Source organism: Streptomyces griseocarneus, assembly GCF_014655595.1.
GTDB lineage: Bacteria > Actinomycetota > Actinomycetes > Streptomycetales > Streptomycetaceae > Streptomyces > Streptomyces griseocarneus.
Map to the genome: position 1 here is coordinate 1 of NZ_BNBL01000008.1, position 342,098 is coordinate 342,098.

The window sequence follows — 342,098 nt, forward strand, 5'->3', positions numbered from 1 at the left end:
TACCAGGCCATGGTCACCCTCGCCTGCCTACGACTATGGCTCCCCTGACTTTGCGGACACGCCCTAGGGCCTGTGCGAAACGCCCGGTCCGCGTCCGCTACGGCCGTCAGCCGAACTCAGGCGATGCGTCCCACCACCGGGCATCCGGGCCGGCGGCCACGCCTGCCGCGCATGTCTCGCGCACGACGCCCCGCAGAGCAACCAAAGCGGCTTCGTCTCGTCGTGCCGCGGACCAGGCGAGAATCGCGCTGCACGGGGGCAGGTCGGTGACCTCGACATAGCGGATACCCGGGCGCGGGAAGAGATCACTTGCGGTGCCCGCCACGAAGGCGACTCCTTGCCCGAGGCCGACCGCGGAGACGATGGCCTCGAGCGAGGCGGCGTTGTGATCGGTGTAGCGGACAGCGGTGCCGTCGGGGCGTGGGTCTGCGGCCCAGTAGTCGCGCCACATCCGGGGGATGCGCTCCGCGAGACTGATGGTCGGGAGGTCTGACAGTTCGTTCAGGGTCACCCGGTCGCGGTAGGCGAGCGGATGGGTATCCGGAAGGCAGACGAGCCGGGGTTCCGCAGCCACCTCCATGGCCTGGAGTCCTGGCGGCACAGGCCCGAAACACAAAACCGCGTCAGCTCGGCCTTCCAGAAGGGCGTGCGCCTGGTCGTCGAAGCCCACCTCGCAGAGTTCCACTTCCAGGCCGGGGTGGCGCTCATGTATGCGTTCGACGATGGTCCGGATGACGGGCAGCGCGGTGACGTAGGCGCCGAGGACCAACCGTCCTGACAACTCGCTCGCCCGCGCTGCGAACCCCGCTGCCTGCCGCAGTCCGTCGGCAGCCTCCACCGTGGCCCGCACATGGGGCAGGAGGGCCTCGCCTGCCGCGGTGAGTTCCACACGCCGCGTGGACCGCTCGACGAGGGCCACGCCGAGGGTCGCCTCCAGAGCCTGGATGTGTCGGCTGAGAGTCGGCTGGCTGATGAACAGGCGATGGGCAGCTCGACCGAAGTGCAGTTCCTCCGACAGGACGAGCAGCAGCCTCAGTTGGTGCACGCTCGGATCGGGCGCGTTGCCTCGGGTCATGCGGGAAGGCTATCAATCCCGTTCGCCCTCGCATCATTGATTGCTTCCGCCCCAGCCCTCGGAGGGCCAGACTCTATATAGGCGCCGGAAAACGCCATTTGACACCCTGTCGACATGGGGACAGCTCAAATCGCCTCCGGTGGACAGATCTTGAACAGCACGAAAGATGCCCTCAGGGTACTGGCCACAGAAAGGCGCAGGGTGAAAATCAGCATGAAATCGCGGTTTGGATTGCTCGCATCAACAGTCCTGGTCGGCACGTTCCTCGCAGCTCCCCCCGCCCACGCTGACAGAACGCCCCTGTGCAAGAGCAGCGACGGGTACTTCGCCTGCTTCTGGGACCTGGAGGACTTCAAAGGCCAACACGGGGACCAAATCAGGGATCGCCACCGGTGCAAAAATCTTAAAGAACCGCAAAGGTCGGTACAGAACGACTCAATCGACACCCTGACCATGTGGAGCGGGAAGAACTGCAGGGGAACACGCGTCAGGATGGGACCGGACACAAGCGAGAACGACATCGAACGCTCGTTTCATATCGTAGCCCGAAGCGCCTGGCTCAGCTGAGTGCGCCAGCCACGCCCAGCCAGTTGATGAATTTTCGTCTCACGAGTCGCCGAAATCAGCCCTGCCGAAACTTCACCTCAAAATCCGACAAGGGGAAATTAAATGCGCCGCCATTGGGCCCCAGCCGTCGTCGCATCTGCCGCTGTGGCGCTGCTGGGCATGACGACCTCGGCTCCGCCCGCACACGCCGGCACCTTCGACTGCCCTCGCGATCGCATCTGCTTCTGGCAGAGCAAGGATCAAACGGGAGCCCATATGGACTACAAAGCCCCTCCCAAGAACCGCTGCGTCAAGGTGATGCCCCGCACGGCTCGGTCCGGAGCCAACGGGACAAGGGCTGACATCCACCTCTTCAGCAACTCGGTCTGCGATGTCTCAGGGTATGTCGACGACTTGTATGCGAAGTGGTCCAAAATTAAATTCGATGCCGAGGTGCGAAGTTTCTATCGTTATTAGGTCACCGGAACCGCCGAGTGTGACCTTGATCAGGGCTTCCGTCCGCCCCTGGGCAGTGCGCCCGTCGCGACGGGCCTGGCGCGCACACCTCTGCGCCGAGTTGGCCCAGGAGGTGACCGCCTCCGCGGACCGCGCCGAGGGAATCAGGGAATCACTGCACCATCCATGCGAGTGAGCGGCGCATGGCGCCGTTCGCACCGGGGCAGCTATGTGGCGTTCTGCCCCCGGTTGCGACGGAAGGCAATGTTCATGCGACACCGGCACCACATCTCGAAGGCCCTCGGTGCGATGGCCGCCACACTGGCGCTTTCCTTCGCCATTCCCGGATCCGCCTCCGCCGCGTCGGGCCAGCTCGTCCTCAACGGACGTGTCTTCACCAATCCGTCCGGCTGCTACCGCAATCTGAACGCGCCACTGGCCGTCCAGAACCGCACCACAACCACGGCGTTCGTCCACTCCACCCCGGACTGCACCGGCCCCGCCCGGACCGTCGCACCCGGCCAGACCTTCGCGGACTCTGCTGGGCGGAGCGTCCGCATCTAGCGTGCTCAGTGGGGCCTACGCGACAGGACCGGGTCTCCACCGTCGCGCCGGAGGCCGCCCGGCACGGCCGGCGCCGGGCCCTCGCCGGGCGTACCGGCCCCGCACGAACCCCCTCCGCCCGGCGGCGGAACCCGCCATCAGACCTACGAACTCAGCGCGGTGACCTCAACCCGCAACGACGCCCCCGAACGCACGCTCAACCGCGACCGTCCGAACCACAATTCGGCTCCGTTCACTTCCCCGAACTCATCGGTGAGCTCGACAATCCGCCGGCACCGCCCCAGCGGAAGATGCCCCTCGGCTGCCCGGAGCCCGATCGAGGCCCAGTCCCGTTCCGGAAAACACCAGTCGGGAAGACCCGGCCACCGCCCTCCTTCGACCCGAAGCGTCCAGTCCGTAGCCGGGGTGAACACGACGGACCCACCTCCCTCGAAGAGCAGCTCCACCGCCTCCTCGTGAGCCGCCCCGGGACCGGCTTCCGGCAGGTAATAGATGCCGCGAACACTCACGACGTCTTTCACGAACAGGTCCACGCTCACCTCAGCAATTCACGCACGGAAGCGCGTACTTCGGCCATCTCGCCCTCGCCCACGCAGGGCTCACACGCACCGGGCCGGTAGAGAGGAACCACCTCGGTCAGAGCCTCGAAAACATCCGTGTCCATGAAGTCCGCCACAAGAACATGCTCGATCTCGTTGACCAATTGCATGGACCGGTCACGCCCTGCCAGAAGTCGATCAACCATCTCGAGGCGTCGAGCCTGAGGAGTCATGGCAGGTCAACTTACTCCGCAGCGAGACGGCTTTCGTCACCAGCCTGTGGTGCGCCCGTGTCCCAGTGGGGCTGATGGCCACTCGATAGGGCGATTTCGACTCGAATCGCACTTCCTGCCATATGCCTCTGCCCTTACTCTCCCGGCATGTTCGGCCGCAGCTGAGGGGCCTGTGTGGCTCGGGCGCTCCTGGGAGGATCCATTGACCGTTGACGGCAACACCCCGGATCAAGCCGTTGGCCGGCAGGATCCCGAGACCGCCGGCGCTCCCCGTCGGTCGTGGCTCGGCCGCCACGGTCCGCAGACCTTAGTGGGCGCATTGATCGTGGCCGTGGTGGGTTCGGCGGTCGGCGCCTTGGTGACGGCGTTGACCAGCAACGACGGCGAAGACGCCAAGGCCCGCCCACCGGCGGCGTCCGCGGCGCCCGCGTCGGCCGCCGTCCCGGCCTGCTTCAACGCCACCTGCACAGGAGTGGACCCGAAGGACGCCGGATGCGGCGACGGGGCCGTGACGATCGCCGACGACTGGGTGTCCACGATGCATGTGGAGATCCGCTACAGCAGCCGTTGCCAGGTCGTCTGGGGCAAACTCACCGGAGCGCAGGTCGGCGACACGATGGAAATCGCGACATCACCCTCGCAACGACAACGCGCCACGGTGCTCACGGGCCACACCAAGTACACACCGATACTCCCGGCCGGACGGCAGTTCTCCGTCCAGGTGTCCGCCGTATCGGTCAAGGGGGATCCGGAGCACCACGTCCCGGCCGGCTACGCCCTCCGCGTCGGCGCGGACCAGGACGACGTCAGCAAGAAGTCCGGTCACGGGGGCTGAAGTCCCGTACGGCCGAACGGCGAGGCGGCTCTCGGCCTTCGCGGCCTTGGGGAATCCACCACTGCACGGCGTGGCCTTCGAAACCATTGGATTGGCCGCGTACGCATAGTGGTTCGGTGAGGGATCGAGACCGAGAGGGTCCGGCGTGATGTACCGCGCCGTCTCCGGGTCGTAGTACCGGAAACAGTCGTAGTGCAGCCCCGTCTCGGCGTCCGCGTACTGGCCCGGGAAGCGCAGGGGGCAGTCGGGCTCGTCGGGGCCGGGCGGCGGGGACGGGAGGCGGGTGCCCCAGAGGGTGGTGCGGTGCTGCCATGCCAGGGTTCCGGAGGGTGTGACCAGTTCCGTGGGGGTGCCGACCGGGTCGGTGATCACGGCGTGGAAGCGCGGGGGGTGGGTGTCCTCGACCAGGGACTTGCCCACCGTACGGGCCACGGGGCGGTGGGTGCCCGGGGCGTAGTCCCAGGTGGTGACCGTGCCGTCCGGGGACAGCTGTTCGGCCAGGCGCGTGTCGTCCCACGAGAAGAACGTTTCCGCGCCGTCCGACAGGCACCGCTTCGATATGCGGCGGCCCAGCGGGTCGTAGGCGTACGTCCAGCGTTCGCCGTCCGGGGTCACCGCCTCCCGCAGGCGGTCCTCCGCGTCCCAGGTGTAGGTCCACGTACGGGTCCGGCCGTTGAGGAGCTTGCGAGTCTTGCGGGTGAGGCGGCCCTGGGCGTCGTGTTCGTACGTGGTGCGTCCCGCGCGGCGGATGAGGGTGCCCTCGGCGTCGCGCTTGCCGGGGGCCTCGTGGGCCGGGGCCGTGGCGTGGAGGAGGTTGCCGGCGGTGTCGTAGGCGTAGGTCTCGGTCCAGCCGTGGGCCCGTACGCCCGTGACGCGGCCCGTGCGGGTGAGGTCGAAGCGGCGGGTGCCGGAGGTCAGCTCGCGGATCTCGGTGAGGTGGCCGTCCGCGCGGTAGGCGTAGGAGCGGTGCTGCAGGAGCCGCTCGGCCGCCTCCCCGAAGCCGAATCCGGAACCGGAGCCGAATCCGGAACCGGAGCCGAATCCGGAACCGGAACGGCTTGTGACCGTCTGGGCCGTGAGGCGGTCCGTCACGTCCCAGGTCTGGGTGAGCGTCGCCCCCTCCCCCAGGCGGCGTTCGGTCTCGCGGCCCGCCGCGTCGTACGCGAAGCCGAGCGAGCCGGCGTCGCCGCGCAGCGCCAGTGGGCGGCCCGCCGCGTCGTAGGTCCAGTGCGAGGTCAGGCCAGAGGGGGTCGTGCGGTGGGTGCGGCGGCCCAGGGCGTCGTAGGCGTAGCGCGTCGTGCGGCCGTTGACCGTCTCCGACAGGACGCGGCCCAGGGCGTCGCGCTCGTAGGTCACCTCGGCGTCCGCGTCGGCGGCGCGGGTGAGCCGGCCCGAGGCGTCGTACGCGTAGGCGGTGGTCTGTCCCGGCTCGGCGCGCTGTTCGACGACGCGGCCGAGGGCGTCCCGCGTGAAGTGAAGCGTTTCTCCTGCGCCGTTCGTGCGCGCCAGCAGCTGCCCGGCGCGGTCGTGGACGTAGGTGAGCCGGCGCCCGTCGAAGTCCGTCTCGGCGGCGAGCCGGCCCGCCTCGTCGTAGTCGTACGACCAGGTCAGCCCTTGCGGGTTGGTGACGCCCGTCAGGCGCAGCTCGGTGTCGTAGGCGAAGGTGTACGTCGTGCCGTCCGGCTCCGTCCGTGAGGCCGGGAGGTCGAAGTGGGTGGCGGTGTGGGTGGTGGTGTTGCCCGCGGGGTCGGTGTGGGTGAGGAGGTTTCCCTCGCCGTCCCACGTCCACGTCTCGTACGTGCCGTCGGGCAGTTCGCGCCGGCTGGGTCTGCCCTCGGTCGTCCAGGACATCCGGGTGGTGTGACCCATGGCGTCCGTGGCCTCGACGACGCGGCCGAAGGCGTCGCGCCGGACGGCGGTCGTGTGGCCCAGCGGGTCGGTGACGGCCACCGGCAGGCCCGCCGCATCGCAGACCACCGTGCGTACGTGCCCGAGCGCATCGGTGACGGCCGTCAGATGCCCGGACTCCGCGCCGTAGGCGTACCACGTCTCGGCGCCCGCCGGGTCGACGGTCGTCAGCAGGTTGCCGCGGTCGTCGTACGTGTGCCGCCAGGTCGCGCCGCCGGGCTCGGTGACCTCGGTCGGCAGGCACAGGTCGTTGTACGCCGCCTCCCCCGTCGTGCCGTCGGGGAGCGTGATGCGGGTCGGGTTGCCGGCGTCGTCGTAGTCGTAGCGCGTCGTGCGGCCGAGGGGGTCGGTCACCTCGACGGGCGCGTCGCCCCGGGCGGTCCACCGCGTCAGGGTCGTGTTGCCGAGCTGGTCGGTCTCCTCGACCACGCGTCCGGCGCCGTCGTGGCGGTACGTGCGCAGCCGCCCGAGGGAGTCCGTCTCCGTCGTCGTGCGGGTCTCGTCGTCGTAGGACAGGGTTACGGAGAGGAAGCCGTCGCTGCCCTCGGTGCGGACGACGCGGCCCCGGGCGTCGTACACATAGGCGTACGACGTTCCGTTGCGGTCGGTCCAGGAGGCTATTCGTCCGTCGGCGTCGTAGGTGAAGCGCAGCGGCTCGCCGCTGGAGTCGGTGACCTCGGTGAGGTTGCCGGCGTCGTCGTAGTCGTAGCGGACGAGGAGCGTGCCCGGGCCGGCGGGCGCCTGCTGCCGCTCGTACGACGGGGAGGGGGCCTCGTCCAGCAGGCGCAGGGCGGTGACGCGGGGACCGTGGGTCTCCACGGCGACGTGGTAGCCGCCGTGGTGGCGGATGGCGGTGGGGACGCCGGTGGCGGTGCGTTCGATGTCGATGCGCGCGCCATTGCGGTCACGCAGGCTGTCCAGCGGCAGCTGCACGGCGCCCGGGGTGTCCGTGGGAGCCGGGCTGCCGAAGGTGCGGACGACGCCGCCGTGCGGGTCGGTGACGGTCAGCACGCCGTCGGGCCGCCCGTCCCACTCCAGCGGCCAGCGCGGTCCCTTGACCGGCAGGACGGGCTCGCCCGGCGACGGCACCGGGTAGACCAGGCGCATCCCGTCAGCGGCGGCGTACACGACGCCCTCGGAGTCGAGTTGCACGCGCTCATCGAGGGTGGACGCCCAGGTCGGGCCGAACCAGCCGCCCGCCCGGTACGACGAGAGGTGCGTACGCTCCACGACGAGCGGCAGGGCGCCCGGCAGGGTGACGTCGGTCTGCGGCAGCAGCATGACGCCGGTCGCGACGTCGACCAGGTCCTTGGCGCACCGGATGCCGGAGGTGATGCGGGCGGCCCCGGGCAGCTCGACGAGGTCGGGGCGGACTCCACGCAAGGGGTTCCGGTGCCCGCCGTGGTCCCCGGCCCTGCCCGCCACGACGATCTCCAGCGGCTGGGCGACGGCTTCGTCGGTCCTCACCGACTCCGGCTCGCCGGCCCCACTTCCCCGACCGCTCGCCACGAGCCCTCCCCCATCGCTCCACCGAACCGCAACCGTACGACCGAACTCGAGCGCTCAAATATGGGCTCTCGGTGATCCTATGACGGTCAGTAACGACACCAGGCAGGCATGCGAACGACAGGCGGGCAGACAGGGCCGACAAACAGAGCGGACGGACAGAAGAGCGCCGACGTCGAATCCCCCGTGGCCGGCGTCGGCGCTCTCGCCCTGTTCCCGTACCGGAATCATCGCGTTTGCGCTGCTCGCGGCACCATGGGAAGAACTGCCCATGCCGCCGTGGTCAGGGGACGATGCCCGCCTGCTTGGCGAGCAGTACGGTGGAGACCCGGTTGTTGGTGCCGAGCTTGCGGTAGATCTTCTCCAGGTGACGGTTGACCGTGTGCGGGGAGATGGTCAGGCGGCGGCCGATGCCGTGGGCGGTGATGCCCTCGGAGAGGAGGCCCAGGACGGTCAGTTCGCGCGGGGTCAGGCCGTGGTGCGGCGTCTCGAGGCGGCCGGCGGCGGGAAAGGCCGGGGCGACGGCCGCGCGCAGGCGGTGCAGTTCGCGTACGTGACGGTCGGCGGTGGCCAGCAGGGGCTGGACCCGTACCGCGAAGGCGAGGTCGTGCTCGGTGAACGCGCCGTCGCGGCCCAGGGAGATCGCGCGCAGCTCGTTGTCCTGGGCGGGCATCGGCAGGGCCAGCTGGTCGGTGGTGCCGTAGTCGCGCAGCGCCTCGCTGCGCCACTGGGAGCCGCGCCAGCCGCTCTCGCCGCAGAGTCCGCTCATCGTCACCGGGTCGCGCTCTCCGGCTGCCAGGTAGGGCAGCAGCGGGTGGCGCTGGCGGATCCGCCGCTGGACCACGTCGGTCACCGCGTCGCGGCCCAGACGCTCCGGCGCCCACCCCTCGACGCGGCCCGCGCGCTCGGTCCCCACGGGCAGCCGGGCGAAGATCACCGTGCCGCAGTCGAGGGCCTCGAGCAGGTGTTCCGCGATCAGATGCCGCAGCGCGTCGGGGTTCTCGCTCTCCAGGATCGCGACGACGAGGTCGAGCATGCGCTCGTAGTCCCGCGCATGAAGCTGTGGCATGGCGGCAGCGTTCTCCTTCGGTCCACCCCCAGTCGGCCCGGCGGTCCGTACGCCGGGTAGCCCCCTGTCACTGCATGTTACGGGTCCTGGGAGGGGCCCTCCACCGGCGCCGGGACCGGGCGCGCGGCGCGCGGCGCGCGCCGGGACCGCAGCCGCCGTCAGGTCGCCGGAACGAGCCCGGCCTGCTGCGCCAGGAGCAGGGTGGAGACGCGGTTGTTGGTGCCGAGCTTGCGGTAGATCTTCTCCAGGTGGCGGTTGACCGTGTGCGGGGAGATCGTCAGGCGGCGCGCGATCCCGGGCGTCGTGAGGCCCTCCGCCATCAGGCCGAGAACCGTGAGCTCCCGGGGCGTCAGGCCGTGCCCGGAGGGGTGGTCCGCCGTGAGCGCCGGAGCCGTCGTGCGCAGCCGGCGCAGTGCCTGCACGTGGTTGCCCGCCCTGACGAGCAGCGGCTGCACGCGGGCGGCGAAGGCCAGGTCGTGCGCGCGGAAGGACCCGTCACGGCCCATCAGGACCAGGCGGACGCGGTCCGGGTCACCGGGAACGGGCACACCCAGCTGCTGGGTGACGCCGAAGTCCCGGCGGGCTTCGCGGTACCACGAGGTGCGGCGCCAGTCCTCACAGATCTCGGTGACGGCCACCGGGGCGCTGTGCCCGCCCACGATGTACGAGAGCATCGGATGGCGCTGGCGCAGACGCCGCGGGACGAGGTCGCCGACGAGCGTGCCGAGCCGTTCGGGCGCCCACCCCTCGATGCTCCCCGTCCCCTCGGCGACGTTCACCACCGAGAACGTCGCCGAGTCGCACCCGACCGCCTTCAGCAGATGACCGGTGATCAGATGCCAGGCCGAGTCCGTGGCGTCGTTCTCCAGGATCGCCACGGCCAGGTCGAGCATCTGCTCGTAATCACGCGCATGGAGCCGCGCCATGTGTTCCCCACGCCCACCCTTCCCCCCGTGGTGTCTTCCGTCCGGCCGCGACCGGCCGGCCAACAGCCGACGGCCGAACAGCCGCAGCCGCAGCCGTCAGTCTCCCCGACCGCCGCCGCTCACGTCAGTCCGCATCAGCCGCGTCAGCTGCGTCAGCCCGCGTCAGCTGCGTCAGCCCGCATCAGCCCCAGCGTCCCGTGCGTCCCAGCAGTAGGGCCGCAGCCGCCGTCCCGGCCGTCGACGTGCGCAGCACGCTGGGGCCCAGGCGGTACGGATGGGCGCCGGCCTCGCCGAAGGCGGCGAGCTCCTCCGGCGAGACGCCGCCCTCGGGGCCGACGACCAGCACGATGTCGCCCGTCGGCGGCAGCTCGGCCGTGGCCAGCGGAGTGCTGCCCTCCTCGTGCAGCACCGCCGCGAACGCGGCGTCCGCCAGCAGGGTCGCGACCTGCCGGGTCGTCATGGGGTCGGCCACGGACGGGAAGCGCAGACGGCGGGACTGCTTGCCCGCCTCGCGTGCCGTCGCGCGCCACTTGCCGAGCGACTTCAGGCCCCGCTCGCCCTTCCACTGGGTGACGCAGCGCGAGGCCGACCAGGGGACGATCACGTCGACGCCCGTCTCGGTCATCGTCTCGACGGCCAGCTCGCCCCGGTCGCCCTTCGGCAGGGCCTGGACGACCGTGATGCGCGGCTGCGGCAGCGGCTCGGAGCGTACGGACGTCACCGCGACCTCGAGGTGGTCCTTGCCCTCGACGGCGGCCACGGTGCCGAAGGCGCCCGTGCCGTCGCCGTCGGTCAGGACGATCTCCTCGCCGACGCGCAGCCGGCGCACGGACACCGCGTGGCGGCCCTCGGAGCCGCCCAGGGGGAAGACGGTGCCGGGGAAGACGCCCGTCAGGGAGTCCTCTTCGACCAGGAACACCGGCGCTGTCATGACGTACTCGCTCTCTCGGACTTTCTGATCAACAAAATCGGCTCAGCACCCCGCCGGGGCGCGGGCCGCCGCAAGCTCGGCGGCCAGGACCCCGACCAGGTCGGCCGCCGGCATCGTGCGGGCCAGGCGGTGGCCCTGGCCCGCCCACAGGTTCATGCCCTGTGGGTCGCCGGCCGCCGCGGCGGCCTTGCGCAGGCCGGAGGTCATGTGGTGGATCTGGGGGTACGCGGCGGGGGCGTACGGGCCGTGCTCACGGATGAAACGGTTCACCAGTCCCCGGGCCGGGCGCCCGGTGAAGGCTCGGGTCAGCTCCGTGCGGACGAACAACGGGTCGGTCAGCGCCCGCTTGTGCAGGGGGTGGGCGCCGGACTCGGGGCAGGGCAGGAACGCCGTGCCGAGCTGCGCCGCACAGGCGCCCGCGGCGAGGACCGCGGCTATCGCCTCGCCCCGCATCAGCCCGCCCGCCGCGATCACCGGAAGCGGCACGCTCTCGCGGACCTCGGCGAGCAGCGGCAGCAGCCCGGCGCCCTCGCCGTCCGCCTCCGGGTCGTCGTGGTGGGTGCCCTGGTGGCCGCCGGCCTCCACGCCCTGGACGCAGACGGCGTCCGCGCCGGCCTCCCGCGCGGCACGGGCCTCGGCGGCCGAGGTCACGGTCACCACCGTGACCGTGCCGGCCTCGGCCAGGGCGTCCACGGCCGTACGGGAAGGACACCCGAAAGTGAAGGAGACGATGGGAACGGGGTCGTCGAGGAGGATGGCGAGCTTGGCGTCGTAGCCGTCGTCGGAGCTCTGGTCCGTTTCGTGGTCCGTCTCGCCGAGCGGCGTCCGGTACCGGGCGGCCTCGCCGGCCAGCCGCTCGGCGTAGGCCCCGACGGCGGCCGGGTCGGCGGCGGGCGGCTGGGGCAGGAAGAGGTTGACGCCGAAGGGCCGGCCGGTGCGGGCGCGGAGTTGCTTGATCTCCTCGTGCATCGCGGCCGGCGTCTTGTACCCGGCGGCGAGGAAGCCCAGGCCACCGGCGTCGCCGACGGCGGCGGCCAGCGCCGGATTGGAGCCGCCGCCCGCCATCGGGGCCTGCACGATCGGGTGCTCGAACAGTCTGGTCACTCTGGTCAGTCCGGACAACGGAGCCATGACCACATCGTGTCACAAACCGACGAACCGGCCCCGGCCACGGGGAAGCCGTGGCCGGGGCCGGTCATGATCCGTCGGTCGCCTTCGGCGAAGGGCCGCCGGGCCTACCGTCCGTTGAACGCGTCCTTCAGGCGGGAGAACAGCCCCTGCTGACCCGGCTTGAACTCGCCCATCGGGCGCTCCTCGCCGCGCATCTTCGCCAGCTGGCGCAGCAGTTCCTCCTGCTGCGGGTCCAGCTTGGAGGGCGTGGTGACCTCGACGTGCACGACGAGGTCACCGCGGCCGCCGCCGCGCAGGTGGGTGACGCCGCGCTGGTGCAGCGGGATCGACTGGCCGGACTGCGTGCCCGGACGGATGTCGATCTCCTCGACGCCGTCCAGCGTCTCCAGCGGCACCTTCGTGCCGAGCGCGGCCGCCGTCATCGGGATGGTGACCGTGCAGTGCAGGTCGTCACCGCGACGCTGGAAGACCGGGTGCGGGGTCTCGTGGATCTCCACGTAGAGGTCGCCGGCCGGGCCGCCACCGGGGCCGACCTCGCCCTCGCCCGCGAGCTGGATGCGGGTGCCGTTGTCGACGCCGGCCGGGATCTTGACCGTGAGGTTCCGCCGGGACCGGACGCGGCCGTCACCGGCGCACTCCGGGCACGGGGTCGGCACGACCGTGCCGAAGCCCTGGCACTGCGGGCACGGGCGGGAGGTCATGACCTGGCCCAGGAAGGACCGGGTGACCTGGGAGACCTCGCCACGGCCGCGGCACATGTCACACGTCTGCGCGGACGTGCCCGGGGCCGCGCCCTCGCCGCTGCAGGTCGTACAGACGACGGCCGTGTCGACCTGGATGTCCTTGGTGGTGCCGAAGGCGGCCTCCGCCAGGCTTACTTCGAGCCGGATCATGGCGTCCTGGCCGCGGCGCGTGCGCGAGCGCGGACCGCGCTGCGAGGCCTGGCCGAAGAAGGCGTCCATGATGTCGGAGAAGTTGCCGAAGCCGGCGCCGAAGCCGCCGGCGCCCGCACCCGCGCCGCCCGAGGAGGACAGCGGGTCGCCGCCGAGGTCGTAGACCTGCTTCTTCTGCGGGTCGGAGAGGACCTCGTAGGCCGCGTTGATCTCCTTGAACCGCTCCTGCGTCTTCGGGTCGGGGTTGACGTCCGGGTGCAGCTCGCGCGCGAGACGGCGGAAGGCCTTCTTGATCTCGTCCTGCGAGGCATCGCGCCGTACGCCCAGGACCGCGTAGTAATCCGTGGCCACTACGACTCCGCCAGGATCTGTCCGACGTAACGTGCCACTGCGCGTACCGCTCCCATCGTTCCGGGGTAGTCCATGCGGGTCGGTCCGACCACGCCGAGTTTGGCGACTGCCTCGTCGCCCGAACCGTAGCCGACGGCGACGACCGATGTGGAGGTCAGTCCCTCGTGAGCGTTCTCATGACCGATGCGCACGGTCATCTCCGAGCCCTTGGCCTCGCCGAGCAGTTTGAGCAGCACGACCTGCTCCTCCAACGCCTCCAGCACGGGCCGGATCGTCAGCGGGAAGTCATGACCGAAACGAGTGAGGTTGGCGGTGCCGCCGATCATCAGCCGTTCCTCGGTCTCCTCGACCAGGGTCTCGAGCAGAGTGGCGAGAACCGTGGAAACGGTTCCGCGCTCGTCCTGCTCGAACGACTCCGGAAGGTCCTGCACGAGCTGCGGCACATCCGTGAACCGCCGCCCCACGACACGGCTGTTCAGCCGCGCCCGCAGGTCGGCCAGGGCGTTCTCGCCCACCGGCGCCGGGCAGTCGATCATGCGCTGCTCCACCCGGCCCGTGTCCGTGATCAGCACGAGCATGACCCGGGCCGGAGCGAGCGAGAGCAACTCCACGTGACGCACGGTCGAACGGGTCAGCGAGGGATACTGCACCACCGCGACCTGCCGGGTCAGCTGCGCCAGCAGCCGCACCGTGCGGGCCACCACGTCGTCCAGGTCGACCGCGCCGTCCAGGAAGTTCTGGATGGCACGCCGCTCCGGCGTCGACAGGGGCTTGACGCCCGCCAGCTTGTCGACGAAGAGGCGGTAGCCCTTGTCGGTCGGGATGCGACCCGCGCTCGTGTGGGGCTGGGCGATGAAGCCCTCTTCCTCCAGCGCGGCCATGTCGTTGCGGACGGTGGCCGGGGACACGCCCAGCCGGTGCCGCTCGGTGAGGGCCTTGGAGCCGACGGGCTCCTCGGTGCCCACGTAGTCCTGGACGATCGCGCGCAACACCTCGAGCCTGCGTTCGCTCAGCATCGCGCGCACCTCCATCGGTCCAAAGGGTTCAGCCGTCGTACGGGTCGTACGTGTTGTACGAGGGTCGCATGCGCGGGGGTCCCACCGGACCCCCGCCCTTGGCACTCAAAGGTCACGAGTGCCAGAACCCTCAAGCCAGTGTACGGCCGGGCACCACGGACAGGGCAAGGGCAGTCCCCGCCGCGTGCCCCCGGTCCCGTGTGCGGGCGGGCGACGGCACGGCCGTGCGGCTAGCGTCGCGGTATGGAGACTCAAGGGGAATCCGGCGCCGTGGCGGCGCATTGGGAACGGCTCGCGCCACACGTCGTACGCCGCAGGCTGCCGGGCTGGGACGCCACCGTCGGAGCGATCGCGGGGGCGGACGGCGTCCTGGTCGTGGACACCGGGTCGTCGCTGCGCGAGGGCACGGAGATCCGGCGCGAGGTGCAGCAGATCTTCGGCCTCTCCGTGACGCACATCGCACTCACGCACCCCCACTTCGACCACCTCCTGGGCACCGCCGCCTTCTCCGGCGTGCAGGTGTACGGGGCGGTGGGGCTCGGCGAGCTGCTGCGCGCCGAGCACGAGCGCGAGGAGCTGCGGCGGGACGCCGTGCGCTACGGAGTGCCGCGCGATGCCGCCGCCGAGGCGGTGGAACTGCTCGTACCGCCCCAGCACGCCGTCTCCGGGGAGGTCACGGTCGACCTGGGCGGCGGGCGGCGCGTGCTGCTCGCGAACGTGGGGCCCGGGCACACGGCGTACGACCTGGCGGTGCTCGTGCCGGGCGGGAACGGCTCCCCCGAGATCGTCTTCTGCGGCGACGTGATCGAGGAGTCCGGCGAGCCGCAGGCCGGTCCGGACGCGCTGCCGCACGCCTGGCCGGCGGCCGTGGACCGGCTGCTCACGCTGGGCGGCGACGAGGCGGTGTACGTGCCGGGGCACGGGGCGGTGGTGGACGCGGCGTTCGTGCGGCGGCAGGGCGAGGCGTTGCGGGCCCGGTTCGGCGTGTCGTGATCCACAATGGCGCGCATGCGCAGCAGCCGACAGTACGACCCCGATCTGACGCCCCCGTGGAAGCGGAGCACGCCCGCGCCCGAGGTGCCCGCCGAGGCGGATCTCGTGGTGGAGGAGGTCACCACCGGTTTCTGCGGGGCGGTGATCCGCTGCGAGAAGACCGCGCAGGGGCCGACGGTGACGCTGGAGGACCGCTTCGGCAAGCACCGGGTCTTTCCCATGGAGCCCCGGGGCTTCCTGCTGGAGGGGCGCGTCGTCACGCTCGTACGCCCCTCGGCTCCCGCCGCGCGCGGGCCGCAGCGCACGGCCTCCGGCTCCATCGCCGTCCCGGGCGCCCGAGCGCGGGTGGCGCGCGCCGGGCGCATCTACGTCGAGGGGCGCCACGACGCGGAGCTCGTGGAGCGGGTCTGGGGTGACGACCTGCGGATCGAAGGCGTGGTCGTCGAGTACCTGGAGGGCATCGACGACCTGCCCGCGATCGTCGAGTCCTTCGCCCCCGGCCCGGACGCCCGCCTGGGCGTCCTGGTGGACCACCTGGTCCCGGGCTCGAAGGAGTCCCGCATCGCCGCCGCCGTCACGGGCGCGGACGTACTGGTCGTCGGCCATCCGTACATCGACGTCTGGGAGGCCGTGAAGCCGTCCTCACTCGGCATCCCCGGCTGGCCCCGCGTCCCGCACGGCCAGGACTGGAAGACAGGCGTCTGCCGCGCCCTCGGCTGGCCGGAGAACACAGGCGCCGCGTGGCAACGGATCCTGGGCTCGGTGCGGTCGTACAAGGACCTGGAGCCGCAGTTGCTGGGTCGGGTGGAAGAGCTGATCGACTTCGTGACGGTCGAGGGGTAGGGCCGTCGCCAGGTTGTGGGCAGTCGTTCCGCTGGGCTGGGGGCACCTCCCAGCGGTAGCTGGGGGAGGGTGGGCACAACCTGCCCACCGGCCCGCACCCGGCAACGCTCCTCAGTCCACCAGGTCCCGCACCACCGCATCGGCCAGCAGCCGCCCCCGCAGCGTCAGGACCGCCCGCCCGGCCTCGTACGGCCCAGCCTGCAGCAACCCCTCGGCACGCGCCCGCGCCGCAGCCGCCGCCCCCGCCGGCTTCAGCAGCGACAGCGGGCATCCCTCCTCGAGCCGCAGCTCGAGGAGGATGCGCTCGACGCGCCGGTCCTCGTCCGCCAGGACCTCGCGGCCCGCGCCCGGGGAGCGCCCCTCGGCCAGCGCCTGCGCGTACGCGCCCGGGTGCTTGACGTTCCACCACCGCACGCCCCCCACGTGGGAGTGCGCGCCGGGGCCTGCGCCCCACCAGTCGGCGCCGCGCCAGTAGAGCTCGTTGTGGCGGCAGCGGGCAGCGGCGCTCGTGGCCCAGTTGGAGACCTCGTACCAGGAGAAGCCCGCGCCGGAGAGCATCTCCTCGGCGATCAGGTAGCGGTCGGCGTGCACGTCGTCGTCCGTCATGGGCACCTCGCCGCGCCGGATGCGCCGGGCGAGCTGGGTGCCCTCCTCGACGATCAGGGCGTAGGCCGAGACGTGGTCGGGGCCCGCGCCGAGCACCGCGTCCAGCGAGGCCCGCCAGTCGTCGTCGCTCTCGCCCGGGGTGCCGTAGATCAGGTCCAGGTTGACGTGCTCGAAGCCCGCCGCGTGGGCCTCCGCCACGCAGGCCTCGGGGCGGCCCGGGGTGTGCGTACGGTCGAGGATCTTCAGGACGTGCTGGCGGGCGCTCTGCATGCCGAAGGAGACCCGGTTGAAGCCGGCGGCGCGCAGTTCCTCGAGGTAGCGGGGGTCGACGGAGTCGGGGTTGGCCTCCGTGGTGACCTCGGCGCCCTCCGCGAGGCCGAACTCGTCGCGAATGGCGGCCAGCATCCGGCCCAGGTCGGCGGCGGGCAGCAGGGTGGGGGTGCCGCCTCCCACGAAGACCGTCTCGACCGGCCGCGGGTCGTCGCCGAGCACCTTCCGCGCCAGGCGGATCTCGTCGGCGACGGTCTCGGCGTAGTTGTCGCGGGAGGCGAGGGCGCCGCCGGATCCGCGCAGCTCGCTCGCCGTGTAGGTGTTGAAGTCGCAGTAGCCGCAGCGGGTGGCGCAGTACGGAACGTGCAGGTAGAAGCCGAGGGGCCGCTGCCCGGAGCCGTCGAGGGCGTGGCGGGGCAGTGCCCCGTCCTCGGGCATGGGTTCACCATCGGGCAGTACGGAAGGCATGCGTTCCATTGTCCAGCACGCGCCGGATTACTCCGCCCGCCCGCTTCGCCCGTGCATTGGGCCCGCTCACTTAGCCCGCAGCACCAGCAGCGCCAGGTCGTCGTCGGGCGGGCCCGGGGCGAAGCCGTGCACGGCGTGGCGGACGCGGGCGGCGACGCCCTCGGCGGTCAGGCCCGCGCAGCCCGCGAGCACGGCGGCCAGGCCGTCGCCGTCGTCGAGCAGGCGGCCGCCGGACTTGCGCTCGGTGACGCCGTCGGTGACGCACAGCAGCGTCTCCCCGGGTGCCAGGTCGAAGGTCTCGCTGCCGTAGCCGACCTCGTCGACGACGCCCAGCAGCATCTGGGGCGCGGCCACGGGCCGGACCGAGCCGTCGGGGCGCAGGAGCAGCGGCAGCGGATGCCCGGCGCTGGCGAGCGTGCAGCGCACGCCGCCGCCGTGCGGCACGAGCTCCCCGTACAGCAGGGACAGGAAGCGGGGCCCCGAGCCGGCCTCCGCCTCGGCCGCCTCCTCGCCCAGCATCCGGTTGAGGCGGTCGAGGACGTCCGTGACGCCGTAGCCCTCCTTCGCCAGGAGCCGTAGCCAGGGGCGGACGAGGCCGGTGGTCACGGCGGCCTCGGGGCCGCTGCCGCAGACGTCGCCGAGGGCGAAGCACCAGCGGCCGCCGCCGGCCGCGAAGACGTCGTAGAAGTCACCGCCGGCGGAGGCGTCGCCCCGGGGTTCGTAGACGACGGCCGCCTCGACGCCGGGGATCACCGCGACGCCCCGGGGCAGCAGGCCGCGCTGGAGGATGCGGCTGATGGTGGCCTGCCGGGTGTACTGGCGGGCCGAGACGAGGGCGCGGGCCACGCGCCGGGCGAAGTCCTCGGCGAGGGCGGAGACGTCGCCGGCCACGGCGGACGGCCCGGCGCGGCCCAGCAGGAGCGTGCCGACGCCCCGGCCGCCCGCGACCAGCCGGCAGGCCAGGGCCGTGCCGCCGTCGGGCCCGTACGGCCAGGGGACGGACCGGCCCGCCGCGGGCAGGGCGGGCGGGGTGCGCAGCAGGGCGAGGCGGAGGGGTTCGACGCGGTGTTCGCGGGCGTGCCAGACGCAGGACAGGCGCGGGGCGGGGCGGACGGTGCCGGGAGAGCCGTCGGTGTCGAGCCAGACGGCGCACCAGTCGGCCAGGCGCGGGACGGCGAGCTGGGCGGCGAGGGAGGCGACCATGTCCTCGTCGAACTGCCCGGCCAGCAGTTCGGACGCCTCGGCGAGGAAGGACAGGGCGCGGTGGTGGCCGCGCTCGGCGGCGCGGCGGGCGGGCGGAGCGGGGCGCGGGCCGGGGGCGAACACCTCGGCGAGGCCCGGGTCGCCGAGGTCGCCCGGGTCGCAGAGCAGGACCGGTTCGCGGACCGGGGCGCCGGGGGCGTCCTGGCCCGGGCAGGTGGGCAGGTGGAACCAGACGGTCTTGTCGGTGCGGCGGTAGGCCGTGCCCCAGGTCTCGGCCAGCTCGGCGACGAGCCGCAGCCCCCGGCCGCCGTGCGCGGACCCCTCGCGCTCGCCGCGCCCGCGGCGCGGGCGGGCGCGGAACTCGCGGGTGGGGTGGTGGTCGGTGACCTCCACGACGAGGTTGCCGCCGCGGGCGGGGTCCAGCCGGCACTCGAGGTCCACGGATGTCCCCGCGTGCACCACGGCATTGGTCACCAGCTCGCTGACCAGCAGGGTCGCATCGTCGGTGACCAGGTCGTGGGCGTTCCAGCCGGCGAGGACGCTACGGACGAACCGGCGCGCGGCCGACGGCGCGCGGGCGTCGCCGGGCAGGCTGGTGCGGGCCGTCGGCGGGCCCTCGCCGGCCCCGCCCGGCCCGGTGCCGGGCGCCGGCCCCTCGTCGTGCGGCCCAGCGGCCGCGTTCGCTCCGCAGGCGGGCGCACGGGCAACCGCCTGGTCCTTACCGCCGGTTGGTGATGTCCTCACGGTGGTGCTCCTGACCGCTTACGGCATAGTGCGGAATTCACCACCGACAGAGTGACAGACCAACTGGGCTCAGGTGCGTGGAGTTGGGCAAGTGAGCCGTACGAGTGGAGATGCGCGCGGAAGTCGCGGGCGACGACACGGGTGGCGCCGGCCGTGCTCAGGCCTCGCGCGCGCCCTCGTACATCTCCTCGATCAGGTCCTTGTACTCGCGCTCGACCACGGGCCGCTTGAGCTTGAGGCTGGGCGTGAGCTCGCCGTGCTCGATGTCGAGGTCGCGCGGCAGCAGCCGGAACTTCTTGATCGTCTGCCAGCGCTGCAGCCCCTCGTTGAGCTCCCGCACATAGCCCTCGATGAGCGCCTCGGTCTCCTTGGCGGCGACCACCTCGGCGTACGACTTGCCCGCCATGCCGTGCTCCTTGGCCCAGTCGAGGATCGACGGGCCGTCCAGGGCGATGAGGGCCGAGCAGAAGTTGCGGTCGGCGCCGTGCACCAGGACGTTGGAGACGTAGGGGCACACGGCCTTGAACCGGCCCTCGATCTCGGCGGGCGCCACGTACTTGCCGCCGGAGGTCTTGATCAGGTCCTTCTTGCGGTCGGTGATGCGCAGGTAGCCGTCCGGGGACAGCTCGCCGATGTCGCCGGTGTGGAACCAGCCGTCCGACTCGAGGACTTCCGCGGTCTTCTCGGGCTGGCCGTGGTAGCCCTCCATGACGCCGGGGCTGCGCAGCAGGATCTCGCCGTCGTCCGCGATGCGGACCTCGGTACCGGGCAGCGGCTTGCCGACCGTGCCGGTGCGGTAGGCCTCGCCGGGGTTGACGAGGTTGGCGGCGCTGGTCTCGGTGAGGCCGTAGCCCTCGAGGATGTGGATGCCGGCGCCGGAGAAGAAGTAGCCGATGTCGGGGGCGAGGGCGGAGGCGCCGGAGACGCTGGCGCGCAGCCGGCCGCCGAAGGCGTCGCGGATCTTGGCGTAGACGAGCGCGTCGGCCACGCGGTGCTTGGCGGCCAGCGCGAAGGGAACGGTCCTGTTGCCGGTGCGGCGGTAGTTGTCCTGCGAGACCTTGGCGTACTCGCGGGCGATGTCGGCGGCCCAGCGGAAGATCTTGTACTTGGCCCCGCCGCCCTCCCGGGCCTTGGCGGCGACGCCGTTGTAGACCTTCTCGAAGATGCGCGGCACGGAGGCCATCAGGGTGGGCCGGACGACCTGCAGGTTCTCCACGATCTTGTCGACCCGCCCGTCCACGGCGGTGACGTGGCCGACGGTGATGCCGCCGGCGGTCAGCACCTTGCCGAAGACGTGCGCGAGCGGCAGCCACAGGTACTGCACGTCGTCGGCGCGCATCAGCCCGGTGGCCTCGATGGCGCGGCCCATGTACGACCAGGCGTCGTGGCGCAGCCGTACGCCCTTGGGGCGGCCGGTGGTGCCGGAGGTGTAGATGAGGGTGGCGAGGTCCTCCCGGCGCAGGGCGTCGATGCGCGCGCGGACGGCGCCGGGGTCGCGCTCGAGGAGGGCGGCGCCGCGCTTCTCGAGCTCGGCGAGGGAGAGCACCCAGCCCTCCGGGTCGTCCTCGGCGGCCACGGCGTCGGCGTCCTCGACGACCACGACATGGGCGAGGCCCGGCAGCTCGGAGCGGCGCAGGCGGGCCTTGGCGAGCTGGGCGGCGTCCTCGGCGATGAGGATCCGGCACTCGGCGTCGGAGAGCATGAAGGCGGTCTCGTCGGCGTTGGTGCTGGGGTAGACCGGGGTGGTGGCGGCGCCGGAACACATGATGCCGAGGTCCGCGAAGATCCACTCGAGGCGGGTGGCGGAGGCGAGGGCGACCCGCTCCTGCGGGAGTATGCCGAGGTCGATCAGGCCCGCGGCGATCGCGAAGACCCGGTCGCCGGCCTCGCGCCAGGTGACCGACGTCCAGTCGTCGGGGCCCTGGCCGGAGGCGGGCGGCACGGGGCGGCGGTAGGCCTCCGCGTCGGGGGTGGCCTCGACCCGCTCGAGGAGGAGGTTCGCCACGGAGGGCGGCCGGCTCTCGATCAAAGTCTGTGTGTCGGTCACGGCATCCTCCGGGGCCCGCTTCGTTGCTGGTGACTCGCGAGTAACCTTTCGAGCAGAGATCAGACTAGAGCCGAAGAGCCTTTTCCGTAAGAGCCCCGTGAACGGTTGTGCACCCCTCACCCCACCGGGCACGGAAGCGGGTGCGGAGCCGGGTGCGGAAGCGGGTGCGGAAAGTGCCCGCCCCCTGGTGGGGACGGGCACTCCTCGGTCAGCCGCGGATCACGCGGGAGGGGGCTACTTCTTGCCCTTCTCGCCGCTCTCGTCGCTGGACAGCACCGCGATGAAGGCCTCCTGCGGGACCTCCACGCTGCCGACCATCTTCATCCGCTTCTTGCCTTCCTTCTGCTTCTCCAGCAGCTTCCGCTTACGGGAGATGTCACCGCCGTAGCACTTGGCGAGGACGTCCTTGCGGATGGCGCGGACCGTCTCACGGGCGATGACCCGGGAGCCGATGGCGGCCTGGATCGGCACCTCGAAGTTCTGCCTCGGGATGAGCTCGCGCAGCTTGGCGACCAGACGGACGCCGTAGGCGTAGGCCTTCTCCTTGTGCGTGATCGCGGAGAAGGCGTCGACCTTGTCGCCGTGCAGCAGGATGTCGACCTTGACCAGGTCGGCGGACTGCTCGCCCGTGGGCTCGTAGTCGAGGGAGGCGTAGCCGCGGGTCTTGGACTTCAGCTGGTCGAAGAAGTCGAAGACGATCTCCGCGAGGGGCAGGGTGTAGCGCAGCTCGACCCGGTCCTCGGAGAGGTAGTCCATGCCCAGCATCGTGCCGCGGCGGGACTGGCAGAGCTCCATGATCGCGCCGACGAACTCGGTGGGCGCGAGGACGGTCGCCTTGACGACCGGCTCGTGCACCTCGGCGATCTTGCCCTCGGGGAACTCGCTCGGGTTGGTGACGACGTGCTCGGTGCCGTCCTCCATCCGCACGTTGTAGACCACGTTGGGCGCGGTGGCGATGAGGTCGAGGCCGAACTCGCGCTCCAGCCGCTCGCGGACCACGTCCAGGTGGAGCAGGCCGAGGAAGCCGACTCGGAAGCCGAAGCCGAGGGCGGCGGAGGTCTCCGGCTCGTAGACGAGCGCGGCGTCGTTGAGCTGGAGCTTGTCGAGGGCCTCGCGCAGCTCCGGGTAGTCCGAGCCGTCCAGCGGGTACAGGCCCGAGAACACCATCGGCTTGGGGTCCTTGTAGCCGCCCAGCGCGTCGGTGGCGCCGTTCTGCTGGGAGGTGATCGTGTCACCGACCTTGGACTGCCGCACGTCCTTCACGCCGGTGATGATGTAGCCCACCTCGCCGACGCCGAGGCCGTCGGCGGGCGTCATCTCGGGCGAGGAGACACCGATCTCCAGCAGCTCGTGGGTGGCGCCGGTCGACATCATCTTGATGCGCTCGCGCTTCTTGAGCTCACCGTCGACGACACGGACGTAGGTGACCACGCCGCGGTAGGAGTCGTAGACCGAGTCGAAGATCATCGCGCGGGCCGGGGCGTCCTTGACGCCCACCGGGGCCGGGACCTGGGCGACGACCTTGTCGAGCAGCTCGTCGACGCCGACGCCGGTCTTCGCGGAGACCCGGAGCACGTCCTCGGGCTCGCAGCCGACGAGGTTCGCCAGCTCGGCGGCGAACTTCTCCGGCTGGGCGGCCGGCAGGTCGATCTTGTTGAGGACCGGGATGATCGTGAGGTCGTTCTCCATCGCCAGGTAGAGGTTGGCGAGGGTCTGGGCCTCGATGCCCTGGGCGGCGTCCACGAGGAGGATGCAGCCCTCGCACGCGGCCAGGGAGCGCGAGACCTCGTAGGTGAAGTCGACGTGGCCCGGCGTGTCGATCATGTTGAGGATGTGGGTGTTGCCCTTGTCCTCGGTAGGCGCCCAGGGGAGACGGACGGCCTGGGACTTGATCGTGATGCCGCGCTCGCGCTCGATGTCCATCCGGTCGAGGTACTGCGCACGCATCTGCCGCTGGTCGACCACGCCGGTCAGCTGGAGCATCCGGTCGGCGAGCGTCGACTTGCCATGGTCGATGTGCGCGATGATGCAGAAGTTACGGATCAGAGCCGGGTCGGTACGGCTCGGCTCCGGCACGTTGGTAGGGGTCGCGGGCACGCAGGATCCATTCGGTGACTTCGGCGTTTGAACGCTGGTCTCGGCGGAGGTCGGGTATACGACTCCCCCATGGTCCCATGACCGGCGGGTACGGTCCGGTTTGGGAGGCCGGAGGGCGTACTGGTAGCCTGGTCCACTGTGCCTGTCGTGCCTCTCACACGTACACGGCACGCAATCGAAATCCAACGAACCTGAAAAGGCTCTTTTCGTGGCGAACATCAAGTCCCAGATGAAGCGGATCAAGACCAACGAGAAGGCGCGCCTGCGTAACAAGGCCGTCAAGTCCTCGGTCAAGACCGCCGTCCGTGCGGCCCGCGAGGCCATCGTCGCCGGTGACGCCGAGAAGGCCACCGCCGCCGTCGCCTTCGCCGGCAAGAAGCTCGACAAGGCCGCCAGCAAGGGTGTCCTGCACAAGAACGCCGCCGCCAACAAGAAGTCGGCGCTGGCCAAGCAGGTTGCCGCCCTCAAGGGCTGAAGCCTCTCCGGGGCGTGAGCCCCGGTTCTTCGCCGGTACGGATCCAGCGGCCCCTCTACCGCTCCGGACCGGCACCCCCGCCGCACTCGGTCGTTCGCCACGCGGGTGCGGCATGAGCCTCACGGCTCGCTGAACGATCCGAAGGCCCGGTGCCTGCCCTTCCCCAGGGCGGCCACCGGGCCTTCGGCCTTTCGGGGCCCGGGCCCGGAACCCGGCCCGGCCCCCGCCGGTCCACCGGCCACGACCCGGTCCATCGGGCCACGACCCGGCCCGCCGGCTACGACCGGCTACGGGCCGCCCTCGCGACGGCCACCACGGCCTTCTCCAGGGCGTATTCCGGATCGTCGCCCCCGCCCTTGACGCCGGCGTCGGCTTCCGCGACCGCGGTCAGCGCCGCGGCCACCCCGTCTGCGGTCCATCCCCGCATCTGCTGCCGCACCCGGTCGATCTTCCACGGCGGCATGCCGAGCTCACGGGCGAGATCACCGGGCCGGGCGCCGCGCGGGGCGGAGGCCAGCTTGCCGATGGAGCGGACGCCCTGGGCCAGGGCGCTGGTGATGAGCACGGGCGCGACGCCGGTGGACATGGCCCAGCGCAGGGCCTCCAGGGCCTCCGCCGCCCGGCCCTCCACCGCACGGTCGGCGACGGTGAAGCTCGACGCCTCGGCGCGGCCCGTGTAGTAGCGGGCGACGACGGACTCGTCGATGGTGCCCTCGATGTCGGCGACCAGCTGCGCGCAGGCGCTCGCCAGCTCGCGCAGGTCGCTGCCGATCGCGTCGACCAGCGCCTGGCACGCCTCCGGCGTGGCGGAGCGGCCGGTGGCCCGGAACTCCTGCCGGACGAACGCCAGCCGGTCGGCCGGCTTGGTCATCTTCGGGCAGGCGACCTCCCGGGCGCCCGCCTTGCGGGCCGCGTCCAGCAGGCCCTTGCCCTTGGCACCGCCGGCGTGCAGCAGGACGAGCGTGATCTCCTCGGCGGGGGCACCGAGGTAGCCCTTGACGTCCTTGACCGTGTCCGCGGACAGGTCCTGGGCGTTACGGACGATCACGACCTTGCGCTCGGCGAACAGCGACGGGCTCGTCAGCTCGGCGAGCGTGCCGGGCTGGAGCGCGTCGGAGGTGAGGTCACGGACGTCGGTGTCGGCGTCGGCCGCGCGGGCCGCCGCCACCACCTCCTGCACGGCGCGGTCGAGGAGGAGGTCCTCCTGTCCCACGGCGAGCGTGACGGGGGCGAGCAGGTCGTCGGTTGCAGTCTTCCTGGCCATCGCGTCCAGCATCCCACGCCCCGCTGACACTCCCTTCCCTCCGGCCCTCGCCGCCCACCCCTCCTCCCGGTCGTCGACGCATATCGCACAATGAGCGGGTGACCAGCACTTCCCCCTTCCCCGACACCTCCGATTCCGTACGGCACCTGCTGGTGCTCCCCGACCGCGACGCCGCCGAAGAGGTGGCGGACGAGGCCGGGCAGCGCTTCGGCCTGCCCGAGGAGCCGCAGATCGTGCGCGAAGCCCTCGCCGGCGAGGACGACGCCGAGGACGCCCAGTGGCTGGTGGTGCTCGAGGACCCCGACGGCGAGCTGGACGTCGCCGCCCTGCGCGAGCTGGCCGAGGAGTACGAGGGCTGGCTCGAGGCGGAGTGACCCGCCGGCCGGCGGGCGCGCCGCGCCCGCGGCCCCGGGTGACGGCCTCCGCCGCGTCCGTCACCGCGACCGGGCCGTCGGTGTCGGTGCGCAGCACCACCGTGCCCCGCGCCCTGAGCGCGGCCAGCGTGCGGGCCGCCGGGTGTCCGTACGGATTCCCGGCGCCGGCCGAGATCACGGCCAGGCGGGGGCGCAGCCCGCTGAGCAGCTCCGGGTCCTGATAGGCGGAGCCGTGGTGGGCCACCTTGAGGACGTCCACGGGCGGCAGGCCGGGGCGGGCTTCGCGCAACTCCCGCTGGGCGGGCGGTTCGAGGTCGCCCAGCAGGAGCAGCGTCAGGCCCGCCACCCGGACGAGGAGGGCGACGCTGGCGTCGTTGGGCCCGTCCTCCGCGACGGCGGACGTCCCGGTGGGCGGCGGCCACAGCACCTCCCACGACAGCTCGCCCAGGCGCCGCCGCTCCCCCGGCACGGCCTCGGTCAGCGGGACCCCCGCCCTCCGGGCCTCGCGGCGGACGAACGCGGCCTGCCCGGCCGGCTGGTCGAACGGCGTCGTCTCGATCACCCCGACCGACCTGCCCCGCAGCACCCCGGGCAGGCCGTCGACGTGGTCAGCGTGGAAGTGGCTGAGCAGGAGCAGCGGCACCCTCTCCACCCCCAGCTCCGCCAGGCAGCGGTCCACGGCCCGCGGCTCGGGACCGGCGTCGACGACCACCGCGGCGCCCGGCCCCGCCGCGAGGGCCAGCGCGTCGCCCTGCCCCACGTCGCACGCCACCAGCCGCCAGCCGGGCGGCGGCCAGCCGGTGACGGCCCGGGTCAGCGGGGCCGGGCGGACCAGCGCCAGCAGCAGGAGCAGGGCGCAGGCGGCGCGGGTCCAGGGGCCGCGGAGCAGACGGCGCCCGGCGAACACGCCGGCCACCGTCACCGCGGCCAGCAGCAGCCCACCGGCCGGTCCCGTGGGCCAGCCGAGCTCCGCGCCGGGCAGCCCCGCCCCCGTACGGGCCACCGCCGCCGTCCACGCGGCGGGCCACCCCGCCACCCAGGCCAGGCCGGTGGCGAGGGGCATCGCCACGGGCGCGAGGGCGAGGGCGGCGAAGCCCAGCACCGTGGCGGACGCGACCGCGGGCCCGGCGAGGAGATTGCACGGCACCGCCACCAGACTCACCCGCGCCGCCAGCACGACGATCACCGGCGCGCACACGGCCTGCGCCGCGCCCGCCGCCGCGAGGGCCTCCGCGATCCGCGGCGGCACCCCACGCCGCCGCAGGGCGGCGCTCCAGCGCGGAGAGAGGGTCAGCAGGGCCCCGGTGGCCAGGACCGACAGCAGGAATCCGTAACTCCGGGCCAGCCACGGGTCCCAGAGCACCAGCAGCAGGACGGCCGCCGCCAGCGCGGGCAGCAGGCTCCGGCGCCGGCCCGTGCCGATGGCCAGCAGCGTGATCAGTCCGCACGCGGCGGCCCGCAGCACGCTCGGCTCGGGGCGGCACACCACCACGAACCCCAGTGCCAGGGCGCCGCCCAGCAGTGCCGTGAGCCGCAGCGGAATGCCCAGCCGTCCGGCGAGCCCTCGCCGTTCGGCCCGCGAGGCGAGGTGGGCGGGCCCGGTGAGCAGCGCGAGCAGCACGGTGAAGTTGCCGCCGCTCACGGCGAGGAGGTGCGTCAGATCCGTTGCGCGGAAGGCCGCTTCGAGGTCCGGGGGTACGCGGGAGGTGTCGCCGACGACGAGTCCGGGCAGCAGCGCCCGGGCGTCCGGTGTGAGGCCGTCGGTGGCCTCCCGCAGGCCGGCCCGCAGCCGGGCCGCCGCGCGCTGGAGGCGTGTGGGGCCGCCGATGACGCGGGGCCGCTCCTGGTCGTCACCGACGCGCAGGACGGCCGCGACGCGGTCGCCCGTCCGGGACGGCGGGGCCAGCTTCCCCTCGGCCCGCACACGGGTGGACGGCAGGAGCCCCGACCAGGACTGACGGGCGATCAACAGCACCGGAGTCCGGACGACGGCTGCCGCCGGGCCCGCCGGGCCGTCCCCGGTGACGACGTGGGTCGCCTCGGCCTCCACCGCCACCGCGGGCCGGTCGCGGACCGCCCCGCGCACGTGCGGCCGGACGGCCCGTGGATCGCCGGTGACCGTCACCTCGACGGTCACCCGGGCGTACCGCCGGGCCAGCTCCGGCAGCGGCCCACGGCGCGTGTCGGCACCCGCCAGCGCGCCGACGGCCGCACCGGCGGCGCCGCACAGCAGCGCGGCCGCGAGCACCACGGTCATGCCCCCGCGCACGGCCGCCAGGAGCAGGCAGGCCGCGAGCACGGCGACCGTGCAGCCGATGGCGACCGTCCTTCCGTCCGCCGTCAGGGCGGCCGCTGCCGCGGCCCACGCGGCGAGCGCGGGCACGGCCAGCCGCAGGTCCGCCGGGCCCTCTCGGCGCCCTGCCGTCGCTTCCCCGGTCATGGCTGGACCAGGGGCTTGAGGTCGGTGAAGCGGCGGGCGCCGATGCCGTTGACGTGGCGCAGGTCGGCCACCGAACGGAAACCTCCGTGCCGGGTGCGGTAGTCGAGGATGTGCTGGGCCAGGACGGGGCCGACGCCGGGCAGGCCGTCGAGCTGTTCGAGCGTCGCGGAGTTCAGGCTCAGCGGCCCCGTGGGTGCCCCCGGGCCCGCCGGGGCCCCGGGAGCGGCCGGGGCCGGCTGCCCGGGAGCGGTGGCTCCCACCACGATCTGCTCGCCGTCCATGAGCAGCCGCGCCCGGTTGAGCCCGGTCGTGTCCGCGCCCGGCCGCGCGCCCCCGGCCGCCGCCAGCGCGTCGGCGACCCGGGAGCCGGCCGGCAGGCGCCGGACCCCGGGGTGCGGCACCTTCCCCGCCACGTCGACGACCACCTCCCGCGCGGCGGCCCCGGCGCCGGATGCCGCACCCGCCGTACCCGCCGACGGGCCGGCCGGCGCCGCAGTCCCGTCGGCGGGTACGGGCGCCGGGGCCGTCACGGCCGGTGTCTCGCGCTCGGGCGGCCGCACCGTCTGGGGCCGCCCGGACCAGAAGTGGTACGCGGCGAGGACCGCCGCCGCCACCAGCACGACCGCGAGAGCCGCGAGCGTGCGCGGCTCGATGCCGCACCGCACCTGCACCCACACCGGCAGCCGCTCCGCCAGCGCCATCCGCCAACCCCCCGGCACCGGGCGCGCGTTGGCGGCCGGCACGGGCGCCGAGGCGCGGTCGCGCAGTGAACCCAGGTCCGCGGCGAGGGGGTCGGCCACGACGGAGCTCGTAACGGTGTGTGATCGAGCTGTCATGACACGCGACGGTAGCCGCGTTCGCGTCACCCTGCCGGAGCGCCTCGATTTCCGTGGACAACCGGCCGGTTGTGGATAACTCGCTCACCCTGTCGAGGGACCGGCCGGGCGGCAAACCCCCTGACGACCCCCGCCGACCCCCCGTCGACCCCCTACCGACGCCTATCGAGCCGAGACCACCACGCCCAGCAGCCCGGGCCCCGTGTGCGCCCCGATGACCGCGCCCACCTCGCTGACGTGCAGATCCACCAGCCCCGGCACCCGCTCCTGCAGCCGCTCCGCCAGCAGGGCGGCCCGCTCGGGCGCCGCCAGGTGGTGGACCGCGACGTCGACGGGGGCGGCGCCCGCCCGCTCGACGGCGATCTCCTCCAGGCGCGCGATCGCCTTCGAGGCCGTGCGCACCTTCTCGCGGGGCTCGATGCGGCCGCCCTCCAGCTGGAGCAGCGGCTTGACGGCGAGCGCCGAGCCCAGCAGGGCCCGCGCGGCGCCGATCCGGCCGCCGCGCCGCAGGTAGTCGAGGGTGTCGACGTAGAAGTAGGCGGCCGTGCCGTGTGCGCGCTTCTCGGCAGCGGCGACCACCTCGTCGAGGGTGCCGCCCGCCTGTGCGGTCGTGGCGGCGGCCAGCGCGCAGAAGCCGAGGGCCATGGCGACCATGCCCGTGTCGACGACGCGGACCGGCACGGGTGCCTCGCGGGCCGCAAGGACGGCCGCGTCGTAGGTGCCGGAGAGCTCGGCCGACAGGTGGAGCGAGACGACGCCTCGCGCCCCGGATTCGGCGGCGGCGCGGTAGGCGGCGGCGAAGACGTCGGGGCCGGGGCGGGAAGTGGTCACCGGCTTGCGTTTCTGCAGGGCCTGGGCGACCGACCGGGCCGAGACCTCGGTGCCCTCCTCGAGCGCCTCGTCGCCCAGGACGACCGTCAGCGGTACGGCCGTGATGCCGTGCCGCTCCATCTCCTGCTGCGGCAGGTAGGCCGTGGAATCGGTGATGATCGCGACATGGCGGGACATGCCCCGGAGGTTACCTCCCGTGCCGCGTGGGCGGCAGTACGAGCCGGACTCTCATGATCATTTCCAGCCGGGCCACGACGCGGGCACCACGCCGCGCCCGGCCCGCGGCACGCCCGTCAGGCGGTGCTCTCCGGGCGCTTCGTCTTCTGCCACGAGTACCCCGCCTGCCAGCGGTCATTCCGGCCGTTGATGGCCGGACGCTCCGCGCCGGCGGCCCCATCCGTCGCCCGCGCCCGCGCCTGGCCCTGGCCCTGGGACTGGGCCTGGGGCTCCGGCTTCCGTCCCGGCTTCGGCGGCGCCCCCGCAGGCCCGGACGCCGCCGGGGACGACGCCTCGGCCTCGTCCTCCCAGTGCCGCAGCGCCCCCGCCTCCATGCGGATCTGCTCGCTCAGCAGCGTCAGGTCGTCGTCCGCGAACTGCCGCGCCCGGTCCTGGGCGGCCCAGCGCAGCGAGTCGGCCGAGTGCGTGATGCGTTCCGTGCGCTCGCGCAGGTCCGGCAGGCAGGCGGTGACGCGGTTCCGGTCGGGCTCGGTCTCCAGCTTCCGCAGGTCCTCGTCCAGCTCACGGCCGTGCGCGCTGAGCCGCTCGAAGAGGGCCATGGACTCCGACAGGGAGGAGTCGTCCGCCATCCCGGACCGCAGCACCTCCTGGGTGGCGCGCATCGACGTGCGCAGCGACAGGCGCAGCTGCGCGACCTCGCCCGCCGGGCCCGGTGCCGTGTACTGCCGGGCCTTGAGGCGGGTGTCCTCCACCGTGCGCCGCGCCTGGGTGACCGTGCGGTCCACGCCGCGCTTGACCGCCCGGACCGCCCTGATCGTGGCGATCACCGCGAACGCGACGACGAGGGCGCAGATCACGGCGATGATCGCGGCGGCGGCTTCCATATGCGCTCCTCAACAGGTCGTCAGCGGGGCGGCGCCCCTCCCCCTCCACCGTAAACGCAACGGGCAGGTTGGGGGTTCCTGCGGAACCCCCAACCTGCCCGTAGGGACAAACCCCTAGCGCGTCACGCAGGGACGATGTTCACCAGCTTCGGCGCCCGCACGATGACCTTGCGGATGCCGGCGCCGCCCAGCGCGGCGACGACCGCCGGGTCGGCCAGCGCGACCTTCTCCAGCTCCTCGTCGGAGATCGACGGGGCGACCTCCAGGCGCGCCTTGACCTTGCCCTTGATCTGGACGACGCAGGTCACGCTCTCGTCGACCAGGTACGCCGGGTCGGCGACGGGGAAGTCCCGGTGGACCACCGAGTCGGTGTGGCCCAGCTTGCGCCACAGCTCCTCGGCGATGTGCGGGGCCAGCGGCGCGACCAGCAGCACCATCTGCTCGGCGACCGGACGCGGCACCTCGCGCAGCTTGGTCACGAAGTTGTTCAGCTCGGTGACCTTGGCGATGGCGGTGTTGAAGCGCAGGTTCGCCATGTCCTGGCCGATGCCGTCGATCGCCTTGTGCAGGGCGCGCAGCGTCGCCTCGTCGGGCTCGGCGTCGACGACCGTGACCTCGCCGGTGTTCTCGTCGATCACGTTGCGCCACAGGCGCTGCAGCAGGCGGTACTGGCCGATGACCGCACGGGTGTCCCAGGGGCGGGAGACGTCCAGCGGGCCCATGGCCATCTCGTACAGGCGCAGCGTGTCGGCGCCGTACTCGGAGCAGATCTCGTCCGGCGTGACGGCGTTCTTCAGGGACTTGCCCATCTTGCCGAGCAGCCGGCTGACCTTCTCGCCCTGGTAGTAGTACGCGCCGTCGCGCTCCTCCACCTCGGCGGCGGGCACCGCGATGCCGCGCGCGTCGCGGTAGACGAACGCCTGGATCATGCCCTGGTTGTAGAGCTTGTGGAACGGCTCGGCGGAGGAGACGTGGCCCAGGTCGAAGAGGATCTTCGACCAGAAGCGGGCGTACAGCAGGTGCAGCACGGCGTGCTCGGCACCGCCGACGTACAGGTCGACGCCGCCGTGCGGCTGCCCCTCGCGCGGGCCCATCCAGTAGCGCTCGGCGTCGGCGGACACCAGGTGCTCGGCGTTGTGCGGGTCCAGGTAGCGCAGCTCGTACCAGCAGGAGCCGGCCCAGTTGGGCATGGTGTTGGTCTCGCGGCGGTACGACTTCGGGCCGTCGCCGAGGTCCAGCTCCACGTTGACCCAGTCCTCGTTGCGGGACAGCGGGGTCTCGGGGGAGGTGTCGGCGTCGTTGGGCTCGAAGGTGCGCGGCGAGTAGTCCTCGACCTCGGGCAGCTCCAGCGGGAGCATCGACTCCGGCAGCGCGTGGGCGACGCCGTCCTCGTCGTAGACGATCGGGAAGGGCTCGCCCCAGTAGCGCTGGCGGCTGAACAGCCAGTCGCGCAGGCGGAAGTTGACGGTCGCCTCGCCGATGCCGTGCTCGGTCAGCCACTCGGCCATGCGGGTCTTGGCCTCGGGGACCCGCAGGCCGTCCAGGGAGACGCCCTCGCCGGACGAGTTGATGATCTCGGCGTCGTACGAGTCGAAGGAGTCCGCCCACTCGGCCGGGTCGGTGCCGCGCTCGTCGGACGGCCGGACGACGCAGCGCATCGGCAGGTCGAAGGCGCGCGCGAAGGCGAAGTCGCGGCTGTCGTGGGCGGGGACGGCCATGATGGCGCCGGTGCCGTAGCCCATCAGGACGTAGTCGGCGACGAAGACGGGGAGCTTCTCGCCGCTGACCGGGTTGATCGCGTACGCGCCGGTGAAGACGCCGGTCTTCTCCTTGGCGTCGGCCTGCCGCTCGACGTCGGACTTGGCGGCGGCCTCCTTGCGGTAGGCGGCGACGGCCTCGGCCGGGGTGGCGTGGCCGCCCGTCCAGTCCTCGTGCGTGCCCTCGGGCCAGGCGGCCGGGACGACGCCGTGGTCCTCGGTGACGACCAGCGGGTGCTCGGGGGCCAGGACCAGGTAGGTCGCGCCGAAGAGGGTGTCCTGGCGGGTGGTGAAGACGGTGGCCTTGGCGTCGGGGTGCCCGTCGATGGCGAAGTCGACGCGGGCGCCCTCGCTGCGGCCGATCCAGTTGCGCTGCTGCAGCTTGATGGCCTCGGGCCAGTCCAGGGCGTCCAGGTCGTCGAGCAGGCGGTCCGCGTAGGCGGTGATGCGCATGTTCCACTGGCGCAGCTTGGACTTGAAGACGGGGAAGTTGCCGCGCTCGGACCGGCCGTCGGCGGTGACCTCCTCGTTGGCCAGCACGGTGCCCAGGCCGGGGCACCAGTTGACCGGCGCGTCGGAGGCGTAGGCCAGGCGGTGGCCGCCCAGGACCTCCTCGCGCTCGGCGGCGCTCAGCTCGCCCCACGCGCGCGTGCCCGGAACCTCCCGCTGCCCGCTCTCGAACTGCTCGATCAGCTCACTGATCGGCCGGGCCTTCTTCGCCTCCTCGTCGTACCAGGAGTTGAAGATCTGCAGGAAGATCCACTGGGTCCACTTGTAGTACTCGGGGTCGATCGTGGCGAACGACCGGCGCTTGTCGTGGCCCAGGCCCAGGCGCCGCAGCTGCGCCTTCATGTTGTCGATGTTGGCCTCGGTGGACACCCGGGGGTGGGTGCCGGTCTGCACGGCGTACTGCTCGGCGGGCAGGCCGAAGGCGTCGAAGCCGAGGGTGTGCAGGACGTTGTGGCCCGTCATGCGGTGGTAGCGCGCGTAGACGTCGGTGGCGATGTAGCCCAGCGGGTGACCGACGTGCAGGCCCGCACCCGAGGGGTACGGGAACATGTCCATGATGAACTTCTTGGGCCGGGCGACGACCTCGGGGTCGCCCGCCAGGTCACCGCTGGGGTTGGGCGCCTCGTACGTGCCCTCGGCGTCCCAGAAGTCCTGCCAGCGCGCCTCGATGTCAGCGGCCAGAGCAGCCGTGTAGCGGTGCGGTGCGGCCACCTCGGCGGCGGTGGGGGTCTCGCTCATCGTCCTCTAAGCTCCATCGATCGTCGTCTCTGCCTGCGCTGCGATATTCCGGATTTCCGAGTGCTTCAGAAATGAAAAAGCCCCTCGCACAGGAGGGGACAGCCGCGCCGATGCCGACCGGGCGTCACCGGTCGGTGCTGATCAGCGCGGCTCGCTAAGCAGGAGGCGTACGGCACGCATGGGGTCAGATTACCGCAGCGGCGGACGGTACCGCACAGAGGCAGGGGCCCTGCAGACGTTAGCAGCGGGGCGCCGCCGCGCACCGGGGTTGCGCGAAGCGGACCGCGGGACTCGAACGGCTGCCTAGCGTGCCGGGGCATGGACCTCCACCGCTTTCCCGACCAGACGGCGGGCGTGCTGACCCTGGTCTCGCTCACCGCGACCGTCGTCTGGGGGCTCGTCGCCACCGGCCGCACGGTGCTCGGGCCGCGCGGCCGGCTGCTCGCCCAGGCCGTGCACCGGGCCACCGCCGTCGGCGGGCTCGGCTTCCTGCTCGTGCACGTCGCCGCCAAGACCGCCGAGGCGCACGCCACCGTCGTCACCGCCCTGCTGCCGTTCGCCTCCGGCCTGCGGGGAGCCGGCGGCCTGCTGGGGCTGGGTTCCCTCGCGGCTCACCTGATGGTGCTGGCCGCCGTGACCGGCACCCTGCGCAGCGTCTTCGCCGGGCGCGCCCGCGCCGCCCGGCGCTGGCACGCGCTGCACGGCTGCGCGTACGCCGCCTGGTGCGCCGCCGTGCTGCACGGGCTGAACGCGGGCCGCCCGGCGGCCGGTTGGGTCACCGCGTGCTACGCGCTGAGCCTCGCCGCGGTGGCCGTGGCTCTGCTGATACGACGGGCCAGCAGGCCGTTGCGGTCGTTCCTGCGCCTCCCCCCGCTGCGCACGCGCCCGACGGGGGCGCACGCGGCGGGCAAAGAGCCCCCGTCCCGCCCCCTGCCCGCGCCCGGCTCCGGCTCCCGGCTCCCGGACGCCGAGCGGGCCGGGATCACCTCCGGACGGCCCTCATGACCACCTCCCTGCCCGAGCTCCCCCACGTCCTCACCCTCGGGCTGCCCCGCCTGACGGCCGGCTTCGATTCGGCCGAGCGCCTGGACCGCCGGGCGCATCTGGCGGTGCACGGTACGGCGCCCCGGCTCACCGAGGACGAGCTGACCCGGCTGGCCGAGGACGTCACCCTGCGGGGACGCGGCGGCGCGGGCTTCCCCTTCGCCCGCAAGCTGCGCGCGGCGGGCACGGCAGCACGGCGGCGCGGGGAGCGGCCCGCCGTGGTGGTCAACGGCTGCGAGGGCGAGCCCGCCTGCCGCAAGGACGCGGTGCTGCTCCGGCGCGCCCCGCACCTGGTGCTGGACGGCGCGCTGCTGGCCGCCGAGGCCCTCGGCGCCGGCACGCTCGTGGTCGGGGTGACCCGGCCCGCCGCGGAGGCCTCCGTGCGGGAGGCGCTGGCCGAGCGCGGCCTGACCGACCGGCGCGGCCGTGCGCTGCGCGCCCGGGTCGTGCGCGTCCCCGAGCGCATGGTCTCCGGTGAGTCCTCCGCGCTGCTGCGCGCCCTCGACGGCGGCCCCGCGCTCCCTCCCGGCCGGCACGCACGGGCCAGCGAGGCGGGCCTGGGCGGTCTGCCCACACTGCTGTCCAACACCGAGACCTACGCCCAACTCGCCCTCGCCGCCCGCCTGGGCGCCCCCGGCTACGCGGCGACCGGCACGCCCGACGAGCCGGGCACCCTCCTGCTCACCGTCTCCGGCGCGGTGCCGTGGCCCCTCGTGGTGGAGGTGCCGGGCGGAGCGGCACTGTCCTACGTCCTCGCCCAGTGCGGCGCCGAGCCCGCTCCCCAGGGGGTGCTGGTCGGCGGCTACCACGGCGCGTGGCTGGACGCGGCGGCGACGGCCGGGGCGGTGCTCTCCCGGGACGCCCTGGCGGCCCGCGGCGCGAGCCTGGGCGCCGGGGCGGTGCTGCCGCTGCCCGGCGCGACGTGCCCGCTGGGCGAGGCGGTGCGGGTGGCGCACTGGCTGGCGGCGGAGTCGGCCGGGCAGTGCGGGCCGTGCCGGACGGGCCTGCCCGCGCTGGCGGGGGCGCTGGCGGACGTGGTGGCCGGGGGCGGGCGCGGCGCCCTGGAGGCCGTGCGGGAGGCCGCCGGGGCCGTGCGCGGCCGGGGGGCGTGCGGGCATCCGGACGGGGCGGCGCGCTTCGCGCTGAGCGCGCTGGCGGCCTTCACCGACGACCTGGCCGCGCACGTCCTGGGCGGCGGCTGCGGGCGCGGCACGGCCGGGGTGCTGCCGCTTCCGTCCCCGGGCGGCGCGCCGGCGGGCGGCGGGGGCGGGGAGCGGCTCGCGGTGGACTGGACGCTGTGCGAGGGGCACGGGCTGTGCGCGGGGCTGCTGCCGGAGCTCGTACGGATGGGAGCGGACGGATTTCCCTCGCTCGCGGACGCCGGGGTGCCGGATCACTTGCGGGGCCGGGTGCGGCGGGCCGTACGCCGCTGCCCGGCACTGGCGCTGCGACTGGACCGCAGGCCGTGAATACAACAGAGCGGGCCGTCCATCAGGACGGCCCGCTCTTTCACTGTGGAGCTAAGGAGAATTGAACTCCTGACCTCCTGCATGCCATGCAGGCGCTCTACCAACTGAGCTATAGCCCCGCTGTTCTCGGCTCCCCCGGAGGTTTTCCCCCGCGTTCCCCGCGAACAAGAAGAACTTTAGCCTGCGACCTGCCCAGATGTGAAATCGGGCCCCAGGGGCCCCATGGGGCCACGGTCGCGGCCTCAGTCGTCGTCGCCGAGGACCGGCTCGGGCAGCGTTCCGGCGTTGTGCTCCATCAGGCGCCAGCCGCGCGCGCCCTCGCCCAGCACGGACCAGCAGCAGTTGCTGAGGCCGCCCAGCGCCTCCCAGGAGGAGGCCTCCAGGCCCAGCAGCCGGCCGATGGTGGTGCGGATGGTGCCGCCGTGGCTGACCACGACGAGGGTGCCGTCGTCCGGCAGCTTCTCCGCGTGGGACAGCACGACGGGCGCGGCCCGGTCGGCCACCTCGGACTCCAGCTCGCCGCCGCCGCGCCGCACGGGCTCGCCGCGCTTCCAGGCCGCGTACTGCTCGCCGAACCGCTCGATGATCTCGTCGTGCGTCAGGCCCTGCCACACGCCCGCGTACGTCTCGCGCAGCTCGGCGTGGTGAGAGGCGGCGAGGCCCGTGACGGCCGTCAGCTCGGCGGCGGTCGCCCTGGCCCTCGAGAGGTCGGAGGCGACGATCGCGTCGGGGCGCATCGAGGCCAGCAGGCGGGCGGCCCGGCGCGCCTGGGCGACGCCGGTCCCGGTCAGCTCGATGTCCGTGGAGCCCTGGAAGCGGCGCTCCACGTTCCATGCGGTCTGGCCGTGGCGCCAGAGGACGATCCGGCGGCCGCGGGCGGCCCCGCCGCCGCTCAGCTGAGGTCCCCGTCCGCCTCGCCCGCGGCGGCCTGGGCCTGGGCGTGCGCCTCGGCCTTGCCGCGCGTGGCGACGGCGTCGGCGGGCAGCTCGATCTCGGGGCAGTCCTTCCACAGGCGCTCGAGGGCGTAGAAGACGCGCTCCTCGCTGTGCTGCACGTGCACGACGATGTCGACGTAGTCCAGCAGCACCCAGCGGGCGTCGCGGTCGCCCTCACGGCGCACCGGCTTGACGCCGAGCTCCTTGAGCAGGCGCTCCTCGATCTCGTCGACGATCGACTTGACCTGGCGGTCGTTGGGGGCCGAGGCCAGCAGGAAGGCGTCGGTGATCGACAGTACGTCGCTGACGTCGTACGCGATGACGTCGTGCGCGAGCTTGTCGGCGGCAGCCTGGGCGGCGGCCTGGATGAGCTCGATGGAGCGGTCCGTGGCGGTCACAAGCCATGCTTTCGTAAAGAGGGTCAGTACCTCTCAAGGGTCTCACGACCCGCCGACAGCACTCCCGGGGTTTTCCGCCCCCGCCCGCGGGCCCCTCAGCGCGTGCGGGGCAGGTAGTCCCGGCCCAGGACCACGGCGACGTCGGCGTGCGCGGGAACCTCGCCCCGGCGCACCGCGCGCTCGGGCAGGCCCAGCGTCCTGGCCACCTCCCGGGCCTCGGCCGCCCGGCCCTCCTCGGCGTAGAGCACCGCGGAGGCCGCCCGGGGCGCCCTCGCCGTGCCCGCGCCGATGGCGGTGTAGCCGCCGTTGGCCAGGGTGACCCGCGCCGATTCGGCCGCTCCCGCGTCCCCTGTGGCGTTGTTCACGCCGACCCGGGGCGGCGCGTTCCCGGCGGCGTCCCGCGCCGCGCCGCCCAGCACCTCCTCGATCAGGGTGTCGGCCGCCCGGCCGCCGAGCGTGCCGTCCGCGCGCACGGGCAGGACGGTGGTCTCGTACGAGCCCGCCTTCGCCTTCGCCGCGAGGCGGGCCAGCGAGGCGCCGAGCTGCTCGGTGCTGAGCGAGGGGTCGGGGATCTGGGCCAGGGACTCCACGGTCGTGGTGGCCGCCCGGGGGTCGCCGGACATCTTCCGCAGCACCGCCTGCATCACCCGCCCGAACCGCGTGAGCTGCGCGGTGCGCCCCTCGCCGGCCGCCCGGTAGGTGGCGTACGCGACCGCCGCCCGGCCGCCGAGGCTCTGGCCCTCGCCCCGGGTCACCAGCGGGCGGTCGCCGCGGCCGGCGCCCGGCACGGCGGTGTCCGTGTCGACGGTGACGCCGCCGACGAGCTCGACCAGGTTCTCCAGGTAGGGGGTGTCCAGCCGCCAGCTGCCCTTGATGCCGGTGCCGAGGAGGGTGTTCAGGGCGTCGCGGGTGCCGCCCGTGCCCGCGTCCAGCACCGATCTGCCGAGCGTCGTCGCGCCGCCGCCCTCCCTGGCCACGGCGAGCGAGTCGGGCAGCAGGAGGGTGGTGCCCTTGTGGGCGCGCTCGTCGTCGACCAGCAGGGCGGTGGAGCTCTCGCCGCCCCTGGTCTGCCGCAGGTGCACGACGATCACGTCCCGCACGCGCGTACCGCCCGTCGCCGCCTCGTCGCGTTCATCGCCGCCTCCGGACAGCAGGAGCCAGGTGATGCCGCCCACGACGGCGAGGCCGAGCACCACGGCCACGGCGGTCACGCGATTGCGGCCCCTGCGCCTGCGCTCGCCGCGGCGTTCGGCACGGCTCGCGCTGAACTTGAGCCAGTCGATGACGTCCTGGGAGTCCTCGTCCGGCTCCTCCACGAAGGCGAACTGCTCGGTGCGGTAGTCCGGGGCGTCCGGAGCCGGCCGTGGCTCGGGGATCTGCGGGGAAGCGGGGGCGGGGGCGGAAGCGAGGGCGGTGTCGGGGGCGGGTGCGGGTGCCGACGGGCCCGCCTGGCGGGGGATCCACTGCCCGTACTGGTCGTACACGCGCTCCGGGGCGTCCGGGCGGTACACGGGCCGCCCGTAGGCGTCGTAACCATGGACCTGCTGCCGCGGCTGCGAATCCTGTCGGTCGTTCACCAGCGCCCCTCGGTGCCCCTCGAGCCGGAGAACCGCCGTCGCGGTCGCTCTCAGCGGTCGTGACGGTACAGCTTGCGCTTGTCGATGTAGCGCACCACACCGTCGGGCACGAGGTACCAGACGGGATCGCCCTGAGCCACCCGGGCGCGGCAGTCGGAGGAGGAGATGGCCAGGGCGGGGACCTCGACGAAGGAGACCCGGTCCTCGGGCAGTCCGGGGTTGGCCAGTATGTGCCCCGGTCGGGTGACACCGATGAAGTGCGCGAGCGAGAAGAGCTCTTCGGTGTCCCGCCAGGTCAGGATCTGCGCCAGCGCGTCGGCGCCGGTGATGAAGAACAGGTCCGCGTTCTCGTTGAGGACGCTCAGGTCCCGCAGGGTGTCGGTGGTGTAGGTCGGGCCGCCGCGGTCGATGTCGATCCGGCTGACCGAGAACTGCGGGTTGGACGCGGTGGCGATCACCGTCATCAGATAACGGTCCTCGGCCGGGGACACCTGCTTGTGGCTCTTCTGCCACGGCTGCCCGGTCGGTACGAAGACCACCTCGTCGAGGTGGAACTGCGAGGCCACCTCGCTCGCGGCGACCAGGTGGCCGTGGTGGACCGGGTCGAACGTCCCGCCCATCACGCCGAGCCGCCGCTTCACGGGCCCTGTCTGCTCTCCCATGCGTGCAGACCCTACTGGGCGCGGTGACACGCCGGGTCCCCGGGGACCGGCGCGATCAGCGGTCGCGGTTGAAGCGGGTGGTGACCCACAGCAGGAGCAGCAGGATGACCAGCGCGGCGCCACCGGTCATGTAGGGGCTGATGCTCTCGTGGGTGTCCACGTGCTCGCCCTCGGAGGCGAGGCTGACGAGGGCGTTGTGCGCGGAGGCGATGATCACGGCAGGACCTATCCGGGATGGGATCGGGTGGAGACTTCTGCCACATCGTATGCGGGGCGCGTCCGCGGGCTCACGCCGACTCCGCGGGAGACGGCGTCAGTCCTTGTCGCGGTACCCGCGCAGCAGGAACCAGGCCACGAGCACGATGCCCACCACGCCGACGATCAAAACCGTGCGCAGCACCACCCCCGGCCCCTGGTCGCCCTTGGAGACGGCGAGGAGCCCGGTGAATCCGGAATGCGCGGTGACGGGGTCGATGACTGCCATGTCCCCACGGTAGCCGTGTCGGTGGTACGGCCTAGTCTGGGGTCCTGAAGCCGGGGGACGGGCCATGATCAAGCCCACTGAGGGGGTCTCGATGACCGACAGCAACAGCGGCGACGGCGCCATCGGCGGCGAGGGCGGCGACGGCCGCGCCGAGGGCCGCGAGCGGCCGGGGGGATCCGGCCGCAGGCGCTTCCCGGACATCTCCTCGCGCGCCTACGAGCACCCCGCCGACCGCTCGGCCCTGGTGGCGCTGCGCCGGCTGAGCGGCTTCGACACGGTCTTCAAGGCCCTGAGCGGACTGCTGCCCGAGCGCAGCCTGCGCCTGCTCTACCTGTCGGACTCGGTGCGGGTGAGCGAGCGGCAGTTCCCGCACCTGCACGAGATGCTGCTGGACGCCTGCGCCGTCCTCGACCTGCCGGGCGTCCCGGCGATGTACGTCGTGCAGGACCCCAAGCCGGGCGCGATGTGCATCGGCCTGGACGAGCCGATCGTCGTCGTGAGCACGGGCCTGGTGGAGCTGCTGGACGAGGACGAGATGCGGGCGGTCGTGGGCCACGAGGTGGGCCACGCCCTGTCGGGCCACGCGGTCTACCGCACGATCCTGCTGTTCCTGACCAACATGGCGGTCAAGGTCGCCTGGATCCCGCTGGGCAACCTGGCGGTGATGGCGATCGTGACGGCGCTGCGCGAGTGGTTCCGCAAGTCCGAGCTGTCGGCGGACCGGGCCGGTCTGCTGGTGGGCCAGGACCTCCAGGCGTCCATGCGCGGGCTGATGAAGATAGCGGGCGGCAACCACCTGCACGAGATGAACGTGGACGCCTTCCTGGAGCAGGCGGACGAGTACGAGAAGGGCGGCGACCTCCGCGACTCCGTGCTGAAGATCATGAACATGCTGCCGCGCAGCCACCCCTTCACCACGGTGCGGGCGGCGGAGCTGAAGAAGTGGTCGGAGAGCCGTGACTTCCAGCGCCTCATGGACGGCCACTACCCCCGCCGCTCGGAGGACAAGGACGCCTCGGTGTCCGACTCCTTCCGGGAGTCGGCGAACCACTACGCGGAGTCGGTGCGCGCCAGCAAGGACCCGCTGATGGGCCTCGTGCGGGACATCGCGGGCGGCGCGTCGGGGCTGGGCGGCCGGCTGAAGGACACGTTCGGCGGAGGACGCACCTCCGGGGGCGCCAAGAACGACGGGGCGGCCAAGAGCGACGGGCCGGCCAAGGACGGCGGGCCGGCCAAGAGCGACGGAGCTGCCAGGAGCGACGGGCCGGACGACTCGCCGCTGCCGTAGCCCGCGAGGGGGCGGGCTCCCGGGCCCGGGCCGCCGCCGGCCCCGGGTCCGTACGCGGCCCGCTCAGCGCTTCGGCGGGGTGGGCTGGGTGCCCGGGGCCAGGGTGCCGCAGAGGTCGGCCGTCGTGGGGCCCGTGGCGTACGGGTCCGTGCCCGCCGGGCCCTCGGCGGCGGCCTTCTGGCCGGCCAGCAGCGGGCGGAGGTAGGTCGCGTCGTCGGCGGCACAGGACTCCGGACCGGCCTGCAGGGCGCTCTGCAGCACCTGCACATGGTGTTCCTGCAGGTCGTCGCGGTCGAAGCGGAAGTGCATCGTGCGCCGCACGGTGAACAGCGAGGCGTCCGAGGGGTCGCCCTTCGCCGCGCGGACGGCGTAGACGAACGTGTGGTCGGAGGTGACCTCCAGCGCCGCCGGGGACGCCTCGACGACCGAGAAGGTGCCCTGCGTGCGCACGACGGGGTCGGCGAGGGCCACCTGGGCGGGGTCGAAGCGCACCAGCCAGCCCGTGGCCGCGTGCCGGCCGTCGTCGGCGGGGCGGCCCAGGCTGCGGTCGAACTGGTCCAGCTGCGAGGGGGCCAGCAGCAGGCGGACGCCGCGCTGGGCGCCGCCGGTGAGCACGGCCGGGTCGAGCGCGGACTTGACGGTGTACTCCTTGGCCGTGGCGAGGGCCGTCATCACCAGGCTCTCGGAGAAATTCTGGGTGCGCCGTGCGGCCGGAAGGGTGACGCCCTCGGCACCGTGGCGGAACTGGGCGGCCGGGCTGTTGGCGAAGAGGTCGCCCGCAGCGGCCGCTCCGGGCACCGGATCGCGCGGCGCCAGCGGGACGAGAGTGATCCGCAGCGGCTCGGCGGACGGGGGCCTCGGTTCCTTGTAGGGGTGGCGCAGGCCCATGTAGACGGCGGTGCCGAAGGCGAGGGCGATCAGCATCACCAGGAGCAGCACCTGCCGCGAGGCGCTGACGCGTGCCCAGGCGTGCCGGGTCCGGACGGCGGGCGCGTGGTCGTCCATGCGCTCGCGCGCGGAGAACTCCTGGAGCCGGGCAGCACGCACGAACGATTCGTCGAAGACGACGGATCGGTACTCTTCCTCACCGCCTCCCTGGGGGCCCTCGGGCGTGCCCTCAGGGGGGTCTCCAGGCCCGTTCATATCTCAAGAGTAGGTCCGTGGAGCGCCTGGTAAACGCCCTGGTACGCGACAACTTCCTACGAAATTCCAAGCTGCCCGCAGGAGCGCGGCGTCCTTGGCCCAGGCTGTCGCGGCCAGTCACCGAATGACAGAAAGTCACCGGAATCGCCCGGATGTGACCGTCAGTGCTGGGGTGGCACGGCAGAGGCCACCGGTGGCTCGGAGTCGGCCGACACCGACGGCAGGGGCCCCTGGCGCTCCCCCGCCGGGGCGTCCACGCCGGTCCTCGCGGGCGGCGGGGCGGGCTCCTGACCCTTGCCCGAGGAGGCGCCGCGGTAGACGGCGGTGAAGGCGAGGGCCACCACGCCGATGCCCATGACCACGGCGAGCACCCAGGCCACCGGGCGGTGCCAGCGGGCATGGCCGCGGTAGGGGCCGCGCACGATGCCGTAGCGGCCGTAGGGGCCGTAGGCGTCGTCCGGGTCGAGGTCCCGGGCCAGGCCGTGCAGCTCCCCCAGCCGGTCGGCGTGCGGCCCGGCCGGGCCGCCGGCCGGGCCGAGGGCGCGGTCGTCGTCGTACGGGTCGTCGTCGGCGGAGCCGCCCCCGGCCCGGGACCACGCGGCGTCCGCCTCGGCGCGGGCCCGGTCGGCGGCGAGCATCCGCTCGACCGCGGAGGGTTCGTGGATCGCGGCGGACCGCACGAACTCCTCGTCGAAGACCACGGAGGCGAACGCGTCGTCCGCGTCTCCATGGCGGTGGCTGTCGGGCTCCTCGCCGTCCGGGAACGGCCTGCCCCCCACGTCGTCCGGCACCCGTCCAGCGTAGACCCGAACCGGTCAATCCGCGCGGCCGGTACGGGAATTAGGCCTACCGCCCGCGGATGTGACCGTCGCCGGTGACGATGTACTTGGTGGACGTCAGCTCCGGCAGCCCCATCGGCCCCCGGGCGTGCAGCTTCTGCGTGGAGATCCCGATCTCGGCGCCGAAGCCGAACTGGCCGCCGTCGGTGAAGCGCGTGGAGGCGTTGACCGCGACCGTGGTGGAGTCCACCAGCTGGGTGAAGCGACGGGCGGCGGCCTGCGACGTGGTGACGATCGCCTCCGTGTGCCCGGAGGTCCACAGCCGGATGTGGCGCACGGCCGCGTCCAGGTCCTCCACCACGGCGGCGGCGATGTCGTACGAGAGGTACTCCGTCTCCCAGTCCTCGGCCGTCGCGGCCACGACCGTGGCGCCCGAGTCCGCGGCGGCGGCGAGCTCGACGACCCGCTCGTCGCCGTGCACGGTCACGCCCGCCTCGGCCAGGGCCGCCAGCGCGAGCGGCAGGAAGCGCTCGGCGATGTCCTGGTGGACCAGCAGGGTCTCGGCGGCGTTGCAGACGCTGACCCGGCTGGCCTTGGAGTTGATCAGGATCTCGACGGCCATGTCGAGGTCGGCCTCGGCGTCGACGTACACGTGGCAGTTGCCCGTGCCCGTCTCGATCACCGGGACGGTGGACTCCTGGACGACCGTGCGGATCAGCGAGGCGCCGCCGCGCGGGATCAGCACGTCGACCATGCCGCGGGCGCGCATCAGCTCGCGGACGGACTCCCGGCTCTCGCCCGGGACCAGCTGCACGGCGTCCGCCGGCAGCCCGGCCCCGCCGACCGCGTCGCGCACCACGCGCACCAGGGCGGTGTTCGAGGCGTACGCGGAGGAGGAGCCGCGCAGCAGCACGGCGTTGCCCGACTTCAGGCACAGGGCGGCGGCGTCGACCGTCACGTTCGGGCGGGCCTCGTAGATGATGCCGACGACGCCGAGCGGCACCCGCACCTGGCGCAGGTCGATGCCGTTGGGGAGCGTGGAGCCGCGGACGACCTCGCCCACCGGGTCGGGCAGGGCCGCGACGTCCCGGACGTCCTGGGCGATGGCCCGCACCCGCTCGGGGGTGAGGGTGAGCCGGTCGACGACGCTCTCGCTCGTACCGGCGGCCCGGGCCTTGGCGACGTCCTCGGCGTTGGCCTCGAGGATCTCGCGCGTGCGCACCTCCAGCGCGTCGGCGATGGCCAGCAGCGCCTCGTCCTTCGCCGACCGTGGCAGCGGCGCCAGCTCGGCGGCGGCGGCGCGGGCGCGGTAGGCGGCGCGCAGCACCGGGGACTGCGGCATGGGGTCGGCGAGGGGGGAGGGGAAAACGCTGCTCATGGCCGCAGCCTAACCGTGGCACGGGCCGCGGCCATCCGGTATTCCACACTCCGGGACGGCCGGTATGACCGGAGCGAGACGACGGAACGGACGACGCGGCCGCGGCGGGCCACGGGATCCCGCGCGAGAACGGCACGGGGGCGGGTCAGAAGGGATGCACTCCCACCGGGGTGGCCGGCAGCGGGCCGTACCCCTCGGCGATGCGCTGGTGGTAGGTCTCGCGGTCGATGACCTCCAGGCCCACGATCTCCCACGGCGGCAGCCGGGCGGTCGAGCGGTGCTCGCCCCACAGCCGCAGCGCCACGGCCGCGGCGTCGTGCAGGTCGCGCGCCTCCTCCCAGTAGCGGATCTCGGCGTGGTCGTTGGCGTAGCGGCTGGTCAGCAGGAAGGGATGGTCGTGGGCGAGCTGCTCCAGCGCCCGCCGGACCTCCCCCAGCGGCGCCTCGGCACCCGAGACGCTGAGCGTGACGTGCCACAGCCGCGCGGCCGCGTCGTGCGCGGCCTCCTCCGCCCGATCCCCCGTGTCGCCTGTCCCGACGCTGGTCAGTGCCCGCCCAGCCGTCCCTCGGGGCAGCGCCCCTGGGCGCCCTCGTCTCACCGGCGGCCTCCTTGCTCGCTGCTCCGCGCGCGTGCGGCGGAGCCGTGGTGCCGAGGGGCCGTGCGTCCATCACGGCCCCATGCATCAAAGTTGACCAGTCCGGGGGCGGCCGCGTGACGGTTTTACGGAAAGGCTCCATGGAAAGGCTGGCCTTACCGAGCCTTTCTCGCCTTTGCGTAACGTTCGTCAGCGACGCAGCACGACCAGGTCGTCGCGGTGCACGACCTCGCGCTCGTAGCCCGGCCCGAGGTCACGGGCCAGGTCACGGGTGGAGCGGCCCAGCAGCTGGGGGATCTCCGCAGCGTCGTAGGTGACCAGCCCGCGGGCCACGGCCCGCCCCGTGCCGTCCCGCAGCTCCACCGGGTCGCCCGCGCTGAACTCCCCCTCGACCGACGCGATGCCCGCCGGCAGCAGCGAGGCCGTCCCCTCGATCACGGCCCGCACCGCCCCGTCGTCCAGGGTCAGGGCGCCGCGCGGGGTGGAGGCGTGCGCCAGCCACAGCAGACGGTCGGCCGAGCGGCGGCCGGTGCGGTGGAAGTACGTGCCCGTGCCGTGGCCCCGCAGGGCGTCGGCGGCCTGGCTGGCGGAGGTCAGCACGACCGGGATGCCGGCCGCGGCCGCGATCCGGGCGGCCTCGACCTTGGTCACCATGCCGCCCGTGCCCACGCCGGCCTTGCCCGCGCTGCCGATGGAAACGCCCTCGAGATCGGCCGGACCGGCCACCTCGGCGATCCGAGAGGTGCCCGGGAGGCTGGGATCGCCGTCGTAGAGGCCGTCGACGTCCGACAGCAGGACCAGGAGGTCGGCCCGGACCAGATGGGCGACGAGGGCGGCCAGCCGGTCGTTGTCGCCGAAGCGGATCTCGTCCGTGGCGACCGTGTCGTTCTCGTTGACGACCGGCACGGCCCCCATGGCCAGCAGCTGGTCCAGCGTCCGGCGGGCGTTGCGGTAGTGCGCCCGCCGGCTGGTGTCGTCCGTGGTCAGCAGCACCTGCCCGACCCGGCGGCCGTAGCGGGCGAACGACGCGGTGTAACGGGCGACCAGCAGCCCCTGGCCCACGCTCGCGGCCGCCTGCTGCCGGGCCAGGTCGCGCGGGCGGCGGTCCAGGCCCAGCGGCGCGAGACCGGCGGCGATCGCACCCGAGGAGACCAGGACGACCTCCTTGTCCCCGCCGGCCTTGGCCAGCGTGTCGACCAGCGCGTCAACGCGGTCCGCGTCCAGTCCCCCGCCCGCGGTGGTGAGGGAGGAGGACCCCACCTTGACCACGATCCGGCGGGAGGACACGACCTCGCGCCGGACCCCGTGCAGCTCGCCTGCCCCTGTCAACGTACGTACACCCCTGTGATCGCCGTAGCTATGCCTGCCTGCTCAGGCAGGCAAATCTACCGCCTGACGATTGTGGTCGTTCGACCCTATTTTGTGCTGGTTGACATGGGGGAAGATTGCTCCCGGACCAGCGACCGTCATACGGTCGGTGGTCGACCGTTGTCCACCGCGGGCTCCGCGCGCCACGACGGTTCCCCCCATGAATCCCTAGTCCTCCTGCCAGGAGCCCGTCCAGTGCCTTCTGCCGGAACAGCCTCCCGCCGAGCCGTACAGCTCGCGGCGCTGCTCGCGATGCTGGTGTTCTTCGCCACCCAGCTCGTCGGCTCGCTGCTGCCCAATGTGCCGCTCCTCATCACCGCCTCGGCGGCGGGCCTCGCGCTCGATCTCTATCTGCAGCACCGTGACCCCGGTCTCGTCGCCGTACTCGGCAAGATCCGCTTCGACGTCATGGTGCGCCAGCTGCTGCGCGACATGCTGCTGCTGATCGGGCTGGTGCGGCTGCACGGCGACGGCTCGCTGCGCGGCTACGTCCCCGTGGTCGCCGGGCTCGCGCTCTTCTACGCCGCCCACCTGGCCTGCCAGGCCGCCGCGATCCTCGTCCGCCGCACCCGCACGCTGCCGTTCCTCACGCGCAACGTCGACACCACCGGGCTGCACCTGACCGCCGCCCCGCCGCGCCTGCTGGCCCGCCAGCACGGCCGCCGGCTGCTGCGCTTCGCGGTCCCCGCCACGGCCGGCCTGCTGGTCACCGCCGGCACGCACAACGCCCTGTGGGCCGGGATCGGCGTCGGCGTCTCGCTGCTGCTGGCCCTCGGCGGCACGCTCTACCTCGCCGGCTGGCTGCGCCCCAAGAAGCGCATCGCCCGCGAGCAGCAGGCCCTGGAGTGGCTCGACCGCTGGCTGGCCGACTACAAGCCGACCATCGGCATGTACTTCTCCGGCGGCACCACCTCGGCCTACCAGGCCAACATGTGGCTCTCCACCCTCGCCGAGCTGGACGGCAACCCCGTCATCGTGCTCCGCGAGCGCTTCATGATGCAGAAGATCGAGGCCACCGACGTGCCGATCGTCTGCATCCCCAAGGTCGTCCACCTGATGGCCCTGGAGACGTCCTCGCTCAAGATGATGCTGCACCCGGCGAACTCCGGTAAGACCTCGCAGGTCCTGCGGATGCCGTCGATCAAGCACTCCTTCATCAACCACGGCGAGAGCGACAAGCTCTCCAGCTGCAACCCCTACTCCAAGGCGTACGACGAGATCTGGGTCGCCGGCCCCGCCGCCCGCGACCGCTACCAGCTCGCCGACATCGGCGTCGAGGACAAGGACGTCGTCGAGGTCGGCCGCCCGCAGCTGGAGCCGATCACGCCGTACGCCGGCCCGCCCACGGGTACGTACACCACCGTGCTGTACGCCCCCACCTGGGAGGGCTGGGACGGCAACCCCGGCAACACCTCGGTCATCCTGGCGGGCGAGAACATCGTCCGCGCGCTGCTCGCCGACCCGGGCGTGCGCCTGCTGTACAAGCCGCACCCCATGACGGGCTCCGTCGACCCGCGCGCCGGCCGCGCCGACGAGCGCATCCAGGCCATGATCCGCGAGGCCAACACCCACCGCTCCGGCCCCCGCCCCGGCGCCGAGGCGGCCGCCGAGCTCGCCCGCCGCACGGCCGAGCTGGACGAGCTGACCACCAGCACGTTCCGGGACAGCGCCGACGAGATCGAGCGGATGCTGCTGCAGGGCACCCCGGAGAAGGGCCGCGCCGCGACCGTCGAGGCCGCCACCGCGGCCTGGGAGGCCGCCTACTGGGCCTCGCTGCCGGAGTGGGAGCACCAGATCATCACGACCGCCCGCCCGGCGCTCTTCAGCTGCTTCAACGAGTCGGACCTGCTCATCAGCGACGTCTCCAGCGTCGTCTCCGACTACCTGATCAGCGAGAAGCCGTACGCGGTCGCGAACACCAGCGGCATGTCCGAGGAGGAGTTCCGCGCGAACTTCCCGACGGTCAGCGCGGCGACCATCCTCACGCCCGAGGCCACCGAGGTGGCGGGCCTGATGGCCGCCGTCCGCGACCCCGCCCTGGACACTCTCGCCGAGGCCCGCGCCGAGCTGAAGGTCCAGCTGCTCGGTCCCTCCGACCCGCCGTCGCTGGTCCGCTTCAACGCGGCCGCGCAGGCGCTGTGCGCGAAGGCGGACGAGCGCCGGGTCCGGATGGAGGCCCGCTCCTCGGAGATCCCCTCGCCGCGTACCGCCGCCGGCACGGCCGACGAGCCGGTCACGGCCGCGTAGCCGCCACGCGCGCCCGCGCGCACGCGTACCCGTCGGGTACGCACACATGACGAAGGCCCCCGGGAGGAGAACCTCCCGGGGGCCTTCGTCATGTGCGTGACGTGGCGGCCGTTTACGTCATGGCCGCCACGGCCGGGCTCACCCGCCGAACGGGTTGAACCCCTCGTACTCCTGCGCCGCCTCGTCGCGCTCGGCGTCGCGGTCACGACGGCGCTGCGCGGCGGGGCGCGGCGCCTCGAGACGGTGGTCCTCGCCACGGCGGCCGAGCATCTCCGCGCCGGCGGCCATCGAGGGCTCCCAGTCGAAGACGACCGCGTTGTCCTCGGAGCCGATGGCCACGCCGTCGCCCGCGCGGGCACCGGCCTTCATCAGCTCGTCCTCGACGCCCAGGCGGTTGAGGCGGTCGGCCAGGTAACCGACGGCCTCGTCGTTGTTGAAGTCGGTCTGGCGCACCCAGCGCTCCGGCTTCTCGCCGCGCACGCGGTAGAGGCCGTCCTCCTCCAGCGTGACCGTGAAGCCCGCGTCGTCGACGGCCTTCGGACGGATGACGATGCGGGTCGCCTCCTCCTTCGGCTTGGCCGCGCGCGCCGCGGCGACGATGTCGGCCAGCGCGAAGGAGAGCTCCTTCAGGCCCAGGCGGGAGACGGCCGAGACCTCGAAGATGCGGAAGCCGCGGGACTCGAGCTCGGGGCGGATGATGTCGGCGAGGTCCTTGCCGTCGGGGATGTCGACCTTGTTGAGGACGACGACGCGGGGCCGGTCGTCCAGGCCGCCGTACTCCTTCAGCTCGGCCTCGATGGCGTCGAGGTCGCTCAGCGGGTCGCGCTCGGACTCCAGCGTCGCCGTGTCGAGCACGTGCACCAGCACCGAGCAGCGCTCGACGTGGCGCAGGAACTCCAGGCCCAGGCCCTTGCCCTGGCTGGCGCCGGGGATCAGGCCGGGGACGTCGGCGATGGTGTAGACGGTCGAGCCGGCGGTGACCACGCCCAGGTTGGGCACCAGCGTGGTGAAGGGGTAGTCCGCGATCTTCGGCCTGGCGGCGGACAGGACCGAGATCAGCGAGGACTTGCCCGCGCTCGGGTAGCCGACCAGCGCCACGTCGGCGACGGTCTTCAGCTCCAGGACGATGTCCTGCGTCTGGCCCGGCTCGCCCAGCAGCGCGAAGCCCGGGGCCTTGCGGCGCGCCGAGGCCAGCGCGGCGTTGCCGAGGCCGCCGCGGCCGCCCTGGGACGCGACGTAGGTGGTGCCCTCGCCGACCAGGTCGGCGAGGACGTTGCCCCGGCGGTCCAGGACGACCGTGCCGTCGGGCACCGGCAGGACCAGGTCCGTGCCGTCCTTGCCGGAGCGGTTGCCGCCCTCGCCGGGCTTGCCGTTGGTGGCCTTGCGGTGCGGGCTGTGGTGGTACTCGAGAAGCGTCGTGACGGACTGGTCCACGACCAGCGTCACGTCACCGCCACGGCCGCCGTTGCCGCCGTCGGGGCCGCCGAGCGGCTTGAACTTCTCACGGTGTACGGAGGCGCAGCCGTGGCCTCCGTTACCCGCGGCGACATGCAGCTCGACGCGGTCCACGAAGGTGGTCATAGCGGTGTGCCTCCAGATACTTACGGGGATGTCTCTGTTGTAACGCGACAAGGGCGGACCCGCTTCCCCGCAGGGAAGCGAGATCCGCCCTCGCTCATCGCTCTACGGCGTCAGGATCCCAGTGGATCAGACGGCCGGAACGATGTTGACGACCTTGCGGCCACGGTGGGTGCCGAACTGCACCGCACCGGCCTGCAGCGCGAACAGGGTGTCGTCGCCGCCGCGACCGACACCGGCGCCCGGGTGGAAGTGGGTGCCGCGCTGGCGGACCAGGATCTCACCGGCGTTGACGACCTGACCGCCGAAGCGCTTCACGCCGAGCCGCTGGGCATTGGAGTCGCGACCGTTCCGGGTGGACGATGCGCCCTTCTTGTGTGCCATGTGTTCTCAGTCCCTTACTTCGCAGCCGTGGGGATGCCGGTGATCTTCACCGCGGTGTACTGCTGGCGGTGACCGATGCGCTTGCGGTAACCGGTCTTGTTCTTGTACTTCAGGATGTCGATCTTGGCACCCTTGTGGTGGTCCACGATCTCGGCCTGGACCTTGATGCCCGCCAGGACCCACGGGTCGCTGGTGACGGACTCACCGTCGACCACGAGCAGCGTGGAGAGCTCGACAGAGTCGCCCACCTTGCCGTCGGAAATCTTGTCAACCTCGACGATGTCGCCGACAGCAACCTTGTGCTGGCGACCACCGCTACGCACGACTGCGTACACGCGGATCTCACTCTCGCTAGTAAACGGGACCGCTGATGCCAGCCGCTCGCACGGGCGAAAGCCCGTGACAGTCCGAATGGACGAGCGGCCTCTCCCGGCATGCCGGGAGGTGTTTGCTCAGTGGTGTGGCGCCACACAGACGCCGACGGTCAAGGTTACGGGGCCTTGACCAGGGGGTCAAACCGGGGTCCGGGCCCCGTGGCGGGGCCCGGACCACCGGATGGAGCTCAGTCCTCCGAGGAGGCCTCGGCGGCCGCGGTCTTCTTGGCCGCCGCCTTCTTGGTGGTGGCCTTCTTGGCGGTCTTGGTGGCCGCCTTCTTGGCCGTGGCCTTCTTGGCGGTGGTGGTCTTCTTCGCCACCGCCTTCTTGGCCGTGGCGGCCTTCTTCGCCGGAGCCTTCTTGGCGGCCGTCTTACGGGCCGTCTTCTTGGCGGGGGCCTCCTCGGCCGCCTCCACGGGCTCCGCGACGGGCTCCTCGGCCGCCACCGGCTCCGCCGCCGGCGCGCTGACGACGACCACGGCCGCCTCCTCCGCACCCGAGGGCGAGCCCGCCGGAGCGGACACCCTGCGCGTCGCCCGGCGGCGCGGACGGGCCGGAGCCGCCGCCTCCACGGGCGCCACGGCCTCGGCCACCGGCTCGGCGGCCTCGGGCTCGACGACGACCTCGGGCTCGGCCACCGGCGCGGGCGCCGGCTCGGGCTCCGCGACGACCTCGACCGGGGCCTCGACGGGCGCCTCGACGACGACCTCGGGCTCGGCCGCCCGCTCCGCACGCGGCGCACCCGCCGGAGCGGACGCCTTGCGGGTCGCCCGGCGACGCGTACGACCGCCGCGCTTGGCGGCCGCCTCGGCCTCGGCCGCGCTGCCGAACCACTCCTCGTCACCGCCGACCGACGGCACCAGGTCCGCCTCGGCCACCGGCACGGGCTCCAGCTCGGGAGCCTCCTCCACGGCCTCCGGCGCGGCGACGGGCTCGGGGGCCTCGGCGGCACCCTTGCCCTTCTTCTTGCCGCGCTTGCCGCCGCCACCGCCGCCGCCCGTGGTCGCCGGCTGGTCCATGTGGACCAGCACGCCACGGCCGTTGCAGTGGACACAGGCCTCGGAGAAGGACTCCAGCAGGCCCTGGCCGACGCGCTTGCGCGTCATCTGGACCAGGCCCAGCGAGGTCACCTCGGCCACCTGGTGCTTCGTACGGTCCCGGCCCAGGCACTCCAGCAGGCGCCGCAGCACCAGGTCCCGGTTCGACTCCAGCACCATGTCGATGAAGTCGATCACGATGATGCCGCCGAGGTCGCGCAGCCGCAGCTGGCGCACGATCTCCTCGGCCGCCTCCAGGTTGTTCCTGGTGACCGTCTCCTCCAGGTTGCCGCCCTGGCCGGTGAACTTGCCGGTGTTGACGTCGACGACGACCATCGCCTCGGTCCGGTCGATCACCAGCGAGCCGCCGCTGGGCAGCCAGACCTTGCGGTCCAGCGCCTTCATCAGCTGCTCGTCGATCCGGTACGTGGCGAAGACGTCGACGTCCGACGTCCACTTCTGCAGCCGGTCCGCCAGGTCGGGCGCGACGTGCGAGACGTAGCCGTGGATGGTCTCCCACGCCTGGTCACCGCTGACGATGACCTTCGAGAAGTCCTCGTTGAAGATGTCGCGCACGACCCGGACGGTCATGTCCGGCTCGCCGTACAGCAGGCTCGGCGAGCTCGTCGAGATCTGCTTCGACTTCTTCTGGATGTCCTCCCACTGCGCCTGCAGCCGCTCCACGTCACGACGCAGCTCGTCCTCGCTCGCACCCTCGGCGGCGGTACGGACGATCACGCCCGCGTCCTCGGGAACGATCTTCTTGAGGATCTGCTTCAGACGCGCGCGCTCGGTGTCGGGCAGCTTGCGGCTGATGCCGGTCATCGAGCCCTCGGGCACGTAGACCAGGTAGCGGCCCGGCAGGGAGACCTGGCTGGTCAGACGGGCACCCTTGTGACCGATCGGGTCCTTGGTGACCTGCACCAGCACCGACTGGCCGGACTTCAGCGCCGCCTCGATGCGGCGCGGGCCGTTGCCCATGCCGAGCGCCTCGAAGTTGACCTCGCCCGCGTAGAGCACGGCGTTGCGGCCCTTGCCGATGTCGACGAAGGCGGCCTCCATCGACGGCAGGACGTTCTGGACCTTGCCCAGGTAGACGTTGCCGACGTAGCTGGTGGCCTGCTCCTTGTTGACGAAGTGCTCCACGAGGATGTTGTCCTCGAGCACGCCGATCTGGGTGCGGTCACCGTTCTCACGGACCACCATCACCCGCTCGACGGCCTCACGGCGGGCCAGGAACTCGGCCTCGGTGATGATCGGCACCCGGCGGCGGCCCTGCTCGCGGCCCTCACGGCGGCGCTGCTTCTTCGCCTCCATGCGGGTCGAGCCCTTGATGGACTGGACCTCGTCGAAGCCCGTGCCGCCCTCCATCCGGGCGGCGCGCTCGCGCGGCTCCCGGACCTTGACGACCGTGCGCTCCGGCTCGTCCGCACCCGGCTCGGTCTCCAGCGCCTCGCCACTGCGACGACGGCGACGGCGACGACGGCGGCTGCCCGCGGACCCGGAAGCGGCGGCCTCCTCGGTCTCCGGCTCCTCCTCCTCGGCCTCGGCCTCGGCGGCGGCCTCCTCGGCCTCCTCCTCCTCGCCGGCCTCGAGCTCCGCCTCGGCGGCCTCACCACGGCGACGACGACGGCCACCACGACGACGACGGCGCGACGGGCGCTCGCCCTGCTCCTCGTCCTCGAACGCGGCGCCCTCGGGCTCCTCGGCCTCCGGCTCCTCCTCGGCCTCGACCTCGGCGGGGACCTCGGCCTGGACCGGAGCGGCCTCGGCGGCCTCGCCACGGCGACGACGGCGACGACGGCCACCGGCGGCGGGCGCGGCCTCGACGGCGGGCTCCTCCGGCTCCTCGCGCTGCTCCCGCTCCTCGGCGGCGGCAGCCGCGGCGGCGGCAGCGGTCTCGGGCGTCTGGAACATCGGCTCGGTGAACACCGGGGCCTGGAACACGGCGGTCGGCGGGCGCACCGCACGACGACGCGTCCGCGCGGGGGCCTCGGCCGCGGCCGGCTCGGCGGCCTCCGGGGCGGCGGCCTCGGCGACGGCACGGCGGCGCGTACGACGGGCACGCGGCTCGGCGGCGGGCGCGGGAGCCTCCTCGGCGGGAGCCTCGGCGGCTGCCTCACCGGCGGCGGCGGAACCGGCCGGACGGGTGACGCGGCGACGGGCACGGGCCGGCTTGGCGGCCGGGGCCTCCTCGACCGGAACGATCGCGGGGGCGGTCTCGGCCATGTCGGCGACGGCCGCGGTCTCCTCGGCCACGAGCGGCGAGGCGGCCAGCGGCTCACCGGTCGGGGCGCTCACGGCACGGGTGGCACGACGGCGCGTACGAGCGGGCTTGGCGGCCGGGGCCTCCTCGACCGGAACGATTGCGACCTCGGCCTCGGCCTCCTCCGCCTCCTCGGCCTCGACGACCGGCTCCGGGGCGACCTCGGCGGCCTGCGGGGCACCGGCGGGCGCGGTGGCCTTGCGGGTGGCACGGCGACGCGTACGGGCCGGCTTCTCCTCCACCGGCGCGGCCTCGACGGCCTCCACCGGCTCGGCGACGGCCTCGACGACCGGCTCCGCAGCAGCCTCGGCGGCCTGCGGCGCACCAGCGGGCGCGGACGCCCGGCGGGTGGCACGACGGCGCGGACGGGCCGGGGTCTCGGACGCGGCGGCGGCCGGGGCCTCCTCCGCGACGACCTCGGGGGCCTCGGGGGCGGCCTCGGCGGCCGGCTCCGCGGTCTTCGGGGCACCGGCGGGCGCGGTGGCCTTACGGGTGGCACGACGGCGCGTACGGGCCGGCTTCTCCTCCACCGGCGCGGCCTCAGCGGCCTCCACCGGCTCGGCGACGGCCTCGACGACCGGCTCCGCAGCAGCCTCGGCGGCCTGCGGGGCACCAGCGGGTGCGGTGGCCTTGCGGGTGGCACGGCGGCGCGGGCGGGCCGGGGTCTCCGGCGCGGCCGGAGCCTCGGCGGCGGCCTCGGGCGCGGCAGCGGCCTCAGGGGCGGCAGCGGCGGCGGGCGCCGCCTTGCGGGTGGCACGGCGACGCGGCCGCGCGGGGGTCTCCGGGGCGGCCTCGGCGGCCGGCTCGGAGGCGGTGTCGGCGGCGGCCGTCACGGCCGCGTCCCCGACCGGCGGACCCGCCGGACGGGACGCCACACGGCGGCGGCGTCGCGGAGGCAGCGTGTCGCTGGGGCTCTCTTCGGTGTTGTTGCCGGGGACGCTCTGCGTCGCCCCGGGCTCGGTGGGCTCAATGGATTCGAGCATGCGGGCGGTTCTCCCGTCACGCTCCCGGGCGCCGCGTCGTGTTCCGGCCCGCCGGTCCGCGTGATGAGCGCGGTACCGCCGTCCGGGGCGCGGTCGCCGCACGGGAGCTGTCGTCTCGCTCGCCGGGTCCGAATGTCACGGCACCGGCGAAAGTCTCCTGGTCAGTGCGCCTGCCGGACCGGGTGGCTCCCTGGTGGCGCGGCGGCGCGTCGACGGCCGTCCTTACGCGGAACCTTCCGGCACCTGCTGCGCGGCACTCGGCCCGGCGGCCGTGGTAGAAGCGGCCGGGGCGGCGTCGCGGTCGGGCGCGAGCGGATCGGTCACCGTGCCGGTCTCATCGTCGAGCAGCCCCTGCGCCAGCCTGGTCACCGCAGCGGGGACCGGCGGCGCCAGGTCGGCCGTGGCGCGGAGACCGGACAGGACGTCGTCGGGTCGAACGGCAGGTGTCAAATGCCGAACAACCAGCCGCAGTATCGCACAGGCACCGTCGCCGGGCCTATCGGCCGGAGCCTCCAGCGCCTCGAGTCGGGTCACCGCACCGCGCGCGTCGAAGGTCCGCAACCCGTTTTTCGTCCGGCGCTGGACCTCGACCGTCTCGGCCGCCATGAACGCCGCGACGGCCTTCTCGGCCTCCGCGGGCTCGACGCCCTCCAGCCGCAGCTCCCACACGGAAGCCTGCAGCCGGTCGGCGAAGGCGGAGGTGTGCGCCTCCACGGCGTCGACGATGTCGAGGCCGTCCGGCAGCGACTCGTCGAGCAGCTCCCGCAGCCGGGCGGGGTCGCGGGCCTCCGCGAGCTGGATCTCCAGGTACTCGGCCTCGCTGCCCGTGCCGGTGGGTGCGGCATTGGCGTACGAGACCTTGGGGTGCGGGGTGAAGCCCGCCGAGTACGCCATGGGCACCTCGGCACGGCGCAGCGCCCGCTCGAAAGCGCGCTGGAAGTCGCGGTGGCTGGTGAACCGGAGGCGGCCGCGCTTGGTGTAACGCAGACGAATGCGCTGCACCGCGGGTGCGGGCGGCGGGCCTTCGGGCTGTCGCTTGCCCAGTGTGTCTCAGTCCTTCGTGAGTGCGGTCGTACTGCTACCTAGCGTACGTGCAGTGAGGGCCCTGCCAACCCGGCAGGGCCCTCACCTGAACGAACGTGCTACTTGACGACGCTCAGCGGCAGAAGCTTCTTGCCCGTCGGGCCGATCTGGATCGAGGTGTCCATCTGCGGGCAGACGCCGCAGTCGAAGCACGGCGTCCAGCGGCAGTCCTCGACCTCGGTCTCGTCGAGCGCGTCCTGCCAGTCCTCCCAGAGCCAGTCCTTGTCCAGACCGGAGTCCAGGTGGTCCCAGGGCAGGACCTCCTCGTACGTGCGCTCGCGCGTCGTGTACCAGGCGAGGTCCACGCCCTGCTCGGGCAGCGCCTGCTCGGCGCACTTCATCCAGCGGTCGTAGCTGAAGTGCTCGCGCCAGCCGTCGAAACGGCCGCCGTCCTCGTAGACCGCCCGGATGACCGCGCCGACGCGGCGGTCGCCGCGCGAGAGCAGGCCCTCGATGATGCCGGGCTTGCCGTCGTGGTAGCGGAAGCCGATCGAACGGCCGTACTTCTTGTCGCCGCGGATCTTGTCGCGCAGCTTCTCCAGGCGGGCGTCGGTCTCCTCGGCGGAGAGCTGCGGCGCCCACTGGAAGGGGGTGTGCGGCTTGGGCACGAAGCCGCCGATGGAGACGGTGCAGCGGATGTCGTTGGACCTCGACACCTCGCGACCCTTCTGGATCACGTTCATCGCCATGTCGGCGATCTGCAGCACGTCCTCGTCGGTCTCGGTCGGCAGGCCGCACATGAAGTACAGCTTCACCTGGCGCCAGCCGTTGCCGTAGGCCGTGGCGACGGTCCGGATGAGGTCCTCTTCCGAGACCATCTTGTTGATGACCTTGCGCATGCGCTCGGAGCCGCCCTCGGGGGCGAACGTCAGACCGGAACGGCGGCCGTTGCGGGTCAGCTCGTTCGCGAGATCGACGTTGAACGCGTCGACTCGGGTCGAGGGCAGGGACAGACCGATCTTGTCCTCTTCGTACCGGTCGGCCAGGCCCTTGGCGATGTCGCCGATCTCGGTGTGGTCGGCGGAGGACAGCGACAGCAGGCCGACCTCCTCGAAGCCGGTCGCCTTGAGGCCCTTGTCCACCATCTCGCCGATGCCGGTGATGCTTCGCTCCCGCACGGGGCGCGTGATCATGCCGGCCTGGCAGAAACGGCAACCGCGCGTGCAACCGCGGAAGATCTCCACCGACATCCGCTCGTGAACGGTCTCCGCGAGCGGGACCAGCGGCTGCTTGGGGTACGGCCACTCGTCGAGGTCCATGACGGTGTGCTTGGACACGCGCCACGGCACGCCGGAGCGGTTCGGGACGACACGGCCGATACGGCCGTCGGCGAGGTACTCGACGTCGTAGAAGCGCGGGACGTACACGCCGCCCGTCTTCGCCAGGCGCAGCAGCAGCTCGTCACGCCCGCCGGGACGGCCCTCGGCCTTCCAGGCCCGGATGATCTCGGTGATCTCCAGGACCGCCTGCTCGCCGTCGCCGATCACCGCGCAGTCGATGAAGTCCGCGATGGGCTCGGGGTTGAACGCCGCGTGACCGCCGGCCAGGACGATCGGGTCGTCGATGGTGCGGTCCTTGGACTCCATCGGGATGCCGGCGAGGTCCAGGGCCGTGAGCATGTTGGTGTAGCCCAGCTCGGTGGAGAAGCTCAGGCCGAAGACGTCGAACGCCTTGACGGGCCTGTGCGCGTCCACCGTGAACTGCGGCACCTTGTGCTCACGCATGAGCTCCTCGAGGTCCGGCCACACGCTGTACGTGCGCTCGGCGAGGACGCCCTCGCGCTCGTTGAGGACCTCGTACAGGATCATGACGCCCTGGTTGGGCAGCCCGACCTCGTAGGCGTCCGGGTACATCAGACACCAGCGGACGTCGCATTCGTCCCAGGGCTTGACGGTGGAGTTCAGCTCTCCGCCGACGTACTGGATGGGCTTCTGCACATGCGGGAGCAGGGCCTCGAGCTGTGGGAAGACCGATTCGGCAGTCATCTGGGGCGAACCTTCGTGAGCGGGCAAAGGGCGACTCTCAAGCGTAACGTGCCGCGAATCGCCCCTCGCACGCGATCTTGCCCGCCCCCGCGGGCGCGGCGAGGGGGCCGGTCACGTCCCCAGTCCCTTCCGCCACCGCGGGTCCGACGCCTTCGCCCACAGGGCCGGGAACTCCCGCTCGTCGCGTTCCGCGCACTGTTCCTCGCGCCCGTACAGCACCCCGAACGTGAAGGCGGACTCCCCCGCGGCCTCCGCGTCGGCGGCGATGGCGCACAGGGCGGTGCGGGCCATGACGCTGTCCTGGTGGTCGCCCAGCAGCGTCTGGACGGCCTTCATCCGCTTGGCGAAGCGCTTGGCGGCCTTGCCCAGGGCGGGTGTCGCCGCCTCGGCGCCGTACCGGGCGCGCTTGGCGGCCTTGCGGGCGTCGTGCAGGGCGGTGTCGCGCTCGGAGCCCGTAGCCGTGTCCGTCTCCGGGGACGCGGACAGGATGGCCAGGGCGTGGTCGACCCGGCCGGCGAGGCGTGCGTAGTCGGAGAGCACGGCCTTGGCCAGGACCTGGCGTGCCGGGTGGGCGGCCGCGGGGAGCAGGGGCGGGTCGGCGAGGAGGGCGGTGAGGGTCTCGAGGAGGAGCAGGTAGCGCTTGCTGTCGAGGACGGCGGTCAGGTGGCGGCGGGAGCCGGTGCGGCCGTCGGTGGACCAGGTGCGCAGCCGGGCGCGGACGGGCCCGCGCACCAGGTCGTGCGGCACCTCGTCGAGGCGCTCGTTCAGTCGTTCGGCGAGGACTTCGCGGTCGCGGTCGACGCCGAGTTCGGAGGCGAGCCACTTCAGTTCCTCGCCGATCGGGTCGGTGACCCGGCGGTCGAGGACCTTGCGGTACGTGCGGAAGGCGCTGCGCAGCCGGCGGGTGGCGACGCGCATCTGGTGGACGGCGTCCTCCGTGCCGCGGCGGGCGCCGGGGTCGAGGGCGGCGACGGCTTCGGCCTGTTCGCGGAGGAAGGCGAGGACGTGGTCGCCGGCGTCGGCCTTCCGGGAGGGCGGTGCGGCCTCCGGTGCCGGGACGGCCTGGCCGGTCTCGGCCAGCGCCCGGGCGAGTTTGCTCGGTGCCTTCGACGGGCGCAGGCCGGCCGCGCGCAGGTGCGGTTCGAGGGTGTCGAGCAGGGCGGGGTCGCCGTCCGGGGCGAGTTCGACCTCGACCTCGGTCCAGGAGGCGGTTCCTCCGGTGCCGGTCAGGAGGGTGGCCCTGACGTCGTCCGTGCTGGCCTCGGCCAGCAGCGTGCCGTGTTCGTCGAGCAGGTGCCGCACGTCGCGGCGGGTTTCGATGCGTATCAGCGGCGCCAGCGGGACGCCGCGGGTGCGGGAGCGGACGAGGGCCGCGAGCGTGCGGGGGACATTGGTGCTCAGGGGGGCGTGGAACTCGTCCCGCACGCCCGGGGCGACCGGCAGTTTGACGTGCCAGCCGGCGTCGCCGCCGCCGGTGCGGCGGCGGAGGGTGATGCCGGCCGCGGCGAGGCGGTGGTCGGCGGTGTCGTAGTAGACGGCGTCGAGTTCGGCCGTGCTGCGGTCGGTGACGGTCGCGACGGGCGCGGCCGCGCTCAGGTCGGGGAGCAGGTCCGTGCCGCCGACGCCGGCTGTGGCTTCGTACTTCCGCTCGTTCTCCCTCACGGTGTCCGCCATGAAGCCGAATCTAATGCGCGGATGCCGGGTCGACCAGGTCGTTTTGCGACCTAGGGCGTGTCCCTAGGCGGACATGGAACGCTGGGCCTTGATCGACTGGAGGAGGCCGACCGCTATCCAGGCCGCGAACATGGAGGAGCCTCCGTAGGAGACGAAGGGCAGCGGCAGGCCGGTGACGGGCATGATGCCCAGCGTCATGCCGATGTTCTCGAAGCTCTGGAAGGCGAACCAGGCGATGATCCCGGCGGCCACGATGGTGCCGTAGAGCTCGGTGGTCTCGCGGGCGATGCGGCAGGCGCGCCACAGGACCACGCCCAGCAGGACGATGATGGCGCCGGCGCCGACGAAGCCGAGTTCCTCGCCGGCCACGGTGAAGATGAAGTCGGTCTGCTGTTCGGGGACGAACTGGCCGGTGGTCTGGGAGCCGTGGAAGAGGCCGGAGCCGGTGAGGCCGCCGGAGCCGATGGCGATGCGGGCCTGGTTGGTGTTGTAGCCGACGCCGGCCGGGTCGAGGGCGGGGTTGGCGAAGGCGGCGAAGCGGTTGATCTGGTACTCGTCGAGGACGCCGAGCTGCCAGACGAGGACGCAGCCGAGGACGCCGGTGCCGATGAGCCCCGCGATCCAGCGGTTGGAGGCGCCGGAGGACAGCAGCACGGCGAGCACGATGATCACCAGGACCATGACCGAGCCGAGGTCCGGCATCAGCAGGATGATCACGATGGGCAGGGCGGCGAGGGCGAGGGCCTCCATGACGGTGCGGTGGTCGGGCTGCCGCCGGTCGCCGGCGTCGACCTTGCCGGCCAGCAGCATCGCCATGCCCAGCGTGATGGTGATCTTCGTGAACTCGGAGGGCTGGATGGAGAAGCCGCCGCCGAGCTGGATCCAGGAACGGGCGCCGTTGATGGTCGCGCCGAGCGGGGTGAGCACGGCGAGGATGAACAGCACGGAGATGCCGTAGAGGATGGGGACGGCACCGCGCAGCGCCCGGTGGCCGAGCCAGACCGCGCCCACGGCGAGGGCGAGGCCGATGCCGGTGTTGAGCAGGTTGCGCAGCAGGAAGTAGTACGGGTCGCCCTGGTTGAGCTCGGTGCGGTTGCGGGTGGCGGAGTACACGAGCAGGGTGCCGATGCCGGACAGGGCGAGGGCGGCGAGCAGCATGACCCAGTCCAGGCGGCGCAGGACGGAGTCGCGGGCGGTCAGGCGGGACCAGGTGCCGCGCTCGGGGCTGAAGCGGCGTACGGGGTAGCCGCCGGTGGTGCTGCTCACCGGTCGTCGTCCTCCTTCCGGGACGGGGACTGCTCCGGCGAGGCCGGCGCATCCGAGGACGGGGCCTCCGAGGGCGGGGCCGAGGAGCCGTCCGACGCGGAGGCCGAGGGGGTGGGCGTGGGCGAGGCGATGGGCTGGGCCTCGATGGTGCCGTCCTTCTCGATCTTCGGCAGCTTGCTCTCGGGGTGCGGGAGCAGGGCCTTCTTGGCGTCGATCTTGCCCTTCTCGTCGACTCCGTAGAGGGCGTTGTAGATCTTGCGGACGGCGGGGCCGGAGGCGCCGGAGCCGGTGCCGCCCTGGGAGATCGTCATGATGATCGTGTAGTCGGCGGTGTAGGTGGCGATCCACGAGGTGGTCTGCTTGCCGTAGACCTCGGCGGTGCCGGTCTTGGCGTGCATGGGGATCTCTTTCTGCGGCCAGCCCTCGAACCGCCAGGCGGCGGTGCCCCGGGTGGCGACGCCGGCGAGGGCGTCGTCGATCTGGTCCCGCGTCCTGCCCTCGAACGGCAGTTTGCCGTGGGAGGTGGGCTTGATCTCGTGGACGCGCCTGCCGTCGGGGCTGACGACCGCCTTGCCGACGGTGGGGTTGTAGAGGGTGCCGCCGTTGCTGATGGCGGCGTAGATGGTGGCCATCTGGATGGGGGTGACGAGGGTGTCGCCCTGGCCGATGGAGTAGTTGACGGAGTCACCGGCGCGCATCCGCATGCCCGACTCGCAGTTCTCCTTGGCGATCTTCCCGGCGTAGCTGTCGTCCTTGCCGCCCTGCTTGCACCAGGTGTCCTTGTTGGCCTCCCAGTACGACTTCTTCCACTCGCGGTCGGGGACGCGGCCGCGGACCTCGTTGGGCAGGTCGATGCCGGTCTCCTTGGCGAGCCCGAACTGGTGGGCGGTCTTGTAGAACCAGTCGGCGGGGTGCTTGGGCTTGTTGCCGCCGTCCTTCTGCCACTGGCGGTAGGCCAGGTCGTAGAAGACGGTGTCGCAGGAGACCTCGAGCGCCCGGCCGAGGTTGATGGCCCCGTAGCCCTTGGACTCGAAGTTCTTGAAGACCTGGCCGCCGATGTTGTACGCGCTGGAGCAGTTGTAGCTGCCGTTGAAGTCGTAGCCGGCGTTGACGGCCGCCGTGGTCGAGATGACCTTGAAGATGGAGCCGGGGGCGGCCTGGCCCTGGATGGCGCGGTTGAGCAGCGGGTAGTCGGAGTCCTTGCCGGTGAGGTCCTGGTAGTCCTTGGCCGAGATGCCGCCCACCCAGGCGTTGGGGTCGTAGGTGGGGTTGGAGGCCATGGAGACCACGCGCCCGGTCTTGGACTCCAGCACCACGACGGCGCCGGAGTCGGCCTTGTAGGGGACGCCGGTGTTCCGGTCGATCTCCTTGCGGGCGTCCTTCATCGCCTGGTCCAGCTCGCGTTCCGCTATGGCCTGCACGCGGGCGTCGATGCTGGTGACGATGTTGGCGCCGGGGACGGCCTTGTCGCTCTTGGCCTTGCCGATGACGCGGCCGAGGTTGTCGACCTCGTAGCGGGTGACGCCGGCCTTGCCGCGCAGCTCGGTGTCGTACTGCCGCTCGAGCCCCGAGCGGCCGATCTGGTCGGAACGCAGCAGCGGGGAGCGGCCGTTCTTGGCCTTGGCGATCTCCTCGTCGGTGACGGGCGAGAGGTAGCCGAGGACCTGGGCGGTGTTGGAGCCGCCCGGGCCGGCGTAGCGGCGCACGGCCGTGGGCTCGGCGGTGATGCCGGGGAAGTCCTCCTGGCGCTCGCGGATCTGCAGCGCCTGCTGGGTGGTGGCCTCGTCGGTGATGGGGATGGGCTGGTAGGGCGAGCCGGCCCAGCAGGGCTTGGGGGTCTTGGCGTCGCACAGCCGGACCTTGGCGGCGACCTCCTCGGGCTTGAGGCCCAGGACCCCGGCCAGGCGGGCCATGACGGCCCTGCCCCTGTCCTTCATCTTCATCAGGTCGGTGCGGCTGGCGGAGACCACCAGGCGGGTCTCGTTGTCGGCCAGCGGCACGCCGCGGGCGTCGAGGATCGAGCCGCGGGTGGCGGGGGCGACGACCTGCTGGATGTGGTTGTCGGCGGCCTCGGCGGTGTACTGGTCGCCGTTGCGGATCTGCAGGTACCACAGGCGGCCGCCGAGGGTGAGCAGCAGCGAGAAGACGAGGATCTGGATGACGACCAGCCGGATCGTGATGCGCGAGGTCCGCCCGGTCTCCGGAAGGTTGCTCACAGCCGCTTGACCCCCTTGAGCTTCTTCGGGGGCCGGGGCATGAGGCCGGTGCGCTGGGCGCCCATCCGGCTCGTCCGGCCGCCCAGGCGGTTCCTGCGGCTCATCCGGCCCGCCCGGAAGCCGCCGCCGGACCTGCGCTTGTACGCGCCGTCGCCGGTGGCCGCCACGGCCGTGCCGTCGCCGCTGAGCGGGTCGGCGACCGTCCGCCGGGCGATGGCCATGATCAGCGGCACCGTGAAGGGCGCCAGCAGCAGGTCGTACAGCGCCGCGGTGGACACCAGTCCGGTCAGGCCCACGTGGCGGGCCGCGGTGTCGCCGACGAGGGAGCCGACGCCCGCGTACAGCAGCGTGGAGGCGACGGCCGCGCCGACGACGGCCAGCATGGGCACGGTGGCCGAGCGCAGCTGGCCGTTCTCCGGGCGTGCCAGGCCCACCAGATAGCCGATCAGGCACAGTACGAGGGCGTAGCGGCCGGTGGCGTGGTCGGCGGGCGGGGCGACGTCGGCCAGCAGGCCCGCGCCGAAGCCGATGAGGGCGCCGGCGGTGTGTCCGTAGACCAGGCCGAGGCCGACGACGACGAGCAGCAGCAGGTCGGGGACGGCGCCGGGGAGGTGGAGGCGGGCGAAGACGCTCACCTGCACCACGAGGGCCACCATCACGAGCACGGCCGAGAGCAGGATCCGGTTCAGGCGCATCGGTCAGTCCTGGGGTTTGGCACTCGGGGAGGGGGTGACGGTGACGGTCACGGTGGGGGCGGGCTTGGGGGCCTCGGGCTTGGGCGGCAGGACGGTGTCGCGCGGGTCCTCGCGCGGTGCCTCGACGACGACGCCGACGATGTCGAGCTTGCTGAAGCCGACGAAGGGGCGGACCTGCAGGGTGCGGGTGAGCCCGCCGCCGGCGGGGTCGACGCGGGTGACCTCGCCGACGGGAACGCCCGCGACGAAGGGCTTGTCCCTGCTGGAGCCGAAGGTGACCAGGCGGTCGCCCTCGTGGACGACGGCCTTGCCGTTGAGGAGTTCGACGCGCAGCAGGCGGTCGCCCTGGCCGCCGGCGAAGCCGATCTCGCCGGTCTTCTCCATGCGGGTGCCGACGGTGAACTTGGGGTCGCTGGCGAGCAGGACGGTGGCGGTGGAGGGGCCGACGGTGGTGACGCGCCCGACGAGGCCGTCGCCGTTGAGCACGGTCATGTCGCGGCGGATGCCGTCGTTGCTGCCGATGTCGATGGTGACGGTCCAGGAGAAGCCCTGCGCGGCTCCTATGGCGATGACCTGGGCGCCCTTGATGCCGTACTGCCCCCGGCCGGCCGTCTTGAGCATGGCGTCCAGCTCGCGCAGCCGGCCGCGGTTGCGGTCGTCGCTGCCCAGCCGCCGCTTGAGGGCGGTGTTCTCGCGTTCGAGCGCGGAGATCCGGCTGCTGCGGTCGCCCGAGTCCCGTACGGCCGCGATGGCGTCGCCGACCGGGTCGACGGCGGCGGCCACGCCCTCCTCCACCGGGCCGAGGACGGAGGCGGCCGCGTGCCGGGGGCCGTCGAGCGGGGACTGTTCACCACCACGGATGTCGACCGTGATCAGCGCGAAGGCGATCGCGATCAGCAGCACCAGCAGCAGCCGGCTCTCTCGTGTGTCCCTCACGTGCGGCGGCGGGCCCTTCTCGTGGGACCGCCCGGCTGCGGGACCGGGCGGTCATCGGAAGCGTTCTGCCTGTATATCAGGTTGTTCCGGCGCCATCGGCGCGCCGGGGGCCGGGGGCGTGCGCCCTACCGGCGGGGCTGGGCGTCCAGCACCTGCTGGAGGGCCTCGAACTCCTCCACGCACTTGCCGGAACCCAGGGCGACGGAGTCCAGCGGGTCCTCGGCGATGTGGATCGGCATGCCGGTCTCGCGGCGCAGCCGCTCGTCGAGGCCGCGCAGGAGGGCGCCGCCGCCGGTGAGAACGATTCCGCGGTCCATCACGTCACCGGAGAGCTCCGGCGGGCACTTGTCGAGGGTGGTCTTGACCGCGTCGACGATGGAGTTGACGGGCTCCTCGATGGCCTTGCGGACCTCGGCGGCCGAGATGACGACGGTCTTGGGCAGGCCGCTGACGAGGTCACGACCGCGGATCTCGGTGTGCTCGTCCTGCTCCAGGTCGTAGGCCGAGCCGATGGTGATCTTGATTTGTTCGGCGGTGCGCTCGCCCAGCAGGAGGGAGTACTCCTTCTTGATGTGCTGGATGATCGCGTTGTCGAGCTCGTCGCCGGCGACCCGGATGGACTGCGCGGTGACGATGCCGCCGAGGGAGATCACGGCGACCTCGGTGGTGCCGCCGCCGATGTCGACGACCATGTTGCCGGTCGCCTCGTGGACGGGCAGGCCCGAGCCGATGGCCGCGGCCATGGGCTCCTCGATGATGTGCACCTGCCGGGCGCCGGCCTGGGTGGAGGCCTCGATCACCGCACGCCGCTCGACCCCGGTGATGCCGGAGGGCACGCAGACGACGACGCGCGGACGGGCCATCCAGCGGCGCTTGTGGATTTTGAGGATGAAGTAGCGGAGCATCCGCTCGGTGATCTCGAAGTCGGCGATGACTCCGTCCTTGAGCGGGCGGACCGCGACGATGTTGCCGGGGGTCCGGCCGATCATCTTCTTGGCCTCGGCACCGACCGCGAGGATCCCACCGGTGTTGGTATTGATCGCGACGACTGACGGCTCGTTGAGGACGATCCCGCGGCCTCTGACGTACACCAGCGTGTTGGCGGTCCCGAGGTCGACAGCCATGTCACGGCCGATGAACGACATGTTGTTCCCCATGAGGATACGTCTGGCCTTCCCAGTTTGAGCGATTGCTTACTTGAGGTCGGCAGGTGTGGTGCGCTGCGGGGCGCGGAGCTTCATCGTAGTCTCGCCCACTCGAACGTGGCGCGAGGGTTCCTCCGCCATTGTCGGCGGAACACGAGCTGCCCCCAGTAATGGTGACGTCGTGTCGGAGTGAGAGGTTCCCTCGTTCGGCGCGGCATATGCCAGAGGGCGACCGAAAAGAAATCGGTCGCCCCTGATCAGAATGGATGTTCCCCTGATCCGCTATCAGGCAAGGCCGGGAAAGAAAATCTTGATTTCCCGCTGTGCGGACTCCTCGGAGTCCGAGGCGTGGATGAGGTTCTCGCGCGTGATGGTGCCGAAGTCACCACGGATGGAGCCGGGAGCGGCCGAGATGGGGTCGGTCGGGCCCGCCAGCGCCCGGATGCCCTCGATCACGCGCTCGCCCTCGACGACCATGGCGACGACCGGGCCGGAGGACATGAAGCCCATCAGCGGCTCGTAGAACTCACGGCCGACGTGCTCGGCGTAGTGCTGCTCGAGCGTGGCGCGGTCCAGGGTGCGCAGTTCCAGCGCGCTGATCGTCCAGCCGGCCTTCCGCTCGATGCGGGCGACGATCTCGCCGATCAACGACCGCTTGACCGCGTCCGGCTTGAGGAGGACGAGGGTGCGCTGGCTCATACTGCGGCTCCTTGCAGGCAATCAAGTGTGGTGGGCCAGAGGGTACAGGGGCGCGGCGCAGGAAGGGCACCCGGACCAAGATCGCCGACCAGCCCGCGCTGAACGACGTCGGGCGGCTCACCTCCGCCTGCGCGGAGCAGCGGTCCGGGTGCCGGGCCAGTACAGCACCCGGCACCGACAACCGAGCTCTACGCGGCGTCAGCCGCCGCGGCGGCGAATCGCGCCTTCGCCTCGTCGACCTTGCGGCCGAAGTGGACCGAGGCCCACCACAGGCCGGCGAAGACCGCGCCGAGGATGAACATCATCGGGACGACCAGGCCGCTGGCGATCAGGCCGATCTGCAGCGCCCAGCCCAGCTGGACGCCGCCCGGCCGCGTGAGCATCCCGCACAGCAGCACGCTCAGCACCATCGCCGTGCCGCTGACCGCCCAGACCGTGCCCGTGGACAGGTCCGAGGTCTGCATGGCCACCAGGCCGGCGAAGCCGATGACGAAGAATTCACCGATCAGAGTGCTCGCGCACAGCGTCCTCATGTCAGCCCCTTCCCAACAGCAGCCGGGCCTCGCCGACCGTGATCACCGAGCCGGTCACCAGGACGCCGGCGCCGGAGTACTCGCCCTCCTCCTCCGCGAGGGTGATCGCGGCCTCGAGGGCGTCGTCCAGGCGCGGCTCGACCTGGACGCGCTCGGAGCCGAAGACCTCGACGGCCAGTGCCGCGAGCTCGTCGACGTCCATGGCGCGCGGGGTGGAGTTCCGGGTGACGACGACCTCGGCGAAGATCGGCTCGAAGGCCTCCAGCACGCCGCGCACGTCCTTGTCGGCGCTGGTGCCGACGACGCCGACGAGGCGGCTGAAGCCGAAGGCCTCGGTGATGCCGTCGGCGGTGACCCGGGCGCCCGCCGGGTTGTGCGCGGCGTCGAGGACGACCGTGGGGCTGCGGCGCACGACCTCCAGCCGGCCCGGCGAGGTGACGGAGGCGAAGGCGCGGCGGACGGTGTCGATGTCGAGCGTGCGGGCGTGCTGCGCGCCGATGCCGAAGAACGCCTCGACGGCGGCGAGCGCGACGGCGGCGTTGTGCGCCTGGTGGGCGCCGTAGAGGGGGAGGAAGAGGTCCTCGTAGTCGCCGCCGAGGCCGCGCAGGGTCAGCAGCTGGCCGCCGACGGCGACCTCGCGGGCGGTGACGCCGAACTCCATGCCCTCGCGGGCGACCGTGGCGTCGACGCCGACGGCGTGCTTGAGCAGCACCTGGGCCGCGTCCACCGGCTGCTGGGCGAGCACGACGGTGGCGCCGGACTTGATGATCCCGGCCTTCTCGCCGGCGATGTCGCCGGGGGTGGAGCCGAGCCGGTCGGTGTGGTCGAGCGAGATGGGGGTGACGACGGCGACGGAGCCGTCGACGACGTTGGTCGCGTCCCAGGTGCCGCCCATGCCGACCTCGACGACGGCGACGTCGACGGGGGCGTCGGCGAAGGCCGCGTAGGCCATGCCCGTGAGCACCTCGAAGAAGGAGAGGCGGTGCTCCTCGCGCTCGTCGACCATCCGGACGTACGGCTCGATGTCGCGGTAGGTCTCGATGAAGCGCTCGGCGGCGATCGGGGCGCCGTCCAGGCTGATGCGCTCGGTGACGGACTGGACGTGCGGGCTGGTGTAGCGGCCGGTGCGCAGGTCGAAGGCGGCCAGGAGGGCCTCGATCATGCGGGCGGTGCTGGTCTTGCCGTTGGTGCCGGTGATGTGGATGGAGGGGTAGGCGCGCTGCGGCTGGCCCAGGATGTCCATCAGGGCTTCCATGCGGACCAGCGAGGGGTCCAGCTTGGTCTCGCCCCAGCGGCCCGCGAGCTCGGCCTCCACCTCGCGCAGCGCCCGGTCCACCTCGGGGTCCTCCGGGCGGGCGGGCACGCCGTCGCCCTGCGGGGGGCCGCCCTGGGTGCGCAGGGTGCGGCTCCCGGCCTCGATCACGGCAAGGTCGGGGTCGCGGTCGGTCTCGGCTTCGACGATCTCCTCGAACCGGTCGGCCGGACCGGTTTCGCCGGGTTCGCCGGGTTCGATATCGCCGTTTTCGTCGTTCAGGGGGCGCTCGCTCACGGCGCCCAGTCTACGGACCGGGGGCGCGCGGAGGCCGGGGGCACCCGCCGGGACATCGGGAGCGCGCGCATCCGCTTTGACATACGGTTTTTCCGGAAGATCCGTTGAGTGAGTCTTCCGCGGCCGGGCCGGCGAGTGACCGGCGGGCGTTCGGCAGGTGAGAGCCATGGGGTCCGAGGACCGGGACCGGCTCCAGGCGGTCCTGGAGGCGCTGCCGGCCGGCGCGGTGCTGCAGAGCCCGTCCGACGAGGTGCTGGCGGTCAACCGGCGGTTCACCGCCATGTTCGGCGCGGACGGCAGGGCGGGGCTCTCCCCCGGCCGGCACGTCCACCGGGTGGCCGAGCTCGCGCTGGGCGACGGGCGCGTCGTCCGGCGCGTGGTCGAGCCGCTGCGCAAGGACGGCGAGTACCTGGGCGCCCTGTGGATGTTCACGGACATCAGCGACGCCAAGCGGCGCGAGCACGACCTGGAGCGCGACAACCGGGCGCTGACGGAGCTGGCGCGGCAGCGCAACACCTTCACCGCGGCCGCCTCCCACGAGCTGCGCACCCCGCTCACCTCCATCAGCAGCTTCGGCGAGCTGCTGGCGGACCCCGCCTTCGGCACGCTCACCGCCGAGCAGGCCTCCTTCCTCGACGCCATCCGGCGCAACGCCGGGCGGATGCAGCGCGTGATCTCCGACCTGCTGCTGACCACCCGCCTGCGGGCCTCCGGGCCGGAGCTGGAGTTCACCCCCGTGGACGTACCGCGGATGCTGCAGGACGCCGTCATGGACCAGATGGGGGCGGTCGAGCGGGCGGGGCTGTTCGCCGTGCTGGACTGCGCGAGCGGCCCCGCCCTGCGCGGCGACGGGCACCGGCTGCGGCACGTGCTGGGCAACCTGCTGGAGAACGCCGCGAAGTTCACCCCGCCCGGCGGCGAGATCACCGTCACGGCCGCGCCCCGCGGCCCGTACTGGGACATCGAGGTGGCCGACACCGGCATCGGCATCCCCGAGGAGTCCCGGAACGAGATCTTCACCGGCTTCGTACGGGCGTCCAACGCCCGCTCCGGCGGCTACCCCGGGACGGGGCTGGGCCTGGCCATCGGCCGCAGCGTCGTCGAGCAGCACGGCGGCGCCATCTCGGCCGGGGGCCGGGAGGGGGAAGGCGCCGTCTTCCGCGTCCGGCTGCCGATCGCGGGCCCGCCGGCCACCGGCCGGGAGGGCGCGTGAACCCCACCCCGGCCCGGGAGGGCGCATGACCCGCACACCGGCCCCGGAGGCCGCATGACCCGCATCCTCGTCGTGGAGGACGATCCCGACCTCGGCCTCGCCCTGCGCGTCCTGCTCACCCGCGCCGGCTACGAGGTGGCCCACGCCGACGACGGCCGCGAGGCCCTGCGGCTGCTGTTCGCCGAGCGGCCGGGCCTGCTGCTCCTGGACATCGGGCTGCCCGGCCTCGACGGCTGGGAGGTGCTCGAGCGCACCCGGGACATGAGCGACCTGCCCGTCCTGCTGCTCACCGCCCGCGGCGCCGAGAGCGACCGCGTGCGCGGACTGCGCGCCGGCGCGGACGACTACCTGCCCAAGCCCTTCGGCAACGACGAGCTGCTGGCCCGGGTCGAGGCCCTGCTGCGGCGCAGCGCCCCCGCCCGCTGGGCGGGGGACTCCTTCGGCGGCGACGGGCTGCGGCTGGTGCCCGAGCGGCGCTCGGCCGTCTGGCAGGGGCACGAGGCGCGGCTCAGCGACATCGAGTACCGGCTGCTGCAGGTGCTCGTCCGCAACCGGGGCCGGGTGATCACCACCGACCAGCTGCTCGACCGGGTGTGGGACGACCCGGAGGGCACGGGCCGGGAACGGGTGAAGTTCGCGGTGCTGCGGCTGCGGCGCAAGCTGCGCCAGGCCGCCGGGGACGAGGCCGCCGACCCGCTGGAGGCCGTGCGCGGCCTGGGCTACCGCTACCGCGCGCCGGACGGGCCGGGCGGCGGCGCGGCGGGCGGGCAGGGGGCCGAAGGTCCCTGACCCGGCCGGGACCTAGGTCACCGATCATCGAGTCGCAACCGTCCGGCAACCGAAGGCCCCCCGGAAGGGCAACCGGGGAACCGCAGGCTCTGGTGCTGTCACTACACGCCAGCAGCCCCAGGAGTCCCTCGTGCAGCCCCTGCCCCCGCGGAGTGTCGCCGTCGTCCTCGGTACCCGGCCCGAGCTGGTCAAGCTCACCGACCTCGTGCGCCTGCTGGGCCCTGCGGCCCACCTGGTGCACACCGGACAGCACTACGACGAGGAGCTGTCGGGCCGCTTCCTGACCGAGCTGGGCCTGCCCGAGCCGACCTTCCTGACCGGCGTCGGCGGCCGGCCGCGCGCGGTGCAGATATCCGCCGCCCTCGCCCAGCTCGACGCGCTCTTCACCGCCGAGCCGCCGCTGGCCGTCGTCGTCCAGGGCGACACCAACGCAGCCCTCGCCGGCGCCCTGGCCGCCAACGCCCGCGGCATCCCCCTGGTGCACGTCGAGGCGGGCCTGCGCAGCCACGACCGCAACATGCCCGAGGAGCACAACCGGGTCCTGATCGACCGCATCGCCGACGTGCTGTGCGCCGCCACCGAGGACAACCGCGCGAACCTGCTCGCCGAGGGCGTCGAGGACGCCCGCATCGCCGTCACCGGCAACACCGTCGTCGAGGCCGTGCGCAACCAGCTGCCCGGCGAGCGGGAGCGCGCCGCGCTCCTGGCCCGGCACGGGCTCGTGGCCGACGGCTACGTCCTGGCCACCGTGCACCGCCCCGAGAACACCGACTCGGCCGAGGCGCTGCGGGCGATCCTGCGCGAGCTGGGCGCCCTCGCCGCCGCCGACCGCCCGGTCGTGCTGCCGCTGCACCCGCGCACCCGGGCCCGCGTGGAGGCCGCCGGCCTCACGGACCTGCTGGCCCCGCTCACGGTGACCGCTCCCCTGGGCTACTCCGAGTTCCTCGCCCTGGCCCGCCACTCCGCGCTGCTGGTGTCCGACTCCGGCGGCATCCAGGAGGAGTGCACGGTCCTGGGCCGCCCGCTGGTGGTCGTCCGCCGCTCCACGGAGCGGCCGGAGGCCATGGCGGACTTCGCGGACCTGGTCGAGCCGGGCGCCGCCATCGGCGCGGCCGCGCGCCGCCGCCTCGCGGAGGGTGCGGCGGGCCTGGAGCGCCTCGCGGCGCTTCCCAGCCCGTTCGGCGACGGTCTCGCGTCGGACCGCATCGTCACGCTGCTGGTCGCGATCGGCGCGCCGCGGCAACTGGCTGCCGCGGCGTAAAACGCCCGGCCCAGCCGCCCGTACCGCCCCGCCCCCGCGTTCCAGGAGTCTCGCCCCCGTATGTTCTCCAGTCCCTTCCTCCTCGTCTTCCCCTTCTTCCTCCTGCTGTGCTTCCTGCTCTACTGGGCCGGCGCGCGGCACGCGTACACGCGCCGCCCCGCCGTCGAGAACGGCGACCCGCACGCCTTCGACTGGCACTTCTTCGTGCCCTGCCGGGACGAGGAGGCCGTGGTCGGCACCACCGTGAGCCGGCTGCGCGCCGACCACCCGGGTGCGCACGTGTGGGTCATCGACGACGACAGCGACGACCGCACCGGCGCGATCGTGGCCGCGCTGGCCGACGAGGACCGTCGCGTCCACCTCGTCCGCCGGCACCGCCCCCACGCCCGCCAGGGCAAGGGCGCGGCCCTGAACGCCGCGTACGACGAGCTGAACCAGTTCCTGTCCAAGGACACCGACCGCGAGCGCGCCGTGGTGTGCGTCATCGACGCCGACGGGCAGCTCGACCCGCACGCCCTGGCCCGCGTCAGCGGCCCGCAGGGCTTCGGCGACCCGGAGACCGGCGGCGTGCAGGTCAGCGTCCGGATGCGCAACACCGACGACCCGCGGCCGCTGGCCGACGCCGGCCGGCTCCGCAACGCCTTCGCCCGCCTGCTGGTGCGCATGCAGGACATGGAGTTCTCCGTCTCCAACGCCGGCATGCAGCTGCTGCGCGGCCGCACCGGCTCCGTGGGCCTCGGCGGCAACGGCCAGTTCACCCGGCTGTCCTCGCTCGACCGCATAGCCGCCGCCGAGCGCCGCCCCTGGCAGCGCGGCGCGCTGCTGGAGGACTACGAGCTGGGCCTGCACATGATCCTCACCGGTGACCGGATAACCCATATGGCCGACACCTGGGTCTCCCAGGAGGGCCTGCCGCACGGCCGCCGCTTCCTGACCCAGCGCACCCGCTGGGCCCAGGGCAACCTGCAGTGCGTCCGCTACGCGCCGCGCATCGTCTCCTCCCGCCACTACGGCGGCAAGGGCGTGCTGGAGACGCTCTACACCTTCCTGCAGCCCGTGGCCCACCTGGTCACGCTCGCGCTGTGCGCCGTGATGTTCGCCCTCCTCGGCCTCACGGCCGCCCGGGACGGCGTGGGCGAGGCCTTCGGCGGCATGCTGGCCCTGTGGCCGCTGGTGCTGGCGCTGGCCGTGGTGTCCGTGCTGCCGTTCGTGCTGTGGGGCCCGGTCTACCGCCGCGACCGGGCGTCCGACCGGTCGATGCTGACCGCCCTGCTGTGGGGGCTGGCACTGTGGCTGTACGCGTACCACCTCTTCCCGGCCTCCGCCCGCGGGTTCGCCCGCATGCTGCGGGGCCGCAACGGCTGGGCCAAGACGCGCCGCAACGCCGAGCGCGTGGAGTCGGGCCCGGTGGCCATCGAGGCCTGAGCCCCCGTCATGAGTTCGGTCACAGAAATGACCGACGGGACAACTTTGCGTGCCGTTCCGCCATCTGACCGCCGGTGATATCTATGCCCGGAACGGTTCCGGGTGGCGGAACGGAGCGTTGTGCGAATACCGGAACTCAGCTCGCGGATGCACTTGCTGCTGCTCACCGCGTGGGCAGTGCTCTGGTTCATCGTCGTCGAGCCCAGCGGCGGCTTCTCCTGGCACTACCTGCGCACCGGCGGTGAGCTGATCTACGAGGGCGGCTCCTCGGGCGACGGCGGGCTCAACCTCTACGCCCGCCACCCCGAGCTGCAGATGGGCCCCGTCAGCTTCCTGGTGGCGGGGCTGTTCAACCCCTTCCCGGCCCAGGTCGGGCAGGTGCTGGCCGAGGCCTTCATGTCGGGCCTGGGCCTGGTGATCCTGGTCCTCGCCGGCCGCAGCGCCGCCCGCCACTTCCTGGGCACCGGCACCAACCACCAGCGGCTGCGGCAGCGGGTGCTCGTCGCGGGCCTGGCCTTCATCCCCATGTGGATCGAGGTGTCGGTCCGCTTCGCCCATCTGGACGACGTCCTCGCGCTGTTCTTCACCGCGCTCGCGGTCTACTACCTCACGCGCTGCAACGCGGCCGCGACCGGCATCTGCATGGCCCTGGCCCTGGACTCCAAGCCCACCGCGCTGGCGTTCCTGCCGCTGCTGCTGGCCCTGCCGAAGGAGCGGTGGCTGCGCGCGGGCCTGTGGTGCGTGGGACTGGTGGCGGTGGCGTGGCTGCCGTTCTTCATCGTCGACCCGCAGTCGTTCGCCGCGGCGAAGTTCACCATCCCCAACAACCCGGCGTCCGCGCTGCGCTGGCTGGGCGCCAACGACCCCGAGACCCCCCACTGGGCCCGGCCCGCCCAGGCCGCGCTCGGTCTGGGCCTGGGCGCGATCGCCGTCTGGCGCGGCCGGTGGGCGGCGGTGGTGCTGCTGGGCGCCAACGCCCGCATCGTCCTGGACCCCAGCGTCTACACCTACTACACCGCCTCCGTGCTGCTGGGCACCCTGCTGTGGGACGTGTGCGGTCAGCGGCGGCTGGTGCCGTGGTGGAGCTGGATCGCGCTGCTGGTGCTCTACGGCAGCGTGTTCGTCGTGCCGGACGAGTCGGTCAAGGGCCTGATCCGGCTGGGGTTCGTGGTGGTCTCGACGGCGTACGTGCTGTTCGCGCCCGTACGCGACCGCCGGGACCGGAACCAGCACAGGCCCCTCGACCGGGTGGACGAGGAGCCTGTGGAGGGGCCGTGGGGCCCCATGTGGGATCCGGGTCGTACGAAGCCGTGGGCGCGCCCGGGCCGTACGGGACCCCGGGCGCGCTAGCCCTCGAACGTCTGCCCGGGGGCGTCAGCCCTTGGGCAGGCCCTCGAGCTGGGCGGTGATCCGCTCGATGTCGGCCTCGGCCTTCGACAGACGCGTGCGGATCTTCTCCACGGCCGCCTCGGCGGCCTTGGCGAGGAACGCCTCGTTGCCGAGCTTGGCCGTGCACTGCGCCTTGTCCTTCTCGGCCGCGGCCAGCGCCTTGGCCAGGCGCTTGCGCTCGGCCTCGACGTCGATCGTGCCGGACAGGTCGAGGGCGACCGTGGCACCGGCGATCGTCAGGGTCGCGGTGGCGTGGAAGCCGTCCTCGGCCGGCTGCAGGCGCAGCAGCTGGCGGATCGCGCCCTCGTGGGCGGCGAGCGAGGTGCCGGACAGGTCCAGCTTCGCCGGGACGCGCTGACCGGGCTGGAGGCCCTGGTCGGAGCGGAAGCGGCGGACCTCGGTGATCACCTGCTGGAGGTTCTCGATCTCGGTCTCGGCCCCGGCGTCACGGAACCCGCTGTCCTTGGGCCAGTCGGCGACGACGACCGACTCCTTGCCGGTGAGCGTGGTCCACAGCGCCTCGGTGACGAAGGGCATCACCGGGTGCAGCAGCCGGAGCGTGACGTCGAGGACCTCGCCGAGCACGCGCGCGGAGACCTTGGCCGGCTCGCCGCCGCCCATGAACGTGGTCTTGGACAGCTCGACGTACCAGTCGAAGACCTCGTCCCACGCGAAGTGGTAGAGGGCGTCGGTGAGCTTGGCGAACTGGTAGTCGTCGTAGTACGCGTCGGCTTCCGCGATGGCGGCGTTGAGGCGGGAGAGGATCCAGCGGTCGGTGGCCGACAGCTCCTCGGCCGGCGGCAGCTCGCCCTCGACCGTGGCGCCGTTCATCAGCGCGAAGCGGGTGGCGTTCCAGATCTTGTTGGCGAAGTTGCGGGAGGCCTGGACCCAGTCCTCGCCGATCGGCACGTCGGTGCCCGGGTTCGCGCCCTTGGCCAGGGTGAAGCGGACGGCGTCGGAGCCGTACTCGTTCATCCAGTCCAGGGGGTCGACGGCGGTGCCCGACGACTTCGACATCTTCTTGCCGAACTGGTCACGGACCAGACCGGTGAGCGCGATCGTGTGGAACGGCGGCTCGCCGTCCATCGCGTACAGGCCGAACATCATCATCCGGGCGACCCAGAAGAAGATGATGTCGTGGCCCGTCAGCAGGACGTCGGTGGCGTAGAACTTCTCCAGGTCCGGGGTCTTCTCCGGCCAGCCGAGCGTGGAGAAGGGCCACAGACCGGAGGAGAACCAGGTGTCCAGGACGTCCGGGTCCTGCGTCCAGCCCTCGCCGGCCGGCGGCTGCTCGTCGGGACCGACGCAGACGGTCTCGCCGTCCGGGCCGTACCAGACGGGGATGCGGTGGCCCCACCACAGCTGGCGCGAGATGCACCAGTCGTGCATGTTGTCGACCCAGTCGAAGTAGCGCTTCGACATGTCGGCCGGGTGGATCTGGACCTTGCCGTCGCGCACGGCGTCGCCGGCCGCCTTGGCGAGCGGCTCGACCTTGACCCACCACTGCATGGACAGGCGCGGCTCGAGCGTCGTCTTGCAGCGCGAGCAGTGGCCGACGGAGTGGACGTACGGGCGCTTCTCGGCCACGATCCGGCCCTCGGCGCGCAGGGCGCCGACGATCGCGGAACGGGCCTCGAAACGGTCCAGGCCGAGGAACGGGCCATGGACGGTGATCACGCCGCGCTCGTCCATGACCGTCATCGACTCCAGGCCGTGGCGCTGGCCGATGGCGAAGTCGTTGGGGTCGTGGGCCGGCGTGACCTTGACGGCGCCGGTGCCGAACTCGGGGTCGACGTGGGTGTCGGCGACGACCGGGATCGAGCGGTCGGTCAGCGGCAGCTTGATCCGCTTGCCGATGAGGTGGGCGTAGCGCTCGTCGTCCGGGTGGACGGCCACGGCGGTGTCGCCCAGCATCGTCTCGGCCCGGGTCGTGGCGACGACCAGCGTGTCCTCGCCCTCGCCGTACGTGATGGAGACGAGCTCGCCGTCGTCGTCCTGGTACTCGACCTCGATGTCGGAGATCGCGGTGAGGCAGCGCGGGCACCAGTTGATGATGCGCTCGGCGCGGTAGATCAGCTCGTCGTCGTAGAGCTTCTTGAAGATCGTCTGGACGGCCTTGGAGAGGCCCTCGTCCATGGTGAAGCGCTCACGGCTCCAGTCGACGCCGTCACCGAGGCGGCGCATCTGGCCGAGGATCTTGCCGCCGTACTCCTCCTTCCACTGCCACACGCGCTCGGTGAACGCCTCGCGGCCCAGGTCGTGGCGGGAGACGCCCTCCTTGCCGAGCTCGCGCTCGACCACGTTCTGCGTGGCGATGCCGGCGTGGTCCATGCCCGGCAGCCACAGCGCCTCGAAGCCCTGCATGCGCTTGCGCCGGGTGAGGGCGTCCATCAGCGTGTGCTGGAAGGCGTGGCCCAGGTGGAGCGAGCCGGTGACGTTCGGCGGGGGGATGACGATGGTGTACGCGGGCTTGTCGCTCTTGGCATCGGCAGTGAAGTAACCGCGCTCTACCCAGCGCTCGTACAGCGGTCCCTCTACCGCGGCCGGCGCGTACTGGGTCGGCAGTTCGGGGGCGCTGTCTGGTGTCTGCTGAGTGTTCTCGGTCACGGGGGGAATTCTACGGGGCGGGGGTGACAGCTCACGAACCCGTTTCCGCCCCGGCCCGGCCCCGCCGTAAGCGACGGATAAACGATCGTGAAGGATGGCCTACCCATGTCGGTCGAGTCGCAGAGGCAACGATGAGCCACCAGCAGCCGGGCCCGTACGGAGGCGGCATATCGCCGCAGCCGCCTCAGCAGCCGACCCCCTACGGACAGCCCGGCGGGTACGGACAGCAGGGTGCGTACGGGCAGCCCGGCGCCTACGGGCAGCAGCCCGGCGGCTACGGCTATCCCGGTCCGTACGGCCATCCGGGGATGCAGCAGGCTCCGTACCCGGCTCAGTACCCGGCTCCGTACCCGCCGCCGGTCCCGCCGCACGGCGGCGGCAAGGGCAAGGCCATCGGCATCGCGCTCGGCGCGGTGATCGTCGTCGGTGCCGTCGTGATCGGCGGCTTCCTCTTCTTCGCGGGCGGCAGCTCGGTCCCCGACGACGGCAAGCGCTACAAGCTGACGACGCCGGAGAAGGTCGTCGGCGAGTACGAGCTGGACCGCGAGGCGAAGCTGCCGGAGTTCGGCGCGGCCGCGAAGGACGACCTCAGGGGCATGGGGGTGGCCGACCCCGAGACCGTCACGGGGGTGTACCAGACCCCCGGCGCGAAGCTCACCGGCAAGCAGCTCAGGTTCATGGGCGCCTGGGGACGCATCAAGAAGCCCGAGGCCGTGGTGGACAACATGCTCACCGGCATGCGCACCGCCAACAGCAAGAAGTCCAGCCAGCTGGAGCTCACCGGCAGCCCGAGGACGGTCTCCCCGAGCGGCTTCGACGACGGCGTGATGAAGTGCCAGGCGGTCCGTCTGGTAGCCGCCAACACGCCGGGCGGCGAGCACCCCATGATGCAGCTGTGCGTCTGGGCCGACCACAGCACCACCGCGGCGGTGTTCTCCGTCGACATGGCAACCGCCATGGCGGGCAAGGAGACATCACTGGACGAAGCGGGCCAGCTCACCGCGAAGCTCCGCCAGGACCTGCGGGTGGAGATCCCGAAGAAGTAGCGCGACGCGCCATCGGCGAGGATGGCGCGCAACCGTACCGCCGCGAGTCCCGTGGCGGTGAGAGACGCGAAGGCAACGATGACCGACCAGCAGCCGAACCCGTACGGCGGTGGCATACCGCCGCAGCAGCCTCCTCAGCAGCCGCCGCTGCCGCCTCAGCAGCCCCAGGGGCAGCCCCAGCCCAACCCGTACGCCCAGCCGGGGCAGTACGCCCAGCCGAACCCGTACGCCCAGCAGCCGGGCATGCCGGGCGGACCGGGCATGCCCGGCCAGTACCCGCCGCAGATGCCCCCGCCGGTGCCCCCGCAGGGCGGCGGCAAGGGCAAGGCCATCGGCATCGCGGTCGGCGCCGTCATCCTCGTCGGCGCGATCGTGGGCGGCGGCATCGTCCTCCTGGGCGGCAAGGACGACAAGTCCGACGACGCCAAGCCCAAGGCGAGCGACACCCCGTCGGCGAGCGCGAGCAGCGCCGCCCCGTCCCCGACTCCGGTCGCCGGCAAGCGCTACAAGATCGCCACTCCGGACACCGTCCTCGGCGAGTACAAGTACGACGCCAGCGGCAGCAACGACGGCTTCGCCGGCAAGGACAAGAGCCAGCTCGCCATCGTCGGCATCAAGAACGCGCAGAGCATCGCCGGCGCGTGGAAGACCGACGGCGCAGCCCTCACCCGCAAGGCCCTGCGCCTGAGCGGCCTTTGGGGCGAGGTCGCCAACCCCGAGAGCACCGTGGACAGCATGTTCCTGAGCGTCTCGCTGGCCTCCAAGGACGACAGCAAGACCAAGCTCGAGGGCAAGCCGGAGGCCGTCACCCCCGCGGGGCTCGACGACGGCGCCGTGATGAAGTGCCAGAGGACGGAGATCAAGGACGCCACGGCGCCCAAGCCCATCAAGATGCCGCTGTGCATCTGGGCCGACCACAGCACGGTCGGCAGCGTCTTCGTGGTCGACGCGGCGAAGGTCCTCAACGAGGAGGACATCCCCCTCGACACCGCGGCCGACCTCACGGCGAAGCTGCGCCGCGAGACGCGCGTCGAAATCCCGTAACGGTCGGCCCCGGCAACGGAGACGGGACTGTTCCGAAACCGTTGCGTCCCCGAGGTAAGGCTGGGATAAGCCATCCGCAAGGATGTTGACCATCTGTCGCGTGAGCACCCCCACCGCTGTCGCGCACGCCCCCACCGAAGAGAGACACGATGACCTACCCCCAGCAGCCGGGCCCCTACGGCCAGCCTCCCCAGCAGCCGGCCCCGTACGGCCAGCCCGGTGCCCCCGGTTACGGCTACCCGCAGCAGCCCCCGGCGCCGGCGGCGCCGTACGGCGCCCCGCCGCAGCAGCCGCACCCGGGCGGCTGGGGCCAGCCGCAACAGCCGGGCATGCCGGGCCCGTACGGCCAGCAGCCGGGCATGCCGGGCGTTCCGGGCCAGTACCCGCCGCCGATGCCGCCCCAGGGCGGCGGCAAGGGCAAGACGATCGGCATCGTGGTGGGCGCCCTCGTGGTGGTGGGCGCCATCGTGGGCGGCGTCGTCTTCTTCACGGGCGCCGGGGGCGGTGACGGTGAGGTGAAGCCGTACACGATGGTGATGCCGGAGAAGTTGCTCGACGGGAAGTACACCAAGAGCACGACGCCGGGCGCCTCGGCCGGCAAGGACACCGAGGACATCACCGACGACAAGTCCGCCAAGGAGATGGGCATCTCCAACGGCACGGGCGTCAAGGGCAACTACACCAACGACCAGAAGCAGACGCTTTATGTCGCGGGCGCGTACGGCGAGCTCTCCGACCCCCAGAAGACGGTCGACGCCATGATCGCCAAGATGGACGAGGGCGCGAAGAAGAGCCAGTCCCAGTTCAAGGCGCAGGTCGAGACGGTCACTCCCTGGACCACGTTCACTCCGAGCGGCTTCGACGGCACGGTCGTGAAGTGCGAGACCAAGAAGTCCACGGTCTCCATGGGCGCGATGACCAGCTCCGCCGACGTCAGCATCTGCATCTGGGGCGACTCGAGCGCGGTCGGCATGGTCCGGCACTCGATCTCGAAGGTCTCGGGCGGCCTGTCCGGAAGCACGGGCCCCACGGGCGCCACCGGCAACGTCATGTCGGCCCAGGAACTCTCCGAGGCCACCGCCAAGGTCCGCAACGAGGTCCGCAAGGAGAAGTAGGCCGGCGACGGCCCTACGGGGGATTCACATGAGCCACAACCAGCCGGGCCCGTACGGCCCGCCACCGCCGATACCGCCGCAGCAGCCGCAGCCGTACGGCCAGCCCGGCCAGCCCGGCCAGCCCGGAGCCTGGGGCCCGCCTCAGCAGCCGGGCCCGTACTACGGCCAGCAGCCGATGCCGCCCATGCAGCCCCAGGGCGGACAGGGCGGCGGCAAGGGCAAGGTGATCGGTCTCGCGGTCGGCGCCGTTGTCGTGGTCGGCGCGATCGTGGGCGGCGTCCTGTTCTTCACGGGCGGGAGCGAGAGCGACGGCAAGGTGAAGCCGTACACGATCGTGATGCCGGAGAAGCTGCTCGACGGGAAGTACACCAAGCAGTCCGTCGACGGCATGAAAGAGACCGAGGACATCAGCAACGACGCCAAGGCCAAGGCGATGGGCATCGTCAACGGCATGGCCGTGAAGGGTGCTTACCGCAACGACGAGAAGCAGAAGCTCCGGGTGACCGGCCTCTACGGCGAGATCGCCGACCCCGCCAAGACGGCGGACGCGATGCTCGCGAAGATGGACGAGAACCAGAAGCGCAGCGCGGAGACGTTCAAGGCGAATATCGAGACCGTCTCACCGACCGCCGCCTATCACCCGGGCGACTTCGACGGCACGGTCATGAAGTGCCTGACCCAGAAGGCCGACAGGACCGCCGGCCCCACGTCGACCCACACGGAGGTCAGCACCTGCGTCTGGGCCGACAGCAGCGCGGTCGGCGTCGTCGAGCACCAGGTCACCAAGACGTCCGGCGGCATCGCCGGAACCGTCACCTCCGCCTCCGGCAACGTCATGTCGGCCAAGGACCTCGCCGAAGCCACGGCCGAGATCCGCAACGCGGTCCGCAAGGAAAAGTGACAGGCGACGGCCGCCGCGATGTCCGAGCCCGGCATCGCGGCGGCCGTTTGCTTCACCTGACAAGCGTTGCACGCCAGGGCCGGTGGATGATCTCACGGAAGGCCGTGTGGGACGGGTTGCGCCCTAAATGCCGGAAGGCCCAGTCGCGCGCGGTCTCGAATACCTCGTCGGCCCCGGACGACGCACCGCACGTGGTGCACCGCATCGCGAAGTCGACGGCCGGCGCCTCTGGCGTCACGTCGGGCCCGATCGTCCAGTCGGCCCACCGGATCACGGTGTGAGCAGTCAACTCCCCCACCTCCCGGCCGACTCCGCGTGGGTGACGGGTCGTACGTCTTCGGGCGCCGCCTCCCACTCCCGGCCGCCGCGCGGTGGTCGGAGTTGCAGCCGGGGGCCTTCGTGGCCCATGACCTGGCCGACCTTGTCGAGGCGCGCGTCGATGACCAACGCGCCCGTCTCCGGGACGGGTTGACGCTCGGGCACAGGGCAGCGGCATACGACCGGTTCGGCGTGATGGCGCCGGATGTCGATGCCGTGGGGGGTGACCAGGGCGAAGACGGCCTGCGGTTCCGACGGAGTCTCGGCAGCCGCCACCGTAATTCTGCGCGGTGAGAACGCCGCCCTTACTCGACGAACCAAGCGGGCGATAGAGTCCCTCACGTCATCAGCTCCTTGTTAGCTGGTGGACACGCCCCCGGACCGGTCGCACGGTCGCGGGGGTCTTGTGATTGAGGCCACTGTAGGCGCCTTGAGGCCCCTGTCTATAGCTAGATACTCGTTCGGGCCTCTATGTTCGATTGGGTGCGAATACATACCCTCCCTGCCGTGATGGAGTACGACCCGACGCGCCCCAAGTGGATCCAGATCGCCGATGTCATCCGGCATCGCATCGCAACCGGCGAGTACCCGCCGAACCACCTGATCTCCGAGGTCCGCATGGAGCAGGAGTTCGATGTCGCTCGCGTAACGGTCCGAAAGGTCACTGCGGCCCTCAGGAAGGAAGGCCTGATCGTCACGACGCCCGGCATGGGCTCGTTCGTGACCCCCCAGGCCCCCACCACCTGACCATGACGCCCTACTCCCTGGCGTTCTACATGGACGTCATCACCTCAGGAACAGTCCTCGGCGCGAAGCCGACGGACACCCCCGACCAGGTGGCGAAGCTCCTGGGGCCGGACTTCGCCGAGAACTCCTTCGACGTCCACAACATGTGGCGTGACTACGGTTTGACGGAGTTCTTCTGGAGCCGCGAGTCCGCCGAGCACCCGTGGGCGGGCCACCACTTCACGCTGCAGGTGCACCGGCTCGCATACGGGCGGAGCGATGCCGTCGAGAAGACGCTCCGGGCCCGGTACGGCCGGTTCGAGCGGCGGCTGCGGTTCGAGAAGCTGCAGCGTCTGCTGGCGAAGCGCGGCACACCGCTCGTCGAGGTCCCTTCGGACCAGTCGCCGCACTACCGCTGGTTCTGGCAGCCCGAGTCACAGGTAGCCGTCAGCGTCATCGGCGAGCGCGACGAGTACCTCACCCCGGGCAACCTCCGGATCGGTGACGTCAACAGCATCACGGCCCCGATGACTGTCGAAGAGGTGGAGTGGCGCAAGCTGCGCCTGCGGCAGCAGCACGGCTAGCGCTCGGGGGCTCGCCAGCGGGGGGCCTCGTCGTCGGGGGCGTCGGGGCTGGGGAAGTGGAAGGGCACGTCGAAGCGTTCGGCCAGGGCCTTGCCGGTGGCCGCGGCCTCCTTGGCCTGGGGCCACATTCCGTCCGTGTCCGGGCCGCGGCGGATCAGTGCCAGCTCCACCTCGTTCCGCGGGTCGTCGAAGAGGGCGACCAGGACCACGAACCAGCCGCTCGTGTCGCCGTCCCAGATCGCCTCCACCGCCACCGGGCGGCCGGGAAGCCCGGCAACGCGGGCGACCAGCGTCTCCACGTCCCGTGGCGGTTCCGGCGTGCGGACGATCCGGTCGGCCAGGGCCTCGTACCGGGCCGCCACCACGGCCTCGCAGTCGTACAGGCCGGGGCGCGGCGCCCGGGAATCGCCCCACAGCGTCTTCACCCCTTCCCACGTCTCGCGCACCGCCAGGATCCGGCTGTCCCGCAGCACGAGACCGTCCACCCGCTCACGCGTCGGCTCCGGAAGGGAGTACCACCACATCTCCATGCCGGCATTACATCCGACCCGCCCGTTCCCCCATGCGGCGGACCGGCTCCGGCGCATGCCGTCCGGGCGGCGGTTGGGCGGCAGGCGGCACGCCGCTAGCTCGCGGCCCCGCTCACGGTGGCGCTCTCGAGCACCTCGTCGACCGTCCGGTTCGCGCTCGGGCCGGCCGGCTGGGTGAGGCCGAGGAGGAAGGCAGAGTGGGTGGCGTCCACCGCGATGAGGGTCATGCGGAGGTGGGCCTCGCCGCCCTTGCCGTCGTTCACCTTCATCACCACCGTGTGCGCGGGGCGGCCGCTGACCGCCGTCGGGCGGGACTCCTCCCGTGTCGAGCTGCCGTCCGGATAGAAGAACTCGGCGTTCGAGCGGGCCGCCCGCTCTGCCTGCCGCTGCAGGTCGGCCTCGGGGATGGCCCCGGCCCGGCCGGCGAGGACGACGCTCCCGCCCTGGCTCCCGCTCCCGCCCGTGCCCGCACCCTCGCTGGGCTTCCCGGTGATCGACGAGGTGAAGGCGCTGATGAGCTTCTTCTTCTCCTCGTGCTTCCAGCCCTCGGGTATCGCGTAGGAGATCCCGGCCGCCTCGTCCGTCACCCGCGGCCGGCCGGCCAGCGGACCGTCGTCGCCGCGCGTCAGCCACCAGGCCGCGCCGCCCCCGGCCGCCAGCACGAGCACGATCACCGCGACGACCCCGGCCACCACGGCCCCGCGCGTCCGCTGCCGGGCCACCGGAAGCGGGAGCGCGGGCGGGAAGGGAGGTGGGTAGCCCGGGTGCGGCGGGTACGGCGGCGGACAGGCGGGAGGGGGCGTGGTCATGCCCCCAGCATGCCGCCCCCGCCGAGCCCCGCCCTGAGCGCTCCTACTCAGATCGCTACTCAGGCCTCCCGCATCCCGGCGAAAAATCCAGGATCACTCGCCGACATGCCAGCTACGATCACCGGCCATGCCTGCCAATACCCTTTCTCCCGCCCACATAATCGGCCGCGCCCTCGACCGCATCGCCGCCGGATACGTCTTCCCCGAACGGGTCGACGCCATGGACAGCGCGCTCCGGGCCCGCCTCGCCGACGGGGCGTACGACGAGCTCGCCGGCCCCGCCCTCTGCGAGGCCGTCACCGCCGATCTCCAACAGGCCTGTCCCGACCGGCATTTGCGGTTGCTGTGGCAGGACGAGCCGCAGTCCATGGAGCCGGCCGACGAGGACGACGGGAAAGCGGCGTTCCTGGCGCTCATGCGGCGCGAGAACCAGGGCGTGCAGCGCTTCGAGTTCCTGAACGACGGGATCGAGGGCGGGGTCGGCTACCTCGACGTCCGGCGCGTCGCCTACCCCAGCGAAGGGGCCCGTACGATCGGCGCCGCCATGGAGCTGGTGGCGAGCACCCGCGCGCTCGTCCTCGACCTGCGCGAGTGCCGCGGTGGCGCACCCGAAGGGGCCGCCATCTGGTGCAGCTACTTCTTCCCCGACGACTCGACGCACCTCAACGACATCTACGAGCGCGCCACCGACACCACCCGCCAGTACTGGACCGCCTCCCACCTGCCCGCGCCGCGCTACCTCGACCGGCCCGTGTACGTCCTCACCAGCGCCACCACCTTCTCCGCCGGCGAGGACATCTCCTACACCCTCCAGGCGCACGGCCGCGCCACGCTCGTCGGCGAGACGACCCGCGGCGGCGCCCACCCCACCGCCCGTTACCCCGTCACCGAGCACATCACCGTCACCGTGCCCTCCGCCCGCACCATCAGCACCGTCACCGGGACCAACTGGGAGGGCGTCGGCGTCGTCCCGGACATCCCGACGGCGGCGGGCGACGCACTCGAGGCCGCCCTGCGGCACATCGGGGAGCACCGCCCGAACGGGTGAACGCCACCCGCAGTCCGTGAGCGCATCATGACCTGCGCCTACATGGACACCCTGGGGTATTGGCTGGAGGCGGCTGTCACCGTGTCCACTGCCGAAGAGATCTTCGTCCACGGCGGCTGAGTCCTCACGACAAACCGCTGAGGGGGCGCCCCGCCATCCGGCCGGGCGCCCCCTCCTCCGTGAGTACTGGCGAGCGCTACGCGCTCTTCTCGTGCCGCTCCCCCGGCTCGTTGCCGCGCGTGCGCGGAACCAGCGTCGGGTTGACGTTCGACTGCACGACGTCCGCGGTGATCACGACCCGGGCGACGTCCTTGCGGGACGGGACCTCGTACATCACCGACATCAGGACCTCTTCCATGATGGCGCGCAGGCCCCGCGCGCCGGTGCCGCGCAGGATCGCCTGGTCGGCGATGGCCTCGAGGGCCGGGCGGTCGAAGTCCAGCTCCACGCCGTCGAGTTCGAAGAGCCGCTGGTACTGCTTCACCAGGGCGTTGCGCGGCTCGACCAGGATCTGCAGCAGGGCCTCGCGGTCGAGGTTGTGGACGCTGGTGATGACCGGGAGGCGGCCGATGAACTCGGGGATCATCCCGAACTTCACCAGGTCCTCCGGCATGACCTCCTGGAACTGGTCGCTGGCCTCGATCTCGCGCTTGGAGCGGATCGTGGCGCCGAAGCCGATGCCCTTGGCGCCCGCGCGCGACTCGATGATCTTCTCCAGGCCGGAGAAGGCGCCGCCCACGATGAACAGGACGTTCGTCGTGTCGATCTGGATGAATTCCTGGTGCGGGTGCTTGCGGCCGCCCTGCGGCGGGACGGAGGCCGTGGTGCCCTCGAGGATCTTGAGCAGGGCCTGCTGGACGCCCTCGCCCGACACGTCCCGTGTGATCGACGGATTTTCGCTCTTTCGAGCGACCTTGTCGATCTCATCGATGTAGATGATGCCGGTCTCGGCCTTCTTGACGTCGTAGTCGGCGGCCTGGATCAGCTTCAGGAGGATGTTCTCGACGTCCTCGCCGACGTAGCCGGCCTCCGTCAGGGCCGTGGCGTCGGCGATCGCGAAGGGGACGTTCAGCATGCGGGCCAGCGTTTGCGCGAGCAGCGTCTTGCCGGAGCCCGTGGGGCCGAGCAGCAGGATGTTGGACTTGGCGAGCTCGATGCCGTCGTCGCGGTTGTGGCCGCCGTTCTCGCCGGCCTGGACACGCTTGTAGTGGTTGTAGACGGCCACGGACAGGGCCTTCTTGGCCGCCTCCTGGCCCACCACATAGCCCTCGAGGAACTCGTAGATCTCGCGCGGCTTGGGAAGCTCCTCCCAGCGGACCTCGGAGGTCTCCGCGAGCTCTTCCTCGATGATCTCGTTGCAGAGGTCGATGCACTCGTCGCAGATGTACACACCAGGACCCGCGATGAGCTTCTTCACCTGCTTCTGGCTCTTGCCGCAGAACGAGCACTTGAGCAGGTCGCCGCCGTCACCGATGCGTGCCACGAGGTGCTTCCCCTTCGCCTGGGATCCGCCTTGCTCTGCGAACCCGGGTGCTTGCCTATCGACGGTACCTTGCCGGGCCCCCCGTGCGGGCCCCCCTTGCCCCTACTCGGCCAAGGGAGGGCCCGTCATCGGCGGCACGGTGGCCGAGACCGGACCGACCGGTGGATGAACCGGCCGGCGCGGTGCCGGGCCTTGCGGACCGATCGGATCCGATCAGACCGCGACGGACGACTTGCGCGTCGAGACGATCTGGTCCACGAGACCGTACGCCAGCGCGTCCTCAGCGGTGAGGATCTTGTCGCGCTCGATGTCGTCGCGGATCTTCTCGATCGGCTGGGTGGAGTGCTTGGCCAGCATCTCCTCCAGCTGGGTGCGCATGCGCATGATCTCCTGAGCGGCGATCTCCAGGTCGGAGAGCTGCTCCCGGCCCGTCTGGCTGGAGGGCTGGTGGATGAGCACGCGGGCGTTCGGCAGGGCCATCCGCTTGCCGGGGGTGCCGGCGGCCAGCAGGATCGCGGCGGCGGAGGCGGCCTGACCCATGCAGACGGTCTGGATGTCCGGCTTCACGAACTGCATCGTGTCGTAGATCGCCGTCAGGGCGGTGAAGGAACCACCCGGGCTGTTGATGTAGATCGAGATGTCGCGGTCGGGGTCCATCGACTCCAGGCACAGCAGCTGCGCCATGACGTCGTTGGCCGAGGCGTCGTCGATCTGGACGCCGAGGAAGATCACGCGCTCCTCGAAGAGCTTCGCGTACGGGTCGTACTCGCGCACGCCCTGCGAGGTGCGCTCGACGAAGCGCGGGACGACGTAACGGGCCTCGGCCTGCGGGCCGGTGTAGAGGCCGCTGGGGGACGAGATGTTCATGCGGGTGTTCACCATCCTGATGGCGGTCTGTGGGCTGAGGTACGGCTGATCGGCGGTACGGCCGGGCGCGGGGCCCGGACGGCCGGGGCGTCAGGCCCCGGTGCCGCCGCCGCCCGGAACGCCGGAGGCGTGGGTGATGATCTCGTCGATGATCCCGTACGCCTTGGCTTCCTCAGCGCTGAACCAGCGGTCACGGTCGCCGTCGCGGATGATCGTCTCCACGGTCTGACCGGTGTGCGCGGCGGTGATCTCGGCCATGCGCTTCTTGGTGCGCAGCAGCTGCTCTGCCTGGATCTTGATGTCCGAGGCGGTGCCGCCGAGGCCGGCGGAGCCCTGGTGCATGAGGATGTCGGTGTTGGGCAGCGCGAAGCGCTTGCCCGCGGTGCCGCCGGTCAGCAGGAACTGGCCCATAGAGGCGGCGAGGCCCATGCCGATGGTGACCACGTCGTTGGGGATGTACTGCATGGTGTCGTAGACCGCCATGCCGGCCGTCACCGAGCCGCCGGGGCTGTTGATGTAGAGGTAGATGTCCTTGGCCGGGTCCGCGGCCAGGAGGAGCATCTGCGCGGTGATCTTGTTGGCGATGTCGTCGTCGACCTGCTGGCCGAGGAAGATGATCCGCTCCCCGAGCAGCCGGTTGTAGACCTGGTCGCCGAGGCCACCACCGATGGCGATCTCACCGGCGGCGGAAGGCATCAGATTCGTCACGTATCCACCTGCTCGTCTCTGACGGCAACGGGCCGTCTCCGCGTCTTCTCTGGGGACCGGGGGGTGGCGTGGCCGGTACGGCGCCGGCGCGCTGCCATGTCTCCCCTGCCCTCGTATCTACGGACCCTAACGCGCTGGTCGGCAGGCGCCATCCCGCATCAGGAACTGTTCGCTCTGAGCGCAGGTTCGGGGCCTCTCACGGGCCCTGGCGGGGGCCCGGCAGCGGCCGGCCGTCCGGACGGGCCCACGGACGCACGGAGGGCCCGGTCGCGGCCCCCGCGCGCATGCGGCTGGGGAGTGCGACCGGGCCCGTCCGTAAGGGGCTCCGTGCGGAGCGGAAGGCTCCGCGGAAGCGGCCGGGCTCCGTACGAGCGGCGCGAGGACTCCCTCACGCCGCCCGGGGGTGCCGTGGCCGCTCAGGTGAGCGGCGAGGCGAGGCTCAGGCCTCGGTGTTCTCGTCCGCGGCCTCGACGGTCTCGGCAGCCTCGTCCTCGTCATCGAGGTCGACGACCTCGCCGTTGGTGTCCTTCACCGTGGCGGCCTCGACGACGGTCGCGAGGGCCTTGCCGCGGGCGACCTCACCGACGAGCATCGGGACCTGGCCCTGCTCGACGACGGCCTGCGCGAACTGGTCGGGGCTCATGCCGGAGGACTGGGCACGGCGGACGAGGTGCTCGGTGAGCTCCTCCTGGCCGACCGAGACCTTCTCCTTGTTGACGATCTCGTCGAGGATGAACTGGGTCTTGATGCCCTTCTCGGCCTGCTCCTTGAGCTCGGCGTCGAACTCCTCGGCGGACTTGCCCTGCATCTCCAGGTACTTGTCCAGGTCCATGCCGATCTGGCCGAGCTGGTGGTGCTCGAGGTTGTGCTTACGAGTGTTGACCTCGTCCTCGAGCAGCTTCTCGGGCATCGGGACCTCGACCAGCTTGATGAGCTCGTCGAGGACCTTCTCCTGGGCCTGGGTGGCCTGGTCGAACTTCTTCATCCGCTCGAGGCGCTTGCGGCTGTCCGCCTTGAGCTCCTCGAGGGTGTCGAACTCGCTGGCCAGCTGGGCGAAGTCGTCGTCCAGCTCGGGCAGTTCGCGGGCCTTGACGGACTTGACGTCGACCTTGATCTCGGCGTCCTTGCCCTCGGCGCTGCCACCCTTGAGCTGCGAGGTGAAGGTGGCGGAGGCGCCGGCCTCGAGGCCCTTGACGGCCTCGTCGATGCCGTCCAGCAGCTGGCCGGAACCGATGGTGTAGTCGACGTCGGACGCGACGCCGTCCTCCAGCACCTCGCCGTCGACCTTGGCCTCGAGGTCCACGGTGACGATGTCGCCCTCGGCGGCGGCGCGCTCGACCGGGGAGGTGGTGGCGAAGCGGTCACGCAGCTGCTCGACCGACTTCTCGACGTCCTCGTCGGTGACCTCGACCGGGTCGACGGTGACCTCGATGCCGGAGTAGTCCGGGATCTCCAGGGTCGGACGGACGTCGACCTCGGCGGTGAAGGCCAGCAGCTCGCCGTCCTTCAGCTCGGTGATGTCGACCTCGGGCTGACCCAGCGGGTTCAGGTCGGCCTCGTTGACCGCCTCGGTGTAGAACTTCGGAAGCGCGTCGTTGACGGCCTCCTCCAGCACCGCACCGCGGCCGAAGCGCTGGTCGATGACGCGCGCCGGGATCTTGCCCGAGCGGAAGCCCTTCACCGTGACCTGCTGGTTGATCTTCTTGTACGCCGCGTCGAGGCTGGCCTTGAGCTCCTCGAAGGGCACCTCGACAGTGAGCCGAACCCGAGTCGGGTTCAGGGTCTCCACGGCGCTCTTCACGGTTCGGTCTCCTTGGGGCTGACTGCTGGGTTTCTGCTGCTCATCGGATAGTGATGGTCAGCGGACCGCGCCCGGTAGGAAGACACACGGACGCGCAGCTTGCATAGTAACCGCAAGCAGGATGGGCCCCACAATGTGATCTTGCTGGTCGGGGTGGCCGGATTCGAACCGACGACCTTCCGCTCCCAAAGCGGACGCGCTACCAAGCTGCGCCACACCCCGTCGGTGCGAGACGTAGGGTACATGCCCCCGGGGGTGTCGGACGCCGCTCGACCGGAGCGCGGACCGGGTCGCGGAGGGGGGACGTGCGGCGCACGGCGCCGACCCGCTACGATGCACTGCGTGCCGCTCCGCTCATGCGATCTGCGGCGCACGCGGGCGTAGCTCAATGGTAGAGCCCCAGTCTTCCAAACTGGCTACGCGGGTTCGATTCCCGTCGCCCGCTCCAACGATGCCTCCGGTCCCGGCCGGAGGCATTCTTTTTGCCCGGCGCCCCCTCGGAGCGTCGGAGTGCCCCTCAGAACTTGATGCCGTTTATGGTCTGGGCGATCGAGTCCAGAAACCGGTGGATCGACGGCGCCATGCCCGTGGAGGCGAGGAAGAAGCCGAAGAGGATGGCGACGATCGCGGGCCCCGCCTTGATGTTGTTGCTGCGGATCATCACCACCAGGATGATCGCCAGGAGCAGCACCACGGACAGTGAAATGGCCACAACTGATCACACCTTCGGTCGGTAGCCTGGCCGGGCCCGGGAGCCACGCCGCCCCGCACGCCCCCACTCTGTCGGACCATCGTGCCACCAACTCCCCTGCCCCGGGGATGCCCTGATGCCGCATCGGGGGATTATCAGGGGTGCCAAGGGTCCGCTACGGTCGGATTCCATGCGGACGGAGTAAAAGTCCGACCATATTGAGAGTCTCTCCGGTGGGGTGGGGACAAGGGTTTTACCGGCCCCGCATCGGCGGCTAGGGTGCCTCGAATGTCCCCCACCGCCACTCCTGCCACGGTGGCCCCCGCTCCCGAGCCGCCTGTCGCGGCGGCCGGCGCCCCGGCGGGGCGCGACCCGTTCTTCGACAACGCGAAGTACCTGGCGATCGTCCTGGTCGCCCTGGGTCATGCCTGGCAGCCGCTCACCTACACCAGCCACGCGGCGTCGGCGCTGTACTACACGGTCTACGCCTTCCACATGCCGGCCTTCATCCTCATATCCGGCTATTTCTCGCGGAGCTTCGACCTCAGTCCGGCCAAGGTCAAGCGCCTGATCACGGGCGTGGTCGTGCCGTACGTGGTCTTCGAGGTCGCCTACACCTACTTCCAGCACTGGGCGGAGGACGCGCCGCCGGAGGCCGTCTCGCTGACCAACCCCTGGTACCTGAACTGGTTCCTGGCGGCGCTGTTCATCTGGCGGCTGACCACGCCCATCTGGAAGGTGGTGCGCTGGCCGGTGCCGATCTCCTTCGTGATCGCCATCCTGGCCGCGGTCTCCCCCGACGTCGGCAACGACTTCGACCTGCAGCGGGTGCTGCAGTTCCTGCCCTTCTTCGTGATCGGGCTGCACCTCAAGCGCTCCCACTTCGACCTGGTGCGCCGGCGCTGGGTGCGGATCGCCGCCGTGCCGGTCTTCGCCGCGGCGATCGCGGTGGCCTACTGGCAGCCGCCGCAGTTGAACACCGAGTGGTTCTTCCACAACGACAGCGCCCAGGGCCTGCACGAGCCGGCCTGGACCGCCCCGGTCGTGCTCCTCGCCCTCTTCGCCTGCGCGGCCGTGCTCACGGCCTGCTTCCTCGCCTGGGTGCCGCGCCGGACGATGTGGTTCACCGCGCTGGGCGGCGGCACCCTGTACGGGTTCCTGCTGCACGGCTTCCTGATCAAGCTCTCCCGGTGGTGGGAGTGGTACGACGCCGCCGACTGGATCCGCAAGCCGGTGGGCGAGGTCGTGGTGACCCTCCTCGCGATCGCGATGATGACCGTGCTGTGCACCGCGCCGGTGCGGCGGGTGTTCCGCTGCGTGATGGAGCCGCGGATGGACTGGGCGTTCCGCAAGGGATAGCCCCGGCGTACGACGTGAAGGAGGCCCGGCGCCGGAAGGCGCCAGGCCTCTCGTCGTCTCCGCGCCCGCCCGCTACCGGCCGTCGCCGGGCTCGTCCAGCCCGAGGAGCGCGCGCATCGCCGCGTACTTCCGCCGGAGCCGGTCCCGGGTGGCCGCGTCGTCCAGGGCGCCCAGGCGTCCGGGGTCGGCGTTGTGGGCCAGGTCGGCGGCCTTGACCAGGAGCGCGCCGGGCGTGGCGAGGATCCGGGCGGCATAGGCCTCGGGGGGCTCGCCCGGGCGTTTGGTGACGGCGAGGACGATGTCCTTGGTCTCCTGCGGGAGCGCGGCGCCCGCCAGCCACTCGGCGGTCACGGCCTCGTCCTCGACGGCGTCGTGCAGCCACGCGGCGGCGATCTGCGCCTCGTCCCCGCCGCGCTCACGCACGCCCTCGGCTACGGCCGCCAGGTGCTCGGCGTACGGTCGTCCGGCCTTGTCCGTCTGTCCGGCGTGAGCGCGCCGGGCGAAGGCCTCGACCTCGGTGAGGTTCATGTGCGTCATGCGGTGGCGGTCTCCCCCTGTCGCCCCACGGCCTGCGTCGTGCCGGGCCGCTTCGTGCCGCGAGGTCAGTTGTGCGGGTAGCGGTCGCGCGGCAGGGCCGATTCGCCGTAGGGCGGGGTCGGGCCGTGGAACTCCAGCGCGAAGTCGTCGGCGAGCTCGGCGATGACGGCGCGGCCCTCGGTCACGGCCAGCCAGGACGGCGGCAGGGCGGCCTCGCCGTGCAGGGCGCCGAGGAGGTTGCCGCAGAGGGAGCCGGTGGAGTCGCTGTCGCCCGAGTGGTTGACGGACAGCAGCAGGGCCTCGGCGACGGAGTCCGGACGGGCGAGGGCGGCGTAGACGGCGATGGCGAGGGCCTCCTCGGCGATCCAGCCGCCGCCGAGGGTCTCGAGCCGCTCCGGGGTGCCCGGGCCGTCGGCGGCGAGGTCGAGGGCCGCGCGGAGGGCGGCGGTCGTCTCGTCGTGGCCCGGGTAGGAGGCGAGGAGCTCCAGCGTCCGGCGGACCGCCTCGTCGAGGGACTCGCCGTCCAGGAGGTGGCGCACGATCGCGGCGAAGGCGCCGGCGGCGTACGCGCCGGTGGGGTGGCCGTGCGTGATCCGCGCGCAGCGGGCGGCGAGGTCGAAGCCCCGGGCGGCGGGGGCGCCGGTGAGCCCGAAGGGGGCCGAGCGCATGACGGTGCCGCAGCCCTTGGACTCGGGGTTGACCGGCCCGCGGGTGCCGTCGAGGACCCCGCGGGGGTCGGGGGTGTGGCCCTGGCGCAGCCCCGACAGGCAGGCGTTGCCGGGCGCCCGCCGCGCGTACAGCCAGGGCTGCAGGCGCAGCCATCCGGAGCGGACGACGTCGAGCCGGCCCTCGGCGGGCGGCGGGGCCGGGTGGTTCTGGGTGTCCAGCCAGCGCAGGTAGGCGTGGCGGAGGATCGCGGTCTTGGCCCCGCTGATGCCCCTGGCCTGCGCCCGGGCGTGGGCGCGGATGAGCCCCTCCGCGGTGAAGAGCGTCATCTGCGTGTCGTCGGTGACCCTGCCGGTCACTCCGTCGCCGTCGGCGACCATGCCGGTGACGCCGTCCGGGCCGTGGGCGGAGCGGATGGCGCTCAGGGAGAGGAACTCGATCGGGTTGCCGAGGGCGTCACCGATCGCACCGCCGAGCAGACAGCCGCGTATGCGGTCGGTGACGGTGTCGGCGGCGGTCGCGGGTGAGGTGTGGGACATCGTCCGAGATTACCTCCGCAGGCCGCGAGGGGTGTCGACCGGTTGTGAACGGCGGCTCACGCTCCGCTTTCTGACGCCCCGACGGATCCGCGGGCGCCGGCCGGCGCCGGTCAGGCCGTCAGCGTGTCCAGGACCGCGGCCAGTCGCTCCAGGACCGCGGCCAGTCGCTCGCGCACGCCCGGGTCCGTGATGACGCCGTCCGCGCCGGCCGTGCCGGGCCCGACCGGGGTCCGCACGCAGGCCGGCTCCACGATGCGGGCTCCGGTGTAGCCGAGCACGGTGCGCAGCGTGGCCTCGGCGCCCTGGCCGCGGCCGGGGGCCGCCACGTTGACCCAGGCCACCGGCTTGTCGCAGATCTCGGTGCCGCCGACCGTCCAGTCCAGCAGGTTCTTGAACGCCCCCGGCAGCGTGCCCGCGTACTCCGGCGTGCAGATCAGCACGGCGGCCGCCTCGTCGATGGCCGCCCGCAGCTGTGCGACGGTCGGAGGCAGCGGGTCGTGGTCGTCGTCGGGGTTGAAGTGCGGGAGCTCCGCCAGGCCTTCGTAGAGGACGGTGCGCAGGCGGCCGGGGGCCACGGCCCGCACCGTGCGCAGCGCGGCCTCGTTGGACGAGCCGGAACGTACGCTTCCGGACAGCAGGAGGATCATGGGCGGCGTGGGCATCCGCCCAACCTACCCGCGGGCGCTAGTCCCGGCAGATGAGCAGCAGTGCCCGGTCGTCGTTGACGTCCTTGGCCACCGCTTCGATCAGGTGCCAGGCGGCGCCGTGGAAGCCGGAGGTGACGTAGCGGTCGGCCTCGCCGGTGAGGCGGTCCATGCCCTCGGTCAGCTCGCGTTCGTTCGTCTCGACCAGGCCGTCCGTGAAGAGCATCAGCACGTCGCCCCGGCGGAGCGTGCCCTTGACCGGGTCGAAGCCGGCGCCGTCGTAGACGCCCAGGAGCGGGCCGTCGGCTGCTTTCTCCTCCCAGCGGCCGGTGCCGGCGCTGAGTTGGAGGGCCGGGAGGTGGCCGGCGGAGAAGAGTTCGTAGTCGCCGGAGTCGAGGTCGAGGACGAGGTGGACGGAGGTCGCGAAGCCCTCGTCCCAGTCCTGGCGCAGGAGGTAGCCGTTGGCGGCGGGGAGGAAGGCGTGGGGCGGCAGCGAGCCGAGGAGGCCGCCGAAGGCGCCGGACAGCAGCAGTGCCCGGGACGCCGCGTCCATGCCCTTGCCGGAGACGTCGGTGAGGACGACCTCCAGGGTGCGGCCGCCGTTGGTGCGGGCGGCGACGACGAAGTCGCCGGAGAAGGACTGGCCGCCGGCGGGGCGCAGGGCCATCTCGCGGTGCCAGCCGCGGGGCAGTTTGGGCAGTTTGCTCTGGACGCGGATGCGCTCGCGCAGATCGAAGAGCATCGTTCCGCCACGTCGCCACGGCACTCCGACCCGGCTGCGGAACTGCGCGATGAGCAGCCCGAAGAAGCCGACCGCCGCGACGACGAGGATGGTGCCGGGGCTGACCCTGTCGGTGCCGTAGCGGTACGGGTCGTCCAGGACCGCCGACTCCGTGATCAGCGCCGCGGCCGCGGCGGCGTAGAGCCCGAGCAGGCTGGCGGGGCGCAGCAGCAGCCCGCCGGCCACGATGGGCAGTACGAGCGCGGCGGGCGCGCACCATTCGGGCTGGGCGATGGTGCCCCAGGCGAGCGCGGGGACGGACACCAGCAGCGCGGTCAGGGCGAGCCAGTCGGATCCGTCGCCCCGGAAGTAGTCGACACCGGCCTTGCGCATGCTCGTTCGGGCCCGGTGCAGTGCTTTGCGCATCCGGGCCGTCGGGGTCTCCGCACCGCCAGTCATTGCATCGGGACCTTATCCACCCATTCGGCGGTGCGTCGATTCACGCCGCGCCGAGACGGCTGCCTTCGGGGCGCCGGGCGGCCACCCGAAGAGCAACCATATGCGACATTCGTTCATTTGATCGGTAACGCCCCGCCGAAGGCCGGTTTCGGCCACCGAGCTGCGGGTAAACAGGACGGCCGGAGCCGTTCTTTTCCGGTGGCGCGCCGCAGAGTTCACATACGCCTCATACGCAACAGACGGCGTACGGTCACGCTTGTCGGTGTCCACGACCGCGCGCGGGGCTGCGCGCGCGCCGGGTCGGTTTGCCGGTTTGTCAGTTCTTCTGGCAGCCGGGGCACCAGAAGAGGTTGCGGGCGGCCAGGTCTGCCGTGCGGATCTCCCCGCCGCAGATGTGGCAGGGCGCTCCGGTGCGGCGGTAGACGTACACCTCGCCGCCGTGGTCGTCCACGCGCGGCGGGCGGCCCATGGCCTCGGGGGTGTGCTCGGGCCGCACGGTGTCGATGCGGTTGTTGCGGACGCCCTCGCGCATCAGGAGCACCAGATCCGACCAGATGCCGTCCCATTCCGAGCGGGTGAGATCGCGGCCCGGGCGGTACGGGTCGATGCCGTGCCGGAAGAGGACCTCGGCGCGGTAGACGTTGCCGACGCCGGCGACGATCTTCTGGTCCATGAGCAGGGCGGCCACCGTCGTGCGGCTGCGCGAGATGCGCCGCCACGCCCGGTCCGGGTCGTCGTCCGCGCGCAGCGGGTCGGGACCCAGGCGGTCGTGTATCTCCTGCTTCTCGGCGTCCGTGATCAGCGCGCAGGTCGTCGGCCCGCGCAGGTCCGCGTACGCGCCGGGGTTCGCCAGCCGCAGGCGCACCGTCGCGGTGGGGGGCGGCACGGCGGCGCCCGCGCCCCAGGTGTACTTGCCGAAGAGGCCGAGGTGGATGTGGACCCAGTGCGGTCCGGCGAAGCCGAGGAAGAGGTGCTTGCCGTGGGCCTCCGCCGTCTCCAGCACCTGGCCGCTTATCAGTGCCGCGCTGTCCGCGAACTTGCCCTGCGGGCTGGTCGCCCGGACCTCCTGGCCCGCGAAGGCCTCGGTGTGGTCCGCCGCCAGGCGGTGGATCGTATGCCCTTCGGGCATGGGGGGTCTGTCCTCCGGACGGTTGCGTCGACGGCTGCGGGCCCGTGCGTGTGCGCCACGCCCGCCGCTGGGCGGCGGGCGGGCGGGAGAACGCGTCAGTCCTGCTGCGGGTGGTGGGCCGGGATCGCCGGGAGCTCGCCGGTGGTCTCGTAGCGGCTCAGCATCTCGATGCGGCGGGTGTGGCGCTCGTCACCCGAGTAGGGGGTGCTCAGGAAGATCTCGACGAACTTCGTCGCCTCCTCCTGCGTGTGCATGCGGCCGCCGATGCTGATCACGTTGGCGTTGTTGTGCTCGCGGCCCAGCGCGGCCGTCTGCTCGCTCCAGGCCAGCGCGGCCCGGACGCCCTTGACCTTGTTCGCGGCGATCTGCTCGCCGTTGCCCGAGCCGCCGATGACGATGCCGAGGCTGTCGGCGTCGGCGGCGGTCTTCTCCGCGGCGCGGAGGCAGAACGGCGGGTAGTCGTCCTGGGCGTCGTAGATGTGGGGACCGCAGTCCACGGGCTCGTGGCCGTGGGCCGTGAGCCACTCGACGAGGTGGTTCTTCAGTTCGTAGCCGGCATGGTCGGAGCCGAGGTACACGCGCATGGGCACGAGTGTGGCACGTTCCGGGGCTCCGGCCGGTCATCAGGGGATACGTAACGCTGAGTGAACACAACGAAATGGATTCAGGTCTTCCAAAAGTCGCCTTCGAAAAGTTCTAATGCGGTGGCTCGTAACCCGAGAACCAAAGGAACAACCCGAAGGAACGTGCATATGAGCGCGACACCGCCGACCATGACGAAGGGGTCGACGACCGGCGATCCCGGCCACGCCCCGGAGGCGGGCGGGGACGGTCTCAAGGCCGGACTCAAGAACCGCCACCTGTCCATGATCGCCATTGGTGGTGTGATCGGCGCCGGCCTCTTCGTGGGTTCCGGATCCGGCATCGCCGCCGCGGGCCCCGGCATCCTGCTGTCCTACGCGCTGGTGGGCGCGATGGTCGTCTTCGTGATGCGGATGCTGGGCGAGATGGCCGCGGCCAACCCGACCTCCGGCTCGTTCTCCGCCTACGCGGACCGGGCCCTCGGCCGCTGGGCCGGATTCACCATCGGCTGGCTCTACTGGTTCTTCTGGGTCGTGGTGCTGGCGGTCGAGGCGACCGCGGGTGCCGCCATCCTCAACGGCTGGATACCGGCCGTCCCCCAGTGGGCCTGGGCCCTGATCGTCATGGTCGTCCTGACCGCGACCAACCTGGCGTCGGTGAGCTCGTACGGCGAGTTCGAGTTCTGGTTCGCCGGCATCAAGGTCGTCGCCATCGCCGCGTTCATCGTGATCGGCGGCCTGGCGATGTTCGGCCTGCTGCCCGGTTCGGACAACCCGGGTGCCGGGTTCGACAACCTCACCGCGCACGGCGGCTTCCTGCCCAACGGCCCCGGCGCGATCCTCACCGGTGTGCTGATGGTCGTCTTCTCCTTCATGGGCAGCGAGATCGTCACGCTCGCCGCCGGTGAGTCCGAGGACCCGCAGCGCGCCGTCCGCCAGGCCACCAACAGCGTCATCTGGCGCATCGCCGTCTTCTACCTCGGCTCGATCCTCGTCGTGGTCTCCCTCCTGCCGTGGGACTCGAAGACGATCACCGAGAAGGGCAGCTACGTCGCTTCCCTGGACTCGATCGGCATCCCGCACGCCGGCCAGGTCATGAACGTCATCGTCCTGACCGCCGTCCTGTCCTGCCTGAACTCGGGCCTGTACACCGCCTCGCGCATGGCCTTCTCCCTCGGCCAGCGCGGCGACGCCCCCAAGGCGTTCGCCCGCGTCAACAAGCGCGGCGTCCCGCAGGCCGCGATCCTCGGCTCGGTCGTCTTCGGCTTCCTCTCGGTGATCTTCAACTACGTCTGGCCGGACACCGTCTTCAAGTTCCTGCTGAACTCCTCCGGTGCCATCGCGCTCTTCGTGTGGCTGGTCATCTGCGTCACGCAGCTGAAGTTCCGCGGCATCATCAAGCGCGAGATGCCGGAGCGGCACTTCGTGAAGATGTGGCTGTTCCCGTACCTGACGTGGGCCACCATCGGCATGATCACCTTCGTGCTCGGCTTCATGGTCTACGACGGCGGTGACAACCGTCAGCAGGTCCTGCTCTCGACCCTCGTGGGCGTGATCGTCCTGCTCATCGGCGTCGTCCAGGGCCGCCGCCACGCGGCGGCCGCCGCCGAGAAGGAGTAGTACCGGGACTGGTTCCGGGAAACACCGGACGCCCGAAGGGGTCGTTCCGCGCCGTCAGCCGGCGCGGAACGACCCCTTCACGCTTTCGTAGACGCCGAGCGCGGTGCTCTCGGCGGAGTCGGCGTACCAAACGCTGACCTGGTACGTCCGCCCGCCCTCCTCGAAGCCCAGCTGACGGCCCTGGCGCGGCTGGCCGCCCTGGAGGAAGGCGTACTCCCACACCACCGCGGGATCGCCGGAGAACGTCGTCCGCTCCAGCCGGAGCTTGCGGTAGCCGGGGGTGCCGTGGAAACCCTCCTCGAACCGCTGCCAGTGCGTCAGCAGGTCCTCCGTCGTACGGCCCTGCTTGGCCGAGAGCTCGATCGCGCCGTCCTTCGAGGTGTACGTCACGTCGCTGGGGCTCTGCTGCGTCCGGTTCCAGCCGGCGGGCGGAACCCAGCTGAAGCCGTCCTCGGAGCGGCGCGCGGCGGAGCCCGACGTGCCCTGGCTCTGCCGCGGGCCGGACGGGGCGGTGGTGCCGGGCGCGGCGGAGCCGGACGACGTGGTGCCGGACGCCGTCGTCCCGGGCGGGCGGCCCGTGCCGTCGCCATCGGGCGTGTCCCCGCCCCCGGGCCCCTGGACGGCGAGGACGATCACGGCCGCCGCCGCCGAGACGGCCACGACCGCGCCGGTGGCGAGCCAGGCCGCCCTGCGCCGCGGGCGCCGGGGCGGCGCGCCGTCGCGCACGGGCGGGGGCGCGGGCGCCGGAGGGGGCGCGGGGGCGGGTCCGGGTGCGGCCACGGTGGCCGTCGGCGGGTGCGGGACCGGCTCCGGCGGCGGGGGCTCCAGGAGGCGGGCCAGCGTCTCCTCGGTCCCGTCGAGGGTCGGACGCCGGGCGGGCTCCTTCAGCAGGAGCCCGCACAGCAGGTCCCGCAGCGGTCCCGCGGCCGCCGGGATCTCGGGCTGCTCGTAGAGCACGGCGTGCAGGGTGGCCATCGTGGTCGCCCGGCTGAAGGGCGAGTGCCCGGCCACCGCCGCGCACAGGGTGGCGCCGAGCGACCACAGGTCGGACGGCGGCCCCTGCAGCCGCCCCTCGATCCGCTCCGGGGCCATGTAGTCCGGCGAGCCGACCAGCGTCCCGGCCATGGTCAGCGCGGCGGCGTCCTGCATCGCCGCGATGCCGAAGTCGGTGAGGACGATCCGGCCGCGCGCGGTGAGCAGGACGTTGCCCGGCTTGATGTCACGGTGCAGCACCCCGACCGCGTGCACGGCGCGCAGCGCGCGGACCAGCCCCAGCCCGATCCGCGCCGCCTCGAGCGGGGTCACCGGCCCCTCGCGCACCAGCACCTGCTCCAGCGAACGGCCGTCCACCAGCTCCATCACGATCCACAGCCGCCGGCCCTCCTCCGCGACGTCGTAGACGCGCACGACGTTGGGGTGGTCGATGCGGGCGGTGGCCCGGGCCTCCCGCAGGCTGCGCTCGCGCTGGACCGCGCTCTCCTCGCCGACGAGCCCGTCGATGCGTATCTCCTTGGCCGCCACCCGCCGCCCCAGCGTCTCGTCGGACGCGCGCCACACCCGCCCCATTCCGCCGCGCCCGATCAATTCCAGCAGCCGGTAACGACCCACCACGAGCCGCCCCTGCATCTCGTCACTCGAATTTCCCACCAGGCCCGCCCCCATTGCGGAATTACCTTTCCGCACCTTCGGACATTGGAATCTTGTGGTACCTATTCAAATACTTCTGCAGGGAGTGGAGATAGGGGGGAGCGGAAATGTTCCGAAGTAATCACCGAATGCGCCATACGGTCGCGGTGGCCGTGGCGGTGGTGGCGCTGCTGCCGTTCGGCGCACGGGCCGACGAGCCCACGCCGGGGAGCAGCCAGGGCGGGAGCCCGGCGGCGAGCGCGCCGGCCGGCTACCGGGTCAGCACCGAACTGCCGGGCCGGATAAGCGTGAACAAAAAGACGGGGAACACCAGTCTGACCGCGACGGTGCGCAATGGCGGGACCAAGGAGATCGACGGCGTCAAATTGAAGGTCGTGGGATTCCAGGGAATGCGGATCACTTCCGTCGAGGGCTGCACCGCCATTCCCACCGGACAACTCCCGCCGGATTCCAACAGCGGATTCGTGTGCGCCGTCGACAAACTCGCGGCCGGGCAGAAGCGCGCCTACCGCGTGGCGGCGACCTTCGATCTGGGAAAGACCGGCCAGGTCTGTCTCCCGGTCACCCTGGGCGACGGCAAGACGCTGCTGTGGCAGCAGGGGCCCGTGCACTTCGGGACCACCGACACCAGTTCCGACGCGCCGGACACCCCGCTGCTGCTGGGCACCAAGAACGTGCCCTCCGGCCCGGCCGCGACCCCGAGCGGCACCGGCGGGCCCGGCACCGCGCCCGGCGGGACCACCGGCGGCCCGCGCACCACGGCGCCCGCCACCCCGCCCAACCAGGGCACCGGCGGTCCGCGGAGCACCTCCCCCGCCCCGGGCAAGAGCACGGACCGGCCGGCCGCGTCCCCGTCGAAGGCCGGCGGGAAGGACGACGAGGCCGACGACGAGCTGGCCCGCACCGGCGCCTCCGCCACCCCGCTGGTCGTGGCGGGCGTGCTCGCCGCCCTCCTGCTGGCCGGGGGCGCCGCGGGCATCTGGCTGACCCGGGGGCGCCGCGGCCGCCACTGAGCCGCCGCCGGCCCGCGTACGGACGAACCGCGTACGGACGGCCCTCGTACGGCGACCCGCGTACGGAACCGGGCCCGCACCCCCTGTCGTGGGGTGCGGGCCCGGCCCGTGCGTACGTATATAAGGAGAGGGCTTCAGCCGCGGCGGCCCAGCAGCTTCCAGGCGGTCGGCAGGGCGCCCATCGCCAGCGCGGCCTTGAGGGCGTCGCCGATGAGGAACGGCGTCAGGCCCACCGCGACGGCCTGGCCGAGCGGCATGTGGGTGGCCAGCGCGAGGTAGGGGACGCCGACCGCGTAGATGATCGCGGAGCCCAGCGCCATCGTGCCCGCGGTGCGCAGCACCGAGCGGTCGGCGCCGCGGCGGGCCAGGGCGCCCACGACGGTGGCGGCCAGCAGCATGCCCAGGACGTAGCCGAAGGACGGGAAGGCCGCGCCGGAGCGGGCCTCGGCGAACCACGGCATGCCCGCGACGCCGGCCACGGCGTACAGCGCGAGGGAGAGGAAGCCGCGGCGGGCGCCGAGGGCGGTGCCCACCAGCAGGGCGGCGAAGGTCTGGCCGCTGACCGGGACCGGGGAGCCGGGGACGGGCACGGCGATCTGTGCGGTGAGGCCGGTGAGCGCGGCGCCGCCGAGGACCAGGGCCGCGTCGCGGACGCGGGCGCGCCCGGCGGAGGAGGCGGGGAGCAGATCGGCGAGGACCGTACCGGTACGGGCACGGGTGACGGGGACGGTAGCGGTGGCCATCGGTACTCCGCGGGAAGGGGATGAGCAGGGACAGCCCGACGTTAGCCGAGCGTCACGCCATGGGCACCGGAGCGCTGCGACAAAGGCGGACCACTGAGCTTTGGCGGGTTTCCCAGCGCGCCGCCCGGCGTGTGCGCACTTCAAAAGCGGTTGCTTGCGTAAACGTGATGCTTGTCACGAGAGACGGTGTGCGGCTTGGCTCCGGCCGCCCGGCCGGGGGAATCTGGAACCACACCTCGCGTTTTCGCGCGCGCCCCGCGTTTCGCGCGCGCCTCGCGCGGCACCCCGCACAACCCGAAAGAACGAGCCCCATGCACGACGCACAGCTTGTCGCCGAGCCGCTGGCCGACGGTGAGAGAGAACCTCTGGCCGCGGGACTCAAGCAGCGCCACCTGACGATGCTGGGCCTGGGCGGTGTCATCGGCGCCGGCCTCTTCGTCGGCTCGGGCGCGGGAATCGCCGTCGCCGGTCCCGGCATCATCGTCTCCTACCTGATCGCGGGCGCGCTCGCGATGCTGGTGATGCGGATGCTGGGCGAGCTGTCCTCGGCGATGCCCGCCTCGGGCGCCTTCTCGGTCCACGCGGAGCGCGCGCTGGGCCGCTGGGCCGGGTTCACGGTGGGCTGGCTGTACTGGTTCCTGCTCGTGGTCGTGCTCGCCGTCGAGGCGACGGGCGCGGCGCAGATCGCACACGGCTGGGCGCCGTCGGTGCCGCAGTGGGGCTGGGTCCTGATCTTCATGCTGGTCTTCACGACCGCGAACCTCGCGGCCGTGAAGAACTTCGGCGAGTTCGAGTTCTGGTTCGCGGCGCTGAAGGTGGGCGCCATCGTCCTCTTCCTCGGCCTGAGCCTGCTGGCCGTCTTCGGGCTGCTGCCCGACACCGACGCGGTGGGCTTCACCAACCTCACCGGGCAGGGCGGCTTCCTGCCCAACGGCTGGAGCGGCGTGATCTCCGGCGTCCTCGCCGTCGTCTTCGCCTTCGGCGGCCTGGAGGTCGTCACGATCGCCGCCGCCGAGTCCGACGACCCCGCGCGGGCCGTGGCCCGCGCGGTGCGCAGCGCGGTGTGGCGGATCCTCTTCTTCTACGTGGGCTCGATGCTCGTCATCGTCACCCTGCTGCCGTGGTCGTCGCTGACGCCGGGGCAGAGCCCGTACGTCGCGGTGCTGGACCACATCGGCGTGCCGGGGGCCGGCCAGATCATGAACATCGTGGTCTTCGTGGCCCTGCTGTCGGCCCTGAACGCCAACCTCTACGGCTCGTCGCGGATGGTCTTCTCGCTCGCCGAGCGGGGCGAGGCGCCGCGGTCCCTGCTGAAGGTCTCCGGCGGCGGCGTGCCGCGCCGGGCGGTGCTGGCGTCGGTGGCGTTCGGCTTCGCCTCGGTCGTGCTGAACCTGAAGTGGCCGGACTCGATCTTCCACTACCTGCTGAACGCGGTGGGCGCGGTCCTGCTGTTCGTATGGGGCCTGATCGCGGTGTCCGAGCTGCGGCTGCGCCGCCGGATCGAGCGCGAGACGCCCGAGCGGCTGACCCTGCGCATGTGGTGCTTCCCCTACCTGACGTGGGCCGCGCTGGCCGCCATGGGCGGCGTGCTGGTGCTGATGCTGACCGACGAGGGCGCGCGGCCGCAGCTGCTGTGGTCGGCGGCGGCGACCGGCGCGGTGCTCGTGGTGGCCGGTTTGCGTGAGGTCCGGTTGCGCCGGTCCGCGCGTCGCGACGCCTGAGGTTTTTCGTTTTTGCCGATATGTCAGGCACAGACGGTCATACGTCTGTCCGAATATCGGATATCTGTGTAAGGGGTATTGTCCTCAGCCAACATCGCCCCGACACTGAGGCAACTTTTCCGCTCTCACCAACGGGGCAATCACGATCATGACTGGTACACCCTCCCCGCCGGCGGCGTGCGGTACCCCCGCCTCCGACGCCGCCACGGCGGACACCCCACCGTCCGGTCCGGCACTGGCGCACGGCCTCAAGCAGCGCCACCTCTCGATGATCGCCCTCGGTGGCGTCATCGGCGCCGGCCTCTTCGTCGGCTCCGGCGCGGGCATCGCCGCGGCCGGACCGTCGATCGTGCTGGCGTATGCGGCGTCCGGCCTGCTGGTGATGCTCGTGATGCGGATGCTCGGCGAGATGTCGGCGGCCAACCCGGCCTCCGGCTCCTTCTCCGTGCACGCCGAGCGGACGATCGGGCCCTGGGCCGGCTTCACCTCCGGCTGGGTGTTCTGGACCCTGCTGTGCGTGGCCGTCGGAGCCGAGGGAATCGGCGCGGCGTCGATCATGACCGGCTGGTTCCCCGGCACCGACTCCTGGATGTGGGTCGGCCTATTCATGATCATATTCACCGTGTCCAACCTGGCCGCGGTGAGCAACTTCGGTGAATTCGAGTTCTGGTTCGCGACCCTGAAGGTCACCGCGATCTCGGTCTTCCTCGTCCTCGGCGTCCTGGCGGTCCTGGGCATGCTGCCCGGCACCGAGTCCCCGGGCGTCGACAACCTCACCGGCCAGGGCGGCTTCTTCCCGATGGGGGCCAACGGCCTGGTCGTCGGCCTGCTCGCCTCGGTCTTCGCCTACGGCGGCCTGGAGACGGTGACCATCGCCGCGGCCGAGTCCGAGCACCCCCGCCAGGGCGTCGCCAAGGCGGTGCGCACCGCGATGTGGCGCATCGGGCTGTTCTACGTCGGCTCGCTGCTGGTCGTCGTCACCCTGATCCCGTGGAACGACCCGTCGGTCGTCAAGGGCCCCTACGTCGCCGTCCTCAACCACCTGGACATCCCCGGCGCCGGTCAGATCATGAACGTCGTCGTGCTGATCGCGCTGCTGTCGGCGATGAACGCCAACATCTACGGCTCCTCGCGCATCGCCTTCTCCCTCGTCAGCCGCGGCCAGGGGCCCAAGGCGCTGGGCCGGGTCAGCGGCGGCGGCGTGCCGCGCTACGCGGTCGTCGCCTCGGCCGCCTTCGGCTACCTCGCGGTGCTGCTGAGCTACTGGTGGCCGGACACCATCTTCAAGTGGCTGCTCAACATGGTCGGCGCGGCCACCCTGGTGGTCTGGGGCTTCATCGCGGTCTCCCAGCTGGTGGGCCGGCGCCGCATCCCCAAGGAGCAGCTCCTCGTCAAGATGTGGCTCTTCCCGTACCTGACCTGGCTGGCCCTGGCCGGGATCGTCGGGGTGCTGGCGCTGATGCTCCGCGAGGAGGAGACCCGCATCCAGCTGTACTTCACCGGCGGCCTCACCCTCGTGCTCGCGCTGACCGGATACGTACGCCAGCGCATGGCGGCGGCCCGCGCCTGACGCGCCGGCGGCGCACCGCTCCATGAGGCGGGGTAGGTCCTGAAGATCAGGACCTACCCCGCCTCCGTCTTTGGTCCCAGTCCGGCCCCCATTACCACTTCTGACAAGTACTTACTGGTAGCGTCTACCTGCAAGTTCGTTGCAATAAGCAGTCGGAGGGCTCGGCATGGCCATCTACACACTTCCTGAACTTCCCTATGACTACTCGGCGCTGGCCCCGGTCATCAGCCCCGAGATCATCGAGCTGCACCACGACAAGCACCACGCCGCGTACGTCAAGGGCGCGAACGACACGCTCGAGCAGCTGGCCGAGGCCCGTGACAAGGACCAGTGGGGCGCCGTCAACGGCCTGGAGAAGAACCTCGCGTTCCACCTCTCCGGCCACATCCTGCACAGCATCTACTGGCAGAACATGACCGGCGACGGCGGCGGCGAGCCCCTCGACAAGGACGGCGTGGGCGAGCTCGCGGACGCCATCGCCGAGTCGTTCGGCTCCTTCGCCAAGTTCAAGGCGCAGCTGACCAAGGCCTCCGCCACCACGCAGGGCTCCGGCTGGGGCGTCCTGGCCTACGAGCCGGTCAGCGGCCGCCTGATCGTCGAGCAGGTCTACGACCACCAGGGCAACGTCGGCCAGGGCTCGGTCCCGATCCTGGTCTTCGACGCCTGGGAGCACGCCTTCTACCTGCAGTACAAGAACCAGAAGGTGGACTTCATCGACGCCATGTGGCAGGTCGTCAACTGGCAGGACGTCGCCGCGCGCTACACCGCCGCCAAGGCGAAGGGCAACAGCATCCTGCTGGCGCCGTGAACGTGACGCCCCGCGCGTGACCCACAGGCTGCCTGCCTCGTGATCGTCTTCTCACCCTTCACCTGGCAGGCGCACCGGCGAGGCCCCCGCACGGTCGGATACCGCACGGGGGCCTCGCCTCACCCATGCCCGAACGCCTCTCCGGTCACGGCGAACTCCCTGGCCAGCCCGGTCTCGTGCAGCCGGGCGAACGGGGTGAACGGCACCCCCAGCTCCGACTTGCCCCGGTCGAAGTTCCACGCCTTGTGCACCTCGAAGCGGTAGTCGGCGACCGTCGCGCCGTCCGCGGCCACCCGGACCGTGCCGGTCAGGCGGAACTCCACGCAGCGCAGTGCCAGCCACCAGTCGGGGCTGACGCGCCGGGTGATCAGTACGTCGCGCCAGCCGCTGTCGGCGGGGTACGCGGCGGCGGCCCGGGCGCCGGCCCGCCATCGCGCGAGGGCCTCGGCCCGCCACCGCTCCAGTTGCGCGTCGGCCGCCGCCCGCACGGCGGGCAGGGCCAGCAGCGCCTCGGCGTCCACCCGGTAGGGGGAACCCGTGCCGCGCAGGTAGTGCCGCAGCGCACCGGCGGCGGAGCGCAGCCCGAGCAGCGACCACAGGCCCCGCAGGGCGTGGCAGCCGGCCAGCGTCAGCAGGTCGTACGGGCGTACGGGCAGCTCCGCGTGGCCGGCGTTGTCGCTGTGCGGCTCGGCCTCGGCCCAGCCGCCGTCACGGCCGAGCGGCCGGGTGAGGTCGACCTGGTCCATACCGGGACATTAAGGGACCTTCCTCTTGGCCGCCCGCCGAACGGGACCCCATGACACGGTCAGTCGAAGATCGGCCCCTGCGTCCGGGTGCGCTTACCGCGACTCCCGGGGGACAACCCCCGGACCCCCGGCCCGGGGCCCGGGCCGGCCCCCTCAGTCGAAGATCGGCCCCTGCGTCCGGGTGCGCTTGATCTCGTAGAAGCCCGGCGTCGAGGCGACCAGCAGCGTGCCGTCCCACAGGCGGGCCGCCGCCTCGCCCTTGGGGGCGGGGGTGACGACCGGGCCGAAGAAGGCGACCTCCGCGCCGTCCGGGCCGGGGACGGCGATGACCGGGGTGCCGACGTCCTGGCCGACCTTGTCGATGCCCTCCTTGTGAGAGACCCGCAGGTCGGCGTCGTAGGCGTCGGTCTCGGCGGCGTCCGCGAGGCGGCCCGGGAGGCCGGCCTCCTCCAGCGCCGCGACGAGCGTCTCGCGGCTCTGCGGCAGGCCCTGGAGGTGGAAGCGGTTGCCGAGGGCGGTGTAGAGGCGGCCGAGCACCTCGTCGCCGAACTCCTTCGCGGCCGCGATGCACACCCGCACCGAGCGCCAGGCGTCGACGCTCAGGAACGCGCGGTACTCCTCGGGCAGCTCGTCGATCTTGTGCTCGTTGAGCACCGCCAGGCTCATGACGTGCCAGCGCACGTCGACCGGGCGCACCTTCTCCACCTCGAGCATCCAGCGCGAGGTCATCCAGGCCCAGGGGCAGGCGGGGTCGAACCAGAAGTCGGCGGTCACTCTCTCCGCGGTCACGCGAATCTCCTCTGACGGGTCTGAACGGACTGGACGGTCAGCGATTCAACAAGCACGCACCGTGCCATGATTCCTGGTGTTCGAAATACGTGACGAAGTCGACGCCGACGAATGAGGGAGCCGCGACGTGCCCGGTGAGAACCTGACCCGCGAGGAGGCCCGCGAGCGGGCCAGGCTGCTGACCGTGGACGCCTACGACGTGGCCCTCGATCTGCGGTCCGCACCGGGCCCGGGCCCCGAGCCGCGCACGTTCCGGTCGGTGACCACGATCCGCTTCCGCTGCGCCGAGCCCGGCGCGGCGACCTTCGCCGACCTGCTGGCCCCCGCCGTCACCTCGGTCACCCTCAACGGCACCGAGCTCGACGCGAAGGCCGTGTTCGACGGCTCGCGGATCGCGCTCGCGGACCTCGCCGCCGAGAACGTCCTCGTCGTCGACGCGGAGTGCGCCTACAGCCGCACCGGCGAGGGCATGCACCGCTTCGTCGACCCCGAGGACGGCGAGGTCTACCTCTACACCCAGTACGAGCCCGCCGACGCCCGCCGCGTCTTCGCGAACTTCGAGCAGCCGGACCTCAAGGCCCCCTTCACCTTCTCGGTGACGGCGCCCGCCGACTGGACGGTGCTCAGCAACGGCGAGCAGGACGGCGAGCCCGAGAAGGCCGACGTCTCCTCGGCCACCTGGCGCTTCGTGCCCACCCGGCCGATCTCCACCTACATCACGGCCGTCGTGGCCGGCCCGTACCACGTCGTCCGCGACCACTACAGCCGCACCTTCGACGACGGCACCGTCCTCGACATCCCGCTGGGCGCGCTGTGCCGCAAGGGCCTGGCCCGGCACTTCGACGCCGACGACATCTTCACCGTCACCAAGCAGGGGCTGGACTTCTTCCACGACCACTTCGACTACCCCTACCCGTTCGGCAAGTACGACCAGGCGTTCGTGCCGGAGTACAACATCGGGGCCATGGAGAACCCGGGCTGCGTGACCTTCCGGGAGGAGTTCGTCTTCCGCGGCAAGGTGACGCGGTCGTCCTACGAGCGCCGGGCCAACGTCATCCTGCACGAGATGGCGCACATGTGGTTCGGCGACCTGGTGACGATGCAGTGGTGGGACGACCTGTGGCTCAAGGAGTCGTTCGCCGACTTCATGGGCTCCTTCTCGCAGGTGGAGGCGACGCGCTTCGACAACGCCTGGATCACCTTCGCCAACAACCGCAAGGCCTGGGCCTACCGCGCCGACCAGCTGCCCTCCACCCACCCCGTCACGGCCGACATCCACGACCTGGAGGACGCCAAGCTCAACTTCGACGGCATCACCTACGCCAAGGGCGCCTCGGTGCTCAAGCAGCTCGTCGCCTACGTGGGCCGCGACGCCTTCCTCGAGGGCGCCCGCCGCTACTTCAAGCGCCACGCCTACGGCAACACCCGCCTGACCGACCTGCTCCAGGTGCTGGAGGAGACCTCGGGCCGGGACATGGCCGCCTGGTCCCGGTCCTGGCTGCAGACGGCCGGGGTCAACTCGCTCACCCCCCTGGCGACGTACGACGCGGCCGACCGGATCACCGAGCTGGCCGTCCTCCAGGAGGCGCCGCAGACGCACCCCGAGCTGCGCCCGCACCGCGTGGCCGTCGGGCTCTACCGCAGGCGCGAGGCCGGCGGAGCCCTCGAGCGCTACGCCCGCGCCGAGGTCGACGTCTCCGGTCCCCGCACGGTGGTGGCGGAGCTGGCCGGGGCGGAGCGGCCCGAGCTGATCCTGGTCAACGACGACGACCTCACCTACTGCAAGATCCGCTTCGACGAGGGCTCGCTGGACACCCTGCGCGAGCACCTGGGCGACCTGACCGACCCGCTGGCCCGCGCCCTGTGCTGGTCCGCCCTGTGGAACCTCACCCGCGACGGGCTGCTGCCCACCCGCGACTACCTCGGCCTGGTGCGGCGCTTCGCGGGCGCGGAGACCGACATCGGCGTGCTGCAGATGGTGCAGGCCTGGGCCACGAGCGCGCTCACGTACTACGCGGCCCCCGACGCGCGGGAGCCCGCCGGCCACGAGCTGGCCGGCAGCGCGCTGCGCGAGCTGCGGCTGGCCGAGCCGGGCAGCGGCCACCAGCTGGCCTGGGCGCGCTTCTTCGCCCAGCTCGCCGCCACCGAGGCGGACCTGCAGCTGCTCGGCGGCCTGCTGGACGGCACCGCCCGGATCGACGGCCTGGACGTCGACCAGGAGCTGCGCTGGGCGTTCCTGGGGACGCTCGCCGCCCGCGGCGTGGCCGGCGAGGCGGAGATCGCGGCCGAGCTGACCCGCGACAACACCGCCTCCGGCAGGCGGCACCAGGTCCGCTGCCTGGCGGCCCGCCCGTCCGCCGAGGTCAAGGCCCGGGCGTGGGCGGAGGTCGTGGAGTCCGACACCCTCTCCAACGCGCTGGTCGAGGCCACCATCACCGGCTGGGCCCGGCCGGACCGGCCGGATCTGCTGGCACCGTACGCGGCGCGCTACTTCGAGGCGATCGAGCGGGTGTGGCGGGAGCGGTCCATCGAGATCGCGATGGCGATCGTCCGCGGCCTGTTCCCCATGCTGCAGGACGACGTGAGCACGCTGCGGGCCGCGGACGCCTGGCTCGCCGGGCACGAGGACGCCGCCCCCGCCCTGCGGCGGCTGGTGGCCGAGTCCCGGGACGACCTGGCGCGGGCGCTGCGGGCCCAGGAGTGCGACGCGGGGGCCGCTGCCCTTTAAGGCTCCTCACGCGCCTTCACCGGACCTTCAAATCGCTGACAAGACGGCGGGGTTGTCCGGAAATCCCGACGGGTGCGTAACAGCGGTTAGGGGGCGGGGCGGGAGCGGGAATGGCCGGGGCATGAACTCCGACACCCCCCTCTCCCCACGCCCCCTGTACCACCTCTCCGACGTCCGGCACCGCGTCATGACCGCCCGTCAGCTGCGGGAGCACGGCGTGACGGGTGCCGAGGCGGGTGAGCGCTGCCGCTCCGGCGGCCCCTGGCGGCAGCTGCTGCCCGGGGTCTACCTCCTCCACACCGGGCCGGCCACCAGCGAGGAGCGGCTGCACGCCACCCTGATGTACACCCTTCCGCGCGCCCGGGTGCCGCGTCAGCCGGGCCCGGGCGGAGCGCGGGAGCCCGATCCGGGCCCGTACGGCCAGGCGATGATCACCGGCGCGGCGGCGCTGGCCCTGCACCGGTTCACGGCCGTGCCCTCGCTGCTCTCCCTGGAGCGCATCGACGTGCTGGTGCCGCGCACCCGGCGGCTGCGGTCGACCGGGTTCGCGCGGATCGTACGGGCGCACACCCTGCCCCGGCCGGTGCTGCTCACCGGTGTGCCGGTGGCGCCGGCCGCCCGCGCGGTGGCCGACGCCGTGACCCACATGACGGACGCCGGCGAGGTGCGGCGGCTGCTGACGGAGGCGGTGCGCGGCGGGCACTGCGAGGCGTCCGCGCTGGTGCGGGAGCTGACCCGGGCCCGGCTGCTGGGCCGGCCGCGGGTGACCGAGACCGTCGACGCGCTGCTCGCCGAGAGCCGTTCGGCCGCGGAGGACAGGCTCTACGCCATGGTGCGCGAGCAGGCCCTGCCCGCCCCGCTGTGGAACGTCGACCTGCGGCTGCCGGGCGGGCCGAGCCTGGGCTGCGTGGACGCGTTCTGGCCCGACCACGCCGTGGCGCTCGAGCTCGACACCCGGGCCGCGCACGGCCAGAACGACGCCCTGTGGTCCGAACAGTCCCGCCGGCGCGAGCACTTGGAGCGGCTGGGGGTCACGGTGGTGCGGGTGGCGCCGGGGAGTCTGCGGGGCCGGTACGCGCTCGAGGAGCAGGCCGCGGTCGTCCGTACCGCTCTGGTGGCGTCGGCCGACCGCGATCCCGCCGCGTATCTCGTCGTGCTGCCCCGGTGAGGGAGGCCCGACGGGCCGTCAGCGCATGGGGAGCAGCAGCTCGGTGTTGCGGTCGGTGGGCGAGCCCGCGAGCGAGGTGTCCGAGCCGGGCGCGTTGAAGGCCAGCTCGCGGTAGAGGGCCGCGAGCCCGGTCTGGGACAGGTCGTGGAAGTCGGTGCGGTAGGGCGCGGCCGACTCGATGAGCGTGGTGAACAGGGAGATCGTCCCGTCCTTGTTGTCGGTGATCTCGATGACGCGGGCGAGCTGCGGGTAGTCGACGTGCGAGGCGGTGGCGATCTCCCAGAAGCTGCCGCGCGGCCGGATGCGGTTGCGGTGGCTGTGGCCGTTGATCCAGGCCAGGACGTTCTTGTGGCGGCCGAGCAGGGCGAGCACCTCGTCGCCGTTGTGCCGCTTCTCGCCGGGGCGGGCGGGGTCCGGCGTCATGTTGCTCATGCTCCAGCTCGGGTGGTGGCTGAAGACCAGGGCGTACTCGTCCTTGTGCTGCTTGAGCGTGCGGTCGAGCCAGTTGAACTGGGCGGTGCCCAGGGAGCCCTGGTAGTGGCCGCCCGGGTCCGTCGAGTCGAGGCTGATGCCGATGACGCGGTCGGAGACGCGGAAGGTGTAGTAGAGGTTGCCGGAGTCGAGGTTGGCGCGGGTGTAGCCGTGGCCGACGGGCCCGCGGCCGGCGTAGCGGGGGTCGAGGTGGGCCGCCACGTACTGCCGCGCGGTCAGCGGCACCCGGCGGGGGTCGGGGGTGACCGTGCGCATGTCCTTCTTGTGGGCCCGGAGCATGGCCTCGATGCGCTTGCCCTTGGGGTCGGCGCCGTTGACCTCGCCCTCGATCAGGTACTTGGCCTCGGCGGGCGGGATGTACTGCAGCTTCTTGTTGCCGACGGCGACGTCGGAGATGAAGGTGCCCGCGGCCGGGTAGCAGCCGCCGGAGAGCCCGTCGTGGTTGCCGAAGGTGGAGTACCAGGGGATGTTCAGGCCGGGGCTGGTCACGCTGCGGCAGGCGGCGGCGAGGTAGCCGTCGATGCGGGGGTAGCCGACGGCCTTGTCCTGGTCGCGCAGGGCGGTGTCGGGGTGCCAGTAGAGCTTGAGGCCGCTGTTCTGCACGCCCTCGTAGTGGCGGGGGTCGCCGGTGTTGGGGTTCATCCGGCCGCCGCTGAGGGCGGTGAGGAACCACTCCACCTCGATCCTGGCGTTCTCGTCGCCGTTGTCGCCGGTGGTCATCATGAAGCCGAGGGGCTTGCCGGTGGCGGGGCCCCGGCGCAGCTTGTTGACGCGCTCGACGAGGGAGACCACGCCGGGCAGGGTCAGCGCCTCGTGCGGCCGCCAGCCGCCGGCGTCGGCGGAGCGGAAGAACTCGTAGCGCAGCGGGTGCTGTACGTCCGTCAGGTGCAGGTCGGTGAACTGCACGAAGCAGGCGAGGGCGGTGCGCCGGTCCTCGCGGCCGTTGTGCCCCTCGGCCAGGTCGGCGCGCACGACCCTGGACCAGCCGGGGCCCTCGGCCAGGCGCCGGTAGCCGCCGCTGCCGCGCGGGGCGGCGACGGAGACCAGGGTGGTGCCCGCGCCCGTGGGCGCGGCCTCGGCCTCCGTGGTGGCCACGGCCTGGGCGGGTGTTCCGGGCGCGGGTGTGGGATCGCCCGGCGTGGCGGCTGCCGGGCCGGCGTCCATGCCCACGGCCAGGCCCAGCCCGGTGGCCGTGGTGACGGCACCCGCGGCGGCCAGGAAGGAGCGGCGGTCGAACTGCGAGTCTGCGGTTCTGCGGGATCTGCGGTGCATGGCGGTCTCCCCGAGTGCGAACGCGAAGGCAGGCGGTCTTGCGGGCGGGCTGCGGCCCCGGTCAGTCAGGATCGTTGGCAGCGCGAATGACCTGGGCGTGAACATGACCGCAACGGTCGCCGCCGATCACCTCACATGGATCTTGGCTAGTGCGAACTGACATACACCACTCGTCCCCTGGAGTTCTGACGCTCACTCAGCGTTCACCCTCGAGGGGAACCCTGGCACCGGTCATCGGGCAGTGCGTTGGTCCGTTTGTCGTACAGCTGCTGAGCTGCGAGAACGCCGCTGACCGCTTCACGGCCTCCGTCCCGCTTCATCCCGCGTGGCGCATGGCGGGTTTACGCCATCCTTATGTTCCCTCCCCGACAACTCTCCCCAAACCCCCGCCACTTCCATAAAAGTGATCGCTCACCGGCCTCCGCATTCCGGACGCCAGGTCGTAGTGCCCACCGCTGTGCACTTTTCGTTACCCGTTTTTTCTTCTCTTCCTCACTTCCAGTCAGGGATGCCCATGACCACCACCCCCGACCCCCGGAACGCGCCGCCGGGCGCGAGAGCCGCGGCCCGAATAGCCATAGCGGCCTCGCTCGTGGCCGCCCTCACCGCGGCGGGCGCCGCCCCCGCGCTCGCCGACGACCCGCGGCCGGCTCCGGGACCGGCCAAGTCCGGCCCGGACAAGCTCGGTTCGCAGGACGCGGACCTGCTGGCAAAGGCCAAGGCCGACGGCGACAAGACCGTCACCATGATGATCGCCACCCAGCCGGGGAAGACCGGCCCGGTCGCCGGCGCGCTGGACGCGATCAAGGGCGCCTCGGTGGGCCAGTCCTACGACAAGCTCGGCTACGTCCGCGTCACCGTGCCCACCGGCAAGGCCGACGCCGCCATCGACGAGGCGAAGAAGCTCGATGCCGTGCACGGCATCGACCTCAAGCAGGAGATCCGGCTCCCGGACCCGACCCCGCGCGCCGACACCGGCTCGGCGGCGCAGTCGGCGCGGAAGCTCGCCAAGGGCCGGACGTACCCCGCCCCGGGCAGGAACACCCCGGCGAAGAACCCCTACCAGCCCGCCTTCGAGACCGGCGCCGTCGAGTTCACCGAGGACCACCCCAAGGCCGACGGCCGCGGCGTGACCATCGGCATCCTGGACTCCGGCGTGGACCTCGCCCACCCGGCGCTGCAGAAGACCACCACCGGCGAGCGCAAGATCGTCGACTGGGTGACCGCCACCGACCCGCTCGCGGACGAGGACGGCACCTGGCTGCCGATGACGTCCGACGTGGCCGGCCCCTCCTTCTCCTTCAACGGCCGCACCTACACCGCGCCCGCCTCCGGCTCGTACCAGGTCGCCCTCTTCCGCGAGAGCGAGACCACCGGCGGCGACATGAAGGGCGACCTCAACCGGGACGGCGACACCACCGACTCCTGGGCGGTCCTCTACGACAAGGCCGCGGGCACCGTGCGCGTCGACCTCGACGACGACGGGAACTTCGGCAACGACGCCGACATGAAGCCGTACAAGGACGGCTTCCAGGTCGGCTACTTCGGCAAGGACAACCCCGACACCCCGATCGCCGAGCGCATCCCCTTCGTCGTGCAGGTCCGCAAGGACGTGCCGATGGACCCCAAGGGCGGCGACTGGATCGGCAAGAAGGCCGACTTCGTCAACATCGGCGTCATCGAGTCCGAGCACGGCACGCACGTCGCGGGCATCACCGCCGCCAACGGGCTCTTCGGCGGGAAGATGAACGGCGCGGCGCCCGGCGCGAAGATCGTCTCCTCCCGGGCCTGCACCTGGACCGGCGGCTGCACCAACGTCGCGCTCACCGAGGGCATGATCGACCTCGTGGTCAACCGCGGCGTCGACATCGTCAACATGTCGATCGGCGGCCTGCCCGCGCTCAACGACGGCAACAACGCCCGCGCCGAGCTCTACACCCGCCTCATCGACACCTACGGCGTCCAGCTGGTGATCTCCGCGGGCAACAGCGGCCCCGGCCTGAACACCATCGGCGACCCGGCCCTGGCCGACAAGGTCGTCAGCGTCGGCGCCTCCGTCTCCAAGGAGACCTGGGCCGCCAACTACGGCTCCGAGGTCAAGACCGCGTACGCGATGATGCCCTTCTCCTCCCGCGGCCCGCGCGAGGACGGCGGCTTCACCCCGACGATCACCGCCCCCGGCGCGTCGGTCAACACCACGCCGACCTGGGAGCCGGGCGCGCCCGTCAAGGAGGCCGGCTACGACCTCCCGCCCGGCTACGGCATGCTGCAGGGCACCTCGATGGCCTCCCCGCAGGCCACGGGCGCCGCGGCGCTGCTGATCTCGGCCGCCAAGCAGAAGCACATGAAGCTGACGCCCGCCGACCTGCGCACGGCGCTGACCAGCACCGCCAAGAAGATCAAGGGCTTCCAGGCGTACGAGCAGGGCTCCGGCCTGATCGACATCGTCGAGGCCTGGGAGGCGCTGCGCGACGGCGCCACCGCCCACGAGTACGCCGTCAAGGCGCCCGTGTCCACCGCCCTGTCCGGCCGACTCAAGACCCCCGGCTTCGGCACCGGCGTCTACGACCGCGAGGGCGGCCTCAAGGCCGGCGAGACCCGTACGTACGACGTCACGATCACCCGCACCTCCGGCCCGGACAAGCCGGTGCGGCACGAGCTCGAGTGGCGCAACAACGACGGCACCTTCAAGCTCGTCGGTGACGACGAGGTCAAGCTGCCGCTGAACAAGCCGGTGACCGTCAAGGTCCGGGCGAAGGCCAAGGCGGCCGGCATCCACAGCGCGATCCTGGCCGTGGACGACGAGCGCACCGAGGGCATCGACAAGCAGATCATGACCACCGTGATCGTGGCCGAGCCGCTCGCCTCCAACGTCTTCAAGACGTCCGGCAAGGCCACGCGCAACGCCACCACGTCGTACTTCGTGACCGTCCCCCAGGGCACCAAGTCGCTGGAGGTCGCCATGAGCGGCCTGGCCGACGGCAGCCAGACCCGGTTCATCGCCATCAGCCCCTACGGCGTCCCGGCGGACAAGACCTCCACGATCAACTGCTACCCGAACTACCCGAACCCCGACAACACCTGCCGCCCGGACCTGCGCTCGTACAAGAACCCGGTCCCCGGCGTCTGGGAGTTCGAGGTCGAGTCCCGCCGCACCTCCCCGCTGCTGGAGAACCCCTACACGCTGACGGTCACCGCCGGCGACGGTGCCACCAAGCCGTAGCCTCCGACGATCCGGCCGCCGGGGCCGGGACGCGCCCTCACCGGGACGCGTCCCGGCCCTCGGACAATGGATTGGACTTTTGGGGCGGGTACCACCACATGATGGAACTGTTCAGCCGGGTGCACCGTCCCCGGCAGTGACAGTTGTGGTGTACATGAGCTAGGGAGCACTCGTGAGGATCGGAATCGTCGGAGCCACCGGTCAGGTCGGCGGAGTCATGCGCAAGATCCTCGCCGAGCGGGAGTTCCCGGTCAGCGAGCTGCGCCTGTTCGCCTCGGCGCGCTCCGCCGGCTCCACGCTGCCCTGGCAGGACACGCAGATCACCGTCGAGGACGCGGCCACCGCCGACTACTCGGGCCTGGACATCGTGCTCTTCTCCGCCGGCGGCGCCACCTCCAGGGCGCTGGCCGAGAAGGTCGCCGGGCAGGGCGCGGTCGTGATCGACAACTCCTCCGCCTGGCGCCGCGACCCCGAGGTGCCGCTGGTGGTCTCCGAGGTCAACCCGCACGCGATCGCCGACCGCCCCAAGGGCATCATCGCCAACCCGAACTGCACCACCATGGCCGCCATGCCGGTGCTCAAGCCGCTGCACGCCGAGGCCGGCCTGACCGCCCTGGTCGCCACCACCTACCAGGCGGTCTCCGGCTCCGGCCTGGCCGGCGTCGCCGAGCTGGACGGCCAGCTGCGCAAGGTCGCCGACCGGGCGGCCGAGCTGACCCACGACGGCGAGGCCGTGGAGTTCCCGGAGCCGGGCGTCTACAAGCGCCCCATCGCCTTCAACGTCCTGCCGCTGGCCGGCGCGATCGTCGAGGACGGCAGCTTCGAGACCGACGAGGAGCAGAAGCTCCGCAACGAGTCCCGCAAGATCCTGGAGATCCCGGACCTCAAGGTCTCCGGCACCTGCGTGCGCGTCCCCGTCTTCTCCGGCCACTCCCTGCAGGTCAACGCCCGCTTCGAGCGTCCGGTCAGCGTCGAGCGCGCCTACGAGCTGCTCAAGGACGCGCCCGGCGTCGAGCTGTCCGAGATCCCGACCCCGCTGCAGGCGGCGGGCAAGGACGTCTCCTACGTGGGCCGCATCCGCGCCGACGAGACCGTGGAGCACGGCCTGGCGCTGTTCCTCTCCGGCGACAACCTCCGCAAGGGCGCGGCCCTCAACGCCGTCCAGATCGCCGAACTGGTCGCCGCCGAGCTGCGCGGCTGACCCGCGACGCGACGCGTGAGGGGGCGGGCCCGCCGGGCCCGCCCCCTCGGCGCATCCGCCGACAGCGTACGCACCGCCACGGACAGCGATGCCGTGGAAGGATGGCCGGGAACGTCGTGATGTGCCGTGATGTGAAGGAGATGCCCTGGTGCCCGGAACGAATCTGACCCGCGAAGAGGCACAGCAGCGGGCCCGCCTGCTGACCGTGGACGCCTACGAGATCGACCTCGACCTGTCCGGGGCTCAGGACGGCGGCACCTACCGGTCCGTGACCACCGTGCGCTTCGAGGCCACCGAGGCGGGCGACTCCTTCATCGACCTGGTCGCGCCGGCCGTGCACGAGGTCGTGCTGAACGGCACCGCGCTGGACGCGGGCGAGGTCTTCCGGGACAGCCGCATCGCGCTGCCGGGCCTGGTGCCCGGGCGCAACGAGCTGAAGGTGGTCGCGGACTGCGCGTACACCAACACCGGCGAGGGTCTGCACCGCTTCGTGGACCCGGTGGACCAGCAGGCCTACCTCTACACGCAGTTCGAGGTGCCGGACGCCCGCCGCGTCTTCGCCTCCTTCGAGCAGCCGGACCTGAAGGCGACATTCCGGTTCACCGTGAAGGCCCCCGAGGGCTGGACCGTGATCTCCAACTCGCCGACGCCCGAGCGCCCGGCCGACAACGTCTGGCGCTTCGAGCCGACCCCGCGCATCTCCACGTACATCACCGCGCTGATCGCCGGCCCGTACCACTCGGTGCACAGCACGTACGAGAAGGACGGCCAGAGCGTCCCGCTGGGCATCTACTGCCGCCCGTCGCTGGCGGAGTTCCTGGACGCCGACGCGATCTTCGAGGTGACGCGGCAGGGCTTCGACTGGTTCCAGGAGAAGTTCGACTACGCCTACCCCTTCGCCAAGTACGACCAGCTCTTCGTCCCGGAGTTCAACGCGGGCGCGATGGAGAACGCGGGCGCGGTCACCATCCGCGACCAGTACGTCTTCCGCTCGAAGGTGACGGACGCCGCGTACGAGGTGCGCGCCGAGACGATCCTGCACGAGCTCGCCCACATGTGGTTCGGCGACCTGGTCACCATGGAGTGGTGGAACGACCTCTGGCTGAACGAGTCGTTCGCCACCTACACCTCCATCGCCTGCCAGGCGTATGCACCGGGCAGCAAGTGGCCCCACTCGTGGACGACGTTCGCCAACTCCATGAAGACCTGGGCGTACCGGCAGGACCAGCTGCCGTCCACCCACCCGATCATGGCGGACATCCGCGACCTGGACGACGTGCTCGTCAACTTCGACGGCATCACCTACGCCAAGGGCGCCTCGGTCCTCAAGCAGCTCGTCGCCTACGTCGGCATGGACGAGTTCTTCACCGGCGTCCAGGCGTACTTCAAGGAGCACGCCTTCGGCAACACCCGCCTGTCCGACCTGCTGGGCGCGCTGGAGAAGACCTCCGGCCGTGACCTGAAGACCTGGTCGAAGGCGTGGCTGGAGACCGCCGGCATCAACATCCTGCGGCCCGAGATCACCACGGACGCCGACGGCGTCATCACCGCCTTCGCCGTCCGGCAGGAGGCCCCCGCGCTGCCCGCCGGCGCCAAGGGCGAGCCCACCCTGCGCCCGCACCGCATCGCGATCGGCCTGTACGACCTCGACGGCGGCAAGCTGGTCCGCAAGGACCGGATCGAGCTGGACGTCGACGGCGCGCTGACCGAGGTCCCGCAGCTGACCGGCCGGACCCGCCCGGCCGTGGTGCTGCTCAACGACGACGACCTGTCGTACGCCAAGGTGCGCCTGGACTCCGAGTCCCTGGCCACCGTCACCCAGCACCTGGGCGACTTCGCCGAGTCCCTCCCCCGCGCCCTGTCCTGGGCCTCCGCCTGGGACATGACCCGCGACGCCGAGCTGGCCACCCGCGACTACCTGGACCTGGTGCTGTCCGGCATCGCCAAGGAGACGGACATCGGCGTGGTGCAGTCGCTGCACCGCCAGGTCAAGACCGCGCTCGAGGTGTACGCCGCGCCGACCTGGCGCGAGACGGGCCTGGCGAAGTGGACCGAGGCCACGCTCGAGCACCTGCGCGCGGCCGAGCCCGGCAGCGACCACCAGCTGGCGTGGGCCCGGGCCTTCGCCGCCACCGCCCGCACCGACGAGCAGCTGGACCTGCTGTCCGGCCTGCTGGACGGCACCGAGACCGTCGAGGGCCTGGCCGTCGACACCGAGCTGCGCTGGGACCTGCTGGGCCGGCTGGCCGCGACGGGCCGCGCGGACGAGAAGGCCATCGCCGCCGAGCTGGAGCGCGACAGGACCTCGGCGGGCGAGCAGCACGCCGCCTGGGCCCGCGCCGCGCGCCCGACGGCCGAGGCGAAGGCCCAGGCCTGGGCCGCGGTCGTCGAGTCGGACAAGCTGCCCAACGCCGTGCAGGAGTCGGTCATCGGCGGCTTCCAGCAGGCCGACCAGCGCGAGCTGCTCGCCCCCTACGCCGAGAAGTACTTCGCGGTGGTCAAGGACGTCTGGGACAACCGCAGCCACGAGATCGCCCAGCAGATCGCGGTCGGCCTCTACCCCGCGCTGCAGGTCTCCCAGGCCACCCTGGACGCCACGGACGCCTGGCTGGCCTCGGCCGAGCCGAACGCGGCGCTGCGCCGCCTGGTCACCGAGTCCCGCGCGGGCATCGAGCGGGCCCTGAAGGCCCAGGCCGCGGACGCGGCGGCGACCGCCTGACGGCCGTAGCGACAACGACGAGGGCGCCCCGGACCGTACGGTCCGGGGCGCCCTCGGGTGTGCGGCTCAGGCCTTCTCCGCCCGGGCCCGCCGACGGGCCAGCAGTGCCTCGCGCTTCTCGTCGAACTTCCGCGCCTGGTCGTCCAGGCCGCCCATGAACAGCCCCAGCTCCTCCTGGGCGCGCAGACCCTCCGGGCCGAGGCCCGTGATGTCCAGGACCTTCAGGAAGCGCAGCACCGGCTGGAGCACGTCGTCGTGGTGGATGCGCAGGTTGTAGATGCCGCCGATGGCGATCTGCGCGGCGGCGCGCTCGAAGCCGGGGATGCCGTGGCCGGGCATCCGGAAGCCGGTCACCACGTCCCGCACCGCGCACATCGTCTGGTCGGGCGCCAGCTCGAAGGACTTCCCGAGCAGGTTGCGGTAGAAGACCATGTGCAGGTTCTCGTCCGTGGCGATGCGGGCGAGCATGCGGTCGCAGACCGGGTCACCGGAGTGGTGGCCGGTGTTGCGGTGCGAGATGCGGGTCGCCAGCTCCTGGAAGGCGACGTAGGCGACCGAGTGCAGCATGCTGTGCCGGTTGTCGGACTCGAACCCCTCCGACATGTGCTGCATGCGGAACCGCTCCAGCGCGACCGGGTCCACGGCGCGCGAGGTGAGCAGGTAGTCCCGCATCACGATGCCGTGCCGGCCCTCCTCCGCCGTCCAGCGGTGCACCCAGGTGCCCCACGCGCCGTCGCGGCCGAAGAGCGAGGCGATCTCGTGGTGGTAGCTGGGGAGGTTGTCCTCGGTCAGCAGGTTGACGATCAGGGCGGTCCGCCCTATCTCCGTCACCTTCGACTGCTCGGGGGACCAGGCCTCGCCGCCCATGACGCCGTCGAAGTTACGGCCGTCGCTCCACGGCACGTACTCGTGCGGCATCCATTCCTTCGCCACCTTCAGGTGCCGGTTCAGCTCGGCCTCGACGACCTCTTCGAGGGCGTACAGCAGCCGGCTGTCGCTCCATACGGCCGAGCCGCCGTGCAGGGAGGGGGCTGTGGTCACGGACGGCTCCTGGGGGTGGGGCGACTTACTTACGGCCCCGTAGGTTACGTCACCGTAAGTTAAGGGCGGCATAAAGATGATCGTTCCGCCCGCCCGGCCCCCCGGAGAAGGGCAGCAAAAAGCCGGCCACGGCTCCGCGGGGCGGAGTCATGACCGGCGTCGTACGGCGTGGAGCGCTGGGCCTCAGCGCGAGGTGCGCGGGTGGTGGGTGCTGGCGGCGTGGGTGCGGGGGTTGTCCGAGCCCCGGGACATGACCATGGTCAGGCCCGCGATGACCAGGAAGAGAACGATCGGAGCGACCACGTAGAGGCCGAGCGTGTTGATCGCGCTCAGGCCCGGGCCCGGGTCGTCGCCGTCGTCGCGGGTGAGCGCGAACGCGGGGGACGACATCAGCAGCATCAGCATCGTGCCGGCGGAGATGGCACCGGCGCGCACGGCGTTCTTGTTGACCTTATTGCTCACGGCCTCAACGTATCGGACAGCCGCGAACCGCGCGCGCCCGGGGTGGCCTATCGGCGTCCACCGGCCCCGCCCCGCTGGTCACGGAGTTCGTTCACGGAGTTCCTCCATCAGCGCGTGCAGCCGGGGCGAGGCCGCCAGCTCCTCCAGGGACAGCGGCCGCCCGGCGGCGTCGGCGACGGGCAGCCGCCAGTTCGGGTACTGGTCCCAGGTGCCCGGCAGGTTCTGCGGGCGCCGGTCCCCGACGGCGTCCGGCAGCCAGACGCCGACCAGGCTGGCGGGGGTGCGCAGCAGGAAGCGGTGGACCGCCTTGACGGCCGCCTCCTCGTCGCCCGGCCCCTCCGGCAGCAGCCCCAGCCGGCCGAACAGGGCCAGCCACTGGGCCACCCCCATGGCGTCCTCGCGCTGCTCGACGGCCAGCGGCCGGTCCAGCAGCCCCAGGCGGTGCCGCAGCTCCACGTGGTCGCCGGTGAGCCGGGCCGCGGTGCTCGGCAGGTCGTGGGTGGTGGCGGTGGCCAGGCAGCCGGCGCGCCAGCGCTCCGGCTCCAGCGGCTCGGGCCTCGCGGCGCCGCCTTCGTAGTCGCGCTCGAACCACAGCACCGAGGTGCCCAGCACCCCGCGCCCGGCGAGCGTCTCGCGCACCCCGGGCTCGACCGTGCCCAGGTCCTCGCCTATGACGGCCGCGCCCGCCCGGTGGGCCTCCAGCGCCAGGACGCCGAGCATGGCCTCGGCGTCGTAGCGGACGTACGCCCCGCGCCGGGGCTCGTACCCCTGGGGCACCCACCACAGCCGGAACAGCCCCATCACATGGTCGATGCGCAGGGCGCCCGCGTGCCGCAGCAGACCCCGCAGCAGCTCGCGGTAGAGGGCGTAGCCGGTGGCGGCCAGGGCGTCGGGACGCCAGGGCGGCAGGCCCCAGTCCTGGCCCCGGGAGTTGAAGGCGTCGGGGGGCGCGCCGATGGACATCCCGGCGGCGAAGGCGTCCTGCTGCGCCCAGGCGTCGGCACCCGAGGGGTGGACGCCGACGGCCAGGTCGTGGACGAGGCCGACGCGCATGCCGGCGGCGCGGGCCGCCCGCTGGGCGCCGGCCAGCTGCTCGTCGGTGAGCCAGGCCAGCCAGCAGTGGAAGTCGACGCGGTCCAGCAGCTCGCCGCGGGCGCGGGCGGTGCGGGCCGAGCGGGGGTCGCGCAGCCCGGCGGGCCAGGCCCGCCAGTCGGGGCCGTGCACCTCGGCCAGCGCGCACCAGGTGGAGTGGTCGTCGAGGGCCTGGCCCTGCTCGGCGAGGAAGTCGCAGTACGCGGCGCGGCGGCCGGGGCCCTGCGGCACGGCCCGCAGCAGCTCCAGCGCCCGGCGCTTGAGCTCCCACACCGCGTCCCGGTCGATCAGCTCGCCGCGCCGCAGCACGCCGTCGCGCAGCCCTTCGGCGCGGGCGAGCAGGGCGTCGGCCTCCTCGCGGGCGGCTCCGGCGAGGTGGGCGAACTCGGGGACCGCCTCCACCCGCAGGTGGACCGGGTCGGGGAAGCGGCGGGAGGAGGGGCGGTAGGGCGAGGGGTCGGTGGGCGGGCCGGGGACGGCCGCGTGCAGGGGGTTGACCTGCACGAAGTCGGAGCCGAAGGAGCGGCCCGCCCAGGCGGCCAGCTCGGTCAGGTCGCCGAGGTCGCCCATGCCCCAGGAGCGGGCGGACAGCAGGGAGTAGAGCTGGACCAGGAAGCCGTGGCCGCGCCCCTCGGGGGCGGGCAGCCGGTCGGGCGCGACGATCAGGGGGACGCGGGCGGAGCGGCCGTCGGGGGCCTGGGCCCGCAGGAGGTGACCGCCGAGCGGCAGGGGCGCCGCGCCGTCCCAGTCGAGGCCGCGGCCGTCCTCGGTGTCCACGCGCAGCAGCGTGCCCCCGGGCAGCTCCGGCAGATTCCGCTTGTGTCCCTGGCGGAGGACGACGGCCGGGGGCAGCAGGCGGCCGCGCGCGGCGGCCTCATGGGCCTCGAGGGCGTCGCGGACGGCCCTGGGGGTGGAGGCGTCGACGCCCAGGGCGGCGAGGACCGCGACGACGGTGTCCTCGGCGACCCGGGCGCTGTGACCGGGGGCGGGCTCGTACGTGGTGGCGACACCGTGCAGTTCGGCAAGGCGCGCTCTGCCCATCGATACCTCCGTGGTCGCCCGTGCCGGTCGCCTGATGCCCTACCCATCCGCCGCGCCCGCCGACACCTTCGGTTCCCCGATGTCGCTTTGACTCCCCTTCGGGAGGCTTCGGTTTCGGTTCCGCTTCGGCTCGCTTCCATGACCGGCGGGGCATTACCGGCAGTTCGGGCAGCTGCGTTGACACGCCCAGCACCTGGTGATGGGCTCATCGCTCACGGGCGTGACACCAGGGGCAAGGAGAAGGCCGTGCGGTTCCCGGGCGACGACCCCTCGTACGCACACGACGCGTGCGGGCACGAGCCGTACGGACGTGCGTCGTACGGACACGACGGCGAACGCGACGGCGGCGCCCGGCGGCGGCCCGGACGTGCCCTCGGCACCGGCCGGCTCGGCAGGGTCCTCCCCTCCGGCGCCGGCTCCCGGCGGGCCGGCGTCACCGTCCTGGCGGCCGCCCTCCTCGGCGGGCTGCTCGGCAACGCCGGCGACGCCCTGGCCGACCCCGGACCCTCGCCGGCCGCCGGCGCCCCGGGCGCGGACGCCCCCGACCGGGAGGGCACGGGCGGCCTCCCGCCCGTCTGGCCGCGCCCCCAGACGGCACGCGCCCAGGGCTCGTACGTCCGGGTGGGTGACGAGGTCACCCTGATGGCCGAGCAGGGCACCGACCCGTACGCCGTCGAGGCGCTGCGCGAGGTGCTGCACGCCGCGGGCGCCCGGACGGTCGTCGACGCCCAGCCCGGCGGCACCCCGCCGCCGGACGGGCTCATCGTCTACGCGGGCGGACAGGCGGCCGAGGACGCCCTGCGGTCGCTGGGCGCGAGCCCCATCGCCGACCTGCCCCGGGGCGGCTACCGCCTGGCGACGGGCACCGCCGGCGGCCGGCCCGCGGTGGCGCTGGCGGGCATGGGCACGGACGGTCTCTTCCACGCCGCGCAGACGCTGCGCCAGCTGGTGGTGGAGCGGGACGGCGGGCGGGGCTTCGCGGGCGCGGTGATCCGGGACTGGCCCGGCACGGCGGTGCGCGGCGTGACCGAGGGCTTCTACGGCAGGCCCTGGTCGCAGCCGCAGCGGCTGGCCCAGCTGGACTTCATGGGCCGCAGCAAGCTGAACCGCTACCTCTACGCGCCCGGCGACGACCCCTACCGCCAGGCCCGCTGGCGCGACCCCTACCCCGCCGCGCAGCGCGCGGAGTTCCGGGAGCTGGCCGAGCGGGCCCGCCGCAACCACGTGACGCTGGGCTGGGCCGTCTCGCCGGGGCAGGCGATGTGCTTCTCCTCGGCCGGGGACATCCGGGCGCTCAAACGCAAGGTCGACGCGATGTGGGCGCTGGGGGTACGCGCCTTCCAGCTGCAGTTCCAGGACGTCAGCTACAGCGAGTGGCACTGCGACGCGGACGCCGACGCGTTCGGCTCGGGCCCCAAGGCGGCGGCGAAGGCCCAGGCGAAGGTGGCGGGCGAGCTGGCCCGGCACCTGGCGGCCAAGGACGACGCGGCCCCGCTGTCGCTGCTGCCCACCGAGTACTACCAGGACGGCCGCACCGCCTTCCGGCGGGCGCTGGCCGAGGCGCTGGACCCGCGGGTCGAGGTGGCCTGGACGGGCGTGGGCGTGGTGCCCAAGACCATCACCGGCGGCGAAGTGGCCGACGCCCGCGCGGCCTTCGGCCACCCGCTGGTGACCATGGACAACTACCCGGTCAACGACTTCGCGCAGGACCGTATCTTCCTCGGCCCCTACACCGGGCGCGAGCCGGCCGTGGCCACGGGCTCGGCCGCGCTGCTCGCCAACGCCTCGGCCCAGCCGACCGCGTCCCGCATCCCGCTGTTCACCACCGCCGACTACGCCTGGAATCCGCGCGGGTACCGCCCCGACGAGTCCTGGCGGGCCGCCGTCGACGACCTGGCCGGGAGCGACGGCGAGGCCCGCGAGGCGCTGCGGGCGCTCGCCGGCAACGACGCCTCCTCCGTGCTGGGCGGCGAGGAGTCGGCGTACCTGCGGCCGCTGCTGGACGACTTCTGGGCGGCGCTGGCCGGCTCCGACCCCGGCAGGCTGGAGGGGGCCGCGCAGAAGCTGCGGGGCGCCTTCCGCACCATGGCCTCGGCGCGGGAGAAGCTCGCCCCCGCCCTCGGCGCGGAGGTGCGGCCGTGGCTGGAGCAGCTGGCCCGGCACGGCGAGGCGGGCGTGCGGGCCGTGGACATGCTCACCGCCCAGGCGCGCGGCGACGGCGCCGCCGCCTGGCGGGCCCAGCTGGACGTGCAGCGGCTGCGCGGGCGGATCGGCCAGGACCGGGCGACCGTGGGCAAGGGCGTGCTGACGCCCTTCCTGGACCAGGCCCTGGCCCGCGCCAACGGCTGGACCGGGGTGGACCGGCCGCTGCGCACGGCGGGCCGGGCCACCGACGGCGACCCGGCCACCGCCGTCCGCCCCAAGCCCGGCGAACCGCTGTCCGTCCGGCTGCCCGCGCCGCACCCGCTGACCGTCGTCACCCTGCTCACCGAGCCCGGGCACGGGCAGGCGGGCACCGTCGAGGCGCACGACGCGGTCAAGGGCTGGCAGCCGCTGGGGCCCGTGGAGGCCGGCGGCTGGACGCAGGTGCCGGGCAAGGGGCTGCGCGCGGACGCGCTGCGGGTGGTGTGGAGCGGGGACGCGGCGGCGGCCCCGCCGGCCGTGCACGAGTTCACGCCGTGGTTCGCCGACACCCGCACGGCCGTCTTCGAGGTGGAACAGGGCGACGTGGACGCGGAGACCGGCGGCAGGCCGGCCGTCATCGAGGCCCGCATGATCAACCAGCGCCCGGAGGCGGTCCACGAGAAGCTCACGGTCAAGGCGCCCGAGGGGGTGACGGTCAAGGCCCCGGCCGAGCTGTCCGCGGTGCGCGGCGGCGTCACCACGGCCCGGATCGAGCTGACCGTGCCGGCCGGGAGCCCGGGCCGGGTGTTCACGGTGCCCGTCAGCCTCGCCGGACAGGAGCGGACCGTAACCGTCCGGGCGTTTCCGCCGACCGGGGGTCCCGACCTGGCGCCGGGCGGGAAGGCGACCTCCTCGGGCGACGAGACCCCCCGCTTCCCGGCCTCCGCCGCGCTCGACGGCGACCCGCGCACCCGCTGGTCATCGCCGCACCGGGACGACGCCTGGTGGCAGCTGGAGCTGGCCCGCCCGGTCCGGCTGGGCCGGCTCGTCCTGCACTGGCAGGAGGCCCACCCCGCCCGCTACCGCGTCCAGGTCTCCCCGGACGGGCGCACGTGGCGCGACGCGGCGGCCGTGGCCGACGGCAAGGGCGGCGTGGAGGCCGTGCGCATGGACGCGCCGGACGCGCGCTTCGTGCGCGTCCAGGGCGAGAAGCGCGCCACGCGCTTCGGCTACTCGCTGTGGCAGGTGGAGGCGTACGCCGTGCGGGAGCCCGGAAAGGGCGGGCAGGCGCGCTGAGACCGGGTCATCGTCGTACCCGGGGCGCCCGCCGCGCCCCGCGTACGACGATGGCCCGGTGTTCTCAGGCGGAGATGCCGTCGATCCGGGCCATCGCGTCCTCCGCGCCGTAGGCTTCCAGGTACGGCAGCCAGCGCGGATCCCTATGGCCCGTGCCGATGATCCGCCAGGCCAGGCCGGACGGCGGTGCGGGTTGATGACGCAGCCGCCAGCCGAGCTCGGCGACGTGCCGGTCGGCCTTGACGTGGTTGCAGCGACGGCACGCCGCGACCACGTTCTCCCAGGCGTGCTGGCCGCCTCGGCTGCGCGGGACGACGTGGTCGACGCTGGTTGCGACGCCACCGCAGTACGCGCAGCGCCCGCCGTCCCGGGCGAAGAGGGCACGGCGGGTGAGCGGGACGGGGCCCCGAAAGGGGACCCGCACGAAGCGCTTCAGCCTGACGACGCTGGGCGCGGGGACGGTGCAGGACGCGCTGTGCAGATAGGCGCCGGAGTCCTCGAGGCTGATGGCCTTCTCATTGAGGACGAGTATGAGCGCGCGGCGGAGCGGTACGACGCCGAGCGGCTCGTACGACGCGTTGAGGACCAGGACATGCGGCACGGGTGCCTCCTTGTACGCCGGCGGCGCGTGGCTCGCGCCGGGACGATCTCCTGCAAGTGTCCCCTGGCCCCCGCCACCGGCGCCACCATCACCGGGTAACGGGTCTCAGGTGTTTTGGAGCACACCGGGGAGCACCGCTCGGCCCACCACGGCCATCCCCGCGCAAGAGCGGTCCCGTATCGAACAGAACAACGGAGCACCTTGCCTGCCCCGTTAGTGTGGTGGATCGCCCGCACCGCTCCTCGTCGCGGGTCTGTCCCACACCGGAGGATTCCTGCTGTGTTCTGGTCCGCTGCCCTGGCCGCAGACTCGACGCCCCGTCCCACATCCCTGGACGAGGCCCAACGCACGGCGAACGACGCCGCGGGATGGGTCGAGCAGAACTGGTCCATCTGGCTCAGCAACGGCCTGCGCATCGTCCTGATCGTGCTGATCGCGGTGGCCATGCGGTCGGTGATCCGGCGCGCCATCACCAAGCTCATAGCGCGGATGAACCGCACCGCCCAGGCGGTCGACGGCACCGCCCTGGGAAGCCTGCTGGTCAACGCCGAGCGGCGGCGGCAGCGCTCGGAGGCCATCGGCTCGGTGCTGCGCAGCGTCGCCTCGTTCCTGATCATGGGAACGGCGGCCCTGACGGTCCTCTCCGTACTCAAGATCAACCTGGCTCCGCTGCTGGCCAGCGCCGGTGTGGCCGGCGTCGCCATCGGTTTCGGCGCCCGCAATCTGGTCACCGACTTCCTCTCGGGCGTCTTCATGATCCTGGAGGACCAGTACGGGGTCGGCGACACGATCGACGCCGGGGTGGCCTCCGGCGAGGTGATCGAGGTCGGCCTGCGGGTGACCAAGCTGCGCGGGGTGGACGGCGAGATCTGGTACGTGCGCAACGGCGAGGTCAAGCGGATCGGCAACCTCAGCCAGGGCTGGGCGACCGCGGGCGTCGACGTCCAGGTGCGCGCGGACGAGGACCTGGACCGGGTGCGCGAGGTGATCACCCGGACCGGCGAGGAGATGCAGAAGGCCGAGCCGTGGAACGAGCGGCTGTGGGAGCCGGTCGAGGTGCTGGGCCTGAACGCGATCTACCTCGACTCGGTGATCATCCGGGTCTCGGCGAAGACCATGCCGGGCAAGGCCGTCGGCGTGGAGCGCGAGCTGCGCTGGCGCATCAAGCGGGCGCTGGACGCGGAGGGCATCCGCATCGTGGGCCGCCCGCTCGACCCGGAGCTGGAGACCGTGATCATCCCGGATCCGGCGGCCGCCGTCGCGGCCCCGTCCGCCCTGGCGAACCCCACGTCCCCGCAGTCCCAGGCGACGACACCGATACCGCCGGCACCGCCGGGAGTTCCCCTCGGCAAGTGAACGAACGGGCCCCCTCGCCGTGATGGCGAGGGGCCCGTTCGCTGGGTGCGCAGGCCGCGTCAGACGGTCGCCGCGCCCTGCTCCTGGAAGACCTTGTCCAGGAAGGCGTCGAGGTTGCCCGTCATCCGGGCGACGCGCTCCTCCAGCGAGAGCGACTCCTTGTACCGCATCGTCAGCTCGGGCACCTTCTTGCCCCGCACGTACAGGGGGCAGGCCAGGTCCGTGCAGATGTAGGCGCCGACGGTGTTGCCGTCGCGGCCGGAGGCGCCGACCTTGCGGGCGGCGAGCAGGGAGACGCCCGAGCCGGCGTGGCTGGTCAGGCACACGGAGCACATGGTGGTCTTGGCCATGCTGCGGGGACCGCCCTGCGGCACGCGCAGGGTGACGCCGACGAGCTCGCCGCCCCGCATGGCGACGATGTAGCCCCGGTCCGGCGCGCCCGGGTCACGCCAGCCGAGGAAGTCCAGTTCCGCCCAGGGGAGTTCGGCCAGCCCCTTGGGCAGGCTGATCCTGCGCGCCTCGCCCTTCGAGCAGTTCACGAAGGAGGCGCGTATGGCGTTTTCGCCGAGTTGTTCCATGTGGCGGGAAACTAACAGCGGCGGACCGGGGGCGTCGCCTCATTTTTCCGGTCGCCGACTTTCCGGTCGCCGATTTTTCTGTCGCCGACTTTTCGGTCACGGGGGCGGATGCGGGCGGGCCACGGCCTCTTGACGGTGTGCCAGGGGGCGGCATACCGTCCCCCCACCTATTTGGAAAGTTTCCTTACAGTCCCTGCCGGACCCCTCAGAGACGGGTGCACAGCCATGGCCGGAGCCGGAGTCCCCGGGACGCCCCGCGTCCTGCGGGCCATGAACGACCGCGCCGCGCTCGACCTCCTGCTCGCGCACGGCCCGCTCACCCGCACCCGCCTCGGCGAGCTGACCGGCCTGTCCAAGCCCACCGCCTCCCAGCTGCTCGGCCGCCTGACGGCCGCCGGCCTGGTCCGCGTCACCGGCAACGTCACCGGCCGCCCCGGGCCCAACGCCCAGCTGTACGAGATCGAACCCGGCGTCGCGCACGTGGCCGGGCTCGCCGTCGACGAGGAGGGCATCACCGCCGCCGTCGCGGACATCACCGGCGCCGTCACCGGCGAGCACCGCGTCGCCGCCCCGGCCGTGGACGGGCGGGCGCGCGAGCGCACCCCCGGCCTCGTGGCCGAGGCGGTGGACGGCGCGCTGTCCGCCGCCGGGCTCGGCCGCACCGCCCTGCGGCACACCGTCATCGGCACCCCCGGCGCCCTCGACCCCGGCACCGGGACGCTGCGGTACGCCCCGCACCTGCCCGGCTGGCACGCGCCCGGCCTGCGCGCCGAGCTCGCCGCGCTCCTCGGCACCCCCGTCGTCATCGAGAACGACGTCAACCTCGCCGCCCTCGCCGAGCGCCACCACGGCGCGGCCCGCGACGCCGACGACTACGTCCTGCTGTGGATCGACGAGGGCGTGGGCGCCGCGATCGTGCTCGGCGGGCGGCTGCTGCGCGGGGCGACCGGCGGCGCGGGCGAGGTCGGCTACATGCCGCTGCCCGGCGCCCCGCTCGCGCGCGGCGGCCCCGAGGCCACCATCGGCCCGGACGGCGGGGGCGGCTTCCAGATGCTCGTGGGCTCGTCGGCCGTGGTCCGCCTCGCCCGCACGCACGGCATCGACGCCCCGACGGCCCCACGGGCCCTGGCGCTCGCGGCCTCCACCCCGGGCGCGGGGGAGGACTTCCTCGCCGCGCTCGCGGCGCGCGTGGCCACCGGGCTCGCGGCGATCGTCGCCGTCGTCGACCCGGCGCTGGTGGTGCTCGGCGGCGAGGTCAGCCGGGCCGGCGGCGAGCGGCTGCGCGAGCTGGTCGAGGGCGAACTGACCGGACTGGCCCTGCCCCGGCCGCGACTGCGGCTGAGCGGCGTCGAGGGCTCCCCCATCCTGGCCGGCGCCCTGTGCGGCGCACTGGCCGCCGCCCGCGACACCGTCTTCGACACCGGCTGAGCCGTCCCGTTCCCGTCCTCCCTGTTCTCCCCGCTCTCCCCGCTGTTCGTCCCGCACCGCCCGTACGTCCATCGCGTCACTTCCCCGCACCCCCGGCCCGAAGGAAGTACCGCCATGCCACGCATACGCCCGCCCATGGCCAGGCCCGCCATCGCGGCCGTCGCCCTGTTCCGGTTCTTCTTCTGCGGGAACGATTACTTCGGGCCACCGATCCACGCGGCCCGGAACCCGGGCGTCGAAGGCGTCACACCGACAGGAGTCAAGGGTTGAAGCTCGCAGTGGTGGGGGGCGGCTCCACCTACACCCCCGAACTCGTCGACGGCATCGCCCGGTTGCGCGACGCGCTGCCGGTGACGGAGCTGGTGCTCGTCGACCCGGACGCCGACCGCCTGGAACCGGTGGGCGCGCTGGCCCGGCGGATCCTCGCCCGGCAGGACCACCCCGCCCGCGTGTGGTGGACCGCCGACCTGGACGCGGCCGCCGACGGAGCCGGCGCCGTGCTGCTGCAGCTGCGCGTGGGCGGCCAGGCGGCCCGCCACCAGGACGAGACCTGGCCGCTGGAGTGCGGCTGCGTCGGGCAGGAGACCACCGGCGCGGGCGGCCTGGCGAAGGCGCTGCGCACCGTCCCCGTCGTGCTGGACATCGCCGAGCGGGTGCGCCGCCGCAACCCCACCGCCTGGATCGTCGACTTCACCAACCCCGTCGGGATCGTCACCCGCGCCCTGCTCACGGCCGGGCACCGCGCGGTCGGGCTGTGCAACGTGGCCATCGGCTTCCAGCGGAAGTTCGCGGCGCTGCTCGGCGTGGACCCGCGGGAGGTGGCGCTGGAGCACGTGGGCCTGAACCACCTCACCTGGGAGCGTTCGGTGCGCGTCGGCGGCCGGGAGGTGCTGCCCCGGCTGCTCGCCGAGCACGGCGAGGCCATCGCCGCCGACCTGCGCATGCCGCGCGAACTCCTCCACCGGCTCGGCGTCGTGCCCTCGTACTACCTGCGCTACTTCTACCAGCACGACGCCGTCGTCAGGGAGCTGCGGACCAAGCCCTCGCGGGCGGCCGAGGTCGCACGGATGGAGCGCGAACTGCTGGCGATGTACCGCGACCCGGCACTGGACGAGAAGCCGGAGCTGCTGGCGAAGCGGGGCGGGGCCTTCTACTCGGAGGCGGCGGTGGCGCTGACGGCCTCGCTGCTGTCCGGCACCGGGGACGTCCAGGTGGTCAACACGCTCAACAACGGCACCCTGCCCTTCCTGCCGGACGACGCGGTCGTGGAGGTTCCGGCGGCCGTGGACGGGCGCGGTGCGCACCCGCTGCCCGTACGGCCGCTGGAGCCGCTGTTCGCGGGGCTGGTCGCGGGGGTGACGGCGTACGAGCACCTGGCGCTGGAGGCGGCGCTCGAGGGCGGCCGCGACCGGGTGTTCCGGGCCCTGCTGGCCCATCCGCTCGTCGGCCAGACCGAGCACGCGGACCGGCTGACCGACGCCCTCCTCGCGCACAACCGGGAGCACCTCGCGTGGGCGTGAGCGGTGCGCTGCTCGCCGTCGACGCGGGCAACAGCAAGACCGACGTGGCGCTGGTGGACGCCGACGGCACGGTGCTGGGCGCGGCGCGCGGCGACGGCTTCCAGCCGGCGGCGGAGGGCGTCGCGCGGGCCGTGGCCGGCCTGGCCGCCGTGGTCGCGCGGGCGCTCGAGCAGGCCGGGCCGCACGGCGCGGGCCGGGTGGAGCACGTCCAGGCGTGCCTGGCGAACGCCGATCTGCCGGTGGAGGAGGAACGGCTGACGGCGGAGATCGCCGCGTACGGATGGGGCCGTACGGTCACGGTCGCCAACGACACCTTCGCCCTGCTGCGCGCGGGGCTGCCGGACGGGGGCGAGCGGGCGGGGGTGGCCGTCGTGTGCGGGGCGGGCATCAACTGCTCGGGGATCGCGCCGGGCGGGCGGACCGCGCGCTTCCTCGCCGTCGGGCGGATCTCCGGCGACTGGGGCGGCGGCGGGGTCCTGGCGGAGGAGGCGCTGTGGTGGGCGGCGCGGGCGGCGGACGGCCGCGGCGAGGCCACGGCGCTCACCGAGGCGCTGCCCGCCCACTTCGGGCTGGCCGGCGTGCCGGAGCTGATCGAGGCCCTGCACCTGGGGCGGATCGCCTGGTCGCGGCGGCACGAACTGGCGCCCGTCCTCTTCGCGGTGGCCTCGGCCGGGGACGCGATCGCCCGGTCGCTGGTGGTCCGGCAGGCCGACGAGGTCGTCGTCATGGCGGTGAGCGCGCTGAGGCGGCTGGACCTGCTGGACGCGGCGGTTCCGGTGGTGCTGGGCGGCGGCGTGCTCGCGGCGCGCCATCCGCTGCTGCACGAGCGGATCGTCGCGCGGCTGGCCGCGCGGGCGCCCCGGGCCGTGCCGGGGGTGGTCACCGCCCCGCCCGTGCTGGGGGCCGCACTGCTGGCCCTCGACCGGGCCGGGGCGCCGGCCGCCGCGTACGGCCGGCTGCGCGCCCACTACGCGAAGGGCCCGGCGTAGGGCCCGGGTGCGCGAAGGGCCCGGCGTAGTGCCGGCGTGCGCAAAGGGCCCGGCCTGCGCGCCGTGGAACCCGTCCCGAAGTGGCCGGATTCCACGGTGCACGGTCTGTTCACGTCATCTTCACATCGTGAGAGACGTCACCGTGCGGGCCAGGCGACCGTAAATCCTCCGCTCATGCTCCGCTCCCTGCACCGAAGTTCCTGACAATCACGTCAGCAACGGGACGCCTCAGAAATTTCTCTTCTGACATTGGTTGACCGTTCATACACCCAATGTCCGTATTCGGAGCAACCATTTCTCCCCTCCTGTGGGCGCATGCGAGCATCCGGGCACGCACGGATTGATCACGAAATACGACCAACGGCCGCTGAAATCAGCCCAAAACGGCACTCGGCGGCCTCGTGGCAACCCCTGCTCCCGACCACCCGCATCCCGAGGGGGGACACCCATGTCCAAGACCGTCACTCGCCGCTTCGTCCTCAGGGGCACGGCCGTCGCCGTGGCCGGTGCAGCGCTGGCCGGCGTGGCCGGCATCGCGACCGCCGAGTCCGGCCCGAAGCCCATGGACCACTCCGGCCACGGCGACCACGCCGGCCACGGCCCCCAGGCGTTCGACGAGACGTACAAGGGCCGTCGCATCGTCGGCGCCCCCGCCACCGGTGGCCACCAGGCCCACCACGGCGGCTTCGCCGTGACGATCGACGGCAAGGAACTGCACGTCATGCAGAACGCCGACGGCACCTGGATCAGCGTCGTCAACCACTACCAGACCTTCGCCGACCCGCTGACGCTGACCCGCGCCGCCGTCGACAAGCTCCAGGGCGCCGTGCTCGTCCCGATCGCCACCGCCTGATTCCGGCCGCTGCCGGCCATCCCGCCCCGACACCCAAGGACACGATCCCCATGGCAGTACGCAAGAACCAGGCGACCCTGACCGCCACCGAGAAGCGCAACTTCGTCAACGCGGTGCTGGCGCTGAAGAAGAACGGCCGCTACGACGAATTCGTGCGCACGCACAACGAGTTCATCATGAGCGACACCGACTCCGGCGACCGCGTCGGCCACCGCTCGCCGTCGTTCCTGCCCTGGCACCGCCGCTTCCTCATCCAGTTCGAGCAGGAGCTCCAGAGAATCGATTCTTCGGTGACGCTCCCCTATTGGGACTGGACCGTCGACCGCACGACGACCGCCTCCATATTCGGGGCCGACTTCCTCGGCGGCACCGGCCGCAGCCGTGACTCCCAGGTCACCACCGGCCCGTTCGCCTACTCCACCGGCCAGTGGAACATCAACGTCTCGGTGGACAACCGTCCCTACCTCCAGCGCGAGCTGGGCACGAGCGTCCGGGCGCTGCCCACCCGCGCCGAGGTGGACTCCGTGCTCGCCATGGCCACCTACGACATGGCCCCCTGGAACAGCTCCTCCAACGGCTTCCGCAACAACCTCGAGGGCTGGCGCGGCGTCAACCTCCACAACCGCGTCCACGTGTGGATCGGCGGCCAGATGGCCACCGGCGTCTCGCCCAACGACCCCGTCTTCTGGCTGCACCACTGCTTCATCGACAAGCTGTGGGCCGACTGGCAGCGCCTGCACCCCACCTCGACGTACCTGCCGGCCGCCGGCACGGCCAACGTCGTGGACCTCAACGACACCATGCGCCCCTGGAACAACGTCACCCCGGCCGACATGCTGGACCACACGAAGTTCTACACGTACGACAGCTGATCCCCGCTCGTGCGGCCGCCCGTGGGGGCGGCGGGCCCCGGTCCGCCGCCCCCACGGCATTTCTCCGGAACTGTCCGCCCGTCGGCCCCTCGCACGGGAACCGAACAGCCACCCCAGGCGTGAACACAGGAGAAGGCCGACACGGACACACCGGGGAATATCGCGGTCCGCACAAGATCGATGCACGACCGGTGTGTTTGTCAGTCCCTGCGGCCATACTGCTGGCCGGGCATCCGTCCCTCCGCGGCTCTTGGGGCGACGGACGCCGCCGGCGACCAAGGGGGAGGTCACGTGTCACAACCGCAGCCGGATCCGGGCACCCGGCGCACAGCGTGGCGCGAGGGTCTGGACCGCCTGAAGGCCTCGGCCACCACGGAGCCCGGCAGACTGCGCATCATCGGGGCCGTGCTGGCGGCGCTGCTGGTGGCCTTCGGGGCGGTCACCGCCTGGCAGGTCGCCGACCGGGCCGCGGCCTCGGACGCCGTCGTCGACCACAGCCAGCCGCTGAGCGCCGACGCCGCCGACATCTACCGCTCCCTGGCCGACGCCGACACCGCCGCGGCCGGCGGCTTCCTCGCCGGCGGCCAGGAACCGCGCGCGGTCCGCGAGCGGTACGAGAAGGACATCGCCCTCGCCTCCGCGCTGCTGGTCAAGGCGGCCGCCAACACCGAGGGCTCGCACGGCGCGGAGCGCCAGATAGCCCTGCTCAACGCCCAACTGCCCGTCTACACCGGCCTCGTGGAGTCCGCCCGCGCCAACAACCGCCAGGGGCTGCCCCTGGGCGGCGCCTATCTGCGGCACGCCGGCGACCGGATGCGCGAGGACCTGCTGCCCGCCGCCCGCGCGCTGTACGAGGCCGAGACCGGCCGGCTCGGCGACGACTACGACGACGCCGAGTCCTGGCCCTGGGCCGCGCTGGCCGCCGGCGTGCTGGCCCTGGGCGCGCTCGGCTGGGCCCAGCGCCGCGACTACCGCCGCACCAACCGCGTGTTCAACCAGGGCCTGCTGGCCGCGACCGCCGCCTGCGCGGTGGTGCTGCTGTGGCTGGTGACCGGGCACGCCCTGGCGAGGGCCGGCCTGACGACCTCCTACGAGCACGGCGCCAAGTCCCTGCGCGTGCTCAACGAGGCCCGCATCGCCTCGCTCCAGGCCCGGGGCGACGAGAGCCTGACCCTCGTGGCGCGCGGCGCCGTGCTCACCCCCGAGGGCAACGACGCCTACGAGTCCAGCTACCGCACGGGGATGGGCCGGCTCGTGGGGGCGGGCGCCAAGGACACGCCCGCCTCGGGCGCCCCGGCGCCGGACAGCCTGCTGGGCCGGGCGAGTGCGCTGGCCGACGGCGACGGCGGGCGGGAGCCGCTGGTCAAGGCCGTCGAGGACGTGCGCCAGTGGCAGCAGCGGCACCGCGAGGCCCGCGCCGCCGACGACGGCGGCTACTACGAACGCGCGCTGCCGAAGGTGATCGGCGAGAAGGACAGCACCGGCGAATCCTTCGACCGGGTGGACAGGGAACTGGGTCAGGCACTGGCCCACGAGCAGGGCGAGTTCCGGTCGGCCGCCGACGACGGCCGCGGTGCGCTGACGGGGCTCGCGGCCGGGGCCGCCGTGCTCGCGGTGCTGGGCGCCGCGGCCGCCGTGCTCGGCATCGGGCGCAGGCTCTCGGAGTACCGGTGACAGGGGGAGGCGGGATCATGAGCGGACGTACCGGCGGGCGGTGGGCGGCGGTGGCGGCCGCGGTCTGCGCGATGGCCGCGGCGCTCGCCGTGCTGCCGCCCTCCGCCCCGGACGCCGCCGGGAGCCGGGCGGGCGCCACGGCGGCCGCGTCCGCCGCGCGGCAGTCGGCGGTGCGGGCGCCGGCCACGTGCACCGACCCGGAGGCGAGCCTGCGGCCCTCCACCGCCGACGGCCCGGCGGTGCAGCGCATCAAGAACCGCGGCCGGCTCATCGCCGGCGTGGACCAGAACAGCTACCGCTGGGGCTACCGCGACCCCGCCACCCGCGAGCTCAGCGGATTCGACATCGACCTCGTGCGCGCCGTGGCCAAGGCCGTCCTCGGCGACCCCGACAAGGTCACCTTTCTGGCGATCCCCACCAACCAACGCATACCCGCGCTGGAAAAGGGCAAGGTGGACATCATCGCGCGCACCATGACCATCAACTGCGACCGGATCAGGCAAGTCGCCTTCTCCACGGCCTACTTCGAGGCCGGGCAGCAGGTGCTGGCCCCCAAGGGGTCACCGGTCACGGCGTTCGACGACAGCCTGAAGGGGAAGAAAGTCTGTACGGCCAAGGGATCCACGGGCGAGAGCGAGCTGCGCAGCGAGTCGCACGGCGCCACCGTGCTGACCGTGCCCAACCAGCTCGACTGTCTGGTGCGGCTCCAGCTCGGACGGGTCGACGCGGTGATCACCGACAGCGCGCTGGCCGCCGGACAAGCGGCCCAGGACCCGTCCGTGCGACTCGTCGGCAAACCGTTCACCACCGAGTCCTACGGCGTGGCGATGAACCTGGGCGACCAGGACCTGGTACGCCGGGTCAACGCGGTTCTGGAGGACTACCGCCGGGGCGGCGCCGAGAGCCCGTGGATGGTGGCCTACCGCAAGTGGCTGGCGGCCGACCTCAAGGGGATCACCGCCCCTCCGGAACCGAAGTACAAGGACTGACGACGGACCAGCACTGACGGGGAATACCGTTCACAGCGTTCGTGCGCGGCGTGGGCCGCGCACAGGAGAGGGGATCGATGGCGGTCGCGGGGCCCACCGGGCCGGCCTTGAGCCGCGAGGAGGTGGACCGTGCGCTGGCGAGGCTCGGCGCGGAGCACGAGGCCGTGGAGTCCTCGCTGCTGGCCCTCCAGGACCATGCCGGCCGTCGCCTGCTGGAGGGCGCGGAGCTGGCGGGGGTGACGAAGAGCCGGTGGGAGGTCACCGAGGCGCTCATCACGCAGCTGTGGGTGTACTTCGACGCCTATACCGACGCGCTGGAGGCGGCCCGTGAGCTGCGCGCCCGTCGCCGCTGGCCCACCCAGGGCGAGCTGTCGGAGCTGACCGACCTGCTGCGCGGCACCGGGATCACCCTGCCCGCCGGCCCGCCCGCGGCCACGGCCGTGCTGCTGGGCGCCTCCGCCAAGCTCAGCGAACGGCTCAGCCTGCACGAGCTGGTCGACCGGATGAACAGCTGGTACGCCCGTGCCCTGGACGTGGTGGTGGCCGCCGACGCCGTCTGGTCCGCGCTGCCCGCGCGCATCGACCTGCTGGCCGCCGAGCTGCAGCGCACCCGCGCCCTGGCCCACTCGGTGGGCGTGCGCCCCGGCGACCACCCGGCCGGCGACGACCTCGAGCGGATCGCCGCCGAACTGACCGCGCTGCGGTCCGAGGTGATATCCGATCCGCTCGCCTTCTGGACCGGTGCCCCGGCCGGGTCCGCGCCCGGCGGAGGCCGCCCCGACACCGGTCGCTACGACGGCGCCGCCCTCGCCCTGGAGGACGTGCGGCGGGAGATCGAGGCCGTGCTGGACGTCCGCCAGGACGCCGAGCAGCGGCTGATGCGCGTGCGCGACGTCCTCTCGCGCGCGGACCGCACCCTCGGCGAGGCCCGGCAGGCCCGCGTCGAGGTCCTGTCGAAGATCGCCGCGTTCGAGGTGCCCGCCGTCTCCGGCCCGCCGACCGCGCTCTACGAACAGCTGGCGGCGGCCTCCGAGCACCGCAGGGCCGCCCAGTGGCACCGCCTGTCCCCGCTGCTGGAGAGCCTGGAGCAGCGGGCCGAGGAGGAGCTGCTGCGCGCCCGCGAGTCGCTGACGGCGGTGACCGCTCCGCTGGCCGTACGGGCCGAGCTGCGCGGCCGGCTGGACGCGTACCGGGCCAAGGCCGCCCGGCTCGGGCTGGCGGAGGACCACTTCATCCTCGAGCGGTACGACGCGGCGCGCCGCATGCTGTGGAGCGCGCCGTGCGATCTGGTGGCCGCCGAGGGCGCCGTGCTGCGCTTCCAGCGGGCCGTGGCGGAGGCGGCGGCCCCGCCGGCCCGGTCGGCCGTTCCCGGGGCCGCCGAGGGCAGGGGGGAATCATGACGGGCACCAGCTGTCAGCGGCGGGACTGCGGCGGCGTCTACGAGGACGTCGGCGGCGGCGAGCTGTACTGCGGCGAGTGCGGGCTGGCGCCGGTGGTCTCGCCCGGCGGACAGATCTCCTCGCCCCCCACGGGGGTCACCCGGGCGGGTGGACGGGGCAGTTCCTCGCAGCGGAACGCGGGAAGAACCGGAAGCGCCGGAAGCGCGCCCTCCGCCCGGTCGTCGTCGGGGGCGTCGGCCTCCTCGGGGTCGGCGGGATCGTCCGGGTCATCGGGATCGTCCGGGTCGTCGGGGTCCTCGCGCGGTTCCTCCCGGTCGTCCTCGCGTTCCGCCTCCTCGCGCCGTTCGGTGCCCGGACGGCTCTCGCGCTCGCTGTCCGGCCGCTCCGAGCGCACGGAGGCCGGCGGGCCCCCCTCGGTCTCGGTGCGCAGCCGGCAGACGGGGGGCTCCGGCTCCGGGCGCAACCGGCTGGGCGCGGGCCTGGTCACGATGCCGGGCCTGCCGCGCCCCGACCCCCGTGCCGCGGTGCTCGAGCGCCCGGAGGTGCCCGAGCGCAAGCGGTTCTGCAGCAGGAGCGACTGCGGCGTGCCCGTGGGGCGTTCGCGGGCCGGGCGCCCGGGGCGCACGGAGGGCTTCTGCACCAAGTGCGGCCACCCCTACTCCTTCGTGCCGAAGCTGCACCCGGGCGACGTGGTGCGCGGCCAGTACGAGGTCGCCGGGTGCCTGGCGCACGGCGGGCTGGGGTGGATCTACCTGGCCATCGACCGCGCGGTCTCCGACCGGTGGGTGGTCCTCAAGGGCCTGCTCGACACCGGCGACGAGGACGCGCTGGCCGCCGCCGTCTCCGAGCGGCGCTTCCTCGCGGAGATCGAGCACTCCAACATCGTCCGCATCTACAACTTCGTCGAGCACCTCGACCAGCGCACCGGCAGCCTCGACGGCTACATCGTCATGGAGTACGTCGGCGGCAAGTCCCTCAAGGAGATCGCCAACGAGCGGCGCCGGCCCGACGGCCGGCGCGACCCGCTGCCGGTGGAGCAGGCCTGCGCGTACGGCATCGAGGCGCTGGAGGCGCTGGCCCACCTGCACAGCCGCAACCTCCTCTACTGCGACTTCAAGGTCGACAACGCCATCCAGCAGCAGGACCGGCTCAAGCTGATCGACATGGGCGCGGTCCGGCGGATGGACGACCATGACAGCCCCATCTACGGCACGGTCGGCTACCAGGCCCCCGAGGTCGCCGAGCTGGGCCCGTCGGTGGCCTCCGACCTGTACACCGTGGCGCGCACCCTCGCCGTGCTCACGTTCGACTTCCAGGGCTACACCAACGTCTTCGCCGGCAGCCTGCCCGACCCCGAGAACATCGACGTCTTCACCCGCTACGAGTCCTTCTACCGGCTGCTCGTCCGGGCCACCGACCCCGACCCGGCGCGCCGGTTCGCCTCCGCCGACGAGATGGCCGAGCAGCTGACGGGCGTCCTGCGGGAGATCGTGGCGCTGCAGACGGGCAGGCCCCGGCCGGCGGTGTCCACGCTGTTCGGGCCGGAGCCGCGGGTGGTGGACACCCGCCTGTTCGCACCGTGGACCGGGGAGGTCTCGGTGCTCGGCGAGCGGTCGGCGGTCCGCGGGGCACCCGCCCCGGCCGCGGTCCCCGCGCAGGCCACGCGGCCCTCGGTGCCCGCCGTCGAGCCGCTGGACGCCCGGGCCACCGCCCTCGCCCTGCCGCTGCCCCTCGTCGACGGCTCCGACCCCAACGCCGGCTTCCTCGCCGGTCTGCTCGCCGCCCAGCCCGCCGAGCTGTACGCCGCGCTGCGGGCGGCGCCCGCGGACTCGCCGGAGCTGCGGCTGCGCCAGGTGCGGGCCCAGCTGGAGCTCGGCGAGGACGGCCCGGCGGGAGCGGCCCTGGCCGCCCTGGAGGCCGCGCACCCCGACGACTGGCGCACGGTCTGGCACCGCGGCGTGCACTCCCTGGTCGTCGGCGACCACGAGACGGCGGCGCTCTCCTTCGACGCCGTCTACGACGCCTTTCCCGGCGAGCCCGCCCCGAAGCTGGCGCTGGGGGTGTGCGCGGAGCTCCTCGGCCAGCTCGACAACGCCGCCGAGTACTACCGTCTGGTGTGGGCGACCGACCCGGGCTTCGTGGGCGCCGCCTTCGCCCTGGCCCGGGTGCGGCTGGCCGCCGGTGACCGGGCGGGGGCGGTCGGCGCCCTGGAGTCCGTGCCGGAGGCCTCCATCCACTACACGGCGGCGCGCGTCGCGGCGGTCCGGGCGCGGCTGCGGCAGCGCTCCGCGCGCGACGCGCTGCTGCCGGACCTCGGCGCGGCCGCCGGGCAGGTGGAGCGGCTGGCGGACTTCGGCCTGGACGCGGTGCGGCGCGAGCAGCTGTCGACCGAGGTGCTGGGCACGGCGCTGGACTGGGTGCTGTCGGGCCGTCAGGGCGCGGCCGCGGGCGTGCCGGCCCCGCCGGGGCCGGTACGCCTGCTCGGCAGCGGCCTCGACGAGCAGGACCTGCGGTTCGGGCTGGAGCGCTCGTACCGCGTGCTCGCCCGCCTGGCCCAGCGCGGTGAGGAACGGATCGAACTGGTGGAGCGGGCCAACCGTTACCGCCCCAGGACATGGGTGTGATCGATGTCGCAACTGCCCCCACAACTGACGGCGTGTCCCGTCTGTCACGAGCCGCTGGAGCCGGCCGACAACTTCTGCGGAGGCTGCGGCGCGGACCTCTCGGCGGTGCCGCCCCTGCCCCATGAGGCGCGGCCCGGCGGGTGGCGACAGCCGGACACGCCGCTGGTGCGAGGGGCGGACGACTACCGCATCGCCCCGCCGGCCGGCGGGGTCCCCGCCCAGCCGGCACACGGCGCGAGCCCCGGCGGAGCCTGTGCGGCCTGCCGGTCGGGCATGATCGACAAAGACGGGTACTGCGAACACTGCGGGCATGCACAACCGCGCGAACGGGATCACATGGAGCACGAGTCGGCAGGCGTCGCGGCGGTCAGCGACCGCGGCCTGCGCCACCACCGCAACGAGGACGCGTACGCCGTGTCCACCACCGACCTGGCCGGCGGCCGCACCGTCGTCGCGGTCGTCAGCGACGGCGTGTCGTCCGCCGCCCGCCCCGACGAGGCGTCGGCCGCCGCCTGCGCCGCGGCGCACGGCGCCCTGGTGGAGGACCTGGAGCGGGGCGCGCCCCCCAGGGAGGCCACGCACCGGGCGATCGTCCTGGCCGCCGAGGCCGTCGCCGGCCTGGCCACCGCGGCCCCCCAGCCGCGCGAGCACGAGCGCTACCGCCAGGAGAACGCGCCCGCCTGCACCATCGTCAGCGCCGTCGTCACCGGCGACCTGCTGACCGTCGGCTGGGTCGGCGACAGCCGCGCGTACTGGGTGCCCGACGACCGCGCCACCCAGCCCGCCCGGCTGACCGAGGACGACTCCTGGGCGGCCCAGATGGTGGCGGCGGGACTGATGTCGGAGGCCGAGGCGTACGCGGACGAGCGCGCCCACGCGATCACCGGCTGGCTCGGCGCGGACGCCTACGAGGTCGAGCCGCACACCGCCTCGTACCACCCCGACCGGCCGGGCGTGGTGATCGTCTGCACCGACGGCCTGTGGAACTACGCCGAGTCCGCCGAGCACATGGCGGCCGTCGTGCCGCCCGACGCGCGCACCCGGCCGCTGGAGTGCGCACGCCGTCTGCTGACGCACGCCCTGGACGGAGGGGGCCACGACAACGTAACAGTGGCCGTCCTGCCGTTCCCGGCCCCGCACGAGGGGGCAGGATCGGCCTGACGGCCTTGAGTGACCACGGGGGGATCGATACGCGGCGCCGTGCACGGCGCCGCGCGGCTGTCCGCCCCGCCGCACGCCCCATGTGACCACGTGGAGTACGAAGGAGCGGATCAGATGGCCAGTTTGTCCAAACCGAGCGTGCCGCGGTTCTCGGTCGAGGTGTACCAGAACGCCAACCTCCCCGAGGGCGGCCGCGAGGTCAACGCGATCGTCACGGTCACCGCCACCGGCGGCCCCGGCGAGCCGTCCCCGTCCCCCGGCTCCTTCTCCTCCGGCGGCCACGCCCCCGACGCCGCGGTCGTCATCATGGTCGACTGCTCCGGCTCGATGGACTACCCGCCCGCCAAGATGCGCAACGCCCGCGACGCCACGGCCGCCGCCATCGACGCGCTGCGCGACGGCGTCGCCTTCGCCGTCGTCGCCGGCACCCACCAGGCGCGCGAGGTCTACCCCTCCGGCGGGCGGCTGGCGGTGGCCGACGCCACCACCCGCGGGCAGGCCAAGGAGGCCCTGCGCAAGCTCGGCCCGGGCGGCGGCACGGCCATCGGCACCTGGCTGCGCCTGGCCGACCGGCTGCTCTCCTCCTCCGACGCCTCCATACGCCACGGCATCCTGCTCACCGACGGGCGCAACGAGCACGAGGAGCCGGAGGCGCTGCGGGCGTCGCTGGACGCGTGCGCGGGCCGGTTCACCTGCGACGCGCGCGGCGTGGGCACGGACTGGGAGGTCAAGGAGGTCACGGGCATAGCCTCCGCCCTGCTGGGCAGCGCCGACATCGTCGCGGACCCGGCCGCCCTGGCCGCGGACTTCACGTCGATGATGGAGACCGTCATGGGCAAGGAGGTCGGCGACGTCTCGCTGCGGCTGTGGACCCCGCAGGGCGCCGAGGTGCTGTTCGTCAAGCAGGTCGCCCCCACCGTCGAGGAGCTGACGGACCGCCGGGTCGCGGCCGGTCCGCGCGCGAGCGACTACCCCACCGGCTCCTGGGGCGACGAGTCGCGGGACTACCACGTGTGCGTCCGGGTGCCGAGCGCCCACGTGGGCCAGGAGATGCTCGCCGCCCGCGTCTCGCTGGTGCTGCCCACCCCGGACGGCGCCTCGCCGCACGTCCTCGCCCAGGGGCTGGTGCGGGCGGTGTGGACGGACGACCTGGCGGCGTCCACGTCCATCAACCCGCAGGTCGCGCACTACACGGGCCAGGCCGAGCTGGCCCAGGCCATCCAGCAGGGGCTGGACCTGCGCAAGTCGGGGGACGTCGACGGGGCGACGGCGAAGCTCGGCCGCGCGGTGCAGCTGGCCAGCCGCTCGGGCCACGAGGACACCGCGAAACTGCTCGCCAAGGTGGTGGACGTCGTGGACGCGGCGAACGGTACTGTGCGGCTGAAGACGAAGGTCTCGGAGGAAGCGGAGATGACGCTCGAGACGCGCTCCACCAAGACCGTTCGCGTCAAGAAGTGACGAGGGGGAATCCACCGCCATGCCGACCTGCCCGAACGGCCACCAGACGGGTGCCGAAGACTGGTGCGAGGTGTGCGGCCACCGGATTCCGGAGGCCGGCGCGCCCGCCCCTGCCGTGCCTCCGCCGCCGTCCTCCCCGCCGCCCGGCACGGGCGGCTACGCCTTCCCGGCCGCCGGCGGCGACGTCACCGTCCAGGCGGAGCTGTGCCCGCAGTGCCGTACGCCCCGGGAGGCGCAGGCGCCCTTCTGCGAGGAGTGCCGCTACAACTTCGCGACCCGGACGGCGAACCCCTACGCCCCTCCGCCCCCGCCCGTGCAGGGCTTCCAGTCGGTGCCGCCGCCCCCGCCGCAGCACGCCCAGCCGCCGCAGAGCTTCGAGTACCACGGCTCCCGCCCGTCGCGGATCAACCGCCCGGCCGAGCCGCTGGTCCCGCACGAGGGGCCGCAGACCTTCGGCGAGGACGACTGGGTGCTGCCCCCGCCCGTCCCGGGCCAGGCCGGCGCCCCCGTCCCGTCCCCGTACTCCTCCTACGAGCACCAGGGCGAGCGCGGCGCGGCCGAGGGCGTCCCGCACACCGCGCCGCCACCGCCGGGGGTGCCCGCGCAGGGCGGCTCCTGGGTCGCGGTCGTCGCGCCCGACCGGGAGTACTTCCTGTCGATGATGAACCGCAGCGGCCCGGAGGCGGCGGGGCTGAACCTGCCCGCGTACTCCCCCGAGCTGCGCTTCCCGCTCGGCGGTCACCAGGTCACCATCGGCCGCCGCCGGCACAGCACGGGCGAGTCCCCGGACATCGACCTGTCCCGTCCGCCGGAGGACCCCGGCGTCTCGCACCAGCACGCCATGCTGGTGCAGCAGCCGGACGGCGGCTGGGCGGTCGTCGACCAGGACTCCACCAACGGCACCACGGTCAACGGTTCCGAGGACCCGATCCAGCCCTATGTGCCCGTCCCGCTCCAGGACGGCGACCGGGTGCACGTGGGTGCCTGGACGACGATCACGGTCCGGCGGGGCTGAGGGGGCGGCAGCGGCCGGGGAGTCCTAAGCCGCCGGTCCTCCGCCGGGTGGTCTGAGACCATGGAGGGGTGAATGAGATTCCGCGCGGCACGCTTCAGGAGCAGACCTTCTACGAGCAGGTCGGCGGCGAGGAGACCTTCCGGCGCCTGGTCCACCGCTTCTACCAGGGCGTGGCCGGGGATCCCCTGCTGCGGCCGATGTACCCGGAGGAGGACCTCGGCCCGGCCGAGGAGCGCCTGGTGCTCTTCCTGATGCAGTACTGGGGCGGCCCGCGCACCTACAGCGAGAACCGCGGCCACCCGCGGCTGCGGATGCGGCACGCGCCGTTCACGGTGGACCGCGCCGCGCACGACGCCTGGCTGCGGCACATGCGGGACGCGGTGGACGAGCTCGGGCTCGCGCCCGAGCTGGAGCGCCAGCTGTGGGGCTACATGACGTACGCCGCCGCCTCCATGGTCAACACCCAGGGCTGAGCCCCCGGGGCCGTCCGCCGGGCCGGCGTCGGTGCCCTCCGCGGTGTCGGGCGGCGGCGTCAGGCGGGGGTGACCGTCAGGTCCCGCAGACCGCCCGTCCGCACGGCCACGGAGCCGTAGGGGGTGCGCAGCCGCAGCCAGCCGCGGGCGGCGAAGAGGGCGAGGGGCTCCGGCGCCAGGGCCGTCGCGCCCGGCGTGCGGGTGGCGGAGCCGGCCGCGGCGCCCGCCATGGCCTGCTGCCGCTCCTGCGCCCGGAAGGGCCGCAGGAAGCCCAGCGACTGGGCGGCGTGCACGGCGCGCAGGGGCAGCCCGGTGTCGCCCAGGGTGCGCGACCAGATCTCCCGGCCGATGCGCTCGCGCTCGGCGCGGGTGCGGCGTTGCTCGGGCAGCGCCTCGTCCCGGGCCCGGAACTCCGCGACGGCGGCCGCGACCGCGCCCCGTACGTCCTCCGTGCCGGGGAAGGGCTCGACGCGCCGCCAGCCGCCGCGCGGCGGCAGGACGCCGGCCCAGGGCGGGCCGGTGACGGCCTCGGGCACCACGGCCTCCAGGCCTCCGCCGGCCACCGGGTCGCCGTTGTCGAGCGCGTCCGCGAGCTGTCCGGCCGAGACGGTCACGTCCAGCGTGGCGTCGGCGGCCAGGCGGGCCGTGCGGATGGCGAGGACCTCGAAGGACGGCGGGCGGCCGAAGACGCCGAGCACGCCGCCGCCTGCCTGCAGGCGGACGGCGGCGGCACGGTCGTAGTGGATCAGCCGGGCCAGGAAGGCGGCCAGGTCGGCCGCCTCCCCGGCGTCGGCGAAGCACAGCCGGTGCATCAGCCCCGCGTCAGCTTCTTGTAGGTGGCGCGGTGCGGACGGGCCGCGTCCGGGCCGAGGCGCTCGATCTTGTTCTTCTCGTAGGACTCGAAGTTGCCCTCGAACCAGAACCACTTGGAGTCGCCCTCGTAGGCCAGGATGTGCGTGGCCACTCGGTCCAGGAACCAGCGGTCGTGGGAGACGACCACCGCGGCGCCGGGGAAGTCCAGCAGCGCGTTCTCGAGCGAGGACAGGGTCTCGACGTCGAGGTCGTTGGTCGGCTCGTCGAGGAGCAGGAGGTTGCCGCCCTGCTTGAGGGTGAGCGCGAGGTTGAGGCGGTTGCGCTCACCACCGGAGAGCACGCCGGCCGGCTTCTGCTGGTCCGGGCCCTTGAAGCCGAACGCGGAGACGTAGGCGCGGGAGGGCATCTCGACCTGGCCGACGTTGATGTAGTCCAGCTCGTCGGAGACGACGGCCCACAGCGTCTTCTTGGGGTCGATGTTGGCGCGGCTCTGGTCGACGTACGAGATCTTCACGGTCTCGCCGACCCGGATGGAGCCGGAGTCCGGCTTCTCCAGGCCCTGGATCATCTTGAAGAGCGTGGTCTTGCCGGCGCCGTTCGGGCCGATCACGCCGACGATGCCGTTGCGCGGCAGGGTGAAGGACAGGTCGTCGATGAGGACCTTGTCGCCGAACGCCTTGGAGAGGTTGTTGACCTCGACGACGACGGAGCCCAGGCGCGGGCCCGGCGGGATCTGGATCTCCTCGAAGTCCAGCTTCCGCATCTTGTCGGCCTCGGCCGCCATCTCCTCGTAACGGGCCAGACGCGCCTTGGACTTGGCCTGGCGGCCCTTGGCGTTGGAGCGGACCCACTCCAGCTCTTCCTTGAGCCGCTTCTGGCGCTTGGCGTCCTTCTGGCCCTCGACCTTCAGACGGGCGGCCTTGTTCTCCAGGTAGGTGGAGTAGTTGCCCTCGTAGGGGATGGCGCGGCCGCGGTCGAGCTCCAGGATCCACTCGGCGACGTTGTCGAGGAAGTACCGGTCGTGGGTGATCGCCACGACGGTGCCCGCGTACTTGGCCAGGTGCTGCTCCAGCCAGTTCACCGACTCGGCGTCGAGGTGGTTGGTGGGCTCGTCGAGGAGCAGCAGGTCGGGGGCCTCCAGCAGCAGCTTGCAGAGGGCCACGCGGCGCTTCTCACCACCGGAGAGGTTGACCACCGGCCAGTCGGCGGGCGGGCAGCCCAGCGCGTCCATGGCCTGCTCCAGCTGGGCGTCGAGGTCCCAGGCGTTGGAGTGGTCCAGGTCCTCCTGGAGCTTGCCCATCTCCTCGAGCAGCGCGTCGGAGTAGTCGGTCGCCATCAGCTCGGCGATCTCGTTGAACCGGTCGAGCTTGCCCTTGACCACGGCGACGCCGTCCTGGACGTTCTCCAGCACCGTCTTGGTCTCGTCGAGCTCCGGCTCCTGCATCAGGATGCCGACGCTGAAGCCCGGCGACAGGAAGGCGTCGCCGTTCGACGGCTGCTCCAGGCCGGCCATGATCTTGAGGACGGTGGACTTACCGGCACCGTTGGGGCCGACCACACCGATCTTCGCACCGGGCAGGAAGCTCAGCGTCACGTCATCGAGGATGACCTTGTCGCCGTGCGCCTTGCGCGTCTTGCGCATGGTGTAGATGTACTCAGCCAAGAGAAACCGTCCGGCATTCGAGAAGGGCCAATGTGCGGCTCCGCCGCAGTGAGGGCAGATACACCCCATCTTGCCGTACGGGAAGCCCTCGGCGGAAACGCGTTGCGGGCGACGTGCCGGTGACCGCGGGAACTCCCCCGGTCACCGGCCGTGCGAGCCGTACCGGCGCGCCGGGCGCTACTCTCCCGCGGCCGTGTTCTTGCGGCGCAGGAGGAAGACCGCGCCGCCGCCGACCACGACGAGCGCGATGGCCACGCCCGCTATGACGGGCGTGGCGCTGCTGCTGCCCGTCGTGGCGAGGTCACCGCCGGTGGTCGAGCCGGTGGCGCCGCTGGTGGTCCTGCCCGACGCCGGCGTGGGGGTGGCGGAGGGAGTGGCGGTGCCGCCGGCCGAGCCGCCGGTGCTGCCGGTGCTGCCGGTCTCGGCGGTCTTGCAGTCCAGGATCCCGGAGAACGTCCTGGTGAAGCCGTTCGGCCCGGTGATCGTGAACTTGTACGCCTGGTCCTCGCCGACCTTCACCAGGACGGTCTCGGAGCCGCCGGGCCGCACGGTGTGCTTGCGGCCCTCCAGCTCGAAGGTGAAGGGCTGGTCGCCCTTGTTGTCGGCGGTGATCTCCACACCGCCCTTCTCGCAGTTCTTCTTGGCGCTCAGGGCGGGTATCGCCCCCTTGGTGGCCCAGTTGGCGGTGGCGGTGGCGGAGACGGTGCTCTCGCTGGAGCCGGCCAGGATCATCGTCTGGGTCTTGGTGTGGTCGCCGATGAAGGCGCGGCCGACCGGGACCTTGGTGGCGGCCGTGGCCTTCAGGGAGACGGACCCGTCGGGGACGCCTGCCGGGACGTCGAAGTAGAGCTCGCCGCCGTTGGCCGTCGAGGCGACCGGCTTGCCGGCCTTGTCGACGACCTTCACACCCTTGCCCGCGGCGTCACCGGAGGGGGCGACAGTGACGCTGCCGGCATTGGTGCGGACCGTGACGGGGCCGATCTTCTGGCCGGACCTGCCCGAGACGGCGGGCGGGGTGAGCGTCAGGGAGGCCTTGGGCTCCTCGACGTTCTCGGCGCTCTTGTAGAGGTAGTCGGCGAGCTTCTCCGCCGCCGGGTTCTTCGCCTCGACGTCGACGTTGTCGGAGTAGCGCCAGATGGCGACCTGGGTGCCGGTGGCGGCGGTGTTCGCGTCGAGCGTGCCGGCGTCGGAGGTCTTGGCGAGCGCGGCGAGGTCGTTGACCTGCGGGTAGGAGTGCTGGAGGATCCAGCGGATCTTGCCCGCGTTCTTGTTGGCATGCAGGGAGGACTCGCTCCAGCCGGCCTCCTTGTACTTCGCGCCGTCGACCGTGTTGGTGAGGATGTCGATGCAGTACGTCTGGAGCGTTCCCCCGCCGTCGACCTTCATCTCGAACAGGCCGGCCATGACGTTCCCGGTCTTGCGCCGGTCGTGGACGACGGCCCCGCCGCCGGCCGTGATGCGGCCGAGGGTGGCGGTCACGCCGCCCTGGTTCTGCGGCGCCTCGTCGGCGGCCGCGCCGCCCGCCGCTGCGGTGGTGCCGCCCACCGCCAGACCGGTCGTCAGAATCACCGCGGCAAGACGCGTCACGCCCCGCCTCTTTACAGAGTTCATGGATTTCCTTTCGGGTGGGCGCGTCTCGCGCGAAGGTCGGTGCGGACCTTCGAGGGCGCGCCCCACCGGGCAACTCAAAACTCAGAAGCCCCCGTTGCTATGGAGGGGATCTTAAGGAGCGCGCACAACCCGCCCCCCACGCATGCCTTCGCATCACCGATCCGAATCGGAATCGTTATCGCATAGGCGTACCGGACCCGGAATTATCGACAAATCTCCGGGACAAAACACTCATTTCACAGGGGTGTCGCCGGCGCCGGGCCGGTCATCGCCCCAGTACCGGCCGGGTCACGGGCCCCCGCCGGCACCGCCGGGAGCGCCCCCGGCCCCGCACCCGCCAACCGCACCGGCTCGACCGGAAGCGGACGGGCCGGTGACACTCTGCGGAATGCCGACGTACCGCGAGTGAGATCGTGACCGATCGACACGGCGTCAATGTCGGCCGAAAGCCATCGCTTTCCCTCGCGCTCCTGCTCCTGAATTCTCAACTTTCCGTGGACGACGAGCGGTTCTCCCACGGACACCGAACCCACCACATTCGCCGCCAGCGTGCGCCACGCCCACACCGTGTAGAAGCTGGTGTACGCGTCCGCCCATTCCTCCCGCTCCCGGTCCCAGCGGCGCACGGTCGCCGCGAGGCGGAAGCGCGAGACGGCCGAGCCGTTCGCCGCCTCCCTGAAGTCGGGCTGCGTGGCCACGTTGCCCACGACCGTCACCAGTGTCTCGTTCATCCGGAACGCCTCCCCCGTCGTCGTCTCGGATCTCATGGTGCCCGCGACGTCCAGGTCCCGCCGGAGCCTGTGGACGGCGGACCGGTTGTGGACAACCGGCTCACCCACACGGGCACCTGGCGCCGCCTCAGCCCCGAGGACACGCGTCCCGCACCGCCACCCGTCGTGCGCGGGCCCGTGCCGGGAGGGCCCCCTACGCCTCTCCCGCCGCGATCACGAACTGCGCCCGCACCTCGCGGTACCTCAGCAGCTCGGCCGCCACCGGCTCCAGCACCCGGGCCCGCCCGCACCCCGCCGCCGCACCGCGCAGCCGGTGCTCGGTCTCCAGGCCGTACCCCCGGGCGGGCCCCCGCGCCGCGATCCGCCCGCACCACGCCAGGACGGGGCCGCCCACGCTGCCGCCCGCCAGCAGCTCCGCCGGAAGCCACCACGGCCCGCCGAAGTCCCCGGTGAACGTGCCCACCAGCCACACCGCCCCCAGCAGCTGCATCGCCAGCAGCGCCCCCTGCCCTGCCGCGATCGCCGCCCACCAGCGGGGCCGTACCGCCCGCGCCGTGCCGCCGGCGCACGTCGCCGCCGTCTCGGCGGCCACCGCCGCCACCTCGTCCAGCGCCTCCGCCAGCCCCTCCGCACCCCGCGCCGCCGCCTCGCGCACCGCCTGCGCCCAGGGGTCGGGCAGCCCGGCGGACGCCTCGTACGCCAGTGCCCGTACCGCCCGTTCCACCAGCGGCCGGGAGGCCGTGCGGCGCTGCGGCGACGCGTAGCCGACGGGCTCGATGTCGTCGTCGGCGGCGCGGTGCCGGGCGCGCACGCCCAGGAACAACCGGTCGTGCCAGCCGCGCACCCGCTTGAAGGCCGTGCCGCACGCCCGCTCGGCGTCCCGCCGCCAGGCCCGCTCCGCCGACAGCCCGGCGGCCTGGGCCCCCACGGCCTCCGCCAGGCGGTCCTCGAACTCCTGCCGCGCCCGTTCCGTCAGTCCCGGCCGTCCGTCGGCCACGTAGGCCCTGCGCAGCCGCGCCGACACCCCGTCCACGTCCGCCGTCAGCCGCAGCTCCGCCGCGCACCGCCGGCTGGTGAACGCGCCCAGGGCCTCGCGCAGTTCGCCGACCCCCTCCCCCGTCAGGGCCGACAGGGCCAGCACCGCCGCCCCGGGCTCGCCGTGCTCGCCCAGCGCCAGCCCGTCCTCGTCGAGCAGCCGCCGCAGGTCGTCCAGGACCTGGTCCGCCGCGTCCGTGGACAGCCGGTCCACCTGGTTGAGGACGACGAACGTCACCTCCGCGTAGCCGGCCAGGGGCCGCAGGTAGCGCTCGTGCAGCACCGCGTCCGCGTACTTCTCCGGGTCCACCACCCAGATCACCGCGTCCACCAGCCCCAGCAGCCGGTCCACCTGCTCGCGGTGGCCGACCGCCGCCGAGTCGTGGTCCGGCAGATCGAGCAGGACCAGCCCGCTCAGCGCCGGATCGTACGGGCGGACCGGCTGCCGGCGCGCCCGGGCGGGGATGCCGAGGCGGTCGAGCACTCCGTCGGCGCGGTCGGTCCAGGCGCAGGAGACGGGCATCGCGGTGGTCGGCCGGCGCACCCCGGCCTCGGAGAGCTGGGCCCGCGCGAGGGCGTTGAAGAGGGAGGACTTGCCGCTGCCGGTGGATCCGGCGAGGGCCACCACCGTGAGGTCCAGCGAGTGCCGGTGGCGGGCCGCCGCCTCCTCCAGCACCCGGCCCGCCTCGGCGAGCGTGCGCCGGTCCAGCCGGGCCCGGGAGAGCCCCACCAGCTCGCGCAGCGCGTCGAGCCGGGGCCGCAGGGCCTGGCCGGCGGCGGAGGTCGTCGTCCGGGGGCCCGCGGGCACCAGGGGGCGGGCGACCGGGACCAGGCGCTCGGGTTCGGCTCCCGGGCGGGAGCCGCCGTCCGGCCGGCCGCGGCGTGCGATCAAACCGTCGTTCCAGAAGCGGCCCACCTCGTCTGCTGACGGCACGGCGGTCATCTCTCCTTCTGCAGTAGGGACAGCACCGCGATGAGTTCGACCTGATGGTCGGGGGTCAGTTCGAGGGCCTCGAGGGGGGCCGTCCTGCGGTCCCGTTCACCTTCGAGGACCTGTTCGAGACAGTCGGACAGCAGCTCGCCGCCCCGGTCGCGCAGCCGCAGCGCGGCGCCGGCCCCGAGCGTCCTGGCCAGGGTGTCCCCCGCCGCGCCCGCCCGGCCGCCGCCCAGCAGCGCCGCCGCCAGCAGCGCGGCGGTCTTCTCCGCCTCGTTGCCGCGGTCGCGCTCGGCGGCCCGCACCTCTTCCTGGGCGATCTCCTCCAGGCAGCGGCGCCACCGGCGCACGGCCACCCCGATGCGCCCGCTCGCGCCGTCCGGGTCGCGGGGGGCGAGCGCCGCCTCGGCCGCCGGGTCGCCGCCGCAGGCCGCCGCGATCCCCTCGTCGGCGGCGTCGGCGGCGCAGGTCAGCAGGGCGATGACGGAGCCGGTGAGCGCGTTCAGCAACTCGTCGGGAGTGCTGTCGTGAGGGTGCCCGCGCCAGTGCGTCAGCGCGTCGCCGGCGAGCGCCTCCCCCGCCGCGATCTCACGCCGGACGCGCTCGACCGCGCGCCCGTACGCCTCCTCCACGCTCTGCAGCATCCGTACGGCCGCCGCGTGCTGCACCGCCGAGGCCCCGGCGAGCCCCGGCAGCCGCGACCCCAGCGAGGAGAGCACGCCCCGGGCGGTGCGGGCGGTCGCCACCGTCCGCGCGGCGGGGTCCTCGGCCCGCTGGGCGAGCCAGGCGCGCAGCCCCGCCACGGCGGTGGCCGGCAGCAGCCCGCTGCCGTCGGCCGACTCGGGCAGCTCGGGGATGGTGAAGCGGGGCACGTCGCCCAGGCCGGCCTTCTCCAGCATGGCGTCGTACTGCCGGGAGACCTCGACGGCCACCTGGTGCGGCACCCGGTCCAGCACGGTGACGAGCGTGACGTCGTACTCCTTGGCCGTGCGCAGCAGGTGCCAGGGCACCGCGTCCGCGTACCGGGTCGCGGTGGTGACGAGCACCCAGATGTCGGCGGCGCAGACCAGCGCGGCGGCAAGGTCGCGGTTGTGCTCGACAAGTGAGTCGATGTCAGGTGCGTCGAGGAGGGCGAGTCCGCGCGGGAGGGCGCGGTCGGTCTCGATGCGCAGGGCGAACGGTTCGTGCTCCACCGCGTCCGCCGAGGCGTCGTCGTCCATCGCCTCCGCTTCGTACGCCGCCGCCGCGCACTCCTGCATCGGAACCCACACCCGCTGGAGCCGGGGCAGCACCCGCGATCCGGCGAACCAGTGATGATCGTCCGGATGGCAGACAAGCACAGGCGTACGAGTTGTCGGCCGCAGCACCCCCGCCTCAGTGACCCGGCGCCCCACCAGCGAGTTGACCAGAGTGGACTTGCCCGCCCCCGTGGAGCCCCCCACGACCGCCAGCAGCGGCGCTTCGGGGGCGCACAGGCGGGGCACCAAGTAGTCGTCGAGCTGCGCCAGGAGCTCGGCCCGGTTCCGGCGGGCTCGGGCTGCGCCGGGGAGGGGGAGCGGAAAGCGTGCGGCGTCCACGCGGTCACGCAGTGCGGACAGCGCGTCAAGCAGTCGGGGCCGTACGTCCAAGGTCGCCACACGTGCAGAATGCCCAATTCTGGTGTGTTTTTGAAGCGTATAGCCCCTGGCGCGCGAGGCGTGGCGCAAGGGGCCCAGGCATAACGAGTACACAACACCCGGCGCCTGGGGCGTCAAAAACGATGCGAAATTCGCACCTGCCTGCGATTATCAGGACCGCTTCACCGAACCTCCACATCGTGTCACGGAGGTGAAGCAACCGGGACGAGGTACGCGGAGCCCTATCCTTGTCCCCGGCAAGGTCACGGCACCACCGAGCCCGGGGCTTCAGCCGTCCGCGACCGCCGCACAACCGGCCCCCGTAGCTCAGTGGATAGAGCAGGCGCCTTCTAAGCGCTTGGCCGCAGGTTCGAGTCCTGCCGGGGGCGCTCCGCCCACGCCGCACGCCTCTCCTGATCAGGAGGGGCGTTTTTGTTGCCGGCCGGGGCCCCACCGCTCGGCCTAGCCTCGGCCCAGCCCTGCCCGCGCTCACGAACAGGGCTCAACGGAACGGTCCTTGAGGCGTGTCGGGCGGCGGGACGGCTTTGGCGGTCCTGGCCGACTGGAGGCCCGGCGGAACAACCCGTCCAGCCGTCAGCGCTGCTCCTGTGCAGCGGGTACTGGTGAACCATGACTGGCACCTTCACCACCCGCACTGTCGACGTTGCGACCGGCTCCACCGAAACCATGCACGACCTGACGAACGCATGCTCCGCGTTCCTCCGGGAGGTCGCTCACGGTCGAGACGGGCTGCTGAACGTCTTCACCTCGCACGCGACGTCCGGCCTGGCCGTCATCGAGACCGGGGCCGGCAGTGACAACGACCTGCTGGCCGCCCTTCGCAGCATTCTTCCCGCGAACAGTCAGTGGCAGGACCGCCACGGTGATCCAGGCGCCGGCCACGATCACATGCTCCCGGCCCTGGTCCCGCCCCACGCCACGCTGCCCGTGGTCGGCGGCCGGCTGGAGCTGGGGGCCTCGCAGTCCGTCGTTCTGGTGACCACCGGCCGGGACATCCCCGACCGCCAGGTCCGGCTGTCCTTCCTCGGCTGACCGGACACCGGGATCGCGCGCCCGCACTCCCCGGAGAATTGCCTGGTCGCGGACGGTCTCGGACCGCCGACCGGAGTAGAGTGAGTGGACCGGGAGCACTCCGTACACCGGCTTCCACGCGGGTGTCGTTCCCGGCGAGCCACAATGCCGGGCAGTCGACGACGAGCCCGGGGGCAGGTCCGCATCATGACCGCGACCATCGACCGTACGACCGCTGACGAGCACGCTCCTTCGCCGCCCGCCCGCCTGTCCCTGACCCCGGGAACGGCGCCGGGCCTGCTGGACGGCGCCTGGTGGCCCCGCTCACGCGATCTCTCCCGCGAGCTTCCCGCACTGGCGGAGAGGCTGGACCACTCCTGGGGGCGGATCACCCGCGTCACGGTGAATCCGGCCTTCTGGCCCGTGATCCCGCGCAAGGTTCCCGTCAGCGGGCACACGGTGCACGTGGGCTGGTTCACCAATGAGCAGGACCCGCACAAGATCCTCCTGTTCTCCTACACCGCAGACCGCCTGGACCTGCTGATCATCCCGCCGGAGACCGACCCGGCCGCGGCCGCCCGGCTGACGTCCGCCGCGACCACCCCCGGAAGCCTCCTCACCGCGAGCAGGCTGATGGAGGACGAGCGAGCGGCCGACGAGGCGACGGAGTCACGGGACCGCGAAGAGGAGTGGGAGAGCGAGGGCGGGTGGGAGCCCCGCTGATCCACCGGCCCAGTGCACGCATCCCGGAGGGCGAAGTTCACAAAAGAACCCTACGGTTGACCCATGAGCGTCTTCATCAAACTGGTGGAGAATCGTCCGCCGAAGGAATACGCGAACGAACGAACGGCGGATATCTCCTACGACGACACCGTCGAGGGTGATTCCGAGATCACTTACCAGTACGACGTACTTCCCGGCGGCGTCCTGAGAATCCTGCGGGTCGCAAGAGGAGAGGAGGCCGTCGTCCATTCGGTCTACGCCCCGGGCCTGTGGTTCCGCGTCGAGGGCCTCTGCCGCGGCACTACGGAATAGGGCGCCAACCGGATTGCCGCCCTCCGGAACCGGCCCGTCCCCGCGACGAAGTCCCCCTCTCCGGCGGCGGCCGGTGCGATGCAGCCGGTGGTGCGGCCGGGCGTGGTGGCGTTGGCCAGGGTCGGCCAGGGTCGGCGTGCCGGCCGCCCGGCGGGCTCGCTCACGCTCGCCCCGGGCAGCGGCATCGTTCCACGTGGCAGCCGTTAGGATCGACCCATGACCGATTTGGACACAATCGCAAATATCGCCGATCCCGCGATGCAAAGAATTATCGACGTCACCAAGCCCTCGCGGTCCAACATCAGGACCACGCTGATCGAGGACGTCGAACCCCTTATGCAGTCCATCCGGGCAGGGGTGGAATTCATCGAGGTATACGGCAGCGATAACAGTCCGGTCTCTCCCGAGCTGCTCGACCTGTGCAAGCAGCGGAACATCCCCGTACGCCTCGTCGAGTCGTCGGTCGTCAACCAGTTGTTCAAGGGCGAGCGGAAGGCCAAGACGTTCGGCCTCGCCCGCGTCCCCCGCCCGGCCAAGTTCGCCGACATCGCGAAGCGGGACGGGGACGTCGTCGTTCTCGACGGCGTGAAGATCGTCGGGAACATCGGCGCGATCGTGCGCACGTCGCTCGCGCTCGGAGCCGCGGGCATCGTGCTGGTCGACAGCGACCTCACCAGCATCGCCGACCGGCGTCTGCTGAGGGCCAGCCGGGGCTACGTCTTCTCCCTTCCCATCGTCCTCGCCAAGCGCGAGGACGCCGTCGACTTCATTCGCGACAGCGAAATGTCGCTGATGGTGTTCGACGCCGACGGCGAACTCACGGTGAAGGACCTCGGCGCCAAGCGCGATCGACTGGCCCTTTTGTTCGGCAGCGAAAAGGGCGGTCCTTCGGATCTCTTCAAGGACGCGTCGTCCTCTTCGGTGTCGATTCCGATGTTCAGCTCGACCGAGTCCCTCAATGTCTCGGTGGCGGTCGGTATCGCGCTGCACGAGCGGAGCGACAGGAATTTCGCCGCCGGCCGGTGAACCGGCCGGTGAACCGGTCCTTTGCCCCTCCCTTCGGGAGGGGCATTCGCCGCTCGGCGGCCCCGCCGGGCTGAACGCCCGGCCGCCGGCTAGGCCAGGACGTGGTCGAGCCAGTGACGCACCAGGCCGGTGTCGCCGGAGATCCGGATCGTGGGAGCGGTGACGGGGAGCCGTCGCTTGGTCAGGAGCAGCAACTGGTCGGCCGACGCCCGCACGGTGGCGTCCGGCCGTCCGCTGTCGGGAGCGACGAGGGCGGGACCCGAGGGGGACAGGCGCAGCAGCCACTGTCCGGACCGGTCCGGGGAGGTGCCGTCGCCCCGGAAGAGGATCAGCTCGCCGGAGCGGCGCAGATCCGCCAGCCGCGGGTTGAGGAACGCCGCGACGCCCGGCTGGCCCATCGAGGTGAACCAGAAGTTCAGGCTGCTGAGGGCCACATCCGGGTCGAGCCGGGGTTCGGCACCCAGCGCGATGTCGGCGTCGGCACGGTGCACGGCGGCCTCGAGCGCGCCCCAGGCCGCCCAGAAGCGCGACCGCGGCTCGCCGTAGGTCGTCCAGGCGGGCGCGTCGGGTCCGCCGCCGCGCAGGGCGGCGACGAAGGCGTCGGCGGAGCTCGTCACGGGCGTGACCAGACGCTCCTCGACGGCCCGTTGGCCGGACGGGGCGTCCAAGTACGCGCGGGCGAGCGCGTCGACGTACTGCGACCAGGGCATGGCGGGGTCGAGAGCGCCCTCGGGGATCTCGGGCAGGAAGGCGTGGGGCGCGTGGAATTCGGCGCCCGGGCTCGTGAGGATCCCCGTGGCCCAGACGAAGGCCGTGTGCACGTGGCCCATGAGGTGGGCCGCGGTCCAGCCGGGGCAGGTATCGATCCGCCCGGCGTAGTCGAGGCGGGCGAGTGCCTCGGCAAGGTGCCCGGCTTGTTGGGCGATCTCGTCGCACAGGCGGGCATGGCTCGGTTGGTACACGGTGTCTCCTCCGGAACGCGGATCGCACGCCCGCCGCTCCTTACCTGGGTGTCGGATGTGGTCCCTTTCATCCAAACAAGTGCCGCTGACACCGCTATGACACCTCGGTCGAGCCACGCACCACCGAGCCGAGCCAGAGGCTGTCCCTGGCCCGGGTCATCGCCACGAAGAGCTGGGTGCGGGTGAGTTCCGCGCGCTCGAGGGCGATGTCCTCGTCGCCGGCCGCCGCGCACGCGCGCGTGGACGTCACGGAGGCCGTCGCGGGGGACGTGACGGAGGACGGGATGGAGGCCAGGACCGGCGCGGGCTCGTGGTCCGGGAGGTAGACGTGCTTGAACTCCAGGCCCTTCGCCCGCCGGTAGCTGCCCACCTTCACGGCGGCGACCGGCCGGCCGTCGTAGCGTTCGAGGGAGCAGAACGGGATTCCCGCCCGGGCGAGCAGCCGCTGGTAGTGAGCCGTCTCGCGCCAGGAGCGGCAGAGTACGGCCGAGTCGGGCCAGGAGGCCTCGCCGCGGGCGCGCAGGGCGGCCAGAAGGGCGCTGTCGTGCCCGGCGGGCGTACCGGAGACGGACCGGGTGACCTCGCCGCCGTGATAGGTGAGGTCGACGTCGCGCAGACCCGCGAGGCGGGTGCCGTCGATGTCGTCGAAGGCGTCGTCCGCCACGACCGCGAGGGCGGCGTCGAGGATCCGCTTGGCGTTGCGGTAGTTGGTCCGCAGCACCTGTCCACGGTCCCCGCGCACGTCGATGCCGGCGTCCGAGAGCCGGAAGCCGCCCGGGTAGACGGCCTGTTGGCCGTCGCCCACCAGCAGCAGGCCGTTGGGGGCGTCCCCGACGAGCGCGTGCAGCAGGCGCACCCCGACGAGCGTGAGGTCCTGCACCTCGTCGGCGATCACCGCCGCGTACGGGGAGCGGCCGGGCCGGGCGCGGGCCTCGGCGAGGGCGAGGCTGAGGATGTCGTTGAAGTCGTGCACGCCGCGCGCGCGGCGGACGCGCTCGTACTCCTCGTACAGCGCCCAGACCGCCTCGCGGTGCGGCCGGCGCAGGGCGGCCCGGCGCCGCTGGCGCCGCAGCGTCGCGTATTCCTCGAAACCCGTGATGCCGCGCCCCTTTATGACGCAGTCGATCTCCTCGTGCCAATAGCGCGGGCACGGGTCGAGGGCGGCCAGGACGCTGGGCCGGCCGCACCGCACCCAGGCCCTGCTGAAGGCGTCCTCCGCCCGGCCGCCGTGCAGCCGGTGCGGGATTCCGCGCTCGGCGAGGAATTTCCGCGCCCAGGAATGCAGGCTGCGGAATTCCACCCGGTCGACGACGGCCGGGGACATCGTCCGCAGAAACGTGCTCTGGACGCGCGGGAGATTGCTGGCGAAGGTGACGTACAGAATGCGCCCGTTCGTGCGCTGGGCGAGATGGGCGGCGCGGTGCAGCGCCACGACGGTCTTGCCGGTGCCCGCCGGGCCGCTGACGCGCGCGGGGCCCGACCAGTTGCGCCGCACGAGGGCGACCTGGTCGGGGTGCAGGAAGGTCATCCACTGCTCGACGGGGCCACGGCGTGCGGCGTCCATGGCGGCGTCGCGCAGGCTCACGATGTCGAAGAGGGCGTTGTCGGCGGTGGACTCACCGGAGATGTCGTCGGAGGGGCCGTCAGAAGCGCCGTCGGATGCGCCGTCGGGGGCCGGGCCGCCGGGGCCGGCGGACGGCAAGGATGGCTCCTCGGGTACGTACGAGCCCTCGTACGCCGGGAACACCACCTCCAGGTGGTCGGCGATCGCACGCACCATGGCCGCTCCCAGCCGGGTGCGCTCGGCCAGCAGGGCGGGGCCCACCTCCCGCTCGCCCAGCAGCCGTACGCGGTCGAGCGTGCCGTCGAAGGAGCGGCCCGCGAAGACCATCAGCGGCTGGACCGCCACGGGCGACAGGCCCAGGGATGCCAGCGCCACCTCTGCCACCCGCGTCACGGCCAGGAGCTTGCCGATCTCGCCGTCGCGCCGCTGGCGCCCGGCGGTGAGATGGCCGTCGGCGGCACCGGGAGCCGCCCGCCAGTTCTTGACGTCGATGACGAAGACCCCGCCGGGCCCCACCAGCAACATGTCGACGTTGGCCGAGCGCGTCCCCGGCCACCGCCGGTCCACCAGCAGGCGCCAGCCGCGCCGGGTGAGCATCAGCAGCTGGGCCGCGACCTTGCGCTCACCCTCGCTCGCCGCCTCCCACCGCCGGGCCTCCCGCTGCGCGGCCCGCAGCTGCTCGCGCAGCTCGCGCTCGTGTCGCCGGGCTTCCTGAGCCCTGTTCGATGCCGAACCACCAGCCCCCATGTCCGCCCCCCTCGTCTACACACTCCCCCACGAACTTGCATATATACACAAAGTAATGATCGAACAGCTCAACGCCACCACCGGAGAGGCGGCCGGTATCGTCTGCGGGGACGGAGCGGGCGAGATCAAGGAGCGGCGGTGCCGGACGCAGGAGCATCCCGGGTCTCGTACGTCCCGTTGAGGAACGACGCCGCGCGCTGGACGACCGCCTCGCCCGTGCGCACGGTCCTGGGCGTCATCCACAACGTCACCTCCGCGACACGGCTGTTGGACCTACTGGAGCCGTTCGAGGGCGACCCGCGCGTACAGGTCGTCTTCACGTGCACGGGATCGTCGGCGTTCGAGGCGGGGATACGGGAATTCACGACCGCCCGCGAACTGCCGTACATATCCTGGGAGACGGCCCTGGGGGAGAAATTCGACCTCGCCGTGAGCAGCAGCCGGGGCGGCGAACTGCAGAAGATCGACGCACCGCTCGTCGGCGCCCCGCACGGCGCCGGATACAATAAATACTTGCACCGGAAACCGGAAACCGGAAACCGGAAACCGGAAACCGGAAACCGGAAACCGGAAGTCCGAAGCCTTTGGCCTTGATGCCGAATGGCTCACTCACGACGGTGAGTTGATTCCCTCCGCCATCGTCCTCTCCCACGACGAACAGCGCGAGCGCCTGCGCCGCGGCTGTCCCGAGGCCGTGCCCCTGTCCGTCGTCGCCGGAGACCCCTGCATGGACCGGCTCCGCGCCTCGCTCCCCTTCCGGGAGGAGTACCGCGCGGCGCTCGGCCTGCGCCCCGGGCAGAAGCTGCTGGTCCTCACCTCGACCTGGGGCCCGTACTCCCTCCTCGGCGCGAACATGGACCTCGTGCGCCGCGCGCTCGCCGAGCTGCCGTCCGACGAGTACCGCGTCCTGGCCGCCGTGCATCCCAACGTCTGGTACGGGCACGGCGGCTGGCAGCTGCGCGCGTGGCTGGCGCCGTTCCTGCGGTCCGGGCTCATCCTGCCGTCACCGGAGACCGACGTCTGGAAGGCGGCGCTCGTGGCGGCCGACGCGTTCGTCGGCGACCACGGCTCGCTGACCCTGTACGCGGCCGCGCTCGGGGTGCCCGGGCTGCTCGGCGCGTTCGGGGAGGAGGTGGTGGCGCAGGGATCGCCCATGGACCGGCTGGGCGCGGCGCTGGAGCGCGTGGCGCCGGACGTCCCCCTGGAGCGGCAGCTCGCCCGTGCGGCCGCCGGCCGGGCCGGCGACGAACGGCTCGACGGCATCGGCGCGCTGGTCACCTCCCGGCCCATGCGGTCGGCCGAGCTGCTGCGCCGCCTGTACTACTCGCGCATGGAACTGTCCGAGCCGGAGCAGCCGGCCGTTCCCCGTCCCGTCGCCCTGCCCCTGCCGCTCCCGGCCGAGCGCCACGAGCCGGTGCCCCCTGCCGCGTACGCCGACGCCCGTACCACCGCCGGCGGAAGGCTGGAGCTCCGCCGCTACCCCGCCGGCCTGCAGGGCGCGCTCACCGGCCATCTGCCCGACCCCCACCTCGTGGCGGCCGAGGGCGAGCCCGACCCCCGCTGGTCCCGCACGGCCGACATCGTGCTGGCCCGCCCGCCGGCGCCCGGCGAAACGTTCCGGGAGGCCGCCGAGCGGGTTTTCCGGGGGCATCCGGGGTGCTGGCTGGCGGCCTTCGCCGGTGAAGGGGCGGACGGCTGCGTCGCGTTCACGCGGGACGGCGGGCGGACGACGGCCCGGTGGGCGGGCGCGGCGCCGCCGCACGCCGTCGCCGTCGCCGCGTCGGCGCTGTACACGATGCCGGACGGCGACCGGCTCGCGGTGACCGTGGCCGGTTCCTCCTTCGTCCTCGAACGCAGGACGGAGCACGGGGCGGGGCACGGGACGGAGCGCCCGGCGGGCTGACCTCAGCCGCCCAGCCGTTCCCGCGCCGTGCGCGCCGACGGGCTGCCCACTCGCGCGTACAGCTCCGCCGCCGTCCGCCAGTCCGCCTCGGCGGCCTCCCGCTCGCCGCGACCGGCCGCGACGTCGCCCCGCAGCAGCAGGATCCCGGCCTGCTCCTCCGGGGCGCCGCACGTCCGCATCAGCCCGGCCGCCTCGTCCAGCGGGGCGACCGCCTCGTCGGACCGATCGGCACGCACGCGTGCACGCGCGTAGTGCCACAGCGCCTTGGCCTCGTTGAAGGGATCCGGTAGCGCCGCGAAGAGCTGGCGGGCGCGCAGCAGCAGGCCCGCCGCCTCCTCGTGGCGGCGCTCGGCGCTGCGCGCCCGCCCGAGGTGCAGGGTCAGCAGGGCCCGGCCCCGCGGGTGGTCGATGCCGTCCAGCGCCTCCACCGCGCGCGCGAAGTGCCCGGCGGCCGCGGCGGGATCGTCCGCGGCCAGCGCCAGCAGCCCCAGCCCCTCCAGCGCGGACGACACGGTACGCGCGTGCCCGGCGGCCGAGGCCAGCCGCAGGGCGTGCCGGTAGTGCTCCGCGGCCCGCCCGTCCCGTGCGTCGGCGCAGGCGAAGGCCAGCTCCAGGTGCGTACGGGCCACGGCGAGGGGGTCGTCGCACCGCTCGGCCGCGGCCAGGCCCAGCTCGCAGACGGCGATCCAGTCCGCGTGGTACTTGCGCCGGAAGAAGAATCCGCGCAGGGCCTCGCACAGCTGCCAGGTCTGGGCGTAGCGGTGCGTGGCATGGGCGAGTTCGGCCACGGCCACCACGTTGGCGCGGTCGGCCTCCAGGGCGTCCAGCGCCTCCTCGGCGTCCCGGAAGTCGTGCCCGGCGCTCTCGGGGCCGGCGCTCTCGGGCCCGGCGCCTTCCGGCCCGGCGAAGAGCGGTCCGTAGCGCCACCGGGCGGAGGTGAGCCGCTCGACGGCGGCGGCCCGCCGCAGGTACCAGTCGGTGTACCACCCCGCCGCCGCCTCGTCCTCCGCGCTCGTGGCGGCGGCCCGCGCGTGGTCGTGGACGAGCCGGTGCATCCGCAGCCGTCCCGTGCCGGCCGGTTCCAGCAGCCCCTCGCGTACGAGCGTCCGGACGTCGGCTTCCGCGTCGGCGTCCAGTCCGTCGGCCACGTGCCGCACGAGCTCGCGCGAGAACTCGGGCGTCGGGTGCGCGCCCAGGGCCCGGTAGAGCGCGGCCGCCCCCTCCGGCAGGGAGGCGTGGGCGGCGTCGAAGACCTGGGGGACGGAGAGGTCGTCCGGCACGGCGAGCGCCTCCAGACGGGTGCGGCGGTCGATGAGTTCGCGGGCGAGTACGGCCGGATCCTCCCCGGAATCGAGGAGTTCACCCGCGCGGGCGCCCGCGATCCGTACGGCCAGGGGCAGCCCGGCGCAGGCGCTCAGGACGTCCTCCAGGGCCGGCCGGTCCAGGACGTCCGGGCGGCCCGCCACGGCGTGGAAGAGGTCGGCGCCCGCCGCCGCGTCCAGCGCCCGCAGCGGCACCGCCAGGGTGCGCGGATGCGAGGCCCGCAGGCCGGTGAGCGGGGAGCGGCTGGTGACGACGACCACGCTCTCGGGGTGGCCGGGCAGCAGGGGGCGCACCTGGCCGGCGGTGACCACGTTGTCGAGGAGGACGAGGGCGGGCGCGTCCGCGGTCAGCGAGCGGTAGTGCGCCGCGAGCTCGTCCGGGCCGGCCGGCCGGTCGTCCTGACGGTCGGCCAGTTCCCGTACGAAGCCCTCGAGTACAGCGACCGGGTCACGGGGCCTGAGGGGGCCCTGGGGGCTCATGTCGGCCTGGAGGTGGCCGCCGGGGAAGTCGGCGGCGAGCTGGTGCAGCCAGCGCAGGGCGGTGGCGGTCTTTCCCATGCCGGGCAGTCCGGTGACCACCACGACCAACGGCGCGGTGCGGCCGGCCCGTTCGGCGGCCGCTTGCGCGAGGATCTCGAAGACCGGATCGCGGTCGACGAACACCTCCGGTGCGGCGTCCAGCAGCCGCGGTGCCCGCCTCGTGGGAGCGGTGGAGTGGTAGTGGACGTTCCGCGCCTGCACGACGGTGCCGTGGAACGTGCCGCCCCCGATGGTGTTGTCGTTGCCGTCACCCATGACGCCCCAGCCCCCAACTCGCCCGGTCCCACCCGGTTCCGCCCCCTCCGCGGCCGGGAGGAGTGATCCTACGGGCCGGGCGCGGAACGGCGTATGGCGCCCGCCGACGGAGCGTCGGGGGCGCCATACGGGACGGTTCCGGGCCGGGGAGCGTCCCGGAGCCGTGCATCAACCGCGTCGGACGGTCACCGGTCAGCTGTTGACGCAGACGTTCCCGGAGGCCGCGTTCAGCAGGCCGACGATGTCGATGGAGTTGCCGCAGAGGTTGATCGGGATGTGGATCGGCACCTGGATGACGTTGCCCGAGATGACACCGGGAGAACCGGCCGCCACACCCTTGGCTCCGGAGTCGGCGACCGCGCCGCCGGCCACGCCGGCGAGAGTGGCGCCCACGGCGGCGGTGACGACTGCTGCCTTGGCGATACGAGACATGGGGAGACACCTTTGCTTGGTCGTACGGGACGAGCACCCGGTCGGTGACGGCCGGGAGCCCGGATCAACGTTTGGGGGTCGCAAAGGTTTCGTTCATGAAGCGTCCGGGTGATACCGATGCGCACCGATGAACAGAAATGGGGGTTTCCGCACCGGCTCCCGGGCTGGCAGGGTTCCTTCCGTGAATCACGGTGAGATGTCCCGGGCCGCCTCACGGCCGGCGGAACTGATCGGCGCACTGCTCCCGGCGGCGGTCGAGTCCGTCGAGTCCTTCCACGACCCGGTGGACCTTCCGGCGCTCTTCCCCGAGGAGGAGGCGCTGTTGGCCAAGGCGGTGGACAAGCGGCGCAGGGAGTTCACGACGGTACGGGCCTGCGCCCGCACCGCACTGGGGAGGCTGGGCCACGCCCCCTCCCCCATCCTGCCCGGACAGCGCGGCGCGCCCCGGTGGCCGACGGGGGTCATCGGCAGCATGACGCACTGCGAGGGCTACCGCGCGGCGGCGGTCGCGCACGCCCGCGACGTGATGACCATAGGACTGGACGCGGAACCCCACGAGCCCCTGCCCAACGCCGGGGTGCGCGCGCTGGTCACGCGCCCCGAGGAGCGGGAGCAGCTGGCGCGGCTGGCCGCCCGGCAGCCCGGCGTGTGCTGGGACCGGCTGGTGTTCAGCGCCAAGGAGAGCGTCTACAAGGCGTGGTTCCCGCTCACCGGCCTCTGGCTCGACTTCGAGGACGCCGTGGTGGAGGTGGACCCCGGGGCGGAGACCTTCACGGCCCGGCTGCTCGACCCGGCGCCGCTGCTGGCGGCGACCGGGAACCGGCTGGCGGGCTTCAGCGGCCGCTGGCGGGTGCGCGACGGCCTGATCGTGACGGCCATCGCCGTGCCCGCGACGGCCTGATCGTGACGCCCCGGCCGTGACACCCGGCGCCCCCTGGAAGGACACCTGGCGCCCCTGCCGGTAGGACGCCTGGCGCCCCCGCCGGGAGGGACGCCGGGCGTCGTGCCGCTGCCGGCGCTCACCCCTCCTGCGACGCGACCCGGTCGGCGAACGCGGCCAGCTCCTCGCCCCAGCCGGCGGCCAGCGACAGCGACTCCGCGGTGCGGCAGGCGCGCTCGACGAGCTCCTGGATGAGCTCCTCGGCCACGTCGTGCTCCTCCGGCTCCAGCAGGATCTCCCGCAGCAGCTGCGCGTCCCACGCGTACTCCGGGCCGCCGTCGAGGAACCCCCGCAGCCGCCACGCGGCGTGCAGCGGCCGGGCGTACGCCTCGTAGGGGCCGTCGAGGTCCGGCCGCCCGGCGAGCGCCGCGCCCAGCCGCAGTGGGTGGCGCAGGGCGTACCACCCGGCGGTGCAGCCCAGGTCGCAGCCGGTCACGCAGCGCCCGGGCCAGGGGTCGTCGAGGTATTCGGCGGTCATGGCGTGGTGGCTGTAGGAGCCGATCGCCCGTTCCGTGCGCAGCTCGTCCCAGATCCGCCGGGCCTCGGCGGGCAGCGGGGCCATGAGGCGGTCGGCGTGGGCGAGGGCGAGGTCCCCGGCGAGGGTGGCGGTGGACTCCCCGAAGCGCCGGGCCTCGCCCGCCCAGCCGCCGCGCTCGTGTTCGGCGGCGCGGCTGACGTGGAGGGTGGGCATGCCCCGGCGCAGGGCGGCGTTGTCGCGGACGTCGCTCCGTATGAGGGTGCAGGTGTCCAGGAGTTCGAGAGCCGCCGCCGCGTCGACGGCCCAGGAGGCGTCCGGGTCGCCGCCGGCCGCGAGGTAGCCGGTGAGGAAGACCAGGGGGCGGGCCCGGTCCCCGCCCGCCGCCACGAATTCCGCGAGGGACTCGACGAGTCCGGCACCGCGCGCGTCCGCGGTGCGCCAGCGGTGGTGCTCCTCGTCGAGGACGGTGCGCAGCCGTTCCTCGACCCGGTCGAGCATTCTCGCCCGTTGGAGCCGGGGCGACACCGTACGAGGCGCCACCGGTTGGGGCGGCTGGGGTTGCTTCGTCATCGTGTATCTCCATGGATCGGCTGCGGCCTTCACCGACCCCGACGGGCGGGTGGCTCCGTTCTCGACGGTTCTCGGAAGCGGAAGACGGCGGAAGGTGACCGGCCAGACGACTACCCCGGCACAGCGCGCCGAAAGCGCCGGTTTCCTGCCATCCCCGGAACCGGGGTGACGGTTGGGGCACCACTCGCGTGCCGTCTGTACAGCGTGCGCCGTGGACGGTTACATCGGGGGCGAGCCACGGGATCCGGTTTTCGGAGGCAACCATGCGCAGGATTGCGATCGTCGGCGCGGGCCAGGCGGGACTGCAGCTGGCCCTGGGACTGCAGGCGGCCGGGGGCTACGAGGTGACCGTGGTCTCGGCGCGCACGCCCGACGGCGTGCGCGGCGGGCGGGTGATGTCCACCCAGCTGATGTACGGGCCGGCGCTCGCCCTGGAGCGGTCGGCGGCCCTGAACATGTGGGACGAGCTGACACCGCGGATCGACGGCCTGCGGATCGGTCCGGTGGACCCACCGGGCGTGCCCGTCCCGGAGCGGACCATCACCGCCGCCCTCGACGAGCCGGCCCAGTCCGTCGACCAGCGGGTGAAGACCGCGCACTGGCTGGAGCTGTTCGAGCACCGCGGCGGCCGGGTGGAGTACCGGGAGGCCGCTCCGGAGGACCTGGCGGCGCTGGCCGCCGGTCATGACCTGACGGTGGTCGCCGCCGGGCACGGACCGCTCGGGCAGGTCTTCGGCCGCGACGACCGGCACAGCCCGTACGCCGGCCCCAAGCGCACGCTGGCCTGCGTCTACCTGCACGGTGCCGCGCCGGATCCCGGGCTGCCGCCGTCCTATCTGCGGATGTGGGGGTTCCCGGAGGCCGGGGAGTTCTTCGTGCTGCCGGCGCTCACGGGCTCCGGGCCGTGCGTGATCCTGCTGTGGGAGGGGCATCCGGGCGGCCCGTTCGACTGCTGGGGCGACGTCTCGGGTCCGGAGGCGACGCTGCGGCGCTCGCTGGAGCTGCTGCGTACGTACGCGCCCTGGGAGTACGAACTGTTCGCCCGCGCCGAGCCGACGGACCCGGGGGCGTGGCTGACCGGCAGCCTGACGCCGGTGGTGCGGCATCCGGTGGCGGAGGTCGCCCCGGGGGCGTACGTCCTCGGCATGGCGGACGCCGTCGTCCTCAACGATCCGATCACCGGTCAGGGGGCGAACAACGCCGCGCGGTGCGCGGAGCGTTACCTGGGCTCGGTGCTGGAGCGGGGCGATCGGCCGTTCGACCGGGCGTGGATGCACGAGACGTTCGCCGGCTGGTGGGACCACGCCCGGCACACCACGGCCTTCACCAACATGGTGCTGGACGCGCCGCTGCCCGAACACGTCCAGCACGTCCTGGCGGCCGCCGCCCGGCACCCCGAGCTGGCCCACCGCTACGTCAACGGCTTCGCGGACCCGGCCGACTACCAAGAGTGGCTCATGGACGCCGACCGGGCGGAGGCCTGCCTCGCCGCGGTGGCGGGCCCGGCGGGCTGAGGCCCGGCCGACCGGGGGCGCGGGACGCGCTGGGCTAGCCTGAGGCGATGGGTACGACACGGCCGGGCGCGGTGGCGCGGGCGGGCGCGGCGCCCGCGCCCGCGCGACGGCGCGGGACGCCGGGGCAGTGGCCGGTGCTCTGCGCGGTGTCGCTGGGCGGCGCTGCGGGAGCGGCCGCGCGCTACGGCGCCGGGCTCCTGTGGCCGACGGCGAACGGCACCTTCCCCTGGACGACGTTGCTGGTCAACGCGGTCGGGTGCGCGCTGATCGGAGTGCTGCTGGTGACCATCGCCGAGGCGGGCACCCCGCACCGGCTGGCGCGCCCGTTCCTGGGAACGGGGGTGCTGGGGGGCTTCACGACCTTCTCCACGTACGCGGTGGACATCGAGGAATTGGTGCGTGACGGCCACGCGGGCACGGCGGCGGCCTACGCGGCCGCCACGCTCTGCGCGGCGATGGCGGCGGTGTGGACGGCGGCGACGGCGACCCGCCGCCTGATCACCCGGAGGACCCGATGACGCCCGCACCCCGCAAGGCGCTGCGCCTGACGGCCTACGTCGGCGAGTCGGACACGGCGGCGGGCTCGGGCGGCCTGGGCGGCCGCCCGCTCTACTCCGAGATCGTCCACCGCGCCCACGCGGCCGGCCTGGCGGGCGCGAGCGTCTTCCGCGGCATCGAGGGCTTCGGTACCTCGTCACGGATCCACACCTCCCGGCTGCTCTCGCTGAGCGAGGACCTGCCGGTGGCGGTGGTGATCGTGGACACGGCCGAGCGCGTACGGGCCTTCCTGCCGGTCCTGCGGGAGCTGACCGGGAAGGGGCCGGGGCCCCTGATCACCCTCGACGAGGTCGAGATCCCGCCGGAGACGCCCGCGTGAACTGGCTCCTCGTCATCGCCGGCGCCATGGCCGGCGCCCCTCTGCGCTACCTCACCGACCGTTTCGTCCAGTCCCGCCACGATTCCGTCTTCCCCTGGGGGACCTTCGTGGTCAACGCGGCGGGCTGCTTCGTCCTCGGCCTCCTGACCGGCGCCCTCCCGGACGAGCACCTGCGCCTCCTCCTGGGCACAGGCCTGTGCGGGGCCCTGACCACGTACTCCACCTTCTCCTACGAAACGCTCCGCCTCGCCGAGGACGGGGCGCGCGGCTACGCCGCCCTGAACGCGGCCGCGAGCGTGACGTGCGGGGTGGGCGCGGCCTTCGCGGGGGTGACGGCGGGGCAGGCGCTGTGGGGCTGAGCGCCGCGAGCTGCTCGCCAGGTGCTCAACCGGTCCAGGTGACCTGGGTGATCGCTACCAGACGAAGGCGTTCATGGGCGAGGAACATGAAGAAGCCACGGCCGCCGAAAATATCCAGGGCGCGCAGGCCCCCTCCGTCGAGCCGGCCACTGCCCACGTGCAGGGCATCGGGGCCGAGCACCGCGAGCTGCTCGGCCAGGCGCTCCACCTCGGCCACCACCTCCGCGGGCAAGCCGTCCACCACGTGCTCGCCACTCGGAACGTAGTCCCAGCTCCAGGCATCGCTCACGAAGAGGCCTCACGGTCCGCCTCGTCGATGATCTCCATCATCCCGCTGACCAGCCTGCCGACTTCCTCACGATCCGTCGCCTCCGCCGCGGCGTCTTCCAGGGCGCGGAGCCGGGCGGCGCGAGCCGGGAAGCGCTGGATCGCCACGAACCGCCCCCACTGCTGCAGAAACGTACGCAGAGGAGCGATGGTGCTCTGCGCCGCGGCCTGCTCCACAGCCTGATCGAGATGCTTGACGAAGGACGGCAGGTGGGCGGGGGCGATCTGCGCGATCGCGGCCCGGAGCGCGGCGGGGGTGATCGGCGGCATGGGAATCAGCGGCGCATCGGGGGCGCCGACGTGCTGCTCGGACATGGATCCTCTCCTGGGCCACTGCGACAGGCGTGACGTCCGCCGAGCCTACGCGCCCGAGATGACGGTGGTGCGTCCGTTCACGCCAAGGGGTGCGCGTGGCGGGGGCGTCGCCGGGTTCACGGGATCCACGAGCGCTCTCACGCCGACACGTTTTCCACAGCGGAAAATCTACAGTTGCCATGACGGAAACAGCGTGCTTCACTTTCCGTCATGGCAACTGATGAGAACTCGCGGCCGTCCGGCCCGTCCATGCCCTCGCGGGAGAGTGCCGCGCAGTCCCTGGCGCTCGCGGAGGAGGCCAAGGCGGCGGTCGGGGCGATCTCGCCCGGGCGGTGGTACCAGCCCACGCTGGCCGCGTTCGTGATCGGGATCTTCCTCACCAATCTGCTGCCCGACCCGTTCGACATCACCGCCCTGGGCGTCCTGTTCGTGGGCATGATGACGTTCGTGGTCGTGCAGGTGCGCAAGATGGGCGTCATGCACCGGGCCACCCCGGAGACCGGGCGTCAGATAGCTGTCGGCGCGCTCATCGGCGGGGCGGTGTACGTGGCCGCGCTCGTCGTGGACAGCCAGGCCGACATGCCCTGGGTCTGGGTGCCGGCCGCGCTGCTGGTCGGAGGGGGCATCCTGGGACTGGAAAGGCACTCCCGCACGAAGGGCATACCCGCATAGTGACCGCTCCCGAAGACGGCTTCAACGAGACGATCCACGCCCCGAACCGGCTGAGGATCTGCGCCGCGCTGGACGCCGTCGAGGAGATCGAGTTCGCGACGATCCGCGAGACGCTCGGCGTGAGCCCGTCCGTGCTGAGCAAGCACGTCACGGTGCTGTCCGACGCCGGCTACGTCGAGCAGCGGCGGGCCGTGCGCGACACCCGGCAGCGGGTGTGGCTGCGCCTGACCAAGGAGGGCCGGGCGGCCTACCGGTCCCATCTCGCCGCGCTCCGCGCGATCGTCAACGCCGATCTGTCCGAGGGCTGAGCTCCGGCCCCCAGCCGGTCACGCCCTTCCTCCACCTCGGGCGCTCACCCCGTGCCCAGGTGCTCGAGGAGCACCCGCCGCAGCTCGCGGGCCGCGCGCGGGGGCGGCGCGTCCTTGCGGTGCGCGACGGCCACGGTACGGCGCATGCGGTCGCCCTCGAAGGGGGTGACGCGCAGGCCGGAACGGGCCGCGACCATGCCGGGGACGACGGCGAGCCCGAGACCCGCACGGACGAAGCCCAGGACGGCGTCCATCTCGCCGCCCTCGACGGTGAAGGAGGGTTCGAAGCCCGCCGCACGGCACGCGGCGGTGGTGATCTCCCGCAGGTCGTAGCCCCGCCGGAACATCACCATCGGCAGGTCCCGCAGCTCCCCCACCCGGATGCGGCTCCGGCGCGTGGGCGGGGGGCCGGACGGGGCCGAGACCACCACCAGGTCCTCCTGCAGCAGCTCCGTCGTCACCAGCGCCGGGGCACCGACGCCGAGCGGGGTGATGATCAGCGCCAGGTCGAGCCCGCCGTCGGCCAGGCGGCGCACCAGGTCCTGCGAGCCGCCCTCGTCGACGTGCAGCTCGATGCCGGGAAAGCGCGCGTGGTACGTGCGCAGCACGTCCGGCACCAGGCTCGCGCACAGGCTCGGCGGGGCACCGAGCCTGACCCGGCCGCGCCGCAGCTGGGCGACCTCCTGCACCTCGCGGTGTGCGGTCTCGGTGTCGGCGAGGATGCGGCGGGCCAGCGGCAGCAGGGCCTCGCCGGCGTCGGTGAGGGTGATGTTGCCCCGGGCCCGGTGGAAGAGCTCGGCGCCCAACTCGCGCTCGAGCGCGCGGATCTGCTGGGAGAGCGAGGGCTGGGCGACGTGCAGGGCCTCCGCGGCCCGGGTGAAGTGCCGCGCCTCGGCGACGGTGGCGAAGTAGCGGAGCTGCTGAAGTTGCACCCCACCACCATAGATAGGAGGTGCCTATGGAAACGAGCTCGATCATGTCTTGGACGCATCATGGGCGGCCGCCCTAGCGTCGGCGGCATGGCACTGGCGACCCGGACGGACCGGCCTCCGTCCCTCATCCGCTCCGTGTGGCGCTCGACCGTCGGCAAGAAGGCGGTCATGGCCGTCACCGGCCTGGTCATGCTGGCGTACCTGGTCGCCCACATGATGGGCAACCTCAAGGTGTTCTTCGGCGCCGGGGAGTTCAACCACTACGGGCACTGGATCCGCACCATCGGCGAGCCGTTCCTGCACCGCGAGTGGTTCCTGTGGACCGCCCGGGTGGCGCTGAGCATCTCGGTCGTCCTGCACGGGGTGGCCGCGTACCAGCTCAGCCGCCGCGACCTGGCGGCGCGTCCGGCGAAGTACGCGCACAAGCCGCGCCGCAGCAGCTACGCCACCCGCACCATGCGCTGGGGCGGGGTGATCCTCGCCCTGTTCATCGTCTGGCACGTCCTCGACCTGACCACCCTCGACGTGAACCCCAACGCGCAGGAGGGCCACCCGTACGAGAACCTCGTCGCGTCCTTCGACCGCTGGTACGTCTCCGCCTTCTACATCGCCGCGATGCTCGCCCTCGGGCTGCACATCCGGCACGGCTTCTGGAGCGCCGCCCAGACGCTGGGCGCGGGATCGCCCCGCCGCGACCGGGCCCTCAAAGCCGTCGCCAATGCCCTCGCGGCGCTGTTGACCTGCGGCTTCATCGCCGTACCCGTCGGTGTTCTGACAGGAGTCGTGAGCTGAACATGAGCGAGTATCTCCACTACTCCGCCGGCGAGCCGCTCGTCGACGCGGCGGCCCCCGGCGGGCCGGTGGCCGAGCGCTGGGACCGCCGCCGCTTCGAGGCGAAGCTGGTCAACCCGGCCAACCGCCGCAAGCACACCGTCATCGTCGTCGGCACCGGCCTCGCCGGCGGCGCGGCGGGGGCGACGCTGGCCGAACAGGGCTATCGCGTCGTGCAGTTCTGCTACCAGGACTCGCCGCGCCGCGCCCACTCCATCGCCGCGCAGGGCGGCATCAACGCCGCCAAGAACTACCGCAACGACGGCGATTCGGTCCACCGCCTCTTCTACGACACCGTCAAGGGCGGCGACTTCCGCGCCCGCGAGTCCAACGTGCACCGCCTGGCGCAGATCTCGGTGGAGATCATCGACCAGTGCGTGGCACAGGGCGTGCCCTTCGCCCGCGAGTACGGCGGCCTGCTGGACACCCGCTCGTTCGGCGGGGTGCAGGTCTCCAGGACGTTCTACGCCCGCGGCCAGACCGGGCAGCAGCTGCTGCTCGGCGCGTACCAGGCGCTCAGCCGCCAGATCGACGCGGGCGGCGTCGAGATGCACGCCCGCACCGAAATGCTCGACCTGATCGTCGTCGACGGGCGGGCGCGCGGCATCGTCGCCCGCGACCTCGTCACCGGCCGCGTCGGCACGTACATGGCCGACGCCGTGGTCCTGGCCAGCGGCGGCTACGGCAACGTCTTCCACCTCTCGACCAACGCCAAGAACTCCAACGCCACCGCCGTCTGGCGCGCCCACCGGCGCGGCGCGTACTTCGCCAACCCCTGCTTCACCCAGATCCACCCCACCTGCATCCCGCGCTCCGGCGACCACCAGTCGAAGCTCACGCTGATGAGCGAGTCGCTGCGCAACGACGGCCGCATCTGGGTGCCCAGGGCCCGGGGCGACGCCCGCCCGCCGGCCGAGATCCCCGAGGACGAGCGCGACTACTACCTGGAGCGGATCTACCCCGCCTTCGGCAACCTCGTCCCGCGCGACATCGCCTCCCGCGCCGCCAAGAACGTCTGCGACGAGGGGCGCGGCGTGGGCCCCGGCGGCCAGGGCGTCTACCTCGACTTCGCCGACGCGATCGCGCGCATGGGCCGCGAGGCCGTCGAGGCGAAGTACGGCAACCTCTTCGAGATGTACGAGCGGATCACCGCCGAGAATCCGTACGAGGTGCCCATGCGCATCTACCCCGCCATCCACTACACGATGGGCGGCCTGTGGGTAGACTACGACCTGCAGACCACCGTCCCCGGCCTCTTCGCCATCGGCGAGGCCAACTTCTCCGACCACGGCGCCAACCGCCTGGGCGCCTCGGCCCTGATGCAGGGCCTGGCCGACGGTTACTTCGTCCTGCCCGCCACCATCAACGACTATCTCGCCCGCCATCCCCACGACGAGGTGCCGCACGACCACCCGGCGGCGGCCGCGGCGGTCGCGGAGGTGACCGCCCGCCTGCGCCGGCTGCTGGACAACGACGGCGACCGTACGCCGGAGTCCTTCCACCGCGAGCTGGGCGAGCTGCTGTGGGACGAGTGCGGGATGTCCCGTACGGAGAGCGGCCTGCGCAAGGCGCTGGACCGGATACCCCAGCTGCGGGAGGAGTTCTGGCGGCGCATCAAGGTGCCCGGGTCGGGCGAGGAGCTCAACCAGTCGCTGGAGAAGGCGAACCGGATCGTCGACTACCTGGAACTGGCCGAGCTGATGTGCCTCGACGCGCTGCACCGCACCGAGTCCTGCGGAGGGCACTTCCGCGAGGAGAGCCAGACGCCCGACGGCGAGGCGGAGCGCCGGGACGAGGAGTTCGCGTACGCGGCCGCCTGGGAGTTCACCTCCCCCGGCGCCGCGCCCGTCCTGCACAAGGAAGACCTGCGTTTCGAGTACGTCCACCCCACCCAGCGGAGCTACGCGTGAACCTCACCCTGCGCATCTGGCGCCAGCGCGACGCGGCCGGGCCCGGCGCCATGACCACCTACGAGGTCACGGGCATCAGCGAGGACATGTCCTTCCTGGAGATGCTCGACCACCTCAACGAGGAGCTCATCCTCGCCGGCGACGAGCCCGTCGCCTTCGACCACGACTGCCGCGAGGGCATCTGCGGCGCGTGCGGCATGGTCATCAACGGCCGGGCGCACGGCCCCGAGCGCACCACCACCTGCCAGCTCCACATGCGGCACTTCCGCGACGGCGACACGATCGACGTCGAGCCGTGGCGCGCGGCCGCCTTCCCCGTGATCAAGGACCTCGTCGTCGACCGTTCGGCCTTCGACCGCGTCATCGCCTCGGGCGGCTATGTTTCCGCGCCCACCGGTTCGGCCCCCGAGGCCCACGCCACGCCCGTGCCGAAGCCCGTCGCTGACCTCGCCTTCGAGCACGCCGAGTGCATAGGCTGCGGCGCGTGCGTGGCCGCGTGCCCCAACGGCTCGGCGATGCTCTTCACGGCGGCGAAGGTGGTGCACCTCAACGTCCTGCCGCAGGGAGCCCCGGAGCGCGAGTCCCGTGTGCTCGGCATGGTGGACGCGATGGACGCGCAGAGCTTCGGCGGCTGCACCAACACCGGCGAGTGCGCCACCGCCTGCCCCAAGGGCATCCCGCTCACGGCGATCAGCACGATGAACCGCGAGTATCTCCGCGCCACGGTCAAGGGAGGAGTCCGGCGCGGGAGCTGACGACGGCCGGCTCACCCGGTCGCACGGCCAGCCCGGTCGCACGCATCACCTGATCGGGCGGTTTGCCGGGCAACGACATTGACGCTTCGTCACCCTTCGTACGCTGTTCGTCGTGACGCGCGACGCGTACGGCACGGGCGAAGACGGAACTGACAAGGACCGGATCGACAAGGACCAAATCGACAAGGACGGCATTGGCAAGGACCGGCTGCTGGCGTTCGCCGACGCGGTGACGGCCATCGCCATCACGCTGCTGGCCCTGGAGATCCGCGTCCCCGAGGGCCTCGACGCCGGGCAGCTCGGCCACGCGCTGGGCGAGACGCTGGTCAAGGTCTACGCGTATCTGCTCAGCTTCACCGTCGTCGGCCTGCTGTGGCTCGCCCACCACCGGCTGTTCAGCCTGATGGTGGCGGTCGACCGTGCGACGGTGCGCCTGGAGCTCGCGCTGCTGGCCGTCATCGCCGCGCTGCCGTTCCCCACCCGGCTGCTCAGTGAGTACGGCGGGACCACCGAGGCCACGGCCGGCTACGCCGCCGCCATCGCGCTGACGGCCGCGCTGCTGACCGTCATGACCCTGCGGCTGCGCGCCTCCGGGCCGCCGCGCATAGGGGAGGCATCGCCCCGGCGGGTCGCGCGGCTGCTGTACGCCAACGCGACCCTGACCGCCGTCTTCGCCACGTCGATTCCCGTCGCCCTGGCCTCCCCCACCGCGGCGAAGTACTGGTGGGGGCTGCTCGTGCCGCTACGGATCCTTCCCCGCTGGGTGCGGCGGTGGCGACGGATCCCCGACTGACCCGCCGCGCCTACCGCACCTACCGCGCCTACCGTGCTCCGAAGACCTGGGTCCACCTCGGGCCGCCCGGGGCCTTGTTGATGCCGATGCCGATCTCCTTGAAGCTGCAGTTGAGGATGTTCTTGCGGTGGCCGTCGCTGTGCATCCAGGAGTCCATGACCGAGGCGGGGGTCTGCTGCCCGTAGGCGATGTTCTCGCCGTAGGTGCTCCACCGGTAGCCGGCGGCGGTGACGCGCTCGCCGGGGCCCTTGCCGTCGGGGTTGGTGTGGTCGAAGAAGCCGCGGGAGGCCATGTCGTCGGAGTGGCCCTGGGCGGCGGCGTCGAGGAGGCTGTTCTCCGTCACCGGCGAGCAGCCCACCTTCGCGCGCTCGGCGTTCACGAGGTCGACGACCTGCTGGGCGAGGGGGCCGCCGCCGCCGGACGGGGCCTTGCTCTTGCGCGGGGTGGGCTTGGGCGCGGCCGCGGTGCGCTCGGGGGCGTCGCTTCCGGAGGACTCGGACGCCTTGGAGGAGGGCTTGGCCCCCGGCGTCGAGCTGCTGGGCGAGGGGCTCGCCGAGGCCGAGGCGCTGGGCTTGGCGGACTGCGAGGGGGTGGCGCGCAGCGGCGACGGCTCGGCGGCGTTGAGCTGCTTCAGGCTGCTCCCGGCGGCGTCCGTCTCGGCCGCGACGGTCTGCTCGGACTCGTCCTGGAAGAGGTAGCCGCCGCCGAGTACGCCGCCGGCTATGAGCGCCAGTACGCCGGCGCCGACGGCGGCCCGCCGGGTCGTACGGTTCGTGCGGGAGGCACCGCGGCCGTGGCCGCGGGCGGCCCGGCGGCCGTGGCCGCCCGCGCGGCGGGCGTGGGCGCGGCCGCCCATCGGCGCCGCGTGGGCCACCGACTCGGTCGGCAGCGTCGCGGCGCCGCCGCGCCACCAGCCGAGCAGCGCGCCCCCGACGGGCACCAGGCCGAGGCCGACGAGCAGCCCCTCGGCGGGAACGAGCACGGCCAGGGCGCCGGTGCAGCGGCCGCAGCCGCGCACGTGGCGGGCGACGCGCTTGCGCCACAGTGCGGAGGGGACGCCGTCCCAGGTGGCGGTGGTCTCGGCGAGCTGCGGGCAGCGGGGGTGGGCGGCGAGCGCCTGGACCACGCCCCGGGCGATGTCCAGCTGGGCCTTGGTCCGCTGGATGCGCACGGCGGCGTGCTGCGGGCTGAGCTCGAGGGCGGAGGCGACCTCGGCGCGCGTCAGCTCGCCGGCGGCCTCCAGCCACCACAGCGACAGGACCTCCTGCTCGCCCTCGTCGAGCCAGCGGGTGGCCTCGGCGGCCTCCTTGCGCTGCCCCGCGAGGCCCAGTCGCACGATGGTCAGGTCGACGAAGTCGGCCTTGGGGTCGGCGACCTCGCCGACCACGTCCTGCAGTCCACTGACGGGAGCCTCGGGGCGGGGCTCCCGGCAGTGGCTGCGTATCTGGTTCATGGTGATCGCGACGAGCCAGGAGCGGAAGCTCGCGGGATCGCGCAGGCCGTCGAGGCCGTTGATCACGCGGAGCATGGTGTCCTGGACGACGTCGTCGACGTCCGCGTGGCCGTTGAGCGCCCGCCCGACGATGTTGTAGACCAACGGCAGGTGAGTGGCGACGAGCTCGTCCTGTGCCGCCGTGTCACCGGCCCGCGCCGCCTCGATCACGGCCACGCTCACACTCTTCACGCCCGCACCTCTTTCCGCACCCGCCACATTGGCGTTCGATCCGACACCTAGGAGACCGGGGGGTCGGTCCGCAGATAACAAAAAGTTGGGTGCGAATGTACGACAGACTTTTCAGGCATCTGTGTGGATCAAGAACTCACGGACGATTCCCGGAGCCGCGTACTCCGCGAACTCGGCCGCTTCCGCCGCCGACATGTCCGGTATGCGATATCCGTCCTCCCCTGCGGGCACCGCCGCAGTGAGAGTGACCACACCTGCCCGGCGCGCAAAGGGCGTATCGGTAAATGTCCATGCCTGTACGGCATTCCGGGCGAGCGTCACCGTCTCCCGTCCGAACGTGCCGGACCGCACGACGAGATACCGGCCGCGGACCGCGTGTCCGAGTGCCCGGTAGGCGTCCCGGGCGAGGAGCAGGGCCACCGGAGAGGCGGCCAGCGCCCAGCCCGCCGCGCAGGCGAGCAGCACGGGCAGTGCGAGCAGCCACCCCAGCACCGTGAGCACCACGACCACCGGCAGCACCCACCAGCCGAGCGCGGCCACGGCCCGTCGCCGCAGACCGGCCCGGGGGTGCCCGCGCAGCCCGGAGACGTCGACGCCCTCGCCGAGCACCCCCGCGCGCACCCGCTCGGCCTCCGCCTTCGGCGAGGGCGGCAGGACCACGCTGCGGGTGCGGTTCTGGTCGCGGTTGCCCAGGCCGCCGGCCACGGCCCGTACGGACGCGCCGCCGCCGGCCCGCAGCAGCAGCGGCTCGCGCAGCGCGACCCCGCACAGCAGGCCGGGCTCGATGGAGACGGGATCCTTGGCCGACAGGCCCCGGTGGACGGCGAGGCCGCCCTCGCGGGTCCGCTCGAGCCGGTAGCGCGACCAGTTCAGGGCGTGCATGCCCAGCGCGCCCGCCACGCCCAGCGCGGTCATGACCAGCAGCGCGAGGGGGACGGACACCCACAGCGCGTCGCCGCCGAAGGTCTCGGCCAGGCGCCGCACGAAGCCGAGCCGCCAGGGCTTGACGCCCGTCGCCTTGAGGATCTTCCACACCGTTCCGGCGGCGATGAGGACGCCTCCCCAGACCCAGAAGGTGAGCGGGGCGTAGCGGAGCCGGCGCACGTCCGCCGTCGCGAGGACCGTCACGCCGCCACCCCCGCCCGGATGCGCCCGGCCAGCGCCTCGGCCTCGGCCTCGGGCACCCCCGCGATCCGCAGGCCGGCCGCGGACGAGCCGGTGGCGACGGTGACGGTGGCGAGCCCGTACAGCCGCTGCAGCGGTCCGCGCCGGACGGCGACGTCGCGCACGCCGGCCAGCGCCACGATCCGGCGCCGGCGGCGGTACCAGCCGCTCGCCGCGTAGACGGCCGCCTCCCCCACCTCCCAGGCGTGCACGCGGCAGCGCAGGGCGGGCACGGCCAGGGCGTACCCGAGCGCGGGCGCGACGGCGGCGGCGGTGAGCGGGGCCAGCCAGGGCAGCGCCCCGGGGAAGAAGAGGAACGAGAGGGTGAGGAGCGCGCCGGCCGCGAGGAGCGCCGGGCCGCCGACGGCGAGCCAGGCGCGGGCGGTCCACCAGCGGCGGGCACGGGGGCCGACACGATGGCGTGGGGGCCGGAGCCGCCCGATTTGAGAATGGTGCGGGTTTCCGGCCACCATGTCCCCCGTTCTTTCCAAGTCAGTTGTACTGCCAGGCGGCAGGTTATTGCAATACAACTGACCTGTAAAAATCGGAGGCAGCAATCGTGCCCAAGCGTGTCGATCACGACGAACGGCGTCGCCGCATCGCCGAGGCCCTCTGGCGGATCGCGTCCACGCGCGGCCTCGAGGGTGCGAGCCTGCGCGACGTGGCGGCCGAGGCGGGCATCTCGCTCGGGCAGCTGCAGCACTACTTCCGCAGCCGGGGCGACATGCTGGTGTTCGCGCTCGACCACATCAACGAACTCGCCGCGCGGCGCATCCGCGCGCGGATCGAGGCGTCGGCCGCCGTTCCCTCGCCGCGCGTGATCCTGCGCGAGTCCGTCGCCGAGATGCTGCCGCTGGACGCCGAGAGCCGCAGCGGGAACCTGGTGCAGGTCGCGTACTTCCTGCACGCCGTGCACGACGAACGGCTGCGGGGGCACGCGAAGGAGGGCGTTCCGGTGCTGCGGGCGCTGTTCGCGGACCAGATCCGGCGGGCGATGGCGGACGGTCAGATCGCCCCGGACCGCGACCCGGACACCGAGGCGACGCTGCTGATCTGCCTGGTCGACGGGCTGACGAGCTACACGCTGCTCGACGTGCACTCGCCGGCCGAGGCGATGGCGCTGGCCGACGCCCACCTGGACCGGCTGTTCACGCCGTAGGCCGCCCCGGCGGCTCCCGCCGCCTGCGCGGCGCCACGGCGTCCGCCAGCTCGTCCATGGCGTCCAGCAGCAGCTCGGTCGCCCGCACCGCCACCCCCTCGCCCCCCACCGCCGCCCGCCACGCGGCGTACGCCTCGTGCGGCCCGGTCCAGTCCGGGCGGCGGCGCTCCCGTACGGCCGCGGCCGCGTCCGGCATGGCGTCGCGCAGGGCGGCCGCGAACTCCTCGGCCCCCGGCGACGGCCGGGCGTCGCTGTCGGGGAAGTGAGCCTCCATCAGCATCGTGGCGCGGCCCATGGTGGCCAGGGACGACTCCGCCGCGCGCTCCGCCCGGCGGGAGATGCCGCGGTGGCGCACCGGCTCCTTCTCCGCGCGGGCGACGGCCTCCTCCCACTCCAGGCGGGCGGCCCTCTGGTCCAGCAGGGCCTCGCGCACCCGGCGCGGCTTGCGGACGTCGGGGTGGGCGTAGCGGGCGAGGACAGCCATCGCGTAGCGGCCGTTGGCCTCGAGCCAGTCGGCGAGGCGGTCGCGCAGCCTGAGCGTCTCCCAGGCGGGGAAGACGGCGTACGCGGCGAGCGCCAGCAGCCCGCCCAGCAGGGTCAGCGCCAGCCGGGCCCAGACGGTCTGCGACCAGCCCTCGCCCGCGATGCCCAGCAGGAAGACGACGTAGGCGGCGATGCAGGTGGAGGCGACGCTGTAACCCGTGCGCATCAGCAGGTACATCAGCCCGATGCACAGCACGGCCAGCCCCGCGCAGACGTACATGCCGGGGTGGGCGAGTGCCATGAGTCCGCCGGCGAGCCAGACGCCGACGACGGTCCCGGCGAAGCGGGCGACGCCGCGCGAGTAGGTCTGGGCGAAGTCGGGGCGCATGACCATCACCGAGGTCATGGGGGCCCAGTAGCCGTGTCCGAGGGGCAGCGCCGTGCCCAGGGCGTAGCCGAGCGAGACCACCGCCGTGACCCGCACGGCGTGCCGCCCGATGGCCGAGGACCAGCGCGCCTCGCGGCGCAGGGCGCGCAGGCCGACGGGCACGAGGCGGGGCACGGAGGGACGCAGCAGGTGGCGGCGCTCCTCGGGGACGGTGGGGCGGGTGGACTCGACGCGTTCGTCGGCGGACTCGACGACGTCCGCGAGCAGCACCATCAGCCGCAGCGCGGACCGCCGGGCGGCGCCCGTGAGGACCAGGTCGTTCTCGTCGGGCACGTCCAGGGCGGCCATGACCTCCGGGCTGACCTTCACCGGCCGCCCCCAGCGCACCGCGTGCGCCACCGCGTCGAGCACGGTCGCCGCGGCGCCCAGCAGTTCGCGCGTCCGGTCGCGCTCGGGGCCCTCGGGGGGCGCGCCGAGGACGGGGTCGGCGAGCGAGGCCAGGACGGGCCGCAGCCGCTCGGCCAGGCCGCGCGGGCCGCCGAGCTGGCCGGGCCGCCGTCTGGCCTGGCGCGGGGTCAGGGAGGCGGCGCTGCGGGCGTCCATGAGCGGCTGCGGGTCGAAGGTGGCCACCGGGTCGTGGCGGAGCCGGCGCGCGTAGTCGGCCTCGGCGGCGAGCGCGTCCGCGAGGGCGTCGCGCTGGCGCCCCCAGGGCCGGATGGGGAAGACGACGATGAGCGCGGCCTGCACGAGCCCGCCGAAGGCGATCAGGCCGGCGTGGTGCAGCGCCCCCAGCACGGAGGTCGGCAGGGTGACGGTGAACAGCATGACGGCGACCATCTGCGAGGCCACCATCCCCGACACCGGCCCGATCGCCCACGCCATGCCCGCCAGCAGCGTCCACACGGCCAGCAGGACGGCGAAGACGACGTGGTCGGCGATGGCCATGTAGCCCACGAACGTGCTGAAGGCCAGCCCCATCGCCACGGCGAGCGCCAGCACCGGCCGCGGCCGCCAGCTGCGCTGGAAGGTCGCCAGCCCCGAGGCGAAGGCGCCGAACGCCGAGGACACCGCGAGCCGCGGGGTGCCCAGCCACAGCGTGAGACCGATGACGATCGCCACCCCGCACGCGCCGCGCAGCGCGACCAGCGGCTCCAGGCTGGCCTTCTCGATCGTCAGCCCGGCGCGTGCGGTGTCCTTCAGCGCGCTCGACCAGGTCATGCCCCGAGCTTACGGTCCATACCGCAGCAAACCGGCACAACCCAACCGGCTCACCGGTGGCTGGGGAACCCCAGGTCGACCCCGCCGTCGGCCGGGTCGGGCCACCGGGTGGTGACGACCTTGCCGCGCGTGTAGAAGCGCACGCCGTCGTTGCCGTAGATGTGGTGGTCGCCGAAGAGGGAGTGCTTCCAGCCGCCGAAGGAGTGGTAGCCCACCGGCACCGGGATGGGCACGTTGACGCCCACCATGCCCGCCTCGACCTCCAGCTGGAAGCGCCGGGCCGCACCGCCGTCGCGGGTGAAGACGGCCGTTCCGTTGCCCCACGGCGAGGCGTTGATGAGGGCCACGCCCTCCTCGTACGTCGCGACGCGCAGCACGCACAGCACCGGGCCGAAGATCTCGTCGCGGTACGCGTCGGCGGTGGTGGGCACCTTGTCCAGCAGCGACAGCCCGATCCAGTGGCCGTCCTCGTAGCCGGCCACCGTGAGGCCGGTCCCGTCGAGGACGACCTGCGCGCCCTGGGCGGCGGCGTCGTGGACGTAGGAGGCGACCTTGTCGCGGTGCGCCTTGGTGATCAGCGGGCCCATCTCGGACGCGGGGTCGTCGCCCGGACCGATCTTGATCTTCTCGGCGCGCTCGCGGATCTTCGCCACCAGCTCGTCGCCGCTGTCGCCGACCGCGACGACCGCCGAGATCGCCATGCAGCGCTCGCCGGCCGAGCCGTAGGCGGCGGAGACGGCGGCGTCCGCGGCGGCGTCCAGGTCGGCGTCGGGCAGGACCAGCATGTGGTTCTTGGCGCCGCCGAGTGCCTGGACGCGCTTGCCGTGGGCGGAGGCGGTGGTGTGGATGTGACGGGCGATGGGCGTGGAGCCGACGAAGGAGACGGCCGCGACGTCCGGGTGCTCCAGGAGCCGGTCGACGGCGGTCCGGTCGCCGTTGACGACGTTGAGGACGCCGTCCGGCAGGCCGGCCTCGGCGGCGAGCTCCGCGAGGCGGATCGCGGGCGAGGGGTCCTTCTCGCTCGGCTTGAGCACGAAGGTGTTGCCGCAGGCGATGGCGAGCGGGAACATCCACATCGGCACCATGGCCGGGAAGTTGAAGGGCGTGATGCCCGCGACGACGCCGAGCGGCTGCCGGATGGAGGCGACGTCCACCCGGCTCGCGACCTCGGTGGACAGCTCGCCCTTGAGCTGCGTGGTGATCCCGCAGGCCAGCTCCACGATCTCCAGGCCGCGGGCGACCTCGCCCAGCGCGTCGGAGTGCACCTTGCCGTGCTCGGCGGTGATCAGCGCGGCGAGCTCGTCGCGGTGGGCGTCCAGCAGCGCGCGGTAGCGGAACAGCACCGACGTGCGCGCGGCCAGCGAGGAGCCGCCCCACGTCGCGTACGCGGCCTTGGCGGCCGCGACGGCAGCGTCGACCTCCTCGGCCGACGCGAACGCGACCCGGGTGGTGACGGCGCCGGTCGCGGGGTCGGTCACCGGCCCGTAGGTGCCGGAGCCGCCCTCGACGGACTTGCCGTCGATCCAGTGGTTGACGGTCTTCATCTGCTCGGCCTTCCTTACGGTCAAAGATAACGACGACGGGCGGCGGCGTTGCGGTCGTACTCCTCCCGGGCCGTCACGGCCGCCGGGCGGGTCGCGGTCTCGGCGACAGGCACATCCCACCACGCCTGCGCCGGTGGCGCGCCGGACACTGTGTCGCCTGTTTCGGTCTCCACATAGACACATGTGGGCCGGTCCGAGGCGCGCGCCTCGGCCAGCGCCGCGCTCAGCTCGCGGGTGGTGCGGGGGCGCAGCACGGTCATGCCGAGGGAGGCGGCGTTGGCGGCCAGGTCGACGGGCAGCGGGTCGCCGGTGTACGTGCCGTCGGGCGCCCGGAAGCGGTAGGCGGTGCCGTAGCGCTCGCCGCCGACGGACTCCGAGAGGCCGCCGATCGAGGCGTAGCCGTGGTTCTGCACGATGATCACCTTGATCGCGATGCCCTCCTGCACGGCCGTGACGAGCTCGGTCGGCATCATCAGGTACGTGCCGTCGCCCACCAGCGCCCACACCGGCCGTCCGGGGTCGGCGAGCCGCACGCCGATGGCGGCCGGGATCTCGTAGCCCATGCAGGAGTAGCCGTACTCCAGGTGGTACTGGCGGCGGGAGCGGGCCCGCCAGAGCTTGTGCAGGTCGCCCGGCAGCGAGCCCGCCGCGTTGATGATCACGTCCTCGTCGCCCACGACGGCGTCCAGCGCGCCGAGCACCTGCGCCTGGGTGGGGCGGGCGCCGTCGCCCCGGCCGTCCCGCGACGAGTACGCGCGCGTGACCGTCGCCTCCCACTGCGCCTTGCCTGCGGTGTACGCGCTGGCGTACGCGTCCGGGACGCGGTAGCCGGCCAGTTGCCCGGTCAGCGCCTCCAGCCCGCTGCGGGCGTCGGCGACGAGCGGCAGGCCCGCCATCTTGTGCGCGTCGTAGGGGGCGATGTTGAGGTTGACGAAGCGGACGTCCGGCGCGGCGAAGAGGGTGGCGGAGGCGGTGGTGAAGTCGCTGTAGCGGGTGCCGGCCCCGATGACGACGTCGGCGCCGCCGGCGAGCGCGTCGGCGACGGCGGTGCCGGTGTGGCCGATGCCGCCGACGTCGCACGGATGGTCGTACCGCAGCGAGCCCTTGCCGGCCTGGGTGGAGGCGACGGGGATGCCGGTGGCGTCGGCGAGGGCGCGCAGGGCGTCCTCGGCCTCGCTGTGGTGGACCCCGCCGCCGGCGATCAGCAGGGGGCGCCGGGCGGCCCGTACCGCCGCGGCCGCCGCCTCGAGCTCCGCCGGGTCGGGGGCGGGACGGCGCACGTGCCAGACGCGGTCGGCGAGGAACTCCTCCGGCCAGTCGTACGCCTCCGCCTGGACGTCCTGGGGCAGGGCGAGGGTGACGGCGCCGGTCTCGACGGGGTCGGCGAGGACGCGGGCCGCCTGGAGGGCGGCGGGGATCAGCGCCTCGGGCCGCACGACGCGGTCGAAGAAGCGGGAGACGGGGCGCAGGCAGTCGTTGACGGAGACGTCGCCCGCGCCGGGGTGCTCGAGCTGCTGGAGGACGGGGTCGGCGGGGCGGGTGGCGAAGGTGTCGCCGGGCAGGAGGAGGACGGGCAGCCGGTTGATGGTGGCGAGGGCGGCGCCGGTGACGAGGTTGGTGGCGCCGGGGCCGATGGAGGTGGTGACGGCGTGGGCGGAGAGCCGGTCGTTGTGCCGGGCGTAGCCGACGGCGGCGTGCACCATGGCCTGTTCGTTGCGGCCCTGGAGGTAGGGCAGCGCGTCCCCGGACTCCAGCAGGGCCTGGCCGACGCCGGCGACGTTGCCGTGGCCGAAGATGCCCCAGCAGGCGGCGATCAGGCGGTGCCGGCGGCCGTCGCGCTCGGTGTACTGGTGGGCGAGGAACTCCACCAGCGCCTGGGCGACGGTGAGCCGTCGGGTCGTCATCGGGGGCCTCCGGAGGACGGCTCGTACAGCGGCAGGCGGGGGTCGGTGTCGTGGCCGGGCCAGGTGGAGCGGATCCAGGCGTGGCCGGGGTGGTCGCGGATGAGCCACTCCCGGCCGGGGCCGGGGCCGGCCATCACGTTGAGGTAGTACATGTCGTGGCCGGGCGCCGCGATCGAGGGGCCGTGCCAGCCGTCGGGGATGAGCACGGCGTCGCCGGTGCGGACCTCGGCGAGGACGTCCGTGCCCTTCTCGCGGGAGGGCGACACGCGCTGGTAGCCCAGGCCCGCCTCGCCGCCGGGGGCGGCGGCGATCTCGAAGTAGTAGATCTCCTCGAGCTCCGACTCCTCACCGGGGTGGTGCTCGTCGTGCTTGTGGGGCGGGTAGGAGGACCAGTTGCCGCCCGGAGTGAGGACCTCGACCGCGATGAGCCGCTCGCACGCGAAGACGTCGGCGGCGGCGAAGTTGTTGACCTGGCGGGAGCAGGTGCCGGTGCCGCGCAGTTCGACGGGGACGGCGGAGGCAGGCACGTAGCGGGCGGGCAGCGCCTGTTCGCAGCGCGCGCCGGCGAGCGCGAACCGTCCGCCCCCGGGAGAGGTCAGCGTGGTGTGCGTGTCGCGCGGGACGTAGGCGAAGTCGGTGACGGCGGTGAAGACGCTGTCCCGGCCGTCCAGTTCGAACGTCACCGCGCCGTCGTCGCCGGTGGCCACGACGCAGCCGCCGGCGAGCGGCAGCACGATCCACTCGCTGTCGCCGGAGGCGAAGGCGTGGGCGGCGCCCGGCTCCAGGGTCACCACCCGCAGCGAGGAGTACGCCCAGCCGGCGCGCTCCGGGCCGATGTCCAGGTCGTAGGCGCCGCCGGTGCCGGCTCCGGCGGGCAGGTGTCGGTGGTCAGAGGTCATGCGCGCATCTCCTGGCTCGGCACCGGACCGCTCGCCCGGGCCGCTCGTCGCCGCGGCGGGAGGTGTTCCCCCGTCCCGCCCCTTCCCGTTCCCCGGGGCGCTGCCGCCGCTCGCGCGGCACGGGCGTCGTTCACAGCAGCCCCACCGCCGTGTCGACCGCCCCGGCCACGTCCCCGTCGGCGGGGTACAGCAGCGCCCTTCCCACCACCAGCCCCTGCACCGTGGGCAGCCGCAGCGCCGACCGCCACCGCTCGTAGGCGGCGTCCTGGTCGGCGCCCACGTCGCCGCCGAGCAGCACGGCGGGCAGCGTCGAGGCCTCCATCACCCGCGCCATGTCCCGGGCGTCGTCGGTGACCGGCACCTTCAGCCAGGTGTAGGCGGACGTCGCGCCCAGGCCCGACGCGATGGCGAGGGATTTCGTGACCGCCTCCGCGCTCAGGTCGTTGCGCACGCGGCCGTCGACCCGCCGGGAGAGGAAGGGCTCCACGAAGACGGGCAGCCGGTGGGCCGCCATCTCGTCGATGGCGCGCGCGGCGGACTCCATCGTGGTCAGCGAGCCGGGGTCGTCGTAGTCGATGCGCAGCAGGAGCTTGCCGGCGTCGAAGCCCCGGCGGACGATGTCGCCGGCGCGGGGCCCGGTGAAGCGGTCGTCCATCTCGAAGGACGCCCCGTGGAGGCCGCCGCGGTTCATGGAGCCCATGACGACCTTGTGCTCCAGGGCGCCGAGCAGCAGCAGGTCGTCGAGGATGTCGGCGGTGGCGAGCACGCCGTCCACGCCGGGCCGGGAGAGCGCGAGGCACAACCGCTCCAGCAGATCGGCCCGGTTGGCCATCGCCAGGCGCCGGCCGCCCACGTCGAGCGCGCCGCGCGCCGTGTGGTCGGCGGCGACGATCATCAGCCGTCCGCTGTCGCCGACGAGCGGGCGGCGCGCGCGCAGGGCGGCGGCCTCGGCCACGGCCTCGGGGTGGCGGCTGCGCACGCGCGGCAGGTCGGCGATGCGGATGGTCAACGGGAACCCTCATTCTCGGCGGAACGGTCCAGCAGGTCCGCGACCTCGTCGGCGGTCGGCATCGCGGCGGAGCAGGCCAGCCGGGAGGCGACGACGGCTCCGGCGGCGTTGGCGAACCGTACGGCGCGCTCCAGCTCCCATCCCGCCAGCAGCCCGTGGCACAGCGCGCCGCCGAACGCGTCGCCCGCGCCGAGTCCGTTGAGGACCTCGACCGGGACCGGTGGGACCTCGGCGACGGTGCCGTCGCGGTGGACGGCCAGCACACCCCGGGGGCCCTGCTTGACGACGGCGAGCTCCACGCCGGAGGCCAGCAGCGCCCGGGCGGCGGCGTACGGCTCGCGCTCGCCGGTGGCGACCTCGCACTCGTCGACGTTGCCGACGGCCACGGTGGCGTGGGCCAGGGCGGCCGCGTACAGCGGGCGGGCGGCCGCGGCGCCGTCGTCGCCCCAGAACACCGGCCGCCAGTCCAGGTCGAAGACGGTCGTCCCGCGCCGGCCCCGGGCCTCGAGCGCGGCCAGCGTGGCGGTGCGGCTGGGCTCCTCGCTCAGGCCCGTGCCGGTCATCCAGAAGACGCGGGCCGCCCGGACGGCGTCCAGGTCCAGCTCGGCGGTGTGGATCTCGAGGTCGGGGGCCTTGGGCCGGCGGTAGAAGTACAGCGGGAAGTCGTCCGGCGGGTGGATCTCGCAGAACGTGACGGGCGTGGGATAGGCGGCCACCGGTGTCACCCAGCGGTCGTCCACGCCGAAGTCGCGCAGCGCGTCGTGGAGGTAGCCGCCGAAGGGGTCGTCGCCGGTGCGGCTGATCAGCGCGGTCCGGCGGCCCAGCCGGGCGGCGGCGACCGCCACGTTGGCCGCCGAGCCGCCCAGGAACTTCCCGAACGTCTCGACCCGCGCCAGCGGCACCCCGGTCTGGAGCGGATAGAGGTCCACCCCGAGCCGGCCCATGGTGATGAGTTCGTACGGACCGGTCATGGTCTTCCTCGTCCCCTCCGCGCGGCGGCTCGCTCCGGGCTCAGGTCTAGCGGTGGGCGGACGACCCTGTCAAGCATTTGTCCTTACATAAGGACGTCCTCGTCCCGCTATTGACGTTACGTCCTTATGTCCGGACGAAATCTTGACACTCCTCCGCACAGCCAGGAAGCTACGGGCATCCCCAGCCTTCCCCGGTCAACGCCGACCGGCGAGAGGAGAGCCGCCGCATGGACCCCGCCGCCACGCCTTCGCCCCCTCCCCCCGCCCTGGACCGGATCCGCGTCGGATCCGCTCCCGACTCCTGGGGCGTCTGGTTCGCCGACGACCCGGCGCAGGTGCCCTGGCGGCGCTTCCTGGACGAGGTCGCGGAGGCCGGCTACGCGTGGATCGAGCTGGGCCCGTACGGCTATCTGCCCACCGACCCCGGTCTGCTGCTGGAGGAGACCGGCAGCCGGGGCCTGCACGTCAGCGCCGGCACGGTCTTCACCGCCCTGCACCGCGGCCCCGCCGTCTGGGAGCAGACTTGGGAGCAGGTCTCCCGGGTCGCCGGCCTCGCCCGCGCCACGGGCGCCGGCCACCTCGTGGTCATCCCCTCCTTCTGGCGCGACGACAGGACGGCCGAGCTGGTCGAGAGCCGCGAGCTGACCGCCGAGCAGTGGCGCCACCTGACCTCCGGCACGGAACGGCTGGCGCGGGAGGTCCTCGACGTCTTCGGGATGACCATCGCCGTCCACCCGCACGCCGACACCCACCTCGACACCGAGGCGCACGTCGAGCGCTTCCTCGACGCCACCGACCCCGCGCTGGTCAACCTGTGCCTGGACACCGGGCACTACGCCTACTGCGGCGGCGACAGCGTCAAGCTCATCAAGACCTACGGCGAACGGATCGGCTACCTCCACCTCAAGCAGGTGGACCCGGCCGTCCTCGCGGACGTCGTGGAGCGGGGCACGCCCTTCGGCCCGGCCGTGCGGCAGGGCGTGATGTGCGAACCGCCGCGCGGCGTCCCCGCGCTGGAGCCCGTCCTGACCGCGGCACAGGGCCTGGGCGTCGACCTCTTCGCCATCGTCGAGCAGGACATGTACCCCTGCCCGCCCGGGAAACCGCTGCCCATCGCCCGGCGCACCCGCGCCTTCCTGCGCTCCTGCGGCGCCTAGCCCCCGCCGCCCCCACCGGCCCTGAGACTCCCCAGCTCTGAGACCCCCAGCTCTGAGGAACGTGCAATGACGCGAGACGGAACACTCGGCGTGGCCGTGATCGGCACCGGCAGAATGGGATCGGACCACGTCCGGCGCATCGACGAGGTCATCAGCGGAGCCCGGGTGGCGGCCGTCGTCGACATCGACGGCGAGCGCGCCGCGGCCGTGGCCGCCTCCGTCGCGGACTGCGCCGCCTACACCGACCCGGCCGCCGCGATGGCGGACGACGCGGTGGACGCCGTCCTCATCGCCTCCCCCGGACCGGCCCACGAGGCGGCACTGCTCGAGGCGTTCGCCCATGACCTGCCCGTGCTGTGCGAGAAGCCGCTCACCCCGGACGCCGCGTCGGCGCTGCGGGTGATGGAGGCGGAGGTCCGGCTGGGACACCGGCGGGCGCAGGTGGGCTTCATGCGCCGCTACGACGCCGAGTTCCAGCAGCTCAAGGCGCTGCTGGACTCCGGGGCGTTCGGCCGGACGCTGATGCTGCACTGCACCCACCGCAACGCCGCCACCCCGCCCGGCTTCACCGACCAGATGATCATCCACGACTCGGTGGTGCACGAGATCGACGTGGCGCGCTGGCTGCTGGGCCAGGAGATCACCTCCGTCACCGTCCTGCGCCCGGCCCCCTCGGCCGCCGCGCCCGGGGGGCTGAGCGATCCCCAGCTCGTGCTGTTCGAGACCGAGGGGGGCGCGATCGTCGACGTCGAGGCCTTCCTCAACTGCGGCTTCGGCTACCAGGTGCGCTGCGAGGCGGTCGGCGAGCGCGGCACGGCCCGGGCCGGCGACGCGCACGGCCTGTACGTCAACGCCGCCGGCCGGTGGGGCGGGGAGATCGCCCCGGACTACGTGGTGCGCTTCCGCTCCGCCTACGACCGCGAGGTGCAGGCCTGGGTGGACGCCACCCGGCGCGACGAGACCACGGGCCCCGGCGTCTGGGACGGCTACGCGGCCGCCGCCGTCTGCGAGGCCGGCGTCCGGGCCCAGGCCACCGGCGAACGCACGCCGGTCACGCTCGTCCCCCGCCCGGCCCTCTACGGGGGGTGAGCACCGTGACGCACGGCGGACTGCGGATCGGGCTCCTCGGCGCGGGGCGCATCGGCACCTTCCACGCCGCCGCGCTGGCGGCCACGGACGGCGTCGCCGAGCTGGTGGTCGCGGACGCCGACCCGGCGCGGGCGGCGGCGCTCGCGCGGGCCGTCGGCGCGCACGCCGCGCGCACGGTGGGCGAGGTGCTCAACCACCGCGGCGTGGACGCGGTGGTGATCGCCGCCGCCACCCCGGCGCACGCCGGCCTGATCACCCGGGCGGCCCGGGCCGGGCTGCCCGCCTTCTGCGAGAAGCCCGTCGCCGCGGACCTGGCGGGCACGGTCACCGCGCTGCGCGAGGTGGAGGCGGCGGGCACGCTGTTGCAGATCGGTTTCCAGCGCCGCTTCGACGCCGGCTTCCTGGCGGCCCGCGAGGCGTTGCGCTCGGGGGCGCTGGGGCGGGTGCACACCATCCGCTGCGTCACCTCCGACGCCGCGCCGCCCCCGCCGGAGTTCCTGCCGCAGTCCGGGGGGCTGATCCGGGACTGCATGGTCCACGACTTCGACGCGGTGCGCTGGCTGACCGGGCGCGAGGTGGTGGAGGTGTACGCGCGGGGCTCGGACGCCGGTGCCGCCTTCTTCCGGGAGGCCGGCGACGTGGACAGTGCCGCGGCGCTGCTCACCCTGGACGACGGCACGCTGGTGACGGCCACCGCCACCCGTTGCAACGGCGCCGGGTACGACGTGCGCACCGAGCTGTCCGGGGAGCGCGACCAGTGGGTGGTGGGGCTGTCCGGGCGCGCGCCGCTGACCTCGGCCGAGCCGGACGGGCCCCCGGCGCCCGCACGGCCCTGGAGGGGCTTCCTGGAGCGGTTCGAGGGCGCGTACCGGGCCGAGCTCGCGGCGTTCGTACGGGCCGTGCGGGACGGTGCCGCGAGCCCCTGCCCCGGGGCGGAAGGGCTGCGCGCCCTGCACATCGCCGAGGCCTGCGAGGTCTCGCGGCGCGAGCGGCGTCCGGTGCGGCTGGCGGACGTCGGCTGAGACCGCCCGGGCCGTGGTCCGCAGGACTCGCAGGAGGACGGCTGTCACCTCGCGTGGCACGGCTGTTACGGAGTCACCTCCTTGTTACGGGCGTCACATCCGCGCGAGCCTTCCGTCACAGAAACCGGACAGCCGCTCCGCCTGATCACTCAGCGTCGTTCTCCGGGGACAGGCTGACGATCACCAAGGCCGTGCCGCAGGTCCCCCAACGGACCCCCCTCCGTGACTGCGGCACAGCGGAGAGGCGCGAGAGATGACCGACCGTCGACTCTGGTCCTACAAGGAAATCGCGGCACACATCGGCGTGCAGACCGACACCGTGCGCTCCTACCGCAAGCACGGACTGCTCCCCTCCCCGGACCTCAACGAGGGCGGGAAGCCGTACTGGTTCGCCGACACCATCCGCACCTGGGTCGCCTCCCGGCCCGGCAACCGCAACCGCCGCCCGAGATCCTGACGCCCGCGGCGTATTTCCCCTCACCCCTACCCCCGGACATACCCCCGGGGGGTAGTCTTGTTGCCGCCGTCATACGGCACCCGAACATTCCCTACCGAGGAGTTCCCATGACCACCACCGTCTACAAGGTGACCGGCATGACCTGCGGCCACTGCGAGTCCGCCGTGACGAGCGAGCTCTCCACGATCGCCGGCGTCACCTCGGTCGCGGCCGTCGCGGCCACGGGCCTGGTCACCGTCACCGCCGGCGGCGAGCTGGACGACGAGGCCGTCCGCGCGGCCGTGGACGAGGCGGGCTACGAGCTCGTCGGCCGCGCCTGACACGCCCCTGACGTCCCGCTTTCTCCTGGAGACCTAGATCACAGCGATTGGCAGGTAACCATCGTGGGGGGACATTGGTCTAACCAGGCAGTGCTGGATCGTCTTGGGGGACGGACCGGCTACGCGTGGCCGGGACACGTACCCGGGGAGCTTTGAGCGGCCCTCCCGTACGTACGCGTCCCGGCAGATCGCGTCCGTCGGCTCCCGGCCGGGTCCCGTGGGGGGAATCCGCGCCGGGACAGAAAAGCGCCTCGCTCCGACCCGTGGGGGGATCGGAGACGGGGCGCTTTTCGCATGCCGGGCACATGCCGGCGCACACATCGGGCACATGCCGGCGCACACATCGGTGGGACCACGACGCGGGCGACCGGCAAACGCGAGGGCGCCCCGCACCGTCATCGGTGCGGGGCGCCCGTCGGCCCGCGTTGCGCGGGCCCGCGTGCCGTGCGGCCTGGGTGGCCCGGGTCAGCGCTGCTCGACCGGGACGAAGTCGCGCTCGACGACGCCCGTGTAGATCTGGCGCGGACGGCCGATGCGGGAACCCGGCTCCTTGATCATCTCGTGCCACTGGGCGATCCAGCCGGGGAGCCGGCCGAGCGCGAAGAGCACGGTGAACATCTCGGTCGGGAAGCCCATGGCCCGGTAGATCAGACCGGTGTAGAAGTCCACGTTGGGGTAGAGGTTGCGCGAGACGAAGTAGTCGTCGGAGAGCGCGTGCTCCTCGAGCTTCAGCGCGATGTCCAGCAGCTCGTCGGACTTGCCGAGCGCGGAGAGGACGTCGTGCGCCGCCGCCTTGATGATCTTCGCCCGGGGGTCGAAGCTCTTGTAGACGCGGTGGCCGAAGCCCATCAGGCGGACGCCGTCCTCCTTGTTCTTCACCTTGCGGATGAAGGAGTCCACGTCGCCGCCGTTGCGCTGGATGCCCTCGAGCATCTCCAGCACCGACTGGTTGGCGCCACCGTGCAGCGGGCCCCACAGGGCGTTGATGCCCGCGGAGATCGACGCGAACAGGTTGGCCTGCGAGGAGCCCACCAGGCGCACGGTCGAGGTCGAGCAGTTCTGCTCGTGGTCGGCGTGCAGGATCAGCAGCTTGTCCAGGGCGCTGACGACGACCGGGTCCAGCTCGAACTCCGCGGCGGGCACCGAGAAGGTCATGCGCAGGAAGTTCTCGACGTAGCCGAGGTCGTTGCGCGGGTAGACGATCGGGTGACCGATCGACTTCTTGTAGGCGTACGCCGCGATCGTCGGCAGCTTGGCCAGCAGCCGGATCGTCGACAGGTGACGCTGCTTCTCGTCGAACGGGTTGTGGCTGTCCTGGTAGAAGGTCGACAGCGCGCTGACCACGGAGGACAGCATGGCCATCGGGTGGGCGTCGCGCGGGAAGCCGTCGAAGAACCGCTTGACGTCCTCGTGCAGCAGGGTGTGCTGGGTGATCTCGCCCTTGAAGGTCGCCAGCTCGTCGACGGTCGGCAGCTCGCCGTTGATCAGCAGGAACGCCGTCTCGAGGAACGAGCTGCGCTCGGCCAGCTGCTCGATCGGGTAACCGCGGTAGCGCAGGATGCCCTGCTCACCGTCGAGGTAGGTGATCGCGGATTTATAGGCGGCGGTGTTGCCATAGCCGGAGTCCAGGGTCACCAGACCGGTCTGGGCACGCAGCTTGCCGATGTCGAAGCCCTTGTCGCCGACAGTGCTGTCGACCACCGGGTAGCTGTACTCGCCGTCCCCGTACCGCACTACTACAGAGTTGTCGCTCACGTCATCCCTCACCGACGTTGTGCCTCTTCTTCGAGGTGCCCTGACTACCCCTACCTTCCCCCATTTGGACGATGTACGTGCACTCGGGGTCGGCCATAGGGCCTAAAGACGGCACTCAGTGCCGCCCAGCCTGCCCATCCTGCCCCCTTCGCCCGCATTGGTAAACCGTTCAGAGACGAATGCCACCTCCGTCACGTCTTCCGCCGCTCCCCGCGAGCCGGTAATCGAGCCCTGTGAAGCGCCTGCCCGCGGACACCGTGCGCACCGCCTGCCCCAGTGCACGCCGGGAACCGACCAGCACCACGAGTCGCTTTGCCCGGGTTACCGCCGTATACAGCAGATTGCGCTGCAGCATCATCCAGGCACCCGTGGTGACGGGGATCACCACGGCCGGGTACTCGCTGCCCTGCGAGCGGTGGATGGTGACCGCGTAGGCGTGGGCGAGCTCGTCGAGCTCGTCGAAGTCGTAGCCGACCTCCTCGTCCTCGTCGGTGCGCACGGTCAGGCGCTGCTCGACGGCGTCCAGCGCGGTGACCACGCCCACCGTGCCGTTGAAGACTCCGTTCTGCCCCTTTTCGTAGTTGTTGCGAATCTGGGTGACCTTGTCGCCCACCCGGAAGACCCGGCCGCCGAAGCGCCGCTCGGGCAGGTCGGGCCGGGCGGGCGTAATGGCCTGCTGAAGCAGTCCGTTGAGCGTGCCGGCGCCCGCGGGACCGCGGTGCATGGGGGCCAGCACCTGGATGTCGCGGCGCGGGTCGAGCCCGAACCGGGCGGGGACGCGCCGCGCCGCCACGTCCACGGTGAGCCGGCCCGCCTCCTCGGTGTCCTCCTCGACGAAGAAGAAGAAATCCTTCATCCCGTGAGTGAGGGGGTGCGTCCCGGAGTTGATGCGGTGTGCATTGGTCACCACTCCGGACTGCTGCGCCTGCCGGAAGATCCGGGTGAGCCGGACCGCCGGGACCGGCCCGCCGTCGGCGAGCAGGTCGCGCAGCACCTCGCCGGCGCCCACCGACGGCAGCTGGTCGACGTCCCCGACGAGCAGCAGATGGGCTCCCGGCGGGACGGCCTTGACCAGCTTGTTCGCCAGCAGCAGATCCAGCATTGACGCCTCGTCGACCACCACCAGGTCGGCGTCCAGCGGCCGGTCGCGGTCGTAGGCGGCGTCGCCGCCGGGCTTGAGCTCCAGCAGCCGGTGGACCGTGGACGCCTCGGCGCCCGTGAGCTCGGAGAGCCGCTTGGCCGCCCGCCCGGTGGGCGCGGCCAGCACCACCCTGGCCTTCTTGGCGCGGGCCAGCTCCACCACGGACCGCACGGTGAAGGACTTGCCGCAGCCCGGCCCGCCGGTGAGGACCGCGACCCTGCTGGTGAGCGCGAGCCTGACCGCCTGCTGCTGCTCGGGCGCCAGCTCCGCGCCCGTTCGCCCCGCGAGCCAGGTCAGGGCCTTGTCCCAGTCGACGCCCTGGAACGCGGCCAGGCGGTCCTCCTCGGTGCGCAGCAGCCGCGTCAGCTGCCCGGCCAGGGAGAGCTCCGCCCGGTGGAAGGGGACCAGGTAGACGGCCGTGACCGGCTCGCCGCCGTCGGGGCCGGGAACGCTCTCGCGCACGACCCCCTCCTCGTCCGCGGCCAGTTCGGCGAGGCAGTCGATGACCAGGCCGGTGTCGACCTGGAGGAGCTTCACGGCGTCCGCGATGAGCTGCTCCTCGGGCAGGAAGCAGTGCCCCTGGTCGGTGGACTGCGACAGGGCGTACTGCAGGCCGGCCTTGACCCGGTCGGGACTGTCGTGCGGGATGCCGACGGACTGGGCGATCCGGTCGGCGGTGAGGAAGCCGATGCCCCAGACGTCGGCGGCGAGGCGGTAGGGCTGGTTGCGGACGACGGAGATCGAGGCGTCGCCGTATTTCTTGTAGATCCGTACGGCGATGGAGGTGGAGACGCCGACGCCCTGCAGGAAGACCATGACCTCCTTGATGGCCTTCTGCTCCTCCCAGGCGGCGCCGATCGATCGGGTGCGCTTGGGGCCGAGCCCCGGGACCTCGATCAGGCGCCCGGGCTCGCTCTCGATGACGTCGAGCGTGTCCGTGCCGAAGTGGCTGACGATGCGGTCGGCGATGCGCGGGCCGATGCCCTTGATCAGGCCGGAGCCCAGATAGCGGCGGATGCCCTGGATCGTGGCGGGCAGGACGGTCGTGTAGTTCTCCACGGTGAACTGCTTGCCGTACTGCGGATGGGATCCCCAACGCCCCTCCAGGCGCAGCGACTCGCCGGGCTGCGCGCCGAGCAGCGAGCCGACCACCGTGAGGAGGTCGCCGCCGCCGCGCCCGGTGTCGACGCGCGCGACCGTATAGCCGCTCTCCTCATTGGCGTAGGTGATCCGCTCGAGAACCCCTTCGACCACAGCCAGTTGCACCATGCCCCGACGGTACCGCCGGGGTCCGACAGGCGTTCGGGCCTGTGGATAACCGCGGTTCCGGTTTCCCGGAGCAGGGGGCAGGGGGCCGGGACGATGCGGGGGGGGGTGCCGGAACGATTCGAGGGGCCCGGTCCGACGACCGAGCCCCTCGTGTTCCCCCCGGAACCGGCTTCCCCTGAATCCCCCCGGATCCCTCCCCGGGAAGCCTGATGTTCATAACGACCCTCCACAGCGCCGAAGGGTTGCAACGATTCCAAGGCGTTATGATTCCGTTACCTAGGGTGCCGAACCCCAGGTCACAGCACATGCGTGCGATATCGCTCCAGCGTCTCGGCGAGCACCGCCGCGCCCTCACGCGCCCACAGCGACGGACTGAAGATCTCCACTTCGGCGGGCCCGGTGTACCCCGCCGCCTCCACCCGTTCGCGGAACCACCTCAGGTCCACGCACCCATCGCCCAGCTGTCCCCGCCCCAGCAACACCCCCTCAGGCAGCGGCGTGATCCAGTCGGCGAGCTGGAAGGCCGCGATCCGGCCGCCCTCCCCCGCCCGGACGAGCTGCCGGCCCACCGCGTCGTCCCACCACAGGTGGTAGGTGTCCACCACCACGCCCACCTGGCCGGCCGGGAACCGTTCGGCCAGGTCGAGGGCCTGACCGAGGGTCGACACCACGCAACGGTCGGAGGCGAACATCGGGTGCAGCGGCTCGATCGCCAGCCGCACCCCGTGCGCGGCCGCGTAGGGCCCCAGCTCGGCCAGGGCGTCGGCCAGCCGCTCGCGCGCGCCGGGCAGGTCCCGGCTGCCGGGCGGCAGCCCGCCCGCCACCAGCACGAGAGCGGCGGCCCCGAGCGTCGCCGCCTCCTCGACGGCGGCGCGGTTGCCGGCGAGCGCGCGACGCCGCCCGGCGGCATCGGCCCCGGTGAGGAAGCCCCCTCGGCACAGGCTGCTGACGGCCAGTCCGGCGCCGCGTACGAGCCGGGCGGCGGCCTCGGTGCCGTACTCCCGCACCGGCTCCCGCCACAGCCCCACCGCACCCACCCCGGCGGCCGCGCAGCCCGCCACCAGCTCGGGCAGCGACCACTGCCGGACCGTCTGCTGGTTGAGGCTGAACCGCTCCAGCCCGCTCACCGTTCCACCCCGTGGACCGCCAGCCAGCGCGCCATCCGCTCCCGGGCCCGTTCGGGGTCGGGGAACAGGCCGAGGCCGTCGCCCAGTTCGTACACCCTCGCGAGATGCGGCACCGGCCGCGCGGCGTGCAGGCCCGCGGGCATCACGAAGTGGTGCTGGTGCCCGGCCAGCCAGGCCAGGAAGACGATGCCCGTCTTGTAGAAGCGCGTCGGCGGCTCGAAGAGGTGCCGGGCCAGCGGAACCGTCGGATCCAGCACGGCCCGGAAGCCGTGCCGGTCGCCGGCGTCGAGCAGGCGCGCGGCATGGGCCGCCCACGGCCCCAGCGGGTCGAAGACGCCCAGCAGCGCGTCGCTGGACCCGCCCTCGTCGCCCTCGATCAGCTCCGGATAGTGGAGGTCGTCCCCCGTGAAGCACCGCACCCCCGCCGGCAGCCGCTGCCGCAGGGCCCGTTCGCGCCCCGCGTCCAGCAGCGAGACCTTCACCCCCTCGACCTTCCCGGGGTGGGCGGTCACGATCCGCAGCAGCGTGTCCGTGGCGGCGTCGAGGTCGGTGCTGCCCCAGTAGCCCTCCAGATGGGGGTCGAACATGGGGCCGAGCCAGTGGAGGATCACGGGTCGCTCCGTCTGGCGCGTCAGCCGCCCGTAAACCCGCTCGTAGTCCTCCGGTCCGCGGGCGACGGCCGCCAGGGCCCGGGAGGCCAGCACGACGGCCCGGGCGCCCGCCGACTCCACGACCTCGAGCTGCCGCTCGTAGGCCGCCGCGATGTCGTCCGGCGAACCGTAGGGCGGCGTCAGGTGGTCGGTGCCCGCCCCGCAGACGATCCGGCCGCCCACCGCCGCCGCCTCGGCCGCCGAACGCCGGATCAGCTCGGCGGCCGTGTCCCAGCCCAGGCCCATGCCGCGCTGGGCGGTGTCCATCGCCTCCGCGACGCCCAGCCCGTGCGCCCACAGGTGGCGGCGGAAGGCGAGCGTGGCGTCCCAGTCCAGGGCGGCGCGGCCGTCCGGGGTGGCGTCGCCGAAGGGGTCGGCCACGACGTGGGCGGCGGCCAGGACCGTACGGCGGCGCGGCGGCGGCCCGGGAGGCACCGGCCGCGCGGCCCGGGGCGTGTACGGGCGCAGGGCCCCGGACGCATCCGGCAGGCGGATCACGGCGCGGGCTCCGGCACGGCCAGCCGCCTGCCCTCCCGGGAGGACCGCAGGCCCGCCTCGGCGAGGGCCACCCCGCGCGCGCCCGCGAAGAGGTCGTGGCGCCAGGGGGTGCCCAGGGCGACGTGCCGCAGGAACAGCTCCCACTGCGCGCGGAAGGCGTTGCCGGCGTCCTCGGGGGCGTCCGGCACCTCCCGCCATTGCGCGCGGAAGTCCTCGGCGGCCGGCACGTCGGGGTCCCACACGGGCCGCGGGGTGGCCGAGCGGTGCTGGGCCCGGCAGTGGCGCAGCCCGGCCACCGCCGAACCCTCCGTCCCGTCGACCTGGAGCTCCAGCAGTTCGTCGCGGTGCACCCGAACGGCCCAGGAGGAGTTGAACTGCGCGACCGTGCCGCCCTCCAGTTCGAAGATGGCGTAGGCGGCGTCGTCGGCGGTGGCCTCGTAGGGCCGGCCACGCTCGTCCCAGCGGCGGTCGATGTGGGTCGCCAGGCGCGCCTGGACGGACCGTACGGGGCCGAACAGCTCGCGCAGCAGGTACTCCCAGTGGGGGAACATGTCGGCGGCCATGCCGCCGCCGTCCTGGGCGCGGTAGTTCCACGAGGGCCGCTGGGCGGGCTCCCTGTCGCCCTCGAGGACCCAGTAGCCGAACTCCCCGCGCACCGACAGCACGCGGCCGAAGAAGCCCTGGTCGACGAGCCGTCCGAGCTTGCGCGGCCCGGGCAGGAAGAGCTTGTCCTGGACGACGCCGTGCCGCACGCCCGCGGCCCGGGCGAGCCGGGCCAGCTCCAGGGCCTTGGCGTAGCTGCCCGCGACCGGCTTCTCGCAGTACACGTGCTTGCCCGCGGCGATGGCCCGGCGCAGCGCAGCGGGCCGCGCGGAGGTGGCCTGGGCGTCGAAGTAGACCTCGACGTCCGGGTCGGCGAGGACGGCGTCGAGGTCGGTGGACCACCGTTCGACGCCGTGGCGGGCGGCGAGCGCGGCCAGCCTGCCGCCGTCGCGGCCGACGAGGACCGGCTCGGGCCGCAGCGCCCCGCCGTCGCCGAGCGGGACGCCTCCTTGCTCACGGAGGGCGAGGAGGGACCGTACGAGGTGCTGGCGATGGCCCATACGGCCGGTCGCGCCGTTCACGGCGATGCGTATGTCCCTGGTCCTGGTGCCCGGTTTTCCGCTGCCCCTGGCCGTCATGAGCGGGTGCCCTCCCGTCCCCCGGTGTTCCCGACTTCGGCATCAGTGGCATTTCCCGCCGCCGGGCGGGGAAACCGATCACCATGAAGCTGGCCTTTTCCACCCTCGCGACCCCCGGACTGGCCCTGCCCGACGTGGTGCGGCTCGCCGCGACGCACGGATACGACGGCGTCGAGCTGCGCGCTCATCCGGAGGAGCCCGTGCATCCCGGCCTCCCGCCCGCCCAGCGGGCCGCGGCGGCGGCCGCGTTCGCCGAGGCGGACGTGGCGATCCTGGCGGTCGCCGGGTACGCGCGCGTGGCCGCACCCGGGCCCGACGAGCCGGTGCTGGCGGAGCTGGACGGCCTGGTGCGGCTCGCGGGCGATCTGGGGGCGTCGTACGTCCGGGTGTTCCCCGGCGGCGGCGATCAGCCCTCCGACGAGGCCGACGCGGCGGCCGCGCGCCGGCTCGGGACGATCGCGCCGCTCGCCGCCGACACGGGCGTGCGCGTCCTGATGGAGACCCACGACTCCCACCGGCGCGCCCAGGACGCCGTGCGCGTCCTGGGGCCCGTGGGGCACGGCAGCATCGGGGCGCTGTGGGACGTGCTGCACACCTGGCTGGGCGGGGAGGAGCCGGCGGAGAGCTTCCCCGCCCTCGCCCCGCACCTGGGCTATGTGCAGGTCAAGGACGTCGGCTCGGCCGAGGACACCACGCCGGTGCAGCTGGGCACGGGCGTCCTGCCGCTGGGCGCCTGCGTGGGCACGCTCAGCCGGGCGGGCTGGGACGGCTGGCTGAGCTGGGAGTACGAGAAGCGCTGGCACCCTCACGTGGCCGACTTCGAGCAGCTGGCGGGGCCGGGAGCGGAGTATCTGCGGGGGCTGGTCGCCGCCTCCCCGCGAACGAGGTGACGGCGACCCCGCCCACCAGCAGCACCGCCGCGCACCAGCGCAGCGGGCTCACGGTCTCGCCCAGCAGCAGCGCGGCCGAGGTCATCCCGAACACCGGCACCAGCAGCGTGAAGGGGGCGACGGCCGAGGCGTCGTAGCCGCGCAGCAGGAAGTTCCACGCGCCGAAGCCGAGCACGGTGCTGACCCAGGCGACGAACAGCAGGGCGCCCACGCCGCTGAAGTCCAGGGAGCTCAGGGCCTCGGCGTCGGCCTCGGGGCCCTCGAAGACCAGGGACAGCGCAAGGAGCGGCAGCACCGGGACCGTGCTGATCCACACGGTGAAGCGCAGTCCGTCGGCGGGCGAGGCCTTGCGGGTCAGGACGTTGGAGACGCCCCAGAAGGCCGCGGCGATCACGACCAGGGCGAACCCGAGGATCGGCCCGGAGGCGCTCTCGTCGACGGCCGCGACCACGATGCCCGACAGGGCCACCGCCATGCCCAGCAGCCGGACCCGCCCCGGGCGTTCGCCGAGGGCGAGCATCGCGAAGAGGGCCGTGAAGACCGCCTGGGCCTGCAGGACCAGCGAGGACAGCCCGGCCGGCATCCCGGCCCGCATCCCGACGAACAGCAGCCCGAACTTTCCCACGCCGAGCGCCAGCCCCACGCCGATGATCCACCGCCACTTCACCGGCGGCCGCCCCACGAAGAAGACGGCCGGCAGCGCGGCGGCCAGGAAGCGCAGTCCGCAGAAGAGCAGCGGCGGGAAGTGGTCGAGGCCGACGTCGATGACAACGAAATTGACGCCCCACAGGGCCGCCACGGCGACGGCCAGGGCTATGTGCGGTGGTCGCATGCGACGAGCATCATGTGCACCCACCATGTAGCACCAGCGCGGGTTTCTTCATGATGGGATTCAGCAACGCTCAACAATGGGGGGAACGAGGGATCATGCTGGATCTGTCCCGGCTGCGCGCCCTGCACGCCGTCTCCGTGCACGGTTCGGTCAGCGCGGCCGCCGTCGCGCTCGGCTACACGCCGTCCGCCGTGTCGCAGTCCATCACCAAGCTGGAACGGGAGACCCGCACCACCCTGCTGGAGCGCCGGGGACGCGGGGTGGTGCTGACCGACGCGGCCGTGCGCCTGGCGGAGACCACGCGGGAGCTGCTGGTCATGGTCGAACGCGCGGAGACGGACCTGGAGGAGCGGCGCGGGCTGCCCACGGGCCGGCTGGCCATCGGGGCGTTCGCGTCGGCCGCGCGCGGCCTGATGCCGGGCGTGCTGGCCGCGCTCGGCCGCGAACACCCCTCCCTGGACGCCCGCCTGGCCGAGGTCGACCCGCACGAGTCCGTCGGCCTGGTGGCGCAGGGCGTGCTCGACCTGGCCGTGACGTTCGAATGGGACATCGAGCCGCTCCCCGCGCCGGACGGCCTGGAGCGGGCGCGGATCGGCAACGACCTGTGCGACGTCCTGGTGCCCGAGGGCCATCCGCTGGACGGGCGGGGGCCCCTGCGCGAGACGGACCTGGCGCACCAGCGCTGGGTCTGCCAGCCGCCCGGCACGGTCTGCCACGACTGGCTGGTGCGCACCCTGCGCGCCGCGGGCAGCGAGCCGGACCTGGCCTACCAGGTCGCCGAGAACCACACCCAGGTGGCGCTCGTCGCGGCCGGGCTGGGCATCGCCCTCGTGCCGCGCCTGGGCCGCGGTCCGCTGCCCCAGGGCGTACGGGCGGTGCCGCTCGAACCCACCCCCATCCGGCGGCTGTTCGCCTACTGGCGCGCGGGCGCGGCCCGCCGCCCGGCCATTCACGAGACCGTGCGGCTGCTGCGCGAGCAGTGGCCGGAACGCAGGTTCTGACCGCAGGTTCCTACCGCCGTTTCCGACCGCCGGTTCCGGCCGGCCCGCGGGGTTTGACCACTCGATCAAATCCCGCGGAGCCCGAATCCGTATGATGAGCGTCTTCGAGGGGGCGGCACATGTCGGTGGAGACCAAGGAACGGCTGATCACCGCGGCGGGCACGGTCCTGCGCACCCAGGGGTACGGCAAGGCCAGCGCGCGGACCATCGGCAAGGAGGCCGGCGTCAACTCGGCGCTGATCTTCTACCACTTCGGCGGTGTCGACGCCCTGCTGTTCGCCGCCCTGGACCGCTCCTCCGCCGAGCGCATGGAACAGCACACCGCCACGGTGGCGGGCGCCCGCACCCTGGAGGAACTCGCCGCGGCCGCCACGCGCGTGTACCGCGACGACCTCGAGGGCGGCCACATCACGCTGCTGTCCGAGCTGGTCGCAGCCGCCGTCGCCAAGCCGGAGCTGCGCGAGGAGATCCGCGTGCGCGTCGAGCCGTGGATGGCGTTCATGGAGGAGACCCTGGAGCGGGTCATCGGAGGCACCCCGCTCGCCCGGCTGACGCCGCCCAGGGACCTGGCCAACGCGGCGGTCACGTTCTACCTCGGCGTGAACCTCTTCACCGTGCTGGACAGCGACCTCTCCCGCACCGAGTCGGTCTTCGCGATGGTCCGGCGGCTGGCCCCGCGCGCGAAGCTGCTGACCGTACGCCCGCCCGCGCGGTGGCGCAGGGCGCGCGGCTTCGGCAGGGCGCACCGCGCGGCCGGCTAGGGAACGCGATCCGGGCCGGTGAGGGTGCGCACCCCCGGCGGAACCGCTCCGGCGCGCGGCCCGTCCAAGGGGCGTGCTGCCGCCGGGTTCCGCAGAGCGGTGTCGGCTCCGCCGCTGGCCGCGTCGCCGACCCACCCTCTCCGCCGCCTGCGGACGGCAGCACGCCGCCGCCGGTGCACCCCCTCCGCCGCACCGGTGGCGGACCGCCCGGCCGCCGGGCGGCCCCGGCGAGGGGCGCGCGGTCACCCTCCGCGAAGCCTCCCGCACGCCTGGTGTGCGCCGGTGGCCGTCGGGTAACTCTGGACGCTCGTAGGGTGGGTTGGGGGAGACCATGCGCCATCGCGCGCTGCCGAAGGCGCTGTTCGCGCTCGCCGTGCTGTACGGCTCGTACGCGCTCACCGGCTGTCAGGCCGCCGGACGGACCGGGGCGGAGATCGTCACGCAGGGCGGCGAGGGCGTCCAGGACGCGGCGTCCGGGCACATCGCCACGTTCCTGGGCCGCGGCGCGTGCACGGGCCGGGGACGGCCCGCCTTCGCCGAGGTGGACTGCGGGAGCGAGCAGGCCGCGGCGAGCGTCCTCGCCCGCTACTACGGCCCGCGGACGGGCGGGCCGCGCTGCCCCGACACCACCGACTTCGTCCTGCACATCACGGCCGTCGACGCGGGGACCTCGGAGTCCCGGAGCGTGCCCGAGGGCTACGCCTGCATGCGCAACCTGCGCCCGCCGCACCCGGGCGACCCGGGCATGGGCGGCGGCCCGCTGACCGTGCCGGGCGACTGCGTCTACACCGAGCGGCACGGCGTGGTGAAGGAGGCCGCCTGCGACGGCTCCGGCCCGCACGCACCGGAGTTCCGGGTGGACCGCGCGGTGCACGCCCGTGAGGACTGTCCCCCGGCGACCGACCTGTACGTACAGGTCGGCGGCGGGGCTCCCGTGGGGTGCGCCCGCCGCCTCTCCTGAATGTCGTGCCGCGGAGTTACGGACGCAGCATGGTGTTGCGCTCCACGTCCTTGCGGTCGAGCTTGGAGTTGAACGGTGCCAGCGGCTTGGCGTTGCGGTCGTCCTTCTGGACGGCGGCCGGTGCGACGCCCGCCCAGCGCAGGACCTCGGCCGTGGCCTTGGCCCGCTCGTCGGCGACCAGGTCGGCGATCTTGGTGCCGTGGTTGCCGCCCGGTGCGAAGAAGCGGTAGTCGTGCCGTGCCTCGGCGTTCCTGCCCAGGCGGAACGGTTCGGCGCTCCACGGGTCGTTCTGGCCGTAGACGAACAGCATCCGCTTGCTGTCCTCGCGGACCCAGCGGTCGACGTCGGCCATCGAGCCGTTGCGGAACTTCATCGGGATGTCACGCGGCACGTAGTTGCGCGGCGAGTAGATCCCGGGGTAGCGCAGCAGCCCCTTGAGGTGGGGCGACTTGAACGTCGGGGCGCCCAGCTCGGTGCCCGCCTGGTAGTAGTACGGGGTGTACTGCTCCAGGCCCTGGTCGGTGTAGGCCTCGAAGCCGGAGATCTCGTCGATGAACTTGTAGAGGTCGTCCGTGGACGCCTTGGTCGACGGGACGGTCTTGCAGTCGCTCTGCAGGTGGTACTGCCAGAACGCCCACACCAGGTCCAGGACGACGTTCTCGTAGGCCTTGTCGGCGCTGCCGACGACCTTGAACGTCTTGCCGTTGTCCTTGGCCCACTTCTGGTAGCGGCCGACGATCTCGTCGCGGCGCACCAGCGCCTCGCGCTGCACGGAGTTGAGCTGGGTGCGGCACGCCTGGTCGCCCACGCTCGCGAAGAAGCGGTCGTAGGCCGAGTCCTCGTTGTTGACCACGTCGTTGGGTGCGACGTAGGCGACGGTGCCGTTCATGTCGTTCGGGTAGAAGCGGCGGAAGTAGGTCGCCGTCATGCCGCCCTTGCTGCCGCCGGTGGCCAGCCAGTTCTTGTTGTAGACCGGCTTGAGCGCCTGGAAGAGGCGGTGCTGGTCGCTGGCGGCCTGCCAGATGTCCAGCTTCGACCAGTCGGCGGGCTTGGGCCGCGACGGGGTGAAGTAGCGGTACTCCATCGACACCTGGTTGCCGTCGACGATCCGGGTCGGCTCGCTGCGGGACGGGTTGGTGTTGACGTTGTAGCCGGAGGTGAAGAAGACCGTGGGCCGGTCGGTGGCCTTGTGCAGCAGCGTGAAGCGCTGCTCGAACGTGCCCTTGGCCGGGTTCTTGTGGTCGATCGGCTGCTTGTAGTTCAGCACGAGGTAGCGGTAGCCCTCGTAGGGCTTCTCCTCGACGAAACTCATCCCCGGAATCTTCAGGATGCGTTCCTTTATGTCCGGCGCGGTGTCGGCGGCCGTCGCCGCGCCCGCTGCCGCGCTGCCGGCACCGACCGTCCCTATGGACATCGTCAGTGCCAGCAGTGCTCTGAGAGCCTTGCGCATGCGCCCTCCCCTGGGTTCGCAAAGGTCGCCGCGAACCTACCGGGGGCAACATCCGCCACGCCAGAGCCAGTCGGCGGAGATTTCGATCTTGCTGTCCGCGCGGACCGGTTCGACCGGTTCATCCCGGTCCGCGCCCGGGGGGGGGCGGGGCCCCGGCCCTCAGGCCGGGACCACCTCACCGGTGAACGTCCGCCACAGCCGGGCGTAGGAGCCGTCCTTCGCCAGCAGCTGCGCGTGCGTGCCGTCCTCGACGACGCGGCCGCCGTCGAGGACCACGACGCGGTCCGCACGGGCCGCGGTGGTCAGCCGGTGGGCGACCACCAGGGTCGTGCGCCGCCCGGCCAGCCGGTCGGTGGCCTCGTTGACCAGCGCCTCGGTCGCCAGGTCCAGTGCGGCCGTGGCCTCGTCCAGCAGCAGGATGTCCGGGTCGACCAGCTCGGCCCGGGCCAGGGCGATCAACTGCCGCTGCCCGGCGGAGAGGTTGCGCCCGCGCTCGGTGACGGCGTGCAGATAGCCGCCGTCCAGCGTGGCGATCATCTCGTGCGCGCCCACCGCGCGCGCGGCCGCCTCGACCTCCGCGTCGCTCGCGTCCGGACGCCCGTAGGCGATCGCGTCGCGCACGGTGCCGGGGAAGAGGTACGGCTCCTGGGGGACGACGCCGAGCCGGTGCCGGTAGGAGACCGGCTCCAGCTCGCGCAGGTCGCGGCCGTCGACGCGGACCGCCCCGGAGGTCGGGTCGTAGAACCGCGCGACCAGCTTGACCAGCGTGGACTTCCCGGCGCCGGTCTCACCGACGAACGCCACCGTCTGCCCGGCCGGCACGGTCAGCCGGATCCCGTCCAGCGCGGCCTCCCCGTCGCCGTCGGCGCCGCCGTACGAGAAGCGCACGTCGTCGAAGACGACCTCGCCGCTCAGCTCGCGCACCTCGAACGGCTCCGCCGCCACCGGTGTGGTCGTCGGCTCGCGCAGCAGCTCCTGCACCCGGCCGAGCGAGACCGTCGCCTGCTGGTAGCCGTCGAAGACCTGGGAGAGCTGCTGCACGGGCGCGAAGAACAGGTCGATGTAGAGCAGGTACGCCACCAGCGCGCCCGCCGTCAGCGTGCCGTCGTCGACCCGGCCCGCGCCCACGATCAGCACCGCGGCCGCCGCGACGGACGACAGCAGCTGCACGAAGGGGAAGTACACCGAGATCAGCCACTGGCCGCGCACCCGCGCCTCGCGGTAGGCCTCGCTGCGCTCGGCGAACCGGCGGCCGCCCGCCGTCTCCCGGCGGAACGCCTGCACGATGCGCAGCCCGGCCACGCTCTCCTGCAGGTCGGCGTTGACCGAGCCGACGCGCTCGCGGGCCAGTTCGTACGCCTTGACGCTCTGCCGGCGGAAGAAGACCGTCCCGATGACGAGCGGCGGCAGGGTGGCGAAGACGACGAGGGCCAGCTGGACGTCGATGACCAGGAGGGCGACGAGTATGCCGAAGAAGGTGAGGACGGAGACGACCGCGGTGACCAGGCCGGTCTGCAGGAACGTCGACATGGCGTCGATGTCCGTCGTCATCCGCGTCATGATCTTGCCGGTGAGCTCGCGCTCGTAGTAGTCCAGTCCGAGCCGCTGCAGCTGGGCGAAGATCTTCACGCGCAGCGAGTACAGCACGCGCTCGCCCGTCCGCCCCGTCATCCGCGTCTCGCCGATCTGCGCCGCCCACTGGCAGAGCACCACGAGCAGCGCGAGGGCGGAGGCCGCCCAGACCGCGCCGAGCGCCAGGCGCTGGACGCCCTGGTCGATGCCGTGCCGGATCAGGACGGGCAGCAGCAGGCCCGCCACGGCGTCGACGGCCACCAGCAGCAGGCTGACCACCAGGGGCCCCCGGAAGCCGCGCAGCAGCCGGCGCAGGCCGTAGGACTCCTCGGGCCGCGCGGCGAGCTCCTCGTCGATGCCGGGGGTGTCCGTGGCGGGCGGCAGCGCCTCCACCTTGGCGAGCAGCTCGGGCGTGGCGGGCATGTCCGCGGGCGCGCCGTGCGCGCCCGCCGCGTCGCCGGCGTCCTTGCGCACCCACAGATGGGGGGTGACGCCGTCGACGCCGGTACGGCCCGCGCCGGCCGTGCGCACCGGGGGCTCGGCGAGGCCCGTGGCCGACGCCTCGCCGCCGAAGGCGCCGGCGAGGACCGCGACGCCCGCCGGGTCCTTGGTCACCCCCGCGAGCTCCTCGGGGTCCGTCAGGAGCCGCCGGTAGACCGCGCAGCGCTCTTCCAGCTCCTCGGCCGTGCCCACGTCGACGAGGCGGCCGCCGTCCAGGACGGCGATGCGGTCGGCCAGGGCCAGGGTGGAGGCGCGGTGGGCGATCAGCAGGGTCGTGCGGCCCGCCATGACGCCGCGCAGCGCCTCGTGGATCTCGTGCTCCACGCGCGCGTCCACCGCGGAGGTCGCGTCGTCCAGGAGCAGCAGCCGGGGGTCGGTGAGGATCGCGCGGGCGAGCGCGATGCGCTGGCGCTGGCCGCCGGAGAGGGTCAGGCCCTGCTCGCCCACCTTCGTGTCGTAGCCGTCGGGCAGCGCCGAGACGAACCCGTCCGCCTGTGCGGCCCGCGCGGCCGCCCGGATCTGCTCGTCGGTCGCCTCCGGCCGGCCGTAGGCGATGTTGTCGCGGATGCTGTCGGAGAACAGGAAGCTGTCCTCCGGCACGAGCCCGATCGCGGCGCGCAGCGAGGGCAGGGTCAGGTCGCGCACGTCGTGGCCGCCGACGCGGACGGCGCCGGAGGTGACGTCGTAGAAGCGCGGCAGCAGCAGGGCCAGCGTCGACTTGCCGCTGCCGGAGGCGCCGACGACGGCCACGGTCTCGCCGGGCTCCACGCGCAGCGTGAGGCCGGCCACGACGGGCCGCTCGGGGTCGTAGCCGAAGGTCACGTCGTCGAACTCGACGGTGGCGGGGGCGTCGGCGGGCAGCTCGCGCGCCCCCACGCGCTCCTGCACCACCGGCTCGGTGTCGATGAGCTCGAGCACGCGCTCGACGCCCGCGCGGGCCTGCTGGCCCACGGTGAGGACCATGGTCAGCATCCGCACCGGGCCCACGAGCTGCGCGAGGTAGGTGGAGAAGGCGACGAAGGTGCCGAGGGTGACCTGTCCGCGCGTGGCCATCCAGCCGCCGAGCGCGAGCATGGCGACCTGGCCGAGCGCGGGCACGGCCTGCAGCGCGGGGGTGTAGCGGGAGTTGAGCCGGATCGTGCGCATCCGGCCGGCGAAGAGGCGCCCGCTGACCTCGCGCAGCTTCCCGGCCTCCTGGGCCTCCTGGCCGAAGCCCTTGACGACGCGTACGCCCGTGACGGCGCCGTCCACGACGCCCGCCACGGCCGCCGCCTGACCCTGGGCGTACCAGGTGGCGGGGAAGACCTTGGTGCGGCTGCGCTGGGCGAGGAACCAGATCGCGGGGGCCACGGCGAGGGCGACCACGGTCAGCAGCGGGGAGAGCACCGCCATCACGATCAGGGAGATGACGAAGAGGAGGATGTTGCCGATCATCATCGGCAGCATGAAGAGCAGGCTCTGGATGAGCTGCAGGTCGCTGGTGGCCCGGCCGACGACCTGGCCGGTGGAGAGCTCGTCCTGCCGCCTGCCGTCGAGGCGGGCGATCGCGGCGTACATCTCGGTCCGCATGTCGTGCTGGACGTCGAGGGCGAGCCTGCCGCCGTAGTAGCGGCGCACGTAGGTGAGGCCGTAGACGACGACCGCGGCCACGATCAGCAGCGTGGCCCAGGGGGCGAGCGGGCGCTCGCCGGAGCCTATGACGTCGTCGATGATCATCTTGGGTATGAGCGGTACGAGCGCCATGACGGCCATGCCGGCGAGGGAGGAGCCCAGCGCGAGCAGCACCGCCCCGCGGTACCGCCAGCAGTACCCGGCGAGCCGCCTGGCCCACCCCTGACCGGTCGCATCCGTCGCCGCCACCCCAGACCTCCCGCTGTCCCTGTTCCCGACGGAAGGCCCCAACGCTCTGGGCTGCGGATTTCATCCCGCCGCAACAAAACGGCCGGTCGGGTACGCGTCACATGCCGGGTACGTACTGGATCAGCAGATCGATGAGCTTGATCCCCGCGAAGGGCGCGACGAGCCCGCCCAGCCCGTACAGGCCGAGGTTGCGGCGCAGCAGGGCGTGCGCGGAGGAGGGGGTGTAGCGCACGCCGCGCAGGGCGAGCGGGATCAGCGCGACGATGACGAGGGCGTTGAAGATGATCGCGGACGTGATGGCCGAGGTGGAGCTGTGCAGCCCCATGACGTTCAGCTTCTCCAGGCCCTCGTAGCCGGCCACGCCGCCGAACATCGCGGGGACGATCGCGAAGTACTTGGCCACGTCGTTGCAGATGGAGAAGGTGGTGAGCGCGCCGCGGGTGATGAGCAGCTGCTTGCCGACCTCGACGATCTCGATGAGCTTGGTGGGGTTGGAGTCGAGGTCGACCATGTTCCCGGCCTCCTTGGCGGCCGGGGTGCCGGTGTTCATGGCGACGCCGACGTCGGCCTGGGCGAGGGCGGGGGCGTCGTTGGTGCCGTCGCCGGTCATGGCGACGAGGTTGCCGCCGGCCTGTTCCTCGCGGATGCGGGCCAGCTTGGCCTCGGGGGTGGCCTCGGCGACGTAGTCGTCGACCCCGGCCTCGGCGGCGATGGCCCGGGCGGTGACCGGGTTGTCGCCGGTGACCATGACGGTCTTGATGCCCATGGCCCGCAGTTCCGCGAAGCGCTCCGCGATGCCGGGCTTGACGACGTCCTTGAGGTGGACGGCGCCGAGGATCCGCGTCCCCTCGGGGTCCTCGACCGCCACGAGCAGCGGGGTGCCGCCCGCCGCGGCGATGGAGTCGGCGATCCGCCCGGCCTCCTCGGGCACGTGCCCGCCGCGCCGGTGGACCCACTGCATCACCGCGGCGCCGGCGCCTTTGCGGATGCGGCAGAAGTCGCCGTCGAAGGCGAAGTCGACGCCGCTCATGCGGGTCCCGGCGGAGAAGGGCACGAAGCGGCCGTGGGCGAAGTCGCCGGCGGCGTGCCGGATTCCGTACCGCTCGGCGAGCTCGACGACGGACCGGCCCTCGGGCGTCTCGTCGGACAGCGAGGCCAGCTGCGCCGCGTCGGCCAGGAGCTCGTGCGCGACGCCCTGGACGGGGACGAAGGAGGCGGCCCGGCGGTTGCCGAGGGTGATGGTGCCGGTCTTGTCCAGCAGCAGCGTGTCGACGTCGCCCGCCGCCTCCACGGCCCGGCCCGAGAGGGCGATGACGTTGCGCTGGACGAGGCGGTCCATGCCGGCGATGCCGATGGCGGAGAGCAGGGCGCCGATGGTGGTCGGGATCAGCGTGACGAGCAGCGCGACGAGCACGGTGATGCTCTGCGGGGCGCCCGACCAGCTGGCCATGGGCTGGAGGGAGACCACGGCCAGGATGAAGATCACGGTGAGCGAGGCGAGCAGGATGTTCAGCGCCAGCTCGTTGGGGGTCTTCTGCCGGCTGGTGCCCTCGACCAGGGCGATCATGCGGTCCAGGAACGTGTTGCCGGCGCGCGAGGTGATCCGGACGACGATCCGGTCGGAGAGCACCGCGGTGCCGCCGGTGACGCTGGAACGGTCGCCTCCGGCTCCCCGGATGACCGGGGCCGACTCGCCCGTGATGGCCGATTCGTCCACGGCCGCCACGCCGTCGACGACCTCTCCGTCGCCGGGGATGACCTCCCCCGCGTCCACGACGACGACGTCGTGCGGGCGCAGTTCCCCGGCCCGGACGCGCTCCTCCTCCCAGTCGCGCCGGTCCATGCCCACCCGCCAGGAGCGCAGCCGCCTGGCGACGGTGGCGCCCCGGGTCCGGCGCAGCGTCTCGGCCTGGGCCTTGCCGCGCCCCTCGGCGACGGCCTCGGCGAGGTTGGCGAAGACGACGGTGAGCCAGAGCCAGACGCTGATGAGCCAGGTGAAGACGGAGGGGTCCAGGACGGCCGAGAGGGTGGTGAGGGCGGAGCCCACCTCGACGACGAAGAGCACCGGGTGCTTGACCATCGCCCTCGGGTGCAGCTTGCGCAGCGCGTCGGGGAAGCAGGCGATCAGCTGCCGGGGGTCGACGAGACCGCCGGACACGCGGCGGTGGCGGCGCCGGGCGGGCCGGCCGGGCGTCGGCGGTATGAGGTCCTGTTCGGGGGCTTCGGGCGCCAGGTGCAGCATCAGGGGTGTGACCTTCGGCGGTGTGGGCGGCAGGAAATGACCGCCTCAGCAAACCGCTTGAGGGCACGCCCCCGGCGTGCCCTTACGTGCCCTTGTCGCCCGACGGGCCCGGACTTACACGGTCTTTACGCCGCTGCCGGAACCGCCGGGGCGTCCGCGCCCGGAGGCGGTGCCTCAGCCGCGCGCGGCGGCGATCTGCCGCGACATGATCGTCGTCAGCTCGTAGGCCGCGTGCGAGGCCGCGACCGAGGTGATCTCGGCGTGGTCGTACGCGGGCGCGACCTCGACCAGGTCGGCGGAGACCAGGTTGCAGTCGGACAGGCCGCGGATGATCTCCAGCAGCTCGCGGGAGGTCAGGCCGCCCGCCTCCGGCGTGCCGGTGCCGGGCGCGTGGGCCGGGTCCAGGACGTCGATGTCGATGGAGATGTACAGCGGGCGGTCGCCGACGCGCTGGCGCAGCTGGTCGGCGATCTCGTCGACGCCACGGCGCATCACGTCCGCGGAGGTGACGATGCCGAAGCCCATCTTCTCGTCGTCGGTGAGGTCCTTCTTGCCGTACAGCGGGCCGCGCGTGCCGACGTGGGACAGCGCCTCGGTGTCGAGGATGCCCTCCTCGACGGCACGGCGGAACGGCGTGCCGTGGGTGTACTCGGCGCCGAAGTAGGTGTCCCAGGTGTCCAGGTGCGCGTCGAAGTGCAGCAGGGCGACGGGGCCGTGCTTCTTGGCCACCGAGCGCAGCAGCGGCAGGGCGATGGTGTGGTCGCCGCCGAGGGTCATCATGCGGGCGCCGGTGCCCAGCAGGTCGTCGGCCGCGGCCTCGATGGTCTCGACGGCCTCGTCGATGTTGAACGGGTTCGCGGCGATGTCGCCGGCGTCCGCGACCTGTGCGAGGGCGAAGGGCGAGGCGTCCTGGGCCGGGTTGTACGGGCGCAGCAGGCGCGAGGCCTCGCGGATGGCGTTGCCGCCGAAGCGGGCGCCGGGGCGGTAGGAGACGCCGGTGTCGAACGGCACGCCGACGACGGCGACGTCGGCCGTGCCGACCTCGTCGAGGCGCGGCAGGCGGGCGAACGTCGCGGGGCCCGCGTAGCGCGGGATGCGGGAGGAGTCGACGGGGCCGCGCGGTTCACGGGGGGCGGGGGTGCTCATGCTGGGGCCTCTCGGATCACGGACGGGGCGCCGACGGGTCACGGTCACGTCAACGCCGGAGCGACTGCCATAGGACGTACCCGAGGGTAGGCAGGGAGGCGGATTCCGCACATGTACGGAAGTGAAGGGTCCGTTCGTTCATATGGACACGACGTCCATCGCGCTCAGCCGGGGGAGAATGAGCCCATGCCGATACCACCCAGCCGTACCGAGTTGATCGATCACCTCGTCCGTACGCGCATCGCGGGCCACGTGGCCACCCCCCGGGAGAACAACCTCGACCACTACCGCAGGCTCGCGCAGGGCGACCGGCTGTACTGGTTCGGCGTGGAGCTCGGCAACCGGTGGACGGACGAGCAGGACGTGCTGGCCGTCATGGCCGAGCGCTGCGGCGTCAGCGACGACCTCGAGCACCGGGCGGGCCAGGACACGATCGACCCGGAGCTGACGGTGGCGGCGCTGGAGCGCGCGGCGGCCCTCCTGCGCAAGGCGGCGGAGGACGGCAAGCGGGTGCTGTTCGCCACCGGCCACCCGGGCGGGCTCCTGGACGTGCACCGCACGACGGCCGGCGCGCTGCGGGCGGCGGGGTGCGAGATCGTCTCCATCCCCGGCGGGCTGCGGGCGGACGACGGCTCCGTCTACCAGGTCGCGGACGTGGCGGTGTACGAGCGGGGGGCCTCGCTCTGGCACACCCACTCCCCCGCGCCCATGGCCGCCATCCTCGACGGCCTGCGGCTGCAGGGCCGCCCCCAGCCGGACCTGGTGGTCGCCGACCACGGCTGGGCGGGCTGCGCGGCGCAGCGCGGGATCGACGCGGTGGGCTTCGCCGACTCCAACGACCCGGCCCTCTTCCTCGCCGAGGCCGAGGGCGTCCTGCAGGTGGCGGTGCCGCTGGACGACCACGTCGCGGACCCGCGCTTCTACGAGCCGATGACGGCGTACCTGCTGGGCGCGGCGGGGCTGCTGTAACCGGGCCGCCGCGGCCGTGGCCGTAGCCGTCGTGGCTGCGTCCGTGGCCGTCGTGGCCGGGCCGGGCTAGGCCTCCTGCTTGCCCCAGCGGCCGTTCCAGCCCTTGACGGCCAGCCAGGAGCCGCCGTAGAGGACGGCGGCCTCGACGGCCCTCAGCGCCAGGCCCGATATCAGCCTGGCGCTGCCGGTGAGTTCGACGACCCGGCCGTGCCAGAGGAACAGGAAGACGACGCCGAGGGCGATCACGGCCACCCCGGCGGTCATCAACAACCCTCGTACCACGTTGCTCATGGCTGTTTCCGTGCGCGGCATCGTGTCCCCTCCCGGCGGTGATCGACTCCAAGAGGGTACGAGGTCGTTCAGGCGCGCGGAACGCGGACGACGCCCTCCTGGATGACGGATACGGCCAGCTGCCCGTCGGCCGTGAAGATCCGGCCCCGCGCGAGCCCCCGGCCGCCCTGGGCGGTGGGGCTCTCCTGGTCGTAGAGCAGCCACTCGTCGGCCCGGAAGGGCCGGTGGAACCACATGGCGTGGTCCAGGCTCGCGCCGACGACGTCCCCGACGGCCCAGCCGCCGCGGCCGTGGGCGAGCAGCACGGAGTCCAGGAGCGTCATGTCGGAGACGTACGTGGCGAGGCAGATGTGCAGCATCGGGTCGTCGGCCAGTTTGCCGTTCGTCCGGAACCAAACCTGCGACTTCGGCTCGCGCCGCTCGCCGACGCTGGCCAGCGGCGGCTCGTCCACGTACCGCAGGTCGACGGCGTCGCGCGCCTCCAGGATGCGCTCGACGACCTCGGGGCCGCCCAGGCGGTCGGCGTAGTGGGGCAGCATCTCCGCGGCGGTGGGCAGGGTGAGCGGGTCCGGCGCCGGGGGCATCGGCTCCTGGTGCTCGAGCCCCTCCTCCTCGCTCTGGAAGGACGCGGAGAGGTGGAAGATCGGCTGCCCGTGCTGCACGGCGACCACGCGGCGGGTGGTGAAGGAGCGCCCGTCACGGATGCGGTCCACGGTGTAGACGATGGGCACCCCGGGATCTCCGGGGCGCAGGAAGTACGAGTGCAGCGAGTGGGCCCGCCGGTCGGCCGGGACCGTGCGCCCGGCGGCGACCAGGGCCTGCGCGGCGACCTGGCCGCCGAAGACGCGCGGCACGATGGTGGCGCGGCCGGCGGCGCCGCGGAAGATGTTCTCCTCGATGGGCTCGAGGTCGAGCAGGCCGAGGAGGTCGTCGAGGGGGGTGAGGGGCTCGTTCATCGGTGGTCGGCCTACAGTCCCATCGACTTGGCGACGATGGAGCGCATGACCTCGCTCGTGCCGCCGTAGATGCGGCTGACGCGGGTGTCCGCGTACAGGCGGGCGATCGGGTACTCCATCATGTAGCCGTAGCCGCCGTGCAGCTGGAGGCACTTGTCGATGACGACGGCCGCACGCTCGGTGGTGAAGAGCTTGGCGGAGGCGGCGTCGGCGGCGGTCAGCTCGCCCGCGTCGTGCGCCTCCAGGGCCCGGTCCACGACCGCCTGCATCGCGTCGACCTCGGACCGGCAGTCGGCCAGCACGAACTTGGTGTTCTGGAAGGACGCGACCGCCTGGCCGAAGACCGTCCGGTCCCGCACGTACTCCGTGGCGAACGCGACGGCCGCGGCCGACTGCGCGTACGCGCCGAAGGCGATGCCCAGGCGTTCCTGCGGCAGGTTGTGCGTGAGGTAGGAGAAGGCCTTGCCCTCCTCGCCCAGCAGGTCCTGGACGGGCACCTTGACGCCGGTGAAGGACAGTTCGGCGGTGTCGGAGGTCTTCAGGCCCAGCTTCTCCAGCTTGCGGCCGACCGCGTAGCCCTCGGAGGCGGTGTCGACGACCAGGAGGGAGATGCCGCCGCGCCGGTCCTCGGGGGTGGGCGGGGCGGTCCGCGCGCAGACGATCACGCGGTCGGCGTGGACGCCGCCGGTGATGAAGGTCTTTGCGCCGTTGAGGACGTAGTGCGTGCCGTCCTGTGACAGCCGGGCGGTGGTCTTCATGCCGGCCAGGTCGGATCCGGTGCCGGGCTCGGTCATGGCGATGGCGGTCATCATCTCGCCGGAGACGAAGGCCGGCAGCCAGCGCCGCTTCTGCTCCTCGTTCGCGTACGCGAGGAGGTACGGCAGGCACAGCGCGGTGTGCACGCCGGCGCTGCCGAAGCTGACGCCCGCGCGGGCGCACTCCTCGGTGATGACGGCCTGGAACTTGAACGTGCTCTGGCCGGCGCCGCCGTACTCCTCGGGAACCTCGATGCCGAAGACGCCCAGCTTGCCGAGCTTGCGGTAGAAGTCGCGCGGCACGATGCCCGCCTCGCGCCACTCGTCGTAGTGGGGCACGACCTCGGCGGCGATGAAGTCCCGGATCGTCTCCCGGAAAGCCTCGTGGTCCTCGTTGAAGACGGTGCGGCGCATGACGGCTTCCCCTCCCGCTGTGTAAGCGCTTGCTCAGGCAAGCTACCGGCAGGTACCGGAGCTGTCCAGATCCCGTTGGCGCGATCCCGACGGGTCCGCTTCGATCCGCTTCGGCCCACTTCGGCCCGCTTCCCGGCCCCGCGTGCACCGGCCCGGGCGCGGCGGGTGGTCAGGACGAGAGCGCGGCGAGCGCCCCCAGCGCGAGGCGGCGCAGCAGCCCGGCCGTCGCCGCCCGGCTGGGCAGGGCGCCGGGGCGGCCGAGGTGCGGGGTGGAGTTCAGCAGCCCGAAGACGGCGTGGACGGCGGCCCGGGCCTCGGCCTCGGCGGCGTCCGGGTGCAGCCGGCGCACCACGTCCACCCACAGCTCGACGTACTGGCGCTGCAGGGAGCGGACCAGCTTGCGGTCGGTGTCGCGCAGCTGGCCCAGCTCACGGTCGTGGAGGGTGATCAGCGCGCGGTCGTCGAGCGCGAAGTCGATGTGCCCGTCGATGAGCGCGTCGAGCACCTCGGCCGGTCCGGCCCCGGCCTCGGCGGCGTCGGCCACGCGCTGCCGGCCGCCCGCGAAGAGCCGGCCGCTGATGCCCACCAGCAGCTCGGCCAGCATCGCGTCCTTGCCGGCGAAGTGGCGGTAGAGCCCGGGGCCGCTGATGCCGACCGCCGCCCCTATCTCGTCCACCCCGACGCCGTGGAAGCCGCGCTCGGCGAAGAGCCGGGCGGCCTCCCGGAGGATCTGCTCGCGGCGGGTGGGGGCGGGAGCCGCCTGCGGGCGGGCGGGTGCGTCGTTCACGAAATCGATTCTAGACAGCGGCGTTAGTGGTCGTTAACCTGAAGGCGGATGTGTTAACGCTCATTAACCGAGCAAGGGAGCTCGAGTCCATGCAGCAGGCACCGGTGCTGGGGAGCGCCGCAGATCCGGCGTCCGACGCCTGGCGGGCGAACGAGGCCGCGCACCGCGAGCTGGTGGCGGGGCTGCGGGAGAAGCTGACCGCCGCGCAGCTGGGCGGCGGCGCCAGAGCCCGCGAGCGGCACACCGCGCGCGGCAAGCTGCTGCCGCGCGACCGGGTGGACGCCCTGCTGGACCCCGGCTCGCCGTTCCTGGAGATCGCCCCCCTGGCGGCCGAGGGGATGTACGGCGGCGGCGCCCCCGCGGCGGGGGTCATCGCGGGCATCGGGCGGGTCTCCGGCCGCGAGACGGTGATCGTCGCCAACGACGCCACCGTCAAGGGCGGCACGTACTACCCCATGACCGTCAAGAAGCACCTGCGCGCCCAGGAGATCGCCCTGGAGAACAGGCTCCCGTGCCTGTATCTCGTCGACTCCGGCGGCGCGTTTCTGCCGATGCAGGACGAGGTCTTCCCCGACCGGGAGCACTTCGGCCGGATCTTCTACAACCAGGCCCGCATGTCCGGCGCCGGCATCCCGCAGATCGCCGCGGTCCTCGGCTCGTGCACGGCCGGCGGCGCCTACGTCCCGGCCATGAGCGACGAGGCCGTGATCGTGCGCGGCCAGGGCACCATCTTCCTGGGCGGCCCGCCGCTGGTGAAGGCCGCGACGGGCGAGGTCGTCACGGCCGAGGAGCTGGGCGGCGGCGAGGTTCACTCGAAGGTGTCGGGCGTCACCGACCATCTCGCCGAGGACGACGCCCACGCCCTGCGCATCGTCCGGACCATCGTCTCCACGCTCCCCGAGCGCGGGGCCCTGCCCTGGTCGGTGGAGCCGGTCGAGGAGCCCAAGGCCGACCCCGCGGGGCTCTACGGCGCCGTGCCGGTCGACTCCCGCACGCCGTACGACGTGCGCGAGGTCATCGCCCGCGTCGTCGACGGCTCGCGGTTCGCCGAGTTCAAGGCCGAGTTCGGCCAGACCCTGGTGACGGGCTTCGCCCGCATCCACGGCCACCCCGTCGGCATCGTCGCCAACAACGGCATCCTCTTCTCCGAGTCCGCCCAGAAGGGCGCGCACTTCATCGAGCTGTGCGACCAGCGCGGCATCCCCCTGGTCTTCCTGCAGAACATCTCCGGCTTCATGGTCGGCCGGCAGTACGAGGCGGGCGGCATCGCCAAGCACGGCGCGAAGATGGTCACGGCCGTGGCGTGCACGCGCGTGCCGAAGCTGACGGTCGTCATAGGCGGCTCCTACGGCGCGGGCAATTACTCGATGTGCGGCCGCGCCTATTCGCCGCGCTTCCTGTGGATGTGGCCCAACGCCAAGATCTCCGTCATGGGCGGCGAGCAGGCCGCCTCCGTCCTCGCGACCGTCAAGCGCGACCAGCTCGAGGCGCGCGGCGAGGAGTGGAGCACGGAGGACGAGGAGGCCTTCCGGGCCCCCATCCGCGAGCAGTACGAAACCCAGGGCAACGCCTATTACGCGACCGCCCGGCTCTGGGACGACGGTGTCATCGATCCCCTGGAGACCCGGCAGGTGCTGGGACTGGCCCTGACCGCCTGTGCCAACGCCCCCCTGGGCGAGCCCGGCTACGGCGTCTTCCGGATGTGAGGCGGAGCATGTTCGAGACTGTCCTTGTCGCCAACCGGGGCGAGATCGCCGTACGGGTCATCCGTACGCTGCGCGCCCTCGGCATCCGTTCCGTCGCCGTGTACAGCGACGCCGACGCCGGTGCCCGGCACGTCCGCGAGGCCGACACCGCGGTGCGCATCGGCCCGGCGGCCGCCGCCGAGAGCTATCTGTCCGTCGAGCGGCTGCTGGACGCCGCCGCGCGCAGCGGCGCCCAGGCCGTCCACCCCGGCTACGGCTTCCTCGCCGAGAACGCCTCCTTCGCCCGTGCCTGCGCCGGCGCCGGGCTCGCCTTCATCGGCCCGCCCGCCGAGGCGATCGAGCTGATGGGCGACAAGATCCGCGCCAAGGAGACGGTCCGGGCGGCGGGCGTGCCGGTCGTGCCCGGCTCCGTGGGCAGCGGTCTGAGCGACGAACGGCTCGTCGAGGCCGCGCGGGAGATCGGCATGCCGGTGCTGCTGAAGCCGTCGGCCGGAGGCGGCGGCAAGGGCATGCGGCTCGTGCGCGACGAGGCGCTGCTCGGCGAGGAGATCGCCGCCGCCCGGCGCGAGGCGCGCGGCTCCTTCGGCGACGACACGCTGCTCGTCGAGCGCTGGGTCGACCGGCCCCGCCACATCGAGATCCAGGTGCTGGCGGACGGCCACGGCAACGTCATCCACCTCGGCGAGCGCGAGTGCTCGCTGCAGCGGCGGCACCAGAAGATCATCGAGGAGGCGCCGAGCGTCCTGCTGGACGAGGCGACGCGCGCGGCGATGGGCGAGGCGGCGGTGCAGGCCGCGCGGTCCTGCGGTTACGCGGGCGCGGGCACGGTGGAGTTCATCGTCCCCGGCGACGATCCCTCCTCCTATTACTTCATGGAGATGAACACCCGGCTGCAGGTGGAGCACCCGGTGACGGAGCTGATCACGGGCCTCGACCTGGTGGAGTGGCAGGTCCGCGTCGCCTCCGGCGAGGTGCTGGGCCTCTCCCAGGAGGACGTGACGTTCTCCGGCCACGCGGTCGAGGCCCGCCTCTGCGCCGAGACGGCGCGCGTGAGCGGCGACCGGGTCGACTTCCTGCCGTCGGCCGGCACCGTGCTCGCGCTGCGCGAGCCGGCGGGCGAGGGGATCCGGGTCGACTCCGGGCTCTCCGAGGGCGGCGAGGTGGGCACGTCGTACGACCCGATGCTCGCCAAGGTGATCGCCCACGGCCCCGACCGGGCCACCGCCCTGCGCCGCCTGCGGGCGGCTCTCGCCGGGACCACCGTCCTCGGCGTGGACACCAATGTGGGCTTCCTGCGGCGCCTGCTGGCGCACCCGGACGTCGTCTCGGGCGATCTGGACACCGGCCTGGTCGACCGGGACGCGGCGTCCCTGGTGCCGGCCGACGTGCCGCCGGAGGTCTACGCCGCCGGGGCCCTGCGCGCCCAGGCCCGGCTGTCCGAGCGGCGAACCGGCGACGCGACGGGCTGGGCGGACCCCTTCTCGGCACCGAGCGGCTGGCGGCTGGGCGGCACCCCCGCCTGGACGCCCCACCACTTCCGCGTGCCGGGCCAGGCCCCGGTGACGGTCCGGGTGCGCGAGGGCGAGGTGGCCGTCGGCGAGGCCGGCCCGGCCGGCGCGAAGCTGCTGCCGCCCCGCGAGGACGGCATAGCCCTCGAGATCGACGGCGTCACCCACACCTTCGCCCAGGCGGCCGGCCCGCACGGCACATGGCTCGCCCGGGACGGCGACGCCTGGCACCTCACCCCCCACGACCCCGTGGCAGCCGCCCTCACCGGTGGCGGCGGCGCCGCCCACGCGGGCGCGCTCACCGCCCCCATGCCCGGCACGGTCACCGTCGTCAAGGCGGCCGTCGGCGACGAGGTCGCCGCCGGCCAGAGCCTCCTCGTCGTCGAGGCGATGAAGATGGAGCACGTCATCGCCGCCCCCCACGCCGGCACCGTCACCGAGCTCGACGTGACCGCCGGCAGCACGGTGGCGATGGACCAGGTCCTGGCCGTCGTCACTCCGGCCGCGCCCCTGGAGGATTCATGATCGGCCAACTGCCCATGGCCGTGCCCGACCCGGCCCTCCCCGCCCGCGTCCGCATCCACGAGGTGGGCCCCCGCGACGGCCTGCAGAACGAGAAGACGGTCGTCCCGACGGAGGTCAAGGCGGAGTTCATCCGCCGGCTGGCGGCCGCCGGTCTCGACACCGTCGAGGCCACCAGCTTCGTGCACCCCAAGTGGGTGCCCCAGCTGGCCGACGCCGAGCAGCTGATGCCCATGCTCGAGGGCGTCGGGGCGCGCCTCCCGGTGCTGGTGCCCAACCAGCGCGGCCTCGACCGCGCGCTCGCCCTCGGCGCCCGTGAGGTCGCGGTCTTCGGCAGCGTCACGGAGTCGTTCGCCAAGGCCAACCTCAACCGCACGGTCGACGAGTCGCTGGAGATGTTCGCCCCGGTCGTCGCGACGGCCCGCGAGGCGGGCCTGAGGGTGCGCGGCTATCTCTCCATGTGCTTCGGCGACCCCTGGGAGGGCGCCGTGCCGATCGAGCGGACGGTCCGCGTCAGCCGCCGTCTGCTCGACCTCGGCTGCGACGAGCTGAGCCTGGGCGACACCATCGGCGTGGCCACCCCCGGACACGTCGCGGCGCTGCTGACCGCGCTCAACGAGGCCGGCGTGCCCACCGAGCGCCTCGCCGTGCACTTCCACGACACCTACGGCCAGGCCCTCGCGAACACCCTCGCCGCCCTGCGGCACGGCGTGAGCACGGTCGACGCCTCGGCCGGCGGCCTCGGCGGCTGCCCGTACGCCAAGAGCGCCACCGGCAACCTCGCCACCGAAGACCTCGTATGGATGCTCGACGGCCTCGGTGTCACCACCGGCGTCGACCTCGGCCGTCTCACCGCCACCAGCGTGTGGATGGCCGGCCAACTGGGCCGACCCAGCCCGTCCCGCACTGTCCGTGCCCTCTCCCACCAGGAGCCCTGAGCCATGTCGCTGGACCACCGACTCTCCTCCGAGCACGAGGAACTCCGCCGCACCGTGGAGGAGTTCGCACACGACGTCGTCGCCCCGAAGATCGGCGACCTCTACGAGCGGCACGAGTTCCCGTACGAGATCGTGCGGGAGATGGGCCGCATGGGGCTCTTCGGGCTGCCGTTCCCCGAGGAGTACGGCGGGATGGGCGGGGACTACCTGGCCCTCGGGCTGGTCCTCGAGGAGCTCGCCCGCGTGGACTCCTCCGTGGCCATCACCCTCGAGGCGGGGGTCTCGCTCGGCGCGATGCCCATCTACCGCTTCGGCACCGAGGAGCAGAAGCGCGAGTGGCTGCCGAAGCTCTGCTCCGGCGAGATGCTGGGCGCGTTCGGCCTGACCGAGCCCGACGGCGGCTCCGACGCGGGCGCCACCCGCACCACGGCCCGCCTGGACGAGGCCACCGGCGAGTGGGTGATCAACGGCACCAAGTGCTTCATCACCAACTCCGGCACGGACATCACCGGCCTGGTCACCGTCACCGCCGTCACCGGCCGCAAGCCCGACGGCAAGCCCCTGATCTCCTCGATCATCGTGCCGTCCGGCACCCCCGGCTTCACGGTGGCGGCGCCCTACTCCAAGGTCGGCTGGAACGCCTCGGACACCCGCGAGCTGTCCTTCTCCGACGTCCGGGTGCCGGCCGCCAACCTGCTGGGTGAAGAGGGCCGCGGCTACGCCCAGTTCCTGCGGATACTGGACGAGGGCCGCATCGCGATCTCCGCGCTGGCCACGGGCCTGGCCCAGGGCTGCGTCGACGAGTCCCTCTCGTACGCGAAGACCCGCGAGGCCTTCGGCCGGCCGATCGGCGCCAACCAGGCCATCCAGTTCAAGATCGCCGACATGGAGATGCGGGCCCACACCGCCCGGATCGCCTGGCGCGACGCCGCCTCCCGCCTGGTGCACGGCGAGCCGTTCAAGAAGGAGGCGGCGCTGGCCAAGCTCTACTCCTCCGAGATCGCGGTCACCAACGCCCGCGAGGCCACCCAGATCCACGGCGGCTACGGCTTCATGAACGAGTATCCGGTCGCCCGCATGTGGCGGGACTCCAAGATCCTCGAGATCGGCGAGGGCACGAGCGAGGTCCAGCGCATGCTGATCGCCCGCGAGCTGGGTCTCGGGGGCTAGCCGCCCGCCCCGTGGCCGGCGGACTCCGCCGGCCACGGCACCTGGGGCGAGCGGTAGTAGGCGATGCCGAGCGCGTCCCAGCGCGGTCCCTGGGCGGCCAGCCGCAGGCGGTAGGCCTCCCAGTCGTGGGTGGCCCGCGGCGACCAGCCGAGCTCGGCGATGCCCGCCAGCCGCGGGAACGCCATGTACTCCAGCTGTGCGCCGGTGGAGATCGTCTCCGTCCACAGCGGCGCCTCCACCCCCGCCACGGCCTCCTCGGGCACGCCCTCCAGGTAGCGGCCGGGATCCCAGTCGTAGGACCGCCGCACCTCCACCAGCCCCGCCCAGTCCAGGCCGAGCGGGGTGTCCTTGGTGTACTTCATGTCCAGGTACGCCCGGTCCGCGGGCGAGAGGATCAGGCCGCTGCCCGCCCGCACCGCCGCCGTGACCCGCGCCCGCTCGGCGTCCCCGGTCCGGTCGTAGCCCCAGTACTGCAGCAGCGCGCCCCGCGCCGGGCGGGCCCCGGCCAGCTGGTGCCAGCCGATGACCGTCTTGCCGTGCCTCGCCACGGCCGCCTGCGCGCGGTCCATGAAGGCGGTGTAGTCCGCGGGGGCGGTGGAGTGCGCCTCGTCGCCCCCGATGTGCAGGTACGGACCCGGGGTCAGCGCCGCGAGCTCGCCGATGACGTCGTCCACGAAGGCGTAGGTGTCCGGCTTCGGCACGCACAGCGAGCTGAAGCCGACGTCCGTGCCGGTGTAGAGCGGCCGGGCCACGCCGTCGCAGTTCAGCCGGGCGTACGAGGCGAGCGCCGCGTTGGTGTGCCCCGGCATGTCGATCTCGGGCACGACCGTCACGTAACGGCTCTCGGCATGACGGACGATCTCGCGGTAGTCGTCCTTGGTGTAGAAGCCGCCGGGGCCGCCGCCGACCTGGGTGCTGCCCCCGTACGCGGCGAGGCGTGGCCAGGAGTCGATCGCGATGCGCCAGCCCTGGTCGTCGGAGAGGTGCAGGTGCAGCCGGTTGATCTTGTAGAGCGCGAGCTGGTCGATGTACCGCTTGACCCGGTCGACGGTGAAGAAGTGCCGGGCGACGTCGAGCATCGCGCCCCGGTGGGCGAAGCGCGGCGCATCGACGAGGGTGCCGCCCGGCACGGTCCAGGGCCCCGCCTGCCGGCTGCCGCGTTCCACGCGCGCGGGCAGCAGCTGCCGCAGGCTCTGCACGCCGTGGAAGAGCCCGGCCCCCTCCCGGGCGCTGATGGTCACGGAGCGGCCGGTCACCGAGAGCCGGTAGCCCTCGGCGCCGAGCGCCCGGTCCCCGTCGCCGAGGAGCAGCCGGATGCCGCCGGCGTCGGGGCCGGCGCCTGCGGTGGGGGTGACGGGCAGCGCGTAGCCCGTCGCCGGGCGCAGCACCGCCGCCAGGCCGTCGCCGATCCGCCGGGCCTCGGCGGAGTCGCGCTGTACGTGGATGCGGGTGTGCGCGGTGATCTCGTAGGGGGCGCCGCCGGGCCGTACGGATGCCGGGGCGGGGATGATCCGGCCGATCGGGGCGGGGGCGGCGGGGGTGGCGGCCGCGGCCTGTCCGGCGCCGCCGAGGGCGGTGGCGGTCGCGGTCAGCAGCAGGGCGCACAGCATCCGGGGGGTGCCGGAGCGTCGTCTCACGGAGGTTCCCTTCGGCGGACAGCTCGGGGGAATTCACGCGCACGGACTGCCACTTGAGTACCGCCGGCCCCGCCGGCCGTCAAGGTGGCCGCCCGGGGACCGCGCGGACACCGGGTGGGCCACGTCACACCGACCCCTCGCCGACCCCTCGCCGGCCAGGGATCCAGGGCGGCAAAACAGGCGATCTTCAGACGTTTGCAGCCGATTCAGCTCACATTCCCTGGCTTCCTTGCCCGAAATCGGGCAGGATTCTTGCGAATGCTCTCCGTAGCCCTCAGTATCGACGGGTGCTCGAACGCCGCATGTCCCATGACGACCTGGTCGACCACCTGGTGCGCAGCACGCCGCTTCAGCGCGGCGAGGCCGCCCGGGTGGTGCTGGACGTGCTGGCGTACTTCGACGAGACGGCCGAGGAATTCGTCCGCCGCCGCCACCGCGAACTGCAGTCCGGTGGGCTGAACAACACGGAGATCTTCGAGCGGATCGCGGCAGAGCTGCCGCACCGCGCCGTGGCACCACCCGAACTCTCACTGCGGCAGCTGCGCCGCATCGTCTACGGCTGAACCGGCAGCCGGGACGGAAAGGTGAGGCGGCCCCGCACGGCCGCCTCACCGCTTCCCCCGTCGTCGTCGCCTCCGGGCGCCACTGATCGTTTACCTGGGAGGGTCACCTATGTGTGGAATCGTCGGATACATCGGCAAGCGTGATGTCGCTCCGCTGCTGCTGGAGGGCCTGCAGCGGCTGGAGTACCGCGGCTACGACTCCGCCGGCATAGCCCTGCACGCCAGCGGCAAGGCCGGCGGCCTGAAGGCCGCCAAGGCCAAGGGCCGCGTCCGCGAGCTGGAGTCCCGCCTGCCCAAGCGCTTCGCGGGCACCACCGGCATCGCCCACACCCGCTGGGCCACCCACGGCGCGCCGAACGACGTCAACGCCCACCCGCACCTGGACGCGGAGGAGAAGGTCGCCGTCGTCCACAACGGCATCATCGACAACGCCTCCGAGCTGCGCGCCAAGCTGATCGCCGACGGTTTCACCTTCGTCTCCGACACCGACACCGAGGTCCTGGCCCACCTCATCGCCCGCTCCGAGGCGGACACGCTGGAGGAGAAGGTCCGCGAGGCCCTCCGGCACATCGACGGCACGTACGGCATCGCCGTCCTGCACGCCGACTTCCCGGACCGCATCGTCGTGGCCCGCAACGGCTCCCCCGTGGTCCTGGGCATCGGCGAGAAGGAGATGCTCGTCTCCTCCGACGTCGCCGCCCTGGTCAGCCACACCCGCCAGATCGTCACCCTCGACGACGGCGAGATGGCCACCCTCAAGGCCGACGACTACCGCACGTACACCACCGAGGGCTCCACCACCTCGAGCCAGCCGACCACCGTGGAGTGGGAGGCCGAGTCGTACGACATGGGCGGCCACGACACGTACATGCACAAGGAGATCCACGAGCAGGCCGACGCCGTGGACCGCGCGCTGCGCGGCCGCATCGACGACCGCTTCTCCACCGTGCACCTGGGCGGCCTGAACCTCGACGCCCGCGACGCCCGCGCCGTGCGCCGGGTGAAGATCCTCGGCTGCGGCACCTCGTACCACGCCGGCCAGATCGGCGCCCAGATGATCGAGGAGCTGGCGCGGATCCCCGCCGACGCCGAGCCGGCCTCCGAGTTCCGCTACCGCAACCCGGTCGTGGACCCCGACACCCTCTACATCGCCGTCTCCCAGTCCGGTGAGACCTACGACGTCCTCGCCGCCGTCCAGGAGCTCAAGCGCAAGGGCGCCCGCGTCCTCGGCCTGGTCAACGTCGTCGGCTCGGCGATCGCCCGCGAGACCGACGGCGGCATCTACGTGCACGCCGGCCCCGAGGTCTGCGTGGTCTCCACCAAGTGCTTCACCAACATGGTGGTCTCCTTCGGCCTGCTCGCCCTGCACCTGGGCCGCACCCGCGACCTGTCCGTCGCCGACGGCAAGCGGATCATCGCGGGCCTGCGCAAGCTGCCCGGCCAGATCGAGGAGATCCTGGCGAACGAGGCGCAGATCGAGGAGCTGGCCAAGGAGTACGCCGAGGCCAAGTCGATGATGTTCATCGGCCGCGTCCGGGGCTACCCGGTGGCCCGCGAGGCCTCGCTGAAGCTGAAGGAGGTCTCGTACATCCACGCCGAGGCCTACCCGGCCTCCGAGCTCAAGCACGGTCCGCTGGCCCTGATCGAGCCCGCGATGCCGACCGTCGCGATCGTGCCGGACGACGAGCTGCTGGAGAAGAACCGCGCCGCGCTCGAGGAGATCAAGGCCCGCAGCGGCCGCATCCTCGCCGTCGCGCACCAGGAGCAGGAGAAGGCCGACCACACGATCGTCGTGCCGAAGAACGAGGACGAGCTGGACGCGATCCTCATGGGCATCCCGCTGCAGCTCTTCGCGTACTACACGGCCAAGGCCATGGGCCGCGACATCGACAAGCCGCGCAACCTGGCGAAGTCCGTCACCGTCGAGTAGTCCCGCCCCCGGGCCCGCCCCGGCGGGCCCCACAGACCCTCTCGGACCTGTCCGCACCTGTCCGCGACAGGTACGAGAGGACGGTCCTCCCCGCGCGTGCCACCACGCGCGCGGGGAGGACCGCCTCCCCTGCGCCGGCGTCGCCCTCACCCCGGCGGTGATGCCACCGGTCCCGGGAACCGTCACCTCCCGTCGGCGGCACGACAGCGTCGTGTGCCGGAGACCTACCCCTCCCGGGGGTGCGAGCCACCTCTACGCGTGAGTAGATTTCGCGGCGCGTCAAGCCGCGCATCGCGCCGGATTCGACGCCATCGGCGGTACGGCGCGGATGAGTTGACGTTTCACCCGGGCGTGTCTCACCGGGGCGCGTTTCACCGGGTGCGCCGGAACGTCCTACGGGATGACCACGACCGGCCGCTGGGCGCGCCGGGCCAGCCGGCCCGCCACCGAGCCGAAGATCCGGCCGACCAGGCCGTGCGTGGAGCCCACCACGATCGCGTCCGCCGCGTACTCCCGCCCGACCTCTTCGAGTTCATGGCAGATGTCCCCGCCACGTTCCACAAGAATCCAGGGCACTTCGGACAAATAGTCCGCGCAGGCCAGTTCCAGGCCCAGCACTTCGGTGCGGTGATCGGGAACGTCGACGAAGACCGGCGGCTCACAGCCGGCCCAGACGGTCGTCGGCAGCCGGTTGGCCACATGCACGATGATCAGGCCCGAGCCGGAACGGCGGGCCATTCCGATTGCATACGCAAGCGCTCGCTCGCTCGACATGGAGCCGTCGAAGCCCACCACGACGCCGTGCTGGAACGCCGGATCGCAGGAATGACGTGTTTCTTCCACCGCTTCGGGATGCGCCGTCTGATCGGCGATCCGCTTGCGGTCCGCGGGTTCGGAGAATTCGTGACCGGCCATCGGTGTCTCGGCGAAGGAAGCCTCGTATCGAGGGGGATCGGCGGTGGACAGGTTGGAGTTGTCGGGGGGCGCGCCCTCTGATGGATCATGGACGGCCAAATCCGTCCGGGATTCATCTTTTCAAGTGCTTACCCCCAGGGTACGGCGACACTGCCTGCCTGCCCAGAGGTCGCCGCACGGGAACGAGCCCCCGCGGGCGTTCCCCGGAGCATGCACGAGCGCGGCGCGTAGCGCAATGGCCCCGGCTCTACTCACTGGTACCCACTCCCCAGTGACCCAGGCCCCCGGGCCGCCGTTGTAGTACCGCGTACTACCTCCAGCAGCCGCCAGCAGGGAGCCGCTCGTGCCCGGAACCCGTGATGACGCCCGCGAGGACACCTCCGAGGGGCCGTCCCCCGATCCGGTGAGCGACGTGGTCCGCTGGGCGGCGTTCAGCTGCGCCCTGGTTCCGGTCGTGCTGCTGATGTGCGGCCAGTCCTTCGGCGGCGCGGCCGGCACCGCGGCCGGTCTGGTCGCCCTCACCTGCGTCTGTCACGCCCTCCTGCGCCAGTCGGCGCGGACCGCCGCCAGGGTCTCCTCGGAACAGTCGCTTCCGCACCGCGGAAGGCGCGGCCGGACGGGCGGCGGAAGCCATCGCGGGGCCCGTCATCCGGGCTCCGGATCCCCCCTCGGCTGACCCTCTCGCACGCCTGCACCCGTAGGTTTTCAGCCAAGTTCGGCCCGAACTTCACACCTTGGCCAAAGAGCCCTCCAACAGCCGGTCGACCAGCAAGGAAACGGGCCTGCAGGGCGGTTGCCGCCTACGGACAGTGGGCATGGGCGAGAGGCGTACTTTTCACCGGGGCCTGCAAGTGCAACGCTTCGTGATCGAACGCTTCGCGCCAAGTTGTCATGTCGACTTAGAGGCGGGTGGTGAACTGGTCACCGCGTCTCCAAGTGACGCAGTAGATTCGATCTTGGCCATGACCGGCGGGGGAACCGTTCAGGACCGAGGGGAAACGTGCAGGACCGAGAGGACTCGACCGCCGAGGGGGGCTTAGCGCCATGAGCCAGGACTCCACGACCGCACCGGAGGCCGCGCGCAAGCTCTCCGGACGCCGCCGCCGGGAGATCGTCGCCGTACTTCTTTTCAGCGGCGGCCCCATCTTCGAAAGCTCCATCCCGCTCTCCGTGTTCGGTATCGACCGACAGGACGCAGGAGTTCCCCGCTACCGATTGCTGGTGTGCGCGGGCGAAGATGTGCCATTGCGAACAACCGGCGGCCTGGAATTGACCGCACCGTACGGCCTGGAGGCACTCTCCAGGGCCGGCACCGTAGTCGTACCGGCCTGGCGGTCGATCACCCAGCCGCCGCCGGCCGCCGCACTCGACGCACTGCGCCGGGCCCATGAAGAGGGTGCCCGCATCGTCGGGCTGTGCACCGGTGCCTTTGTACTGGCCGCCGCGGGACTGCTCGACGGCAGGCCCGCCACCACCCACTGGATGTACGCGCCCACGCTCGCCAAGCGCTATCCGTCGGTCCACGTGGACCCCCGGGAGCTCTTCGTGGACGACGGCGACGTACTGACGTCCGCGGGCACCGCGGCAGGCATCGACCTGTGCCTGCACATCGTCCGCACCGACCACGGCGCCGACGCCGCGGGGGCCCTGGCCCGCCGCCTCGTCGTGCCACCGCGCCGCAGCGGAGGACAGGAGCGCTACCTCGACAGGTCTTTACCCGAGGAGATCGGCGCCGACCCGCTCGCCGAGGTCGTCGCCTGGGCGCTGGAGCACCTCCACGAGCAGTTCGACGTGGAGACCCTGGCCGCCCGCGCGTACATGAGCCGTCGCACCTTCGACCGGCGGTTCCGCTCGCTCACCGGGAGCGCCCCGCTGCAGTGGCTGATCACCCAGCGGGTGCTGCAGGCGCAGCGGCTCCTGGAGACCTCGGACTATTCCGTGGACGAGGTCGCCGGGCGCTGCGGCTTCCGCTCGCCGGTGGCCCTGCGCGGCCACTTCCGCCGGCAGCTGGGGTCCTCCCCCGCCGCCTACCGGGCCGCCTACCGGGCGCGCCGGCCGCAGAGCGGGCCGGACCGTCCGGAGCGGAGCGAGCGGGCGGAGCGCGTGGAGCGGGGTGAGCGCGGGGACCGGTTCGACCGGCCGGATCCCGTCGAGCACCGTTCCGGCGAGCCGTCGCTCATGGGGATGCGGCGCACGGCCATGGCTCCGGCCGCGCACGCGGTGACGGGTGCGCCCCTGGGCAGCCCGCCGCCCCATGTCGGGCACGGAGGTCACCTGGGCCATGCGCCCGGTCACGGCGGGGGTCATGGGATGAACCCCAATGATTCCGGCAAATCGGATACCGACCTCTACGCCCCACGGCTGCCCGGCCAGCGGGAGCGCCCCGTAGGGTGAGACGTATGAACGATCGCATGGTGTGGATCGACTGCGAGATGACCGGGCTCTCGCTGTCGGCCGACGCGCTCATCGAGGTGGCCGCCCTGGTCACCGACTCTGAGCTGAACATCCTCGGGGACGGCGTGGACATCGTCATCCGCCCGCCCGCCGAGGCGCTCGCCACCATGCCCGAGGTGGTGCGCCAGATGCACACGGCCTCCGGGCTGCTCACGGAGCTGGACGGCGGGACGACGCTCGAGGAAGCGGAGCGTCTGGTCCTGGAGTACATCCGTGAGCACGTCCCGGAGCCGGGCAAGGCCCCGCTGTGCGGAAACTCGGTCAGCACCGACCGCGGATTCCTGCTGCGCGACATGCCCACCCTGGAGAGTCACCTGCACTACCGGATCGTGGACGTGTCCTCGGTGAAGGAGCTGGCCCGCCGCTGGTTCCCGCGCGCCTACTTCAGCAGCCCCAAGAAGACCGGCAACCACAGGGCACTGTCCGACATCCGTGAATCGATCGCCGAGCTCCGCTACTACCGCGAGGCGATCTTCGTGCCGCAGCCCGGTCCGGACTCCGACACGGCGAAGGCCATCGCGGCCAAGCACGTCCTGCCAGTTCAGGCATAGTGACGCAGCTCGCTCCCGGCACGCGCAAAGCTGGGAGCGAGCACCCCTCCGGACCCTGTACACTTTTTCTCGGCCGGTGGGAAACGCACCGGACACGGTGGGTATAGCTCAGCAGGTAGAGCACCTGGTTGTGGTCCAGGATGTCGCGGGTTCGAGTCCCGTTACTCACCCTGATGGAGAGCCCGGTTCGCGTAAGCGGACCGGGCTCTTATCGTTTTGTAGCCCTCACGAGTGATGCACGGCGCGGCCGGGGCGAGTTCGGGGCCGGTGCGGGGAATGCTCAGGTGCCGACACCGGACGAAGGGCATGACTGATGGCAACGGGCAAAGTGAAGTGGTTCAACGCCGACAAGGGCTTCGGCTTCATCGAGCAGGACGACGGCGGCCCGGACGTGTTCGTCCACTTCTCCGCCATCCAGTCCCAAGGCTTCAAGGAGCTGCACGAGGAGGACAAGGTCAGCTACGACGTCGTCCAGGGACCGAAGGGACCGCAGGCTGAGAACGTCATCGTCGAGAGGTGACCCCGGCCTGGCCGAGCGGTCCCTACCGGCGCCGGGCGCTGGTCCTCGCGGCCGCCGCCGTGCTCCTCCTCCTCGTGAGCCTGCTCGACGGCTGCGCCCGGGACGACGGGGGCGACGACGCCGGGCGCCCCGGGCGGACCACGGTCACCATCGGCACCTTCGGTGTCTTCGGCTACCGCCAGGCCGGACTCTATGAGGAGTACGAGCGGCTGCACCCGGACGTCGTCATCAAGGAAAGCGTCATCGAGCGCAACGACGCCTACTACCCGCAGCTGCTCACCCACCTCGCCGCCGGCAGCGGACTCGCCGACATCCAGGCCATGGAGGTCGGCAACGTCCACGAGCTGGCCGCCGGCCAGGGCCGCCTCTTCGAGGACCTCTCCCGGGCGAAGGGCGTCCGGCCGTCGGACTGGCTGCCGTGGAAGTGGGCGCAGGCCACCACCCCCGACGGCCGAACCATCGGCCTCGGCACGGACATCGGGCCGATCGCCGTCTGCTACCGCAAGGACCTCTTCCGGCGGGCCGGGCTGCCCACCGACCGGGAGGCGGTCGGCAGGCTGTGGGCCGGCGACTGGCAGAAGTACATCGACACCGGCAAGGCGTACGCCCGGCGGGCCCCGGCGGGCACGGTCTTCACCGACTCGGCGGCCGGCATCTACAACGCCTCCGTCCACGCCTACCCCGAGCGCTACTACGACCGCTCCGGCCGGCCCCTCTACGCGAACTCTCCCGCGGTCAGGACCTCCTGGGACCTGGCCGTGCAGGCGGTGCGCGCCGGGCTGACGGCCCGGCTCAAGCAGTTCGAGAAGCCCTGGGACCAGGCCTACGCGAACGGCCGCTTCGCCACCGTCGCCTGCCCGCCCTGGATGCTCGGCTACATCAAGGAGAAGTCGGGCGCCGCCGGCGAGGGCATGTGGGACGTGGCCGCCGCGCCCCGGCCCGCCAACTGGGGCGGCTCCTTCATCGGGGTGCCGAAGGCGGCCCGGCACAAGGCGGCCGCGATCGAGCTGGCCGTCTGGCTGACCGCGCCCGCCCAGCAGGCCAGGCTCTTCGACCGGCAGGCCGGCATCCCCTCCACCCCGGCCTCGTACGCCATGCCGGAGGTCAGGGACGCGCGGAACCCCTATTTCGGCGACGCCCCCATCGGGCGGATCTTCACCACGGCCGCCCGGTCGGTCCCCCTGCTGGTCTTCGGCCCGAGGGAGCAGCAGATCGGCGCGGCCTTCACCGACGTCGGCATCCCCCAGGTCGAACAGCAGGGCCGGTCCCCCCGGGCCGGCTGGGCGGCGGCGCAGAAGGAGATCAAGAACGCGGTGGACGAATGACCGCCACGACCACGGTGGTGGAGGGGGCGGAAGCGGGCCCCGCGGGCCGCGACCGGGACCGCCCGGCCCCCTGGCGCAGCCGCCTCTACCGCTGGGACCTGCGCTACAGCCCGTACGCGTTCGTCGCTCCGTTCTTTGCGTTCTTCGCGGCATTCGGGCTCTTCCCCCTCCTCTATACGGGCTGGGCCTCACTGCACCGGGTGGAGCTGACGGCCCCGGACCGCATGGTGTGGGTGGGGCCGCACAACTACCTCCGGCTGCTGGACAACGACTTCTTCTGGAACGCGCTGCGCAACACCTTCACCATCGGGGTCCTCTCCACCGTCCCCCAGCTGCTGATGGCCCTGGGCCTGGCCCATCTGCTCCACTACCGGCTGCGCGCCGCGACGTTCTGGCGCGTCGCGCTGCTGACCCCGTACGCCACCTCGGTCGCCGCCGCCACCCTGGTCTTCGTCCTGCTCTACGGGCGCGACTACGGCATGGTGAACTGGGCGCTGGGCGCCCTGGGCGTCGGCCCGGTCGACTGGCAGAGCGGCACCTGGAGCTCGCGGTTCGCGGTCTCCTCGATCGTGATCTGGCGGTGGACGGGCTACAACGCGCTCATCTATCTCGCCGCCATGCAGGCGGTGCCCGACGAGCTGTACGAGTCGGCGGCGCTGGACGGGGCGTCGCGCGCGCGGCAGTTCCTGCACATCACCGTTCCGGCGCTGCGGCCGACGATCCTCTTCACCGTCGTGGTCTCGACGATCGGGGCGACCCAGCTCTTCGGCGAGCCCCTGCTCTTCGGCGGGGCGGGCGGGCAGAAGGGCGGCGCCTCGCACCAGTTCCAGACGCTCGGGCTCTACCTCTACGAGCAGGGCTGGTTCTACTACCACCTGGGGCGGGCGTCGGCCGTCGCCTGGAGCATGTTCCTCCTGCTGCTGCTCGTGGGCGCGGTCAACGTGCTGATCGCGCGCGGGCTGCGGAAGGACCGGTGAGAGGAGCCCATGGCGATGCGACCGGCCGCGGGACGGCAGCTGCGCGCGGGGCCGGTCGCCTACGCGGTGCTGGCGCTGTTCACCGCGGGCTCGCTGTTCCCCCTGGTGTGGACGGCCGTCGCCGCCTCGCGCGACAACGCCCGGCTGGCCCGCACCCCGCCGCCGCTGTGGTTCGGGGACCGTCTCCTGGAGAACCTCGGCACGGCGTGGAGCGACGCCAACATGGGGCTCGCCCTGCTGAACACCACGTTCGTGGCCGGGACGGTCGCGCTCGGCACCGTGCTCTTCTGCACGATCGCCGGCTTCGCCTTCGCCAAGCTGCGGTTCCGGCTGAAGAACGTCCTGCTGTCGCTGACCGTCGGCACGATGATGGTGCCGCCGCAGCTCTCCGTCGTCCCGCTGTTCATGGTGGTCGCCGGGCTGGGCTGGACCGACCGGCTGCAGACCGTGGTGCTGCCCACGCTGGTCAGCGCCTTCGGGGTCTTCTTCATGCGGCAGTACCTCGTGGAGGCGCTGCCCACCGAGCTGATCGAGGCGGCGCGCGTGGACGGCGCGAGCAGCTGGCGCGTGGTGTGGCACATCGTCTTCCCCGTCGCCCGGCCGGCGATGGCCGTGCTGGGGATGCTCTCCTTCGTCCAGGCGTGGAACGACTTCTTCTGGCCCGTGATCGCGCTGACCCAGGAGAACCCGACCGTGCAGGTGGCGCTCACCGGCCTCGGCCGGGGCTACGTGCCCGACCAGGCCGTGGTCATGGCCGGGGCGCTGCTGGGCACCCTGCCGCTGCTGCTGGCCTTCGCCCTCTTCGGTCGCCAGATCGTCGGCGGCATCATGCGGGGTGCGGTCAAAGGCTGATCCCCTCACTCTCCCCTCCCCTCCTCTCACCCTCGGGAGCGACCATGACCGTGACCTTTCCGCCCGGCTTCCTGTGGGGCGCCGCGACCGCCGCGTACCAGGTCGAGGGCGCGGCCCGGGAGGACGGCCGCACCCCCTCCATCTGGGACACGTTCTCCCGCACCCCGGGCCGGGTGCTGGGCGGCGACACCGGCGACACGGCCACCGGCCACTACCACCGCCGCCAGGAGGACGTGCGCCTCATGGCGGAGCTGGGGCTGGGCGCGTACCGCTTCTCCGTCTCCTGGCCGCGCGTCCAGCCCACCGGCCGCGGCCCCGCCTCCCGCCGCGGCCTCGACTTCTACCGCGCGCTCATCGACGACCTCCTGGCCCGGGGCATCCAGCCGATGCTGACGCTCTATCACTGGGACCTGCCCCAGGAGCTGGAGGACGCGGGCGGCTGGCCCGCGCGCGAGACGGCACACCGCTTCGCCGACTACGCGCTCCTGGTCGGCGAGGCGCTGGGCGACCGGGTCGGGCTGTGGACCACCCTCAACGAGCCCTGGTGCAGCGCCTTCCTCGGCTATGCCGCCGGGGTCCACGCGCCGGGCCGCACCGACGACGAGGCCGCGCTGCGCGCCGCCCACCACCTCAACCTGGCGCACGGCCTCGGCGCCGGGGCGCTGCGGTCCGTCCTGCCGGCGGGCGCCACCCTGTCCGTCGCCCTCAACACCGCCGCCGTGCGGGCCCGTACCCCCGCGCCGGGCGACCTGGACGCTCAGCGGCGCGTGGACGCCCTCGCCACCCGTATCTTCACCGAGCCCATGCTGCGCGGCGCGTACCCCGACGATCTGCTCCGTGACACCGAGCCGATCACGGACTGGTCGTTCGTGCGGGACGGCGACACGGACATCATCGGGCACCCCCTCGACGCGCTGGGCATCAACTACTACGCGCCTACAGTGGTATCAGCCGCCACTGACAATCGCCCCGCCCGCTCCGACGGGCACGGCGCGGCCGGGCGTTCCCCCTGGCCGGGCGCCGGCCGGGTGGCGTTCCACCGGCCCCCGGGCAAACGCACCGCGATGGACTGGGCCGTGGACCCCACCGGCCTGTACGACCTGCTGATGCGCTTCACCCGCGAGGCCCCCGGCCTGCCGCTGATCATCACCGAGAACGGCGCCGCCTACGACGACAAACCGGACGCGGACGGGGCGGTGCACGACCCCGAGCGCATCGCGTACCTGCACGCCCACCTCGACGCGGTGCTGCGCGCCCTCGGCGACGGGGCCGACGTGCGCGGCTACTTCCTCTGGTCGCTGCTGGACAACTTCGAGTGGGCCTACGGCTACAGCAAGCGCTTCGGCGCGGTGTACGTCGACTACGCGACCCTGGCCCGGACGCCCAAGTCGAGCGCCCACTGGTACGCCCGGGTGGCCCGGACCGGCCGCCTGACGCCGTGCTGAGGGCGGCTACTCGAAGACGGAGGGCGGCGGGGCCGGGGAGGGCCGGGCGTCGGCGTCGGTGACGGGCGCCGCGCCGCCGGTGAAGTCGGCCAGCGCGCGGCCGTGTTCGACCCGGCCCTGGTGCGGGTCGGTGGCGGCCCGCCGCGTCAGCTCGGCGACGGGCAGTTCGCGGTCGGAGGCCAGCAGCACGGCGTTGCCGAAGCGGCGCCCGCGCAGCACGGCCGGGTCGGCGGTCAGGCACAGCTCGGGAAAGACGGTCCCCACGGTCGCGATCTGCGCCTTGACGTAGGCGAGCGGCGGGCCGTCGGCGAGGTTGGCGGCGTAGAAGCCGCCCGGGCGCAGCACCCGGCGGACCTCGGCCGCGAACTCGGTGCTGGTCAGGTGGGCGGGCGTGCGGGCGCCGCTGAAGACGTCCGCGATGATCAGGTCCGCCCAGCCGTCCGGCAGCTTGCCGAGCCCCTCGCGGGCGTCGCCGCCGCGCACCCGGATGCGCCAGGTGCTCTCCAGGGGCAGCTCGGTGCGGACGAACCGCACCAGCGGGGCGTCGATCTCGACGATCTGCTGGGTGGAGCGGGGGCGGGTGGCGGCGACGTAGCGGGCGAGCGTGAAGGCGCCGCCGCCCAGGTGCAGGGCCTGGACCGGCTTTCCGGGCGGTGCGACGAGGTCGGCGATGTGGCCGAGCCTGCGCTGGTAGGCGAAGTCGAGGTGGGACGGGTCGTCGAGGTCCACATGGGACTGCGGGGCCCCGTCGATCAGCAGGGTCCGGCCGCGCGGGCGGTCACGGTCCGGCACGAGCTCGGCGAGACCGCCCTCGACCTGCGCGGTCACCGCTTCCGCGGTGCGCCCGCGACCTTGTTTCTGCTTGCCTTTCGCCACCCGTCAAGTATCGCCGGTGGCGCGCGGCGCTCCGGCCGTCGGTGGTGGCCCGGCGGAGGAGGGGCTCAGCGGCAGCGGTCGACGGCCTCGATCGTGCGGGCGGCCTCGCCGAGGGCGGCGCGCAGCACGACGGGGTCGGTGGCCCAGGCGTAGGCCGCGTCGGGTGCGACGAGCCAGCCGGTGCCCTTGACGGGCGGCATGTCGGCTCCCGCGCGCGGCTCGCGTCCGTAGGTCTGGGTGCAGGCGCTGCCCGGTACGTCCCAGCGGTCGGCGGTGCCGGGCGGGACGAGGAAGCCGAGGGTGCCGCCCTCGCCGTCGTGGAGCACGGGCCCGACGCCGTCGCGCAGCCGGAGGATGTCGACCGCCTCGAGGCCCTGCCGGGCGGGGACGGTGACGAGGTCGCACGGCCGGCCGTCCCCGGCGGGCGCCTGCGTCGGGTAGGGGGACGGGCCGTGGTCCTGACGCGGCCGGTGCAGCGCCGTCGTCCGTGAGCCGCCGCCGATGTCCACTCCGGCCTCCACCACGGGAAACCCTCCTCACGCCAGTGCCACTCCGCGTCGAGCGCGCTCACGCTCGGAGGGTTCAACGGCCGTGGGCGTCAACGGCTACGGCGCCATGCCGCGCCAAAGGATGGCAGTTCATGGCGGATGACAGGTGGGATATCCGGTTTGTAGCCAAACCGGCCGTAGTGGTCCCGCCACAGCCGGTACGGTCATCACGCCACACGGCAGCACAGCCGCCCGCCCCGCGGGTTGCCCCCGGGGCGGCTCGCCAGGGAGAGGGTCCGCCATGGCGTCGCACCGCGCGTCCTCGTCACCACGCCCCAACGCCGCCTTCCGTGAACTGCGCGGGCAGCGCTCACCAGGGGAGTTCGCGGCGGCGGTGCGGCGGGCGGGCCGCGAGATCGGCGAGCACGTCTCGTGCGACGCACGCTATGTCGGGCGCGTCGAGTCGGGCGAGATCCGCTGCCCCAACTACGCCTACGAGCGGGTGTTCCGGCACATGTTCCCCGGCCGCGAGCTGGCGGACATGGGCTTCGCACCGCGCGAATCGGTACGTGGACGGGGGGCGCGAAAAAAGGGTTCCGCGCCGTCCGGGCAAACCGAGAGCCCCGCCGAAAGCCGTACCTCCCCCGGGGAGGACGGGGCCTTCCGGCGCGGCTCCCGCAGCAACTTCGACAGCAACGAGGAGAGCGACGTGTTGCGTCGCGCGTTCATGACCTCCGGCACGGCCGCCATGGCCGCCGCCTCCCTGGGCGCCGCCCCCGGCACCCGAGGCCCGCGCCGCGCGGGCGAGTCCGATGCCTGCGCCGTCGAGCAGGCGGTCCGGCAGATCCGGGTGCTCGACGACCGGCACGGCGCGGACGGCCTCTACCGGCGCGCCGCCCGCCCGCTGAAGGCGGCCTACGAGCTGCTGGACGCCCAGACCCGGCGGCAGTCGGTGGCGGACCGGCTGCACGCGGGGGCGGGCGAGCTCGCCATCTCGGTGGGCTGGCTGGCCCATGACTCGGGCCGCTTCTCCGACGCGCGCTCGCACTACGCGGAGGCGCTGGCGACCGCCCGGGTGGCCGGCGACCCGGCGCTGGAGGCGCACGCCTTCTGCAACACCGCCTTCCTCGCCCGGGACGCCGGGCGGCCCCGAGAGGCGGTGCGCGCCGCGCAGGCCGCGCAGCGGGCCGGCGGGCGGCTGGGCTCGGCGCGGCTGATGTCCCTGCTGGCCCTGCGGGAGGCCGGCGGCTGGGCGCGGCTCGGTGACGGGCCCGCGTGCGAGGAGGCGCTGCTGCGCGCGCGCACGCTCTTCGAGCGGGGGCCGGACGACGCGGACCCGGAGTGGATGACCTTCTTCGGCGAGGCGGAGCTGGAGGGCCTGGAGGCCCAGTGCTGGTCCGCCCTCGGCGACTGGAAGCGGGCCGCGGAGCACGCGGATCGGGCGGTGGACCTGCAGGACCCGCACTTCGCGCGGAACATCGCCCTCTACACCGCCCAGCTGGCGGGCGACCTGGCCCGCGGCGGCGCCCCGGACGAGGCGGCCGCCGCCGGGTGCCGGGCGCTGGACCTGCTGGAGGAGGTCCAGTCGTCCCGGGTCCGCACCATGCTGACCGCCACGGCGCGGCAGCTGCGCCGGCACGCGCAGGACCCGGTGGTCGCGGACTTCCTGGCCCGTCACCAGCCCGTCGCGCAGGCCGGGTAGGCGGGGCGGCCGGGCGGAGCGGGGCGGCCGGGCGGAGCGGGCCGCCCTTCCGCCGCAGGGTCAGCCGAGGTGGCCGGTGTCGTTCAGGCGCACCAGCGCGGGGGCGCCGTAGGCCCAGCCCAGGACGGACAGCGACGTCGGGTCGAGGCGGATGCGGGAGCCGAAGAAGATGTCCTCGCCCAGCCAGCGGGCCACGATCGTGCGCAGGATGTGGCCGTGCGCGAAGACCAGGACGTCGCGGTCGGCCGAGCGGGCCCACTGGACGACCTCGTCCGCCCGGGCGGCGACCTGCTCGCGCGTCTCGCCCTCGGGGACGCCGTCGCGCCAGATGAGCCAGTCGGGACGGCCCGCCTTGATCTCGGCCGGCGTCATGCCCTCGTAGGCGCCGTAGTCCCACTCCATCAGGGCGTCCCAGTCCGTCGCCCGGTCCCCGAAGCCGGCCAGCTCGCAGGTCTCCTTGGCGCGCGCCAGCGGGCTCGTGCGCACCTCGACGTCCGGCAGGGCGTTCCACGGCGCGCGGTGCAGCCGCTCGCCGAGCAGCTCGGCGCCGCGCCGCCCCTCGTCGAGCAGCGGGATGTCCGTGCGGCCGGTGTGCTTCCCGGACAGCGACCACTGCGTCTGTCCGTGCCGGGCCAGCAGGATGCGCGGTGCCATGGCGAGGGCCCCTTCACAAGTTTTCGGTGACTTTCGCGACAGTTCCGGCATGGCGCCGGTTCAGTCCAGCCCACATCATCACTCACTTCACCCTCAGGCAACCCTCTGGCCAGCGACGGCGTCTCCTCTCCCGCCAGCTCGGGGTTCCGGGAAAGTCACGGGGCGGTGTGCGCGCAATGTGGCGTACACCGTACGGTTGCAAGCGCGCTTGTTGGCCGCCTGAACAAATGGAGAGCCGTCCGGATGTACCGCACCGCACCACTCGGGAAGCGGCCGCGCTGGTGGACCGAACTGCCACTGATAGCCGTGGTGTACGGGCTGTACTCGGCGGGCCGGCTCCTGGTCCGGGGAGACGTGCAGTCGGCCGTGGATCACGGCCTCGCGATCCTCGACCTTGAAAAAACGTTCCGAATAAACTTCGAGCACCCGCTCAACCGGCTGTTCACCGGCCATCCCGCGCTCGGCATACCCGCCGACTTCGCGTACGCCGCCCTGCACTACCTCCTCACCCCCGCGCTGCTGGTCTGGCTCTTCCGACGCCGCCCCGACCACTACCGCCGGATGCGGACCTGGCTGATGGCCTCCACCCTCATCGGCCTCATCGGCTTCACCCTGCTGCCCACCTGCCCGCCCCGCCTCCTCGACGGCACCTACGGCTTCGTCGACACGATGCACCAGTACTCCGAGTACGGCTGGTGGGGCGGCGACGCCAGCGCCCCGCGCGGCCTGGGCGGGCTCACCAACCAGTACGCGGCCATGCCGAGCCTGCACGTCGGCTGGGCCCTGTGGTGCGGGGCGGTGCTCTGGCGCCACGGCCGCGCCACCTGGGCGAAGGTCGTGGGCGTGGCCTATCCGCTCGCCATCACCCTCGTGGTGATGGGCACCGCCAACCACTACTTCCTCGACGCCGTCGCCGGCGCCGCCGTGATGGGCGCGGGCTTCCTGCTCGCGAAGCCCGCGCTGCGGCTCGCCGACCGGATCCGCTCCCGCCGCGCCGGCGCCGCGCCCGCGGAAACCACCGGGACGCCCGCGATTGTCAGTGGCGGGTGCGAGACTGCGGCGGGTACTGCGCTTGTCCGGACGACCTCCCCCGGCTCCCCGGCCGGAGCCGGCCGTCCGGGAGCGCCGGAGAGACTTCGCGAGGCGGACGCCAGTGACCAGATCCCCCGTCAGCCGGCCCGGGGCGAGGCCGGAGACAGCCGCACCGACGACGCTGCGACAGCGGCTCGCTGAGCTGCGCGGCCCGGCCGTCGCACCACAGCCGCTCGACGCCCGGGCGCTCGCGGCGCTGGCCGCGAACCCCGGCTGCCACCGCCGGGCCCTGCTGGACGGCGCCGGCGTCGACAAGGCGGCCCTGGCCGGGGCGCTCGGCTCGCCCGCGACGTTCGGACAGTCCCAGTTCGCGTTCGTGCGCGGCCACGCCTTCGAGGCGCGCGTGAAGGACGACGGCGGCACCGGACTGATCCGCCTGCTGTGCGAGCGGCTCGGCGACGGCCCGGCCCCGCCGCCCGGACCGGGCGACGTCGACACGCCGGACCTCGCCGCCTCCGGGCCCGAGGGGCGCACGGCCCGCACCGCCCTCGCCCTGCGCGAGGCCACGGCCGCCGGCCGGTGGGCGCTGCTGGACCACCCCATGCTGGCCCTGTCCGTCGCCGGCACGCCCGCGTACCTCGAGCCGGACGCCGTCGTGGTCCACCCCGACGGCGGCTGGACGGTCGTGGAGATCAAGTCCTTCGCCATGGTCGACGGCGCGGCCGACGCGGCGAAGGTGGGGGCGGCCGCCCGCCAGGCGGCGGTGTACGCACTGGCCCTGGAGCCGGTCGCCGAGCGCGTCGACGGCGCCTCGGTCCGCCACCGCGCGCTGCTGGTCTGCCCGAAGAACTTCTCCAACCTCCCGGACGCCGCCCTCGTCGACCTCCGCAAGCAGCTGGCCACGACACGCCGTCAGCTGGACCGGCTGACGGGCGTCGCCGACATCGCCGACGGCCTTCCGGAGGGCACGACCTTCGACCTCTGCCTGGCCGACGACGGACGGACGCCCACCCGGCCGGCCGAGGAGCTCGCCGCCGCGGTCGACGCCGTCGGCGCGGCGTACGCCCCCGAGTGCCTGGCGGCGTGCGAGCTCGCCTTCCACTGCCGCGCCCGGTCCCGGGCGGCGGACGCGGTGCAGACCCTGGGCCGCGCCCTGCGCGCCGAGCTCGGCGGTCTGACCACGATCGAGGCGGTCCTCGCGGCGGCGGCCGGCGAGGCGGGCGACCCCGCCGATCCGGCGGTCGCCGCGCTGCGCCGCGCGGCACGGCTGCGGGCGGAGTCGCTGGAGACGGCGGGAGCGGCGTCATGTCCCTGATCGGCACCCTCGCCCGGCTGGAGGCCGCGCGGGACGGGCGGGCCCGGCCGCTGGCCACCGTGCGGCACCGGCACATCGCCGGGAAGCCGCTGGTGTTCGTGCCGCTGACCACCGCCGGCGAGGCCGGTGCCCCGCTCGGAGCGCTCGTGGGCACCGAGCGGGACGCCCCCCGCCTGCTCGTCGTGGCCCAGCCGCGCGACCGCGACCTGCGCTCCGCGTTCCTCGCGGAGCTGGCCGACGCGATGCTGCCCCACATCGAGGAGTTCGCCGACGCCGTCGAGCGCGAGGAGCGCAAGGAGACCGACCCCGCGACCGGCAGGAAGGTGCCGGTGGAGGTCGAGCTGTGCGCGGACGCGCCGCAGCTGGTGGTGCCGAGCGCGGCGGGCGTGGAGTACGTCCGGCTGCTCGGCCGCTCGATGCGCTTCCGCCGCACCGCCGAGCAGGACCCGGACGCGCCGCACCCGGCTCCCCCTCGGGTTCCCCTGCTCGGGCGCTGGCTGACGCACTTCGGGGAGCGGTCGCGCGTCCCGGGCTCGTCGCTGCTCCTGGCGATGACGCAGGTCCTGGGCCGCCACTGGGCCACCGGCCAGAGCGTCCTGGAGGACCAGCACCTGGGCGCGCTGCTGGCCTGGATCGACCCGCCGGAGGAGACGTCCGGCGCCGCGGCCGCCCTGCGGGCGGAGCTGGCCCGCGATGCCGAGGGCCTCCTGGTCCACCCGCCCGCCGGCCCCGCCACGGACCCGGTCTTCGACAACAAGCGGCTGGCTCCCGCCATCGCCCGCTACGACCAGGCACGCACGGAGGTCCTCCGGTCGTCGCCGCACCGGTTCACGACGGCCCACCGGGCGCTGGCCGGCGCCGAGCTGGAGATACGCGATCTTCTTCTGGGGCAGCTGCGCCCCACCTGGGACGCCGTCTGGCACGGCATCGACCTGCTGCGCGCCCTGCCCGAGGGTGCCCGCGTCGGCGAGCGCTGGAAGCGCGACCGCTGGTCGTACACCGCGCACCGCGACCGCGTCCGCGCCGGCGAGCCCCCGCAGCCGCGGCGGGACGACGCCGTGACGGCGGCCCGCAAGCTGTCCGCCCGCGAGACCGCGCAGGCCCAGCTGGACGCGCAGGAGGCGCTCGACGATCCGCTGGTGATGGCCGGGCGGCGGCTGGCGGGCGAGGCCTTCGCCGGGCGGGTCACCGATGTGGTCATGGAGTATTCGGAAGCGAAGATTCCGCGTCCGCGGCCGCTGGTGACGCTCCGCACGCAGGACGCCCCGCACGTCGCCGACGGCGTGAAGCTGCACCGCGCGCTGCCGGACGGCAGGGCGCAGTCCGCCGAGTTCGTCTCCCACGGGCCGGACGGCTCCCTGACCGTACGGCTGACCGGCGGCATGGGGCGCGGCAAGGTCCCGGAGGCCGGCTCCGTGCCGGAGCCGGGGGACCAGGTGTGCTGGACCCTCTTCGAGCACGCGCCCAGGGGCGGCCCCGAGCTGCCCGAACCCGAGCAGACGCCCTGGACCCACGGCGGCCCGCCGGCCGCCGCGGCCGAGGCCCCCGACCCGGTGACCGCGGAGGACCACCTGTGACCGTACGCATGGCGCGCGGGCGCGCCTTCGACCCCGGCCGGGCGGCGGCCGAGGCCACGGACGCGATCCTGCGCGACACCCTGCACGGCCCGCACCGGGGCGTCGTCGTGGACTCCCCGCCCGGCGCCGGGAAGTCGACGCTGGTGGTCCGGGCCGCCCGGGAGCTGGCCGCCGCCGGCCGCCCGCTGATGATCGTCGCCCAGACCAACGCGCAGGTCGACGACCTCGTGCTGCGCCTGGCCAAGCAGGACCCCGACCTGCCGGTCGGCCGGCTGCACAGCAGCGAGCGCCGCCCCTACGACCCGGCCCTCGACGCGCTCGGCTCGGTCGTCCCCTCGGCGAAGGCGGCCGACCTCGCCGGGCTGGACGTCGTGGTCTCCACGGCCGCGAAGTGGGCCCACACCAAGATCGCCGAGCCCTGGGGGCACGCCATCGTCGACGAGGCGTACCAAATGCGCTCGGACGCGCTGCTGGCCGTGGCGGGGCTGTTCGAGCGGGCGCTGTTCGTGGGCGACCCCGGGCAGCTCGACCCCTTCAGCGTGGTCGGCGCGGAGCAGTGGGCGGGGCTGTCGTACGACCCGTCGGCGAGCGCGGTCAGCACACTGCTCGCCCACAACCCCGGGCTGCCGCAGCACCGGCTGCCGGTCTCCTGGCGGCTGCCCGCCTCCGCCGCGCCGCTGGTCTCGGACGCCTTCTATCCGTACACGCCCTTCCGCAGCGGCACCGGCCACGGCGAGCGGCGGCTCGCCTTCGCGGTGACCTCGGACGGCTCCGGACCGGACCGGGTGCTGGACGAGGCGGCGGAGTCCGGGTGGGGCCTGCTGGAGCTGCCCGCGCGCCACACGCCCCGTACGGACCCGGAGGCGGTGAGCGCCGTCGCGCACGTCGTCCGGCGGCTGCTGGACCGCGGCGGGGCCGTGACCAGCGAGAGCTCGCCGGACCCGGCCCCGCTGACGGCGGAGCGGATCGCGGTGGGCACGGCCCACCGCGACCAGGCCGCGGCCGTGCGCGCGGCCCTGGCGGAGCTCGGCGCCGGCGGGGTCACGGTGGACACGGCCAACCGGCTCCAGGGGCGCGAATTCGACGTCACGGTGGTGCTGCACCCCCTGTCGGGCCGCCCCGACGCGACGGCGTTCCATCTGGAGACGGGCCGGCTGTGCGTCCTGGCCTCGCGGCACCGGCACGCGTGCATCGTGGTCTGCCGGGCGGGCGTCGACCGTCTGCTGGACGACCATCCCGCCACGGAACCGGTGCAGCTGGGGGTGACGGTGAAGTTCCCGGACGGCTGGGAGGCCAACCACGCGGTCCTCGCCCACCTGGCCGAGCACCGGGTCCGGTGGCAGCCGTGACGCCGCCGGAGCGGCCGTAGGAAACAGTCGCCGGCGGCCCTGAACGGGGTCGTGGGGCGGGGGCGCACTTGCGCGCGGCAGGACAATGGATGACGGTGCAGACGATTCTGGAGGTATGTACATGTGCGAGCCGAAGCAGGCTCCCGGCGCGCAGGAGAGTGCTCCGCGCCGCCTGAAGCCCGCGCAGCTGCTCTTCGAGCCACCCGAGGCCGTCGCCGATCCGGAGCACTTCTTCGACCTCGAGTCGATCGAGGACCCGCGTGAGCTGCTGACCCGCTCCACCGAGCTGGCACTGGCCTTCCGCGCGGCAGCGGACCGGGCGACGGAGTACCAGGCGGTGGCGGCGGCTCAGCTCGCCGATCCCCGGCGTTTCGACAGACTGCCGACGGCCGTCATCGCCGAGCGTGCCGAGTGGAGCGAGGACTACGCGAAGAAGATGGTCGAGTTCGGCCGTGACCTGCTGCGCGGCAGCAGCGCCCGCGACTGATCCGCACGGCCCATGATCTCGATCATGGGCCGTTGGCATATGCGGCGCACACCGTAGCGCACCCCCCGCGACCCTGTCCCGATTTCCCCGAACTCCCCCGGGCGCACCCCGCCGGGCCGCCGACCATGGGGCCATGACCTCCTGGCCGCACGATCCGCGCCCCGACCGCCCCCGGCCCGCCGCCCCCCACGTCCCGCTCGCCGGGGCCGACTGGCTCGCCTCCGCCAGCCGCTTCCCCCGCAGCGTCCACGCCCTGTGGGCCGAGGACCCGCTGGCCACGGTCATACTGCCCTGCGGCACCGCGTTCGACGTGATCGACGCCCCGATGCTGTTCGGCCGCCGGATGCTGGACCGGCTGTGGTCACCGGCGGGCCCGGGCACGGGTCCGGTCGCCGCGCAGCGCGGCCGGCTCCTGCTGTTCGCCGCGCCCGGCACGGCCCAGCGGCTGCCCGCGCTGCTGGCCTGGGAGGAGTGGGGCGGCGAGGGCCGGGCGGCGCCGCCCCCGCTGCTCTCCTACGGTACGGGCGACGCCGTGACCGTCCCGCCGCTGTGCCCGCCGCCCGCGGGGCTCGAGCCGACCCCGCCCACCAGCCGCTGGCTGGTCGTCCCGGACAGCCGCAGCCCCTGGCTCCCGGCGGCGGACGTCCTGCTGTGGGCCTGCGTACGGGCCGCGCGGACGACCCCTGTACCCACCCCCGCGGCGGGCTGAAACATACGGATTTTCTTTCCACCGGACCGGGGTGCTAAAGTCTTCCACGTCAGCAGGCGCCGCTAGCTCAGTTGGTTAGAGCAGCTGACTCTTAATCAGCGGGTCCGGGGTTCGAGTCCCTGGCGGCGCACAGACAGACGAAGGCCCTCACCTCTCGGTGAGGGCCTTCGTCGTGTCCGGGTCCGGGCGGTGCGCAAGGATTCACCTCCGGCTCACCCGGACCTTCCACGCCCCGGTCACCGTGTGCCCCACCACGTCCACCCGCACCCCGTCCGCGGTCAGCGACTCCCCCGTGACCAGCGGCGCGTCCGCCAGCGGCGGGTAGACCGACTCGCCCCAGCAGGCATGGGTGCCCGGATGCCCGTCCAGCACCTGGACCGGCCCGCCGCCCGAGGCGGTGTCGCTGCGCACCCGGTAGACCAGCACGCCCTCCGTACAGGTGGCGGCGTCGTTGCCGGAGGCGCCCCGCGCCTCGACGACGATCGCGCTGGTCGCCCCCGTCCGGGCCACCACCATGCGGGTGCGCCCGTCCGCGCCGGGCCGCATCGGGGCCTCGAGCGGCTGGAGGATGTGCGCCGAGTTGCCGGAGCGGCTGACGCAGTCGACCTGCCGGGGACCCAGCCAGCCCAGCTTCCACTTGTGCCAGCCGAAGGGGTCCGAGGCCAGCCCGAACTGGCTGCCCATGAGGTCCCAGTCGCCGACGTGGGTGTCCCAGTCGCCCTTGCCGTCGGTCGGCCGGTGGTAGAGGTCGGGCAGGTCCAGGACGTGCCCGGTCTCGTGGGCGAGCACGTTGCGGTCCGGCGGGTGGTGCTCGAAGACCGTCACGACGCGGCGCAGCTCCGTGCCGTCGACGGCGATCGGCTCCTCGAGGTTGACGACCTTGGTCGCGTCGGAGTCGACGCCCGGGGCGTCGGGGTCGGCGACGAGGTAGACGAGGTTGTAGCGCCGGAAGTTCACGTCCCGGTCCACGGCGGCGATGGCGTCCCGCAGATAGGCGGAGCGCTGTTCGCCGTCCCAGTCGCGCTGTATGTGGTAGTCGCCGGAGGGCCGGGGCATCCGGAACCACCGCTTCAGGGGATGGGCGCGCAGGGTGAACCGCCCGTAGGACGCCCGCTCGAAGAAGCGGGACGTGCCGGGGAAGTGGTCGGCGGCGAGCTTTTCGGGGGAGACGGCGGGCTTGGAGTCGGGGAACGACAGGAAGACCATGACGGCGTCGAGCCGGCCGACGGGCCGGGGGTAGTCCGTGTTCCAGGAGTCGACGCCCTCGGAATGGTGGGCCTGGCTGCGCGGCAGCGCGCAGGGCCCGCCGGGGCCCGCCGCGTGCGCCGGGGAGGCGGCGAGGCTGGTGGCGATCGCGCACAGGCTGGTGAGCACGGCACCCGCGCGCTGCAGCCGGGACCGCTCGACGCGGCGCGGCCGCGGCCGGTCCACTCCCATGGGTGTCAGCGGACGCACCACGTCGACCTCCGGGGACGGAATCGGGAGACCTCACCCACCCTCTTGTTATTTGCGGTGTTATGCCCCGTTTCACTACCCCAGTCGAGTGACTAAGCCGACTTCTGGGTACATCACACACAGTCACAGATGGTCAATCGAGAAGACGCAACCATGCAGCTTCAGACGTGATCGCACATGGATGTGCATGGACGCGCAGAAACGGTCGGACCCCTGCCTGCGGCTCCACCCCTCGCGGCCGGGCCGCTGGAACGGTCCCTGCGCGGGCTCTATGCTCGCCACACTTCCAGCACGGAATCCCCCTACAGACGGCCATTTGCCGCCTTTTCCACCACGCGTACGAGACTCATGAAGACCCGCACGGGATCCGTGCGGAAACGAATGCCACGCGGGAGCGAACGTTGAGCGGAACACTCGACGGCCAGGGCGGCACGCCCGGTACGACGCCGCCAGTCGTCACGCAACGTCACGTCACTTCGAATGATTTCCGCGCTGCCTTCCGAGCCGCGCACCTCGGTATGGCCGTCGTCGGCCGCGACGGCCTCGTACGCACCGCCAATGACGCCCTCGGCGCGCTCCTGGGCACCGACCCCGCCCACCTCCAGGACTCCCCCGCCGCCGAGTTCACCGGTCTGCGCGAGGACTCCCGCACCTGGAGCGCGTACCGGGACGTCCTGCTGGGCCGCCGTGACCGGCTGCACTGCACCCGCCGGCTCCGGCAGCCGGACGGGCAGGGGGTGTGGGCGGAGGTGACCGTCACCGCGCTGCCCGACAGCCGCGACGCGCTGCTGTCGGTGGCCGACGTCTCCGACCGGCGCGATCTGCGCGCCCGGCTGCGCCACCTGCGGATGCACGACCCGGTGACCCGGCTGCCCAACCGCAGTCTCTTCTTCGAGCGCCTGGCCGCCGCGCTGGCCGCGGCCGCCGTCTCCCGCGGCGGCAGCGGCCGGATCGGGCTGTGCTACCTGGACCTGGACGGGTTCAAGGCCATCAACGACACCCTCGGGCACCGGGCCGGCGACCGGCTGCTGGTCGCGGTGGCCAGACGGCTGACCGAGTGCGCGGCCCCCGGCGGCCACCTGGTGGCGCGGCTCGGCGGCGACGAATTCGCGCTGCTGGTCGAGGAGTCCGCCGGCACCCAGCAACTGGTCGACCTCGCCGCGGACGTACAGAACAGGCTGTCCCGGCCGTTCGAGGTGGCGGGGCAGCGGCTGGCGGTCTCGGCCAGCATCGGCGTGGTCGAGCGCCCGGCGGCCGGGACGCACGCCACCGAGCTGATGCAGGCGGCGGACACCACGCTCTACTGGGCCAAGGCGGACGGCAAGGCCCGCTGGACGCTCTTCGACCCCGAGCGCAACGCCCACCGGATGACCCGGCAGGCCCTCTCCAGCACCCTGCGCCCGGCGGTCGAACGGGAGGAGTTCGCCCTGCAGTACCAGCCGCTGGTGGGGCTGGACGACGGGGTCGTACGGGGCGTGGAGGCGCTGGTGCGCTGGCACCACCCGCAGTTCGGGACGCTGGCGCCGAACCGCTTCATCGGCCTGGCGGAGGAGACGGGCGCCATCGTGCCGCTCGGCCGCTGGGTGCTGGCGACCGCCTGCCGCCAGGCCCGCCGCTGGCAGCTGGACCACCCCGCCGAACCGATCCTGGTCAGCGTGAACGTGGCGGTGCGTCAGGTGTGGGACTCGGACCTGGTGGCGGACGTGGCGGCGATCCTGGCGGAGACCGGGCTGCCGCCCCGGCTGCTCCAGCTGGAGCTCACCGAGTCGGCGGTGATGGGATCCGCGGGCCGGCCGCTGCAACAGCTGCAGGCGCTGAGCGACATGGGGGTCGCCATCGCCATCGACGACTTCGGCACCGGCTACTCCAACCTCGCCTACCTCAGCCGCCTGCCCGTCTCCACCCTCAAGCTCGACGGCTCCTTCGTCAGCGGCTTCCGCACCGAGGAGCACCCCAACCCCGCCGACGAGACGATCGTGGAGGCCCTCGTCCAGCTCGCGCACCGCCTGGGTCTGACGGTCACGGCGGAGTGCGTGGAGAGCGCGGAGCAGGCCGAGCGCCTGGGGCGGATCGGATGCGACACGGGGCAGGGCTGGTTCTACTCCCGGCCCGTGCCGGCGGAACGCATCGACGCGCTGCTCAGCACGGGCGTACGCCCCTGAAGGGGGCGCCGACGCCCCGCCGGCCGGGCCGCACCCCCGTGTCGGCCCGCCCGGCGGAGCGCCCCCCGCGCCTCAGGCGCCGGGAAGCCCGAACGCGTCGGCTATCAGCTCGTAGCTGCGCAGCCTCGCCTCGGGGCCGTGGATGTTGGCCGTGATCATCAGCTCGTCCACGCCGGTCCTCTCGGCCAGCGAGGTCAGCCCCTCGCGCACCTCGTCCGGCGTGCCGAAGACGACGTTGCCCAGCCAGTCGGCGACGAATTCCTGCTCGGCCAGGCCGAACGCGTGCGAGGCGGCCTCCTCGGGCGAGGGCACCAGGCCCGGGCGTCCGGTGCGCAGGCGGAGCATGGCCAGCGCGCCGGTGAGGACCTGACGGCGGGCCTCCTTGGGGTCGTCGGCGGCCAGCGCCTGGACGCCGATCTTGGCGTACGGGCGGTCGAGGACGGCGGACGGCCGGAAGGATTCGCGGTACAGCTCGAGGGCGGGCAGGGTGTTGGCCGCCGAGAAGTGGTGGGCGAAGGAGAAGGGCAGGCCGAGCAGTCCGGCCAGGCGGGCGCTGAAGCCCGAGGAGCCCAGCAGCCAGATCGAGGGCCGGTCGGCGCGCTGCACCCCGCCGGGCACCCGGCCCTGGATCGGCCCGGGAACGGCGTGGATGCGGGCGTAGGGGTGGGCGTCGGGGAAGTCGTCGTCCAGGAAGCGGGTCAGCTCGGACAGTTGCTCCGGGAAGTCGTCGGCGCCCTGCGGCAGCCGGTCCTGGCGGCGCAGCGCGGCGGCGGTCGCGCCGTCGGTGCCGGGCGCCCGGCCGAGGCCGAGGTCGATGCGGCCGGGGGCCAGGGCCTCGAGCGTGCCGAACTGTTCGGCGATCACCAGCGGGGCGTGGTTGGGCAGCATCACACCGCCGGAGCCGAGGCGTATGCGCTCGGTGTGGGCGGCGACGTGCGCCAGGATGACGGCCGGGGAGGAGCTGGCGACCCCGGGCATGGAGTGGTGTTCGGCGACCCAGAAGCGGTGGTACCCGCGCCGCTCGGCCAGGCGCGCGAGCTCCACCGTGGTGCCGAGCGCCTGCCGGGCGGTCCGGCCGGTGCCGACCGTGGCGAGGTCGAGAACCGACAGGGCCACGGGGGCGCTGCCGAGGGGTTCGGCCCGGATGATGTCGTCGTCCCGCACGTCGGCCACGGTGGCCCGCCTCCCTGATTGAGCAAGAACCCTGTTCGGACAGGTGCTGTCCCGGGCGCGCGTCGCGCACCCCGACCGGCCACAACCGGAGACACTCTCCGATTATTCCGGCGGGCCCCGGGCGGACCCCGGTCGGCAATCTCAGGACGGAGGCATATGCCAAGGTCGCAAAGCCCAGGACAGAGGTACGGGCGGTGCGTTCATTCTGTTCAACACCACCTCCCGGAAGCCGGATTCACCCTTATCGTGGAGAGCGGGACACCCACAGGAACATCGCTAGGGGGAGACCGTGGCGCTCAGGCCCGAGCCGACCGCACCGTTCCACTCGGTGCAGTACGCCCTGCGCGTGCTGGAGACGGTCGCCAAGTACACCGGCGGCGTGAGCGAGGCCCAGATCGCCCGCGAGACCGGACTGCCCGCCGGGCACCTCGCCCACCTGCTGCTGATGCTCCGCCGCGAGGAGTACGTCGAGCGCACCGGCGACGGGGCGTACGTCACGGGCGAGGCGCTCACCCTGCTGAGCTCGGGCGGCGACCGCAAGAAGGCGCTGGCCGCCAAGCTCCAGCGGTCCCTGCACGCACTGCGCGACACCGTCGGCGCGGCCGTCTACCTCAGCAGCTACGTCGACGGCGAGATCCGGATCACGCAGTACGCGGACGGGCCGCGCACCCCCAAGGTCAACGAATGGGTCGACTTCCTCTCCGCCGGACACGCCACGGCGCTGGGCAAGTGCCTGCTGACCCAGCTCGACCAGGACGACCGGCGCGACCACCTCTCCCGGCACCGCACCGCCCGCCTCACCTCCCGCACGATCACCAGCGAGAAGGTCCTCTTCAGCCGGCTGGCCGCCCAGCCCGCCACCGTCCCGGTCCTCGACCTCCAGGAGTACGCGGTGGGCACGGTCTGCGCGGCCGTCCCGATAACGGCGGGCCGCTCGGTGGGCTCGCTGGGCCTGTCCCTGCCGCTCGAGCACGCCCACCGGCTGCGCCAGGCGGCGGACACGCTCAACCGGCACGCCGCGCCCATGCTGCTGTCGCTGGCCCTGTAGCGCGGGGCCGGGGCGCCCCTCGCGGCGCGCGGCAGAGCGGGGGTCCGAGGGACTGGTGTGACCGGTGGTTCGGAGCACCCCCGGACATCAGGTAGAGTTTTCTCTGTCAGCAGGCGCCGCTAGCTCAGTTGGTTAGAGCAGCTGACTCTTAATCAGCGGGTCCGGGGTTCGAGTCCCTGGCGGCGCACAGACAGTCGAAGGCCCCCACCGATCGGTGGGGGCCTTCGTCGTACGGCCCGTAGCATGGGGCCGGCGAGGACCGGGACGAAGCGGAAAGGAGGGGCGCGCGTGTCACAGCGACGCCGCCCGACGGCAGCCGCCGTGCTCCTGCTCCTCCTCGCCGCCGTCTTCGCCCCCTCCCTGTGCGGAGTCGCCCCCTCCGTCCACGCGACGGCGGGCACGTCCGCACTGTCCGCGGCCAGCGCCCACTCCCCCGCCCCGGCCGCCGCGCCCGGCACCCGTCCCGACGCCCGGCCCCGGGCCGAGGCCGACGGGACCGGCGGCACCTGCCGCCAGCAGGACGTCCCCCTCAAGGGCGCCGAGGTCGCCGTCGCCGCGGCGCACGCCGACCCCGTCACCGGCCCGGGCACCACCCGCGTGACGCTCCCCCAGGCGGAGGTCCCGCGCCCCGGCACACCCCGGGCGCCACCCGTGCCCGTCGCCGGCTGCGCCGAGCTGCTCCCCGTCCTGCGGATCTAGGACCGCCCCCGCCACGGCCCCGCACGGGCCGTGCTCCGGCATGCCCAGATCCTCACCGACCCATGGAGCACCACCTCTCATGTCCGCACGCGTCTCCACGCCCTCCCGCCGCCTGGCGGCCATCGGCGCGATCATCGCCCTCGTCGTGGCCGTCACCGCCGCCGGCATCGCCATCGCCCGGAACGGCGGCGGCTCCGGCAAGAGCGAGCCCACCGCCGGCGCCCAGCCGTCCTTCGACCCGCAGCAGCCCACGTACGACAGGCTGGAGAAGATCACCAGCCGCCGCGACGCGGGCGACCCCCTGGCCGTCGGCAAGGCGGACGCGCCCGTCGTGCTCGTGGAGTACGCCGACTACCAGTGCTCCTTCTGCGGCCGCTTCACCCGGGAGACCCAGCCCGAGCTGGTGCGGAAGTACGTGGACGAGGGCGTCCTGCGCATCGAGTTCCGCAACTTCCCGATCTTCGGCAAGGACTCCGAGCGGGCCGCCCGCGCCGCCTGGGCCGCCGGCCGTCAGGGCCGCTTCCCGCAGTTCCACCACGAGCTGTTCGCCAAGCTCCGCAAGGGCGACGCCCTCGCCGAGGACAAGCTCGTCGACCTCGCCGGCAAGGCGGGCGTGAAGGACCTCGACCGCTTCCGCGAGGACCTGAACGGCTCCGCCGCCGAGGCCGCCGTCAAGAAGGACCAGGAGGAGGGCTACGCCCTCGGCGTCAAGAGCACCCCCACCTTCCTCGTCGGCGGCCGGCCGCTGGCGGGCGCCCAGCCCCTGAAGGAGTTCGAGGCCGCCATAGCCCAGGCCAAAGCGGTGAAGGACGCCGCCGGGAAGTCCGGCAAGTGACCGACATCGGCTACCTCGCCGCCTTCCTGGGCGGCGCACTCGCCCTGGTCAGCCCGTGCAGCGCCCTGCTGCTGCCGGCGTTCTTCGCGTACTCGCTCGCCAGCCCCGGCCGGCTGCTCGCGCGGACCTGCGTCTTCTACCTCGGGCTCGCCACCACGCTCGTACCGCTCGGCGCCGCCTCGACCGCCGCCAGCCGGCTCTTCAACGGCCACCGGGACCTGCTGGTCACCACCGGCGGCTGGGTGGTGATCGCCATGGGCGTCGCGCAGATCACGGGTCTCGGCTTCGCGTCGAAGAAGGCCCAGGCGGCCGCCGGCCGCATCACGCCGCGCACCGCCGCGTCGACGTTCCTGCTGGGCTGCGTGTACGGACTGGCCGGCTTCTGCGCCGGGCCCATCCTCGGCGCGGTGCTGACCGTGACCGCCGTCAACGGCAATCCGGTGTACGGGGCCTCGATGCTGGCCGTCTACGCGCTGGGCATGGCGCTGCCGCTGTTCGTCCTGGCCCTCTTCTGGGACCGCTTCGGGCTCGGCGGCCGCGGCTGGCTGCGCGGCAGGGAGCTGCGCCTGGGCCGGCTGCGGCTGCACACCACCTCCCTGGCCTCCGGGTTGTTCTTCATCGGCATCGGGGTGCTCTTCCTGGTCTACGACGGGACGACCGGCCTGCCGGGCATCCTCGACGCCGACCAGGAGTTCCGCCTCGAGGAGCTGGCCTCCCGGGTGGGCAACGCGGTGCCCGACTACGCGCTGCTGGCCGTCGTCGCCCTGGTGGTGGCGGGGGTGCTGGCGCGGTTCGCGCTGCGGCGCGACCCCGACGAGTGAGCGCCGCCGGGTGAGCGCCGTGAGGTGAAGTGCCGTGGGGTGATCGCCGACCGGTCACCCCACGGCCGCCCTCATGCCCGGCCGCTCGACGTCAGAACTGGACGTCGGAACAGGCGTAGAACGCGTTGCCCGTGTCCGCGATGGTCCAGACGGCGACGATCAGCTGCTTGCCGGTTCTCCCCGCGGGGAGGGTGCCCTGGTGGCTGACGGTGGCGTCGGGGACCCGGCCGCCGTAGGGGACCGTCAGGAAGGGCTGGGTGGCGAGGTCCGCGCGGGTGAGCGGCCTCTTGGGGTCGTAGGTGCCGTTGGTGAGGTAGTAGCGGAAGTCCGTGGTGGCGTGGCGCGCGGTGATCCTCCAGCGGAACGTCAGGCTCTGGCCCGCCGTGACCTTGGTGGCCGGCCACTGCCCGCCGCGCGGGTCGTCGAGCTCGGCGAAGCGGCTGTTGCCGCCGGCGCAGATGGTGCCGTCGGACGGGCCGCGGGACGGGAAGCCCTTGGGACCCTCGACGGACTGGGGCTCCCACTGGATGTCGCCGCAGTTCTGGACGGCGCCCCGGGCACAGAACACCTGGCGACTGGTGGGGGAGTCGGTGTAGCCGTGACCGGAGGCGCTCGTGGTGGAGAAGAGGGAGACGCAGGCGACGCTCAAGCCGATGATCGCCGCACTGATCTTTTTGCGCATGCTGGCACTCCTCGAGAACGTGGGGGGTTCTGAGAGTCGAGTGGGTTGCGGTCCAGACCAATACGGAGGCTAGACCCGGTTATTCGCCATGTCCAGGCCAAATTCACACCCTTGACACGCCGCGGTCACCTCACCGAACGCGACCACCGGCACCGCTCAGCGCGCCGCCGTCCGGGTGACGCGGCCGTACATGTGGGGGTTGTAGTGCGCGAACGTGGAGATCCGGACCTTGGTGCCGGGGCGGGCCGCCTCGACGTAGCGCCCGTCGCCCAGATAGATCGCGACATGGTGCACCCCGGAGGCCGCGCCATTGCCGGACCAGAAGACGAGGTCACCGCGGCGCAGGGCAGCCCGCGGGATGCGCAGGGTGGCCCGGTACTGGTCGGCGGCCAGGCGCGGCAGCCGGATGCCGGCCCGGGCATAGGCCCGCTGGACCAGCCCGGAGCAGTCCCAGCGGCGCGGCCCGACGCCCCCGAGGGCGTACGGATCCCCCACATGGCGCAGCGCGAAGACGAGCGCGGGCTCCAGGGCGGGGACGGCACCCGCACCCTCCGCCTCCACGAGACCCTGGTCCGGGAGGTCCTGGCCGACGGGGCCCTGGGCGGAGGGCTCCTGGTCGGCGAGGTCGAGGTCCTCGGGCTTCAGCTCCTGCGTGGCGGCGTCGGCACCCTGGCCGGGCCCCGGCCGCGGCGGCTCCGCCGCGCGCGCGACCGCCCCCGGCCCGGCGATCGCCGCGGCCCCCAGCGCCGCCAGCAGCGCGGCGCGCATGGCGCCCCGCCGACGACGGGGGGCGCCCTCCTCGGGTATGTCCTCGGGCATCTCCCTGCTGCCTTTCGTCCGGCTTTCCGGCGGCTTACGGCGGCTCCCGACGCCTTCCGGTGAATTTTTTTCGCCACTGGAAGACGCTCGGCACAGCGTCTCAATGACCCAAAGGAACCGCACGTCGCCCCGGCGTTACCGTACGTAGCAGATATTCATACCATTACTGGACTTATCGGACCCCCTTCCGCCGGAACGCCCCCGCGGGCCCTCCGGGCCCCGGCTCGCGGGGTGGTCGGAGGCACCTCCGGAGTCGGGTAGAGTTTTCTCTGTCAGCAGGCGCCGCTAGCTCAGTTGGTTAGAGCAGCTGACTCTTAATCAGCGGGTCCGGGGTTCGAGTCCCTGGCGGCGCACGCGAGTCTCAGGGCTCCTCACCAAGAGTGAGGAGCCCTGAGTCGTTCTCTGGGCGATACGAACACACAAGCGTGCCAGCTGTGACCACTTGAGCAACATTCGTACGCATCTTCGTTCGACGTACCGCTTTGCCCGGTAAACACCTTGTTTCACCCTTGCGATCATGATGCGGGGTTCGAGATCCTGAAACGCACAGCTTCACCCAATGTCACTGTCTGACCAGTGAGTTGGTTGGTGCCGGAGGGAGCCGGCACCGGCGCGCCCGCGCGGCCGAGGGGGGCCCGCGGGGCCACGCACTGGCACATACACGCAGTCACCATGCGTGCGGGGGGATGACTCATGACGTCCACGCCTGCCGACGCCCGGCAGCAGACTTACGACCCATCGGTGACGACCCGGCTGCGCGTGCCCGCCCCGGCCGGCGCGGCGGGCCGCCCCCGGCACGCCGACCCGCCGAGGCTCTCGCCGCCCCACCATCGCAAGCCGCTTCCGCGCTTCGACTACGAGCACTACAGCCGCCTCGCCGGCCCGCTCACCGACCCCGGCGAGCACCCCGGCCCGTACCGCGTCCGCTATCGCAGCCTGCTCGCCGACGAGCCGCACCGCGTCCGGGCGGCCCTGCTGCTGGGCGCCGCGCCCGTGGTCTCGCTCGGCCTGCTGGTGTGGCTGATGCAGCCCTCCCACTGGACGCAGCGCGAGAACGGCACCACCCTCATGCGGGTCCTGGACACCGTGATGCTGGTGTCCATCGGCCTGATCGAGCTCTTCCGCACGCTCAACGTCACCTCCAACGCCCACGCCACGCTCGTCGCCCGCGATCCCATACCGGTCGTGCCCGAGACCGGCACCCGGGTCGCCTTCCTCACCTCCTTCGTGCCCGGCAAGGAGCCGATCGAGATGGTGACCAGGACCCTGGAGGCGGCCGTCCGGGTGCGCCACCGCGGTCCGGTGCACGTATGGCTGCTCGACGAGGGCGACGACCCCGAGGTCAAGGCCGTCTGCCGGCGCCTGGGCGTGCACCACTTCAGCCGCAAGGGCGTCGAGAAGTGGAACCGGCCCAAGGGCCCGCACCGCGCGAAGACCAAGCACGGCAATTACAACGCCTGGCTCGACGCCCACGGCGACGAATACGACTTCTTCGCCTCCGTGGACACCGACCACGTACCGCTGCCGAATTTCCTCGAGCGCATGCTCGGATACTTCCGTGACCCCGATGTCGCCTTTGTCGTTGGACCGCAGGTGTACGGGAACTACGACGCGGCCGTCACCAAAGCCGCCGAGAGCCAGCAGTTCCTCTTCCACGCCCTCATCCAGCGCGCCGGCAACCGCTACGGCTCCCCCATGTTCGTCGGCACCAACAACGCCGTACGCATCAGCGCCCTCAAGGGCATCGGCGGCCTGTACGACTCGATCACCGAGGACATGGCCACCGGCTTCGAGCTGCACCGGCACCGCAATCCCCGGACCGGCAAGAAGTGGCGCTCGGTCTACACCCCGGACGTCCTCGCCGTCGGAGAGGGCCCGAACGCCTGGACGGACTTCTTCACCCAGCAGCTGCGCTGGTCCCGGGGCACCTACGAGACCATCATCAAGCAGTACTGGAAGGGGCCCTTCACCCTCTCCCCGGGGAAGTTCCTCAATTACACCCTCATGGTCATCTACTACCCGATGACGGCTGTCAACTGGATGCTCGGCGCATTGAGCTGCGCGCTCTTCCTGGGGCTCGGCGCCTCCGGAATCTCCATCAATTCCGAAATCTGGATGATGCTCTACAGCGACGCGGCGGCCCTCCAGATCGGGCTCTACATCTGGAACCGCCGGCACAACGTCTCGCCGCACGAGCCCGAGGGCTCGGGCGGCCTGGCCGGCATGGTGATGTCCGCCCTCTCTGCGCCGATCTACGCCCGTTCCCTGACGGACGCGGTGCTGCGCCGCAAGAGCTCGTTCGTGGTGACCCCGAAGGGCGACTCGGCCAGCCCCGACACCCTCTTCGGCACCTTCCGCATCCACCTGTTCTTCCTGTTGGTCTTCGGCGGATCGCTGGTGGCCTCGTTCGTCGCGGGCCACACGCATGTGGCGATGCGCACCTGGGCCTCGCTCGCCCTGGCGGTCACCCTCGCGCCGATCGTGGCCTGGTGGTGGACCGTGCACCGCGCGAAGCGGCCCGCCGAGCACCCCGAGGGGGCCCACCGGACATGAGATACACCCCGAGCCGCCGCACCCGCCGCCTGGCGATCGGTGCGGCGGTCGCGCTCGTGCTGGGCGGGATGAACATGCCGGCCATCTGGGGATACGCCGCCGACCAGTACCACGATTACAAGATCAACCAAGCGGAGTACAAAGCCAGGAACGGCCACTGGGACGTGGTGAACGTCCCCGAGGAGTACCGGATCAACACGATCCACGCGGCCCTGCTGCACACGGGCAAGGTGCTGCTCGTGGCCGGCTCCGGCAACAACGCCGCCAACTTCAAGGCCAAGTCCTTCCGCACGGTCCTGTGGGATCCCCGCTCGAACACCTACAAGGACATCCCCACCCCCAAGGACCTCTTCTGCGCCGGGCACACCCAGCTGGCCGACGGAAAGCTCCTGGTGGCGGGCGGGACGCAGCGCTACGAAAAGCTCGACGGCGACGTGGACAAGGCCGGCGGGCTGATGATCGTCCACAACGAGAACCCCGACAAGCCGATGACCTTCCCGGCGGGGACCCGCTTCACCGGCAAGGCCAACCACAAGACCTTCGAGTCCAAGGACGCGGTCCTCGTGCCCCGCGCCACCAAGACCGGCGACGGCGACAAGGTCAAGGTCACGGCCAGCACGGCGCGCGTGTACGTGGAGGCGCTGGACAAGGGTCACGAGTACGAGACGGGGACGACGGACAACTACCGCGTCGAGGGCCTGACCGGCGCCGACGCCCAGAACTCCTACGGCATCGCCAACAAGCTCTCGTTCGACAAGAAGGACTTCCAGGGCATCAAGGACTCCTTCGAGTTCGACCCGGTGGCCGAGCGCTACGTCACGGTCGACCCGATGCAGGAGGCCCGCTGGTACCCCACCCTGACCACCCTTCAGGACGGCAGGGTGCTGTCGGTCTCCGGCCTGGACGAGATCGGCCAGGTCGTCCCCGGCAAGAACGAGATCTACGACCCGGCCACCAAGAAGTGGACGTACCTGCCCAAGGAGCGCTTCTTCCCCACCTACCCCGCCCTGTTCCTCACCGACAAGGGCAAGATCTTCTACACCGGCTCCAACGCCGGCTACGGCCCCGCCGACAAGGGCCGGGTGCCGGGGCTGTGGGACCTGGAGAGCAACGACTTCACCCAGGTGCCCGGCATCAGCGACCCGGACATCCTCGAGACCTCGATGTCCGTGCTGCTGCCGCCCGCCCAGTTGCAGCGCTACATGGTCCTGGGCGGCGGCGGGGTGGGCGAGGACCGCAGGTCCACGGCCAGGACCCGCATCGTCGACCTGCGCGACGAGAACCCTCGCTTCCACGACGGGCCCGACCTCTACGCCAAGGTGCGCTATCCCAGCAGCGTCATCCTGCCCGACGACACCGTGCTGACCACCAACGGCTCCGGCGACTACCGGGGCCGCGGCGACTCCAACGTCATCGCGGCGGAGCTGTACGACCCGAGGACCAACACCACCCGCCCGGTGGCCGATCCGCTGGTGGGGCGCAACTACCACTCCGGGGCGCTGCTGCTGCCCGACGGGCGGGTGATGACGTTCGGCTCCGACTCGCTCTTCGGCGACAAGGACAACACCAAGCCCGGCACCTTCCAGCAGCAGATCGACCTCTACACCCCGCCCTACGGCTTCCGGGACGAACGCCCCGCGATCAAGGACACCGCGCCCCGCACGGTGCGGCTGGGCGAGTCGGCCACCTACCGGGCGGACCGGGCGAAGAGCGTCGTCAAGGGCCGGCTGGTCCGGCCGGGCTCCTTCACCCACGTCACCAACATCGAGCAGCGCTCGATCGCCCTGGACCTGACCGTCTCGGGCGACACCTTCACCGTGACGCTCCCCAAGGACCCGTCGCTGGTGCCCCCCGGCTGGTACATGCTCAACGTCATCGACGCGAAGGGCACTCCGTCGGAGGCGGTGTGGGTCAAGGTGCCGGTGTCGGAGGCGTTCTCCCCGGCGGCCTCAGCCGAGGCGCCGGCAGACTCCTCCTGAGTTCCGGCGACCTCCCGTGAGCCGCTCCGGCCGGGCCCGGCACACCGGGCCCGGCCGGGCGCGTCAGCGGGAGTTGCGGGCCAGCTCGAGGGCGTACGTCTCCCACCACTGCCCGGCGTCCGGGCCGCCCTTGCAGGCGCCGTCCGACTCGCCGGGCCGCTTGACCCAGAGGTAGGCGTCCACGAGCGCGTCCCCGGTCCTGACGGTCGGGGGATCACCGAGGGCCCGGCCGGAGGGGTTGCACCAGGCCTTCTCGTGGCCGCCGCCGCTCAGCGGGCCGTTGCCGTTGCGGCTGGTGTCGATGACGAAGTGCTTGCCGCCCACCTGCGCGGAGAGCCTGCGGCCGTAGTCCTTGCTGTCGCTCGTGGTCTGGAAGTTGGAGACGTTCAGGGCGAAGCCGTCCGCCCGGTCGATGCCCGCCCGGCGCAGCGGCTCGGCCATCCGGTCGGCGGGCGTGACCCAGCTGGGGTTGCCCGCGTCCAGGTAGACCTTGGTGCGGGGCAGCTCCTTGAGCTTGCCCACGGCCTCCTTCAGCAGGGCGTACCGCTCCTCGTGGAACTGCTGGGGGGTGCAGCCGTCCTCCATGTGCGGCAGCGCGTCGGGCTCGAGGATCACGGTGGCCTTGCGGTCGCCGATGCCGCGTACGGCCCTGTCCAGCCAGGCCCGGTAGGAGTCGCCGTCGGCGGCGCCGCCCTGGGAGTACTGGCCGCAGTCGCGGTGGGGGATGTTGTAGAGCACCAGCACGGCGTCCCGGTCGGCCTTGGTGGCCGCCTCGGTGAAGCCCCGGGTCTGGCCCTCCGGGTCGTCCGCGCCCACCCACTCGGCGACCGGCTGCCCGGCGATCTTCTGGATGAGGTCGGCGTCCCGCTTCTTGCCGTCCTGGCGGAGCCGGGCTGCCTCCTTGGCCGCGGTGCCGTCCGGGTTCACCCAGAAGGGCGAGGAGGACTTGGGGAGCTGGGAGGCGGGCGACACGGAGGGGGGTTCCTTCTTCGGCGACGCCTCGTCGCCCGACGAGCACCCCGCGACGGCGAGGAGCAGGAGCACCCCCGCGGTCGTCCCCGCCCGTGCCCGCGCCCGGCGGGCCCGGCGCGTGCGGCCGGCGTCGCTGCCGTACATCCACTCCCCCTTGGGTGTACTGCCTCTGGAGGTGCCTGGAGATGCCTTCTCAATGCTGGCACAGACGTGCCCACGGCCGTGGGCAGTCATGCCATGACACATACCGGGTCGCCCTGTCGGGCGACCCGGCCGGACCGGGCGCGGCCGCGGCGTCCAACTCATCGTCAGGCCTTTCGGATGTCGGTGGTGGCGAAGGGGGCGGTCGTGTCCGTCAGGTAGGCGGAGACGACGATGTTGGCGCTGTACGAGCGGCGCTCGCGGTCGTAGTCGCCGCCGCAGGTGATCAGGCGCAGCTCGGCCCGGTCGGGCCGGCGCGGCCCGTAGGCCTTCGCGGCGTCGAAGCGGTCCTTGGTGTGGACGGCGACGTCCTCGACGGTGAACTCGGCGGTGGAGCCGTCGGCGCGGGTGACGCCGATCTTCTCGCCGGGGCCGATGTCGGCGAGTTCGGAGAAGACGGCGGGCGCGCGGTCGGTGTCGAGGTGTCCGACCAGGACCGCCGCGCCCGGGCTGCCGGGGGCGGGCCCTCCCTGGTACCAGGAGACGGCGCCGGGGCGGGTGAAGGGGGGTGGCTCGACGGCGCCCTGCCGGGTCAGGCCGTGGGGCTCGATGGGGGCACGTATGTTCGTGGTGGTGATGGTGAGGGCCTGCGGGCGGGCCGGCGGCAGGGGGTCGTGGGCCGGGGGCAGGGGCCGGTCGGGCCGCCCGACCGCGGCCACGTCACCGGTGGTGGGGGAGGCGCCCATCGGCACCTCGGTGACATCACGCCCCCACAGCCACAGCGCCACCAGCAGCGCGGACCAGGCCATCCCGGTCAGGAGACGGCCTGCACCGCTCCCGCGCTCGTCCGACATGGCGCTACTGCTGCTGTCGTTGCCGCTGCTGGGCGTTGGTGCGGCGGCGGTACCAGATGAGGCCGCCCGCGATGGCCGCGGTGGTGCCCGCGAGCACGAGGCCCCCGGTGTCCGGCGCCTCGGCGGCGGCGTGACGGGTGGCGCCGCCTCCGGCGGGCACGGGAGCGACGGGCGAGCCGTAGGCCTCGCGGGGGTCGGGGCCCATGGGGGCGGCGCGGTCGCCCCGGTCGCCGTGGTCGGCGCGGTCACCATGGTCGGCGCGGTCGCCGTCGGCCAGGTCGCTCTGCGCGGCGGCGTGGTGGTCGGACAGGTCGCGGCCGTCCGTGACGACGGTCAGCTTTCCCTCGGCCGTGGCGTCGACGCCCTCGCAGTTGACCCTGACCGGGTAGGTGCCGGCGGCCATGGTCTCGCGGATGGTGGCCTCGGCGAACATGCCGGCCGAGTCCTTGGTGAGCCTGGCGTCGGTCACGAACGCCTCGGAGGTGGCGGTCGCCCGGTTGCTCGCGCAGCCGGCGACCCGCAGCTGAACCTCGGCGCCCGGCCTGCTGGTGACGGGGGTGAGCTCGATGGTTCCTGACATGGTGACGGGGCCGTCGTTGGCATGGGCGGGGGCCGCGCAGACGACCACCGCCGCGGCCACGGCGCCGCAGAGGGCGTAGCGGACTGAAGCCATAGTGAACCTCCTGGTACTCCAGAGGTTCACCCGCCGAGGCGGCCGGGCGCATCCGCTCCGTGCCCGTATTGCTCCATTTGACGATCTTCAGTACCAATCAGACCGGTTCGGCCCAATTCCGGGCCTGGATCCGACCCCGCGCGCGGCGGGATCGGATCGGTCGGCCCGGTCGGATCAGGCCGACGGTCGGACCAGATCGACGGTTCGGATCAGACCGACGGTCAGATCAGATCGACAGTCAGATCAGGTCGACGAGGTCCGCGATCGAGTCGACGACCCGGGACGGCCGGAAGGGGTGCAGGTCGACCTCCTCGGCCCGGGTCAGCCCGGTGAGGACCAGGAAGGTCTCCATGCCGGCCTCGAGCCCGGCCAGGATGTCCGTGTCCATCCGGTCGCCGATCATGGCGCTGGTCTCGGAGTGGGCGCCGATGGCGTTGAGCCCGGCCCGCATCATCAGCGGGTTGGGCTTGCCGACGAAGTAGGGCTCGCGCCCGGTCGCCTTGGTGATCAGTGCGGCGACGGACCCCGTGGCGGGCAGGGCGCCCTCGGCGGAGGGGCCGGTCTCGTCGGGGTTGGTGGCGATGAAGCGGGCACCGTTGTTGATCAGGCGGATGGCCTTGGTGAGCGCCTCGAAGCTGTACGTGCGGGTCTCGCCGAGCACCACGTAGTCGGGGTCGGAGTCGGTCAGGACGTAGCCGATGTCGTGCAGGGCGGTGGTCAGCCCGGCCTCGCCGATGACGTAGGCGGTGCCGCCGGGGCGCTGGTCGTCCAGGAACTGGGCGGTGGCCAGGGCCGAGGTCCAGATGTTGGCGACCGGCACGTCGAGCCCGATCCGCTGCAGCCGGGCGTGCAGGTCCCGGGCCGTGTAGATCGAGTTGTTCGTCAGGACGAGGAAGGGCTTGCCGGACTCGCGGAGCCGCTTGATGAAGGCGTCGGCCCCGGGCACCGGAATGCCCTCGTGCATGAGGACACCGTCCATGTCGGTGAGCCAGGACTCGATCGGCTTGCGCTCTGCCACTGCGGGACTCCTGCCGTGCTGTCGCCCGTCACCGGCGGGACACCGGGACGCCAGGACGGCACCACTCGTGCGCCGCCCTGACACCCCCAGCCTAATCAGTCGCCGGCAGTGGTCTCCGTGGCCGTTGTTCCGGCCGTTGTTCCGGCCGCTGTTTCCCAGGGAGCCGTCCCTGGCGCCGGGCCCTCCGCGGCCTCCGGCACGCGGCCCCGTACCAGGCGGGCGCCGATCAGCAGGGCCGTCCCGGCGGCCAGCAGGGCGCAGGCCACGAGGCCCAGCGCGAGCACGGGCCGCTCGTCGCCGCTGTCGGCGAGCGTGTACGGGGCCCCGGCGGCGTCGCCGGACCCGCCGGCCGGGGCGGCCGGGCTGCTCGGGCCGGCCGGGTCGCTCGGGCCGGCCGACGCGGACGGCGCCGGCGTCGCGCGGGCGGGCCCGACGGCGAAGGCGTAGTCGTCGGACTCCCCCACCCAGGCACCGTCGGCGCCGCGCTTCTGCACGGCGGTGACGTTGGCGGTGACCGCTCCCTCGGGGGCGTCGCCGGTGAAGCCGAGCCGCAGCGGGATGGTGACCGTTCCGTGCGCGGGCACCGCGAAACCGGCGAATTGGGCGGGGTTGTCGCCGAGGACCCCGACGTTCTCCGCCTCGTCCGTGCGCTCGAAGCGCACCGGCAGCCAGCGCGAGCCGCCCTGGTCGTAGAAGTCGAGGTGGACGTGGGCGGGTTGGAGCGTCCGTTGTTTGTCGGCGAGGACGGCGACGGGGTGGATGGCCCGGCACTCGCCGTCGGTGTCGTTGTGCAGCTCCAGCCGCCAGGTGCGCGGGGCGCCGCCGCGCTCGTACGCCCCCGGGCCGCCGGTCAGCCGCGAGGTGATCGGGAACGCGCTGCCGGCGGGGTTGCCGCACTGCTGCGGCGGGGGTTCGACGGACGGCGGGGCCGCCCCGGCGGCCGCGGGGGCCCAGGCGGTGGCGCACGCGAGGAGGGCGGCGCACGCGAGGAGGGCCCGCCGGGCGGACCCCGGCACGCGGGTCGGGCACATCGCGGACAGCGCAGGCATCGCGGGACCTCTGCGGGTGGGGGCTCCGGTCGTACCGGAACATCCCACCGCGGCGCAGCCGGTCATCGCGCGGCCCGGGGCTTGCGTCCGACTGGGCGTCAATCTCCGCCCGATAGGCCGATGGTCATATCGCCCGAGTCCCGGAGCCGAAAGTTCAGCCCTTCCTTGTGGCCTCGTCCGGGTGGAGGGCCGTGGCGGCGGAGCCCGCGCGGCCGAAGAGGGGGGCCAGCACCAGTTCGGCCGCGCCCTCGACCACCGTGCGCTCGCCGCCGGGCACGACGCCGACCGGAACGGCGTCCGCCAGCTCGGCGCGTACGCCGCGTACGTACGCGTCGGGGTCCGCCAGGACGGTCCGGCCGCCGAGCAGTACGTGGTCGATGTCCAGCAGCCGGACGAGGTTGGCGGCGCCGACCCCGAGCAGGCGGGCGGCGCGGGCGGTGTCACCGGCCGCGACGGCCGCCAGACAGAGGACCTCCAGGCAGCCGCGGTTGCCGCAGGGGCACGGGGGCCCGTCCAGCCGCAGCACCTGGTGCCCGAACTCCCCCGCGCCGGTCCTGGCCCCGCGGTGCACCCGGCCGCCGAGCACGAGGCCCGCGCCGAGGCCGGTGCCGAGGTGGAGGTAGGCGAAGGAGGCGGCGTCGCGCGGGCCGCGCAGGGCGAGGCCGAGGGCGGCGGCGTTGGTGTCCTTGTCCAGCGTGACGGGCAGGGCCAGCCGTTCGCCCAGCGCGTCGCGCAGGGGGAAGCCGTCCCACTGGGGGAAGCCGGTGACGCGGTGCAGCACCCCGCCGCGGTGGTCCAGGGGCCCCGGGGCGGCGACTCCGGCGCCGAGGACGGCGGGGGCACCGGCCTCCGCGAGCAGCACCGCCACCTCGCGCGCCACCGCGCCGAGCACCGCGTCCCCGCCCGCGCCGAAGGCGAGCGGCGCGGTGCGCGTGGCGACGGCCGCGCCAGTGAGATCGGCCAGGGTGACGGTCAGGGCGTCGCGGTCGAGGTGGACGCCGAGGGCGTGCGCGGCTCCGGGCACCAGGCGCAGGAGGGTGGCGGGCTTGCCGCCCGTGGAGGCGCGGCGGCCCGCCTCGGCGGCGAAGCCGGACTCCCGCAGCCGTCCGGTGATCTTGCTGACGGCCTGCGGGGTCAGCCCCGTGCGCACGGCCAGCTCCGCCCGGCTGGCCCCGCGCTCGCCGGCGTCGCGCAGCAGGCCGAGGACGAGGGCGGCATTGTGGTCGCGCAGGGCGGCGAGGTTGGCCCCAGGATGGGTTCCGGGCCCGGCTCCGATAGTGCTCACAGGCCTCATTCTCCACTCCACTTGCACTTACGCAACACTGTTGCCAAAGTGGCCCCCATGGAAACCACGGGCGAGGACACGGAAACCACCGGCGCGGAGACCACGATGGAAACCACGGACATGACGGCCGCCCCGGACGACGACACCGGCGCCTTCCGCACCCCCCTCCGCGTGGGCCTCATCGGCTACGGCCTCGCGGGCTCGGTGTTCCACGCCCCGCTCGTCGCCGCCGCCGACGGGCTGGTCCTCGACACCGTCGTCACCGCCAACCCGGAACGGCAGCGGCAGGCCCTCGCCGAGCACCCCGGGGTCCGTACCGCCGACAGCGCGGACGCCCTCTTCGCCCGCGCCGGCGAGCTCGACCTGGTCGTCATCGCCTCCCCCAACCGCACCCACGTCCCCCTCGCCCGCGCCGCCCTCGAGGCCGGGCTGCCGGTCGTCGTCGACAAGCCGCTTGCCGCGACCGCAGCCGAGGCCGAGTCGCTGGCCGCGTTCGCCGACAGCCGGGGCCTGCTGCTCAGCGCCTTCCAGAACCGGCGCTGGGACAACGACTTCCGCACCGTCGCCCGGCTGATCTCCGACGGCACCCTCGGGCGCGTCCTGCGCTTCGAGTCCCGCTTCGAGCGCTGGCGCCCCCGCCCCAAGGGCGGCTGGCGCGAGTCCGGCGACCCGGCCGAGGTCGGCGGCATCCTCTACGACCTGGGCAGCCACCTCGTCGACCAGGCGCTGGCCCTCTTCGGCCCCGCCACGACCGTCTACGCCGAGGCCGACGTCCGCCGCGACGGCGCCGAGGCCGACGACGACACGTTCATCGCCCTCACCCACGCCGGCGGCGTCCGCTCCCACCTGTGGATGAGCGCCACCGCCTCCCAGCTCGGCCCGCGCTTCAGGGTGCTGGGCAGCACGGCGGGCTACGTGAAGTACGGGCTCGACCCGCAGGAGGCCGCGCTGCGCGAAGGCCTGCGGCCGGGCGACGGCCGCGCCTGGGGCGTCGAGGCCGAGTCCTCCTGGGGCCGCCTCGGCGCCGGCGAGTCCCCGCTCACCGGCGGCGGCGAGCCGGTGAAGACGCTGCCGGGCGACTACCCGGCGTACTACGCGGCGATCGCCCACGCCCTGCGCACGGGCGGGCGGCCGCCGGTCACGGCGACGGAGGCCGCGGCGGCGCTGCGCGTGCTGGAGGCCGCGAAGCTCTCGGCGGCCGAGGGCCGTACGGTCCGTCTGGAGGAGGCGCGGTGAGCGAGGAGGTCGCCCGGCTCGCCGACGACGAACACCGCCTGGTCCTGGACCGCTTCGACCACGACGACGCCTGGCGGCTCGGCTGCCTGCTGACGGACCTCGCCCGCGAGCGCGGCGCGGCCGTCACGATCGGCATCCGGCGCGGCGCCCAGCGGCTCTTCCACTGCGCCCTGCCCGGCACGTCGGCCGACAACGACGCCTGGATCGACCGCAAGAGCCGGGTCGTCGACCACTACGCCGAGTCGTCGTACCTGGTCGGCGCCCGCTTCCGCGCCAAGGGCCGCACCTTCGAGGACTCCTCCCGCCTCGATCCCGGCCGCTACGCCGCGCACGGCGGCGCGTTCCCGCTGCGGGTGCGCGGCACGGGAGTGGTGGGCGTGGTGGCGGTGTCGGGGCTGGCGCAGGGCGAGGACCACGCGCTGGTCGTCGAGGCGCTGGAGCGCTTCCTGGCCTGATTCACCGTCACATGCCGTCGGTACGCAATCCCTTCATGGCGTGCGCCACACGCCCACGCAATGCCCATCCGGGGCGGTTACGCTCCGAATGGGACACGCGCAGGGAAAGGACGCAACCGATGGAGACCGCCGCCGGCATAGTCGAGATCACCTCGGGGGACGAGCTGCGCGAGCTGCTCGGCCGGCCCACACCGCAGGCCGCGGGCAAGGTCCGCACCCGCCTCCACGAGCACGACATACGGTGGCTGGAGCGGTCGCCGTTCTGTCTGGTGGCGACGTCCGCGGCCGACGGCAGCTGCGACGTCTCCCCCAAGGGCGACCCGCCCGGCTTCACCGTCGTTCTCGACGACACGACGATCGCGGTGCCGGAACGTCCCGGCAACCGCCGCGCCGACGGCTTCCACAACATCCTGAGCAACCCTCAGATCGGCCTGATCTACCTGGTCCCGGGCCGCGGTGACACGCTGCGCATCAACGGCCGGGCCCGGCTGGTCCGCGACGCGCCGTTCTTCGACCGGATGGTCGTCAAGGGCCACCGCCCGCAACTCGCCGTCCTGGTCGAGATCGACGAGATCTTCTTCCACTGCTCGAAGGCCTTCCTGCGCTCCGAACTCTGGAAGCCGGAGACCTGGAACCCCGACGCGCTCCCGTCGCGGGCCCGCATGGCCAAGTCGCTGGACCGGCCCGAGGACAGCCTGGAGGAGCTCGAGCGCTACTACGGCCCGCAGTACGGCGCGAGACTGTACGGATGACCCCCTGATGCGACCGTCCGGCCGCCGGGCGCCGGCCGGGGCGCCGGCCGACGGCGGGCCGGCCGGTCACGTCCAGCGGCCGGTCACATTCGGCGGCCGGGGCCGGAGCCCGAGCGGGTGCGGAAGAGGACGGCCAGGGCGAGGGCCGCGCCGACGGCCATCAGGGTCGCGCCCACCGCCATCGAGGCCCTCATCGGCGGTCCCTGGCGGGGCACCTCGTGGACGTCGGCGGGGCCGGCGGCGTCGTCCGGTCCGGCGGCGCCCGGGCGTCCCAGGAGTCCCTCGAGGCCGGCCGGGAAGCCGGGAGGCAGCGCTCCCGCCGGGAAGGGCACCGGCTCGTCGATGTCCGCGGGGCCGTCGTCCGGCGTCGGGCCCGTACCGCATTCGGGGAGCACGCCCTCGAAGGGGTAGGCGTGGATGGTCTGGCCGCCCGGGCCGCCCGTCCCCGACTCGTGGGCGAGCGAACCCGCCGTGAACACCCGCCCGTTCACCGCCGGCACCGAGAGCCGGGTCGTGGAGGAGTGGCGGCCCACCAGCACCGAGCCCTGCAGTTGCCCGCTGCCCGCGATCCGGACCACCTTCGCGTCGGGGATGTTCCACAGCAGCCGTTCGCGCCGCACGCCGGTGAGCGCACCGGCCGAGGTGTTGATCGTCCGCGTGTCACCGCTCTCGCTGATCACGTTCACCAGCACCGTCGCCCTCGCCGGGATCTTCCGGAAGGAGAAGTCCTGCGCGCTCCCGTCGGGTCCGACGAGGTCGAAGGGCACGTTGAAGACCTGGAACCCCGAGGTGCCGTTCCCCGTGAAGACCGTGACCTTGCCCTGGTTCACCGCCGTACCCGTCGGCTTCCTCGGCACGCCCTTGTCGTAGGCGTAGCACGTGCTCGCCGCGGTGAGTTCCTCCCGCACCCCTTCGTAGGCCGCCACCGCCCGCGCGTCGCGCACGGCCTTCGGGCTCACCGTGCCCGTACCGGCCTGCTGTCCGGCGAAGGCGACCGTCCCGTTGACGGGGCCGTCCTCCGCGAGCAGCCGCTGGCCGGCGGCGAGTTTGAGGTCGCCGCCCACCCGCAGGAAGGGCGAGCCGTTGTCGGGCGGCACCCGGGAGCCCACTCCGACCGCCCCCACGTTGTACGAAAGGGGCGCCCCGGCGCCCTTGGCCAGGTCGAAACCGCCCACCACGACCACCCTTCCCTCGGCTCCGGCCGCCGCGTCGCGCACCGCGAAGTCGCCGCCGACGAAGACGTTGACGCCGTTGTCGCGTCCCACGACCGCGCCGCCGTTCGGGTCGGGGTACGCGGCCGGGCACTTGCCCGGCACGCAGGGCCCCGGCCCGGCGGCGGCCCGCCCGTCGCCCGCGCCCGGCGCGGCGAAGGCGCATGCCAGCAGGGTGCCGCCGGCCGCGGCCAGTGTGGCCGCGGCCGCGACGACCGAATGAACGACCCGGCGCGTTCCACGCTCCCTCTGAGACATATCCGAAAATATGCATATTGCGTGGAGCAGATCACGGACCCACACCGCCGGTCCCCCGGACGGCCTACGCGTTCTTCACCTGCTGGCGCTGCCTCCCCAGCCCGTCTATCTCCAGCTCCACCACGTCCCCCGCCCGCAGATACGGCTTCGGCTCGGGCCTGCCGAACGCGGTCCCGGCGGGCGTGCCGGTGTTGATGACGTCGCCGGGATGCAGCGTCATGAACTGGCTGACGTACCGCACCAGATGCGCGACCGGGAAGATCTGCCGCGCCGTGCCGGACTCCTGCATCAGCTCGCCGTTGACCCACAGCCGCATGCCCAGCGCCTGGGGGTCGGGGATCTCGTCGGCCGTCACCAGCCACGGCCCCAGCGGATTGAAGGTCTCGCAGTTCTTGCCCTTGTCCCACTGGCCGCCGCGCTCGTTCTGGAACTCGCGCTCGGTGACGTCGTTGGCCACGGCGTACCCCGCCACCGCCGCCAGCGCCTCCTCGTCCGTCCGCAGATACCGCGCCGTACGGCCGATGACGACGGCGAGCTCGACCTCCCAGTCGGTCTTCTCGCTGCCGCGCGGCACCAGCACGGTGTCCTCCGGGCCGACGACCGTGTCCGGCGCCTTGAGGAAGACCACCGGCTCGGCCGGGGCCGCCAGGCCGGCCTCGGCCACGGCGTCCCGGTAGTTGGCGCCGATGCCGACGATCTTGCCTATGCGGGCGACCGGCGGGCCGGTCCGCAGCCCCCTCGGGTCGAGGACGGGCAGGATGCGGGCGCCGACGGCGGCCCGGACGTGGGTGAGCGCGGCCTGGTCGCCGAGCAGCGCGCCGTCCACGTCCGGGACCAGCCCGGACAGATCGCGCAGCGTCCCGTCGTCCTCCAGCAGCGCCGGGCGTTCCGCCCCGGCGGGTCCCACGCGCAGCAGTCTCATCGCTACAACTCCCCCCAGTCGTAAAGCCTGCTCCGCCCGATCGTCCAAGAACGGAGGCTCACTCCGCAAGCCCCCTTTCGGTCCCCGGACGCCTACGTGGCGGAAGCCCGCCCCTTCCGCTCCTCCCGCTCCTGCGGCGTCCGCAGCGGCTGGAGCCACGCCCGCTCGACCGCCGTCCACGCCGTGGTCGTCACGAGGTACAGACCCGCCGCGAGCGGCACCACGGCGGCCGTGACGAGCGTGCCGAAGGAGAGCAGCGGCATCAGCTTCACCATCGTCGCCATCCCCGGCGCCTGGTCGTCCGCGCCCGCCGCCGCGGGCAGCGCCGCCGCGGTCTTGCGGTTGCGCAGGTACGTCCACGTGGCGACCACGGCCATCACCGCGAACAGGCCCATGTACACCAGCCCCTGCGCGCCCAGGAGGCCGCCCTCGCCCAGCGCGTCGGCCCACCGCTCGCCGAGCGGCGCGGCCAGCAGCCTGTGCTCCAGGAGATCGCCCCCTCCGTCACCGGTCGAGAACAGGTGGTACATCACGTAGAACACCGGCAGCTGCACCAGCATCGGCAGACACCCCGCCAGCGGCGAGGTCCCGGCCTCCGCGTAGAGCTTGGCCGCCTCCTCCTTCAGCCGCTCGGGCTTCTTGCCGTACTTCCGCCGCAGCTCGGCGAGCCGGGGAGCGAGCTCGGCCCTGGCCCGCTCGCCGCGGGCCGCCGAACGGGTGAGGGGGTGCAGGGCCAGCCGCACGCACATCGTGAACACCACGATCGCCCCAGCGGTCGCCGAGGCGCCCAGCACCGGGTCGAGCGCGTCGGCGAGATGCGTGAGGAGCGAGCCGAGGGAGGTGAAGAGAGGGGAGAAGAAGGACATGGTGAGTGAGCCCTCCACGGGTCTCGTCGTGCCGAAGGAAGCAGGGAATTCGGCGTGACGAACCACGTGGGCACAGCCCCCACGCACCCCGGCGAGCGACGATCGGCGAGCAGCAGGCAGCGAGCGACAAGGGCAAGCGGCGAGAGCCGGCCGTCAACGGCAAGCGGAAAAACGGGATGCGCGCGGCGCGCCTACGCGGACGCCGGGAGGGGCAGTCCGGGCGCTCGGGGCCGTCGGCGGCCCTGGGCATCGGGATCGCGCTGGGCGAGGAACGCCGTACGCAGCTCCCGGTCCCGTATCGCCGTGCGTATTCGGGTCGGCGTGAGCGGACCGCCCGTGCGGGCGGCCGCCACGGCGACGGCGCACAGCGTGATCGCGGCCGCGACGGCGGTGGTCGCGGCGAGCGCGACGGCGGAGAGCAGGCCGGCCTGGGCCAGCAGCAATTCGGAGAGCAGGAGGAGGAACACGCTGACGTGCGTACGCAGCACGTCGCGCGGCACGTTCCGCAGTACGTGACGCATCGTCCCCCCTCCTCCTCGCACATGCACATGAGGGAACGGCAGGTCAGCCGCTCACCAGTTCAGCGTTGTTCAGTCGTTCCGATGGTAGACCGGCCCACTGACAACGCCCTCCCCCGGGTCCGGATCCCGTCCCGGATCCCGGCCCGGATCACTCGCCAGCACCTCCTCGTCCGGCCGCGGGTCGGCCGGCCGGGGCCCCCACCACGAAACCGCCAGCGCAACGGCAACGTTCACGGCCAGCGCCACGGCGCCCGCGTTCACCCCCCACACGGGATCGTGCCCGGTGAAGACCAGCCCGCACACCAGCGCACCGCCCGCCACCAGGCCGCTCACCGCGCCCCACAGCGTCATCCGCCGCCACACCAGCCCCAGCAGGATCATGGGAACGAGCTGCGCCATGCCCTCGTAGGAGATCAGCGACAGCCGCACCAGCGTGTTCGGCTCGGTGTAGGTGAGCACCAGCGCCAGCGTGCCCGCCGCCACCACCACGACCTGCGCCGCCGTCTTCTGCCGGTCCGGCCGGCCGGCCAGCCGGGGGATCGCGCCCAGCACGCTCTTCCCCCACATCGTCCCGATGACCAGCATGAACACCGCCATCGGCACGATCGACGACAGCGCCGCCGCGACCCCGATCAGGCCCACCGCCCAGGCCGGCAGCGAGTCGACGACCAGCTTGAACAGCGCCAGGTTCGAGCCGGCTCCGGTGAGCCCCGGCACCACGAAGATCGCCGCCATGCCCAGCAGCATCGGCACGAACAGCAGCACGTTGTAGAACGGCAGCAGCATGGCGTTGCGCCGCAGCGCGTCGGCGCTGCGCGCGCCCAGGTAGCCCGCCACGGTGGTCGGGAAGATGACGACCGTCAGGGAGTTGAGGAAGCTGGTCGTGACGAACCAGCTGCCGCCCAGCCCGCTGCCGCCGTGCCCGGTGAAGGTCAGCCAGTCCGGCTTCTCGGCCACGATCCGGTCCAGGAAGGGGCCGTAGCCGTCGAAGTAGTGCAGGGGCACGTAGAAGGCGAGGAAGCCGAGCGTGACGATGACCATCAGGTCCTTGAGCACGGAGACCCAGGCGCTGCCGCGCAGGCCGCTCACCACCACGAAGCCCGTGGTCACCGCGAAGGCGATGAAGTAGGCCCAGTTCAGGCTGATCGCCCCGTAGGAGATCGTCGAGACGACGACGCCCATGCCGGTGATCTGCAGCTGGATGTACGGCAGCAGGCACACGGTCGCCAGGATCGCCACCGCCGTGCCGAGCCAGGGCCGGCCGTAGCGGTGGGCCACCATGTCGGTGATGGTGACGAGGCCGTGCCGGCGGGCGTACGACCAGAGCGTCGGGCCGACGACGTAGCCGAGCGCGTAGCCGCAGGACATGTAGGCGATGACGTAGAGGACGGGGGCACCGTGGTTGTAGCCCCAGCCGGCGGCACCGAGGTAGCTGAAGCTGGTGTAGCCCTCGCCGGCCATCAGCACCCAGATGAAGACCGTGCCGAGGCTGCGGCCGCCCACCGACCACTCGGCCAGGCCGGTGGTGCGGCCGTGGCCGCGGACGGCGAGGAGGCCCAGGGCGACGGTCAGGAGCATGAACCCGCCGAAGATCGCCGACGCGACGGCGGCGTCCGCGCTCACGCCCGCCCCCGCTTGCGGTCGCCCCGCCAGGCGAGGAAGACGGCGGCCGGGGTCAGCAACGTCGCCAGCAGCAGCCAGAAGAAGAGGAAGGGCAGGCCCAGTACGGTCGGGTGGACGCGGTCCACCAGGGGGAGGGCGCCCAGGTAGAGGACGTACGGGGCCAGGAGCCACAGCAGGGTGAGACGTTTCTTCACGGATCGACCCTAGGTCGCGGACGGGCCTGTTCCGCCCTGCGCCCCGAATTCCGGCCTCCGCCCCGGATTCCGCCCTGCGCCCCGGATTCCGGCCTCCGCCCCGGGGTCCGCCGCCGCGCTGCCCCCTACGCCCCCGACAGCCAGGAGACCGTGTAGATCACCAGCCCCGCCAGCGCGCCCACCACCGTGCCGTTGATCCGGATGAACTGCAGGTCCCGGCCGATGTGGGCCTCGATCTTGCGGGAGGTGTGCTCCGCGTCCCAGCCGGCCACCGTGTCGGTGATCAGCGCGGTGATCTCGTCCCGATAGGTCGTCACCACATAGACGGCCGCGTCCTCCAGCCAGCCGTCGACCTTCTGCCGCAGCCGCTCGTCGCCGGTCATCCGGTCGCCCAGGGAGAGGATCGAGGCGCGCGTGCGCGTCCGCAGCTCGCTGCGCTCGTCCTCCGCCGCGGCCACCATCATCGCGCGCACGGACGACCACGCCGAGGCGATGATGTCCTGCACCTCGCCCCGGCCGAGCACCTCGGACTTCAGCCGCTCGACACGCGCGCGTGTGTCGTCGTCGGACTTCAGGTCACGGGCGAAGTCGGCGAGGAAGCGGTCGACGGCACCGCGCGCCGGATGCTCGGGCATGTCGCGCATCTCCGTCACGAAGCGGAGCAGCTCCTTGTAGACCCGCTCGCCGACCTTGCGGTCCACGAAGCGCGGCGTCCAGCCGGGGGCCCCGCCGGTGACGGCCGACATCACCGAGTCGCTGTGGGTGACGAGCCAGTCGTGGGCCCGTACGCACACCAGGTCCACCGCCTTGTGGTGGCCCCCGTCGGCGACGATCCTCTCGAGCATCGTGCCGATCCCCGGCGCGATCTCGGCCGCGTCGGCCCGCCGGGTGATGGCCTCGCCGACGACCGCCTGGACGTCGGCGTCGCGCAGGACCGTCAGGGCGCCGCGCAGCGCGGTGGCGAGCTCGGCGGTCACCCGGTCGGCGTGCTCCGGTTCGGCCAGCCAGGCACCGAGCCGGGAGCCGATGCCGACGGAGCGCAGCCGCTGCCGCACCACCTCGCCCGAGAGGAAGTTCTCGCCGACGAAGTCGCCGAGGTTCTGCCCGAGCTGGTCCTTCTTGGTCGGGATGATGGCCGTGTGCGGGATCGGCAGGCCCATGGGCCGCCGGAAGAGCGCGGTGACGGCGAACCAGTCGGCGAGCGCGCCGACCATGCCCGCCTCGGCGGCCGCCGCGACGAAGCCGGCCCAGCCGCCGCCCCACCCCGCCGTCCGGCCCCACGTGGCGAGCGCGTAGACGGCCGCGACGGCGAGCAGCAGGCCCGTGGCGAGCAGCTTCATCCGGCGTACGCCGCGCTGCTTCTCGGCGTCCGCCGCGCTGTAGGTGAAGCCGCCGGGCGCGGCGGGCATCACTCCATCGGCGGCAATCGCGCCGCCACCGGCGGCAGCCGAATCCTGTCCATGGGACCGTTTCATCCGCACCACCCGTTCCGGCTGTCCTCACGTGCATTGTCCCTACCCGGCCTACCAGGGGAACGGACGAAGAGTTCCCCGCGTCTGACAAGTCGCAGCTGACATGTCACGAGCACGTGCTGCGTGGCTCTCGCCCCCCCCAGGCCGCCAGGCCGGCCCGGAGCCACACGCTCCGCAGTCCCCAGGAGACAACCGCCCATGAAGAGGTCACCCCTGCCGCACGGCGCCGCGTACGCCGTGCTCGCGTCCTTGGCGGGCGTGGTGATCGCCGTCTCGACCGCGATATTCCTCACCGCCGGCGGGTCCGGCGACCGGCCCGCGGACCGGACCCACGAGGCCCGGCGCTCCGCCGCGCCGGCGGCCACGGGCGGCTGGGTGGGTGCCTGGTCCACCTCCCCCGCGGCGGCCGAGACGGGCACCGCCCAGGGGCTTCCGGGCCGCTCGATCCGCAACGTGCTGCACACCACGCTCGCCGGCGGCAGTGCCCGCGTGCACCTGTCCAACCTCTTCGGCACCACGCCGCTGACCATCAGCCACGCCTCCCTGGCCCTCGCCGCGACGCCGGGCGGCCCGGCCGCCGTGCCCGGCAGCATGCGCGCGCTCACCTTCGGCGGGCGGGGCACGGTGACCATCCCGGCCGGCCGGGCCACCGTCAGCGACCCCGTCCGGCTCTCCGTCGGCTACGCGGCCGACCTGATGGTGACCACCTACTCCCCCACGCCCTCGGGCCCGGTCACCATTCACCCGTACGCCCGCCAGACCGCCTACCTCGCGGACGGCGACCGGGTCGAGGACACCGACGCCGGTTCGTACACCACCAAGAGCCCCTACTGGCGCTACGTCACCGCCGTCGACGTCTGGAGCACCGAGGCGCGCGGTTCGGTCGTGGCCATCGGCGACTCCATCACCGACGGCGTGTCCTCCACCGTGGGGGCCAACCGCCGCTGGACCGACTTCCTGGCCGCCCGGCTGCGCTCCGAGCCCGACGCCCCGCGCTACGGCGTGCTGAACCAGGGCATCAGCGGCAACCGGATCCTGCTCGGCGGCCAGGGCGCCTCCCCGGTCAACAACCCCAGCGCCCTGGAGCGCTTCGACCGTGACGTGCTGTCCCGGGCGGGCGTGCGGGCCGTGGTCGTCGAACTGGGCGTCAACGACATCCTGCGCCGCCCGAAGCAGACCGACCCGGCCCGGATCACGGCGGGGCTGCGGCAGCTGGTGGAGCGTGCGCACGCGCGCGGGGTGCGCGTCGTGGGCTCCACGCTGACGCCCATCGACGGCCACAAGGGCGTCGTGCCGGAGCAGGAGATCGTGCGGCAGGGCGTGAACGCCGAGATCCGCGCCGGACGCGTCTTCGACGACGTGGTCGACTTCGACCTGGCGCTGCGCGATCCCGCCAACCCGCAGCGGCTCCTCCCGGCGTACGACTGCGGCGACCATCTGCACCCCAGCGACGCCGGCTACCGCGCGATGGCCGACGCCCTGGACCTCGAAGCGCTCAAGAGCCGGCCGGTCGCCGCCGCGCTGTGAGCCGCGGGCGCGGCGAAGGTTCCTGTGCGGCGAAGGCGCCTGTGCGGCCGTCCGGAGAAACGATCACTCGGACGAAGCAGGCCGCTGAAACGATCACTCCAGCGACTTGCGGCCGCTCCGGCGCTCCTCGCGGCCCAGGCGGCGCTCCTCGCGCCGCTCCTCCCGCAGCCGCTTCCGCTCGGCCTTCGGCAGCTTCCGGTCGACGCCGACGCCGCCCCAGAAGGCGAAGCCGGTGACGTGCACCCTGGGGGATCCCGGGGTGCCCGGGCCGGAGGCCTTGTCGTCGAAGGCGCCCATGATGCCGACGCCGCCGACGTGCACCTCGAGCTCCGGCGGGACGGTGACCTGCATGCCGCCCATGACGGCGATGCAGCGGATGACCACGTCGCGGTCCTCGAACCGCGCCTCGCGCAGGTCGATCTCGCCGCCGCCCCAGAAGGTGAACGCGGTGAACGTGCGGGGGACGGTCCATGCGCCGCGGCGCTGGAAGCCGCCCATGATGCCCACGGCGCCCTTGGACGTCGCCCGCCCGCCGATCCGCCCGGCCCAGCCCTCCGCGGCCGGCTCGGCGGCCCCGGCGGCCGTCCGGGAGGGCATCGGCAGGTCCCTCACGAGCGGTTCCAGATCGGCGTGGGTACGGGCCTTGTAGGCGGCGTCCAGCCTCTCCTCGAACTCCTCCATGTCCAGCCGCCCCTCGGCGACGGCCTCGCGCAGGGCCTCGGCGATCCGCTCGCGCTCCGCGTCCGAGGCCCGCATCTCAGGAAGCTCGCTCATCATGGCGACCAGCGTAAGGGCCTACGGCGTCGGCCGTTCGGCGTACATCCGGGCGATGACCTCCTCGATGTCGGGCTCGCGCACCGACAGGTCCACCAGCGGATACCGCCCGGCCACCGCCGCCACGATCGGGGCCGCGCTGCTGGTCGCGGCGAACGCCAGCCACTGGCGCGGCCCTTCGACCTTCACCGTGCGCGCCCCCGGCACTCCGGCGATGGGCGGAATCTCATGTTCCAGGTCGACCACGAGCATCCGCTCGCTCTCCCCCACCGCGTGCAGCCCGTCCAGCCCGCCGTCGTACACGAGCCGGCCGTGGTCGATGACCATCACCCGCTTGCAGAGCTGCTCGATGTCCGTCAGGTCGTGCGTGGTGAGCACGACGGTCGTCCCGCGCTCGGCGTTCACCTCCCGCAGGAACTCCCGGACCTTCGCCTTGCTCACCACGTCGAGGCCGATGGTCGGCTCGTCGAGGTAGAGCACCTCCGGGTCGTGCAGCAGCGCCGCCGCGATGTCCCCGCGCATCCGCTGGCCGAGCGAGAGCTGCCGCACGGGCACGTCCAGCAGCCCGCCGAGGTCGAGCAGTTCCACACAGCGCTCGAGGTTGGCGCGGTAACGGGCCTCGGGGACGCGGTACATGCGGCGCACCAGGCCGTAGGAGTCGCGCAGGGGAAGGTCCCACCACAGGGTGGTGCGCTGCCCGAAGACCACGCCGATGCGGCGCGCCAGACCCGTCCGGTCGCGGGAGGGGTCGACGCCCGCGACGCGCAGGCGTCCGCCGCTGGGCGTGAGGATGCCGGTGAGCATCTTGATGGTGGTGGACTTCCCGGCGCCGTTGGGGCCGATGTAGCCGACCATCTCGCCGCGCGGCACGCTGAAGCTGATGCCGTCCACGGCCCGCACCTGGTGCCGCTCCCGGCGCAGGAAGCCCGTCCTGCGGCGGATGTCGAAGACCTTCCGCACGTCGTCGAGCTCGATGAATCCGTCCACCGTCGTCAACTCCCCGTACTCCGATAGCTCCGCAGTCCCGTCCGCCACGCCAGCCCGGCCGCCACGCAGCACACGAGCGCCACCAGGGGCGAGGCGAAGTCGACCCAGGCCGGCAGCCGCAGCGGGTCGTCGCGGCCCAGGACGCGCAGCGCCGGCAGCCAGTTGACGAAGGCGAGCGGGACGACGAACGTGACACCGCGCACCAGGTCGGTGGCGAAGACCGTGGGCGGGTACTGCAGCAGCGTCGTCCCGCCGTAGGTGAAGGCGTTCTGTATCTCCGAGGCGTCGTCGGCCCGGAACTGGAACGCCGCGCCGGCGACGAAGACCGCCCCGAAGATCACCGCTCCGCTGACGAGCATCAGGGGGACGAGCGCCACCGCCGTCGGCGTCCAGTCGACGTCGAGGCGCGTCAGCGACCAGGCCAGCAGCAGCACCCCCTGGCTGAGCCGGCCCAGCCGCCGCAGCGCGAAGCGGTCGGCGGCCACCTGGGCGAGGACGGGCACCGGGCGCGTCAGGAGCACGTCCAGCGTGCCGTCGCGCACCCGCCGGCCGAGGCGGTCCATGTTGCCGAGGGCCAGGTCGGCGAGGCCGAAGGCGGTGCTCGTGGTGCCGTAGAGGAAGGCCACTTCGGGAAGGGAGAACCCGCCGAGCGCGTCGACGTGCGAGAACATGATGGCGATGGCCACGAAGTCGAGCGCGGTGGCGGCGAAGTTGCCGGCGGTCATCATCACGAAGGACAGGCGGTAGGCCATCGTCGAGCGGACCCACATCCCCACGATGAGGCCGTAGGAGCGCAGTCCGTCGCCCCACCGGCGCGCGCGGGCGTCAGCCACCCTGGACCACCACCTTGCGCGTCGCCGCCGACTGCAGCACCCGTCCCGCCGCGAGCAGGACCGCCGCCCACGCCGCCTGGAAGGCCAGCGCCACGGCGAGCCCCGCCCCGTGGTGCCGCCCCAGGAGGACGTCCACGGGCACCTGCAGCATGGCCGCCCACGGCAGCGTCCGCGCGACCTCGCCGAAGGCGCCGGGGAAGACGTTCAGGGGCAGCAGCGTCCCGGAGAAGAACATGCACAGCAGGGCGCTCAGCGTGCCCACCCCCGAGCCGTCGAGGAGCCAGAAGGCGCACAGCGCCACCAGATAGCGCAGCGCGAAGCTCACGACGACGCCCAGGAGGACCGACAGCAGGAAGGACAGCCAGGTCACCACATCGCCGGGGAGGGCCAGTTCGAAGGCGAGGGCGCCGACGGCCAGGGGCACCACCCCGCGTCCCAGCAGCTGGAAGAGCGCGCGTCCCAGGTCGCTCGCCAGCCACCACATCTGCAGGTCCACCGGCCGGTAGAGGTCGACGGCGATGTCACCGGAGCGGATGCGGTCCTGGAGCTCCTCCTGGAAGCCGCCGCCGAGGAGCGAGGCACAGGCCAGCAGCGCCTGGCTGACCCAGACGAACGTCAGCGCCTGCGACCGGTCGTAGCCGCCCAGGTGCGGCCGTTCGTTCCACAGGGCGATGTAGGTGTAGGCGACGATAAAGCCGAAGACCGTATTGGTGAACACCCCGGCGGCGGTGGCCGTCCGGTACGTCGCGTACCGCCGGAAGCCGCCGACCGCGACGGCCGCGTACAGCCGCATCCCGCGCTCCCCCTCGTCGTCGCCGAAGCGCACGAGCCTAGCCGTACATATCGTCCGGGAACCACGGAATTTCACCCCATGGAGTGGTCGGGCTGGCCTGAACGGCCCTTACGGCGCTGTCAAACGTGCGCTGGGACCTTCAGCCGGAACGCTTGATGCGACAGTGTCTTTCGGGGCGTACGACGCAGTTCGGAACCGCCCGACCCGACACTGCTCCGCCGTGGCCGCACAACCCCGGCGGCGGCCGAGGAGTCCCTGGAGACATGAGCGACGAGCAGTCACAGCAGCGGTCCGCCGGTGCTGGCCACGCGCCGCCCCGTTGGGCACCGCGGGGGGAGGCGGCCGCGGCCCCCGGCGCGCCCGGCGGGCGGGGCCGTCCCCGGCGCACGGGCCCGCGCCGGCTCCTGCCCACCTGGCGCATGGTGCTCGGGGGATTCCTCCTGATCGTCCTGCTGGTCGTGGGCGGACTGGTCGCCGGCTATCTGCTGGTCGACATCCCCCCGGCCAACAAGGCCGCCGTCGCCGAGAGCAACGTCTTCCTCTACGCCGACGGCTCCCAGCTCGCCCGCGACGGCGAGGTCAACCGCGAGAGCGTGGGGCTCAGCCGCGTGCCCAAGGACGTCCAGCACGCCGTCCTCGCCGCTGAGGACCGCGACTTCTACTCCGAGTCCGCCGTCAATCCCGAGGCGATGCTGCGCGCCGCCTGGAACACCGTCACCGGCAAGGGGAAGCAGTCCGGTTCGACGATCACCCAGCAGTACGTGAAGAACTACTACCTCGGCCAGGAACAGACCATCAGCCGCAAGGTGAAGGAGTTCTTCATCGCCATCAAGCTGGACCGCGAGGAGAGCAAGAACGACATCCTCGAGGGCTACCTCAACACCAGCTACTTCGGGCGCAACGCCTACGGCATCCAGGCCGCCTCCCAGGCGTACTACGGCAAGGACTCCGACAAGCTCACCACCGCCGAGGGCGCCTACCTCGCCACCCTCCTCAACGCCCCCAGCGCCTACGACGTCGGCGCGCACCCCGAGAACAAGCCGCGGGCGCTGGCCCGCTGGAACTACGTCCTCGACGGCATGCTGAAGAAGAAGTGGCTCGGGCAGGACGAGCGCGCGCGGATGACGTTCCCCTCGCCCGGCAAGACCAAGCCGCGGCTGAGCATGACGGGACAGCGCGGCTACCTCGTGGAGGCCGTCAAGGACTACCTGACCAGCAACAAGATCATCGACGAGACGACGCTGGCGGCCGGCGGCTACCGCATCACCACGACGATCGACCGGAAGAAGCAGGACGCCTTCGTCAGTGCGGTGCGCCGGCAGCTGATGGACGACCTCAGCGACGACCGCAAGGTCGACCGGTACGTACGGGCCGGCGGCGCCTCCATCGACCCGAGGACCGGCAAGGTCGTCGCCCTCTACGGCGGCATCGACTACACCAAGCAGTACGTCAACAACGCCACCCGGCGCGACTACCAAGTCGGTTCCACGTTCAAGCCGTTCGTCTTCACCTCGGCCGTCGACAACGACTCGACCACCCAGCAGGGGCGCCTGATCACGCCGTACACGATCTACGACGGCACCAACAGGCGTCCGGTGCAGGGCAGCGGCGGTCCCGTCGGCTACGCGCCGGAGAACGAGGACGGCCGGTCCTACGGCCCGATCACCGTCACCAAGGCCACCGACCTGTCGGTGAACTCCGTGTACGCGCAGATGGCCCAGGACGTCGGCCCGGCCAAGGTCAAGGACACCGCCATCGCCCTCGGCATCCCCGCCCGGACGCCCGACCTGACCGCCACCCCCTCCATCGCGCTCGGTGTGGCCACCGCCAGCGTCCTGGACATGACCCAGGCCTACGCGACGCTCGCCAACCACGGCCGGCACGGCCCGTACACGCTGGTGGAGTCGGTGGCCAAGTCCGGCGAGGACATCCAGCTGCCGGACGGCAAGGAGGTCAAGCCGGTGGTGACGCGCGAGGCCGCCGACACCACGACCTCGATCCTGCAGAGCGTCGTGGAGAGCGGCACCGGCCGCAGGGCCCAGGCCGCGGGACGCCCGGCGGCGGGCAAGACGGGCACGGCCGAGGAGGACAAGGCCGCCTGGTTCGCGGGCTACACCCCCGACCTGGCGACCGTCGTGGCGGTGATGGGCCAGGACCCCGACACGGGCGACCAGAAGCCGCTGTACGGGGCCGCCGGGGAGCCCCGCATGAACGGCGGCGACTACCCCGCGCGGATCTGGGCGGCCTACACCGCCGACGCGCTGGAGGGCACCGAGGCCACCGACTTCGACCTGGAGCTGCAGAGCGGCGCGGTGGCGCCGCCCCCCGAGCCGTCCCCGACGTCGGCTCCGCCGACGGAGACCACCGCCCCGCCGACGACGGCCCCGCCGTTCACCCCGCCGACCACCGAGGGCCCGCCGCAGCCACCGGAGTTCACGGTTCCGCCGGTCACCCCGCCGGGCTTCCCGACGCCGCCGGGACTGCCCACGTTCGGTCCGCCGAACGACAAGGAGCGGCGTCCGTCGGAGCGCCGGGGCGCCGGCGACCTCCTGGGGTACGACTACTGACGCCGGGCCGCCTCAGTGGCCGGAGGTGGCCTTCAGGCCCACCACGGCCACCAGCAACAGGGTGATGAACAGGACGCGGGCGGCGGTCACCGGCTCGCCGAGCACGGTCATGCCGAGCACCGCCGCACCGGCCGCGCCGATGCCGACCCACACTCCGTAGGCCGTGCCGATGGGGAGCGTCTTCGCGGCCTGCGCCAGCAGCAGCATGCTGGCGACGATGCCGGCGACGGTGAACACGCTCGGCCACAGCCGCGTGAAACCCTCGGTGAACTTCATGCCGATCGCCCAGCCGACCTCGAGCAGACCGGCGACGGCGAGCAGGACCCATGCCATGACGGCACCTCCGGTGGAAACGACTTCCAGGGGTGCGTCGTCTTGTCCTGACCCGGTACGGCGCGTCTCGTCGGGTATGACGACCGTATCAAAAAGGGTGAACGTGAAAAAGGGGACGGACGGGGACGTCCGTCAGAGGTAGAGACCCGTGGAGTCCTCGGACCCCTCCAGGCGCTCCGCCGCCACCGCGTGCAGGTCCCGCTCGCGCATCAGGACGTACGCGACCCCGCGGACCTCGACCTCGGCGCGGTCCTCCGGGTCGTAGAGCACCCGGTCGCCCGGCTCGACCGTGCGCACGCTCTGCCCGACCGCGACGACCTCGGCCCAGGCCAGCCTGCGGCCCACCGCCGCCGTCGCCGGGATGACGATGCCGCCGGTGGACCGGCGCTCGCCCTCGGGGATGTCGGTCCGGACCAGCACGCGGTCGTGGAGCATCCGGATGGGCAGCTTGTCGTGGCTGGTGTTCGTACTCACGCGAAGACGGTACCTGCCCGGGCGCGGGAGCGAGGCCACAGGGCCGTCATCCGGCCCGAACCGGTCACCGCCGCCTAGGGCGTGTCCGATGGGTCGGTGCGGGTCCTGCGGCGTCTGGTGCGGTGCATCGCAAGGCGGAGCATCTCCCGCGTACTGGGCGTACTCGGGTGATGCGACAACGCGGCGAGGTGCCGTGCCAGGCGTCGCAGGGCTCGTGCCGACCCATCGGACACGCCCTAGCGCTTCCGGCGGCCGGAGGACTTCCGGGAGGACTTCGAGGAGGCGGCCAGCAGCCCCACGACGCCCACGGCCAGCATGGCCACCGGAACGATCCTCTCCAGGCGCGGGGAGCCGTCCTCGGTGGTGAAGCGGGAGCGCACCTCGGAGACGACGCGGTTGGCCGCCACGTAGGCGCGGCCGGCCGTGTGGTCCACCTTGGAGGCGACCTTCGCCTTGGCGTCACCGATGATCGTCTTCGGGTGCATCCGCACACCGATCTCGTCGAGCGTCACGGCGAGCTCCTGTCGCCGGCGGGCGATGTCCGCCTCGATCTGCGCAGGGGTCCTGGCTTCCGCCACCGCGCTGCCTCCGTCTCGTCGATAAGAATGATGAAGAGTGATGACTACAGTCTGTCAGCTGCCCCGGCCCAGCGCCCCGCGGCACCCCCGATCCGTGACCTGACTACCCTCGGGACCGTAACCACGATCTGTCGAGGAGAGCCATGAGCGAGCGACTGCAGCCCGGCGAGACCGCCCCCGCCTTCACCCTGCCCGACGCGGACGGCAAGCAGGTGTCGCTCGCCGACTACCGGGGCCGCAAGGTCATCGTCTACTTCTACCCCGCCGCCCTCACCCCGGGCTGCACCAAGCAGGCCTGCGACTTCACCGACAACCTCGACTTCCTCGCCGGCCACGACTACGACGTCATCGGCGTCTCCCCGGACAAGCCGGAGAAGCTCGCGAAGTTCCGCGAGGCGGAGAGCCTGAAGGTCACGCTCGTCGGCGACCCGGACAAGAAGGTCCTCGAGGCCTACGGCGCCTTCGGCGAGAAGAAGCTGTACGGCAAGACGGTCACCGGCGTCATCCGCTCGACCGTCGTCGTCGACGAGGAGGGCAAGGTCGAGCGCGCCCTCTACAACGTCAAGGCCACCGGCCACGTCGCGAAGATCATCAAGGACCTGGGGCTGTAACGGCCCGCGGGCACGGCGCCTGCTCGGGCTCGTTCTCGTCCTCGGCCTCCGGCAGGTCGAGGACGGCCTGGGCGCCGCCGCCCCTCGCCTCCCCGAACGCCAGCCGCGCCCCGAGCACCGCCGCCTGGCCCACCGCGATCGTCAGCCCCAGGCCGTGGCCCGTGCCGCGCTCCGGCGCGGCCGTGCGGAACCGGCGCGGCCCCTGGTCCACCAGGCCCGGCGGGAAGCCGTCGCCGTGGTCGCGGACCACGATCCGGGTGCCCTCCACGGTGATCTCGATCGGGGGGCGGCCGTGCTTGGCGGCGTTGGCGAGGATGTTGACCAGGATGCGCTCCACCCGGCGGGCGTCGGTGACCACGATCCGGCCCTCGCCGATCACCTCGACGGCCACGTCGTTCACGCCGCGCTGGCCGCGCGCCCGCTTGACGATGCCGTGCACCAGCGAGGGCAGCTCCACCGCCTCGAGCTGGGCGCTCTCCACCCCGGCGTCCAGCCGGGAGACCTCGAGCAGGTCCTCCACCAGCGCGCGCATCGTCTGCGCGCGCTCCTGCACCATCTCCACGGCGCGCGGGTGCGGCAGCAGCTCCGCGGACGCCACGAGCCCCGCGACCGGGGTGCGCAGCTCGTGCGCCACGTCCGCCGTGAACTGCCGCTCCGCCGACACCCGCGCCGCCAGCGACATGGCCATGTGGTGCACCGACCGGCCCAGCTCGGCGACCTCGTCCCGGCCGCCGGCGTGCAGCGCGTCCGCGTCGGGCGCCTCGCCGGAGGCGATCCGCCGGGCCGCCGCGGCGCTGAGCCGCAGCCGCCGCGACAGGCTCTGCGCGACGAACCACGCCACCACCGCCATCAGGGCCACCGTCGCCGCGCCGGCCACCACCAGCGCCTTGTCCAGCGCGGCCTGCAGCGGGTCGCGGTCGGGGTACGACGCGGAGATCGACAGCACCTTGTCGTCGCCGACCGGCGTCGCGGCCCACACGCGCGGGTCGTCGCCGCCGCTGATGTACGTGCCCGACTGGCCCTTGGCCACGGCCCGCTCCAGGGGGAACGGCAGCGTGGAGTCGTCCAGCTGGGCGCCCAGCGCGAGGGTGCCGTCGCGCTGGTAGATCTGCAGGGCGGAGCTGAGCAGACCGTCCTGGTAGGCCAGCGCCTGCCGGTCGCGTTCCATGCCCGAGATGTGGTGCACGGCGACGCCGAGGACCACGACGGCCAAGGCGGTGACGAAGGAGATCGCGAGCGCGATCCGGCCACGAATACCCATCACGCGATCGGGAACACCTCGGTGTGCTCCCCCTTCGGGGTGGCACCCGTGTACGTCACCTCGAGGGCCGTGAAAGCCACCAGACCGTCCACCTCCTTCGGCCCGAACAGCCGCAGCCGTGCCGGGAAGGACTTGCCCGCCGCCGCACCCGCGGCGCCGCTGGAGACCTGGACCACTCCGCTGCCGGCCGCGCCGGCCGCCGTGTACTGGTCCCACTGGATGCCGCTGGCCACGCGGCCCGCGGTGGAGCAGTCGAGGGTGATGATCGTGGGCTCCGGCACCGGCTCCCCCACCCCGCAGTCCCGCACTCCCGGCACCTCGCGCGAGTCCGAGTCCTCGACCTCCACCTGCGACTCCCGCCCCGCCGCCCGTGACTTCTGGGCGGCCGCGGTCTTCGGCGCCTCGTCGACGCCGTGCGCGCGGTCCGTGGCGTTGGCCAGCCAGACCCCGCCGAGCACCAGCACGGCCATTCCCGCCAGGATCGCCACAACGGTGCGCATGCCCGCCCAACGAGCCACGGCGCGGTCGGTCATCGGGCTCTCTTCCTCGATCACGTGCGGGTGTTCGTTCGCGGGCTGTCCACTCCCGCTCTGAGTGACGGTGAAACGGCACTCCGCGTTCCCATCGGGGCCCACCGGCTTCGCGGCGCGGGGGCCCGGCCAGGTGTCCGGCGCGGGGCGCGCGCCGCCCGGACCGCCTCCCAACTACCGCCTGGGGGCCGATACGATGGCCGTGACCGGCGGCCGTGGTGGAATTGGCAGTCACGCTGGGTTTAGGTCCCAGTGGGGTAACACCCGTGAGGGTTCGAGTCCCTCCGGCCGCACACGAACGAAGGGCCGTCCCGCGCGTCGCGGGGCGGCCCTTCGGCGTACGGTCTCAGCCCAGCAGCTCGCGCACCACGGGCACCAGCGCCCGGAAGGCCTTGCCGCGGTGGCTGATGGCGTTCTTCTCCTCCGCCGTCAGCTCCGCGCAGGTGCGCGACTCGCCCAGCGGCTGCAGGACCGGGTCGTAGCCGAAGCCGCCCGAACCCGCCGGCTCGTGCCGCAGCGTGCCCTCGAGGCGGCCCTCGACGACGCGCTCGGTGCCGTCCGGGAGGGCGAGCGCGGCCGCGCAGGCGAAGTGGGCGCCGCGGTGCTCGTCGGCGATGTCGGAGAGCTGGGCCAGCAGGAGGTCCAGGTTGGCCTTGTCGTCGCCGTGGCGGCCCGCCCAGCGGGCCGAGAAGATGCCCGGGGCGCCGCTGAGGACGTCGACGCACAGGCCGGAGTCGTCGGCGATCGCCGGGTGGCCGGTGGCGCGGGCGAGGGCGTGGGCCTTGAGCAGGGCGTTCTCGGCGAAGGTGACGCCGGTCTCCTTGACGTCCGGGATCTCGGGGTAGGCGTCGGCGCCGACGAGTTCGACGTCGAGGCCGGCCCCGGCCAGGATGGCGCGGAGCTCGGTGACCTTGTGGGCGTTGCGGGTGGCGAGGATCAGGCGCTTCATGGGCCGATTATCCCGGGGACCGGACGCGGCCCCCGGGACCGGGGCCGTCAGAGCGTGCGGGCGAGGGCCTCGCGCTGGGCGGCGTCCAGGGACGAGCAGCCGGCGACCGCGAGGTCGAGCAGGCTGTTGAGCTCGTCGCGGGCGAAGGGCTCCGCCTCGGCGGTGCCCTGGACCTCCACGAAGCGGCCGTCGCCGGTGCAGACGACGTTCATGTCGGTCTCGGCGCGGACGTCCTCCTCGTAGCAGAGGTCGAGCAGCGGGATCCCGCCGACGATGCCGACGCTGACGGCGGAGACGGTGCCGGTCAGCGGCTGGCGCCCGTGCTTGATGAGCTTCTTGCCCTGGGCCCAGGTGATGGCGTCGGCCAGGGCGACGTAGGCGCCGGTGATGGCGGCGGTGCGGGTGCCGCCGTCGGCCTGGAGGACGTCGCAGTCCAGGACGATGGTGTTCTCGCCGAGGGCCTTGAAGTCGATGACGGCGCGCAGCGAGCGGCCGATGAGGCGGGAGATCTCGTGCGTACGGCCGCCGATCTTGCCGCGGACGGACTCGCGGTCGCCGCGGGTGTTGGTGGAGCGCGGCAGCATCGCGTACTCGGCGGTGACCCAGCCCTCGCCGGAGCCCTTGCGCCAGCGGGGCACGCCCTCGGTGACGCTGGCGGTGCAGAAGACCTTGGTGTCGCCGAAGGAGACGAGGACGGAGCCTTCGGCGTGCTTGCTCCAGCCGCGCTGGATGGTCACGGGGCGGAGCTGGTCGGGGGTACGGCCGTCGATGCGAGACATGGTGATGAGCCTATCGGGACAACAGAGGGCCCCGTTCCGGTTGGCTTGAACCGGTACGGGGCCCTCCGTGAGGAGCCTGGGGGCTCAGCTCACAGCATGTCCTCGATCTCGCCGGCGATCGGGTCGGCGTCGGTGCCGATGACGACCTGGATGGCGGTGCCCATCTTCACGACGCCGTGGGCGCCGGCGGCCTTGAGGGCGGCCTCGTCGACGAGGGAGGGGTCCACGACCTCGGTGCGGAGGCGGGTGATGCAGCCCTCGACCTCTTCGATGTTGTCGATGCCGCCGAGGCCGGCGACGATCTTCTCAGCCTTGCTGGCCATGTGCACTCCTGGTTGTCTCAGCCCCTCGGCGATCCCGCCGACCGGCTTTCACACGGTAACCCACGTATAGCCCAACTATGCGGGCGTTTGTCCGTCATCTAACGAAAGATGGCGACCACCCGGCACAGCCGTTCCGGGAGTCCCGCAACCGCGTCGCAAGTGGTCTACACCAGTATGCCAGCAGCCGGAGGACGCAGATGAGCTCGATCGCCGCGGCCCGTCCGCCGGAGCGGAAGCGGATGCACGGCCTCTTCCAGGGCCTGCAGAAGATGGGCCGCAGCCTGCAGTTGCCGATCGCGGTCCTCCCGGCGGCGGGCATCCTCAACCGGCTCGGGCAGCCGGACGTGTTCGGCAAGGACGGGCTGGGCTGGACGGACGTCGCCAAGGTCATGGCCGGCGCGGGCGGGGCGCTGCTGGACTCCTCGCTGGGCCTGCCCCTGCTGTTCGCCGTCGGTGTGGCGATCGGCATGGCGAAGAAGTCGGACGGCTCCACGGCGCTCGCGGCGGTGGCCGGGTTCCTCGTCTACTACGCGGTGCTGCACCAGTTCCCCGAGAACTGCCCGCCCGGCTCCAAGCACACCGCGCTCGGCCTGCTGAACGGGGTCTGCGTCACCGAGGCGGGCGAGCCGGCGGGGGCCGCGTACCAGAACCCCGGCGTCTTCGGCGGCATCGTCATGGGCCTGCTGGCGGCCTGGTTCTGGCAGCGCTTCCACCGGGTCAGGCTGGTGGACTGGCTGGGCTTCTTCAACGGCCGCAGGCTCGTGCCGATCATCATGGCGTTCGTGGGCATCGCCTTCGCCGTGGTGTGCCTGGGGGTCTGGCCGACGGTGGGCGGCTGGCTGACGAGCTTCAGCGAGTGGCTGTCCGACCTGAGCGCCACCGGGGCGGGCATCTTCGGCGTCGCCAACCGCGCGCTGCTGGTCATCGGCCTGCACCAGTTCCTGAACGTCTTCGTGTGGTTCCAGTTCGGCTCCTACACCACGCCGGACGGCACGGTGGTGCACGGCGACATCAACCGTTTCCTGGCGGGCGACCCGAACGCCGGGCAGTTCACCTCCGGCTTCTTCCCCATCATGATGTTCGCGCTGCCGGCCGCGGCGCTGGCCATCGCGCACTGCGCGCGGCCGGAGCACCGCAAGGTCGTGAGCGGCATGATGCTCTCGGTGGGCCTGACGTCCTTCGTCACGGGCATCACCGAGCCGATCGAGTACTCCTTCCTCTTCATCGCCCCGCTGCTGTACGTGGTGCACGCCCTGCTGACCGGCGTCTCGATGGCGCTGACCTGGGGGCTGGGGGTCCACGACGGCTTCAGCTTCTCGGCCGGGCTGATCGACTACGTCATCAACTGGGGGCTGGCCACCAAACCGTGGCTGATCATTCCGATCGGGCTGGGCTTCGCGGTCGTCTATTACGCGATCTTCCGTTTCGCCATCACCTTCTTCGATCTGCCGACGCCCGGGCGGGAGCCCGGGGAGCTGGCGGACGAGATCGAGAAGGAGAACGTGAAGTAGTCGCCCCGAAGAGGGCCGGCGGGCCGCCGCGGGCAACGTGTTGTGAGGGCGGCGTGACGCAGCGCCCAACCTTCACGTGATCTTTACGGGTGTGGCCCACAGCACTTGGAACTGTGGATTCCTTTATGCCCGACTCACGTGCTACAACAGGTCTAAACCACTAGTGGTGTAGACCAAATGCGGGCCGTCCCCCATCCCCCCGAGCGCCCGCCTCACCTGGAGGAATCCGATGAGTACGGCAGCCAAGGCGGCGAAGGCGGCGCCTGAAGAGGCGGCACCGGAAAAGAAGAAGCGGGGCGCCGGCGCCATGGCCGTCGCCCAGCGTATCGGTCGCAGCCTGATGCTGCCGGTCGCGGTCCTGCCCGCAGCCGCACTGCTGGTGCGTCTCGGCAACAACGACATGCTGGGCCGCGAGTCGTTCCCGGAGTTCGTGACCAAGATCGCGAGCTACATGTCGGCCGGCGGCAACGCGCTGCTGGGCAACATGGCCCTGCTGTTCGCCGTCGGTGTGGCGATCGGCTTCGCGAAGAAGTCCGACGGCTCCACCGCGCTGGCCGCCGTGGCCGGTTACCTGGTCTTCAAGGAGGTGCTGGCCACCTTCACGGACAGCAACCTGCCCAAGGTCGCCACGGTCGTCGACGGCAAGGTCGTGATGGCCGAGGCCCCGGTCAACGCCGGAGTCCTCGGCGGCGTCGTCATGGGTCTGGTCGTGGCCCTGCTCTACCAGCGCTACAGCCGCAAGAAGCTCCCCGACTGGCTGGGCTTCTTCGGCGGCCGCCGCCTCGTCCCGATCCTCTCGGCGTTCGCCGGTCTGGTCATCGGCATCGTCTTCGGCCTCATCTGGCCGGTCCTGGGCACGGGTCTGCACAACTTCGGCGAGTGGCTCGTCGGCTCCGGCGCCGTGGGCGCGGGCATCTTCGGCGTCGCCAACCGCGCGCTGATCCCCGTCGGCATGCACCACCTGCTCAACTCCTTCCCGTGGCTGCAGGCCGGCGACTACAACGGCAAGCACGGCGACATCGCCCGCTTCCTCGCCGGCGACCCCGACGCCGGACAGTTCATGACCGGCTTCTTCCCGATCATGATGTTCGCGCTGCCCGCCGCGTGCCTGGCGATCGTCCACTGCGCCCGCCCGGAGAACCGCAAGGTCGTCGGCGGCATGATGTTCTCGCTCGCGCTCACCGCGTTCGTCACCGGTGTCACCGAGCCGATCGAGTTCACCTTCATGTTCATCGCCCCGGTGCTCTACGCCCTCCACGCGCTGCTCACCGGTGCCTCGCTGGCCCTGACCTGGGCGCTCGGCATGAAGGACGGCTTCGGCTTCTCGGCCGGCGCCATCGACTTCCTGCTGAACCTGGGCATCGCCACCAAGCCGTGGATGCTGGCCCTGGTGGGCCTGTGCTTCGGCGCCCTGTACTACGTGGTGTTCCGCTTCGCGATCGTCAAGTTCAACCTCCCCACCCCGGGCCGCGAGCCCGAGGGCCAGCTGGAGGACGTCAAGTCCTGACGGCACGACAGGGGTCCTGACCGGACCGGCGAAGGCCCGCGGAACCACCCGGTTCCGCGGGCCTTCGCGCGTACCGCCCGCGCCCTACAGCTCGTACACCGCGCCCGCGTGGGCCAGCTCCGCCGGGCCCTCGTAGACCGAGCGCGCGTCGCGGAGGTTGGTGAGGGGGTCCGTCCACGGCGGGATGTGGGTGAGGACGAGACGGCCCACGGCGGCCCGGGCGGCCGTCTGGCCCGCCTGGAGGCCGTTGAGGTGGAGGTCGGGGATGTCCTCCTTGCCGTGCGTGAAGGACGCCTCGCACAGCAGCAGGTCCGCCCCCCGCGACAGCTCGCCGAGCGCCTCGCACGGGCCCGTGTCGCCCGAGTACACCAGCGACGAGCCGCGGTGCTCGACCCGGAAGGCGAACGCCTCCACGGGGTGGCTCACGCGCACGGTGCGGATCGTGAGGGGGCCGAGCGGGAACGTGCCCGGCTCGAGGGTGCGGAAGTCGAAGACCTCGCTCATGCAGGCCTCGTGGGGGACGTCGCCGTAGGCGGTGACCAGCCGCTTCTCGGTCCCTTCCGGGCCGTAGACGGGTATGGCGCCGGCCCGGCCGCCCTCGTGGCGGTAGTAGCGGGCGACGAAGTAGCCGCACATGTCGATGCAGTGGTCGGGGTGCAGATGCGACAGCAGCACGGCGTCCAGGTCGTACAGACCGATGTGCCGCTGCAGCTCGCCGAGGGCGCCGTTGCCCATGTCGAGGAGGATCCGGTAGCCGTCGGCCTCCACCAGATAGCTCGAGCAGGCCGATTCCGTGGACGGGAACGAGCCCGAGCATCCGACGACGGTGAGCTTCATGCGGGCCTGAACCTCCGTGGGCTGGTTACGGGGGGCCATGCGGTGCAGTCGAGGGTAAGGCGAGATGGGGGCCGGGACTCCTCCGGGGGAGGGCGTGTGGGCGGAATCACCAGGACGGACGTGGTCCGCCACGGCGCCTCACGAGGCCCGCGCACACGCAGGAGCCCCGCCCGCACCGCATGACGCGGCACCGGCGGGGCCCTCACGGGGACGGGCAGGGGGACATACGTACGCACGGGTGGCGCCGCCGCGCGGACGGTACGCGGCCGGAGCCGGGCGCTCCTTACAGGGGGCGGTGCCGCTCGGCGCGGTCCAGCGTGTCCATGAAGCGCTGGAAGCGCTCGGCCGACTCCTTGCTGCCCGCCGTCACGGTGAAGACCTCCGGCGACATGAAGGCCGCCAGCCGCTCACGCGTCTCAGGGGCGAGCGCATCCCACGCCGCCTTGTCCAGCCGTGACTGCGCCGCAGCTTCCGCACTGCCAGTTTCCATTGTTGAGTTGCCTCATGTCCGAAGATCCACATGCGGGACAGTTCATGTGCGTCTCCTACGGGATGATGTCAGCCGCTTCCCAACATCGGTAGTAGCAGTTCATCCGTGCACAGTTCTGTTCTTTACGGACCGGACTGTTTCCACGGACCGGCGCGCACAGACGACACGGAAGCGCTACGCCCAGAGCTGGCCGTGCAGTGTCTCCACCGCCTCTTCGGTGGTGGCGGCGGTGTAGACGCCGGTGGAGAGGTACTTCCAGCCGCCGTCGGCCACGATGAAGGCGATGTCGGCGCTCTCCCCGGCGCGCACCGCCTTGCGGGCGACGCCGAGCGCGGCGTGCAGCACCGCGCCCGTGGACACGCCCGCGAAGATGCCCTCCTCGGCGAGGAGTTCGCGGGTGCGACGGACGGCGTCCTCGGACCCCACGGAGAAGCGGGTGGTGAGGACGGACTCGTCGTAGAGCTCGGGCACGAAGCCCTCGTCGAGGTTGCGCAGGCCGTAGACGACGTCGTCGTAGCGCGGCTCGGCGGCCACGATCTGCACGCCGGGCCGGTGCTCGCGCAGATAGCGCCCCACGCCCATCAGGGTGCCGGTGGTGCCGAGGCCCGCCACGAAGTGGGTGATCTCGGGGAGGTCGGCGAGGATCTCGGGGCCGGTGGTGGCGTAGTGGGCCCCGGCGTTGTCGGGGTTGCCGTACTGGTAGAGCATCACCCAGTCGGGGTGCTGCCCGGCCAGCTCCTTGGCCACCCGCACGGCGGTGTTGGAGCCGCCGGCGGCGGGCGAGGGAATGATCTCGGCGCTCCACATGGCGAGCAGCTGCCGCCGCTCCTCGCTGGTGTTCTCGGGCATCACGCACACCATGCGATAGCCCTTGAGCTTGGCGGCCATGGCGAGGGAGATGCCGGTGTTGCCAGAGGTGGGCTCGAGGATCGTGCAGCCCGGGGTGAGCCGGCCGGCCTTCTCCGCCTGTTCGATCATGTGGAGGGCGGGCCGGTCCTTGACCGATCCCGTGGGATTGCGGTCCTCCAGCTTCGCCCAGATCCGCACGAACGCGGACGGGGACAGGCGCGGCAGACGGACGAGCGGCGTGTTGCCGACCGCCGCGAGCGGCGACTCGTACCGCATCAGGCCTTGCCGCCGGCGACCGCCGGGAGGATGGTCACGCTGTCGCCGTCGCCGAGCTCGGTGGCGATGCCGGCCAGGAAGCGGACGTCCTCGTCGTTGAGGTAGACGTTCACGAAGCGGCGCAGCTCGCCGCCGGCGGCCTCGTCGACCAGGCGCTCACGGATGCCGGGGTGGCGGGCGTCGAGGTCCTTGAAGAGCTCGTCGATGGTGGCGCCGGCACCCTCGACGGCCTTCTTGCCGTCGGTGTAGGTGCGGAGGATGGTCGGGATGCGGACCTCGATGGCCATGGGAGTGCTCCTGTCGGAGTGCGGGGAGGTTCCTGCGGACGCCTGGGTGTTCTTGCGGGACAACCGTGGGCGCATCGTATCGATTCCCCGTGCGCCAGCCGTATGTTCGTCCCGGCATCCGGACGACCGGTCTCACTGGTCAGTACGCGGCGACGACCCGGACCTCCTCCTCGGTGATCTCGCCGTCCACGATCCGGAACGACCGGAACTGGAAGGGGCCCGCACCGTCGGCGTCCGCGGTGGACACCAGGACGTAGTGGGCGCCGGGCTCGTTGGCGTAGGTCACGTCGGTGCGGGAGGGATAGGCCTCGGTGGCGGTGTGCGAGTGGTAGATGACCACGGGCTCCTCGTCGCGGTCGTCCATCTCACGGTAGAGCCTGAGCAGGTCCGTGGAGTCGAACTCGTAGAAGGTGGGCGAACGCGCCGCGTTGAGCATCGGGACGAACCGCTCGGGGCGGCCGCTGCCGGCCGGCCCGGCGACCACGCCGCACGCCTCGTCGGGGTGGTCGGCCCGGGCGTGCTCGACGATCCGGTCGTGGAGGTCCTGTGTGATGGTCAGCATGCGGGCCAGGATAAGCACAGAGCCCGCCCGCACCCTTGAGGGGTGCGGACGGGCTCCTGGGCGGCACGCGCCGGGCGCGGGCTACTCGCTGAGCGAGTAGTCCTTGCGCTCGAACGCCTGCGGGTTGCGCTTCTTGAGGACCAGGTAGGAGACCCACATGATCGCGGCCCAGCCGGGGGCGCAGTACAGCGAGATCCGCGCGTCCTTGTCGATGCCCATGAGCACGATCACCATGCCGATGAAGGCCAGGGCGAACAGGCTGGTCCAGGGCGCACCCGGGGCCTTGAGCTCGGACTGGGGCAGCTCGCCGCGGTCCGCCTTGCGGCGGTAGCGGAGCTGGGCGACGAGGATCATGATCCACGCCCACATGCCGGAGATGGTCGCGAAGGAGACGACGTAGTTGAACGCCTCGCCCGGCCACTGGTAGTTGATCCACACACCGACGAGCATCAGCGCGGCGGAGAAGGTGGTGCCGCGCAGCGGCAGGCCCTTCTTGGTGAGCTGGCCGAAGAACTTCGGGCCCTGGCCGTTGAGCGCCAGGTCACGCAGCATGCGGCCGGTGGAGTACATGCCGGAGTTGCAGGAGGACAGCGCCGCGGTGAGGACCACGAAGTTGACGATTCCGGCACCGGCCGGCAGGCCGATCTTGGCGAAGGCCGCCACGAAGGGGCTCACGCCGGGCATGAACTCGGTCCACGGCACCACGGACAGGATGATGATCAGGGCGCCGACGTAGAAGACGGCGATGCGCCACGGCACGGTGTTGATGGCCTTGGGCAGCGTCTTCTTGGGGTCGGCGGCCTCGCCCGCGGTGACGCCGACGAGCTCGACGGCGAGGAAGGCGAACATCACGATCTGCAGGGTCATCAGCGTGCCGCCGATGCCCTTGGGGAAGAACCCGCCGTGGTCCCACAGGAGGCTGAAGGAAGCCGTGTCGCCGGCGTCCGAGAAGCCGAGCGTGATGACGCCGATGCCGATCAGGATCATGCCGATGATGGCGGTGACCTTGACCATCGAGAACCAGAACTCCAGCTCACCGAAGAGCTTCACGGAGATCAGGTTGGCGAAGTAGAGGATGACCGTGAAGACCAGTGCCGCGACCCATTGTGGGATCGACTTGTTCCAGTACTGGACGTACGTGGCCGCCGCTGTGACCTCGGTGATGCCGGTGACGACCCAGAAGAGCCAGTACGTCCATCCGGTCACATAGCCCCAGAAGGGACCGAGGAACTCTCGGGCGTAGTCCGAGAAGGAGCCCGACACCGGGCGGTACATGAGCAGCTCACCGAGCGCTCGCATGATGAAGAAGATGACCAGGCCAGCAATTGCGTAGGCCAGGATCAGGCTGGGTCCGGCCTTCGATATCGCCTTGCCCGCGCCCAGGAACAGGCCGGTGCCGATGGCGCCACCAATGGCGATCATCTGAATCTGTCGGTTACCGAGTCCCCGCTCGTAACCCTCGGAAGCTTCCTTGCCGCTTCCCTCTCCGTCCCGCACTGCGGTGCGGTCGGCGACCTGCTCAGAGGTCATGGTGGTGCGCCTTTCTCCATACCGATCCGGTTGCTCCGGATCGGGTTCCGATCCCCCCGGATGGAGTCCTGCTCAGCGCCGACGGTCGGTCGGCTAGCGCTTCCGCTGCGACAGGGGTGGCGTCGCAGAGGCAGGTCGGCAAGAAGTATCACGTGTAAAGATGAGATCATCGGCGTGCTTGTGGCGCACGGCACAAAAAAATCCGGACACAAGTGATCTGGGCCACCAATAGCCGCGACCACGGTGACTCGATCGTTATCCGGATTTGCGGGTCCGCTGAGCGAACGGGGCCGGAAGGGCCCTGGAACAGCCCGTTCCCCTTGTTTCGGGCCATCGGGCCGCCGGGGGACCGGGCCGCGAGCGGAATCAGGCCTTCAGGCCATCAGCGCCTCGACGAGCGTCTCCTGCAGCCCGCCGAGCCAGAGGTAGGCCATGACCATCGGCTTGCGCGGGTCCTCGTCCGGCAGCCGGAACAGCGCGTCACCGTCGTCCTCGTTCGTGATCTCCAGCCGGGCGCCGATGGTCAGCCGGAGGTCGTTGAGGGTGCCGAGCCACCGCGCGCAGTCCTCGGGCGTCAGCCGGAGCACCGCGGCACTGTCGCCCGCCACGGACAGCGAGTCCAGCGAGCGGACCATGCCCAGGGCGTCCTCGCGCTTGCGCGTGCGCAGGTCGTTCTCGGTGTAGCGGCGGAATTCGGCGGAGTGCGCGCGCTCCTGCCGGTCCTGCTCCTTGTCCGGGTCGCCGTAGGCGTCGGGGAACAGCCGGGCCAGGGCCGGGTCGGCCGGGGGCTCGCTGGGGCCCTCCGCGAACAGCCGGGCCAGCGGGTCGGCGGCGTCCGGGCCCCCGTCGTCACCCGGGCCGATCAGCTCCAGGAGCTGCACGGCCAGGCTGCGCAGGATGGAGACCTCGACCTCGTCCAGGGCGACGGCCGCCCCGCCGCCGGCCAGCGGCTCGAAGTGCCCGGCCATCAACGGTCCTGCGACAGCGTCGCCCAGAGCCCGTAGCCGTGCATCGCCTGCACGTCGCGCTCCATCTCCTCGCGGCTGCCGCTGGAGACCGTCGCACGGCCCTTGTGGTGGACGTCGAGCATCAGCCGGTGCGCCTTGTCCTTGGAGTAGCCGAAGTAGGCCTGGAACACATACGTCACATAACTCATGAGGTTGACGGGGTCGTTGTGAACCAGGGTCACCCATGGAACATCGGGTTCGGTCACCGCGAAGGGCGACTCACCCGTTTCGGGCCGTTCGATCTCGACCGGTGCAACACTCACGCGCGCTCCATGGATCGCTTCTCCGCCCGCGAGGCGCGAGTGCGGGTTGAGATCTTCTGCGGCCCGGCGGCCTCGCGTGCGTCGCTCACGTATCCATGCTGCCACTCGCACCCCCCGCCCGCACAAACGGGGTCCGGGTTTCGCACACAGGCCCGAGCAGGGGTTCCGTAGATCACGTCCCAGAAATCGTCACTCTGACGAGATCTGGGGGTAGCATCTGGTGCCATGAACGCTGCGGACCTGAGGCTCCCGGTGGACGTTCCATCGACGGCCCTCTTCACCGACCGGTACGAACTCACGATGCTGCAGGGTGCGCTGCGGTCGGGCACCGCCGACCGCCGCTCGGTCTTCGAGGTCTTCACCCGCCGCCTGCCCGAGGGCCGGCGCTACGGCGTCGTGGCGGGCACCGGCCGGGTCCTGGACGCCGTGGAGAACTTCCGCTTCGACAGCGGCGTGCTGGACTTCCTCGCCGAGCAGCGGATCGTGGACGAGCCGACCCTCGCCTGGCTGGCCGACTACCGCTTCCGGGGCGACATCTGGGGCTACCCCGAGGGCGAGGTCTACTTCCCCGGCTCCCCCGTCCTGCGCGTCGAGGGCACCTTCGCCGAGGCGGTGCTGCTCGAGACCGTGATCCTCTCGATCCTCAACCACGACTCCGCCGTCGCCGCGGCCGCCTCGCGGATGGCGGTGGCGGCGGGCGACAGGCCGCTGATCGAGATGGGCGCGCGCCGCACCCACGAGCTGGCGGCCGTGGCCGCCTCCCGCGCGGCGTACGTGGGCGGGTTCTCCTCCACCTCCGACCTCGCCGCGGGCTTCCGCTACAGCATCCCGACGGTCGGCACCAGTGCGCACGCGTTCACCCTCGTGCACGACAGCGAGCGGGACGCCTTCACCGCCCAGGTCGACTCGCTCGGCGCGGGCACGACGCTGCTGGTGGACACCTACGACGTCACCGAGGCGGTCCGGCTGGCCGTGGAGGTGGCCGGGAAGGACCTCGGCGCGGTCCGGATCGACTCCGGCGACCTGCTGCTGCTCGCCCACCGCGTCCGGCAGCAGCTGGACGACCTGGGCGCGAAGGACACCCGCATCGTGGTCACCAGCGACCTGGACGAGTACGCCATCGCCTCGCTGGCCGCCGCCCCCGTGGACGCCTACGGCGTCGGCACCCAGCTGGTGACCGGCAGCGGCCACCCCACCTGCTCGATGGTCTACAAGCTCGTCGCCCGCGCGGACGCCCCCGGCCCGGACGCCCCGCTGCGGCCCGTCGCCAAGAAGTCGATGGGCGGCAAGACCTCCCTCGGCGGCCGCAAGTGGGCCGCGCGCCGCGCCGACGCGTCCGGCGTGGCGGAGGCGGAGGTCGTGGGCACCGGCGAGGTCCCGGCGGAGCTGGCGGAGCGGCAGCTGCTCGTGGAGCTGGTCCGGGGCGGCGAGGTCGTGGCCCGCGAGCCCCTGGACGCGGCGCGCGACCGCCACGCCGCGGCGCGCGGGGCGCTGCCGATGTCGGCGACGCAGCTCTCGCGGGGCGAGCCCGTGCTGCCCACGGAATACCTCTGAGGCGTTCCGCGGGCGCGCCGGGAACACCCCTGACGGAATACCTCCGGGCGCGCCCGAGTGCCCCTCCCGTTACGCAATCCGAGTCACTACCCTCGGTCACACAGGGTTGATCGCGTCGTCGGCCGAGGGCCCCACACAAAGGATCTGCACCATGAACCGTGCACTGATCATCGTCGACGTGCAGAACGACTTCTGCGAAGGCGGCAGCCTCGCGGTGGCCGGCGGCGCCGACGTGGCCGCGGCCATAACCGACCTGGTGGGCGAGGCGCAGGCCGGCTACGCCCACGTCGTGGCCACCCGCGACTTCCACGTGGACCCCGGGGACCACTTCGCCGAGCGCCCCGACTACGAGAAGTCCTGGCCCGCCCACTGCGTGGCGGGCACGGAGGGCAGCGGCTTCCACCCCAACTTCGCGCCCGTCATCGCCTCCGGCGCGGTCGCGGCCGTCTTCGACAAGGGCGCCCACGCGGCCGCGTACAGCGGCTTCGAGGGCACGGACGAGAACGGCACACCGCTGGCGGACTGGCTGCGCGAGCGGGGGGTGACCGAGGTGGACGTGGTGGGCATCGCCACCGACCACTGCGTACGGGCCACCGCCCTGGACGCCCGGCGGCACGGCTTCGCCACCCACGTGCTGCTCGACCTGACCGCCGGCGTCGCCCCGCACACCACCCAGCGGGCGCTGGAGGAGCTGCGGGAGGCCGGGGTGGAGCTCAGCGGCAAGCCGGTGGTCCAGGGCGGCTGACGGCCCCCACAGGGCCGTGCGGGGCCCTCAGGCGGCGCCGGCGGGCCTGCCCCGCAGCAGGCTGGCGATCGGGTGCCAGGACTCGGTGTCGTCCTCGGGGACGGACCGCCAGACCACCCCGTCCGGGTGGTGCAGCACGGCGGTGATCTCGTCGGGCAGGGGCGGCTCGGTGTTGCCCCGCAGGTAGACGGCGCGCATCCCCAGATTGCGCAGCCGGGTCAGGGCCCGGGCGCGGTTGGCGGCGTGGACCAGGACGCGGACGCGTGCTCCCGGGCGGGGGCCGTCGTCCGGCGGCACGGTCAGCGACAGGGCGACGACGACGGTGCCGTCGGGGAGCCGGGCGAACCCACCACCTGCCATCCGCCTCATGCCTCCCTTGTGAATAAGGGTGTCGATAAGACCATCATGAGAGGCATTGTCGAGCCGACCGGCCGCCGCCCGCCAGGGGGCGACGGCCGGTACGGTCCTGACCTGCGGCGCGGTCGCGGTGCTCGCGCCTACCGGTGGGTCACTTGCCGGACGGGCCGACCTGGATCGTCATCGTCGAGCCGCTGGGGGCCTGGGTGAGGATCCGGATCCGGGTGTTGGTGTCGGTGATCTTCACACCGCCCGTGGGGTTCGACGCGTCGTAGTAGGTGTTCTTGTGGTCGTCGAAGACCGGAACGCCCAGCTTGCCCTTGACGCGCGCGGCCACGCCGTCGGAGTGCACGGTGTAGCCCTGGGCCGGGAACCAGCTGAAGGTCGAGTCGTACGCCTGGAAGCGGTTCTTCATCAGCTTGCCGTCGGCCCACTTCTCGGCCGCCGGGTGGGCGTCGATCGGCAGGATGCGGCCGGTGCCCGGGTGGACGCCGACGTTGTTGTCCACCTGCGAGGTGTCCCACTGCCAGATCAGCAGACCGGTCTGGTACGGGTAGTGCTCGACCCAGGAGGGCTTGGTGCTCCGCCAGCCGAAGTTGTACGGGCCGGTGCGCAGCGTCCGGTCGTACGAGACGTACTGACGGTTCTCGGCGATGTAGTACTGCGGGTACTCCTTGGTGAAGGAGGCGCCGATGCGCGAGAAGCCCTTCACCGTCCAGCCGTTGTCGCCGGCCTCGGCGCCGTCCGCGAAGACGTTCTTGCCGTCGGCGGTCAGCGTGATGGCGTCGGCCGTGAAGCCCTTGCCCGAGGTGCCGCCGTCGGTGGCGTAGCGGAAGCGCAGCTCGATCTTCTTGCCCGCGTAGGCGTCGAGGGAGTAGGCCAGCTTCTTGTACGCGCCCGAGACACCGGTCAGGGCGGGCTTGTCGCCGCCGTCGCGGGTGATGGCCTTGCCGTCGGCGGTGCCGTCGAGCGGCGTGAAGTTGGCGCCGCCGTCCGTGGAGACCTCGGCGTAGAGGTAGTCGTAGTTCTCCTCGATGTCCCACCAGCCGGACAGGTCCAGGGAGGCCTTGGACTTGCCGGTGAGGTCGACGCTCCGGGAGAGGGTGTTCTTCAGGTCGTCGCCCTGGCCGCTCCACCACTGCTGGGTGCCCTCGGCCGGCTTGACGACCTCGGTGGTGACCTTCTTGTTGGGCAGCTCGACGACCAGCGCCTGCTTGTCCTTGGTGTTGTACTCCGCCACGCCCAGCTTGTGCGTCGACTTCGTCGCCGCCTTGGCCTTGCCGTAGTTGAGCCAGCCCAGCTGCAGCTTGTCCCAGGCGCTCATGTCGCCGGGCAGGTCGCCGATGGTGTCCTTGCCCTCGCCCAGCCAGGAGCCGGAGGACATCAGGGACCAGTAGGCGACGGAGGACTCACCGGTGCCGGTGGTGTCGTACTCGTCGGGCAGGCCCAGGTCGTGGCCGTACTCGTGGGCGAAGACACCGAGGCCGCCGTTCTCGGGCTGCATGGTGTAGTCGCCGACCCAGATGCCGGTGTCGGCGATCTGGGTGCCGCCCGCCTTGTTGCCCGCCGGGCCGGTCTTGCCGGCGTCGGAGCCGTAGGCGTACCAGCGGTGGGCCCAGATGGCGTCCTTGCCCTGCTTGCCGCCGCCCGCGGACTCGTCCTCGCCGGCGTGGACGATCTGGAAGTGGTCGATGTAGCCGTCGGGCTCGTTGAAGTTGCCGTCGCCGTCGTAGTCGTTGCGGTCCCACTGGTCGTACTTGGCCAGCTCCGCCTTGATGTCCGCGTCGCTGCGGCCGGCGGCCTTCTGGCCGGCGACCCACTGGTTGACGCCGTCGCGGACGAGGTCCCAGGCGCTGGGGCAGTTGGTGGAGCCGCAGTAGTTGGAGCCGTAACGGGCCTCGTTCCACTGCACCTTCACCCAGTCGGTGACGGTGCCCTCGACCGAGTAGCGTCCGGAGGACTGCTTCTCGTAGTACTTGGCCAGGGACTCCTTGTCCTTGTCGTGCGAGAAGTACAGGTCCTGGAAGTACTTGCGGTCGAAGTCCTTCTGCCAGGCCGTGCTGTTGTCCTTCGCACGGTCCGGCTTTTCTATCGTGTTGTGGGCGGGGCCGGCCGTGCCGCCGAACTTCTTGACGGGCGGCTTGGGGCCGTCGGGGCCGTCCGGGTCGTACATCGTGGTGTCGTCGACCTTGTCGCCGAAGTCGACCAGGATGGTGAAGATCTTGTCGGTCTTCTCCCGGGCGAGCTCGACGTACTTCCCCCGGCCGAGCTGGACGACCTTCGACGCGCCGCGCTGCTCCGCCTTGGCGTCGCCGGCGATCACCTGCTCCAGCGCGGCCTTGCGCTGGGCTTCCTTCTTCTTGCTGAACGGGCCCTTGAGGTCGTGCTCGACGGCACGGCCGTTCTGCGCCGGGTCCTGGCGCGCGGCGACGGCCGAGGGGCCCTGGTCCGCGCCGGACGGGGCGGTCAAGCCCGCCGCCTGCGCGATCCCCGTCGTCAGGGTCCCCGCGCCCAGCGCGGCGGCCACGACGACCACGGCGGCGGATCGGGCGACCCGCCGTTGGCTGCTCTTCACTTGTGAATGTCCTCCCCAGTAAGAACTGTGGAGGTATTTGACCGGAGAGACTCAAGAAAAGACAGATCTTGACTGGGGCGCCCTCAGCAAGTACGTTATCCGGTCTTTATGTTGCGGATTTCGGGCCACAACGGGCGTGCGCCCGGCAGCCCTTGGCGCGCCCCCTGACCCCGTGCGCCCCTGATGCTCCGAGTACCGTGGGTTAGGTCACGCTTACCGCCAGTTCCGCTCGGGCAGAGAGCACCGTAGAGTCGGGATTGCTGTATGTACCAGCCGGCTCCGCACCCCCCTGTCGATGCCTTGAGGACGGATCCCGCCATGTCGCGTCCGACTCCCGCACAGATCGCCTACGGATCGGCCACCGTCGTCTTCTCGACCCTCGTCATGCTGCTGCTGACGGGCGCGGAGGCGGGTCCGGGAGCCGCGGTCATCGCGCTGGCCGCCCTCGCGCTCGGCCTGCTCGTCGCGGCCCTGGTGCGGACCCCGCGCGAACGCGCGGACGCCGCCGCCCGGTTGCCCGAGCAGCGCACGCCCGCGCACGCGGCGTCAGCCGTGCAGGAGCACTCCCTCCACGGCTGACGGCGCCTCACTCCGCGCTTCCCGCTCCACGCCTCACCCCACGGTCGAGACCACCACGGTCTTCGCCGCCTTGTCGTGGATGCACTGGTGATACGGCTCGTCCCAGGTGCACCAGAGCACATTGAGGAGCCAGAAGACGAAGCCGCAGCACGGCACGATCTCCGGCAGGGAGTAGACCGCCGCGCGCGTCCAGCCGGGCCTGCCCTCGGGGATCGCCCCGTTGTCCAGCATCGCGACGCGGATCTTCATCGCCATCTTCCCGACCGTCTGACCGCGCGTGGTCAGCATCAGGCCCTCGTAGAGGAAGTAGATGATCGAGATGAGGATGCTCAGGCCCGTGTTCTTGCTCGTGTCCTTCCAGGGGTCGTAGCCCCAGGTCGCCAGCGAGAAGACGACGCTCACCGGAATGCCCACGATGAGGGCGTCGATGATCCTGGCGACCAGCCGCCTGAAGCGGCTGGCCAGCGGCGGCATCCCCGCCAGCGGATCGGCCGCGCCGTACGGGCCGCCGTAAGGATTCTCCGGCCCGCCGCCTCCGTACGGACTCCCGCCCTGCGGACCGCCTCCGTACGGGCCGCCTCCGTACGGGTCCCCACCGGATCCCGGGTACGACGGAGGCGGGGACCCGGGCGGCGGCGGCTGCTTCTTGAACGGGTCGTTGTCGTCCGGCGGCGGCTCGGTACTCATGGACCCAGTGGAACCCGGAGCTCCGGCGCGCGCATCCGGCCGTATGCCGTTCGAGTCAGCTCAGCTCTTCGCCGACGCCACGAACGTACGGGCCGACTTGTCGTGCCAGCACTGCCGCCACGGCCGGTCGAACAGACACCACAGCACGCCCAGCACCCCCACGCCGAGCACGCCCAGCACGCCGTAGAACAGCCACCGGCGCAGCGCGGCGCCCAGGGAGGGCGGCTCGTGCGACTCGATGTCCAGCACCCGCACCCCGCACAGCTTCTTGCCCGCCGTGCGCCCCCACTTGGCGGTCGGCAGCGCTTCACAGAGCACCCCGCCGACCAGCAGCACGGCGAGCACGACGGCCAGATAGCCGCCGGTCGTGCCGTCCAGCAGCCAGACCGTCACGGTCTCGCCGGTCTGCCGGGCCTGGTCGACCTTGGCGTCGATGTGGTCGACGGCCTTGCCCCACAGCGGCACGGCGACCGCGCCCACCACTCCGCCCAGCAGCACCGTGTCCAACAGCCGGGCCGCGAGCCGCCGGCCGAGGCCGGCGGGGCGGCCCTGCGCCTGGGCGGCGCTGAGGAACGGGTCGTCCTTCGGCGGCTTCCAGGCCGGCGCCGGCTCGCCCGCGCCGGTCCGCGGGCCCTGCTGGGCGAGCTGCTGCACCTGCTGGGCCCAGCCCACGGGCTGCGGCTGGGTGGCGGGCACGGGCGCGGACTCCGGGCGCCGCACGGGCAGGGCGGCGCCGCCCTCGGGCGGGGCCTGGACCTGCTGGGCCGGAACGGGCTGCGGCCGGTCCTGCGGCGCCTGGGTCTGCGGGGTGCGGGCGCGCGGGGTGGCGGGCGCCGCCGGGGCGGGCTCCCGGCGCGGGTCGACGGAGGGGACGGGGGCGGGCGGACCGCCCGGGGCGGCGCCGTGCGGCTTGGGGCGCAGCGTCAGGGTGCCCTGCCCGGGAGCGCCGGGCCCGGCGGGCGGCTCGGCCACCCGCGGGTCGCGCACCGTGGGCAGCGCCGGGGCGGCCGAGCCGTCACCGCCCCAGGACACGCGCCGTTCCCGCTCGCCGCCGAAGCCGTCCTGGTGCGCGGTGTCGGCCTGCCAGGCGGGCGCGGCCGCGGCCCGCTCCGGGCCGGTCTCCGGCTCCTCGTCCAGGAACACCGGACCGGTCTCGTCGGGCAGTTGCCGGGGCGTGGACCGCGGCGTCGGCGGTACGGGCGCGGCGAGCGCGGGCAGCGGGGCGGGGGCCACGGAGGCGGGCGGGGCCGGCATCGGCTCCCCCTCGGCGGGCGCGGGCCTGCTGGTGCCGGGGACCCAGGCGGTGCCGCTCCAGTAGCGGATGTAGCCGGGGATGGAGGGATCGGGATAGTAGCCGCTGGCGGGGCTGCTGTCAGCGGATCCCGAGGTAGGTGCGCTCATGGTCTCCGGTGTCCCGTATCTGCTCGGCCGTACGTGAGTAGCCAACAGGTCTACCAGACGGCACTTGGGTCTGTGACCGTCCCCGGGCCGGACCACTCACACGTGCGACTGCGCGGACCGTGCGAAAAGTCGGTACCGGTGACAGGAAGTCGCGTCATGATGTGCGCCCTGAGCGCTCTCTCCAGGGGCGGGCCCCTCCTTGCCGGGGGGACCGCGCGCCGACGGAAGCAGAGCAGAGAGGGCGTACGTCATGCACACCGTGGTGGAACGAGAGCTCGAGATCGGCCTGGTGCTGTCGCCGCAGCGCAGCATCCCCGTCCCGGCCCGGCTGACCTACCGTACGGACGACCCCTATGCCGTCCACATCACCTTCCACATCACCTCGGACAAGCCGGTGACCTGGACCTTTTCCCGCGAGCTGCTCGTCGACGGGGCCTTCAGGGCGGCCGGCGAGGGGGACGTGCGGGTCTTTCCCGGCAGGGACCGGGGGCGGCCCATGGTCTGCATCGCGCTGTCCTCGCCGGACGGGCAGGCGCTGCTGATGGCCCCGGCGGCGGGGCTGTCGGCGTGGCTGGAGCGGACCCTGCGGACCGTGGCGCCGGGCGCCGAGCGCGAATGGCTGCCCCTGGACGAGGCGTTGCGCGAGCTGCTGGCACCCGGCGCCTAGCCGGAGGGGACCGTTCGGGTGCGGGGCGGTCGCCGGGGAGGAACTCGTTGGGGTGGTCGCCGCCGCCTTCCGCGTAACCTCCCCGGCCCGGCCGCCCGCCGCGTCAGCCGTCGAGGACCTTGCCCGGGTTGAGCAGGCCGAGCGGGTCGAGGACGGCCTTGATGCCGCGCTGGACCTCCATGGCCACCGGACCGGCCTCCCGGGCCAGCCACTCCTTCTTCAGCAGGCCCACGCCGTGTTCCCCGGTGATGGTGCCGCCGAGCTCCAGGCCGAGGGCCATGATCGCGTCGAAGGACGCCCGGGCCCGGCTCGCCTCGTCGGGGTCGGCGGGGTCGAAGCAGACGACCGGGTGGGTGTTGCCGTCCCCGGCGTGCGCGCAGACGCCGATGGTCAGGTCGTGCTCGCGCGCGATGGCGGCGGTGCCCTCCAGCATGGCCGCGAGCCGCGAGCGCGGCACGCAGACGTCGTCGATCATCGTGGCGGGCCGCAGGGTCTCCAGGGCGGGCAGGGCCATCCGGCGGGCCTGCAGGAGCAGGTCGGACTCGGCCGCGTCCTCGGCGGGGACGACCTCGGTGGCCCCGGCGGCGGTGCACAGGGCGGCGACGGCGGCCAGGTCCGGCGCCGGGTCGGGGGTGTCGAAGGCGGCCAGCAGCAGGGCCTCGGTCGACTCGGGAAGGCCCATGCGGGCCATGGAGTTGACGGCCCGTACGGTCGTCGCGTCCATCAGCTCCAGCAGCGACGGCGCGTGGCCGCGCGCCATGATCTGCCGTACGGCCTCGCAGGCGGCGGCCACGGAGGGGAACTCGGCCGCCAGCGCCAGCTGGGCCGGCGGGGCCGGCTTGAGAGCCAGGACGGCGCGCACGACCACGCCGAGGCTGCCCTCGGAGCCCACGAAGAGGCGGGTGAGGTCGTAGCCGGCGACGCCCTTGGCGGTGCGACGGCCGGTGGTCAGCAGCCGGCCGTCGGCGAGGACGACGTCGAGGCCGAGGACGTACTCGGCGGTCACGCCGTACTTGACGCAGCACAGCCCGCCGGAGGCGGTGCCGATGTTGCCGCCGATGGTGCACTGCTCCCAGCTGGAGGGGTCCGGCGGGTAGTACAGGCCCTGTTCGGCGACCGCGCGGGAGAGCACGGCGTTGACGACGCCCGGCTCGACCACGGCGATCCGCTCGACCGGGTCGATCTCGAGGATGCGGTCCATCTTGACGAGCGAGAGCACGACGCAGCCGTCGACGGCGTTGGCCGCGCCGGACAGTCCCGTGCGCGCGCCCTGCGGCACCACGGGCACGCGCAGGGCGGTGGCGGTGCGCATGACGTGGCGCACCTGCTCGACCGTGCGCGGCAGGACCACGGCGGCCGGCGCCCCCGCCGCGCAGAAGCTCGCCATGTCGTTGGCGTACGAAGCGGTGACGTCGGGGTCGGTGAGGACCGCCTCGGCGGGGAGTCCCTCGAGCAGGAGCTTGATCAGATCGCCCATGCCCCCACCCTGCCACCGTCGGCGGCAGGGTGGAAGATCGCCTCGTCAGAGGTTGCCGCGGCGCTCCTGCTCGCGCTCGATGGCCTCGAAGAGCGCCTTGAAGTTGCCCTTGCCGAAGCCCATGGAGCCGTGCCGCTCGATCATCTCGAAGAAGACGGTGGGACGGTCCTGGACCGGCTTGGTGAAGATCTGCAGGAGGTAGCCGTCCTCGTCGCGGTCCACGAGGATCTTCAGCTCGCGCAGGGTCTCGACCGGCACCCGGGTCTCGCCGGCCCAGTCGCCGAGGGTGTCGTAGTAGGTGTCCGGCGTGTCGAGGAACTGCACGCCGGCCGCGCGCATGGCCCGTACGGAGGCGACGATGTCGTTCGTGGCGAGCGCGACGTGCTGGACGCCGGGGCCGCCGTAGAACTCCAGGTACTCGTCGATCTGCGACTTCTTCTTGGCGATGGCCGGCTCGTTGAGCGGGAACTTCACCTTGCGGGTGCCGTCCGCGACGACCTTCGACATGAGCGCGGAGTACTCGGTGGCGATGTCGTCGCCCACGAACTCCTTCATGTTGGTGAAGCCCATGACGTTGTTGTAGAAGCCGACCCAGTCGTTCATCTTCCCGAGCTCGACGTTGCCCACGCAGTGGTCGATGGCCTGGAAGCGGCGCGGGCCGGGCTCGACGAGCGGCTCGGCGGCGACGTAGCCGGGGAGGTACGGGCCGGTGTAGCCCGACCGCTCGACGAGGGTGTGCCGGGTCTTGCCGTAGGTGGCGATGGCCGCCAGCACGACGGTGCCGTGCTCGTCCTTCACCTCGTGCGGCTCCTCCAGGCCGGTGGCGCCGTGCTCGACGGCGTAGGCGTACGCGGCCCGCGCGTCCGGCACCTCGATGGCCAGGTCGACGACGCCGTCGCCGTGCTCGGCGACGTGCTCGGCGAGGAAGCGGCCGCGCTCGGTGCTCGCCTTGATCACGGTGGTGAAGACGAACCGGGCGCTGCCGGACTCCAGGACGTAACTCGCGGTCTCGCGGCTGCCGTTCTCCGGTCCGGAGTAGGCGACGCGCTTCATGCCGAAGGCGGTGGAGTAGTAGTGGGCGGCCTGCTTGGCGTTGCCGACGGCGAAGACGACCGCGTCCATCCCCTTGACCGGGAAGGGGTCGGCCTGCCGCGCGGTGTGCGGGGTGTGATCCGTGGTCTGAGTCATGGCCGCAGGGTCTCTCCGAACCACAAGGTGCGCAATAGTTTGCGTTTTCCCTGGGCATCCTGCATAGCGGTGGCCCGGGGATCCCGGGCGATCTGTGCAGGATGACCACGAGAGGCGGACCAGGGTGATCGATCGTTTGGACGGACGGCTGATCGAATTGCTCGCGGAGGAGCCCCGGATAGGGGTGCTGGAGGCCTCGCGGCGCCTCGGCGTGGCGCGCGGCACGGTCCAGGCGCGGCTGGACCGGCTGCAGTCCCAGGGGGTGATCCGCGGCTTCGGCCCGGACGTGGACCCGGCCGCGCTGGGCTATCCGGTGACCGCCTTCGCGACGCTGGAGATCAAACAGGGCCAGGGGGCGGACGTGCGCACCCACCTGGCGTCGGTCCCCGAGGTGCTGGAGCTGCACACCACGACGGGCCACGGCGACATGCTGTGCCGGCTGGTGGCCCGCTCGAACGCCGACCTGCAGCGGGTGATCGACAGGGTGGTGGGCTTCGAGGGGATCGTCCGGGCGTCCACGGCGATCGTCATGGAGAACCCGGTGCCGCTGAGGATCATCCCGCTGGTCAAGCAGGCGTCGGAGGACTGAGGAGGGGGGCTGAGGAAAGGGGCTGAGGACGGGGCGCAGGCGCGTCCCGGGCGGGCGGTCAGGCCGGGCAGGCGGGCACGCGCTGTCCGGCCGCCAGGGCCTTGAGGGAGGAGACGGCGTCCTTGAGGTCGGTGACGGGGATCAGCCGCAGGCCGGCGGGCAGCTCGGCCCGGGCGTCCGAGCACTCCTCCTTGGGGACGAGGAAGACGGTGGCTCCGTCGCGCCGGGCCGCCCGCGTCTTGAGCGAGACGCCGCCGACGGGGCCGACCGTGCCGTCCGGCTCGATGGTGCCGGTGCCCGCGATGCTGCGGCCGCCGGTCAGGTCGCCGCCGCGGCCGTCGCCGTCGAGCTTGTCGATGACGCCGAGCGTGAAGAGCAGCCCGGCGCTGGGGCCGCCGACGTCGGCGAGGCTCAGCTCCACCTTGACGTCCTTGGGCGAGCGGTGCAGATAGCGCAGGGCGGCCTGGGCGGCGGAGTCCTGGGACTTCTTCATCTCGGCGGAGTTGTGCCGCTCGATCTCCTCGTCGGACTGCCCGGCGGGGTAGACGGAGTCGCGCGGCATCACGGCCCGGTCGGTGCGGAACCAGCTGTCGACGACGTCGCCCAGGCCCACGCGCGCGTCCGGTCCCGTGGCCTCGATGGTGGTCATGCGCAGCTGTCCGCTCGTCCTGCGGGTCGCCGCGCCGGTGATGGTGATCACCGGCTTGTCCTTGTGCTCGCCGAGGACGTTCGCGGTCGTCGAGCCCGGCTGGGCGATGACGAAGGGCAGGGGGACGAGCGCGGCCACCGCGAGCAGGGCGACGACGGGCGCGGCGCAGACGGCGAGGGTGCGCGTGCGCTTCCTGGCGGCACCCTCGGCCGGGGTGCCCTCGGTCTTCGCGCCCGGGGCAGGCTGGGACGGAGCTGGCATGCTGCGAATCTAATTCACCGGCCGGGCGGGCGCGCATGCGGGCGGCCCGGGGCCGCCCGCACGGTGTCGCCCCGGCGGTGCCGGCGGCGCTACCTCAGCGCGTCCGCCACCTCCTTCGCGGCCTCCATGACCCGCGTCCCGACCCGCTCGGGAACGGAATCGGCGAGCATGACCACACCCACGCTCCCCTCGATCCCGCTCACGCCGAGCAGCGGTGCCGCCGCCCCGCTCGCCCCGGCCTCCAGCTCGCCGTGGGTGAGGGCGTACCCGGGGTTGTCGACCTCGCCCCGGCGTGCGGCGAGGATCGCCCGTCCGGCCGCGCCACGGTCCAGGGGGTGTCGGAACCCGGCGCGGTAGGCAACGTGGTAGTCGGTCCAGGTCGGCTCGACGACGGCGACCGCGAGCGCCTCGGCGCCGTCGACGAGCGTGAGATGGGCCGTGGCCCCTATGTCCTCGGCCAGCGACCGCAGCGCGGGCATGGCCGCTTCGCGTACGAGCGGGTGGACCTGGCGGCCCAGCCGCAGCACTCCCAGGCCCACCCGGGCCCGGCCGCCGATGTCCCGGCGGACGAGTGCGTGCTGCTCGAGGGTGGCGAGCAGCCGGTAGACGACCGTGCGGTTGACGCCGAGCCGGGTGGACAGCTCGGTGACGGTCAGCCCGTGATCGGTGTCGGCGAGCAGTTTGAGGACGCGCAGTCCTCTGTCGAGCGTCTGCGAAGTCTCCGCGGTCACGACGCCCCTCCTCCGATGAGAGGCGGCCCTCGTCACGGTGGGGTGCGCCACCGGTCCCGTCCGGCAGCGCGCGAAGAGAGGCCGCCGGCCGTTGACGCATGATCCGGCTGCGCTCCGCGGCGGCGCTGCCACGGGGCGTGTGCGTGAGCGGCACCGTAGCGCCGCCGGTCCGCTCAGCGGAAGAGTCTGCCCACAATCCGGTCACTGTGCAGGGGATTCGCCGGGATTGGCGGGCAGTTCCCAGCATGTGGACAGGGCGCGGGCTCCCGGTCGGGGAGCCCGCGCCCTGCTTTCACCAGCGCGCGTCAGGGACGCTCCGGCGTCCGCGCGTACGTCACTTCATGCGCGTGGCCCACTCGCGCACCTTCTTGATGCGCTCGTTGAGCTGTCCGGCCGTCGCCTCAGCGCTGGGCGGTCCGCCGCACACCCGGCGCAGCTCGGTGTGGATCACTCCGTGCGGCTTGCCGCTCTGGTGGACGTACGCCCCCACCAGCGTGTTCAGCTGCTTGCGCAGCTCCAGCATCTCCTTGTGGGTGACCACCGGCCGTCGCTCGGCGGGGAGTTCGAGCAGGTCGACCTCGGCGTCGGGGCGCTTGCGGCTGTGGGCGATCTGACGGGCCTGGCGCTTCTGCAGGAGCAGCTGCACCTGGTCGGGCTCCAGCAGGCCGGGGATGCCGAGGTAGTCCTGCTCCTCCTCGCTGCCGGCGTGCGCCTGCATGCCGAACTCGGCGCCGTCGTAGAGCACGCGGTCGAAGACCGCCTCCGACTCCAGCGCCTCGAAGGAGAGTTGGTCGCTCTCGCCGGTGTCCTCGTCCTGCTGCCGCTCCGCCTCCGCGAGGAGCTTGTCCTCTTCGGCGTAGGGGTTCTCGTCGTCGCCGTCCTTCTTGGGCTTGTCCAGGACGTGGTCGCGCTCGACCTCCATCTCGTTGGCGAAGGTCAGCAGCGTCGGGATGGTCGGCACGAACACCGACGCGGTCTCGCCGCGCCGGCGCGAGCGCACGAAGCGGCCGACGGCCTGCGCGAAGAACAGCGGCGTGGAGATGGTGGTGGCGTACACGCCGACCGCGAGGCGGGGCACGTCCACGCCCTCGGACACCATGCGGACGGCGACCATCCAGCGGTCGTCGGACTGCGAGAAGTCGTCGATGCGCTGCGAGGCGCCGGAGTCGTCGGACAGCACGAGGGTGGCGCCCTCGCCCGTGATCTCCCGGATCAGCTTGGCGTAGGCGCGGGCCGACTCCTGGTCGGAGGCGATGACGAGGGCTCCGGCGTCGGGGATGGACTTGCGGACCTCGGTCAGCCGCCGGTCGGCCGCCCGCAGCACGTTCGGCATCCAGTCGCCGCGCGGGTCCAGGGCGGTGCGCCAGGCCTGCGAGATCGCGTCCTTGGTCATCGGCTCGCCGAGGCGGGCCTCCAGCTCGTCGCCCGCCTTGGTGCGCCAGCGCATGTTGCCGCTGTACGAGAGGAAGATGACCGGCCGCACGACGCCGTCGCCCAGGGCGTTGCCGTAGCCGTAGGTGTAGTCGGCGGACGAGCGGCGGATGCCGTCGTTGCCCTCCTCGTACGTGACGAAGGGGATGGGGTTGGTGTCGGAGCGGAAGGGCGTTCCGGTCAGGCACAGCCGGCGGGTGGCCGGCTCGAAGGCCTCCAGGCACGCCTCGCCCCAGGACCGGGAGTCGCCGGCGTGGTGGATCTCGTCGAGGATGACGAGCGTCTTGCGCTGTTCGCAGCGGTTGCGGTGCAGCATGGGGCGCACGCCCACACCGGCGTAGGTGACGGCCACGCCGTGGTACTCGCGGCCCAGGGGGCCCGCGCTGTAGCCCGGGTCGAGCTTGATGCCTATCCGGGCGGCGGCCTCGGCCCACTGCTTCTTCAGGTGCTCGGTCGGCGCGACCACGGTCACCTGCTGGACCACGTGGTGGTGCAGCAGCCAGGAGGCGAGGGTGAGCGCGAAGGTGGTCTTTCCGGCGCCCGGGGTCGCCACGGCGAGGAAGTCGCGGGGCTGTGTCTGGACGTACTTCTCCATGGCGCCCTGCTGCCAGGCACGCAGCTTGTTCGCGGTACCCCAGGGAGCCCGGCCGGGGAAGGCGGGTGAGAGATGGTGGTTCGCTGTGGTGGTAGTCACGGTCTCCGTCGGCTGGTTCGGCGATCGGCAACCGCGTCAGCCTACCCGCGTCCGCGGCACCCCCCGGGTGGTACGACCCGGGCTCACCCGGGGGTGGGACGGACGTCACATAACGCCCCGGAGTCACGTCGTACGGTCGCGTGGTGCCAGCCGCGTGGCAAGGTACGAGCCCACCAGCGCGGATGCCGAGGCGAGGGCGAAAACGATCGCGAAGGCGTGCGGCGGGGCCGCGTCGCCGGCCGCGTCCGCGGCGACCGAGCCGCCGCCGGAGGAGACGAAGAGCACACCGGCGAGGCCGACCAGCACGATGCTGCCGAGCGCGTCCGACACCTGCAGGGAGGCGGAGTTCGCGCCCTCCTCCCCCGGCCGGGAGAGCTTGAGCAGCAGCACCGCGCCGCCGGAGATCGTCAGCCCCATGCCGTAGCCGCCGATGATCCAGGAGACGGCCACGATCCACACCGGCACGGACGGGATCAGCACCAGCGGCGCGATCGCCACGGCGAGCGCAAGCAGCGCCATGCCGAGACTGATCAGCCGCTCGCGGTAGGGCTCCAGGCGGGGGCGGCTCTGGGTGTACGAGGCGAGCGCCCACGTCAGCCCGCCACCGGTCAGGGAGAGCCCGGCGAGGGTGGCCGACAGGCCGCGCTCGGTCACCAGCATCAGCGGCACGAACGTCTCGGCGGCCAGGAAGGACCCCTGGGCGACGCCGCGCAGCAGCACGACCGAGGGCAGCCCGCGCCCGGCCCGGAAGGTGCGCGCGGGCAGCAGCCGCAGCACGCACGGCACGATCAGGGCGAGCCCGGCGGCGGCGGGCAGGACGGAGACGGGGCGCAGGTCCTGGCCCGCGTACTGCAGCAGTCCGGCGCCGACGGCCACGGCGAGGGCGAGGAGTATCCGGCGGCGGTCCATGCGCGCGGTGCGGTCGCCGGCCGGCAGCTTGCGCAGCGCGGGCAGCATCACGGCCAGCGGCGGCAGGACCAGGACGGGGATGGCCAGGAACACCCAGCGCCACCCGATCCGTTCGGTGACGGTGCCGGCCACCAGCGGGCCGACGATCACGGGGACGACCCAGGCGGCGGAGAAGGCCGCCAGGATCACCGGCCGCAGCCGCTCGGGGTAGGCCCGGCCGACGACGACGTAGAGCGAGACGATCACCAGCCCGGCGCCGATGCCCTGCACCCCGCGTCCCCTGACGAACATCCACATCGTCCGCGCCGACCCGGCGACGACCAGCCCTCCGCCGAAGGCCGCGATGCCGGTGAAGAGGGGGGCCAGCGGCCCGGCCCGGTCGCACCACTCCCCCGACAGCGCCATGGCGAACAGGCTCGCGGTGAAGAAGGCGGAGAAGGAGAAGGCGTAGAGCTCGAGGCCGTCGAGGGCGCGCGCCGCGACCGGCATCGCGGTGTTGACCGCGCTCGCCTCGAAGGCGATGAGGGAGACGACGGTGACGATGCCGAGGGTGAGCGCCCGGTACCGGCGCCCGAGTATGCCCCCGGGGTCCTCCGGAGTCGCTGCGGATATGGCGAGGTCGGTGCCTTCGGCGTCGGTTGCGGTCATGCCGGCCAGCGTAGGGAGACACCGGCCCCCGTGCCCCCGGCCGGACGAAGGGAATCCCATCGTCCGTAGGGCCTAGTCCGCAGGCCCCGGCGCCGGGGTCCCGCGTCGCAGGTCCCGGCGCCGGCCCTCCCCTCCCCGGCCCGGCCGGTCAGCCCCCGGCTCAGGTCGTCAGCCCCCGGCTCAGGTGGTCAGCAGCACCCCGCCGTACGAGACCCCCGCGATCACGATCCACGAGCTCAGCCCGAGCGCCGCGACCCGGCCGCCGGTGCGCACCAGCGAGGGCAGGTGCACCGCGCTGCCCAGCCCGACGAGGGCGGCGGCCAGCAGCAGCTCCTGGGCGTGCTGGGCGGCGTCCAGTACGCCGCCGGGCAGCCAGCCGGTCGTGCGGACGGCGACCATGGCGAGGAAGCCGAGCACGAAGAGCGGAACGAGCGGGGGCCGCTTGCCGGACGCCTGGACCACACCCCGGCGGCGGCCGCGCACGGACACCGCCACGGCGGCGACGAGCGGCGCCAGCAGCGCCACCCGCATCAGCTTGACCAGGACGGCGTCCCCGAGCGCGGCCTGGCCGGCGGTCTGGGCCGTGGCCACGACCTGCCCCACGTCGTGCACGCTCGCCCCGGCCCAGCGGCCGAACTGCGCGTCGCCCAGCCCGAGCGGGTGGTGCAGCAGCGGCAGCACGGCGATGGCGAGCGTGCCGCACAGCGTCACCAGCGCCACCGACGTCGCCACGTCCTCCTCGTCGCTGCCCGACACCTCGCTGACCGCGCCGATCGCGGAGGCGCCGCAGATGGAATAGCCGGTGGCGATCAGCAGCGGCTGGTCGCCGCGCAGCCCGAGCCGGCGGCCGAGCCACAGCGTCCCGGAGAAGGTCGCGGCGACCACCGCGAGCACCATCGCGACGGTGGCCCAGCCCAGCCCGAGCACGTCGTCCAGGCTGAGCTTGAGCCCGAGCAGCACGATGCCGACGCGCATCAGCCGCTTGCCCGCGAGCGTCAGGCCCGGCTTGCCGGCGCCGCGCACCCGGGCCCGTACGCCCGGCAGATGGGCCGCGGCGATGCCCAGAACGACGGCGGCCGTGAGCATCGGGATCGCGGGCAGCAGCGCGTGGACGCCCCAGGCCAGGGCGACCCCGCAGGCGGCCATCGCGAGGCCGGGCAGCGCGCCGGGGGCCGCCGCCGGGCGCGACGGCTTCGGGGGTTTGGGCGGGCTCGCGGCCCGCGTGCCGAGGAGCGCCATCAGAGGGCGTCGGCCGGCAGGTCGTACACGCGCCGGACGCTGGAGCCCAGGCGCGAGACGTCGGCCCCGTAGATGTGGAGGGAGATGGCGACGGACGAACAGGCGTTGCGCACCCGGTGGATGTCGCCGGGCGGCGCGAAGCCGCAGACGTCGCCCTGCCGGTTGACCACGTCCTCCGTGGCCACCAGGCGGGCGGTCATGCCCTCGGGGACGAGGCGGTAGCGGCGCTCGCTCTCGGTGCCCTGGTGGACGCCGGTGACGCACCAGGAGACGTGGTCGTGGATGGAGGTCTGCTGGCCGGGCATCCACACGAGCGCGACGACGGAGAAGCTGCCGTCGCTCTCGGCGTGCAGGATGTGCTGGCGGTAGCGGTCGGGGTCGCCCTCGCTCTGTTCCGCGGTGAGCAGGTCGGGGGCGCCGAGGTGGACCGCGAGCCGCTCACCGACGAGGTACGCCGTCGTGTCGGGCGGCAGGCCGCGGCCTACGGCGTCCCGGACGTCGCCGACGAGCTGGTCGAGCCGCGCGGTCGTCAGGGGTGCGGTAGGTGTGGTCATACGTGCAGGGTCGAGGCGCTTGATCCATCACGTCCAACGACAGTTGCTTGCCGGGTCGCCAACGTGCGCTTATGGACCGAGCGGGCCCGCTCAGCAGCCGACGCGCCGGGCGGCCACGGCCTTCAGCTCGTCCAGCACCAGCGCGGTGGCCGGAATCCTCAGGTGCTCGCGCAGCACGTAGGCGGAGACGAGGCGGCGCGCGGCCGGGTCCAGGGCGCGACCGGTGATCTTGTCGTGCCGGAGGAATGACAGGACGAGCGCCGGCATCATCGCCACGCCCAGCCCCTCGGCGACCAGCGACTGCACGACGAGGTTGTCGTCCGTTGTGAACGCGATGTCGGGTGCGAATCCCTGCTCGGCGCATTCGTGGAGGAAGTTCGTGCGGCAGCGCAGGCAGCCGGCGATCCAGCGCTCCTCGGCCAGGTCGGCGAGCTTGACCGCCCGGCGGCGGGCGAGGGGGTGTCCCGTGGGGAGCAGAACGGTCAGCTGGTCCTCGAAGAGCGGTATCTCCACGAGCTCGTCGGGGACTTCTTCGTGCAGGCCGGGATAGGTGAAGGCGAGTGTGATGTCGCACTCGCCGCGCACCACCCGGCTCAGCGAGTCGGGCGGCTCGGCCTCCTGCAGCTCCACCCGTACGCCCGGGTGGTCGGCGGCGAGGCGGGCGAGCGCCTCGGGTATGAGGGTGGCCCCGGCGCTGGGGAAGGCGCACACGCGGACGCGCCCGGCGCGCAGCCGCGTCAGCGAGCTCATTTGCTGTTGCGCGGCGGAAAGGCTGGCGAGGATCGTCTCGGCGTGCCGGGCGAGCGCCTCGCCGGCCTCGGTCAGCCGCATGCGGCGGCCGACGCGGGTGAACAGCGGAGTGCCGACCGAGCGTTCAAGGGCCTTCATCTGCTGGGTGATCGCCGGCTGGGTGTAGCCCAGCGCGCGGGCGGCAGCCGAATACGACCCCGCGGTGACCACCGCGTGGAAGGTCTTGATGTGCCGGGAGTCGAACACGCCGAAATCATAAGCGGAATTTGGGTTAATGGGGTGAGTGGGCGTGGGTTGCTTTTGGATCAATGAACACATCCGACATGGCGGACTTATGCCGCACTACACCTCGTACGACGCGGCCGAACTGGCCTGCCGGGTACGCGATCCGGCATGCGCGCGAGCGAGGCCGTGGCGGCGGCGGTATCGGCTCGTGTTTCATGAACGACAGATGGCGGTCTTGTGCCAGCGCCGTCCGCCCCATTGAGGCCCCCGGCGCATGGCCCTAGTGTCGTGCCCGTAAGAACACCAGCACGGCCGTGTGCCCGAGTGGCTTAGGGGCTCGCCTGCAAAGCGAGTTACGTGGGTTCGATTCCCGCCACGGCCTCCACTTCCTGGCTCCCTGCGGGGCCGGCCCATCCGTGCGCGTACTCAAGGCCCGGCCCGGCAGCGGGCCGCCGATGAGTAACCGCTGAGTAGCCGTACTCATGCCCCGGGCGCAGCCTCCCGCGCAGGATGCACACCATGAACACCTACCCCGCCTACCCCACCCGCCCTGCCCACCTCGCCCGCACCAGGCGGCGCGAGCAGTTCGCGTCGACCCTGGCCGTGGTCCTCTGGGCTCTCACGGCGAAGGCGGTCGCCGTGTGCCTGGCGGTCATCCTGTTGATCGCGGGCTGGAGTGCCGCGGAGGGCGCGTCCGTCGGGGAGCCCCTCCTCCAGGTGGCCGGCGTTCTCGTGGCGGCGGGCCTCGTACTGACCGCCGCTTACCACGGCCTCCGGGTCTTCGGCCTGACCGCCGCGACCCGCGCGGCCGTCGTCGGCGCGATCGCCCTCCCGGGCCCGCTGGGGCTGGCCGTGTACCTCTTCACGCGCTGAAGGCGGGCGTCGGCGCTCCGTACCGCTTCAGGCCGTGGCCGCGGCAGGCGCCGACGCCTGCAGCTCCTGGGCCAGGCGCAGCCAGGCGGCGAACAGTTCGGGGTCGATGTCGGCCGCCGAGCGCAGCTTCACGCCCGCCATCGCCCGGGCGCCGGGCTCCAGACGGCCGGAGGGGTCGGCGATCTCCTGACCGCGCCAGAGGCCGAAGGTCACGTAGGAGGCGTAGGCCTTGAGGTAGCAGACGGGGGACTTGCCGGGGGCTCCGCCCAGGCTCCACACCGGATGGCCGTGCCAGACCGCGCCGGACGCCGGCAGCGCGTCCTCGACGAGCGGCAGGAGCGCGTCCGTGATCTCGCGCTGGGCGGCGGGGAGGGAGGCGACGTAGTCCTCGACGGTGGCGAACTTCGGCATGGCGCACATCCTTTGCTCGGGGCCTCGACCTGCTCGGCCGGTTCGCGGCCTGCTCTCGGCCGGTTCTCGGCCTGCTCTCGCCCTTGCGTCGATCGGCCGATGTGACAGGGAATGCCGGAGCAGGTGGGGCTTCGGACGGGCCGCCGATTTCTTCTTGATCATTTCGATTCCCTGTCACATAGTCTGATCGACGCTTGGTCGGAAGCGGGCCACCGAGGACCGCGCGACAGACGGAGAAAGACCCCATGCGCTACCTGATGATGACCAACCCGACCGACACCGCCCCCGACGAGAGCCTCTACGCCGAGATGGGCGCGTGGCTCGAGGAGCTGACGGCGGCGGGCGTCCTGCTGGCCACCGGAGGCCTCGAGCCGGGCGGCATCCGCGTGACGTCGGCGGGCGACGAGATAACGGTGACGGACGGGCCGTTCGCCGAGGCCAAGGAGGCCGTGGCCGGCTTCGCGCTGGTCGAGGTCCGCTCCAAGGAGGAGGCGATCGAGATCGCGCGCCGCTTCCGGAAGCTCGTCGGCGACGGCGAGAGCGTGATCCAGCAGGTCTTCGGTCCCTGACCGGCCCCGCACCAAGCCCATGACGGACGTCCACGGCGCGGTCGACGCGGTCTGGAAGCTCGAGTCGGCCAGGATCGTCGCCGCCCTGACACGACTGGTCCACGACGTCGGCCTCGCGGAGGAGCTCGCCCAGGACGCGCTCGTCGCCGCGCTCGAGCAGTGGCCGGAGGCGGGCGTGCCCGGCAACCCCGGCGCCTGGCTGATGACCACCGCCAGGCGCCGGGCCGTCGACCGCATCCGGCGTGACCGGCTCCTGGAGCGCAAGCACGAGCAGATCGCCCGCGATGTGCGGGAAGACGCCGCAGAGGACGGACGGGACGACGTCCTGCGGCTGATGTTCGTCTCCTGCCACCCGGTCCTGCCCACCGACGCCCGCGTCGCACTGACACTGCGGCTGCTCGGCGGCCTGACGGCGGCCGAGATCGCGCGAGCGTTCCTCGTCGACGAGACGACGATCGCCCGGCGCATCGCCGGGGCGAAACGGACGCTGGCCGAGGAGCGGGTTCCCTTCGGACTGCCCGCCGGGGAAGAGCTCGCCGAGCGCCTGTCGTCCGTGCTCGGCGTCGTCTACCTCATCTTCAACGAGGGCTACGCGGCGACGGCCGGAGACGACCTGATGCGCCCGGGGCTCTGCCTGGAGGCCCTGCGGCTGGGCCGACTGCTGGCCGAACTGGTCCCGCACCAGGCCGAGGTGCACGGCCTGGTCGCGCTGATGGAGCTCCAGGCCTCCCGTGCCACCGCCCGGACCGGCCCATCCGGCGAACCCGTCCAGCTGCACGAGCAGAACCGTGGCCGCTGGGACCAGTTGCTCATCCGCCGCGGCTTCACCGCCATGCTGCGCGCACGCGAGGCCGGCGGCCCGCCCGGCCCGTACGTCCTCCAGGCGGCGATCGCCGTCTGCCACGCCCAGGCACGTACGGCTGAGGACACCGACTGGGCGCGGATCGCGGCCTTGTACGAGGCGCTGGAGCGCCTCCTGCCCACGCCCGTGGTGCGGCTCAACCGGGCGGTGGCCGTCGGCATGGCACACGGCCCGGGCGCGGGGCTCGACCTGGCCGACGCCCTCACCACCGACCCCGCGCTGGGCGACTATCACCTCCTGCCGGGCGTACGGGGCGACCTGCTGGCCCGGCTCGGGCGGTGCGAGGAGGCGCGGCGGGAGTTCCGGCGGGCCGCCGCCCTGACCGGCAACGCCGCCGAGCGCGCCTTCCTGCACCGCCGCGCGGACGCAATCACCGCTCCCGCCGCGCCGGTCCCCACCCTCGGCCGGGCGGCCCGGGACTTCCTGGGGCGCGACGGCCTCGACCCCGGCACGGCCCGCTCGTACGGCCAGACGCTGCGGCGCCTGTGCCGGTCCCTGGGCGACGACCTGCCGCTGGCCGCGCTGACGGCCGACGAGGTGGCGCGGGTGTTCACGGCGGCCTGGGGCGGGGCGGCGGCACAGACCTGGAACCGCCACCGGTCGGCCGTACGGTCGTTCGGCGCCTGGGCGTCCCTGGAGGACCTGGGGGTCCGCCTCGACCGGCGCACCGATATCCGGACTCCGGCACCGGTGATCCGCGACGCGGAGCTCGAGACCCTGTGGAACCGCCCGGGCCCGTCCTTGCGCGAACGCGCCCTGTGGTGCCTGCTGCACGAGTCGGCGGCGGGCGTCGGCACCGTGCTGTCCCTGAACGTCGAGGATCTCGACCTCCCGGCCCGCCGCGCCCGTACGGGCGACATGTGGGTCGTCTGGGGCGACAGGACGGCCGTGCTCCTCCCGCCCCTGCTCGCCGGCCGCACCCGCGGCCCCGTCTTCCTCTCCGACCGCCGCCCCGGCCCGGCCCGCGCCCCGTCCGAGGCCGACCTCTGCCCGGAGACGGGCCGCCGCCGCCTGTCCTACGAACGCGCCGAGTACCTCTTCAAGCAGGCCACGAAGACCGTCGACCCGACGGGAACGGGCTACACGCTGCGGCGGCTCAGAGTGCGAGGCCGAGGCTCGGACTGAACCTGGCCGCCGTCAGCGGCACCGCTTCTCGCCGACCGGGCGATGCGTATGCGCGCTGCTCACCGCCGCACCGGCAGATGCGCGCACCCCGGCCACCGGGGCCACGGCCGGGCGGCCTGCCGCGCCGCGACCCTGCGGGCCGCCGTACGGTCGGCCGAATGCCCGGCCGCCGGGCCCGGCGTCACGACTCCCGGCATGCCAGGCGGCCGCAGCGCCCCGTAGTCGTCGAACCGCCGGGTTCCACAGCGGTCGCACCGCGCCTCGCCGCCGACACGCGTCCACCCCGCCCGGTGCGCGCACATCCTCCACCCCTCAGAGCTCGGCATAGCGCTTCCCCGCCACTCGCGGGATCACAACCCACAGCTTGCTTCCGGCAAGCGGCTTCTCCGCCGGCGCCAGCCCGAGCACGCCACCACACTCGTCGACGACGGCCTGCAGCGTGGACAAGGCGTGGCGCCGATGCGCCCGGCATCGCTTCTCGTCGCCGCCGACATGGTCCGGGTGCTCGTCGAACACCGTCAGCCGCAGCACCCCGAAGCGCCACCGCAGGGTGAGGCTGACGCCCCGGTCGGGCGTGAACAGGACGGCGTTGCCGAGCAGTTCGGATGTGGCGAGCACGCCGAGCTCGACCATGTCGCCCAGCCCGTGCTGGGCGAGCACCCGTCCGACGGCGATCCGCGCCGTACCCAGGCAGTACGCGCCGCCCGGCAGCCCGAAGGAGTAGTCGAGGTTCGCCCGGCCGGGCCCACCCGGCGCCTTTGCCGGTCGCGGCGACTCGGGCAGGCAGAGTTCATCGTGATTGCTCATGGTGCGGACTCCAAGCACGTTCACAGGTGGGGGAGTTCTCGCACGCGACGGACCACCGGTGGCCTGCCTCCCTGGGCGCGGACACACCCCACCCAGGGAAGGAGGGCATGCCGCGCGGTGCACTTCCGGCGCCACCGCGTGTGAGCCAAGCGATACCGACGGTAGCGCAGCCGGGAAGCCCTGTGCTACTTCTCCGCCATGCGGCTGGATCTCACCGGCCCCTGGGGGCAGACTGGTTGGCAGTTTCAGAGAGGGGTCTCATGCCACCGAGGAGTAATCCGACGATCCGACAGAGACGCCTCGGAGCCGCACTGCGACAGTTGCGCGAGCAGGCGGGCATGTCGGCCTCGGACGCGGCCGCTCTGCTCGGTGTCGACCGGACCCGCATCTCCAACACCGAGGCCGGCCGCTTCGGCATCAGCCCCGCCCGCGTGCGCACCCTCGCCTGCAACTACCGCTGCCCCGACCCCGTCCTGGTCGACGCACTCGCCGACATGGCCCGGGACCACACGAAGGGCTGGTGGGAGGAGTACCGAGGCACTCTTCCCGCCTTCTTCCTCGACATCGCCGAGCTCGAGTGGCACGCCTGCCGCATCCGCAACGCGCTGACGTCACACATTCCCGGAATCCTGCAGACCGAGGACCACGTCCGCGCGATCTTCGACCATGTGATCCCCAGCCTGCCCGCCGACGAGATCGATCTCCGCGTCTCCCACCGCCTACAGCGCCGCCGGGTGTTCGACCGCGAGGACGGGCCGGCGTACGACGCGATCGTTCACGAGAGCGCCCTGCGCATGCAGTTCGGTGGCCGCGGCGTCGCCCGCGCCCAGCTGAGGCATCTCCTCGAAGCCGGCGAACACGACCGGGTCACCCTTCGCGTGATCCCCTTCGAGGCCGGCGGCTTCCCCGGCGCCGGCCAGACCATCCTCTACGCCTGCGGGCCGGTCCCCGGACTGGACACCGTGCAGCTCGACACGTCACACGGCTCGGTGTTCATCGACTCCGACATGCAACTGGCCAACTACCGACAACTCTTCGACATGATGGAGCGTTGCGCCCTCAATGAAGCGGAGTCACGCGATGTCATCCATACCATCGCCAAACAACTCTGAAAGGCCGACCGTGCCCGAGATCCGATGGCAAGACCCCTTATGCGCAAACGGCGGCAACGCCTGCCTGCAAATAGGACACACCCCGGACGGAACCCCGGTCCTGCGCGAGACAGCCCACCCCACCGAACTGATCACCACGACCCCCGCAGGCCTCCGCAACCTGATCGAAGCCGCCAAACGCGGCGAACTCGACCACCTGCTCTGAGGATCCGGTTGCTTACCCTTCACCCTTGTACGCCGTATCGACGTAACACGGCGAGTCCAGATAGACGAACAGGCCGTCTCGCCCCGCCTTCTCCCACCTGCTCACGTCGGGGCCCTGGGGTACGAAATCCTCTTCGATGGTCACCGTGTGATGCAGCTTCACGTCCTCGACGTCCAGCCGCATCTGTCGCGCCTTCGACTTGGCCTGCTCAAACCGGACCACCTTCCATCCACGTCGAGGCAACTCCCGGTGCAACTTCTCCAACGCTTGCGTCAGGACCTCCCGAGATGGCCCGAAAACCTTCCAGGAGTGGGTGACGCGGTACCCATGCTCCACGTCACTGCACTCGCTGACACTGGGCCCACCGTTGGTGGTCTCGAATCTCAGCCCCGAGGTTTCCAGAATTACGCTTGACTGCCGACGCGCGAGGTCTCTTGCCGCACCGACGGACATCTCCTCGGGCAAATAACCGGAACCGTCACCAACAGCAGAAGAACACCCCGCCGCAGCGAAAACAAGGAAGACAATCCCGGAAGTGAAACAAAAAGATCTCGTCTTGCGACGAGTACGAAGCCGGATGGATTCAGTCATCTTTGAGCGTCACCTTCCGCACTTCCCAACCAGCTACCTCCCTCGGCGGGGCTGGCAGAGGCGATCGATATTCGCGACTCGCCGTCTGTTCGAGGGCGTGGGACATCCGTCATTGTGAGCCTCGAAGTGAAGAGTTGGGTGGATACGTGCGCGAACGCTGGAGGCGGCGGGATTATCGGGGGAGGGGCCTGCGGCGGCGCGTGATCGGAATGGCTACGGCGGCGACGAGGCCGACCGCGGCGACAATGCCCGCCACCACGAGGTTGCGCTGCGACAGCAAGTAACCGTCGCCGGAAGCCTCCTCGGCATTGGCTCGCGGCGCGAAGGTACTCGGCCTCGCCTTCGAAGCGGCTGCGGCGAGCTCCGGGAGGGGGCTTACGTCGGCGGGGCCGGGGTCGCCGGGGTTCTGGAGGGCGATGCGGGGGCGGACCACTCCGTAGCCGATGGTGTCGCTGCGCTTCTCACCGCTCTTCGGACCGCCGGCGGTGTTGATGAGGACGCGCAGGACCTGGTTCGCCGTCCAGTCGGGGTGCGCGGACCAGACGAGTGCGGCGGAGGCGGAGGCCAGGGCGGTGGCGTCGCTCGTGCCGCGGGTACGGCAGAGGCCGGTGCCGCCCTTGCAGGTGGCGACGATGTTGTCGCCTGGTGCGGCGAGGTCCACCTGTGGTCCGCGCTCAGAGATTTCCGTCGCTTTGATGCTTTGGTCAACAGCAGCCACGCCGACAACTCCAGGGTGCGCCGCTGGGTAGACCACCCGGTTGTCCTCGTGCCCCCAGTTCCCGACGCCTGCGAAGACAAGCTTCCCCTTGGACAAGGCGTAATCGACGGCTACCGCTTCCCGAGGGCCTTCGTACACATGCGCCATCGACAGATTGATGATCTTGGCGTCGGAGTCCGCGGCGAACCGAATCGCGGAAGCCAAGGCTGTCTCCGGGCTCACCCGCGTCCTCGGCGCCGCATCCGAGAGAACACGCAAGGGAAGAATCTTCGCCCCAGGCGCTAGACCATACGCTCCCGTTCCACCGTTGCTCTTTCCGTTCCCGGCAATGAGAACGGCCATGGTGGACCCGTGTCCGTCGTAGTCCGAGTGAGCGTCCCCCGCGACTCCCGCGAAGTCCCTACCAGGCAGCACCTGGCCCTCGAGATCCGGCAGATCGGCATCCACACCACTATCGATCACAGCAACCGTTACGCCGGCACCTGTGCTTGTCTTCCACATCTCCTCGGCTCGCATCGCGTCCAAGTACCACTGCTGCGAGCACACCGTGTCCGCCTGGGCCGGTCCGGCCGAAATGGCAAGGATGCCCAATGCGACGGCACTGGACATCGCACTCTTCCGCCTACCGGTGGGTCGTCTGTGCATGTCGCTTTCTCCAGCCTCTTCCAGCATCAGTCGATGACGGGAGGAACAGCACGGCGGTTGTTGTGGGACCAGGCCTCTTCGTCTTCCACCAGGTAATCGGGCCTCTGGCGCGGCCTGTTGGTGTTGCGTGCACGTTCCGAGTCGCTCGGGCCTCGCACGAGGCCTGCACCGCCCGGGATGAAAACGCGATCGCTATCGGCTCCGGTTCGCTGCCTGCGACCGCCCACCACACCACCGCGTTCCGTGGCCAGGCGACGTCCCGAACTCCCGCTCCCCGACCGGCCGGCGGGGGCGCCGGGCATGGCGCCGCTCCCCGGAACGAACCCCGCCTGCTGGCGTCCTCGACTGCTTTCGGTTCCGATGACCGTTCCCCGGGGCAGCTGAGTCGGGTTCTGAGCAGATGTTCGCGGTACCGGTCGACCTCCCACGATGCCTCCTGCGGGAGCCCCGGGCGCAGGCACGTTGACTCGCCCCCCGACGAGGCCGCGCCCGGGCAGGTCGGTGACGGGCCTACGTGGTGTTGCGGCAGGGCCCTTCGGCCCACCGCACCAGACAGGCCCCGTGCGGCCAATTGGCGGCAGCGGCGGCACGGCTGGCGTCGCCGGGGCCGGGAGGCGGTCCGCCACACCACCGGTGTACGGCGGGGGCGTCGTGATGCCTCCGGCAGCAGACGGTGCTTGCGGCGCCACCACACCACCGGCAACCTCGACCGGCGTCGTGCGCGCCTCTGGCAGCTTCCCGGGGGCAACAGTCATGTCAGCGCCGGCACCAGCTCCTGGGCTACCCGCTTCGTACCCCAGGGGAGACGCACTGCCACTGTGTGGACCCGCGAACCCCGGTTGCGTCACGGCGCCAGGATTCGGCAAGTACTCAACCTTGTCGCCGACCAAACCCGGCATGTCCGCCGGCATCGGCCGGAACGTGGGCCGCGGCGCCACCGACAGCTGGTGTGCCGACCACGCGTACATCGCGCACAGCTCTTCATGCGACTTCCACTCGAAATCCGACGCGATGATCAGACCACTGACGGGCTTCGGCAGGATCGGGCTCGCCGAACCCGACGACGGCGGAGGCGGAGGCGGAGAAATGGGCGAGGCCATCACATGCTCCCCTCCTCGCTGCCCTTCGGCGCGGGGCGGGCCGCGGGGGGAGTCCGGGGGGCCGTCTTCGGCGGGTGCGGGTCGAGTCCGGGGTCGTAGAGGGCGTGGGTCCGGGCCTGGATCGCGGCCATGCGCGCGCGGAGGTCCTCGTCGACGTTGGCGTAGCCGACACGGGCGGCGTGGACGGCCGTGCTCAGGGCCTCGATCTGGTCGTTCAGGAGGGAGATCAGGGTCTTGAGCTGGCCGTGGATGTCGTTGTAGGCGCCGTGGAGCGAGTCGACCTCGGGGAAGTTGGCGCCGAGCTGGGCGGCCACGAGGTGGTTGTCGGCGACGCGCTGGGGGTCCGCCTCCGTGCCCCGGAGGTGGATGAGGATCTTCTCCAGCTTGCCCCGGAAGATCTTCAGTGACTGGAGCTCCGCGTGCATTCCGGCAGTCGCCGACCCGGCACCCACGTCCGTCCCACCCCTCGTGTCATCCCCGTCGCAACCTGTCACAGCCTACTGACGGGGGATGACATCCACCTGAGTACGGGTACTCAGACCTCCTGCGTCACGGCGGTCACAGCCGCCGCGGCCGTCTGGGGGCGGATCGGCAGGCGGTTGACGGGACGGCCCGTCGCGGCCCGTACCGCGCCCGCCACCGCCGCCGGCGAGGTGACGACCGGGACCGCGCTGATCGCCTTCGCGCCGAAGGGGGCGACGACGTCGCGCTCCTCGACGAGCTTGACGATGTGGACCTCCGGCGCGTCCAGGGCCGTGGGGAGGGCGTAACCGGTCAGGTCGGGGCGGCGGACGTGGCCGCCGCTCGTGCGGAGGTTCTCCGTCAGGGCCGCGCCGACGCCCTGGGTGATGCCCGCCTCGATGCGGGTGCGGGCCTGCGCGGGGTTGAGGACGCGGCCGACGTCCTGGGCGACCGCCATCTCCACCACGCGCACCGAGCCGAGCTCGACGTCGACGTCCACGACCGCGCGTACGGCGCAGAAGGCCATGCCGACGAAGGCGTCGCCCTGCCCGGTGTCGTCGAGCGGCTCCGTGGGGTGCGGGCGGCACTGGGCCGTCGCCCAGAGCTCCTTGCCGTCGAGGGCCTCGTCGACCGTCGTGCTGAGCACGCCGTCATAGGAGGTGATCTTGCCGTCGGCGATCGTCAGCAGCTCCGTCGACATGCCGAACTGGTGGGCCAGCGGCTGCAGCAGCTGCGTGCGCACCATGCGCGCCGCGCGCTCCACCGCGCCGCCCGAGACCCAGGTGTGGCGGCCGTGGGCGGCCGGGCCGGACGGGGGCTGGTCGGTGTCGACGGGGGCGACGTGGACCTCCTCGATGCCGAGGATCTCCTGGACGATCTGGCGGGCCAGCGTGGTGAAGCCCTGGCCCGTCTCGACCGCCGCGCAGATGACCGTGGCGACCGAGCCGCTGACCTTCACCGTGGCCGTGGAGACCTCGTCCGTGCCCTCCGCGCCGAGCATGTGGACCATGCCGAGGCCGTAGCCGACGCCGCGCCGCACCGAGCCCGGTTCGCCGGCGCCGTCGGGGCCGCCGGGCAGCAGCCAGTCGTCCTCGGGGTCGTCCTTGGGGAGCGCGGGGAGCGGGTAGTCGCGGACCGCGCGCAGGAGTTCGGCGACGGGGGCCGGGCAGGTGACCGTCTGGCCGGTGGGCAGCAGGTCGCCGGTCGCCATGACGTTGCGCATGCGCAGTTCGGCCGGGTCGAGGCCGAGCTTCGCCGCGAGCTTGTCCATCTGGCCCTCGTACGCGGCGCACACCTGCATGGCGCCTTCGCCGCGCACGTGGCCGGAGGGGGGGTTGTTGGTGCGTACGGCCCAGCCCTCGACGAAGGCGTGCGGGACGACGTACGGGCCGCAGGCGAAGGCGACGGCCGCGGCCAGGGCCTCCGAGGAGGAGTCGGCGTAGGCGCCCGCGTCCAGCAGGATCTGGGCCTCGACCTTCACCAGCTTGCCGTCGGCGTCCGCGTGGTGGCGGTAGCGCAGCAGGGTGGGGTGGCGGTGGACGTGGCTGAGGAAGGACTCCTCGCGGGTGGCCGCGAGCTTGACCGGGTGGCCCGTGCGCAGCGCCAGCAGGCCGAGCGCGATCTGGGTGCCGACGTCCTCGCGATCGCCCATCGCGCCGGGGACGCCCGTGACGACGAGCTTCACGCGCTCCGGCTCCAGCGCGAAGCAGGCGGCCGCGAGGTCGCGGTCGTGGTGGGGGTCGGTGGAGGCGGTGTAGAGCTCCACGCCGCCGTCCGGGCGGGGCACGGCCAGGCCGGCCTCGGCGCCGATGGGCGCGGGGTCCTGGCGGCCGATCCGGTACAGGCCCTCGACGACGACCTCGCCGACGGCGTCCGGGTCGCCGAAGCGCAGCGGGATGTGGCGGATCAGATTGCCGTCGGGGTGCAGCGGCTCGGCGGCGAAGGCCGCCTCGGGGTCGGTGACCGGCTCCATCACCTCGTACTCGACGGCGATGGCCGCGGCGGCGAGGCGGGCCGTGTCGGGGTGGTCGGCGGCGACGGCGGCGATCGGCTCGCCGTGGTGGCGGATCTGGTCGGACGCGAAGACGGGCCGGTCGGCGACGCCCCGGCCGTGGGCCGCGTCGCCGGGCACGTCGGCGTGCGTCACGACGGCGCGGACGCCCGGCATCGTCGCGGCGGTGGAGGTGTCGATGGAGACGATGCGGGCGCGCGGGTGGGGCGAGCGCAGCACGGCGGCCCACAGCAGGCCCTCGGCCCACAGGTCCGCCGCGTACGGGAAGGTGCCCTGCGCCTTGGCGACCGCGTCGGCGGCCGGGAGGGAGACGCCGATGCCGTGCGGCGGGGCCTCGGGGACGGCGGGCGGCACGAGGGAGGCGGTGGTGACGGACGCCGGGATGTCTCCCGCGCCCGTCGTGCCCCCGAGGCCGCCCATTCCGGCCATCCCGCCCATTCCCGTCATGCCATCGCCCTTCCGTCACCACTGTCGCTGCCGTCGCCGTACGGGCCGTACGGGCCCGCCTGATGCGGGATGTTCGCCGTGGACGCGTCCGGCTCCTGCTGGGTCCGGTCCTCCTCCAGGGCCGCGGCCGCTTCGGCGCGCTCGTCGACGACCTGGCGCACGGCCTGGAGCACGCCCCGGTAGCCGGAGCAGCGGCAGAGGTTGCCGCAGATCGCCTGGCGGGTCTCCCGCTCGGTGGGGGCGTGGTTGCCCTCGAGCAGGTCGTGCACGGTCATCGCGAGGCCGGGCACGCAGAAACCGCACTGCACGGCCCCGCACTCGGCGAGCGCGCGCTGCACGTCGGACGGCTGGCCGTGCTGCGCCAGGCCCTCGACCGTACGGATCTCCGAGCCCGCCGTGGTCGCGGCGGGCACCAGGCAGGAGGCGACGAGCCGGCCGTCGACCTGGACGGAGCAGGCGCCGCACTCGCCCTGCGAGCAGCCGTCCTTGGCGCCGGCGAGACCGAGCCGCTCACGCAGGACGTACAGCAGGGACTCGCCGATCCAGGCGTCCGTGACGGGGCGGTCGGTGCCGTTGACGTGCAGGACGTACGAGGCGCAGGGGTGTTCGTTGTGCGGCTGGAGCAGGGCCTCGGGCTGGGGCTCCAGGTGCGGTTGCGGCTGCGCCTCGGGCGCGGCGTACGACTCGGGCGCGGCGTACTGCTCCGGCCCCGCGTACTGCTCCGGTACGTGGACGGGCTCGGCGTCCGGCGCGACGGGCGCCGCCTCGGCGGCGGGCGCCTGGACGGCCTCGGGCTCGGGCACGGCCTCAGCCACCGGCTCGGCCAGGGGCTCGGGAGCCGGCTCGGCCACGGGCTCGGGGGCGGGCGCGGCGGCCTCGGGGGCCACCGGCGGCGTGTGGTCGAGGGGCTGGTGGTCGAGCGGGGGCTCGGGCGACTCGGGCGCGGGGTCGCCTTCCGCCGGCGCCTGCGCCCGCGCGGCCGTCGTCCACTCTCCGGTCGGATTATCGCCCGCACCGGTGACCTCGCCGACGGGCGCGGCGTACTCGTGGTGCGCGTCCAGGCCCGCTTCGCGCAGGGGGTACTCCCCCGACTCGTCCACCGAGTCGTCGCCGGCGGCGGGCACCGACCACTGGCCCATCACCGAGGGGTCGGACACCGGAACACCGGCGTACCCGCCCTGGACGTCGTGACCGCCGTAACCATCGGGACCGACGTGACCGCCGTGGACGTCATGACCACCGTGGACATCGTGACCACCGTGGACGTCGTGACCGACCTGGCCACCATGACCACCATGGACGTCGTGACCGCCCTGACCGTCCTCGGCCACGAACGGCATGGGCCAGGGCTGCGTGTCGTGCGGGTCGGCGGGGCCGCCGCCGTCGGGGCCGTCCGGCGCGGAGTCGGCGGGCACGCCCGCGTGGCCGTAGGAGGCCTCGTACGCCGGCGCGTCCCACTGGCCGCCGTGCGCGACCGACACGGGCGCGGCCACGGGCTGCTGCCACGCGTCGGCCACCGGAGGGGCGTAGCCCGTACCGGGCGCCGCGAGCGGTCCCCAGGAGCCCTGCGCGCCGGCTCCGGCGCCCGCGCCGGGGTGGGCCAGGAGCTCCGGCGGGAGCTGCACGAACGTCGTGCCTTCGGCGTCCAGTTCCCCGCCTCGGGGAATGGGCTGCCAGCCGCCCTCGGCGGACGCATGGGTGTGTCGCTGCTGTTCGTCACTCACGCGAGTGCCCTCCCCAGAGCTCGGCGGGCCAGAGTCGACACCGTACGACGGAGATGCAGCACGGCCGGCGGCAGGGTACCCGGCTCGGTGCCGTCGAGGACGGGCTGCGCGGGGGGCGGGTCGGGGATGCACGCGGTGGCGACGTAGTCGCCGAACGCCGCGAGGACGTCCGGGGCGAGCGCGCGCTCCCCGTCCCAGTCGACGATCGAGGAGACCCAGCGCTCCGCGTCGAACGGCCGCAGCGGCATCGGCGCCACCGCGCCCACCGCGCACCGCACGCTGCGCCGCGCGGGGTCCAGGACGACGGCCACGGACGCGATGGCGCGGCTGGGGCCCGTACGGCCGGTGGCCTTGAGGAAGGTCTGCGGGGCGTGCAGGAGCGGCACGCGCACGTACCCGATCAGCTCGCCCGGCCGCAGCATGTCCAGCCCGGCCAGCAGCCGGCCGATGGGCATCTCGCGGCGTTCGCCGCCGGGCCCCGCGATGACCAGCGAGGCCTCCAGGGCGGCGAGCACGGGCAGCGCGTCGTTGGTGGGGGCGGCGGAGGCGATGTTGCCGCCGAGGGTGCCGGCGTTGCGGATCTGCGGCGGGCCGGCGGACCGGGCGGCGGCGGCGAGGGCGGGGATGAGGGCGGCGAAGTCCGGGCGGCCCATGCGGGCGTGGGTGAGACCGGCGCCGAGCAGGGCGGCGCCGTCCTGGTACTGCCAGCCGCGGATCTCGTTGATGCGGCCGAGGCCGACGAGCGCGGCGGGTCGCAGCAGCCCGGAGTTGACGGCGGCCATCAGGTCCGTGCCGCCCGCCACGGGCACGGCCGTGGGCATGGCGGCCAGCGCCGCCACGGCTTCGTCGAGCGAGCCCGGCAACGTCACCGTGTGCGCCGCCTGCGGTGCGTGCGTGGTCAACCCAGCTGCCCCTTCCCCGGAGGTCCCGACTGTTCCGCCAGGTCTCGCCGTACGGTACGTGCTGTCGGCCCGGACGTGGCAACTCTGGCACATCTTCCGGGTGCGCTGTCGCGAGGGTCCACGAACCGCCGGACTGCCCTCACTCGGAATGGAGGCAGGAAAAGTCCGGATTCGGGAACTCTCTCCCTCATGAGCACTGTGGGCAATCTGTGCGTATTGCCTGCGTATTGCCATGCTTCAGTGACCCTTGTACGACTTACGGCAGTGTGTGAACGACCACCGTGCCAGGGGCCGCCCCACGGTTCGTCACCTTCCGCCGCGCCTCACACGATCGGGGGCGCACCCTCGATCGGACGTCCGAGCACGCCGGGCCGGCGCTGCCAGGGGCGCGGGCCGCCGGGCGGGCGGTAGTCGACGCCCAGGGCGTCGAGCCGGGCGTAGTGGGCGGCGGCCATCCGCCGCTCGAAGCCGGCGTAGTCGCGGACGGCGGGCGGCGGGAGGTCGGACCACACCGCCTCGGCGAAGGCGGCGAGCCGCGGGAACGCCTGATAGTCGACGCGCTGCTGGTTCTCCATCACCTCGGTCCAGATGTTGGCCTGCGCCCCGAGCACGCGGCCGGCCTCCGCGTCCGTCAGCCCCGCCGGCACCGGCTCGAAGCGGTAGACGTCCTCCAGGGTGCGGACGTAGCCGATGGGGACGGGCTCGTCGCCGCCGGGCGCCTGCCGGTGGTCGAGATAGACCTGCTCCTGGGGGCACATGACGACGTCGTGCCCGGCGCGGGCCGCGGCGACCCCGCCCGCGCTGCCGCGCCAGGAGGAGACCGCGGCCCCCGGCGACAGGCCGCCTTCCAGCAGGCCGCCCTCGAGGATCTCGTCCCACCCGATGAGCCGCCGGCCGCGCCCGGCGAGCCAGCGGTCGAAGTGCCGGACGAACCAGCCCTGCAGCTCGTCCTCGTCCGCCAGCCCCTCCGCCGCCCTCCGCGCCCGGGCAGCCGGGGAGGCCCTCCACTGGTCCTTGGGGCACTCGTCGCCGCCGATGTGGACGAAGGGCGACGGGAAGAGCTCGAGCACTTCGGCCAGCACGTTCTCGTAGAAGGCGAGGGTGGTGTCAGTGGGGGCGAGTACGTTCTCGCTGATGCCCCAGGTGTCGCGGACGGAGAGGGTGGTGGTGTCGATGACGTCGGTGTTGCCCAGTTCGGGGTACGCGGCGATGGCGGCCTGCGAATGGCCCGGAATGTCGATCTCGGGCACGACGGTGACGTGCCGTCCGGCCGCGTACGCGACGATCTCGCGAAGATCGTCCTTCGTGTAGTAGCCGCCGTGCGGCCGCTCGTCCCACAGCGGGGACGCGCCGTGCCCGGTCCGGGTGCGCGCCCGCCAGGCGCCGGTCTCCGTCAGCCTCGGGTAGCGCTCGATCTCCACGCGCCAGCCCTGATCGTCGGTCAGGTGCAGGTGCAGGACGTTCAGCTTGTGGGCGGCGAGCAGGTCGACGTAGCGAAGCACGCCGTCCTTGGGCATGAAGTGCCGGGCGACGTCGAGGAGGACTCCGCGCCAGCGGAAGCGCGGGGCGTCCTCGACGGCGACGGGGGGCACGGTCCACGCACGACGCGAGGTCACCGGCGCGCGCCGGAACGCCTCCGGGCCGAGCAGCTGACGCAGGGTCTGCGCCGCCCAGAAGACCCCGGCGGCCCCGCCCCCGTCGACGCGCACGGCGTGCGCGTCGACGACGAGGCGATAGCCCTCCGGGCCGAGCTCCCGCCCGACGGCCGCGTCGATGCCCAGCACGATGCGGCTACCGGGGCCGGCGCCGGGGCCGGCGCCGGGGCCGGCAGGGCGGGCCGGGTCCGCGGGTGCGAGCGGCAGGCTCGTCGCCGCGCCGACGGTCGCGCGCAGCCAGTGCGCGACCCCCTCGGTGCCGGGCCGCGCCTCGATCACGGTGTCCTCGTCGAGGACGTACAAAGCCGCCGACGGCACGCCCCGCATCCGGCGCGGGGCCGGAATCAGGGCCGGGTGCGAGAGGGGTAGCGGGTGCGGGAGCGGATCGGCCATGCGTCACTCCTCAGTGCTCGGCGTGCCGCACAGGCGCCCGCGCGGCCCGGGGCACAGGCACGCGCTCGGCCCGGCAGCGGCACGCGCGGTCCGGCAAGGGTCCGTACGCGGCCCGGCATAGGCGAACGGCTCCCGGGGACGCGCTCGCGCGCCCCAGGAGCCGTGGAAAAGCCTGAGGTGGTGGGAAGGGGGCTACTTCTTGTCGCCCTTACCGCCCTTGCCGCCCTTGTCGTCGCCGCCGGCGCCCATGCCTTCGAAGATCTCCTTGCACATCGGGCAGACCGGGTACTTCTTCGGGTCGCGCCCGGGAACCCAGACCTTGCCGCACAGCGCCACCACCGGAGAACCGGAGAGCGCGCTCTCCATGATCTTGTCCTTCTGGACGTAGTGGGCGTAGCGCTCATGGTCGCCGTCGCCGTGCGACACCTGCGGTGTCGGCTCTACGAGGGTGCCGGTACCTGCCCCGCGCTCGGGCTCGAGAGTGCTCATGGTCTCCAAGGGTACTGGGGACGGGAGCCGTCAGTTGAGGCTCGGGTCGTCCGGATAGGTGGCGACCATCGCCAGTTCGTTGCGCTGACGCCGCAGAACGGCCCGCCACAGCTGCCGCGGGTCGGGGGACGACACGTCGCCGGGCTCGGACTCGACCACGTACCAGGCGCCCTCGACGAGCTCCTGCTCCAGCTGGCCGGGCCCCCAGCCGGAGTACCCCGCGAAGATGCGCAGGGAGCCCAGCTCGGCGGCCAGCAGCTCCGGCGGGGCCTCCAGGTCGACCAGGCCGATCGCTCCGTGCACCCGGCGCCACCCGATGGGGTCGGCGCGCCCCGGGCGCGTCCTGGGCGGCGCCAGGGGGCCGTCCCCGGCCGCCGGCTCCGCGCCCTGGTCGTGCGGCTCCCCGGGGACCACACCCACGCCCAGCGCCGAGTCCAGCGAGACGGGGCCGCCCTGGAAGACCACCCCCGGCTCCCCGGCCAGCGCGGCCCAGGGCTGGAGGATGTCACCGACGCCGACCGGGGTCGGCCGGTTGAGGACCACGCCGAGGGAGCCCTCCTCGTCGTGGTCGAGCAGCAGCACCACCGCGCGGTCGAAGTTCGGGTCCGACAGCGCGGGCGTCGCGACGAGCAGCCGCCCTGTGAGCGAGGACACCTCGGTCATGGCGACATGATCCCGCATTTCGGGGCCGGACGGGGAGTGGACGGGGACGACGGTCGGGGGGCGGGGAGGGGGCGTACGAGAGCAGCGCCCGCGCATATGACCGGAATGCGACGTCGCGATAACCGGTAGCGACCATTCCATAAACGCAGAGTGTTGTGACAAAACCATTGCGTGCCCGAAGCCCCCTCGGAGCGGCCGAATGGCCCTCCGGTCGCATTACCCTTTCTTCTTGCCCCTTGCCCACACTCCAGGAACGCGAGATCCATGACCGGCCCTGACGATGTCCTGCTTGTCCACGGCGGTACCCCGCTCGAGGGAGAGATCCGCGTCCGCGGCGCGAAGAACCTCGTGCCCAAGGCCATGGTCGCCGCCCTGCTCGGCCACGGCCCCAGCCGTCTGCGCAACGTCCCCGACATCCGGGACGTCCGCGTCGTCCGCGGGCTGCTCCAGCTCCACGGCGTGACGGTGCGCCCCGGCGACGAGCCCGGCGAGCTGGTCCTCGACCCCACGTACGTCGAGAGCGCCAACGTCGCGGACATCGACGCCCACGCCGGCTCGTCACGCATCCCGATCCTGCTGTGCGGCCCGCTGCTGCACCGCCTCGGCCACGCCTTCATACCCGGCCTCGGCGGCTGCGACATCGGCGGCCGGCCGATCGACTTCCACTTCGAGGTCCTGCGCCAGTTCGGCGCCACGATCGAGAAGCGCGAGGGCGGCCAGTACCTGGAGGCGCCGCAGCGCCTGCGCGGCACCAAGATCCGCCTGCCCTACCCCTCGGTCGGCGCCACCGAGCAGGTCCTGCTCACGGCCGTCCTCGCCGAGGGCGTCACCGAGCTGTCCAACGCGGCCGTCGAGCCGGAGATCGAAGACCTCATCTGCGTCCTGCAGAAGATGGGCGCGATCATCGCGATGGACACCGACCGCACCATCCGCATCACCGGTGTCGACAAGCTGGGCGGCTACAACCACCGCGCCCTGCCCGACCGCCTCGAGGCCGCCTCCTGGGCCTCGGCGGCCCTGGCCACCAAGGGCAACATCTACGTCCGCGGCGCCCAGCAGCGCTCGATGGTCGCGTTCCTCAACACCTACCGCAAGGTCGGCGGCGCCTTCGAGATCGACGACGAGGGCATCCGCTTCTGGCACCCCGGCGGCCCGCTCAACGCCATCGCGCTGGAGACGGACGTCGCCCCCGGTTTCCAGACCGACTGGCAGCAGCCGCTGGTCGTGGCGCTGACGCAGGCCTCCGGCCTGTCCATCGTCCACGAGACGGTCTACGAGTCCCGCCTGGGCTTCACCTCCGCCCTGAACCAGATGGGCGCCCACATCCAGCTCTACCGCGAGTGCCTGGGCGGCTCCGCCTGCCGCTTCGGCCAGCGCAACTTCCTGCACTCCGCGGTCGTCTCCGGCCCGACGAAGCTGCAGGGCGCCGACCTGGTCATCCCCGACCTGCGCGGCGGCTTCTCCTACCTGATCGCCGCGCTCGCGGCCGAGGGCACGTCCCGCGTCCACGGCATCGAGCTCATCAACCGCGGCTACGAGAACTTCATGGAGAAGCTCAAGGTGCTGGGTGCGAACGTGGAGCTCCCCGGCGCCCAGAGCGCCTGAGCCCGCGTCCGGGACCCAGCGCGCGTGACGCCCGGGGCGCCTGACGCCCCGTAAGGCCGCGAGAAGCCCGTACGGACCTTCGAAGGTCCGTACGGGCTTCTTCGTGTTCCGAGGCCGTCCACGGGGCTGACAGGCCCTCACGAACGCCAAAAGGGCGGCCACCCCGGACCGGGGTGGCCGCCCTTGCGACGCTTGACGCGGCGCCCGAGGCTTACTTGCCCTTCGCGGCTTCCTTGAGCTTCGAGCCCGCGGAGACCTTCACGCTGTAACCGGCAGCGATCTGGATCGGCTCGCCCGTCTGCGGGTTGCGCGCGGTCCGAGCGGCACGGTGGGTGCGCTCGAAGGTCAGGAAGCCGGGGATGGTGACCTTCTCGTCGCCCTTGGCGACGACCTCGCCGACGGTCTCGGCGAGCGCGGCCAGAACGGCGTCGGCGTCCTTGCGGGTCACCTCGGCGCGGTCGGCCAGAGCGGCCACCAGCTCACTGCGGTTCATGTTGTACTCCCGTGTTCTTCTTGCCAATGAGGCGTGAGATCGAAGCCGATGCTGCCAGGGCCCTCGGACAGTCCCCGGACCCGGGTCCGTTTGCCAGACCCTCGCGCCTGGTTACGCATCCTGCCCCCACCAGTGGCGGGAAAGCCAATCCGGCACCCTGGAGAGTCACACGGAAAGCGCCACGGCCAGCGCCACAGCCACGGATGCGGGCGCATTTCTGCGGCCCCGGATGTCTGCCCGACACCTTATGGGGGCTCAAGGAGCCCCGCGCCACTCGACGCGCCGTGCGTCAGGCCGTCGTGGCGGCCGTCACAGCCGCTCCGGCGGCCTTGGCGGCCTCCCGGACGGCTCCGGCGACCGCCCCGGCGACCTTGTCGTTGAAGACGCTGGGGATGATGTAGTTGGCGTTGAGTTCGTCGCCGGCGACGACGTCGGCGAGGGCGCGGGCGGCGGCGAGCATCATGTCGGTGTTGACCGTGCGGGACTGGGCGTCGAGCAGGCCGCGGAAGACGCCGGGGAAGACCAGCACGTTGTTGATCTGGTTGGGGAAGTCCGAGCGGCCGGTGGCGACGACGGCGGCGGTCTGGCGGGCGATCGCGGGCTCGACCTCGGGGTCGGGGTTGGCGAGCGCGAAGACGATGGCGTCGTCGGCCATGGCGGCCACGTCCTCGCCGTTCAGGACGTTGGGGGCGGAGACGCCGATGAAGACGTCGGCGCCGCGCACGGCTTCCTTGAGGGTGCCGGTGATGCCTTCGGGGTTGGTGTTGTCGGCGATCCAGCGCAGCGCCGATCCGGGGTCGGCGGAGACCAGGTCGGGGCGGCCGGCGTGGACGACGCCGTGGATGTCGGCGACGACGGCGTGCTTGACGCCGGCGG

299 protein-coding genes, 10 tRNA genes, 4 pseudogenes and 1 riboswitch are annotated in these 342,098 nt (G+C 72.6%); of the genes and pseudogenes, 133 read left to right on the plus strand and 180 right to left on the minus strand.

The genetic code is table 11. The annotated features are described in order from the left end of the window. Positions 1-106: 106 nt before the first annotated feature. On the minus strand, positions 107-1,075 hold the full coding sequence (locus IE295_RS20475) for a LysR family transcriptional regulator (protein WP_190065168.1): 969 nt from the start codon (positions 1,073-1,075) through the stop codon (positions 107-109). 669 nt (positions 1,076-1,744) lie between these two features. Between IE295_RS20475 and IE295_RS20480 the strand changes: the two genes are divergently transcribed. Beyond that, a complete protein-coding gene (locus IE295_RS20480; protein ID WP_190065169.1) occupies positions 1,745-2,098 on the plus strand; it encodes a peptidase inhibitor family I36 protein in 354 nt (117 codons plus the stop codon). A gap of 249 nt (positions 2,099-2,347) precedes the next feature. Beyond that, positions 2,348-2,641, plus strand: coding sequence for a hypothetical protein (locus tag IE295_RS20485; RefSeq protein WP_190065170.1), 294 nt, complete (start codon positions 2,348-2,350; stop codon positions 2,639-2,641). Between the two features lie 143 nt (positions 2,642-2,784). On the opposite strand, the gene IE295_RS20490 is transcribed toward IE295_RS20485, so the two are convergent. Both IE295_RS20490 and IE295_RS20495 read right to left on the minus strand, forming a co-directional pair. Next, on the minus strand, positions 2,785-3,174 hold the full coding sequence (locus tag IE295_RS20490) for a hypothetical protein (RefSeq protein WP_190065171.1): 390 nt from the start codon (positions 3,172-3,174) through the stop codon (positions 2,785-2,787). Between the two features lie 2 nt (positions 3,175-3,176). Continuing rightward, a complete protein-coding gene (locus IE295_RS20495; RefSeq protein ID WP_190065172.1) occupies positions 3,177-3,350 on the minus strand; it encodes a hypothetical protein in 174 nt (57 codons plus the stop codon). A gap of 61 nt (positions 3,351-3,411) precedes the next feature. On the opposite strand from IE295_RS20495, the pseudogene IE295_RS34455 reads away from it, so the two are divergent. Further along, positions 3,412-4,044, plus strand: a pseudogene (locus IE295_RS34455) (DUF2690 domain-containing protein); the annotation flags it as partial. On the opposite strand, the gene IE295_RS20500 reads toward IE295_RS34455, so the two are convergent. The 7 genes from IE295_RS20500 to hrcA form a co-directional block, all read right to left on the minus strand. Further along, positions 4,045-7,623 carry a DUF6531 domain-containing protein gene (locus IE295_RS20500; RefSeq protein ID WP_224323342.1) on the minus strand — a complete coding sequence of 1,193 codons (3,579 nt, stop codon included), beginning with the start codon at positions 7,621-7,623 and terminating at the stop codon, positions 4,045-4,047. A gap of 322 nt (positions 7,624-7,945) precedes the next feature. Further along, complete coding sequence (locus IE295_RS20505) at positions 7,946-8,731, minus strand: helix-turn-helix transcriptional regulator (RefSeq protein ID WP_190065174.1); 786 nt, start codon at positions 8,729-8,731, stop codon at positions 7,946-7,948. A 158-nt stretch (positions 8,732-8,889) separates the two neighbouring features. Continuing rightward, positions 8,890-9,657, minus strand: a complete 768-nt coding sequence (locus tag IE295_RS20510) for a helix-turn-helix transcriptional regulator (protein ID WP_224323341.1) — start codon at positions 9,655-9,657, stop codon at positions 8,890-8,892. Between the two features lie 181 nt (positions 9,658-9,838). Then, on the minus strand, positions 9,839-10,588 hold the full coding sequence (locus IE295_RS20515) for a 16S rRNA (uracil(1498)-N(3))-methyltransferase (RefSeq protein ID WP_190065175.1): 750 nt from the start codon (positions 10,586-10,588) through the stop codon (positions 9,839-9,841). Positions 10,589-10,630: 42 nt separating this feature from the next. Beyond that, positions 10,631-11,719: a nitronate monooxygenase gene (locus IE295_RS20520; RefSeq protein WP_190065176.1), complete on the minus strand. Its 1,089-nt coding sequence runs from the start codon at positions 11,717-11,719 to the stop codon at positions 10,631-10,633. Positions 11,720-11,823: 104 nt separating this feature from the next. Continuing rightward, positions 11,824-12,963, minus strand: a complete 1,140-nt coding sequence (gene dnaJ / locus IE295_RS20525) for a molecular chaperone DnaJ (protein ID WP_190065177.1) — start codon at positions 12,961-12,963, stop codon at positions 11,824-11,826. Beyond that, positions 12,963-13,979, minus strand: a complete 1,017-nt coding sequence (gene hrcA / locus IE295_RS20530) for a heat-inducible transcriptional repressor HrcA (RefSeq protein WP_190065178.1) — start codon at positions 13,977-13,979, stop codon at positions 12,963-12,965. Before hrcA ends, dnaJ begins: the two co-directional genes overlap by 1 nt. A gap of 243 nt (positions 13,980-14,222) precedes the next feature. On the opposite strand from hrcA, the gene IE295_RS20535 reads away from it, so the two are divergent. Beyond that, a complete protein-coding gene (locus IE295_RS20535; protein WP_190065179.1) occupies positions 14,223-14,972 on the plus strand; it encodes an MBL fold metallo-hydrolase in 750 nt (249 codons plus the stop codon). Between the two features lie 15 nt (positions 14,973-14,987). Next, on the plus strand, positions 14,988-15,815 hold the full coding sequence (locus IE295_RS20540; protein ID WP_190065180.1) for a DUF3097 domain-containing protein: 828 nt from the start codon (positions 14,988-14,990) through the stop codon (positions 15,813-15,815). Positions 15,816-15,926: 111 nt separating this feature from the next. Here the strand turns inward: IE295_RS20540 and hemW are convergent, their stop codons facing one another. The 4 genes from hemW to lepA all read right to left on the minus strand — a co-directional run bounded on the left by hemW (position 15,927) and on the right by lepA (position 23,250). Further along, entirely contained in the window at positions 15,927-17,159 is a 1,233-nt protein-coding gene (hemW, locus tag IE295_RS20545; RefSeq protein WP_190065181.1) for a radical SAM family heme chaperone HemW, read from the minus strand. A gap of 66 nt (positions 17,160-17,225) precedes the next feature. Continuing rightward, a complete protein-coding gene (locus IE295_RS20550; RefSeq protein WP_190065182.1) occupies positions 17,226-19,106 on the minus strand; it encodes a SpoIIE family protein phosphatase in 1,881 nt (626 codons plus the stop codon). Positions 19,107-19,263: 157 nt separating this feature from the next. Beyond that, the gene (locus IE295_RS20555) at positions 19,264-21,153 is read right to left on the minus strand and encodes an AMP-dependent synthetase/ligase (protein WP_190065183.1); all 1,890 of its coding nucleotides are present in this window, start codon (positions 21,151-21,153) and stop codon (positions 19,264-19,266) included. Between the two features lie 234 nt (positions 21,154-21,387). Continuing rightward, positions 21,388-23,250, minus strand: a complete 1,863-nt coding sequence (lepA, locus tag IE295_RS20560) for a translation elongation factor 4 (RefSeq protein WP_190065184.1) — start codon at positions 23,248-23,250, stop codon at positions 21,388-21,390. A 208-nt stretch (positions 23,251-23,458) separates the two neighbouring features. Between lepA and rpsT the strand changes: the two genes are divergently transcribed. Next, entirely contained in the window at positions 23,459-23,725 is a 267-nt protein-coding gene (gene rpsT / locus IE295_RS20565) for a 30S ribosomal protein S20 (RefSeq protein WP_190065185.1), read from the plus strand. 277 nt (positions 23,726-24,002) lie between these two features. On the opposite strand, the gene holA is transcribed toward rpsT, so the two are convergent. Further along, positions 24,003-25,001, minus strand: coding sequence for a DNA polymerase III subunit delta (holA, locus tag IE295_RS33665; protein WP_308437406.1), 999 nt, complete (start codon positions 24,999-25,001; stop codon positions 24,003-24,005). A 134-nt stretch (positions 25,002-25,135) separates the two neighbouring features. Between holA and IE295_RS33670 the strand changes: the two genes are divergently transcribed. Next, entirely contained in the window at positions 25,136-25,363 is a 228-nt protein-coding gene (locus tag IE295_RS33670) for a hypothetical protein (protein ID WP_229922994.1), read from the plus strand. A 277-nt stretch (positions 25,364-25,640) separates the two neighbouring features. Here IE295_RS33670 and IE295_RS33675 read toward each other — a convergent pair. From IE295_RS33675 to leuS, 5 genes and pseudogenes are all read right to left on the minus strand, one after another. Continuing rightward, positions 25,641-27,803, minus strand: a pseudogene (locus IE295_RS33675) (ComEC/Rec2 family competence protein); the annotation flags it as partial. After that, positions 27,800-28,639 carry a ComEA family DNA-binding protein gene (locus IE295_RS20575; RefSeq protein ID WP_190065187.1) on the minus strand — a complete coding sequence of 280 codons (840 nt, stop codon included), beginning with the start codon at positions 28,637-28,639 and terminating at the stop codon, positions 27,800-27,802. The gene IE295_RS20575 and the pseudogene IE295_RS33675, both read right to left, overlap by 4 nt. A gap of 162 nt (positions 28,640-28,801) precedes the next feature. After that, a complete protein-coding gene (locus IE295_RS20580) occupies positions 28,802-29,647 on the minus strand; it encodes a DegV family protein (RefSeq protein WP_190065188.1) in 846 nt (281 codons plus the stop codon). 116 nt (positions 29,648-29,763) lie between these two features. After that, positions 29,764-30,531: a hypothetical protein gene (locus IE295_RS20585; RefSeq protein ID WP_190065189.1), complete on the minus strand. Its 768-nt coding sequence runs from the start codon at positions 30,529-30,531 to the stop codon at positions 29,764-29,766. Positions 30,532-30,653: 122 nt separating this feature from the next. Beyond that, on the minus strand, positions 30,654-33,536 hold the full coding sequence (gene leuS / locus IE295_RS20590; protein WP_190065190.1) for a leucine--tRNA ligase: 2,883 nt from the start codon (positions 33,534-33,536) through the stop codon (positions 30,654-30,656). Between the two features lie 318 nt (positions 33,537-33,854). Between leuS and IE295_RS20595 the strand changes: the two genes are divergently transcribed. Then, on the plus strand, positions 33,855-34,541 hold the full coding sequence (locus IE295_RS20595; protein ID WP_190065191.1) for a hypothetical protein: 687 nt from the start codon (positions 33,855-33,857) through the stop codon (positions 34,539-34,541). Then, positions 34,538-36,049, plus strand: coding sequence for an NADH-quinone oxidoreductase subunit NuoF family protein (locus tag IE295_RS20600; RefSeq protein WP_190065192.1), 1,512 nt, complete (start codon positions 34,538-34,540; stop codon positions 36,047-36,049). The genes IE295_RS20595 and IE295_RS20600 overlap by 4 nt, the downstream gene beginning before the upstream one ends. Before the next feature lie 46 nt (positions 36,050-36,095). On the opposite strand, the gene IE295_RS20605 is transcribed toward IE295_RS20600, so the two are convergent. The 7 genes from IE295_RS20605 to IE295_RS20635 form a co-directional block, all read right to left on the minus strand. Continuing rightward, positions 36,096-36,168, minus strand: a tRNA-Ala gene (locus IE295_RS20605). Between the two features lie 123 nt (positions 36,169-36,291). Then, the gene (locus IE295_RS20610) at positions 36,292-36,945 is read right to left on the minus strand and encodes a histidine phosphatase family protein (RefSeq protein ID WP_190065416.1); all 654 of its coding nucleotides are present in this window, start codon (positions 36,943-36,945) and stop codon (positions 36,292-36,294) included. Then, positions 36,942-37,382 carry a ribosome silencing factor gene (gene rsfS, locus IE295_RS20615; RefSeq protein WP_190065193.1) on the minus strand — a complete coding sequence of 147 codons (441 nt, stop codon included), beginning with the start codon at positions 37,380-37,382 and terminating at the stop codon, positions 36,942-36,944. The genes IE295_RS20610 and rsfS overlap by 4 nt, the downstream gene beginning before the upstream one ends. Positions 37,383-37,477: 95 nt before the next feature. Then, positions 37,478-38,959 (minus strand): LCP family protein, encoded by a 1,482-nt coding sequence (locus IE295_RS20620; protein ID WP_224323340.1) that lies wholly within the window; start codon positions 38,957-38,959, stop codon positions 37,478-37,480. A 50-nt stretch (positions 38,960-39,009) separates the two neighbouring features. Further along, on the minus strand, positions 39,010-39,621 hold the full coding sequence (gene nadD / locus IE295_RS20625) for a nicotinate-nucleotide adenylyltransferase (protein WP_190065194.1): 612 nt from the start codon (positions 39,619-39,621) through the stop codon (positions 39,010-39,012). A 55-nt stretch (positions 39,622-39,676) separates the two neighbouring features. Beyond that, positions 39,677-39,838, minus strand: a complete 162-nt coding sequence (locus tag IE295_RS20630; protein WP_190065195.1) for a hypothetical protein — start codon at positions 39,836-39,838, stop codon at positions 39,677-39,679. Between the two features lie 96 nt (positions 39,839-39,934). Further along, entirely contained in the window at positions 39,935-40,105 is a 171-nt protein-coding gene (locus tag IE295_RS20635; RefSeq protein ID WP_190065196.1) for a hypothetical protein, read from the minus strand. 64 nt (positions 40,106-40,169) lie between these two features. Here IE295_RS20635 and IE295_RS20640 point away from each other — a divergent pair, with 64 nt between their 5' ends. Then, positions 40,170-41,393 (plus strand): M48 family metallopeptidase, encoded by a 1,224-nt coding sequence (locus IE295_RS20640; RefSeq protein WP_372479218.1) that lies wholly within the window; start codon positions 40,170-40,172, stop codon positions 41,391-41,393. Between the two features lie 63 nt (positions 41,394-41,456). Here the strand turns inward: IE295_RS20640 and IE295_RS20645 are convergent, their stop codons facing one another. The 5 genes from IE295_RS20645 to proB form a co-directional block, all read right to left on the minus strand. Then, positions 41,457-42,536 (minus strand): SCO2583 family membrane protein, encoded by a 1,080-nt coding sequence (locus IE295_RS20645; RefSeq protein ID WP_190065197.1) that lies wholly within the window; start codon positions 42,534-42,536, stop codon positions 41,457-41,459. Positions 42,537-42,697: 161 nt separating this feature from the next. Then, the gene (locus IE295_RS20650) at positions 42,698-43,327 is read right to left on the minus strand and encodes an SCO2584 family spore wall biosynthesis protein (RefSeq protein ID WP_190065198.1); all 630 of its coding nucleotides are present in this window, start codon (positions 43,325-43,327) and stop codon (positions 42,698-42,700) included. 55 nt (positions 43,328-43,382) lie between these two features. Next, positions 43,383-44,693, minus strand: coding sequence for a glutamate-5-semialdehyde dehydrogenase (locus IE295_RS20655; RefSeq protein WP_190065199.1), 1,311 nt, complete (start codon positions 44,691-44,693; stop codon positions 43,383-43,385). A 145-nt stretch (positions 44,694-44,838) separates the two neighbouring features. Further along, positions 44,839-45,291, minus strand: a complete 453-nt coding sequence (locus tag IE295_RS20660) for a DUF8830 family protein (RefSeq protein ID WP_190065200.1) — start codon at positions 45,289-45,291, stop codon at positions 44,839-44,841. 186 nt (positions 45,292-45,477) lie between these two features. Next, positions 45,478-46,557 (minus strand): glutamate 5-kinase, encoded by a 1,080-nt coding sequence (gene proB / locus IE295_RS20665; RefSeq protein WP_308013133.1) that lies wholly within the window; start codon positions 46,555-46,557, stop codon positions 45,478-45,480. Between the two features lie 294 nt (positions 46,558-46,851). On the opposite strand from proB, the gene IE295_RS20670 reads away from it, so the two are divergent. Then, a complete protein-coding gene (locus IE295_RS20670; RefSeq protein ID WP_190065201.1) occupies positions 46,852-48,903 on the plus strand; it encodes a CDP-glycerol glycerophosphotransferase family protein in 2,052 nt (683 codons plus the stop codon). A 138-nt stretch (positions 48,904-49,041) separates the two neighbouring features. Here the strand turns inward: IE295_RS20670 and obgE are convergent, their stop codons facing one another. The 15 genes from obgE to folC form a co-directional block, all read right to left on the minus strand. After that, positions 49,042-50,484 carry a GTPase ObgE gene (gene obgE, locus IE295_RS20675; protein WP_190065202.1) on the minus strand — a complete coding sequence of 481 codons (1,443 nt, stop codon included), beginning with the start codon at positions 50,482-50,484 and terminating at the stop codon, positions 49,042-49,044. 126 nt (positions 50,485-50,610) lie between these two features. Beyond that, positions 50,611-50,865: a 50S ribosomal protein L27 gene (gene rpmA, locus IE295_RS20680; protein WP_071963337.1), complete on the minus strand. Its 255-nt coding sequence runs from the start codon at positions 50,863-50,865 to the stop codon at positions 50,611-50,613. A gap of 14 nt (positions 50,866-50,879) precedes the next feature. Beyond that, complete coding sequence (gene rplU, locus IE295_RS20685; RefSeq protein WP_086568924.1) at positions 50,880-51,200, minus strand: 50S ribosomal protein L21; 321 nt, start codon at positions 51,198-51,200, stop codon at positions 50,880-50,882. A 227-nt stretch (positions 51,201-51,427) separates the two neighbouring features. After that, complete coding sequence (locus IE295_RS20690; protein WP_190065203.1) at positions 51,428-55,525, minus strand: Rne/Rng family ribonuclease; 4,098 nt, start codon at positions 55,523-55,525, stop codon at positions 51,428-51,430. A gap of 222 nt (positions 55,526-55,747) precedes the next feature. Next, on the minus strand, positions 55,748-56,527 hold the full coding sequence (locus tag IE295_RS20695) for a TIGR03936 family radical SAM-associated protein (protein ID WP_190065204.1): 780 nt from the start codon (positions 56,525-56,527) through the stop codon (positions 55,748-55,750). A 140-nt stretch (positions 56,528-56,667) separates the two neighbouring features. After that, the gene (locus tag IE295_RS20700; protein WP_190065205.1) at positions 56,668-58,593 is read right to left on the minus strand and encodes a TIGR03960 family B12-binding radical SAM protein; all 1,926 of its coding nucleotides are present in this window, start codon (positions 58,591-58,593) and stop codon (positions 56,668-56,670) included. Between the two features lie 111 nt (positions 58,594-58,704). Further along, the gene (locus IE295_RS20705) at positions 58,705-60,267 is read right to left on the minus strand and encodes a CYTH and CHAD domain-containing protein (RefSeq protein ID WP_190065206.1); all 1,563 of its coding nucleotides are present in this window, start codon (positions 60,265-60,267) and stop codon (positions 58,705-58,707) included. A 63-nt stretch (positions 60,268-60,330) separates the two neighbouring features. Next, positions 60,331-61,533, minus strand: a complete 1,203-nt coding sequence (gene rodA, locus IE295_RS20710) for a rod shape-determining protein RodA (RefSeq protein ID WP_190065207.1) — start codon at positions 61,531-61,533, stop codon at positions 60,331-60,333. Continuing rightward, positions 61,530-63,749 (minus strand): penicillin-binding protein 2, encoded by a 2,220-nt coding sequence (gene mrdA / locus IE295_RS20715; protein ID WP_190065208.1) that lies wholly within the window; start codon positions 63,747-63,749, stop codon positions 61,530-61,532. The genes rodA and mrdA overlap by 4 nt, the downstream gene beginning before the upstream one ends. Continuing rightward, the gene (gene mreD, locus IE295_RS20720) at positions 63,746-64,444 is read right to left on the minus strand and encodes a rod shape-determining protein MreD (protein WP_190065209.1); all 699 of its coding nucleotides are present in this window, start codon (positions 64,442-64,444) and stop codon (positions 63,746-63,748) included. Before mreD ends, mrdA begins: the two co-directional genes overlap by 4 nt. A gap of 3 nt (positions 64,445-64,447) precedes the next feature. Continuing rightward, complete coding sequence (gene mreC / locus IE295_RS20725) at positions 64,448-65,380, minus strand: rod shape-determining protein MreC (RefSeq protein ID WP_190065210.1); 933 nt, start codon at positions 65,378-65,380, stop codon at positions 64,448-64,450. 125 nt (positions 65,381-65,505) lie between these two features. Further along, positions 65,506-66,525, minus strand: a complete 1,020-nt coding sequence (locus tag IE295_RS20730) for a rod shape-determining protein (RefSeq protein WP_004950903.1) — start codon at positions 66,523-66,525, stop codon at positions 65,506-65,508. A gap of 285 nt (positions 66,526-66,810) precedes the next feature. Next, positions 66,811-67,224, minus strand: coding sequence for a nucleoside-diphosphate kinase (gene ndk / locus IE295_RS20735; protein ID WP_190065211.1), 414 nt, complete (start codon positions 67,222-67,224; stop codon positions 66,811-66,813). A gap of 188 nt (positions 67,225-67,412) precedes the next feature. Further along, positions 67,413-67,757 (minus strand): DUF4233 domain-containing protein, encoded by a 345-nt coding sequence (locus IE295_RS20740; protein WP_190065212.1) that lies wholly within the window; start codon positions 67,755-67,757, stop codon positions 67,413-67,415. Between the two features lies 1 nt (position 67,758). Further along, complete coding sequence (folC, locus tag IE295_RS20745) at positions 67,759-69,306, minus strand: bifunctional tetrahydrofolate synthase/dihydrofolate synthase (protein WP_190065213.1); 1,548 nt, start codon at positions 69,304-69,306, stop codon at positions 67,759-67,761. A 166-nt stretch (positions 69,307-69,472) separates the two neighbouring features. Here folC and IE295_RS20750 point away from each other — a divergent pair, with 166 nt between their 5' ends. The 5 genes from IE295_RS20750 (at position 69,473) to IE295_RS20770 (ending at position 75,344) form a co-directional block, all read left to right on the plus strand. Continuing rightward, positions 69,473-70,519, plus strand: a complete 1,047-nt coding sequence (locus IE295_RS20750; protein WP_190065214.1) for a sensor histidine kinase — start codon at positions 69,473-69,475, stop codon at positions 70,517-70,519. Between the two features lie 54 nt (positions 70,520-70,573). Further along, a complete protein-coding gene (locus IE295_RS20755) occupies positions 70,574-71,308 on the plus strand; it encodes a response regulator transcription factor (protein ID WP_190065215.1) in 735 nt (244 codons plus the stop codon). 130 nt (positions 71,309-71,438) lie between these two features. After that, positions 71,439-72,569, plus strand: a complete 1,131-nt coding sequence (wecB, locus tag IE295_RS20760; RefSeq protein ID WP_190065216.1) for a non-hydrolyzing UDP-N-acetylglucosamine 2-epimerase — start codon at positions 71,439-71,441, stop codon at positions 72,567-72,569. Between the two features lie 60 nt (positions 72,570-72,629). Beyond that, positions 72,630-73,994 (plus strand): XrtP-associated glycosyltransferase, encoded by a 1,365-nt coding sequence (locus IE295_RS20765; protein ID WP_190065217.1) that lies wholly within the window; start codon positions 72,630-72,632, stop codon positions 73,992-73,994. Between the two features lie 147 nt (positions 73,995-74,141). Continuing rightward, complete coding sequence (locus IE295_RS20770; RefSeq protein ID WP_190065420.1) at positions 74,142-75,344, plus strand: hypothetical protein; 1,203 nt, start codon at positions 74,142-74,144, stop codon at positions 75,342-75,344. 24 nt (positions 75,345-75,368) lie between these two features. On the opposite strand, the gene IE295_RS20775 is transcribed toward IE295_RS20770, so the two are convergent. Continuing rightward, a complete protein-coding gene (locus IE295_RS20775; protein WP_190065218.1) occupies positions 75,369-77,990 on the minus strand; it encodes a valine--tRNA ligase in 2,622 nt (873 codons plus the stop codon). A gap of 131 nt (positions 77,991-78,121) precedes the next feature. Here IE295_RS20775 and IE295_RS20780 point away from each other — a divergent pair, with 131 nt between their 5' ends. From IE295_RS20780 to IE295_RS20795, 4 genes are all read left to right on the plus strand, one after another. Further along, positions 78,122-79,036, plus strand: a complete 915-nt coding sequence (locus tag IE295_RS20780; RefSeq protein ID WP_190065219.1) for a hypothetical protein — start codon at positions 78,122-78,124, stop codon at positions 79,034-79,036. Between the two features lie 78 nt (positions 79,037-79,114). Beyond that, positions 79,115-80,080 (plus strand): hypothetical protein, encoded by a 966-nt coding sequence (locus IE295_RS20785; protein ID WP_190065220.1) that lies wholly within the window; start codon positions 79,115-79,117, stop codon positions 80,078-80,080. 149 nt (positions 80,081-80,229) lie between these two features. Continuing rightward, positions 80,230-81,195, plus strand: a complete 966-nt coding sequence (locus IE295_RS20790; protein ID WP_190065221.1) for a hypothetical protein — start codon at positions 80,230-80,232, stop codon at positions 81,193-81,195. Positions 81,196-81,223: 28 nt separating this feature from the next. Continuing rightward, complete coding sequence (locus IE295_RS20795) at positions 81,224-82,096, plus strand: hypothetical protein (protein ID WP_190065222.1); 873 nt, start codon at positions 81,224-81,226, stop codon at positions 82,094-82,096. Positions 82,097-82,148: 52 nt separating this feature from the next. Here IE295_RS20795 and IE295_RS20800 read toward each other — a convergent pair whose 3' ends face one another. Next, positions 82,149-82,385: a DUF7848 domain-containing protein gene (locus IE295_RS20800; RefSeq protein ID WP_190065223.1), complete on the minus strand. Its 237-nt coding sequence runs from the start codon at positions 82,383-82,385 to the stop codon at positions 82,149-82,151. After that, complete coding sequence (locus tag IE295_RS34290) at positions 82,382-82,690, minus strand: hypothetical protein (RefSeq protein WP_224323351.1); 309 nt, start codon at positions 82,688-82,690, stop codon at positions 82,382-82,384. The genes IE295_RS20800 and IE295_RS34290 overlap by 4 nt, the downstream gene beginning before the upstream one ends. A 234-nt stretch (positions 82,691-82,924) precedes the next feature. On the opposite strand from IE295_RS34290, the gene IE295_RS20810 reads away from it, so the two are divergent. After that, on the plus strand, positions 82,925-83,161 hold the full coding sequence (locus IE295_RS20810) for a GntR family transcriptional regulator (RefSeq protein ID WP_263453823.1): 237 nt from the start codon (positions 82,925-82,927) through the stop codon (positions 83,159-83,161). A 2-nt stretch (positions 83,162-83,163) separates the two neighbouring features. After that, the gene (locus tag IE295_RS20815) at positions 83,164-83,724 is read left to right on the plus strand and encodes a hypothetical protein (protein WP_190065225.1); all 561 of its coding nucleotides are present in this window, start codon (positions 83,164-83,166) and stop codon (positions 83,722-83,724) included. On the opposite strand, the gene IE295_RS20820 is transcribed toward IE295_RS20815, so the two are convergent. Together IE295_RS20820 and IE295_RS20825 are read right to left on the minus strand one after the other, a co-directional pair. Further along, the gene (locus tag IE295_RS20820; protein WP_190065226.1) at positions 83,721-84,254 is read right to left on the minus strand and encodes a hypothetical protein; all 534 of its coding nucleotides are present in this window, start codon (positions 84,252-84,254) and stop codon (positions 83,721-83,723) included. The genes IE295_RS20815 and IE295_RS20820 overlap by 4 nt on opposite strands. 95 nt (positions 84,255-84,349) lie before the next feature. Next, the gene (locus IE295_RS20825; RefSeq protein ID WP_190065227.1) at positions 84,350-85,063 is read right to left on the minus strand and encodes an APA family fibronectin-binding glycoprotein; all 714 of its coding nucleotides are present in this window, start codon (positions 85,061-85,063) and stop codon (positions 84,350-84,352) included. A gap of 127 nt (positions 85,064-85,190) precedes the next feature. On the opposite strand from IE295_RS20825, the gene IE295_RS20830 reads away from it, so the two are divergent. Next, on the plus strand, positions 85,191-86,111 hold the full coding sequence (locus tag IE295_RS20830; RefSeq protein ID WP_190065228.1) for a S41 family peptidase: 921 nt from the start codon (positions 85,191-85,193) through the stop codon (positions 86,109-86,111). Between the two features lie 196 nt (positions 86,112-86,307). On the opposite strand, the gene clpX is transcribed toward IE295_RS20830, so the two are convergent. The 5 genes from clpX to IE295_RS20855 all read right to left on the minus strand — a co-directional run bounded on the left by clpX (position 86,308) and on the right by IE295_RS20855 (position 91,192). Further along, positions 86,308-87,594 carry an ATP-dependent Clp protease ATP-binding subunit ClpX gene (gene clpX, locus IE295_RS20835; protein ID WP_086566545.1) on the minus strand — a complete coding sequence of 429 codons (1,287 nt, stop codon included), beginning with the start codon at positions 87,592-87,594 and terminating at the stop codon, positions 86,308-86,310. A gap of 213 nt (positions 87,595-87,807) precedes the next feature. Beyond that, positions 87,808-88,476 (minus strand): ATP-dependent Clp protease proteolytic subunit, encoded by a 669-nt coding sequence (locus IE295_RS20840; RefSeq protein WP_179198752.1) that lies wholly within the window; start codon positions 88,474-88,476, stop codon positions 87,808-87,810. Between the two features lie 75 nt (positions 88,477-88,551). Beyond that, the gene (locus IE295_RS20845) at positions 88,552-89,157 is read right to left on the minus strand and encodes an ATP-dependent Clp protease proteolytic subunit (RefSeq protein WP_190065422.1); all 606 of its coding nucleotides are present in this window, start codon (positions 89,155-89,157) and stop codon (positions 88,552-88,554) included. Between the two features lie 451 nt (positions 89,158-89,608). Next, the gene (tig, locus tag IE295_RS20850) at positions 89,609-90,970 is read right to left on the minus strand and encodes a trigger factor (protein ID WP_190065229.1); all 1,362 of its coding nucleotides are present in this window, start codon (positions 90,968-90,970) and stop codon (positions 89,609-89,611) included. A gap of 145 nt (positions 90,971-91,115) precedes the next feature. Continuing rightward, positions 91,116-91,192, minus strand: a tRNA-Pro gene (locus tag IE295_RS20855). 152 nt (positions 91,193-91,344) lie between these two features. On the opposite strand from IE295_RS20855, the gene IE295_RS20860 reads away from it, so the two are divergent. Continuing rightward, a tRNA-Gly gene (locus IE295_RS20860) sits at positions 91,345-91,418 on the plus strand. Positions 91,419-91,487: 69 nt separating this feature from the next. On the opposite strand, the gene IE295_RS20865 is transcribed toward IE295_RS20860, so the two are convergent. Continuing rightward, a complete protein-coding gene (locus IE295_RS20865) occupies positions 91,488-91,682 on the minus strand; it encodes a hypothetical protein (RefSeq protein ID WP_190065230.1) in 195 nt (64 codons plus the stop codon). A 267-nt stretch (positions 91,683-91,949) separates the two neighbouring features. Between IE295_RS20865 and IE295_RS20870 the strand changes: the two genes are divergently transcribed. Next, positions 91,950-93,020: an acyltransferase family protein gene (locus tag IE295_RS20870; RefSeq protein ID WP_190065231.1), complete on the plus strand. Its 1,071-nt coding sequence runs from the start codon at positions 91,950-91,952 to the stop codon at positions 93,018-93,020. Between the two features lie 72 nt (positions 93,021-93,092). Here the strand turns inward: IE295_RS20870 and IE295_RS20875 are convergent, their stop codons facing one another. The 6 genes from IE295_RS20875 to IE295_RS20900 form a co-directional block, all read right to left on the minus strand. Next, a complete protein-coding gene (locus IE295_RS20875; RefSeq protein ID WP_372479228.1) occupies positions 93,093-93,548 on the minus strand; it encodes an HD domain-containing protein in 456 nt (151 codons plus the stop codon). 74 nt (positions 93,549-93,622) lie between these two features. After that, on the minus strand, positions 93,623-94,762 hold the full coding sequence (locus IE295_RS20880) for an ADP-ribosylglycohydrolase family protein (RefSeq protein ID WP_190065233.1): 1,140 nt from the start codon (positions 94,760-94,762) through the stop codon (positions 93,623-93,625). Positions 94,763-94,872: 110 nt separating this feature from the next. Beyond that, on the minus strand, positions 94,873-95,424 hold the full coding sequence (locus IE295_RS20885) for an NADPH-dependent FMN reductase (RefSeq protein WP_190065234.1): 552 nt from the start codon (positions 95,422-95,424) through the stop codon (positions 94,873-94,875). Between the two features lie 22 nt (positions 95,425-95,446). Next, entirely contained in the window at positions 95,447-96,586 is a 1,140-nt protein-coding gene (locus tag IE295_RS20890) for a PP2C family protein-serine/threonine phosphatase (RefSeq protein WP_190065235.1), read from the minus strand. A gap of 316 nt (positions 96,587-96,902) precedes the next feature. After that, a complete protein-coding gene (locus tag IE295_RS20895) occupies positions 96,903-97,715 on the minus strand; it encodes an Fpg/Nei family DNA glycosylase (protein WP_190065236.1) in 813 nt (270 codons plus the stop codon). Positions 97,716-97,810: 95 nt separating this feature from the next. After that, positions 97,811-98,299 carry a ribose-5-phosphate isomerase gene (locus IE295_RS20900; protein ID WP_190065237.1) on the minus strand — a complete coding sequence of 163 codons (489 nt, stop codon included), beginning with the start codon at positions 98,297-98,299 and terminating at the stop codon, positions 97,811-97,813. Positions 98,300-98,488: 189 nt separating this feature from the next. On the opposite strand from IE295_RS20900, the gene IE295_RS20905 reads away from it, so the two are divergent. Beyond that, positions 98,489-99,916 (plus strand): amino acid permease, encoded by a 1,428-nt coding sequence (locus IE295_RS20905; protein WP_224323346.1) that lies wholly within the window; start codon positions 98,489-98,491, stop codon positions 99,914-99,916. A gap of 54 nt (positions 99,917-99,970) precedes the next feature. Here the strand turns inward: IE295_RS20905 and IE295_RS20910 are convergent, their stop codons facing one another. Continuing rightward, positions 99,971-101,563, minus strand: a complete 1,593-nt coding sequence (locus tag IE295_RS20910; protein ID WP_224323336.1) for a serine/threonine-protein kinase — start codon at positions 101,561-101,563, stop codon at positions 99,971-99,973. A gap of 128 nt (positions 101,564-101,691) precedes the next feature. Between IE295_RS20910 and IE295_RS20915 the strand changes: the two genes are divergently transcribed. Beyond that, entirely contained in the window at positions 101,692-102,576 is an 885-nt protein-coding gene (locus IE295_RS20915; RefSeq protein ID WP_190065239.1) for a hypothetical protein, read from the plus strand. A gap of 134 nt (positions 102,577-102,710) precedes the next feature. Here the strand turns inward: IE295_RS20915 and IE295_RS20920 are convergent, their stop codons facing one another. Next, the gene (locus IE295_RS20920) at positions 102,711-103,319 is read right to left on the minus strand and encodes a biotin transporter BioY (RefSeq protein WP_190065240.1); all 609 of its coding nucleotides are present in this window, start codon (positions 103,317-103,319) and stop codon (positions 102,711-102,713) included. 311 nt (positions 103,320-103,630) lie between these two features. On the opposite strand from IE295_RS20920, the gene IE295_RS20925 reads away from it, so the two are divergent. The 3 genes from IE295_RS20925 (at position 103,631) to IE295_RS20935 (ending at position 107,418) form a co-directional block, all read left to right on the plus strand. Next, positions 103,631-105,040 carry an amino acid permease gene (locus IE295_RS20925; RefSeq protein ID WP_190065241.1) on the plus strand — a complete coding sequence of 470 codons (1,410 nt, stop codon included), beginning with the start codon at positions 103,631-103,633 and terminating at the stop codon, positions 105,038-105,040. Positions 105,041-105,188: 148 nt separating this feature from the next. Next, positions 105,189-106,610 carry an amino acid permease gene (locus tag IE295_RS20930; protein ID WP_190065242.1) on the plus strand — a complete coding sequence of 474 codons (1,422 nt, stop codon included), beginning with the start codon at positions 105,189-105,191 and terminating at the stop codon, positions 106,608-106,610. A gap of 166 nt (positions 106,611-106,776) precedes the next feature. Beyond that, the gene (locus IE295_RS20935; protein ID WP_190065243.1) at positions 106,777-107,418 is read left to right on the plus strand and encodes a superoxide dismutase; all 642 of its coding nucleotides are present in this window, start codon (positions 106,777-106,779) and stop codon (positions 107,416-107,418) included. A 119-nt stretch (positions 107,419-107,537) separates the two neighbouring features. On the opposite strand, the gene IE295_RS20940 is transcribed toward IE295_RS20935, so the two are convergent. Beyond that, a complete protein-coding gene (locus IE295_RS20940; RefSeq protein ID WP_190065244.1) occupies positions 107,538-108,164 on the minus strand; it encodes a hypothetical protein in 627 nt (208 codons plus the stop codon). Between the two features lie 153 nt (positions 108,165-108,317). After that, the gene (locus tag IE295_RS20945; protein WP_190065245.1) at positions 108,318-108,953 is read right to left on the minus strand and encodes a mycothiol-dependent nitroreductase Rv2466c family protein; all 636 of its coding nucleotides are present in this window, start codon (positions 108,951-108,953) and stop codon (positions 108,318-108,320) included. Positions 108,954-109,080: 127 nt separating this feature from the next. Here IE295_RS20945 and pepN (IE295_RS20950) point away from each other — a divergent pair, with 127 nt between their 5' ends. Beyond that, positions 109,081-111,681 carry an aminopeptidase N gene (gene pepN, locus IE295_RS20950; protein ID WP_190065246.1) on the plus strand — a complete coding sequence of 867 codons (2,601 nt, stop codon included), beginning with the start codon at positions 109,081-109,083 and terminating at the stop codon, positions 111,679-111,681. A gap of 121 nt (positions 111,682-111,802) precedes the next feature. Continuing rightward, a complete protein-coding gene (locus tag IE295_RS20955; protein WP_190065247.1) occupies positions 111,803-112,849 on the plus strand; it encodes a hypothetical protein in 1,047 nt (348 codons plus the stop codon). An 18-nt stretch (positions 112,850-112,867) separates the two neighbouring features. Here IE295_RS20955 and IE295_RS20960 read toward each other — a convergent pair whose 3' ends face one another. Then, positions 112,868-114,613 carry a TIGR03767 family metallophosphoesterase gene (locus IE295_RS20960; RefSeq protein WP_190065248.1) on the minus strand — a complete coding sequence of 582 codons (1,746 nt, stop codon included), beginning with the start codon at positions 114,611-114,613 and terminating at the stop codon, positions 112,868-112,870. A gap of 514 nt (positions 114,614-115,127) precedes the next feature. Here IE295_RS20960 and IE295_RS20965 point away from each other — a divergent pair. The 3 genes from IE295_RS20965 to pepN (IE295_RS20975) all read left to right on the plus strand — a co-directional run bounded on the left by IE295_RS20965 (position 115,128) and on the right by pepN (IE295_RS20975) (position 121,756). Beyond that, complete coding sequence (locus IE295_RS20965) at positions 115,128-117,836, plus strand: S8 family serine peptidase (protein ID WP_372479201.1); 2,709 nt, start codon at positions 115,128-115,130, stop codon at positions 117,834-117,836. 172 nt (positions 117,837-118,008) lie between these two features. Then, entirely contained in the window at positions 118,009-119,037 is a 1,029-nt protein-coding gene (locus IE295_RS20970) for an aspartate-semialdehyde dehydrogenase (RefSeq protein ID WP_190065249.1), read from the plus strand. A 148-nt stretch (positions 119,038-119,185) separates the two neighbouring features. Next, complete coding sequence (gene pepN, locus IE295_RS20975) at positions 119,186-121,756, plus strand: aminopeptidase N (RefSeq protein WP_190065250.1); 2,571 nt, start codon at positions 119,186-119,188, stop codon at positions 121,754-121,756. A 66-nt stretch (positions 121,757-121,822) separates the two neighbouring features. On the opposite strand, the gene IE295_RS20980 is transcribed toward pepN (IE295_RS20975), so the two are convergent. The 3 genes from IE295_RS20980 to malQ all read right to left on the minus strand — a co-directional run bounded on the left by IE295_RS20980 (position 121,823) and on the right by malQ (position 125,392). Then, a complete protein-coding gene (locus IE295_RS20980; protein ID WP_224323335.1) occupies positions 121,823-122,797 on the minus strand; it encodes an acyl-ACP desaturase in 975 nt (324 codons plus the stop codon). Positions 122,798-122,980: 183 nt separating this feature from the next. Further along, complete coding sequence (locus tag IE295_RS20985) at positions 122,981-123,202, minus strand: hypothetical protein (protein ID WP_190065424.1); 222 nt, start codon at positions 123,200-123,202, stop codon at positions 122,981-122,983. A gap of 135 nt (positions 123,203-123,337) precedes the next feature. Next, positions 123,338-125,392: a 4-alpha-glucanotransferase gene (malQ, locus tag IE295_RS20990; RefSeq protein ID WP_190065252.1), complete on the minus strand. Its 2,055-nt coding sequence runs from the start codon at positions 125,390-125,392 to the stop codon at positions 123,338-123,340. Between the two features lie 441 nt (positions 125,393-125,833). Between malQ and IE295_RS20995 the strand changes: the two genes are divergently transcribed. Next, positions 125,834-128,812 (plus strand): glycoside hydrolase family 84 protein, encoded by a 2,979-nt coding sequence (locus IE295_RS20995; RefSeq protein ID WP_224323345.1) that lies wholly within the window; start codon positions 125,834-125,836, stop codon positions 128,810-128,812. A gap of 64 nt (positions 128,813-128,876) precedes the next feature. Here IE295_RS20995 and IE295_RS21000 read toward each other — a convergent pair whose 3' ends face one another. Then, on the minus strand, positions 128,877-129,413 hold the full coding sequence (locus IE295_RS21000) for an HNH endonuclease (protein WP_086570884.1): 537 nt from the start codon (positions 129,411-129,413) through the stop codon (positions 128,877-128,879). A gap of 279 nt (positions 129,414-129,692) precedes the next feature. Here IE295_RS21000 and IE295_RS21005 point away from each other — a divergent pair, with 279 nt between their 5' ends. Continuing rightward, on the plus strand, positions 129,693-130,769 hold the full coding sequence (locus tag IE295_RS21005) for a mechanosensitive ion channel family protein (RefSeq protein ID WP_190065254.1): 1,077 nt from the start codon (positions 129,693-129,695) through the stop codon (positions 130,767-130,769). Between the two features lie 59 nt (positions 130,770-130,828). Here IE295_RS21005 and IE295_RS21010 read toward each other — a convergent pair whose 3' ends face one another. Beyond that, positions 130,829-131,347, minus strand: a complete 519-nt coding sequence (locus tag IE295_RS21010) for an FBP domain-containing protein (protein ID WP_190065255.1) — start codon at positions 131,345-131,347, stop codon at positions 130,829-130,831. A gap of 225 nt (positions 131,348-131,572) precedes the next feature. Here IE295_RS21010 and IE295_RS21015 point away from each other — a divergent pair, with 225 nt between their 5' ends. From IE295_RS21015 to IE295_RS21080, 14 genes and pseudogenes are all read left to right on the plus strand, one after another. Further along, complete coding sequence (locus IE295_RS21015) at positions 131,573-132,775, plus strand: ROK family transcriptional regulator (protein WP_224323333.1); 1,203 nt, start codon at positions 131,573-131,575, stop codon at positions 132,773-132,775. 120 nt (positions 132,776-132,895) lie between these two features. Beyond that, positions 132,896-133,009, plus strand: a pseudogene (locus IE295_RS21020) (carbohydrate ABC transporter permease); the annotation flags it as partial. Between the two features lie 32 nt (positions 133,010-133,041). Beyond that, positions 133,042-134,295: a 6-phospho-beta-glucosidase gene (locus tag IE295_RS21025; RefSeq protein ID WP_190065256.1), complete on the plus strand. Its 1,254-nt coding sequence runs from the start codon at positions 133,042-133,044 to the stop codon at positions 134,293-134,295. After that, positions 134,286-135,284, plus strand: a complete 999-nt coding sequence (locus IE295_RS21030) for an N-acetylglucosamine kinase (protein ID WP_190065257.1) — start codon at positions 134,286-134,288, stop codon at positions 135,282-135,284. The genes IE295_RS21025 and IE295_RS21030 overlap by 10 nt, the downstream gene beginning before the upstream one ends. A gap of 448 nt (positions 135,285-135,732) precedes the next feature. Then, on the plus strand, positions 135,733-136,137 hold the full coding sequence (gene melC1 / locus IE295_RS21035; RefSeq protein ID WP_190065258.1) for an apotyrosinase chaperone MelC1: 405 nt from the start codon (positions 135,733-135,735) through the stop codon (positions 136,135-136,137). Between the two features lie 50 nt (positions 136,138-136,187). Further along, positions 136,188-137,009 carry a tyrosinase MelC2 gene (melC2, locus tag IE295_RS21040; protein ID WP_190065259.1) on the plus strand — a complete coding sequence of 274 codons (822 nt, stop codon included), beginning with the start codon at positions 136,188-136,190 and terminating at the stop codon, positions 137,007-137,009. Positions 137,010-137,189: 180 nt separating this feature from the next. Beyond that, positions 137,190-138,683: a GlnX family signal transduction membrane protein gene (locus IE295_RS21045; protein WP_372479196.1), complete on the plus strand. Its 1,494-nt coding sequence runs from the start codon at positions 137,190-137,192 to the stop codon at positions 138,681-138,683. Positions 138,684-138,700: 17 nt separating this feature from the next. Further along, complete coding sequence (locus IE295_RS21050; RefSeq protein ID WP_190065261.1) at positions 138,701-139,672, plus strand: glutamate ABC transporter substrate-binding protein; 972 nt, start codon at positions 138,701-138,703, stop codon at positions 139,670-139,672. Positions 139,673-139,749: 77 nt separating this feature from the next. Beyond that, complete coding sequence (locus IE295_RS21055) at positions 139,750-141,072, plus strand: coiled-coil domain-containing protein (protein WP_190065262.1); 1,323 nt, start codon at positions 139,750-139,752, stop codon at positions 141,070-141,072. Beyond that, entirely contained in the window at positions 141,069-143,696 is a 2,628-nt protein-coding gene (locus tag IE295_RS21060; protein WP_190065263.1) for a serine/threonine-protein kinase, read from the plus strand. Before IE295_RS21055 ends, IE295_RS21060 begins: the two co-directional genes overlap by 4 nt. A 3-nt stretch (positions 143,697-143,699) precedes the next feature. Further along, positions 143,700-144,857: a protein phosphatase 2C domain-containing protein gene (locus IE295_RS21065; protein WP_190065264.1), complete on the plus strand. Its 1,158-nt coding sequence runs from the start codon at positions 143,700-143,702 to the stop codon at positions 144,855-144,857. 114 nt (positions 144,858-144,971) lie between these two features. Beyond that, a complete protein-coding gene (locus IE295_RS21070) occupies positions 144,972-146,315 on the plus strand; it encodes a vWA domain-containing protein (RefSeq protein WP_190065265.1) in 1,344 nt (447 codons plus the stop codon). A 19-nt stretch (positions 146,316-146,334) separates the two neighbouring features. Beyond that, complete coding sequence (locus IE295_RS21075) at positions 146,335-147,330, plus strand: FHA domain-containing protein (RefSeq protein WP_190065266.1); 996 nt, start codon at positions 146,335-146,337, stop codon at positions 147,328-147,330. Between the two features lie 68 nt (positions 147,331-147,398). After that, complete coding sequence (locus IE295_RS21080; protein WP_086573620.1) at positions 147,399-147,803, plus strand: globin; 405 nt, start codon at positions 147,399-147,401, stop codon at positions 147,801-147,803. Positions 147,804-147,862: 59 nt separating this feature from the next. Here the strand turns inward: IE295_RS21080 and IE295_RS21085 are convergent, their stop codons facing one another. The 6 genes from IE295_RS21085 to IE295_RS21110 form a co-directional block, all read right to left on the minus strand. Beyond that, complete coding sequence (locus IE295_RS21085) at positions 147,863-148,615, minus strand: DUF8010 domain-containing protein (RefSeq protein WP_190065267.1); 753 nt, start codon at positions 148,613-148,615, stop codon at positions 147,863-147,865. Beyond that, positions 148,615-150,279, minus strand: a complete 1,665-nt coding sequence (gene ettA, locus IE295_RS21090; RefSeq protein ID WP_190065268.1) for an energy-dependent translational throttle protein EttA — start codon at positions 150,277-150,279, stop codon at positions 148,615-148,617. Before ettA ends, IE295_RS21085 begins: the two co-directional genes overlap by 1 nt. A gap of 177 nt (positions 150,280-150,456) precedes the next feature. Further along, positions 150,457-151,890, minus strand: coding sequence for a Cys-Gln thioester bond-forming surface protein (locus IE295_RS21095; RefSeq protein ID WP_190065269.1), 1,434 nt, complete (start codon positions 151,888-151,890; stop codon positions 150,457-150,459). 236 nt (positions 151,891-152,126) lie between these two features. Continuing rightward, entirely contained in the window at positions 152,127-152,606 is a 480-nt protein-coding gene (locus IE295_RS21100) for a single-stranded DNA-binding protein (RefSeq protein ID WP_372479191.1), read from the minus strand. Positions 152,607-152,814: 208 nt separating this feature from the next. Beyond that, positions 152,815-154,599, minus strand: coding sequence for a GTPase (locus IE295_RS21105; protein ID WP_190065271.1), 1,785 nt, complete (start codon positions 154,597-154,599; stop codon positions 152,815-152,817). Beyond that, the gene (locus IE295_RS21110; RefSeq protein ID WP_190065426.1) at positions 154,596-156,218 is read right to left on the minus strand and encodes a dynamin family protein; all 1,623 of its coding nucleotides are present in this window, start codon (positions 156,216-156,218) and stop codon (positions 154,596-154,598) included. The genes IE295_RS21105 and IE295_RS21110 overlap by 4 nt, the downstream gene beginning before the upstream one ends. A 304-nt stretch (positions 156,219-156,522) precedes the next feature. Between IE295_RS21110 and IE295_RS21115 the strand changes: the two genes are divergently transcribed. The 5 genes from IE295_RS21115 to nshR all read left to right on the plus strand — a co-directional run bounded on the left by IE295_RS21115 (position 156,523) and on the right by nshR (position 159,299). Further along, positions 156,523-156,595: transfer RNA gene (locus IE295_RS21115), tRNA-Arg, on the plus strand. A gap of 241 nt (positions 156,596-156,836) precedes the next feature. Further along, entirely contained in the window at positions 156,837-157,259 is a 423-nt protein-coding gene (locus IE295_RS21120; protein ID WP_190065272.1) for a YjbQ family protein, read from the plus strand. A gap of 186 nt (positions 157,260-157,445) precedes the next feature. After that, positions 157,446-157,961, plus strand: a complete 516-nt coding sequence (locus tag IE295_RS21125; protein ID WP_190065273.1) for a DUF5994 family protein — start codon at positions 157,446-157,448, stop codon at positions 157,959-157,961. A 63-nt stretch (positions 157,962-158,024) separates the two neighbouring features. Further along, entirely contained in the window at positions 158,025-158,273 is a 249-nt protein-coding gene (locus IE295_RS21130) for a hypothetical protein (RefSeq protein WP_190065274.1), read from the plus strand. 216 nt (positions 158,274-158,489) lie between these two features. Continuing rightward, positions 158,490-159,299: an NshR/TsnR family 23S rRNA methyltransferase gene (gene nshR / locus IE295_RS21135; RefSeq protein ID WP_190065275.1), complete on the plus strand. Its 810-nt coding sequence runs from the start codon at positions 158,490-158,492 to the stop codon at positions 159,297-159,299. 89 nt (positions 159,300-159,388) lie between these two features. On the opposite strand, the gene IE295_RS21140 is transcribed toward nshR, so the two are convergent. Further along, the gene (locus IE295_RS21140; protein WP_190065276.1) at positions 159,389-160,261 is read right to left on the minus strand and encodes a maleylpyruvate isomerase N-terminal domain-containing protein; all 873 of its coding nucleotides are present in this window, start codon (positions 160,259-160,261) and stop codon (positions 159,389-159,391) included. A gap of 94 nt (positions 160,262-160,355) precedes the next feature. After that, positions 160,356-162,572 carry a nuclease-related domain-containing DEAD/DEAH box helicase gene (locus IE295_RS34170; protein ID WP_190065277.1) on the minus strand — a complete coding sequence of 739 codons (2,217 nt, stop codon included), beginning with the start codon at positions 162,570-162,572 and terminating at the stop codon, positions 160,356-160,358. Between the two features lie 138 nt (positions 162,573-162,710). Here IE295_RS34170 and IE295_RS21150 point away from each other — a divergent pair, with 138 nt between their 5' ends. Both IE295_RS21150 and IE295_RS21155 read left to right on the plus strand, forming a co-directional pair. Beyond that, a complete protein-coding gene (locus tag IE295_RS21150) occupies positions 162,711-163,166 on the plus strand; it encodes a hypothetical protein (RefSeq protein WP_190065278.1) in 456 nt (151 codons plus the stop codon). Between the two features lie 28 nt (positions 163,167-163,194). Further along, positions 163,195-164,475: a hypothetical protein gene (locus IE295_RS21155; RefSeq protein ID WP_190065279.1), complete on the plus strand. Its 1,281-nt coding sequence runs from the start codon at positions 163,195-163,197 to the stop codon at positions 164,473-164,475. A 2-nt stretch (positions 164,476-164,477) separates the two neighbouring features. Here IE295_RS21155 and IE295_RS21160 read toward each other — a convergent pair whose 3' ends face one another. Then, the gene (locus tag IE295_RS21160; protein ID WP_190065280.1) at positions 164,478-166,592 is read right to left on the minus strand and encodes an NB-ARC domain-containing protein; all 2,115 of its coding nucleotides are present in this window, start codon (positions 166,590-166,592) and stop codon (positions 164,478-164,480) included. Positions 166,593-166,784: 192 nt separating this feature from the next. Beyond that, entirely contained in the window at positions 166,785-167,024 is a 240-nt protein-coding gene (locus IE295_RS21165; protein ID WP_190065281.1) for a chaplin, read from the minus strand. Positions 167,025-167,250: 226 nt separating this feature from the next. Between IE295_RS21165 and IE295_RS21170 the strand changes: the two genes are divergently transcribed. Further along, on the plus strand, positions 167,251-167,925 hold the full coding sequence (locus IE295_RS21170; protein ID WP_190065427.1) for a 4'-phosphopantetheinyl transferase family protein: 675 nt from the start codon (positions 167,251-167,253) through the stop codon (positions 167,923-167,925). 118 nt (positions 167,926-168,043) lie between these two features. Here the strand turns inward: IE295_RS21170 and IE295_RS21175 are convergent, their stop codons facing one another. Next, positions 168,044-169,012, minus strand: coding sequence for a polyprenyl synthetase family protein (locus IE295_RS21175; protein ID WP_224323330.1), 969 nt, complete (start codon positions 169,010-169,012; stop codon positions 168,044-168,046). Between the two features lie 263 nt (positions 169,013-169,275). Between IE295_RS21175 and IE295_RS21180 the strand changes: the two genes are divergently transcribed. From IE295_RS21180 to crcB, 4 genes are read left to right on the plus strand one after another with little or no spacing between them, the layout of a single operon-like run. Then, the gene (locus tag IE295_RS21180) at positions 169,276-170,526 is read left to right on the plus strand and encodes a styrene monooxygenase/indole monooxygenase family protein (RefSeq protein ID WP_190065282.1); all 1,251 of its coding nucleotides are present in this window, start codon (positions 169,276-169,278) and stop codon (positions 170,524-170,526) included. A gap of 47 nt (positions 170,527-170,573) precedes the next feature. After that, positions 170,574-171,044, plus strand: a complete 471-nt coding sequence (locus IE295_RS21185) for a fluoride efflux transporter FluC (protein ID WP_190065283.1) — start codon at positions 170,574-170,576, stop codon at positions 171,042-171,044. After that, the gene (locus tag IE295_RS21190; protein ID WP_190065284.1) at positions 171,041-171,403 is read left to right on the plus strand and encodes a DUF190 domain-containing protein; all 363 of its coding nucleotides are present in this window, start codon (positions 171,041-171,043) and stop codon (positions 171,401-171,403) included. The genes IE295_RS21185 and IE295_RS21190 overlap by 4 nt, the downstream gene beginning before the upstream one ends. After that, on the plus strand, positions 171,400-171,762 hold the full coding sequence (gene crcB / locus IE295_RS21195; protein ID WP_190065285.1) for a fluoride efflux transporter CrcB: 363 nt from the start codon (positions 171,400-171,402) through the stop codon (positions 171,760-171,762). Before IE295_RS21190 ends, crcB begins: the two co-directional genes overlap by 4 nt. 25 nt (positions 171,763-171,787) lie before the next feature. On the opposite strand, the gene IE295_RS21200 is transcribed toward crcB, so the two are convergent. Both IE295_RS21200 and IE295_RS21205 read right to left on the minus strand, forming a co-directional pair. Beyond that, on the minus strand, positions 171,788-172,051 hold the full coding sequence (locus IE295_RS21200) for a hypothetical protein (protein ID WP_190065286.1): 264 nt from the start codon (positions 172,049-172,051) through the stop codon (positions 171,788-171,790). Next, positions 172,048-172,404, minus strand: coding sequence for a DUF6247 family protein (locus IE295_RS21205; protein WP_190065287.1), 357 nt, complete (start codon positions 172,402-172,404; stop codon positions 172,048-172,050). The genes IE295_RS21200 and IE295_RS21205 overlap by 4 nt, the downstream gene beginning before the upstream one ends. Before the next feature lie 210 nt (positions 172,405-172,614). Here IE295_RS21205 and IE295_RS21210 point away from each other — a divergent pair, with 210 nt between their 5' ends. Together IE295_RS21210 and IE295_RS21215 are read left to right on the plus strand one after the other, a co-directional pair. Next, entirely contained in the window at positions 172,615-173,076 is a 462-nt protein-coding gene (locus IE295_RS21210) for a hypothetical protein (protein ID WP_190065450.1), read from the plus strand. Next, complete coding sequence (locus tag IE295_RS21215; protein WP_224323329.1) at positions 173,076-173,384, plus strand: transcriptional regulator; 309 nt, start codon at positions 173,076-173,078, stop codon at positions 173,382-173,384. Before IE295_RS21210 ends, IE295_RS21215 begins: the two co-directional genes overlap by 1 nt. 44 nt (positions 173,385-173,428) lie before the next feature. Here IE295_RS21215 and IE295_RS21220 read toward each other — a convergent pair whose 3' ends face one another. After that, the gene (locus tag IE295_RS21220; RefSeq protein WP_190065288.1) at positions 173,429-174,316 is read right to left on the minus strand and encodes a LysR family transcriptional regulator; all 888 of its coding nucleotides are present in this window, start codon (positions 174,314-174,316) and stop codon (positions 173,429-173,431) included. 87 nt (positions 174,317-174,403) lie between these two features. Between IE295_RS21220 and IE295_RS21225 the strand changes: the two genes are divergently transcribed. From IE295_RS21225 to IE295_RS21240, 4 genes are all read left to right on the plus strand, one after another. Continuing rightward, a complete protein-coding gene (locus IE295_RS21225) occupies positions 174,404-175,108 on the plus strand; it encodes a succinate dehydrogenase cytochrome b subunit (RefSeq protein ID WP_190065289.1) in 705 nt (234 codons plus the stop codon). Between the two features lie 2 nt (positions 175,109-175,110). Continuing rightward, the gene (locus IE295_RS21230) at positions 175,111-177,057 is read left to right on the plus strand and encodes a fumarate reductase/succinate dehydrogenase flavoprotein subunit (RefSeq protein ID WP_190065290.1); all 1,947 of its coding nucleotides are present in this window, start codon (positions 175,111-175,113) and stop codon (positions 177,055-177,057) included. Then, positions 177,054-177,812, plus strand: a complete 759-nt coding sequence (locus IE295_RS21235; RefSeq protein ID WP_190065291.1) for a succinate dehydrogenase/fumarate reductase iron-sulfur subunit — start codon at positions 177,054-177,056, stop codon at positions 177,810-177,812. Before IE295_RS21230 ends, IE295_RS21235 begins: the two co-directional genes overlap by 4 nt. 112 nt (positions 177,813-177,924) lie before the next feature. Continuing rightward, positions 177,925-178,605, plus strand: a complete 681-nt coding sequence (locus IE295_RS21240) for a TMEM175 family protein (RefSeq protein WP_224323328.1) — start codon at positions 177,925-177,927, stop codon at positions 178,603-178,605. A gap of 28 nt (positions 178,606-178,633) precedes the next feature. On the opposite strand, the gene IE295_RS21245 is transcribed toward IE295_RS21240, so the two are convergent. The 3 genes from IE295_RS21245 to IE295_RS21255 form a co-directional block, all read right to left on the minus strand. Then, positions 178,634-180,289, minus strand: a complete 1,656-nt coding sequence (locus IE295_RS21245) for a sigma-70 family RNA polymerase sigma factor (protein ID WP_190065292.1) — start codon at positions 180,287-180,289, stop codon at positions 178,634-178,636. A 111-nt stretch (positions 180,290-180,400) separates the two neighbouring features. Continuing rightward, positions 180,401-181,417: a PH domain-containing protein gene (locus IE295_RS21250; protein WP_190065293.1), complete on the minus strand. Its 1,017-nt coding sequence runs from the start codon at positions 181,415-181,417 to the stop codon at positions 180,401-180,403. Next, a complete protein-coding gene (locus IE295_RS21255) occupies positions 181,414-181,926 on the minus strand; it encodes a PH domain-containing protein (RefSeq protein ID WP_190065294.1) in 513 nt (170 codons plus the stop codon). The genes IE295_RS21250 and IE295_RS21255 overlap by 4 nt, the downstream gene beginning before the upstream one ends. An 86-nt stretch (positions 181,927-182,012) precedes the next feature. Between IE295_RS21255 and IE295_RS21260 the strand changes: the two genes are divergently transcribed. Next, a complete protein-coding gene (locus tag IE295_RS21260) occupies positions 182,013-182,612 on the plus strand; it encodes a TetR/AcrR family transcriptional regulator (RefSeq protein WP_190065295.1) in 600 nt (199 codons plus the stop codon). Here IE295_RS21260 and IE295_RS21265 read toward each other — a convergent pair. The 6 genes from IE295_RS21265 to iolC all read right to left on the minus strand — a co-directional run bounded on the left by IE295_RS21265 (position 182,602) and on the right by iolC (position 191,028). Next, positions 182,602-184,701: an FUSC family protein gene (locus tag IE295_RS21265; RefSeq protein WP_190065296.1), complete on the minus strand. Its 2,100-nt coding sequence runs from the start codon at positions 184,699-184,701 to the stop codon at positions 182,602-182,604. The genes IE295_RS21260 and IE295_RS21265 overlap by 11 nt on opposite strands. Positions 184,702-184,751: 50 nt before the next feature. Next, positions 184,752-186,245: a CoA-acylating methylmalonate-semialdehyde dehydrogenase gene (locus IE295_RS21270; RefSeq protein WP_190065297.1), complete on the minus strand. Its 1,494-nt coding sequence runs from the start codon at positions 186,243-186,245 to the stop codon at positions 184,752-184,754. Between the two features lie 20 nt (positions 186,246-186,265). Next, positions 186,266-188,149 (minus strand): 3D-(3,5/4)-trihydroxycyclohexane-1,2-dione acylhydrolase (decyclizing), encoded by a 1,884-nt coding sequence (iolD, locus tag IE295_RS21275; protein ID WP_190065298.1) that lies wholly within the window; start codon positions 188,147-188,149, stop codon positions 186,266-186,268. Then, the gene (gene iolB, locus IE295_RS21280; protein ID WP_190065299.1) at positions 188,146-189,048 is read right to left on the minus strand and encodes a 5-deoxy-glucuronate isomerase; all 903 of its coding nucleotides are present in this window, start codon (positions 189,046-189,048) and stop codon (positions 188,146-188,148) included. The genes iolD and iolB overlap by 4 nt, the downstream gene beginning before the upstream one ends. 130 nt (positions 189,049-189,178) lie before the next feature. Then, positions 189,179-190,057, minus strand: coding sequence for a Cgl0159 family (beta/alpha)8-fold protein (locus IE295_RS21285; protein ID WP_190065300.1), 879 nt, complete (start codon positions 190,055-190,057; stop codon positions 189,179-189,181). Next, on the minus strand, positions 190,054-191,028 hold the full coding sequence (gene iolC / locus IE295_RS21290) for a 5-dehydro-2-deoxygluconokinase (protein WP_190065301.1): 975 nt from the start codon (positions 191,026-191,028) through the stop codon (positions 190,054-190,056). The genes IE295_RS21285 and iolC overlap by 4 nt, the downstream gene beginning before the upstream one ends. A 227-nt stretch (positions 191,029-191,255) precedes the next feature. On the opposite strand from iolC, the gene IE295_RS21295 reads away from it, so the two are divergent. The 5 genes from IE295_RS21295 (at position 191,256) to IE295_RS21315 (ending at position 195,073) form a co-directional block, all read left to right on the plus strand. Next, positions 191,256-192,185: a sugar phosphate isomerase/epimerase family protein gene (locus IE295_RS21295; RefSeq protein ID WP_190065302.1), complete on the plus strand. Its 930-nt coding sequence runs from the start codon at positions 191,256-191,258 to the stop codon at positions 192,183-192,185. A 66-nt stretch (positions 192,186-192,251) separates the two neighbouring features. Continuing rightward, positions 192,252-193,274: a Gfo/Idh/MocA family protein gene (locus tag IE295_RS21300; protein WP_190065303.1), complete on the plus strand. Its 1,023-nt coding sequence runs from the start codon at positions 192,252-192,254 to the stop codon at positions 193,272-193,274. A 20-nt stretch (positions 193,275-193,294) separates the two neighbouring features. After that, positions 193,295-194,296, plus strand: a complete 1,002-nt coding sequence (locus tag IE295_RS21305; RefSeq protein ID WP_190065431.1) for a Gfo/Idh/MocA family protein — start codon at positions 193,295-193,297, stop codon at positions 194,294-194,296. Positions 194,297-194,549: 253 nt separating this feature from the next. Next, positions 194,550-194,753 (plus strand): MerR family transcriptional regulator, encoded by a 204-nt coding sequence (locus IE295_RS21310; RefSeq protein ID WP_190065304.1) that lies wholly within the window; start codon positions 194,550-194,552, stop codon positions 194,751-194,753. A gap of 107 nt (positions 194,754-194,860) precedes the next feature. Next, positions 194,861-195,073, plus strand: coding sequence for a heavy-metal-associated domain-containing protein (locus IE295_RS21315; RefSeq protein ID WP_190065305.1), 213 nt, complete (start codon positions 194,861-194,863; stop codon positions 195,071-195,073). 465 nt (positions 195,074-195,538) lie between these two features. Here the strand turns inward: IE295_RS21315 and IE295_RS21320 are convergent, their stop codons facing one another. The 5 genes from IE295_RS21320 to IE295_RS21340 form a co-directional block, all read right to left on the minus strand. After that, complete coding sequence (locus IE295_RS21320; protein WP_190065306.1) at positions 195,539-196,828, minus strand: citrate synthase; 1,290 nt, start codon at positions 196,826-196,828, stop codon at positions 195,539-195,541. 169 nt (positions 196,829-196,997) lie between these two features. After that, the gene (gene recD2, locus IE295_RS21325; protein ID WP_190065307.1) at positions 196,998-199,238 is read right to left on the minus strand and encodes an SF1B family DNA helicase RecD2; all 2,241 of its coding nucleotides are present in this window, start codon (positions 199,236-199,238) and stop codon (positions 196,998-197,000) included. Positions 199,239-199,534: 296 nt separating this feature from the next. Next, positions 199,535-200,365, minus strand: a complete 831-nt coding sequence (locus IE295_RS21330) for a sugar phosphate isomerase/epimerase family protein (protein ID WP_190065308.1) — start codon at positions 200,363-200,365, stop codon at positions 199,535-199,537. After that, positions 200,362-201,513, minus strand: coding sequence for a dihydrodipicolinate synthase family protein (locus tag IE295_RS21335; RefSeq protein ID WP_190065309.1), 1,152 nt, complete (start codon positions 201,511-201,513; stop codon positions 200,362-200,364). The genes IE295_RS21330 and IE295_RS21335 overlap by 4 nt, the downstream gene beginning before the upstream one ends. Beyond that, positions 201,510-202,694: a Gfo/Idh/MocA family protein gene (locus IE295_RS21340; RefSeq protein WP_190065310.1), complete on the minus strand. Its 1,185-nt coding sequence runs from the start codon at positions 202,692-202,694 to the stop codon at positions 201,510-201,512. The genes IE295_RS21335 and IE295_RS21340 overlap by 4 nt, the downstream gene beginning before the upstream one ends. Before the next feature lie 83 nt (positions 202,695-202,777). On the opposite strand from IE295_RS21340, the pseudogene IE295_RS21345 reads away from it, so the two are divergent. Beyond that, positions 202,778-203,491, plus strand: a pseudogene (locus IE295_RS21345) (sugar phosphate isomerase/epimerase family protein); the annotation flags it as partial. On the opposite strand, the gene IE295_RS21350 reads toward IE295_RS21345, so the two are convergent. Continuing rightward, positions 203,442-204,416: an EamA family transporter gene (locus IE295_RS21350; RefSeq protein ID WP_190065311.1), complete on the minus strand. Its 975-nt coding sequence runs from the start codon at positions 204,414-204,416 to the stop codon at positions 203,442-203,444. The pseudogene IE295_RS21345 and the gene IE295_RS21350 overlap by 50 nt on opposite strands. A gap of 95 nt (positions 204,417-204,511) precedes the next feature. Between IE295_RS21350 and IE295_RS21355 the strand changes: the two genes are divergently transcribed. The 3 genes from IE295_RS21355 to IE295_RS21365 all read left to right on the plus strand — a co-directional run bounded on the left by IE295_RS21355 (position 204,512) and on the right by IE295_RS21365 (position 207,139). Continuing rightward, complete coding sequence (locus IE295_RS21355; RefSeq protein ID WP_190065312.1) at positions 204,512-205,417, plus strand: LysR family transcriptional regulator; 906 nt, start codon at positions 204,512-204,514, stop codon at positions 205,415-205,417. A 119-nt stretch (positions 205,418-205,536) separates the two neighbouring features. Next, positions 205,537-206,178, plus strand: coding sequence for a TetR/AcrR family transcriptional regulator (locus IE295_RS21360; RefSeq protein WP_190065313.1), 642 nt, complete (start codon positions 205,537-205,539; stop codon positions 206,176-206,178). A gap of 331 nt (positions 206,179-206,509) precedes the next feature. Further along, the gene (locus IE295_RS21365) at positions 206,510-207,139 is read left to right on the plus strand and encodes a hypothetical protein (protein ID WP_190065314.1); all 630 of its coding nucleotides are present in this window, start codon (positions 206,510-206,512) and stop codon (positions 207,137-207,139) included. A 16-nt stretch (positions 207,140-207,155) separates the two neighbouring features. On the opposite strand, the gene IE295_RS21370 is transcribed toward IE295_RS21365, so the two are convergent. The 4 genes from IE295_RS21370 to speB form a co-directional block, all read right to left on the minus strand. After that, positions 207,156-208,589, minus strand: a complete 1,434-nt coding sequence (locus IE295_RS21370) for a S28 family serine protease (protein ID WP_190065315.1) — start codon at positions 208,587-208,589, stop codon at positions 207,156-207,158. Between the two features lie 159 nt (positions 208,590-208,748). Continuing rightward, positions 208,749-212,522: an ABC transporter ATP-binding protein gene (locus IE295_RS21375; RefSeq protein WP_190065316.1), complete on the minus strand. Its 3,774-nt coding sequence runs from the start codon at positions 212,520-212,522 to the stop codon at positions 208,749-208,751. Positions 212,523-212,619: 97 nt separating this feature from the next. Next, positions 212,620-214,764: a potassium-transporting ATPase subunit KdpB gene (gene kdpB / locus IE295_RS21380; RefSeq protein ID WP_190065317.1), complete on the minus strand. Its 2,145-nt coding sequence runs from the start codon at positions 214,762-214,764 to the stop codon at positions 212,620-212,622. Positions 214,765-214,938: 174 nt separating this feature from the next. Continuing rightward, the gene (gene speB / locus IE295_RS21385) at positions 214,939-215,910 is read right to left on the minus strand and encodes an agmatinase (protein ID WP_190065318.1); all 972 of its coding nucleotides are present in this window, start codon (positions 215,908-215,910) and stop codon (positions 214,939-214,941) included. A gap of 186 nt (positions 215,911-216,096) precedes the next feature. Between speB and IE295_RS21390 the strand changes: the two genes are divergently transcribed. Further along, complete coding sequence (locus tag IE295_RS21390) at positions 216,097-216,879, plus strand: phosphatase (protein WP_190065319.1); 783 nt, start codon at positions 216,097-216,099, stop codon at positions 216,877-216,879. A 66-nt stretch (positions 216,880-216,945) separates the two neighbouring features. On the opposite strand, the gene IE295_RS21395 is transcribed toward IE295_RS21390, so the two are convergent. The 4 genes from IE295_RS21395 to IE295_RS21410 form a co-directional block, all read right to left on the minus strand. After that, complete coding sequence (locus tag IE295_RS21395; protein ID WP_190065320.1) at positions 216,946-217,170, minus strand: hypothetical protein; 225 nt, start codon at positions 217,168-217,170, stop codon at positions 216,946-216,948. Between the two features lie 68 nt (positions 217,171-217,238). After that, on the minus strand, positions 217,239-218,126 hold the full coding sequence (gene tesB, locus IE295_RS21400) for an acyl-CoA thioesterase II (protein ID WP_190065321.1): 888 nt from the start codon (positions 218,124-218,126) through the stop codon (positions 217,239-217,241). Between the two features lie 11 nt (positions 218,127-218,137). Continuing rightward, the gene (locus IE295_RS21405; RefSeq protein WP_190065322.1) at positions 218,138-219,295 is read right to left on the minus strand and encodes an acyl-CoA dehydrogenase family protein; all 1,158 of its coding nucleotides are present in this window, start codon (positions 219,293-219,295) and stop codon (positions 218,138-218,140) included. 169 nt (positions 219,296-219,464) lie between these two features. Continuing rightward, the gene (locus IE295_RS21410; RefSeq protein WP_190065323.1) at positions 219,465-220,082 is read right to left on the minus strand and encodes an SACE_7040 family transcriptional regulator; all 618 of its coding nucleotides are present in this window, start codon (positions 220,080-220,082) and stop codon (positions 219,465-219,467) included. Between the two features lie 89 nt (positions 220,083-220,171). Between IE295_RS21410 and IE295_RS21415 the strand changes: the two genes are divergently transcribed. The 4 genes from IE295_RS21415 to IE295_RS21430 are packed head-to-tail and all read left to right on the plus strand — an operon-like array spanning position 220,172 to position 225,926. Continuing rightward, a complete protein-coding gene (locus IE295_RS21415) occupies positions 220,172-221,788 on the plus strand; it encodes a carboxyl transferase domain-containing protein (RefSeq protein ID WP_190065324.1) in 1,617 nt (538 codons plus the stop codon). Positions 221,789-221,796: 8 nt separating this feature from the next. Next, the gene (locus tag IE295_RS21420; protein ID WP_190065325.1) at positions 221,797-223,821 is read left to right on the plus strand and encodes an acetyl/propionyl/methylcrotonyl-CoA carboxylase subunit alpha; all 2,025 of its coding nucleotides are present in this window, start codon (positions 221,797-221,799) and stop codon (positions 223,819-223,821) included. After that, a complete protein-coding gene (locus IE295_RS21425; protein ID WP_190065326.1) occupies positions 223,818-224,756 on the plus strand; it encodes a hydroxymethylglutaryl-CoA lyase in 939 nt (312 codons plus the stop codon). Before IE295_RS21420 ends, IE295_RS21425 begins: the two co-directional genes overlap by 4 nt. A gap of 9 nt (positions 224,757-224,765) precedes the next feature. Further along, the gene (locus tag IE295_RS21430) at positions 224,766-225,926 is read left to right on the plus strand and encodes an acyl-CoA dehydrogenase family protein (protein WP_190065432.1); all 1,161 of its coding nucleotides are present in this window, start codon (positions 224,766-224,768) and stop codon (positions 225,924-225,926) included. On the opposite strand, the gene IE295_RS21435 is transcribed toward IE295_RS21430, so the two are convergent. Further along, positions 225,923-227,536: a beta-N-acetylhexosaminidase gene (locus IE295_RS21435; RefSeq protein ID WP_190065433.1), complete on the minus strand. Its 1,614-nt coding sequence runs from the start codon at positions 227,534-227,536 to the stop codon at positions 225,923-225,925. The two genes, IE295_RS21430 and IE295_RS21435, sit on opposite strands and share 4 nt — an antisense overlap. Before the next feature lie 314 nt (positions 227,537-227,850). Between IE295_RS21435 and IE295_RS21440 the strand changes: the two genes are divergently transcribed. Both IE295_RS21440 and glmS read left to right on the plus strand, forming a co-directional pair. Then, positions 227,851-228,126, plus strand: coding sequence for a hypothetical protein (locus tag IE295_RS21440; protein ID WP_190065327.1), 276 nt, complete (start codon positions 227,851-227,853; stop codon positions 228,124-228,126). A 109-nt stretch (positions 228,127-228,235) separates the two neighbouring features. Continuing rightward, positions 228,236-230,056, plus strand: coding sequence for a glutamine--fructose-6-phosphate transaminase (isomerizing) (gene glmS / locus IE295_RS21445; RefSeq protein ID WP_190065328.1), 1,821 nt, complete (start codon positions 228,236-228,238; stop codon positions 230,054-230,056). Positions 230,057-230,449: 393 nt separating this feature from the next. Here the strand turns inward: glmS and IE295_RS21450 are convergent, their stop codons facing one another. After that, positions 230,450-230,971 carry a universal stress protein gene (locus IE295_RS21450; protein WP_190065434.1) on the minus strand — a complete coding sequence of 174 codons (522 nt, stop codon included), beginning with the start codon at positions 230,969-230,971 and terminating at the stop codon, positions 230,450-230,452. 343 nt (positions 230,972-231,314) lie between these two features. Between IE295_RS21450 and IE295_RS21455 the strand changes: the two genes are divergently transcribed. From IE295_RS21455 to IE295_RS21495, 9 genes are all read left to right on the plus strand, one after another. Next, complete coding sequence (locus tag IE295_RS21455) at positions 231,315-231,647, plus strand: hypothetical protein (protein WP_224323326.1); 333 nt, start codon at positions 231,315-231,317, stop codon at positions 231,645-231,647. A 368-nt stretch (positions 231,648-232,015) separates the two neighbouring features. Further along, the gene (locus IE295_RS21460) at positions 232,016-233,365 is read left to right on the plus strand and encodes a helix-turn-helix domain-containing protein (protein ID WP_190065329.1); all 1,350 of its coding nucleotides are present in this window, start codon (positions 232,016-232,018) and stop codon (positions 233,363-233,365) included. Positions 233,366-233,370: 5 nt separating this feature from the next. Beyond that, the gene (gene orn, locus IE295_RS21465; protein ID WP_190065330.1) at positions 233,371-233,976 is read left to right on the plus strand and encodes an oligoribonuclease; all 606 of its coding nucleotides are present in this window, start codon (positions 233,371-233,373) and stop codon (positions 233,974-233,976) included. A 97-nt stretch (positions 233,977-234,073) separates the two neighbouring features. Continuing rightward, a tRNA-His gene (locus IE295_RS21470) sits at positions 234,074-234,146 on the plus strand. Positions 234,147-234,289: 143 nt separating this feature from the next. After that, the gene (locus IE295_RS21475; RefSeq protein ID WP_190065331.1) at positions 234,290-234,496 is read left to right on the plus strand and encodes a cold-shock protein; all 207 of its coding nucleotides are present in this window, start codon (positions 234,290-234,292) and stop codon (positions 234,494-234,496) included. Then, a complete protein-coding gene (locus tag IE295_RS21480; RefSeq protein ID WP_190065332.1) occupies positions 234,493-235,821 on the plus strand; it encodes an ABC transporter substrate-binding protein in 1,329 nt (442 codons plus the stop codon). Before IE295_RS21475 ends, IE295_RS21480 begins: the two co-directional genes overlap by 4 nt. Next, on the plus strand, positions 235,818-236,798 hold the full coding sequence (locus tag IE295_RS21485) for a carbohydrate ABC transporter permease (protein ID WP_190065333.1): 981 nt from the start codon (positions 235,818-235,820) through the stop codon (positions 236,796-236,798). The genes IE295_RS21480 and IE295_RS21485 overlap by 4 nt, the downstream gene beginning before the upstream one ends. Before the next feature lie 9 nt (positions 236,799-236,807). Then, the gene (locus tag IE295_RS21490; protein ID WP_190065334.1) at positions 236,808-237,650 is read left to right on the plus strand and encodes a carbohydrate ABC transporter permease; all 843 of its coding nucleotides are present in this window, start codon (positions 236,808-236,810) and stop codon (positions 237,648-237,650) included. 44 nt (positions 237,651-237,694) lie between these two features. After that, the gene (locus tag IE295_RS21495; protein WP_190065335.1) at positions 237,695-239,095 is read left to right on the plus strand and encodes a GH1 family beta-glucosidase; all 1,401 of its coding nucleotides are present in this window, start codon (positions 237,695-237,697) and stop codon (positions 239,093-239,095) included. A 6-nt stretch (positions 239,096-239,101) separates the two neighbouring features. Here IE295_RS21495 and IE295_RS21500 read toward each other — a convergent pair whose 3' ends face one another. After that, entirely contained in the window at positions 239,102-239,971 is an 870-nt protein-coding gene (locus IE295_RS21500) for a spermidine synthase (RefSeq protein ID WP_190065336.1), read from the minus strand. A 65-nt stretch (positions 239,972-240,036) separates the two neighbouring features. Then, a complete protein-coding gene (locus tag IE295_RS21505; protein ID WP_372479641.1) occupies positions 240,037-240,495 on the minus strand; it encodes a hypothetical protein in 459 nt (152 codons plus the stop codon). Positions 240,496-240,760: 265 nt separating this feature from the next. Between IE295_RS21505 and IE295_RS21510 the strand changes: the two genes are divergently transcribed. Then, the gene (locus IE295_RS21510) at positions 240,761-242,161 is read left to right on the plus strand and encodes an NsdA family TPR-like regulatory protein (protein WP_190065337.1); all 1,401 of its coding nucleotides are present in this window, start codon (positions 240,761-240,763) and stop codon (positions 242,159-242,161) included. A 60-nt stretch (positions 242,162-242,221) separates the two neighbouring features. On the opposite strand, the gene IE295_RS21515 is transcribed toward IE295_RS21510, so the two are convergent. After that, on the minus strand, positions 242,222-242,815 hold the full coding sequence (locus tag IE295_RS21515) for a histidine phosphatase family protein (protein WP_190065338.1): 594 nt from the start codon (positions 242,813-242,815) through the stop codon (positions 242,222-242,224). A 243-nt stretch (positions 242,816-243,058) separates the two neighbouring features. Between IE295_RS21515 and IE295_RS21520 the strand changes: the two genes are divergently transcribed. From IE295_RS21520 to IE295_RS21550, 7 genes are all read left to right on the plus strand, one after another. Further along, positions 243,059-244,048: a phosphatase PAP2 family protein gene (locus IE295_RS21520; protein WP_190065339.1), complete on the plus strand. Its 990-nt coding sequence runs from the start codon at positions 243,059-243,061 to the stop codon at positions 244,046-244,048. Further along, positions 243,969-245,162 (plus strand): hypothetical protein, encoded by a 1,194-nt coding sequence (locus tag IE295_RS21525; RefSeq protein WP_190065340.1) that lies wholly within the window; start codon positions 243,969-243,971, stop codon positions 245,160-245,162. The genes IE295_RS21520 and IE295_RS21525 overlap by 80 nt, the downstream gene beginning before the upstream one ends. After that, positions 245,153-246,739 (plus strand): hypothetical protein, encoded by a 1,587-nt coding sequence (locus IE295_RS21530; protein WP_190065341.1) that lies wholly within the window; start codon positions 245,153-245,155, stop codon positions 246,737-246,739. Before IE295_RS21525 ends, IE295_RS21530 begins: the two co-directional genes overlap by 10 nt. A gap of 8 nt (positions 246,740-246,747) precedes the next feature. Beyond that, the gene (locus tag IE295_RS21535; protein ID WP_190065437.1) at positions 246,748-248,088 is read left to right on the plus strand and encodes an AAA domain-containing protein; all 1,341 of its coding nucleotides are present in this window, start codon (positions 246,748-246,750) and stop codon (positions 248,086-248,088) included. 121 nt (positions 248,089-248,209) lie between these two features. Then, a complete protein-coding gene (locus IE295_RS21540) occupies positions 248,210-248,575 on the plus strand; it encodes a DUF8844 domain-containing protein (RefSeq protein ID WP_190065342.1) in 366 nt (121 codons plus the stop codon). Between the two features lie 133 nt (positions 248,576-248,708). Then, positions 248,709-249,284 (plus strand): bifunctional DNA primase/polymerase, encoded by a 576-nt coding sequence (locus IE295_RS21545; protein WP_190065343.1) that lies wholly within the window; start codon positions 248,709-248,711, stop codon positions 249,282-249,284. A gap of 56 nt (positions 249,285-249,340) precedes the next feature. Beyond that, a tRNA-Lys gene (locus IE295_RS21550) sits at positions 249,341-249,414 on the plus strand. 71 nt (positions 249,415-249,485) lie between these two features. On the opposite strand, the gene IE295_RS21555 is transcribed toward IE295_RS21550, so the two are convergent. Further along, entirely contained in the window at positions 249,486-250,721 is a 1,236-nt protein-coding gene (locus IE295_RS21555; RefSeq protein WP_190065344.1) for a M6 family metalloprotease domain-containing protein, read from the minus strand. A 536-nt stretch (positions 250,722-251,257) separates the two neighbouring features. Here IE295_RS21555 and IE295_RS21560 point away from each other — a divergent pair. Beyond that, complete coding sequence (locus tag IE295_RS21560) at positions 251,258-252,901, plus strand: putative bifunctional diguanylate cyclase/phosphodiesterase (RefSeq protein ID WP_229922992.1); 1,644 nt, start codon at positions 251,258-251,260, stop codon at positions 252,899-252,901. A 72-nt stretch (positions 252,902-252,973) separates the two neighbouring features. Here IE295_RS21560 and IE295_RS21565 read toward each other — a convergent pair whose 3' ends face one another. Beyond that, positions 252,974-254,074: an LLM class flavin-dependent oxidoreductase gene (locus IE295_RS21565; RefSeq protein ID WP_190065346.1), complete on the minus strand. Its 1,101-nt coding sequence runs from the start codon at positions 254,072-254,074 to the stop codon at positions 252,974-252,976. 289 nt (positions 254,075-254,363) lie between these two features. Between IE295_RS21565 and IE295_RS21570 the strand changes: the two genes are divergently transcribed. The 5 genes from IE295_RS21570 (at position 254,364) to IE295_RS21590 (ending at position 257,477) form a co-directional block, all read left to right on the plus strand. Continuing rightward, entirely contained in the window at positions 254,364-255,122 is a 759-nt protein-coding gene (locus tag IE295_RS21570) for an IclR family transcriptional regulator (RefSeq protein WP_190065347.1), read from the plus strand. A gap of 113 nt (positions 255,123-255,235) precedes the next feature. Further along, positions 255,236-255,309: transfer RNA gene (locus IE295_RS21575), tRNA-Lys, on the plus strand. A 101-nt stretch (positions 255,310-255,410) separates the two neighbouring features. Then, entirely contained in the window at positions 255,411-255,821 is a 411-nt protein-coding gene (locus tag IE295_RS21580; protein WP_190065348.1) for a hypothetical protein, read from the plus strand. Between the two features lie 79 nt (positions 255,822-255,900). After that, positions 255,901-256,656, plus strand: coding sequence for a DsbA family protein (locus tag IE295_RS21585; protein ID WP_190065349.1), 756 nt, complete (start codon positions 255,901-255,903; stop codon positions 256,654-256,656). Beyond that, positions 256,653-257,477: a cytochrome c biogenesis CcdA family protein gene (locus IE295_RS21590; RefSeq protein WP_190065350.1), complete on the plus strand. Its 825-nt coding sequence runs from the start codon at positions 256,653-256,655 to the stop codon at positions 257,475-257,477. The genes IE295_RS21585 and IE295_RS21590 overlap by 4 nt, the downstream gene beginning before the upstream one ends. 91 nt (positions 257,478-257,568) lie before the next feature. On the opposite strand, the gene IE295_RS21595 is transcribed toward IE295_RS21590, so the two are convergent. Continuing rightward, a complete protein-coding gene (locus IE295_RS21595; protein ID WP_190065351.1) occupies positions 257,569-258,159 on the minus strand; it encodes a lytic polysaccharide monooxygenase auxiliary activity family 9 protein in 591 nt (196 codons plus the stop codon). Between the two features lie 156 nt (positions 258,160-258,315). Further along, positions 258,316-258,978 carry a C40 family peptidase gene (locus IE295_RS21600; RefSeq protein WP_190065352.1) on the minus strand — a complete coding sequence of 221 codons (663 nt, stop codon included), beginning with the start codon at positions 258,976-258,978 and terminating at the stop codon, positions 258,316-258,318. A gap of 279 nt (positions 258,979-259,257) precedes the next feature. Between IE295_RS21600 and IE295_RS21605 the strand changes: the two genes are divergently transcribed. The 3 genes from IE295_RS21605 (at position 259,258) to glxA (ending at position 263,510) form a co-directional block, all read left to right on the plus strand. Then, positions 259,258-259,331: transfer RNA gene (locus tag IE295_RS21605), tRNA-Lys, on the plus strand. 340 nt (positions 259,332-259,671) lie between these two features. After that, entirely contained in the window at positions 259,672-261,531 is a 1,860-nt protein-coding gene (locus tag IE295_RS21610; RefSeq protein WP_190065353.1) for a glycosyltransferase family 2 protein, read from the plus strand. Continuing rightward, on the plus strand, positions 261,528-263,510 hold the full coding sequence (gene glxA, locus IE295_RS21615) for a radical copper oxidase GlxA (protein WP_190065354.1): 1,983 nt from the start codon (positions 261,528-261,530) through the stop codon (positions 263,508-263,510). Before IE295_RS21610 ends, glxA begins: the two co-directional genes overlap by 4 nt. A gap of 63 nt (positions 263,511-263,573) precedes the next feature. On the opposite strand, the gene IE295_RS21620 is transcribed toward glxA, so the two are convergent. From IE295_RS21620 to IE295_RS21645, 6 genes are all read right to left on the minus strand, one after another. Continuing rightward, positions 263,574-264,626, minus strand: a complete 1,053-nt coding sequence (locus IE295_RS21620; protein ID WP_190065355.1) for a glycoside hydrolase family 6 protein — start codon at positions 264,624-264,626, stop codon at positions 263,574-263,576. A gap of 164 nt (positions 264,627-264,790) precedes the next feature. After that, positions 264,791-265,477 (minus strand): class F sortase, encoded by a 687-nt coding sequence (locus IE295_RS21625; protein WP_190065356.1) that lies wholly within the window; start codon positions 265,475-265,477, stop codon positions 264,791-264,793. 4 nt (positions 265,478-265,481) lie between these two features. Continuing rightward, the gene (locus tag IE295_RS21630) at positions 265,482-266,150 is read right to left on the minus strand and encodes a hypothetical protein (protein ID WP_190065357.1); all 669 of its coding nucleotides are present in this window, start codon (positions 266,148-266,150) and stop codon (positions 265,482-265,484) included. 238 nt (positions 266,151-266,388) lie between these two features. Then, complete coding sequence (locus tag IE295_RS21635; RefSeq protein WP_190065358.1) at positions 266,389-267,168, minus strand: HAD-IIA family hydrolase; 780 nt, start codon at positions 267,166-267,168, stop codon at positions 266,389-266,391. A 95-nt stretch (positions 267,169-267,263) separates the two neighbouring features. Next, a complete protein-coding gene (locus IE295_RS21640; protein ID WP_190065359.1) occupies positions 267,264-268,217 on the minus strand; it encodes a hypothetical protein in 954 nt (317 codons plus the stop codon). A gap of 154 nt (positions 268,218-268,371) precedes the next feature. Next, a complete protein-coding gene (locus IE295_RS21645; protein WP_190065360.1) occupies positions 268,372-269,511 on the minus strand; it encodes an ROK family transcriptional regulator in 1,140 nt (379 codons plus the stop codon). 96 nt (positions 269,512-269,607) lie between these two features. Here IE295_RS21645 and IE295_RS21650 point away from each other — a divergent pair, with 96 nt between their 5' ends. The 3 genes from IE295_RS21650 (at position 269,608) to IE295_RS21660 (ending at position 271,945) form a co-directional block, all read left to right on the plus strand. Continuing rightward, positions 269,608-270,738 carry a Gfo/Idh/MocA family oxidoreductase gene (locus IE295_RS21650; protein ID WP_372479671.1) on the plus strand — a complete coding sequence of 377 codons (1,131 nt, stop codon included), beginning with the start codon at positions 269,608-269,610 and terminating at the stop codon, positions 270,736-270,738. After that, on the plus strand, positions 270,735-271,193 hold the full coding sequence (locus IE295_RS21655; protein WP_190065361.1) for a heme-degrading domain-containing protein: 459 nt from the start codon (positions 270,735-270,737) through the stop codon (positions 271,191-271,193). The genes IE295_RS21650 and IE295_RS21655 overlap by 4 nt, the downstream gene beginning before the upstream one ends. Positions 271,194-271,312: 119 nt before the next feature. After that, a complete protein-coding gene (locus tag IE295_RS21660) occupies positions 271,313-271,945 on the plus strand; it encodes a pyridoxamine 5'-phosphate oxidase family protein (RefSeq protein WP_190065362.1) in 633 nt (210 codons plus the stop codon). An 83-nt stretch (positions 271,946-272,028) separates the two neighbouring features. On the opposite strand, the gene IE295_RS21665 is transcribed toward IE295_RS21660, so the two are convergent. From IE295_RS21665 to IE295_RS21695, 7 genes are all read right to left on the minus strand, one after another. Then, a complete protein-coding gene (locus IE295_RS21665) occupies positions 272,029-273,414 on the minus strand; it encodes a choice-of-anchor A family protein (protein ID WP_190065363.1) in 1,386 nt (461 codons plus the stop codon). Positions 273,415-273,478: 64 nt separating this feature from the next. Further along, positions 273,479-274,336 carry a fumarylacetoacetate hydrolase family protein gene (locus IE295_RS21670; RefSeq protein WP_190065364.1) on the minus strand — a complete coding sequence of 286 codons (858 nt, stop codon included), beginning with the start codon at positions 274,334-274,336 and terminating at the stop codon, positions 273,479-273,481. A gap of 92 nt (positions 274,337-274,428) precedes the next feature. Continuing rightward, the gene (locus tag IE295_RS21675) at positions 274,429-275,220 is read right to left on the minus strand and encodes a YidC/Oxa1 family membrane protein insertase (protein ID WP_224323511.1); all 792 of its coding nucleotides are present in this window, start codon (positions 275,218-275,220) and stop codon (positions 274,429-274,431) included. Between the two features lie 173 nt (positions 275,221-275,393). After that, a complete protein-coding gene (locus IE295_RS21680) occupies positions 275,394-275,723 on the minus strand; it encodes a DUF6412 domain-containing protein (protein ID WP_224323512.1) in 330 nt (109 codons plus the stop codon). Between the two features lie 69 nt (positions 275,724-275,792). Continuing rightward, entirely contained in the window at positions 275,793-277,301 is a 1,509-nt protein-coding gene (locus IE295_RS21685; protein ID WP_190065441.1) for a sodium:solute symporter family protein, read from the minus strand. Between the two features lie 41 nt (positions 277,302-277,342). Beyond that, a complete protein-coding gene (locus IE295_RS21690) occupies positions 277,343-277,540 on the minus strand; it encodes a DUF3311 domain-containing protein (RefSeq protein WP_224323513.1) in 198 nt (65 codons plus the stop codon). Positions 277,541-277,665: 125 nt separating this feature from the next. Then, complete coding sequence (locus tag IE295_RS21695; RefSeq protein ID WP_224323514.1) at positions 277,666-278,949, minus strand: DUF445 domain-containing protein; 1,284 nt, start codon at positions 278,947-278,949, stop codon at positions 277,666-277,668. A gap of 261 nt (positions 278,950-279,210) precedes the next feature. On the opposite strand from IE295_RS21695, the gene IE295_RS21700 reads away from it, so the two are divergent. Further along, positions 279,211-280,539 carry an SGNH/GDSL hydrolase family protein gene (locus IE295_RS21700; protein ID WP_190065366.1) on the plus strand — a complete coding sequence of 443 codons (1,329 nt, stop codon included), beginning with the start codon at positions 279,211-279,213 and terminating at the stop codon, positions 280,537-280,539. Between the two features lie 93 nt (positions 280,540-280,632). On the opposite strand, the gene IE295_RS21705 is transcribed toward IE295_RS21700, so the two are convergent. The 4 genes from IE295_RS21705 to IE295_RS21720 are packed head-to-tail and all read right to left on the minus strand — an operon-like array spanning position 280,633 to position 283,926. Beyond that, positions 280,633-281,313, minus strand: coding sequence for a DUF1707 SHOCT-like domain-containing protein (locus IE295_RS21705; protein ID WP_224323515.1), 681 nt, complete (start codon positions 281,311-281,313; stop codon positions 280,633-280,635). Positions 281,314-281,334: 21 nt separating this feature from the next. Then, positions 281,335-282,309, minus strand: a complete 975-nt coding sequence (locus IE295_RS21710) for an ABC transporter ATP-binding protein (RefSeq protein ID WP_190065368.1) — start codon at positions 282,307-282,309, stop codon at positions 281,335-281,337. Then, a complete protein-coding gene (locus tag IE295_RS21715; protein WP_190065443.1) occupies positions 282,306-283,070 on the minus strand; it encodes an ABC transporter permease in 765 nt (254 codons plus the stop codon). Before IE295_RS21715 ends, IE295_RS21710 begins: the two co-directional genes overlap by 4 nt. Before the next feature lie 55 nt (positions 283,071-283,125). Beyond that, positions 283,126-283,926 carry an ABC transporter permease gene (locus IE295_RS21720; RefSeq protein WP_190065444.1) on the minus strand — a complete coding sequence of 267 codons (801 nt, stop codon included), beginning with the start codon at positions 283,924-283,926 and terminating at the stop codon, positions 283,126-283,128. Positions 283,927-284,189: 263 nt separating this feature from the next. Here IE295_RS21720 and IE295_RS21725 point away from each other — a divergent pair, with 263 nt between their 5' ends. Next, complete coding sequence (locus IE295_RS21725) at positions 284,190-286,493, plus strand: transglycosylase domain-containing protein (RefSeq protein WP_190065369.1); 2,304 nt, start codon at positions 284,190-284,192, stop codon at positions 286,491-286,493. Positions 286,494-286,505: 12 nt separating this feature from the next. Here the strand turns inward: IE295_RS21725 and IE295_RS21730 are convergent, their stop codons facing one another. The 3 genes from IE295_RS21730 to IE295_RS21740 form a co-directional block, all read right to left on the minus strand. Next, positions 286,506-286,826, minus strand: coding sequence for a DMT family transporter (locus tag IE295_RS21730; protein WP_086572728.1), 321 nt, complete (start codon positions 286,824-286,826; stop codon positions 286,506-286,508). Between the two features lie 31 nt (positions 286,827-286,857). Next, positions 286,858-286,922: riboswitch (guanidine-III (ykkC-III) riboswitch) on the minus strand. Positions 286,923-286,958: 36 nt separating this feature from the next. Then, positions 286,959-287,261, minus strand: a complete 303-nt coding sequence (locus IE295_RS21735; protein WP_048831771.1) for a GroES family chaperonin — start codon at positions 287,259-287,261, stop codon at positions 286,959-286,961. Between the two features lie 275 nt (positions 287,262-287,536). Next, positions 287,537-287,878: a DUF3618 domain-containing protein gene (locus tag IE295_RS21740; RefSeq protein ID WP_190065370.1), complete on the minus strand. Its 342-nt coding sequence runs from the start codon at positions 287,876-287,878 to the stop codon at positions 287,537-287,539. A gap of 143 nt (positions 287,879-288,021) precedes the next feature. Here IE295_RS21740 and bcp point away from each other — a divergent pair, with 143 nt between their 5' ends. Further along, complete coding sequence (bcp, locus tag IE295_RS21745) at positions 288,022-288,489, plus strand: thioredoxin-dependent thiol peroxidase (protein WP_190065371.1); 468 nt, start codon at positions 288,022-288,024, stop codon at positions 288,487-288,489. Here the strand turns inward: bcp and IE295_RS21750 are convergent. Then, positions 288,470-289,750, minus strand: coding sequence for a sensor histidine kinase (locus tag IE295_RS21750; protein WP_190065445.1), 1,281 nt, complete (start codon positions 289,748-289,750; stop codon positions 288,470-288,472). The genes bcp and IE295_RS21750 overlap by 20 nt on opposite strands. Beyond that, complete coding sequence (locus IE295_RS21755; RefSeq protein WP_190065372.1) at positions 289,750-290,283, minus strand: hypothetical protein; 534 nt, start codon at positions 290,281-290,283, stop codon at positions 289,750-289,752. Before IE295_RS21755 ends, IE295_RS21750 begins: the two co-directional genes overlap by 1 nt. Positions 290,284-290,489: 206 nt before the next feature. Here IE295_RS21755 and IE295_RS21760 point away from each other — a divergent pair. Further along, positions 290,490-290,573: transfer RNA gene (locus IE295_RS21760), tRNA-Leu, on the plus strand. A 53-nt stretch (positions 290,574-290,626) separates the two neighbouring features. Here the strand turns inward: IE295_RS21760 and rdgB are convergent. The 3 genes from rdgB to IE295_RS21775 all read right to left on the minus strand — a co-directional run bounded on the left by rdgB (position 290,627) and on the right by IE295_RS21775 (position 292,331). Continuing rightward, positions 290,627-291,229 carry an RdgB/HAM1 family non-canonical purine NTP pyrophosphatase gene (gene rdgB / locus IE295_RS21765; RefSeq protein ID WP_190065373.1) on the minus strand — a complete coding sequence of 201 codons (603 nt, stop codon included), beginning with the start codon at positions 291,227-291,229 and terminating at the stop codon, positions 290,627-290,629. Positions 291,230-291,276: 47 nt separating this feature from the next. Further along, a complete protein-coding gene (rph, locus tag IE295_RS21770; protein WP_190065374.1) occupies positions 291,277-292,008 on the minus strand; it encodes a ribonuclease PH in 732 nt (243 codons plus the stop codon). Between the two features lie 89 nt (positions 292,009-292,097). Then, complete coding sequence (locus tag IE295_RS21775) at positions 292,098-292,331, minus strand: PTS sugar transporter subunit IIB (protein ID WP_190065375.1); 234 nt, start codon at positions 292,329-292,331, stop codon at positions 292,098-292,100. A 197-nt stretch (positions 292,332-292,528) separates the two neighbouring features. On the opposite strand from IE295_RS21775, the gene IE295_RS21780 reads away from it, so the two are divergent. Together IE295_RS21780 and IE295_RS21785 are read left to right on the plus strand one after the other, a co-directional pair. Continuing rightward, the gene (locus tag IE295_RS21780) at positions 292,529-293,842 is read left to right on the plus strand and encodes a PTS transporter subunit EIIC (RefSeq protein WP_190065376.1); all 1,314 of its coding nucleotides are present in this window, start codon (positions 292,529-292,531) and stop codon (positions 293,840-293,842) included. A 229-nt stretch (positions 293,843-294,071) separates the two neighbouring features. Then, positions 294,072-295,349 carry a PTS transporter subunit EIIC gene (locus IE295_RS21785; protein ID WP_190065377.1) on the plus strand — a complete coding sequence of 426 codons (1,278 nt, stop codon included), beginning with the start codon at positions 294,072-294,074 and terminating at the stop codon, positions 295,347-295,349. 84 nt (positions 295,350-295,433) lie between these two features. On the opposite strand, the gene IE295_RS21790 is transcribed toward IE295_RS21785, so the two are convergent. The 8 genes from IE295_RS21790 to clpS all read right to left on the minus strand — a co-directional run bounded on the left by IE295_RS21790 (position 295,434) and on the right by clpS (position 301,450). After that, the gene (locus IE295_RS21790) at positions 295,434-296,186 is read right to left on the minus strand and encodes an MBL fold metallo-hydrolase (RefSeq protein ID WP_190065446.1); all 753 of its coding nucleotides are present in this window, start codon (positions 296,184-296,186) and stop codon (positions 295,434-295,436) included. A 416-nt stretch (positions 296,187-296,602) separates the two neighbouring features. Continuing rightward, positions 296,603-296,722 carry an eL43 family ribosomal protein gene (locus IE295_RS34460; RefSeq protein WP_224323516.1) on the minus strand — a complete coding sequence of 40 codons (120 nt, stop codon included), beginning with the start codon at positions 296,720-296,722 and terminating at the stop codon, positions 296,603-296,605. 128 nt (positions 296,723-296,850) lie between these two features. Then, positions 296,851-297,801 (minus strand): PLP-dependent cysteine synthase family protein, encoded by a 951-nt coding sequence (locus IE295_RS21800; RefSeq protein ID WP_190065379.1) that lies wholly within the window; start codon positions 297,799-297,801, stop codon positions 296,851-296,853. Beyond that, positions 297,801-298,088, minus strand: coding sequence for a MoaD/ThiS family protein (locus IE295_RS21805; protein ID WP_190065380.1), 288 nt, complete (start codon positions 298,086-298,088; stop codon positions 297,801-297,803). Before IE295_RS21805 ends, IE295_RS21800 begins: the two co-directional genes overlap by 1 nt. A 139-nt stretch (positions 298,089-298,227) precedes the next feature. Further along, positions 298,228-298,650, minus strand: a complete 423-nt coding sequence (locus tag IE295_RS21810; protein WP_190065381.1) for a M67 family metallopeptidase — start codon at positions 298,648-298,650, stop codon at positions 298,228-298,230. Between the two features lie 81 nt (positions 298,651-298,731). Then, the gene (locus IE295_RS21815; protein ID WP_190065382.1) at positions 298,732-300,180 is read right to left on the minus strand and encodes an amino acid permease; all 1,449 of its coding nucleotides are present in this window, start codon (positions 300,178-300,180) and stop codon (positions 298,732-298,734) included. A gap of 374 nt (positions 300,181-300,554) precedes the next feature. After that, positions 300,555-301,148 carry a DUF2017 domain-containing protein gene (locus IE295_RS21820; protein ID WP_190065383.1) on the minus strand — a complete coding sequence of 198 codons (594 nt, stop codon included), beginning with the start codon at positions 301,146-301,148 and terminating at the stop codon, positions 300,555-300,557. Further along, a complete protein-coding gene (gene clpS / locus IE295_RS21825; RefSeq protein WP_190065384.1) occupies positions 301,148-301,450 on the minus strand; it encodes an ATP-dependent Clp protease adapter ClpS in 303 nt (100 codons plus the stop codon). The genes IE295_RS21820 and clpS overlap by 1 nt, the downstream gene beginning before the upstream one ends. Positions 301,451-301,675: 225 nt before the next feature. Here clpS and IE295_RS21830 point away from each other — a divergent pair, with 225 nt between their 5' ends. Both IE295_RS21830 and IE295_RS21835 read left to right on the plus strand, forming a co-directional pair. Continuing rightward, positions 301,676-303,004 carry a nicotinate phosphoribosyltransferase gene (locus tag IE295_RS21830; RefSeq protein ID WP_190065385.1) on the plus strand — a complete coding sequence of 443 codons (1,329 nt, stop codon included), beginning with the start codon at positions 301,676-301,678 and terminating at the stop codon, positions 303,002-303,004. A gap of 151 nt (positions 303,005-303,155) precedes the next feature. Next, the gene (locus IE295_RS21835) at positions 303,156-303,749 is read left to right on the plus strand and encodes an isochorismatase family protein (RefSeq protein WP_190065386.1); all 594 of its coding nucleotides are present in this window, start codon (positions 303,156-303,158) and stop codon (positions 303,747-303,749) included. A 27-nt stretch (positions 303,750-303,776) separates the two neighbouring features. Here IE295_RS21835 and IE295_RS21840 read toward each other — a convergent pair whose 3' ends face one another. Both IE295_RS21840 and IE295_RS21845 read right to left on the minus strand, forming a co-directional pair. Next, complete coding sequence (locus tag IE295_RS21840; protein WP_190065387.1) at positions 303,777-304,109, minus strand: hypothetical protein; 333 nt, start codon at positions 304,107-304,109, stop codon at positions 303,777-303,779. 148 nt (positions 304,110-304,257) lie between these two features. Beyond that, positions 304,258-306,681 (minus strand): immune inhibitor A domain-containing protein, encoded by a 2,424-nt coding sequence (locus tag IE295_RS21845; RefSeq protein WP_190065388.1) that lies wholly within the window; start codon positions 306,679-306,681, stop codon positions 304,258-304,260. A gap of 318 nt (positions 306,682-306,999) precedes the next feature. Here IE295_RS21845 and IE295_RS21850 point away from each other — a divergent pair, with 318 nt between their 5' ends. Next, positions 307,000-307,260, plus strand: a complete 261-nt coding sequence (locus IE295_RS21850; RefSeq protein WP_190065451.1) for a hypothetical protein — start codon at positions 307,000-307,002, stop codon at positions 307,258-307,260. Positions 307,261-307,293: 33 nt separating this feature from the next. On the opposite strand, the gene IE295_RS21855 is transcribed toward IE295_RS21850, so the two are convergent. Beyond that, the gene (locus IE295_RS21855; RefSeq protein ID WP_190065389.1) at positions 307,294-307,947 is read right to left on the minus strand and encodes an RDD family protein; all 654 of its coding nucleotides are present in this window, start codon (positions 307,945-307,947) and stop codon (positions 307,294-307,296) included. A gap of 60 nt (positions 307,948-308,007) precedes the next feature. Then, positions 308,008-309,348 carry an RDD family protein gene (locus IE295_RS21860; RefSeq protein ID WP_190065390.1) on the minus strand — a complete coding sequence of 447 codons (1,341 nt, stop codon included), beginning with the start codon at positions 309,346-309,348 and terminating at the stop codon, positions 308,008-308,010. Positions 309,349-309,598: 250 nt separating this feature from the next. Here IE295_RS21860 and IE295_RS21865 point away from each other — a divergent pair, with 250 nt between their 5' ends. After that, positions 309,599-310,015 carry an SsgA family sporulation/cell division regulator gene (locus tag IE295_RS21865; RefSeq protein ID WP_190065391.1) on the plus strand — a complete coding sequence of 139 codons (417 nt, stop codon included), beginning with the start codon at positions 309,599-309,601 and terminating at the stop codon, positions 310,013-310,015. A gap of 103 nt (positions 310,016-310,118) precedes the next feature. On the opposite strand, the gene IE295_RS21870 is transcribed toward IE295_RS21865, so the two are convergent. After that, positions 310,119-311,492 carry an FAD-binding oxidoreductase gene (locus tag IE295_RS21870; protein ID WP_190065392.1) on the minus strand — a complete coding sequence of 458 codons (1,374 nt, stop codon included), beginning with the start codon at positions 311,490-311,492 and terminating at the stop codon, positions 310,119-310,121. Positions 311,493-311,537: 45 nt separating this feature from the next. Then, positions 311,538-312,680 (minus strand): 4-hydroxyphenylpyruvate dioxygenase, encoded by a 1,143-nt coding sequence (gene hppD / locus IE295_RS21875; protein WP_190065393.1) that lies wholly within the window; start codon positions 312,678-312,680, stop codon positions 311,538-311,540. A gap of 124 nt (positions 312,681-312,804) precedes the next feature. Between hppD and IE295_RS21880 the strand changes: the two genes are divergently transcribed. Further along, complete coding sequence (locus tag IE295_RS21880) at positions 312,805-313,269, plus strand: Lrp/AsnC family transcriptional regulator (RefSeq protein WP_086572163.1); 465 nt, start codon at positions 312,805-312,807, stop codon at positions 313,267-313,269. 58 nt (positions 313,270-313,327) lie between these two features. Here IE295_RS21880 and IE295_RS21885 read toward each other — a convergent pair whose 3' ends face one another. The 7 genes from IE295_RS21885 to IE295_RS21915 all read right to left on the minus strand — a co-directional run bounded on the left by IE295_RS21885 (position 313,328) and on the right by IE295_RS21915 (position 321,381). Then, complete coding sequence (locus IE295_RS21885; RefSeq protein ID WP_190065394.1) at positions 313,328-314,179, minus strand: S16 family serine protease; 852 nt, start codon at positions 314,177-314,179, stop codon at positions 313,328-313,330. An 89-nt stretch (positions 314,180-314,268) separates the two neighbouring features. Continuing rightward, entirely contained in the window at positions 314,269-314,910 is a 642-nt protein-coding gene (locus IE295_RS21890; RefSeq protein ID WP_190065395.1) for an IclR family transcriptional regulator, read from the minus strand. A 334-nt stretch (positions 314,911-315,244) separates the two neighbouring features. Continuing rightward, a complete protein-coding gene (locus IE295_RS21895; protein WP_190065396.1) occupies positions 315,245-317,035 on the minus strand; it encodes a DEAD/DEAH box helicase in 1,791 nt (596 codons plus the stop codon). A 123-nt stretch (positions 317,036-317,158) separates the two neighbouring features. After that, positions 317,159-318,592: an MFS transporter gene (locus IE295_RS21900; protein ID WP_190065397.1), complete on the minus strand. Its 1,434-nt coding sequence runs from the start codon at positions 318,590-318,592 to the stop codon at positions 317,159-317,161. A gap of 180 nt (positions 318,593-318,772) precedes the next feature. Then, a complete protein-coding gene (locus tag IE295_RS21905) occupies positions 318,773-319,831 on the minus strand; it encodes a YeiH family protein (protein WP_190065398.1) in 1,059 nt (352 codons plus the stop codon). Continuing rightward, a complete protein-coding gene (locus IE295_RS21910) occupies positions 319,831-320,385 on the minus strand; it encodes a cysteine dioxygenase family protein (protein ID WP_190065399.1) in 555 nt (184 codons plus the stop codon). Before IE295_RS21910 ends, IE295_RS21905 begins: the two co-directional genes overlap by 1 nt. Before the next feature lie 90 nt (positions 320,386-320,475). Beyond that, positions 320,476-321,381 (minus strand): LysR family transcriptional regulator, encoded by a 906-nt coding sequence (locus IE295_RS21915; RefSeq protein ID WP_190065400.1) that lies wholly within the window; start codon positions 321,379-321,381, stop codon positions 320,476-320,478. A 289-nt stretch (positions 321,382-321,670) separates the two neighbouring features. Here IE295_RS21915 and IE295_RS21920 point away from each other — a divergent pair. Then, positions 321,671-321,745, plus strand: a tRNA-Cys gene (locus IE295_RS21920). Positions 321,746-321,879: 134 nt separating this feature from the next. Then, positions 321,880-322,233 carry a hypothetical protein gene (locus IE295_RS21925; RefSeq protein ID WP_190065401.1) on the plus strand — a complete coding sequence of 118 codons (354 nt, stop codon included), beginning with the start codon at positions 321,880-321,882 and terminating at the stop codon, positions 322,231-322,233. A 27-nt stretch (positions 322,234-322,260) separates the two neighbouring features. On the opposite strand, the gene IE295_RS21930 is transcribed toward IE295_RS21925, so the two are convergent. Then, on the minus strand, positions 322,261-322,644 hold the full coding sequence (locus tag IE295_RS21930) for a DUF1801 domain-containing protein (protein ID WP_190065402.1): 384 nt from the start codon (positions 322,642-322,644) through the stop codon (positions 322,261-322,263). A gap of 245 nt (positions 322,645-322,889) precedes the next feature. Here IE295_RS21930 and IE295_RS21935 point away from each other — a divergent pair, with 245 nt between their 5' ends. Both IE295_RS21935 and IE295_RS21940 read left to right on the plus strand, forming a co-directional pair. Further along, positions 322,890-323,213 (plus strand): YciI family protein, encoded by a 324-nt coding sequence (locus IE295_RS21935; RefSeq protein WP_190065403.1) that lies wholly within the window; start codon positions 322,890-322,892, stop codon positions 323,211-323,213. A gap of 19 nt (positions 323,214-323,232) precedes the next feature. Continuing rightward, a complete protein-coding gene (locus IE295_RS21940; RefSeq protein WP_190065404.1) occupies positions 323,233-325,200 on the plus strand; it encodes a sigma-70 family RNA polymerase sigma factor in 1,968 nt (655 codons plus the stop codon). Positions 325,201-325,259: 59 nt separating this feature from the next. On the opposite strand, the gene IE295_RS34465 is transcribed toward IE295_RS21940, so the two are convergent. Together IE295_RS34465 and IE295_RS21945 are read right to left on the minus strand one after the other, a co-directional pair. Then, positions 325,260-325,526: a DUF6255 family natural product biosynthesis protein gene (locus tag IE295_RS34465; protein ID WP_372479665.1), complete on the minus strand. Its 267-nt coding sequence runs from the start codon at positions 325,524-325,526 to the stop codon at positions 325,260-325,262. After that, positions 325,513-326,007, minus strand: coding sequence for an ATP-binding protein (locus IE295_RS21945; RefSeq protein WP_190065405.1), 495 nt, complete (start codon positions 326,005-326,007; stop codon positions 325,513-325,515). Before IE295_RS21945 ends, IE295_RS34465 begins: the two co-directional genes overlap by 14 nt. A 260-nt stretch (positions 326,008-326,267) precedes the next feature. On the opposite strand from IE295_RS21945, the gene IE295_RS21950 reads away from it, so the two are divergent. Further along, complete coding sequence (locus IE295_RS21950; protein WP_190065406.1) at positions 326,268-327,119, plus strand: helix-turn-helix domain-containing protein; 852 nt, start codon at positions 326,268-326,270, stop codon at positions 327,117-327,119. 10 nt (positions 327,120-327,129) lie between these two features. After that, complete coding sequence (locus IE295_RS21955; protein ID WP_190065407.1) at positions 327,130-327,324, plus strand: DUF397 domain-containing protein; 195 nt, start codon at positions 327,130-327,132, stop codon at positions 327,322-327,324. A 12-nt stretch (positions 327,325-327,336) separates the two neighbouring features. Here the strand turns inward: IE295_RS21955 and IE295_RS21960 are convergent, their stop codons facing one another. From IE295_RS21960 to IE295_RS22000, 9 genes are all read right to left on the minus strand, one after another. Then, entirely contained in the window at positions 327,337-327,915 is a 579-nt protein-coding gene (locus IE295_RS21960) for a hypothetical protein (protein WP_190065408.1), read from the minus strand. Positions 327,916-328,087: 172 nt separating this feature from the next. After that, entirely contained in the window at positions 328,088-329,242 is a 1,155-nt protein-coding gene (gene mycP, locus IE295_RS21965; RefSeq protein WP_224323517.1) for a type VII secretion-associated serine protease mycosin, read from the minus strand. Positions 329,243-330,377: 1,135 nt separating this feature from the next. Next, the gene (locus tag IE295_RS21970) at positions 330,378-330,803 is read right to left on the minus strand and encodes a DUF2563 family protein (RefSeq protein ID WP_190065409.1); all 426 of its coding nucleotides are present in this window, start codon (positions 330,801-330,803) and stop codon (positions 330,378-330,380) included. Positions 330,804-330,913: 110 nt separating this feature from the next. After that, positions 330,914-333,289, minus strand: coding sequence for a xanthine dehydrogenase family protein molybdopterin-binding subunit (locus tag IE295_RS21975; protein WP_224323520.1), 2,376 nt, complete (start codon positions 333,287-333,289; stop codon positions 330,914-330,916). A 5-nt stretch (positions 333,290-333,294) separates the two neighbouring features. Next, positions 333,295-335,022, minus strand: coding sequence for a 2Fe-2S iron-sulfur cluster-binding protein (locus tag IE295_RS21980; RefSeq protein ID WP_224323518.1), 1,728 nt, complete (start codon positions 335,020-335,022; stop codon positions 333,295-333,297). Then, positions 335,019-335,924: an FAD binding domain-containing protein gene (locus tag IE295_RS21985; protein ID WP_190065410.1), complete on the minus strand. Its 906-nt coding sequence runs from the start codon at positions 335,922-335,924 to the stop codon at positions 335,019-335,021. The genes IE295_RS21980 and IE295_RS21985 overlap by 4 nt, the downstream gene beginning before the upstream one ends. Positions 335,925-336,247: 323 nt before the next feature. Next, the gene (locus IE295_RS21990; protein WP_190065411.1) at positions 336,248-337,972 is read right to left on the minus strand and encodes a beta-N-acetylhexosaminidase; all 1,725 of its coding nucleotides are present in this window, start codon (positions 337,970-337,972) and stop codon (positions 336,248-336,250) included. A gap of 192 nt (positions 337,973-338,164) precedes the next feature. Next, positions 338,165-338,461 carry a DUF3039 domain-containing protein gene (locus tag IE295_RS21995; RefSeq protein WP_190065412.1) on the minus strand — a complete coding sequence of 99 codons (297 nt, stop codon included), beginning with the start codon at positions 338,459-338,461 and terminating at the stop codon, positions 338,165-338,167. 30 nt (positions 338,462-338,491) lie between these two features. Then, on the minus strand, positions 338,492-339,124 hold the full coding sequence (locus IE295_RS22000; RefSeq protein WP_190065413.1) for a YqgE/AlgH family protein: 633 nt from the start codon (positions 339,122-339,124) through the stop codon (positions 338,492-338,494). A 264-nt stretch (positions 339,125-339,388) separates the two neighbouring features. On the opposite strand from IE295_RS22000, the gene murA reads away from it, so the two are divergent. Continuing rightward, positions 339,389-340,729, plus strand: a complete 1,341-nt coding sequence (murA, locus tag IE295_RS22005) for a UDP-N-acetylglucosamine 1-carboxyvinyltransferase (RefSeq protein ID WP_190065414.1) — start codon at positions 339,389-339,391, stop codon at positions 340,727-340,729. 211 nt (positions 340,730-340,940) lie between these two features. Here the strand turns inward: murA and IE295_RS22010 are convergent, their stop codons facing one another. Both IE295_RS22010 and IE295_RS22015 read right to left on the minus strand, forming a co-directional pair. Then, on the minus strand, positions 340,941-341,222 hold the full coding sequence (locus tag IE295_RS22010; RefSeq protein ID WP_004951951.1) for an HU family DNA-binding protein: 282 nt from the start codon (positions 341,220-341,222) through the stop codon (positions 340,941-340,943). Positions 341,223-341,511: 289 nt separating this feature from the next. Further along, the coding region (locus IE295_RS22015; protein ID WP_308437405.1) for a malic enzyme-like NAD(P)-binding protein at positions 341,512-342,098 on the minus strand (587 nt) is incomplete at its 5' end.

Bases quoted from the DNA above. Each gene is read 5' to 3' on its own strand.
- IE295_RS20475 (WP_190065168.1), bottom strand. From the start codon at position 1,075: ATGACCCGAGGCAACGCGCCCGATCCGAGCGTGCACCAACTGAGGCTG.
- IE295_RS20480 (WP_190065169.1), top strand. From the start codon at position 1,745: ATGCGCCGCCATTGGGCCCCAGCCGTCGTCGCATCTGCCGCTGTGGCG.
- IE295_RS20485 (WP_190065170.1), top strand. From the start codon at position 2,348: ATGCGACACCGGCACCACATCTCGAAGGCCCTCGGTGCGATGGCCGCC.
- IE295_RS20495 (WP_190065172.1), bottom strand. From the start codon at position 3,350: ATGCAATTGGTCAACGAGATCGAGCATGTTCTTGTGGCGGACTTCATG.
- IE295_RS20505 (WP_190065174.1), bottom strand. From the start codon at position 8,731: ATGCCACAGCTTCATGCGCGGGACTACGAGCGCATGCTCGACCTCGTC.
- IE295_RS20510 (WP_224323341.1), bottom strand. From the start codon at position 9,657: ATGGCGCGGCTCCATGCGCGTGATTACGAGCAGATGCTCGACCTGGCC.
- IE295_RS20515 (WP_190065175.1), bottom strand. From the start codon at position 10,588: ATGACAGCGCCGGTGTTCCTGGTCGAAGAGGACTCCCTGACGGGCGTC.
- IE295_RS20520 (WP_190065176.1), bottom strand. From the start codon at position 11,719: ATGGCTCCGTTGTCCGGACTGACCAGAGTGACCAGACTGTTCGAGCAC.
- hrcA (WP_190065178.1), bottom strand. From the start codon at position 13,979: ATGCTGAGCGAACGCAGGCTCGAGGTGTTGCGCGCGATCGTCCAGGAC.
- IE295_RS20535 (WP_190065179.1), top strand. From the start codon at position 14,223: ATGGAGACTCAAGGGGAATCCGGCGCCGTGGCGGCGCATTGGGAACGG.
- IE295_RS20540 (WP_190065180.1), top strand. From the start codon at position 14,988: ATGCGCAGCAGCCGACAGTACGACCCCGATCTGACGCCCCCGTGGAAG.
- hemW (WP_190065181.1), bottom strand. From the start codon at position 17,159: ATGCCTTCCGTACTGCCCGATGGTGAACCCATGCCCGAGGACGGGGCA.
- holA (WP_308437406.1), bottom strand. From the start codon at position 25,001: ATGCTGGACGCGATGGCCAGGAAGACTGCAACCGACGACCTGCTCGCC.
- IE295_RS20575 (WP_190065187.1), bottom strand. From the start codon at position 28,639: ATGACAGCTCGATCACACACCGTTACGAGCTCCGTCGTGGCCGACCCC.
- IE295_RS20580 (WP_190065188.1), bottom strand. From the start codon at position 29,647: ATGTCCCGCCATGTCGCGATCATCACCGATTCCACGGCCTACCTGCCG.
- IE295_RS20585 (WP_190065189.1), bottom strand. From the start codon at position 30,531: ATGGAAGCCGCCGCCGCGATCATCGCCGTGATCTGCGCCCTCGTCGTC.
- leuS (WP_190065190.1), bottom strand. From the start codon at position 33,536: ATGAGCGAGACCCCCACCGCCGCCGAGGTGGCCGCACCGCACCGCTAC.
- IE295_RS20595 (WP_190065191.1), top strand. From the start codon at position 33,855: ATGGACCTCCACCGCTTTCCCGACCAGACGGCGGGCGTGCTGACCCTG.
- IE295_RS20600 (WP_190065192.1), top strand. From the start codon at position 34,538: ATGACCACCTCCCTGCCCGAGCTCCCCCACGTCCTCACCCTCGGGCTG.
- nadD (WP_190065194.1), bottom strand. From the start codon at position 39,621: ATGGGAGAGCAGACAGGGCCCGTGAAGCGGCGGCTCGGCGTGATGGGC.
- IE295_RS20635 (WP_190065196.1), bottom strand. From the start codon at position 40,105: ATGGCAGTCATCGACCCCGTCACCGCGCATTCCGGATTCACCGGGCTC.
- IE295_RS20640 (WP_372479218.1), top strand. From the start codon at position 40,170: ATGATCAAGCCCACTGAGGGGGTCTCGATGACCGACAGCAACAGCGGC.
- IE295_RS20645 (WP_190065197.1), bottom strand. From the start codon at position 42,536: ATGAACGGGCCTGGAGACCCCCCTGAGGGCACGCCCGAGGGCCCCCAG.
- IE295_RS20655 (WP_190065199.1), bottom strand. From the start codon at position 44,693: ATGAGCAGCGTTTTCCCCTCCCCCCTCGCCGACCCCATGCCGCAGTCC.
- obgE (WP_190065202.1), bottom strand. From the start codon at position 50,484: ATGACCACCTTCGTGGACCGCGTCGAGCTGCATGTCGCCGCGGGTAAC.
- rpmA (WP_071963337.1), bottom strand. From the start codon at position 50,865: ATGGCACACAAGAAGGGCGCATCGTCCACCCGGAACGGTCGCGACTCC.
- IE295_RS20690 (WP_190065203.1), bottom strand. From the start codon at position 55,525: ATGCTCGAATCCATTGAGCCCACCGAGCCCGGGGCGACGCAGAGCGTC.
- IE295_RS20700 (WP_190065205.1), bottom strand. From the start codon at position 58,593: ATGACTGCCGAATCGGTCTTCCCACAGCTCGAGGCCCTGCTCCCGCAT.
- IE295_RS20705 (WP_190065206.1), bottom strand. From the start codon at position 60,267: ATGGCGGACACCGTGAGGGAGAACGAGCGGAAGTACGAAGCCACAGCC.
- mreD (WP_190065209.1), bottom strand. From the start codon at position 64,444: ATGCGCCTGAACCGGATCCTGCTCTCGGCCGTGCTCGTGATGGTGGCC.
- IE295_RS20730 (WP_004950903.1), bottom strand. From the start codon at position 66,525: ATGTCGTTCATCGGCCGTGACATGGCTGTCGACCTCGGGACCGCCAAC.
- ndk (WP_190065211.1), bottom strand. From the start codon at position 67,224: ATGAGCCAGCGCACCCTCGTCCTCCTCAAGCCGGACGCGGTCAAGCGG.
- IE295_RS20740 (WP_190065212.1), bottom strand. From the start codon at position 67,757: ATGAGGACGCTGTGCGCGAGCACTCTGATCGGTGAATTCTTCGTCATC.
- IE295_RS20750 (WP_190065214.1), top strand. From the start codon at position 69,473: ATGGGGTCCGAGGACCGGGACCGGCTCCAGGCGGTCCTGGAGGCGCTG.
- IE295_RS20755 (WP_190065215.1), top strand. From the start codon at position 70,574: ATGACCCGCATCCTCGTCGTGGAGGACGATCCCGACCTCGGCCTCGCC.
- IE295_RS20765 (WP_190065217.1), top strand. From the start codon at position 72,630: ATGTTCTCCAGTCCCTTCCTCCTCGTCTTCCCCTTCTTCCTCCTGCTG.
- IE295_RS20770 (WP_190065420.1), top strand. From the start codon at position 74,142: ATGCACTTGCTGCTGCTCACCGCGTGGGCAGTGCTCTGGTTCATCGTC.
- IE295_RS20780 (WP_190065219.1), top strand. From the start codon at position 78,122: ATGAGCCACCAGCAGCCGGGCCCGTACGGAGGCGGCATATCGCCGCAG.
- IE295_RS20785 (WP_190065220.1), top strand. From the start codon at position 79,115: ATGACCGACCAGCAGCCGAACCCGTACGGCGGTGGCATACCGCCGCAG.
- IE295_RS20790 (WP_190065221.1), top strand. From the start codon at position 80,230: ATGACCTACCCCCAGCAGCCGGGCCCCTACGGCCAGCCTCCCCAGCAG.
- IE295_RS20795 (WP_190065222.1), top strand. From the start codon at position 81,224: ATGAGCCACAACCAGCCGGGCCCGTACGGCCCGCCACCGCCGATACCG.
- IE295_RS20810 (WP_263453823.1), top strand. From the start codon at position 82,925: ATGGAGTACGACCCGACGCGCCCCAAGTGGATCCAGATCGCCGATGTC.
- IE295_RS20815 (WP_190065225.1), top strand. From the start codon at position 83,164: ATGACGCCCTACTCCCTGGCGTTCTACATGGACGTCATCACCTCAGGA.
- IE295_RS20820 (WP_190065226.1), bottom strand. From the start codon at position 84,254: ATGGAGATGTGGTGGTACTCCCTTCCGGAGCCGACGCGTGAGCGGGTG.
- IE295_RS20825 (WP_190065227.1), bottom strand. From the start codon at position 85,063: ATGACCACGCCCCCTCCCGCCTGTCCGCCGCCGTACCCGCCGCACCCG.
- IE295_RS20830 (WP_190065228.1), top strand. From the start codon at position 85,191: ATGCCTGCCAATACCCTTTCTCCCGCCCACATAATCGGCCGCGCCCTC.
- IE295_RS20840 (WP_179198752.1), bottom strand. From the start codon at position 88,476: ATGGTGAACACCCGCATGAACATCTCGTCCCCCAGCGGCCTCTACACC.
- IE295_RS20845 (WP_190065422.1), bottom strand. From the start codon at position 89,157: ATGCCTTCCGCCGCCGGTGAGATCGCCATCGGTGGTGGCCTCGGCGAC.
- IE295_RS20870 (WP_190065231.1), top strand. From the start codon at position 91,950: ATGTCCCCCACCGCCACTCCTGCCACGGTGGCCCCCGCTCCCGAGCCG.
- IE295_RS20875 (WP_372479228.1), bottom strand. From the start codon at position 93,548: ATGAACCTCACCGAGGTCGAGGCCTTCGCCCGGCGCGCTCACGCCGGA.
- IE295_RS20880 (WP_190065233.1), bottom strand. From the start codon at position 94,762: ATGTCCCACACCTCACCCGCGACCGCCGCCGACACCGTCACCGACCGC.
- IE295_RS20885 (WP_190065234.1), bottom strand. From the start codon at position 95,424: ATGCCCACGCCGCCCATGATCCTCCTGCTGTCCGGAAGCGTACGTTCC.
- IE295_RS20890 (WP_190065235.1), bottom strand. From the start codon at position 96,586: ATGACTGGCGGTGCGGAGACCCCGACGGCCCGGATGCGCAAAGCACTG.
- IE295_RS20895 (WP_190065236.1), bottom strand. From the start codon at position 97,715: ATGCCCGAAGGGCATACGATCCACCGCCTGGCGGCGGACCACACCGAG.
- IE295_RS20900 (WP_190065237.1), bottom strand. From the start codon at position 98,299: ATGCGCGTGTACCTCGGCTCCGACCATGCCGGCTACGAACTGAAGAAC.
- IE295_RS20905 (WP_224323346.1), top strand. From the start codon at position 98,489: ATGACGAAGGGGTCGACGACCGGCGATCCCGGCCACGCCCCGGAGGCG.
- IE295_RS20915 (WP_190065239.1), top strand. From the start codon at position 101,692: ATGCGCCATACGGTCGCGGTGGCCGTGGCGGTGGTGGCGCTGCTGCCG.
- IE295_RS20920 (WP_190065240.1), bottom strand. From the start codon at position 103,319: ATGGCCACCGCTACCGTCCCCGTCACCCGTGCCCGTACCGGTACGGTC.
- IE295_RS20925 (WP_190065241.1), top strand. From the start codon at position 103,631: ATGCACGACGCACAGCTTGTCGCCGAGCCGCTGGCCGACGGTGAGAGA.
- IE295_RS20930 (WP_190065242.1), top strand. From the start codon at position 105,189: ATGACTGGTACACCCTCCCCGCCGGCGGCGTGCGGTACCCCCGCCTCC.
- IE295_RS20935 (WP_190065243.1), top strand. From the start codon at position 106,777: ATGGCCATCTACACACTTCCTGAACTTCCCTATGACTACTCGGCGCTG.
- IE295_RS20940 (WP_190065244.1), bottom strand. From the start codon at position 108,164: ATGGACCAGGTCGACCTCACCCGGCCGCTCGGCCGTGACGGCGGCTGG.
- IE295_RS20955 (WP_190065247.1), top strand. From the start codon at position 111,803: ATGAACTCCGACACCCCCCTCTCCCCACGCCCCCTGTACCACCTCTCC.
- IE295_RS20960 (WP_190065248.1), bottom strand. From the start codon at position 114,613: ATGCACCGCAGATCCCGCAGAACCGCAGACTCGCAGTTCGACCGCCGC.
- IE295_RS20965 (WP_372479201.1), top strand. From the start codon at position 115,128: ATGACCACCACCCCCGACCCCCGGAACGCGCCGCCGGGCGCGAGAGCC.
- IE295_RS20985 (WP_190065424.1), bottom strand. From the start codon at position 123,202: ATGCTGATGCTGCTGATGTCGTCCCCCGCGTTCGCGCTCACCCGCGAC.
- malQ (WP_190065252.1), bottom strand. From the start codon at position 125,392: ATGGGCAGAGCGCGCCTTGCCGAACTGCACGGTGTCGCCACCACGTAC.
- IE295_RS21010 (WP_190065255.1), bottom strand. From the start codon at position 131,347: ATGGAACAACTCGGCGAAAACGCCATACGCGCCTCCTTCGTGAACTGC.
- IE295_RS21015 (WP_224323333.1), top strand. From the start codon at position 131,573: ATGGCCGGAGCCGGAGTCCCCGGGACGCCCCGCGTCCTGCGGGCCATG.
- melC1 (WP_190065258.1), top strand. From the start codon at position 135,733: ATGTCCAAGACCGTCACTCGCCGCTTCGTCCTCAGGGGCACGGCCGTC.
- melC2 (WP_190065259.1), top strand. From the start codon at position 136,188: ATGGCAGTACGCAAGAACCAGGCGACCCTGACCGCCACCGAGAAGCGC.
- IE295_RS21045 (WP_372479196.1), top strand. From the start codon at position 137,190: ATGCACGACCGGTGTGTTTGTCAGTCCCTGCGGCCATACTGCTGGCCG.
- IE295_RS21050 (WP_190065261.1), top strand. From the start codon at position 138,701: ATGAGCGGACGTACCGGCGGGCGGTGGGCGGCGGTGGCGGCCGCGGTC.
- IE295_RS21055 (WP_190065262.1), top strand. From the start codon at position 139,750: ATGGCGGTCGCGGGGCCCACCGGGCCGGCCTTGAGCCGCGAGGAGGTG.
- IE295_RS21060 (WP_190065263.1), top strand. From the start codon at position 141,069: ATGACGGGCACCAGCTGTCAGCGGCGGGACTGCGGCGGCGTCTACGAG.
- IE295_RS21065 (WP_190065264.1), top strand. From the start codon at position 143,700: ATGTCGCAACTGCCCCCACAACTGACGGCGTGTCCCGTCTGTCACGAG.
- IE295_RS21070 (WP_190065265.1), top strand. From the start codon at position 144,972: ATGGCCAGTTTGTCCAAACCGAGCGTGCCGCGGTTCTCGGTCGAGGTG.
- IE295_RS21075 (WP_190065266.1), top strand. From the start codon at position 146,335: ATGCCGACCTGCCCGAACGGCCACCAGACGGGTGCCGAAGACTGGTGC.
- IE295_RS21085 (WP_190065267.1), bottom strand. From the start codon at position 148,615: ATGCACCGGCTGTGCTTCGCCGACGCCGGGGAGGCGGCCGACCTGGCC.
- IE295_RS21095 (WP_190065269.1), bottom strand. From the start codon at position 151,890: ATGAACTCTGTAAAGAGGCGGGGCGTGACGCGTCTTGCCGCGGTGATT.
- IE295_RS21105 (WP_190065271.1), bottom strand. From the start codon at position 154,599: ATGACCGCCGTGCCGTCAGCAGACGAGGTGGGCCGCTTCTGGAACGAC.
- IE295_RS21120 (WP_190065272.1), top strand. From the start codon at position 156,837: ATGACTGGCACCTTCACCACCCGCACTGTCGACGTTGCGACCGGCTCC.
- IE295_RS21125 (WP_190065273.1), top strand. From the start codon at position 157,446: ATGACCGCGACCATCGACCGTACGACCGCTGACGAGCACGCTCCTTCG.
- IE295_RS21130 (WP_190065274.1), top strand. From the start codon at position 158,025: ATGAGCGTCTTCATCAAACTGGTGGAGAATCGTCCGCCGAAGGAATAC.
- nshR (WP_190065275.1), top strand. From the start codon at position 158,490: ATGACCGATTTGGACACAATCGCAAATATCGCCGATCCCGCGATGCAA.
- IE295_RS34170 (WP_190065277.1), bottom strand. From the start codon at position 162,572: ATGGGGGCTGGTGGTTCGGCATCGAACAGGGCTCAGGAAGCCCGGCGA.
- IE295_RS21160 (WP_190065280.1), bottom strand. From the start codon at position 166,592: ATGGGTGACGGCAACGACAACACCATCGGGGGCGGCACGTTCCACGGC.
- IE295_RS21165 (WP_190065281.1), bottom strand. From the start codon at position 167,024: ATGTCTCGTATCGCCAAGGCAGCAGTCGTCACCGCCGCCGTGGGCGCC.
- IE295_RS21175 (WP_224323330.1), bottom strand. From the start codon at position 169,012: ATGACGAAGCAACCCCAGCCGCCCCAACCGGTGGCGCCTCGTACGGTG.
- IE295_RS21180 (WP_190065282.1), top strand. From the start codon at position 169,276: ATGCGCAGGATTGCGATCGTCGGCGCGGGCCAGGCGGGACTGCAGCTG.
- IE295_RS21185 (WP_190065283.1), top strand. From the start codon at position 170,574: ATGGGTACGACACGGCCGGGCGCGGTGGCGCGGGCGGGCGCGGCGCCC.
- IE295_RS21190 (WP_190065284.1), top strand. From the start codon at position 171,041: ATGACGCCCGCACCCCGCAAGGCGCTGCGCCTGACGGCCTACGTCGGC.
- IE295_RS21205 (WP_190065287.1), bottom strand. From the start codon at position 172,404: ATGTCCGAGCAGCACGTCGGCGCCCCCGATGCGCCGCTGATTCCCATG.
- IE295_RS21210 (WP_190065450.1), top strand. From the start codon at position 172,615: ATGGCAACTGATGAGAACTCGCGGCCGTCCGGCCCGTCCATGCCCTCG.
- IE295_RS21225 (WP_190065289.1), top strand. From the start codon at position 174,404: ATGGCACTGGCGACCCGGACGGACCGGCCTCCGTCCCTCATCCGCTCC.
- IE295_RS21230 (WP_190065290.1), top strand. From the start codon at position 175,111: ATGAGCGAGTATCTCCACTACTCCGCCGGCGAGCCGCTCGTCGACGCG.
- IE295_RS21255 (WP_190065294.1), bottom strand. From the start codon at position 181,926: ATGGTGGCCGGAAACCCGCACCATTCTCAAATCGGGCGGCTCCGGCCC.
- IE295_RS21265 (WP_190065296.1), bottom strand. From the start codon at position 184,701: ATGACCTGGTCGAGCGCGCTGAAGGACACCGCACGCGCCGGGCTGACG.
- IE295_RS21270 (WP_190065297.1), bottom strand. From the start codon at position 186,245: ATGAAGACCGTCAACCACTGGATCGACGGCAAGTCCGTCGAGGGCGGC.
- iolD (WP_190065298.1), bottom strand. From the start codon at position 188,149: ATGACGACCCGACGGCTCACCGTCGCCCAGGCGCTGGTGGAGTTCCTC.
- iolB (WP_190065299.1), bottom strand. From the start codon at position 189,048: ATGACCTCTGACCACCGACACCTGCCCGCCGGAGCCGGCACCGGCGGC.
- iolC (WP_190065301.1), bottom strand. From the start codon at position 191,028: ATGACCGGTCCGTACGAACTCATCACCATGGGCCGGCTCGGGGTGGAC.
- IE295_RS21295 (WP_190065302.1), top strand. From the start codon at position 191,256: ATGGACCCCGCCGCCACGCCTTCGCCCCCTCCCCCCGCCCTGGACCGG.
- IE295_RS21300 (WP_190065303.1), top strand. From the start codon at position 192,252: ATGACGCGAGACGGAACACTCGGCGTGGCCGTGATCGGCACCGGCAGA.
- IE295_RS21310 (WP_190065304.1), top strand. From the start codon at position 194,550: ATGACCGACCGTCGACTCTGGTCCTACAAGGAAATCGCGGCACACATC.
- IE295_RS21315 (WP_190065305.1), top strand. From the start codon at position 194,861: ATGACCACCACCGTCTACAAGGTGACCGGCATGACCTGCGGCCACTGC.
- recD2 (WP_190065307.1), bottom strand. From the start codon at position 199,238: ATGGTGCAACTGGCTGTGGTCGAAGGGGTTCTCGAGCGGATCACCTAC.
- IE295_RS21340 (WP_190065310.1), bottom strand. From the start codon at position 202,694: ATGACGGCCAGGGGCAGCGGAAAACCGGGCACCAGGACCAGGGACATA.
- IE295_RS21350 (WP_190065311.1), bottom strand. From the start codon at position 204,416: ATGCGACCACCGCACATAGCCCTGGCCGTCGCCGTGGCGGCCCTGTGG.
- IE295_RS21355 (WP_190065312.1), top strand. From the start codon at position 204,512: ATGCTGGATCTGTCCCGGCTGCGCGCCCTGCACGCCGTCTCCGTGCAC.
- IE295_RS21360 (WP_190065313.1), top strand. From the start codon at position 205,537: ATGTCGGTGGAGACCAAGGAACGGCTGATCACCGCGGCGGGCACGGTC.
- IE295_RS21365 (WP_190065314.1), top strand. From the start codon at position 206,510: ATGCGCCATCGCGCGCTGCCGAAGGCGCTGTTCGCGCTCGCCGTGCTG.
- IE295_RS21370 (WP_190065315.1), bottom strand. From the start codon at position 208,589: ATGCGCAAGGCTCTCAGAGCACTGCTGGCACTGACGATGTCCATAGGG.
- kdpB (WP_190065317.1), bottom strand. From the start codon at position 214,764: ATGCTGCACCTGGCGCCCGAAGCCCCCGAACAGGACCTCATACCGCCG.
- speB (WP_190065318.1), bottom strand. From the start codon at position 215,910: ATGAGCACCCCCGCCCCCCGTGAACCGCGCGGCCCCGTCGACTCCTCC.
- IE295_RS21390 (WP_190065319.1), top strand. From the start codon at position 216,097: ATGCCGATACCACCCAGCCGTACCGAGTTGATCGATCACCTCGTCCGT.
- IE295_RS21395 (WP_190065320.1), bottom strand. From the start codon at position 217,170: ATGAGCAACGTGGTACGAGGGTTGTTGATGACCGCCGGGGTGGCCGTG.
- tesB (WP_190065321.1), bottom strand. From the start codon at position 218,126: ATGAACGAGCCCCTCACCCCCCTCGACGACCTCCTCGGCCTGCTCGAC.
- IE295_RS21405 (WP_190065322.1), bottom strand. From the start codon at position 219,295: ATGCGCCGCACCGTCTTCAACGAGGACCACGAGGCTTTCCGGGAGACG.
- IE295_RS21415 (WP_190065324.1), top strand. From the start codon at position 220,172: ATGCAGCAGGCACCGGTGCTGGGGAGCGCCGCAGATCCGGCGTCCGAC.
- IE295_RS21420 (WP_190065325.1), top strand. From the start codon at position 221,797: ATGTTCGAGACTGTCCTTGTCGCCAACCGGGGCGAGATCGCCGTACGG.
- IE295_RS21425 (WP_190065326.1), top strand. From the start codon at position 223,818: ATGATCGGCCAACTGCCCATGGCCGTGCCCGACCCGGCCCTCCCCGCC.
- IE295_RS21435 (WP_190065433.1), bottom strand. From the start codon at position 227,536: ATGCTGTGCGCCCTGCTGCTGACCGCGACCGCCACCGCCCTCGGCGGC.
- glmS (WP_190065328.1), top strand. From the start codon at position 228,236: ATGTGTGGAATCGTCGGATACATCGGCAAGCGTGATGTCGCTCCGCTG.
- IE295_RS21450 (WP_190065434.1), bottom strand. From the start codon at position 230,971: ATGGCCGGTCACGAATTCTCCGAACCCGCGGACCGCAAGCGGATCGCC.
- IE295_RS21460 (WP_190065329.1), top strand. From the start codon at position 232,016: ATGAGCCAGGACTCCACGACCGCACCGGAGGCCGCGCGCAAGCTCTCC.
- orn (WP_190065330.1), top strand. From the start codon at position 233,371: ATGAACGATCGCATGGTGTGGATCGACTGCGAGATGACCGGGCTCTCG.
- IE295_RS21475 (WP_190065331.1), top strand. From the start codon at position 234,290: ATGGCAACGGGCAAAGTGAAGTGGTTCAACGCCGACAAGGGCTTCGGC.
- IE295_RS21485 (WP_190065333.1), top strand. From the start codon at position 235,818: ATGACCGCCACGACCACGGTGGTGGAGGGGGCGGAAGCGGGCCCCGCG.
- IE295_RS21490 (WP_190065334.1), top strand. From the start codon at position 236,808: ATGGCGATGCGACCGGCCGCGGGACGGCAGCTGCGCGCGGGGCCGGTC.
- IE295_RS21495 (WP_190065335.1), top strand. From the start codon at position 237,695: ATGACCGTGACCTTTCCGCCCGGCTTCCTGTGGGGCGCCGCGACCGCC.
- IE295_RS21510 (WP_190065337.1), top strand. From the start codon at position 240,761: ATGGCGTCGCACCGCGCGTCCTCGTCACCACGCCCCAACGCCGCCTTC.
- IE295_RS21515 (WP_190065338.1), bottom strand. From the start codon at position 242,815: ATGGCACCGCGCATCCTGCTGGCCCGGCACGGACAGACGCAGTGGTCG.
- IE295_RS21520 (WP_190065339.1), top strand. From the start codon at position 243,059: ATGTACCGCACCGCACCACTCGGGAAGCGGCCGCGCTGGTGGACCGAA.
- IE295_RS21530 (WP_190065341.1), top strand. From the start codon at position 245,153: ATGTCCCTGATCGGCACCCTCGCCCGGCTGGAGGCCGCGCGGGACGGG.
- IE295_RS21535 (WP_190065437.1), top strand. From the start codon at position 246,748: ATGGCGCGCGGGCGCGCCTTCGACCCCGGCCGGGCGGCGGCCGAGGCC.
- IE295_RS21540 (WP_190065342.1), top strand. From the start codon at position 248,210: ATGTGCGAGCCGAAGCAGGCTCCCGGCGCGCAGGAGAGTGCTCCGCGC.
- IE295_RS21545 (WP_190065343.1), top strand. From the start codon at position 248,709: ATGACCTCCTGGCCGCACGATCCGCGCCCCGACCGCCCCCGGCCCGCC.
- IE295_RS21555 (WP_190065344.1), bottom strand. From the start codon at position 250,721: ATGGGAGTGGACCGGCCGCGGCCGCGCCGCGTCGAGCGGTCCCGGCTG.
- IE295_RS21560 (WP_229922992.1), top strand. From the start codon at position 251,258: ATGGCCGTCGTCGGCCGCGACGGCCTCGTACGCACCGCCAATGACGCC.
- IE295_RS21585 (WP_190065349.1), top strand. From the start codon at position 255,901: ATGTCCGCACGCGTCTCCACGCCCTCCCGCCGCCTGGCGGCCATCGGC.
- IE295_RS21595 (WP_190065351.1), bottom strand. From the start codon at position 258,159: ATGCGCAAAAAGATCAGTGCGGCGATCATCGGCTTGAGCGTCGCCTGC.
- IE295_RS21600 (WP_190065352.1), bottom strand. From the start codon at position 258,978: ATGCCCGAGGACATACCCGAGGAGGGCGCCCCCCGTCGTCGGCGGGGC.
- IE295_RS21610 (WP_190065353.1), top strand. From the start codon at position 259,672: ATGACGTCCACGCCTGCCGACGCCCGGCAGCAGACTTACGACCCATCG.
- glxA (WP_190065354.1), top strand. From the start codon at position 261,528: ATGAGATACACCCCGAGCCGCCGCACCCGCCGCCTGGCGATCGGTGCG.
- IE295_RS21620 (WP_190065355.1), bottom strand. From the start codon at position 264,626: ATGTACGGCAGCGACGCCGGCCGCACGCGCCGGGCCCGCCGGGCGCGG.
- IE295_RS21625 (WP_190065356.1), bottom strand. From the start codon at position 265,477: ATGTCGGACGAGCGCGGGAGCGGTGCAGGCCGTCTCCTGACCGGGATG.
- IE295_RS21630 (WP_190065357.1), bottom strand. From the start codon at position 266,150: ATGGCTTCAGTCCGCTACGCCCTCTGCGGCGCCGTGGCCGCGGCGGTG.
- IE295_RS21640 (WP_190065359.1), bottom strand. From the start codon at position 268,217: ATGCCTGCGCTGTCCGCGATGTGCCCGACCCGCGTGCCGGGGTCCGCC.
- IE295_RS21645 (WP_190065360.1), bottom strand. From the start codon at position 269,511: ATGAGGCCTGTGAGCACTATCGGAGCCGGGCCCGGAACCCATCCTGGG.
- IE295_RS21650 (WP_372479671.1), top strand. From the start codon at position 269,608: ATGGAAACCACGGACATGACGGCCGCCCCGGACGACGACACCGGCGCC.
- IE295_RS21660 (WP_190065362.1), top strand. From the start codon at position 271,313: ATGGAGACCGCCGCCGGCATAGTCGAGATCACCTCGGGGGACGAGCTG.
- IE295_RS21665 (WP_190065363.1), bottom strand. From the start codon at position 273,414: ATGTCTCAGAGGGAGCGTGGAACGCGCCGGGTCGTTCATTCGGTCGTC.
- IE295_RS21670 (WP_190065364.1), bottom strand. From the start codon at position 274,336: ATGAGACTGCTGCGCGTGGGACCCGCCGGGGCGGAACGCCCGGCGCTG.
- IE295_RS21680 (WP_224323512.1), bottom strand. From the start codon at position 275,723: ATGCGTCACGTACTGCGGAACGTGCCGCGCGACGTGCTGCGTACGCAC.
- IE295_RS21685 (WP_190065441.1), bottom strand. From the start codon at position 277,301: ATGCTCCTGACCGTCGCCCTGGGCCTCCTCGCCGTCCGCGGCCACGGC.
- IE295_RS21695 (WP_224323514.1), bottom strand. From the start codon at position 278,949: ATGCCCGCCGCGCCCGGCGGCTTCACCTACAGCGCGGCGGACGCCGAG.
- IE295_RS21700 (WP_190065366.1), top strand. From the start codon at position 279,211: ATGAAGAGGTCACCCCTGCCGCACGGCGCCGCGTACGCCGTGCTCGCG.
- IE295_RS21705 (WP_224323515.1), bottom strand. From the start codon at position 281,313: ATGAGCGAGCTTCCTGAGATGCGGGCCTCGGACGCGGAGCGCGAGCGG.
- IE295_RS21715 (WP_190065443.1), bottom strand. From the start codon at position 283,070: ATGTGGGTCCGCTCGACGATGGCCTACCGCCTGTCCTTCGTGATGATG.
- IE295_RS21720 (WP_190065444.1), bottom strand. From the start codon at position 283,926: ATGCGGCTGTACGCGGCCGTCGCGGTCGGCGGCTTCCGGCGGTACGCG.
- IE295_RS21725 (WP_190065369.1), top strand. From the start codon at position 284,190: ATGAGCGACGAGCAGTCACAGCAGCGGTCCGCCGGTGCTGGCCACGCG.
- IE295_RS21730 (WP_086572728.1), bottom strand. From the start codon at position 286,826: ATGGCATGGGTCCTGCTCGCCGTCGCCGGTCTGCTCGAGGTCGGCTGG.
- IE295_RS21735 (WP_048831771.1), bottom strand. From the start codon at position 287,261: ATGCTCCACGACCGCGTGCTGGTCCGGACCGACATCCCCGAGGGCGAG.
- bcp (WP_190065371.1), top strand. From the start codon at position 288,022: ATGAGCGAGCGACTGCAGCCCGGCGAGACCGCCCCCGCCTTCACCCTG.
- IE295_RS21750 (WP_190065445.1), bottom strand. From the start codon at position 289,750: ATGGGTATTCGTGGCCGGATCGCGCTCGCGATCTCCTTCGTCACCGCC.
- IE295_RS21755 (WP_190065372.1), bottom strand. From the start codon at position 290,283: ATGACCGACCGCGCCGTGGCTCGTTGGGCGGGCATGCGCACCGTTGTG.
- rdgB (WP_190065373.1), bottom strand. From the start codon at position 291,229: ATGAAGCGCCTGATCCTCGCCACCCGCAACGCCCACAAGGTCACCGAG.
- rph (WP_190065374.1), bottom strand. From the start codon at position 292,008: ATGTCTCGCATCGACGGCCGTACCCCCGACCAGCTCCGCCCCGTGACC.
- IE295_RS21775 (WP_190065375.1), bottom strand. From the start codon at position 292,331: ATGGCCAGCAAGGCTGAGAAGATCGTCGCCGGCCTCGGCGGCATCGAC.
- IE295_RS21780 (WP_190065376.1), top strand. From the start codon at position 292,529: ATGAGCTCGATCGCCGCGGCCCGTCCGCCGGAGCGGAAGCGGATGCAC.
- IE295_RS21785 (WP_190065377.1), top strand. From the start codon at position 294,072: ATGAGTACGGCAGCCAAGGCGGCGAAGGCGGCGCCTGAAGAGGCGGCA.
- IE295_RS21790 (WP_190065446.1), bottom strand. From the start codon at position 296,186: ATGAAGCTCACCGTCGTCGGATGCTCGGGCTCGTTCCCGTCCACGGAA.
- IE295_RS34460 (WP_224323516.1), bottom strand. From the start codon at position 296,722: ATGAACTGTCCCGCATGTGGATCTTCGGACATGAGGCAACTCAACAAT.
- IE295_RS21800 (WP_190065379.1), bottom strand. From the start codon at position 297,801: ATGCGGTACGAGTCGCCGCTCGCGGCGGTCGGCAACACGCCGCTCGTC.
- IE295_RS21805 (WP_190065380.1), bottom strand. From the start codon at position 298,088: ATGGCCATCGAGGTCCGCATCCCGACCATCCTCCGCACCTACACCGAC.
- IE295_RS21810 (WP_190065381.1), bottom strand. From the start codon at position 298,650: ATGCTGACCATCACACAGGACCTCCACGACCGGATCGTCGAGCACGCC.
- IE295_RS21815 (WP_190065382.1), bottom strand. From the start codon at position 300,180: ATGACCTCTGAGCAGGTCGCCGACCGCACCGCAGTGCGGGACGGAGAG.
- IE295_RS21820 (WP_190065383.1), bottom strand. From the start codon at position 301,148: ATGGCCGGGCACTTCGAGCCGCTGGCCGGCGGCGGGGCGGCCGTCGCC.
- IE295_RS21830 (WP_190065385.1), top strand. From the start codon at position 301,676: ATGAACGCTGCGGACCTGAGGCTCCCGGTGGACGTTCCATCGACGGCC.
- IE295_RS21835 (WP_190065386.1), top strand. From the start codon at position 303,156: ATGAACCGTGCACTGATCATCGTCGACGTGCAGAACGACTTCTGCGAA.
- IE295_RS21840 (WP_190065387.1), bottom strand. From the start codon at position 304,109: ATGGCAGGTGGTGGGTTCGCCCGGCTCCCCGACGGCACCGTCGTCGTC.
- IE295_RS21850 (WP_190065451.1), top strand. From the start codon at position 307,000: ATGTCGCGTCCGACTCCCGCACAGATCGCCTACGGATCGGCCACCGTC.
- IE295_RS21855 (WP_190065389.1), bottom strand. From the start codon at position 307,947: ATGAGTACCGAGCCGCCGCCGGACGACAACGACCCGTTCAAGAAGCAG.
- IE295_RS21860 (WP_190065390.1), bottom strand. From the start codon at position 309,348: ATGAGCGCACCTACCTCGGGATCCGCTGACAGCAGCCCCGCCAGCGGC.
- IE295_RS21865 (WP_190065391.1), top strand. From the start codon at position 309,599: ATGCACACCGTGGTGGAACGAGAGCTCGAGATCGGCCTGGTGCTGTCG.
- IE295_RS21870 (WP_190065392.1), bottom strand. From the start codon at position 311,492: ATGGGCGATCTGATCAAGCTCCTGCTCGAGGGACTCCCCGCCGAGGCG.
- hppD (WP_190065393.1), bottom strand. From the start codon at position 312,680: ATGACTCAGACCACGGATCACACCCCGCACACCGCGCGGCAGGCCGAC.
- IE295_RS21885 (WP_190065394.1), bottom strand. From the start codon at position 314,179: ATGCCAGCTCCGTCCCAGCCTGCCCCGGGCGCGAAGACCGAGGGCACC.
- IE295_RS21900 (WP_190065397.1), bottom strand. From the start codon at position 318,592: ATGACCGCAACCGACGCCGAAGGCACCGACCTCGCCATATCCGCAGCG.
- IE295_RS21905 (WP_190065398.1), bottom strand. From the start codon at position 319,831: ATGGCGCTCCTCGGCACGCGGGCCGCGAGCCCGCCCAAACCCCCGAAG.
- IE295_RS21910 (WP_190065399.1), bottom strand. From the start codon at position 320,385: ATGACCACACCTACCGCACCCCTGACGACCGCGCGGCTCGACCAGCTC.
- IE295_RS21925 (WP_190065401.1), top strand. From the start codon at position 321,880: ATGAACACCTACCCCGCCTACCCCACCCGCCCTGCCCACCTCGCCCGC.
- IE295_RS21930 (WP_190065402.1), bottom strand. From the start codon at position 322,644: ATGCCGAAGTTCGCCACCGTCGAGGACTACGTCGCCTCCCTCCCCGCC.
- IE295_RS21935 (WP_190065403.1), top strand. From the start codon at position 322,890: ATGCGCTACCTGATGATGACCAACCCGACCGACACCGCCCCCGACGAG.
- IE295_RS21940 (WP_190065404.1), top strand. From the start codon at position 323,233: ATGACGGACGTCCACGGCGCGGTCGACGCGGTCTGGAAGCTCGAGTCG.
- IE295_RS34465 (WP_372479665.1), bottom strand. From the start codon at position 325,526: ATGCCGAGCTCTGAGGGGTGGAGGATGTGCGCGCACCGGGCGGGGTGG.
- IE295_RS21945 (WP_190065405.1), bottom strand. From the start codon at position 326,007: ATGAGCAATCACGATGAACTCTGCCTGCCCGAGTCGCCGCGACCGGCA.
- IE295_RS21950 (WP_190065406.1), top strand. From the start codon at position 326,268: ATGCCACCGAGGAGTAATCCGACGATCCGACAGAGACGCCTCGGAGCC.
- IE295_RS21960 (WP_190065408.1), bottom strand. From the start codon at position 327,915: ATGACTGAATCCATCCGGCTTCGTACTCGTCGCAAGACGAGATCTTTT.
- mycP (WP_224323517.1), bottom strand. From the start codon at position 329,242: ATGTCCAGTGCCGTCGCATTGGGCATCCTTGCCATTTCGGCCGGACCG.
- IE295_RS21970 (WP_190065409.1), bottom strand. From the start codon at position 330,803: ATGCACGCGGAGCTCCAGTCACTGAAGATCTTCCGGGGCAAGCTGGAG.
- IE295_RS21975 (WP_224323520.1), bottom strand. From the start codon at position 333,289: ATGGGCGGGATGGCCGGAATGGGCGGCCTCGGGGGCACGACGGGCGCG.
- IE295_RS21990 (WP_190065411.1), bottom strand. From the start codon at position 337,972: ATGGCCGATCCGCTCCCGCACCCGCTACCCCTCTCGCACCCGGCCCTG.
- IE295_RS21995 (WP_190065412.1), bottom strand. From the start codon at position 338,461: ATGAGCACTCTCGAGCCCGAGCGCGGGGCAGGTACCGGCACCCTCGTA.
- IE295_RS22000 (WP_190065413.1), bottom strand. From the start codon at position 339,124: ATGACCGAGGTGTCCTCGCTCACAGGGCGGCTGCTCGTCGCGACGCCC.
- murA (WP_190065414.1), top strand. From the start codon at position 339,389: ATGACCGGCCCTGACGATGTCCTGCTTGTCCACGGCGGTACCCCGCTC.
- IE295_RS22010 (WP_004951951.1), bottom strand. From the start codon at position 341,222: ATGAACCGCAGTGAGCTGGTGGCCGCTCTGGCCGACCGCGCCGAGGTG.